A 437589-nucleotide genomic window follows, 5' to 3' on the forward strand; every position below is an offset into this window, starting at 1 on the left:
GGCAGTTCCGTGGCGCTCGCTGACGACCTCTCCCTGCCGCCCGAGCCCGGCGAGCACGGGATGGACCGCAAGCCCCCACAGGACTTGCGGGCTGAGCAGAGCGTGCTGGGCGGCATGATGCTGTCCAAGGACGCCATCGCCGATGTCATCGAGGCGTTGAGCCCGGATGACTTCTACATGCCCAAGAACCAGATCATCTACGACACCGTGCTCGACCTGTACGGCCGCGGCGAACCCGCCGACCCGATCACCGTCTCCGCCGAGCTCGAACGCCGCGGCGAACTCCGCAAGGTCGGCGGCGCCCCGTACCTGCACACGCTGATCTCGATCGTGCCGACCGCGGCCAACGCCGGGTACTACGCCGAGATCGTCGCCGAGAAGGCCATCCTGCGGCGGCTGGTCGAGGCCGGGACCCGGATCGTGCAGCTGGGCTACCAGGGTGCCGAGGGCGCGGACGTTACCGAGATCGTCGACCGCGCGCAGGCGTCGATCTACGAGGTCACCGAGCGCAGCATGAGCGAGGACTACGTCGCGCTCGAGGAACTGCTGCAGCCCACCATGGACGAGATCGACGCCATCGCCTCCCGCGGCGGCATCTCCCAGGGCATCCCCACCGGCTTCGCCGACCTCGACGAGATCACCAACGGCCTGCACCCCGGCCAGATGATCATCGTCGCCGCCCGCCCCGGTGTCGGCAAGTCGACCCTCGGCCTGGACTTCGCCCGCTCCTGCTCCATCAAGCACGGCATGTCCAGCGTCATCTTCTCGCTGGAGATGAGCCGCACCGAGATCGTCATGCGCATGCTCTCCGCCGAGGCCAAGATCCGCCTCGGCGACATGCGCGGTGGCCGGATGACCGACGACGACTGGACCCGCCTGGCCCGCCGGATGAGCGAGATCAGCGAGGCCCCGATGTTCGTCGACGACTCACCGAACATGACCATGATGGAGATCCGCGCGAAGGCCAGGCGCCTCAAGCAGCGCCACGACCTGAAGCTCGTCGTGGTCGACTACCTGCAGCTGATGACCTCCGGCAAGCGCGTCGAGTCCCGCCAGCAAGAGGTCTCGGAGTTCTCCCGCCAGCTCAAGCTGCTGGCCAAGGAGATCGAGGTCCCGGTCATCGCCATCAGCCAGCTCAACCGCGGCCCCGAACAGCGCACCGACAAGCGGCCGATGCTCTCCGACCTGCGTGAATCCGGCTCCCTGGAACAGGACGCCGACATGGTCATCCTGATCAACCGCCCCGACGCCTGGGAACGCGACGACCCCCGCGCGGGCGAGGCCGACCTGATCCTCGCCAAACACCGAGCAGGCCCCACCGCCACCGTCGTCGTCGCCCACCAACTCCACTACAGCCGCTTCGCCGACCTAGCCCAAGGCTGACCCGCTCGACTGCGGAACTCATCTCCGCCACTCGCTAGGACCGAACTTGTCACGCTCAAGCGCCGTACACGAACAAGGCAATGCTTTCGCATCTGCTGTGGGGCTCACCTTCGCGCTCGATGGGGTGAACTTGTTTTGCGCGGGGGGACAACACCCGTAGCGTTTCCTCGCGGCAGGGCCAGTCTTTTCGGCCCCTGCTGTGCGGACCTGCCACGGGTGTTGTAGGGGCCCCACGCAAAACAAGTTCACCCCATCGAGCCAGCAGGCTCACGTGCTTTGCACCAGAAAGCAACAATCGCGCCCTGCACAGGGAAGTGTCGAGCTATCCCAGCCACTCCAGAATCAAGCGATTCGTTTCTTCCGGCCTTTCCTGCTGAATCCAATGACCGCAGTCCACACTGGTCACCTCCACATTCGGCACGAACTCAGCCATGTTCGCAGACCGCGCCACCACATCCCGATCGCCGTAGATCATGAGCGCTGGCTGCTGAACGATCGGGTCCACCCCAGCCAACAAGTGCCAGTTGCGATCAAGGTTCCGGTACCAATTGATGCTCCCCGTGAACCCGGTCGACTCGAAAGCGGAGACGTACACAGCCAGCTCCCTGTCGCTCATCAACGGCTCGCCGAGCGGTGTCTCCGCCCTGGCGAGCTCGATCATCGCCATACCCGGCTGAGGCTCCTTGGGCGGCTCGTTCTTCCGGTAGATGTTGCGGAGGAACCGGGACGCGTTCGCATCGAGCACCGCGTCCGCCACGCCCGGCTGCCGGTTGAAGTGGACGAAGTAGTAGTCGCCGCCGAGCAGCTCCTCCATGAACTCGATCCAGGGCTTTTCGCCCCGCTCGAAATAGGGCAGGCTCAGGCTGATCACCTTGTTCACCCGATGTGGGTGCAACAAGGTCAGCCCCCAAACCACCATTGAGCCCCAATCGTGCCCGACGAAAGTGGCGTCCTCGTACCCGTAGTGATCGAGAAGCGCGACGAGATCGCCCGACAGGTGTTCGATGTCGTATGCCGTCACCTCTGTCGGACGCGATGAGTTGCCATAACCCCGCTGGTTCGGGGCGATGACGTGGTAGCCCGCTGCGACAAGTGCGGGAATCTGGTGGCGCCAAGAATAGGCGAGCTCCGGCCAACCGTGGCAGAGCACGATCGGCTTTCCGGCATTGTGCTGGCCTGCCTCGAAGACCTCAAGCTCCACACCGTTGACCGGAATTAGGGTTGGCTCAGGAAAACCGGTTGGATCAAACATGCGTTTCCTCTCACGGCCGTGAGACCTGTCGGTGAGGTCGTGCCGCCATCTTGCCGACCGAAACCGGTCACCCCATGACCGGTTTTGTGTGCCAGTGTTCTCGGTGTGCGAACCGACCGACTGGTGGCGATCCTGCTCTTGCTGCAACGGCGCGAGCAGGTGACAGCGGCAGAGGTCGCCCAGGAGCTGGAGGTCTCCGAGCGCACCGCGCGCCGCGACCTCGATGCCCTGGCCATGGCCGGGGTGCCGGTGTACGCCACGCAGGGCAGGGGCGGCGGCTGGCGACTGGTGGGCGGCGCCCGCACCGACCTGTCCGGGTTGACCGCGAGCGAGGCCCGCGCCCTGTTCCTGGTCGCGGGCCAGGCCTCGGCCGCGACGCCCGCCGTGAAAGCAGCGCTGCGCAAGCTCGTCCACGCCCTGCCCGAACCCTTCCGGGTGCAGGCCGAGGCGGCAGCGTCGTCGCTGGTCGTGGACCCGCAACGGTGGGGGGCGAATCGGGTCGAGCGCCGCGCGCCGCCCTTTCTCGACGACCTCCAGGACGCGGTGATCCGCGGCGTCCAGGTGCGGCTCGGCTACCTCGACCGCGAAGGCGCCGAAACCCGGCGAACCGTCCACCCGCTGGGCATCGTCGCCAAAGGCCCGTCGTGGTACCTCGTCGCCAACACCGACGCGGGCAGGCGGACCTTTCGCATCGACCGCGTGTCCTCCGCCGACCCGACCGACGATCCCGTGCACCGCCCCGCGGACTTCGACCTCGCCGAGAGCTGGCGCGAGATCGCCGACGAGGTCGACCGCAAGCGAACGCCGCTCGAGGCCCAGGCGGTGTGCGCGCCTGACGGGGTAGGCGTGCTCCGCATGGCTTTCGGCGGTCGGCTGGAAGTGGGGGGTGCTGCGATTGACGGTCGCGTTGAGGTCGTGATCCGTGGGCACAGCGAGTACATGCTCGCTGGTGAGCTTGCTGGGCTGGTCGAATGGGTTGAGGTGACTGGGCCAGCGGGGGTGCGGGAGCAGCTGGCTGGGATCGGCAAAGTGCTCGTCACGCGGTACGGCTCCTATGCGCAAGACACGCATGCCCGGTAGCTCGGCGTCTGCTGGTGTGGGGGCCTGCGGTGGCTGCTAGTGCGGTGGGCTCGATGGCGCGCGGCATCGGTGGGTCTGCGGTGGTTGGGAGTGTGGTGGGCTCGATGGGGCGCGGCATCGGTGGGGTCCGTGCTGGGGCTGGGAGTGCGTGTGGCTCAGTGGGGCGAGTAGCCGTGTGTCCGCTGGAGCTGGGAGTGCGGTCGGCTCGATGGGGCGAACTTGTTTTGCGCGGGGCCCCTACAACACCCGTGGCAGGTCCGCACAGCAGGGGCCGAAAAGACTGGCCCTGCCGCGAGGAAACGCTACGGGTGTCGTCCCCCCGCGCAAAACAAGTCCGCCCCATCGAGCAGGGGTGGGGTGGTGGGGTTGGTTGGGGTGGGGGAGGTTGGAGCGGGGGGTGAGGGTGAAGGGTGGGGCGGGCAGGGGTGCGGGGAAGCCGAGAAGTGTTGCCCTGCCGCGATATCTAGTGCTGGCGGATGTCGGGTCGAGAAGGTGTGTCAGCCGGGTTGGAAGAATGCGAGCATGCGGCGGCTCGCGTCCGGCAGGGTCAGGAGTTCTTGCACCTGGGCGGATCGCTTGCCGATTGCGCTGGTGCGTTTGAACATCTCGTGTTCGTAGTCCTCGATGGCCGCTGGGTAGTCGGTTGGGTGTGCGGCTAGGGCGAGGGCTAGGCGGGCTCCGTCGAGTAGGGCCATGTTGGCGCCCTCGCCCACTGGCGGCATCAGGTGCGCGGCGTCGCCGATCAGGGTGGTGGTGGGGTTGGTGGGCCAGGTCAGGCCGATCGGGAGGGTGCTGATCGATCGGGGGCGGACCACGTCGTCGCAGGCGGCGATCAGGGCGGTGAACTGGGGGTGCCAGCCCGCGAACAGGTCGATGAGTCGCGCGCGGGCGGCGGCGGGGTCGTCGAACGGGATGCCGCTGGTGGCGAACCAGTTCTCGGGGGTGTTGTAGAAGCCGAGGCCGATGCGGACGCGGCCGTCCCCGTTGCGTTGGGCGGCAAGGGATTGCCCGTTGCCGAGGACCCAGTAGTTGCCGCGGCCGACCATTGCCGCGAGGTCGGGGTGGGTTCGGTCGGCGTCGGGGATGCCGAGTTCGACGAGGTTGTGGCCGGTGTGCGCCGGTCGGGCGTCGGTGAGCAGTGCGCGGACCCGGGAGTTCGCGCCGTCGGCGCCGACCAGCAGGTCGTAGGTCGTGCTGCTGCCGTTGGCGAAGCGCAGCACGCCGTTGTCGGCCGAGTCGTAGGCGTGCCCCCAGCGCACCGCGTGTTCGGGGAGGGAGTCCAGCAACATCTTGCGCAGATCAGCGCGATCCACCTCGGGCCGCAGCAGTGGCGCGTCCTCGGGAGTGTCCTCTTGCAACAGTAGGGTGCCGTCCGGCTCTAGGAGCCGCATGTCTTGGCCCTCGCCGCGGGCGATCGCGTAGAACTCCTCGATCAGACCGGCCTCGCGCAACGCGGCCTGCCCGGAGTGGATGTCGAGCATCCCGCCCTGATCACGCTCACCGCGCCACGACTCCCGTTCGTACACGACCGCGTGGATGCCGTTCAGGTGCAGTACCCGGGCGAGGGCGAGGCCACCTAAGCCCGCTCCGACGATGGCGATGGTCATGACCACCTCAATTCGCTGTATCAGTCGATACACCGTATCACCCGTGGCGCTGTATTGTCCCCGGCATGTTGGTGTGGGAGCGGCCGGAGCCGCCGGATCGACCGGTGCCCGCCCCGTTGAGCCGGGAGCGGATCGTCCACGCGGCGATCCGACTGGCCGACGCGGACGGCCTGGACGCGGTGTCGCTGCGCAAGGTCGCCGCGGCTCTGGACGTCGGACCGATGCGGCTGTACGGCTACATCGCCACCAAGGAGGAACTGCTCGACCTGATGGTCGACGCGGTCTACGCGGAGATCCGCCCCACCGGCGACGGCTGGCGGGAGGTGCTGCGCTCCCTCGCCGAGGCCACCCGCAAAGCCGCCCACCAGCACGAATGGCTGGCCGACCTGCTCGGCGGGCGCCCCCAACTCGGACCGAACACGCTGGCCAGCGGCGAGTCCGTCGCGGCGGGCATGGGCGGCGTCGACCTGGGCACCGCCGTACCCGCGATCGCCGCGGTCAACGCGTACGTGATCGGCGCCGTCCGCCGCGAGATCACCGAGCGGCGCGCCGAGCGGGCGTCCGGGATGAACCGGGAGCAGTGGCAGAACGCCTTCGGGCCCTACCTGCTGCGGATCTTCGCCACCGGCCAGTTCCCCGCACTGTCCACCCTCGTGCACGACGGTCCTCACCTGGACGCCGACGACACCTTCCGAGCGGGCCTGGACTTCCTCCTCGACGGCATCGGCGCCCGCATCTCGCGCTGAACCCGCAGCTACTCCCTATCGCCGAGCCGCGTCCCGGTCGGGTGAATGTGGCGGGCGCGACCGCAGCGAACACCTCGGGAATACCCCGGGCCCGTCGAACGTCGTGGTAGATTGTTCAAGTTTCAACTACTACGGGCGGTGGGCTATGACGCAACCGGTGCTCTACCTCAGCCACGGGGCTCCGCCGCTGGCCGACGACGGGCTGTGGACCGGGCAGCTCGCCGCGTGGTCGGCCGAGCTGGCCAAGCCGACGGCGATCCTCATCGTGTCGGCGCACTGGGAGGCGGCCCCGCTGACCATCGGGGCGACCGAGACCGTGCCGCTGACCTACGACTTCTGGGGTTTCCCCGAGCGGTACTACCAGGTCGAGTACGCCGCGCCCGGCGCGCCGGAGCTCGCCGCGAAGATCCGCAAGCTGATGCCGACCCCGGTGGCGCAGGACCCGGGCCGCGGCCTCGACCACGGCGCCTACGTCCCGCTGGTCGAGATGTTCCCCGACGCCGATGTGCCGGTGCTGCAGATCTCCATGCCGACGCTGGACCCCGCGGCGCTGGTCGCGATCGGCAGGCGGCTCGCACCGTTGCGCGACGAGGGCGTGCTGATCATCGGCAGCGGGTTCTTCACGCACAACCTGACCGGCCTCAACATGAGCCGCGACCCCGCGCACACGCCGCCCGCCTGGTCGAGCGAGTTCGACGACTGGGGCGACCGGGCCGTTGCCGGACACGACATCGACGCGCTGGTCGACTTCGAGCGCAAGGCGCCAGCCGCGCGGTTGGCGCACCCGCGGACCGAGCACTTCGCGCCGCTGTTCGTCGCCCTCGGCGCCACTGTGGACAGTCCGGGCGAGCGGCGGGCCGTGATCGACGGCTTCTGGTACGGCCTGTCGAAGCGGTCTTGGCAGTTCAGCTGAGCAAGTAACCAAAGCAGGTCGAACAAACGAACGGGCCCGGGGAGGCGTGCTCCCCGGGCCCGTTCTCCGTGCGGCTATCAGTCGAAGAGGTTCGCCAGACGCGACTGGGTGTCGGTCAGCGAGGACACACCCGGCAGGGCCGAGGTGGCGTCGATGCCCGACAGCGCCGGGGTCTGCACCGGGAGCTGGTGCAGCGACGGCGCCTGGAACAGGTTGCCGGAGAAGGCACCGGTCAGGTTGTCGGTCGGCAGCGTGCTCAGGCCGGGGACGTCCGCGCGCGAACGGCCGGTCGGGATCCCGTGCACCGGCAGGGTGCTGGTCAGGCCACCGGTGCTGGGCAGGCCACCGCCGCCGAGCAGACCGCCGGTGAGGTTGCCGGTCGGCAGGCCGCCACCGGTGAGGTTGCTGGTCGGCAGGCCACCGGTCAGGTTGCTGGTGGGCAGGCCACCGCCGCCGAGCAGGCCGTCGAGCGGGGTGCTCGAGTACGAGCGCTGCATGGGCAGGCCGCCGAACACGCCGTTGAAGGGGAGCTCGGTGACGCCGAGGCCGCCGACGGTGGGCAGGCGGAGCGGGGTCTCGTCGTCGGCACCGTGCTCGCCGACGGTCGTGGTGTTGACCTGCGAGGCGGAGGTGATCGCGTCCGCGGCCACCTCGACCGGCACGTCGTACACCGGGGCGTTGCCGCGGATCGGGCCGGTCAGGTGGATGCCGTTGAGGCTGCCGCCGTGGCCGCTGGTCTCCGAGGTGCCACCGATCTGGCCGGAGGTGTTGTTGTCGGAGATGCCGAACGCGTCGCTGCCGACCGCGGACACGGCGTCGCCGTGCGGCTGCACGAAGGCACCGGCCGGGACGTCGGCCAGGGTGCCGGAGAGGAACCCGTGGTCGCCGTTGGTGGTCAGGTCGCCACCGGAGTTGGTGGAGCTGACCGAGGACGAGTTGGCCTTGTTGTCGCCGCCGACACCCGCGACCGCGGCACCGAAGGCCTGCACGAGCGGGCCTGCCTGGGCACCGATGAGGTTGCCGGACAGGTTGCCGTCGCGGCCGTTGGTGGTGGCCGACGACCCCGCGGTGGTGGTGACGTCGTTGGTGGCACCGGCCTCGTTGTCACCGGCGATGGCGACCGAGTCGCCGAACGCCTGGGTGGCACCGGCGATCGGGGCGGTGACGATGTTGCCGGACAGGTTGCCGTCCGAGCCGTCGGTGGTGGCGACGTCACCGGTGGAGGAGTTGGTGACGTTGCTGGCGGTCGCCTTGCCGTTGCCCAGCGCCGAGACGCCCGCGCCGAAGGCCTGCAGCGGGTTGCTGATCGGGCTCTGCACGATGTTGCCGGAGCCCGTGCCGCCGATGCCGGTCGACTTCGAGGGGCCGCCCGCGCTGATCTGGTTCTCCAGCGCGGTGTCGGAGGTGGTGTTGGCCACCGCGCCCGCGCTGTTGCCGAACACCTGGATCGGCAGCGACGCCGGGGCGTTGAGCAGGTTGGCCGCGAGCACCGCGTCGTCGTCGGCGGTGTTGGCGTCGCCGCCCGCGCTGGAGAACTTGGTCTCCGTGGCGTAGATGTCCTGGTCGCCCAGCACGCCGACGCCGTTGCTGATGAGCTCGGCGGGGGCGGTCACCGGGATCTGGCCCGAGTTGCCGCCACCGACGGAGTCGTCACCGGCGGTACCGGCGTCGCCGCCCGCGCTGGTGGTGGTGATGTTCTCGCAGGCGATGTCCGAGTCGCCGACCACGACGCCGCCGTTGGCGCACGAGTCGATCGGGGCCGAGACCGGGCCGTTGATCAGCGAACCGCCGAGGACGCTGTCGTTGCCGCGGGTGATCGCGGTGCCGCCCGAGCTGGTGTCGATGACGTTGTTCTGGTCGGTCGACGCGTCGCCGATGACGCCACCGGCGTTGCCGATCACGCTGGTCGCCGCGGACACCGGGACGACGCCGATGGCGCCACCGAGCACCGAGTCGGTGCCGTCGGATCGGTTGCCGCCGCCCGCGCTGGCGACCAGGTCGGAGCTGCAGACCGCGTCGGACTGGCCGACCGCGACCGCGGAGGTGCAGTCGGAGGTCACCGGCGAGGCGATCCCCGGCTGCAGGATGTTGCCGCCGCCGGTGGAGTCCTGGCCGTTGGTGTGCACGTAGACCGGGTTGCCCGCGAAGTCGGGGCTCTCCTGGCCAGCCTGCGCGGTGGTGGAGTTGATCGAGTCGGCGTTGGCCTGCCCGATCACGCCGAGCGCGGTGCCGGTGCCGCGGACCGGGGCGGCCAGCGGGACGAGCGCCCCGTTGCCGCCGAGGGTGCTGTCCTCGCCGTTGGTGTAGACGACGCCGCCGACGAGGCTGTCGGAGCTGGTGGTCGACTCGGCGTCGGCGTTGCCGCCAGCGGCGATCGCGTTGCCGTTGAGCTGGACCGGGGTGGTGGCCTGGCTGCCGACGACGTTGCCGGAGATGGCACCGTCCTCGCCGCTGGTGGTGATGTCGCCGTCCACGGTGGAGCTCTGGGTGGCGGTGTTCTGCGTCTCGGCGTCGCCCGCGACGCTGATCGCGTTGCCGGTCACCTGGACCGGGGCGGCGTAGTCGAGGTTGACGACGTTGCCCGCGATCGCGCGGTCCTCGCCGTCGGTGCTGACCTCGCGGGAGATCGAGGACTCCTGGGTGGAGTCGTTGGTCACCGACGAGTCGCCGCCGAGGGCGATCGCGTTGCCGGAGACGTCGACCGGGACGGTCACCCCGCTGACGACCTTGTTGCCGCGCAGCGGCGAGTTCGCGTCGGTGGCCAGCCGGTTGGTGGCCGACTCGGCGAGGGGGGTGACCAGCTGGCCACCGGGCACCGCGGCGAGCAGCTCGCGCGGGCTGGTGGAGATGGAGCGGTTGATCCCCGGCAGGTGCTTGTCACCCAGCACGGTGCCAACCGAGTTGTTCTGCACCTTGGCGTCGACAACGATCTTCGCGTCCAGCGCCGATGCGGGCTGGTCGGGGTTGACGTTGTCGTCGGCGGAGGCGATGCCGGTACCCAGCATCAGCAAGCCGCCGGTGACCAGCGCGGTCTGGAAACCGCGCTTAGCCCAGGTCTGCATCAGGTGTTTCTCCTTCATCTGGTGAACAGGCACGGGTGACCACGACGACGGGCGCGTCGGAGGCGGCGGTCACCCGCGGTTTTCATGGGGGGTGCGGGCATCGGGGGCCCGCGGTGGCTGGCGCGGCCTGGAGCACGGCGGACGTGGGCGCGTGTCCGTGGGGAGCCGTGGCTCCCCGGCCGCGCCGTGGATCAGTCGGGCGTGACGCCAGGCTGCGCGTCGACGGCGGCGATGGCCGCGACCGGCGTGCTGCGCGGTGCGCGTGCCGAGGTGGGGTCGGAGTCGGCCGGGATGACGACCACAAGGCCGTGCCCGAGCGCGTCCGCCGCGCCTGCCCCGGAGTGCCCCGGGCTGACCGGAGCGGGCATGCTCAGCGGCGCCAGCGGGCTGGGGCCGGTGGGCAGGGCGGGGGCGTGCTGGTTGACCCGCTCGTCGGCGGACTCGGGGGAGCCGCGCTGGGACAGGCCGTTGCCGGTGGCGCGCTCCTGGGCGCCCAGCACGGGCCGGGCGTCGAGCGCGGTCGGCAGGAGTGCCTCGGCGGTCGCGGCCGGGGTGGCCTGTTCGACGACGGGGGAACCGAGGACCGGGAACTGCCCGGTCTGCTCGGGTGCGGGGGTCACCTCGGCTGGGCGGGTCGCCGTGCCGCGCAGCGGCAGGTCGACCCGGGCGGTGCCGAGGTGGCTGGGCAGCTGCTTGGCGAGGTCGCGGCCGAACTGGTCGACCGCCTGGGTCGCCCCGTGGCTGACCTCGGTCACCCGGCTGGCGTCGACCGGCTCACCGATGAGCGTGCCGACCTGGTCGGTGAGCCCGAGCAGGCCGGACTTGGCCTCGGCGGTGGCAGGCGCGTCGAGCGCGGGCACGGCGTCGACCACTGACCGCAGGTCGTGCTGCAGGTCGGTCGCGACGTCGGCCCCGGCGGTGGCGGTGCAGATGGCCCACGCCGCCGCGGTCGAGGCGAGGGTGCCGCCCAGGACGAACAGGGTGCGCGAGACGGCGCGTCGCAACGCGGTCGCCTCTCCCACCTGTCGGTCCTCGCGGTAACCACTCATGCCTGTTCCTGGCTCGCCTTCAGATCCGGGGGGCACGGCGGGGGCGCCGTGCACCGGAACACTGGCATCCGCACGCATCGTTATGCACGCGTGACTCTGGATGCCCACCGGATCGTGTGACGAACACAGAGTGTTTCCACAGATCACGCTCAGCGACTACGCCTGGTGATCGCGGAAAACCGCCGCGAGCTGTCCACAGCTGTGGTCACCCGCGCTTGAGCACCCGGGTCGCGCCCGCGGCCGCCGTGGTGGCCAGGATCCAGCCCACGGCGATCAACACCCCGGAGATCCACTGGGACGCCCCGACCATCCGCCACTTGTTGTCCTGGCCCAGGTCGATGATCGGCAGCAGCAGGTCGGTGGCCAGCAGCGGCGGGTTCCACACCGGGTTGACGTCGTTGTCGAGCTTGTCCATGACGTGCCCGCTGAACCACAGCGTCCCCAGCAACCAGAACAGCGCGAGCCACACCATGGCGAGCCACGGCCGGTAGCCGAAACCGACGGTGTAGTCCTGCAGCCGACCCCAGAGCCTGCCTGCCAGGTGGAGTTCGGCGTAGCGGCGGCGCTGCCGTTCGAGGTGGACCTGTTGGGCGAGTTCTTCCTCGCCGCCATCGGAGTAGACGGCGGCCAGTCGTTCGTAGGGACCGGGTGCGAAGTCGGGCTGAACCTTGCGCAGCCACTGCAAGCGGGTCTTCACCGGAACGTCCGGTACGGCGCTAAGCGCTGTGAAGGAGAAGTCCTCAAGCTCGACGCCGCCCTTGGCCGCCCACAAGCCAGGGCCATCGATGACAGACACAGCCGATGCTCGCGTTAGGACTACCGCGCCTTGCGGGGGACGCCGCTCGGGGAAGACGAGCACGAGTTCTTGCGCGGTCAGTCCGTACGCCGACAGAGCCTTGTCGACCAAGACGTGGTGCGGCCGGGTACGCCCGCCGAGGCGCGCACCGGCGAAGGTGACCATCTTGCCCACCTCGACCAGCCGCACCCGGACTCCGCCGATGGCACGGAAGCCGTGGCTACAGAGGAGGTCCTTGCCGACGGTGGCGACGCGAGCATCGAGCGAGGGCTTAAGCGAGCCATCCGGACGCAAGCGCGGCTTGATGAGCTGAGCTCCTGAGCAGTCCAGGCTGGAGCCGATGTGCGCGTTCTGCAGTCGGATAGAGCCGGAGGCGCGGACCTTCCGCAAGAACAAGGTGCCGCCGACGCGGAGCCGGTCCGCGAAGAGGACGTCGATGGCCGGTCCGCGCAACCGAGCGCGGGACAGGCTTGCGCTGCCGTGCACGTGCGCGTCGACCAACCGGACCTGTCCGTACGCCAAGAGCGCTGTCCCCAGGTTGCCGTCGGAGTCGACCTTGCCGCCGATCGCCCCGCGAGCCTCGACATCCCCGCGCACCTCAATACCGTCGGCCACCAGCGCGACGGGCACCTTGGTGACGTCACGCCGCTCCTCGAACGCCCTCGCCAGCTCGGCGATGGCGGCCCGGTGGCCGATGGTCGCCCCGGAGAGCAGCAGGTGGCCACCGACCTGGGCGCCGCGCAGACCGACCGTGCCGCGCGCGGTGAACCCGGCGTCGAGCTTGACGTCCCCGTCGACGCGCAGCCGGTCGGCGTCGAGGACGTAGCGGTCGTCGACCGTGCCCCTCGGCAGCACGAGGACCTGGCCGTCGCCGTCGCGCGCGTCGTGCAACTGCGCGCCGGAGAACACGGCGTCGCCGCCGATCCGCGCCCCGGACAGGATCACCGTGCCCGCCGCGTCGAACTGCCCGCCGCCCGCGTCGCACGAGAAGTTGCCCGCCACGACCAGACCCGTGGCCTCCAGCGCGGTGCCGGAGGGGTGGGACAGCGTTGCCCCGGTCAGGTGAACACTGCCGCCGATGTTCGCCCCGCGCAGCCGCAGCTCGCCGAACACCTGGACCGCGATGGCCTGGATGGACCCGGCGATGCGCAGCCGGGCGCCCAACAACGCGGCCGCGCCCGGATTTCGCAACACGGCCCCGGCCAACCGCAACGTTCCTTCGACGGTGGCGTCGGTGAGGTCGAGCACGCCGGTGCAGGTGAAACCGGACTCCAGCAGCAGATCGCTGCCGACCCGCAGGTTGCGCGCGTACAGGCCGGGCACCCGGCAGCCGCGCAGGCTCAGCGCGATCAGCCGCGCCATCCGCAGCACCGGCGCGTGCTCGAAGTCGCACCGCTGCAACGTGATGACCGAGCCGACCTCGCGGCCCTCGACGTCGAACCGGCCGGTGACCACGGCGTTGTCCAGCCGCAGCGCGGGCATCGCGCCCACGCCGAGCGGGTAGGCGCCGACCAGCAGCGCGCTGAGCACCTCGCCGCGCACTTCCCGGTCGGGGTGGCCCGCCAGGTCCAGCCGGGTGCCGGTGCCGAACGAGTCCCGGACCGCCTGCTCGGTCTTGGTCAGCTCGTCGAGCGGCACGTAGGCGGTCACGGCCACCATCACATCAGACAACTTCTTCCCCGAGGACCGGTTCGACCGATTACCGTGATCGGCGATGACCAGAACCCGCGTCGCCGGTCTCAAGCACCGCGCCACGCTCCCCGCCAACGACGTCACCCCGCTGGTGCCCAAGGGGCTCCGGGTCAGCGCCGCGCTGTCCTGGCGCTTCCTGGTGATCATCGGCGCGCTGTACGTCATCATCTGGCTGCTGGGCTACTTCGCCCACGTGGTGATCCCGGTCGCGATCGCTTTACTGCTCGCGGCGCTCATGGCCCCCGGTGTCGGCAAGCTCGTCGAGTGGCGGGTGCCCCGGTCGTTGGCGACGGTGATCGTGCTGGTCGGCGGGATCGCGGTGGTCGGCGGCGTGCTGACCTTCGTGATCACCGAGTTCACCAACGGCCTGCCGCAGCTGCAGAGCCAGGTCAACGACTCGCTCGACGCGATCCAGAAGTGGCTGTCCGACGGCCCGCTGCACGTGAACAAGGAGCAGATCCGCTCGTTCCTGCAGAACACCGTCGACACCATCAAGGCCAACCAGTCGGCGATCACCTCCGGCGCGATCACCACCGCGGCCACCATCGGCGAGGTGCTGACCGGGCTGCTGCTGACCCTGTTCATCCTCATCTTCTTCCTGTTCGACGGCGCCGGGATCTGGCGCTTCGTCGTGCGCGGGGTGCCCGCCCCGGTGCGCGACCGGGTGGACGTCGCGGGCAGGCGCGGGTTCTCGTCGCTGGTCAGCTACGTGCGGGCCACCGCGGCGGTCGCGGTGTTCGACGCGGTCGGCATCGGCATCGGCCTGTGGATCGTCGGTGTGCCGCTGGTGGTGCCGCTGGCCGCGCTGGTGTTCCTCACCGCGTTCATCCCGATCATCGGCGCCCTGGTGGCAGGCACGGTCGCGGTGTTGATCGCGCTGGTCGCCAACGGGTTCATCTCGGCGCTGGTGGTGCTCGCGATCGTCATCGGCATCATGCAGATCGAGAGCCACGTCCTGCAGCCGCTGCTGCTGGGCCGCGCGGTGAAGCTGCACCCGCTGGCGGTCGTGCTGGCCATCGGTGTCGGCCTCATCGCGGCGGGCATCGCGGGCGCGCTGCTGTCGGTGCCGCTGCTGGCCGTGCTCAACGCGGGCGTCCGGTCGCTGCTGCACGAGGGCGGGACAGATCCGGACGAGGTGGACGTCCTCGACGACGCCGCGTCGCAGCCGAACGCGGTCGAGGACGACGAGGAATCCGAGTCCGAAGAGGAATCTCCGAGACCGTGAGCTCGCCCCGCACCGTGCGCAAGGACGCGCTGAAGCCCCTTTGGCGCGCCGCCGTACTGCTGCGGGTGATTACCTGGTTATTCGCGGCCGGGGTGGTGCTGGCGCACGCCGGTGAGTACGCCAGCACCGCCTTGGCCTGGGTGACGATCGGCGCGATGGCGGTGTGGACGGCGGCCACCTCGGTCTACTACCTGCGGCAGAGCAAGGTCACCCGCTGGTTCACCCTGCTCGACCTCGGGGTCTGCTGCGCCGTGATGTGCGTGTCGCGGCTGGTGCTCACCCACGAGCAGTTGACCGTCCTCAACGTGCCGCTGGTCCCCACGGTCTGGGTGACGGCCGTTGTCGCGGTCGGCGCGGTCCGCTCGGGGATGCTCGGCGGGACCCTGTTCGGCGCGGTGGTCTCCGCCTTCAACTACGGCGTGCGCGGCTACCTCGACACGGACCTGACCCGGGACTTCGTGCTGCTGGTCGGCGTCGGGTTCGTGGTCGGGCTGGCCTCGACGACGTCCAAGCAGTCCGCCGAGCGGCTGGCCATGGCGATGCGCGCGGAGGCGGCGACGGCTGAGCGGGAGCGGCTGGCGCGCACCATCCACGACAGCGTCCTGCAGGTGCTGGCCCGGGTCCGCAAGCGCGGCCGGGAGCTGGGTGGGGAGGCCGCCGAGCTGGCCGAACTGGCGGGCACCCAGGAGGTGGCGCTGCGGGCCCTGGTGGCGGCCGCGCCGCTGGAGTCGACCGGTAACGGGCAGGCCGACCTGCGACCGAGGCTGCAGGTGCTGGCCACCGACCGCTACCAGGTCGCGGTGCCCGCGACCCCGGTGCTGGTGCTGGAGTGCGCCGCCGCCGAACTCGCGTACCTGGTGCGCGAGGCGTTGGAGAACGTGGACCGGCACGCGGGCGCGCACGCGCGGGCCTGGGTGCTGCTGGAGGACCTGGGCGACGAGGTCGTGGTCAGCGTGCGCGACGACGGGGTGGGCATCGAGCCGGGGCGGCTGGCCGCGGCCGAGGCGCAGGGGCGGCTCGGGGTGGCCCGCTCGATCCGCGGCCGGGTCGCCGAGCTCGGCGGCACGGCGACCCTGGAGACCAGTCCGGACCAGGGCACCGAGTGGGAGGTCCGGATCCCGAACCGGGGGAGGAACAGTGGCTGACCGGATGATCACGGTGATGGTCGTCGACGACCACCCGATCTGGCGCGACGGGGTGGCGCGCGACCTGTCCGAGCGCGGCTTCGAGGTGCGGGCGACCGCGGGGGACGCGCCGTCCGCGGTCCGGATCGCGCGCGCGGTCCGACCGGACGTCGTGCTGATGGACCTGAACCTCGGCGAGGGCTCCGGCGTGGACGCGACCAGGGAGATCACCGCCGAGCTGGGCGAGACGAGGGTGTTGGTGCTGTCCGCCAGCGGTGAGCACAGCGACGTCCTGGAAGCGGTGAAGGCGGGAGCCTCCGGCTACCTCGTGAAGTCCGCTTCGGCGGAGGAGTTAGTCGACGCGGTCGGCCGTACCGCCGCGGGGGACGCCGTCTTCACGTCAGGGCTGGCCGGGCTGGTACTCGGCGAGTACCGCCGGATGGCTGCGGCACCGCAAGAGGCCGCCGCGCCCAGGCTGAGCGACAGGGAGACCGAGGTGCTGCGATTGGTCGCGAAAGGACTCACAGCGCGCCAGATCGCCGACCGACTCTTCTTATCCCACCGCACCGTCGAGAACCACGTGCAGTCCACGCTGCGGAAGCTCCAACTGCACAACCGCGTCGAGCTGGCCAGATACGCGATCGAACACGGGCTCGACGCCGATCCGCAGCAGTAGTCTGGTGGGGTGAGCACCGAATCCCTCCCCGCCCCGATCAACCCTCGGGACCTGCGGGTCTCCGACGCCGAACGGGAGCACGTCGTCGGCATCCTGCAGAAGGCCATCGGCCACGGGATGCTCACCCTCGACGAGTTCACCGTCCGCACCGACATCGCCCTGGCCGCTAAGACCCGCGCGGAGCTCAACGCCGTTCTGGTCGATCTGGCGGGCGTCATCAACCGTGAGCCCGGTAGCCCTACCGCGATCCCGCCGCAGGAGTTCCGGTCGCGGATGTCCAGCATCAAGCGCGAAGGTGCCTGGCAGGTTCCCCGCGAGATGGTGGTGAACAACTGGATGGGCTCCAGCGAGTTCGACTTCACCGAGGCGGTCATCAACCACGCCGACGTCCGGATCACCCTCGAAGTCACCGGCGGCTCGGTCGAGCTGCTGCTGCCGGAGAACGCCTCGTGCGTCGCCGACGACATCGACGTCGTCGCGGGCAAGGTGGAGAACAAGGTCGGCGCCGGGTCCGGCGGACCGCGGTTCGTGCTGACCGGCCGGGTGAAGGCGGGGTCGGTGAAGATCCGGCGCCCGCACTACACCCGCATCGGGTCGCTGACCATCCGCAAGCCGTGGAGGATCAGCTGGGACACATGAGGCACTACCTCCACTGTCGCGGCTGACTGTGCGGACTCCCTGACAAGGCAGTGCGGAAAGTCCAGATGGACCCGCGACGTAGTCAGCGCGAGACTCCCGCGCGGGGGGTGTGCCACCCGCCGCAGGGAGGACGCTGTGAAGGCTCTGGTCAAACCAGCCCCGGGTCCCGGGTTGGAACTGCTCGACGTGCCCGACCCGACCCCGGGTCCCGGCGACGTCGTGCTGCGGGTGCTGCGCACCGGCATCTGCGGGACGGACCTGCACATCGACGCCTGGGACGACTGGGCGGCGAACACGATCAAGGCGCCGCTGGTGCTCGGGCACGAGTTCGTCGGCGAGGTCGTCGAGGTGGGCGCCGCGGTCACCAAGGTCTCCGTCGGCGACCTGGTCAGCGGCGAGGGGCACCTGGTGTGCGGCCGCTGCCGCAACTGCCGGGCCGGTCGACGGCACCTGTGCGCGAACACCGTCGGCCTCGGGGTGCACACGAACGGGGCGTTCGCCGAGTACGCGGTGCTGCCCGAGGGCAACGCCTGGGTGCACCGCCACCAGGTCGACCTGGACGTCGCGGCGATCTTCGACCCGTTCGGCAACGCGGTGCACACGGCGCTGCAGTTCCCGGTCCTCGGCGAGGACGTGCTGATCACCGGGGCTGGCCCGATCGGGCTGATGGCCGTGGCGGTCGCCAAGCACGCGGGCGCGCGGCACGTGGTCGTCACCGACGTGAGCGAGCCCCGGCTGGAGCTGGCCCGCAAGATCGGCGCCACGGTCGCCCTGGACGTCAGCACCACCCGGATCGCGGCGGTCTACGACGAGCTGACCATGACCGAGGGCTTCGACGTGGGCATGGAGATGTCCGGCCAGCCCTCCGCGCTGCGCGAGATGATCGCCAACATGACCCACGGCGGTCGGATCGCGATGCTGGGCCTGCCCGCGCGCGAGATCGCCGTCGACTTCAGCGCCGTGGTGCTGAAGATGATCACCCTCAAGGGGATCTACGGCCGGGAGATGTTCGAGACCTGGTACGCGATGTCGGTGCTGCTGCAGGCCGGGCTCGACCTCTCGCCGGTGATCACCCACCGGTTCCACCACACCGACCACGCCGAGGCGTTCGCGACCGCACGGGGCGGCGACTGCGGCAAGGTCATCCTCGACTGGGAGAGCTGATGTACGGCGCGATGCGCGAAGACCTGCGCGGGACCATCGACGAGATCCGCGCGGCCGGGCTCTACAAGGCCGAGCGGGTCATCACCTCACCGCAGCAGGCCGCGGTCCGGGTCGGCGGCCCCGACGAGGTGCTGAACTTCTGCGCGAACAACTACCTCGGGCTGGCCGACCACCCGGCGCTGGTCGCGGCCGCTAAGCAGGCCCTCGACGAGTGGGGCTTCGGGATGGCCTCGGTGCGGTTCATCTGCGGCACCCAAGCGCCGCACAAGGAGTTGGAGGAGCGGATCTCCCGGTTCCTCGGCACCGAGGACACCATCCTCTACAGCTCCTGCTTCGACGCCAACGGCGGCCTGTTCGAGACGCTGCTGACCGACCAGGACGTGGTGATCTCCGACGAGCTCAACCACGCGTCGATCATCGACGGCATCCGGCTGTGCAAGGCGGGCCGCAAGCGCTACCGCAACCGGGACATGGCCGACCTGGAGAAGCAGCTGGTCGAGTCCGCGGGTGCCCGCTACCGCCTGATCGCGACCGACGGCGTGTTCTCCATGGACGGCTACCTGGCGCCGCTCGACGAGATCTGCGCGCTGGCCGAGCGGTACAACGCCCTGGTCATGGTCGACGACTCGCACGCGGTCGGCTTCATGGGCGCCACCGGCCGCGGCACCCCCGAGCACTTCGGCGTCGGCGACCGCGTCGACATCTACACGGGCACCCTCGGCAAGGCCCTCGGCGGCGCCAGCGGCGGCTACACCTCCGGGCGCGCCGAGATCGTCGAACTGCTGCGCCAGCGGTCGCGGCCGTACCTGTTCTCCAACTCGCTGGCCCCGTCGATCACCGGTGCCGCCATCGCCGCCCTCGACCTGCTGGACTCCTCGGCGGACCTGCTGACCAGGCTGCGGGACAACAGCGCGCTGTTCCGGTCGCGGATGACCGAGGCGGGTTTCGACCTGCTGCCGGGGGAGCACGCGATCATCCCGGTGATGATCGGCGACGCCGCCGAGGCCGCGCGGCTGGCCGACCTGCTGCTCGACCAAGGCGTCTACGTGATCGGCTTCTCCTACCCGGTCGTCCCGCACGGCAAGGCCCGGATCCGGACCCAGATGTCGGCCGCGCACTCGACCGAGGACGTGAACCGGGCCGTGGACGCCTTCATCACCGCGCGCGACAAGATGGCCTGATCGGACGCTGACCAGCCAACTCTATATAGATAGAGTTTCCCCATGGACATCCCGCCGTTCCGCGTGACCGCGGCGACGCTGGATGTCCTGGAAGCCCTGCTCGGCCCGGACGACCAGCTCTACGGGCTCAGGATCGCGGAGAACGCGGGTCGCAAGACCGGCAGCGTCTACCCGATCCTGGCCCGGCTGGAAGAGGCAGGCTGGGTGGTCAGCGCCTGGGAACAGGACGAGCCGAGCGCCCGCGGTCCCCGCAGGCGCTTCTACCGGCTCAGCCCCGACGGCCTCGGTGCCGCCCGAGCCCTGCTGCTGCACCACCGGGGCGCGATCCGCCAGCGCACGGCCCCCGCCGTGCGCGGCTTCGCGCCCCAACCGGCACCAGAGTGGAGGGGGTGGTCATGAGTTCGGTCGTGCTGTTCGTTGTGGTCGCGCTGGCCGTGCCGATGGTGGTGGCCGAGTGCGGCGAGGTGTCGCCGTGGTTGGCCCGCAAGGTCCTCGGCTGGGCGGCGCGGCGGCTGCGGCCGCCCGACAAGGCCGAGCGCTACACCGAGGAGTGGCTCGCCGACCTGGAAGAGGTGCCCGGCAAGCTCACCAAGCTCGGCTGGGCCCTCGGCGTCGCCTTCCTCGGCGTGCTGCGGCTGCGCGAGCCCAAGCACTCGCTGGACTGGACCCCGCGCCCGGTCGCCAGCCCGTTCGCGACCGACTCGGTCTTCGGCCCGGCGTCAGCCCAGCCCGCGCGGGTGATCCCGCAGCAGACCGCGCCGCACCCGCCCGCGATCCCGTCGGTCACCCGTTCCCTCGAGCCGGTGTTCCCCGAGCCGGACTACCTGCCGCGCAGGCGGGCGCCGGAACCGCAGCCCTGGGAGCCACCGCACCCGGGTTCGCGCTTCTTCCAGCGGTACTACGACAACTGGGGGAACACGGTCCACGTCCGGCGGTACGCCTACGACGAGGACCCGGAGGTCGTGTATGGGGCCACGCCCAAGGCCGCACCACCGGTGATCGGCGACTGATCAGGCACTATGTGCGGGTGATCGACCCTCGACGGCTGCGGGTACTGCGTGCTCTGGCTGACCACGGCACCGTGACGGCGGCCGCCCAGGCGTTGCACCTGAGCCCGTCGGCGGTGTCGCAGCAGTTGGCGTCGCTGGAGTCGGAGGTCCGCCAGGAGTTGCTGCGGCGCAAGGGGCGCCGGGTGTGGCTGACCTCGGCGGGGGAGCTGCTGGTCGAGCACGCCGACGCGGTGCTGGCGGAGTTGGACCGGGCCGAGGCCAGGCTGGCGGCGTTCGGCACGGGTGAGCTGGGCCAGGTGAAGGTCGCCGCGTTCGCGTCGGCGATCACGAACGTGGTGGCCCCGGCCATCGCGGCACTGCGGGTGTCCGCGCCCGGGGTGACTGTCCTGGTGCGCGACGCGGAGGGCCAGGCCAGCCTGCCGATGCTGCTCGACGGCGAGATCGACATCGCCATCACGATGCACACGGGCCAGGCGCCGAGCGAGCACCGGATCGTGTGGGACCACCTCTATACGGAACCGTTCGACGCGGTGCTGCCTCCTGGGCACCCGCTGCTGGGCCGAGCTGAGGTAGCGCTATCGGACCTGGCCGCCGAGGACTGGGTCGTTCCCTTGCCGGGTAACCCCTGCCGCGACGTCCTCCTCTTGGCGTGTGAAACGGCGGGCTTCACTCCGCGCGTGACTCACACGTCCGACGACTTCACTGCCGCAGCGGCTCTAGTGACTGCCGGGGTCGGGGTGGCTCTTATCCCGCGGACCGCTCTAGGCGGGATCTCCACCGAACAGGTTGTGCCGGTGACGCCGAACCCACCCCACCGCCGCGTGGTCGCAGCGACGCGGAGGGGGCGCGAGACGCATCCGCTGCTGCAGATCGTCCGCAAGGCGCTGGCCGAGGTCTAACGCCCTATAGGACACCGGCGTCGGTCGCTCGGGGGGCTACGCGACCGACGCCGGTGACACGCCCGGCTCGCGCCGGGGACTTGAGCACCCATGGGGTGCGTCACAACTGACGCACAGTGTGGCACTCCGGATCCGCTTGGCTACCTGATCGTTCACACTTGCGCACGTTCGCTAATGGCAACGGCCGCTGACTAGGGTGTATGCCGTGGGTGGTCTGGTTGTGGTAGTGGGCTCGGCGAACGCGGATCTGGTGGTTCCGGTGGACCGGCGGCCGGGTCCTGGCGAGACGGTGCTCGGGGGTGACACCCGGGTCCTGCCGGGTGGGAAGGGCGCGAACACGGCCGTCGCGGCGGCCCGGCTGGGTGCCCCGGTGCGGTTCGTCGGGGCGGTCGGCAGCGACCAGTTCGGCGATCTCGTGCTGGCGTCGCTGACCGGGGCGGGCGTGGACGTGACCGGGGTGCGCCGGGCCGAGCGGCCGACCGGGGTCGCCTACATCGCGGTGACGCCGGACGGCGAGAACTCGATCATCGTGTCGCCGGGCGCGAACGCGGACGTGCGGCCCGAGGACGTGCGGCTCGACGGGGCGGCGGCGTTGGTGGCCTCGCTCGAGGTGCCGGTGCCGGTGGTCGAGCACGCGGTCCTAGCCGCAGAGCGGGCTGGGGTTCGGGCGGTGGTGAACCTGTCGCCGGTCGCGATCCTGTCCGAGCGGGTGTTGGCGGTGTTGGACCCGTTGGTGGTGAACGAGCATGAGGCGGCCGGGCTGGGGAACCTGTTGGCGCTAGGTGTGCGGTCGGCTGTAGTCACCCGGGGTGCGTTGGGCGCTGATGTCGTTACGGCCGAAGGTACGACTACCGTGCCCGCGCCCAAGGTCGAGGTGGTCGACACGACGGGCGCAGGCGATGCGTTCACCGGCGCGTTGGCGGTAGCGCTAGCGAACGGGGACCAACTTGTCGACGCAGTGCGGTCTGCGGTGAAGGTGGCGGCGTTGTCGGTAACCCTGCCTGGAGCGCAGCCGTCTTATCCGACGCAGGAGCGGATGAACAGGTCGGCCAACTCGCGGCCGTAGGTCTCACTGTCGGCTCCATCAATGCCGTTGGCAATGGTCCTGGCCATCACTCTTACGTCGAACTGGCGGAAGACACCTTCGCGCTGCCCCTGCGTGAGCTGACGGGCAAGCCTGCCGACGCGGAAGTCCTCTTGCACAGGCGCGAGGTCGGGCAGGTTCGCCGCGATCTCCCTGATCGCCTTGACCTGGTCCGGATGGGTGCGCAGGAGATCTACCTGCGACTCGATGTAGGCACGCAGCATGTCGACCCGGCCCGTAGTGCCTTGGAGTCGCTCGGTCATCTGCACGTCGGCAGCGCCAACAGCGGTGATCAGGACGGCCAGCATCAGGTCGTTCTTGTCCTTGAAGTGGTAGGAGATCAGCCGGGTGCTGCTGAGGCCCGCGTGCTCGACGATCCGGGCGAACGAGGTCTTGGCGTACCCGAGCCGGGCGATCACCTCGGTCGCCGCCTCGGTGATCTGCTTGCGGCGCGCCGCCTCGGTTACTGTTACCTGCACGAGTAAAGAGTAACACGGTCAGGTAAATCGGGGTTCGGCGAAGATGAGCGCATGGACCTGCCCGACGTCTCCCTGCCCGACCGCGGCGTACCCCGCGAGGACCTCTTCGCCGACCTGCGCGCCCGCAAGACCGCCGACGCCGACTGGCGCGGGGGCCGCACGTGGAGCCTGATCTACCCGGCTGGCGCGGACGTCGACGCGGTCATCCAGGAGGCGAACGGCCTGTACCTGCACGAGAACGCGCTCAACCCGTTCCGCTTCCCGTCGCTGGCCGACATGGAGCGCGAGGTCGTGGCCATGACGGCCGGGCTGCTCAACGCCCCGGCAAGCGCGTCCGGCTCGATGACCTCCGGCGGCACCGAGTCGATCATGCAGGCGATCCGCGTGGCCCGCGACCGCGCCCGCGCCGAACGCGGGATCACCTCACCGACCCTGGTGGTCCCCCGCTCCGCCCACCCGGCCTTCGCCAAGGGCGCCAAGTACTTCGGCCTGGAACTCGTCCAGATCCCCCTGGCCGCCGACCTGCGCGCCGACGTCACCGCCGCCGAGAACCTCATCGACGACCGCACCGCCCTCGTCGCGGGCTCAGCCCCCAACTACCCCCACGGCGTCGTCGACCCGATCCCCGAACTGGCCGCTCTAGCCGCCGCCCGCGACATCCCCTTCCACACCGACGCCTGCGTAGGCGGCTTCCTACTCCCCTTCATGGCCGAAGCCCCCGCCTTCGACTTCCGCATCCCCGGCGTCACCACCATGTCCGCCGACGTACACAAGTACGGCTACGCCACCAAAGGCGCATCAGTACTACTGCACCGCAACGGCGACCACGTCCTCCAATACCAAGCCTTCTTGTACCAAGACTGGCCCGGCGGCCTCTACGGCTCCCTAGCCCTAGCCGGCGCCCGCCCCGCCGCCCCCATAGCTACCGCCTGGTCCGTAATGCGCTACCTAGGCACCGCCGGCTACACCCGCCTAGTAGACCGAATCCTCACCACAGCAACAAAGATCCGCACCACCGCCACCGCCCTAGGCCTAACCGTCCTAGGCAACCCCATCGCCTCGGTAATCGCCTTCACCGCCCCCAACATCATGGCCATCGGCGACCAACTAGACGACCAGGGCTGGCACCTGGACCGCCAAAACGACCCAGACGCCCTACACCTGATGGTCTCCCCAGAACACGACCGCGTGGTCGACCAGTTCCTAGCCGACCTCCGCACCGCCATCGACAACGCGGGCGAGTCCAGGGGAGTCGAAGCCCGCTACAGCTAGCCCAAGCGTCGAGGAGTTGGCCGATTTGTTGTGGTGGACTGCCAAGCGCGCTGCGAGTGGCTTCCGTGCAGTTAGACCCACCGGCGGCGCGACCGCCGGTGGGTTCGCCGCAGCTAGTTGACGCGCTCGAGTTCTCGGTTTTCTTCGGGGGTTTCGATCTCGGAGAGGCCTGCGCGTTCTTGGAGGCGGCGCAGTGGGGCGGGGGCCCACCAGGCGGCGTCGCCGAGGAGGCGGAGGGTGGCGGGGACTAGGAGCATGCGGACGATGGTGGCGTCGAGGATCAGGGCGACGATCATGCCCAGGCCGATGAAGCGCATGCTCTGCAGGGAGGACATGCCGAAGGCGCCGGTCACCACGCCCAGCAGCAGGGCGGCGGCGGTGATCATGCGGCCGGTGCGGAGCAGGCCCGACTTGATCGCCTCCTGGGTGGACAGGCCGGAGTGGCGGGCCTCGACCATGCGCGACAGCAGGAACGTCTCGTAGTCGGTGGAGAGGCCGAAGACGACGGCGCCGATGAGGACCATCATCCCGGCCTGGGCGGGTTGCGGCGTCACGTCCAGCAGCCCCGCGCCGTGGCCTTCCTGGAACACGAAGACCAGCACGCCGAAGGTCGCCGACAGGCTCAGGGCGCTCATGACCACGGCCTTCACCGGCAGCAGCACCGACCCGAACGCCAGGAACATCAGCACCAGCGTCGCCAGCACCAGGATCCCGACCATCCACGGCACCCGGTCGACGATCCCCGTCACCGAGTCCGCGACCAGCGCCGGGAACCCGCCGACCATCACCCGCGCCGACGACGGCAACGCGCGCAAGCCGTCGATCGCGGCTCGGGCCTCCGGGGACGACGATTCGTCCTTCAGCGGCGCGGTCAGCAGCACCACGTTCCCGCCCGCACCGCTCGGCGCCACGTCCGCGACCCCCGGCACCTGCTTGGCCGCCGCCACGAACGAACCGACCGCGGCCTGGTCCGGCGTGCTCGGGAAGCGCAGCACGATCTTGACGGTGTCGTTGCCCGCCGCCGGGAAGTTGTTGGCGATCGCCTCGGCGGTGGCCCGGTGCGGATCTCCCGGCGGCAGTTGGCGTTCGTCCGCGCCACCGAAGCGCGCACCGCCGAACGGAAGCGCCAGCAAGACCAGCACGGCGACGATCGGGGCGACGAACAGCACGGGGCGGCGCATGACGGCGTCGGCGACCTTGCCCAAGAGGCGGGGTTCGCTGCTGGTCTTACGGCGCCAAGGTAGGGACAGCTTGTCTACGCGGTGACCGAGGATGCCCAGCAGCGCGGGCAAGAGGGTGAGCGACACGATCGCGGCGATGGCGACGGCAGACATACCGCCGTATGCCATGGACTTGAGGAAGTCCATGGGGAAGACCAAGAGTCCGGCGAGTGCGATCACCAGCAGGGTCGCCGAGAACGCCACCGTGCGACCGGCAGTGGCAACCGTGCGGCGGACAGCCGCAGCTGGCGATAGTCCTGCCGCGAGCTCTTCGCGGAAGCGGCCAACGGTGAACAAGCCGTAGTCGATAGCCATACCGAGGCCGAGCAGGGTGGCCACGTTCACCGCGAAGGTGTTGACCTCAAGACCCAGGCTCAACAACCGCAGCACACCTAAAGACCCGAAGATCGCCAGACCGCCCACCAGCACCGGCAGGGCCGCCGCGACCAGGCTGCCGAAGATGAGCACCAGCAGGATCAGCGTCACCGGCAGCGAGATCGCCTCGGCAACCGCCAGGTCGGCGTTGGACCGCTCGGTCATCGCCTGCTCGGTCGGCACCTTCCCGCCGACCTGGGTGTCGATCCCCGGCACCGGCAGCGCGTCCTTGATCACCGCGAACGCGTCCTGGCGGGCGTCGAACGTGTCACCGGCGAGGGTGATCGTCGCCATCGCGAGCTTCTTGTCCGGGCTGGCCAGCGCGGGCTGCTGTGCCGACCAGTAGTCGACCCGCGCCGCGACGGCCGAGCTGGGCAGGGCGTCCAGGGCCGAGGTGACCCGAGCGGCGACCGCCGGGTCGTCCACGTCCGGGGCGCCGTAGAGGACCACGACGTCGGCGGGCTTCTGCCCGAGTTCGTCCTGGATGATCCGGTTGACCTGCGACGACTCGCTGGCCGGGTCCTCGTAGCCGCCCTGGGTCAGCTCGTCGAACACGCCGAGCCCCCACAGGCCGCCACCGAGTGTGACGACCAGGGTGGCCACCAGCACCAGCCACCGCCTACGGTGGATCACCGATCCCCATGATGCGAACATTGAGCGATTCCTCCCGGGACGCCGCAGTGCACACGCGGCCACCGGCGGGCCGGTAAACACCGTTCACTCGTTGGGGTCACACTACGGTGGAGTTAACGGCGTTCACAAGAGCACGGGGTGACCACATGACGCAGGCCACACGCCGCGAACGGGACCGGGCGGGCACCGACCGGGAGATCCGCCAGCAGGCACGGGCCCTGCTGGTCAACGACGGTCCGGCCGCGGTCACCCTGCGCGCCATCGCCAGGGAGCTGGGCATCACCGCGCCCGCGCTCTACCGCTACTACGACTCCCGCGAGGACCTGATCGAGCACCTGCGCGCCGACGTGTGCGACGACCTGACCGTCGAACTGGGCAACGACCTGGTGGAGATCGCCGAGACCGACCACGTCGGGCAGGTGCTGGCCATCTGCCGGGGCTTCCGCGGCTGGGCGTTGGCGCACCCGCAGGAGTTCGCCCTGGTGTTCGCCTCCCCGGCGGCGGCGGGCGTGCACTGCCCGGTCACCACACCGGGGACCGCGAAGGACTCGTTCGGGCGGATCTTCCTCACCGTCGCGGGTCGGGTGCTGGCCAACGGACTGCCCATCACCCGACCCGGCGTCGAGGTCCCCGACGCCCTCGTGCCCGACCTGACCACCTTCCGCGACGAACTGCTGCGCACCATCGCCGAGTCCGGCGTCGACCTGCACCCGGACCAGCTCGGGGTGGACACCGCCTACGTGATGCTGCAGTTCTGGGTGCGCCTCTATGGCCAGGTAGCGCTAGAGGTGTTCGGCCAGTTCCCGTTCCCGGTCACGGACCCGACACCGCTGTTCGAGTCCATGCTGGCCGACCTCATCTCCGACGTCGGGCTCTAGACGACCGCTCTAGACGACGATGTTCACCAGCCGCCCCGGCACCACGATGAACTTCTTGGGCGTGGCACCGCCAACAGCGGCGGCCACCTTCTCGTCCGCCAGCGCTGCCGCCTTCACCTCGTCCTGCGACGCGTCCGCCGCAACCGTCACCCGACCGCGGACCTTGCCGTTGACCTGGACCGGGTACTCGACCGTGTCCTCGACCAGGTAGCGCTCGACCGCGACCGGGAACGGCCCGTGCGCCAGCGACTCGACGCCGCCCAGCTTCTCCCACAGCTCCTCGGCGATGTGCGGGCACAGCGGCGCCAGCATCTGCACCAGCGGAACCGCCACCGACCGCGGCGCGCCGTCGGGGAAGGTCTTGGTGATGTGGTTGTTCAGCTCGATCAGCTTCGCGCCCGCGGTGTTGTAGCGCAGGTTCGCGTAGTCCTCGTGCACCCCGGCGATCGCCTTGTGCAGCGCGCGCAGCGTGGTCTCGTCCGGCTCGACCTCGGTGACCCGCAGCGCGCCGGTCTCCTCGTCGACCAGGTTGCGCCACACCCGCTGCAGGAACCGCTGCGCGCCGACGACGTCCTTGGTCGCCCACGGCCGCGAGACGTCCATCGGCCCCATCGACATCTCGTACATCCGGAAGGTGTCGGCGCCGTAGGTCTCGCACATCTGGTCCGGGGTGACCACGTTGCGCAGGCTCTTACCCATCTTCCCGTACTCCTGGCGCACCTCCTTGCCGTCGTAGAAGAACTTGCCGTCCTTCTCGACGACCTCGGACGCGTCGACGTACACGCCGCGCTCGTCGGTGTAGGCGAAGGCCTGGATGAAGCCCTGGTTGAACAGCCGCCGGTACGGCTCCTCGCCGGTGACCTCGCCCAAGTCGAACAGCACCTTCTGCCAGAACCGGGCGTACAGCAGGTGCAGCACCGCGTGCTCGACGCCACCGATGTACAGGTCGACGCCGCCGGGGTCGCCGGGGGAGCGCGGGCCCAGCCAGTAGCGCTCGTTCTCCGGCTCGACGAACCGGGCGCCGTCGGTCGGGTCGACGTAGCGCAGCTGGTACCAGCACGACCCCGCCCAGTTGGGCATGGTGTTGGTGTCGCGGCGGTAGGTCTTGGGGCCGTCACCCAGGTCCAGCTCGACCTCGACCCACTCGGTCGCCCGCGACAGCGGCGGGGACGGCACGGTGTCGGCGTCCTCGGGGTCGAAGGTCTTCGGCGAGTAGTCGTCGACCTCGGGCAGCTCCACCGGCAGCATGCTCTCCGGCAGCGCGATCGCGGTGCCGTCGGCGTCGTAGACCACCGGGAACGGCTCGCCCCAGTAGCGCTGGCGGGAGAACAGCCAGTCGCGCAGCTTGTACTGGATGGTGCCGTGGCCGTGGCCCTGCTCCTGCAGCCAGTCGATGATCCGGGCCTTGGCCTCGGTGATGCCCAGCCCGTCCAGGAACCCGGAGTTGATCGCGGGCCCCTCACCGGTGAACGCCTCGCCGTCGAACCCGGCGGTCGGCTGCACGGTGCGCACGACCGGCAGGCCGAACGCGGTGGCGAAGTCCCAGTCGCGCTGGTCCTGACCGGGCACGGCCATGATCGCGCCGGTCCCGTAGCCCATCAGCACGTAGTCGGCGATGAACACCGGGATCTGGGCGCCGGTGGCCGGGTTGGTCGCGTACGCGCCGGTGAAGACGCCGGTCTTCTCCTTGTTCTCCTGGCGGTCCAGGTCGGACTTCAACGACGCCGCGCGCCGGTACGCCGCGATCGCCGCGCCCGGGTCGGCCGCGCCGCCGGTCCACCGGCTGTCCACATCGGACGGCCACGCCGCGGCGGCGATCACGTCGACCAGCGGGTGCTCGGGCGCCAGCACGACGTAGGTGGCGCCGAACAGGGTGTCCGGCCGGGTGGTGAAGACCTCGACCTGCTGCGCGCCGACGCCGAAGCGCACCCGGGCGCCGTTCGAGCGGCCGATCCAGTTGCGCTGCATGGCCTTGACCTTGTCCGGCCAGTCCAGCCGGTCCAGGTCGTCGATCAGCCGGTCGGCGTAGGCGGTGATCCGCATCATCCACTGGCGCAGGTTGCGCCGGAACACCGGGAAGTTGCCGCGCTCGCTGCGCCCGTCCGCGGTGACCTCCTCGTTGGAGATCACCGTGCCCAGGCCGGGCACCCAGTTCACCGGCGCGTCGGACAGGTACACCAGCCGGTGCTCGTTCAGCACGCCCTGCCGCTCGGCGTGCGACAGCTCGGCCCACGCGCGGCCGTCCGGGGTCGCCCGCTCACCCGAGTCGAACTGGGCGACCAGCTCGTCGATGGGCCGCGCCTTGCCCGCGTCGGCGTCGTACCAGGAGTTGAAGATGCGCAGGAAGATCCACTGCGTCCACCGGTAGTACTCCGGGTCGATGGTGGAGATCCGGCGCCGCTCGTCGTGCCCCAGGCCCAGGCGGCGGATCTGCCGGATGTAGTTGCCGATGTTCTCCTCGGTCGTCTTGCGCGGGTGCTGACCGGTGGAGACCGCGTACTGCTCGGCGGGCAGGCCGAAGGCGTCGAAGCCCATCGTGTGCAGGACGTTGCGGCCGTTCATCCGGTGGTAGCGCGCGAAGACGTCGGTGCCGATGAAGCCCAGCGGGTGCCCGACGTGCAGGCCCGCGCCGGAGGGGTACGGGAACATGTCCTGCACGAACAGCTTGTCCTCGGGCACCGGGCCCGCCAGCGGCCCGACCGGGTTGGGCGCGTGGTAGGTGCCGTGCTGCTCCCAGTGGTCCTGCCAGCGCCGCTCGATCCGGCCTGCCAGCGCCGCGCTGTACCGGTGGCTCGGCTGCTCGTCAGTCATGGTGGAAACGTCCCTCTCGCGCTCTAGTCCCGGTCCTGCCCCACGAAAGCGAAAACCCCCCAGGCCCGATGGGCATGGAGGGTTGCCGCGCTCACCAACCGTGTGGTCAGCGCGGCTGACTAAGGAGCAGGCGGGCCGTGCTCATAGCACGAGTTTACCCCACCCGGTCCACGTCATTTCGCCGACGGGCTAGAGCCGGACCCCGAGTGCAACCACCTGGGTGACCTGGGTTGCGCTGAAGTTGTCATCGCTGACCAGCAGCAACGACCGCTCGCCGGTGCGCAGCCGCGGCCCCCAGGCGATCCCCTCGATGTTGTCCACAGTAGACAGCCCGAGGTCGGCGAGGTCGACCAGCAGCCGCTTGCGCACCGGCCGCACCCCGGTCGGGTCGGCCAGGTCCCGGTTCGCCACGTTGGTCGCGCCCGTCGTGTCGACCTCGTAGACGCGCACCTTGTTGCCGACGCCGGTCACGAACGCGCGCTCCACGACCAGGAACCGGGTCGGGTCCAGCGGGTCGACGGCCAGGATCGAGCTGACGCCGTTGGCGGCGAAACCGGTGGCCGGGGTCGGCTTGGCGAACACCGGCTCCTCCGGGTACGCGTACTGCGCGAGCTGGTGACCGGTCCGGGTCTGCACCGCGATCCGGGTCAGCGCGCCGTGCTCGGGCGTGGCGTCCGGGCCGTCCTGCAGCAACGGCCCCTCGACCGCGGCGACGACCAGGCTGCCCGCGGCGGCGTAGGTCAGGCCCTCCAGGACCAGGTTCTGCCGCGGCCCCCGGTCAGCGGTGATCTTCAGGTTCGCGGGCAGCGGCAGCTCGCGGGCGAACCTGCCGTCGCGCTCGGCGGTGCGGATCGACGGGTCGATGAGCAGGTTCGGGCGGCGGTCGCCCTCCTGGCTCCAGGTGTAGTCCCCGGTCCACGGGTCGACCCGGATGTCCTCGGGGTCGACGGTGGTGCCGTCCCCGGTCGACAGCGGCGGGTAGGTCTTGCCGTCGGGCCGCAGCAACGGGCTGGTGCCGGTGAACTCGACGGGCCCGACGCCGGTGGCGGTGACGTCGATGCGTGCGGTGTAGAACCGGGCGGGCTGGCGGTCCGAGCGGTCGTCGCTGATCAGGACGTACCCGCCGGTGCGCGGATCGCGGTCGATGCCGGAGAGGCCACCGACCGTGGTGCCCTGGAAGACCAGCGCGTTGGGCACGATCCGCTCACCGATCAGGCGGACCTTCTGCGGGTGGGCTTGCGCGGGCACGGCGAGCACGGCTGCCGCGACGGCGGCGGCGCAGAGAGCAGCTGAGGCGCGAGACATGACGAGTAGCACACCGCACCAGGGTGTCCGCCGTGTGGCGTTTCGACGACCTCTTACCATCTGGACGTGAACCTCGTGCCGCTCGCGCCCCTGGTGGCCGGCCTCCCGCTCCTCGTCCTGGGCTTCCTCGGCCTCACCGAGCGCCTCCCTCGCAACCGCTTCGGCGGCGTCCGCACCCCCGCGACCCTGCGCAGCCCCGAGGCGTTCCGCACCGCGAACAAGGTCGCGGGCCTGCCCACCCTGGTCGCGGGCCTGGTCGGGGTGGTCGGCGCGGCAGCGGGTTTCGCCCTGGAGAGCACGGCCGCGGTCCTCACGGTGTCGGTCATCGCGGTGGTCGGCCTCGCCGTGATCACCCTGGCCGCGGGCGTCCTGGGCAACCGGGCCGCCGAGGCCGTGCCGGAGCCCAAGCCCGCACTGCCCGCTGGCTGCGCCGGCTGCCAGTGCGGCACCTGCGACGTGCTGACCCGCTCCTAGGTCGGCTTGCGCACGAGACCCGTGTAGGCGGCGACGGCGAGCGTGGCCAAGCCCCAAACCAGCGCCTGGAGCACCCACAGCACGTAGGTGAACAGCTGTCCCCAGCGGGTGTCGGTGGCCAGGTCGCAGCGCGCCCGCAGCCCGGTGGCGCCGAGCGGTAGCCCGCGGTCGATGCCGAGACCGATCAACTCGGCGGTCGAGCACGGCACACCCACTTGCTGGACGCGCTCGGCCGCGAGGTGCCCCGGCCGAGTGGTCACCTGGCCAGCGACGTACCCCAGCGTCCCAGCCAAGGCGAGCACGACCACAAGGGCGACGACTAGCCGGTGTGCGCGGTAGCCGTAGTTGCCCAGCCAGCCCCACAGCCGGTGCCGCCACCTCGCCAGCCGCCCCCCGAGCGCCTCGGGCGCACGCCGCCGCAAGTCCTCCTGCTGAGCGATACGAGCGGCCCACGCTGGTTATCCACGCGTAGAGCCCCTGCAAGTCCACCTGACCGCCGACGGTCGCACCGAGCAACCACATCGCCGCAGAGTCCCCGTTGCCATGGACGGTCGCGTCACTGAGGAAGAAGTGGCTGCCTACCCGTAGCCGATCACCGTTCAGGGCGCGGCCGTCGCTATTGGTGACGTCGGCGCGCTTGCAGTAGCAATCGCCGCCGATGTCGGCGTTGAACAGGCGCAGCGCCCCCCTTGGGACTGCGCGCAGTCACGACGCCTTCGCGCAGGAACAGATTCGCGCCGACTCGGACTCCGGCTAAGGCCCTTTCAGGTGGCTGTGCGAGAAGTCGACTTCGCCCAGGTGGGCATTACTGCATGAGACCCCTTCCGGGATCACGCAATGACGCATGACCAGCCGCGTCAGTGTTCGGATGTCGTCTAGGTCCACCAGTCCGACGACCGTAGCGAGCTCGAGCCGCACACCCCGTGGGTCGAGCTCGCCGTGCACCCCCAGCAGCAACTGCCTGATCAACTCCGCCCGCAGCTCCCCGGGCGGCGAGTCGACCGCCGCCCCGCTCCGGGCGGCGTCGACCACCGCCTGTTCGAACGGGGTCAGCTCACCGAGGTCGGCCACACCGGCAGTGTCGATCACTGCGGGTCCGGCGTGACATCAGTTCTCCCGGACGTCGCCCGGGTGCGTGGCCAGTAGCGCCAGCGGCATGCCCTGGCGGCGCAGGACCCGGCCCCAGAGGTCTTCGTCCGCGGGCGCCACCACGTCACCTGGCAGGGCGGGGACCACGATCCAGTCGCCGCGGTCGATCTCGCCTGCCAGCTGGCCGACGTCCCAGCCCGAGTAACCGGCGAACACGCGCAGGCCGCGGAACTTGGGGGCCAGGGCGTCCGGATCGGCGTCCAGGTCGACCAGGGCCACCGGACCCCGCACGCCGATCAGGCCGCGGACGCCGTCGACGGCGACGCCGGTGCGCATGGCGGCGAGGCAGAGGGCGGTCTTCTGCTCGACCGGTCCACCCACGTAAACCGCACCCGGTTGGGTGACATGCGGGCCCCAGTTCGGGAGCACGTCGTCCACCGGGACGTCACTCGGTCGGTTCAAGACCACGCCTAGCGTGCCTTCGCCGCGGTGATCGATCACGTAGACCACGGTGCGGCGGAAGTTGCTGTCGAGCAGGCTGGGCGCCGCTACCAGCAGCGTCCCCGGTTCGACGTCGACATCGGACGGCACGACGACATGATCCCATCCGGAAGGGGACCGCCGGGACCGGAGTTGCCAACCCGGGAACATCCCGGCGGGTCCGCGCGTTGGATACAGCGGTCGGCGCCTTCGTGTCCCCCGGGCTCAACTAGAACCGCCTTCGTGGAATACCGCTCGGCTGGAGCCACGTCGCGCAACTCGCCGTGAGGCGACCGGGTGTCGGCCAGCGATGGGCGGCCCTTTCGGGGGCCGCCCATCCCTATAGGCTCAGCCGTCGTGAGCACGGCCCGAACTGACCCCGAGCACGAGGCCCACCACGCCCGGATCGGGCCGCGGGCGCTCCTGGCTCGCGACGGGTTCCGCAGGCTCCTGTTCACCAGGTTCTCCGCGCAGTGGGGCGACGGCCTGTTCCAGGCGGGGCTCGCGGGCGCCGTGCTGTTCAACCCGGAGCGCGAGGCCGACCCGTTGGCGATCGCGGCCGGGTTCACCGCGCTGCTGCTGCCGTACTCCCTGATCGGCCCCTTCGCGGGCGCGCTCTTGGACCGGTGGGACCGCCGCCGCGTCCTTGTAGTCGCGAACATCCTGCGTGGGGCGCTCATCTTCACGGCAGCGCTATCAGTGGCCGCAGGGGCTGGCGGGACAACCCTGTTCACGCTGGCTCTAGTCACCATCGGAGTCAGCAGGTTCATCAATTCGGGTCTATCTGCGGCGCTCCCGCACGTTGTCCCGATCCGCAATCTGGTCGAAGCGAACGCGCTGGCGACGACTCTTGGCGCTGTCATCGCCGTCTTGGGCGCGGGTTGCGCGGTAGGGCTAAGGGCGATCTTCGGCGATCACAACATCGGCTCCGGTATCACTACCGCCGTCGCGTGCCTCGGTTCCGCCGGGTCGGCCTGGTTCGCGATCCGGTTCGCTAAAGGCGCGCTCGGACCCGACGAGGTCGACGAGCCCCCGCAGACCATGGTCGCTGTGGCGCGCGGCCTGTTCGACGGCGGTAGGGCCGCCGTCAAGACGCCCACCGTGTTCGCCGGGTTCGTCGCGCTGCTGGCCCACCGGACGGCGTTCGGCATCGCGCTGCTGCTGACCGTGCTGCTCGCCCGGTTCCGCTTCGAGGCGGGTCTGGGCGGGCTGAGCCAGGTCATCGCCCTGGTCGGGGTCGGCATCCTGCTCGCGGGCCTGGTCACCGCCCGGATCGTGGCCGCCATCGGCAGGCGCCGCGCCCTCGCCGCGGGCCTGCTGCTCGGTGGCGTCTCCATCGTCGGGTTCGGCCTGCCGCTGACCATGCCGACCACGCTCATCGCGGCCCTGCTGATCTCCTTCGCGGGCCAGCTCGTGAAGCTGTGCGTCGACGCGGCCGTGCAGCGCGACATCGGCGACGAGCTGCGCGGCCGGGTGTTCGCCCTCTACGACACCCTGGTCAACGTGGCCCAGGTCGTCTCGGTCGCCCTGGCCGCGCTGGTCGTGGCGCCGGACGGGGCATCACCCGGGCTGGTCCTCGCCGCCGGTGCCTGCTACCTCGTCGGGCTCGCCGGTTTCGCCCTGGCCAGCCGCGCCTAGCCCCTGGGCGCGCGCCCAGGACAGCAGCGCGGCCACCGCGTCGTCGTACTCCAGCGGCCCCTGGTCCAGGCGCAGTTCCTTCAGGAACGACCAGGCCTTGCCCACCAGCGGGCCCGGCGGGATGTCGAGCAGCCGCATGATCTCGTTGCCGTCGAGGTCCGGCCGCACCCGGGCCAGGTCCTCGTCGGCGGCGATCCGGGCGATGCGCTCCTCGAGCCCGTCGTAGGTGCGCTGCAGCGCGCTGGCCTTGCGCCGGTTGCGGGTGGTGCAGTCGGCCCGGACCAGCTTGTGCAGCCGGGGGAGCAGCTCGGCGCCGTCGGTGACGTAGCGGCGCACCGCCGAGTCGGTCCACTCGCCCTTGCCGTAGCCGTGGAAGCGCAGGTGCAGGAACACCAGCCGGGACACGTCCTCGGTGATCTCCTTGGAGTACCGCAGCGCCCGCAAGCGCTTGCGGACCAGCTTGGCGCCGACGACCTCGTGGTGGTGGAAGCTCACGCCGCCGCCGGGCACGTGCCTGCGGGTGTCGGGCTTGCCGATGTCGTGCAGCAGCGCGGCCAGCCGCAGCACCAGGTCCGGGCCGTCCTGCTCCAGGGCGATCGCCTGGTCGAGCACCACGAGCGAGTGCTCGTAGACGTCCTTGTGCTGGTGGTGCTCGTCGATCTCCAGCCGCATCGCGGGCACCTCGGGCAGCACGTGCGCGGCCAGCCCGCTGTCCACGAGCAGCTCGACGCCGAGCCGGGCGTGCGCGCCGCAGATCAGCTTCGACAGCTCCGCCTGCACCCGCTCGGCGGTGATCCGCTCGATCTCCCCGGCCATGTCGTGCAGCGCGGCGATGACCCGGGGCGCGCAGGTGAAGCCGAGCTGGCTGACGAACCGCGCGGCGCGCAGCATCCGCAGCGGGTCGTCGGCGAAGGACTCCTGCGGGGTGGCTGGCGTGTCGAGCAGGCGGTTGGCGAGCGCGTCGAGGCCGTTGTGCGGGTCGATGAACTGCTTGGTCGACAGGTCGATCGCCATCGCGTTGACGGTGAAGTCGCGGCGCACCAGGTCGGCCTCGATGGAGTCGCCGAAGCGGACCTCGGGGTTGCGGCTGACCCGGTCGTAGGCGTCGGAGCGGAACGTGGTGATCTCGCACTGCGCGCCGTGCTTGGCCGCGCCGACCGTGCCGAACGCGATGCCGGTGTCCCAGATCGCGTCCGCCCAGCCTGTGATGATCTTCATGATCTCCGGCGGCCTGGCGTCGGTGGTGAAGTCGAGGTCGTTGCCCAGCCTGCCCAGCATGGCGTCGCGGACGCTGCCGCCGACCAGGTAGAGCCGGTGCCCCGCGGCGGCGAAGCGGGTGGCGAGGTCATCGGCGACCGGCGAGACCCGCAGCAGTTCGACGACGGCGTTGCGCGCGGCATTGGTGGTGGCGGACGTTCGAGACACGGTGGACGAGCGTAACCGCTGCGCCGCGCCCCGGGTCTCACGCCCGTCCCCGCTGAGCCGTTCGCACTACCATCGCGAGCATGCCCCCGTCGTCCGGCAGGTCCCGAGGTGCCCGCTCCGGGCGCCGGTTCCGCCGACGCGGCCGCCGGTTGACCACGGTGGACGAGACCTCGGCAGGCGGGCTGGTCGTCGACCCGGCCACGCACACCGTCGCGCTGATCGGGCGGCTCGACCGGCGCGGGCGGTTGCTGTGGTCGCTGCCCAAGGGGCACATCGAACCGGGGGAGACCCCGGAGCAGACCGCGGTGCGCGAGGTCGCCGAGGAGACCGGCATCGACGGGGAGGTGATCCGCCCGCTCGGCACCATCGACTACTGGTTCATCGCCGACGGCACCAAGCGGATCCACAAAACCGTCCACCACTTCCTGCTGCGGGCCTACTCTTTCGAGCTGTCCGACGAAGACCTGGAGGTGACCGAGGTCGCGTGGGTGGCGCTCGAGGAGTTGGACGACCGGCTCGCCTATGCCGACGAGCGCCGTCTGGTCCGCAAGGCCAGGCAACTACTCTCCGAGCATCCGCTCTCACCCGATCCGGTTGAGCGAGACCTACCAGAAGTTGGACGGGCCTGACCCGATGCCTGGAGAGAAGCCGTGACCACTCGACTGCGCCGCGCCGGTTTCGCGGCGCTGGCCGCCGTCTGCGCTGTGCTCGGCGCGCCGCTGACCGGCCAACCCGCCGCGGCGGAGGCAGCGACGCGGTTGCGCGTCGACCTGGACCAACTGGCGCCGCGGGTGGTGGAGTCGACCACCCAGTCGGTGACCATCAGCGGACGCATCACCAACTCGGGTGACCGCCGAGTGGACAAGATCGAGGTCCGCTTACAGCGCGGCGAGGTGCTCGACACCGAGGCCGGGCTGCGCGCGGCGCTCACCGAACCGCAGCGCACCGACGCGGTGAGCCGCCCGCTGGTCAGCTCGGCGTTCCAGCCGATCACCGCCGCGCTCGACCGCGGGCAGAGCGCGGCGTTCACCATCACCGTGCCGGTCAGCGCCGAGAAGGGCGCGCTCAAGCTGGACAAGCGCGGCGTCTACCCGCTGGTCCTCAACTTCAACGGCGTACCCGACTACGGCCGTGCGGAACGAGTCGGCGCGCTAAGCACGCTGCTGCCGGTGCTGGCCGTTCCCGGCGGCGGGCCTGCCGTGCCGCCCGCGGAACCCACCCAGCTCGGCGTGCTGTGGCCTCTTATCGACGAGCGCCCACGCCGGGTCGAGACCCCGACCGACGGCAGCCGCACCGTGTTCGCCGACGACGGCCTCGCAGCGTCGCTGTCGAGCGGGCGGCTGTTCACCCTGGTCGACACCGTGCGCAACGCGGCAGCCGAGAACGCCTCGGCGCTGCGGTCGCTGTGCTTCGTGATCGACCCGGACCTGCTCGCCACCGTCGTGGAGATGTCGTCCGGGTACCTCGTGCGCGCCGCCGACGGCTCGGTGTTCCAGGGCAGCGGCGCTCGGACCGCCCAGCTCTGGCTCGACCGGGTGAAGGAGCTGACCCGCGGCCAGTGCGTGATCGCGCTGCCCTACGCCGATGTCGACCTCGCCGCCCTGTCGCGCGCCAACACCGGCAGCCTGGTCGACATCGCCCTCGGTGAGACGGCCTCGGTCGAGGCCATCCTCGGCACCAAGCCGCTGACCAGCACGATCTGGCCGGACGGCGGCACCCTCGACAGCCGCACCCTGGCGACCCTCGCGGCCAGGGGGCGCACCACGGTCATCGCCGACGCGACCCGGGTGCGCGACGCAGCGGGCGAGTTCCCCTACGCGCTGGGCACGAACCTGCGCGCGATCCCGTACGACCAGCTCGTCGCGTCCTCGCTGGCGCCCAAGACCCCGGTCGACGACTCCGGCGTGAAGACCTCGTCCATCCAGAACGGCCTGGCGACCCTGGTCTTCCGCGGCGGCTTCCAGACCACCCCGGGTCAGCCGGTGCTGGTCGCCCCGCCGCGCCGGTGGAGCGCGACCGCGGCCGAGCTGACCGTGTTCCTGCAGACCATGTGGTCGCTGGAGAGCCAGGGGTTCATCGACCCGCTCGGCCTCGACGGCCTGGTCAGCGGTCCCGACCACGGCACGGCTGGCGCGCTGGAGTACTCGGCGACCGACAGCGCCGCCGAGGTGCCCGCCCCGGCGACCGCCGAGATCGCCAAGGTCGACGCGGTGCAGCGGGACCTGGTGGAGAACGTGCTCTTCGAGGACGACACCCGCCAGGTCGACCCGGCCGACCTGGTCAAGCCGATGCGCTACGCGCTGGTCCGGGCCGGGTCGAGCGCCTGGCGCGGCGACCCAGAGCGGGCCAAGCGGGCCACCAGCGCGGTGACCGACCAGCTCAACGCCCTGCTCGCGCAGGTGTCGGTGACCGACCCGGGGCGCCCGCTGTCGCTGGCCTCCAAGGACAGCCCGCTGCCGGTGTTCATCACCAACGGCCTCCCGGTCACCGTCCGCGCGAAGATCAACGTCGGCGCCACCCCCGGGCTCAAGCCGGAGGAGGCCGTGGTCGTGCGCATCCCGGCCAAGGCGGGCATCCCGCGCTACCTGCCCGCCGAGGTCACCCGCTCCGGCCGCTTCACCGTCACCATCTGGCTCACCACCGACAGTGGGACCCTGCTCGGTAAGTCGTCCCGGTTGGAGTTGAACTCGACCTCGTACGGCAGCATCACCATCGCGGTCACCGGAACGGCGGCCGGTGTGTTGGTGCTGCTCGTGGGTCTGCGGTTGGTCCGCCGGATCCGCGCGGCCGGGCGGGCCAGGGCGGCAGCCGAGAGCGACCTCTGAGCCGGGCTCAGGGCAGGGACGGGTTGATGGACGGGACGGCGACTGTGACCAAGGGCGAGCCCGCGGGCGGGTCGACGCCGTCGCTGGCCAAGGCGAGCGGGTCCATGGCGATCGCCACGCTGGTCAGCCGGATCACCGGCTTCGGCTGGAAGATGGTGATGGCCTGGCTGATCGGCATCAACGTCGCCACCGACTCGTTCACCATCGCCAACACGCTGCCCAACATCATCTTCGAGCTGCTGCTCGGCGGCGTGCTCGCCAGCATCGTGGTCCCGCTGCTGGTCCGCTCGCAGAAGGACGACGACGGCGGCGCCGAGTACACCAACCGGCTGCTCACCGTCGGCATGACCGGTCTGGCCGTCGGCACCGTGCTCGCGGTCGCCGCCGCCCCGCTGTTCACCGCGGTCTACGTCGACGACTCCACCGGCAAGGCCAACCCCGAGCTGGTCACCGCGTTCGCCTACCTGCTGCTGCCGGAGATCCTGTTCTACGGCCTGTTCGCGCTGCTCTCGGCGATCCTGCAGGCCAAGCAGGTTTTCGGCCCGACCGCGTGGGCGCCGGTGGTCAACAACCTGGTGATCCTGGCGACGCTGGTCACCTACTGGGCGCTGCCCGGCGACATCTCGCTGGACCCGGTGCGGATGGGCGACCCGAAGCTGCTCGTGCTGGGCATCGGCACCACGCTCGGCATCGTCGTGCAGGCGGTGGTGCTGCTGCCCGCGCTGCGCCGGACCGGCTTCAAGTTCCGCTGGACCTGGGGGATCGACGCCCGGCTGCGCGAGTTCGGCGGGCTGGCGCTGTGGATCCTGGGCTACGTGGCGATCAGCCAGGTCGGCATGGTCATCACCCAGCGGGTGCTCACCGTCGCCGCCGCCGGTGGCGTGTCGATCTACTCCAACGCCTGGCTGCTGTTCCAGCTGCCCTACGGCGTCATCGGGGTCTCGCTGCTCACCGCGATCCTGCCCCGGATGAGCAAGGCGGCCGCCGACGGCGACACCCAGCGGCTGGTCGACGACCTGTCCACCGGCAGCAGGCTCTCCGCGGTGATGCTGGTCCCGATCAGCGCGGTCCTCACGATCATCGGCGCCGCGCTCGGCGTCGCGCTTTTCGGCGCGGGCGAGGCGGACATCGAGCAGGCGCAGCGGCTCGGGCACGCGCTGGCGTTCTCGGCCTTCGGCCTGCTGCCCTACGCGCTGGTGATGCTGCAGCTGCGGGTGTTCTACGCGATGAAGGACGCGCGGACGCCGACCCTGATCATGATCGTGATGACCGTGGTGAAGATCCCGCTGCTGTACATGTGCGGCGCACTGGTCCGCCCGGACCAGGTGGTCGTCGGGGTGCTGCTGGTCAACTCGCTGACCTTCGTGGTCGGCGCGGTGCTCGGCCAGATGTGGTTGTGGGTGCGGTTGGGGAACCTGCACAGCAAGAAGATCGTCAAGGTGATCGCGGTGTGCGTGCTCGCCGGTGGGGTCGGCGGGGGCGCGGCGTGGGGGCTGGGGCTCCTGCTGCCCGAGGTGGACTCGCTGGTCACCGCGTGGGTGAACGTGGTCGTGCTCGGCCCGGTGGCGTGCCTGGTCGCGTTCGGTGTGCTCGTCGCGCTGAAGGTGCCCGAGTTGAAGCCCGCGACCAGCCGAATCACCCGACTGGTGCGCAGGGGCTGACCCGCTCCGTCACCGGTGGCCCGCCGAGTTCACGTAGGCTCGGAGCTGGAACGGCAGGTGGAGAGAGTGGTGACGACGAGGCGGACCGAGTACCCGGCGGGCGCGCCGGGCGAGGGAGCGGCTGGCGCACAGGCCAGGCCCGGCTTCCTCGTCCCCGGCAGCGCGGTCGGCGACGGCAGGTACCGGCTGCTCGCCGAGTTCGGGTTCGACGAGCGGGTCAACGCCCACCTGTGGCGGGCCCAGGACAACCAACTCCGCCGCGACGTCGGGCTGACGCTGCTGGTCGGCGACCCCGCCGACGCCAAGGCGGCCGGTGCCGCCCGCAAGATGCTCGAGCGGACCATGCACGCCGCCCGCATCACCCACCCGGGTACTTCTCGGGTCTTGGACGTGCTCGGGCCGGGCAACGGCATCGGCCCGACCGAGGGCCTGCTCGGCATCGTGGTCGCCGACTGGTCGCAGGGCACCGACCTGGTCGACGTGATCGCCGAACACCCGCTGCCGCCCTCGACCGCGGCCCGGCTGCTCGAGCCGCTGGCCGCCGCCGTGGAGCTGGCCCACCACTCGGGCATGGTGCTCGGCGTGGACCACCCGCAGCGGGTCCGGGTCACCCCCGACGGTGTGCTGCGGCTGTCCTTCCCCGGCCCGCTGCCCGAGGCGACACTGCAAGACGACGTGCGCGGCCTCGGCGCGATCCTGTACCTCTTGCTCACCGGTAAGTGGCCGCTGCGCAGTGCCCCCGGCCTGCCGCACGCGCCCTTGGCGGCAGATGGCCAGGTAATCCCGCCGCGCGCCCTCTTCCCGTACATCCCCTATGAGCTGTCTTCGGCTGCCGTGCGAAGCCTGACCGACGACGCGACCGGGGGCATCCGCACCAGCTCGGGCCTGCTGAAGGTCCTGGAGCGGGCGAGGCTCAACGAGGACGCCACCCAGAGCATCGCCGCGATCGCCGACGACACCGAGGACGAGGTAGACGAAGACGGCGCGGTGTGGACGACCCGCCGCCCGCACAACGACCGCACTAAGCGCCGCAAGCTGGCGATCGGGGTCACCGCTCTTGCCGTGGCCACCGTCGGCGTGCTCGCCTGGGTCGGCATGCAGCTGATCAGCTTCTTCGGCGACGACGCCCCCAGCGCCGGTGGCCCTACCGTGGTCGCCACCGCACCGGGCAACGCGGAGAACAACCCCAAGCCGCCCAACCCCGGCCAGCCGATCCAGGCCGCAGGCGTGCAGGTCTTCAACGTCAAGGGCACCCCGGACAGCCCGCGCCGGGCGAACCGGGCGGTCGACGGCGACCCGAAGACCTCGTGGAAGACCGACAAGTACCAGCAGCCGTTCCCCGCGCTCAAGCCCGGCGTCGGCATCATGGCCGCCTTCGCCGAGCCGGTGCCCTTCGCCGAGGTCGTGATCGACTCGCCGAGCGCGGGCACCGTGGTCGAGATCCGCACCGCGCCGTCGGAGAAGCCCGGCCTGGATGAGACGAAGGTCATCGGGAAGGCCACCCTGCAAGCGGGCCAGAACCGGCTGCAACTCGACCGCGCGGAGCCGACCCAGCACCTGCTGATCTGGATCACCACCCTCGGCGATGGCAACGTCTCGGAGATCACCGAGATCGGCTTCGTCCGCGCCCAGTGAGCGGTCTTGCCTGGTCGACGCAGGCTTCAGCGGTAAGGCGACCGCCCTATACGCTGTCCGGGTGACTGCCGCAGCCAGCTCGGACGCCGACCTCATCGCGGCGCACGCCGCGGGAGACCAGCACGCATTCGCCGAACTCGTGCGCAGACACCGTGACCGGATGTGGGCCGTCGCACTGCGCACGCTGCGCGACCCGGAGGAGGCCGCGGACGCGCTGCAGGAGGCGTTCATCTCCGCCTTCCGCGCCGCCGGGTCCTTCCGCGCCGAGTCCCAGGTCACCACTTGGCTGCACCGGATCGTGGTCAACGCGTGCCTCGACCGGGTGCGCCGCAGGCAGGCCCGACCGACCGTCGCGCTGCCCGAGGCCGGACCGGGTGAACCGGTCACCCCGCGCGACGCGATGGCCGAGCGGGAGACGCGCCTGGTCGTGCAGACCGCGCTCGCCGAGCTCTCCGAGGATCAACGGGTGCCGATCGTCTTAGTGGACGTCGAGGGCTACTCGGTGGCCGAGACCGCCAAGCTGCTCGGCATCGCGGAGGGCACCGTCAAATCCCGGTGCGCGCGCGGCCGGGCCAAGTTGGCGAAAGTTCTCGGACATCTGCGGAACCCCGATGCAGATGCGAACGTCCCAGGTGGCGCTGTCGCAGACGGTCAAGACTTGCCGCACAGGCGCCACTGGGAGGGACGATGACGGACGAGCCTCGGGGCGGTGCCCCCGACGGGCCGCCATGGTCGGTCGACCTGTTGGCGGACCTGCACGCGGGTGTCTTGGACCCCGCGCAGAGCTCCCGGCTGTGGGCCAGGGTCAACACCGACCCCGAAGCCAGGGCGGTCGTCGAGGCGCTGGAGTCGGTCCGGGTCGGCCTCGGTGAGCTCGGCGCGGGCCCGGTCCAGCCGATGCCTGCCCACTACGCAGCGCGACTGGACGCGGCTCTCGGCGCCGAGGCCCAGCGCGCGTTCGGCGGCGTCGCCGTCCAGGACCCGCCCCGGCCCGGCGTCGCACCCGTGGTCGACCTGGCCGAGGCCAGGCGCAAGCGGGGCAGGCGCACCGCCTGGGGTGTCGGTTTGTTGACCGCGGCGGCCGCCGCGGTGGCGATCGGCTACGGGGTGCTGCCCAAGACCCAGGAGACCAGCGGCATCGCCGAACCGGCTCCGACCGCGGGCGACGCCAACACCCCGCTCGCGGTGAGCAGCGGCAACGTCGGCGAGGCTGCGCCCAGGATCCTCGGCAAGAAGGACTACGGGCCGCTCAAGGACGAGGCGGGCCTCAAGCGCTGCTTGAGCGAGAACCAGTTCACCGACAACACCGCGCCGATCGGGGTCGCGCCGGTCACCTTCGACGGCAAGTCGGCGGTGTTCACCCTGCTCCTGGTGCCGGGCGACGCCAAGCGCTGGCAGGTCCTGGTGGTCGAACCCGACTGCACCGCCCTGTTCAAGGGCACGATCGGCCGCTGATCAGCTGACCCCGAGATGGCCCCGCCCAGCAGGCGGGGCCATCTTCGCGTGGTGGGTGCGGCATCCGTGCGGGCCATCACCACGAACCCCAGGAACAAGCGGCGCATACGATCGCGTTGACAAGCAGTGTGCCCGGGCGGCCCCGTCCGGCGAAGGTCGATGGAGGGCAGATGCCTGCGGAAGCGGACCAGATCCGAAACTTGATCATCGTCGGTTCCGGCCCAGCGGGCTACACGGCGGCCGTCTACGCGGCCCGCGCCCAGCTGGAGCCGCTGGTGTTCGAGGGCTCGCAGTTCGGCGGCGCGCTGATGACGACCACCGAGGTGGAGAACTTCCCCGGGTTCCGCGACGGGATCATGGGTCCCGACCTGATGGAGCAGATGCGCGCCCAGGCGGGCCGCTTCGGCGCCGAGCTGCGCGCGGAGGACGTCGACACCATCGAGCTCGACGGCCCGGTCAAGTACGTCGTCGCGCACGGCACCCGCTACGCCGCCAAGGCCGTGGTGCTGGCCATGGGTGCCGCGCCGCGCTACCTGAACGTGCCCGGTGAGCAGGAGCTGCTCGGCCGGGGTGTGTCCGCCTGCGCGACCTGCGACGGCTTCTTCTTCCGCGACCAGGACATCGCCGTCGTCGGCGGCGGTGACTCGGCCATGGAGGAGGCGCTGTTCCTCACCCGCTTCGGCAAGACGGTGACGATCATCCACCGGAGCGAGGAGTTCCGCGCCTCGCGGATCATGCTGGAGCGGGCCAAGGCCAACGAGAAGATCCGCTGGCAGCTCAACTCCGCGGTCACCGAGGTGCTCGGCGACGGCAAGGTCAGCGGCCTGCGGCTGCGCGACACCGTAACCGGCGCCGAGTCGACGCTCGAGGTCTCCGGCTTCTTCGTCGCCATCGGCCACGACCCGCGCAGCCAGCTGGTCGCCGGCCAGGTCGACGTGGATGACGCGGGCTACGTGCAGACCAAGGGGCGCACGACCTACACCAACGTCGACGGCGTGTTCGCCGCCGGTGACCTGGTCGACCACACCTACCGGCAGGCCATCACCGCCGCCGGGTCCGGCTGCTCGGCCGCGATCGACGCCGAGCGCTGGCTGGCCGAGCACGGCACCGCCGAGGCCGAGGTCGCCGCGGAGCTCGTCGGCGGCGGCTACGGCCCCGGCGCCAACTGACCCCCCATCCCACACCCACCGATCCAGGGGAGCCCTCAACATGGCTGGTAACACCGTCACCGTCTCCGACAAGTCGTTCGTCGAGGACGTGCTGCAGAGCGAGAAGCCCGTCATCGTCGACTTCTGGGCCACCTGGTGCGGCCCGTGCCGGATGGTCGCCCCGGTGCTGGAGGAGATCGCGGGCGAGTACTCCGACAAGATCACCGTCGCCAAGCTGGACATCGACGCCAACCCGGGCACCGCCCGCGACTACCAGGTGCTCTCGGTGCCCACCCTGATGGTGTTCCAGGGCGGCCGCGCCGTGAAGACGATCGTCGGCGCCAAGCCCAAGGCGCTGCTGCTCAAGGACCTCGAGGATTACCTGGGCTAGTCAGGCAACCCGGAACCGGGGCTCGTGCGTCTCGTTAGGCGACGCGAAGCCCCGGTTTTCGCGTATTCGGACGACCCACCCGCCATCCCTGCGGGGGACGGCAAGACCGGCAAGGCACAATGGGTGACCTGTCGGGCCGCGCACCGGAACCATCCGGTGCCCGAGACGAGAGCGAGGGGTGCATGCGGGTATTGCGCCGCGGCGATGAGGGACCGGCCGTTGCCGAAGTTCGGTCCACGCTGGCGGCGTTGGGCCTGTTGCCCCCGGTCAGCGGGATCACCGACCAGTTCGACCACGCGGTGGAGCACGCCATCCGCGCGTTCCAGCAGCAGCGCGGCCTGATCACCGACGGGCTCATCGGCCCGGCCACCTACCGCGCCCTGCGCGACGCCACCTACCAGCTGGGTGGCCGTCCCCTGGCGTACCTGGTCTCCGCCCCGATCACCGGCGACGACGTGGCCACCCTGCAGGAGCGCCTGCTCGAACTCGGCTACGACGCGGGTCGCCCGAACGGGGTGTTCGGCGCCCAGACCGAGGCCGCGCTGCGCAACTTCCAGCGCGACTACGGCATGACCGTCGACGGCATCTGCGGCCCCGAGACCATCCGCGCCCTGCGCCAGCTCTCCCCCCGCGCCCGGGGTGGCCGCCCGGTCCTGCTCCGCGAGCAGGAGCACGCCCGCCGCTCCGGCCCCCGCCTCACCGGCAAGCGCATCGTCATCGACCCCGGCCACGGCGCCCACGACACCGGCGTCTCGGTCGACGGGGTCAACGAGTCGGACCTGATGTGGGACCTGGCCCGCAGGCTGGAAGGCCGCATGGTCGCCACCGGCATGGAGGCCCTGCTGTCCCGGGGCCCCGACCAGTGCCCGGACGAGGCGACCCGCGCCCAGTTCGCCAACGAAGCGGGCGCCGACCTGGTGCTCTCGCTGCACTCGGACAGCAACGCTTCTCCGCTGGCCCAGGGCCTGGCCTGCTTCCACTTCGGCTCCGGCCACGGCGCCACCTCGACCCTGGGCGAGGCCATGGCGGGCCTCATCCAGCGCGAGCTCACCAAGCGCACCGGCATGCGCGACTGCGGGACCCACCCCAAGACCTGGGAACTCCTCCGCCTCACCCGCTGCCCCGCCGTCCGCGTCGAGATCGGCTACCTCACCAACACCGAGGACCGGACCCGCCTCTCCGACCCCGCCTTCCGCGACGTCGTGGCCGAGGGCATCGTCGTGGCCGTCAAACGCCTCTACCTCCTGGGCGAGAACGACCAACCCACCGGCAGCTTCTCCTTCGCCGACGTCCTGGCCCACGAGCTGGCCAAAGCCGAATAACCCACCCCGTCGCAAACGCTTTCCCCACCCCGCCGCCCCCGGCGCCGTCCCGGCCCCAGCCCCCACCCTCTCCGGGGGGCGTCCCCGATGCCAGTCTATCGGTGAGTGGGGGTCGGCGGGGGCTCGGCGAAAAGCTGTGGATGGCCGCTGGGGTTGTGGATAACTCCGACCTGGGCAAACAGGCGCCCACCGGGCCACCAAGGCCGGAGTTCACCCAGTAGAGACGCTGGATTCCGGCGTTCCAAGGCTTGACGCAAGCCGATTTCGCGCGGGAGCCAAACTCACCGCCACAGTCGCGACGCCCACAGACGACCAACTCGCCCGTCGAGCCCACCGCAGGCAAGGGAAGCGACAAGGTGCCGCCTTGGACGCCACCTCCGAGGCGAGCCCACCTTCGGCCACACATACCCCGAGCACGCCCGCGACGACCAACGCCGGTAGCCCCAAACACCGCCGCTTAGCGCGCCAGTGCGTGCGACCCCTCACGAGGTGCCCTTGCTGGCGACGGACAATGCCGCCGGGCCAGCACCAACAACGCCCGCCACATCCCCAGCTCAAGCCACACAACCGGCGGCCAACCCACCAAACGGAGGCCCTCCCCGCGAACCCCCGCCCCCCACCACACCACGGGGGGCGTCCCCGGTGCCAGTCTACCCGGTCTCAGGCCCGCGAAGGGGGTCGGCGAAAAGCTGTGGATGACCGAATGGGTTGTGGATAACTCGCGACCTGGGCAAACGGCAGCCGCGCAGCCCGAAGCGGCGGAAGTTCACCTGGTCGAGGAGCGGGGATCAGCGCTGGAGGATCGGCGAGGCGGTGCTGATGGAGACGGTGCCGAGGAGGCGTTCGAGGGCGGCCTCGACGTCTTCCTTCCAGGTGATGCCGGTGCGCAGTTCGAGGCGGAGCCGGGGCCAGCGGTGGTGCGGGCGGACCGTCTTGAAGCCGACGCTGGTGAGGAAGTCGGCGGGGACGACGCAGGAGCGGTCCTCGTCGGGCTGGGCGTCGCCGAAGGCCTCGATGGCTTTGACGCCGCGGCGGGTGAGGTCCTTGGCCACGGCTTGGACGAGCATCCGGCCCAGGCCGCCGCCGCGGAACTCGGGGAGGACGTGGAAGCCGGTGAGGACGACCGCGTCGGCGCTGACCGGGGCGGTCGGGAAGGCGGAGGCGCGGGGAACCGCGTTCGGCGGTGCGTAGAGCACGAAACCGACCGGGAGCTTGTCGCTGTAGACGACCCGACCGCAGGAGCCCCAGTCGAGCAGAACGCTGGAGACCCAGGCTTCCTTCTCGAGTTCGGTGGTACCGAACTCCTCCGCCTGCTCCTTGAGGTGTGGCGCCAATTCCCAGTAGACACAACCCCGGCAGTGCTTGGGGAGGTGCTCAAGGTTGTCCAGCGTGACGCCGACGACGCGTCGGGACACCCCACCTCCCGTGCTTGCGGAATTGTCGCGCGCCCGCAGGGGGTAGGACGCCGAGTTACGCTGACCAGGATAGGGCGATGTGACCTGCGCCGGAACCGCAGACCGCAATCTCAGGGGTAAGTCACTCCTCTGGTTACACTGTTTTGGCTGGCCCACCCCCTGGGAGTCACCCATGAGCACCTCCGGACACCTGCCCGACAGACCGGGCTCCCGCAGTCTCGACCCGCACCTCGGCCGGTACGCGGCCCGGGCAGAGGGCATGACGGCATCCGAGGTGCGAGCACTCTTCGCGGTGGCGAGCAGGCCCGAGGTGGTGTCGCTGGCAGGCGGCATGCCGAACCTGGCAGCCCTACCGCTGGACTTCCTCTCCGACCAGATCGCCTCGATCGTGGCCGACGAGGGGCTCGTCGCGCTGCAGTACGGCTCCGCCCACGGCGTGCCGCTGCTGCGGGAGCAGATCTGCGAGGTCATGGCCCTGGAGGGGGTCACCGGCCACCCGGACGACCTGGTCGTCACCGTCGGTTCGCAGATGGCGCTCGATCTGGTGACCCGGATCTTCATCGACCCGGGTGACATCGTGCTCGCCGAGGGCCCGTCCTACGTCGGCGCGCTGGGCACCTTCGCCTCCTACCAGGCTGACGTGCGGCACGTGGTGATGGACGAGCACGGTCTGGTCCCCGAGGCGCTGCGGGCCGCACTGGCCGCCGCCGACCAGGCCGGGCGGCGGGTCAAGTTCCTCTACACGATCCCGAACTTCAACAACCCCGCTGGCGTGACGCTGGCCGTGGCGCGCCGGGCCGAGGTGCTCGACATCTGCGCCCGCCACGACGTGCTGGTCATCGAGGACAACCCGTACGGCCTGCTGGGCTTCGACGGGCAGGTCTACCCGGCGCTGCGGTCGATGGACGCCGACAACGTGATCTACCTGGGGTCGTTCTCGAAGACCTTCGCCTCGGGCCTGCGGGTCGGCTGGGCACTGGCACCGCACGCGGTGCGGGAGAAGCTGGTGCTGGCCGCCGAGTCGGCCGCGCTGTGCCCGCCCACGTTGAACCAGCTCGTCGTGTCCCGCTACCTGGCCACGCACGACTGGAAGGGCCAGATCAAGTCCTTCCAGACCATGTACCGGGACCGCCGCGACGCGCTGTTGGCCGGGCTGGCGCAGTACATGCCCGCGGGCTGCACCTGGACCAAGCCCGACGGCGGGTTCTTCGTGTGGCTGACCGTCCCCGAGGGCGTCGACACCAAGGCCATGCAGCCACGCGCGGTGACCGCCCGGGTCGCGTACGTCCCCGGAACGGGTTTCTACGCCGACGGGTTCGGCAGCAGGCAGATGCGCCTGTCGTTCTGCTACCCGCCGCCGGAGCGGATCACCGAGGGGGTGCGCAGGCTCGCCGGGGTGCTCGCCGAGGAGCTGGACCTGCTGCGCACGTTCGGCCCGACCGCCAGCCGCTCGCTGTCCGGCCCGCAAACCCCCACCCCAGACACCGCCTGACGCTCAGGCTCGATGGGGTGAACCTCCTGTGCGGGGCCGGAAAAGACGGCCCTCCCTCGCGCGCGTGCTTGCTGATGGCGCCACCCACGCAAAGGAAGTCCACCCCATCGAGCCGATAGGCCCCTGACCACCGCGGTGTACCTTCGGGTCCGCCGCGATCGAGCTGTGCCTTCACAAGGGAGAACACCGTGTCCGACCGCTGGGTTGCCGTCCTCGCCGGGGGCTTGTCGCACGAGCGCGACGTGTCGCTGCGGTCCGGGCGACGGGTGTCGGCGGCGCTGCGGCAGGTGGGGCTGACGGTGGAGGAGTGGGACGCCGACTCGAGCCTGCTGCCGCGACTGCGCGAGCACCGGCCGGACGCGGTGGTGATCGCGCTGCACGGTGGCGAGGGGGAGAACGGCTCCATCCAGACGATCTTGGAGCTGCTGGACATCCCGTACGTGGGCACCGACGCCGGGACCTGCAGGCGGGCCTGGGACAAGCCGACCGCCAAGGCCGAGCTGCGCCGCGCCGGGATCCTGACGCCGGACTGGGTGGTGCTGCCGCAGAGCGCGTTCCGCGAGCTGGGGGCGCAGCCGGTGCTGGACGCGATGGTCGAGCGGTTGGGGCTGCCGCTGATGTTGAAGCCGGACCAGGGCGGGTCGGCGTTGGGCGCGCAGGTCGTCCGCTCGTCCGCCGAGTTGCCGACGGCGATGGTCGGCTCGCTCGCCTACAGCGACGCGGTGCTCGCCGAGCAGTTCATCGACGGCGTCGAGGTCGCGGTGACCGTGGTCGACGGACCGGGGGGACCGGAGGCACTGCCCGCCGTCGAGATCGCCCCGGCGTCCGGGGTCTACGACTACACCGCGCGCTACACCGCCGGGCTGACCACCTTCCACACGCCCGCCCGGCTGGACGACGCGGTCGCGGCCAAGGTCGCCGAGCTCGCCGTGTCCGCCCACGAGCTGCTCGGCCTGCGCGATGTGTCGCGGACCGACGCGGTGGTGAGCGCGACCGGCGAGGTCTACTTCCTCGAGGTGAACCTGTCGCCCGGACTGACCGAGACCTCGCTGTTGCCGATGGCCGCGGAGGCGGCGGGTCGTTCGCTCGGCGCCATCTACGCCGGACTGGTCGACCGCGCCATCACCCGCTGAGAACCCGGTTTTCGGCGTCCGTCACCGTGACGTATCGACCTGGTGTGGTTGCCTGCACCGGATTCATGCCTGATTTATCCCATTTTCCGCCATCATGTCGACGATCCGCTCGAGGTCGTCGACCGAGCCGAATTCGACCACGATCCGGCCCTTCCGCTTGCCGAGCTCGACCTTGACCCGGGTGTCGAACCGGTCCGACAGCTTGTCGGCCAGGTCCTGCAACCCCGGCGCGTGGATCGGCTTGCGCGGCGCCTGCTTCGGCTTGGCCGGGGGAGCGCCCTTGGCGAGGGTGACCGCTTCCTCGGTCGCCCGCACCGACAACCCCTCCGCCACGATCCGGGTCGCCAGCTCCTCCTGCGACCCCGGCTCGTCCAGACCGAGCAGCGCGCGGGCGTGCCCGGCGGAGAGCACCCCGGCGGCGACCCGGCGCTGCACCGGCAGCGGGAGCCGGAGCAGCCGGATGGTGTTGGTGATGACCGGCCTGCTGCGCCCGATCCGGCTCGCCAGCTCCTCGTGCGTCACGGCGAACTCGTCCAGCAGCTGCTGGTACGCGGCCGCCTCCTCCAGCGGGTTGAGCTGCACCCGGTGGATGTTCTCCAGCAGCGCGTCGCGCAGCATGGCGTCGTCGGCGGTCTGCCGCACGATCGCCGGGATCCGGTCCAGCCCGGCCCGCTGCGACGCGCGCAGCCGCCGCTCGCCCATGACGAGCTCGTAGCTGTCCCCGCCGAGCTCGCGGACCACGATCGGCTGCATGAGCCCGAACTCGCGGATCGAGTGCTCCAGCTCGGTCAACGCCTCTTCGTCGAAGACCTGGCGGGGCTGCTTCGGGTTCGCCTTGATCGCGGCGGTCGGGATCTCCCGGTACACCGCGCCTGCCACCACCTCGGGGGCGGGCGCGGGGTCGACGGCGTCGCCGTTGCGCGCCGCCGGACTGGGCAACGACAGCCCACCGGTCGGCACGCCGGTTGGCGGCCCCTGCGGGATGAGCGCGGCCAGTCCGCGCCCCAACCCGCCCTTGCGTCCGGCTGGTCCACTCATCGGGGCGCCTCCGCTCCTCGTTCGGCAACTTCACGCGCGGCGTCGAGGTAGCTCATCGCGCCGCGGGAACCGGGATCGTAAGCGAGGACGGACTGCCCGTACCCAGGCGCCTCCGAGACCTTGACGCTGCGCGGGATCACCGTGGCCAGCACCGTGTCCCCGAAGTGGTGCCGCACCTCGTTGGTCACCTGGTCGGCGAGCTTGGTCCGGCCGTCGTACATGGTGAGCAGGATCGTCGAGACGGTCAGCGACCGGTTCAGGTGGGCCTGCACGAGTTCGATGTTGCGCAGCAGCTGGCTCAACCCCTCCAGCGCGTAGTACTCGCACTGGATCGGGATCAGCACCTCCTGCGCGGCGACCATCGCGTTGACCGTGAGCAGGCCGAGCGAGGGCGGGCAGTCGATGAAGACGTAGTCCGGGTCGAGCACGTCCAGCGCCTCGTCGGACAGCGCCTCCTTGAGCCGGGACTCCCGGGCCGCCATCGACACCAGCTCGATCTCGGCACCGGCGAGGTCGATGGTGGCGGGCACGCAGTAGAGCCGGTCCGACTGGTCGCTCATCTGCGCGGCCTCGGCCAGGCTCACCTCTCCGAGCAGCACCTCGTACACCGAGGGGGTGCCGGAGCGGTGCTCGACGCCGAGCGCGGTGCTGGCGTTGCCCTGCGGGTCGAGGTCGATGACCAGGACGCGCAGCCCGTGCAGGGCGAGCCCGGCGGCCAGGTTCACCGCGGAGGTCGTCTTGCCGACGCCGCCCTTCTGGTTGGCGACCGTGATGACCCGGCGGTGCGTGGGGCGGGGGAACATCTTGTCCGGGTGCTTCACCCGGGTAGCCCGGGCGGCCTCTTCCGCTATCGGCGTCCACCCGGCGACGGACGCGGGGGAGGGCTGCGTCATCGTCAGCGCACCTCCCCGGCGGCCCGGGCGATCGCCGTCGGTTCCACGTGAAACATCCCTGCTCCGATCTCAGCCTCGATGTGCACCCTGATCCTTCCTCGTCCGGCGGGACCGGTCCGACCCGGTCGCGGACTGCACGCGTTCGATGAGCACCACGGTGGTCGGCACCTCGAGCACACCGGCACCACAACGCTCGACCCTCGGCTCGCCACCCCCCAACGCGGCGACCTCAGCCCGATCCCGGTCGATCTCCTCGGCGGCACTCGCGCCCTTGAGGGCGACCACCAGGCCGCCCCGCCGGAGCAGCGGGAGGCACCACCCGGAGAGCTTGGCCAACGGGGCGACCGCCCGGGCGGTGACCACATCCGCGCCGGAGACCCGTGACCTGACCGCTGGCTCCTCAGCACGCCCGCGCAGGACGGTCACCGAGGACAGAGCAAGAGTCTCCACGACCTCGTCCAGCCACGCCACCCGCCGCGCCATCGGTTCGACCAGCGTCACCCGGAGGTCGGGCCGGGCGATGGCGAGTGGGATCCCGGGCAGCCCGGCCCCCGACCCGATGTCCACCACAGCGGCCGCGCGCGGGACGCACTCCTCGATCACGGCCGAGTTGAGCACATGCCGATCCCAGAGCCGGTCCAGCTCCCGGGGCCCGATCAACCCGCGCTCCACACCGTGCTCAGCGAGGAGTTGGACGAACCGCTCGGCCAGCCCAACCCGGTCCCCGAACACGTCTTCCGCGACCGCCGGTCGCACCAGCCCAGTCATACCCCACCCGATGTTCCACGTGAAACCATGCCGCGCCGATTCTCCCTGACGACCCGCGCCCCAGGGGTAGCGGGCCGCCGCGTTTCACGTGAAACACGCGGCGGCTCCGTCGCCGGACGGCGGCCTCGACGGGAATCGTGGGCGGCGAGGTGCGCGCGATGGTTCGGCGGTCGGCACACCGCGTAGGAGTCCGGGGGTCGATCGCAGCCTCCGGTCAAGCCCACACGGTCGAGACGGGCGGCTCCGCGCACAGCGCCTGCCCCGATTGTCGGAACCCGTGGCTCCAGTCTGTTTGTGCCACTCAGCGACCCTCGAGGACTACCGGTGGAATCCCGATCGCTGTGGCAGCGGAGGCAGTTGGTGCCGAGGGCGGACACCGGCCGGAGTGGGCATGCGGCGCCAAGCCTCGGGCCACCACGGGGCCTCGACCGCAGGAGCGATCCACTCCAAGGGGAGCTGGGTCTGCGGCCCGGCCGGTAGATCATGGGCGAAAGAAACGCGGCCCACCCCGGGAAGGGGTGGGCCGCGTTAGGCAAGCAGGGGAGGAGCTACTGCGGGAAGACGACCACGCGGCGGCGGGGGTCTTCGCCCTCGCTTTCGCTGTGGACGCCCTTGATGGTGGCGACGGCGTCGTGGACGACCTTGCGCTCGAACGGGGTCATCGGCTGCAGTCGGATCCGCTCGCCGCTGGAGAGGACCTTCTGGGCCGTTTCGCGGCCGAGCTCGCGCAGCTCTTCCCGGCGGTCCGCCCGCCAGCCCGCGATGTCGAGCATCAGCCTGCTGCGGGTCCCGGTCTCCTGCTGGACAGCGAGCCGGGTCAGCTCCTGCAGCGCCTCGAGCACGTTGCCGCGGGGGCCGACGAGCTTCTCCAGGTCCTCGCCGCCGTCGATGCTGATGATCGCGCGGCTCGCCTCGACGTCGAGGTCGATGTCGCCGTCGTAGTCGAGGATGTCGAGCAGCCGCTCCAAGTAGTCGCCCGCGATGTCGCCTTCCTGAACCAGCAGTTCCTCGGTGGAGGCAGCGGGGCCCTCGTCCACCCGCACGTCCGCGCTACCCCCGTCGGTGACCTTCTCGGTCGCCTGCACCGTCTCCGGCACGGTTCACTCCTCTCCAGGTCGAAGTACGCCTCAGCGGTTCTTGCGACCTGACTTCTTGCTACGGGATCGGTCTGAGATCAGACCGGGGATCTGGGTGCCGCCCTTGCCGTTGCCGCCGCCGGGCTGGGTGGGTTTGCTGCCCGGCGCGGTCGAGTCGGGCTTCGTCGAGTCGGGCTTCGAGTCGGCGGCCGGGGTGGTGTCCGGCGCGGTGTCGGTGCCGCTCTCCTCAACCTTGGCGGTGGGGCGCTTCTTCTGCTGGGTGGGCTTCTGGCCCGGCTTGGGGGCGGCCGCGGCGCGCTTCTCCTGCGCGACGACCTTCTTCGCGGCTTCCTCGGCGTCGATCTTCTTGTAGACGAAGCGCTGCTGCCACAGCGTCCACGAGTTGTTCGACAGCCAGTACATGATCAGGCCGATGGGGAAGAAGAACCCGCCGAGCAGCACACCGAGCGGGAAGATGTAGAGCGTCAGCTTGTTCATGATCGCGGTCTGCGAGGTGGCCGCTTCCGGGTTCTGCCGGGAGACCGAGTGCCGCGCGGTGAGGTGGGTCAGCGCGCTGGCGAGCAGCATCAGCGGGATGGCGACCAGGACCACGGTGGTGCGGGTGACCCCGAAGTGCGCGAGCTCGGTGGCGGGCTGGGTGATCCAGTTGCTCAGCCGGGCACCGAACAGGTTCGCGTCGATGTAGGAGGCGACGCCGCGCTCGTCGAAGAAGTAGTTCTCGGTCTTGCCCGGCTTGAACTCGCGCAGCACGTGGAACAGACCGATGAACACCGGGATCTGCAGCAGCATCGGCAGGCAGCCGCCGAGCGGGCTGACCCCGTGCTCGGACTGCAGCTTCTGCATCTCCTGGGCTTGCTTCTGCCGGTCGTTGGCGTACTTCTTCTGCAGCTTCTTGATCTCGGGCGCGAACTCCTGCATCTTGCGCATGGAGCGGACCTGCTTGACCGTGGGCTTGAACATGATCGCCCGCAGCGTGAAGACCAGGAAGACGATGCTCAGCGCCCAGGCGATCGCGCTCGATTCACCGAACACGTGTCCGAAGACCCAGTGCCAACACCACATGATGAAGGACACCGGGTAGTAGATGAAATCGAGCACTGAACTACTCCTCGGTGGCTGTCTGCTCGACCGGGCTTGGCCCGGACTTGGTCTCGGTTCTCCTCGGCGGCACGGGGTCGAGGCCACCGGGGTGCCAGGGGCCGCAGCGGAGCAGTCGGCGCGCGGCGAGCCAGGACCCGCGCAGCGCGCCGTGCACGGTCAGCGCCTCGACGGCGTAGGCGCTGCAGCTGGGGTGGAAGCGGCAGGCGGGCGGTAGCACCGGCGAGAGCCACCGCCGGTAGAGGTGCACCGGGACGAGCAGCACCCTGGCCACCGGCCCCGGGCGCGCGGCGTCGGCGCGGCCCGGCACCGCGGTCGCTCCCGTCACGCCCCACCGCCATCATCAGCCCCGCCACCGGGGACCAGGCGCAGCCTGCGGATCGCGGCGTCGAAGTCCTGGCCCAACTCAGCGCTCGTCGCCTCCGCCGACACCGGCAGGGCACGCACGACCAACGTGCTGCCCGGCGGGAGAGTTCCGATCCGCGCGCGCACCACGTGCCGCAGCTTGCGGGCCACCCGGTGCCGGACGACCGCGTTGCCCACGGCCTTACTCACGACGAAACCGACCCTCGGCGCCGCGGGGGTCCGCGCCGCCGACGGGTCGGCTTCGTGGGGTTCGGTTCCTGCCCCGGCCGTGATGGCGTGCACCACGAGCCTCGGCCGACCGGCGCGCCGCCCGCGCCTGGTCACCAGCCGGAAGTCCGCGCTGTTGGTCAGCCTGCAGGCCGCGGGAAGCACGGCGACCGGTTGGGGTCAGGCCGACAGCTTGTCGCGGCCCCGGCGGCGGCGGGCAGCGATGATCGCGCGGCCCGCGCGGGTCCGCATGCGCAGGCGGAAGCCGTGCGTCTTGGCGCGGCGACGGTTGTTCGGCTGGAAGGTGCGCTTGCTCACGGCTCGTTCTCCCGGTACTCATCAGCTCTAGCAGGTCTGCCCGCCCCCAGCCGGTCCGCGGCTGGGGACTGGAGTGTCGACGCGCGCGGGGCACGCGGAACTCACCCGCCGCAAGCGGGAGACCTTATGAGAGTACGCACCGGTGCCCGCGCCTTCAAACCGGGGTCCGCAGACCGGTCGGACCAGGCGTCCGAGCACGGCTTGTGGCCGCCTGCCGCCGTTGTTACCGTGCGCCTCCTGGTTGACCGCACCCGCCGATGGGAGCCCTGCCGCGCCGCCGTCACCGGAGCACTGAGTACCTTTGAACCCCCCGACACGGGTGTCCCCTCGGTTCGCCGTACCTTCGTGCACAGTTGTGGACAACCCTGTGGATGCCCGTTTGACGGCGAACGCGCACCGGGACCAGCCTTACCGCCAATGCCGACGAGGGGAGGGGAGCAGGCGCCGATGTCCGAGCACCAGATGAATCTCGGGGTGGTCTGGGAGCAGGTCGTGCGCGAGCTGTCCGCGGGCACCCTCTCCCCGTCCCAGCGGGCGTGGATGCGGATGACCAGGCCGATCGGCCTGCTGGACGGGACCGCCCTGCTCTCCGCGCCGAGCGACTTCGCCAAGGAGGCGATCGAGCGCGCGCTGCGCGAGCCGATCACCAACGCGCTCTCCCGCAGGCTCGGCCGGGTCGTGTCGCTGGCGGTCAAGGTCGACGCCGCGCCAGCCGTCCCGGCCGCGGCACCGGTGACGGTGTCCAGCCAGGGCGTGTCCAACCAGGTCGTCGCCGCGCCGGTCGCGGCGTCCTCCCCGGTGGTGACCGCCGAGGTCGACGGCGACACGCTGACCATCCCGGCCGCCGACGTGGCCGCGCTCGACGGTCAGGCCGACCACCCGGAGAACGAGGACGACGGCGAGGAGGTGGACGAGGAGGGCGACGCGCTCGCCACCGTCCACGAGATCTGGCCGACCTTCACCGGTCAGCAGCACGCCAGCGGGCAGCCGTTCACCGCGCCCGCGCAGCCGCAGACCTCCAAGACCAGGCTCAACGAGAAGTACACGTTCGACACCTTCGTGATCGGCGCGTCGAACCGGTTCGCCCACGCCGCGTCGGTCGCGGTGGCCGAGGCACCGGCCCGGGCGTACAACCCGCTGTTCATCTGGGGCGAGTCCGGTCTGGGCAAGACCCACCTGCTGCACGCGGTCGGCCACTACGCGCAACGGCTGTTCCCCGGCATGCGGGTGCGGTACGTGTCGACCGAGGAGTTCACCAACGACTTCATCAACTCGCTGCGCGACGACCGGAAGGTGGCGTTCCAGCGCCGCTACCGCGACATCGACGTGCTGCTGGTCGACGACATCCAGTTCCTGGAGGGCAAGGAAGGTACTCAGGAGGAGTTCTTCCACACCTTCAACACCCTGCACAACGCGAACAAGCAGATCGTGGTCTCCTCCGACCGGCCGCCCAAGCGGCTGGAGACGCTGGAGGACCGGCTGCGCACCCGGTTCGAGTGGGGCCTGATCACCGACATCCAGCCGCCCGAGCTGGAGACCCGGATCGCGATCCTGCGCAAGAAGGCGGCCCAGGACCGGTTGGCCGCCCCGGCCGAGGTGCTGGAGTTCATCGCGGCCCGGGTCGAGGCGAACATCCGCGAGCTCGAGGGCGCGCTGATCCGGGTGACCGCGTTCGCCTCGCTCAACCGCCAGCCGGTCGACGTCGGCCTGGCCGAGATCGTGCTGCGCGACCTGATCCCCGACTCGCAGGCCCCGGAGATCAGCGCCCCGACGATCATGGCCGTGACCGCGGAGTACTTCGGCGTCTCGATCGACGACCTGTGCGGCCCCGGCAAGACGAAAGCGCTTGCGCAAGCCCGCCAGATCTCGATGTACCTGTGCCGCGAGCTCACCGACCTGTCGCTGCCCAAGATCGGGCAGACCTTCGGCGGCCGCGACCACACCACGGTCATGCACGCGGACAAGAAGATCCGCAAGGAGATGGCCGAGCGCAGGCGCATCTACGACCAGGTGCAGGAGCTGACCTCCCGCATCAAGCAGCGCGCCCGCGCCTGACGGCGCCCCACCCCCGGAAGTCACCCCCGGGGTACACCCATGCCCGAACCCGGTCGCCGCACCTCTTTATTGCGGCTGTGCGGGACTGCCCACCGGCGCAATAAAGATCGCCCCGGTCGCGCGCCGGGAGGGGTGGGACACCGCTCCCGCGGCCGCGCCGGTCGCCGCGCGCTGACCGCGTGCGACCGCCTCGACTCGTGCGGTGAGCACCGAGCCCAGTAGGTTCGTCACGGCCGTGGGTCTCCGGCCGCCCGAACTCCGCCGAACCGCCGCGCCGGGGCGGTGTCCCCACCCAGTCCCCAGGCGCAGAAAAGTTCTGGCCGCGCCGCCCGGGTCGCACTCTTTATTGCCGCCGTGGAGCGGCCGCCGCACCGCCGCCGAAGTCGGTCGATCGCGCCGATCGCCGGGGGGCCGGGTGGGTCGCGAAGCCGGTGCTCCCCCTCGGATCCGGCCGGTTCGCGGGTTTTCTGGGGCTGGGGAGGCCCGCTCCACACCCCCAGAAAGGTCACGAACGGGCGAACCCGGGTGGTCTGCGTCACCGGAAACGGTGGACAACCCTGTGTACAACCCTGTGGGCAGCCGCGCGGCCGCCTGGGGGCTACTCGACCCACATCTGGGGATGGTTCTGTGGACAACTCGGCCGATCTGTGGACCAAACGGGTGAGCCGGAAAACCATCCACCGGTGCCCCGATCTGTCCACCGATCCATCCCCCTGGTTCTCCACAGGGCGCCACACCGTGTGACCTGCGCGGACCACGGTCATCCACACAATCCACAACGCTTACTACTACTGCTGTTTTTCTTCTCTTCCAGATGAACAAAAAAGAAGAAACAGGGGATGGCCGAAGTTGGGGACACCTCGCCCCGGTCGTCGTGCCGGAGCGGCCCGGAGCGGGCTGCCCCGGATGACGGGGCGTCGGAACACGCTCTACGGTTGGGCCCTACAGCGTGGACAGCTCGACGGCACGGCCTGGCACGACACGAGTGCGGCACGGCGTCGGGCCTGGAAAGGACTCCCATGAAGATCCGCGTCGAGCGCGACGGCCTGGCCGACGCCGTCGCCTGGGTCGCGCGCAGCCTCCCGTCCCGGCCCCCTGTTCCCGTCCTCGGCGGGGTGTTGCTGGACGCGGGCGCCGCGGAAGACTCCGACGGACTCACCGTGTCCGGGTTCGACTACGAGGTGTCGGCCACGGTCAAGGTCCCGGCCACGGTCGCCGACGGCGGCCGGACCCTGGTGTCGGGCAAGCTCCTCGCCGACATCACCAAGTCGTTGCCCGCCCAGCCGGTCGAGATCTCGGTCGACGGCTCCCGGGTCGCGATCACCTGCGGTAGCGCGAAGTTCAGCCTCCCGACCATGCCGGTCGACGACTACCCCGCCCTCCCGGCCATGCCCCAGCACGCGGGCGAACTCCAGGGCGAGGTCTTCGGCCAGGCGGTCAGCCAGGTCGCGGTCGCGGCGGGCAAGGACGACACGCTCCCGATGCTCACCGGTGTCCGGGTGGAGATCACGGGGGAGAAGCTGACCCTCGTCGCCACCGACCGGTTCCGCCTGGCGATGCGCGAGTTCGAGTGGAAGCCCTCCGGCGACGTGGAGGACGCGGCGGTGCTGGTGCCCGCGCGGACCCTCGCCGAGGCGGCCAAGGCGCTGGGCAGCTCCGGGCGCACGGTCGAGTTGGCGCTGTCGCCCGGCGACGGGCTGCTGGGCCTGTCGGGTTCCGGTCGGCGCACGACCAGTCGGTTGCTCGACGCGGAGTTCCCGCGCTACCGCCAGCTGCTGCCGAGCGAGCAGACGTCGAACGCCGTGATCAACGTGCCGCCGCTCGTCGAGGCGATCAAGCGCGTGTCGCTGGTCGCCGAGCGCGGCACCCAGGTCCGGCTGGAGTTCGCCGACGGCGTGCTGCGGTTGTCCGCGGGCGGCGACGACGAGGGGAGCGCCGAGGAGGAGCTGGCCGTCGAGTTCACCGGCGACCCGGTCACCATCGCGTTCAACCCGGGCTACCTGCAGGACGGGCTCGCCGCGCTGCACAACGACCGCGCCGAGCTTTCGTTCACCACACCGAACCGCCCGGCGCTGATCAAGCCGGTCGGCGATGATGGCGTCATCCCCGGGTACCTCTACCTGCTCATGCCGGTCCGGCTCCCGGGCTGATCGCGAGAAGCCACAGCGAGAGGAAGAACCGTGCAGCTCGGACTCGTCGGCCTGGGCAAGATGGGCTTCAACATGCGCGAGCGGTTGCGCGCGGCCGATCACGACGTGGTGGGTTACGACCGCAACGCGCAGGTCAGCGACAGCTCGTCGCTGGCGGACCTGGTCGGCAAGCTCGCCGCGCCCAGGGTCGTGTGGGTGATGGTGCCCGCGGGGGAACCGACCAGGCAGACGGTGGCCGAGCTCGGCGAGGTGCTCGACGAGGGCGATCTGGTCATCGACGGCGGCAACTCCCGCTACACCGATGACAAGGTCAACGCGGACCTGTTGGCGCAGAAGGGGATCGGCTACCTCGACGTCGGCGTGTCCGGCGGGGTCTGGGGCCGGGAGAACGGCTACGGCCTGATGGTCGGCGGCGACCAGGAGCACGTGCAGCGGGCGCTGCCGATCTTCGACGCGCTGCGGCCGGAGGGCCCGCGCGAGGAGGGCTTCGCGCACGCGGGCAAGGTCGGCGCCGGTCACTACGCGAAGATGGTGCACAACGGCATCGAGTACGGCCTGATGCAGGCGTACGCCGAGGGCTTCGAGCTGCTCGACGCGGCCGACGAGGTCACCGATGTTCCGGGGGTGCTCAAGGCGTGGACCCGCGGCACGGTCGTCCGGTCCTGGCTGCTCGACCTGCTGGTCAAGGCGCTGGAAGAGGACCCGGGCCTGTCGGGGATCAGCGGGTACGTCGAGGACTCCGGCGAGGGCAGGTGGACGGTCGAGGAAGCGATCAACCACTCGGTGCCCGCCCCGGTCATCTCGGCGGCGCTGTTCGCGCGGTTCGCCTCCCGGCAGGCCGACTCGCCCGCGATGAAGGCGGTGGCGGCGCTGCGCAACCAGTTCGGTGGGCACGCGGTGCACAAGGCAGGACCCACGTCCGGGTCGGGCGACGTGAGCTAGTGCGGGTCCGGCACTTACAGGTCAGCGACTTCCGGTCCTGGCAGCAGGCCGACCTGGAGTTCGACGCGGGCCCGTCGGTGCTGGTCGGCGCCAACGGGCAGGGCAAGACCAACCTGGTCGAGGCCATCGGGTACGTCGCCACCCTTGGCTCGCACCGGGTGGCGGCCGACCAGCCGCTGGTCCGGCACGGGTGCTCGCGGGCGATCGTGCGCACCGCGGTGATCAACGACGGCCGGGAGCTGACGGTCGAGCTGGAGATCACCCCGGGCAAGGCGAACCGGGCGCGGATCAACCGCGGCCCGGTGCCCCGCACGCGCGACGTGCTCGGGATCCTGCGCACTGTGTTGTTCGCGCCGGAGGACCTGGCCCTCGTGCGCGGCGACCCGGGTGAGCGGCGCGGGTTCCTCGACGACCTATTAGTACTGCGCGCACCGAGGTACGCCGGTGTCCGCGCCGACTACGACAAGGTGCTGCGGCAGCGCAACGCCCTGTTGAAGAGTGCGGCGACCAACCGGCGCGCGCGGCGGTCCGACCCGGACGCGGTGTCGACCCTCGACGTGTGGGACAACCACCTCGCCGCGCACGGCGCGCAGTTGCTGGCCGCCCGGCTCGACCTGGTCGCGGACCTCGCGCCCCGGGTGGCCGCGGCCTACGCGGGGGTCGCACCCGAGTCCCGGCCGGCGCAGGTCGCGTACCGCTCGCAGATCGAGGACACGCTGCCCACGGGCTACGGCAAGCCGGGCGGAGAGCGTGCCGACATCGAGGTGGTGACCGACGCGCTGCTCGCGCGGATGGCACTGCGCAGGGACGCGGAGCTTGAGCGGGGGGTTAGCCTCGTCGGTCCGCAGCGCGATGAGCTGGACCTGGTGCTCGGCGAGGCCCCCGCGAAGGGGTACGCCAGCCACGGTGAGTCTTGGTCGTTCGCGCTCGCGTTGCGGCTAGCGTCCTACGAGTTGCTCAAGGACGAGGGCAGCGAGCCGGTGCTCGTGCTCGACGACGTGTTCGCCGAGCTGGACCGGCGCAGGCGGCAGCGACTCGCCGATGTGGCGGTCGGGGCCGAGCAGGTCTTGGTGACGGCCGCGGTGGAGGAAGATGTGCCCGGCGAGTTGGTCGGTGCCCGGTACGCGGTGGCCGACGGGGAGGTGCGGCGTGTCTGACGACCTGTTCGGTGGTGCGTTCGAGCCGCCCACGCCGCCGCGCGCACAACGGCGACAGCCGGTTACCAAGCGTGGCGTTGCTGCCCCCACATCTGGGGATAAACCTGTGGATAGTGTGGATAACACCGTCACTGTGCGGCCATCTGGGGTATCCGGAGCAGGGAAACGCCAAAGTTCATCCACACCAGGGGGTGGACAACCCCAAGATCCATCCACAGGGGTGACGCAGGGTGAGGTCGCAGGCGGTCAGCCGCCGCCGCGGGGCTCAGATCTTGCCAGAGCCGCCCTGGCCGCCGCCCGGCAGGCCGCGCAGAGCAAGCCGAAGCGCCGCTTTGTTCCACGTGGAACAGCGGGGGCCGGATCGCGCAAGCGCCGCAGGTGGTCCGGTTCGGGCGCGGACGAGCGGGACCCGCAACCGCTGGGCAGGCTCGCCTCGCGGATCGCGATGGAACGCGGGTGGCAGGGCAACCTGGCGAACGGGCAGGTTTTCGACCGGTGGGCCACACTGGTCGGGGCGGAGGTCGCCGAGCACGCCAAGCCCGTCGCGCTCAAAGACGGTGAGCTGACCGTGCAGGCCGACTCCACCGCGTGGGCCACCCAGCTGCGGTTGCTGCAGCGCCAACTGCTCGCGGGCATCGCCGCCTCGGTCGGTCGCGACGTGGTCACCCGGCTGAAAGTGCAGGGCCCCTCCGCACCCAGTTGGCGGTACGGACCCCGGCACGTCCCCGGCCGTGGACCACGAGACACCTACGGCTGAACCTCGCGGGTCGAGACAGCCGCACCGGCGTCCGGACCCGTGCCAGTTGTCAAACCGGTCTCTGTGACGGAACCAGGGGTGTCCTTGACCCGGTTCTGCGCGACCGCACCAGTACTATGTTGGGAGGGTGCGCGCGGGCGGTCCCGAGAGCGCGACCGAGCCGGGTCGCCTGCTCCGACCCGCGCGCCGCCCCGCAGTCGTTCCGACGCACGAGGAGACACCGGGCACGTGGCAGCTGACAAGCAGGAGAACTCGTACGGCGCCGGTTCCATCGGGGTGCTCAAGGGCCTCGAAGCGGTCCGGCTGCGTCCGGGCATGTACATCGGCTCCACCGGCGAACGCGGTCTGCACCACCTGATCTGGGAGGTCGTGGACAACTCGGTCGACGAGGCGATGGCGGGCCACGCGACCAAGGTCGAGGTCACCCTGCTCGCCGACGGCGGGGTGCGCGTCGACGACGACGGCCGCGGCATCCCGGTCGAGGAGCACCCCGAGGAGAAGCGGTCCGCGCTCGAGGTCGTGATGACCGTGCTGCACGCGGGCGGCAAGTTCGACAGCGACAGCTACGCGGTCTCCGGCGGTCTGCACGGCGTCGGCATCTCCGTGGTCAACGCGCTGTCCACCAAGCTGACGGCGGTCATCAAGCGCGAGGGCTACGTCTGGAGCCAGACCTACGGCGACTCCAAGCCGCTCGGCCCGGTCGAGCGCGGCGCCGAGACCCGCGAGCTGGGCACGTCGATCACCTTCTGGGCGGACCCGGCGATCTTCGAGACCACCACGTACAACGCCGAGACGGTCGCGCGCCGGTTGCAGGAGATGGCCTTCCTCAACAAGGGCCTCACCATCGTGCTGCGCGACGAGCGGGTGTCCGACGCCGAGACCGAGGCCGACGTCGACGGCCAGGCCGCGCGGGTCAAGGAGCGCACCTACCACTACCCGGGTGGGCTCGAGGACTTCGTCAAGCACATCAACCACAGCCGCGAGGCGATCCACAAGAAGGTCATCGCGTTCGAGGCCAAGGGCACCGGCATCGAGGTCGAGGTCGCGATGCAGTGGAACACCGGCTACAGCGAGTCGGTGTACACCTTCGCCAACACGATCAACACCCCCGAGGGCGGCACCCACGAGGAGGGCTTCCGCGCCGCGCTGACCCGGGTGGTCAACGTGTACGCGCGGGAGAAGAAGCTGCTCAAGGAGAAGGACGCGAACCTCTCCGGCGACGACGTGCGCGAGGGCCTCGCCGCGATCGTGTCGGTGAAGCTGGCCGAGCCGCAGTTCGAGGGCCAGACCAAGCAGAAGCTGGGCAACACCGAGGCCAAGACGTTCGTGCAGCAGACCTGCAACGAGTGGTTGGCCGACTGGTTCGAGCGCAACCCGGCGGACGCGAAGGTGATCGTCACCAAGTCGGTGTCCTCGGCGCAGGCGCGGATGGCCGCCCGCAAGGCGCGCGAACTGGTGCGGCGCAAGGGCGCGCTCGACATCGGCGGGCTGCCCGGCAAGTTGAAGGACTGCCGCTCGACCAACCCGGAGGAGTGCGAGCTCTACATCGTCGAGGGCGACTCGGCGGGTGGCTCGGCCAAGGAGGGGCGCGACTCGCTGTTCCAGGCGATCCTGCCGATCCGGGGCAAGATCATCAACGTGGAGAAGGCCCGGATCGACCGGGTGCTGAAGAACACCGAGGTGCAGAGCCTCATCACCGCGCTGGGCACCGGCATCCAAGAGGACTTCGACGTCGCCAAGCTGCGGTACCACAAGATCGTGCTGATGGCCGACGCCGACGTCGACGGCCAGCACATCCGGACCCTGCTGCTGACGCTGGTGTTCCGGTTCATGCGCGGCCTGATCGAGCACGGCCACGTGTACCTGGCCCAGCCCCCGCTGTACAAGATCAAGTGGCAGCGCACCGAACCCGAGTACGCCTACTCCGACCGCGAGCGCGACGGCATGCTCGAGGCCGGGTTCAGCTCCGGCAAGAAGATCAACAAGGATGACGGCATCCAGCGCTACAAGGGTCTCGGCGAGATGAACGCCGAGGAACTGTGGGAGACCACCATGGACCCGGCCAACCGGGTGCTGCTGCGGGTCACCCTCGACGACGCCGCCCAGGCCGACGAGCTGTTCAGCGTGCTCATGGGCGAGGACGTCGAGGCCCGCCGCTCGTTCATCACCCGCAACGCCAAGGACGTCCGCTTCCTGGACGTGTAGCCGGGGCCCAGCCCCCGCGTCGCACACCCCCCGCTTGAAAGGAACGTCCGGTCGTGACCGAAACCCTGCCGCCGCCTGGCGACCGCATCGAGCCGGTCGACATCCAGCAGGAGATGCAGAACTCCTACATCGCCTACGCGATGAGCGTCATCGTCAGCCGCGCCCTCCCGGACGTGCGCGATGGCCTCAAGCCGGTCCACCGGCGCGTGCTCTACTCGATGTTCGACACCGGTCTGCGCCCCGACCGCAGCTACGTCAAGTGCTCCCGAGTCGTCGGCGACGTCATGGGCAACTACCACCCCCACGGCGACTCCTCGATCTACGACACCCTGGTGCGCCTGGCCCAGCCGTGGTCCATGCGGTACCCCCTCGTTGACGGACAAGGAAACTTCGGCAGCCCGGGCAACGATCCGGCTGCCGCGATGCGCTACACCGAGTCGCGCCTTACGCCGCTGGCGATGGAGATGCTGCGCGACATCGGTGAGGACACCGTTGATTTCGCGCCGAACTACGACGGTAAGACCGAAGAGCCGACGATCCTGCCGTCGCGGATTCCGAACCTGCTTGTCAACGGCGGCAGCGGTATCGCCGTCGGTATGGCTACCAATATCCCCCCGCACAACCTGCGCGAGGTGGCCGACGGTGTCGTGTGGGCGCTGGAGAACCCCGACGCGAACGACGACGAGCTGCTTGCCGCGCTGTTGCTGCGGATCAAGGGGCCGGACTTCCCGACCAAGGCGCTGATCCTTGGTACGCAAGGGATCGAGGACGCCTACCGCACCGGCCGCGGGTCGATCCGGATGCGCTCGGTGGTGGAGGTCGAGGAGGACGCCAAGGGGCGCACCATCCTCGTGGTCACCGAACTGCCGTACCAGGTCAACCCGGACAACCTGATCGAGAACATGGCGCAGCTGGTGCGCGACGGGAAGCTCACCGGGATCTCCGAGATCGCCGACGAGTCGAACTCGCGCTCGGGCATGCGGATCGTCGTCGGGCTCAAGCGCGACGCCGTGGCGAAGGTCGTGCTGAACAACCTCTACAAGCACACCCAGCTGCAGCACAACTTCGGCGTCAACATGCTCGCCCTGGTCGACCAGGTGCCCAGGACGCTGCGCCTGGACCAGATCATCCGGCACTACGTGAAGCACCAGGTCGAGGTCATCGTCCGGCGCACCCGTTACCGGCTGCGCAAGGCCCAGGAGCGCGCGCACATCCTGCGCGGTTACGCCAAGGCCCTGGACATGCTCGACGAGGTCATCGCCCTGATCCGCCGCTCGCCCTCGGCCGACGAGGCCAAGACCGGGCTGATCACGCTGCTCGACGTCGACGAGATCCAGGCGACCGCGATCCTCGAGCTGCAGCTGCGCAGGCTCGCCGCCCTGGAGCGCCAGCGGATCATCGACGAGCTCGGTGAGATCGAGCGCTACATCGCCGAGCTCGAGGCGATCCTGGCCAGCGACGAGCAGCAGCGGCACATCATCCGCGACGAGCTGATGGAGATCGTCGACAAGCACGGCGACGACCGGCGCACCCGGATCATCCCGTTCGACGGCGAGGTGTCGGTCGAGGACCTGATCGCGGTCGAGGACGTGGTCGTCACGATCACCCGCACCGGCTACGCCAAGCGCACCAAGACCGACCTGTACCGGGCGCAGAAGCGCGGCGGCAAGGGTGTGCAGGGCGCGGCGCTCAAGCAGGACGACATCGTGGCGCACTTCTTCGTGTGCTCGACGCACGACTGGATCCTGTTCTTCACCAACAAGGGCCGGGTCTACCGCGCCAAGGCCTACGAACTGCCGGAGGCCAACCGCGCCGCCCGCGGCCAGCACGTGGCGAACCTGCTCGCGTTCCAGCCGGACGAGGAGATCGCGCAGGTCATCCAGATCAAGGACTACACCGCCGCGCCGTACCTGGTGCTCGCCACCCGCGACGGCCTGGTGAAGAAGTCCAAGCTGGCCGACTTCGACAGCAACCGCGCGGGCGGTCTGATCGGTATCAACCTGCGTGAGGACGACGAACTGGTCGGCGCGGTGCTCTGCTCCGCCGACGACGACCTGCTGCTGGTGTCCGCGGGCGGGCAGTCCATCCGCTTCCACGCCAGCGACGACGCGCTGCGGCCGATGGGCCGGGCCACCTCCGGTGTGCAGGGCATGCGGTTCAACTCCGGCGACGAACTGCTGACCATCGGGGTGGTGAAGGAGGGCACATTCGTCTTGGTCGCGACCGACGGTGGGTACGCCAAGCGCACCCCGATCGAGGACTACTCGGTTCAGGGGCGCGGCGGGAAGGGCGTGCTCACCATCCAGCACGACTCCCGGCGTGGCAGGCTGGTGGGAGCGGTCATCGTGGAGCTGGAGGACCAGCTCTACGCGATCACCTCCTCCGGCGGCGTCATCCGCACCACCGCGAAGGAGGTGCGCAAGGCGGGTCGGCAGACCAAGGGCGTCCGGTTGATGAACCTGGGCGAAGGGACCACCCTGGTCGCCATCGCCCGTAGCGCCGAGGTGGCCGCCGAGGACGTCGACGCGATCACCGAGGACGGTGTGGTCGTCGAGGGTGCGGTTGACGACGGTGCTGTCGACGATGGTGTTGTCGAGGACGGTGGCGCCACCGAGGGGGATGTCGTCGGTACCGCGGAGGAGACCGTGGCGCCGGAGGCGGACTCGACCGACACCGCTGAGCAAGCCGAGTAGAAGACAAGAACGCGCGAGACCTAGGGGAAGCCGCTCGTGACACAGCCCGAGAAGCCGGACACCACCGGACACGAAGAACCGGAACGGACTTCGGTCATCGCCACGACGAGCAAGGACTCGCCAACGGAGACACCGGAAACCCAGGACGGTGGCGCGGTCGAGGAGAACGAGACCACGCCGCCGCCCTGGGCCCGGCTCGCCCAGGAAGAGGAGCCCGAGGCACCGGCGTTCCCCGCCCCGGAGGCCGACCCCGACGTCACCCAGGCGGTGCCGCACCCCGGCAACGGCCACGCCCCGGCCTTCCAGCCCCCGGACGAGGCCACGATCTCCGTCCCGCGCCCGGTCGTCACCGGCGCGGCCGCCCCCCGCCTGTTCACCGACCCGCCGCCGCGCACCTCGGTCAACCTCGACAGCGGTGCCAGGGCCACCCCCGGCAGCACCCCGCCGCCGAGCGCCCTGCGCCGCCCTGGCCGCGGCCCGCGCCGCGCCAACCTGCAGATCAAGCGCTTCGACCCCTGGTCGGTGCTCAAGCTGAGCCTCGTCCTCGGCGTCTCCCTGTTCTTCGTCTGGCTGGTCGCCGTCGGCGCCCTCTACGCCGCCCTCGACGGCATGGGCGTCTGGGACAAGGTCAACGGCATCTCCAACGACCTGCTCAACAGCAGCGGCGGCAACACCGGCCCGCTGATCAGCGCGGGCCGCGTCTTCGGCATCGCCGCGATCATCGGCGCGATCAACATCGTCCTGTTCAGCGCCCTCGCGACGGTGGGTGCGTTCGTCTACAACGTGTCGGCCGACTTGGCGGGTGGACTTGAGGTCACCCTCGCCGAGCGTGAGTAGGGGGATACCGATTTGGGGCCCAGAAGCCACGTGTTGTAACCTTCTGGCGTTCCCACAGGGGCCTATAGCTCAGGCGGTTAGAGCGCTTCACTGATAATGAAGAGGTCGGAGGTTCAAGTCCTCCTAGGCCCACGGACGGACTCGGGCGACTTGTGTCTGCGAAGAGAGCAGACCGGGTCGTCCGTTGTCGTATCTGGGGGGCGACCCCCCAGACCCCCACGGTGCGGGGGTGGGGAAGGTGTGGAGCGGTGGAGTTCGCGGAGCTTGCGTAGCGGACGGAACTGCGGGAACACCTGGGGGGCTCGCGCTGGAGGTGCGGAGCGGCGGGGTCCGCGGGGCAGGCGTAGCGGACGGAACTGCGGGAGCGGCCTGGATGGGTCGCTGGGGGTCGGGGCTGGCGCGGGGGTGCGGCCGGGATCTGGCGGGGAACCACATGTGGGGGTGGTGGGGGAGGGGTTTTCGGGGCGGGGTGTGGGTCTTGGTGGGGGACGGGGGTGTGGCAGACTGGTTGGGTCGGTCCTGGGGAGAGAGGGCTGGCGGAAGTTGGGTTCTGGTGCCTTAAGGAGGCATACGTCGTGAAGAAGCTCCTCGCGCTCGCCGCGGTCGCTGGTGGTGTCCTCCTGGTCATCAAGCGCAAGAGCTCGGCCAAGGCCGAAGCTGCGCTGTGGCGTGAGGCCACCGCCCCCGCGAACAACGGTGCGAAGAAGGCCTGACGCCTTCTGGCACGGCGAGCCGCCGTGCCGCCAGGGGACGTAGCTCAATTGGCAGAGCACCGCCTTTGCAAGGCGGGGGTTAGGGGTTCGATTCCCCTCGTCTCCACGATCTCGTGGTTCACCGAACGCCCAGGTCAGCGTGCATCCCCGCTGCCTGGGCGTTTTCGCGTCCGGACACCCGTGGCCCTGCGTGCGGAGGAGTTGAGGAGTACGACTTAGGCGTACTGCCTCTTACCTAGGAGCGGGTGTATGACTGATCGTAAGGCGACGACGGTGTGGAGCGGGGACATTGCCCGGGGGACGGGCGAGGTCACGCTGGACACGTCGAACGCGGCGAGCTTCACGGTGTCGTTCCCGTCGCGGGCGCAGGAGGCCAACGGGCAGACCAGCCCGGAGGAGTTGATCGCGGCCGCGCACTCGTCCTGCTACTCGATGCAGCTCTCGGGGCTGCTGGGGGCCAACGGAACACCGCCGGAGCGGATCGAGACCAACGCGGTCGTCAGCTTCGGCAAGCGCGGTGACGGGTTCGCGATCTTGGGCATCGCGTTGACCGCGCGGGCGAGCGTGCCGGGCCTCGACGCGGAGAAGTTCGCGGAGATCGCGGACACGGCCAAGCGGATCTGCCCGGTCTCGGCCGCCCTCACCGGTACCGAGATCACCCTCGACGCCGCCCTGGCGTAGCCGCGGCGGCGGGGCGGGGACCAGCTGTCCCCGCCCCGCCAGTCGGCAACCCTGGTGTCCGGCCCAGGTTGACGACTCTCAGGCCGCGGCGGCTTCGCTGTGCTGCGAGTCGCTGCGGCGCGAACGGCTGAACAGCTCGTCGATGGCCCACTTGCCGGGCCCGAAGACGGCGATCAGCAGGAACGACCACGCGAACAGGGCGGGGATCTCGCCACCGTTCTCGATCGGGAACAGCGCGTTCCCCTGGTGCACGGTGAAGTACGCGTAGGCCATCGAACCGGAGCACAGCAGCGCCGCGTACCGGGTGCCGAGACCCAGCACGACGAGGGTGCCACCGACCAGCTGGATCGCCGCGGCCCACCAGCTCGGCCACGCGGCGAACTCGGGGACCTTGCCGCCGCGCGGTCCGGTGAGCACGTCGAACAGGGTGGCCGCACCGTGCAGGGCGAAGATGAAGCCGATGACGATCCGGAACAGGGCTAGTACGTGGTCCCTTGTTCTGTCGAACAGGTCCATGCCTGGCTCTCTTTCATTCGGAACAACAGGGTGGTCATCCATCCGTGGCCGAGGCCACACTGTCTGTAATGCCCCTGACGGTCATCCGGTTCAATGAGTGGCCGGGACCACACTTAGCGCGATCTGGTTGACTTGCCCCCGCTATGAGAAGAGCCCTGATCGTCGCCGCGCCCCTGCTCGCCCTCGCGGCGTGCGCCACCACTGAGCCGCAGGTCCAGCCGCCCGCGACCACCACCCCGCCGTCATCCGCGGCGCCCGCGCCAGCCACCAAACCCGGCGTCCCGCCCGCCCCGGAGCCGGTCGCCGACGGACCCTGCCCCTACCTGGAGAGCTCGGTCGTGGCCGACGCGAACGGCCAGCACGTGACCAAGGTGCGCACCTCCGCCGACAAGCCCCACCCGGCGTGCTTTTTCTACCGCCCCGACGGCAGCGTCCAGCTCACCGCCCGCATCTACACCGGCGACCCCGCCACCGCCAAGCTCCTGGTCGACGAAGCGGCCCCGGTCGCCACCTCCAACCCCGCCTCAACCCCCGCAGGCTGGACCGGCGGCTCCCTCTCCACCCCCAAGGGCGCCATCTACGCCGTCGCCAAATCAGGCACGGCCGTCGTCGTGAGCACCAACCAAGAACAAACCATCAAAGCCCGCCGCATCACCGAAGCCGTCATCACCAACCTCGGCCTCTAACCCCCGCCGCCCTCCCCGCGCGCGCCCGCGACGAGTGGCGCCCAGCCTCCACCCTCTCCGGGGGGCGTCCCCGATGCCAGTCTACCGGGTGTCAACCCTGCGGAGGGGGCTGGCGGAAATCTGTGGACGGCCGGGTGGGTTGTGGATAACACGCGACCTGGGGAAACGGCAGCGGAGGGCTGAGCTTCACCTGGTTGAGGCGTCGATGGTGGTCGTTCTGGCGAGGGTGATGAGCGGGCAGCTCGCCGAGACCGAGCCCCGCAGGTGGAGGAGGCGTTTCGTCCGAGGTGTTGGAGATTGCGGCCCGGGGCGAGGCGAACATCAGCGAGTTCGAGGGGCGCGCTGCTCTAGAGGCCAGGCTCGGTTCGAGCGGGGTCTGATCAGCCCGAGTTCGATCCCGCGCGAAAAGGCGGCCCGGACCTGATCACGGCAGCGCCCTCGGTGCGATCGGCGCCGTCACGCTGCACCAAACTCCGCGGCCGAGGACCGGCAGGGCAGGCACCCCAACCAGCTTCCGTTGCGGAGGCCCTCCCCGCGTACCCCAGCCCCCACCACACCACGGGGGGCGTCCCCGGTGCCAGTCTATCCGGTGTGGGCCCCGCAGAGGGGGTGGCGGAAATCTGTGGATGGCCGAGGGGGTTGTGGATAGAGCGAATCCGCAGGTCGGCGGTGTGCAGCGCGGGAATGTCAGCCGATCGGGGAGGGCATGAGAAAGGCGGCCGACCAGGGTGGTCGGCCGCCTCAGTGAGAACTACTTGTCGGAGCTGATGTGGCTGGGCTTCGCCTGGCCGTTGTGCTCCGGGGTCGCCTCGTCCGCCTTCTGGCTGGTGACCGGCGGCTCGGGGCGGGCTGGCTGCGGCTCGACCGGTGGGGTCGACTTGCCGCGCAGGACCACGGCGGCGCCTGCGCCGATGCCCAGGATCGCCAGCAGCCACGGCCAGCGGCGACGCTTGTTCGCCGGGTCCTTGGCTGCTTGCCGCGCGGCCGTCTTGGCGGCGCGGATCTGGCTCTCCAGTTCCTTGCGGTACTGCTTGACCTGCGGCTTCAAGTCCTTCTTCAACTGCTTGACCTGAGCCCGCACCGGCCCGGTCGCCTTCGTGGCCCGCTTCACCGCGGACGACTTCGCCGCGTCCTTGCGGGCTTGCTTAGCGGCCTTGCCCAGGTCCTTGCGCGCCTGCTTGGCCGTCTTGGCCAGGCGCTTGCGGGTACGTCGGGTCGTCTCGATGACCTCTTGCCTCGCCACCTGCGCCGTCTCGGCCAGGGCCTCGGCGACCTGCTGGGGCGCGACGCCCTTGGCGGCGAGCTTCTGCTCGGCGACGTGGGCCGCCTCGGCCCCGGCGGCTGAAGCGCGCACCGCACCTTGGCGCACCGCGCGCCAGCCGGTGCCGACGGCCTTGCCCACCGTCTCTCCGGCCCGGGTCATGGCTTCACCTCGTCCATCGTGTGCTCAGGGACATACCTGACCCCGTCAATCCTGCCCCTTCCGGACGGATCTCGCCGAAGATGGCACGATGGGGCGGTGGCAGACAGCAACGCATCCCTCGTCGGGACCAAGGTGACCGCCACCCTGCACACCTCGCAGGGTGACATCCGGATCGACCTGTTCCCGGACCACGCGCCCAAGACGGTCGCGAACTTCGTCGGGCTCGCCGAGGGCTCGAAGGAGTACAAGAGCAAGAACGCCCAGGGCACCGACTCGGGCCCCTTCTACGACGGCTCGATCTTCCACCGGGTGATCGAGGGCTTCATGCTCCAGGGCGGCGACCCGACCGGCACCGGTCGCGGCGGCCCCGGCTACGAGTTCGCCGACGAGTTCCACCCGGAACTGCAGTTCAACCGCCCGTACCTGCTGGCGATGGCCAACGCGGGGGCCAACACCAACGGGTCCCAGTTCTTCATCACCGTCGGCCCGACCACCTGGCTCAACTTCAAGCACACGATCTTCGGTGAGGTGTCCGACCAGGAGTCGCGCACCGTCGTGGACGCCATCGGCGCGACCGCGACCAACCCCGGCGACAAGCCGGTCACCGACATCGTGATCAACAAGGTCACCATCGAGCGCTAGGTGACCCCACCGCACCAGCCCGACCCGGGAACGCAGGCGGGTCTCCCCGCCTGCGTTCGCCACCCCGACCGGCTCACCGGGTTGAGCTGCACCCGCTGTGGTCGGCCCGCCTGCCCGGAGTGCCTCGTCGACGCCGCGGTCGGCTTCCACTGCGTCGACTGCGTCAACGCCGGGCGCAAGGTCCAGCGGCGCGCCACGACCGTCGCGGGCGCCCCGCTCAACGAGAAGCCGCTCCTGGTGCCCGTGCTGATCGCGGTGAACGTCCTGATGTTCGCGATCACCGCGCTGCTGGCCCAGGACCCCATCAACAACGACCGCTCCGCCCTGTTCCACGAGCTCTCCGAGTACCCGCCGCTGGTGGCCAACGGTGAGTGGTGGCGGGTGCTGACGAGCGGTTTCCTGCACTTCGGGCCGATCCACCTGCTGGTCAACATGGTCGCGCTGTGGTTCCTGCGGGACATGGAACTGCTGCTCGGCCGCGGCCGCTTCGCGATCGTCTACCTGCTCTCGCTGCTGGGCGGCAGCGCGGCGCCGTACGTGTTCGGCGAGTTGAACGTCGAGGGCGCTGGTGCCTCCGGTGCGATCTACGGCCTGCTCGGTGGCCTGATCGTGGCGGTGCTGCGGCTCAAGCAGGACAAGCACGTGCTGATGAACGTCCTCGGCGTGCTGGCGCTGAACCTGGCGATCAGCGTGTCGTTCCCGGGCGTGTCGCTGCTCGCCCACCTCGGCGGTCTCGTCGTGGGTGCCGCGGTGACCTTCGGGATGATCTACGCGCCCCCGGCCCAGCGGCGGACGTGGCAGATCGGCACCGTGGTCCTGGTGACCGCGGCGCTGGTCGGGCTGTTCGCGATCCGCACGTCGCAGATCGTGGACATGTTCGTCGTCGGCTAGGAGCTCGGACCCGACCGGTCGCGCTTACGTGCGCAGCCGCAGCAGGTCGTTGACGACGTCCTGCGGGTCGGCGCCCAGGTCGAGGCGACCGAGCAGCACCAGGGCGGGTTCGGCCGCGTTGTCCGCGTCGAGTTCCACGGCGCTGGTCTCGCGGCCGAGCCTGCGGGTGCGCACCAGCCGCACGTTGACCTCGCCCCAGCTCCACCGCTTGCTCCCGAGCATCCCCCGAACGGTGATCCCCCGGGCGTCCGCGCTCAACCGGGGTCGGGCGCGGGTGCCGTAGAGCGCGAGCAGGCCGAGCAGCACGGCGGCCACGATCAGCAGCAGCCTGCCCCTCGGGTCGTCGACCATGGCCGCGACCAGCGCGGAAGTGGCCGTCAGCAGCCAGCCGACGGCCACCACCTTGGGCTCGGGAGCCCACTGCGCAGCGGTGTCCTCAGGGGTCACGGGCATTCATCCACAGTAGTTATCCACAATGGGGACTACTTACATCCGTGTGGTTCAGTGACCGTCCGCTGAATGGAGCAGTCACTGTCGCCCACCGTGATGACGACACCTCGAGCGACCCTGGTGACGGAGCGGGTCAGCGCCACCGCATGGTCATCAGCAGCCCGGAGATCATCAGGGCGAACCCGATGGCGAAGTTCCAGTTGCCGAGGTCGGTCATGAATGGGATCTTCTCGCCTGCGATGTAGTTCACGACCAGCCAGGCGAGCCCCAGGACCATGATGCCGAGCATCACGGTGATGTAGATCGGGTGTGACGGCCCGGCCGGCTTCACCTTCACAGGCGTGCGACGGTCGGCCGGCGGGGTGTACGCGGCCTTCTTGCGGACCTTGGACTTCGGCATGCTGTCCTCGCCTGACGTGGTGCGGTCGGGTGCGGGCGTGCTCGTGTTGGGCGCGACTCCCGCCGTTGCAACACGTTAACGTAGCTGAGCAGGTCGGCGAATCACCAGTCGCCAACGATGCTGGATCCGCAGGCCGAGAGGAGCCTCGCGTGACAACGCTCGACACCGGTGGCCCGCCAGCCGGGGACCTCGTCAGCCCCGACGAGCAGCCCCAGCGCGGCGACCGGGTGCGCACCGTGGTGCGCGGGATCGGCGAGTTGCTGATCACCGCGGGCCTGGTCGTGCTGCTGTTCGTCGTCTACGAGGTCTACGTGACCGACATCGTTTCCGCTGGTAAGCAGCGCGAGGCGACCTCGGAGCTGGACACCGAGTGGAACGACGCGGCCCCCGCGGCCCCCGAGCAGCAGCGGGTCGAGCGCTTCGACGGACTCGGCGAGGGCGCCGGTTTCGCCAAGATGCACATCCCGGCCTTCGGCGCCGACTACGCGTTCACCATCATCGAGGGCACCACCGACCGCTCGCTCGAGATCGGCCCCGGCCACTACAAGGGCACGGCGTACCCGGGCGAGCCGGGCAACTTCGCCGTCGCCGGGCACCGGGTGGGCAAGGGTGCCCCGTTCAACGACGTCGACCTGCTGAACTCCTGCGACGCGATCATCGTCGAGACCCGCTACAGCTGGTTCGTCTACCGCATGCTGCCCAAGAAGGACGAGGTCAGCGGCTGGGCGACCGGCAAGGGCACCGACCCCCGCTGCCAGGGCGTCGCCCCCCTCGGCGGCCCCTACGCCGACCTGGTCGGCCAGCAGATCGTCAACCCCAGCCAGGGCGAGGTCATCGCCCCCATCCCCGGCCACCGCGACGCCCCCAGCGTCGGCGAGCGGGCCACCCTGATGACGCTGACCACCTGCCACCCCCGCTTCTCCGACCGGCAGCGGCTCATCGTGCACGCGGTCATGGTCAAGCAGTGGGCCAAGGACCCGACCAAGCCCGGCGAGACACCGCCCGAGTTGAAGGAGACCAGCTGATGTACGGGTGGATCTGGCGCCACCTCCCCGGCCCGGTACTGGTCCGCGCCCTCACCGCCGTCGTCCTGGTGGCTGGCGTGATCGCCCTGCTGATGTTCGTCGTCTTCCCCTGGGTGGAGCCGAAGCTCCCCTTCAACCAGGTCACCACCCAGTAACCCGCCCCGCAGTCCCCCCAGCGCCCTCCCCGCGCGCGCACGCGACCGAGTGACGCCCAGCCCCCACCCTCTCCGGGGGGCGACCCCGGTGCCAGTCTACCGGGGCCCACCGACAGTCGATCTTGGAATGGGGCGGTGGAGATCCACATGTGGATAACTTCTGTCGCTGGAACGGGTGAATATCGGCGCGGGGTGGCGGCGTTGACCTGGGGGAATGGCTGAGCGGGCGTCGGTGGAGGGCGCTCGCGGGCAATGCCTCTCGCGCGTGATCAACTAAGGCCGGTCCAGCGCCGGGCGGCCACCGTGCAGGCCCCCGGCAGCTCAAGAGCCGCCCCCAACGGCTCCCCGCGCGCGCACGCGACCGGGTGACGCCCAGCCCCCACCCTCTCCGGGGGGCGGCCCCGGTGCCAGTCTACCGGGCTCCACCGACAGTGGATCTTGGAATGGGGCGGCAGAGATCGACATGTGGATAACTTTTGTCGCTGGGACGGGTGAATATCAGGGCGGGGCAACAGGGGCTGAGCTGGGGAAATGCGGGGGTGGGGCGGCAAGGGAGGGCTGCGGAGTGGGGTGCGGGAGAAGTGGGGCGCGGGAGAGGCGGGTGGGCGGGTAGGTTGGCCGGCATGCGGGTGCTGGTTGTTGATAACTACGACAGCTTCGTTTACAACCTGGTGCAGTACTTGGCGCAGCTGGGGGCCGAGTGCGAGGTCTGGCGCAACGACGCGCCCAGGTTGGCTGAGGCTGGGGTGTTGGACGGGTTCGACGCGGTGTTGGTCAGCCCGGGGCCCAGTACGCCGGAGCGGGCGGGGCAGAGCATCGAGGTGGTCAAGCGGTGTGCTGACGCCGGGATGCCGGTGCTGGGGGTGTGCTTGGGGCACCAGGCGATCGGGGTGGCGTGGGGGGCGACCGTCACGCAGGCGCCGGAGTTGTTGCACGGGAAGACCAGCCAGGTGGTGCACAACGGGGGTGGGGTGCTCGCCGGGCTGCCTGACCCGTTCACGGCGACCAGGTACCACTCGCTGTCGATCGTGCCCGACACCATCCCGGACGACTTCGAGGTCACCGGGCGCACCGAGAGCGGGATCGTGATGGCGATGCGCCACCGCGAGCTGCCGGTGCACGGCGTCCAGTTCCACCCCGAGTCGGTGCTGACCGACGGCGGGCACCGGATGCTGGCGAACTTCCTGGCCGCGGCGGGCTTCGACGTCCCCGAGGCGCGGGTCGCCGAGCTCGAGCGCGGCATGCGCGAGCTCACCAAGGCGCTCACCTAGAACACGAGCCGAGGACACGAGCCCAGGACAAGAACCGAGAAGGCCCCCACCCGGCGAGGGTGGGGGCCTTCTGCGGCGGAACTACCTCGTCGGCACCGTCGGGAACGTCGGTCCGCCGCGCGCCTTGCCGACCCGCACCCCGATCGCGGTGTCCTTGCCGATCTTGTCGCCCGGCTGCTGCTGCTGGTCGATGATCTTGCCGACCTCGTCCGGGTCGTTGGTGAACTCCTCGATCACGTTCAGCTGGCCCATCCAGCCGCGCTGGCGCAGCACGGCCTCGGCCTCGGCCCGGGTCTTGCCCTCCAGGTTCGGCATCTCCAGCTCGACCTTGTCGCCCTTGGAGACGCTCAGCGTGATCGTGGTGCCCTTGCGCGCCTTGCCGCTCTTGGGCGCCTGGTCGACGACCTCACCGGCGGGCCGGTCCGAGGACACGTCCTTGCGCTGCGGCACGAACCCGGCGGCGGTGAGGTTCTTCGACGCGGTGTCGTAGTCCTGGCCGACCAGGTTGGTGACCTCGATGGTGTCCGGCCCCTTGCCGATCACCAGCTTGATCTGGGTGCCCGGGTTGACCTGCTGGCCGACCGGCGGGTTGGTCTCGACGACCTTGCCGATCTGCTTGTCGTCGTCGACCTCGACCTCGTCCACCGCGGCGACGACCCCGAGCTTCGCGTCCTGCAGGAGCTGCTTGGCCTCGTCCGGGGTCTTGCCCGCCACGTCCGGCACGGCGACCTTGCCCGGCGCGGTGCCGACCTTGAGCGTGATCCGGTCGCCCTTGCGCACGTCGGTGCCCGCGACCGGGGTGGTGTCGACGACCTTGCCGATGTCCTCGGCGGTGCACGGGCCGGGCTGGCCGTCGGCGGTCTGCTCGCAGGCCACCGCCTCGCGCACCACCTGCAGGCCCTTGGTCGAGAGCGTGGCGTTCGCCTGGGCCTCGACCTGCTTGCGCACGTCGGGCAGCTGGAACACGTCGCTGCCCGCGGGCTGCTTGTTCTCCTTGGACAGCAGCAGGATCAGCAGTGCGATCAGCGCGGCGACGATCAGCGCGACCAGCACCACCAGCCACGTCTTGCGCCGCTTGCGCCTGCGCTCGTCGTCGGCGTCGTACCCGTCGTAGTCGTCGTAATCATCGGAGAGGACCTCCGGCCGGTGCCGACCGCGCACCTCGCTCTGCCGGTTCTGCCCGAGCACCGCGGTGCGGTCCTCGTCGGTCATCACCATCGGCGCGGCCGGGCGCTGGCCGGAGAGCACCCGCACGATGTCGGTGCGCATCTCGGCGGCGGACTGGTAGCGGTTCGCCGCGCCCTTGGACATCGCCTTGAGCACGATCGCGTCCAGCTGCGGGCTGACCCTGGGGTTCAGCGCCGACGGGGACCGCGGGTCCTCCCGCACGTGCTGGTAGGCGACCGCGACGGGGGAGTCGCCGGTGAACGGCGGCTCGCCGGTGAGCAGCTCGAACAGCACGCACCCGGTGGCGTAGACGTCCGAGCGGGCGTCGACGGCCTCACCGCGGGCCTGCTCCGGGGACAGGTACTGCGCCGTGCCGATCACCGCGGCGGTCTGCGTCACCGCGACCTGCCCGTCGGCGACCGCGCGCGCGATGCCGAAGTCCATCACCTTCACCGCGCCGGAGCGGGTGATCATCACGTTGGCCGGCTTGACGTCGCGGTGCACGATGCCGTGCCGGTGGCTGAAGTCCAGCGCCGCGCAGACGTCGGCCATGATCTCCATCGCGCGCTGGCCGGGCAGCGGCCCCTCGGACTTGACGATGTCGCGCAGCGTCCGGCCGTCGACGTACTCCATCACGATGTAGGGCAGCGGACCGGTCTCGATGCGGGTCTCACCGGTGTCGTACACGGCCACGATCGCCGGGTGGTTCAGCGCGGCGGCGTTCTGCGCCTCGCGGCGGAACCGCTCCTGGAACTGCGGGTCGCGCGCCAGGTCCTGGCGGAGCACCTTCACCGCGACCTCGCGGCTGAGTCGGACGTCGCGGCCGCGGTGGACCTCGGACATGCCGCCGTACCCGATCGTCTCGCCGATCTCGTAGCGGTTGGAGAGCAGTCGCGGTGTGGTCATCGGTGCGTTGCCCCGCTCCTAGTCATGTCCTGTCCCATCATGCCTGCTGTCCGACCCTCGTCCAGCCGGTCGTCGTTCATCCCCCGGGTCCGTTCTGCCTGCACTTGATTGTGACGGGCGCGCCGCGCGGCACCCGGCCCACTGGCGAGACTTCGACAACGAGGCAGTTGTCCGGGTCCGCCACCACCGCGCCGTTCTCGTCGAGCACCATCGGCACCACACCGAGGTCGGCCAGTTCGTCGCGCACCTCGGTGGCCGACCGCTTGGTGAAGCGGTTTTCGACGATGGTGACCGTGTCGCCGTCCTGGGTGGGCCGCGCGGTGCGCGTGGTGGGCGGTTGCCCGGCCGGGGGTCCGCCGGGTTCCTCGCTGTCGCCGGGCACCACCGAGGTGGGCCGCGGGCCGGGATCGCCGGGGATCTCGTTGTCCGGTCCGTCCGAGCTGAAGATCGCGGGAAGGCCGATCGCGAGCGCGACGATCAACGCGATGGTCAGCACCCCGATGGCCACCCATAAGCCGCCCCGCCCCTGCCGTTGCGGGTGCGGCGGCTGCATCGGGAACCCGCTCGACCCGGGGTGCGGGTTGACCGGGAGCAGCCCGGGGTGGGTGCCGGTCACCGGACCGGTGCGCGGACCGGCGTGCCGCTGGGCCGCGGCGAGCGCGAGCCCCGACGGGGTCGGCAGCGGCAGGCCGGAGCGGATCGCCGCGACCGCGGCGGCGAACTCGCCGCCGCTGCTGTAGCGCTGCCTGGGGTCCTTGACCAGGGTGGCTTCGATCACCGCGCGGGCACCCGGCGGGATGTCCGGCGGCAGCGGCGGCGGGATGTCGCGGATGTGCATCATCGCGACCGTCACCGCGTTCTCGGACAGGAACGGCCTGCGCCCGGTCAGGCACTCGTAGCCGACCACGGCCAGCGAGTACACGTCGCTCGCCGGTTCGGCCTCGTGCCCGAGCGCCTGCTCCGGGGCGATGTAGTGCGCGGTGCCCATCACCATGCCGGAGCGGGTGACCGGTGCCGCGTCGGCCGCCTTCGCGATGCCGAAGTCGGTCAGCTTCACCACCCCGGACGGGGTGATCAGGATGTTGCCCGGCTTGACGTCGCGGTGCACGTAGCCGCGCTCGTGTGCCGCCTGCAGCGCGTGCCCGGCCTGCTCGAGGATGTCGAGGGTGCGCTCGGCGCCGATGCGGCCCTCCTTGGCCACGATCGCCGCGAGCGGTTCACCCTCGACCAGTTCCATCACCAGGTACGCGGTGTCCTGCGGCCCGTCGGGGATGGACGCGGTCTCGCCGTAGTCGTGCACCGAGGCGATGCCGGGGTGGTTGATCGAGGCCGTCGTGCGCGCCTCGGTGCGGAACCGGTGCAGGAACTCCGCGTCCCCGCACAGCTCCGGCTTGAGCACCTTGACCGCGACCTTGCGGTCGAGCCGGGTGTCGGCCGCCTCCCACACCTCGCCCATGCCACCGACCGCTATCCGGCGGGTGAGCCGGTAGCGGTCGGCGAGCAGCTGGCCCGAGGTGAACACGGCTCAGCCACCGCCCAACGCGGCGATCATCGTCGCGCGGCCGATCGCGGCGGACAGCTTGCCACCGGTGGCGGCCACGTCCTGGCTCTCCACCACGACCGCGACGGCGACCTTCGGGTCGTCGGCGGGCGCGAAGGCCACGTACCAGGCGAACGGCGGGGTGTTCTTCGGGTCGTTGCCGGTCTCGGCGGTGCCGGTCTTGGACGCGATGGTCAGCCCCTCGCGCTTGCCGTCGCCGCCGGTCTTGGCCTCCGAGGCGACCATCATGTCGCGCAGCTGCCCGGCGGCGTCGCGGGACATGGCCCGACCGAGGCTGTCGGTGTCGAGCCGGGAGATCTCCGACAGGTCCGGCGCCAGGATCGACTTCACCAGCTGCGGGCGCATCCGCTCGCCGCCGTTGGCGATGGTCGCCACGATCTGCGCGTTCTGCAGCGGGGTCAGCCGCACGTCGCGCTGGCCGATGCCGGTCTGCATCAGCGCGGCCTTGTCGGCGACGGTCATGCAGCTGGCGGACGGGCCGAGGCAGGACTGCTCGACCTTCATCGGCACGACCAGGTCGTTCTCGCCGATGCCGAACTCGGCGGCCTGCTCGGCGATCTTCTGCGGGCCGAGGTCGCCCGCGAGCTGCGCGAACGCGGTGTTGCAGGACAGCGACAGCGCGACCTCCATGGTCACCCCGTCCGGCGTGCCGTTGCAGAAGCCGCGGTTGTAGTTGCGCAGTTCAGACCCGCCGACCTGCAGGCGGTCGGTGGAGGTCACCTGGTCGTCCTTGGACTTGCCGTCCTCGAGCGCGGCCGCGGCGACGACGAGCTTGAACGTCGACCCGGGCGCGTAGGTCTCCGAGATCGCGCGGTTCAGCATCGGCTTGCGCTTGTCGGCGTTGTACTCCTTCCACGCCTTCTCCTGCGCGATCCCGTCGTGCGCCGAGAGCGTGTTCGGGTCGTAGGAGGGCGTGCTGACCATGGCCAGGATCTCGCCGGTCTTCGGGTTCAGCGCGACCACCGAGCCAGCGAACCCCGCCTTGGCCATCGCGTCGTAGGCGGCGGTCTGCGCGTCGGGGTTGATGGTCAGCTCGATGTTGCCGCCGCGCGGGTCGCGACCGGTGATCAGGTCCGAGAGCCGCCGGACGAACAGCCGGTCGTCGGAGCCGTTGAGGATCTCGTCCTCGGCCCGCTCCAACCCGCCCGCGCCGTAGCGCACCGAGTAGTACCCGGTGACCGGCGCGAAGGTCGGACCGGCGGTGTACTGGCGCAGGTAGCGCAACCGGTCGTTGGTCGGCAGGACGGTCGCCAGCATCACCTGGTTGTTGGCGCCCTTGGCGAGGATCTTGCCGCGCTGGCGGGAGTACTCCTCCAGCAGGACGCGCTGGTTGCGCGGGTCCTCGCGGTAGTCGTCGGCCTTGATGATCTGGATGTAGGTCGCGTTGGCCAGCAACAGGATGATCATGCCGAGCATGGCGAGGCCGACTCGGCGCAGCGGGGTGTTCATTCCGGCCTCTCCACCTGCGGCCGCTGCACCATCACCGTGTGCGCCTCGGCGATCGGGGCTTGCGGGACCGGCCGTGGCCGGGCGCCGGTCTGCGGCCTGCGCGCGGCGTCTGAGATCCGCAGCAGCAGCGCGATCAGCACGTAGTTGGCCAGCAGCGAAGAACCCCCGTAGGACAGGAACGGCGCGGTGATGCCGGTCATCGGGATGAGCTTGGTGACGCCGCCGACGACGACGAACACCTGCATGATCAGCAGGAACGACAGGCCGCCGCCGAGCAGCTTGCCGAAGGTGTCGCGCACCGCGAGCGCGCTGCGCATGCCGCGCAGCGCCAGCACGGTGTAGACCAGCAGCAGCGCGGCGAGGCCGATGAAGCCCAGTTCCTCACCGATGGCCGCGGCGATGAAGTCGGTGTTGGCCAACGGGACCAGCTCGGGTCGGCCCGCGCCGAGGCCGGTGCCGCCGATCCCGCCGGTGCCCAGGCCGAACAGCGCCTGCGCGATCTGGTAGCCACCGCCAGCGTCGGCGTAGGTGGCCAGCGGGTCGAACCAGTTCGCCACCCGCTGCTGCACGTGGGTGAACAGGTTGTAGGCGATGATCGCGCCGCCGACGAACAGCGTCAGCCCCAGCACCACCCACACCGCGCGCTCGGTCGCGACGTAGAGCATCACCAGGATCGTGCCGAAGAACAGCAGCGAGGTGCCGAGGTCCTTCTGGAAGACCAGGACGCCGAGCGAGACCGCCCAGGCGAACACGACCGGACCGAGGTCGCGGGCGCGCGGCAGGTCGACGCCGAGCACGCGGCGGCCCGCCGCCATGAACAGGTCGCGCTTGGAGACCAGGAACGCGGCGAAGAACACCAGCAGCAGGATCTTCGCGAACTCACCGGGCTGCAACGAGAACGGGCCGACCTTGAGCCAGATCTTCGCGCCGTTGATCGTCGGCGCGATGAAGCTGGGCAGCACCGCTGGCAGCGCCAGCAGGAACAGCCCGACCAGGCCGAAGGTGTAGCTGTACTTGGTGAGCGTGCGGTGGTCCTTGATCACGATCAGCACCGCGAGGAACAGCGCGAGCGCGACCGTGGTCCACAGGATCTGCTTGGGCACGTCGTTGTTGATCTCGCGGCCCGCGCGCAGCGCCTTCTCGGTCATCGCCAGGTCGATCCGGTAGATCATGACCAGGCCGAGCCCGTTGAGCAGCGCGACGCAGGGCAGGATCAGCGGGTCGGCGTAGGGGGCGAACTTGCGCACCGCGACGTGCGCCACCGCGAACAGGCCGAGGAAGGCCAGTCCGTACCAGACGATGCGCAGCGTGAGCTGCTGCTCCTGGTTGGCCTCGACGAGCATCAGCGCGGCGGAGACCACGAACGCGGCGAAGCCGAGCAAGAGCAGCTCGGTGCCGCGCCTGGTGGGCGCCGCGGGCTCGGTGGCCGCGCTGTTCTGCCCGGTCGCCGGACCAACCGCGCCCTGGACCGGAGTACTCATCAGCCGCCGCCCTTGTCCTCGTCCCGCGGGTTGCGGCAGTTGACCCCGGGCTGCGGCTGGACCTGCTCTGAGGTCTGCGCGGTGCCCGTCGTCGACGAGTCGGTGGTGGTGACCAGCGGCGTTGTCGTCGTGGTCGTCGGGAAGCCGGGCGTGGTCGTGCTCCCGGGCTGCTGGTTGGGCGGGGTGCCCGGGGCGGGCGTCGTCGTGGTCGTGGTCTCCGTCTGCTTCACCAGGGTGTCGCAGTCGGGCAGGCCGAACTTGCTGCGCAGCCCGCGGACGAACTCGCGCGCCTCGACGATGTTGCCGAAGGTGTTGTTGCCGTTGCGGACCTCTTCCTTGCCGAACTGCTCGAGGTCGTCGACGTAGAACTTGTCGCACGCCGCGGCGTTCGGGTCGCAGGAGCCCTGCAGCTGGCTGTTGAGCGAGAGGCCGAGCACGCTGCCGCGCACGCCCTGGAAGATCGCGATCTCCCCGCCGTCGCCCTCACCGACGAAGTACTGGTTGTTGACCCAGATCCGCGCCGCGACCGCACCGGCGCCGAGCAGCACCAGCAACAGCAGCAGGCCGACCAGCAACCGCACCCGCTTGCGCCGCTTGACCTTCGGGTCCGGCGGCGGGGGCTGCTCGATCTTGCGCGGCTCGGGCCGCGGCGTGGTCATCGCGCTCGCCCGCGAGGCGGCCGAGTCCGGTGGCGGGGTCTCGTCCGAGCCGTTGCCCGCCGCTCCACCGACGATGGGGTGGTTGTCCCCGTAGTCGACGTCGACGACATCGGCGATGATCACGGTCACGTTGTCCGGACCACCGCCGCGCAGCGCGAGCTCGATCATCCGGTCCGCGCACTCCTGCGGGTCCGGGATCTGGATCGCCTCGGACAGCGTCTCGTGGCTCACCGGCCCGGACAACCCGTCGGAGCACAGCAGGTACCGGTCGCCAGGGCGCGCCTCGCGCACGGTCAGGCTCGGCTCCACCTCGTGCCCGGTCAGCGCCTTGAGCAGCAACGAGCGCTGCGGGTGCGTCGCGGCCTCGTCCTCGGTGATCCGACCTTCGTCGATCAGCGACTGGACGAAGGTGTCGTCGTGCGTGATCTGGGTGAACTGGCCGTTGCGGCGCAGGTACACCCGGGAGTCGCCGACGTGCACCAGGCCGATCCGGTTGCCCGCGAACAGGATCGCCGACAGCGTCGTGCCCATGCCGTCGAGATCGGGGTCGCTGGCCACCAGCTCGGCGATCGCGCCGTTGCCCGCGAGGGTCGCCTCGCGCAGTTGCCCCAGCAGGTCCTCACCGGGCTCGTCGTCGTCGAGCGGCGCGAGCGCGGCGATCACCACCTTGCTGGCGACCTCACCGGCGACGTGGCCGCCCATCCCGTCGGCCAAGGAGAGCAGGCGCGGGCCCGCGTACACGGAGTCCTGGTTGTTGGAACGCACCAGGCCCCGGTCGCTTCGGGCCGCGTAACGAAGAACAAGGGTCATGAGCGCAGCTCGATCACCGTCTTGCCGATACGGATCGGGACACCAAGTGGCACCCGGAGGGGTTGGGTGACCTTAGCCCGGTCCAGGTAGGTCCCGTTCGTCGAGCCCAGGTCTTCGACGTACCAGTCCGTCCCGCGCAGCGACAGCCGCGCGTGCCGGGTCGAGGCGTAGTCGTCGTCGAGCACGAGCGTCGAGTCGTCCGCCCGACCCATCATGATCGGTCTGCCGTCCAGCGTGATCCGCGTCCCGGCCAGCGCGCCGTGCGTCACCACCAGTTGTCTCGGCGCCTTGCCGCGCATCTTCGCCGCGGTCGACTTGCGGAACCCCGGCACCGCCACCCGCAACCCCGACGCGGCGTAGAGGTCCGAGCGGACCACCCGCAACGCGGCGAGCACGAACAGCCAGAGCAAGGCGAGGAACCCCGCTCTGGTCAGCTGCATCACCAACTCAGGCACTTGTCGCGACCGCTCCGCTTCTCAGGGTGTCCACCACCGCGTGGACACCGCGCCGATGACCAACCCGCGGTGGTGACCGGCTAGTCCAACCCGTCCGACTCGACAGTGTCCAACGTGACGATGAGGACTGCCCGGGTGACCCCCGGACAGCCCTCAACTAGACGTCTGGCCGACCTCGTTCGTTGCCTTGCGCGACTCGGGCTTCCCCGACCCGAGGCACCCGACCACCTCCGACGAGCGCCAGGCGCCGCCCGCTCAGCCCTGGGTGCGGAACACCAGCGACGAGTGGCCGATCCGCACGACGTCGCCGTCGGCCAGCTGCCAGGTCTGCACCGGCGTGCCGTTGACGGTCGTGCCGTTGGTCGACCCGAGGTCGGCCAACGTCGCGCTCTGCCCGTCCCAGGTGATCTCCAGGTGGCGGCGCGACACACCGGTGTCGGGCAGCCGGAAGTCCGCGTCCTGACCGCGGCCGACCACGTTCCCGCCCTGCTTGAGCGAGTAGTTGCGGTTCGACCCGTCGTCGAGCTGCAGGCTCGCCGCGAGCTGGCGGGGACCGGTCTGCACCGCGGGCGGGGCGTACCCGCCCTGGTGGCCGTACGGGTCCTGGCCGTACCCCTGCTGCTGGCCGTACCCCTGGTCGTACCCAGCCTGCTGGCCGTAGCCCTGCTGCTGGCCGTAACCCTGGTCGTACCCGCCCTGCTGGCCGTAACCCTGCTGGTCGTAGCCGCCTTGCTGGCCGTAACCGCCGCCCTGCTGGCCGTAACCCTGCTGCTGGTCGTAGCCACCCTGCTGCTGCTGGCCGTAGCCCTGCTGCTGGCCATAACCCTGGTCATAGCCACCCTGCTGCTGCTGGCCATAGCCCTGGTCATACCCACCACCCTGCTGCTGTGGGGGCTGCTGGCCGTAGCCGTGACCGTAGTTGGGATCGTTGCCGTACTGGCCCTGGCCGTACCCGTATTGCTGCTGTCCGTACGGGTCGCCATCAGGCGCCTGGCCGTAGCCGGGAGGCTGGCTCATGGATCGGTCTCCTGCGTTGCGGGGTTGTGCCTGCCGTCTGCCTGCCTGCTGGCCTGCACCACCGCCGGAAGGACTTGCCTTCACGTCGGGGTCGACGGTAGAGCGGGTTCGGAACTGTCCGGTGTGCAGCGCGTCGGAGCGCTCCAAGGAGACTACGACGTCACCATAGGTATCCCACCCGTGCTCGGTGAGATGCTCGGCCACGCAGTCCGCCAAGAGCGCCCTCATGCGGTCCTCGTCACCCGCGAAGTTCTGGTGATCCGCCGGACCCAACTGCACCACGTAGTGGTTGGGCGCAAGCAGCCGACCACCCGCCAACTCGCGGATGTTGTCCTCGCTCTCGCGCTGCAGCGCCTGCGCCACCTCCTGCGGCACCACGTTGCCACCGAACACGCGCGCGAAGGTGTGCCCGACGACGTCCTCCAGCTTGCGGTTCAACCGCTGGCCGATGCCCATGGGACCTCCTCCCGCTCGTGCTCCTGCCCCGATCGTATCCGGGCGCGCCATGCAGGACACGGGTATGTGCGAACCAGGTTTTTCGGCGTGCTAGTGTTCTGCACGTCCCGCAGCGGACACCCCCACTCGGGCGAGTGGCGGAATGGCAGACGCGCACGGTTCAGGTCCGTGTGTCCGAAAGGACGTGAGGGTTCAACTCCCTCCTCGCCCACGGCCTCGGCCGACCTATGTCCACGGAGAGCGTGGACCTGGTCGGCCGTATTCGTTTCTGGGGGGCGACCCCCCAGGCCCCCACGGTGCGGTGGTGGGGAAGGCCGGGAGCGGTGGAGTTCGCGGAGCTTGCGTAGCGGACGGGAACTGCGGAGGTCTGGAGCAGCCGGGAGCATGCCCTGGGCTCGCTCGACCTTCGGTCGTCGCATCGGGGTGTGTGGTCGGTGACGGGGTGGTCGCTCTCGGCTGGCGAGGCATCTCCTTCATCTCCCTCAGTTCGCTCACGACTACTTCTCATCGGGTTGAGTCGTGGGGGTGTGGGGTGGGTTGGGGAATGGGTGGGTTGTTGTCGGGGGGCAAATTGCGGGGGAATGGGGATAAAGGAAGTGGGGGGAGTGAGGGGAAGCGAGGGGGAGGGGGGAACTTGGAGCGGGGGGTGTTCGTTGGGGGACTGTGGGTAGTTGAGGGGTGGGAGCGGCGAGTGGGGGGTCACCCAGACGGCCGCACAGTCGGGGTGAAGTCGGGATGTCGGTCGTCGACCGGTTACCGACCGCTTGGCGCCGCCGGTCGCAGGGGAGCGGTTCTGGGGTCTTAAACGTCCTGGGCTAACTGGTACTCAATTGAAGTACCGAATTGAACACCACGAAGATCGGCAGCGCGGACTGGCGACGCGGGGTGGTAGCGAAGGGCGGAAGTTCGTGACCGGCATTCCTGGGCGCACAGCGGTAACCGAGAGCCTGAAGGCACTGCCTGCGCAGCTCACCCCGCCGGTCGAGCTCCCCGCGGGGGTGCACGAACTGGCCGTGTCCGCGGCGGCCGCGCTGGGCTGGGACGGGACGGTGCTGCCCGAGATGACGCTGCACGGGCGGCGGGTGTGCCTGGTGGTCGACCTCAAGGCCGACGTGCACGCCGAGCGGATCTGCCTGGGCCAGGAGCCGGTGACCGACCGGGCGAGTGTGTCCACTTGGGCCTGGCCGGAGCTGCACGGGCGGGTCCCCGAGCCCGCCGTCCGCATCGTGGGAGCCATCGCGGTCGCGCGGCACTGGCGCACCGGTCTGGCGAACGCGGTGCCCTTCCTGCGCTACGGCGACACCGCGATGGTGCTGCCAACCTCCGCCGTGCTGACCCACGACTACCTGGCCAACTGCCTGCCCCGCTCCCGCGCCTACGGCGTCGCGATCGTCAGCGCCGAGCCGGACGCGAAGGTCGAGCTCGACCTGCCCGGCCGCCAGGAGCGCGCGTACCCCGAGGTCGACGCCCTGTACCGGTGGGTGAGCGAGCTGGCCTACGACCAGATCCTCGACGGCGCGGCGGCCGCTCACTAGGCGACCCAGGCGATCGTGCGACTCGTCATCGCCGGTGGACACGGCAAGATCGCGCTGCTGCTGACCAGGTTGGTTGCTGACCGGGGCGACACCGTGATCGGCATCGTCCGCAATCCCGAGCACGTCGAAGACATCCGCGCCCACGGCGGCGACGGCGTCGTGTTGGACCTGGAAGCCGCGACGGTCGAGCAAGTCGCGGCAGTACTAACCGGCGCCGATGCCGTTGTCTTTGCTGCGGGCGCAGGGCCGGGAAGTGGCATACCGCGCAAAGACACCGTCGACCTCGGCGCGGCGGTCCTCACCGCCGAAGCGGCCCAAGTGGTCGGGGTCCGGCGATACCTGCAGGTCAGCGCCATGGGCCTGGGTCGAGTGTCGACCGACGAGGTGTTCGGCGCCTACCTCGCGGCGAAGGACGCGGCCGAGCGGGACCTGCGGTCGCGCGATCTCGACTGGACGATCCTGCGCCCCGGCAGGCTCAGCGACGACCCGCCCACCGGCGCGGTGGCGCTGGGGCCGACCGTCGCGCCCGGTGTCGTCAGCCGGTCGGACGTCGCCGCCGTGCTCGTCGAACTGCTCGACGAGCCGGGTACTGCGGGCGCGACCCTGGAACTGGTCGGCGGCGACGCCCCCATCGCTGAGGCCATTGGTCAGATCGGGCCGAGAACCCGGTCGCAGTAAGGGTTCCGGAACAGCCCGCCTGGGTCCACTTCGGACCGAACCCGGGCGAAGTCGTCGAACCGGGGGTACCGCGCGCGCAGCGCCCCGGCGTCGAGCGTGTGCATCTTGCCCCAGTGCGGTCGCCCGCCGACCGCGTTGACGATCGACTCGAACAGGGCGAAGTACGCCCGGTACGGCATCCCCCGGTACTGGTGGATCGCGATGTAGGCGGAATCGCGCTCGTGCGCGGTGGACAACCAGATGTCATCGGCTGCGGCGACCCGCACCTCAACCGGGAACATCACCGGTTCCACCAATTGGGGGACCCTGGCGCGCAGTTCGGCCAACACCTCACCCAGCGCGGCGCGCGGGATCGCGTACTCCGACTCGACGAACCGCACTCGCCTGCTACTCACGAAAACCTTGTGCGACACATCGCTGTAAGAGCGCGGAGATAGCACCGAAGCGGACAACTTGTTCAAAGGTCTAACCAATTGCGGGACTAACCGGCCGATCTTGCACAGGGCGCCGAAGGCCGCGTTCTCCATGATCTCGTACTCGAAGAACGCGCGCGCCGGGCCGAGCGGTCGGGGGAGCGCGCCAACCGGCATCCGGTTGTTGCGCTTGGTCAAAGCTTTCTGCCCGTATGGGAACCAGTAGAACTCGAAGTGGTCGTTGTCCGCGCAGTTCTCGTCCAGGCCCTCGAGCACCGCGTCCAACGGCTCCGGGCGCTCCTCGGCCGCCAGCGCGAACGCCGCTTCGGTGCGCAGCGTGACCGTGCTGATCACCCCGAGTGCGCCGAGGCCGATCCTGGCCGCGGCGAACAGGTCCGGGCGCTCGGTCGCCGAGCAGCGCGCCACCGATCCGTTCGCCAGCACCAGTTCCAGCGCGCTCACCTGGGTCGCGATCCCGCCGAGCCGGGCGCCGGTGCCGTGCGTGCCGGTCGAGATCGCCCCGGAGATGGTCTGCGCGTCGATGTCGCCGAGGTTGGCCATGGCCCGACCGCGCCGGTCGAGTTCGGCGTTGAGCGCGGCGAGGGTCGTGCCGGACCGGACCGTCACCTCGGCGCCGTCCACCCCGGTGCCCGCCTCGGCCACCACCCCTGTCCAGTTCGACAGGTCGAGCGCGACGCCGTGCGCGGCCGCCGCCGAGGTGAACGAGTGCCCGCTTCCCCGTGCCCGCACGGTCGTCCCGCGCTCGGCGGCCGCGGTGATCACCGCGCTGATCTGCTCGACCCCGCGCGGCGCGTGGACCTCCGCCGCGGTCGCCGACTCGGTGCCCGCCCAGTTGCGCCAAGCCAGTGCCGCTGTCTCCGCCATCGGACCTCCCTCACTGGAACGCTAAGTGAATCCAGTTCACATTTCAATACCGCATGACGTACGGTTGTCGGCGTGCGCACCCAACGCGACCGCCTCGACACCGCCACCGAGCACCTCGACCCACCGGTCGCCGTGGTGGACCTCGACGCTTTCGACCGCAACGCCGCCGACCTGCTGCGCCGCGCCGACGGCCGCCCGATCCGGGTGGCGAGCAAGTCGGTGCGCTGCCGCTACCTGCTTGAACGCGTTCTGCGCCGTCCCGGGTTCGCCGGGGTGATGAGCTACGCGCTGCCGGAGGCGCTGTGGCTGACCCGGGTGTGGGCGGGCACCGACCTCGCGGACACCGACATCCTGGTCGCCTACCCGACCGCCGACCACTCGGCGCTGCGCGCGCTCGCCGCCGACGACACCGCCCGCCGACTCGTCTCGCTGGTCGTCGACTCCGTCGACCACCTCGACCTGGTCGACGCCGCGCTCGGTGCCGACCACCCGGAGATCCGGGTCTGCCTGGAGTTGGACGTGTCGTGGCGGCCGGTGCGCGGCAGCGGCAAGGTCCACATCGGTGCCCGCCGCTCGCCGGTGTTCACCCCGCGCCAGGCCGAGGAGCTCGCGGCCGCCATCGCGGCGCGGCCGGGTTTCCGGCTGGTGGGGATCATGGGCTACGAGGGCCAGATCGCGGGCATGGGTGACGCGCCTGCGGGCAAGCCGTTGCTGGGCGCGGCATTGCGCTGGGTGCAGCGCGGGTCCGCGCGGGAGCTGACCGCTCGGCGCACCCGGGCGGTCGCCGCCGTGAGCGCCATCTCGCCGCTGGAGTTCGTCAACGGCGGTGGGACCGGCAGCATCGAGTCGACCCGGGAAGACCCGTCGGTCACCGAGATCGCGGCCGGGTCGGGGTTGATCGGCCCCGGCCTGTTCGACCACTACCGCCGCTTCACCCCGCGCCCGGCCGTGCTGTTCGCGGTGCCGGTGGTGCGCCGCCCGGCCCCCGGGATCGCCACGGTGCTCGGCGGTGGCTACCTCGCCTCCGGTCCGGTCAACCGCGACCGGCTGCCGGTGCCGCACCTGCCGGAAGGTCTACGCCTGTTGCCGCTCGAGGGCGCTGGCGAGGTCCAGACCCCGCTCACCGGTGCCGACGGGTTGCGCGTCGGCGACCGGGTGTGGTTCCGCCACGCGAAGGCGGGGGAACTCGCGGAACGGTTCACCGAGTACCAGGTGCTGGAGGGCGATTCCGTCGTCCGCGCGGTCCCCACCTACCGCGGCGAGGGGCACAGCTTCGGCTAGCCGTTGCCCTGCAAGTCAGGCACGCGCTATCCGCGCCCGCGCGGCCCCTGACCGCACGGGCGGAAAGCCCAAGTACAACCCGGTACGTGCGGCTTCCCGCCCGCGCACCCAGGGACCACGCGGATCACCGATCCCACGCACCAGACTCACAGGACAGCGCCTAGCCGCTGGGTGTCGCCTGCCCGACCGCCTTCATCTGGCCGGTCAGGTAGCTGCGCACGACCATCTTCGCCTCGGCGATCACCAGTGCCTCCGGGAAGAGCTTGCGCCGGAAGGCGAGGTTCAGGATCCCGTCGGCGATCTCGTTGGCGACCGCGACCGGCAGCCGGATGTCCTCGAACGGGATGCCGAACCGGTCGGCGAGGAAAGAGGCCAGGTTCTCCGCGATCACCGTGTTGTTGTCGCGCTCACCGTCGATCAGCCGCAGGTCGACCACGTCGCCGAAGCGGATCCGGCTGAACCCGGGGACCTCGCGGTACATCCGCACGTAGCTGTCGAAGATCAGGTCGGCGCCGTCCCACCAGTGCTGCAGGTGCGCCTCGTCGAGCCTGCGGCTGATCTCGGCCATGAAGTGGTCCAGGTTGCGCTGGGTCAGCGCCTGCACGACCGCCCGCTTGTCCGGGAAGAACTGGTAGAGCGACCCGACCGCCACCCCCGCGCGTTCGGCGATGAGTGTTGTGGTGACCCCGTCGTAGCCGAGTTCGTCGACCAGCTCCGCACACGCCTCGAGCATCCTCTGCACCCGCTTGGCGCTGCGCTGCTGCACGGGTTGGCGGCGGAGTGGGGTAGGGCTGGCCACAGCGTCTCCTCCTGATCGCAGACGTTCATCTTGCCCGTCCAACGACTGAGGGAGACGCACGAAATGGCCTGGACGCCACTTCCGGGACCAGTTTCCGCTATTACCAACGGGTAGTACCCGAGTGGAGCCGCGGACCGGTGCCGGTCGGGGACGCGAGAAGCACATCAGCACCGGTCCGCGGAGTGCGTGGGCGGCTCGCGCCGCCTGCGACCAACGGTCGTGACCTGCCGTTGATCGACGGTCTGGGCTCCGCGGCGTCCGGGGGAACGGCGGAACCCAGACCGCCTGCCTAGCGCGCGCTCGCGGTGAGGCGGCGCGACTTGCGGGTACTGCCCTCGGCCTTGCGGCGCGTGGTGTGCTGGGGCGCGAGGCCCCCGGCGACGAGGTGCTCGTAGGCGGCGCGCCACACCGAGCAGGGCGCCTTCTGCTGGCGCCAGCGGCTCGAGCAGGTGGGGCAGTTGCCCTTGGCGTCGGGCTCGTGCGCGGTCAGCATCGACCGCCAGCCCTCGGTCAGCCGCGGCAGCTCAGAGCGGGCCACGGACAGCAGCGACGGGGCGTCTGCCCTGTTCGCGAGTTCGGTGAGCATGTCCAGCCGCTCCCAAACGGCGCTGCGCAGGACCTGGCCGAGTATCTCGTCCACCTCAACGTCACCGTTACCTTTCCGCCTGTTCGGCGGCTTCGCGGAGGGCGTCGCGCAGCTGGCCGAGTTGCCCGCTGGAGAGCACCGCCGTCTCACCGGGTGGCCCGACCAGGACCACCTTGTTCTTCTCCACGAGCACCGTCAGGCACCGGTCGCGGTTGATCACGTCCCCGCAGGCGATGCGCCACACCCGGCGCTCACCGACCGAGCCGTGCAACTCACCGCGGAAGTCCCGGTGGGCCTCGGCGGGCACCTCGACGTGGGGATCCACCCGCCTGGCCTGCGCTGCCACCAAGGGGCTGGGGGCCGACCGGAGCAGTTCCACGTTCTCGGTTTCCCTCCGTGCTCGTACGCTTACAACGAACTACATTGAGGCGTGCGGAACGAGATTGGAGCGTCACAGCGCCGATCGGCGGTCGTTTGCCGGTGAGCGGTCGAGCGAGTTCAGCCCGACCGATCAGGCTCACCGATCCGCCCTTCTCGCTGCCTGTGAAGTGCGCTTACTCTGCGGTTGACGCCCGGCGGAGAGTGAGAGGGGCGGAATGAACTCCATCGGATCCTCGGGTTCTCCCATTTCTTCAGACACCTGGGAGGAGCCCGAGATGCGGGCCGCGCTCGCAGCGCGGGAGGTCAGTTCCGTGTATCGGCTGCTCCGCCGCACTGGTGTGTCGCAGCGCCAGATCGCGGCGATGACCGGCCAGTCGCAGTCCGAGGTGTCGGAGATCCTCAAGGGTCGTCAGGTGATGGCCTACGACGTGCTCGCCAGGATCGCCGACGGACTGGGTGTCCCGAGGGGATACATGGGCCTCGCCTACGACGAGGTCACCGCGGTCCGTGTGGCGGTGACCCGCGAGGCCGCGCAGCCTGAGGAGAGCGAAGAGGTGAAGCGTCGGGAGTTCCTGGCACACGCGGCCGCCGTCACGGTGGGCGCGAACGTGCTGGGCAACAACTCCGGGTCGTGGGTCGCCAACCCGGTCCAAACCCCAGCACCCGGTCGCATCGGCATTACCGACGTCCGCCAGGTGGAGGCGGCGACCAGAGCACTGCGGTCGCTGGACTACCAGTACGGCGGTGGGTTCTGCCGGGACGCCGTGGTCGCGCAACTGTCCTGGGGCCAACAGATGCTCGGTGCCTCCGGGCCCGATCACGTGAAGCAACGCCTGCACGTCGCACTCGCCGACCTGCACAACCTCGCCGGGTGGACCTCGTTCGACATCGGCCTGACCGATTCCGCCCGCAACCACTTCGGCAAGGCGCTGGAGCTGGCCAAGGCGGGCAAGAGCGAACCGCTCGTCGCGAACATCCTGTACCGGATGGGCCGGGTCTACCTGCACAAGGAATCCCCGGACGACGCGCTGAAGATGTTCCAGCTGGGCCAGATCGCCGCCCAGGAGTCCGGTTCCGAGCTCGCCGTCGCGGTGATCTGCGCCAACCAGGCGTGGGCCTACGCGCTGATGGGGCACAAGGACCAGACCATGAAGCTGATCGGGCGGACCCGCGACGAGTTCGCCCGCGCCGACCACACCAAGGCCGAGGACTGGGTCCGCTTCTTCAACGAGACCGACGTCTACGCCATGATCGGCACCGTGCACACGGTGTTGGCGCAGACCACCGACCCGACGCACACGAAGTTCGCCATCCCGGCGCTGACCAAGGCCATCGACTCCTACGGCGACGACTACGCGCGCAGCCGGGCGTTCAACCTCAGCGCGCTGGCCACCAACCACATGTTGGAGGGCGACATCGACCACGGGGCCCGGGTGGGCCGCGCGGCGGTGGAGCTGGCCGAGTCGCTGAAGTCCTCCCGGGTCAAGGACCGGCTCAAGCCGCTGCTCAACGAGGCGACCAAGCGCCGCAACAACGCCGACGCGCGGGAGCTGGCCGAGCAGATCATCAATCTCAGCGTGGCCTGACCGGCGTATCGGCAGGTCATCGCCGGCTGTGGGGACCGATGGCCACCGACGGGTTGTTCACCAGGCAGAACCTGGACGCGGCGCTGGCCGCGGTGTGCGCGCGGGTCGGCGTCGACCCGGCTGGCGCTCGGTTGCTGCGGTTCACCAACAACGCCGTGTTCCGGCTGGCGGGCGACCCGGTCGTCGTCCGGATAGTCGGTTCGGTCGCGCTGCGGCACCGGGTGCACAAGGTGGTCCGGGTCGCCAAGTGGTTCGCCGAGAACGACGTCCCCGCGGTGCGGTTGACCGCGGGGATCGAGCAGCCCGTCTGCGTGGGTGACTACGCGGCGACGGTGTGGGACGCCGTGCCCGAGTACGGCGTCCCACCCCGGGCGGCCGATCTGGCCCGGCTGCTGCGGGTGGTGCACGCCCTCCCGGAGTTGCCGGAGCTGCCGGACTGGGACCCGCTCGACGACGTGCGCAGGCGTCTCGGCGAGGCGGAGGGCCTCGCCGGTGACGACCTGGAGTTCCTGCGGGACCGGGTCGAGCAGACCGACGCCCGGCTGCGGGCGCTGAGCTTCCCGTTACCCCGGGGCCTGGTCCACGGCGACGCCCACCTGGGCAACCTCATCCCGACCGCCTTCGGCCCGGTGCTGTGCGATTTCGACTCCAGCTGCCTGGGCCCGCCGGAGTGGGACATGACCCCGCTCGCGGTGGGCGTGAGCCGCTTCGGCGAGCCTGCCGCCCGGTACCGGGAACTGGCCGTCGGCTACGGCTTCGACGTCACTCTGTGGAGTGGTTTTTCGGTACTTCGCGAAGTACGTGAGCTCAAGCTCATCACCAGTGTCCTACCGATCATGAACAGCAGCCCGCAGGTGCGCCCTGAGCTGCTCCGACGGCTCCGCGACTTCCGCACCGGCGACACCTCGGCGCGCTGGGCCCGTTACCGCTGAACCGGCTTTTCGACCGGATGGCGGTATCCCGGTGGGTAACGGACTGCGCATCGTGAACGACGCCAGGGTCAGCGGGCCGGATGTACTGCGCGGAAACCGCACCTGGTCACTGTCCGTGTCGGCCCCACGCGAGGTGCTCATGTTCCGGTACCGGCGACGCGCCCTGGCTTCGGCCCGCGCACTCGACCAGGCGGTCAACAGCCAGCTGGCCTGCGTGGCCAAGCTGCCGGAGGACGCTCGACGCCGCTCGGCCGACCACCTCGCCGAGTTGGTGGGCCTGGCCCGCGCCTACCGCGCGTACGCCAAGGGGTGGATCTCCTACCGGGAGTTGGAGAGCCGCGGTCGGATCGCCACCGCGCGGCTGTCGCACCTGCGGGCCCCGCACCCCGCGGCGGCGCACCTCACCGAGCGGGACTGACCACTCGGCGTTGCGCCGTTCGGCCCACCTCGAACCGCTCAATCGGTTGCTCGGCTTCGGCAACTCGGCGTTGAACGGCTCCATCCCCTCGCCGAACCGCCCGGCCCCCTGTGGATAACTCCCCCCACTTTATCCACAACTGTGGACAACTCGGTGTGGATTACTCCGGGGTACTGGGGATACCTGAATCGATCCCCAGGTCAGGACACCGGTGCGCGGGTGAGCACGACCGCGAAGCCGAACGCCAGTCCCATGATCGCCAACTCCAGCCCGGCCCAGGTGACCAGCGCGGTGCTCCGGTGCGCGGCGATGGCGGGCATCAGCCGCCAGCGGATCTTGGCGCCGAGGACCGCCAAACCGACCAGGCAGGCGGTCTTGAGCAGCACCAGCACGCCGTAGCGGGTGCCGACCAGCGCCTCGAGCAGCGGGATGTTCGGGTTGACCAGCAGTTCCACCGCGCCGTTGAACACCCCGGTCGCCGTGACGACGACCAGGCAGATGGTGGCGAGCTTGGAGAAGCGCGGCAGGGCGTGCGCCAGGAGGGTCCGGTTGGCGGCCAAGAGGACGACGACCGCGCCCAGACCGCCCGTCCACGCCGCCGCCGACATCACGTGCAGCTCCATGGAGATCATCGTGAAGTCGTGCCACCGCCAGTTCGTGGCGTGACCGGTGACCGGTAGCGGCAACAGCGCGAACAGCGCCACCGCCGCGCGCAGTTCGGCGGGCACCGACTCGCCCGCGCGCACCGACCACACCGATAACCCGAAGCTGATCGCGGCGAAGGCGGCGACGAACACCAGCGCCTTGCCCGCGCCGACGGTGCCGATGTAGTCGAAGACCGACGCGGCGGACACGTTCGCGCCCGGTCGCAGCTCCGCGGTCTGCAGCACCAGGGCCACCAGCGCGGTCACGACCCACACCAGGGCGCTGAGCATCGCGACCCGCCGCGCGCCTGCCAACACCGGCTCGGCGAGCTTCGGCCGGTCGAAGCCGATCAGCAGCGGCAGCAGGCTCAGCCCGACCGTCACCACCGCGGCCATGTCGAGCAGGACGCGGACGATCGGGAGACCGACCCGGACCACCACCGCCGGTTCCGGCAACCCGGGGATCGGTTCCGCCGCGGTGACCGCGAGGCCGACGAGGACGCCGACGATCGAGGACACCACGAGGCCCGCCGCGAGCCACGGGTGGTGGGTGGTGGTCCGGGTGCTGGTCACTTCTCGCTGCCCCCGACCCGCAGCGCCAGGAACACGCCCGCGCCGAGCAGCACGGCCGCGCCCGCGATCCAGATCCACACCGGGACACCGCCGTCGTCCTCGGCGGCGGCCTGGCCGGTGGTGGGGGCGACCTCCGCCGCGCGTGCCGGGGTGCCGGTACCCGCCGCGGTCAGCGTGAACTTGATCTCGCCGGAGACCGGGTGGCCGTCCGCGGACAGGATGCGGTAGCCGACCCGGTAGTCACCGGCCGGGCCGAGCGGGCGCAGCGGGGCCGAGACGACGTTGCCGCGCACCGCGGCCTTGCCGCCCTGCCACTGGCCCGTCCCGTCCGGTCCGACCACGACGATCGAGTTGAGGTTCTCGCCCGCCTGCACCGGCTGGTCGAAGGTCAGCTCGATCGTGCTCGGGCCCGAGTCGACCGACGCCTTGTCCGCCGGGGTGCTGGACACCAGTTGGTTGTGCGCCAACGCGGGCCCGGCGAGGGCGACGGTGGCGAGCGCGGCCACCGCGAGCGCCGCGAGGCCGCGGCCCAGTGCGCGCATCGGTCAGTTCCCCGCCTTCGCGGCGGCGACCGCCCGACGCGCCCGCAGGGTCGCACCGGCACCGAGGCCCAGGCCGAGCGCGCCGACGACGAGACCCGCGCCACCGAGCCAGCGGGCGGTGGTGTCCGAGCTCTTCGCCGCCGCGGCCTCGGTCTTCTCGCCGTGGGTGTCGGTGGCGGTCGCGGCCGGTGCGGCGGCCGCGTGGTCGTCGCCACCCGCGGCGGCCTTGGTCAGCTTGACGACGGGGGCCGGGTGCTCGGGCTCCTCGGCACCGGCGGCGGGCGGCGGGGCGTCCCAGGACACGACCTTGCCGCTGTCGTAGGTCTGCACCGCCGGGAGCACGAGCTGGTCGGTCTCGGGCAGCGCGCCACCGGAGACCTCGAACTCGGCGAACTCGCCGGGGCCGATGCGGGTGCCCGCGGCCGCGGTCCAGGTGACCGAGCTGACCGCCTCGGTGATCTCGGCGCCGTGCGAGGTGATCGGCTTGGCCAGCTTGCCCTTGACGATGGTGGCGGTCCAGCCGGGCAACGGCTTGGTGCGCAGCGAGGCGATCGGGGTCTCGGCCGGGAACTTCACCTCGACCTTGACGGTGCCCGCGGTGTTGTCCTCGTTCGGCACCCGGAAGGTGATCTTGGTGTAGCCGCCCTGGACGGCGGGCTCGCCGAGGACCTTGGCGGTCACGTGCGCGGAGGCGATGCCCGAGGTGAACAGGACAGCGGTACCGGCGGCGGCGAGCACAACCCCGGCGCGCGCGGCGAAACGATAAGTCGACATAGCGAGGTATCTCCTGAAGGAAGGGGTCGAGTCAGACACGACTCGCGAAGGGGGTGCGGGGGCTTCAGGAGGGGACTGGGGGACCGCGCCGTCCGCAGACGACGCGTAAGAGGACCGTCAGCAGGTGGTTGGCGGTGGTGGTGACGGTCAGCGCGGGTTGCGGCGTGGTCGGCGGGAGGCTGGTCGTCAGCACCCGGACCAGGCCGGTGACCGCGCTCGCGATCGCGTTGAGCGCCGCACCGGCCACGGTGAGCAGGACCGCGTTGATCACCGTGGCCGCGACGTGCGTGACCAGCATCAGGCCACCGCTGACCGCGGGGGTGTGCTGGTGGCCGTCGTGCGGCACCGCGATGTCGGTGAGCAGCACGTGCAGGCAGAGCTGGCTGACCCCGAGCAGCGCCAGGGTCGCCACGAGGCCGCCGCGCCGGTCGGCCAGCGCCGTCCCGGCCCACCCGACCAGCGCCGTCAGTGCCAGCGTGACCGCCGTGTCCGGGATCCCGCCGCCCGCCATGCCGTGCGCGGAGATCGCCAGTGCCGCGCTCGACCCACCCAGGAGCGCGCCCCGCAGCACGCGCGGGGCGCGCGGCGGGCTCACTCGACCGGGGGGCACAACCCAACAGCGTAAGCGCTGGTGTCCAGAGGTCTCGACCACAGTCCGGGTGGCGGGACCCGGTCACGCCCCGCGATCAGACCCCGAGCGCGCTCAGCAACCGGCCCTCCAGCTGGTCCAACTCGGTGGACACCGCCCGGTGCGCCGCCCGCCTGCGGGCGGTCGGCATCCGCTCCGACGCCCGGATCGCGGCCGCGAGCTGGCGCAACCTGGTGTCGGCCGCGTCGGCGAACGCGCGCTCCTGCGGCGAGGCGTCCGGCTTGGTCCGCAGCTCGGTGATCCCGGACGCGGCACCGGCGATGCGGGCGTGCAACGCGCCGCCCTTGCCGGAGTAGTGGCCCAGGTCGTCCACCGCGATGCCCAGCCTGCGGGCCTTGCGCCGGTCCCAGCTGTCGCGCACCGCAGCAGCCGACTTGAGCAGGTACGGCGTCACCACCGGCAACACGGCGGGCGCGAGCACCTTCGCCACCGCGATCGCGTTCTTGGCCTTCGCGGGCGTGATCAGGGGCAGGTCCGCCACCTTCTTGCGCGCCATGACATGAACCTACTTGGCGTGATCGCCCCCGGCACGCCCACGGGTCGAATCGGGCGGTACCGGAATCGTCGGCCACCGCAACTAAGCTGCGCAGTGTGACTACAACGGTGCTCCTCGACGCCGGCGTGGTGAGCCGCTGCAGGCGTCGCGTGCACCTGGAGCACGACCCCGCCATGCGCGATGTGCCGCGCGGTGCCCCCGACCCCACCTCTGAGCTGCGCAAAGCCGACGCCACCGCGCACCGGCGGGTGGTCGCCGACCAGCTGGCCGCCCGGTTCGGCGAGCGCTGGTACGAGGTGCCCACCGGCCCGGCCACCCGGTCGGCGGACCGCGAGGCGGCGACCCTCGCCGCGCTCACCGAGGGTCGCGATTTCATCTGGGGCGCCGCTCTCCCGCGCGACCCCCTCGCGGGTCGGCGCGGCAGCATGGACCTGCTGGTGCGGACCGCGGGCGGGTACGTGCCGGTGCTGGTGGTCCGGCACAAGGTCACCGACCCCGGCACGGGCGCGCGCACCTCCCCGCTCGAGGAGCTGGCCAACGTCGGCGGCACCCAGGACGGCACCCGCAAGGTCCGCCCGCAGCCGCGCGACCAGCTGCGGCTCGCGCACACCAGGCGGCTGCTGCAGGGCGCCGGGTTCGCCGACGAGCGCACCGCGTTCGCCGGGGTCATCGGCCTCGACGGGGACGCGGTCGTCTGGCACGACCTGCAGGCGCCGACCTGGCCCGGCGGGCGGACCGCGCTCGCCGAGTACGACAGCCGCTTCGCCGACCGGATCGCCGTCGCGACCGCCGCGGCCGCGGGTGAGCCCGCGCTCGCCGAGCCGTCGCGGATCGTGGAGTGCCGCAGCTGTCCGTGGTGGCCGGTGTGCGAGGCGGCCCTGGTGCAGACGCGCGACGTCAGCCTGGTCGTGCGCGGTGAGGACGCCGGGATGTTGCGCGCGGCTGGGGTGACCTCGGTCGACGCGCTCGCCGAGATCGACCCGCACGACACCGACGTGCCGCTGGTCGGGATGCCGGTGCAGGACGCGGTCGGCCTGGCGCGCGCGTGGCTGGCCGACCTGACCGTGGTGCGGCGCAGCCAGGTGATCGACGTGCCGCGCGCGGACGTCGAGGTCGACGTGGACATGGAGAGCTTCGGCGACGCGGGCGCGTACATGTGGGGTGTGCTGCTGTCCGGGGCCGACATCGGCGAGCCGCGGGGGTACCGGGCGTTCGTCAGCTGGGAGCCGTTGCCGACCGAGGACGAGGCGCGGTCGTTCGCCGAGTTCTGGCACTGGTTGACCGGGGTGCGGGCCGCGGCGGCCGAGCGGGGGCTGAGCTTCCGCGCCTACTGCTACAACGAACTCGCCGAGAACCGCTGGCTGCTGGCGTCGGTGCGCCGCTTCGGCGGGTACCCGGGTGTGCCGCGCAAGCGCGAGGTCATCTCGTTCATCGAGTCCGACGAGTGGTTCGACCTGTTCGGCAGCGTTCGGGAGTACTTCCTGTGCTCGCACGGCAAGGGGCTCAAGACGATCGCCCCGGTCGCCGGGTTCAGGTGGCGTGACCCGGAGGCGGGCGGCGAGAACTCGATGCGTTGGTACCGCGACGCTGTTGGGCTTGACGGTGGTGAGCCGGAGCTACCGCAGCGCACGCGGTTGCTGGAGTACAACGAGGACGATGTCCGCGCCACGGCGACGCTGCGGGAGTGGATGACCTCGCCCGCGGTGAACGAGATCCCGTACGTGGGCGACATCTGACCATTCGCACCGGCGGGTGCACTCGAATACGGTTGGCGGCGTACCCGAGCAAGAGGAGCAGTTGTATGCCGCAGCAGGTCCGGGGTGTCGTCGCCCGCGCCAAGGGACAGCCGGTCAGCGTCGAGACGATCACCGTGCCCGACCCGGGTCCCGGCGAGGCGGTGGTGAAGGTCCTGACCTGCGGGGTCTGCCACACCGACCTGCACTACCGCGAGGGCGGCATCAACGACGAGTTCCCGTTCCTGCTCGGCCACGAGGCGTCCGGGATCGTCGAGTCGGTCGGTGACGGCGTGACCGACGTGGCGCCGGGGGACTTCGTGGTCCTCAACTGGCGCGCGGTGTGCGGCACGTGCCGGGCCTGCTTGAAGGGCAAGCCCTGGTACTGCTTCAGCACGCACAACGCCAAGCAGCCGATGACGCTGCAGGACGGCACCGCCTTGTCGCCCGCGCTGGGCATCGGCGCGTTCATCGAGAAGACGCTTGTGCACAGTGGACAGTGCACGAAGGTCGACCCGGCCGCCTCGCCCGCCGCGGTGGGGTTGCTGGGCTGCGGTGTGATGGCCGGGATCGGTGCCGCGGTGAACACCGGTGCCGTCGGCCGCGGCGACAGCGTCGCGGTGATCGGGTGCGGCGGTGTCGGTGACGCGGCGATCGCGGGCGCCCGGCTGGCAGGCGCCACGACGATCATCGGCGTGGACGTCGACGACCGGAAGTTGGAGTGGGCCAAGGGGATCGGCGCCACGCACACGGTCAACGCGGGCGCTGGCGACGTGGTCGCCGCGATCCAGGAGCTGACCGGCGGGTTCGGCGCGGACGTGGTGATCGACGCGGTCGGCCGCCCGGAGACCTGGAAGCAGGCGTTCTACGCGCGCGACCTGGCTGGCACGGTCGTGCTCGTCGGCGTGCCGACCCCGGACCTGCGCCTGGAGATGCCGCTGATCGACTTCTTCTCCCGCGGCGGATCGCTGAAGTCCAGCTGGTACGGCGACTGCCTGCCCTCACGCGACTTCCCGTACCTGGTCGACCTGTACCAGCAGGGCAGGTTGGACCTGGACGCGTTCGTGACCGAGAAGATCGCCCTGGACGAGGTCGAGGTCGCGTTCACCCGCATGCACCACGGTGACGTGCTGCGCTCGGTGGTGGTCCTCTGATGTCGGCCCGCGTCGACCACGTCGTCACCTCCGGCACCTTCAGCCTCGACGGCGGCACGTGGGAGGTGGACAACAACGTCTGGCTCGTCGGCGACGACCACGAGGTGGTGGTCATCGACGCCGCCCACGACCCCGACGAGATCCTCGCCGCCGTGGGCGACCGCGTGGTCCGCGCCATCATCTGCACCCACGCCCACGACGACCACATCAACGCCGCGGCCGACCTCGCGACCGCCACGGACGCCCTGGTCCACCTGCACCCCGCCGACGACCCGCTCTGGCGCGTGCTCTACCCCGACGCCGACTACGAGCCCCTGCACGACGGCCAGCAGTTCGAGGTCGGCGGCGTCTTCCTGGAGGTGCTGCACACCCCGGGCCACGCCCCCGGCGCCGTCTGCGTCTACGCCCCGCAGCTGGACGCGATCTTCACCGGCGACACGTTGTTCCAGGGCGGCCCCGGTGCGACCGGCCGCTCCTTCAGCGACTTCCCGACCATCATCGACTCCATCAGCGAACGCCTCCTGGCGCTCCCGGTGAACACCAAGGTCTTCACCGGCCACGGCGACTCGACGACCATCGGCGCCGAGGCTCCCCACCTCGACGAGTGGATCGCCCGGGGCCACTGAGCCCGGTTACTTGAGGAGCCGGGAGAGCCTGCGGTCGGCCAAGGGCTTGCCGCCGGTCTGGCAGGTGGGGCAGTACTGGAACGACTTGTCCGCGAACGAGACCTCCCGGATCGTGTCCGAGCAGATCGGGCAGGGGAGGCCGGTGCGGGCGTGCACTCGGAGGCCAGAGCGCTTCTCGCCCTTGAGGCGGGCGGCGTCTTGGCCTACCGAGCGGGTCACCGCGTCCGTCAGCACCGTGCGCATGGACTCGTAGAGGCGGTCCACCGCGTCTGCCGGTAGGCGGGCAGGCGTCGCGTAAGGCGACAGCTTGGCGACGTGCATGATCTCGTCGGAGTAGGCGTTGCCGATGCCCGCCAGCACGCGTTGGCTGGTGAGCAGGTTCTTGAGGCGTTCGGAGCGGCCGCCCAAGAGGGCACCGAACTCGTCGCGGGTCAGGGCGAGGGCGTCCGGGCCGAGGGTGGCGATCTGCTCGATCGTCGCCGGGTCCTCGACGATCCAGACCGCCAAGCCCTTCTTGGTGCCCGCCTCGGTGAGGTCGAAGCCGGGCCCTTGCCCCGGCGGACCCAGGTGCACGCGCAACGCCAGCGGGCCCTTACCGGGCTTCGGCGGCATCGCCGACATCGTGTCGGCCCAGCGCAGCCAGCCAGCCCGCGCCAGGTGGGTGACCAGGTGCAGGCCGTCAACCGCCAGGACCAGGTACTTGCCGTGCCGGGTCGCCCCGGTCACCTCCCGGTCGTGCAGCGCGGTCCAGGGCGGGCTGGCGGTCTTGAGGACGCTGAGCGACGCCACGTCGACGCGGTGGACGCGTCGGCCGACGGCGTGTTCGCGCAGGTGGTGGGCTAGGGCCTCGACCTCGGGGAGCTCCGGCACGCCACCAGTCTCGCCGCTGGGTGGCGTGCTGTCATGCCCTGCGCCGGGGCGTGACCGGGTGGATACGGTCAGGTCAACGGCTTGAGGATGCCCTCGTAGCTGGGCTGCGTGTCCTGGCTGATCTCCTTGGCGATGCGCGTGATCTCGTTGCGCGCGCTGAAGTAGCCCCGGATCGTGCCCATCCACCGCTCGGTGGGCTCACCGTCGCCGTCGTCGCCGGTCTCGGCGATCAGCGTCCACGGTCGCCGGATCGCCCAGCGCGCCGGGAAGAAGAGGATGGCCAGCACGATGAGCAGCACTAACCAGCCGGGCACGAACACATCGGTTGGCATCCAGGCGACCAGCGCGACCACGAGGACCGAGATCAGCACCAACATCACCACACCGGGCACGTACCCGGCTGCGACGTCGTGCTCGAAGTCGTCCTCGGTGGCCGGGGTGCGCCACTCGAGCGTGCCGTGCACGGTCCACAGCCGACCGTTCACGTCGCGGACCTGACGCGTCATCTCCTGCCCTCCGGCCGCCGGTGCGTGGCAGTGGCACGCACCCGGGTCTGACAGCACCAGGAGGCAACGTTACCTCCTCGGCGCTGCGACCAACGGGTGAAATGCCCGACCAGCCTGCGGCACCGATTCTGGCACCGGCGACCGGAGTTGATCAACTAGCGGCGGCGTGGTGCACCCGTCACGGTGACCGTCGACACGGATTCGGCGCGGCTGCCGGACTGCCGGACCGAACCGGGGTAGCCGGGGTAGCGGGTCCTGGTGTACTCGACCTGCTTGGTGACCGCGGTGGTCTGCCCGGCCGAGTTGACCTTGGTGGTGACCCTGGTCTCGGTGACCACGTCGTAGCGGTCGTAGATCGACCACTTCCGCTCGTAAGTGGTCTGCGTGTACACGACGGGCAGCGACTCGTCGTAGGGGTCCTCCGGCTGGAAGCCCATCCGGCCTGGCCGCCGCGGCGGTGACGTCTGGTTGGTCCTGCCGGGCTTCTCGGCCGCCTGCGTGTTCGTCTGCGGCTGGGCCTTGGCCGGGGTGGGCACCCGCACGACCTGACTGGCCGCCTGAGGGGGCTGCGCGGCGGCAGGCACCTCTTGGCGGGTCGTCGTCGTTGTCGGCGGTGTGACGTCACGGTCACCGGGCTGGTCCGCGTTGCCCGAGGGGCTGTCCGGTCGCTTGCGCTGAGTCGGGATGACCGCACCTGTCGGAGCCGGGGCGAGCCCGCCTGCCGCCGACGGGTCCGGGTTGATCAGCAGCTCGGTCGGCCCGGCGCCCTCGAAGTCCGCGTAGGCGTGCTGATCGACGCTCGCGCCCCACGGCACCAAGGCAAGCCCGAAGACGCCGACCGCGGCCGCTGAGGTAGCCGCAAGAGTCACCTGCATCTTCGCGGTGGACAGCAGCCCCTTAAGCGCACCGAATCCGGTGGCCGCCGTGGTGTTCGAGGCGACCATCCCGATCTGCTGCCACAACGCGACACCGGCGATGGGAGCTGCGATGAACGCGGCGTGGGCGCGCAAGCCGGAGCAGACGTCCTGTAGCTCTGCCTGCATCGAGGTACACGAAGGGCACGTCGACAGGTGAGCGCGGACCTTGCGCCGCTCAGTGCCCTTGATGCTGCCTGCCGTGTACGCGCCCAACTTCTCCAGGACGGACCGGCAGCCGGTAGAGCCACGGTCGACCGTTAGGTGTGCCTGGAGGTAGGCGGCGCGCAGCCCCTGCCGCGCGCGGCGGGCTAAAGCCGCTGTCGCGTTGGGGCTGAGTCCGAAGTTGCCCGCCACAACGGCGGGGCGCTCACCCTCGACCTCGACCTTCCACAGCACGCTGCGCCAACGTTCGGGCAGGCTGGTGAAAGCGCGGGTGATCAGGGTGCGCTCGGTCGACTGGCCGGTGTTGTCCGGCCCGGCGCCGACGCGGTGGCTCAACTCCTCGTCGCTCACCGGAACATCGCGCTTGCGGGCGTTCCACTCCCACGCGACGCGCCTGGTGACGATCAGCAGGTAGCCGCGCACGTTGTCGACGGGGCCGGAACCGCGCCGAACCGCCTGCAACACGCGGAAGAAGGCCTCCGCGGCGAGGTCCTCGGCTTCGGCCCGGTCGTTGACCAGCCCGAGCGCGAGCCTGCGCACGGCGTCGGAATGTCGGGAGAACAGCTCACCGAACGCGGCGTCGTCGCCGGACCGGAGGCGTTGGAGGAGTGCCAGGTCTTCGCAGGCGGCGGTCGACGAACCAACCTCGTCGACATCGCGACGCCCGCTGGGAGCAGGCCGGTGAGTCTCGGTCATCCGGCCCGGTACCTCCTCCTGGCCGTCGTGACAGTGTTGAACAAGATGCCACACGGGGTTGTCCAGCGGTCGATAAACGTGAATAACGTTAAGAGGACCCCATCATCTGTACTAGCCCGTCCAGTAGCGCGTGGCTGGCCCAACAGCACCCCCAAAGTCAGCGAGTGTGGGGAACGTACCCCCTCCGAGGTAGTGCCAGCGGAGCCTAAGCTATAGTTCACACACCTACGCAAGACCGGGTAGGCGGATGTAGCGCAGCTGGTAGCGCATCACCTTGCCAAGGTGAGGGTCGCGAGTTCGAGTCTCGTCATCCGCTCCACGAATAACTGGCGAGTGCTCATGCAGAGCACTCGCCAGTTCTCGTTTCGCAGTGCCTTGTAGGGGCGCAGCCCCCACGCCCCGCTCGGGGGCAAGCCCCCGAACCCCCAAGCGGGCCGTAGGTGGCATTAATCCTCGATGATCGCGGTAAGTCTGCCGGTCTTGACGGCCGTTGCGAGGTCGGCGTGGTCCGCCTCGGTCTGGTCCGCGTAAGACACCGCGTACTTGCCGAAAGCCTCGTCGAGCTCCTCACCGCAGTAGCCCGCGAGCAGCCGCGGATCTACGGAACGCGTGTGGGCACGGGCAAGCAGCGCACCGGCGAAGCGCCCGTAGTCGTCTAGGTGGTCGCGCTCGAGCGTGGTCGGGTCGATCTCGCCCTTGCGGTTGCGGAACTGCCGGACGATGTAGTGCCTGCCCGCCACGGTGGTCCACCCGAGCAGGATGTCGGTCTCCGCCTGCACGAGCCGCGCGCCGTGCACGATGCGCTTGCCCTCGTGCTTGGCCGGGGCGTGCCCGAGGTGGTGCGCCAACGCCGACGACTGGGCCTCCTTGACCTGCAGCACCAACGCCTCGTCACCGTTGCCGTGCAGCAGGACCAGGTAGTTGCGCAGGCCGACGCTGCCGGTGCCGACCACGCGGAAGGCCACGTCCGACACCCCGTACCGCATGATCAGGTTCCGCCGGGACTCGCGCAGCGTCTCGACGTAGCCGGGCAGCGCGGCGACGACGGCGTCGGCCACCCGGTCGCTGACCGGGGTGAGCACCGGCGGCTCGGTCACGAACCGCCAGCGCTGGTCGGCGCCGCGCTGCGTCCACTTCGCGGCCACCTTGGCGCTGGTGTTCTTCCGCGCCTTCTTGGCCGCCCGCGCGAAGTCGTCGAGCAGCGCTTGGGCGTCGACCTTGGCCAGCACCGACTCGTCGCCCAGGGCCGACCAGGAGTCCAGGAACGGCTGCTCGGCGAGGTGGTCGAGCGCCTTGCGGTACGAGCGCACCACGTCCTCGGCCGCCTCCCGGCAGGACTTCTCCGAGAAGCCGCCCTCCCGGCCCGCCAGCACGATGCTCGTCGCCAGCCGCTTGAGGTCCCACTCCCACGGGCCGGGCACGGTCTCGTCGAAGTCGTTGATGTCCATGACGATCTGGCCGTCCGGCGTACCGTAGAGCCCGAAGTTCGCCGCGTGCGCGTCACCGCACAGCTGCGCCTCGAGGCCGGTGCGCGGCGTGCCCACCAGGTCGGCGGCCATCAAGCCCGCGCTGCCGCGGAAGAACGCGAACGGCGAGGCCAGCATCCGGCCCACCCGCAGCGGGACCAGCTCCTCGACCCGACCGGCGTTGCTCGCGTCCAGGAAGTCCACGATCGGGGGACGGTCCGGCGCGAGGCTGACCGCCTTGTGGTCGCGCAACCCCGCCACCGCGCGCAGCGCCCTGCCCTGCGCGAAGACCTCGCCCGGCTCGACCCAACGCCCCAACGCCGCCGCGGTCTGTGCCCGCGCCCGTTCACCCATGGGCGACATCATGCCTGTTCACCGCCGGTGTCGAGGCCGCGACGGCGAGGTTGGGTGTTGACCTTCGCCAACCAGACAAACCGCTTCTGGCCATTCGAACACTTGTGCACACTGTGGATAACTCCTGTGGACAACCACTGCCGCGCGGCGTGTCCGAACGACTACCGATTCGACCCGGAAAATGGCCGTTGAGCTGGCAATTCACCCCGTAGGGGCGAGGCGGTGACGGGACGTGCCCAAACCGGAGTTATCCACAGGCTGGGGATAACTACGCCGCGGCTAGCGCGGTCACGGCCCGTCGGGTAAGGGCGAGGAAAGCGCCCAGCACGACGACCGTGAGCCCGGCCAGGAGCCAGAGCGAGAGCCGCAGAGCCCCGGTGTAGCCCTCGCCTTCGAGAGTGCCGTGCGTGCCGGTCGCGATGATCGAACCGACCACCGCGATCCCGATCGTCTCGAAGGCGAGCCGGGACGTGCCGAACATGCCGGACGCGGTCCCCGCGCGGCTCGGCCCGGCACTGGCCAGGGCCATCCCGTCGACCAGCCCGGTGGACAGCCCGATCCCCGCGCCGAGGGTGAGCAGCGGCCCGGCGAGCGACAGCGCCGTGCTGTCCGGGCCGATGCCGGTCAGCCACGCGGTGCCGGTGGCGACCAGGGCGAGCGCGCCCGCCAGCACCGCGTTCGCCGAACTCCACCTGGCCAGCGCGCCCGCCACCAGCGGCAACACCAGGATCGGCGAGGTCATCAGGATCAGCGTGGCACCCGCTCCCCGCGCGCTCTGGCCGACCACCTCGGTCAGGTACGACGGCAGGTAGACCAGCAGCGGCACCATCACCGCCACGAAGGTCGCCGCGGCGAGGGCGGCGGCCAGGAACCCGGGCGTGCGCAGCAGGTCGAAGTGGAACATCGGGTTGGGCACCCGGCGCTCGACCACGGCGAACACGACGAGCAGTCCGACCCCGACCACGAACGCCGCGAGCACCAGCGGGCTGGCCCAACCCAGCGCCGGGCCCTCGATGAAGCCGGTGATGACCAGCAGCAGCCCGGCGGTGAAGGTGACCGTGCCCGGCCAGTCCACCCCCCGGGCGTCCGGGTTCCTGGACTCGGGCACGAGCGCGACCAGCGCCAACGCCGCGACCCCGACCGCGGCGGGGAACCAGAACACCGCCTGCCAGCCGAGCGCGCCCATGAGCAGGCTCGCCACCGACGGTCCGAACGCCAGCCCGAAGCCGATCGTCGTGCCGAACATGCTGAATGCGACGGCCTTGGTCCTGCCGGTCAACGAGCTCGCCATGATCGCCACCGCGCTGGTGGCCGCCGCGGCCGCGCCGATGCCCGACAGCCCGCGCAGCACGTCGAGGACCAGCAGGTTCGGCGCGATGGCGCTGAGCAGGCCACCGACGGCGAAGATCGCGGTGCCCGCGGCGAACACGCGGCGCCTACCCACGATGTCGGCGAGCCCGCCCGCGGCGAGCATGAACCCGGCGAAGGTCGTGTTGTAGGCGTTGACCACCCACTGCACCGAGGCGAGGTCGCCGTGCAGGGTCGCGCGGATCTCCGGCAGCGCGATCGAGGCGCCGGTGAGGGTGATCGGGAACATCAGGACGGCGAGCAACAACGTGGCGAGGGTGACCCCCTGGTGGGTACGCACGCCACTAGCTTCGTCGTATTACGAACTTCCCGGAAGCGAGATTCCACTTCCCGGACCGGCGCTGCGAGATCGTGCCCCTGAAGGGTTCAGTACGCCGTGCGCGAGTAGCCCGCCGAGGTGGACTTGCTCTCGCCGACGCTCTTGCCGACGAAGAACGCGGCCGTCGCGATGCCCAGGACCACGATGATCGCGACGATCACCAGCAGCACCGTGCGACCGCGGCCGGACTTGGTGTCGGTGGCGAACGCGTCCTGCTGCCAGCCGGTGGAGTTGCCCAGGTCGGGCACCTCTTCGCCCACCCACCACGGCGGGGCGCTCTCCACCGGTCGCTGTTGGTTCCAGCTCTGCGGGATCGCGGGCTGCTGGGGTTGCTGGGGTTGTGGCAACTGCTGGGGCTGCGGCTGCGGCGGGAAGCTGGTGGTGACCGTGCGCATCTCGCTGCTGGACACCACCTGGGTGCGGTCGGCCTGCTGCTGGGCCGGGGCCTGCTGGGCGAGCTGCTCGGGGTTGCGCACCACCTGGGTGCGGTCCGGCTGGGGCTCCTGCGGGCGCACCGTCTGCACGGTCTGCGTGCGCTCACCGACGGGCAGTCCCGGCGGCGGCGGGGTGTCGTCGGTGATCGGCGGGATGATCGTGGTCGACTCGACGGCCGGGGTGTCGTCCTTCCACTTGAACGCCGGTGGGAAGGGGCCGTCGCTGGGCTTCTCCTGGCTGACCTGCGGAACCGGGACGGGGGCCGAGATCGGTGCCGCGACGGGCGGAGGTGGCGTCGGGGCGGGCGGCAGCGGCAACTGCGTGATCGGCTCTGGTGCGGCCGGGACGGCGGCGGGCAGAACGGGGAGGCTGGGCAGCCCGCTGTCGCCACTGGCGGCCTTGGCCAACACGGCGTCGCGCCGGACCCGGTAGTCGTCAGAGGACAGGCGTCCGGCGGCTAGGTCAGCGTCTAGCTGCCTTAACTCTTCTTGCCACGTCATCGCCTAGCCCCTCCACCGTGTGCACGTACCCTACCCAATGTGACTCTGCCGGTTCAGCGGGCAGGCAACGCCAACAGCGTGCGTCCGAGCACCGAATCGAAGTAGGCCCGGAACGCCAGATCGTCGTCTTTCGAAGTAGCGGTGACAAGGACTGTCCAGGTACCGGAGCGGTAGACGGCCCGGTAGAGCTGTGTGCCACCTTGTCCAGTCCGGACTATCTGAACTCCTTCAGGGGCGGTGTCTACCGTCCACCCGGTGGCGGCGGCGTAAGCGAGGACGTCTTTAGCGCGATCAGGACCGCTGCCATTGTCGAGAACGTTCACCGTCAGTGAGCGCGGTCCGTCGGTAGAGGCGGCATTCACCAGCCCGGAGCTACCGGCGTTCGGGATCTCTGGGCCATAGAGGCCGAGCTGAGGCCCAACTGACACGGGTAAGACCGACGGCTGCGACCTGATCGTGCCGGGTAACTTCGGCAACCCCTTCGCCAACTCGTCCGCCCGGCTCGCTGTTGTCGGTTGTGGCGGGGGAGCCTCCGCCACCGGCTCCGAGTCGCCGGAGAACAACCAGACCCCGGCCGCCACCAGGATCGCCGCGCCGACGACCCCCAGCGCGATCCGCCCGACCCGGCCGCTCGACTCGACGAACAACGCCTCACCGTCGACGAACCGCCCGCGGTCCGCCAGGTCCAGCGCCCGCGGCGGCGTGTGCTCGCGCTGCGGCAAGAACGCCGACGACGGGATGTGCACCCGCCGCGTCGTCCCCGACGCCTCGGCCAGCGCTTCGTCCCGCAGCCGCCGGTGCTCGGCCGAGTCGATCTCCCCGGCCGCCAACCGGTCGTCGAGGTCTCGGAGGGTGTCCTGCCACTGCATGTGTTCGGTCTTCCCCCTCTGCTCGAAGCTGTCCCGTTGCCTGGGCCGCGCGGGTCTCTACAGTGGTGTCATGACGCTGTTCAGGCGGGACAAGACTCGTATTGTCGCAGCCGACCAGGCACTGCCGGGTCGCCAGGAGCCGATGGTGGTCCCGACGGCGCACACGGTGTACCCCGATCGGCGTATCGTGCCGCCGTTCCCCGCGGGCACCCGCACCGCTGTGTTCGCCATGGGCTGCTTCTGGGGCCCCGAGCGGGTCTACTGGAACGTACCCGGCGTGTACTCCACCGCGGTCGGTTACGTCGGCGGCTACACCCCGAACCCAACCTACGAGGAAGTCTGCTCCGGCATGACCGGCCACACCGAGGCCGTCCTCGTCGTCTACAACCCGGACCAGGTCAGCTACGACGACCTGCTCAAGATCTTCTGGGAGGGCCACGACCCCACCCAGGGCCTGCGCCAGGGCAACGACCTGGGCAGCCAGTACCGCTCAGCCCTGTACTACGCCGACGACGCCCAGAAGACCGCGATCGAGACGTCACTCGCGGCCTACCAGGACGTCCTCAACCGCGCGGGCTACGGCGAGATCACCACCCAGGTAGAACCCGCAGGCACCTTCTTCTACGCCGAGGACTACCACCAGCAGTACCTGAGCGACCAAAAGAACCCCAACGGCTACTGCGGCATGGGCGGCACCGGCGTCTCCTGCCCCATCGGCCTGGGCGTGCGGGAGAACTAGTCGGTCGCCTTCGGGTGCCCCGTACCCGCATGCGTCACCCACACCACCCGGCGGTCCGGATCTGGGCAGTACCAGATCCGGCCGCCCGAGGTGACCTCGTACTGCACGCTCACCCGATGATCGGTGGCGTCACCGCACCGAAGTCGTCCTCGAGCGGACCTGCGAGCGTCGCCCGGAGCCCCGGATCGGCGTGGATCGCGGCCGTGCTGCGCCACTCGCGCACCGCCTGGTCGAGCAACGACCAGTTCCCCAACTCCGCCGACACCTGATACGCCCGGACGAAGTCCCTGGCGAACTGCAACCGCTCCCCAACCGGCAGAGCGTCTACCCAGGTGAACTCCTCGATCAACGCCGCATTCACCGCATCCGGCGGCAGGTGCGCCAAGACGGTCCGCAACCCCCGCGCAGCAGTGAACGACCCTGCCGCCGCCGATCTGGCTCGGTCTTCCCGAACCAACAGCAATGCCGCCCCGTCCCGCCGCCGGACAAGCACGTCGTCGCCCTGATCCGCGAGGGCGGCGACGCTCTTGGGGTCGCGCTGGAGCTCGCTCCACTGCACCTCAGTCGCCATGCTCCAAGTCTGAGCTTCTTCAGAAGCTGGACAAGCGGCGCCACCCCTCCGCTTGATCCGAACGGTCTGATATTGACCGGCCATCCGGATCAAATCACTACCTCGTGCGTGGATAGCATCACGGTGTGATGTCCCAGGCGCTCCAAAGCTGGCAGGGTGCTCGCTCAGCTCGATTGGACAACCTCTTCGCTGCCCACAAGCAGGTCAGCGGTGGCAAACGTGGCCGCAAGTGGGACACCGACGAGCTCAACCACGCGATCCTGCTGCGGTTGGCGGCTGAGTTCCAGGGCTTCGCGCGAGACCTCCACGACGAGTGCGTGGATGCTCTCGTCAGAGCGCTTGGGCTGACCAACAGCCGACTCGAGGACATCATCGGCATCGTCAACCTGCGGGCCAACCGCAAGCTGGACACGGGAAACGCCAGCCCGGGTGGCCTCGGCACCGACTACGCCCGGTTGGGGATGGAGCTGTGGGCGGAGCTCAAAACGCGCTATCCGAGCCGTGCGGCGAAGTGGAACAAGAAGTTGGAGTTGCTCAACACCGCCCGCAATGGCATCGCGCACGACGATGAGACCAAGTTGCAGAAGGTCCGATCGGAAGGTTGGCCGATGACCTTGCCGACAGCTCGCTCTTGGCGGAGCGCGCTGGACGCCCTGGCTGGCGGGATGGACACTGTGTGCAAGACGTACTTCACGACGCTTACTGGAAGTGCGCCGTGGTGAGGGGAGGGTGGCTCGTGAGCGACAACATCGAGGTTGGTAGTCGGGTGGTCGTGCCCTTCGGTCTCCGGGATGTCGAGGGAGTGGTCGTGCGGGTTCGGGAGACCGGACTCGGGGTGCGGGTGACCGTCGAGTTGGTCATCGAAGGCGCCGACGAGCATTTGGTGACGACCTACCCGCGTGAGGCGATCACTGCGGTGTCCGCTGCTTGATGTTCCCCGGCCACCACTGAGCTCCGTATGTTGGGTGACGTGTTCACCACCCGGCCCGAGCTCGTGGGCACCTTCGGCATGGTCGCGTCCACGCACTGGCTGGCCTCCAGCGCCGGGATGGCCGTCCTCGAAGACGGCGGTAACGCGTTCGATGCGGCTGTCGCGGCCGGGTTTGTGCTCCAGGTCGTCGAGCCGCATCTCAACGGCCCCGGTGGTGAGGTCCCCGCGGTCTTCACCACAGCCACCAACCCCTCCCCCCAAGTGCTGTGCGGGCAAGGCGTGGCACCGGCAGGAGCGACCGTCGAGCACTATCGCGGCTTAGGGCTGGACCTGATCCCAGGGAGCGGACTCCTCGCCACGACGGTCCCCGGGGCGTGGGATGGCTGGCTAACTCTGCTCCGGGACCACGGCACTAAGCGGCTGCACGATGTCCTTAAGTACGCAATCGGGTACGCCCGCGACGGATTCCCACTGCTAGAGCGAGTCCCCGCGGTCGTAGACACCGTCCGAAGCCTGTTTGCGGAGCACTGGCCAACCTCGGCAGCCCTGTGGTTCCCCGCCAAGGGCAGCCGCTTCGCCAACCCCGTGCTGGCTGACACCTGGGAGCGGCTACTAAGCGAGGCCAAAGGCACCACCCGCGAAGCCGAGATCGACGCGGCGCGTAAGGCGTGGTCGCAAGGGTTCGTAGCGGAGGCCGTGGATTCCTTCTGCCGCAAGGAGTTCCGCGACGACTCCGGGCGGGATCACGCGGGTGTGCTCACGGGGCAGGACATGGCCGATTGGACCGCCACCTACGAGCCCGCGACCACCGCCGACTTCGGCCCGTGGACCCTGGCCAAGTGCGGCCCGTGGACCCAAGGACCCGTTCTCCTGCAACAACTCCGCCTGCTGGAGAACGCCAACCTGTCCTACACCGACGGAATCCCCACCGCCGACACCGTGCACACCGCGCTGGAGGCCACCAAGCTCGCGTTCGCCGACCGCGAGGCCTGGTACGGCGACGCGGAGGTCCCCGTCGACCTCCTCCTCTCCCGCGAGTACGCCGCCGACCGGGCGAGGCTCATCACCGACACCGCCTCCCGCGCGCTGCGCCCCGGCGGCCCCGACCCCCGGCTCCCGCGTTACCCGAGCGCCCCCAAGGACCTCTCCGGCGCCATCGGCGAGCCGACGGTCCGCCCGGACGGCTCGACCAAGGGCGACACCGTGCACATCGACGTCGTCGACCGGTGGGGGAACATGATCTCCGCGACCCCGTCCGGCGGTTGGCTGCAGTCCTCGCCCACCATCCCTGACCTGGGGTTCTGCCTCGGCAGCCGCGCGCAGATGTTCTGGCTGGAGGAGGGCCTCCCGAACACCCTCGCCCCCGGCAAGCGCCCCCGGATCACCCTCACACCCAGCCTCGCCCTGCACGAAGGCGCCCCCCGGATCGCCTTCGGCACCCCCGGCGGCGACGGCCAGGACCAGTGGCAGCTGTGCTTCTGGCTCGCCCGCACCGTCGGCGGGCTCAACCTCCAAGCCGCGATCGACGCGCCCGCCTGGCATTCCAACGCCGTGCCCAGCTCGTTCTACCCGCGCGACTTCGTCCCCGGCGAGGCGCACGTCGAGTCCCGGCTCGGCCGGTCCACGATCGCCGGGCTCCGCGCGCGGGGGCACGAGGTCATCGACGTCGGCCCGTGGACGCTGGGGCGGCTATCTGCTGTTTCACGTGAATCAAACGGGCTCCTGCGCGCCGCCGCGAACCCGCGGGGCATGCAGGGGTACGCGGTGGGCCGCTAGAGCAGTGCGGCGAGCTTGGTGACGGTGTTGAAGTTGCGGGCCGTCGCCGTGACGCCCCACTTCTTCTCGACGGCCGGTACCACCAGGGGCGAGTTGCTGATCCCGTCCGGGCACCACTGGTAGATCACCCGGTCGCCGACCACGACGCGCCCGGGGTCCAGCGTGGCCGGGTCGAACCCCGGCGCGCTGGGTACCTCCGACACGAACGCGGCGACCATCTTCGATCCGTCGTCGGCCTCCGGGAACGGGGACCCCGCCAGCACCGCCCGCAGCTCATCGCCGGTGCGCACCAAGCACCGGGTCGTCAGCCCGACCTCGGCGAGCAGCGCCCGCTCCACCGCGCGCTCGACCACGTCGGCCGCCGCGTCGGTGCTCAACACCGCGTTGCCGCTCTGCAGCAGCGTGCGCACGTCGGCGTACCCGAGCCCGGTCAGCACCGCGCGCAGGTCCGCCATCGGGAGCTTCGCCCGGCCACCGACGTTCACCCCGCGCAGCAGAGCGGCGTAGGCGGTCATCGCGCGGCGAGGCCGAACGCGACGCCGGTCAGTTCCTCGCTGGTGTCCCACAGCCGCTTGGCCAGCTCGCGGTCGCGGGCGGCCTCCAGCGGGGAGACGACCTTCGGGTAGCCCTTCTGCTCCTTGCGCCCGTCCGGCCCGATCAGCTGACCGCCCTCGACGTCCTGCGACACGGCGGCGAACAGCTGCGGCAGCGCGCCCATCTCGGCGTCCTGGGCGGAGAGCCGGTTGGACACCTTCAGCGCCAGCTTCATCAGCCCGGACGGGCCGCTGGACTGCAGGTTCGTCGCCGCGTAGCCGGGGTGGGCCAGCACGCTGGTCAGCGGCACGCCGTTGAGCCGCAGCCTGCGGTGCAGTTCGAGGCCGAACACCACGTTGGCCAGCTTGGACTGCGAGTAGTAGCCGGTGCGCGAGTACTTGTGCTCGCCGTGCAGGTCGTCGAAGTGGATCCGGCCGCGGCGGTGCAGGAACGAGGTGACGGTGACCACGCGCGGGTCAGCGCCCTGGGCCAGCACGTCGAGCAGCCGGGCGGTCAGCGCGAAGTGGCCGAGGTGGTTCACGGCGAACTGCAGCTCGTAGCCCTGGGCGCTGGTGGTGCGCGGCGGCATCATCACGCCCGCGTTGTTGATCAGGACGTCGACCTCGCGGATCCCCGCGGCGAACACCTCGACGCTGTCGAGGTCGGCCAGGTCCAGCACCCGGGTCTCCACGGTGGCCGCGGGGTGCTCGGCCACGATCCGGGCGACGGCCTCCTGGCCCTTCTCCGGGTCCCGCGCGGCGAGGATGACCTGGGCGCCCTTGGCGGCCAGTGCTCGGCAGGTCTCGAAGCCCAAGCCGCTGTTGCCACCGGTGACGATGAAGGTCCGGCCATCCAACTGGGGTATGTCGGCGGCGGTCCAACCGGGGGACGGGACCTCCGGCTCACCTTCTGGTGTCGTGCTCATGGCCATAGCCTGCCCTACCCGGGTCACCCACACAGGGCGCGGTCCACGTTACATCTGATGTCTGGCTCACACGCGCTCTCCCGCCCTATCGTCAGCGGTGTGGAGCTCCGTCACCTGGGTGAGTCAGGACTGGTGGTCAGCGCCGTCGGTCTTGGCTGCAACAACCTGGGCCGACCCGGCACGGCCGCCGAGTCGCTGGCGGGATCGCGCGAGCTGGTCGCCGCCGCGCTCGACGCCGGGGTGACCCTGTTCGACGTGGCCGACGTGTACGGGGCGCCGCGCGGGCGCAGCGAGGAGCTGCTCGGCCAGGCCCTGGTGGGGCGCCGGGAGCGGGCGGTCGTGGCGACCAAGTTCGGCCTGGACATGCAGGGCGTGAACGGGCCGGACTTCAGTGCCCGCGGTTCCCGCCGGTACGTGCGCCGGGCCGCGGAGACCTCGCTGCGCAGGCTCGGCACCGACTGGATCGACCTCTACCAACTGCACCGGCCGGACCCGGGCACGCCGATCGAGGAGACCCTCTCGGCGCTCGACGACCTGGTGCGCGACGGTCTGGTCCGGTACGCGGGTGTGTGCAACCTGCCCGCGTGGCAGCTGGCCGACGTCTGCTGGACGGCGCGCACCGAGCACGTCGGCCCGGTGGTGTCGGCGCAGAACCACTACTCGCTGCTCGAGCGCGACGTCGAGCGCGAGGTCGTGCCCGCCTGCCTGCGGTTCTCGGTGAGCCTGCTGCCGTACTTCCCGCTGGCCAACGGGCTGCTGACCGGCAAGTACGCGCGCGGCGAGGAGCCACCGGCAGGCAGCAGGCTCGCCGGGCGGCAGCGATTACTCGCCGACGCGCCGTGGGACCGGATCGAGAAGCTGCGCGCCTTCGCCGACGAGCGCGGGATCAGCATGACCACGCTGGCCATCGGCTGGCTCGCCGCCCAACCGACCGTCGGCTCGGTGATCGCGGGCGCGACGACCCCCGAACAGGTGACCGCCAACGCGGCGGCCGCGAACTGGCGGCCCAGCCCGGACGAGCTGGTGGCGATCGACGGCATCTGCCGCGTGCGACACAGTGCGGTGGGGCCCGCGCTGAACGGGCGTTAACCTCTGCCGCGGAGCACATCGCACGGGCGAGAGGAACGCACATGCAGATCGACGGGACCGCGGCCATCGTCACCGGGGGCGCGTCGGGCCTCGGCGGCGCTACCGCTCGAGCCCTCGCCGCGGCTGGCGCGAGTGTCTTCGCGCTAGACCTGCCGTCGTCGATCTCTTCCGCTACCGAGGTCGAGGGCGTCACTTACGTCCCGGCCGATGTGACCGACCCCGAGCAGGTTGAGGCTGCCGTCGCCCAGGCAGCCGGTGGGTCGGCTCCGCTGCGGATCGTGGTCAACTGCGCCGGGATCGGTCCGTCGGCGCGCATCCTGTCCAAGCGCGGCCCGCACGACCTCGGCCTGTTCCGCAAGGTCGTCGAGGTCAACCTGATCGGCACGTTCAACGTGGTCACCCTGGCCGCCGCCGAGATCGCCAAGACCGAGCCGGTGGACGCCAACGGCCAGCGCGGCGTCGTGATCAACACCGCCTCCATCGCCGCGTTCGACGGCCAGATCGGCCAGGCCGCCTACGCGGCGTCCAAGGGCGGCGTCGTCGGCCTGACCCTGCCCGCCGCCCGCGACCTCGCCACCAGCGGCATCCGCGTCACCACCATCGCCCCCGGCATCATCGATACCCCGATGCTCGCCACGGTCAGCGAGGAGTTCCGCGCCGCGCTCGCCGAGGGCGTCCCGTTCCCCAAGCGCTTGGGCAACTCCGACGAGTACGCCGCGCTGGCGCTGTCGATCATCGCTCAGGACTACCTGAACGGCGAGGTCATCCGCCTCGACGGCGCGCTGCGCATGGCGCCTCGCTGACCCGGGCCGCCCACCGGCTACCTTGACCCCGTCCTTGTCACGCCAGACGGGTGAACGGGAGCATGAGCGGGTGGACTTCCTGACCGAGCGCGCGTTCGTCGGCGTCGTCGCCACGCTCATCGTGCTCGGCCTGTTCGTCTTCCTCTGCCGCCCGCGCAAGTCCGGCTCGGTCCACGACGCCGTGCTGGACACCGTGCAGCGGCTGTCGAAAGCCGCCCCCGAGCTGCGCAACGGCCTCACCGAGCAGGCCGCCGACCAGGCCACCACGCACCTGCTCGAGATGCTCAAGTGCGTGGCCGTCGGCATCTCCGACCGGGAGGGCCGCCTGCTCTCCTGGGACGGGCAGGCCAACGAGCACTACGCCGACCTCGAGGAACAGATCGTCGAGACCGTCCGCGAGGGCCACCGCGCGCACGTCCAGCACGAGAACCTGCAGTGCCGCAGGCGGGGCAGTTGCCCCATGCGCACCGCGGTCATCGTGCCGCTGATCATCGACGGCCAGGTCGAGGGCGCGCTGATCGTCGTCGGCGGGGTCGACGGCAAGCGGATGATCCGGGCGGCCGACGAGGTCGCGCGCTTCCTGTGCATCCAGCTGGAGCTGGCCAAGCTCGACGAGTCCAAGCAGCAGTTGGCGCAGGCCGAGCTGCGCGCGCTGCGGGCGCAGATCTCGCCGCACTTCATCTACAACACGCTCAACACGATCTCCTCGCTGATCCGCACCGACCCCGAGCAGTCGCGCGAGCTGCTGCAGGACTTCGCCGCGTTCACCAGGTACTCCTTCCGGTCGAACGGCATGTTCGCCACGCTCGCCGACGAGCTGAGCAACATCGACCGGTACCTGACCATCGAGTGCGCCCGCTACGGCGACCGGCTCAGCGTCCGGCTGCGGATCGCGCCGGAGGTGCAGTCGGTCGTCGTGCCGTTCCTGGTGCTGCAGCCGCTGGTGGAGAACGCGGTCCGGCACGGCATCGTGAAGAAGCCCGGTGGCGGCACGGTCAGCGTGTTCGCCCACGACAACGGCACCGAGGCGCTGATCACCGTCGAGGACGACGGAGTCGGGATGGACGCCGACCGGCTGTTCGAGGACCTGCGCGACGCGCACAAGAGCGGGGCGCACGTCGGCGTCGGCAACATCAACTACCGGATGCGCCAGGTGTTCGGCGACGACTACGCGCTCATGGTCGAGACGGCGCCGGGCGCGGGCATGAAGGTGACCCTGCGGGTGCCCAAGTACTTCCCCGGCGTCCGACCGGACCTGCCGACCTTCACCGGGGTCGACGACGACGAGGACAGCCGCAACGGGCACCTCCCGCCGCCGTGATCGAAAAGCCGTTCTCAGCTTTCCGGACGTAGGGTTGCGCGGTATGAGCGTGACCGAGAAGCTGGCCAGGCTGCCCAGGATCGGCGACCGGGGTGACCGCGCCCCGGTGGTCTCCGTGGTGCGCCTGCACGGCGTGATCTCCCCGTCCCCGTCGCCGATCACCAGGGGCGCCATCAACACCACCACCGTCGAATCGGCGTTGACCAGGGCGTTCGACCACGACCGGCTGGTCGCGGTCGCGCTGGCGGTCAACTCGCCGGGCGGGGCGCCGACCCAGTCCGCGCTGGTGTCCGAGCGGATCCGCGAGCTCGCCGCCAAGAAGGGCGTGCCGGTCCTGGCGTTCTGCGAGGACGTCGCGGCGTCCGGGGGCTACCTGCTGGCGTGCGCGGGCGACGAGATCTACGCGCACTCCTCGTCACTGGTCGGCTCGATCGGGGTGGTCTCGTCCGGGTTCGGGCTGGTCGGGTTGTTGGAGCGGGTCGGCCTGGAGCGCAGGCTCTACACCGCGGGCTCGCGCAAGGTCCGGCTCGACCCGTTCCTGCCGGAGAAGGAAGAGGACGTGCGGTGGCTCTCCGGCAGGCTCGACGAGCTGCACGAGCAGTTCGCGGGCTGGGTGCGCGACCGGCGCGGCGAGCGGCTCAGGGGCAGCGACGAGGACCTGTTCTCCGGTGAGGTCTGGACCGGTGCGAAGGCGCTGGAGCTGGGCCTGGTCGACGGCGTCGGCAGCATGCGCTCGGTGCTGACCGAGCGCTTCCCCGACGCCGAGATCGTCGTGGCCGAGCCGAAGCGGGCGCTGCTGGCCAGGCTCGGCCTCGCGGGCGGCCCGGGCGCCCTGCTGTCCACTTCGGACCGCGTGCTCGCCGCGGTGCAGGCCCTGGAGAACCGGGCGACCTGGTCCAGGTTCGGCCTCTAGGGGGCACTGGGCCAGGCGGGGGTGCGCGAACCGTGACCACCCTGTCACAATCGCGCGGAATGCTTCACCTGCGTGGGCGGTGCGCCGCCCGCGCGCACCCGTCCCGACACTCGGCAAGATTGCGCCCACCGTGAGTACTGCGAACAACACCCCCGGCCTCGTCGTCCTCGCCGTCGATGACGAGAAGGCGGGCATGGACGTGCTGGTCGAGCGGCTCAACGGCAACCGGCACGTGCGCCGGGTCCTCTCCGCGTTCGACGCGACCGAGGCCCTGCTGCTGCTCTCCGGGGACGACCCGGAGCTGGCCGGGCGCAAGGAGCAGGGCCTGTCGGTCGTCGACGCGGTGTTCGCCGACCTGGACATGCCCGGGCTCACCGGGATGGAGCTGGCCAAGGTGCTCGCCGGGTTCAAACCGGCCCCGGTGCTGGTGTTCGTCACCGCGCACAGCCACGAGGCGGTCGCCGCCTTCGAGCTCGGCGCGGTCGACTACCTGCTCAAGCCCGCCGAGCAGCCGCGCATCGACAAGGCCATGGAGCGGGTGCTCGCCAAGATCCACCAGAACGGCGGCGGCACCCAGAGCCCGGTCCCCGAGCAGCGCGACGACGAGGTGATCCCGGTCGAGCTCGCGGGCACCACCAAGCTGGTGTCGCGCGCGTCGGTGCGCTGGGTCGAGGCCCAGGGCGACTACGCCAGGCTCTACACCTCCGACGGCTCGCACCTGGTGCGCATCCCGCTCGCGCAGCTGGAGGAGCGCTGGGAGAAGGCCGGGTTCGTGCGCATCCACCGGTCCTACCTGGTGCCGATCTCGCTGATCACCGAGCTGCGGATGGGCGGGTCGGGCTACTCGGTGGTGATCGGGCACGAGGAGAAGGTCCTGCCGGTCAGCCGCAGGCACACCCGTGAGCTCAAGGACCGGCTGGTCCGCGGCGGCGGCGCGTGAACACCGCCGCGGGCGGGCCGGGGGATCCGCCCGCGCCGCGCCCGCGCCGCAAGAAGGTCGTGCTCGCCGACTCCCGCGCGCCGGTCACCGTGTTGCGCACCGTGGTCGAGTTGGAGGAGCAGACCAGCTGGGCCGAGGAGGTCGTACGCTCGTTCATCCGCACCCAGTTCCGGGCCGCGGTGAAGTTCGCCGTCGGCACCCTGCTGCTGTTCGGCGCGCTGCCGCTGACCTTCTACGTGTTCCCCGAGCTGTCCGACGTCGAGTTCGCCGGGGTGTCGCTGCCGTGGCTGCTGCTCGGGGTGGCGCCGTTCCCGGTGCTGTTCATCATCGGCTACTGGTACAACGTGGTCGCCGAGAGCAACGAGCGCGATTTCGTCGACATGGTCGAGAAGTAGCGCGGTGGAGTTGAACGCCTGGGCCGTGGTGGCGATCGGGGTGGTCGGCCTCGCCACGTTCTCCCTCGGTTTCCGCAGCTCCCGGCTGGCCAGCACCACCCAGGACTTCCTGGTCGCCCGGCGCACGGTCCGGTCCCGGCGCAACGCGGCCGCTATTTCCGGCGAGTACTTGTCCGCGGCGTCGTTCCTGGGTGTTGCCGGGCTCGTGCTTAAAGACGGTGCCGACGCTCTGTGGTACCCGATTGGCTTCACTGCGGGCTACCTAACGCTGATGCTGTTCGTCGCTGCGCCGCTGCGCCGCTCTGGTGCGTACACGCTGCCCGACTTCTGCGAGGCGCGACTCGGGTCAGCCGGTCTACGCAGGCTGGCGACGGCGACGGTGGTGTTCATCGGGATCCTCTACCTGGTGCCGCAGTTCCAGGGCGCCGGGCTGACCGTGCACCAGATCCTGCCGTCGGTGCCCAGTTGGAGCGGCGCGGTTCTGGTGGCGGTGCTGGTCATCGTCAACGTGTTCGGCGGTGGCATGCGCGCGGTGACGCTCGTGCAGGCGTTCCAGTACTGGCTCAAACTGTTCGCCATCGCCGCGCCCACGTTCATCATGTGCGTGCTGTTCTTCGGCCAAGGCGGCGTCAACGGCCTTGGTGCGACCGGGCTGTCTGAGCCCTTACCGCCTCGGTTCACCCGCGACGCGGTGGTCACTGTTGAGACTGACGTGGTGTTGCAGGTCAAGGACGGTGTGTGGCTGTCGGCGAGCGGCACGGTCGACAACGCTCCTGCGGCCGGGCGGGTCTATTGGGGGCCCGGCGACCACGTCGTCGATGAGGGGACAGAACTGCGGTTCTCGGAGGGTAGCGAGACGCCCGTCGTTCATCCGGCCGCGCTCGACAACGCCTCTTGGCTGAGACCGGTCAACGGTACCGGCGACCTCTTCACCACGTATTCGCTGATCATCGGCTTGTTCCTGGGCACGATGGGCCTGCCGCACGTGCTGGTGCGGTTCTATACGAACCCCGACGGGAAGGCCGCGCGACGCACGACGTTGCACGTGCTGCTGCTACTTGGCTTGTTCTACGTCTTCCCGATCCTTCTCGGCGCTCTATCGCGCGTGTACGCGCCAGAACTGTTGGTAGCCGGGCGAACCGATGCTGCCGTGCTGGCGCTGCCGATGAAGATCGCTCCTAACGCACTTGGTGAGATCCTCGGCGCAGTTACCGCTGCCGGGGCGTTCGCCGCGTTCTTGTCGACGTCCTCCGGGCTCGTCGTGAGTGTCGCGGGCGTGCTGTCGACCGACATCCTCAAAGGCCGAGTGCGCGACTTCCGGTTCGGGACCGCGCTCGCCGGGGGCGTGCCGTTGGCGTTGGCGCTGGTGCTGCGACCGAGCGACATCTCGCTCAGCATCGGGATGACCTTCGCGCTGGCCGCCTCCACCTTCTCCCCGGTCCTGCTGCTCGGCATCTGGTGGCGCAAGATCACCTGGGTCGGCGCGGCCGCGGGCATGGTCGTCGGCGGGACCATGGTGCTGACCTCGATCGTGATCACCACGGTCAGCGGCTACACCGGCGGCTGGGCGCCCTCGTTCCTGCAGCAGCCCGCGCTGGCCACGGTGCCGATCGCGTTCCTCGTCGTCATGGTGACCAGCAAGGCGACCCAGGGCCGGATCCCGCCCGACACCAACCGCATCCGGCTGCGCATGCACGCCCCGGACCGGCTCGGCTTCATCCGCGACCGCGACATCGCCCGGTTCGGCACCGCCGAGGAGCGCACCCGGCTGGCGAATGGGCGACACCGCCGCTGACCGTGCAACCTCCCGGACCACTCGTGCGTAGAGGTGGTGGATACAGGGGGAGGGCGCGGGTGCTGCGGGTTCGCGACGAGGAGTTCGCCGAGTTCTTCTCGGCCCGTTTCGACACCTACCGGCGCATCGCGCACGCCCTCTGCGGCAACTGGTCGGTGGCGGAGGAACTGGCGCAGGAGTCGTTCGTGAAGGTGTACGCGCGGTGGCCCAAGGTCCGCATCGAGTCGGCCGACGCGTACCTGCGAACCGTCCTGACCAGGGCGTTCCTCGACACCAAGCGGCGCGGCCTGGCCAAGGAGCAGTCGGTTGCCGAGGTGCCCGACAGTCCGGTCGGCGGCGAGTCCGCGGTGGCCGAGCAGGAGGTTCTTCGGGCGGCCCTACTGGGGGTGCCGCCCGGACAGCGCGCTGTTCTGGTGCTGCGGTTCGTCGCCGACCTGTCGGTTGAGGAGGTGGCGGTGGCGCTGGGGTGTTCGGTCGGGACCGTCAAGAGCCAGACCGCCAGGGGGCTCGCCGCGCTGCGGGCCGCGTACCCGGAGAGTGTGAGGTGTAACTGATGCAGCTCGACGAGGGCGCACTCAGCACCCTGCTCGACGGGCCCGCCCCCGCGCCGACCACGACGCTGGCGGTGGTCGTGCGCCGCGGCAGGCGGCAGGTCCACCTGCGGGCGTTGAGCGTCGCGACCGTGGTGGTGCTGGTCATCGGCATGGTCAGCGGGTTCGTGGTCGTGGCGGCGTCGCCCCCCGTGAGCCCCCCGGTGGCGGCGGGGAAGGAACTCGACTGGCCGCAGGTGGACGTGCGGCCGCCCTGGATGAGAACGGTGCGGGCCAGTGCCCCCGCGGTACCGGACCCCCTGTTGGGACCGGACCCCGTGTCCGCGTGCCCGACAGGTGTCCAACCGCAGTTGGCGTTCACCTCCATCGAGACCACCGACCTGCTCAAAGTCCAAACCGCGCTGGTGCGAGCACTGCCCGAGACCAAGGTTGGTACCTGGCAAGGGGTGTCCTCTATCAGCTTGACGGGCACTGGCGGTGTGACCAACATCGTCGAGCTCGACCTAACGGACTCCGACGGTGTCGCCAGCTTCTCCATCAGCCGCGGCAGCTTTACCGGAAGCGCTACCGACTACGCCACTGCACTCGCCTTCGTCGATGGGAACTGCGCTGCTCCTAAGCGCCGCACAACGTCCGAAGGCACGGTCATCCAGGTCTATCCCCCTGTGCCCGAGGCGAACCAGGTGGTGCGGATGAAGGCGCGGGTCTTCTGGCCTGACGGGAAGGTCCTCATCCTGGAGGCTCGGAACGTGCGGGTGAGCGCGTACAGCGCCCGGGTCGGGATGCCCTCGGTGTTCGACGGTGGCCCCGTGCGCTACTCGCTGCCGATGACTGAGCGGCAACTCGGCGAGGTCGCGGAGCTGTACGCGGCCGCGTAAGGGCCCTTCACCCGCGTCCTACGCCTGGCCGTGGCAGCATCAACACGTGATGCCCAACAGCGTGCCCGCCGTAGACGTAGGCGCCATCCCCGCCGACGCCACCCTGCTCGACGTGCGTGAACAGGACGAGTGGGACGCTGGCCACGCCCCGACCGCGCAGCACATCCCGATGGGCGAGCTCATCGAGCGCCTGGCAGAGCTACCGGCCGACGGGCAGGTCTATGTGATCTGCCGTTCCGGTGGGCGCTCCGCCCGGGTGACCCAGTACCTCAACGGCAACGGCTGGGACGCGGTCAACGTCGATGGCGGCATGCAGGTCTGGTCCGCGCTAGGCCACCCCGTGGTCAGCGAGACCGGCTCAGAACCCCAGGTCATCTAGCCGTGTACCCGGGCTACGACTGGGTGGCCACCCCGCCTCCCACCGCCAAGGCACCAGAGCCCCCCCTCCGGTTGCCCTACCTCGGCCCGCCCCGCTACCGCACCCCACCGCGCTGGGGCTTCCCCGCGCTCGCTTGGCGCTGGCCCACCGCTATAGCGGGCGCGGCCGAAGAGGGAGCGTCCCCCGTAGAGCGCGTCCGCGGCCGAGCCCGCCTCGCCGCGTCCGCCCTGTGGTTGTTGGCCGCCGTCGCCGTCATCGCCGCCGGGGCGGAGGTGTGGCGGTACGCGCTGCTGGTGCAGAGCCGCACCGGCGCCCTGTCGCGGACGGTGGTGCAGTGGTCGGACAGCCTGGTCACCACCGGTGCGGTCCTGTCCTTCGCCGCGGGCCTGCTGAGCCTCGCCACCGTCCTCTGGTGGCTCCACGCCGCCCGCCGGGCCGCCACCGAGCTGGCCGGCTACCACCCAGCGCGCGACGACTGGCAGCTGGTTCCCGGAATCCTGATCCCCGGCATCAACCTCATCGTCCCCGGCGCGGTCCTGGCCGAACTCGAACACGCCATCCTCCGCCGCCCCGCCGACGAACGCCCCAACCCCTCGCCGCTGCTGAAGGCTTGGTGGATCACCTGGGCGGCCAGCGGCCTCCTCTTCACCGCCACCCTCCTCTGGCGCCTGAACACCTCAGCCCAATCCCAAGCCGACGGCGTCCTCCTGACAGCGTTCCTAGACCTCACCGCCGCCGCCACGGCAGTCCTGACGATCCGCCTAGTAGACCGCCTATCGCTGCTACTAGCCCCCATCAACCCCTCCACAGTCCGCCGCCTCCGCGTCGTCCGCATCGACACCACCGGCGACCCGGTCCGCACCTCCCGCCCCACCACCGCCGCCCGGTAGCCGCTGCCGCCAGAAGTCGAGGTAGGCGCCAACGTCCTCGTTCTCCGGGTGGCCCTGCCCCAACACCCGCAGCACGTCATCCCGGAGCCGGGTGAGTTCCGCCAGCGCCACTGCCGCCCCCTCGGCCTTGCCCCGCCACATGGCCAGGTTGCCCCGGGTTCGCAGCGTGGCCGGGTGGTCCGGCCCGAGCACCCGTGACTGGTCAGCGAGCAAGTCGAACAACGCGTCAACCGCCCCGACGGCGTCGCCCGCCATCCCACGGCAGTCGGCGAGGCCCCGCCGGGTGATCAGGGTCGCCGGGTGGTCTTGGTCCAAGACCCGCAGTTGGTCGGCCAGCAGGTCCGCGTACGCCCGCGCCGCCGCGACGGGGTCACCCGCGTCCGCGAGGCAGGCGGCGAGGTTGTTGCGCGTGGCGAGGGTGTTCGGGTGCTCGGGCCCCAACACCCGTCGTTGGTCGTCGAGCAGTCCGGCGAGCTCGGCGACCGCGCCGGGCCCGTCCCCGGCAACTTGCCGCCAGTGCGCGAGGTTGTGCCGAGAGGCCAGCGCCAGCAGGTCATCCGGACCGAGGACACGCACGATGTCGTCCAATGCGGCCGTGTACTCCCGCACCGCGCCCGCGACGTCGCCCGCCACCCCAAGCCAATGGGCCAGTCCACACCGGATCCCGAGCGTGTCCGCGTTGTGCGGTCCGAAGACGCGCACGGCGTCCACCAAGAGGTCAGCGAGAATCGTTGTCGCGCAGGCGACGTCCCCGGATTCGCCTCGCCACAGGGCCAGGCTGTTGCGGGCGAGCAGGGCGAAGGGGTGGTCCTCGCCGAGGACCCGAACCAGGTCCGGGAGCAGAGCGGCCAGGTCCCGCGCCGCACCAGCGGAGTCCCCCAACTCGCCGCGCCAGCGCGCCGCGTTCTGCCGAGCGGCCAACGCGTCCACGTGGTCGGGACCGAGCCGAGCCTGCGCTTCCGCGGCGATCTCCCGATAGCGCTCGGCCGCGGCAAGTACCTGTCCCGCGTTGCCCAGGCTGTCGGCGACGCGGAACAACAAGGCGTAACCCGGGGTGGTCCACAAGTGCGGTCCGCAGTGCTCGGTCAACGCGATCGCGTTTGCCCGGAACACCGGAACCCGCTCAACCGCTGGCCAGCAGGACTTGAACGCGCCGACCAGCGGCCCGATCAGGCTGGGGAGGTCGTCGAGCTGCGCCCGGGTGGCGTGCTGGACCAGGGCGTGCGCCCGGATCAGCGGATCCGGCTCGCCGCCGACGGTGATCAGGCTGAAGCGGCGGAGCGCGGTCAGGCCGCCTTCGGTGTCCACCCCCGGGGCGGCCGCGGCCAGCAGTGACAGCGGGATGCCGTCCGGGCTCAGCACCGAGATCACGTCGAGCACCGCCCTCGCGGCGCCGACGGGAGCGAGTCGATCGGCCGCCGCCACCGAGATCGCCCATGTTGTGACCACCGTGTCGCTGCGACCGTCGGCGCTCGTCCAGTCGGTGGGGAACATCGCGTCCAGAGCCTCAGTGCGCCACTTCCGGACGTACTTGGCGTAGGTCATGCCCGGCACCATCGACACGTACGCTGTGGCCTGCCCTAACGCCAAAGGCAGGTGGCCTAACAAGTTCGCCAGCTCTTCACCGGTTTCGCCCAGGTAGGACAAGGACTCCTCGGGCGTGAAGACCCGCAGGTCGACCATGAGGCGATCCGCCGCCCGCAGGGAGGGTTCGTTGCGGCGGGTGGTCACGACCAGCCTGCCGGTCTCGCGGGTGTGCGGCCACAAGCCCACGATGTCCGCTGGATCGGTCAGGTCGTCGAACACCAACAACCACCGCTTGGTCGTGGTCGCGCACCAATCCAAGAAGGGCTTCTCGTCGTCGACCGGCTGACCGGTGACTACCGCCCCCAGCTCGGCGAACCCGTTGATCACCCCGGCCCTCGTTGACGCGGTGACCCAGCCCAGGAGTTCGACGTCGTGCGTTCGGTTGGCGTAGTCGGCTGCCAGTTGGGTCTTGCCCACGCCGCCCAGTCCGGACAGGACCACGCCACCCGCCGTCAACGCCTCGAGGTCCGGCACTGAGCGGGGCTGGAATCCGTCCACCACTACCGGCACTGCTCCAGACCTATAGGGCAGCCGTTGCTGTGGTGCGGCGTTGAAGTAGACGTTCCCGTGTACAGCGCCTGTCTGCAGGACGTTCCCCGAGACGTGCCCTGCCTGCACGTTCTCGGTCATACGGCCACCGGCAGCGTTCGCAGGCCTCGGATCACGAACTCCGGCCGTCGCGCGGGTTCGGTGGCCAAGTGGAGAGTGGGCAGCTGCACCAGTGCCTGAAGCGCCGCCGCGATTTCGACGCGGGCCAGAGGAGCGCCCACGCAGTAGTGGATGCCCGCGCCGAAGCTCAAGTGCGGGTTCGGCGATCGTGTGATGTCGAAGCGATCCGGCTCCGCGAAGACCTCGGGATCCCGCGCCGCCGCGCCCAGCAAGGCGGCGATCTTGGCGCCAGGCTCCAGTTCCCACCCCGCGATGCTCACCGGCGCAGTGGCCGTGCGTTCGAACAGTTGCAGTGGAGCGTCGTAGCGCAGCAGTTCCTCCACTGCGGACGGCAGGAGCGACGGAGTCGCCACCAACAGGTCCCACTGGTCGCGGTTCAGCAGGAGCGCGAGCACCCCGTTCCCGATCACGTTGACCGTCGCCTCGTGCCCGGCCATCAGCAGCAGCACGCCGGTCGCCACCAGTTCGTCGTCCGTCAACCGGTCTGAGCCGTCGCGGACCGCAACGAGGTCGCTGATCAGGTTGTCACCCGGCCGGGTGGCCAAAGCGCGCAAGTACTGGGAAAACTCCGAAGACGCCTGCTCGGCGGCGGCCGCTTGAGCTGGGGACAGGCCGTACTCGTACATCTTCACGATCGCGTTCGACCACGGCCGCAGCAGGCCCCGATCCTCGGGCGGTACCCCCAGCAGCTCGCCGATCACCTCCACCGGCAGCGGCTCCGCCAGGTGTTCCAGCAGGTCAGCGGACCCCTCGGCCTCGATCCGCGCCACCATCGAGGCCACCATCGACGACGCGAGGCGCTCGACCATCGGGCGGAGTCGTTCGGTGTGGCCGCGGCCGAACGCCGCTGAGATGAGGCGGCGCAGGCGGGTGTGGGTTGGGGGTTCGTTCTCCAGCAACGAGTTGCGGTGCAGCATGTTGAACGCCGCGAACTCGGGCACCGGCTCCTTGTCCTTCCACAGCCTCCCCAGGCTGCGGTTGCGCAAGATGGCCGAACAAGCCGCGTGGGACACGGCCACCGGTAGGCCCAACTCCTCGTGCCAGAGGACCTCTCTCTCGTTGCGCATGGCTGCGAACGTGGGATACGGGTCGGCGACGAAGGACGGGTCGAGAGGCACCGATCCATCTTGCGCTACCCACAGCAGGAATGGTTATCCGCGATTGGGTAGCGTCGGCGCACATCGTTCACTGGTTTCGACGAGGAGTTACCCGATGTCCAGGCGATCCGCCGTGAAGAACGTGCGTAAGGCCAAGGCCCCGGACGCGTCGGGCATCGGTCCCCGCCAGCCTTGCCCGTGTGGGTCTGGCAAGCGCTACAAGGCGTGCCACGGCACGGCAGGTGGCGTGGTCGAGGTTGCCGTAGCCCGCCCGTTCGAGGGACTCGCGGGGGAGTGCGAACTGGTCGCTCTACGCGAGTTCGTCCCCTCCGGCACGGCAGCGCTACCGCTGGTCGGGCAGGAGCGCGAGATCACCCTCGCCACCGTGCTGCCCATGGCTGCGGCCGCGTTGGTCCGCGCTGACGGGATCGCCTACGTCGGCCTGCAGGTGCAGACCCGCTCCAGCGACATCAGCCGCGACCTGGCCCGCGCCGTCCGCTGGGCGCTGACCGCCGAGCCCGGCGACGTGCTGCCGGTCGTCGGCCCGGACACCGACGCGGGGGACAAGCCCGAGCGGCTGCAGGACCTGGTCGCGATCGACGCGCCGCTGGAAGCCACCGTGCACACCGACTTCGCCTGGTGGATGCCTGCCGACAGCGAGCCGACCGGTGAGGTCGCGCTGTCGCTGGAGCGGGCGAACAGCGCCATCCTGCCCACCGAGCGGGTCGGCCCCGCCGCCTACTGGGTCGACGCGGGCGAGAAGGCGCACCTGCGCTGGGTCCGCCCCGAGCCCGAGGAGGACCTGCTCGCCGCGCTGGCCCGGCTGCACGCGCGCGGTGAGCTCGGCATCGGCGACGGCTCCCGGTACGCGGGCTCGTTCCGCGCGCACGGCCTGCTCGTCCCGGTGTGGGACCTCGACCGCGAGCCGCACGCCCGCGAGTGGACCGAGGCCGTCGAGCAGCTCGGCACCCGCCTCGACGCCGCGCTGGCCTCGCTCGCCGACGAGCCGCTGACCTACGACGAGCGCCGCGCCCGCGACGGCCTCCTCGGCCGCCAGATCACCATCCGGTGATCCTGCACATCCGCGCCGCGGCGGACTGGCCAGCCGAGGAGATCCACCCGCTCGACGGCGAGGCGTTCGTGCACTGCTCCGACCCGGGAACCGTGCACCTGCCCGCCAACCGCCTGTTCGCGGGCCGGACCGACCTGCTCCTGCTGGCGGTCGACCCGGCTCGCCTCGGCGTCGCGCTCCGCTGGGAACCCGGGTCGCCGCCCATCCCCGGCGGCCCGTGGTTCCCGCACGTCTACGGCCCGATCCCGGCGTCGGCCGTGGTCGCGGTGCACGCGTTCCCGCCGGGTCCGGACGGCTTGTTCGAGCTGCCGGAAGCGCTCGCCCAGCGCTAGGCAGCAGCGGCAGATAACGGTGGCGTAACGCCCGGCAACCGGTTTCCGGGGCCGGGCGTGCTCTCGATGTCAGGGGCTGGACGGACCGGCCCCCGCGTCCAGGGGGAACCACAATGTCGAAGAAGTCGTTGCTGCACAAGGGTTTGCTGGTCGTCATCGCGGCGTCCGGGTTCGCGTTGGCCGCCTGTAGCGCGGACCCCGCCCCGGCCGCCGCGCCCGCCCCGACCACCACCACACAGACCACCGCCACGCAGGCCGATGCAGCGACCCCGACCCCGGCGGACGTCCCAGCCGCCGTCCCGGTCGCACCAGCCGCGCCGTCGAACACCCCGGCCAAGCCCGCCGCGCCCGCGAAGCCGGAGGCCGCCAAGCGCACCGCGATCCTCGGCCCGGACGGCTTCGGCTCGCTCAAGCTGGGCATGACCGCCGAGCAGGCCCTCGCCACGGGCCGCATCCTGCCGCAGACGCCCGGTGGCTCGCCCGCGCCGTGCACCATGTACCGCGCGCCGGGTCAGCCGGACAACTCCTACTCGGTCGGCATCTCCGACAAGGACGGCGTCGTGCTGATCTTCGGCTACGGCGGCGCCCGCACCCCGGAGGGCATCGGCATCGGGTCGACCAGGGCCCAGGTCAAGCGCGCCTACCCGAAGCTCGAGGACGGCCCGAACCACTCCGGTGCCGCCGTTCCCGGTCACCCGGGCACCGCCTACGGCTTCGCCATCGTCGACGACAAGGTGACCCAGCTCTGGCTCGACCGGAACCAGAACTGCGTCGGATGACCGGCGACATAACGGTGGGATCACGCCGGGCAACCGGTCAGCCGGGCCCGGCGTGCTCCCGGTGTCGACGGTTGGAAGGCCCGGCCACGACATCGAGGGGAATCACCATGTCCACCAAGTCGTTGCCGCGCAGGGGGTTCGTCGCGGCCATCGGCCTGCTCGCGATCGCCGCCTGCAGCGCCGAACCGCCACCGGGGGCCGCGCAGGCACCTAGTTCGGCCGCCGCAGTGTCGAGTTCTGCAGAGTCGAGCGCTGCGGTGTCGAGCGCTGTGGTGTCGAGTCCCGCGAGCGCCCCCGCGGCAGCCGCCCCCGTCGCCCCGCCCGCCGCCACTCCCACCACGTCGGCCACTCCCACGCCCGCGATACGGGTGCCCGTCAAGTACGCACCGGTGATCGGACCGACCGGCTACGGGTCCCTCACGCTCGGCATGACCCTGCGGCAGGCCGTCGACACCGGCCGGGTCCTGCCGCCCGACCAGCTCTCCGACGTCGCCGAGCCCTGCCGCCTGCTCCGGGTGCCCGGCCAGGTGACCGGTCTGCGGGTCGGGCTCATCGACGGCGTCGGCGTCGTCTCCATCCCCGGCTACGGCGGCGCCCGGACACCGGAGGACATCGGCCCCGGTTCCACCAGGGCCCAGGTCAAGCGCACCTACCCGGGGTTCAGGGAGTGGTCTGGCGGCATCGCCGTCGCCGTCCCCGGCCACCCGGCCAACCAGTACGCGTTCGACTTCGGCGGCGCGGACCTCGACGACGACCGGGTGGGCAGCGTCGAGCTGTCGGTCAAGGACCGGGGCTGTGCCGGGTGACTGACATGATCATGCTCGCTGCTGCACGCGAGGTCGAGGGGGAGAGCGCGGCGATGGAGGAGTTCGCGGACTTCGTCGCGGGCGCGATGCCGGGCCTGCTGCGCTACGGCCACGCGCTCACCGGCAACCCGCACGACGCGGCCGACCTGGTCCAGGGTGTGCTGGAGAAGATCGGTTCGCGGTGGTCGGCGGTGGTCCGCAAGGCGGGTGATCCGCTCGCCTACACCCGCCGCGCCATGGCCAACGCGCACGTCAGCCGCTGGCGGCGCACCCGGCGGGAGAACCTGGTCGCCGACGTGCCCGAGGCCCCGGCCGACCGGGTGCGCTACGCCTTCGAGGACGAGCCGCTGTGGCAGGCGCTGCGGGCGTTGCCGCCCAAGCAGCGGGCCGTGGTCGTGCTCCGCTACTACGAGGGCCTCTCCGAGGCCGAGATCGCACAGACCCTGGGCGTCAGCGCGGGGACGGTGAAAAGCCAGGCCAGCAAGGCCATGGCGACACTGCGGACGCGACTTGGCGCGCCCGCGGAGGGCAGGTGATGGGCATGGACATCGACGACGAGCTGCGCAGGTTGTTCGCCGACGACCGGCTGGACCTCCCGGTCCGCCCCGGCGCGACGGACGCCGTGGTCACCGGTGCCGGTAGGCGGCGCAGGCGGCGGCAGGCGGTCACGGCCGCGAGCGGCGTGCTCACCGCGGTGGCCCTGCTGATCGGCGGTATCACGCTCGGCGGGCTCAACACCTCGTCCGCCCCACCCGGCCAGCAGGTCTTGCCGACGCTGACCACCACGACCGTCCAGGCCACCAAGGTCGCCGCACCGCCGACCTCCACCGTGGTGATCTCGCAGATGACGGGCAGCAGCATGTCCGGCTCGGTCAGCACCGTGCCGGAGTTGCGGCCCGCCGGGTTCAGCAAGATCCGGCTCGGGATGTCGGTGGCGGAGGCCGAGGCGACCGGGGAACTGGTCGCGCTCGAGGTGAAGTCGCGGGACTGCAAGGCCTACAACTTCAAGGCTTACACCGCGGAGAACTCGATGGCGGTCGGCATCTCACCGACCGACGGCGTGGTGGCGATCTTCCCGCCGCCCGGGGCGCGCACCCCCGAGGGGATCGGCCACGGCTCGCCCGAGGCCGATGTCCGCAACGCCTACCCGGCGGGCACCACCGACGCGCACGGTTACTGGATCGTCGACCTGGGCGATGGCAAGGCCTACTCGTTCGGGTTCGGCCGGGACAAGGCGGTCACCGAGATCGGGCTCTACAGCGACAAGCAGATGTGCTTCGGATAGCCAGAAGACGGGAGCGGGCCTGGGGGCTGCTCCCGTCTTCGTCTTACCGCTAGAGCCAGCTGCTGCAGCTCGCTGTTAGATCTCGCTGTTAGAGCTTGCCGCCCGCGGCGCGCGGCGCCAGCGGGTCGTCGCCGTTGTCACCGACGTGCTCGCGGGCCAGGTGCGCCTCGACGTCGAACAGGTTGCCGTTGGAGCGCTTGACGACGTTGAGCAGGGTGCGCATCGAGGCGACTTCCTCGACCTGTTCCTTGAGGAACCACTGCATGAACTGCTCGCCCTTGTAGTCGTCCTCGTCCCTGGCGACCTTGGCGAGGTTGACGATCTCGTCGGTCACCGCGCGCTCCTGCTGCAGCGCGAGGGTGACCAGCTCGGCGGCGTCAGCGAACTCGTTGCGCACCTCGTCGACACCGGGCACGGACACCGGGACGTCGTTGTCGAGCAGGTACTGGGTGAGCATCATCGCGTGGTTGCGCTCTTCCAGCGACTGCCTATAGAAGTGGTGGGCCAACCGGGGGAGGTCTTGGCCGTCGAACCACACCGCCAGCGCGACATACTGCTGGGACGCGGTGAACTCGTTGCGGATCTGCACCTGCAGCAGCTTGTGGAACTTGGAGGTCATGCCCTCAGACGGTACGCGATTGCCGCGCCTATCGCGCTATTCGTCCCCCATTTCGGCGGCCATTTTGATCACGTTAGGCAAGGCTGTGGAAACATAATTCAGGTTAGCCATTCCTAAGTCGTGGGCCCTGCTTCACCGCATCGTGCGACACGCTCCGGGCGGCGGGACCGCTTGCCGGGTGCGAGGATCGCCCGGCACGGCAAGCCCCGACGACCTGGAAGGGAGGCGCACCGTGGAATCCGACTGGCGCTGGTACACCGCAGCGGCTTCGATGATCTTGGCCGTCTTCGGCACGCTCACCTTCCTCGCCCTGCGCTGGTTGCTCTCGTGAACAACTCGGCGCCGGGAAAAGGTAGCCTCGCCTAACCGAATGCCATTCTAGAGCGGATCGCGCGACACCGGGCAGGACATGCACCGCGGACCGCCGCGGCCGGTGCCCAGTTCCGAACCGCTGATCCGCAGCACCTCGATTCCCGCGTCCTCCAGCCGGGAATTGGTTTCCACGTTGCGCTCGTAGGCGACGACCACGCCGGGGGCCAGCGCCAGCGTGTTGTTGCCGTCGTCCCACTGCTCGCGCTCGGCGGTGACCGGGTCCAGGCCGGTGTCGATCACCCGCAGCCGGTCGATGCCCATCGCGGCCGCCGCGGCCTCCAGGAACGGCGCGGGCCCGTCGACGCCGACACCGCTCCCGCTGGGGCGCAGCGTGTAGGCGCGCAGCGTGTCGCGCACCGCCGGGTACATGACCACGGCGTCGCGGTCGACCATCGTGCAGACCGTGTCCAGGTGCATGGTCGCCCGGTCCTGCGCGATCGGCACCGCCAGCACGGTGTGCGCCAGGCCGTCGCGGAAGGCCGAGCGGGCCAGCGACTCCGCGCCAGCGGGGGTGGTGCGCTCGCCGACCCCGATCGCGATGACCCCGGGGGCCAGCAGCAGGACGTCGCCGCCCTCGACGGGGGCGGAGTGGGCGCCGTACGCGCGGCCCGCGGTGCGGAAGCGGGGGTGGTAGGCGTAGATCAGGTCCAGCAGCGCGGTCTCCCTCGCGCGCGCGGGCATGGCCAGCGACGCGATCGCCACCCGGTCGCCGATCCAGACCGACGAGTCCCGGGTGAACAGCAGGTTCGGCAGCGGGTCGACCACGAAGTCGTGCGGGTGGTGCATCTTGCGCACCAGCGACGCGCCCTCGGCCGCGGGCAGCTCCTCGAAGGTCATCCCCCCGGTCAGCACGTCGGCGAGCCCCTTGGCGTCCACAGTGGACAGGTATCCGCCCAGCGCGTCGGCGAGCTCGTTGCCCAGCCTGCGCCGGTCGACGGCGGTGGCGGCGGCCGCGGCGTGCGCGCGCTCGTCGGCCAGGGCGACCACCAGGCTGTCGAACAGCCGCATGACCTCGACGCCGCGCGCGGTCAGCACGTCGGCGAAGGCGTCGTGCTCGTCCTGGGCGCGGTCGACCCACGGGATGCTGTCGAACAGCAGCTGGTCGTTGTTGCGCGGGGTCAGCCGCTTGAGCTCGTTGCCCGGGCGGTGCAGCAGGACCGTGCGCAGCGGGCCGACCTCGCTGTCCACGCGCGGTGCTGGCGCTGGCTGCTCGGCATCGGGGACATCGGGGAAGGCGGTCACGGCTTCGAGCGTAACCACTCGGTAAGGAAAACACCGCCCGCGATGGGGTCTAATGGCGGAGAACGCCACACATCGCCACGCCGATATACCGATCGTTAACTGAAAGGCCGAGTTGATGCGTCAAACGTTGCGTCGGAAGCTGCTTTGGGGCGGCATGGTCGCCGTCGTTCTGGTCGCAGGCGTCGGATTGTGGTTGTTCCAGCCGTGGAAGCTGTTCACCCGGAGCACGGTGGACGAGGCCCTCCCGTTCGTCTCGACCACCACGGTGGCGTCGGTCGTCGCCACTGCGCCAACCGCGGTCCCGACCACCACGGTTAGCCCTACCGGGCCCAGGGTGCTCGCGGAGGGTGCTTTCGTTAGCCAGGAGCACCCCACCAGCGGTACGGCCCGCGTCCTTGAGCAGGACGGCACCCGCATCTTGCGCCTAGAAGGCTTCTCCACCTCCGATGGCCCCGACGTCCACGTGTGGCTCTCCGCTACCCCCGCAGCCGCCGACTGGAAGGCCTACAACAGCACTCGCCACGTAGCCCTGGGCAAGCTCAAGGCCACCGACGGCAACCACAACTACGCCATCCCCGTCGACGCCGACCTCGCCGGGCTTCAGAGCGCTGTTATCTGGTGCGACCGCTTCAACGTCGCCTTCGGGTCCGCGCCTCTTAGCCTCACTTAGGCGGGCAGCTTGGGACCCTTCTTAAGCAGCGGGGCGAAGAGGTCGCCGTGGGTGGAGACGCGGTCCAGGACGTCGTCGGCGGTGAAGGTGACGTCGGCGACGGAGCGGCAGGACTCGACTTCGGCCCAGGTCAGCGGGGTCGATACGGTCGGCTCGGGCCGGGCTCGCAGTGAGTAGGGCGCGACCGTCGTCTTGTTGGGGTTGTTCTGGCTCCAGTCGATGAAGATCTTGCCGCGGCGGAGGTTCTTGGCCATCCGGGAGACCACCAGGCGCGGCATCTCGCGCTCTAGCCGCTCGGCGAGGGCCTTGGCGTAGTCGGAGGTCCGGTTGGGCGTGCTGGTGGTCACCGCGGCGTAGAGCTGCATGCCCTTGGACCCGCTCGTCTTCGCGACCACGTCCAACCCGTCCTCGACCAACACCTCCCGCAGCCGCAGCGCCACCTCGCAGCACTCGACCACCGTCGCGGGGGAGCCCGGGTCGAGGTCGAACACCAGTCGGTCCGGCGACCTCTTAGCCCCACGCGGACCAACCGTCCACTGAGGAACATGGAGCTCAAGCCCGGCCAGGTTCGCTGCCCACACCAGGGATGGCAGGTCGCTGAGCAGCGCGAAGTCGAGGCTCTCGGCGCCGGTAGTGCTGCCGGGAGTCTCTATGGTCACCGTGCGGATCCAGTCAGGGGAGTGCCTAGAGGCGTTCTTCTCGAAGAACCCCGCCTTGGCGACACCGTCGGGAAACCGGCGGAACGTCACCGGTCGGTCGATCAAGTGCGGCGCGAGCACGGGTGCGACCCGGCTGTAGTAGTCGATCACGTCGCCCTTGGTGAAGCCGTCCTCCGGGTAGAGCACCTTGTCGAGGTTGGTCAACCGCAGCCGCCTGCCCTCGACCTCGACGAGCACCTCGCCGCTCACCCGTCCCACCTGCCTGGATCCGCCGCTAAGTCCGACGGGTCCTTGTCGGCCCGTAAGCCCCGCCACGTCGGCGCCCGCATCCGCCCGTCGTCGGTCCAGTGCAGGAACGCGACCTCTCCCACCAAGCTCGGGGTGACCCACTGCGCCCCGCGCACCCGGTCCACGTCATTGCAGAACGGCGACGTCTTACGCGCGAGCCGGTGCAGCTTCTCCGTCAGCGTCTTAAGCATGTGGTCGGTGAACCCGGTCCCAACATGCCCCACATACCTGAGCCCCTCAGGCGTAGGCAGCCCTACCAGCAGGGAGCCGAACACCTCAGAGCGTCGCCCCTCCCCAGGCCGCCAGCCGCCGATGACCACCTCTACAAAGCGCTGATCAGTGATCTTGAGCCACTCGGAGGCACGCCGACCCGGGTGATAACGCGACCCGAGCCGCTTGGCGATGATCCCTTCTAGTTCCTGCTCGCGAGCCGTCTCCAACACCGCAGCGCCCTCGCCGGGGTAGCTAGGCGATGTGTTCCAGTGCGGCCCACGCAGGTTCAGCGCGACCAATCGCTCCCGCCGCGCGGTGTAAGGCAAGTCGAGACAAGAGCGGCCGTCGAGGTGCAGCACGTCGAACACCACGTACGTCACTGGCGTGTCTACCGCCAGCCGCCGAGTCAAACGCTCCTCGGTGACGTGCATCCGTTTCTGGAGTTCGGAGAAGGAGGGCCTGCCATCGCGAAAAGCCACGATCTCACCGTCGAGCCACACCTGCGTGCTGCCCAGCTCCTCACCCAACACGCGCAACTCCGGGTACGTGCTGGTGATGTCGTTCCCCTTACGCGAGAACAACCTCAGCCGGCCACCATCCACCCTGGCCAGCGCGCGAACACCGTCCCACTTGAACTCGTACGCCCACTGCTCGTCGTCCGCGGGCAGCGCACCCGGGCTGGCCAGCATCGGCTCAAACACGGCAGGTAGGGCTACCCAGTCCGACCGCTGCGGCGGCTCTGACCGACGAACCATCCAGTCCTTGTCGGACTTTCCCCCGTGGAAGAAGGTGTACTTGCCCTGCACCCGCGAGCCGGACAGCACTACCGCCACCTCGCGGTCGCTCCACTTGACCGTCTCGTAGGTGCCCCGGTCCCAGATCACCATCCGACCACCGCCGTACTCGCCCTTGGGGATGTCGCCCTCGAAGGTCGCGTACTCCATCGGGTGGTCCTCGGTGTGCACCGCCAACCGGATGTCACCCTGCTCGGTCGGCAGCCCCCTGGGCACCGCCCAGCTCACCAGCACGCCACCGCGCTCAAGCCGGACGTCCCAGTGCAGCCTGGACGCGTGGTGCTCCTGGATGACGAAGGTGTTGTCGTCCCCGACCGGCAGGGCGTCCTCGACCGGCACGGGCTCCGGAGTCTTCCGGGCGTCGCGCTTGCGCCGGTACTCGCCCAGCCCCGCCATGTCGTCCTTCGTACCCGGAGCTGCGGTGATCCGCCAGGGAAAGGTATTGAAACGCTGTTACGTAACGCTGTAATCTGTCCGCATGCTCACCCTCTCCGACCCCAGCCGCTACCTCGCGGGCACCGTCCTGCTCACCATCGTCGGCATCGAGTTCGGCGGCTGGTTCCTCATGCGCGTGGCGCGCGGGCAGCAGCAACTAACGCCCTTCCAGCAGAAGTTCGCCCGAGCGGGCCACGCGCACGCAGGCGTCTTAGTGACCCTCGGCCTGGTCTGCCTGCTCATGGCAGACGCCGCAGGCCTCGAAGGCGCCATCGGCTGGATCGCCCGCATCGGCGTCCCGGCCGCAGCGGCGCTGATGTCCTCGGGGTTCTTCTTCTCTTCTATGGGCAAGGACGTGACGAAGCCCAACAAGCTCATCGCCCTGATCTGGCTCGGCGCCCTGTCCCTCGCCGCAGGCGTGACCTCGATCGGTATCGGCCTACTTGTCGCCTAGGGCAGCCAAGACACCTTGCCTCGCAGCAGCGAATACCCAACGAACGCCACGAAGTCCAACAGCGTGTGCGCGATGACCAGCGGCCACAACCGCCCGGTCTTCTGCCACACCCGTCCGAACACCAAGCCCATCACCAGGTTGCCGATGAACCCGCCAAACCCCTGGTAGAGGTGGTACGACCCGCGCAACACAGCAGCCGCGAACAGCGCCGTGTTCTCCCGGAACCCCAGGTGCCGCAGCCGGGTCAACAGATACCCGACCACCAACACCTCCTCCGCCCAAGCATTCCCCGCCGCCAACAACGTCAACGCGAACGGCCGCCACCAGGTGTCCCCCAGGGTGGAAGGAGCAACCGCCAAGTTGATCCCCACCGCATGCCCCACCAGGTAGAACACCAACCCCGGCACCCCGATCAGCGCCGCCAGCCCGACCCCCGCAGCCGCATCCCGCCCCTTGCGCCCCCCGTCCAACCCAACCTGGTGCAGCCGAGTCCCTGCCCGGTACAGGAGATAAAGCCCCAACGCCCCCCAAGCAACCAGCCGGATGGCACCCAGCAGCTGCTTGATCAGGTCCAACACCCCAACGTCCGCCTGCGGCACGTTGATCGCAATCGATTGCTGATTGAGCGCCACCGGCTGCAACAACGCGTCCAACAGCGACACCAGGCTGCTCAACCCAGACAACCCAAGCGTGATCGCGAAGACGATGACCAGCTCAACCCACACCAACCGCCGCTGACCAGGGTCGACGATCAACTCATCGCCCGGCCGCTCCGGCGCCAGCCACGCCCGCAGATTCACCACCCCGGCGAACCTACCCCCAGCCCCTTACCCCAAACCCAGTGCCAGCCCCCGGACCCCCACAGTCAGCGCTGTCAGCCCACCCAACCTCATCACCGCTCGCAGAACCCACTGGTCCCCGGATGGCCCCCGCGTATCCGGGTGGCCCACAACCCGCTGGTTCCCTCAGTTGTCCACAACCCCCTCACCCATCCACAGTTCCGCCCGCACCCCCTTGACAGCCCCCGAAATCGACTAAGCTGGATGTGGGTGGCCCCCCGGGTGGGCGGGGGTCTGCCGTCCGCCGGGTGGATCTTGCCGACAAGTAAAAGTGGCCTCTGAGCTGGGGATTGGGCCGAATCGGCCCGTCCGCCAAATCCAACACGGTGGCATCACGGATGGTCGAAGCTGACGCGATGTCGGCCCCTGGGCACTCGGATCCGGCGGTGTCAGCCCGACCCCCGCCAGGTCCCACCCAACCCACCCACTCAGCCCCGCGCGCCTCGGAGCCGCCCCAGCCCCGTCAGGTCCGCCCCAGCCCAGTTGATCAGCCTCTGGACAATCGGAAGCCGCCGGTGCCAACCCAACCCCCGTCAGGACCGGCCCCAACCCACCAACTCAGCCCCCGGACACTCGGACCCTGCGGTGCCAGCCTGCGCCCCGTCAGGTCCGCCTCAGCCCACCTGCTCAGCCCCGCGCCCCTCGGAGTCGCTGGTGCCAGGCCTGCTCGATGGGGCGGACTTGTTTTGCGTGGGGGGACGGCACCCGTAGCGTCGTTCAGCGGCAGGGCCTGCTTTTGGGCCCCTGCTTTGCGGTTCTGCCACGGGTGTCGTAGGGGCCCCGCGCAAAACAAGTTCGCCCCATCGAGCTTTTCGCATTGCCGCGGATCGGGCCCGATGTCGCCGCTAGGCGACGAGGCGTCCGATCCCGGTTCGCCGAGGTCGCCGCCAGGCGACGAGGCCGAAGTTCAGCACACGTCAAACGTCACCCAGCATGCCGACTGGCCAAGAACGGGCACCCCACCAACCGCCGCAGCTCCGCACTCAACTCACTCGGATCACTCACCGGCCGCGAGAACGCCAACCGCACGTCATGATCCGCGTCAATCGCCTCAACCCGCAGTCGCAGCCCAAACCGGTCCAACCCCAACGGCCGCACATGCCCCCCGCGCAGGTCCTCCGGCAAGTGCCGCACCAACGCCCCCACCACATCCGTGTGCGAGAGCTCCAGGTGCCGCAACCACCCCGCCTCGAACGACGCGAACGGGTCCGGCGAAGCCTGCGTGAACGCCTCGACCGCGACCGAGTGCGACCCCTCCGCGTCGGCCAGCACCAGCGACGCGGGCAGCAACCGCAGCAGTGACGCGCCGTGCCCCAGGTCGAGCAGCCGCGGATCGGGCCGCTCCTCCGCGATCCGCACCGCCAGGTCGCGCGCCTCGTCGTCGCCCAGGGCGCGCAGCCAGCCGGTGATCCACAGCAGGCCTCGGACCGGCTCCCGCAGCGGGACCGGCGCCGTGTCGGCGAGCTCGACCATCGTCGCCAGTTCGCCGCGCGGTGCCTGCCACGCCGAGCCGACCAGTTCGTGGTCGACCGGCAGCAGCACGCTCACCGACCCGTCGGCGTGCACGTGGTGCAGCAGCGGGACGACCCGGTCGGCCTGCCCCTGGTCCGCGGCCGGGACCAGCGTGGCGCGCCCGCCGAGCGCGGCGATGGTCCGCGCGCGTTCCGCCGGGTGCGGGGCGGGGGGACGTGGTGCGTCCGTTCTGCTCACGGCTCACCTCCTGAGTTAGGTCACCCTAACTTGCTGGCGGGTCCGCTGGGAAGTCGTGCGGAGCGGGATCCCACCAAGTAGTTACGCTGCCCGCGTCCACCACCTGGAGGGGTACATGAGCGAGGCACCCGCGGTCGCACCACCGACCGACACGCCCGCGATCGAGGACCTGGCCACCGCCAAGGCCCTCGCCGCGCTTCGCCTGCCGCTGATCGGCCTGCCGCTGGCCGCCGTCGTCTTCGCCGCACCGGCCATCTGGCTGGCCTCGGCGGGCGCGGGCTGGATCGGGATCGCGGTGCTGACCATCGGCGCGCTCGCGTTCGTGATCACGGCGATCCTGGCGGTGATCATCACCGGCTTCTGGATCGGCCCCGCCGGGCGGTTGCTGCGGGCTGAACCGTGGCGAGCCGCATCGGTCAAGGTCTACCGGCCCACCAAGGGCTTTCCGCGCGCACGGTTGGTAGTCCAAGAGGCGGACGGGACCACGGTGAACCTCTTGGCCCCAGCGCTGCCATGGGCCGCGCAGCAGATCCTCGCGCGTACCGGCAAGATCTGGCTGGTAGGCCCGGACGACAAGGGCTGGGTTGCCATCCGGTCGAGCGGCCTAGCGCTTCCGCTCGGGCAGGCCCGGGTCACCCAGGCTGACCTATCGAGCGGCTACGAGATCAGCGTCGACCAGCCCGATCCGAGCCGGGCATCCCTCGCCTCCGGTGACGCCGTCCTGGCCAAGGTGATCGCCACCCCACGTAAGAGGTCGCGCACGGACTTGGTCGCGCCGGTCGTCCTCTTGGCGTTCGCGGGCTTCGTCGTAGTGGACCTGCTTAAGCGCGGCGTCCGGTCTGACCAGGTGTGGCTAGCCGTCGGGGTCTTCGTGGGCACCCTCATCATCGCCGGCTTCTTCGCGTGGCGGCTCTACAAGGCTCTGTACTGGGCAAAGATGGACCGTCTGCTGTCTGCGGGCCCGTGGAAGTCGGTCTCGGTAGAGCTACCGGAGCCGACGAGCGTGGGCAGGGCGACGGTGACGGCACAGGCGACTCTGCCGGATGGCCGTATTGTGCCAGTGACACTTCCGCGCGCTGTTCACGCTGTCCGCGCGAATATCGCGGCCACCGGAAAACTGTGGGTGGCGGGTACGCCTACCGCGGGAAAGCGGATGGCAGCGGGAATCCCCGGCTATCCATTCCTCAACCGCGCCGAGTTCGGTTCCTGACCGGCGCCAAGCCACCCGCGCGTGGCCCGCTCGGTCACCAGCGCGGCCGCCTTGATCCCGTCGAGCTCGTCGGCGACCTCGTCCGCGCCGACCAGCTCCTCGACCCCGCTCACCGAGGTCTCCAGCTGGCCGATCAGCGTGTTGTACGTGTCGGTCAGCCGCTCCAGTTCGTCCACATCGTCCGCCGCGACGTCGACCCGCACGATCGCCGACGCCCGCACCGCGAACCGGCGCAGGATGCGCTCCAACACCTCCAGCGTCTGGTCCAGCCGCGGGTCGAACTCACCGCGGACCGACTGGAACCGTCGCAACCAGACGTCCTCAGCGGAGTCCGGCTCGATCGCGGGCGGCGCGACCTCCGGCTCCCTGATCAGGTGCGCGATGCCCGCGCGGCCGCCGAGCACGACGAGGCCGACCCCCACGGTCATCCACGCGGGCAGGTGAATCGCCCAGGCGACGCAGGCCGCGCTCGCCGCTAACAGCAGACCCCAGGGATCGGCCAGTTCTCTCGTGTAGCCCATTGCCCACCCTTTAACCACCCAGCCAGGACAGGGCCAAGATCCTAGGGGGAAACACCCTCCAATTGCGACCCCGACGCTGGTTGGTAATTTGCGGACAATGGGTGCCGGGGTGGTTGATTGGGCGGTATTCGAATGTGAACACCGCCCAATCAAAATCGAATCAGTTCCAGTCGGGGCCGCGCTTGCTCCAGCTCCAGGCGTACCTCGGGTCCTCGCTGTCGGTGGCGGCCTCGCCCAGGTCCAGCGGTCGGAAGGTGTCGACCATCACCGCGGTCTCGTCGAAGTAGTCCGCGCCGATCGAGGCCTCGGCCGCGCCGGGCTGCGGGCCGTGGGTGAACCCGCTCGGGTGCAGAGACAGCGACCCGATGCCGATGCCGGAGCCCTTGCGCGCCTCGTAGTTGCCCCCCACGTAGAACATCAGCTCGTCGGAGTCGACGTTCGCGTGGTTGTAAGGCACCGGGATCGCGTCGGGGTGGTAGTCGACCTTGCGCGGCATGAACGAGCAGATCACGAAGTTCGGGCCCTCGAAGGTCTGGTGCACCGGCGGCGGCTGGTGGATCCGGCCGGTGATGGGCTCGAAGTCGTTGATGTGGAACGCCCAGGGGTAGAGGCAGCCGTCCCAGCCCACCACGTCGAACGGGTGGTTGGCGTAAGTGAACCGCGTTAGGCCTGCCCGGTGCCGCACGAGCACCTCGACGTCCTCACCCTCGACGAGCAGTGGCTCCGTGGGACCCCTCTGGTCGCGCTCGCAGTAAGGGGAGTGCTCGAGGAACTGACCCTTGGTCGACAGGTAGCGCTTAGGCGGCCCGATGTGACCAGACGCCTCGACGATGTAGAGCCGCATCTCGCCGTTGGGCACAACGCGGTAGGTGGTCGAGGTGGGGATGACGAGGTAGTCGCCGTCAGACACCTCAAGAGCGCCGTAGACGGTCTCCACCGTCCCGCTGCCGCCTTGGACGTAGAACAGCTCATCGCCTACCGCGTTGCGGTAGAGCGGGCTGGGCGCGGACGCGATGGCGAAGCCGATGATGACGTCCGAGTTGCCGAACAGGGTCCTGCGGCCGGTCACCGCGTCAGTGTCGGCGCCGAACTTGAGGTCCTGGGTGCGGAAGTGCCGCGGCTTGAGCGGGTGGTTCGGCACCAGCTTGCCGCGGAAGTCCTCGACGACCTCGGCGTTCACGATCGCGGTCGGCAGGTGGCGGTGGTAGAGCAGTGCGGAATCGGAGGAGAACCCCTCGACCCCCATCAACTCCTCGGCGTAGAGCTTCCCCTCCGGTGAGCGGAACTGGGTATGCCTCTTGCGGGGGATGTCCCCAACGCGCCGGTAGTGCGGCATTGCTCCTCCGAAGACCTCTCAAGACCCTGCTGTGACGTTCGCCGGAGATGTTCGACTAGCGGACATCTTTGTTCAGTTGGCGGTACGCTACTAGCGTGTCAGCCGTGTCAAGCGCAGCTCCCCTCCCAGTGCCCGGTCCGCGCGGCATCCCGCCGCTGTTCGCGCGGCTTGTCGACGACGCGGCCCTGTTCCCCCCGGGCAACGCGCCCATGCCCGACGCGGTGCGCATGCACCTCGCCGGTCGGGACGGCGAGCGCGCGGGCGTGATGGGCCTGTTCCTGTGCAACGCCTCCCGCCTGCCCGAGCTCATCACCGAGCTGGTGAAGGCGAAACCGGCCAAGCCGGTCGCCCTCTCGCTGGTGATCGACACCGGTCTGGGCGGGGTGCCCAAGGCCCTGTCGATCGTCGAGTCGCGAGCCGAGCTGCTCGCGTTGCGGATGGTCGAGATGCCCGCCCCCGCCGACGTCGACGACGTGTGGCTCGAGCGGGTGAACGAGTTCGTGCCCGAGGACGTCATCCGCGTCGTGGAGCCCCGCCGGGGCGGCCAGGAGTGGCTCGACGGCATCCGCCGGGTCGTCGACCACGGCAGCTGGCCCAAGATCCGCTGCGGCGGCCTCAGCCGCGAGGCGTTCCCCAGCGTGGACGAGGTCGCCGACTTCCTGGCGGTCATCAGCCGCGGTGAGGCCTCGTTCAAGGCGACCGCTGGCCTGCACAACGCGGTCCGCCACACCGACCACGAGACCGGCTTCGACCACCACGGCTTCCTGAACCTGCTGGTCGCGACCTCGCGGCTGCTCTCAGGCGGGGACGTGCGCGGCGCGCTGTCGGAGACCGACGGCACCGTGCTGGCCGCCGAGGCCGCCGAGCTGTCCGACCAGGCCGCGCACGCGGTTCGGGCGGTGTTCGGTTCGTACGGATCCTGCTCGCTCAGCGAGCCGGTGGAGGACCTGGAAGGGCTGGGCCTGCTGTGAGCTGGATCGACGACCCCGCGTTCGCCGAGGACAAGCCCTTCGGCCCCCAGACGCTGCCTTACGGCGTCGTGGAGACCTCTGACGGGCCTGCTGTCGCTGTGCGCGTCGGCGACCACGCCTTGCCGCTGAGGCCCATTGCGGACGAGTTCACGGCGGAGCTGGCCGAGCTTGTCGCGGCTTCTTCGCTAGACCCGCTGCTCGCCGCAGGTAGGCCTGCCTGGTCCGCGCTGCGCGCGAGGCTCACGGAGCTGGTGAAGGCCACTGCCGCGCCCGACGGCGCGGTGCTGTTGCCGCTGTCGGAGACCAAGACCCGCCTGCCGTTCACGGTCGGCGACTACGTGGACTTCTACTCGTCGCGCAACCACGCCGAGAACGTCGGCCGCATCTTCCGGCCGGACACCGACCCGATCTTCCCCAACTGGAGCCACCTGCCCGTTGGCTACAACGGTCGCTCCGGCACGGTCGTCGTCTCCGGCACCGACGTCGAGCGCCCGCACGGGCAGCGCAAGGGCGACGACGGCCCGGTCTTCGGCCCTAGCGTCCGCCTGGACATCGAGGCCGAGATCGGTTTCGTCTGCGGTGGGCCCGTCGCGCGCCGCGTGTCCACCTCGGCCGCGGCGGACCACGTGTTCGGCGTGGCCGTCGTCAACGACTGGTCCGCCCGCGACATCCAGGCCTGGGAGTACGTGCCGCTCGGCCCACACCTGGGCAAGTCGTTCGCGACCTCGATCGGCGCCTGGATCACCCCGCTGGAGGCGTTCGCCGCCGCCCGCGTCGCGGTTCCCGACCCCGGCCACCCCCGGGTGGACTACCTGGTCGAGGACACCAACTGGGGCCTGGACATCCACCTCCAGGTGTTCTGGAACGGCACCCTCGTGTCCAAGCCCGACTTCGCGGGCATGGCGTTCTCCTTCGCCCAGCAGCTCGCGCACATGACCGTCAACGGCGCCTCCGTGCGCCCCGGCGACCTGTTCGCCTCCGGCACCATCTCCGGCCCGGAGAAGCACCAGCGCGGCTCGTTCCTGGAGCTGAGCTGGGGCGGCAAGGAGCCGATCACCCTCGACGACGGCAGCGAGCGCACGTTCCTGCAGGACGGCGACACCGTCGTCATCACCGCCACCGCGCCAGGTCCGGACGGCACGGTCATCGGCTTGTCCGAGGTGACCGGGACCATCCTGGCCGCGGGGGACTGACCGGTGCCTGGCATACGGTCGACGGGACCGGTTACCCGACAGCCGGTCCCGGTGGCCAAGGAGAGCTCGCTCACCCTCGACCGCGGCCTGGCGTTGCTCCAGGCCGTGGCCGACTCCGACACCGAGGCGCCGACGATAAGCGACCTGGCGGCGTCTATAGGCGCCAGCCGGGCCGCTGTGTACCGGCTGCTCGTGCCGCTGCAGGCACGCGGTCTGGTGCGGCGTGAGGGGTCGAAGGTCCGCCTCGGTCTGGGCTTACTCCAACTCGCCGCGAAGGTCGCCCCGCAGCTGCGCGTGGCGGCCCTTCCGGCGCTGCGGGAGCTCGCCGAGGCAGTTGGCGCTACCGCACACCTGACGGTCGCCGATGGCGATGAGGCCCAGGCTGTCGCCGTGGTCGAGCCGTCTTGGACGACCTATCATGTGGCGTACCGGGTCGGCACTCGTCACCCGCTGCACAAGGGCGCGGCCGGTAAGGCCATCACGATGCGTCCGGGGGATCCGGGCTGGTTGGGTTCGGTCGGTGAGCTGCAGCCAGGCGCCTACGGGATAGCTGCCCCGGTTCGCGGGGTGCTGGATCTGCGCGCAAGCGTTGGCGTCGTCACCTTCGAGCCGTTGGACGGGATGGTCGTCGGCCCGAAGGTGGTCGCTGCGGCCGCGGTCATCGCCGAGTCGCTCCGCTAGCCCCTGGTCTCCGCGGTCACCCAGTCCAGGTACTCGGGACTGCCCTGAGCGATCTCCACAGCTACGACCTGCGGCAGGTCGTAGCTGTGGTTGCGCTGGATGTGCTCGATCAGCGCGGTAACCCTGTCTGCGGTCGTCTTAACCACCAACCGCCACTCGGGGTCCTTGGTGATCGCCCCCTCCCAGCGGTACACGCTGGTGATGGGGACGATGTGCACGCATGCGCCCAGATGCCCCGCCACGATGCTGGTGGCGAGGCTCTCGGCCTCCTCGGCCGTGCCAGTGGTTGTCACGACCTGGAAGTGATCGGCGCCCATGCCGTGATCCTAGGGATCAGAAGATCGCTTCGTAGGCGGCGAACAACGCGAAGCCCGCGAAGACCACCCCGGCCACGCGCTGGATCAGGTGCGGCTTGATGCGTTCGGCGATCTTGCGCCCCACAAGCACGGCAATCCCAGCGACGAGCACCAGCGCTACCCACGCGCCCAAGCCAACCCAGACGGGCGACTCGTAGCGCGCTGATAGCCCTGCCGTGGCGATCTGCGAAGCGTCACCCCACTCGGCGGCGAACAAGACGCCGAACGATGTCAGCGCAGCCCGCCAGAACGAGACGGTCGGGTTGGCCTCCTGGGCGTCGGCGACCTCGTCGTCCTGCTTAGCGAAACCTTCCCTGAGTAGCAGGAAGGCACCGAGCGCGAACAGCACGGCCACCACGCCTGCCACCACCTGGTCGGGCAGCAGCGTCAGCACGCCGCCGAACGCGGCGGCGATCACGCATTGCACCGCGAACGCCGCGCTGACCCCGACGAACACCGGCCACGCGCGGTAGCGGGTCGTCAGGATCAGGGTCGCCACCAGCGTCTTGTCCGGTAGCTCGACGGCGAGCACCAGCGCGAAAGCACTGGCGAACGCGATCAGGTCACTTCCCACAGCGATGTCCTCCACGTCCGGGCCCGGACGGAGGAAGGCGAGCTCTTCTCCGACCGGGCATGGTCCTACCCGGCCGGAGGTCTCGTTCGCCCGCTTTAAGCGGGTGAGGCACCGGACTCGATCACGAGTCAGTATGTCGATGTCCTCGCCGGACCGCCGGATGGCTGCGGTCGCGGGAACTACTCCCCTCAGGCCCGGTAAGCCTACCCGCGAGAGGTAGCTCTGCCGAACGTGTACCTGGTCACGGGACCTACGTCCCGCACGGACAGGACTCGCGCACCTGCGAATTCCGGCGGCCCAGGTCGACACTGTTCATCGTGGACGTTCTGGAGTTGGCGCGGTGGCAGTTCGGGATCACCACCGTCTACCACTTTCTGATGGTGCCGCTGACCATCGGTCTTGCGGTGCTGGTCGCCGGGATGCAGACCGCGTGGGTCCGCACCGGCCACGAGAAGTACCTGCGGATGACCAAGTTCTGGGGCAAGCTGCTGCTGGTCAACTTCGCCATGGGCGTGGTGACCGGCATCGTGCAGGAGTTCCAGTTCGGCATGGCCTGGAGCGAGTACTCCCGCTTCGTCGGCGACGTGTTCGGCGCGCCGCTGGCGATGGAGGGCTTGGTCGCGTTCTTCGTCGAGTCCACCTTCCTCGGCCTGTGGATCTTCGGCTGGGACCGGCTGCCCAAGCGGGTGCACCTGGCCTGCGCCTGGGCGTTCAGCCTGGCCACGATCGCCTCGGCGTACTTCATCCTGGCCGCGAACTCGTGGATGCAGCACCCGGTCGGGGTGGAGCTGGTCGACGGCAAGCCGCGGCTGACCTCGATCTGGGCCGTGCTGACCAACAACACCGCGCTGGCCGCGATCCCGCACACGGTGGCCGGGTGCTTCGCCGTGGCGGGGGCGTTCCTGGTCGGCATCGGCGGTTGGCACCTGTGGCGCCGCCGCGACGACGACGGGCCGGTGTGGCGGGCGTCGGTGCGCTACGGCGGCTGGGTCGGTGTGGTGGCGTTCAGCGCGCTGGCGATCACCGGTGACGTGCAGGGCAAGCTGATGTTCGAGCAGCAGCCGATGAAGATGGCCGCTGCCGAGGCGCTGTGCCACACCGAGCAACCCGCGAGTTTCTCGATCTTCGCGATCGGCGACGTGACCAGGCCGGACTGCGAGAACGTCAAGTCGATCACGGTGCCCGCCCTGCTGTCGTTCTTGGCGCACAACGACTTCAACAGCGAGGTCCGCGGCATCGAGGACCTGGTCCAGGAGTACCGCGACCGTTACGGCGCCAACTACCCGGTGGACGACCGGCTGGGTGAACTGTCCGGCAAGCCGATCGACTACGTGCCCAACCTGCCGGTCACCTACTGGGGCTTCCGGCTGATGATCGGCTTCGGCGCGCTGGCCGCGCTCGCCGCCGTCGGGGTGCTGTGGGTGACCCGACGTGGCCGGATCCCGCGCGGCAAGTGGTTCCCGATCGCCGTGCTCGGCGGGATCGCGACCCCGTTCCTGGCCAACAGCTTCGGCTGGATCTTCACCGAGATGGGTCGTCAGCCGTTCGTGGTGGTGCCCAACCCGTCCGGTGTGGACGGCGTGTGGATGTTCACCGCGCGCGGGGTCTCCGGGCTGACCACCGGTGAGGTCTGGACGTCGCTGATCGCGCTGACCCTGGTGTACGGGGCGCTGGCGGTGGTCGAGGTGTTCCTCATCGCCAAGTACGTGCGCGGTGGTGTCGCCGGGGTCATGCCGCCCAAGCCGCCGGACAAGACCGACGACGACCAACTCGCCTTCGCGTACTAGGAGTCCACTGTGGAACTCGCGGACGTATGGTTCTGCGTGATCGCCGTGCTCTGGCTCGGCTACATCTTCCTCGAAGGCTTCGACTTCGGCGTCGGCATGCTCTTGCCCGTTCTGGCCAAGGACAACACCGAGCGCCGGGTCATGATTAACACCATTGGCCCGGTGTGGGACGGCAACGAGGTCTGGCTACTGGTCGCCGGTGGCGCTACCTTCGCTGCCTTCCCCGGTTGGTATGCCTCCCTGTTCAGCGGCACCTACATCCCGCTGGTTCTGTTCCTGGTCGCTCTTATCGGTCGCGGCGTCGCCTTCGAGTACCGCGGCAAGGTCGATTCGGACCGCTGGCGTCGGACGTGGGACAGGATCATCACCGGCGGATCGCTCGTGGCCGCCATCGGTGTGGGGCTTCTTATCTCCACCACCGTGTTCGGGCTACCGCTTGACGGCAACGGCAACCGCGTGGGGTCGCCGTTCGCGGCCATCACCGCCGAGTCGCTGCTGGGCGCGGTAGCTCTAGTCGGGTTCGCCCTGGTCCACGGTGCTGTGTTCATCGCACTGAAGACCGATGGCGACATCCGGCACCGAGCCCGGGCGTTCGCGAGCCGGGTAGGGCCATGGGCGCTGCTCCCGCTCGCCGGGCTATTGGTGCTGGTGCAGCTGCACTCGGGGGCATGGTGGACCTGGGCCGCTGTGGCGGTAGTCCTAGTCGCTGCTGCTCTAGCGTTCGAACGCCTATCGGCTGTTCGTGAAGGACAGGCGTTCGCAGCGCTCGGCGTGGCTGTAGTGGCGACGGTGGTCGCGTTGTTCGGGGCGCTCTACCCGAACGTCCTTCCGTCCACTCTGGATCCCGCGTACTCGCTAACTGTCGCTGACACGGCCTCTAGCCCGTACACGCTGAAAGTCATGAGCTGGGTGGCGTTGTTCGGTACGCCTGCCGTGCTCGTCTACCAAGGGTGGACCTACTGGGTCTTCCGCAAGAGGGTGAGCACCGCGCACATCCCGCCGGTGCACGTCCCGTGAGCTCTCCCGGGCAGTCACGACCCGCCAGTCGGTCCGGGAGGGGCCCGCTCGGCGCGTTGCCGGGGTTGTCCCCGTCAGCGCGCCGGGCTCTGGCCCTGTGCGGCCGGTTGGCGGTGCTCAACGCCGTCGCCTTGGTGGTTCAGGCGTGGGCTCTTGCCTTGGTGTTGACGTCGTACTCGTCGCGCGTGTTGGCCGTGCTCGCTGGCGCCGTGATCGCGCGGTCGCTGCTGGGCTGGGCGACGCAAGTTGTCGCGGCGCGTGCGGCAGCGGGCGCGAAGGAGGAGCTGCGGGCGATCACGCTGGACCGGGCGCTGGCGTTGGGACCGGAGTGGATCGCCTCGCGCGGGGCGGGGGAGTTGACCGCGTTGGCGACCCGGGGACTAGACGCGTTGGACGCCTACTTCGGGGTGTACCTACCTGCGCTCGTTACCGCTGCCGTGGTGCCGTTGACGGTAGGAGCGTCCATCTTGTTCGTGGACTGGCCGTCCGCGGTGGTGGTAGCGCTGACCGTGCCGTTGATCCCGATGTTCGCCATCGTCATCGGCCGCTATACCGAAGACCGGGTAGGGCCAGCGGCGCTTGCGACAGAGCGGTTGTCGGGGCAGCTGCTCGAGTTGGTTCGCTCGCTGCCGGTTCTTACCGCGTTCCGCCGTGCGTCAGCTCAGGCCGAGGCAGTCCGGGTGGTGTCGGAGGCTCATCGGCGCAGCACGCTTGGAGTGCTGCGGGTGGCCTTCTCGTCCGCCTTGGTTCTAGAGCTGATTGCGACGCTGTCGGTGGCTCTCGTCGCTGTCGTGATCGGCGTGCGGCTGGTGGGCGGTGACCTCACCTTGGCGGTGGGGCTGTTTGTGCTGATCGCGGTCCCTGAGTGCTACCTGCCGTTGAGGGCCGCTGGAGCTGCCCACCACGCGAGTGAAGACGGGCTGGAGGCGATCCGGCGGGTCGCGGAAATCCCGGTCGTCGGTGATGCGGGTGGCGTTCGGGTGGATCGGTTTGACGAGCTGCGGATCGACGGGCTGCGGGTTCGGCGGCGCGACAAGTACGCGCCGGACGGGTTGTCGCTGGTGGTGCGGCCCGGGGAGATCGTCCGGCTGGGGTCGCCGAGCGGTGCGGGCAAGTCGACGACGTTCGCCGCGTTGCTGGGGTTCGTGCCGTTTGAGGGCTCGGTGTTGGTCGACGACACTCCCCTGGTTGATATCGATATGTCGATATGGCGGCAAATCGTCACTTGGGTACCTCAGCGGCCGGAGTTCGCCTCGGTCGTCGTCGCTGATGAAGTGGACGACGTCGCGCTCGCGGGCGAACTCGGGATTGTTCACTTGTTGGATCGTAGAATTGTTGAACTTTCGGCGGGGGAGCGGCACCGAGTCGCCCTCGTCCGCGCCCTGTCCCGGCCTGGCACCCGGCTGCTCCTGCTCGACGAACCAACCGCGCACCTCGACCCGGTCGCCGCCGCCCAGGTCATGGCAGCCGTCGAACGCGCCGCCGCACAGGGTGTCGCGGTCATCCTGGCCACCCACCGGGCGGTCGCCGCGGCGGAGACCGAGCCAGAGGCGCGTGTCCCGGTGGAGGTCGTGCCCGAGGTCGAGACCGGCTCGCGGGCCCTGCGCCGCTTGATCAACCCCCGCATGCTCCTCGGCGCCGCCCTGGGCTCGGCGTCGCTCGTGTGCGGTGTCCTGCTCGCGGCCCTGTCGGCCTGGCTGATCGCCAAGGCCGCCCAACAACCCCCGATCCTCACCCTGTCGGTCGCCGTCGTCGGTGTCCGCGCCTTCGGCCTGGCCCGCGCGACCCTCCGCTACACCGAGCGCCTCGCCACCCACGACGCGATCTTCCGCACCGCCGGTGACCTGCGGGTTCGCCTGTGGCAAGCGCTTGTCCGCCTAGGTCCCGCCCGCTCCCTCGGCCTCCGCGGCGGCGAAGCCCTCCGCCGCTTCATCACCGACGTCGACACCGTCCGCGACCTGACTCCGCGCGTCCTAGTCCCACCCCTGGTCGCTATAGGCGCCTGCGTCGTTGCTGTGGCTGTGCAGACCGCGATCCTCCCCAGCGCAGGCCTAGCCCTAGCAATCGCGGTAGTCCTAGCTGGCGTCTCTGCCCCTCTTGTCGCCCTCGCCGCGGACCGCCACGCCACCGCCACCTTGTCCGAGGGAAGGCGCACCGTCGCCGCAAGCATCCTCACCCTCTTCACCTGCGCGGCAGACCTAATCGCCTTCGGTAGGCACACCAACGCACGCTCTGCCCTAGCTGCCACCGACACGGCTCTAGTGGCTCGAGCCAAGCGTCAGGCCTTCGCTGCGGGCGCAGGCCAAGCCCTGATCACCCTCTTGCTAGGCGCCGCCACCGTCGCCAGCACCTACCTAGCCGTGGGCCTTGACCCCGTCCTGATCCCCATCGTCGCCTTGGTCCCTCTAGCCCTCGCCGAAGTCCTGTCTCTCCTGCCTCCGGCCGTCACGCACCTATCGCCGCTGCGCGCTGCCTACGCCCGCATCACCGCTCTAGAGGCAGCCCCACCGGCCCCACCCGAGTCCTGGACCCCCAGCGATTCCGTGCAGATAGCGAATGTCACCGCCCGCTGGCCCGGCGCCACCCAGCCGGCCTTGCGCAACATCGACCTACACATCGCCCCCGGCACCCACGTCGCGGTCGTCGGCCCTTCCGGGGCGGGCAAGTCCACCCTCGCCTCACTCCTCTTGGGCTTCCTACCCCCCGAAGCCGGCTCGATCGCCCGCCCACCCACGGTGGCCTGGTGCCCCCAAGACCCCATGCTCGCCGCCACCACCATCCGCGAGAACCTCAAACTCGCCGCCCCCACCGCCACCGACGAAGACCTGACGGCAGCCCTATCCGCAGCAGGCCTAAACCTCCCCCTCGCCACCCCCGCCCCCACCACCTCCGGCGGCGAAGCCCAACGCATAGCCCTAGCCCGAGCCCTCCTAGCCGACGCCGACCTGATCGTCCTAGACGAACCCACCGCTCACCTGGACACCGCCACCGCCAACCAAGTCTTGGACACCCTCCACAAAGCCTTGGCCCACAAGACGGTCATCCACATCACCCACCGCCCCGAGGAAGCCACCCGAGCCGGCCAGATCATCGAACTGGCCAACGGCACCACTCGCCCGCTAACCCTGAGCTCCTCATGACCTACCCCCACCCACTGCCAACCGACCCACGCCCAGCCCACGCTCCTCACTCGCCAGCCCACCACTTGCCTGCCCGAGTCCCCGCACCTTCACCCCACTTGTCCACAACCTCCACACCCATCCACAGCTCCCGCCCAACCCCCTTGACAGCCCCCCAAATCGACTACGCTGGAGGTGGGTGGCCCCCCGGGTGGGTGGGGGTCTGCCGTCCGCCGGGTCGGTGCAGCAGGCGGGCGGAAATGGGGCTTGAGCTGGGGGTTTGCGCGGAGGGTTGGGGAGCGGGCCGTCCGTTGGCCGAGGGGGCTTAGCCTGATGCTCCCCATGGATCCCACACTCGCCGCGCGGACTCTCACCGCGTCCACCGAGATCGCCACGGCAGCGCTGTCCGGTCAAGATCCCGAGGCGGTGCTGCACCTCGTCGTGCGGGCGGCGGCCGAGTTGGCGGAAGCGGACCTGGGCCTGGTCATGGCGGGCAATGAAGACGGTTCTCTCACCGTCGAGGCGGCCCACGGGGCCCAGAACGCGGTGGGGCTGGTGCTCTCGCCGAGATCGTCCGCCGCCCGGGTCGCAAGAGGTGGCGTCCCGATCGTTGCGGATGACGTGATCACGGATCCGCGCACGGCGCCTTACGTCCCCCGCGAACTCACCATCTACGGCCCCTTCGCCGCGGCCCCCTTCGGCACGCGCGAGTCCCGCTTGGGCGCACTGACCGTCTATCGCCGCCGCGGGGCCAAGCCGTTCACTAGTGGCACGGTGGAGGTTCTGACAGCCTTCGCGGCTCAGGCCGGGCTGGTCCTAGTCCTAGCTGAAGGCCGCAACGCCCACGAGCGTGTCGGCCTCTATGAAGAGCGCGAACGCATCGCCCGCGACCTGCACGACGTCATCATCCAGCGCCTCTATGCGGCGGGCATGCAGCTAGACCTCTTGTCCCGCCGCCCCGCCCGCAAACTCGCCAAGGCCGACTCAACCCGCCTAGCCGACGCTGTGGACCAGTTGGATGCCGCCATTGCCGACGTCCGGTCGGTAGTTCGGACCCTGCGCAACCCAGACCCGGAGCAGCCCGCAGACCTGGCCGAGTCCGCCCGCGCCGAGGTAGCAACGGCCCGCGAACTCCTCGGCTTCGAACCCACCTTCGAACTGGCAGGCGACCTAACAAACATCCCCGCCGCCCTAGCCGACCACGTCCGGGCAGCCCTAAGAGAGTCCCTCTCCAACGTCGTCCGCCACGCAGGCGCACTAAGAGTGGCCGTCCACCTCCGCCGCGAAGGCCCCACCATCCGCCTAACAGTCGCCGACGACGGCTGCGGCATCCCCCAAGGCGTGACCCACCGAGGCCTCAACAACCTCCGCACCCGAGCCACCCAATCCGGCGGCACCTGCGAAGTCCGCTCCTCCCCCCGCAGCGGCACCACCGTCACCTGGGAAGTCCCCATCCCCGACTAGCTACTCCCTGCTCTGCCTGTGATCTCGACGGGGCCCACCACCAAGTCAACCTGAAGTAGCCACAGAGCAAGCATGACAATTCCGACGACCACGACAGCGATGATCACTGCGCGGGCGGTCCGTCCCCACGTGGAGATGGTGTAGGTCCAGTTGGTCGCGGCGTTGTCGTCGCGATTGGTGGCCGAGGCCGACTGAACGGACGCGCGCGAGGGTCGCGTGGTTGGCATCTCGCGGGAGGGTTCTCTCGATGCGGTGCTGCGTGACGAGGGCCGCTTACGCCCCATGGCCGTAGTTCTCCTTCTACGTCGCCCCTGACCCAGTCGAACGGATCGGGCGCTTGATCGCTGCTTCGTGTCCACCAAGGCAGGCGGCCCGTACGTGCCGCATAACCATCCTGACCTGCCCAATTGGGTGCTGTTCATCGCTGAGTGGATGTTGAGGGAAGCAATGACCATGGACGATGACTGGTAGTCCTTGACCAGGCCAAGCCAGTTTTAGGCAGTCAAAAAGAGCCAATAGGAGTCGTTTGGTACTCTTCGCTAGACATGGAGGGAGCTGTGTATGCCTCGCGCGTTCGCCAAGCCACGAAAAGTTCCTGCTGACCGGCTGGACTTGGTGGACATCCTCTGGCGGTTCTATGTCGCCGCGGATCGCCCGACGATGCGTGGCATTGCCGACGCGGTCCAAGGGCTGGGTGATGAAGTGCGCGCGGGCACTGCTAACCACGAGACAGTGCGGAGAACTTTGCGCGGCGAAGCGGTCGGTTCATGGCAGACCGTTGAGGTGATCTTCTTGGCGTTGTGCGAGTTGGCCGATGTCGACCCTGACGACGAGGAGGGCGACACAGGCGACCGCTGGGACCCACTGATCTCGCATCGCAAGCGGCTGCGCAACGCGTGGAACACGGCTAGAGATGGCGAGCCCATACCGGAGATGCCCAGGACTCGAACAGAGCGTGCTCGTCAGGAAGCTGCCGCCCGGCGGCCGAGACCACCCGACGACCCTTGGGGCTCAGCACTACCCGTCGGTTCCTTCAACGACGAGCCGCCGTTCTGATCGTTCGGACTCACGGCGGCACCATTGACATGTGGCCCCGGCTGAGCCCTCGCTCGGCGATTCGCTGGCCATGGGCAAGCCCTGCGGCTGGCCCGTCCGATAGTCGAAACCTCCACCTCCAGCAGCACCATCGCCACAACACGGAGCCCTTCGAGAGTTCGCTCAGCCCGCGTGGCGCCAGCAGTCGATCGAGAGCGTCCCTATACGTCTGGCCAGTGCAGCCACGAGTAACCACTCTGCGGGGCCACCTATCGACGCCGGGCGAACCAGGCCACTGCTTGCGTCCGCCGTGACATCCCCAGCTTCGCCAGCACCGATGTCACGTGGTTCTTCACGGTCTTCTCCGCCAGGAACAGCCGCTCGGCGATTTCGCGGTTCGACATGCCCTCGCCCACCAGCGCGAGCACCTCCCGCTCCCGCTCCGTCAACCCCGCCAGCTCATCGGTCTCCGCGCTCCGCCGCATCCGGTCCAGCACCCGCGCCGTCGTCACCGGATCGAGGAGTGAACGTCCCGCGGCCACCTCACGCACGGCGTTCACCAGGTCCTGCCCCCGCACCTGCTTCAGCAAGTACCCCGAAGCCCCCGCCATGATCGCCTCGACCAAGGCCGCCTCATCGTCAAAAGCCGTCAGGACCAGGCAAGCGGGAGCGGGATCCAGCGCCTTCAACGACCGGCACAGCGAGACCCCGTCCCCGTCCGGCAGCCGCATGTCGACCACGGCCACATCAACCGGCTGCGACGAAGCCAGCGCCAAGGCTTCGCCCACGCCACCCGCTTGGGCGACCACCGAGATGCCGTCCTCGCCGGAGAGCAGGTCGCGCAGCCCCCGCCGCACCACCTCGTGGTCGTCGACGAGCAGTACGCGGATCACGGCTTCAGAGCTTACGGAGTCGAACCCGGGTGATCCGGTGATCGGCACCTTTGCGCAGCACCAGCGTCGCCCGCGGTCGGGTCGGCAGGATGTTCTGCACCAGGTTCGGGCCGTTGATCTTCTGCCACAGCGCGGTGGCCTCGCCGACGGCCTCGGTGTCGGTCAGCGCCGCGTAGTGGTGGAAGTGCGAGGCCGGGTCGGCGAAGGCGGTGCCGCGCAGGGCCAGGAAGCGGTCGATGTACCAGCGCTCGATGTCGTCGGTGTGCGCGTCGACGTAGATCGAGAAGTCGAACAGGTCCGAGACGGCCAGCCGGGCGGCGGGCTGCAGGACGTTCAGGCCCTCCACGATCAGGATGTCCGGCCTGCGTACAACCTGCTCCTCGTCCGGCAGGATGTCGTACGCCAAGTGCGAGTACACCGGCGCCCGGACCTCATCGGCGCCCGCCTTCACCTCGGACACAAACCGCAGCAACGCCCGCCGGTCGTAGCTCTCCGGGAAGCCCTTGCGGCTCATCAGGTTCCGCCGGTCCAATTCCACGCGCGGGAAGAGGAAGCCGTCGGTGGTCACGAGGTCTACGTGGGGGTGGTCCGGCCAGCGCGCTAGCAGCAGGCGGAGCAACCGGGCCGTGGTGGACTTACCGACCGCCACGCTGCCTGCGATGCCAATGACGAAAGGCACCTTCGCCGGGCTGTCTTCGCCCAAGAACTCCACGGTTGTGTTGTAGAGCCGCTGCCGGGCGGCCACCTGTAGCGAGATCAGACGCGACAGTGGCAGGTAGACGTCCACTACCTCGTCGAGGTCGACTGGGTCGCCGAGGCCACGCAGCGCGACCAGCTCGTCGAGGGTCAGCGGCAGCGGAGTCGACTCGCGCAGCTCCCGCCACTGCTCACGGCGCAGCTCCACGTACGGACTCAGCTCACGGACCCGCGCCATCTCGGGCTCCCTCGCGCCGGAATGGGTGTACGGGAGTCAACGTAGGTGCTGAGGGCTGGTTCGCGCTGTGACCGAATGCACCGATCGGAGGACAACGGGTGTGGCGCACATGACGTCGCCGCGAACATCAGGTTCGTGCAACACTGCCCGGCTCGAACACGGCGTCCCAAGCGGCCGCCAACTGCCTGGCGCACACCTGCGGCGGCACACCGCCAACACCGGTTCCCAAGCCCGGCATCGCGATAGTCCCAACTGCGTTCCGCACTGGTGAACCGTTGTCGAGAACACCGTCCCGCCAGAGCCGGAATACCGCGCGCGCCGCCAGGTAGGGGTGAACCGTCTCGGCGGCAAGAGCCTCCGTGGGCTCCTTCATGGTCGGTGCCGTGATGAGCCAGGTAGGCCGCGCGACGTCGGTAGGGACGATCAGTGCCTCGCCTACCGGCAGTTCCCCGCCGTGGTAGGCCAAGACAGCGCTGCGGACCCGCTGCTCGATGGCAGGGAAGTTGGCTGCATAGACGGCATCCACGCCACCGCGCATCCAGCCGTAAGAGTTCGCGGGTGACACCACCGCGTCCGCTTGGACTTCTAGTACCGATCCACGATGGACACGGATATGCGGCCTACCTTCGGCCGCTGTTTCCCAGGCCGACGCTAGCGATTCACCCATCGCGCATAGGACCAGTTCGAGCTCACCGGAACGGTCGCGGGTAGCCGCCGCCATACCGGTCTCCGAATCCGCGGTCACGGTTCCAGCATGGCATCCGGGGGACACCCGGGGTAACCGCCGTTTGGTAACCGCCACATCTCCGTACGGTGCCAGTGCCTGCGTACTGTGGGCGGGTGCCGACCACCGCGTACTTCGGACCCAAGGGGACCTTCACCGAACAAGCCGCCCGGGCCCTCGCCCCTGGGGCGGACTTCCTGCCCATGCCGACGATCCCGGACGCGGTTGGCGCTGTGCGCTCCGGGCTGGCCGAGCTCGCTTGCGTCCCGATCGAGAACTCGGTCGAGGGCGCCGTCTCCGCCGCCATGGACACCCTCGCCGCCGACGCCCCAGCGGTGGTCGCGTTGGCCGAGCACCTGCTGCCGATCCGGTTCTCGATCTTGGTGCGCCCCGGTGTGAAGGCCGCCGACGTGCGCTCCATCGCCAGCCACCCGCACGCGTTGGCCCAGGTCGAGCGCTGGATCCAGGAGACGATGCCCGCCGCGGCCCGCCGCGCGGCGTCCTCCACCGCCGGTGCCGCGGTCGGCGTGCAGTCCGGCGAGTTCGACGCCGCCGTGACCGCCCCCGTGGCCGCCGAGCACTACCCGCTCGACGTGCTCGCCACCGACGTCGCCGACGAGCGGGACGCGATCACCCGGTTCCTCCTGCTCGCCCGCCCCGAGAAGCTGCCCCGGCCCACCGGCGCGGACCGGACGTCGGTGATCGTGGTCCTGTCGCACGAGCCGGGCGAGCTCGCCGCGGTGTTGAACGAGTTGGCCAGCCGCGGCATCAACCTCACCCGCATCGAGTCCCGCCCCCAGCGCAACCGCTTCGGCGAGTACCGCTTCTACCTGGACTTCGACGGCCACATCGCCGAGCCCCGGGTCGCCGACGCGCTAGGCGCCCTCCACCGCCGTAGTCAGAGGGTGCTTTTCCTGGGCTCTTATCCCAAGGCGGAAGGCAACGCCACAGAGGTAATTGCCCCTAACCGCGCCTCGGACTACGACGTGTCCGCGAAGTGGATCGAGGCCGTGATCCGAGGCGAGGAGCCGTGACAGCCCGTTTACTGCTCGCCCGCCACGGCGAGACCCCGTCGAATCTGAAGCACGCGCTCGACTCCCGTCCCCCCGGACCGCCTCTTACGGACATGGGCCAACGGCAAGCGGAAGCGCTTGCGGACAGGCTCGCCGAGGATCGGGTAGTGGCCGTCTACGCGAGCGTGGCCGTGCGCGCGCAGCAGACAGCCGACCCGGTCGCCAAGCGGCACGGGTTGGCCGTTGACGTTGTCGAGGGCCTCCACGAGCTACAGGTCGGCGACCTAGAGGGCCGCTCGGACGAGGCAGCCCTACGCAGCTTCGGCGAGGTCTACACCCGCTGGACCGAAGGCGACCTCACCGCAACGATGCCCGGCGGTGAGAGCGGCGAGGAAATTCGAGACCGCTACCTCTCCACGATCGAGCGAATTCGAGACCGCCACCAGAGCGGCTTGATCGTGGTGGTCAGCCACGGCGGGATCATCCGGCTCGGCGCCGAATGGCTGGCCGACAACGTCGGTGCCCAGCTGGCCAATGCCAAGCTGCTGCCCAACACCGGGCACGTGCTGCTCGAACCCCGCCCGACCGGGTGGCACTGCCTGGAGTGGACCGGGGTCGAGCTGTAGCGCGCCTCGGCCAACTGGGGGAAGGTCCGGTTAGCGAAAATCGCGGTGGGTTGTCGGTGGGTGGGGTTACCCTCCGCCGCGTACTCATTCGGACTATGTCATGGGAGGGCTCATGCCCCCGCCCGCGTCCTCGATCGCTGTGCGCGCGGAAGCGTTGGTCAAGACCTTCGGGTCCACCCGCGCCCTCGACGGTGTCGACCTGGAGATCCCTTCGGGAACCGTGTTGGGCCTGCTCGGGCCCAACGGTGCTGGCAAGACGACCACCGTTCGCATTCTCACAACCCTGCTCAAACCAGATTCCGGCAGCGCCTTCGTCGCCGGTCACGACGTCACGAAGGACCCGGACGCCGTCCGCCGCTCGATCGGCCTGTCCGGGCAGTACGCGGCCGTCGACGAACACCTCACCGGCTACGAGAACCTCTACATGGTCGGCAGGCTCTACGGGATGTCCAGGACGGACGCGACATCCCGGGCCCGCGAGCTGATCGGCCGGTTCCGGCTGACCGACGCGGGCGACCGCCCGGCCAAGACCTACTCCGGCGGTATGCGGCGCAGGCTCGACCTCGCGGGCGCGCTGGTGGCCGAACCGGCCGTCGTCGTGCTCGACGAGCCGACCACCGGCCTCGACCCGCGCGGCAGGCTGGACACCTGGGAGGTCATCGGCGAGCTGGTGGCTGATGGGACCACGGTCCTGCTCACCACCCAGTACCTGGAGGAGGCCGACCAGCTGGCCAACACCATCCTGGTGATCGACCACGGCAAGGTCATCGCCGGTGGCACGGCCGACCAGCTCAAGGCCCAGGTCGGCGGCGAGCGCCTGGAGATCGTGGTCGGTGACGCGGCTGAACTCGCGGTCACCGCCCGGGTGCTCGGCGAGGTCGGCTCGGACGAGCCGGGCACCGACCAGAACCAGCGCCGCGTGCACGTCAAGGTCGACACCGGCCCGAAGGCCCTGGTCGAGGCGCTGCGCAGGCTCGACCAGGAGAACGTCGCGGTGCTCGACGTCGCGCTGCACCGGCCCACCCTCGACGACGTGTTCCTCGCCCTCACCGGCCACGTCGCCGAGGAGGAGCCCGCGGCCGAGGAGGACCCCAAGGGCAGGAAGAAGGCCAAGACCCGATGAGCGTCATCACCGCCGGAGCCCGCGACAGCGGCGTCGTCACCTGGCGCAACCTGATGAACGTGCGCCGCCAGCCCGACCTGCTGCTGGGCGCCACCCTGCAGCCGATCATGTTCGTGCTGCTGTTCGCGTTCGTGTTCGGCAACAGCATCGGCGACGACCCGGGTGCCTACCGGGAGTTCCTGATGGGCGGCATCTTCGCCCAGACCGTGGCGTTCAACTCGGCGTACACGACCATCGGCATGGCGGCCGACCTGGAGAAGGGCGTCATCGACCGGTTCCGCTCGCTGCCGATGACCAGGGCAGCGGTCCTGGTCGGTCGCACGGCGTCGGACCTCGCGGTCAGCGCCATCGGCCTGCTGGTCATGTCGCTGTGCGGCCTGCTGGTCGGCTGGCGGATCCGCGGCAGCTTCCTGGACGCGGTCCTGGGCTACCTGTTGCTGCTGCTGTTCTCGTTCGCCATGTCCTGGATCGGCGCGTACGTCGGTCTCGCGGCGGGCAGCGTGCAGGTCGCGCAGAGCGCTGGCTTCATCTGGATGTTCCCGGTCACGTTCATCTCGTCGGCGTTCGTGTCGGCGTCGAGCATGCCCGGCCCGTTGAAGGTCGTCGCCGAGTGGAACCCGATCACCGCGATCGCTGACGCCGCGCGCGACCTGTTCGGCAACACGGCCCGCACCGGCGTGCTGAGCCAGTCGGACGCCTGGCCCGCCCAGCACTCGGCGCTCTACGCGATGCTGTCCTGCGTGGTCATCCTGGTGATCTTCGCGCCGCTCGCGGTCGCGAAGTACCGCAAGGTCGCCAGCAAGTAGTGGTCCTGGGTGGAGGCGTGCCTGCCTCAGGCTCCGGCAGGCGCGCTTTCACCGGGGGCGGGCGCGCTCTCGCCTGAGCCAGGGCTGGAGCTCGGGCTTGGACCGGATAACGCGGGCTCCTCGCCCAGCGTCTCGATCGAGTTCTCGTGCCTGGCCAGCACCACCCACAGCGTCCCGGCGAGGCCGAGTTGCAGGGCCCCGGAGATCAGGAAGACGGCCCGGGTGCTCAACCAGGCCGCCAGGATGCCGCCGAGCAGCGCGCCGAGCGGGATCGCGCCCCAGACCGCGGTGCGCCAGACGCCCAGGACCCGGCCGAACAGGTGCTCGGGGATCAGCGCGTGCCGCAGCGCCCCGATGATGACGTTCACGGTCACCACGCTCGCTGCGAACACCCCGAACAGCAGCGCCCCGGCGACCGGCTCGTAGACCACGCCCATCACGCCGAACGCCACCGCGCACCCGGCGACAGCGGCGGTCAGCACGGTCCGGCGGGACAAGAGCTTGGTCAGGCGAGGCGCCACTGCGGCCCCGATAAGCCCACCCGCGCCGCCGACCAGGGCGAAAACGCCGAAAGCCGCGCTGGTGAGTCCCAGGTCCTCCAGCGCGTAGAGCACGAGCAGCGCCTGCGCGAGTTCCGAGGTCAATGCCAACGCGGCCGCGAAGGCCACCAGCTGGACCATAAGAGGCCGCTTGCGCACCCAGCTGACCCCTTCGGCCAGTTGGACGCGCAGCTTGGGAGCAGGGCCGGTGGTCTTAGGCCGGTAGTTGCCCCGGATGGCCAGCAGCAGGATCGCGGCTATAGCGAAGCCAGCTGAGTTGAGCAGGAACGGCAAGGCAGCGAAGACGGCGAAGGTGACGCCACCGAGCGGACCGCCCAGGAAGGTCTGCCCGACGATCTCGGCCGACTGGAGCTTGCTGTTGGCGGACTCAAGACCGGCCTTGTCGACGACTGCGGGGATGAGCGCCTGGGCAGCGCTATCAGCGATGGTTTCGACTGTGCCGATGAGCAGCGCCATCGCGTAGAGGAGCCAGATCGAGGTGGCGTCCAAGAGGACGAGCACTGCGAGCGCGCCCACGATGATCGCGCGGGACGTGTTGGCCAGCAGCATCGCCTTGCGGCGGTCGACCCGGTCCACCAGCGCGCCGCTGATCAGCGCGAACAGCAGCCAGGGCAGGAACGCGGTCGCGGACAGCCCGGCGATGAGGAGGGGGTCGCGGGTGAGGCTGGCACCCAGTAGCGGGAACGCGACCTTGCCGATGCCATCACCCAGGTTGGACAGCGCACTTGACCCGAGGAGCCAGGTCAGTCGCCGGTCCGTGGTCACGTGGCCCCCGGGTAATCGTGCCGACGCCATACCGCGACGCTACTGGCCGGTTCCCGCCAGCAACTACCCCCGAACGGGCGGCAATTCTTCCCAACCGGGGGCGCCCGTGTGAACCCGATCCGGGTGGCGATCAGTGGGAAACTGGCCCATTGTGGAGGTATGAGGTGGGTGAGAAACGGTGTCGGAGTAGCCGTACTAGTGCTGGTGGCGGGATGTGCCGGGCAAAAGGCCGACACGCCGCCCAAGGTGGAGTTGCCGTCGGCCACTCCGACGGCCTCGGCGGTGCCCACTACGCCCTCGGCGACGTCCGAGGCGGCGGCAGAGCCAGCGTCGGCGGACGACTGCAAGGTCGGCGAGCTCAAGCTGGCGGTGCGAGATGAGGACGCGGCGGCCGGGACGGTCTACCGGAAGCTGGTCTTCACCAACAGCGGGCAGCGGACGTGCGTGATCCAGGGCTTCCCGGGTGTCTCTTACGTCGCCGGGGAGGACGGCCACCAAGTGGGGCCCGCCGCGTACCGGGTGGGGACGAAGGGCGCCCCGGTGCGACTGGACCCGGGCGCGGCGGCGGCCACCGACGTGGGGTTCGTGAACGTGCAGAACTACGACCCGGCGGTCTGCCAGCCGACGGAGGTGCGGGGCCTGCGGGTCTACCCGCCGCACGACACGGAGTCGACGTTCGTGGAGCTGCCCGGGACGGGGTGCGCGGGCACCCCGCCGGGCAACCAACTGACGGTGAAGACCGTCGTCTAGACGGACCGCAAGAAGGCGGCCCACTCCTTGCGGTCGAACCGCAGCCGAGGTCCGTCGCCCTGCTTGCTGTCCCGGGTGAGCACCGTGGTGACATCCAGGAAGGCCACCTCGACGCAGCTGTAGTCCGCATTGCTGCGGCTGCTCTTGCGCCACGCCAAGTACTGCTTCATGAGTGGAGATCCCTTTCTGCTTGCAGAAGTAGGCGCATAGTTTCGCGCTCGTTCAGGGCCTTCTCCCATGTCTCTTCGAACACCGTGTTGTATTGTTCGATGTCGGTGGGCTTGTCAAGGAACAAATCACCCACCAGGTTCTCGATGAACACCACCGGAGGTTCGCCCTCGCGTGTTCCGTTGTCCGGGAACCGCATGATAATGAACGGCCCGGATAGCAGGCCGCCGTACATGCCCGCTGTGAACGGCACGACGCGCAGGGTGACTGTATCCAATTGCGACAGTTCTGCCAAGTGGACAATCTGCCTGCTCATGACATGTGCCCCGCCGACCGCCCGGTGCAGCACCGTTTCGTTCAGCACAACGGAGAACGTCGGCCGTGCGGTTTTCCGGTTCAGCAATGCCTTCCGTTGCATTCGGAAGTTGACCCGTCGATCAACCTCTTCGTCCGACATGTCCGGATGGCGATTCCTGATCAGCACACGCGTATATTCAGGAGTCTGAAACAGTCCTGGAATCAGGTCGACGTGATACCACTGCATTGATGATACTGACTCTTCGAGTCCGTAGTAGAGAGCGAAGCCATCCGGGATCACATCACTGTAGGCGTGCCACCAACCCTGTTCCTTGGTCTTGCGCGCCAGATCTTTCAGGTACTCGGTCAGTTCCGCCGACGCGCCGTAGACCTTGCACATGGCTTCGGCGTCCAGGCTGCGCAACGCCGTCTGTCCGGTCTCGATCCGCCAGATCTTGGCTTCGGACCACTCCAGTGCCTGCGCCGCCGCCTTGACCGTCAGCCTGGCTCGCCCACGAAGGTCGCGCAGATATCGGCCCAACTGCCTGCGCGGCACTGTCGAACCAGTCGCCCCGTCTCCCACTGCCACACCTCTCGATCGGATGACCTTTCACTCGCTGTGAAAGTATCGATCCGGGCAATGTGCAATACAACGCTGTTGCCATGGCCTTTCCGGGTGAATGAAGCACCGAAAAGCTTGCGTTGCGAGTCCTCGTGTCGTTGCATCGCAGCGCACACATTCCGTGCCAATCCCACCGAGGAGCACCATGCACACCGGCTTCCACATGAACACCTGGGCCAAGGTCGAGGACACCTGCGAGATCACCTTCGCCCCCGATGGCCCCGCCGCCATGTCCCTCTACTTCGGCGGTCGGATGGAGGGCTTCGAGATCGTGCTGACCAGGGCCGGGCTCGAGCGGCTCGCCACCGTGGCCGTCGAGGCCAGGGACAAGTTGGCCGCCCACGCCGAGGGCAAGTTGGCCGCCTGAGTCCACCGGGTCGGGGACCGGCGCTGGGCGGGCGGGTGGTGGGAAAGGGGTGAGGTCAGTCGTTCATCAGACCAGTCCGCCACGCCCACGCGGCGATCTCGACCCGGTTGCGGGCGCCGATCTTGCCCTGGACGGCGGCCAGGTGGGTCTTCACCGTGGACAGCGACAGGAACAACTCCGCGCCGATCTCGGTGTTCGTCAGCCCCCTGGCCGCCGCCCGCACGACATCGGTCTCCCGCTCGGTCAACGGGTTCGCCCCGACCGGCGCGGGCGCGGCGAAGTGCCGCAGCAACCGCACCGTGATCTGCGGCGACACCAGCGCGTCACCGCGGGCGGCCGCGCGGACCGCCTCCATCAGCAGCGCCGGACCGGCGTCCTTCAGCAGGAACCCGCTCGCCCCGTTCGCGAGGGCCGTGTGCACGTACTCGTCCAGGTCGAACGTCGTCACCACCACGACCTTGAGCGGGTCGACGACCTCGGGACCGGCGAGCGCCTTGGTCACCGCGAGCCCGTCCATCCCGGGCATCCGCACGTCGACCAGGCACACGTCCGGCCGCAGCTCCCGCGCCCTGGCCACCGCGTCGATCCCGTTCGCCACGTCAGCCACCACCGACATGTCCTCCTGCGACTCCAGGATCATCCGGAACCCCACCCGGACCATCTCCTGGTCGTCGGCGATCAGGACTCGGATCACCGCTGGCCCTCCCGTTCGGTCCGCAGCGGGAACCCGGCGTCGACCACCCAGCCCGCCGACTCGCCCGGTCCGGCCGAGAACCGGCCGCCGAGCAGGTCGATCCGCTCCCGCATCCCGACCAGACCGTAGCCGCCGGACCCGCCGGGCGGGGTCACCCTGGCCGTGGCGTCGTCCACCACCCGCAGCCGCAACTCCTCGTCGACCACCCCGATCGTGATCATCACCAACTGGGCGTCGCGGGCGTGCTTGCCCACGTTCGTCAACGCCTCCTGCACGATCCGCAGCACCGACCGCCCCGCTTCCGGCGGCATCACCGGCGGCAGGTCCAGGCTCATGTCGATCGCCGGACCGTGGAAGTTGTCGACCAGAGCGCGCAGGTCGGCCGCCAAATCCATCGTCGCCTGCCCCTCCGCGCCCGCGGTCGGCGCCCCGCGCATGCTGCCGACCAGCATCCGCATCGCCGCCAACGCCTCCCCGCCCGCCGACTCGATCCGCGCCAGGGCGTGCACCGCCGCCGTCGGGTTCGAGTCCCCGACCAGCTGCGCCGCCTGGGCCGCCACCACGATCCCCGTCACGTGGTGCGCCACGACGTCGTGCAACTCCCTGGCCAGGGCCATCCGCTCCGCCTGTTGCGCCCCGGTCACCGCGACCTGCACCGACTGCGCCCGCTCCCGGTCGCGGGACCGGAAGTACTGCCCGGTCGCCATCGACACCACCAGCAGGAACGCCGAGACCAGCAAGAACTCCGGGCTGAACGCCACCGACCCGAACACCGACGCGATCGTGAGCAGGTCGACGCCGACGATCGCGCCCACCCCGACGGCCGCGTTCTTGCGTTCCGCGTACCGCACGAGGTACGCGACAAGTGCCATGTGCGACGCGGCGATGGTCAAAGGCACAGGGAACCGGTCGTAGGTGCCGAACAGCAGCGTCAACGGCGTCAACGCGGTGGTGGCGCCCACCATCAGCACCGCCGCGATGATCGCGTACCGCACCGGCGCCGTCGGCCCGAGCACCGCGCACGCCGCCGTGGCCACGACGAACACCAGCGGCACCACGTAGAGCAGTGGCCTGCCGATCGGGTTCAACACCGACGTGCCGGTGAGGTCCACCATGACCAGCGCGAACAGCGCGGCCGCCAACGGCCACTGCCTGCGGATCAGCTGCCGGAACTGCGTCGAGGTCCCCCGGTCCTCGTGCGCGCGCAGCACGTAGCCCACCAGGCAGCCGCCGAAGACGACCACCGCGCCGCCGAGCAGGGTCAGCACCGCCGACTGCTCGTCGACCGGCGGGTAGTTGTACGGGTCGTACATCCGCAGGGTGCCCGCGGCGGCGCCCCCCGCCGCCACGAGCGCCACCAGCCCGAGCGCCACCACCCGCTCGCACCGCCACACCACGATCGCGACGAGCGCGCCGACCGTGACGGTCTCGGACAGCAGGAGCGCGCCCGAGCCGAAGGTGAGCGAGTACCGGTTACCGGTCTCCACGCTCAACAGCGCCGAAGCGATCAGCCACAGCGAACCCCCGACCACCCCCAGCAGGGGCCGGGCGAGCGCCAGGAACACGAACAGCAACAGCGGCAGCGGCATCAGGGCTTCCACCACGTTGTCCCGCCGCGCGATGATCAGCAGCAGGTCGAAGAGGTAGGCCATCCCCAACAGCCCCGCCAACCAGCGGCGGACGGGCGCGAGCAACTCCATGACTCAGCAAAGTAGGGCCCCCGGCCGCCCCGCGCCTCGGTCGACCGGTGCTGGGACCATCGGCCGATCGGCCGACCCCGACTGGGTCAACGCCAACCGGATGACCCGCCTGAGCAGGCTCTCTGGCTGATTCGCGACACCCCGCACCCGGGCGAACCTTGTGGAAACGCCGATGACGGAGGTGCCCGATGGTGGTTGCGATCTTGATCTGGGTGGGGATTGTGCTGGGGATCAGCCTGCTCCTGGCGATGGCCTTCGGTCCGGCCATCGTGGAGCTCGACGCCTGGCGCGAATCCCGCCGCAGGCAGGCGGCTGGCGAGCCGGTCGCCCATCGCTGATCATGGAAGGGTGACGACCCGCGCGCTCCCCGCCGTCCTGGTCCTGCTCACCCTCGCCGCCTGCGGTCCCGGTCCGACCACGCTCCCGGACCCCCCGACCGTGGGGGCACCCAGCTCCGCGGTCAAGTCCGCCGCGGTCCCGAACGTGGTCGGCATGGACCACCAGGCCGCCCAAGACGCCATGCAGAAGGCCGGTTTCTACTACCTGACCGAGGAAGACTCGACCGGTCAGGGGCGGCAGTTAGTCAACGACAGCAACTGGGTGGTCGTGGCGCAGGTCCCGGCAGCGGGGGAGGTTGTGCCGCAGTCCGACAAGATCTTGCTGCGCTCCAAGAAGAAGACCGACTCGGCGGCCTCCGCCCCATCCAGCTCCACGGCCAAGACCGCCGCCGTGCCGAACGTGGTCGGCGTGGACCACCAAGACGCCCAGAACGCGCTGCAGAAGGCGGGTTTCTACTACCTGACTGAAGAGGACGCGACCGGGCAGGGTAGGCAACTCGTAGTCGACCACAACTGGGTGGTCGTCGAGCAGATCCCGGCGGCGGGGAAGGTCGTGCCGCAGTCGGACAAGATCTTGCTGCGCTCCAAGAAGAAGACGGACCCGTGACCCTAGAAGACCTCGCCGCCCGCCAACGGGCGTTCGCCGAAGCCCGCGCCTGGGGCCCCTTCCACACCCCGAAGAACCTCGTCATGGCCCTGTCGGCCGAGGTAGGCGAGCTCACCGAGCTCTTCCAATGGCTAACCCCCGACGAAGCCACCTCGGCCCCCCAAGACCCCGCCGCCCGAGCCCGCATAGAAGACGAACTAGCCGACGTCCTCCTCTACCTAACCCGCCTAGCCGACGTCCTCGGCGTAGACCTCATAGCCGCCGCCCACGCCAAAATCGACCGCAACGAAACCCGCTTCCCCCCAAACATCGGCCGCGCCGCCCTAGACCGCTAACCCCCACCCCCCGACCCCTCACCCCCGCGGCGCTCCCGCCCCACTCCCGGCAACCCCGCCCACCCCCAGGCGGCCCTGCCTCACCCCGGCAACCCCGCCGCCCCTCCGGCAACCCCGCCGAAACTCGCTTCGCGCGCGGTCCCGACCCCAGCCCGGCCCCCACCCTCTCCGGGGGGCGACCCCGGTGCCAGTCTACCGACCCCCACCGACAGTCGATCTTGAAACGGGGCGCCAGAGATCCACATGTGGATAACTTCTGTCGCTGAACCGGGTGAATATCAGCGCCTGGAGACGGCGGCGACCAGGGAAAACAGTCGCAGAGCGACGACGGCCTGGGGCACGGGCGAAAAGTCGCCTGCAGGTGATCAAGTTGAGCCAAACCCCGCCGTCCCACCGACCACGGTGGTGAGCCACAGCCCCCGGGAAGCCCCAGCCCGAGTCAGGCATGCACCAATACGGCGACCGTCTGCCAAGAGGTGTTCAACAGGCCTAAGCGCCAGTTCAAGCAGAAAAGCCCCAACGCCCCCACCACCACAAGAACCGCCCCACAAGCTCCCCCGCGCGCGGTCCCGACTCCAGCCCGGCCCCCACCCTCTCCGGGGGGCGGCCCCGGTGCCAGTCTACCGACCCCCACCGACAGTCGATCTTGAAACGGGGCGCCAGAGATCCACATGTGGATAACTTCTGTCGCTGAAACGGGTGAATATCAAGGCAGGGCGACAGCCGCCACCAGGGAAAACAGGCATCCAACGGCGATGGCACGGGCCTGCGGGCGAAAGTCGCCTGCAGGTGATCAAGTCGAGCGAACCCAAGGTGCCAGCCCGCCCGCGAACCCGGGCCGCCTGGCACACCCGGGCCACCTGGCACACCCAGGTCGCCAGCACAACCAGGGCGTCAGCAAGCCCGCGAGCCCAAGCCGCCAACGCTCAACCGCACCGCCAAAGGCAGCCGCGAACACCAGGCGCCAACGCGCAGCCGCGAACACCAGGCGCCAAGGGCCGTCGCGAACACAGAACTGCTGCTGGGACCCGCCCCCCCGCGGGCCCCAGCAGCAGTTGTCTCCCCGCCTCGGAAGCTCTGCCCGCCGTGGCTCCTCCCCGAGCCACGGCGGGCCATCCCCCCTCGGAAACCCCTCCGGAACCCCCACAGATCCCGGCCCCCGGGTCTCCAACCAAGGCCCGTCTCCCCCGACGGGCCCCAGACCTAGTGCCGCGCCAACGTCTTGCGCAGGCGGTTCAGGGCGCGGTGTTGGGCCACGCGGATCGCCTCGGCGGTCGTTCCCACGATCTCGGCGGTCTCCTGGGCCGACATCCCCATCACGATGCGCATCACGAGGATCTCGCGTTGCCGGGGCGTCAACGTCCGCAGGAGGGCGCCGGTGCGCTCGACCAGTTCGTGGCGCAGGGTGATCTGCTCCGGGCCGTCCTCGGTGCTGATCGTGTCCGGTGTGTCGGCGATCGGGTCGGACTTGTCGCGCGAGTTGGCGCGGTGCACGTCGGCGATCTTGTGGGCGGCGATGCCGTACACGAAGGACAGGAACGGCCTGCCCAGCTGCTGGTACGTCGGCAGGGCGCGGAAGACGGCGACGCAGACCTCCTGGGCGACGTCGTCGGCGCTGGCGAAGGAGCGCGGGAGCCTGCCGAGCTTGGCGCGGCAGTACCGCATCACCAGCGGTCGGAGGAAGATGAGCAGCTGCTCGGTGGCGCTGTTGTCGCCGCCGATGGCCGCGGCCACCACCACGTCCAGGTTGTCCCGGTCGGCGCGCAGCGGGCTGTGGACGCCGTACCTGCTCTGCTGTTGAGGCACGCGGGGGCCAAGCGATGCCTCAAGGGCGGCGATCTCCTCGTCCAGCTCCACCGTGCACAACATCGGGTTCCTCCTGCGCCAGGGCGGTGACTCTCACCCCTAACAGAGCGCGGGGGGTCGCACGAAATACAGGACAAGGGGCCCTATTTTGTCTGGCGGGCAACTTTCTCGGTACCGATGCCCACCGTGTGCGACCGGTTACCTACGGCAGCGGTGCGTCCAGCTTGTACAGGTCGTTCTCCTGCATGACGCGGATGACCTTGCCCGCGTAGAGGGGATCGGTCGCGTACTTCTTGGCCACTTCGGTCACGAACGCGTTGGGGTCGTGCGCCAGCGGTCGGGCCGCCGCGTAGTTCTTGCTGGTGGACAGGACGCGGCCGTAGTCGCGGAAGGACGCCTGCATCGAGTCGTAGACCCGGAACAGGGCCTGGACCTGGTGGCAGTCGGGGGTGCACTCGGTCGTCGGGTAGTCGTGGCAGGCGATGGCCATCGGGCCGGGGCCCGCGGTGGTGCACTTGAACCCGAAGAAGTTCAGGTCGTTGACGGCCAGCCTGCTCTGACCCCAGGACGACTCCAGGATCGACTGGCCCGCGGCGACCGACGCCGGGATGCCGAACTCGGCCGCGACGGCGCGGGCGAGTGGACCGGCCTGGGCCAGGTAGTCCTGGCGGGCCAGCCGGTCGGCTGAGGCTTGGGCCGGACCGAACACGAGCGCGGCCACGGCGAGGACGGCGACTGTGAGGCGTTGTCTGATACCCATGCCGTCGAGCGTCAGCGGACCCCGGAAACGCCGCAATTCGGGCGTCACCCACTCGTGAAACGGTGGACCTGTGGGTGACTAGATCACCAAACCGGTCTCCGCGACACACAGATCCCACAGGTCCTTGCGGTCCTGCGGGTCGTCGTGCTGCCACGGCAGGTAGTGCGTCGGCCGCATCCGGCGGTCGTGCCAGAACCCACCGGACGAGTGACTCGGCTGGTCAGCGGCCGCGAGCCAGACGATTGTGTCCGCGCCTTGTGCGGGGGTGCGCAGCAGCGAGCCCATGACCTTGTTGAACCCGGGCAGCGACCCGGTCACCCCAGGCGTGTCGGCCCAACCGGGGTGGGTGCTGTGGACGGAGATGCCGTCGTCGGTGAGGCGTTGCGCCCACTGCTCGGCTAGGACTACCTGCATCCTCTTAGTCCGCGCGTACGCCTTGCCGCCCTTGTACTCGCCCTGGCGGTACTGAGGATCCTCGCTGTGGAGGCGAGCCGCGTACATCCCGCCCGAGGTCACGAAGATGACCCTGCCTTTGGCCGTTGCCAGTGCCGGGCGGAGCAGACCGGTCAGCAAGAACGGTCCTAGTACGTGCGTGGCGAGGGTGACCTCGTTGCCCTCGGCGGTCTCACTGCGCTCCGGTGGCAACGACCCGGCGTTGTGGACCAGCACGTCCAGGCTGCCGTGCCGCTCAGCGAACGCCGAGGCGAAGGTGCGCACGCTCGCCAGGTTCGACACGTCGCACTCGCCGACCTCCAGGTGCGCGTTCGGCAACTCCGCGGCGATTTCGTCGCGGGCCCGCTCACCCTTCGCGGGGTCGCGGACGATCATGTGCACGGTCGCGCCCAGTCTGGCCAGGTCGACGGTGGTCGCGCGGCCGAGGCCGGAGTTCGCGCCGGTCACCACGGCCGTCTTCCCGGCGAGCGCGTCGGGTGCCGGGTCCGGTGCCCAGAACTTGCTGCGCACCGAGAACCCGATCTTGGTGTAGCCCGGCACGACCGCCCGGTCGAGAACAGTGTCGAGGATCTTCGTCGCCGCACCCATGGCTCTGACGCTAGCCGCGAGTGACCCCGGCCGCCGGTTCTCCTTGACAGACCCCCCAGTTTTCGGCGACTCTGGACGCAAAGTAACTGTTACTTGACGTAACAGTGCTGACATCGGGTTACGGAGGGTGGAAGCGCCATGGCTCGTGTACTTCGACCGAAGGATGCCGACCAGGTGAGCGCTCGGCTGCTGGAAGCGTCCGCTCGCACCAGCTACGACCCGTTCGTCGACATCGACTGGGCCGCGCCGCTGCACCCGGACAAGGCGTACATGCCGCTCGAGCGGGTTTCCTTGTACGGCACCGATCTCTGGCGCGGACTCAGCCACGAGCAGCGCATCGAGCTGTCGAAGCACGAGATCGCCAGCATCGCCGGTGTCGGCCTGTGGTTCGAGATCATCCTGATGCAGCTGCTCGTCCGCTACGCCTACGACCTGGACCCGCGCACCCCGCACGCCCAGTACGCGCTGACCGAGATCGGCGACGAGACCCGGCACTCGATCATGTTCGCCAAGGCCATCGCCCGCTTCGACGCGCCGAACTACGGGCCGGGCAAGCTGCTGCACAACCTGGGCCGGGTCTACAAGGCCATCGCGGGCGGGCCGTCGATGTTCGCCTCGGTGCTGGTCGCCGAGGAGGCGACCGACCGGCTCCAGAGGTCCACAATGGACGACACGACGATGCAGCCGCTGATCAGGATGGTCAACCGGATCCACGTCATCGAGGAGGCGCGGCACGTCCGCTACGCCCGCGAAGAGGTGGTCCGCGGCGTCCCCGGGCTCAACCGCGCCGAGCTCGAGTGGCACCGGCTGGCGACCGCGGCGACGGCGATCGCGGTGATGGACGCCATGGTCAACCCCCGGGTCTACAAGGCGGTCGGCATCGCGCCCCGGGTCGGGCGGGCGGCCGCGCTGGCGAACCCGGAGTTCCGCGAGACGCGCCGCTGGATGGTCGAGAAGGTCGTCGAGTTCCTCACCGGGACCGGCATGATCGGCGGCCCGTCGAAGGCGCTGTGGCGCAAGGCGGGCCTGCTCCGGTAATCCGGTCGTGCTCAAGCCCTTGTCTCGCTTAACCTTCGGGTATGGCAGCAACCACGATCCCCGGCACCAACGTCGACATCCGCCTCTGGGCCAACCCGGAGCAGGTCGAGGGATCCGCGCTGCGGCAACTGCACAACATCGCCGCGCTGCCGTGGACTTACAAGCACGTGGCCGTCATGCCCGATGTCCACTATGGAATCGGTGCCACGGTCGGTTCCGTGATCGCCATGCGCGGCGCGGTTTCCCCGGCCGCGGTCGGCGTCGACATCGGCTGCGGGATGACCGCGGTGCGCACCTCGCTCACGGCGGAGGACCTGCCCGCGTCGCTCGCTCCACTTCGGACTCAAATCGAGGCCGCGGTGCCGGTCGGTCGCGCCGCGCACCGTTCGGCGGCGTTCACGGAGCGTGACGCCGGGGACTGGGACCGTTTCTGGGCCGCCTTCGACGACCTGAACCGCCGCGTGCGGCGCGACCGGGGCAAGGCGGTGAACCAGATCGGCACCCTCGGTGGCGGCAACCACTTCATCGAGATCTGCCTGGACGAGTCCGGCCAGGTCTGGGTGATGCTGCACTCCGGCTCGCGCGGGGTCGGCAACGTCCTGGCGCTGCACCACATCGAGGTCGCCCGCGGGCTGGCGCACAACCAGTCGCTGCCCGACCCCGACCTGGCGGTGTTCATCGCCGGGACACCGCAGATGGCCGCCTACCGGCACGACCTGTACTGGGCCCAGGACTACGCCCGCCGCAACCGCGCGGTCATGCTCCGTCTGATCAGCGACGTGCTGCGCCGCAGCTTCCACGGGGTCGAGTTCGACGAGCCGATCTCGGTGCACCACAACTACGTCGCCGAGGAGACCCACTTCGGCGAGGAGGTGCTGGTGACCCGCAAGGGCGCGATCCGCGCGGGCGCGGGCGACCTGGGCATCATCCCCGGTTCGATGGGCACCGGGTCCTACATCGTGCGCGGGCTGGGCAACCCCGACTCGTTCGAGTCGGCCTCGCACGGCGCGGGCCGCCGGATGTCGCGCACCAAGGCGCGCAAGGAGTTCACCGCCGAGGACCTCGCCAACCAGACCGCGGGCGTCGAGTGCCGCAAGGACACCGGCGTCGTCGACGAGATCCCGGCCGCCTACAAGGACATCGATGAGGTCATCCGCGCGCAGGACGACCTGGTCGAGGTCGTCGCGAAGCTCAAGCAGGTCGTCTGCGTGAAGGGGTGACCACTCATCCGGGTGAGTAAGGAAGCGACTAGCTCACCTGCTCACCCGGATGACCTTTGTCTACCAGTAGCGACCGATAAATCACGTGATTGGCCGCCTGCGTGTCTGCTAGCCTCGGCGCCATGTTGATCGAGCTCCTGTACCGGTAATCCGGCCCTCCGTCGTCAGTTGTCAATTCCGGAGTGAGGAGCTTTGCTGTGCATGTCGCCTTCATGGCCGTGCCCGCGCACGGTCACGTCAACCCCAGTCTCGCCTTGGTCGCCGAACTCGTTCGCCGCGGCCACCGGGTCACCTTCGCGGTCCGCGCGGATTTCGCCCCCGCCGTCTCCAGTGCGGGCGCGACACCGGTGCTGCACGATTCCACCTTCCCGACCACGGATTCCGACTGGCCCGACGAGGAAGTGGGCGCCCAACGCCTCTTCCACAACGAGTTCCTGTTCGTGACCCCACAGGTCGAGGTCGCATACGCCCAGGACAGGCCCGACGTCGTCGTCTACGACATCGGTGCCTGGCACGCCCCCGTGCTGGCTGAGAAATGGGGCATCCCTGCGGTCCAACTCTCGCCCACTTATGTGGCCTTCGAAGGCTGGCGAGAGGAGTTCGGCCTCGACTCGAATGCTCCGGTGAAGCCGGAAGTAGCCGCGATGAACGACGAGTTTGACGCCTTCGTGGCTTCACAAGGCGTGAATCTCTCCGTCGACGAAATCAAGCACAACCCCCATCGGTGCATTGTCACCATCCCCCGCTCATGGCAACTGCGCGGCGAGACGGTCGGACCCCGGTACACATTTGTCGGCCCGTGCATTGATGAGCGCGAACACCAAGGAAAATGGACGCCGCCGGCGAACAAGAAAGTCCTCTTGATCAGCCTCGGCTCCGCCTACACCGACCGCCTCGACTTCTACCGCACTTGCGTCGAGGCCTTCGCCAACGCAACCGACTGGCACGTCCTGCTGTCCGTCGGCAAGTACATCGAGCCTGCCGCCCTGGGGCCCGTCCCCGCCCACATCGAGGTCGTCCAGTGGGTCCCCCAGGTCAGCGTCCTCGCGGTCGCCAACGCGTTCATCACCCACGCGGGCATGGGCTCCACCATGGAAGCCCTCCACTTCGCCGTCCCCATGATCGCCATCCCCCAAGGCGTCGACCAGTTCATCAACGCCCCGAGGATCGAAGCCCTCGGCCTGGGCGCCCACATCCCCATGGCCGAGGTCACCGCCACCCGCCTGACCGCCGAACTGCACCGGGTCACCACCGACCCCACCATCGCCGCCAACCTCGACCGCATGCGAACCGAAACCCACACAGCAGGCGGCGCCCCCGCCGCCGCAGACATCATCGAATCCCTGGCCTGACCGTGCGCTCGGCTGGGGTCTAGCCCCAGCCGAGCGTCGAGGGGGACTCACGGCTCGTGGGAGCTTGAAGGCGGGTCCCCGCGCCACTTGATCGCCTAGCGATCAAGTGGCGCATACCCATCCGGAGCGGTACGACACCTGTGTGAACGCGGGTAGTAGCAACAGGATCGTCCGGGAGCTCGTGGTCGACGGCATTGACGACTGGGTCCCGCTGCGCGATCTGGTGTTCGTGGTCAGGCAGGTCGCCAGTGATGAGCAGGCGGTGGTGGCCCTGGTGACCGAGGTCGCCCGGACGCTGCTGCGCGAGAAGCTGATGGTGTTCGGCGAGCTGGGCGACCCGGGATTTGTCCCCTGGCCGGGTGATGATGAAGCCGTCCTGCGCAGGCTGGTCGCCGAGCTCGATGCCATGGGGTGGCAGCCGGACACCTTTTCCTGGTGGTTGGCCAACACCGAGCACGGTCACGCCATGGGCAGCCAGTTCGAGCGGGACATGCCAGCGCCCTGACCTCTAGCCCCAGCCGAGTTCGTGCAGCCGGGCGTCGTCGATGCCGAAGTGGTGGGCGATTTCGTGGACGACGGTGATTGCGACTTCTTCGATGACGTCGTCTTCGGTTTCGCAGATGTCGAGGATTGCTTCGCGGTAGATGAAGATGCGGTCGGGGAGTTCGCCGCCGTAGTGGGATAGGCGTTCGGTTAGGGCTATGCCGTGGTAGAGGCCGAGCAGGGTGGGGTCGGCGGGGTCGCGGTCTTCGACGAGTACGACGACGTTGTCCATTGCCCGCGCGAGCTCGCGGGGGATCTCGTCCAACGCCTCAGCGACCAGTTCTTCGAACCGGTCGCGGGGCATCTCCACGTCAGCCGCCAGCGGTCGTCGTGGTGGGGGCGACCGAACCGGACGACGTGGTCGGGGCGGTGGAGGCGTTCGGGCCGGTGCCGCGGACGCTGTTGGTCACCGGGGCCAGGCCGGAGCCGTCGGGCAGTTTCGCGCCGACCTTGCAGTCGACCTTGCGCGACCCCGCGTCCCAGCTCTCCTGCTTGAGCGTGTCCGGGTACGGGGTCAGCCCCTTGGCCGCCAGGTCCGCGCCACCGGTGTACGTCGCGGTCACCGTCGCGCACAGCTCGATCGCCCGCTCGACCTGGGAGGTGTCCGGCGGGAACTCCCCCTGGAAGGCCGTACCGAGGTCCACGTTGCCGACGATCTCGTAGGCATGGGCTTTGTCACACGCGATCGGGTCGCCGATCTTCTGCCCGTCCAGCGCCAGGCAGGTCCCCGGTTCGTGCACATTGGACTGGTCCTGGCGCGCGGCCGAACCCGAGACCGGCACCAGGTTCCCCGAGGGGGTCGTGCGCTGCAGGCCGCACCGCAACTTCCGGTCACCGTCGCGCCACTGCGCGTCGACCGGCTTGAGCGCGTTGATCCGGAACTTGCCGTACGGGTCGAGCTTGCCGCCCAGGTACGACGTCGCCCCCGGGGTGCACTTGTCCTGGGCGATGTCCTGCCAGCGGGTCAGGTCCGGCTGCGCGGCGTCGGCCGGGTACTCCGCCGAGATGTCGACGTTGCTGGTCACCTCGAACAGGTGCGGCTGCGCGCAGTCGACCCGGCGCATGTCGGTGCCGTCCGGCGGTGTCCAGGTGAGACAGCTGCCCGCGGGGGAGTCGAAGGCCTGCTCCAACTCCTCCTCCGGGGTCAGCCCGGCGCCACCCACGGCGACCGGCCAGGAGAAGACCGTGCTGGTGGTCAGGAGCAGCAGCGAACCGGCGAACGCCCCGGCCATCATGACCCGGGTTTTCGCCGTGCTGTCGTTCGATCGAAACCAACCGCCGCGTCCAGACATCTACTCCATGATGCCGTGTCCCGGTCAGGGGCGTGGCCATGGGACACGAGACAGGGGCGCCAGGTTGCGATATCGACAAAGATCCGACAGCAGCGCCGCTGGTCAGCTAGGGTTCGCGCCGGGAGTGGTACATGACTGAAAACGACAGGCCGAAGGACGCCGACCAGGCGGCCGAGCCAGCCGACAGTGGCAAGACCAGCGACAACAGCAGCGACGTCCCCGCCTACGTCCCGGAGCCGCCTCCGCAGGACGAGCCCAAGCGCGGGTCGATCAGCTACCAGGACGAGCGCACCGCGCCCAAGAAACCCTCGGTGGCCGAACAACGCGCTCGCCGTGACGCCCAGCGCCGCCAGCGCGAGGCCGAGCAGGCCGAGTACGAAGAGGCTGAGCGCAAGCGCAAGAAGCGCAAGCGGATCCTCATCGGCTCTGGCGTCACCGTCGGCGTCGTCGCGCTGGTCGCCGTGATCTACGCCGCGTCCCAACCGGACGAGGTCACCGCGACGTGCACCGACACCAACGGTGTCGTCGTCGACGACGACTACTGCGACTCCACGTACGCCTCCAGCCACGGTGGGTACACCAGCGGCGGGTTCATCTTCATCGGTGGCAGCTCCTACCGCTACAACTACGGCGGCACAGGGGCTGTCGGCCAGAAGGTCAGCGGCGGCAGCTACGTGTCACCCTCGAGCGGCACCACGGTCAAGACCAGGTCCGGCTCCACCGTGCAGCGCGGCGGGCTCGGCGTCAGCAGCGGCGGCAAGAGCGGGGGCAGCTGACTTGCGCCGAGAGCGCCACGCGGCCCGGTCGGACTGGCGGGCCCGGATCGAGTCCCAGGGCCTGGTGTTCGGCACCCCCGCCCGCTACGGCGGGGGCGGCCTGCGCCCGTACTGGGACGAGTCCGTGCACTACGCCTTCGACATGGACGAGATCCTCTCCGTGGAGGCCGACGTCGAACTCCTGCACTCCATGTGCCTGGAGGCCGTCGACAACATCGTGCTGACCGAGCGCTACCGCGACTTCGGCATCCCCGAGTGGGTGTGGCCGCACATCGCCGAGTCCTGGAAGCGCCGCGACCCGCACCTCTACGGCCGCTTCGACCTGCGCTACGACGGTTCCGGCCCGGCCCGGCTGCTGGAGTACAACGCCGACACCCCTACCTCCCTGCTGGAGGCGGCCGTCGTGCAGTGGTACTGGAAGACCGACGTGTTCCCCGAGGACGACCAGTGGAACTCCATCCACGAGAAGCTGGTCGAGCGCTGGGGTGAGGTCAAGGACCTGCTGCCCTCCCAGGAGGTGCACTTCGCCTGGTCGAGCGCCGACCCCACCGGCGAGGACCACCTGACCACGGCGTACCTGCAGGAGACCGCCGCCGAGGCTGGCCTGGACACCGTCGGTCTGGCGATCGAGGACATCGGCTGGGACCCGGACCTGCGGCGCTTCGTCGACCTCGCCGAGTCGACCATGGCCACCGTCTGCAAGCTCTACCCCTGGGAGTGGGTGACCGGCGAGGACTTCGGCAAGCGCGTCGTGGAGTCCCTGCCGCAGACCCTGTGGGTCGAGCCGCTGTGGAAGATGCTGCTGTCGAACAAGGCGATCCTCGCCGTGCTGTGGGAGATGTACCCCGGCCACCCCAACCTGCTGCCCGCCTTCCTCGACGAGCCCGGCCTGCTCACCGAGTACGTGCGCAAACCCAAGCTCGGCCGCGAGGGCGCCAACGTGCAGATCGTCGCCACCGGCTACGAGACCCAGACCGGCGGCGTCTACGGCGCCGAGGGTTTCGTCTACCAGGCCTTCGACCCGCTGCCCGAGTTCGACGGCTACCGACCCGCGCTCGGCGCGTGGATCATCGGCGACCACGCGGCTGGCCTGGGCATCCGCGAGACCGCGGGCCTGGTCACCGACGACGGCGCCGCCTTCGTCCCGCACCGCATACCCCAGTAACACCTGATGGAGACCCTCGTGACCACTCAACTCGCCGCGGTGTCGAACCTGGCCCTGCCCGCTGGCTTCGGTGCCGACCTTGGCAAGGGCATCGGCGCGATCGCCCTCTACGCCATCATCGGCCTGGTCCTGATGCTGATCGGCTTCTACGCCATCGACTGGACCACGCCCGGCAAGCTCTCCGACCTGGTCCGCACCGGCAAGCCCAACGCGGTGATCGTGACCGCCTCCGGCATGCTCAGCATGGCGCTGATCATCGTGGTCGCGATCTTCTTCTCGGCCAACGACCTGACCGCGGGCCTGATCACCTCGGTCGTCTACGGCCTGATCGGCATCATCGTCCAGGTCCTCGCCGTGCGGACCCTCGAATGGGTGACCAAGCTCGACGTCGGCGCCACCATCGAGGACGAGAAGTTCGCCCCGGCCAGCGTGGTCGTCGCCGCCGTGCACATCGCCCTCGGCCTGATCGTCGCGGTCGCCATCTCCTAGCGCGCCCGCACCGGCCGGGATACCGGAGGCGGAACCCGGCCGGTGCGGACTACGCTCAGCACCCGTGATCGACCTCAAGGTTCTGCGCGACGACCCCGACGCCGTGCGCGCCTCGCAGCGCGCCCGCGGCGAAGACCCGACGACCGTGGACGCTCTGCTGTCCGCGGACGAGCGGCGCCGATCGGTGATCTCGCGCGCCGACTCCCTGCGGGCCGAGCAGAAGGTGTTCGGCAAGCAGGTCGGCAAGGCCAAGGGCGAGGAGCGCGAGGCGCTGCTGGCCAAGGGCAAGGAGCTGTCCGCCGAGGTCAAGGCGGCCGAGGCCGCCCAGCACGAGGCCGACCAGGCCCTCGACGAGGCCCACCGCGCCCTCCCCAACCTGGTCGACCCCGCCGCCCCCGTCGGCGGTGAGGACGACTACACGGTCCTCGAGCACGTCGGCACCCCGCGCGAGTTCGACTTCACCCCGCTCGACCACCTCGACCTGGGCGTCCGCCTGGGTGCCCTGGACATGGAACGCGGCGCGAAGGTCTCCGGCTCGCGCTTCTACTTCCTCACCGGCATCGGCGCCCAACTGCAGCTGGCCCTGCTCAACATGGCCGCCGCCCAGGCCACCGCCGCGGGCTTCACCCTGATGATCCCGCCGGTCCTGGTCCGCCCGGAGATCATGGCGGGCACGGGTTTCCTGGGCGCCCACGCCTCAGAGATCTACCGCCTCCGCGACGACGACCTCTACCTGGTGGGCACCTCAGAGGTCGCCCTCGCCGGCTACCACGCGGACGAGATCATCGACCTGTCGGCGGGCCCGCGCCGGTACGCGGGCTGGTCGTCCTGCTTCCGGCGCGAGGCGGGCTCGTACGGGAAGGACACCCGGGGGATCATCCGGGTGCACCAGTTCGACAAGATCGAGATGTTCTCGTACTGCAAACCGGAAGACGCCTCCGCCGAACACCAGCGGCTGCTCGACTGGGAGAAGCAGATGCTGGCCAAGATCGACGTGCCCTATCGGATCATCGATACGGCCACGGGTGACCTGGGCACCAGCGCCGCTCGGAAGTTCGACTGCGAGGCATGGGTGCCCACCCAGAAGGCCTACCGAGAACTGACTTCTACCTCTAACTGCACCACGTTCCAAGCCCGCCGGTTGGGGGTGCGGTACCGCGACGAAAACGGAAAGCCACAGACCGCCGCCACGTTGAACGGAACACTCGCAACCACCCGGTGGATTGTGGCGATTCTGGAGAACCACCAGCAGGCGGATGGGTCAGTAGTGGTGCCGGAGGCGCTACGACCGTTCTTGGGGCTGGACGTACTTACCCCGGTCGCTTGACGCTGAGCCCTTGATGTCTCGGGCTTGGCGCTGAGTTATCCACAACGGCTTCTGCTGTCCACAGACACTGGTTGCTGCTCCCGGTTTATCGGCTCTGCTCGGTAGGCTGTATATCGGGGGCTCTTGTGGCGGATGATCTTGCGGCTTCCGTTGTGAGTGCTGGGTTTGTTTACAACAGGCTCGCTTGTCCACAGGCTGCTGCTCGGTGCTCCCGTTGTGTCGGTGGTGCGCGGTAAGCTGTGTATCTGGGGGCTTTCGGTCAGGTTGATCTTGGCGTAGGCCCTGGACTGGGAGTGCGGGGCAAGGGATTCGGGCCTCCGCCTTCGGCTCCGGTAAACGGCTCGCCTTCGGCATTGCATCTGATCCGCGACAATGCGGAAAGCTCGATGGGACGAACTTGTTTTGCGCGGGGCCCCTACGACACCCGTGGCAGGACCGCACAGCAGGGGCCGAAAAGCATGGCCCTGCCGCTGAACGACGCTACGGGTGCCGTCCCCCCACGCAAAACAAGTCCGCCCCATCGAGCCGGCCTGGCACCAGCGACTCCGACTGTCCAGGCGCTGGGAAGGTGGGCTGGGGCGGACCTGACGGCAGTCGAGTTGGCCACCGCTGGGTCCGACTGTCCAGGCGCTGGGAAGGTGGGCTGGGGCGGACCTGACGGCAGTCGAGTTGGCACCGACGGGTCCGAGTGTCCAGGCGCTGGGAAGGTGGGCTGGGGCGGACCTGACGGGGCGCAGGCTGGCACCGACGGATCCGAGTGTCCAGGGGCTGGGTAGGTGTGGGTTGGGGTGGACCTGGCGGAAGCCGGGGTGGCACAGCGGGTTTCTGCGGCCCGTGCGAGTGGTGCCCAGAGCCTCGGGTGTCGTCAGCGGGACGTGGAGAGTCGTTGGTAGCCGGCTAGTTCGGCGTTTTCGACGGTGTCGAACCAGACCTCGGCTACGACTTGCTCGTAGCGCGGGTGATCGGGGTCGACGTAGAGCATTGCTCTTGTGCTTGCTTTGACGCGGAATCGGGGGTCGGGGGAGTGACCGTCCGGTAAGGGCATTGCGGATCCTGGACTGAATCGTCCTGGGGTGAAGTCGGGTGCTCCGTGCGGGTTGGTCGGATGGTCGACGGCTGGGTTGGTGGGGCGGGTGAAGCCCTTCAGCAGTTCCACCGTCGCGATCAGGTCAGGGGCGTTGCCTATAGGCGCACGCGGCAGGATCCAGTGGGCGTGCTGGCTCAAGGCTTCGTGGCCGGTGACGAGTTGCTCGAGCAGGGGCGCGTCCGGGAGGCGCAGGTAGTGGACAATCGACTGCGCTGCCTCCGCTAGCGACGGATCCAGGTCCGTTAGGACTCGGCCGTGGCGCAGCAGCAATGTCGTGCGGATGTAGGCCAGCAGCCAATCGTCGTGCTGAACGCTCTTGGGTTTGCCTCGACGCAGGAGTTCCGGCAGGGCTCGTGCCCAGTCCTTGGGGCCGAACCCGGTCGCGGCGCGCTCGATCATGTCGTCCAGAACGAGCCGCATGGTCGCGCGGTGGCGGGTGGTCACCAACTCGGTGATGACCATGGACAACCCGTGGGTCAGCTTGGCGTTGCGCGCGCGCAGCACCTCCTCGGCCTGGGTCAGGGCACTGATGCGGCGCTCGGCGGCGGCACGCGCGCGGTCGGCGACCCGCAGGTCGGCGCGACGGCCGTCGGCGACGCGAGTGGCGGAAACCAGTCCCGCGGCCAGGGTGTTCGCCATCGCTGTGAGGTTCTTGACCTGGGCGGACTGCTGGGCCACCTGCTGACGCAGCATCGCCAACTCTGCTTCCAAGGCCAGGGATCGTTCCGGCGCAACCGCATCGGCGGGGCGGCGGGATCGTGACTCGTCCCAGCGGGCGCGGAACCAGCCGAGCGCTTCGTCGTGGTGTCCCGGGTCCGTGCAGGCGGTGACGATCCACTCCACCTCTGCCCAGTCCGGGAGCGCGGCGATCGAAGATCCCAGGACCGTCTTGCTGAACTGCCGGGCGACCTGGCGTATGTGGTGTGGTCCCCCCACCGCCCACGCCGGTCGCGGCGTCACGGTGAAGGCGTGGTCGACCAGGTTCTTCATGGTGCCGAAACGGTGGACAACGAGGGTGATCAGGTCGAGCGCGCAGCGGCGGCCGGACGGGTCGAGTTCCTCGCTGGAGAAGTCGTCGACCGTCCGGGGTAATGGTCGTCCGGATCCCTTGCGCGCGGGTCGCTCGGGAAGCCGCCACGTCGCCGCGGCCGGGGACGGGTCGAAGTCCGCGCTCACGGCGCGAGGTCCCTTTGCGATCGAGATAACCAGGACAACCGCGCGCCAGTCCGACGAATTGTCGAGGTTGTCGATCCCCGCAGCTCAAGGGTTTGTTCTTGTCGCAGCGACAATCCGGACCGTGATCCACTAGAGGCCACCGGCAGCGGGTCGCAACCGCTGCCGGTGACGTCTCCAAGGGGCCGGGCAACAGGGCAGTCACCTTCCGCCCAGGCACCTCCACGCCACTCCTCGACGGAGGACCCACACAGCATGCCGTTCCTGCCCACCACAGAGCTAGCGGTTCTGGGAGTCCTGCTGATGCTCAGCGTGCTGGTCGCGATCGCGGTGTTCACCCGCGTTCCCCAGCGCAGGACCACCGCCCTGACAGTCCTGCGCCTGCTGCTGAGGCGTCCCGACACCACTGAGGATCCCGAAGATCCCGAGCGCCGCGGCACGGAGTAGTCCCACCTGCGGCCGCCACTCGCGAACTGGTGGCGGCCGCACCGAACCAGTCCCCCCAGTGTCACCGACCCGCGTTTTGACGATGTCAGCCCCATCCCGCCCTGGATCCAATCGCCCGAGCCCGTGAGCTCACCCGACAAGACGTTCCAGCCATCGACAGACACCAGCGGCCCCAGGCACTCTGGGGCCGCTGCCGCATCGCGATCGGCCGCTGCACGAGCGGCGGCGCGGTGGACGCGGACCTCGAATCGTACGCTGTACCGAGTCGGCTTTGGCCGCCGGTCTCCCGCGCCTGCTCGGGGTCGAGGGCGCGTCGAGGTCCGAGCAGACTGAGGCGTCTATAGGAGGCGAACTGTGCTCTTGCGGACGGCTAGCGGCGCTGGCCTAGGCCACGCGGTCGGCGATGTACTTGCCGATTTCCAGGGCGCAAGTAGCGGCAGGTGAAGGAGCGTTCAGCACGTGTACCTGTCCGGGTGCCGTCTCGATCAGGAAGTCCTGCACCATCGACCCGTCCGGCAGCAGTGCCTGCGCGCGCACCCCAGACCCCGACCGCACGATGTCGTCCTCGACGATCTCTGGGACCAGCTTTGCCAAGCTCGCCGCAAAGCGCCGCTTCGATAGAGACCGGCGGACCTCGTCCAGTCCGATCGGGTACGCGTACTTCCGGGCGAGGTTCCAAGTCCCCGGAAACGCAGCCGTCTCCCAAACGTCGCGTGCGGAGAAGTCACGCCATGTGTACCCCTCACGACGAAGGGCGAGTACGGCGTTAGGCCCGGCATGCACTGACCCGTCCAGCATGCGGGTCAGGTGTACCCCCAAGAACGGCAGAGATGCGTCCGGGACCGGGTAGATCAGCCCCTTCACGAGAGAAGCGCGCGCAGGCCGCAGCTCGTAGTACTCCCCACGGAACGGCACGATTCGGGCGCGTGGCGTAAGACCCGCCATGCGGGCGATGCGGTCGCTGTGCAGACCGGCGCAGTTCACCAGTACGTCTGCCCGGAGCACCTCGGTGCCGGTAGCCACCTCAACGCCGGTAGAGCTAGAGCGGATGCCGAGGGCAGGCGTAGACAAACGCAGGTCGGCGTCGGACAGGTCGGCGACTAGAGCGGCGCAGATGGCCGGGAAGTCGATGATGCCCGTCGACTCCACGTGTAGAGCGGCGACGCAAGCGACGTGGGGTTCGTAAGAGCGGGCTTCGGCCTGCGTAATCAGTCGCGCAGGCACGCCGTTCGCCTCGGCGCGGGAGGCCAGTACGCGGAGTGCTGGTAGCTCCGACTCGGAGGTGGCGACGACGAGCTTGCCGCAGACGGACACTGGGACACCGCGGGAGCGGGCGTAAGAGACGATCGAGCGGTTGCCCGCGACCGACATCCGGGCCTTCTCCGAGCCGGGGGCGTAGTACAGGCCCGCGTGCACGACGTTGGAGTTGTGGCCGGTTTGGTGGGCGGCCCAGTGGTCTTCCTTCTCCAGCACCGTGACGGCGTGGCCGCGTTGGGCTAGTTCCCGGGCCGTCGCCAGGCCCAGGATGCCGCCGCCGATGACGATGGCGGTGTGGCGGGAGGTCATGTGGTCTGGGGGAGGGCTGACCCGACGGGCTGGACCTTGCTGCGGCGGTGGCGGCTGCGCAGGGTGAACAGGCCCATGCCCATCTTGATCGGGTCGCTGAGCCGGATGCGGCTGCCGTGGCTGGAGTGCGCGGCGCTCAACCGGACCGGGACCTCGATGGTCTTGATGCCGTTGCGCTCGGCGAGGTAGGCCAGCTCGGTGCTCAGCAGGTAGCCGGGCTCCTGCAGCAGCGGGGCCGCCTGGCGCGCCCAGTCGCCGTCGACGATGAAGGTGCCCTGGGGGTCGCGGGTGCGCATGCCCAGGATGACCCGGCGCAGCACGAGGAAGCCGAAGGTCATCACGTTGCGCAGCAGCGCGCGCTCGATCACCGAGTCCGGGTGCGCCTTGGAGCCGATCACCACCGGGTGCGCGACGTGGTCGACCTTCTCGGCCGCGTCCAGGTCGTCGAACCCGAACGGCAGGTCGTCGGCGCCGAGGAACACCCGCGCGCCGCGGCTGTGCGCGATGCCGTGCCGCAGGGCGTTGCCCATGCCCTTCTCGCTGGTCAGCACCCGCAGCTCGACATCGGCCGACCAGTCCGCGGCCAGCTTGGCCAGCAGCTCGATGGTCCCGTCCGACGAGCCGTTCTCCACGACGACGATCTCGGCGTCGCCACCGGCCAGCCGGGTCGCCAGCGCAGTCAGGGTGGCCTCGATGGTGTCCGCGCTGTTGTGCGCGGGCACCACGTAGGTGAGCGTTTTCTGGTCGGTAGCCCCTGGCGTACCCATGGAATACTCCCTGGCAGACTTGACAGCTGGCCAGGCCGGAAGACCTAGACCGAGGCGACTGGCACAGTACCGTGTCCGCCCGAGCGGGGGCTCCGGGGGAGCGCACGTGTCGCAGCAGCGTCAACCATCGAGGAAGGACCGCCAGGTGACCCTGACGGAGAACCGCGTCCCCGTTCCGGAGGCCGCGCCCGGACAGGACGGCGAGGGCAAGTCCACCGGCGAGCGCAGGAAGGGGCTGCTCACCGGCCTCAGCGTCGCCGTGCTGGTCGCGGTCCTCGCCCAGGTACCGCTCATCCGCAACCGCATCTTCTACTACTGGGACGACAGCGCCGCCGCGTTCCTGCCGGACTGGCACTACATCGGCGAGCAGCTGCGCGCGGGCATCTGGCCGGTGATGTCGCCGGAGATGTGGATGGGCGGCAACATCGCGGGCGAGTCGATGATGAGCCTGTTCAACCCGGTGATGCTGGCCAACTACCTGGCTGTGTCGGCCATCCCGTCGCTCGCGCTGTCGGCGACCCTGGTCAAGACCGAGTTCCTGGTGCTCCTCGCGCTCGGCGTCTACCTGCTGGCCCGCGATTTCGGCGCGAACCGCGCTGCTGCTGCCGCAGTTGCGGTAGCGCTGCCGTTCTCCGGTTACACCCTCTATTTCGACGCGTCAGCTTGGGCCGGTGGGCTCATCTGCTTCGCCTGGCTGCCCATCGTGTGGTGGTCGCTGCGACGCTTCGCCCGTGGGCAGATGAACCCAATCGTCCCGATTGTCCTGGGCTTCCTGGCGATGACCGTCGGCAACCCTTACGGCGCGCTCGGTGTCATGGTGATCCTGGCCGCGGTAGCGGTAGAGCTGGCTCTGCAGAAGCACTGGAAGCGGTTCGGTTGGCTTGTCGTCGTCGGCGGCATCATCGGGCTGAGCACCCTCGTGGTGTTCCTGCCGCTGGCCGGTAGCAGCGCCGTCACCTGGCGTACCGACCAAGGCGTGCTTAACACCGGTTTCCTGGTGCCCAACCTCGGCGACCTGTTCGCCATGAGCGCGCCGACGTTCCAGCCGCAGTACCGCGTGTTCGGGTCGGAGATCCTGTCCTTCCCGATGGCGTACCTGGCCTGGTTCATCGTGCCGCTGGCCCCGTGGTTGCGCTGGTCGGCGCTGCTCGAGCGGGTCCGCGAGCGCTCCAGCCTGATCGTCTTCGCCGGTGTGTACCTGCTGTTCCTCTTCGGACCGTCCACCCTGTGGCTGTTCCGCTGGCCCGCCCGGCTCACCGAGTACGCCTACCTGCCGATCGCGATCGCCATCGCCATCGTGCTGACCAAGGGCCTGAACACCAGCCGCGCCAAGGCCAAGGCGATCGCCTCGGCCATCATCGTGCTGGTCGGCGCGTACCTGTCGTGGGCGAGCACGCCGCAGCACGTCCGGTGGCACGCGCTGGCGACCGTCGTCGTCCTGCTCTTGGTCGCCGCAGCGGTGAAGTACCGCGAGCGGTTCTTCGGCACCGTCCTAGTCCTGGGCACCGCGGTGCTCTTGGTACTGCAGACGCAGCTCTACACGGGCAACTACAACATCACCCCGTGGCGCTTCCCGCACGACGTCACCGCGATGCGCGACAACTTCGACGACCGCTACCAGGGCAACACACTGCAGGTCGTCGACCTCGGTGAGCTCAACCAGCACGCCGAACTGGTCCCCGACGGCGTATGGCGCGACGTGATGCTCACTAACGCCATCCACACCGCGGGCGTCGACGCGCTGAACTCTTACACCGGCATCGGCAATGTCAAGTTCGCTGCCGCGCTGTGCATGAACTACTACGGCGCCACCTGCCCGGCCGCCTTCGACGCGCTCTGGCGCCCGGTCGACGGTGAACGGGTGCTGCTCGCCGACGCGCTGCGGTTGCGGACCGTGGTGGTGGAGAACGGGATCATCGAGGACCGCGAGGCCGCGGTGGCCCAGGCGCGGGCAGGCGGACCGAAGCCCAACCAGGCTGAGGTGGCACCCGGCTGGTCCGTTGCCGAGCGCACCAAGCTGGTGACCGTCTACAAGCGCGACACCCCGCTCCCGTTCGGCGACGGCCGGTTGTCCTTCGCGGGCAACGGTGTCCGGATCAAGTCGGACGTGAAGGTCGGCGAGAACGGCATGGACACCCGGTACGAAGGCAACGGCGGCAAGCTCATCTTCGCCGCGCTCGCCTGGCCGGGCTATAGCGCCACAGTGGACGGCAAGGAGGTGGAGGTCAAGCAGGGCCCGGCAGGCCTGATCGAGCTTGACGTCCCAGCCCCTGCCAGCGGCGGTAGCACTGTCGAACTCCGGTTTACCCCGCCTGGCTACGGCTTCGGCATCCCCTTGATGGCAGGCACTCTTGTCCTCGGTGTCCTGTTCAGCATCGGTTGGGCTGTCGCGGGCGTAAGGCGCCGTCGACGCGAAGCCGCCGCACCGGCCGAATAGGACGCAAACGAAGAGGGCCCCGCCACTATGGCGGGGCCCTCTTCGCGTAAGTACTAGATCAGGCGTTCGCGGACTCCGCGGCCTGGTCGATCGCCCGGTGCGCGGGCAGGATCGCCGCGCGCTCAGCGGCGACCGCGTCCGAACCCGCCCCGGCCTCGAGCAGGTTGAGGAAGTGGTCGAGCTGGGCGGCCAGCGGCTCCTGGCTCTGCAGGATCGTCGGGATCTCGATGATCGTCTGCTGCTGGTAGCCGACCCCGGCCGTGGCCAGCGAGTCGGTCACGTGCCGGTAGATCGTGATGTCGCGGCGCAGCAGGTCGATCTCGATCAGCCGGTCCACCTCGAGCACCGAGAGCTGGCGGACCTTGCGCTGGCTGACCCGGCTCGCCGAGATGGTCGCGATCGCGCCGTTGGGGAACGACATGGTCGCGTCGGCGCTGTCCTCGGAGTGGTTCTTCTTCGAGGACCCGTGGAAGTAGCCGAACGAGCCCTTCACCACCGACGGGTTCTCCCCGACGAAGCCGATGGTCAGGTCGATGTCGTGGATCAGCAGGTCGGTGGCGACACCGGTCTTGATCCGCGGCACGAACGGCGAGTGCCGGATCGCGTTGACCTGCACCACGTCGGTGGCGATCTGGCGCGCGGTCAGCACGGCCGGGTTGAACCGCTCCAGGAACCCGCACACCAGCGGCAGGCCGCGGCGCTCGGACTCCTCGACCAGCTCCACCGACTGCTTGTAGTCCGGGGTGAGCGGCTTCTCCACCAGCAGCGGCTTGCCCAGCTCCATCACCTGGCGGGCGATGTCGTAGTGCGCCTCGGTCGCCGCGGCGATGACCACCGCGTCGATGCCGGACAGGTCGCCGATCTCCGGTGCCCACGCCGCGCCGTAGCGGTTGGCGACCTGCTCGCCGACCTCCTTGCGCTGCTCGACCAGGGTGACGAAGTCCACCCGGGGCGACTGGGAGAGCACGCGGGCGTGCAACGAGCCCATCTGGCCGGAGCCGATCAGGGCGACGCGGGGCCGAGCGGTCACGCGAGCACCTCCCGCACGGTCGCGACGATGGTGTCGATCTGCTCGGTGGTCAGCTTCGGGTGCACCGGCAGCGACAGCGCCTGCTGCGCGACCCGGCTGGCGACCGGCACGTCGGAGGTGATCACGTTGGGGTTGTCCCGGTAGCAGTCGTAGTCGAAGACGACCTTCGGGTAGTACGTGCCGTTGCCGATGCCCTTCTCGGTCAGCTTGGCCGCGAACTCGTCCCGGTCGACCTTGGCGTCCTCGGTGACCAGCACGGTGTACTGGTGCCACACGTGGGTGCGGCCGGGCAGCACGGCGGGCACGCGCAGGCCGGGGATGTCGGCCAGGCCCGCCGACAGCGCCTCGGCGTTCGCGGAGCGCTTGGCGTTGATGTCGGCCAGCCGCTCCAGCTGCGGGATGCCGACCGCGGCGTGCAGGTCGGTCAGCCGGTAGTTGTGGCCGGCCATCTCGTACTGGTAGCGCGCCCGCATGCCCTGGTTGCGCATGACCCGCAGCTTGTCGGCCAGCGCGGCGTCGGAGGTGGTGATGACCCCGCCCTCGGCCGTGGTGACGTTCTTGGTGGCGTACAGCGAGAAGCAGCCGATGCCGAAGCTGCCTGCGGCGCGCCCGTCGAAGGTGGCGCCGACCGCCTGCGCGGAGTCCTCGATGATCGTCAGGCCGTGCTCCTCGGCCAGCGGGACCAGCTTGCCCATGTCCGCGGTCTGCCCGTAGAGGTGAACCGGCATGAGGACCTTGGTCCGCGGACCGACGGCCGCGGCCACGGCGGCCGGGTCGACGTTGAAGTCCTCGGCGTCGATGTCGGCGAACCGGGCGGTGGCGCCCGCCTCGAGGATCGCGTTGAGCGTCGCGACGAAGGTGAACGGTGAGGTGACCACCTCGTCGCCTGGCTGCAGGTCCAGCGCCTGGACCGAGGCCACGAGCGCGGTGGTGCCGTTGTTGACGGCCACCGCGTGCTCAACCCCGGCGACCTGCGCGAACAGGTCCTCGAAGCGCTTGACCATGGGCCCCTGGGCGATGACGCCGGAGCGGAGCACCTCGAGCACGAGGGGCTCAGCGTCGCCTACGTCGACGACGGTGATGGGAATCATTCGGCAGTTCTCTCCGGTGCGAAGGCGGGCTGAGGCGTCCGAACAGCACGCTGGTGACGGTTCTGCCGGCCGCGTGGGGTCACGGTACCCGCAGTCGGCGTTTGGTCTTCCGGGGGCAATGCCATGGGGGCGGCGACACTCCGCTGGAGCTGGAAAGTAGCACTGAGTGATGATCCACAACTGTGCGTTGCGTATGGTCGACGTTCCACGAGAGGGGTTTTCGGAGAGGGGACCCACCTTGGGGTCAATAAACGCGGCTCCGCCGTCGGACCCACCACGAGCACCCGGATTGCACGTCGAGCCCGAGATGGCCCGCGCCTTGCCACGTCCGCCGCGCGCGCACCCGCGGTTGGCCCTGGTGCTGCGGGCCGTCGCGGGCGCCCTCGTCCTGGGCTTCGTGCAGCACTGGCGCTACGGCTACTCCGCGGGCAACGGCGACCACCGGGTGCTCTCCGCGCAAGGCATGCACTGGGCGGACCCGACGCTGTTCGCGGGGGACTGGTTCCTCGAGCGCTCCCCGCAACCGCACTGGCTGTTCGACGTGGTCACCTGGTTCGGGATGGAGATCGGCAAGCTCAGCACGGTCTACGTCGGCTACTGGGCCCTGTCGCTGCTGGCCTTCGGGCTCGCCACCGCGCTGCTGGCCCGCCGTTGGGCGCCCGCGCACCAGAGCACGGCGACGGTGCTGGTCTGCTTCCTCGCCGGGATGATGCCGTGGTGGTTGCTGGGCACCGGATCGCCGCTGTACCCGAACGCGCTGCCGGTCGTCCTCGCGGGCTGCATGGTCTACCTGGTGGTGGCCGCTCTCTTCACCGACCACCGGACTTTCGCTGCTGTCGCCGCAGTGGTCGCCGCCGCCGTCCACCTGCAACAAGGCATGGTTCTGGCGATCTTGTTGATCGGCTTGGCCGCGGTCCGGTTCCACCTCGGACGGCTGCCCGGCACTGGTCGCCGCCGTGTTGACCGGGTCTTGCTGCTAGGTGGCGCCGGTTGTGCTGCCGTTGTCCTCTTCGGCCTCTGGCTGCGGCCAGTCGCGGGCGAAATCTCCGACTTCGCGCAGATCTGCACGCAGTTGATCCCGTACCACTGCGAGGCGAGCTCATGGTCGACTCACGTGGTGTGGGCGGGCATGGCTCTTGTCGGCCTCGCGGTGTTGAGCTGCCTGTACTTCTCCCGCAGCACGATCGCGACGTGGGCGGTGTTGATTGCCCTGCCTGCGTTCGGGCTCGTGGTCGGTGTCGCGGCCGACCGGTGGAACGTCCCGATGGTCGGCGAGCTCGCCCAGGGGCTGAACGTCTACCGACTCGACGTCGTGCTGCTGCCGATGGCGGTGTGGGGCTTGATCGTCCCGCTGTTCGCCCCGGTCAAGACCTGGGTGCGGCTGATAGCTCTAGGTGCCGTCATCGGGCTGGGCTACCTGCTCGCCGGCTCTTACACCTTTGACCCGCGGTGGATGTTCGAGCGCCCCAACGGCGGACCCTGGTTGCTGCTGTTCGCGGGTGCGCTGGTCGTTGGCGCTGCCGCCATGGCGGTACGCGCCCGCAAGCCAGGTTGGGCTACCGGGACAAACGGCGTTGTGCACGGTTCCGCACTGGCAGTCGTAGGAGCCGTCTTGGCCGCCGTGTTCTCCGCGGGCGCGCCGCCGCTGCGCACTTTCGATGTGGTCTATATCTCCGACAACGACATCCACGACTGGGGCATGGCAGTTCGTCGGACCCTGCCCCCCGGCGCGCAGTTGATCTCGCCGCCGCTCGGTCAGTACATCCGGATGGCCAGCGGACGCGGTGTCGTCGCCGACTGCAAGAACGTGCCTTACGGCGGCGACGCGTGGATCGAGTACCAGCACCGCATCAACTCCATCGGCGGGCTCGAGCAGTGCCTGATGAAGATCCCCAGCGTGTTCTTCACACTCCCGCTGGAGCGCTACACACAGGTCGCGCGCGAGTTCGGCGCCGACTACCTGGTGGTCGAGGAGGGCATGCAGTGGCGCATCCCCGAACTGGTGGCCGCGGGGTGGACGATCGTGTTGGAACCGGTGTCAAAGCTGCGCAACACCGTGCTGCGCGCGCCGGTGAACTGACCACGTACAGTGTCACGCTGTCGTGAGGTGGCGCGGTACCCCACCCGGCTCCTGGGTGAGTTGCGCACAGCGGTAACCCGATGATGTCGACTACAGCTACCGGTTGTGACGCGCCGGGGCCGGAGGACAAATGGCCATCAACAGCGAGGCCATCAGCAGCCAGGCCGTGACGGCGGGGGCGGCGGAGACCGAGCAGCCGCCCCCGGCTGCCAAGCCGTCGTGGAAGTCCACGGCCATCACCTGGCTGCGCCGGGTGCTGATCCTGGCGGTGGTCGGTGGCGCCGTCTACTACGTGGTGACCCGCTGGAACGAGGTCTGGGCGACGCTGGCCACCGTGCCGTGGTGGTCGGCCGTGCTCAGCCTGCTGGCCGTGATCGCCGGTGTCGTCGTCGGCGCGTTCTCCTGGCGGGTGGTGGTCAACGACCTCGGCTCACCGGTGACCCGGACCCGGGGCGCGCAGATCTACCTGGTCAGCCAGCTCGGCAAGTACATCCCGGGCTCGGTGTGGGCGTACGTGCTGCAGATGGAGCTCGGCAAGAAGGTCGGCATCCCGCGCGCCAGGATGTTCGTCAGCTCCCTGGTGCAGGTCGGCGTCTCCGTGGTGGCCATGCTCACCCTCGGCATGATCGCGCTGCCCAAGATGCTCGACCAGAACCCGCGCGCGGTGTGGCTCTACGCCGCGCTGCCGATCAGCCTCGTCGCGCTGCACCCCAAGGTCATGACCTGGGGCGTCAACCTGGTGCTGCGGGTCCTGCGCAAGCAGCCCCTCGACCACCAGCTGCGGTGGGCCACCATCGGCAAGACTCTTGGCCTGTCGGTCCTGTCTTACGTGCTCTTCGGCGCCCACCTCTGGGCGCTGGCCACCGCTAGCGGCACCCCGGACCTCGGCGTGCTGCTGCTGTGCGTCGGCACTGTGGCGATCGGCCTGGTCGCCGGTCTGCTGTTCTTCATCGTTCCCTCCGGTGCGGGCGCCCGTGACGTCCTGGTGGCCCTGGCCCTCGCGCCGACCGTCGGGATCACTGCGGCGGCGGCCTTCGCGGTGGCCTCCCGGGTCATGTTCACCATCGCCGAGCTCGGCTCGGCCGGCGTCGCGGCGCTGCTGGCGTCCAGGCACGTCAAGGACCTGGTGGCCCAGCCCACCGCCACCCCGGAGAAGACCGCGCCGGAGAAGACCGAGGACCCCGCATGAGCAAGATCCACCCCACCGCCGTCATCGGCGCGGGCGTCGAGTTAGGCGAGAACGTCAGCATCGGCCCCAACACGATCATCCTCGGCCCCGCCGTGATCGGGGACGACTGCTGGATCGGCCCCGGCTGCGTCATCGGCACCCCGCCGGAGATCACCGGCGCCACGCACAACGGCGACTGGGACAGCGCGGCCAGCGAGTTCACCGGGGTGCGGATCGGCGCCCGGACCGTGGTCCGCGAGCTGACCACCATCCACCAGGGCAGCTACCGGCCGACCACCATCGGATCCGACTGCTGGCTGCTCAACCGCGTCTACGTCGCCCACGACAGCCTCATCGGCGACCGGGTGACGCTGTCCGCCGGGGTCAGCCTCGGCGGGCACTTCCAGGTCGGCGCCGGTGCCAACCTCGGCATGAACGTCGCGGGCCACCAGCGCAGGCTGGTCGGGCCCGGCGCCATGGTCGGCATGGGCGCGGCGATCACCCGCGACGTGCCGCCGTTCGCCAAGGCCTTCGGCAACCCGGTGCGGCTGCGCGGGGTCAACTCGGTCGGCATGAGCCGCTCCGGGGTCGACGACGACGCGATCGCCACCCTCACCGCCGCCTACGCCGCGGGCGCGGTCCCCGCCGAGGTACCCGCCACGTTGGCCGAGGCGTTCGCCTGGTGGACCGCCGCGGAACCGGCTCGGCCGCTGGTCGGCGTCGCACAGCCGGTCTGAGTGCGCACGGGGTGTTAGCGCGCCCGGGTACTGGCCGGTCGGGTTGAAAGTGAGCGGGTAGCCTTGTGAGGCCTCGGGCGTCGTAGGCGCCCGTGTCGGCCCATACCGACCGGTTAAGCGCGACCGCGCCAAGCGATCCCGCGCGCGACCGGGAGGGCGGCCATCACCGGCAGCACAAGAGCCCTCCGGAGGATCGAACCCGTCATGCCCCAGCGCGCGGCCAGTGCCACTACCCGGTCAGGCCAAGAGGCCCCCGAGTCCCCCGGCCGCTTGGTCGCCCAGCGCGGTTTGTTCCGCGGACCGGATCCGGTGTGCCCCGACAGCCTCTACGCCACGGTTGTGGCGGGTGCCGCAGACCGTGAACGCGACCGGCTGATCGTTAGGCCCTACTCCGAGGTGAGCACCGACACGTACTTCGGTCGCTTCCCCGCTTCTTACTGGCAGCGGTGGACCGTCGTCGGTGAGGTCACCGTCGAGTTGGTGCTGACCGGAACCGCTCGGGTCTCCTTGGTCGCCTCGGACGAAGAGGGCGGCACTCGCGTAGTGGCCGCCCGCGACATCGGCGACGCTGCGGGCGAGACGGTTCGGCTGACCGCCAAGCTGGACAAGTTCCTCGACGGCGGGTTCCTCTGGCTCGACGTCACCACCGAGGCGGGCGAACTGCTCGTAGAGCGACTCGACTGGACCGTTGAGGCGCCCGAGCGATTCGTGCCCACCTCTGTCGTGATCTGCACCTTTAACCGTGCCGACGACTGCGTGCGCACCCTCGGGTCGCTTGCCGCGGACAACGGCGCGCTGTCGGTCCTAGACGCTGTCTACGTCGTCGACCAAGGCACTGACACCGTTGAGTCGCGGACTAACTTCCCCGACCTCGAAAAGGGCCTCGGCGGCCGGTTGCGCTACCTGCGCCAGCCGAACCTCGGCGGTGCGGGCGGTTTTGGCCGGGGCATGTACGAAGTCGTCCGTAGTGGCGAGTCGAACGTGCTGCTCATGGACGACGACGTGCTGTGCGAGCCGGAGATCGCCGTGCGGCTCTCCGCGTTCGCGAACCGCACCAGCCGACCCACCCTGGTCGGCGGCCAGATGCTGCGGCTGCTGCACCCCACCAAGCTGGTCGCGGGCGCTGAGTACGCCGACTTCAACCAGCTGATCCCCGGCAAGGTCGTCGCCAACGCGCTCGACGACGTCGACCTGCTCGACGAAGCCCTCGACGAGGACGGCGAGCCCACCGGCCTGCCCAACCGCGGCGACCGCCGAGTCGACGCCGACTACAACGCCTGGTGGTCCTGCCTCATCCCGAACACGATCATCCGCGAGCTGGGCCTGCCGATCCCGCTGTTCTTCCAGTGGGACGACGTCGAGTACGGCTACCGCGCCCGGACCCGCGGCTACGCCACGGTGACCCTGCCCGGCGCCGGTCTCTGGCACGCCGACTTCGACTGGAAAGACGGCGACCAGTGGGGCCAGTACTTCGCCCTCCGCAACGCCATGATCGTCGCGACGCTCTACTCGCCGTTCCCGCCCAAGCAGGTCGCCAGGGTGTTCACCTCCCGGGTCGCGCGGGCGCTGCTGGCGATGCAGTACGGCCTGGCAGCCACCCTGATCAAGGCGGCGGAGGACTTCCTCGTCGGCCCCGACGTGCTCGCCGACGGCGGGCAGGCGGCGGCGGCCGGCATCAGGGCGATCCGTGCCCAGTACCCTGACACGGTCGCGCACCCGGTTGGCTCGTTGCCGGAACTCGGCTTGGAGTACGTGCCCATGGTTCAGGCCGACATCGCGCCGAAGAACCCCAGGGTGGCACTGGCCAAGCAGTTGGTGCGGCTGGCTCGGGGGCGGACCAACTTCGGCGTCGGCGCCGTCCCGGCGCGGGACTCCGCGTGGTGGCACGTGTCCCGGTTCGACCGGGTGGTGGTCACCGACGCGGCGCAGGACAGCGTCCGGATCCGGGAGCGGGACAAGGACACGGCCATCGAACTCGGCAAGCGCGCGGTGGTGCTCGCGCGCAGGCTGCTCGCCGACAGCGCGCGGGTCGCCGCCGACTACCGCGCGGCCATCCCGGCCGCGACGAGCACCGAGAACTGGGAACGGCTTTACGGCCCGCGGTGAGCGGGCCGGTGCGCGCAGGAGAACAACAAAGACCTGGCAGGACCACCCAGGGGGACAACCCGGTTCCCGGGGATCCACGGCAGGCTCGCTGGAGGAGCGAAGTGACCGAGCAGGGCAAAACGAACAGAACCGGTGCGCATGCCGTGCTGCAGCGGGTGATCTTGCCGCGGGGCACGGACCCGGTGGACGTCCGCCCGCTCTACCTGGACGAGCCGGACGCCATCCACAGCCTCGTGTCGGCCAGGACGAAGGTGACCATCCCCGGCTCGGCCAGGGTGTCGTTCGCCTCGTACTTCAACGCCTTCCCGGCCAGCTACTGGAAGCGCTGGACCCGGGTCAGCGAGGTCGTGCTGCGGCTGAGCGCGCGCGGAGCGGGCCGGGTCGACGTGTACCGGTCCAAGCCCAACGGCGACCAGGTGCACCTCACCGGCCAGGCCGTGCGCACCGAGGGCGACGAGCCAGCCCAGGTGGAGTTCCGGATCAGCCTCGCCCCCTTCGAGGACGGCGGCTGGATCTGGTTCGACGTGTTCACCGAGGACTCCCCGCTGGAGATCTCGGACGCGGCTTGGACGACCGACCTGCAGCTGCCGCCGACCAGGCTGTCCATCGGCACCACCACGTTCAACCGGGTCGACGACTGCGTGAACTCGCTGCTCGCGCTCGGCGAGGACCCGGTCGTGCTGGACGCGCTGACCAAGGTCTACGTGGCCGACCAGGGCACCCAGAAGATCTCCAGCCACCCCCGCTTCACCGAGGCGGCCGCGCTGCTCGGCGACCGCCTCGAGGTGATCGAGCAGGGCAACCTGGGCGGCTCCGGCGGCTTCAGCCGGGCGTTCTTCGAGACGATCGAGCACTCCGACGTCGACCAGATCATGCTGATGGACGACGACATCTCGCTGGAGCCGGACTCGATCCTGCGCGCCAGCATGTTCGCCCGCGCCGCGACCGCCCCGGTGATCGTCGGCAGCCAGATGCTGAACCTGCAGGCCAAGGCCAGGCTGCACAGCATGGGCGAGGTCGTCGACCTGAGCAGCTTCACCTGGCGGGCCGCGCCAGGCGCGCTCACCGACCACGACTTCGGCCTCAAGTCGTTGCGCGAGACCAAGAAGCTGCACCGCCGCATCGACGCCACCTACAACGGGTGGTGGATGTGCCTGTTCCCCCGCGAGATCATCAAGGCGACCGGCCTCCCGCTCCCCCTGTTCATCAAGTGGGACGACGCCGAGTACTCGCTGCGCGCGCTGGAGAAGGGTTACCCCACGGTCACCCTGCCCGGCTCCGGCGTCTGGCACATGCCCTGGACCGACAAGAACGACGCGTCGGACTGGACCGCCTACTTCCACCTGCGCAACCGCCTGATCGTCGCGGCGCTGCACACCCCGCACGACCACCGCAAGGTGCTGCTCAAGCAGGGTCTGCGGGTCACCATCCGCAGGCTGCTGTCGATGGAGTACTCGACGGTCGCGATCGAGCTCAAGGCCATCGAGGACTTCCTGGCGGGCCCGGACCGCCTCTTCGACCTCCTGCCGACAGTCCTGCCGGAGGTCCAACGCATCCGCAAGCAGTACGCGGACGCCCAAACCCTCCCGTCGGCCAGCGAGTTCCCGCCGCCCACCCTGGACGCGGTGCACGCCGAGCGCATGCTGCGCCCCCCGGTGAACCCGGCCAAGATCGCCGCCCAGGCCGCCCAGGCGCTGCTGCACAACCTGCGCCCCCCGGCCCCGGAATCCGCCGACCGCCCCCAGGTGAACGTCCCCGCGGGCAGCGCCCTCTGGTTCCTCCTGGGCAACCTGGACAGCGCCACCGTCTCCAACCCGGACGGCAGCGGCGTCGCCTTCCGCAAGCGCGACCCGGAAACCTTCCGCGAACTGGCCAAACAAGCCACCGGCGCCTACCGCCGCCTGGCCGCCGAATGGCCGACCGCGAAGGACACCTGGCGAGCCGCCCTCCCAGAACTCACCTCCGTCGAGTCCTGGCGCAAGGTCTTCGAGAGCTAGTACTCGCTCTCTCGTGAGAAGGCGGCCCACCCGGGCCGCCTTCTTTCTTTGCCCACCCGGTATTTTCCCGCCTGCCGCGCCTGCCGCGCCTGCCGCGCCTGCCGCGCCTGCCGCGCCTGCCGCGCCTGCCGCGCCTGCCGCGCCTCGCCCACGCTCAACCTCGTGCTGCACGTTCGCCGTGCGCACAACCCCAGACGCCCTGATCGGTCCCGGCCGCGCGCCTAATCCCTCGCAGCCGCCCCACCTACCACCCCTCCGGCTAGCCCTACCGCGCCCCCTCTTCGCGCGCGCCCGCACGCGTCCGGGGGCGCAGCCCCCACCCTCTCCGGGGGGCGTCCCCAGGCCCATCTTACCAGGTCAGGGCCACAATCGATCTTCGTCAGCACCTCTGAAGATCGACATGTGGATAACTTCTGTCCCTGAACCGGGTGAATAGAGGTCACCCGCTCGAACGGCACGCCCTGGTCGGCGCGCGGAGCGGTCAGCCACGCCATGAAGTCATCCCCGCAGGCACTTTTGGCCGCCCCTACGGCCCGTTCCCCTGGCTCACGGGACCGCGCGACCCGCCCGCATCCAACGCCCAGGCTTACCTGCCGCACGCTTCCGGCAGCTTCACCACTGCCCTGACCGCCCGCTCCGCGCCCGCGTACCCCGTTAGGCGCTCCCAGCGGTCTCCTCGTGCCCTTGAGGCCCCAAGCCGCTCCCTGCCCGCGCTCCGGCAGCTTCAGCCGCGCTCAACACCCCACGCCCGGCAGTACTACCGCCCTCCGGCACCCCCGCCGCACCCCACTTCGCACACACGCGGGTTCGGGGGCGCAGCCCCCACCCTCACCGGGGGGCGGCCCCAGGGCCAGTCTACTAGGCCCCACCGACAGTGGATCTTGGGAAAGCTGGCTCGAAGATCGACATGTGGATAACTTTTGTCACCCAGATGGACGAATTTCGGGGAGCGCACGCGAAGGGGAGTGCCTGGTCAGCGCGAAGTCGGGGCGGCGGAACCACGCGGCGAAGAGGGCTGCTGGAGCCAACACGGGCCGCGGGGTCCGGTGGCGGGTTTGGCCTGGTCGCGCTGGCCTGAGAGGCCCCGCCCGGTCCGGCGGGCGGGGCCGTTCCAGGGGTTAGACGTCAGTGCTGCGGGCGATGTGTTCGCGCAGGGCGATCGGGGCTCCTGCCAGGTCCTCGTCGTTGCAGAGCAGCTTGACGTCGTAGTAGGGCCTGCCCTCGCGGTCGTCGTAGTCGAGGTGGATGGCGATCACGTCGACCGGTTCGCCCAGCCAGTCCTGCGTGCGCCGCAGCCACGACGCGGCCCGCTCCAGGGCCGTGGGGAGGTCGTCGTCGCGGAACTCGACCGGGCGGTAGGGGACACCTTGGACCTGGTCACCCGGGTTGGCTGGCCTCGGTAGGTCGACGGAGACGCCGACATCGTCGAGGCGGAGTGCGATGGACTCGGTGTTGTCACTGGCGAGCTCGCTCACCTTGACAGCGTCTCCCAGCGGGTGGCCGGTCGCAACCCCCGGCATACGGGTGCGCGGGCGATCCGGTGTGTGGTTGACTGTATCCGGTCGTGAATTTTCTTGAGTACGTGTTAGATCACGCTCGCAAGAGATCGTTGCGGGCGCGCGGTTTTCCTCCAGGTCAAGCCGGAGAAGTCGCCGTCTGAAACCGACCATGGGTTTGCGCGACCGCGCAGGCCCAAGCGGTACCTGTTGAGGAGATAGACGTGGCACAGGGCACAGTCAAGTGGTTCAACTCCGAGAAGGGCTTCGGCTTCATTCAGCCGGACGACGGCGGCGCCGACGTCTTCGTGCACTACTCGGAGATCCAGGGGTCGGGCTTCAAGACCCTGGACGAGAACCAGCGCGTTGAGTTCGAGATCGGCCAGGGCCAGAAGGGCCCGCAGGCCACCGGCGTCCGCGCCGTCTGATCTTAGATTCGCAAGTTCCGAGGCCCGACCCCGCAAGGGGCCGGGCCTCGGTCCTTTCTCTGGCCCCGACCAGGCGATCCACCTCGCCGGGCCGTCCGGAATTCGCCCGTCCGGGTGACAGAAGTTATCCACATGTCGATCTTCAAGCCGCTCTCCCAAGATCCACTGTCGGTGGGGCCCGGTAAACTGGCACCGGGGCCGCCCCCCGGTGAGGGTGGGGGCTGCGCCCCCGGACGCGTGCGGGTGCGCGCGAAGCGGGGGGCGGGGCGGGAAGCAGGGGGCGGCAAGAGAGCGCGGCGAGGGCAAGACGGGTGGGGGCAGTGGGGGAGCGGGGCGGTAAGAGGGGCAAGCGGGGAGTGGAGAGCCCGCGACACGCCGAAGGTGGGTAAGGAGATTCGGCGGGTTTCAGCTAGGGGTCAGAACCAGCGCTCAAGCACCAGTGCCACGCCGTCCTCCGAGTTCGGTGCCGTGATCTCGTCCGCAGCCGCCTTGACGTCCGCGTGGGCGTTGGCCATGGCTACCCCGTGACCGGCCCAGCGCAGCATCTCGATGTCGTTGGGCATGTCACCGAAGGCGATCACCGCTGACTGCGGTACCCCCTCGATCTCGGCCACCTCCGCCAGCCCCTTCGCCTTCGTCACGCCCGGCGCGGAGATCTCCAGCAGGCCCAGGCCCGTGGAATACGTCACATCCACGCTGTTGCCGAGCAGTTCGCGGGCCGCCAGCAGCATCTCCGCGCTGGTCATCGACTCGTGCCGGACCAGCAGCTTCACCGCGGGATGCCCAAGGACCTCCCCGCGGGGAGCGATCGTCAGCTCGTCCACCGAGTCGCCCCACGGGTTCGAGTAGCCGCGTTCGGCCGCGTAGGGCGCTTCCAGGTGCGGGCCACCGACCACGACGCGTTCGGTGGCGACCGCCATCCCCGGTAGGGCCTTCTCGAGCGTGTGCGTCACGTCGTGCAGGCGGACGGGGTCCAGTTGGTGTGCGGAGACCACATAGCCGGAGCTGATGTCGTAGATGATCGCGCCATTGGCGCACACGGCGTACCCGTTGAGGCCCGCGCTGTCGGACACCGGTGGGATCCAGCGCGGCGGGCGGCCGCTGACCAGCACGAACGGGGTGCCAGCTGCGACAACCCGGGCGATCACGCGCACCGTGCGGTCGGTGACCCGCTCCAGCGGGCCGAGCAGGGTGCCGTCGATGTCGGAGGCGACGAGGCGGGGCGAGTCCACGGGGACATCCTCCCCGACGCCGCGACCCGGTTCCGGTGGCCTTCGTTACCCCCGGGTCGGGCTGCCGCTAGGTTCGCCTGGTGCGCGTAGGAATTGTCATCCTCCCCGAGCATCGCTGGTGGGCCGCCGAGCCCAGGTGGCGCGGCGCCGAGGAATACGGCTTCGACCACGCCTGGACCTATGACCACCTCGGCTGGCGGACGCTGGTCGACGGGCCCTGGTTCGACTCGATCCCCACCCTGACCGCGGCGGCGATGGTGACCTCCGAGATCCGGCTCGGAACCTTCGTCGTCTCCCCCAACTTCCGGCACCCGGTCCCGCTGGCCAGGCAGGTGCTGGCCGTGGACGACATCTCCGACGGCCGGTTCATGCTCGGTCTCGGCTCCGGGGCCAGCGGCCTCGGCGGCTACGACCGGCAGGCCATGGGCCACGGCGCCGAGGACACCACGCAGGCGCAGGTCGCCGACCGGTTCGCCGAGTTCGTCGAGCTCTCCGACGCCCTGCTCACCCGGGACCGGACGACCTTCACCGGCGAGCACTACCGGACCGAAGAGGCCCGCAGCGCCCCCGGCTGCGTCCAGCGGCCCCGGGTGCCCTTCCTGATCGCCGCGAACGGTCCACGGGCCATGCGCCTGGCCGCCCGCTACGGCCAGGGCTGGGTGACCACCGGGGCCCCGGGCGCAGCCACCGCGGACGCCTGGTGGGCCGACGTGGCCAAGCGGGCGAAGCGGTTCGACGACATCCTCGCCGAGCTGGGCCGCGACCCGGCCACCATCGACCGCTACGTCAGCGTCGACGCCTCCCCGCTGTTCTCCCTGGAGAGCGTCGCCGCGTTCACCGACCACCTCGGCCGGGCCCGCGACACCGGGTTCACCGACGTGGTCGTGCACTGGCCGCGGCCGGACGGCCCCTACGCGGGGCGCGAGCTGATCCTCGAGGAGGTCGCCGCCGACGTGCTGCCGCTGCTGGGTGGTTGCGCCACCCGCCGCGACGCCAACAACTCCGCGCCACCGAGCAACGGGTCCGGGGTGTCAGGCGTCAGAGAAGGCGGGGGAGGGAAATAGGGGGGGACCGATCGGCCCCGGCGCCGGGGGAGGACGCCGGGGCCGATCCCCGTCGACCACACCCGGCGCGACCTTGAGGGTGATCTGTGCCTCGCCGTCGGGCCCCGGCCACCGCGCGGGTAGCCTGAGCCACCGTGAGCGCGGTCGCAGAAACCAATGATGACAACTACAACGGGTACGACCTGGTCATCGTCGGGTCCGGATTTTTCGGCCTGACGATCGCCGAGCGGACCGCAACCCAGCTCGACAAGCGGGTGCTGGTGCTCGAGCGCCGGTCGCACATCGGCGGCAACGCCTACTCCGAGAACGAGCCGGAGACCGGCATCGAGGTGCACCGCTACGGCGCGCACCTGTTCCACACCTCGAACAAGCGCGTGTGGGACTACGTGAACCAGTTCACCGAGTTCACCGACTACCAGCACCGCGTGTTCGCCAAGTTCCAGGACCAGGTCTACGCCTTCCCGATGAACCTGGCCCTGATCAACACCTTCTTCGGTCGATCGCACACCCCCGACGAGGCGCGCGCGCTGATCGCCGAGCAGGCGGCCGAGATCGACACCGACGCGGCGAAGAACCTCGAGGAGAAGGCGATCTCGCTGATCGGGCGCCCGCTCTACGAGGCGTTCATCCGCGGCTACACCGCCAAGCAGTGGCAGACCGACCCCAAGGAACTGACGCCGTCGATCATCACGCGGCTGCCGGTGCGCTACAACTTCAACAACCGGTACTTCAACGACACCTACGAGGGCCTGCCCGTCGACGGGTACACCGCGTGGCTGGAGAAGATGGCCGCGCACCCCAACATCGACGTGCGCCTGGACGTGGACTACTTCGACGTGCGGGACAAGGTCCCGGCTGGCACGCCGACCGTCTACACCGGACCGCTGGACCGCTACTTCGACTACTCGGCCGGGCGCCTGGGCTGGCGCACGCTCGACTTCGAGACCGAGGTCCTGCCGACCGGTGACTTCCAGGGCACCTCGGTCATGAACTACAACGACGCCGAGGTCCCCTACACCCGGGTGCACGAGTTCCGGCACTTCCACCCGGAGCGCGCGCACTACCCGAGCGACAAGACCGTCATCGTCCGGGAGTTCTCCCGCTCGGCTGAGGCCGAGGACGAGCCGTACTACCCGATCAACACCCCCGAGGACCGCGAGAAGCTGGCGGTCTACCGGGAGCTGGCCAAGGGCGAGGCCGCCGCGCGCAACACCATCTTCGGCGGCAGGCTGGGCACGTACCAGTACCTGGACATGCACATGGCGATCGGGTCGGCGCTGTCGGTCTTCGACAACAAAGTCGCGCCCCACCTGCGTGACGGTGCCCCGCTCGACGGTTCCATCGACGTTTAGGCGAAACACCGCGGCCGTTCCCCCGATGTCCTGTCGGGGGAACACCACGACCGGGAGGTAAGCCAAGTGGACCGCAGCACGTCCGGGGCGAGGCGGGAGACCGCCGCGCTGAGCCGGGTGCAGGGCGCCATCGGCACCGCACCGGTGGTGACGGCCGCCAAGGGGTTGTCGCTGTTCGGCGAGCACAGCGCGGGCTGGTTCGCGCTCGGCCTGCTCGGCGCGGCCGTCGACAAGCGCAGGCGCAAGGACTGGCTGGTCGCGGCCGGTGGCGTCGTCGCCGCGCACGCCGCGTCCATCGCGGTCAAGCGGGTCGTGCGCAGGCCCCGGCCGGACGACCCGTCCGTGCAGGTGCTCGTCGGCACGCCGAGCAAGTTGAGCTTCCCGTCCTCGCACGCGACCTCCACCACGGCGGCCGCCGTGTTGTTCTCCGGGCTGACCGGACGCAAGCTGGTCCCGGTGCTCGTCCCGCCGATGCTGCTCTCGCGGCTGGTGCTGGGCGTGCACTACCCGACCGACGTGCTCGCGGGCTCCGCCCTCGGCGCCCTGGTCGGCGGCCTGCTGCGGCGCAAGCTCAGGGGAGGCAAGCGGTGAGCGAGAAGGTGGCCGAGACCCCGGCCGAGACCACACCGGAACCGGCGCGCCCGAGCCTGCTGGCCGGGCTGGTGCGCACCGCCCGGCCCCGGCAGTGGGTGAAGAACGTCCTGGTCCTCGCGGCGCCGTTCACCGCGAACCGGGTCTTCGAGCAGGAGGTCCTGCTCGCCGCGGTGATCGCGTTCGCCTCGTTCTGCCTGATCTCCTCGGCGGTGTACCTGGTCAACGACGCCATCGACGTGGTGGCCGACCGGGAGCACCCGACCAAGCGCAACCGGCCGATCGCCTCGGGCATCGTCCCGGTGCGGCTGGCCTACGCGACCTCGGCGGTGCTGGCCGTCGCCGCGCTCGGCGTCAGCCTGCTCGCGGGCTGGGAGCTGACGGTCGTGCTGGCCGTGTACGCGGCGGTCCAGCTGGGCTACTGCCTGGGCCTCAAGCACCAGCCGGTGATCGACCTGTGCATCGTGGCCTCCGGGTTCCTGCTGCGCTCGATCGCCGGTGGCGTCGCCGCGGGCATCCCGCTGTCGCAGTGGTTCCTGCTGGTCACCGCGTTCGGCTCGCTGTTCATGGTCTCCGGGAAGCGCTACGCCGAGATCGTGCTGTTCGAGCGGACCGGCGCCAAGATCCGCTCGTCGCTGTCGAAGTACTCCTCGAGCTACCTGCGCTTCGTCTGGGCCACGGCCGCGGCGATCATGATCACCACGTACTCGTTGTGGGCGTTCGAGATCCGCGCGACCAACCCGCACAACTCGGTCTGGGCGGTCATCTCGATCGTCCCGTTCGTCATCGCCGTGCTGCGCTACGCGGTCGACGTCGACGGCGGGCACGCGGGTACGCCGGAGGACATCGCGCTCAAGGACCGGGTGCTCCAGGTCCTCGGTGCGGGCTGGGTCGTGTGCTTGGCGCTGTCCATCTACCTGTAGCCCGGTAACCGCTCTCGCGGGTGGTAGTGCCGGGACGAGTTCTCGTACGGGTAGCGGATCCGGCGTCTTACCGTGCCGAGCAGTGGGCGCAGCTCTAGGCCCCAGTAGCTCCCACGGTCCGGGTCCGCCCATCCCTCGAACAGCGCGACATGCCGTTCGTCGCGCAGCATGACGTCGCCACCGGCCAGCCCGTCCTTGTCTATAGGCCGGGACGCCTCCTCGATCGTCACGCCACGGTTGAGCTGCCAGGCCATCGCGACGAGCCCTGTGGCGGTGGTGGGGTAGCAGCCGTACTGGTCCTGCCACCACCCCGCCGGATCGTGCGGCACCGCGCTCTCGACCCAGCTCTGGGCGCGGTGGAGGACGTCTTCCCTGGTCGACATGCCGTCACCCTGGCAGCCGACTGTCGAGAAACCCTGGCGACGACCTATAACCCGCCTATAGGCGCACAGCGTGCGACCACGCCAAGGGCGTGAGGTCGACCAGCTCGGTTACTTCCCTGGTGGTCGCCTCTGCGAACAGGGCCCTTGCCCGGTCCCAGTGCGTTAAAGCCATCTCTTCGTCGTCCGCCGCTTCAGCCGCTGCTAGATCGCGCAGCGTGCGCGCCTGCCACAGCGGTAGGTCTAACTCGGTCCACTTGGCCAAGGCGTCGGCGAGGAGGCTGCGCGCGGCCGCCAACTCGCCTTCGGCCAAGGCAAGCTCACCGAGGGTGCGGGTGACCAGGGCGACCCCGAACCGGTCGCCCTTGCTCGTGCACAACGTGAGGCAGTCGGCGAGGGCCTCGGCGACGCCTTCCGTCCTGCCCTGCCGGATCCGCGCCTTGGCCAGCGACTGCGTGGCGTAGGCGGCGCCCAGCTGGTCACCCGCGGCCCGCAGCACGGCCTCCGCCTGCTCGCTCAGCTCCGCGGCCAGGTCCGCGGCGCCGACCGCCCGGTGGCACAGGCTCAGCCCGCGCAGCGCCAACCCCGCGCCCCGCTCGTCGCCCAGCTCGCGGTAGGAGTCGACGCAGCGGGTGAGCCGGGTCGTGGCCGCCGGGAGGTCACCCAGGTCGCGCCAGCTCGCACCGAGCCCGTAGTCGGCCGCGGTCACCACGCTCAGGTCCCCGAGCTCCTCGGCGATCCGGGCGGCCCTGGCCAGGTGGTCGCGGGCGGCCCGGAAGTCGGCGAGGTCGCGGTGCACCGTGCCGATGCCGACCAGCGACACCGCCAGCGTCGCCAGGTCGCCGACCTGCTCGGCGCCCTCCGCGGCCTGGGTGAAGTACGACAGCGCGGCCGGGAACTCGTCCTTCTCGTAGTAGAGCTGCCCGAGCCCGGCCAGCACGGTGGCCTCGGCGCGGGTGTCGCCGCTGTCGCGGGCCGCGGCCAGGGCGACCTCGTGCGTGCGCTGCCACCCGTCGAACTCGTTGCGCGCGGCGAACGGCGAGGACAGCAGCGAGGCGATCAACATCGTGGTCATCTCGTCGATGCCCAGCTCGTGCGCCCGCTCCACCGCCCGCACCACGGCCGAGGTCTCCGACTTGAACCAGCCGGACGGGTCGTGCTCGGTCTCGGCGACCAGCCGCGGGTCCAGCTCGACGCTGGTGCGCACCTGCGGCCGCAGCCCCAGCGTCACCCGGGGCAGCTTGCTCGCCCCCGCGTCGACCAGCGCCATCCAGGTCGCCAGCGTCCGGCACACCGCGGCGGCGACCCCGTCGGCCGGTTCGTCGCGCATGGCCTGCTCGGCGCCGAAGAGCTGCACCAGGTCGTGGAAGCGGTAGCGGACCCGGCCGATCGCGTCGATCCCGGCGACCTCCAGCAGCCGCAGGTCGACCAGCCGCTCGACCACGTCCTCGGCGTCGTCGAGCGGGATGTCCAGCAGCGGCGCGGCCAGCCACGAGCCAAGGTCCGGCAGGTCGAGCAGGGCAAGCAGGTGGAAGGCGTGCCGGTGCAGGTCGTCGAGCTCGACGTAGTTGAGCCGCAGGCTGGAGCGCACGGCGAGGTCACCGACGGCCAGCTCGTCGAGCCTGCGCCGCTCGTCGGACAGCCGCGACGCCAGCGCCCGCAGCGGCCAGTGCGGCCTGGCCTGCAGCTTCGCGCCCGCCGCGCGCACCGCCAGCGGGATCCCCCCGCACAGCTGCGCGATCGTCGCCGCCGCCATCGGCTCGGCCGCCACCCTGCTCACCCCGACGATCCGACCCAGCATCCGCACGGAAGCCTCGGTCGACAGCAGGTCCAACTCGACCCCGACGGTGCCGGTCAGCCCGGTCAGCCGCGACCGGCTGGTGACGATCACCAGGCAGTTCGGCGCCCCCGGCATCAGGTGCCGCACCTGCTGCTCGTCGCGCGCGTTGTCCAGCACCACCAGCAGCCGCTTGTCGTCGACCCGCCTGCGGAACAGCTCGACCCGCTCGTCGACGTCCCCGGGCAGGTCGGCCGCCTCGACGCCGAGCGCGCCGAGGAACCGGCCGAGCACCTCGAAGGCGCCCAGGTTGCGCTCACTGCCCCGCAGGTCGGCGAACAACTGGCCATCCGGGTACCGCCCCCGGAGCCGGTGCGCGGCGTGGACGGCCAGCGTCGACTTGCCCGCCCCCGCGAACCCGGACACCACGACGGTGGGCGCGGTGACCGCGTCCGCCTCGCTGACCGCCAGGATCGCCCGCAACTGCTCCTCGCGGCCGGTGAAGTCGCTCAGGTCCGGCGGCAGGTGCCGGGGCACGGCGTGCTGGGGCCGCACCACGACCCGGCGCTTGGTGGCGGTGCTGGTGCGCGGCGTCCCGTCCAGGATCTCCGCCTGCAATTCGCGCAGCTCCGCCCCCGGCTCGACCCCGAGCTCCTCGAGCAGGTGCTCGCGCCCGTCGCGGTAGACCGCCAGCGCGTCGCCCTGCCTGCCGCTCTCGTAGAGCGCGCGCATGAGCAGCGCCCGGGACTGTTCACGAAGGGGATTCGCGTTCACCAGCCGCCGCAGGTGCGCCGCGACCTCGGCGGCCCTGCCCTGGTGCAGCTGGCAGCGGGCCAGCCCCTCCTCGGCCCCCAACCGCTCCTCGGTGAGACTGGTCGCCTGCGCCCGCGCGAACTCGGCGTCGACCCCGCCGAACGCGGGCCCCCGCCACAGCCGCAGCGCCTGCTCGAACAGCCCGGCAGCCGACTCGTGGTCCTCCTGCCGCTCCGCGTGCCGCGCCGCGTACAGGTGGTTCTCGAACCCCTCGAGGTCACTGTCCGTCGGATCGACATCAAGCAGGTACCCGGGCGCCTTAGTCGTCAACGCCCCCTTGCGCCCAGCCGCCGCTACGGCGCGCCGCACCGACGAGACGTAGGTGTGCACCAACGCCGTGGCCGAAGCGGGCGGGGCGTCGTCCCAGATCAGGTCGATCAAGCGGTCGGTCGCCACCACCTGTCGCGCGTGCAACAACAACGCGGCCAACAACGCCTTCGGCTTGGCCCCGCCAAGCGGAACCACCAGCCCGTCCACCGCCTCGGCCCGGATCTCGACCGGCCCAAGCACCAAGATGCGCACTTCTCTACCCCCAGGTCAGTGTGCTCATTGACCACTATCGGCCTTCCCGCCGGGCATGTCACCAGCGGGGCCACCAACCGGGGACTTACTCGATCAGGTCGTACTTCTGGATACGCGCGTACAGCACCGACCCGTCGTGGAACCGCACCCGCAGCACCTCGGGTGCCGGGATGCCACGGCCGACCAGTACCTGGTCCCACACCGCCACCCGGTGGACGTCGGTCTCCCACACCGAGTACACCTTGTCCCGGAAGCTCCACTGGTGGGAGTTGTCCAAGTAGGTGCCCGCTGTGGCTAGCGCCTGCCCGACGAGGCCCCGGTCCTTGGCTGCTGCTTTGCGCGCCTCCAGGGTGCTGACCAGCAGGATCTCCGGAAAGATGATCGCGATCCGGCGGTCGGTGATGGCTAGCCCGATCTCGCCCTGCCCGATCGCCAACGCATCGGCGGCCAGCGCCGAGTCCTGTCCTGCCGCGTCGGCGTCGGCCCACCAACCCAGGGAGTCATCGTCGGCCCACTCGTGGCCGTCGTATCGGCCACTGGCCGTGAACTCGGCCGGATCGGGGTACTTGCGGTCGATCCACCGGGTTTCCGGGGCATCTGCCGGTGCGGGGTGCGGCGCGCGCACAACGCCCCCGATCCGGGAGCCGACAGTGCGGCCGCGTGCCCCCAAGGCGACGCGGATCTTCTCCCCGGGGGTCGTCCACTCCCGGTAGAGGTCCTTCTGGATCACCATTAGCTACTCCGCCGCGCCGAGGGTGAGGGCGTGCATGCGCTCGATCTGGGCGCGGTTCTTCCCCGCTCCGAACACGAGGTCATAGCCGGAGCCGTCGACGAGTTCCATCCGCAGGCAGTGCAGCTTGCTGCGCAACACTCCCCGCGCGGCGACTGTGAAACCCCTGATGTCGCGCCGCGGCACCTCGAACTCCAACTCCACCGGGTAGGTGGGCATCTGCGGCCACACGGTCTGCTTCGCGAAAGCGTCGGTGAACGACTTGGCCGCGTGGACCACACCACCGAAGAAGCCCTTTGACGGCTCGGGTTCAGGTTCCGGCTCCGGCTTGGTGTTCGTCGCCACCCGTCCCACGCGCAATCCCGCAGGTGTGAGCACCCAGAGAGTTCGGCCGAACTGGTGCTCGAACACCTTGAACGCCTGCATGTCCGTGCTACCAACGACTACGACATCCGGGCTGTAATCGGGGGTATGGGTGTCGGGAGTGTCGAGGATGCCGTCAACGACGCTATTGGCCACCTTCATCGGGATCCCGCTCAGGTCCACTGATGGAACACGAGCGGACTCGAACCCCCGAATGTCCAGTTGGTAGTGCTTCGCGTGCGCCGCCCACAGCAGTTGCTCTCCGGTTCCTGCCAGCAACTTCCTGGCGTGGATCACCGGGCCCGCGAGATCGGCCGTGATGAGTGTCATGTGTCCCCCGGTATGGCTATCAGCTGAACCCGCGCTCCTGCGCCGCCTTGCGCTCCTCTTCCGTGCTCGGGTCCTCGGCGTAGTCGTAGGCTTGGCCAACGCCCCACTCCAGCGCGGCGCCCGGCACGTTCTCCAGAGTCCCCCGAACGACGGCCGTCCCCACCGTGGTTGTGCCGGAGAGGCCGAGGTAGCCGAGTCCCGCTTGAACAGCCTGCTGGGCCAGTGCCTGTTCCCCGGTCGCTGCTTTGCCGAAGACGTTGTGCCCGGAGACAGTCCGCCTGGCGGTGGCGTTGTCCACCCGCGTCTCAGCGTCGCTGAGTCCCTCTCGGGCCTTCTCGATCTTCTTCGCGTCCCCGGAGTCGATCGCTTTGTCCAACACGGCTTGGGCCTTGTCCTTGGCCTTGGTTGCGTCACGCATGTTGTCGAAGCTGGCGGCCGACTTCGTGATCGGGTTGCTCCCCAGCACCCGCCTGCCCACCATCGCTCCGCGCTGCTGGCTGGCCACGTCCATGACCTTGCTCAACTTGCCGCCGCGCACCAGTTTCAGCAGGTCTTCCAGTTGGGTGAACAGCGGCTTCAGCCGCTGCGCTTGTTGGGCCACCTGCTTGCCGAGGCGGCTGCTCGTGATCGCTACCTGGGACGCGGTCAACCCGGTGGCTACCGCTGTCGAGCTGCCGAAGGTGATCCAGGAGGCGGCCAGGGCGGCCAGCCATTCGATGATCAGGCCGAGGACCAGTTCCTGGATGATGTCGACGACCACCTGGACGAAGGTGTCGAAGATGTCCGCGGCGGTTTCCAGGACCGAGGTCAGGCCTGCGATGTCGCCGCCGAGGGCGCGGGCGCCGTCGGCGAACTCGGTCATCTCGGTGCGGAAGGCGTCAGCGGCTTCGCCCTGCCAGGCGTCGCCGGTGGCCGAGGCGCGGGCCTCTTCCCGGTCGCCGACCTTGTCGAGCCAGTCGGTGACCTTCTCCCAGCCCTTGGCGGTTGCCCGCATCTGCTCCGGGTCGCCCAGGGCCGGTTCCAGCACCAGGTTGACCAGGGGGCTGATCACGATGGAGATCAGCCAGCCCAGGCCGTTGTCGATGAACGCCTGGCCGGGGCTCATGACCGTCTGGATCTGCTCCATGCGGGCGTTGAACGCGGCGAACGCCATCTCCGGCGGGTCGCCGGGGTCCTTGACCTGGTCGGCGACCTTGTAGGAGTTCTCGGCCCACGAGCTGCCGTAGGCGGAGGCCTGTTGGAAGTCGGTCTTGCGGGTCGCGGCTCCTGCGCCCTCCAGCTCACCGAGCGAACCGATTGTCGGGCCCTCTATAGAAGCCAGACCGGTGGTGTTGTCAGCCTCGGTCGCGCCGTAGGAGGTTGCCGTGTCGGCGACGGCGGTCGAGATCTCGCGTAAGTAGCCCGCTGCCTTGTTGGCCATGCCTTGGCATTCGCGCAGCGTCTCGGTGTAGGTGTTCTCGAAGAAGAAGAACAGCGGACCGAAGCAGTCGTGGCTGACCCCGGCCTGTTCGAGCAGGTGCGCCAGGCTCGCGAAGTTGTCGCCCTGGCTGGCCGAGCCCGCACTGTGCGCGAGGAGAGCGCCGCCGTTGACGTCGAAGCCGGTCATCGGGGGCCGCCGTAGATGGTCTCGTCGGAGAAGTCGCCGTCGTCCTCGACCGGGGGCCGGGGTTTGCGGACCGGCGCTGCACCCGGCTGGGGGAGCGCGGCGGGCTCCGGCGGCGGCGTCGGGCCGAGCGGCTGCACAGCGGGGGCGTGGGCGCGCAGGGCCGCCTGGAACTGCTCGTAGTACGCGTCGCCGACGGCTGGGCGGACGACCTCTTCCACCTGCGCCGCCGCTTGCTGGGTCGCGGCCCGGATCGTGCCCAGGATCTCCTGCGTGAGCTGCGTGTGCGACCGGTTCATCGCCGCGGGCGTCAGCGCGAGCCCCAGCACCGCGCCGGACGGGGCGACCGTCACGGTCACCGAGCCGTCGGTGTTGCGGGCGCTGCCCTTCAGCTCGCCGATCCGCTCGCGCAGCCCGGCCGCCGCGGCCGCCTGCTCCTCGAACCTGCGCATGCTCTGCTGGAACGCGTCGTCGAGCGCCATCCATCCCCCTCGGTGAACCCCGACGGCGATGCTAACGCGACCCGCGCGGGCCGATGGCGCGAACGGGTCAGATGGGGAGCTTGCGGAAGATGGGGCGCGGGATGTGGCGCAGCACCGACATCACCAGCCGCCACTGCGCGGGCGCCCACACCAGGTCCTTGCGGCCGCGCACCGCGTCCACCGCGATCTGCGCGACCTTGTCCGCGGTCGTGGCCATCGGCGCCGCCTTGAGGCCCTCGGTCATCTTGGTGTGCACGAACCCGGGCCGCACCACTGTGACGTTGACCCCTTCGGGCCGCAGCGCCTCGCCGAGGCCGAGGTAGAAGCCGTCGAACCCGGCCTTGGTGGAGCCGTAGACGAAGTTCGACCGGCGCACCCGCTCACCGGCGACCGACGACAGCGCGATGATCGAACCGTGGCCCTGCTTGCGCAGCTTCTCGGCCAGCGCGATGCCCACCGACACCGCCGCCGTGTAGTTCACCTGCGCGGCCGCGACCCCGGCCGCGTGGTCCTGCCACAGCTGCTCGGCGTCGCCCAGCACGCCGAACGCGACGACAGCGACGTCGATGTCGTTGTCGGCGAACGCCTCCTCGATCACCTTCGGGTGCGAGTCCAGGTCGGTCGCGTCAAAGGCGACTGTGCGCACGGTCGCGCCGAGCCTGCGCAGCCGGTCGGCGGCCTCGTCCAGCCGGGCGGACGGGCGGGCGGCGAGGGTGACCGTCAACTGCCGCTGCTTGGCGTAGTTCTCGGCGATGGCCAGCCCGATCTCGGACGTGCCACCGAGCAGGAGCAGGGACTGCGGGGTACCGACTGCGTTGATCAAAGTCCGAGCCTTCGCGATTGGTCCGAGGTGAACAGGCCGTCCGGGTCGACCGACTGGCGCACCTTCCGCCACTCGTCGAGCCGGGGGTACATCTGGTGGAAGGTCTCCGGCGCGGTGCGCGACTCCTTGGCCAGGTACAGCCGACCACCGGCGGCGAGCACCTGCTCGTCGAGCCGGGCGCAGAACTCGTGCAGCCCCGGCGCGATCGGGAAGTCCACTGTGATCGTCCACCCCGGCCGGGGGAACGACAGCGGCGCCCGGTTGCCCTCACCCATGCGCTTGAACACGTTGAGGAACGACACGTGCCCCGAATCGGCCATCTGTCGCACGATCGAGCGCAGCTCGGCCTCGGCGCTGAACGGGATGATGAACTGGTACTGCAGGAACCCGTTCGTGCCATAGGCCCGGTTCCACTCGCCGAACATGTCCAGCGGGTGGTAGAATGCCGTCAGGTTCATGATCTTGCCGCGCGCCTGCTTGGGCGCCTTGCGGTACCAGGCCTCGCCGAGCAGCCGGAAGGTGAGCTTGTTGGCCAGCCCGTTGGGGAAGACGTCCGGCAGCGTCAACAGCTGTGGCGCGTCGAAGCGCAGCGGGTCGTCCCGGTACTTCTTGGGCAGCTCGTCGAGCGTGGCCAGCGAGCCGCGGGAGAACACCGCGCGGCCGAGCCTGCCGTCGGTGGAGATCGAGTCGAACCACGCCATCGAGTACTCGTAGGTGTCGTCCGAGCCGTTGGAGAACACCGCCAGCGTCTCGTCCAGGTCCGCGGTGCGGTCGGTGTCGGAGATGAAGTACGCCGACTCGGTGTGCTTGAGCGCCACCGTCGCCCGCAGGATGATGCCGGTCAGGCCCATGCCGCCCACGGTCGCCCAGAACAGGTCCGACTCGGGGCCGTCCGGGGTGAGGGTGCGGACCGAGCCGTCCGCGGTGAGCAGCTCCATCGACCGCACGTGGTTGCCGAAGCTGCCCGCGGTGTGGTGGTTCTTGCCGTGGATGTCCGAGCCGATCGCCCCGCCGATGGTGACCTGGCGGGTGCCGGGCAGCACCGGGACCCACAGTCCGAACGGCAGCGCCGCCCGCATCAGCTGGTCCAGGTTCACCCCGGCGTCGAGCACGGCCAGCCCGGTCTCGGCGTCGATCGAGTGGATGCGGTTGACCCCGGTCATGTCCACGACCAGGCCACCGGCGTTCTGCGCGGGGTCGCCGTAGGAGCGGCCGAGGCCCCGCGCGATGACCCCGCGCGGGCCAGCCTGGCCGACCGCGGCGATGACGTCGTCCGGGGTGCTGGGGGTGGCGACCGAGGCGACGCTTGGTGCCGTACGCCCCCAGCCGGTCAGCCTGCGGGTCTCGAACTCTCCTGGCTCCACCGGCCCCAGGGTAGCCGGGTGGCCGGGCGCTCCTAGACTTGTCCTGCTGTCGGGGCTCAACACAGGCGGGGCTGAATGTCCGAGACGTGGGGCTGAATGTCCGAGACGTGGGGCTGGATGTCTGAGACGTGGGGCTGGATGTCTGAGATGTGGGGCTGAATGTCTGACACGCGGGATGACGCGGCCGAGGTGCGCGGTGCGGTGGCCGGGCCGCAGCGGGTGGGGCTGGTCCAGCAGCTCGTCCGGTTCGTGCTGGTCGGCGGCTTCTGCGCGCTGGTCGACTCCGGGGTCTACTGGCTGCTGCTGCACGCGGGCCTGTGGGTGCACCTGGCGAAGGCGATCAGCTTCATCCTGGGCACCACCACGGCCTACTTCCTCAACAAGCGCTTCACCTTCACCGACGCCGCCGACCGGGGCGCTGGCCAGGCGGGCGGCTTCGCCCTGCTCTACACGGTGACGTTCTTCGTCAACGTGGGTACGAACGCGCTCATGCTGGCCGTGCTGCCGACCTTCCGCTGGGAGTACGCGCTGGCCTGGGTGATCGCCCAGGGGGTCGGCACCACGATCAACTTCGTGCTGCTGCGGACCGTGGTGTTCCGCCGCTAGTTCGCGCCGAACCCGTGGCCGCGGTTGTTCGGGGTGCCGTAGACCCGCACGTGCGCGGGCAGCGAGTCCAGGTGCGCGCTGGCCACGTGCCCGAAGTTGATCGCCGCCGAGGTCCCGTCGGCCAGTTCCGGGGTGTCGACGCCGCCGGAGGCCATCAAGACCGGCAGCCGGGGGCCCAGGCTCTTGGCCGCGCGCTCGGACAGGGAGAAGATCAACGGTTCCCCGCCGCTGGACAGGTGCAGGAAGAGGGCGTGTCGCTGTTCGCTCATGCGGCCCACCACACCACGGAAACCGTTGTCGTGCAAGGAAAGTTCACCCGGAGCGGATCTGCTCACAGCGGACAGGGCTGGTGCGGGCGCGTAGCCTCGCCAGCATGATCGAGGAGTTCCTGGCGGCGCGGGGCGCCGGTGACCTGGCCCACCCCGGCGGCACCCTGCTCGCCCACCTCGGCCGCACCCGGGACGCCCTGGCCTCCTGGGGTGCCCGCCAGGCCCTGCAGGTCGCGGGCCTGGCCCACGCCGCCTACGGAACCGACGGCTTCCCGCACCCCCTGCTCTCCCCCCACGAACGCCCAGAACTGGTCACCCTGATCGGCGTCGAGGCAGAAGCCATCGTCTACGCCTATTGCGCCCTGGACCGCGACTTCAGCTACCCGAGACTGCTGACCGGCATCGTCCGCGACAGGTTCACCGGCACCTCAACCCAGGTCGACAGCGGCCTGCTCCGGGACATTGTGGAACTGACCTACGCCAACGAACTCGACGTCATGGCCCAGAGCCCACTACTCCGCAGACGCCACGCCGCCGAACTCCGCCTGCGACTCGGCTCTTGGTCTGCCTACGCCAGCTTCCCGGCAGTGGAAGCCCTAGAACGCCTATAGCTCCCGGCCCCACTCACCGATCCCCGGTAGCCCTACCCCGCCCCACCTCACCCACCGCCGCACCCCTCCGGCAGCCCTACCGCCACCGCTTCGCGCACACCCCGGGCGCAGCCCGGCCCCCACCCTCTCCGGGGGGCGACCCCGGTGCCAGTCTATCGCATTTGACCTGCGGAAAGGGGGGCGCGGAAAATCTGTGGATAACTTAGGCGTTGTGGATAACTCGGCGCCGGACAGGCCGGGCCGGTGGCTTGCCGCTCGGACGAAATCAGCTGCCCGGGCAAGTCCGCCATGGACCAAGTCCGCTGACTTGGCAAGGCCGCCGTGCGGGCCGCGCTTGTTGGATGGGTAAGCCGCTGTGGCGGAGCCAGCAGCGTGGCGAAGCTCGTTGAGTAGGCGAGCCTGTCGCGAGTGGGTGTGCGGCCGCACTCGTTGGGTGGGCAAGCTGCCGTTGGCGGGGCCAGCTATGTGGCGAAGCTCGTTGAGTGGGCGAGTGGCTGTGCGGCCGCGCTTGTTGGGTGGGCAAGTCGCTGCGGCGGGGCCAGCCGTGTGGGCAAGCTCGTTGAGTGGACAAGTCAGCCAAAGCCCAAACCAGCAGCCTGGACAAGCAAGCCGCGCAGCCTAAGGCGGTCAGTGCCTGAAGAACTGCTCGCGTTGACCCCGCCGCACGAGTTTTAGCCACTCGAAGAATGCCTTCGGGTCTCGCTTAGTGCCCAGGAAGTACAACCCGAACCGAAACACCTCAAGCATCCCCAGCTTGCGCATGCCCGGCTGCGACAAGAGGTAGCCCCGGTTGCGATAGGTGTAATAGCGCTTCACCACGTTGTCCGGGTCTTGCGCGTGGAGCTTGCCGCCGAGCATCGGCTTGAACTCGTCGCTGCCATCCGGGTGTAGGTAGGCGGCGCGGAGGCAGGTGCCGAAAGGTAGGCCCGACCGCACGAGGCGGCGGTGGATCTCTACCTCGTCACCGCGGAAGAAGAGGCGGTAGTCGGGGACGCCGACCACGTCGAGGGTGTCGGCGCGGAAGAGGGCGCCGTTGAACAGGGAGGCGATCCCGGGTAGGAAGTCCTCGCCGAGCTGGTCGGCTTCGCGCTTCCAGGTCAGGCCGCGGCGCAGGGGGAAGGCGAGGCGCTCGGGGTGGTCGATGTTGGTGACCATCGGCGACACCTCGGCGAGGCCGCGGCGCTCGGCGACGTCGAGCAGGGTCGCCAGGACGGTCTCGTCGGCGGGGCGGCCGTCGTCGTCGGCCAGCCACAGCCAGTCGGCGCCCATCGACAGCGCGTGCAGCATGCCCAGGGCGAACCCGCCCGCGCCGCCGAGGTTGCGGTGCGAGGTCAGGTAGGTGGTGGGCAGCGGGCAGGCCGCGACCACGTCCTCGGCCGAGTCGTCCGGGCCGTTGTCCACCACGACCAGGTGGTCCGGCGGCCGGGTCTGCGCCGCGATCATCTTGAGGGAGTCGGACAGGAGTGCGCGCCGGTGCCGGGTGACCACTACGGCCACCACCGCACCCGCCTGCAACCGCGTCATCGAGTCTCGCCGAGCCTTTCCAGGGTCTCCGGGCTCATCTGTTCCAGCGGATCGCGGCCCTTGTAGGCCGTCAGCACCTCGCGCAGGTCACCGTGCATCTTGATCCGGCCCTCGTCCATCCAGATGGCCGTGTTGCACAGCTCGAACAGCAGCTCGTCGGAGTGCGAGGCGAACACCAGCATGCCCGAGCGGCGGACCAGGTCGACCAGCCGGTCGCGCGCCTTGGCCATGAACGCCGCGTCGACCGCGCCGATGCCCTCGTCGAGCAGCAGGATCTCCGGGTCGATCGAGGTGACCACGCCCAGCGCCAGCCGCACCCGCATGCCGGTCGAGTAGGTGCGCAGCGGCAGGTGCAGGTAGTCGCCGAGCTCGGTGAAGTGCGAGATGTCCTCGACCCGCTCCTGCATCTGCTTGCGGGTCATCCCCAGGAACAGGCCGCGGATGAAGATGTTCTCCATCCCGGAGATCTCCGGGTCCATGCCGACCGCCAGGTCGAAGACCGGGGCGATCTTGCCCTTGATCTCCGAGGTGCCCCTCGTCGGCTCGTAGATGCCCGAGAGCAGCCGCAGCAGCGTGGACTTGCCCGCGCCGTTGTGCCCGACCAGGGCGACCCGGTCGCCGTCGCGCAGGCTCAGGGTGATGTCGTGCAGCGCCTCGATGATCGGCACCCGGGCCTCGGTGCCGATCTTGCCGCCCACCTTGCCCAGGACGGCCTTCTTCAGCGAACGCGTCTTGGCGTCGAAGATCGGGAAGTCGACTGAGGCGTTGTGTACGTCGATACTGACCATGGTGTGACTGCCTCGTTCAGACCCAGTAGGAGACACGGGCACGGTAGTTGCGCATGGCCAAGAAGGCCAGGCTCCACCCGACGACGGTGATGACGCCGACGACCACCCAGTGGTGCCAGCTCTGCTCGCTGCCGATCAGTGGCGCGCGCAGGATCTGCACGAAGTGGTACAGCGGGTTCAACTCGACGATCAGGTGCTTCCAGTCGCCGGGGCCGAGCTTCTGGGTCAGCACGTCGACCGGCCACACGATCGGCGTCGCGTAGAAGAGCAGCTGCGTCAGCGCGTTGATGACCTGCGGGATGTCGCGGTAGCGGGTGCTGATGATGCCGAACAGCAGGGCGACCCAGGCGCCGTTGAGGGCGAGCACGACGAACGCGGGGATGGCGAGCACCATCGTCCAGCTCAAGCCCGGCTGGGGGGCGCCGTTGGGGGAGAGCGTGTAGCCGCCCGCGGCGATCGAGCCGAAGAACAGCGCGAGCACCACGGCGTAGACGAGCATGTTGTGCAGCATCATCAACGTCTGCCGCCACACCGTCCGCAGCGCGTAGACGGTCAGCGGCGCGGGCAGGTGCTTGATCAAGCCCTCGTTGGAGATGAACGCGTCCGAGCCCTCGGTCAGGCAGCCCAGGATGAAGCCCCAGACGATGAAGCCGACGGTCAGGTAGGGCAAGAACGTGTTGACCGCGATGCCGAACAGCTGGGAGTAGAGCAGGCCGAGGCCCGCCGCCGTGACCCCCATGCTCATGGTGATCCACAGCGGCCCGATCACCGAGCGCCGGTACCGCTGTTTGATGTCCTGCCAGCCGAGGTGGCCCCACAACTCCCGGGCGGCGACGCCGTCCCGGATGTCCTTAGCCGCCCGCGCCCAACTCCGCCCGGAGTGCACCACCGGACTCGCCGGGATGTCTATCGCGCTCGTTACCTGCACGGTGGTTGAGACTACCGGCGGTTCCCCCAAGGGCATGTAGCCGGTCGTTGCAGCGCGCGGGACCGGCTGCGCGCCGCTAGACTCCGCGAGACCCGGCCGTCGCTCACGACCCCGCAGGAGGTCGCCCCCCTTGGCCGAAATACTCGTCGGTTCCCGTGCCGTCGGATCGGTCCACCCGCCACTGGTGATCGCCGAGATCGGCATCAACCACGAGGGCGACCCGGACAAGGCCCACCGGATGGTCGCCGACGCGGCCGACGCGGGCGTGGAGTGCGTCAAGTTCCAGACCCACGTGGTCGAGGACGAGATGATCCCCAACGACGTCGTCCCCGGCAACGCCGACGAGCCCATCTACGCGATGATGCGCCGCTGCGCGCTGCCCGCGTCGGTGGAGCGCGAGCTCAAGGCGCACGCCGAGGAGCGGGGCATGGTGTTCCTGTCCACCCCGTTCTCCAGGGCGGCCGCCGACCGCCTCGCCGAGCTGGACGTCGCCGCGTACAAGATCGGCTCCGGGGAGTGCAACAACTACCCGCTGGTCGGCCACATCGCCGCGCTCGGCAAGCCGGTCATCCTGTCCACCGGCATGAACGACATCGCCTCCATCCGGCCCGCTGTGGACCTGCTGCGCGCCGCCGGGGTCGGTTACGCGCTGCTGCACTGCACGTCGCTCTACCCGACCCCGCCCGAGCAGGTCCGCCTCGGCGCTCTGGCCGAACTGCGCGCGGAGTTCCCGGACGCCGTCCTCGGCCTGTCCGACCACACGACGTCGATCTACCCGTGCCTCGGCGCGGTCCCGCTCGGCGCGCGGGTGCTGGAGCGGCACTTCACCTCGGACGCCACCTGGCCGGGTCCGGACATCCCGGTGTCCTCGACGCCCGCGGAGTTCGCCGAGCTGGTCACCGGCTCCCGGTTGATCTTCGCCGCCCTCGGTGGCACCAAAGAGATCTTGGCCGCGGAGCAGCCGACGATCGACTTCGCCTACGCCAGCGTCGTCACCACCGCGCCGATCGCCGCCGGGGACGAGCTGACCGCGGCCAACCTGTGGGTCAAGCGCCCCGGCACCGGCGAGATCCGCGCCGCCGAGTACCCCACCCTGCTCGGCCGCCGGGCCGCCACCGACCTACCGGTCGACCGGCAGTTGAGCTGGAACGACCTCGCGGATGTCTGAGAGTTGCCGAGAGGTCCTGTTCGTCACCGGCACCAGGGCCGACTTCAGCAAACTCCGCGACATCATGCTGGCCGTCCAGTCCAGCGACCACCTCGAAGCCCGCGTCGTGGTCACCGGCATGCACCTGCTCCGCCGCTACGGCTACACCGTCCACGAGGTCGAACGGGTGGGCCTGCGCCGGTTGCACCTGATCCCCAACCAGGTCGACGGCGAGCCCATGGCCCTGGTCCTCGCCAACACGGTCCAGGCGCTCACCAGGTTGGTGCACGAGGAACGGCCGGACGCAATCGTGGTCCAGGGGGATCGCGTTGAGGCTCTGGCTGCCGCGCTGGTGGGGTCGCTGCACAACGTCCGGGTGATCCACATTGAGGGCGGGGAAGTCTCGGGCGCGATTGACGACTCCGTGCGGCATTCGATTTCCAAGCACGCACACGTGCATTTGGTGGCAAACGCTACTGCTCGGGCGCGGTTGCTGCAGTTGGGCGAGGAAGAGGATCGCGTCTTCGTGGTGGGCAGCCCGGAGATTGATATTTTGACGTCGCCGGACTTGCCTTCGATCGCGGAGGTGCGGGAGCGGTACGAGATCGGGTTCGAGCGGTACGGGGTGCTGGTGGTGCATCCGGTCACGACTGAGCCCGGTCTGAACTCGATGAACGCGGCCGCGGTTGTTGACGCGGTACTTGCTGGTGGTGGGAACTGGGTCATCATCGATCCGAACAACGATGCCGGGTGCGACGACATTCGCAAGGAATTGGATCGACTTACGGGAGAGCGGTTCACCCGGCTGCCGTCGATGCGATTCGAGCATTTCGTGACGTTGATGCGGAATGCGGATGTGATGGTGGGGAACTCGTCGTCGGGGGTGCGGGAAGCGCCTGTGGTGGGGACGCGGGTGGTGAATGTGGGAACGCGGCAGCGGGGGCGGACGAATGCTGAGGGTGTGTTGAACGTGGCGCCGGACCCGGGGGAGATCCGGGAGGCGGTGGCAGAGGTGTGCCGGTTGCCGCGGTTGCCCGCGTTCCACGGGTTCGGGGAGCCAGGGGCGCGTCGGCGGATTATCAAGTTGTTCGAAGGCACGGCGTTGTGGCGGCCGTCGTTGTATAAGCAGTTCGTGGATCGGTGAGGCTTGGTGGTGGTGGTTGTCCACAACCAGCGCGCTTGTCCACAGGTCCTGTTCGCCGCTCCCGGTTTGTTGGTGCCTCTCGGTAGGCTGTATATCGGGGGCTCTTGCTTCAGTTGATCTTGGGTGTGGGGGTGGTTGGGCCGCTTGTTGCCGTGGCGAGTTGCTTGGTTGTCCACAATGGCTGCGGTTGTCCACAGGTCCCGTTCGCTGCTGCCGGTTTGTCGGTGCGCGTCGGTAGGCTGTGTATTTGGGGGCTTTCGATCAGGTTGATCTTGGCGTAGGCCGGGGTTGGGGGTGCGGGGCAAGGGATTGGGGTCGGCCTCGTCGCCTGGCGGCGAGCTCGGCGACCCGGGATCGGACGCCTCGTTGCCTGGCGGCAACATCGGGCCCGATCCGCGACAATGCGTAAAAGCTCGATGCGGTGGACCTGTTTTGTGCGGGGCCCCTACGACACCCGTGGCAGGACCGCAAAGCAGGGGCCGAAAAGCATGGCCCTGTCCGCTACCGACGCTACGGCTGCCGCTCCCCCACACAAAACAGGTCCACCCCATCGAGCATTTGGCACCAGCGAGTCCGACTGTCCAGGCGCTGAGTAGGTGGGCTGACGAGTGCGGGCTGGGTTGGCACCGGCCGTTCCGAGTGTCCAGGGGCTGGGTTGGTGGGTTGGGGCGGACCTGACGGGGGGCGGGTTGGCACCGCAGGGTCCGAGTGTTCGGGGGCTGGCCGGGTGGGTTGGCGGGTGGTTGTCCACAACGGGTTCTGTTGTCCACAGGCCGTGGTCGCTGCCCCGGTTCTGTCGGGATCTCTCAATAGGCTGTGTATTGGGGGCTCTTGCGCCAGATGATCTTGCGTGGGGTGGGGTGGAGCCAGCGGGTTGCGGGTGTCAGTGGCTGAGTTGGTGGGTTGGGGCGGACCTGACGGCAGCTGGGTTGGCACCGGCGGGTCCGAGTGTCCAGGGGCTGGGTTGGTGGGCTGGAGCGGACCTGGCGGGGGCGGGCCGACGCAGGCTGGGGCGGTACCGGTGCGTTGGAGGGCCGCTGGCTGGCCAGGTGGGTGGGGGCGGACCCGGCCGAGGATGGGGACTGGCGAGTCCGAGTGTTCAGTGGTCGGCGGGCCAGTCACGTATGAGTGGGCAGCTAGTGACCGCCCGGCGATAGGCAAGTGAGAAGGCTATTCCGCGCCCTGTTCGAGGCGGGTTAGGCGTTCTTCGTAGCGGGCGACAAGGCTGAGGCGGGTGCGGATTCGGGCGTGTTCCTCCCGGATCTCCTCCACCAACCCAGCCACTGCGTTGTCGCTGCCCACAGGAACCGCTGGCCGCACGTGTTCCACCTCAGCCAACCGGGGTTCGATGGCGGCCGTTTGGGCGGCTATGCGGCGGTGTTCGCTGTTGAGCCAGTTCACCGCGTCCGTCAGTTCCGTCAGCTGGCGCGAGAGTTCGTCCAGTTTCGGGGTCAGTTCCGTGCGGAGTTGTTCGATCTCGCGGCTCGCTTCGGTGCCGACCGCGGTGGCTTCGGTTCGGGCTACGGCGTAGACGCGGCGCCAGAGGGGGGCGAGGGGGTTCATGGGAGGAGTTCGATTCTGCCCGTTGTCGACCAGTGGTGCAGGAGGGTGGCTTCCGCTCGGAGCCGGTGTTCCGGGGTGACCGCCACGGGGGCGCCCCAGGCGTGCGGGAAGGTGGTTTGGTCGGGGGAGTCGATGATCGAGGTCCCGGTCAGCAGGACGCTCGCGTCGGGGAACAGCTCGGTCACCAGGTACGTCGTGAGGGTGCCGGTGGTCGGCCAGGTGGGGGCGGTGGAGTCCAGGCCGAGCAGGGCGTTGAGCGGGACGGTGAACTCGCGGTTCGGGATGGGGACGAAACCGAGGTCGGCTGGCCACCAGTCCGGGATGGTCTCCGGTTCCCAGTGCAGCCGCCCGGGTTCGACGAGCAGGTACAACCGCGAGGTGTAGTCGGCGAAGGTGTGCGGGCTGGCGATCACGCCCCGGTGCAGGACGACCACGTCGGTCCTGGTGCCGAGGGCGGTGGGGTCGACGGTGAAGCTGGTCATGCGGATGACCAGGTCGCAGGCGTCGATCGCGGCCGCGCGGGCGGGGTCGGCGGGGAGGGGGGCGTTGCCGACCACGGCGACCGTGCGCGGCGGTACCCGGCGCGCATAGGCACCGAGCAGGTCGGCCAGCGCTGAAGTGGCAGTCACCGGCTCGTTGAGCAGAATGGTCATGTGTGGGGGTGGGGGGTCGAGGTGTACTAGGCGATCAAGCCTAAGGTCTTGGGCTGTTCAGCGCAGCGCGAGAGGAACGTAGTGTGACCGATGTGGTGGCGGTGGTTACCGCCCGCAGTGGATCCGTGGGGTTCCCGGGCAAGAACCTTGCCCTCTTCCGGGGTAGGCCGCTGGTCGCGCACGCCGTGCTGACGGCACTGGAGACACCGCGGGTCGACCGGGTGGTGGTCACGACCGACGACACCGCCATCGCGAAGGCGAGTGCGGGCGCGGAGATCGTCTACCGGCCACCGGCACTGTCCAGGCCCGACAGCCGATCCGTGGACGCGGTCCTGCACGCGGTGGACGAACTGGGGATCGAGGACGCCCTCCTGGTCCTGCTCCAACCGACGTCGCCGTTGCGCACGGCCGGTGATGTCGCCGAGTGCCTGCGGCTGCACGGCGACCGGACAACCGGGTCCGTGGTCCAGATGTCGGCGGGGGAGGAGCACCACCCGTGGAAGGCGTGCGTGCTCGACGACGGCCGCCTCCGGCCCGCGCACGACTGGGCGGATCTTGAGGCACCGCGCCAAAACCTGCCCCAGGTGCTGCGCCCCACCGGCGGCGTCTACGTCGTTGGTCTACGCGATCTCCGCGCGCACCGCCGGTTCTTCGTCCCCGAGGTCCTGGCCCAAGTCGTCCCGGCCGCGCGGGCGATCGACATCGACAGCCCCGCGGATCTCGCGCGCGCCCACCAGTAAGACAAGCGCCAACGCGAAAAGGCCGACACCGCAACGGGTATCGGCCTTTTCGCGAAAGCGCTACAGGTATTGCCCGGTCCCGCCGGGGCGCAGGTGCGGTCCCTCTTCGACCTTGGCGCCCGGCGGCAGCCCGCGCCGCATCTGCTCCAGCTGCACCCTGGCCGCCATCTGCTGGGCGAAGAGCGCGGTCTGGATGCCGTGGAACAGGCCCTCCAGCCAGCCGACCAGCTGCGCCTGCGCGATCCGCAGCTCGGCGTCGGACGGGGTGCTCTCCTCGGTGAACGGCAGCGAGAGCCGCTCCAGCTCGTCGCGCAGCTCCGGGGCGAGACCGTCCTCGAGCTCGGCGATCGAGCGCTTGTGGATCTCCCGCAGCCGGTTGCGGCTGGCCTCGTCCAGCGGCGCCGCGCGGACCTCCTCCAGCAGCTGCTTGATCATCGTGCCGATCCGCATGACCTTGGCCGGTTGTTCGACCATGTCGCCGACCGACTCCGCGTCGAGGCTGTCCGGGATCTTCGCGCTGCCGAGCGGGGAACCGTCGGGGCCGACCACCACCACGTGGTGCGCCTCGTCCGAGCCGGGGGAGGGTTGAGTCACGCCGTCGAGGGTAGTGCCCCACGCGGCACGGGGCTGGCGGACTCTCGTACGGTGTGGCTCATGGCCTTCGACGTCGCTCGTATACGTGGGCTGTTCCCCGCGTTGGGTGACGGCTGGGTGCACCTCGACGCCCCCGCGGGCATGCAGGTACCCGAGCAGGTGGCGACAGCCGTGTCGACGGCGCTGCGGGCACCGGTCTCCGGTCCGGGCGGGGTGTTCCCGGCGTCGCAACGGGCCGAGGCGATCGTCGACGCGGCCCGCCGCGCGGTGGCGGACCTGGTCAACTGCGACCCGGCGGGCGTCGTGCTCGGGCCCAACACCGCGGTGCTGCTCGCCAGGCTCGCCGAGGCGCTCGGCGACGGGTGGCTGATCGGCGACGAGGTCGTGCTCTCCCGCTTGGACCACCAGGCCAACACCGCGCCGTGGCTGCGGGTCGCGCAGCGCGCTGGCGCGACCGTGCGCTGGGCCGAGATCGACATCGAGACCTGCGAGCTGCCCGCGTGGCAGTACGAGAACCTGGTGTCGCACCGCACGAAGGTCGTCACCGTCACCTCCGCGTCCGGGGCGGTCGGCACCCGACCGGACCTCGGCAAGATCACCGACTTGGCCCGCGCGCAGGACGCCGTCGTCGTCGTGGACGCCTCCGCCTCGGCGCCGTTCGTCCCCATGGACATCCAGGCGCTCGGCGTCGACGTCGTCGCGGTGTCCGCTGGCGCATGGGGCGGTCCCGCGGTCGCCGCGCTCGCCTTCGCCGACCCCGCGATGCTCGACCGCCTCCCGGCCAGTTCGCTCGACCCGCGCGCGTCCGGCCCGGAGCGGTTGGAGTTGGGCCAGCACGCCTACCCGTTGCTCGCCGGTCTGGTCGCCTCGGTCGACTACCTCGCCGAACTCGACGACGCCGCGTCCGGCACCCGCCGGGAGCGGCTCGCCACCTCGCTCAGCTCGGCCAAGTCCTACCAAGCCGGACTGCTGTCCCGGTTGATCGGCGATCTGCGCGGGCTGCGGCACGTGATGGTCATCGGCGACGCCATGCGCCGCATCCCCGCGCTCGCCTTCACCGTCTCCGACGTCAAGGCCCAGGACGCCGTGGTGCACCTGGCCGAGCGCGGCATCTGCGCTTTCGCCGACGACACACCCAGTGGCGTGTTCGCGACGCTGGGTGTAGGCGAGGTCGGCGGCGCTGTGCGCGTCGGCCTCGCCCACTACACCAATGCCGTTGAGGTGGACCAGCTCGTCGAGGCTTTGGCCGAGCTCAGGGGTTAGCTAGTACGACCTTGCCGAAAACGCCGCCCTCGTCGAGCATCTCGTGCGCCCGTGCCGCTTCGCTGAGCGGGAGGACCGCGTGCGTCACCGCGCGCACCCGACCTTCGGCGAACATCGGCCACACGTTCGCCACGACCTCGGCGACGATCGCGGCCTTCTCCGCCACCGGGCGCGACCGCAGGCTGGTCGCCGCGATGGTCGCGTTCTTGCGCAGCAGCGCGGACACGTCCAGCTCGGCGGTCGTACCGCCCTGCATGCCGATCACCACGAGCCGTCCGCCCCGGTTGAGCGCGGCCACGTTGCGCCGCAGGTACTTCGCGCCCATGTTGTCCAGGATGACGTCGGCGACCACTTCGCGCTCGAACTCGCTGTCGCGGTAGTCCAGCGTGGTGTCGGCGCCCAGTTCGGCGCAACGGTTGAGCCGTTCGGCTGAACCGGCGGTCACCGCGACGGTCGCGCCGAGTGCCTTGCCGACCTGGATCGCGTGCGTACCAATCCCTCCCGCGCCGCCGTGCACCAGCAGGGTCTCCCCGGCCACCAGCCGTCCGGTCTGGACCACGTTGGACCACACCGTGCACGCCACCTCCGGCAGCCCCGCCGCGTCCACAAGGTCCACTCCGGACGGAACGGGGAGCAGCTGCCCCGCGGGCACCGCCACCTGCTCGGCGTAACCGCCTCCCGCCAGCAGTGCGCACACCTGGTCACCCACACGCCACTGGCTGACACCCTCGCCCAATTCGATGACGACACCGGAGCACTCCAGCCCCGGGATGTCCGTGGTGCCCGGTGGCGGCGCGTACAAGCCTTTGCGCTGCAACAGGTCCGCCCGGTTGACCGCGCTGGCCACCACCCGCAGCAGCACCTCACCCGGCCCTGGGCGCGGATCCGGCGCGCTCGTCCACCGCAGTACTTCGGGCCCACCGGGTTCGCTGATCGTGATCGCGTGCATACGACAACGGTATCCCCGACGTCCTACGGTCACAGTCCAACATGAACTCTTGACCGGCGGCGATTTGCGAGTAAGAGTCACGCTCGCCGGATTGCGAGGGTCGGGGTCCCGTCATGAGCCGGCACTTTTCACCCCCACGAAGGGAAGTTTGCCCATGTCGTCCCCCAGGACATCGGTCCGCGCGGGTGCGCTCCTGCTCGCCGCGTGCGCCGGGCTCGCGTTCTCGGCGGTGCCCGCATCCGCTCAGCAACTGCCGGACGGTCCCGCACTGGCGAAGAACCTGGCCAAGAAGGTCACCGCCAGCGGCATCAACCGGCACCTGATCGCCCTGCAGCGCATCGCCGACAAGAACGGCGGCAACCGCGCCGCGGGTACGAAGGGCTACGACCAGAGCCTCGACTACGTCGCCGGGCTGCTGCGCACCGCGGGCTTCGAGGTCAGCACGCCCGCGTTCACCTACCCGGTGCAGATCACCGACGCCGCGTTCGCCAACGCCGGTGGCACCAAGGTCGACGCGTTCGCCATGCAGCTCTCCCCGCAGACCCCGGTCGGCGGTGTCACCGGCGCGCTGGTGGCCGTCCCGCAGGACGCCACCCCCGGTTGCGAGGCGACCGACTACACCGGTCTCGACGTGAAGGGCAAGGTCGCCCTCGTCCGCCGCGGCGCCTGCACCTTCAACCAGAAGCAGGCCAACGCCGCCGCCGCTGGCGCGGTCGCGATCCTGGTCGCCAACAACGCCGACGGCCCGCTGCAGGGCGTGACCGTCGGTGAGGGCGCGACCATCCCGACCGGTGGCATCAGCAAGGCCGACGGCGACACCCTGTTCGGCAAGAACGGCGTGTCCACCACGGTCGACCTGCGCTTCCACACCGAGGACAAGCCCTCCCGCAACCTGATCGCCGAGACCAAGACCGGCCGCAAGAACAACGTGGTCATGGTCGGCTCGCACCTCGACAGCGTCGACGAGGGCCCCGGCATCAACGACAACGGCACCGGCAGCGCCGCGCTGCTGGAGACCGCGCTGCAGCTGGGCGCCTCGCCCAAGGTCAGCAACGCGGTCCGCTTCGCCTGGTGGGGCGCTGAGGAGCTGGGCCTGGTCGGCTCGACCAAGTACGTCCAGTCGCTGAGCTTCGAGCAGCAGCTCGACATCGCGCTGTACCTGAACTTCGACATGATCGCCTCGCCGAACGCGGGCTACTTCGTCTACGACGGCGACAACTCCGACGGCGTCGGCGCGGGCGAGGGCCCGTACGGCTCCTCCCAGATCGAGGCCGCCCTGGCGGGCTTCCTGAACGAGACCGGCACCCCCACCGAGGGCACCGACTTCGACGGTCGCTCCGACTACGGTGAGTTCATCGCCAACGGCATCCCCGCAGGTGGCATCTTCACCGGCGCCGAGGGCGTCAAGACCGCAGCGCAGGCCGAGAAGTGGGGCGGCAACGCGGGCGTCGCGTACGACAAGTGCTACCACTCCAAGTGCGACAACCTGGGCAACCTGGACCGCGTCGCGCTCGACCGCAACGCCGACGCGATCGCTTGGGTGACCGCTTCGTACGCGATCAGCACCGAGGACATCAACGGCGTCCCGCCGAAGAACAACGTCCAGAAGGCCGCCAAGGCCGCCGCGCGCAAGGCCCTCATCTCGGGTCAGGCGAAGAAGGGCAAGGCCGCGAAGGCATCACACGCCCAGGTTCGGTAGAAATCGTTATCTGCCGTCATTACGGCATTGGGAGTAAGGGAAGGCCCCGTGGCGACCACGCCACGGGGCCTTTCCGTAGGAGTTGGCCCTTTGCGGGTCCCGAGCATGCCAAGTTGGCAATGGACGGCTCTTGACCAGCGGGCTTCGCCGGGCGAGGGTGGGCCCACGCCGGAACACGGACCGCTTCGGGGAGGTCACGGTTCGCGGTCGCACCTACCCGTGAACGAGGGGACCTGCATGCCCAAGAGTCAGTCGCTACGGGTCGGAGCCGCCATCGTCGCGGCAGCCGGCGCGTTGGCGTTCACCACCATCCCGTCCTCGGCGGCGCCCGTCGCGGCAGCCGAGCTCCCCGACGGCCCCGCACTGGCCAAGAACCTGGTCAAGAAGGTGACCGGCGCCGGGGTCAACCGGCACCTGATCGCCCTGCAGCGCATCGCCGACAAGAACGGCGGCAACCGCGCGGCCGGTACTCCCGGTCACCGGCAGTCGGCCGAGTACGTCGAGGCGCAGCTGGTGCAGGCGGGCTTCGACGTCACCCGGCACGAGTTCCCGTTCACCTTCACCCAGACGCTCGCCGAGAAGCTGGTGGTCGCCGGTCGGACCGTGCCGATCTCGATCATGACCTACAGCCTGTCGACGCCGACCGGTGGCATCACCGCGCCGCTGGCCGTCGTGCCGGTCGACGCGACCCCGGGCTGCGAGGTCAGCGACTTCGCCGGGGTGACCGGCAAGATCGCGCTGGTCCAGCGCGGCGCCTGCTCGTTCGCCGACAAGCAGCGCAACGCCGCCGAGGCGGGCGCGGTCGGCGCGATCATCTACAACAACGTCGACGGCGGCCTCGCGGGCACGCTGACCGACCCGGCGAACGCCAAGCTGCCCACCGGTGGCATCACCAAGGCCGACGGCGAGGCGCTGGCCGCCTCCTCGAACGGCGCCTCGGTGACCCTGGAGCTGCGGGCGCTGCGCGAGGACCGCACTAGCTACAACGTCATCGCGCAGACCAAGACCGGCCGCAAGAACAACGTCGTCGTCGCGGGCTCGCACCTCGACAGCGTTGTGGCGGGCCCCGGCATCAACGACAACGGCTCGGGCAGCGCGGCGCTGCTGGAGACCGCCATCCAGCTCGGCGGCTCCCCGAAGGTCAGCAACGCGGTCCGCTTCGCCTGGTGGAGCGCCGAGGAGCTCGGCCTGGTCGGCTCGAAGAAGTACGTGCAGTCGCTGACCTTCGAGCAGCAGCTCGACATCGCGCTGTACCTGAACTTCGACATGATCGCCTCGCCGAACACCGGCTACTTCGTCTACGACGGCGACAACTCCGACAACGTCGGCGCTGGTGAGGGCCCCTACGGCTCGGCGCAGATCGAGGCGGCGTTCCACTCGTTCCTCAACACCACGGGCACCCCGACCGAGGGCACCGACTTCAGCGGTCGCTCGGACTACGGCGAGTTCATCCTCAACGGCATCCCCGCGGGTGGCCTGTTCACCGGCGCCGAGGGTGTCAAGACCGCCGCGCAGGCCGAGAAGTGGGGCGGCGTCGCGGGTATCGCTTACGACAAGAACTACCACGGCAAGGGTGACAACCTCGGCAACATCGACCGCGTTGCCCTGGACCGGAACTCTGACGCTATCGCCTGGGTGACGGCCTCTTACGCCATCAGCACCGAGGACATCAACGGCGTTCCCCCGCGTGCCGCGCGTGCCCAGTCCCGCATTGCGGGCAAGGCCAGGATGCGCGCTCAGCTGGTGCACGAGGACGAGACCGCCGCCGCTCACGGCGCGGGCTGCATCCACGCGAACGAGCTGACCATCTGATAGATCGTGTTCTGTTAGACCGTGTTCAGCTAGTCGCGGTTTGACGAGGCCCCACCGGATTCGGTGGGGCCTCGTCCTTTGCCACCCGATTGTGGCCTTGCGGCGGTTCGGTCGCGGCGATCAGGCTTGCGGGTGATGAGGGGTGGTCGCGGTGCTTGGCGATGGGCTGCGGTGGTGCTGCTGGCCGCCGCAGGGGCGGCGACCGCGCCGCTCAAGCCGCTCGGGGTCGAGCAGTGGGCGTGGCTGGCCATCACCGCTGCGGTGGCTGCCGCCGTCGCCGCTGTCCCGGCGAAGTTGCTGACCGCGCAGCTGGAGCGCACGGACAAGCGCCGCGACGACCGTCGACAGGAGTTGGCGAGCGCCACGCTGCGCGCGGGCACGTCCAAGGTCCGCGATGTCACCGACCCGACGGTGCTGGGTGTCCACCGTGCTCTCACCCCGCACGGCGCGGCGCCGACTGATCCCGTACCGGTTTACGTGCCCCGCGACCGGCACGCCGCCGTTGCCGAGGCCATGAAGCCTGGCAGTTTTGTCTTGCTGGTGGGGGATTCCGGTGCTGGTAAGAGTCGCCTTGCCTATGAGGTCATGCGTGAGCAGTTGGCCGAGTACACCCTCTTCGCTCCAGAGCCGCGCGGTTTGTCCACCGCCATTGATGAGGCTGCCGACACTCGGCAGGCCGTCCTGTGGCTGGACGACCTTGAGCGCTTCCTCATCGGCGAAGGTCTTACGCCCACCTCGGTCGATCGCGTACTCGCGAACGGGGTTGTTGTAGCCACCCTGCGCCTGCAGGAACTCGACCGGCTTGAAGAGGACGCGGACAACGACCACGAGGGCATCCGCCGGGTTCTAGCCATCGCGACTCGGGTCCGGATCGACCGCGTGTTCACCGAGCCAGAACTGGGCCAGGCCCGCGACCGCGACAGGGACCCGAGGATCGCGGAGGCGCTGCTCCACGCGGATGTGCACGGTCTTGCCGAATACCTGGCCGCAGGACCGCAGTTGTTGGAGCGGTGGCACAACGGCCGCACCCGAGGTACCCACCCTCGCGGCGCCGCACTGGTGTCCGCGGCTGTTGAGCTAAGACGAGCCGGGTACCACGGCCCACTTCCGCGTGCGCTGCTCGAGAAGACCCACGAAGTCGCCCCTTCGGACCGCCCCGAGGACCTTGAGGCCGCCTGGACCTGGGCAACCCAACCTTGGCACGACAGCGTCGCTTTGCTTGAACCCATGCGCAACGATGCCGTCGCTGTCTTCGACTACCTGGTAGACCACACCCAGCGCACGACCTCGCCAGACAACCCACCCTCGGCTGAGCTGATCGTGGCCGCTCTCGATCACGCATCTTCGTCCGACAACGAGTCCATGGGACTCACTGCCTATAGGGGCGGGCGGTACGAGCTTGCATACACCGCCTATTCCCGCGCCGTAGCGATGCACACCGACGACCGCTCACCCGAAATGCTGTCCCTGCGCAGCGCGCTCGCGACCCTCGCGGAGGAAATGGGTCGCCTCGACGAGGCCGAGGCGGGTCACCGCGTGGTGGTCGCCCTGGCCACTGAGGTCTTGGGTGCCGAACACCCGGATACCTTGGCTGCTCGGCGTTGCCTAGGCCTCACCTGGTACGAACTCGGGCGGCTCGCCGAGGCCGAGGCGGAACTGAGCGCGGTGGCCCACATCGCGCGACGAGTTCACGGCCCGGACGACATCGCGACGGTCGAGGTGCGTGGCGACCTCGCAAGCATCGCGCACGACCAGGGGAAATTGCCCGAAGCCGAGGCTGAACTGCGTGCGCTGCTCGACATCTGCACCCGGGTCCACGGTCCCGAGCACGTCGACACGCTCGCCTGCCGCAACATGCTCGCCCTCGTGGTCTGCGACGCCGGGCGCGTCGCGGCGGCCGAAGCCATGCACCGCGAGGTCCTGCGCCTGCGCACCAAGACCCTCGGCGCCGAGCACCCGCACGCCCTGACCAGTCGCAACAACCTGGCCATCACACTCGCCAGGTTGGGTAGGCACACCGAGGCCGAGGTGGAGCACCGCGCGGAGCTGGAGATCTGCGCCAGGGTGCTCGGACCGGAGCACCCGCACACCCTGGCCAGTCGCAACAACCTCGCGACGGCCCTCGGCGAGCAGGGCCGCTTCCCCGAAGCCGAGGCCGAACACCGCGCCGTGCTGGAGATCTGCACCCGGGTGCTCGGTGCCGAACACCCGCACACGCTGATCTGCCGCGCCAACCACGCCGACGTCCTGGTCAAGCTGGGCAGCCTGGCCGAAGCCGAGGCCGAACACCGCGCCATCCTCGATCTCCGGATCAAGGTCTTCGGTCACGAGCACCCCGACACGGAGCAATCCCGCGCCAAGATCGCGAGTATTCGCGGCATTCGGTGAATGTTTCGCATGCGCACCCGCGGTAATTGATCCAATACAGTCGGCTGGGTTTCCCGTACGCGGTGTGTTTGGCATCTCTTTGGATTAGACCATGGTATCGGTTACTTTATTGCCGCACTTGTCTGCTTACCTGGGGATCTAACGATGACCTTTTCCGCGCGTCGTGCTGCGCGAAAGTCGCTGGCTGTGCTGGCGGCCCTCGCGCTCACCGCGACCACGTCCGCCACGGCTTACGCCGAGGAACCAGCCGCTCCGGCCGCCACCGGGACGCAGGTGGGCGAGCAGTCGCCCAGCGCCCCCGCGCCCGTCGACCCGGCTCCCGCCCCGAAGCCCGCCGATCCCGCGCCCGCTGATCCCGCGCCCGCCGAGCCCGCCGCCCAGCAGCCCGCTGAGCCGAAGCCCGCCGCCCCGAAGCCCGATGCGCCGAAGGCCGCCGAGCCGGAGATCGCCCTGCCGCAGCAAGCGAAGCAGCCGGAACAGGCGAAGGCCGCGCAGCCGGAAGCCGTGGTGCCGCAGCCCGCGCCGGAGTCCATTGTGGCCGCGCAGCCCGCGAACCCGCCCGCGCCCGCGGCCGCCGGTGTCGCCGCGCTGAGCATCTCGGCGTTGCCCCCCGCCGCCCCGTTCCTGGTCGGCCAGCAGATCCCGATCCACGTTGTCATCGCCAACTCCGGCGACGCCGACGCGGTCGGGGTGCGGGCCTACGAGTTCACCCAGGCGGGCTCCAGCTTCTTCGTCAGCTCCGAGCAGTGGGGCGACCTGTCCATGTTCAGCCCGCAGGGCGCCACCGTGCCCGCCGGGGGCGAGCTCGAGGTCGACGTCCTCGGCGAGGTCCAGGTGTGGCACGGCTCCGCGCCGCATGTCGTGTTCACCGTGAACGCGACCAACGCCCCGTCCGCGGTCACCGCGATCAGCCTCGCCGTGGTGGACCCGAGCACCAACACCGACACCGCCGCGGGCTTGATCTACGGCGACCGCAACGGCAACGGTTCGCCGGACGCCGGTGAGGGGATCAAGGGCGTCAAGGCCAGCATCTGGACCGGCGCCGTGAGCATGAAGACCGAGACCGACGCGAACGGCCGGTTCCAGTTCACCGGCTTGCCGCTGGCCCATTACCGGGTGACCTTCTGGGACGCGCCGGACGGCTGGGTCGTCCCCTACAGCGCGATGGCCATTGTGGACGGTTACGGAACCGGCGCGAACCTGGTGCTGCGCGGCGTTCGCCCGCTCACCGACCAGCTGTCGGCGACCATGAAGTTCACCAAGTCCGTCTACAACGTCGGTGACAGCGCCAACTTGCTGGTGACGCTGACCAACAGCGGCACGACGGACCTCACCGGGATCCAGGCGTACTGCGACCGCAGTGGCGGCGAAGGCCCGCAGCTGGCCGATGTCGACCTGGGTGACCTCGACTGGTCGGGCCCCGGCGTGACCGTCCCCGCGGGCCAGACCAGGACCGCCACGATCAGCGGTGTCATCTCCACCGAGGCCGCCGCCTACGGCGCGGTGGTCTACGACTGCGACTTCGGGGCCGTTGAGGACCCATCGGGGCACCCGCGCGCCGTCGCCGTCGCCAAGGTCCCCGGAGCACCGGCCGACCTCAGCATCCAGCTCTACCACGACCGCGACGAGGACTGGGACGTCGACCCGGGCGAGCAGCTCGCGGGCGTGACCATCGGCCTGGTCGACGCGGTCAGCGGCGACCTCGTCGCCAAGCGCCGCGCGGACGCGCAGGGCAAGGTCACCTTCCGGAACCTGCCCGCAGGCCCGTACCGGGTAAAGGCTTACGGGCCTTGGAAGTCCCGCTTCGGCGACGACGGTTCGCTGATCTACGCGGGTTCTTGCCCGAACTGCGCCTCCGAGCTCGCTTTCCAGCTCGTGCCCGGCCCGGAGGTCCCCGGCGCTGAAGTCGACCCGGTCACCACCGCGCCGACGACTCCCGTCACGGTTCCTACGGTCACCGTGTCGAACCCCGTGTCGAACCCGGTGCCGCAGGCCCGACCCAGCACCGACCTGGCCGACACCGGTGCCAGTGTGGTCGGCTTGACCGCACTCGGTGCGCTCGCCCTGCTGATCGGATTCGGCGCGACCTTCGCCGCCCGCAGGCGAACCGCCTGATCTGATCCGTCCCGGCAGCGGGCGGTCTCTGCAATCGCAGAGGCCGCCCGTTGTTGAGTTCCTGGGCGAAATTGCCGGACATTGTTGCGCTCCGGGATTTTTGGCTATGTTGCGGGAGCACTGACTCACTTGCTCTGGGGGATAGACCATGCACGTTTCCGCTCGCCGTGCCGCGCGAAGACTCCTCGTCGCCGCGGCGCTCACCGCCACCCTCGCGGGCACGGCCCACGCCCAGGAACCCGAGGCGGCCGCCGCACCGAGCCTGGCGATCACGGCCACCACCACCGGGGGGCCGTTCCTGGTCGGCGCCAAGGTCCCGATCAAGCTGACCATCACCAACTCCGGCGACGCCGACGCGGTCGGGGTGCGCGCGGGCCAGTACCCGGTGTCCGGCACGACGCTGGTGATCTCGGACCAGGAGTGGGGCCCGCTCTCGCTCGGCCACTCCAGCGGTCCCGCGCCGACCGTGCCCGCGGGGGGCTCGTACTCCGCCACGGTCAACGCCGTGGTCGGCGTGTGGACCGGCGCCCCGGTCGCCCGGTTCTACACCTCGTTGACCGGCGTCGACCCGGCCACCACCGACTTGGCGTTGCCCGTGGTGGACCCGGCGTCCGGGACCGACACCGTCGGCGGGGTCCTCTTCGGCGACGTCGACCGCGACGGCACGCCGGACCCGGGTGAGGGGCTCGCGGGCGTCGACCTGGTGCTCAACACCCTCTCCGGGGCCACCACCGCGAAGACCGACGCGTCTGGCCGGTTCACCTTCGCCGACCTGCCGCTGCGGGTCTACTCGTTACGCCTCGACGAGGTACCCGGCGGCTGGTTCTTCCACCCGAGGACCCTCGAGATCGTGGCCGACGGGACCGGTCGGGACGCGAACCTGAAGGTGCGCGGCATCCGCCCGATGAGCGAGCAGCTGAGCACGACCATGAAGTTCACCAAGTACGTCTACAACGTCGGTGACCCGGCCGAGGTCGCGGTGACCATCACCAACAAGAGCGCCGCCACCCTCACCGGCGTCAAGGCGTTCTGCACGCACCGCCCGGGCGAGGCCGAGCCGGAGGCGGGCTTGGGCAACGTCGACATGGGCGCCCTGGCCCCCACCGCGTCCGGTGTGGAGATCCCGGCGGGCCAGGCCCGCACCTTCACCATCACCGGCACGGTCCCACCCAGCGCCCTCGAGGCGCGCACCGTTGTCCACGTCTGCACCATCGGCCTCGCCGACGACCCCGCGGCGGGCAACGAGTTGGTCACCGCGGACGCCAGGGTGCCCGCGACCCCGGACGACCTCAGCCTCGCGTTCTTCAACGACCCCGACCTGAGCCCGCTCCCCAGCGAGAAGCTCCCCGACCTCGCCGTCGGCCTGGTCGACGTGGCGTCCGGCAAGCTCGTCGCCAAGGGGCGCACGGACGCCGACGGTGAGGTCACCTTCGAGGAGCTCCCCGCCGCCCCGTACCAGATCCGCGTCTACGGCCCGTGGAAACTCGTCCGCGAAGGCGGGACCTATTACCCGGGCAGCTGCCGCTACACCTGCGCGGGCGAGGCGTACCCGATCTCCGTGGAGCCCGGCCCGAACCGCCCGGAGGAGGACATCGAGGTGGTCCAACCCCCGAACACGACCCCTGCTGTCACCCCCGCCGGAAACACCCCTGCGGCTCCCGCGCCCCAGGCGAGCCCCACGCCCAACCTGGCCCACACCGGCGCCAACGTGCTGGGCCTGGCCGCCCTGGGTGGCCTGACCGTGCTGCTGGGCTTGGCCACCACGCTGGTCACCCGCCGCAAGCGGACCGCCCGAGCTTGATTTCGCCGCCGATGGCCCGCGTGCGTGCGGCGGGCCATCGGCATGCGGCTGCACACAAATCACCCAATAGGAACCAGAAGGGATTTTTCCACCGCCTTCGTGATGAATGGTAATCGTTCATCCGCGTTGTGATTGACGGCATTTGCGCTGGTTGGGGCGCCGTGAATCCGTTATAGGCGACGCCTATGCTTTATTGGCATGTACCGTTCGGGAAACAGGATCGTCACTGTGAACCTTGTCAATCGTCCCACTGACAAGGAGTTCCCCGATGTCGATCAAATCCCTGTTCGTCGGCGCGATCGGCGTGGCCGTGCTCGCCATGCCGGTTGTCGCCAGCACCGCCTCCGCTGAGGCGACCACTTCCGCCGTCGCCGCCGCCAAGACGGTGTGCGTCAGCACCTCTGGCGCGCCGCAGTTCCGGCAGTACATCATCGCCGGGCTCGCCAAGTGGAACGAGACCGTGCGCAACGTGCAGCTGAAGGAGTGCTCGGGCGCCACCCTGCGCTACGTCGAGGGCAGCTACGGCCAGCAGGGCTCGCACGCGGTCACCAACGGCCACGGCCAGGGCACCATCTACATCGACTACCAGCAGATGGCCAAGTACGACAAGGTCCGCATCACCGCGCACGAGACCGGCCACGCCCTAGGCCTCAAGGACCACTACCAGGGCCCCTGCTCCGAACTGATGTCCGGCGGCGGCGCGGGCACCTCCTGCCACAACGCCACCCCCAACTCCCAAGAACGCCAGTCCGTCGAACGCCTCTGGGCCAACGGCTTCACCGCCCCCGAGGTCTGGTCCATCCAGCAGTAATCCCCCCCCGCCTCGGGCCCGGGTGGCCCCCAGCCACCCGGCCCGGGCTTATTCCGCGCCCGTCAGGGCGCAAATCCACATTGATGGGGCGCCAGCCCCATTAGTCCCACACTCAACGCGACGGCCCGATAGGACCAAGCGAGCCCCGCTGGTTCGGCCACCAACCGCACGTAGGCGACAACCCATTGGTTACGCACTCAATGTGAGGGCCGATAGGCCCGAGCGAGCCACGCTGGGTCGAGAGTGGCCGCACCGTGGGGGTGTGGGGGGCTCGGCCCCCACGACAATGGAAGGGTGACCCGGTCCACGCTCTCCGTGGACACGGGTACCCGGAACCCGCGGAGGCGGAGGGATTTGAACCCCCGGAAGGTTGCCCTTCTTCCGCTTTCAAGGCGGATGCATTCGGCCGCTCTGCCACGCCTCCAGTCCGACCCAGCCTAGTCGCATCACCCGGCTAGGTGAGGTCCAGGTGCTCGATGACCCGCTCGAACAGGCCCGCCATCACCCGCTGTTCCTCCGGGGTCATCAGGTCGACCAGGTGTTCGCGCACGCCCTGCACGTGCACCGGTGCCGCCTGCCGCAGGGTGTCCAGGCCCTTGGGGGTCAGCTCGGCGATCACCCCGCGCGCGTCCTCCGCGCAGCCGACCCTGCGGACCAGGCCCGCTTTCTCCAGGCGGGAGATCTGGTGCGAGAGCCTGCTCTTGGACGAGGCGAGCTGGCCAGCCAGTTGGCTCATCCGCATCTGGCCGCCCTCGCGTTCGGACAGCCGGACCAGTACCTCGTAGTCCGGCAGGGCGATGCCGTGGTTGTCCTGCAACTCGCGGTTGAGCTGCTGGCGCAGCAGTTCGCTGCCGATGACGTATGCCCGCCACGCGCGCATCTCGTCCGGTTCTAGCCACCGGGGTTCGGCTCGCACTGATGTCACGCATCCAGGTTACGGCGTTCACCTCAAGACCCTGGTCCTAGCCATCTGATCACGGCAGACTCCAGCACCCTGTGCCGGGTCGGGTGCCCGGCGCCTGGACGGAGGACTGATGATCGTCACGAAGCGGATCGCGGCCGTCGTGGTCGCGGTCGGGTTGGCGGTGACCGGGCTCGCCGGTACCGCGTCGGCGGCGCCCGCCGCCACCACTGACCTGCGCCTGATCGCGTTCAACGACTTCCACGGCAACCTGCAGCCGCCTGCCGGGTCCTCCGGTCGGGTGACCCTGCCCAACGGGACCACCGTCGACGCGGGTGGCGCCGCCTACCTGGCCGCGCACGTCACCCGGTTGCGCGGGCAGGCCCCGAACTCCCTGGTGCTCGCCGCGGGCGACAACATCGGCGCGTCCCCGCTGACCTCGGCGCTGTTCCACGACGAGCCGACCGTCGAGTTCATGAACAAGATCGGCACCGACGCCAGCGTGATCGGCAACCACGAGTGGGACGAGGGCTACGCGGAGTTGCTGCGGGTCCAGTTCGGTGGCTGCCACCCGACCGACGGCTGCCAGTTCCACCAGCCCTACCGCGGCGCGAAGTTCCCGTTCCTCGGCGCGAACATCACCTTCGACAACGGCCTGCCCGCGGTGCTGCCGGTGACCGTCAAGTTCGTCGACGGCATCCCGGTCGGCATCATCGGCGTCACCCTCGAGGACCTGCCCTCGGTGGTCACCCCCGAGGTCGTCAAGGGCTTCAAGTTCGGCGACGAGGTCCAGGCGCTCAACCGCACCTCCCGGCTGCTCGACCTCGCGGGCATCCGCACCCAGGTCGCGCTCGTGCACCAGGGCGACAGCACCGAGGGCGGCGGCCCGGACGACTGCCGCACCCTGCCCGGCCCGGCGCGCCAGATCGCCACGGCCGCCTCGCCCTCGATCGACGCGTTCTTCACCGGCCACAGCCACCAGCAGTACAACTGCGTGGTCACCGACCCCGCTGGCAAGCCGCGGCCGCTGATCCAGGGCGCCTCCTTCGGCCGCCTGCTCTCGGTGATCGACCTCAAGATCGACCGCAAGACCCGCGACGTCGTGCGCACCGCGACCGTCGCGCACAACGAGGTCGTCACCCGCACCATCGCCCCGGACGCCGGTGTGCAGGCGCTCGTCGACGAGGCCGTCACCAAGGCGGGCCCGATCGCCAACCGCCAGGTCGGCACCATCACCGCCGACCTGGTCCGCGCCGCGGCCCCCTCGGGTGAGTCCCCGCTGGGCGACGTCATCGCCGACGCGCAGCTCGCCGCGACGCAGAGCAACCAGGCGCAGATCGCCATCACCAACCCCGGCGGCATCCGCACCGACCTGACCTACGCGAGCTCCCCGGCTGGCGAGGGCAACGGCGTGGTCACCTACGGCGAGGCGTTCGCGGTCCAGCCGTTCGGCAACATCATGCAGACCATCACGCTGACCGGCGCGCAGCTCAAGACCGTGCTCGAGCAGCAGTGGCAGCCCCAGCCCAACGGCACCACCATCACCCGCTTCCTGCAGGTGTCGGCGTCGCTGAAGTACAGCTGGTCGCAGTCGGGCACCCAGGGCAACCGGGTCTCCGGCATCACCGTCAACGGCCAGCCGGTCGACCCGGCCGGGTCGTACCGGGTGTCGGTGAACAACTTCCTCGCCGCGGGCGGGGACGGGTTCACCGAGCTCGCCAAGGGCACCAACCTCGCCGGTGGGCCGGTCGACCTGGACGCGTTCGCCGCGTACCTGACCGCGCACCCGAACCTGGCGCCGCCCGCGTCGGACCGGGTCACCGTCACCCCGTAAGCAGCACACCCCGCGGCGGCCGTCCCACACCGGGGCGGCCGCCGTCGTGTCCGCACCCGACTGTCCAGTCCGGACGCGTTACCGAAGTTCACCGGTTCGAGAGCCCCGTGCCGGGTTGTCCAACTGGGACGGTAGGCGCACCATGGAGGGGACGGCCGGCCCGGGCCAGACCGCAAGAGCCGAACCAATCGGTCACCGCGCCCGCCGGGAAGGGGTAGGTGGTGCCGTGGCGAAGCAGTCAAAACCCGTAATGGTCTGCCGCCTGCCGCTACCCCGCGGCTAAGCCGAAAGCATCGACTTGGCCGTGGATGAGGGCGGCGAGCTCGACGGATACCTTCGAGTGCGCGGTACGCGACACGTACCGGTCATGCACCTCGACGCTGTTGATCCCCGCATCGAGCGCGTCTCCTGACCCGCTCGGCTGGGCTCCACGCCAACCGCCGGAGCGGCAGGTCATTACGACGTGACGGACCCTGGGTGCGACCGCCTACGCCAGGCGGTCGCACCCAGGCGCGTGTCCTGCGGCCGAGTGCGCGGCCGACCACTATCCTGGGCGCCACGGAGCACGGTGGCGCGGACACGGGGAGTGGTCGTGGAGTTCGACGACGGCGTTGCGCTGGACACCTCCCAGGTGAGCGACGCCAGGGGTGGCGGCATCGGCAGCCGGGTGGCCATCGGCGGCGGTGGGCTCGGCATCGTGGGCTTCATCGTGTACTTCGTGCTCTCCCAGCTCGGCGGTGTCCCGGCGGGCGCCCCGCTGAACACCGAGAGCGTCGGCAGCGGGCAGGCGGTGTCCAACACCGACCTCGCCCAGGAGTGCCGCACCGGCAAGGACGCCAACACCAAGCCCGACTGCGCCAGGGTCGCGCTGATCAACTCGATCCAGGGCTACTGGTCCGACCAGTTCGCCCGCTCCGGCCGCACCTACCAGCAGGCCACCACCACCTTCTTCAGCGGTGGCGTCAACACCGGCTGCGGCAGCGCGACCTCCGACGTCGGCCCGTTCTACTGCCCCGCGGACGGCAAGGTCTACGTCGACCTCACCTTCTTCCGCGAGCTGCAGACCCGCTTCGGCGCCCAGGGCGGCACGTTCGCCGAGGCCTACGTGCTCGCCCACGAGTACGGCCACCACGTGCAGAACCTGCTCGGCACCTCCGACAAGGTCCGCCCGGGCACCGGCCCCACCTCCGACGGCGTCCGGCTCGAACTGCAGGCCGACTGCTACGCCGGTGTGTGGGCCAACCACGCGACCACCACGGCCAGTTCCAGCGGCAAGCCGCTGATCCGCTCGATCAGCCAGGACGACGTCGACCGCGCCCTCGACGTCGCCGCCCGCATCGGCGATGACTTCATCCAGAAGAACCTCGGCGGCGGCAAGGTCGACGAGAGCCAGTTCTCGCACGGTTCCTCCGCGCAGCGCGAGCAGTGGTTCCTCGCGGGCATCAACTCCGGGAACCCCGCCGAGTGCGACACGTTCAGCGCGCGCAACCTGGGGTAGGCCAAAACTTCCCGGAATGGCAATAGCGTCGTCAACCGGACATCTGCCTAGAATGCGCGCAATAGCAGTCTTCACCGCGTGGCGTGGGTTTCAAGCAATCCATCGGGGCGTCGCGGCTTCCACTCTGGGGAGAGTTGAACACCAGTGCGCCGTTCCCGCGCGCGCCAGGCGGTTTCCCGCCTCGGCGCGCTCGCCGTCACCCTGGCCGTGAGCGGGGTGCTCGCCGTTCCCGCCGCAGCGCAGGAGCCTGCCGAGTCGACCACCCCGGTGACCGGGCCGGTTCAGACCACTCCGGACAGTCCTGCCGGGCCGGTCAAGGCCCCGGATCTCCCGTACGCCGAACCGGTTTCCGCAACAGCGCCACCTGAACCGCGGGTCGCCGCGGTGCAGCCGGACATCGCTGTTTCCCTGTCGTTCGACAAAGCGACTTATACGCCCTCGGATGTCATCGCCGTCATCCTCTACGTGACCAACAACAGCGCGGTGTACGCCAACGGTATTCGACTCGTCCCCTCGGGCACGGTCACGCCGACCGTGGTGGGTGGCACGTTTTCGACCCCGTGGGGCGATGGCCTGGAAGCGGGGGAAATCAGGTCTTTCAAGATGAGCGCGCGCATCAACGACGTCACCGGGGGCGAGGTGCGCCTGACGTTCACCGCGGTCGTGCCGGGGGGTGACGCCAACCCGACCGACAACGCGGCCACCGCGACTGCGGCCGTCCAAGTCGCTGCGACAGGCAAGTTCGGCGGTACCGCCTTCGTCGACTTCAACATCAACGGCAAGTACGACCCGGGCGAGGTGGCCGTCGCCGTCAAGGTCGCCCTCAAGTCGGCCAACGGGTCCACTTCGGACCGGACGAGCGATGTCAACGGCCGCTTCGACTTCGGCGACCTGCCCGCGGGCCCCTACACCGCCACCTACACGGCCCTGGACCCGAAGTTCGACGTCCGCGGCGCGTCGGGCTCGGTCTCCGAACGCCTGTACATCTCCGGTGACGCGTACGCCGACCTCGCGCTGATCTCGTGGTCCCACGACTACTCCGCCGTGCGCGCAGAGGTCATCTTCGACAAGCCGAGCTACCGGGTGGGCGACCGGGTCACGCTGACCTTGGCCTTGAGCAGCACCTTCCTGGGCGATCTGACCGGCGTGACGGTGAAGTGCGACCCGCAGGGCCTCGGCGAGGGCGCCGCCTGGGGTGATCTGCGCGACGGCGGACCGGGAGTGACGTTGCCGGGGTTCGGCAATGCTGCCTTCACGATCGACGAGGTCGTGCCCGCTGGTGCGGCGGACCTCGGCTACGTCAGCGTCGACTGCACCGTCAACTCGACGTACCAGCCGGGTCTCACGCAGGTCACCGCGCGGGCGCGGGTCGACGGCCGCCTCGGTTCCGGCTCGGGCAGGCTGCGCTTGGTCGAGGATGGCGTCGAGAGCGCGCCGTCCGGGGTGACCGCGTGGTTGCGCGACCCCGCCACCGGCCGGATCGTCGGCACCGCGACCTCCACCAGCGACGGCGACATCGACTTCACCGGCGTGCCGGTCGGCACCTACACCCTGCTGCTCGACCAGATGTTGCGGGTGGACACCCCGCTCGAGGCGCCGCTGCGGTTCCCGATCACGGCGAGCCCGATCGGCCGGGTGCAGGTACCGGTTGTGGTCGACCCGCCGCACGGGAGCCGGTTCGCCGACCTCCTGGTGACCGCGCGGCTGGACCGGACCGCCTACCTGAGCAGCGACGTGGTGCGGGTGACGTTGACGGTCCGCAACATCGGCGACGTCGCGGCCGACGGCGTCAGGTTCGCGGTGGGCGGCCTGGGCGGCATGTTCCCGCGGATCCTCGACTACGGCGGTCTTCCGCTGTCGGACCGGCCGCAGAAGATCTCGGTGGCTGCCGGGGAGACCCGCGAGTTCGTGCTGACCGGCTTCGCGAGCCCCGCCTCGGCGCAGCTCCTCGTCGCGGGTGCGGCCGTCACCGGCGAGCCCGAGGTCGACACGTCCAACAACGGTTTCCAGGTCAGTGCCCCCGTCACCAGGGAGCGGGGTGACCTCGCGGGCGCTGTCTTCTTCGACCACGACGGTGATGGCGCCGTCGACCCGGGGGAGGGCATCTCGGGCGTGCGCGTGGCCATCGCGTCGCGCGCGACCGGTGAGCGCCTGATCAGGGCGACCGACTCGGATGGTCGTTTCTCCGTCGCCGACATCGACGCGACGGGGTACGAGCTGTCCTACGACCGCACGTCCGACAAGTACGAGATCCCCGGCGGGGCAGGCCGGGCAACCGACCACGTCGTGGTGACCAAGGCTGGACTCGACCTGCCCGTGCGCGCGGTTCTGCTGCCGGACAAGACATTGCGAGCAACGGTCACCTTCGACCGCGACCACTACCGCCCCGGTGACACCGCGCAGATCACCTTCGGTTTCCTCAGCACGAGCGACTACCCGATCGCCGGTATCGGTGTGCGCACCGCGCCGGGCAAGGGCGACTTCGCGGCTGGGCCGGACTGGGCGCAGATCGGCCCCGGCCAGCCGGGTGTGTCGCTTGAGCCGCGTTCGGAGAAGGTCGTCACCGTGCCGGTGCGCGTTCCCGCTAATGCCAAGGACAGCGTGCGCATCGAGGCCTCCGTGGTGGCCAACGCGATGGCCGGGCCGGTGGCGATCAGCGCGACCGCCGCCGTGGAGCCCGACCCGCCGGTCAGCACGACAACACCGGTCAGCACGACAACACCGGTTAGCACGACCACGGCGGCCACGGCGGCCACTTCGACCTCGCCGACCACGTCCGTCGTCTCGACCTCGCCCGCGGTCCCGACCACGACTTCCCCGGCGCCGCCGGTTGTCCCGACCACAGTGGTTCCGCCACAGCCCCAAGGCGGGCGCACCCCGAGCGGCACCGGAGGTCTCGCTGATACCGGGGCGGGTGTGATCGGCCTGCTCTGGACCGCATTGGGGGCCTTGGTCCTGGGTGCTGGGACGGTGGTCGTCTTCCGCAGGCGCCGGACTTCCTGATTCGGCAGCGTGGATGGGGCGACGCCTGGGGGTGTCGCCCCATCTTCAGCTGAACATCACGAACACCGACAGCATGGCGAGCGACCCGAGCACGAAGCCGGTCACCGCCAGCCTGCCGAACAGCTCCGCTTTGCCGAGCAGCCACAGCGCGCCCAGGCACGCCATCAACACACCCAGGGCGATCATCGCGAGGTCGGACATGGCCTTACCCCTGTACGCAACACGGTGTGGCCGGACGCCGGTCGACGCCCGGCCTTTGTCCCCTATGGACGTTCTATTCGGACAGCTCCTGGTCCCGGGTCTCGGGCAACCAGAACAGCGAGACGAAGGCGATGCCGTACGCGACAGCGCCGAAGGCCATCGCGCCACCGATGCCGTAGGTGAGTGCGATGAAGCCGATCGCGGTGGGGAAGAAGGCGCCGACCGCGCGGCCGAAGTTGTAGGTGAACCCGGGACCCGCGCCGCGGGCCCGGCTGGGGTAGAGCTCGGCCAGGTACGCGCCGAAGCCGGAGAAGATCGCTGACGAGCAGAAGCCGAGCGGGAAGCCCAGGTACATCACGTACCCGCCGACCGAGCTGGGCAGCTGCGTGTAGGCGAGCAGCAGGACCGCGCTGAGCACGGCGAACAGCCGGAAGGCGGTCTTGCGGCCGAACCGGTCGGCGACCTGGCCGCCGGTGAGGTAACCGAGGAAGGCGCCGCTGATGAGGAACACCAGGTAGCCGCCGGTGCCGATCACGGTGAGGCCGCGGTTCTTGGCCAGGAACGTGGGCAGCCAGGTGGCCAGCGTGTAGTAGCCGCCCTGGCAGCCGGTGGCCAGCAATGAAGCGAAGACGGTGCGCTTGAGCAGGTCCCTTCGGAAGATCGCCTTGAGCGAGCCGCGGGCCTTCTCCGGGGTGAAGACCGGGGCGTCCTGCAGGCCGCGCCGCAGGTAGATGACCAGCAGGGCGGGCAGGGCGCCGGTGAAGAAGAGGATCCGCCAGCCGGTGCTCGGGTCGGTCAGGCTGAACACCAGCGTGGACACCAGCGCGGCCAGGCCCCAGCCGACCGCCCAGGAGCTCTGCACCAGCGCCGCCGCTCGGCCGCGGTGGGTGGCGTTGACGTACTCGGCGACCAGGATCGCGCCGGTCGCCCACTCACCGCCGAAGCCGAGGCCCTGCATGGCGCGCAGGGCCAGGAGGGTCTCGTAGTTGGGCGCGAGGCCGCACAGGGCGGTGAACACCGCGTAGGTGATGACCGTGATCATCAGCGTCCGGACCCGGCCCAGCCGGTCAGCCAGCACCCCGGCCGCGACGCCGCCGACCGCTGAGAACACCAGGGTCGTGGTGGAGAGCAGGCCGGTCTGGCCGGTGTTGAGGCCGAAGGTCGCCGCGATGGCGGTGAGGCCGAGCGGGAGGACCCAGAAGTCGTAGGAGTCGAGCCCGTAGCCGAGGAAGGCCCCGACCACGGCTTTGCGGCCGCGCTGGGGCAGGTCCCGCCACCAGCGCCCCCGCCTGGTGGCCGCCTGCCCCGTCTTGCCTGCCTGCTCTGCCGTACCTGCCGTACCTGCCGTACCTGCTGTGTCTGCCGTGCCTGTCGTGTCTGCCATCACTCACCCCGCTCGGTCGCTCACCTACCGTGGCGTCCCAGTGTGGCGATTGTTCAACAATATGACAATACTTCAATTGGACGATCCTACATGTGAACTGTATGATTGTTGAACGATCTGACAATCAGGTCCGGGTCGGTGCGGGTGATCGGGAGGGTGCGTTGAGCGTCGAGGACGCGTTGGACAGGCTGCGTGACCTGGCCGGGGTGCGGCGGCGGTCGCACGGGACGGCGGCCGAGGTCACCGCCGACACGCTGCGTGAACTGATCATGGAAGGCGGCCTGCGGCCCGGCGACCGGGTCGTCGAGGAGTCCCTGCTCGAGCCGCTGGAGATCTCCCGCAACACCCTGCGCGAGGCGTTCCGGCTGCTGGCGCACGAGAAGCTGATCGAGCACAAGGTCAACCGCGGCGTGTTCGTCCGGGCCCTGACCGCCGACGACGTCAGCGACCTGTTCACCGTCCGGGTCCTGATCGAGTTGACCGCGCTGCGCCGCTCCCGCGAACCGGACTGGACCGCGATGGCTCAGGCCGTCGACGAGGGCCGGGCCCGCGCCGCAGCGGAGGACTGGCTAGGTGTCGGCACCGCGAACATGCGCTTCCACAAGGCCATCGTCGCCTCGGTGGGTAGCGCCCGCCTGGACGAGCTGATGAGTCAGCTCACCGCTGAGCTGCGCCTGGGCTTCCACGAGATGGGCGATCCCCGCGCCTTCCACGAGAAGTACCTGACCCGCAACGCCGCTATCGCCGACTCCGTCCGCGAAGGCGACATCGAAGGCGCGGTGGCCCAACTGCGCGAGTACCTGGACGACGCCAAGGCCGAGATGCTCGCCGCCTTCGGCTGACCCGCCCGCCCACCGGTCCAGGGGGCCCGCCCGCGACGATCGGGGACGCGGGCGGCGGAGGATCGAGGCACTCGGTTGACCGCGTTCCGGACGCCGTGGGCCGCCTCGACGGTGTGGGAGCCGTCTTCGTCCCCCGCCATGACCAGGCCACGAGCCGCGCACAGTGGATCGTGCGCGCCGACGAGGACCTGCGGCTGCAGGAGGACCGCACGCGCGGGCTGCGCATCGGTGCCGCGCGGCGCACAGTTCGACGATGGCCTCGGCCCGCTCGCCGTCGGCGACACTGTGCTCGCTGGCCACCATCGCGCCGGACGCAGCTCCGTCCGCGCCAGGTGCGCCGCGCCCAACCCCCGAAAGGCCGCAGTGGACGCGGTGCGGGTGGCGGCCATCAGCCTTTGGGATGCTGGTCGCGGACTTCGGCCGGGGGTCGGCGGCTCGACTAGGGTCGGCGGGGTGCGGATGATCGGACGTGTTCGGTGAGCCCTTGGGAAGGCGTGCTGGTCTTCGTGGCCGGGGTGCTCGCCGGGGGGATCAACTCGGTGGTGGGCTCGGGCACCCTGATCACCTTCCCCGTCCTGCTCGCCGTCGGCTACCCGCCGGTGGTCGCGAACATCTCCAACGGCATGGGCCTGGTGCCCGGCTCGGTGTCCGGCGCGATCGGCTACCGCGACCAGCTCGTCGGTCAGCGCACCCGCCTGCTCCGCCTGGGCGCCGCGTCCACCACCGGTGGCATCATCGGCGCGATCCTGCTGCTCGTGCTGCCCTCGAGCGCGTTCGAGGCGATCGTCCCCGTCCTCATCGCCATTGCGCTGATCCTGGTCGTCGCACAGCCGTGGCTGGCGCGCAAACTCGCCGAGCGGCAGGCCGAGCGCCACCCGCACGGGGGCGTCGGCCTGCTCGCGGCGGTCTTCGTGGTCGGGGTCTACGGCGGCTACTTCGGCGCGGCCCAGGGGATCCTGCTGATGGGGATCATGGGCATCCTGCTGCAGGAGTCGCTGCAGCGGGTCAACGCGATCAAGAACGTGCTCGCCGCCGTCGTGAACCTGGCGTCGGGCCTGGTGTTCGTGTTCGTCGCCGATGTGGCGTGGTGGGCGTTCGCGTTGATCGCGGTCGGGTCGACCATCGGTGGGGTGATCGGCGCGAAGGTGGGCAAGAAGCTCTCGCCCACCGTCCTGCGCGGCGTGATCGTGGTCGTCGGGACCGCGGCGATCGTCCAGCTGCTGCTGAAGTAGTTACCGCGGGAAGGCCTTGGCCGCCGAGAGGAACAGGTCGTTCTCCTCGGGGGTGCCGATGGTGACCCGGGCACCGTCACCGGCGAACGCGCGCACCACGACCTTGTGGTTGAGGCAGTGCTCGTTGAACGCCGCGGTGTCCTCGCCCAGCGGCAGCCACACGAAGTTCGCCTCGGTCTCGGGCACCTCGTACCCGAGCGCGAGCAGCTCCGCCCGAACCCGCCCGCGCTCGGCCACGATGTCGCGGCAGCGCGCCAGCAGCTCGTCCTCGGCGTCCAACGAGGCCAGCGCCGCCACCTGCGCGATCGCGTTCACGCCGAAGGGCACGAACACCTTGCGCACGGTCTCGGTCACCGCGTCCGGCGCCACCAGGTAACCCACCCGCAGGCCCGCCAAGCCGTACGCCTTGGAGAAGGTCCGCAGCACCGCCACGTTGTCGCGCCCGCGCGCCCACTGCTCCTTGGCGATCACCACGCCGTCTGGCACCTCGGGGTCGGCCACGAACTCGCGGTACGCCTCATCGATCACCACGAGCACGTCCGCGGGCACCGCGTCGATGAACCGCTCCAGGTCGGCGCGGCGCAGCGCGGTGCCGGTCGGGTTGTTCGGGGTGCAGACGTAGACCAGGCGGGTGGCCGGGGTGATCGCGGCGATCATCGCGTCGATGTCGAGCGCGTGGCCCTCGGTCAGCGGCACGCGGACCTGCCCGGCGCCGACCACCTGGGTCAGGATCGGGTACGCCTCGAACGAGCGCCACGGGAACAGCACCTCGTCGCGGTCGGTGCAGGTCGCCTGGATCAGCTGCTGGCACAGGGTCACCGAGCCGCAGCCGACGGTCACCTGGCTCTCCGCCACGCCCAGCTTGGCCGCCAGCCTGGCCACCAGCTCGGTCGCGCCGCTGTCGGGGTAGCGGTTGATCCGCCCGGCCGCCTCGGCGATCGCGGTCACCACGCTGGGCAGCGGGCCGAGCGACACCTCGTTGCTGGCCAGCTTCACCGCCCCCGGCACGCTCTTGCCGGGGATGTAGCCGGGCAGCGAGTCCAGGTCGGCGCGGGTTCGCACGGTCATCGATGCTCCTCGTGAGTCCAAAATGGCTCCAGGTCCGCCATGCTATCGAGCGGACACGACCGTCCGATATCCGAGCGCCGCTCGACGGGTGAAAATGCGCCTTTTCCTGCGGATGGGTGAGCGTGTGATCACGTTGACTGCTATTAACCCCGGCATGGTTGGGTATGTCATGGCCCAGACACGCACAGAGGACTTCCGGCTCGATGACGGCCGTGCGCTGCGCCTCACCTACGCCGAACCGGACGGGGTGACCAGAGGTGGACTCGTGGTGCTGCACGAGGCCAGGGGGATCACCGAGACCACGACCGGCATGGTCGCGGGCCTCGCGGGCGAGGGCTGGTTGGTGGTTGTCCCGCACCTGTACCCGGGTGAGGCGGGGTCAGCCGAGATCGGGCACGACGAGGCGCGGGACAAGGTCAGCGGCCTGTCCGGCGAATCCGTGCTCGCCGCGACCGACATCGGGTTCGCCTGGCTGGCTGGCCACGGCCTCGCCGCGGACCGGATCGGCGTGATCGGCTTCGAACTCGGCGGCTCGGTCGCCCTCGTCGTCGCCGCCAGCCGCGACATCGGCGCGGCGGTCACCGTGTCCGGCGGCGGGATCCTGGAGCCGTTGTCCGACGGGCTGCCCGCGCTGATCGAGGTCGCGGGCGAACTGCGGGTGCCCTGGCTGGGCCTCTACCGCGAAGACAGCGACGTGGCCACCGTCGAGAAGCTGCGCGAGGCCGCCGCCTCGGCCAAGATCGCCACCGACGTGGTCCGGTACCGGCCGGAGCCGGGCGCCCCCGAGGCCTGGGCGCGCGCCCTCAACTGGTTCGACGCCCACCTGCGGTGAGGATCGCATCGCTGACGCTGGTCGAGTTCGACCTGCTGTGGGAATCGCTCGGGCGCACCGACCGGCCGTACCCGCTCGACGTGCCCTCCTTCGGTGAGACCACCGACGACCGCGACCGCCTGCGCAAAGAGGTCATCGATGGCTTGGCGGCGCGCGGGTTGCACGACGGCACCGACCTCAACCGCGACCTCGAGGACTCGCTGACCGTCCTCGCGCAGCACGAGTACAGCGTCGACGGGCTGCTCTCGGTCGGTCGCCACGTCCGGGTGCTCGGCGCGGGGCGCGGGAGCCGGACCGTGCTGGCCGTGCAGATGGGCGAGCGCATCCGCATCGGGCAGTTGCGCGGTGGCGCCATCGTCAGCGAGATCGTGGCACTGCTGCCCGACGCCGAACCCGGCCCGGGAACGGCGGTCACGCTGGCGAAGTCGGTCTTCCACAACGCGATAGACGCCTACGTCGACACCGGGTTCGCCGGGCTGGAGACCGCGCTGAACCAGGGCGGTGTGACCGGGCGGGACATGCGGACCATCGCGACCCTGGTCGAGAACTCGCGGCACGGCGGCGGCCAGATCGCGGCCAACAGCGTCGACCGGATGGGCAGGCGCACCCGCACCGACGTGGTGAACTGGTTCGACACGACCGCGGGCCGCTACTTGGCCCTGCCGACCAAGCGCGACGGGGTCGACTGGCTGACCCTGGCGCCCGCCGACACACCCAGGCTGTCCCAGCGGCTGCGGGACCTGGTCGACTCGGTCACCCCGCGCTGAGGAAGGGGACGGGTCGCCCCGCCCCCCGTTGCCTCAGACCGCGGCTTCCACCACGTCGGTGACGATGAGGTCCGGCTCCGTCTTCGCCCTGACCTCGTCCACGCTCACCCCGGGCGCGACCTCGCGCAGCACCAGGCCGTCCGCGGTGATGTCGATGACCGCGAGGTCGGTGATGATCCGCTGCGCCACCTGCAGGCCGGTGTAGGGCAGCGAGCACTCGTCGACGATCTTGTACGAGCCGTCCTTGGCCACGTGTTCCATCAGGACGATGACCTTCTTGGCGCCGTGCACCAGGTCCATCGCGCCGCCCATGCCCTTGACCATCTTGCCGGGGATCATCCAGTTCGCGATGTCACCGACCTTGGACACCTGCATGGCACCGAGGATCGCCGCGTCCACCTTGCCGCCGCGGATCATCCCGAAGGACAGGGCCGAGTCGAAGAACGACGCCCCGCGGCGGAGGGTAACGGTTTCCTTGCCCGCGTTGATGAGGTCGGCATCCTCTTCGCCGTCCCACGGGTAAGGGCCGACGCCGAGGATGCCGTTCTCGGACTGGAGCACGATTTCCACGTCGTCTGGGACGTAGTTGGGCACCAGGGTCGGCAGGCCGATGCCCAGGTTGACGTAAGAGCCGTCAGACAGCTCTGCCGCCGCACGGGCGGCCATCTGCTCTCGAGTCAGTCCCATCTCACGCCTCCCTAGTACGCACGGTCCGGCGCTCGATGCGCTTCTCGACGGCCTCTTCCGGGGTCAGCACCACTACGCGCTGCACGAAGATGCCCGGCAGGTGGATCTCACCCGGCGCCAGGTCACCCGGCTCAACCAACTCCTCGACCTCGGCGATGCTGATGCGGCCCGCCATGGCACACAGGGGGTTGAAGTTCTGCGCGGAGTCCCGGAACACGAGGTTGCCGTGCCGGTCGCCCTTCCATGCGCGGACAAGCCCGAAGTCGGTGGTGATGGACCGCTCAAGGACGTAGTCGTGGCCGTCGAACTCGCGGACCTCCTTCGCGGGGGAGGACACGGCGACGTTGCCTGCGTCGTCATAGCGCCACGGCACACCGCCGTCGGCTACCTGGGTACCGACGCCCGTCCGGGTGAAGAAGGCGGGGATACCGGAGCCACCCGCGCGCAAGCGCTCGGCGAGCGTGCCTTGCGGAGTCAGCTCTACCTCGAGCTCCCCAGAGAGGTACTGCCGGGCGAACTCCTTGTTCTCGCCGACATAGGAGCTCGTCATCCTGGATATGCGCTTCTCGCGCAGCAGCAGGCCAAGGCCCCAGTCGTCCACGCCGCAGTTGTTCGACGTGACCTGCAGGCCGGTGACGCCTTTCGCGAGCAGCGCCTGGATGAGCGCGCTCGGGATGCCGCAGAGACCGAACCCGCCGACGGCGAGGGTCGCGTTGTCCGGGATGTCGGCTACTGCCGCCGCGGCGCTCGGGACGACTTTGTCCATGTGTGTGCCCCTCCTTCTGGGTGTGGCACCGGCGACTCTAGCGGGGCGGACCCGCTTGCCGATGTGTTCGAGATCGCCATGAATCGCCGCCGGCCGGTGGGCGTGGACACTGTGCACGTGGGTGACGAGCAAGACGGCCGCCCGTCGCGGCCCAGGGTTGAGGGACGCCGGTGGCGGCCAAGTGATGAGCTGACGTTGCGGCTGCTGACGTGGTCGGCGCGCGTGGTGGGGTTGCTGGCCGTGGTCTCGGTCGTGCTGCCGGTCGGGCGGCGCAGATTGCGCGACACGATCGGTGGCTGGCTCGACCTGCCGACCGAGGCGACCGTCGCGGCGGGCGTCGTGGTCCTGGCCAGCGGCGTCATGCTGCTGATGCTCGCCACCGCCCTGCGCAGGCGCAAGCGCAGGGCCTGGCAGGTGGCGGTCGTGGTCACCGGCCTCATCGCGCTGGCCCACCTCGGCTGGCGCCACGGCATCGGCTCCGGCGTCACCGCCCTCGTGCTGTGCGTCGCGCTGATCGGTACCCGCAGCCACTTCACCGCCAAACCCGACCCGGTGCACGGCAAGTGGCGGGCCGTGCGGGTCACCCTGCAGCTGTGGCTCGCCGGGTTCCTGGCGAACTTCGTGCTGCTCAGCACCACCCCGTCCCGCTTCACCGACAACGCGGGCCTGCTCGACCGGGCACTGCACGCGCTGCTCGCCCTGATCGGCGTCTCCGGCCCGGTGCAACCCGTGCCGTGGCTCGACGACCTCAGCGCCGCCATCGGCCTCGCCTTCGGCATCGGCGCGCTCCTGCTCGGCGGCTACTACCTGCTGCGGTCCGCCGAGCCCAAGCAGGGCCTGTCGCCGGCGGCCGAGAGCGGCCTGCGCGACCTGCTCGCCGCCCGCGGCGCCGAGGACTCGCTCGGCTACTTCGCGCTGCGCCGGGACAAGTCGGTCGTGTTCTCCCCGTCCGGCAAGGCCGCGGTGCCGTTCCGGGTCCTCGCGGGCGTGGCCCTGGCCTCCGGCGACCCGCTCGGCGACATCGAGGCGTGGCCGGGCGCGATCGAGGTCTTCCTCGCCGACTGCCGCGACAACGGCTGGGTCCCCGCCGTCATCGGCTGCTCGGAACGCGGCGCGACGGTGTGGGTCCGCTACGGCCTCGACGCGATCGAACTCGGCGACGAGGCCATCGTCGACGTCCCCGGCTTCACCCTCGACGGCCGCTCGATGCGCGGCGTCCGGCAAGCCTGCGCCAAACTGCGCCGCGCGGGCTACGAGGTCACCGTCCGCCGCTCCGCCGACCTGGGCGAGGTCGAACGCGCCGAACTGACCACCCTGGCCGAGCACTGGCGCGGCACCGAGACCGAGCGCGGCTTCTCCATGGCCCTGTCCCGCCTGGCGGGCCCCGACGACCCCGACTGCGTCCTGGTCACCGCGGCCAGGGCGGGCGAGGTCACCGGCCTGCTCCAGTTCGTCCCCTGGGGCAGCGACGGCCTGTCCCTGGACCTCATGCGCCGAGACCGCGCCACCGGCGACAACGGCCTCAACGAACTGATGATCGCCGACCTCCTCGGCGCCTGCGCCGCCCTCGGCGTCACCCGCGTCTCGCTCAACTTCGCCGTCTTCCGAGCCGCCATCGAACGCGGCGGCCGCATCGGCGCGGGCCCCGTCGCCCGGCTCTGGGCCAAAGCCCTCCGCATTGGCAGCCGCTGGTGGCAGATCGAGACCCTCTACCGCTTCAACGCCAAGTTCGGCCCCACCTGGAACCCCCGCTTCCTGATCTTCCCCGCCGTCCGGGACCTCCCCCGAGTGGCCCTCGCCGCGATCGAGGCCGAGGGCTTCGGAGGCCGCCCACCAGCACTTTTGCGCGCCTTACGACGCTGACCGGGGGGCGTTTTGCCCTCCGTCGAGGCACCTGTGTAGTCTTACCTCCCGAGCGGCCACTGGGGCCCCGGGAGGCTTCGCCTAGTCTGGTCTATGGCGCCGCACTGCTAATGCGGTTGGGGTTCAAAGCCCCTCCCGGGTTCAAATCCCGGAGCCTCCGCTGTACATCCGGCCCGCCGGATGACAACTGAACAAGCGCCCGTAGCTCAACGGATAGAGCATCTGACTACGGATCAGAAGGTTAGGGGTTCGAATCCCTTCGGGCGCGCGCGACGGCGACCCATGTCCACGGAAAGCGTGGACGTGGGTCGCTTGCGTTGCATCTGGGGGGCGACCCCCCAGGCCCCCACGGTGCGATCACTCTCGACCCAGCGTGGCTCGCTCGACCTTCGGTCGTCGCATTGGGTATGCGACGAATGGGCTATCGGCCCACGGTGCGGTGGCGGGGAAGGCGCGGAGCGGTGAGTTCGCGGAGCTTGCGTAGCGGACGAGAACCGCGAAGCGCCTGGACCACCAAGGGGGGACCCAGCGTGGCTCGCTCGACCTTCGGTCGTCGCATCGGGGGGGCGCTGGGCGCTGGGGGTTGGGGGTGTGGGTGGGGACTTGGGGGAGTCCTTAGTAGACTGTTGGTGGCTACTTCTGGGGAGATTTGATGGTCAGGTGGATGCTGCCCGTTGCCGTTGTGGTGGCGGGTTTGGCCCTTGTGGTCTGGGCGTTTGTTACAGCGCCGGGGTATGAGAGGTATCGCGAGAGTGCGGACTCCATGACGCCGACGATGACGCGGGGGGACTCGATCAAGGTGTTGGAGGTCGAGGGGGATCAGGTGCGGCGGGGGGACATCATCGTGTTCGCCCTGGGTGGTTGGCCGGATGATGAACCGGTCCAAGGGGGGAACCTGCTGATCAAGCGGGTCATCGCGGTTGGTGGGGACTCGGTGGCGGGTGATGACGACGGGGCTTTGACCGTTAATGGCAAGAGAGTCGTTGAGGACTACCTCTTTGACGAGGACCCCAGCTTGGCTCGTCCGTTCGCGGCTCAGGTGCCCGCAGGCACGGTGTTCGTCGCGGGGGACTACCGGAGTCTCTCCAGGGACTCCCGCATCTACTCCGGCGAACCCGGCCAGGGCGGCATCCCCGTGTCCCTCATCGAGGGCGTCGTCGTTGAGGTTGCGGGAGAGCCGCTCAAGCCGACGACCGCGTTCACGGCGGCGGGGTTGGAAGGGGCGCCCACTGTCGACAAACCTGATCGTTCGGGGTGGCTGGCTGTGGGGACCGGGGTCTCCTTGGTGGGTGGGATCTGGCTGGTGGTTGTGCTGACCTGGCGCAGGCGGCCGGGGGCGCGGGGGCGGATGGTCGGTGAGGGAGGCGTCGGGGAGCCGCGTGCGGACGGCTCCCCGACGCTGGGTTAGAGGTGGGTGGTGATGGTGAAGTGGGTGGTGGCCACGCCGGTTGGGGTGGTGATGGTGAGGGTGGCCCGGTAAGTGCCGGGGCGGGAGTAGCGGTGTTCGGCGGCGGTGACCTTCCACAGGCCGGGGGCGGTCAGGGGACCGGCGGTCGTGGTGGGGGTGACGGTGGCGTCCGCCTTGGTGCCGTCGCCGTGATCGAGGGTGGCTAAGGGGGCGGCGGCGCTGGGGGCGGTGAAGCGGGCGATCTCGCCGCGCAGGGTTCGGGTGCGCTGGCTGGGGGCGGAGATGTCGGTGGTCCACGGGACCGCGGGGCTGGGGCGGAAGTTGACCCCGGCGATGGTGAGCCTGCTGCCCAGCGATGACAGGCGGGCGGTGAAGTCGGCGAGGTTGCGCGCGGACTGCTGGGTCCAGGCGACCTCGGCGATCGACGCCAGCCGCGGGTGGCTCAGCCACTCCGCTTGAGCCAGGCCGCGGATGGTCTCCGACCAGAGCGGACCGGTCACCCCGATGACGTCGGACTCGGTGAGGCCGTCGCGCACCGGCTCCCAGTCGTAGTAGCGGTCGAAGTCGCAGGCGTTGCGGCAGGCCCAACTCAGGCCGATGGGGCTGCTCGGGTCGTACTTCTGGTCGAGGTAGGTGGTCCCGGCGGGCGACATGACGACCTTCGCGCCCCTGGCCACCTGCTTGAGCGTGTCCGCGAGCGTCGCACCGCGCCAGAAGTGGATCACCGCGCCCGGAGGGAGGTCGACCGCGGCGAACTCGTTCCAGCCCATCGGGATCTTGCCCAGCGCGGTGACCTCCGGCAGCACCTTGCGCAGGTAGGTCAGGTAGTTGTCGTGCCCGGTCACCAGCGCCTCGTCCCCACCGATGTGCAGGTACGGGCCGGGGGTGAGCTTGGCGAGCTGGCCGAGCACGGTGCGCAGGAACTCGTAGGTGACCGGGGAGTTGGCGTCCAGCGTCGAGTAGCCGACGTCGGCGGTGTTGTTCATCGGCTTGGTGACGCCGTCGGGGTTCAGTTGCGGGATCGACGCCAGCGCGGCGTTGGTGTGGCCCGGCCCGTCGATCTCGGGCACGACGGTGACGAACCGGGACCGGGCGTGGGCGACGATCTCCGAGTAGTCGCGCTGGGTGTAGGAACCGCGGATCGCCGGGCCGGTGCCGAGCGGGGTGCCGTTGCCGTACCGGTCGGCGCCGCCGAGCGAGCCGACCCGGGTCAGCGCGCCGTAGTCCAGCCCGGAGGGGTTGTCCTCGGGCGGGTTGATCGCGATCCGCCAGGCCTGGTCGTCGGTCAGGTGCAGGTGCACTGTGTTGACCTTGAACAGCACCGCGGTGTCGATGTAGCGCTTGATCTCGGCGACCGTCAGGTAGCTGCGCGCCACGTCGAGCATGACGCCCCGGTAGCCGAACCGGGGGTAGTCGCTGATCTTCGCGGCCTGCGCCTTCCACGGCCCGCCGACCTTGCTCCGGCTCTCCACCCACGCGGGCAGCAGTTGCCGGAAGGTCTGCACGCCGTTGAACAGGCCTGCCGGGGTGTCGGCGGAAATGGTCGCCGCCCGCTCGTCGGTCACCAGCCGGTACCCCTCGACGGCGTGGCCCTGCGGGCCCTTGCCCCGACCGAGGTCCAGCACGATGTCGCCGCGGCGGGCGTGCCCGCCGGTGATCGGCAGTCGGTAACCGGTCGCCGGGCGCAGCAGATCACCGAGGTAGTCGGCGACCGCCCTGGCCGCGCCCCCGGCGACGATGCGGCTGTCCTCGGTCAGGCTGAACGGGGTGCGACCGGTCGCCACCGCCTCCACCGGGCGCGGCAGCAGCCGCTGCACGCCGGGGTCGACGGTCGCGATCGGTGCCGCGGGCGCCGCCGCGGCCGGTACGGCCAACAGCGCCACCGCGGTCACCACGACCACGCGCCAGGTCCTCCGCATGTGTTTCCCTCCCTGGACAAGTCGGGCATATGGTCTAGACCATAAGAAGTTGGATCAAGGTCCGTCAATCGCTCGGTCGGCCTAGTGCCGCGGGTGCCCCGGTCGACGCACCTGCCGTGTGACCTCGCCAAACCCCGCCGGATCCGGTGCGGCGGGCAGAGCTAGAGCTCACTGGAACTACAAGTCTGAAGTGGACGGTTGGCCCGCCGCGCCCGGCAGCCCGGGCGCGGCGAGCGGTGAATGGGAACAGCGCGGACGGGAACGGCGCGGACGGGAACGGTCGGGCTCGACCCCGGCCGGGACCAATGCCGTTCGGATTGGTCCCGGCCGCGACCGGGCCACTCGCCAAGCCGGACAGGTCCGCCCGCCGGGGACACCGGGCTGGGCCGGTGCCCGATCAGGACGCGACGACCGCGTCCCGACCGACCAGTGCCGCGGTCGTCTCGGTCAGCAACCGGCCCGTGACGTCCGGATCGCAGCCGACCCTGGGCAATCGGGCGCGGATCGCCGCCGCCGAGCGCCGCCGGTGCTCGGCCAACTCGCGGATGACCTCCGCCGCGGGTCGGGTGGGCGGGTGCGCCAGCCAGGCCTCGCGCAAGGTCGAGTCCTGTTCGGCCGACCAGGGTTGGTGCGCGTTGCCGGTGCTGCGGCGCTTGGTGTCCAGCGCCGATACGGCGACCAGGGCGTCGCGCAGCAGCTTCGCGGTCTCGGCCGCGCCGCCCGGCGGCAGCTGCAGGTTCCCTTGTGCGAGCAGGACGCTGTCGTCGTCTTTGCCGGTGAGCTCGATCGCGAGGTCGCCGTCGACATCGGCCGTCACGGTCAGCGTGTAGCTGATGTCCTGTCGCTTGCTGGTGTATTCCAGGTTGAATGCCATGCCAGCAAAGGTAGGGACTTCCCGGCGAACGCGGAGAAAGTTATCCACAGCCCTGATCGGGTGACTTGCTTAGTGCCGCCAACGCTGCCTGCCGACGGAGTGCGGCTGGTCGTCCGGCTCCGCCAGCTCCGCTTCTGGGCCTTCGTCATCGCCTGGTTCGGTGTCGACCGGCTCGGTGCGTTCGCGCTCCTCACGCAAGATCGTCTCAAGTGTGGTGTTGGCGCGGCGCAATCGCCAGACGATGACCGCCACAGCGACCACCGCGGCAACGATCCACAGTGCGGTAGCCATAGGACCACTCCGCATCAGCTGTTGTGAACCCGCTGGGTGGGGTACCACAAAGGCTCCCACCTGAAGCACCGCAGCGCAGCCGAGCGACCCACTTTGGCCACCTGGTCGGGCCGAATCCGCCCCAACGGAGCAATCCGCGGACGCAATGTGACCAATCGTTCGCCCGAACGGCTACTGAACGGCCTCGCGTGGTCGCTCGGCGTCGGCGACATCGGTGACCGCCCCGGCGCCGCCGACCCGGTTCAGCGTTTCCCTGGCTGGCAGCCACACCAGCGCGGCGACCACGGCCAATCCGCCGGTCACCAGGAAAGCCCAGCTGAAGGACAGTTGGTCGGCGAGCACACCGGCCACGACCGGGCCCAGGATCGCGCCGACGTCCGCGGCCATCTGGAAGGTCGCGAGAACCTGTCCACCACGGGATTTACCCATCACGTCGGCCACTACGGCCTGCTGCGGCGGGGTGAGCAGACCGGTGCCGAGACCAGCGACGACCGTGGCGACGAGGAACTCGGTGACCGTCTCGGTGAAACCGAACCAGATGGTTCCGCCTGCCGAAACCACCAGCCCCACCAGGATCAACGGTTTTCGGCCCCACCGGTCGGACAGTCGGCCGGACAACAGCAACATCACCACGTTGCCCGCGGCGAACACCGACAAGGCGGTTCCCGCGAAGGTGCCATCGCGGTGCAGCACCTCGGTGATGAACAACGGCACCAGGGAGACACGCACCCCAAAGACCGCCCAACCATTGACAAAGCTGGAGGTCAGCGCGGCTATATAACCGCTGTCGCGTAATGCCTTCCGCAACGGCATCACTGGCGTGGTGTCATGGCCCGCTGGAGCTATCAAGGTGGACTTGCGCAAGAACAGCCACACAGTGCCAACGGCAACCATGAGCGCGGTGGCGTAAACGAGGAACGGCGCGCGCAACGAGATGCCGATCAGTCCACCGCCGACCAATGGCCCCGCCACGTTGCCCAGCAGGAAACTCGTCCCCCAGAGGCCGGATGCTTTGCCGCGCACATCAGATGGGGTCAAGTGGATCAGCAGTGCGATTCCCGAGACCGTGAACATGGTCGACCCCGTGCCGCCGAGGGCGCGTAGCGCTACCAGTTGCCAGTAGTGCGTGGCGAAGGCGCAAGCACCGGTGGTGACGGCGACGATGGTCAGACCCGTTAGGTACACCTTGCGTTCACCGAGTCGGGTCACGAGCCTGCCGCTCACGGGGGCGAACGCGAGGCGGGTCACGGCGAACGCGCTGACCACGATGGACGCCGCGGTGACACTGACGTCGAAACTGCGCGCGAAGGAGGGCAGTGCGGGCGCCACCAGGCCGAACCCGATGGCGATGATGAAGTTCGCGGCGACGATGACCCACACTTCGCGGGGGATGGCGGATGGCCGTTGCCGTGTCGCTGCCACCCTCGTCCGCCCCTCCTCGCATTGCTTAGCCCTGCGAACTATAGGCCGGTTCGCACCGATCGGGCTAACCCCTGTCCGGGGTGGCCCGCGACGGGGTATGTGGGAGTGGTCACCCGCACTAGCTAAGGAACCGCCGATGTCCGAACCGCTCGACACCGTCGAGGTCACCGCGCTGCTCGCCAAGCTGGCCGAGGCGGAACGGGACGCCCGCGTCCTGACCGCCGATCAGTCCTACCGAGATGGTCAAGCCGCGGGCCTTGAACTGGCCCAACGCATCGTCCGAGAGCAGGCGAACCTGCCTGTGGAGGCCGACTCCGACCGGGTCTAGGTCTAGACGGCACGGAGGCCGGGTTGTTCACCCGGCCTCCGCCTCTTCGGTTGCCTTACGGATTAGCCGATATCGCGACGGCGGAAGGTAGTCAAGCCTGCCGCCACAGCTACTACGGCCACGCCGGTGAGCCAGAACAAGGGCGTCGCGACGAACTCAGTACCAGGCTGCAGCTTGGGCACGTGCACGAACGGTGACACGTCCAACACCGCTTGTGTCAAGCCAATCACCGGCCCGTACAGCGCGAGCAACACGGCCACGGCGACCACGGTCCACGACCCGGCAACCGCCAACCTCGGCCAAGCCCCATGCAGCAAGGCGGCGATACCGGCGATCACCCACACTGCGGGGAGTTGTGCCATAGAAGCTCCCAGCGTGTGCGTCAACTGGTGGCTGAGATCCCCCGCGCGTAGGCCGTGCGCGAGACCAGAAGCCAGGCCGGACGCAGCGAGCAGCACCACTGGACCCAGGACCGCGAACGCCAAGTGACTACCGGCCCACTGGACGCGCCCCACCGCGGTCGCGAGTACCGACTCGGCGTGGGTTGCCACCTCCTCGGACCGCATTCGCAACGCGGCTTGCACCGCGTAGACAGCGCCGAGCATCCCGAACAGGCCGATGATCGCCGACAGGTAGGCGTCCACGAGCCCTTGCGTGCCGCCCATCCGCTCCATGATCTGCTTGACCTGCTCGCTGTCACCGACGAGGCCGCCGATGCCGTCGGCGATCGCACCGAACATCGCGCCCATAGCCACGACGGCGACCGTCCACCCCACCAACGATCCGCGCTGCAACCGCCACGCCAGCCCCAACGGGCTCGACAGCGACTTGGGTGCGGTGGCCGGGCCTGGCCGCGATGGCCAGAGTCCCGCGCCAATGTCCCTTAGTGGTACTAGTCGATACGCGACAGTGGCAACGGCGACTGCGACACCTATCGCCAGTAGGAACACCCACCACTTGTCGGCCACGAACGGTTTCGCCTGCTGCGGCCATGCCAAGGGGGACAGCCATGAAACCCAGCTCGCGGATGGGGTCGAGTCACCTAGTGCGCGCAACAAGAACGCCGCGCCGAGAACCGTGGTGGCCACACCGTTGGCAGACCGGGAGTACTCGGTGAGTTGTGCGGTCACACCGGCGATCGCGGTGAACACCAAGCCGGTACCGGCAATGGCCAGCCCTAGCGTGAAGGCGCCCGCGACAGGCAAACCGGAGCCGACCATCCCCGCCGCGATCAGCACTCCGATGAGGAGGCTGGATGCCCCGGCGACCACCACTCCCGCGGTCAATGCGGCATACCGGCCCACTACGGCCGAACCCAACAGCTCTAGCCGTCCAGAGTCCTCTTCCGCGCGCGTGTGACGCGTGACGGTGAAGATCGCGAAGAGGCCGATGAACAACGCCAGGAACGAGCCGTACCGCCACGCGCTCCAGCCACCTGGCGTCGACAGGTCGAAGGCTGGTCCGTAGAGGACGGCGACCGAAGGATTGCTCCCTGTACCGGCGTTGAGGGATGCCCGGGCCGCAGCGGTCGGGTAGAGCTGCTCGTAGGCGGACACCGTCGACCCCGGGATCACGCTCAAGACCACGATCCAGATCGGCAGGATGACCCGGTCGCGACGCAAGGCCAACCGGATCAGGGGCCAAGTCCCGGTTATACCGCTCATCGCGCGCCTACCTGCTCGTCTTGGTAGTGCCGCAAGAAGAGCTCTTCCAGAGTCGGTGGCTGGCTGGTCAGGGAGCGGACTCCCGACTCGGTAAGCGCCCGCAACGCGGTGTCGAGTTCGCGGGTGTCGACATCGAACTTGACCCGGTTGCCCTCCACAACCACGTCGTGCACCCCCGGGAGTTGAGCGATCCCGTTCGGCGGGCTCGCCAGCTCGGCGCTGATGCTCGTGCGCGTTAGGTGTCGAAGCTCGGCAAGAGTGCCCGTCTCGACCGTCTTACCGGCGCGGATGATGCTGACCCTGTCGCACAGGGTCTCCACCTCGGCGAGGATGTGGCTGGACAGGAGGACCGTGCGCCCTCGGTCGCGCTCCTCGCGCACACACTCCTGGAAGACCGACTCCATCAATGGGTCAAGCCCGGAGGTGGGCTCGTCGAAGACGAGCAACTCGATGTCGGAGGCAAGAGCGGCGACCAAGGCCACCTTCTGCCGGTTGCCCTTGGAGTACGTGCGGCCCTTCTTACGCGGATCCAGGTCGAACCGCTCCAACAGGTCGGCTCGCCTGCGCTGGTCAAGGCCACCGCGCAGCCTGCCCAGTAGGTCGATGACCTCACCGCCGGAGAGGTTGGGCCACAGCGAGACGTCGCCGGGCACATAGGCGAGGCGGCGGTGCAGTTCGGTGGCGTCGCGCCACGGGTCGCCGCCGAGCAGCGTGGTGGTGCCCGCGTCGGCGCGCAGCAGGCCGAGCAGCACCCGGATGGTGGTGGACTTCCCCGCGCCGTTGGGGCCGAGGAAGCCGTGGACCTCCCCGGTCTCCACCGACAGGTCGAGACCGTCCAGCGCGCGGGTCCGGCCGAAGGTCTTGACCAGGCCGGACACCGAGATTGCCGTTGTCATGATTCGCAACGTACTCTTGGTTCACAACTTTGTGAACGTTCCGAACGCGCTAGCGTTGTGATGTCTATCGGAAGGGTGAGGCCGTGACAGATGACCCGGTGGCGCACTACGTGGAGCGGTTCGCGTTGCTCCTATCGGACGCGGGCATGCCCCGGATGCCCGCTCGGGTGTTCACACGGCTGCTGGTCAACGACTCGGGCAAGGCAAGCGCGACCGAGTTGGCCCAAGCGCTGCAGGTGAGCCCAGCAGCCATCTCGGGCGCTGTGCGCTACCTGGAGCACGTGGGCATGATCACGCGCGGTCGCGACCCCGGGCAGCGCCGCGACCACTACGCCGTGCCCGATGACGCCTGGTACGAGGCGATCATGAACCGCGACAAGCTGCTAAGCACGTGGTCGTCGGCCATGGCTGATGGCGCCAAGCTCCTCGGCGAGGACAGCCCGGCCGGGAAGCGGATGGCGACCAGCAATCGCTTCTTCGAGTTCTTGCGCCAAGAGATGGACGACATGCTTCTCAGGTGGCGCGCGCAGCGCTAGCGCTCGGCGGCCTGAACCAGGCGCTTGGCGAGATCCTGGATGAAGGTGCGCAGCCCCGCGCGCAGGACCGAGCCGGTACCGGGCACACGCTCGATGAAGCTGATCCGCCACACCAAGTCGGTGCCGCCGCCGTCGCGAGGAACGAAGGTGACCTCGCCGCGGTAGTCCTTGACCGGCGAGGCCGAACGCAGCACATAGGCGTGCCGACGGTCCTGTTCGTACTCGACCGTCTCCTCCCGCACGAGGACCGGCTTGCGCCCCAAGACCCGGATGGCACCGACGCCGCCAGGAGCGGGGTCACCCTCACGCTCCATGAACGACTCCGCCACCACCGGGCGCGCCCATTCCGACCACCGGTTGCCGTCTGAGACCAAGGCGAACAGTGTGGACGCGTTGGCGCTGCTGCTCGTGCTGATCTCGAAGGCGAAGGTGCGCTGGCGCTCGACCATGGGCGGTCTCCCGGTGTCGGGGCTGTGGACGGCGCAATCGTTCCACCCCGGTTTCCGGCGTAGCCTCCCCACCAGGCGAATAGCCACCTGGCGACTCGCCGCAGTGATCGACGGACCGGAATGGGGCCAGGCATGACGACTGCCGACGACCGCGTACTCGCGCTCGCCGACGAACTGTTGGACCTGCAGCTGGCCGCCGAGCCGCTCGGGGCGACCCTGCTCGGCGTGCCCGGCTACGACGACCGGCTCTCCGACGTCTCCGAAGCGGCCGCGCTGGTCCAGCGCGCCGCCGCGCTCGACATCGCCGCGCGCGCCAACCAGCTCGGCGCCGCCGGTGGCCTCAGCGCGGAGAACGACGTCACCGCCAAGGTCATCGCCCAGCAGGCCGAGGCCATCGTCGACCGGGTCGACGCGCGGATGGTCGAGTACACGATCAGTGACATCTTCGTTGGCCCGGCGGCTTCGCTCTTGACCTTCCTGCCGATGGTGGTGCTGCCGGACGCCGAGCGCGGGCAGGCCTACCTGAGTCGGTTGCGGCAGGTGCCCGAGCACTTGGACCAGGTTGCCGAGCGCCACCGCGCCGGGATCGCGGCTGGTCGAGTGCCGGTGCGCAAGCTCGTCGACTCCGCCATTGCCCACCTTGACCGCTACCTGGGTGCTGACCTCGCCGCCGACCCGTTGCTCGGACAGCAACTGGCAGGCGAAGACAACGGCTTCGCCGCGGAACGCGAGCGCGTGGTCGCCGAGGTTGTCCGCCCCGCTTTCGCGGCTTACCGGTCGCTGCTGATCGACGAGATCGCACAGCACGGTAGGCATGACGACCGTCCCGGCCTGTGTGCACTACCGGGTGGCGATGAGGCTTACGCCGCTCTATCGCGCGTGCACACCACCACGGACCTCACACCTGAGCAGCTGCACCAGACCGGCTTGGACATCATCGCGAACCTCCGCGAGGAGTACGCCGAGCTCGGCTCCCGCGTCTTTGGCGTCTCTGACCAGGCCGAGGTCTTCAAGCGCCTCATCAACGACCCCGATCTGCGCTGGCGCGACGCCGACGAGCTGCTTGACCACGCCAAGGCCGCCATCGAGCGCGCCGAAGAGGCTGCCCCGCGATGGTTCGGTCGGTTGCCCGGGCAGCGCTGCCGGGTCGAGCCCGTTCCCGCGGCCGAGGCGCCCGGCGGGCCTGCCGCGTACTACATGCAGCCTTCCCTCGACGGTCTGCGGCCGGGCGTCTACTACGCCAACACCGACCGGGCCCACGAGCGCGACAGGTTCCTCGCCGAGGTCACCGCGTTCCACGAGGCCGTCCCGGGCCACCACTTCCAGCTGACCATCGCCATGGAGCTGTCAGAGCTACCGCTGCTGCGCAGGCTCGCTGACGTCAACGCCTACGCCGAGGGCTGGGGTCTCTACACCGAGCGCCTCGCCGAGGAGATGGGTCTGTACTCCGACGACGTCGCCCGCTTCGGGATGCTCGCCATGGACTCCATGCGCGCGGGCAGGCTCGTCGTCGACACCGGCCTGCACGCCAAGGGCTGGAGCCGTGAGCAGGCCGTCGACTACCTGCGCGCGAACACGCCGCTGTCCGCGCTGGAGATCGGCAACGAGGTCGACCGCTACATCGCCTACCCCGGCCAGGCGCTGTCGTACATGGTCGGCAGGCTTGAGATCCAACGGGTCCGCGCCGAGGCCGAGGCCAGGTTGGGCGACCGGTTCGACATCCGCGCGTTCCACGACCTCGTCCTGTGCGGCGGCCCGCTGCCGCTGAAGGTCCTCGACGAGGTAGTCGCTGCCTGGCCAGGCGTCTCCGCGTAAGGGCTACCGCAGGCGGGCAGTACTAAGGATTGACTCGACCGCGGCTTTGGTCAGTGGGGCGGGTGTCGTCGGACCGCCCACCAAGTCGGCGGCGATGACGAGCAAGGCGTAGCCGCGTGGGCGGGTGGTGGTGGCGTTGTCCAGGTCGATGGCCAGGACCGCCACCTCGCCCTCGCTCGACGCGCACGCCGCGTCGGCAGGCTTACCGGCGACCTTGGCGATGGCCAGCACGCCCTTCTTGCCGTCCACCTCGACCGGCCGCACCTCCGGGGCCGCGACAGCCGCGCCGGGGAAGTAGGTGCGGCCGAAAGCGGACGTGAAGGTCGTTGCGGCTTTCTCCGGGGTGAGATCTTTATCGGTCGGGTTCTGCGCGGTCGCGCTTGTGATGAACGCCCGGTTGTAACCGGTGCCCCCGCAGTTGTAGGTGCCGTATGCGGCGGTGCCGCTGAAGTCGACCCCGGAAACGGTCGGCTTGGCCGACTCGTCGACCAGCCAGCCCGCCGGAACCCGATACGTCAGGTGCGCTGCCGGATTATCGATCACGCGCCCCGGGCCGGGGGCCTGGGTTGACGTGCGCGTCGGGCCGCTCGTCCTGGTCGGCGGTCGCGAGGTCGGGCTCGACGGGCGGGCCGCTGTGGTGGACACCACCGCGACGTCCGCGGGCTCATCACCCGAAGAGCGGTTGACCAGCGCCAACACCACGACCGTCGCGACCGCGGCGACGATCGCGACGACGCTGAGCGCCATGGGGAGCCGCGACGTCCGCCGCTCCTGGTCGTCCTGCCAGCCGGTCACGCGGCGACCCTAGCCGCAGTCGAGGCCGGGGAATTGCCAATTCAACTGGTTACTCTCCGCGTAGCTGTCACCGTCTCATGTGAACTTTCGGCAACACTTTGGACTCAAACCTACCCTGACGAGTGGGTTGAATTGAGCGCTTAGTAGAGTCCGCCCACGCTGAAGTGTCGATTTCGACTCGAACGAGTGAGTCGATCTTTACGCAGATCAGTGGCGGCGGACCCGGGTCGGGCCGAGGCCGCGTCCAGCGTTTTTCGGGTCGTCGTTCGGTGCGCGAAGGAGAGTCATGCGGAGTCGTTGGAAGGTGGCCGCGGCCGCTGTGTCGCTCGCTGCGGTGACCGGGGCGCTCGCCGTCTCGCCCGCCTCGGCGGACAAGGTCACCGGCACGCTGCAGCCGACCAGCGCGGAGGACACCGGCTTCACGGTCCGCTTGGTCAAGCCGGGCGTCGCGGGCCACGAGGACGTCACCCCGTACCTGTTCCGCCTGAACCTCTCCGACGGCGCCAAGCTCGCGGTGTACTGCGTCGGCGCCGAGATCGCCTGGAGCTTCGAGGCCGACGTCATGTCCGAGGTGCCCTGGGGCGACTACCCGGACGCGGATTCCCCGTTCAAGGCGAACTCCAAGAAGGTCAACTGGGTGCTGCACCACGGCTACCCGAACCTGTCGCTCGAGCAGCTCAACGACCTCGGCCTGCAGACCAACCCCGACGGCATCGAGCTCGAGGAGGCCATCTCGGCCACCCAGGCCGCGCTCTGGCACTTCAGCGACGGCCTCGACCTCGACCGCGACAACCCGGTGCAGCGTGGCAACCACGACTCCGACAAGGACGTGCTCGCCCTCTACGACTACCTCACCGGTGACGCCAACAAGGGCATCGACGAGTGGGTCATCGGCGACCTGAAGATCTCCCCGGACACCCTGTCCGGCGAGGTCGGCAAGCTCGTCGGTCCCTTCAAGGTGACCACCAACGGCACCGTCACCAAGCTCGAGGACACCCTGCCGAACGGTGTTGAGATCACCGACGCCGATGGCAAGCCGCTCGCCGCGAAGGACATCAAGAACGGCACCGAGTTCTTCGTGAAGGTCCCCCAGGGGGCCGCCGCGGGCAACGGCACCGTCAAGATCTCGGGCGACTCGCCCAAGGTCGAGGTCGGCCGCCTGTTCACCGGTAAGACCGCCGCGGGCGTGGAAGCCCAGCCGCTGATCGTGGCCGGGTCGGAGACCAAGCCGCTGTCCGCGCAGGCCAAGGTGGACTGGACGACCCGCCCGACCACCCCGCCGTCGTCGACCACCGCGACCACCCCGCCGTCGACCACCACGGTCCCGCCGACCACGACCACCACGGTGGCCCCGATCCCGCAGCCCAGCCCGGGCCTGCCGGACACCGGCGCCTCGATCCTGGTGCCCGCGCTGGTCGGTCTCGGCCTCCTCGGTGGTGGCGCAGGCGCCCTGCTCTACGTTCGGCACCGCCGCCGCGCCGCGTAAGAACCTGATCTGAACGATGCCCTCCCGGGTCCGCCTGGGAGGGCATCGTCGTTCTCGGACCGCTTACCGTCAGAGGTGTGAGCAGCGACGACGTGGCGGCACCGCATTGGCTGCGGGGTCTGTTGAGCCAGAAGCCCGCGCCGATCCCGTGGAAGCGGGGTCTACGAGCTGCTGCTTCTATCGCGGGCCCGGTCGCGGTGGGACTCGCCTTTGGGCGCATCGACCTGGGTGTCCTGGTCTCGCTAGGCGCTCTCTGCGTCGTCTTCGCAGACATAGACGGCCCTTATCCCTATAGGTTTCAGCGCACGGGTTGGGCCGCCGTTGCGGGCGTCACTGGGTACCTAGTTGGTGCTCATCTAGGCAGCTCAGGGGCCTGGGCATTGATCCTTATCGCCGGTGTGTCCGCGTTGGTGAGCGCTATAGGTAGCAATGCGTCGATGGCTGGGCTCCAACTCCTGGTGTTCGCCGTTCTCGGTACCGGGCAGACCGCGGAGCCATGGCTGGCCGCCCGGTGTTTCGGCCTAGGAGCCGCCGTCGCGCTGCTGCTGTCCCTCGCTGCCTGGCCTGTGAGGGGTGCTGCTCACGAGAGGGCAGCCGTTGCGGCTGTCTATGACCAGATCGCGGTCATGCTGGCTGCCTCTGGCACTACCGCCGCTCGGCAGGCCCGCCGCCACCTGACGGACACACTCAACGCCGCCTACGACGCCCTGTTCAACGTCCGCTCGCACCTGGCAGGCCGCGACCGGTCCTACCGGCGACTGTTTGTGCTGCTCACCGAGACCACGCCGGTGATCGAGGCTGCGGTCGCCATGGTCAACGCCAAGCGGCAGGCTCCCCCCGAGTACGTGACGTACCTTCTGGACTCCGCCTACCGGATCCGCGTTCGGGAGCCCCTGGCCGAGCCGCCGGAGCTGACTGCAGAGGGGCGCGTCGCAGCCCAGCTCCACGCAGGGCTGAGGGCCGTCGCCGAGTTCCGTCGCAGCGATGGCGACACGGATCGACGGCAGGACAGCGAGCGGATAGATCCCGGGGTGCTGCTCGGTCGCCGTACTTGGCTGGTCGTGCTGCGCTTTGATGCTTTGCGTCGGTCTCGCTGTGGCCGTTGGCTGGCTCTTGGACCTAGAGCACGCCTACTGGGTCACCTTGACCGTGGCGATCGTCCTGAAGCCGGACTTCGGCTCGGTGTTCGGTAGAGCTGTCTTGCGGGGCATCGGTACGGCAGTCGGCGTCCTACTCGGCGCCGGTGTACTCGCCATCGCCCCGCCAAGTTGGGTACTAGTCGCCCTGATGGCCGTCGCGGCGGCAGCGCTACCTGTCGGGCAGGTGCGCAACTACGGGATGTTCAGCACCTTCGTCACTCCCTTGGTCCTCGTTCAGTTGGACATAGCGCAGGCAGGCGAATGGAGCTTGGTCGGCGCGCGACTCCTCGACACCGCGATCGGCTGCGCCATCGTCCTCATCGCCGGCTACCTGCTCTGGCCAGGCGCTCGTCGACCCAGGGTTGGCGAGGACCTAGCGGCGACCCTCGACACCATCGCCGACTACCTCCACCACGCCCTCTCCGGTCAGACCGACGAGAAGTCCAACTTGCGCAGGCAGGCCTACCGGGCCCTCTCGGACCTTCGCACCGCTTTCCAACAGTCACTCGTCGAGCCCACCGCTGCCGGGCGGGTGGCCGCCGCTTGGTGGCCGGTGATCATCGGCCTCGAACGGCTCACCGACGCCGTCACCGAGGTCGCCGTCGCCGTCGACCGGGGCGCCGAGCCGATCGGCGAGCACGACACCAAGGTCCTTGCCGCCGCGATCAGGGAGGCGGCCAAGGCGGTCCGCGGCGAGCGTTCCCCCAAGCGGCCCACGCTGCCCGATGACGACCGGCTCGACCGGGTCGTCGGCGAGCTGACCTCGGTCAACGCGACCCTGCGCGGCCCCGCTCTGGCGGGCGGCCGTCGAGCCCCGGGGCCGGAGTAGGTATCTTGATTGTTTGGCAGTGGGCACTGCTGGATCGGTTGGGTAATCTTCGAACCTGGCGTGAGGAGCAGCATGGGCATCGACTTCAACCAGCTGAGGCAGCAGGCGGAAAGCCTCGTCGAGCAGCACGGGGACAAGATCGAGCAGGGCGTCGAGAAGGCGGGCGAGCTGGTCAAGGGCAAGTTCGGCCACGAGTCCCAGGTCGACGCCGTCGTCGACAAGATCCAGGACCTCATCCCGGACAAGCAGCAGAACCAGGGCGATCAGGCGTGAGCTCACCGACCTCGACCGAGCGGGTGGAGAGCGCGGCCCGGCTGCGCAACCCCGTCGTTGTCACCTGGCAGGGCACCGGACCCAACTCGTTGGAATCGGTGCGGCTGCTCCTTGCCGACGGCAGGGTCCGCGCGTCCGGCAGGCTCATCGTCGCCGCGGACCGCTCGGCCGGGGTCGAGGCTTACAGCGCCTCTTATGAGGCCGCTGTCGACCGAGGTGAAGAGGCGGGCAGGCTCCTGCTGCGCACCACCACGGCAGAACAAGAGCGGCAGATCTCGCTAAGCCGAGCCGAGGATGGCACCTGGCTCGTCGACCACGGCAACACCTCTACGCGTGACCACTTCGGCGGCTCCGTGACCGTGCACGTAGCGGGCGCGGTCACCTTCGCCACCCTGCCGATCCGGCGGCTCGGGCTGCACCGCACCCCGGGCGAGTTCGAGATCCCGGTGGTGCACGTGTCGCTGCCGGACCTGCAGGTCCGGCTGGTCGACCAGACCTATCGCACGGTCTCGGTGGACGAACGCGGCGCGGTCATCGCCTTCACCCAGGGTGAGTTCAGCACCGAGCTGAAGGTCGACCCCGAAGGCGTCGTGGTGGACTACCCGGGCGTTGCCACCCGCGTTTAATCCGCCAGCAGGAACGAGGCGTAGGCCAAAGCCGGGATCGTGGTCTCATCGGTCCCGAGCACCTTCACCTCGAAGGTGTGCCTACCTGCCTTGAGGCCGCCGTTGGGCAGCGCGATGGTCCACCGGCCACCCACACCGGGCCCGTCGACGACGGTAGGGATACCGGCGATCCGTTGCCCATCTAGACGGACCTCCACCCCCGCGGTACCTGCCAAGCGCCCAGCCACCTGCTGTCCGACGAACCCGTCCGTGCGTACCTCGATCACCATCCGGCCGCGGGGAACGTTCGCGCCCTCTTGGACCAAGTTCCCCGCTGCCGCGAAGAACGAGATGCCTGGCTCAGCCAGCGCTGCATCGGGCCTCGGCAGAGGAACGTCGGTACCGCTACCGGCAGCCGGAGAGACAGCGCCATCCGGCGCGGTCAGTTCAAGAGCCACGTTGACGACATTCGTCGCTGCCTGACCTCGATGAAGTGGCCCGCGAACCCGTAGTGGCAGTGTCTTGCCGTCGTTGCCCAGGACGAGCGACTCAGGGGGCACGTCAGCGACGATCGGATAGCGCACTCCTCGCGACATGGGTTGACCCGGGACAGCGGGCCGCGCGGGGAAGATGGCGCCACCGACCTCGATGCTGAACGTGTCCGAGGTAGGGTCGCCAGGCCTGTTCTGCGGAACCAACACCGCCCGAACTTGCGCGCCCTTGGTCCCGCTTAGCCGGGTACCGGTAGCCGACGTCTCCAGCGAAGCCTCGGGTGCGACCACGACGCGGCCCGCATCCACGGGCGGCGGCACTACGAGGACCGGGACAGTCGTAGGTGCGCCGATGAACCCCACCAGGCTGACCGCCGTGTAGGTGCTGCCCCGCGAACCGACGAAACCAACGAGAGCCGTCGCCTCACGCCAGGCCGGAAGAACATTGCCCGCGCCAACCAGAGCCCCGTCCTGCAGGACCTGAATACCCGCTTCGGTGAAGACCACCTCCCACCGAACCACGACCCCGATCTCGGGAGGTCTGGTCGGGCTGACGGCGCTGCCTCTCGCGTTGCGCGGCGTCCCGGGCGCGACCAACACCCCCACATCCGTGGTCGACTCCCCTTGAGCCGATATCCACACCCGGATGGCCCCTGGCGGGAGGGAGGGATCATCGGCAGCACTCCCCCCGGGGTTGGGCGCCGGCTTGTCGGCGGGCGGACCACCGATCAGATCGGCGGGGCCCGGCACCAAGTCGAGGGTCAGGACCCCGCCCAACCCGACGTGGTCGGTCTCCACAACGAACCTGCCGTACTCGCCATTGACGGGGGTGTCGCGAAGCCTGAAGGGGGGCCTGGCGCGCAGGGCCACCGGCTCCGTCCCGCACTTGGCGCTGATGATCAGGCGTCGTCCATCTTCGCCTTCACCGCTGGTGGCCTTGCCGCAGCCGTTGGAGCTGGCCAATACCCACTTGACCGGGTCAGGAACGACGCGATTGGTGAATCGATCGTTGAACGACCACGGCGGGTCATCGGTGGTCTCCTGCGGCGTACCCGTCACCTTGGTGGGTTCGGACCTCTGGCCGTAAGAGTCGACCGCGCGGACCTCGATGTCGTAGGCGGTGTTGTTGTCCAGGCCGTCAAGTTGCACCGATGTCTGCGCTATCAAACGGGAGTACTCCACCGTCCCCATACGGCCCCACCGCACGTCATAGCCGGCGGTACCCCCCGACTGATCAGACCCCCAACGCAACTTCAGCCGTTGTGGCCCCGCGCTGACCCAAACGAGGCTGGGTGGCTTGGGCTTCCCACCCGGGGTGGGTACGACGACCCCGTCAGCCACGAACTGCTTCACGGCCGTCTGCGGCGGCGGTACCGGCACCGTCGTCGGCCCGGCCTTCTCCTCCGGCGGCGCGCGCAGCACCAAGACCGCTCCGACGAGCACGGCCAAGCCCGCGGCTATAGCCGCGATCCGGCGCACCCGGTTCGGGGGAACCGGCGCGGGTATGGGCTCCGGGTGATCCACCGGCCCAACCTAGGCGCCCTACGACGGACACCCAAAGGTTCGTTGCCGAGCCGATACCTCGGCCTGCCCGTCAGTCCGACAGCACGGGCAGGGTCACCACGGCCATGTCGCCGTCGAACCCGATCACCCGTCCGCCACGGGTGCCGACCAGCCGAAGTTCCTCCATCGGGTCCTCTCCGGCGAGGTCCACCATCGCTTGAGCCCGGCCTGCCGTGCGGTAGCTGTCGAAGGTAACCCTGCCGCTGTGTCCTGACTGCACGGTCGCACCTAGCGAACCGGTGGACGCGAGCGCGCCTCTAGCCGCGCCTAGCCTGCCCAAGGCGTCGTCGACCGCGTCCAGCAGCGCGGGCCGGTTGCCCTCACACATCGCCAGCACCAGTTCGGGCCTGCTGCCCGCCACCCTGGTCCCGTCGCTGAACGACCCGGCGGCCAGTGCCATCGCCAGAGGCCCGCCGTCGGCTCCACACGCGGCCAAGACCGCGGCCATGACGTGCGGTAGGTGCGAGATCCGGGCTACGGCCGCGTCGTGCTCTTGCGTCGTAGTCGGCACCACGCCCGCCCCGCAGTCCAAGGCCAACTGGGCAGCTTCGCGCCACGCGAAGAGGCTGGTCTCCTCGTCGGCGGTCACCACCCAGGCAGCGTCATCGAACAGGGTTGCCGCGCTGGCCTCCCAACCCGAGACAGACTTACCTGCCATCGGATGGCCACCCGCGAACTGTGCTGATGGGGCGTACTTCGCCACAGCGTCCGCTACCGGCGCCTTGACGCTCACAACGTCAGTGAGCAGGCACTCCGGCGCTAGGTCGCCCACCTTGCGCAGGACACCGTCGACGGCAGGTAGAGGTACCGCGATCACCACCAGCGCGTCCTCGGCCGCAGCCCGGCGCAACGCCGTGTCCACGTCCACGACGGTGAAGCCCTCCGCGATCGCGCTTTGCGCGTCCGCGGTCGACCCCGTCGTTCCCCACACGTCCCGCCCGGCAGCCGCTGCCGCCCGCAAGACGGAGCCGCCGATGAGTCCCAGCCCGACCACGCACACCGATCGCATGTGGCGAAATTGTGCCGTATGGATCACCTGTCAGCGCAGTACGTCCAAGGCGAACGCAGCGTAAGTACTAACTCCATGCGGTAGCGCTGACTCATCGAAGTGGACGCGGTTGGAGTGGTTGGGAGCAGCGTCGGCCGGGTCAACCCCGGGCGGGCAGGCACCTAGGAACGCCATAGCGCCTGGTACGCGTTGCAGCACGTAGGACCAGTCCTCGGCGCCCATGAGCGGGTGCGTCATCGGGTTGACGTGCCCGGCTCCCAGGGCCGCTCGCCCGATGTCGTGCACCCGGGCGGCGACGTCATCGTCGTTGATGGTGACGGGGTAACCGGCGTCCACGGTGAACGTGGTGGTGCAGCCGTGAGCCGCCGCGATCTGCGCGCACACCTTCGGGATCTCGGCCAGCATCGTCGCCCGGGATGCCTCCGACAGGGCGCGCAGCGTCCCTTCCAGCTCAGCGGTCTCCGGGATGATGTTCGACGTCGTGCCCGCGGTGATCCGCGAGATGGTGACGACCGTCGGCTCGAACACGCTGATCCGCCTGGTCACCACGGTCTGCAGGGCGCCGACCATGGCCGCGGCCGCGGGCACCGGGTCCACCGCGTCGGACGGGTTCGAGGCGTGGCCGCCCTTCCCGGTGACGGTGATGGTGAACGAGTTCGCGCTCGCCATGATCGGGCCGGGCCTGCAGCGCAGCACCCCGGAGGTCTCCTTCGAGGTGATGTGCAGCGCGAGGGCCTGGTCCACCGGCCGGTCGGTCACGTCGAGCAGGCCCTCGTCGAGCATGAACTTCGCGCCGTAGTGGCCTTCCTCGCCGGGCTGGAACATGAACACGACGGTCCCGGCCAGTTGGTCGCGGCGGTCGGTGAGCAACCGGGCAGCCGATGCCAGCATCGCCACGTGCGTGTCGTGACCGCAGGCGTGCATGCTGCCCTCGACCTGGGACGAGTACTCCAGCCCGGTGTCCTCTTGCAGCGGTAGCGCGTCCATGTCGCCGCGCAGCAGCACAGTCGGACCCGGCCGGGCACCTTCAAGCACGCCGATGACGGAACCGACTTTGTCCCCGGTGTGCACCCGTAGGTCCAAGTCTGCAAGAGAGCTGAGCACGGCGGCCTGCGTAAGAGGGAGTTCGAGGCCCTGCTCCGGGTTCTGGTGGAGCTGCCTGCGCAGTGCGACCGTCTTGGGCTGGAGCGCGTGCGCCGCTTCGAGGAGGCCACTGAACCGGGGGTCGCCCGCCAGCGGAGAGGAGGCCGCAGCCTGGTTCGTCATTTCTCGATAGTGTCATCGAGCGCCGGTATGGGGGACTGCTTCTTCCGGGTGACCTCCTAGCGGAATACGGTGTGTGCATGTCGGGAGAGGAGCCGGTACCGGGCTTCGGGGTTGCGGTCGTCCGCGAGGACGGCAAATGGCGGTGCGATCCAATGGACAGCACTGCCCTGCGCGAGCTCGACGCCGCGATCACCGAGCTGCGCAAGACCCGCTCCACCGGAGCGGTATTCGGTTTGTTGGCCATCGATGACGAGTTCTTCCTCGTGCTGCGACCCAGCCCGGGCGGGGTCGCGCTGCTGCTGTCGGACGCCGCGGCCGCGCTGGACTACGACATCGCGGCTGACGCGCTCGACGTGCTGCGGGTCGATCCCCCCGAGGACGAGGAGGAGGTCTGGCCGGAGGGGTCGCTCGACATCCTCGCCGACCTCGGCCTGCCTGCCCCGGAGCTCCAGGTGATCATCGACGAGGTCGACCTGTACCCCGACGAGCAGCTGCAGATGATCGCCCAGCGCTGCGGGTTCGCCGCTGAGCTGACCAAGCACCTGGACACCATCCTGCAGTGAACACCGGCGCTGAGCTGGACGAACTGGTCCGCGCCGCACTCGTGGCCGCCCGCGCGGCCCCGGCGACCGGCGACGTCCCGATCGGCGCGGTCGTCTTCGGCCCTGACGGGGCGCCGCTGGCGGCGGCCTGCAACGCCCGCGAGGCGCTCGGCGACCCGACCGCGCACGCCGAGGTGCTCGCGCTGCGCGCGGCCGCCGCCGCGCACGGCGACGGCTGGCGGCTGACCGGCTGCACGCTCGCGGTCACCGTCGAGCCGTGCACCATGTGCGCCGGGGCGGCCGTGCTGGCCAGGGTCGAGCGGGTCGTGTTCGGCGCGTGGGAGCCCAAGACCGGCGCTGTTGGCTCATTGTGGGACGTGGTCCGGGACCGCAGGCTCACCCACCGGCCCCAGGTCGTCGGCGGGGTGCTGGAGACCGAGTGTGCCGCGCTCATCGCCGAGTTCTTCGCCGCCAAGCGTCAATAGTGATGTGAGTCACATTAGTGTGGATTCACCCGTCTCAGCGGACACCCCACCGGTGTCGGCGAACGGAGGAATGGCTATGAGCGTGTTCGACAAGGCCAAGGACAAGGCCGAGCAGGTGATCGGCGAGGTCAAGGAGAAGCTCGGCCAGGCGACCGACAACCGCGACCTGGAGGCGTCCGGCAAGGCGGACCAGGTGAGCGGTGAGGCCAAGGAAGCGGGGCACACGCTCCGGGACAAGGTCGCGGGCGCCGTCCACGACGCGAAGGACCGTCTGGACAACCGACGCTGATCCCCAGATCACGGGCCCGCCTCCTATCCCCCGGGAGGCGGGCCCGCGCTCGTTAGGGGATACCCGATCGTCGCAGCGGCGGTGGGGTCTGTACTCTCTTCTGCGGTGGCGTGTCCGAGCGGCCGAAGGAGCGCGCCTCGAAAGCGCGTGACGGTTCACCCCGTCCGTGGGTTCAAATCCCACCGCCACCGCCAAGCTCTTAAAGGGCCGGACAGTCACTGTCCGGCCCTTTCGGCGTTTCAGCAGAGGCGCCGGTCCGCCTGTACGGGCTTGTGGCCCCGTGGTTCGATGCCCGCCAGGTTTTCGGCGAAAGCTCGATCCCACCCGGCGCTGTCGGCGATGAAGTCGTCCACCGCGTCCGCCAGTTCCCGGCACAGGGCTGGGCTGTCGTTGCGCATGGCGATGCCGTAGCGCTCGTCGCTCATCGGGAAGCCGAACTGGTCATTGGCCCACGTGGCCGACTCCACTTTGGGGCCCGTGTCCCGCTCGTAGGCGCCCGCGCTGTACGCGCTCAGGATGGACTGGTCGGTGACCATGCCGGTGACGCTGAGGTCATCGGGGTTGTTGAACCGGTCGAAGCACTCCCGTTGGGTCGCGCGCACCGGGGTCTCATCGCTGCTCGGCACCGCGGACCTGCGGAGGTATTCCTCGGCGGTGGTTCCGATGGACGCGCACAGGAACTTGACCGTCCCGCGTTCGACGTTGACGCTCAGCAGATCCTTGATCTTGGCCCTGTTGAACATCACGCCTGAGACGTCGAGGAAGTACGGCCCGGCGAAGTCCAAGACGTCGCTGCGGGCCAGGTTGCCGTTCTCCGAGCTCTTGCCGTCCATCGAGTAGTTCGAGATGACCAGGTCGACCTTTCCGCTGACCAACCAGGGCTCGCGCTGACCAGGATCGAGGAACACCGGCTCCCAGGTGAAGCCGTACCGGTCGGCGAGGTAGTCGGCCACGGCGACGTCGAAGCCGTACGGCCGCTCATACGTGCCCCTGTCCCATTTGCCGAAGCTCCACCCGGGCAGCCTGCCGTTGAACCCGATCTTGACGGTCTCGGGCAGCGACAGCAGGGCGGGGTTGACGAACCGATCGGCCACCACAGTGGACGCGACCGCGACAACGGCTGCCGCGCCGAGGGAGTACAGCCGAACGCGGAGCCGACGGGTGGCCATCAGACCTTCCTTCCTGCTGCCGAGCGGTGCGTCACGCGTTCCGCGATGGCGCTGAGCACCCCGATCGCCGCACCTGCGATGACGGCGTGCGGCAGGTACCAGCCCGACCACCACAACGCCACGCCACTGGCCAGCGCGGTGATCAGGCCGGTCGAGATCGCCCACCAATCCGGCTGCCGCCGCCGGGCCAAGGTGATGGGGATCTGGGTGGGGCGACCGCCGTCGATGTCGTTCAGCACGCGCGAAGCCTCGCTGCTGACCAGCTTGCTGTCGTCGCTAAGAGCCTTGGTCAGCTCAGCGCGACTTGCCGCCTGAACGGCGGGGCTACCGGTCCGGTAGATGGCGCTCAACTCGCGAACAGCTTGCGCGCGGACGGTGTTGGTCTCGCTTTCCAGATCTTGCTGAACCTGCTCTGGCAGTGACCATGTGGCGCTGTTCGCCCGATTCCGTACCAGCGCTAGGTGCTCGATGCTGTCGGTCATGTGCTGATGCGGTGATGGGAGGTGGTTGTCGATGAGCGTCTTGCGCAGGTGGGGGAAGACCTTCGGCAGTGACAGCATCTCGCCCTGCCCCTCTATGCCGGTCGACAGCAACTCCAGCAACGTCCCGGTGAACGCTGTGTTCCGCTCGTTGCTGTGGAGCGCGACCGCGCGGTAGTTCTTGCCGACAGCGGTAAGGGTGTAGGCGCCCTTGACGCTGAGGAGGTGCTCGGCTTGCCCACCTAAGGACTCCCGCAGCGCCCTCCCCGCGAAGCAGGTGTCGACGATGACGATGGTGTTGTCCGCGGTGCTTTGGCGGATGGTTTCCCTTACGTCGTCGTAGGACAGGGCGTCCTGCCACCACCGCCGCTTCGACGTGTCAGTGCCCGGGAGGTAGATGTACAAGTTGTTCGCGTCGGGGTCTCTAGGCAGGGCATGTGCGGCGATGTAGACCAGCAAGACGTCCTGAGCTTGGTCGACAGCCTCATCGAGCCGCTCGAGGATTCGCGCGCTATTCGACTCGTCGACCAGTTGGGCGCAGTGCTCCCGGCGGAAGCCGCCGTTGTTCTCATCGACGAGCACGTCGACCAGGTCGGCTATGTTGTGCCCGATCACCGGCAGTTGGCCGCCCGCTTCGGGATCGGTGTATTTCGTGGTCCCGATGAGGACAGCACGGGATAACTCAGGATCGGGTAGGCGCATCGTCATCCCCGAAGAAGCTCGCGCCGGTAGCTCCACCGCTGACCGCAGGGGGCTCTGTGTCGCCCAGGAAGAACCGGACCAGCTCCGTGGGGTTGGTCGTCCGCTGGACCTTGAGCGTCCGGACCGTCCCCGAGGGGTCTTCCACGGTCAGCTCTAGATCTGTGTGGCGCTGGCGGTGTCGTTCAGCCAGGTAGCGATAGACGGAGTCGGCGACGAGTGGCGTGACCGCTATGGCTGCCGCGATGACCAGTTCGGCGCCGAGGGTTCCTACCTCTATAGGGCCAGGGCGGATGCGCACGCTGCCCCGGAGGTCCTCCTCGTTGCTCAGCCACCGCCACAGATCCGCGGTCTCCCCCTCCGCTGTGACAAGCAGGTGCACTCCCACTCCTCTCCGTCATTGGAGATGTCGGGTCCGCTGGTCCACTGTTACGTTCGACACAGGGTCTCACGAAGATCGTTACCGGTGTTCCCGCCGCTGGGCGGCCCGCGCGTTCCGGTGCGGTAGAACTGGCCGGACACGGGGTCGAGGAGGTCGGTGGTGAGCAGGCAGGCGGGGCAGGTGCTCGCGGGGAACCTGCGCGCGCTGCGCGAGCTGGGTGGGTTCTCCCTCTCCGAGCTCGCCAGGCGGTCGGGGATCGCCAAGGGGACGCTGTCGCAGCTGGAGTCGGGGACGGGTAATCCGACCATCGAGACAGTGTTCAGTTTGTCGAACGCCTTGGGGGTGCCGGTGTCGAGTCTGCTGACCGCGCCCGCCGAGTCCGAGGTCGTGCTGGTGCGCGGCGCCGAGGTCGACGTGCTCTCCGGGTCGGCCGTCGACCTGCGGATGATGCGCAGGCTCGACCTGGCCGACACCGTCATCGAGGTCTACGACCAGCGGGTGCGGCCGGGGGAGACCCAGTACTCGGCTGGCCACCCCGGCCGGGAACACGTACTGGTGAGCGAGGGTGTGCTGCGGGTGGGCCCGCCAACGGAGCCCTACGAGGTCGGCCCGGGCGACTACGTGTGCTTCGCCGCGGCAGGCCCGCACGTGTACTCGGCCGTTGACGGCCCCGTCGTGTCCGTCCTGCTGCTCGAGTACCCCTCGGCCGGGGATCGTCCCGCGATCGGGGTACACGGGGATTGACCGCCCCGGTCCCGCTGCCTACGCTCAGGGCGTTCACTTCAATGAACGCAAGGAGGGTGGCCGGTGGGCGTGGACGTGGTCGTCGTCGGTGCGGGGGTGGTCGGTGCCGCGTGCGCCGACGCGCTGTCGGCCGCCGGGCTCCGCGTCACGGTGCTCGACCGGGGGCCCCTCGCGGCGGGGACGAGCGCCGCCGGTGAGGGCAACATCCTCGTCTCGGACAAGGAGCCAGGCCCTGAGTTGGCGCTAGCCCTGTCCTCTCTGGCTCTGTGGCCCTCTCTTGTCGAGGACTTCGACATCGAGTGGGACTCCAAGGGAGGCCTGGTAGTCGCAACAGGCGACCCAACCCCGCTAGAGCGGTTCGCGGCCGCGCAGCGCGAAGTTGGTGTGGACGCCCGATGGATCACGCCAGTTGAGGCGCTGGAAATGGAGCCCCACCTGACCAGGCGCGTGACGGCTGCCGTGCACTACCCGCAAGATGCCCAGGTCCAGCCGGTCTTGGCCGCACAAGCCCTACTCGCGAAGGTTCGTCGTCGCGGAGGTGTTCTGCGGCCCGGTGTGGCTGTGGTCGGTCTAGACGCAAGAGGCGTGCACACCACTGAAGGCGTCATCGCCTGCGAGCACGTTGTCAACGCATGCGGCCCGTGGTCGGGAGAGGTCTCGCGCGTTCTAGGTGCGCCTATCGCGATCGCGCCGCGCCGCGGAATGGTCCTCGTGACTGCGCCGTTGCCGCCAACTGTCCATCACAAGGTCTACGACGCTGACTATGTCGGCGCGGTGGCCAGTGGCGATGCGGACCTGCAGACATCGACCGTGGTCGAGTCCACCGCCGCGGGGACGATCCTCATCGGTTCGAGCCGTGAACGAGTCGGGTTCGACGAGTCGATTCGTGTCCGCGTGCTGCGCGAGCTGGCCCGTAAGGCCGTCGCGTTGTTCCCAGCTCTTGCTGATGCTCCGGTCATGCGCGCCTACGGCGGCTTTCGCCCCTACGCGCCGGATCACCTACCGGTCATCGGGGCTGACCCGCGCGTGCCTGGGCTTTGGCACGCCACCGGACACGAAGGTGCAGGCATCGGCTTGGCGGCAGCAACAGGCGCGCTACTCGCAGAGCTGCTCACTGGTGCCACACCACAGCTGGACCCCAAACCGTTCCGAGTGGACAGGCCGGGGGTGCTCCTATGCGCGTGACCATCGATGGGGTGCAGCACTCGGCAACTCCGGGGCAAACCGTGGCGGGCGCATTGCTTGCAGACGGCCGTACCTCGTGGCGAACCACCCGTGGCGCAGGTAAGCCACGCGGGGTCTTCTGCGGTATCGGCGTGTGCTTCGACTGCCTGGTGACCGTTAACGGTGTCGCCGATGTGCGTGCCTGCCAACGGCTCTTGGCCGAAGGTGACGACATTCGCACGGAGGAGCCGTGAGAGTCGTAGTCATCGGCGGCGGCCCTGCCGGAGTGGCAGCGGCCGAAGCAGCGGTCCGCGCGGGGGCTGACACTGTCCTGGTCGACAGCGAGCCAACCCTGGGTGGCCAGTTCCACCGGGGCAACCCTCAGCGCGTCGACTCCAGGGTTCGCCATCTCGCCAACAGCACGGTCTGGGCAGTGCAAGGGCTGCGGCTACACATCCGCACAGGTCCAGCAGATAGCCCTACTCGCACTGGCGAGGCCATTGACGCGGACGCCGTCGTCATCGCCACCGGTGCCCATGACCGCGTGGTGCCGTTCCCAGGATGGGATCTTCCCGGTGTGTACACCGCCGGAGCGGCGCAAGCGCTTGCCAAGGGCCAGGGCATCGCTATTGGTCAGCGCGTGCTCGTTTCCGGTACGGGTCCCTTCTTGCTTCCGGTGGCCGAGTCCCTGAAGCATGTTGGCGCGAACGTGCTGGGGATCTGTGATGCCAACACCGGTGCGGGGTGGCTCAGGCACCCGCGTGCGGCCAACCCGACCAAGATTGCCGAACTGCTCGGCTATGCAATCCGGCTAAGAACCTCTTGGCAGCCTCGGACAGCGGTTGTTGCCGCTCACGGTGACGACAAGGTCAGCGCTGTCACTGTGGCTAAGTTGAATCCAGACTGGACTATCCGCAGTCAGCGTCGCGTTGCTGTTGACGCTGTCTGCGTGGGGCATGGGTTCACCCCGCGCCTGGAGCTGGCTGTTTCGGCTGGATGCAAGCTGGCAGACGGCTTTATCGCTGTCGACCACACCGGAGCTACGTCCGTCCCCGGCTGGTACGCGGCTGGCGAGGTTACCGGCATCGGTGGCGCCGATCTGGCTGCCGCCGAGGGCGAGGTTGCCGGAACTGCTGCAGCCGGAGGACCTTGTCCTGCCACGGCTCTGGCCAAAGTGCGCAGCGGTCGACGGTTTGCCGCTGCGCTCGCAGCTGCCCACCCCATCCGACCTGGTTGGCAAACCTGGCTTGCCGACGACACCTTGGTCTGCCGCTGCGAAGAAGTCACCTATAGGGCGCTCCGTGAGGCGATCGATCTAGATGCCACCGGTACGCGCACCTTCAAGCTGACCAGCCGCGTAGGCCTGGGGCTCTGCCAGGGCCGGATGTGTGGTCGTTCCGCGGTCGACCTGGCCACCACGCTCGCCGCCCAGCGGCGCACCTTCTTCACCCCCGCCGACTTGCAGCGCCGTCCCATCGCCACGCCGCTGCGGTTGGCCGAACTCGCATCCCTGCCCGAGGAGGATCTGTGACCGAGCGACTCGATGGTGTCATCGTCGCCACCGCCCTGCCCTACGCCCCCGAGGCCGCTGCGCCAGCGGGCCTGCGCCCGGACCTGGACCGCTACGCCGAGCACTGCCGGTGGCTGGTGGAGAGCGGCTGCCGCGGTGTCGGCCCCAACGGCTCGCTGGGGGAGTACTCCTCGCTGACCGACGACGAGCGGCGCCAGGTCGCCCGGACCGCGATCGAGGCCGTGGGCGACGACGGGATCGTTGTTGTCGGCGTGCACGGCGTGGGTGCCCACCAGGCCCGGTATTGGGCTGAATTGGCCGCGGAAGATGGCGCGGACGGCGTGTTGTGCCTGCCGCCGACGATGTACCGGGCCAACCCCCGCGAGGTCATCGAGCACTTCACCGCTGTGGCGTCGGTAGGCCTACCGGTGATGGTCTACAACAACCCGATCGACACCAAGGTGGACCTCACGCCTGCCCTGGTGGCGGAAATCGCCCAGATCGACAACGTCGTGGCCATCAAGGAGTTCTCCGGCGACGTTCGCCGGGTGCTGGAGATCCGAGAAGCCGCTCCGAACTTGGCCGTGGTTGCTGGGGCTGACGACGTTGTCCTTGAGTCACTGCTGATGGGTGCGACCGGCTGGTTCGCCGGGTTCCCCAACGTCTTCCCGGCCGAGTCCGTGCGCCTCTACGAGCTGGCGCTGGAAGGCAGGGTCACCGAGGCGCGGGCCCTCTACGAGCCCATGGTCGCTGCTTTCCGGTGGGACTCGCGCACCGAGTTCGTACAGGCTATTAAGCACGGTATGGACATGGTCGGTCGGTTCGGTGGGCCGTGCCGCCCGCCGCGTGGCCCGCTAGCGCCGGAGCAGCTCGCGCTGCTGGAGGCGGACATGCGTCGTGCTGTTGACGCTGTGCAAGCAGCCTGACATGCGGTCCGTCCGATGCCTGCACGCCGTCGACTCGCACACCGAGGGCATGCCTACCCGCGTGATCACCGGTGGGGTCGGTGTCATCCCGGGCGCCACTATGGCCGAGCGCCGCGAGTACTTCATGGCCAACCTGGACCATCTGCGGGAGTTCCTGGTCAACGAACCGCGTGGTCACTCAGCTATGAGTGGCGCCATCCTGCAGCCGCCGACTCGGCCCGACGCGGACTGGGGCGTCGTCTACATCGAGGTGTCCGGTTGCCTCCCCATGTGCGGGCACGGCACGATCGGCGTGGCGACTGTCCTGGTGGAAACCGGGATGGTCGAGGTTACCGAGCCGGAAACGCTCATCAGGCTCGATACACCTGCCGGACTCGTCGAGGCCAGAGTCGCTGTGCGGGATGGCCGCGCTGAGTCGGTGACCATCGAGAACGTGCCTTCGTTCTCGCTGGAGCTGGACGCGACGGTAGATGTGCCGGGCATCGGGCAAGTTCGGTACGACATGGCCTATGGCGGCAACTTCTACGCGATCCTGCCCATCGCAGACCTGGGCATCCCGTTCGACCGCAGTCAGAAGGAACGGATGTTGTCCACCGGTTTGTCCATCATGGACGCCATCAACGACGCCAACCGGCCCGTGCACCCTGGCAATCCGGCGATCTCCGGTTGCAAGCACGTCCAGTTGGTCGCACCTCGGGCCGATGGCGGCTCCCGCAACGCGATGGTGATCCACCCGGGCTGGTTCGATCGATCTCCCTGCGGCACGGGAACTTCCGCCCGGTTGGCTCAACTGCACGCACGTGGTGACCTCGACATCGGCCAAGACCACATCAACGAGTCGCTTCTCGGAACACACTTTGTAGGTCGGTTGGTGCGGTCGACCAAGGTAGGCGAAGTGGCTGCAGTTGTCCCTACCGTCACCGGCCGCGCCTGGATCACGGGCACAGCTCAATACCTGCTCGACCCAACCGACCCGTTCCCAAGGGGGTTCGTCCTGTGAGGATCGTGTCCACATCGCCTCAGGCTCCTAACGACGTCGTCATCGACGTACCGGAAGGTGATGCTGTCGGCGCTGTCACGCGAGCCCGTGCCGCTCAACGGGAGTGGGTCACAACAGGGCCTGCCGTTCGCGCCGCCGCGCTTGACGCTGTCGCCGACGCGGTGGCTGGATCCGACCTGGCCGCGTTGATCGTGCGTGAGGTCGGCAAGCCCATCACCGAGGCCAAGGGCGAGGTCGCCCGTGCCGTCGCCATCCTTCGCTACTACGCGCAACAAGCGTTTGACCCGATCGGGGAGACCTACCCGGGCGGGCTGGCGTTCACCGTGCGCAGGCCACGCGGCGTGGCAGGGCTGATCACGCCGTGGAACTTCCCGCTGGCCATCCCGGTGTGGAAGGCCGCACCGGCGCTGGCCTTCGGGAACGCCGCCGTGATCAAGCCGTCCCCGGATGCCACCGCCTGCGCCCTGCGGCTGGCCGAACTCGCGGCGGGTCACCTGCCGGAAGGGCTGTTCGCCGTGGTCCCGGGTGGTGCGGACGTGGGCACCGCGCTCGTCGGCTCGGCCGACGTCGTGTCGTTCACCGGATCGGGCGCGGTGGGCCGCCAAGTGGCTGTCGCTGCGGCCGGTCGGGGTATCCCGGCGCAGTGCGAGATGGGCGGCCTTTCCGCCTCGATCGTCCTGCCCGATGCCGATATCGAGCGAGCAGCGGCCGACATCGCGTACTCGGCCATGGGGTTCGCGGGTCAGAAGTGCACGGCCACCAAACGGGTGATCGTTGTGGGCTCCGATGCCCGCGAGGCGCTCGTGTCAGCTGTGAACGCTCTGCGCATCGGCGACCCGAACGACCCGACCACCGCCATTGGGCCCGTGATCAGCGCGGCCGCCCGGCAGCGGGTGGTCGCGGCGGGCGGCAGCGAGGTCGACGGGGACGGCTGGTTCGTCCGGCCGACGCTCGTGGGCCCCGGCAGCAGGCTCGACCGCGAGGAGGTGTTCGGCCCGATCGCCACCGTCACCGAGGTCGCCGACATCGACGCGGCGATCACCCTGGCCAACGCCACCGACTACGGCCTGGTCACCGCGCTCTACACCGCCGACCTGGCCGCCGCGCTGTCCTATGTGGAGCGGTGCGAGTCTGGGCAGGTGAAGGTCAACATGCCTACTGCGGGCGTCGACTTCCACCTACCGTTCGGCGGTGAGCGCGGTTCCGGCTACGGCGGCAAAGAGCAAGGCAAGGCCGCCGCTGCCTTCTATACCCTCAGCCGCACCGTCCAGGTGTCCCAGTAATCCCGACCAGGTGAAAGAGGTGTCCAGATGAGCGACCGCCCTGCCCGACGAGACCCGTCGAGGTTGGTGGAAGCCGAGGGTTTCCGCGATTTCGTCCGCGATGACTGGGGCCCGGCCGACCGCAGGGTGCACCTGGTCGAAGGGGCCGCCGAGGCCGCGGCGGCGCACCGCGCCCGGCTGTCAGCGGCGTTCCCCGGCAAGCGCATCGCCCTCGCCGCGGGCATCGCCCCGACCAGGTCCAACGACACCGACTACCAGCTGCGGGTGGACAGCGACTTCGGGTGGCTCACCAACTGCCACGCCGAGGGTGCCGTCCTGGTCATGAACCCCGTTGGCGGCGGCCACGACGCCGTCCTGCACCTGCGGGAACCAGCTGGCCCGAGCGAGCCGGACTTCTTCGCCAGCGCCCGCGACGGCGAGCTGTGGATCGGTGCCGTGCCGGGCCTGGCCGAGTGGTCGGCGGCGCTGCAAATCGAGTGCAGGCCGCTAGAGGACCTGCCCCGCTCGCTGCGCGGTCAGCTCCCCGAGGTCCTTGCCGCCAAGGGGGTCGATCCGCTTCTCGACGCCCTGGTCGGCGCACACAGCCCCGAATTGCGCACCACGCTCGCCGAGCTCAAGCGGATCAAGGACGACTGGGAGATCGGTCAGCTCCGCGCGGCCGTTGACGCTACCGTCCTGGGCTTCGCCGATGTCGCCCGCGAGCTGGACACCGCTGTCCGCGGCGGCGGCGAGCGTTGGCTGCAGGGCACCTTCGACCGACGTGCCCGTGCCCTGGGCAATGGCCCTGGGTACACCTCTATCGTCGCCGCCGGTCCACACGCCCCGGTACTGCACTGGACGCGCTGCGATGGCCCGGTAGCTGAAGACGGCCTGCTGCTGTTGGACGCCGGTGTCGAGGTCAACACCCTCTATACGGCCGACGTCACCCGTACCTTCCCGGTCGCCGGTGAGTTCACCGACGCCGAGCGGCGCGTGTACGACTTGGTGCTTAAGGCGCACCTGGCAGGCATCGCCGAGGTCAAGCCCGGCCGCGACTACCGCGCGTTCCACGAGGCCGCCATGACCGTGCTCGCTGAGGGCCTGCACGACTGGGGCATGCTGCCTGGCTCCGTTGAGAAGTCGCTCGACCGCAACGGGCAGCACCACCGCCGCTACATCGTGTGCGGCATCGGCCACTTCCTCGGCATGGACGTGCACGACTGCGCCCGCGCGAGTGCAGCCTCCTACCACGAGGGCGTCCTCGAACCCGGCATGGCGCTGACTGTCGAACCCGGCCTCTACTTCCACCCGAACGACCTGACCGTGCCGCCGGAGCTGCGCGGGGTCGGCGTCCGCATCGAGGACGACTTGGTGGTCACCGCGACCGGTGCCGACGTCATCTCCGACGCGTTGCCCATCACAGCCGACGGGATCACCGAGTGGGTGCGGGACCGGCGGGGGTAGCCTCGAGTCCGCTGTAGACAGGGGATTTGAAGGAGGGACGTCGTGACTGAGCACGACGAACGGCAAGAGGGGACCGGGAAGCACGCGGCGCCGGAGGGAGCCGAGCGGCACCCGCTGATCGACCTGTCCCGTGACCCGAACCCGGGCAAGCCCGACCACGCGGCGCCCGAGGAGGACTGACCCACGGCCAGGCGCGGACCGGTGATCGGCCCGCGCCTGGCCGGGTGATGTCGGAGATTGCCGCCTGGCGGTGCTGCTCGCCTGACACCGCCCCGGTCCTGGAGAAGTACAACAAAACTGCCCCCGCGGTGTTCTTACAGGGTGAAAGCACTCTACGGCGGACGGGGCAGCGATGTGGTTCAAACGGCGGTGGACAGGGGTCGGTCGGGCCTGGTGGACCGGTGCTGCGGCGCGACTCGCCGAACACCTCGCGTTCGAACATGTGTTTGAACAACCGGCGCCGAGAGGGCAAGATGGGCGCCATGCGAACGTATGGTCGACCGGGGTCGGTCGCTCTGCTCGCGGCCCGGCTGACCGAGGCCGCCGCGCTCGGGCCGGTGACCGCGCTCGACCGCGTTCGGCAGGTCGCCGAGCACGGCCCGGCCGTGGCGACGGCGGCCGCGGCCGCCTCGCTGTCGCGGGCGCTCGAACTGCTCTGGCAACGTGGCTGGCTGCCCGGCGAGGCGATCGCCGCGGTTCCGAAGGGACTGTCCACGCTGGTCACGGCGGCCATCGGGCACGAGTGCCGCCGCTACCCGACCGCCCGGCTGCACCCGGTGTGGCGCACCCAGCTCGCCGAGTTGGACAGTGCCCCGGTCGAGCTGTCCGAGCCGCTGGTGCCCGGCCTGAGCCAGGTCGTCGAGCTCGTCTCGGTCCTGATGGCCCTGCCCCAGCTACCGCGGCTCGTCCCCGGTCCCTGCGAGGCGGCCGGGCCCTCCGGTGGTCCCGCGGTGGACCCGCGCGTGATGGTCAAGGTCCGCGGCCTGCTGGCCAAGGCCGAGTCCACCCCGTTCGCCGCCGAGGCCGAGGCGCTGTCGGCCAAGGCCCAGGAACTGATGTCGAGGTACGCCTTCGAACAGGCCGTGATCACCGCGGACCACCCGCAGCAGGCCACCGCCCGCCGGTTGTGGCTCAGCGGCCCCTACCAGGCACCCAAGGCCCAGTTGGTCGACGCCGTGGCCAGCGCGAACCGCTGCCGGTCGGTGTTCTACCCCCGGCTGGGCTGCGTCGGCCTGGTCGGCCACGAGACCGACCTGGAGATCACCGAGCTGCTCGCCACCTCGCTGACCACCCAGTCGGCCCGGGCGCTGGCCCACGCCCCCGGCCGCACCCGCGCCTACCGCCATGCCTTCCTCGTCGCCTACGCCCACCGCGTGCACCAGCGCCTGACCGAAGCCGCGGCGCACGTCCGCCCCAGCTCAACGGCCCTGGTCCCGGTCCTTGCCTCCCGTGAAGCCGCCGTGGAGGCCAAGTTCACCGCCCTCTTCCCCGGCATCCGCACCCGCCGCACCACCGCCACCAACCCGTCCGGCTGGACCGCGGGCCTGGCCGCCGCCGACCAAGCCGACCTGCACCCGCACCGCAGGGTCGCCAGCTAGCGCAGTTCGTCCACCAGACTCGCGTTGTCCTCGGCGCCGAACCCCGCGGCGACCCGTCGTGCCATCAGGTCGAATAGCGGGGTGAGCAGCCGTGCGTCCACCCCTTGGGCTTTCGCCGTGTCCAGGAAGGTGGCTGTTCCCGCGACCTGCATGGCCAGGTTGGACGTGACGTCGGTGGCGAAGTCGCCCGTGTTCAGGCGCTTGGCCATGTCGTGGGCGACACCGGTTGTCGCGGTGACCCAGTCGACCAACAGCGGCGCGAAGCCGACCGGGTCGATGCCTTCGGCGCGTACCAGGGCAAAGGCATGGGTGATCCCCGCGAACATGCCGTACATGCCTGACAGCAGTGCCACGTCGTAGAGCGCCGCGTGGCCGGGGTCCTCGCCAACGTAGTGACAGCGCGCTGGCACACCGAGCACGTCGGCGTGCTCATCGACGATCGCCTGGGATCCGCTGTAGAACACGAACGCGCCGGGCGTCCCGATCATCGGCGGCACCGCCATGATCCCGCCGTCGACAAACCGGGCACCGCGCTCGGCCGCCCACTCGGCGCGCGCCCTGCCTTGCTCCGGGGTACCGGTGGTGAGGTTGACCAGGTCCTTGCCCGCCAGATCGACGCCGTCCAGCGTCGAGGTGACCGAGTCGTCGTCGAGGAGGCAGACGACGACCAGCCGGTTGGCCGCGACGGCCGCGGCCGCCGAGTCAGTGACCACCGCGCCCGCCAGTGTCTTGGTGGTGCGGTTCCACACGGTGGTCTCGATGCCCGCAGCGAGCCAGGACTGTGCGATCGCGGTGCCCATCGCACCGAGTCCAAGAAGGGTGACTGCCATGCGTCCAGGCTGGTGGGGGCGGGTGTGGCGATCAAGTACGCACTTTGAAGTCGGTGCACCGCCCGGGAGCTGGGGCACTCTGGGGACATGGCCACCACCCCCCGCCCCACCCTCGCCTACCACTGCGGCATCGACGCTGCGATGGAGGTGATCGGCGGCAAGTGGAAGGTGCTCATCCTCTGGGCGCTTAACGAGCAGCCCTGCCGCTTCGGTGAGCTCCGCAGGCAGCTGCCCGGCATCACCGAGAAGGTCCTCACCAGCCACCTCCGCGAGCTCGAGGCCGACGGCGTGGTCCACCGCCACTCCTACGACGAACTCCCACTGCGGGTCGAGTACTCCCTCACGCCACGCGGGCAGTCCCTCAACGAGGCCCTGGCCCCATTGGGTACGTGGGGGCGGGAGAACATCATCGGCAACTAAGTCGCCCGATCGTGTGGTGAGCCGCCCCCTCCGCCCCGGATGCCATGCCCCCACCCACAGCACACGGCGCGTTGGCACAGGTCGCGGCCATGTCACGGCCCCCAGCCCCATGCCCGCCAGCCCGGGGCAACCCCCCGTCTTGGGAGGTCAGGGCCCCATCCGGTAGTCTCTCCGGCGGAGGATTCGCATAGTGGCCTAGTGCGCACGATTGGAAATCGTGTTGGGTGTTAAAACCCTCGGGGGTTCAAATCCCCCATCCTCCGCCACCTAGCAGGGCGAACGCGGGTCACCGAGCATCGTGGTGACCCGCGTTCGTCGTTTCGGGTCTCAATTTGGGTCTCAGTGGTCCCCGGTCAGAGGCTGATGACCTGGGCCAAGTCGCCTTCGTCGTCGTCATTCTCGGTGCCGTCGTTGAGGTTCCACATACGAGTACACGAACTCTGTGGGCGAATGACCCCATGAGTTGATCTACGACATCGCCCCAATGTGGCGAGCATGCCTTCATGCCACTCGCCGGACTGTGTGTTGCAGTTCCATGTCGCCTGGGCGTGTCTCGGCATGAAGCCCGAGGCTGGCAACGAAAAAACCCGGCCCACGAGAGGCCGGGCGGGTATGAGCCCAAGCGTAGCTACAGACTTGCGAGAACCGCAACGTCACCAGCCAAGAGGCTTCGTGTAGCCGCCAGCCGGGTCGGGCAACTGTTGACCTGTGTAGTCGGACGTGTTCAAGCTTCGCCACCAGTGGTGACCAGCGCCGCTGGTCTGCCTCTGTGACAGCGCGCCTGCCGTGTAGCCCGACGACACCAACAGGTACCCGCCGCTAAGCCTCGTGCACGGGCATCCGGAGGTCGCTCGAACGTCCAGCCAGCGCCAGCCAGGTGTGCTTCGGCCGCAAGCCTCTCTCCCGCCGTAGTACAGGTTGTAGCCATCGACGGAGATACCAACTCGCATCTAGGGACCCTATCGGCAGTCGCCTCGCTGCCACGTGCGACGGGGTGACGCAGTTCGGGGCCGTCCGGGGTGCGTCTGCTGTTGCAGGCGGCAAATCCCCCATCCTCCGCCACTGAGAGCGCCGGTCACCCACGGGTGACCGGCGCTCCGGTCGTTAGTGGAGGGCCGCGCGCATGTCCTCGGCGAGTTGGTCCAGCCTCCCGGGTACGCCCTCCACCCGGTCTAGGGCGCCGTGCAGGCTTTCTTGCATCAGGTCTGAGATGCGGTCGTATTGCGGGGTCTGCACGCGGTCTCGCGCGGTGATCAGGCTGCTGTGCAAGACGTCCAGGTAGGGGAACTTGCTGCGCAGTACGGGGTCGTCGTAGAGGCTCCGGACTGTGGGGGCGAAGCCGCCCTTGGCGAAGAGTTGTTGTTGTTCGTCTTTGTCTGTGTAGAACCGGATGAAGTCGCGGGCGGTCTCTTGGTGTTGTGAGCACGGCGAGATGGCCAGGTTCCACCCGCCGAGGGCGCTTGGGCCGGGGAGCGTGGTTACGCCTACCTGGTGCGCCACGGGGGAGGTCGGGCCGGTCACTATCGGGTAGATGTAGGGCCAGTTGCGCATGAAGAGTGCCTTGCCCGCTTGGAAGCGTTCGCGGCTGCGTTCCTCGTTGAACCCGGTGGCAGCGCGGGGGATCCACCCGTCGCGGAGGCCTCGGGCCAGGAGTTCTACGCCCTGTTTGGCTGCGGGGGAGTTGATGGTGATCTCGCCGTTGGTGGTCAGGTCGCCGCCTTGAGACCAGATCGCCTCTAGGGCGTTCACGGTCAGGCCTTCGTAGCGGGAGAGTTGACCAACGTAGCCGTCGATGTCGTAGATGGTTCGTAGTTCGTTGGCGGTCTCTGCTAGTTCGGTCCAGTTCGTCGGTGGCTTCTTGTGTTGCTGCTCCAAGAGGTCCTTGCGGTAGTACAGGAGGCCTGCATCCGTGCGTGCTGGGATCGCGTAGAGGGTGTCGTCCACTGTGGCGTTCTGTACCGGCACGTCCAAGAACTTGCCGATGTCGAACTCGTCTGGGTTCAGCGGTAGCAGGTACCCGGCGCGGGCGAACTCGGCTGTCCAGACAGCGTCGACGGTGATGACGTCGTTGCAGCGGCCTCTTGCGCCGGGCAGGGCTCCGTCTTGGGCGGCGGCGACGAGGGATGCTCGGTGGGCGTCGGAGGAGGGGGATTGCTCGACGAAGGTGACCTGTTCCTTGGAGCCGCGGCGGTTGTTCCACCGCTCCACCAAGCGTTCCAACTGCTTGCCCTCGGTGTTGTCACGACCGTCCACGAATGTGATGGGGCCTCTGGCGTGTACGCGGTCGGCGTCGGGACGTTCGGTAGCGCAAGCGCCTGTCGCGACGAGCACGACGGCCAGGTAGGCGCAGCAGAGCTTGTTCATCTCTACCCCCACAGTCCCATCGCCACCAGGTTGGTCAGTTTCGCTGTGTCTTCCTCCACCGACGTCAGGTCGATGCAGGTGCCCTCTGTCGCCTTCGAGAGATCGCTCAGGTGCGCCACCCGGCATCCCCCTGCTTGCAGGCTCACCACTATGAGCCGCGTAGCCCTCTTGTCCTGAGCGCTTACCTTCACCTTCAGCGCGGACTCGTCGATCTGGCTGGGAACAGCGGTAGCGGCATCGGTGAACATGACCAGTACGTCCCTACCGTCCACAGATGGGTCTGCCCGCAGTCGGTCTGTACCTGCCTCGAGCGCGTTGTAGACGTCAGAGTTGTTGCGGGACAACGGTAGGTCCGGGCTGGCCGCACTGCGGAGCGCTGATGTCTGTCCTGGGCCTAGCGGCACCACGTCCCTGACCCCACCGCCGAAGGTCATCAGGCCGACCTCGTCCGCGTCGCTGAAATGCTGCAGCAGCCTGCGGACCAGTTCGGTCGCTGCCCGCACCCGCGTCCCCTGGACGAACGGCGCGCCCATCGTCGGCGCGGTGTCCACCGCGAACAGCACCCTCGGGTGCTGGCTGCCAAGCTCCGCCGCGTCCCGGACCTGGTCGAACGCGGTCAGTGGGCTGACCATCAGCTCAGCGGGCAAGGATGGCGCGGGACCTTCGTCGCGGCCGACCTGTCCAGAAGCGTCGCGAAAACCGTTGTTGCGCAGGAATGTCGTAGCGGTCGGGCTCAGCAGGTACGCGTAGAACCTATCGATCACCTGACTGCGCTGCCGGTGCTCGGGACGGTCTGTCCATCGCACGACAACGAACGGGTAGTCCTGGATGGGGGAATCCAGTTCGAGGTAGAGCGGGACCAGCCCTTCGGGACGCTGCGAGGACGCAGAGCAGTCGCTGCCCAAGGGCCTACCGCGGTTGTAGTCGAAGACTGCTTTCTCCGACACAAGTGCGGCCAACCGCCCGGGGGCGTCGCGCATCGCACACAGCAGGCTTCCGCTGTCCTTGCCTCTAGCGAACGGGATCTCTCGCTCGGCCTTGTGCACTGTTAGCGCTACCGGATCGGTGCGCATCACGGTTGGCGTGAGCTGTGGTTCTCCCAACCGGTGCTGGTAGTAGGCGATGGTGGTGAGCATCCCGGCGCTGGAGTTGCTCACGTCCGGCCTGGTGATGGCCTTGGTCACGGCTGCCTGCGCCAGGGTCGGCCAGGAGATCCACTGCTGGTCGCCCGGGTGCAATGAGTCGACCATGCCGGGTGGGGTGGCGAGCACGATCGGGGATCGCGCAATCCCCGGCCGCGGTTCCAGGGTCGCGCCGATACCCGGCGACTTGGCCAGCTTGGTCCGCACGTGGTCGAGGTCGATCGTGCTGTCCGGCAGCCACACGTGCGGCTCCGGGCCGTGGTCGCGCAGGTCGATGCGCCCGGACCAACCCCGGCTGAGCGCCTCGACCGCGCCTAGGTAGGTATCGGCAACTACCAGCAGGCGAGCCTGCCTGCACCCGTTCTCATCGGCCTGGTTCGACTCCCGCTCGAAGTTCAACGCGAGTTGCCGCAGCGTCGGTGCCATCTCTGTTGAGGTGAGCACGTTGACCTGCACCGGGTTCGCGCACCGGGTATCCGGGGCGTTCGCTCCCGCCAAGAGGTTCGTGGTGGGGGCGACCAGGAGCAAAGCTGTTAGAACTACCGCCTGCCAACGTGGACGAGGAAGCCGGAGCGTGGGCAGCTTCGGCTTAGGCAGCCGCACTTTCGGTTTCGGCGAGGCGCGCCTGTTGGGATAGTCCGGGGTGCAGATCCACGCCTTGGTGTCGGTTTCCTTGTGTCGCACGGTGCAAGAGCGGTAGATCGTCGGATTCGCGGCGGGCTGATGCTTCACCACGTGTTCGTAGAACCAGTCCGACACTGCTAGCGCGAGAACGCCGGGGGAGTCGGCAAGAGCGTCGCGCAACGGTTGGGAATCCAGCAGCCGAAAGGCGTGGTTGAGGTCCCGGCCGTGCTTGCCGTTGTCGTCGCTGCCGACCTCACCGGCGTGGATCGCCACCCGTAGTCGCATCTGCGTTTCCGGGCCGTGATCGGCGTTGTGCTCGCGCAGCGCGGCAGCCAGTTCGTGCGGGAGGGAAGCCACCAGTTCCCGCTTCGGCAGGTCCGGGATGAGCAGGAACAGGCCGTCGCCACGGTCCTCGTGGTAGCCCCACGGGACTCTTGCCCTGCCGAGCGCGTGGCGCAGTGCGGCATAGAGGCCGTCACGCACCACCTTCTGGTGACGGTCGGTACGCCGGACGTCGCCGTAGCTCTCGACGTCGACGGCGAGAATGCTCGCGTGCTTGTCCTCAGAATGGGACACGCCCTGCTCCCGGTGGGTCGCCTCAGGGCGTACAGGGTACCGCTGAGCTGTGGGCGACGATGAGCTGAATCACACCTATAGGGGTGGCTTGTCCTTGATGTGTCCGGTGGCGAGTGCGCAGGGTGTAGGGCCACCGGCCCCGCCGGGGGTGCGATCGCGAGCATCCCGCTACACTTGCCGAGGACCCCGCGCGGTGTTCATCTCGCGAACCTCCCCAGGGCCGGAAGGCAGCAAGGATAAGCGGGCTCTGGCAGGTGCGCGGGGTCCCCTTCGTCAGCTCACACCTTCGCCGGGGCCAACCCCACGATCTCCGCGACCCGCTCGTAGCTGCGCAGCCGGTCCGCGTGGTCGAACACGTTCGTGGTGATCATCAGCTCGTCCACCCCGGTCTTGGCCAGCAGGTCGTCGATCTTCGCGCGCACCGTCTCCGGCCCGCCGATGATCTGCGAGGCCATCCGCTCCTCGATGAACAGCCGGTCCAGCTCGGTGTACGGGAAGGCGGCGGTCTCCTCGGGCGAGGGCAGCCGCCCCGGTGACCCCTTGCGCAACTGCAGGAACTGCAGCGCGGCAGGCTCAGCGAGGCGCAGCGCGGTCTCGTCGTCCTCGGCGCACACCACGTTCGCCGCGATCATCGAATACGGCTTGGACAGGGCCGCCGACGGCTGGAACTTCTCCCGGTACAGCGCCAGCGCGGGCAGGGTGTTCTCGGAGCTGAAGTGGTGGGCGAACGCGAACGGCAGCCCGAGATACCCGGCCGCCTGAGCGCTGTAGCCGCTAGAGCCCAACAACCAGATCGTGGGCTGGTTACCCAATGCGGGCACGGCAGTGACACCGTTCGAGTCACGTCCGGTGAAGTAGTTCGTCAGCTCGACGAGCTGGTCGGGGAAGTCGTCGGCCGACAGCGACCCCTGCGAGCGCCGCAGCGCCCGCGCGGTGATCTGGTCGGTCCCCGGTGCCCGCCCGATGCCCAGGTCGACTCGACCCGGGTGCAGCGCCTCCAGCATCCCGAACTGCTCGGCGACCACCAGAGCCGGGTGATTTGGAAGCATTACCCCGCCACTACCGACCCGGATGCGCTCGGTGGCCATGGCGATGTGGGCGAGCAGTACGGCGGGCGCGGAACTGGCGATACCGGGCATGTTGTGGTGCTCGGCGACCCAGTACCGGTGGAATCCGAGCCGCTCGGTCGCCCTGGCGAGGTCGAGGCTGTTGCGCAGCGCCGTGGTCTCCGATGAGCCACTGGCCACCGGGGCGAGGTCGAGGACCGAGTACGGGATAGGCACGTAACGCCCAACGCCGCCGGGGGCGGTCGGATTCCCGGGCTGTCGGTGCCGACCGGTAGTGTCGCGGCGTGGCGCTCGCCCTCTACCGCAAGTACCGGCCTGCGACCTTCGCCGAGGTCGTCGGGCAGGAGCACGTCACCGTCCCGCTGCGCACGGCATTAGCGGCGGGCAGGGTCAACCACGCGTACCTCTTCTCGGGACCCCGTGGTTGCGGTAAGACCTCCAGCGCGCGGATCCTGGCCCGTTCGCTCAACTGCGAGCAGGGCCCCACCGACGAGCCCTGCGGTACCTGCGACTCTTGCGTCGGCCTCGCCCCCAACGGCCCCGGCACGGTTGACGTCGTCGAGCTCGACGCGGCCAGCCACGGTGGTGTCGACGACGCCCGCGAGCTGCGCGACCGTGCCTTCTACGCCCCGGCCAGCTCCCGGTACCGGGTGTTCATCGTCGACGAGGCGCACATGGTCACCACGCAGGGCTTCAACGCCCTGCTCAAGATCGTCGAGGAGCCGCCGGAGCACCTCGTCTTCATCTTCGCCACCACCGAGCCGGACAAAGTTCTGCCGACCATCCGGTCCCGCACGCACCACTACCCTTTCCGGCTCATTCCGCCCAGCTCCATGCGCGAGCTGCTCGAGCGCAACTGCGCCGCCGAGGACGCCAAGGTCGAGCCCGCGGTGTTCCCGCTGGTCATCCGCGCGGGCGGCGGTTCTGCCCGCGACACCCAGTCGGTGCTCGACCAGCTCCTCGCGGGCGCAGGCCCAGAGGGTGTCACCTACGAGCGCGCGGTGTCGCTGCTCGGCGTCACCGACGTCGCGCTTATTGACGACATGGTCGATGGTCTCGGCGCAGGCGACGCGTCCGCTGTCTATAGCACCGTGGACCGGCTGGTCGAGGCTGGTCACGACCCGCGCAGGTTCGCCTCGGACCTGCTCGACCGACTACGCGACCTCGTCTTGTTGCGCGCGGTGCCAGACGCGGCGAGCCGCGGGCTGGTCAACGCGCCGGAAGACGAGTTGGACCGGATGGTCGGGCAGGCGGAACGGCTCGGTGCGGCCACCTTGTCGCGATACGCCGAGATCGTGCACACCGGCCTAGTAGAGATGCGTGGCGCTACAGCGCCGAGGTTGTTGCTAGAGCTGCTGTGCGCGCGCATGCTCCTGCCTGGCGCGGTGCCAACTGACGCTGCCGCCGACTCGGCTGTATTGCAGCGGTTGGAGCAGATGGAGCGGCGGCTGTCCGCAGCCCCCGCCGCGGCTGAGGCCCCTGCTCGGCAGGTGGTTTCCCGTCCTTCGCAGCGCGCGCCCGAGCCCACTCGAGCACCCGCGCCCGCCCGCGAACCAGTGCGTGAGCCCGCTCGCGCGCCCGAACCTCCGCGCGCAGCTGAACCCACGCGCGCTCCCGCTCCTGAACCGGCACCCCCGCCCGCTCCTGAGCCGACTCCTGAACCCGCCGCGCCCGCCCCGGAACCAGCCGCGGCCGGTGCGCTGGACGCGACGGCGATCCGCCGGGTGTGGCCGGAGTTGCTCGCAGCGGTCCGTGCGGTCAGCCGCAGCACCGAGGCGATGCTGACCAACGCGACGGTCCAGTCGGTCGAGGGCGAGACCGTGGTCATCGCCCACCCCGCCGCACCCTTGGCCCGCCGCCTCGGCGAGCCGCGCAACACCGACGCCATCGCCCAAGCGCTGGCCAGCGTGCTCGGCGGCCGATGGCAGGTCCGCTGTGTACACGCCGAGCCCGGCGCGGCAGTAGCCGCGCCGGGCCGTCAAGCGCGACCCGCCGCCGAGCCGCCCACCCGCACCTTCGAGCCGACTCGGCGCCAAGCGGCCGCGCCCACGCCGCCGCCCGTGGACGACATCCCGCCCCCGGAACCGCCGGAGCCGGATCTCCCCCCGGAGCCGGAAGACGAAGAAGAGATGATGGCGCAGGCAGCCCAGAAGCCGGACCCGTCAGCGCGTCAGCGGGATCCGGAAGAGGCCATGCTCAAGCTGCTGGCCGAGGCGTTGGGTGCCCGCCCCGTCGAGAGCAGCTAGTGGCTCGACTCAGAACGTGAGACATGGTCGACGTTCTGGGTCGCGCCACTAGGAGACGGACACCTGTCGCACGGTCGCTGAGTCTGCCTGCACCACGGCGACCTCATCGGCGACCGTTCGCACTGCCACCGCGCGGGAGTTCGGCGACCACAAGAGGTCTTCGATCTCCGCGCCCACCGCGACCGACCGCAAGAACCGCCCATTGTCCGTTTGGTGCAACGACAACTCGCCGCCCACCGCGATGGCCACACGTCGTCCATCAGGGGCCGTCCACCCGTGGGCGCTCGGGTCCAGCGACACCACCACCGGGTGCCAGCTCTCGCTGCCCACGTCGAACCGGACCAGCCGAGCCGAATCCGACTCATATTCCACGGCCGTCAGCCGGGTCGAATCCGGCAACCACCGCAGGTTCCGCCGACCCCGCTCGGCGGGTTCAGGCGAGATCAACCGAACGTGGTCGTCTTCGGTCACCGGCATTGTGTCGACGAGGACAAGCTTGCGGGGCAACCGAATCGCGATGTGGCGACTGTTAGGACTGACAGCCGCCTCTATGACCGAGCCGCCCCGGTCATAGACCGCTTGTTCTTCGCCTACCAGGACATTGCGGATGACGACGCTATAAAGCAGCCGGTGCTTCCGGTTGGTCCGGTAGACGATGCGCCCAGGGAGTACCCCCAGGAGTTCGTTCGCGTGGTCGTCGGAACCAACCAGTGGGGTGACCTTGCCGCCGACCCGCACCAACGAGAGCTGGGCGGGCGTGCCGTGTTGGAGCACGACCTTGCGCTCACCGGGCAGGTAGCGCGCGGTGGCGAGATCCGGTACCCGGGCCACTTCCCTGGTCGCACCCTTGGCATCGACCTCCACCAAGCGGACCGGGTCGGCAGCCGCCCCGTTCCCCGCCAGCGCGATCAGCAGCCGCTCCTGCTCGTCGACGTCGAGCACCCGCATCCCGGACATGATCTCCACCTTGTCACAGCGGGCTCAGCCGAGATATCCGAGGACCCCGTTCGCGATCGCCTCCGCGTAGCGCTGCTTGCCCGCCGCGCTCGCCAAGAGCGCGGCCTCGGTGGCATCGCGCATGTTGCCGCATTCCACCAGAACCGCGGGCCGCGTCGACAGGTTCAACCCGCCGAGGTCGTCGCGTGCGGACAACCCTTGCGAGCCGATGTAGGTCGACGTCGCCAACCCGGCCTTGACCATGTCGTCGCGCACGGACCTCGCCAACCGCAGGGCAGGCTCGCCTTGGGCTTCGTTGAGCGGGGGCGCCGAGTAAGCGATATGGAAGCCGTGCGCACCCGCCGCGGTAGAGCCATCAGCGTGCAGGGAGACCACAGCGTCCGCGCCGGATTCGTTGCCTATCGCGGCGCGCCGGTCGACGCACGGGCCCACGCCCTTGTCGTCCGGCCTGGTCAGGATCACCTGCACACCGCGTTGCGTCAGCAGGTCACGCACCCGCAGCGCCAAGTCCCAGGTGAACTCGTGCTCGGAATACCCGCCATTGGTGGCCGTACCGGTCGTATTGCACGGCTTTGACTTACCGCGCCCGGCCGGGACCAACCGGTTGATCTCGGCGGGGTGGCTGGCGTTGCCGCCGTTGTGCCCCGGGTCCAGCACGACAACCTTGCCCGGGGAGACAGGCCGGGCCGGCTTGGTCGTCTTTGCCTTACTGGTCGTAGTGGTCGTCGGCGTGATGGAGGTTGTGGTGGTGGTCGGCGACGTTGGTGGAGATGAGGCGGTAGTAGAAGAGGTGGCTGTTGGCGCTGCCGTTGAGGTAGTTCCCAGAGACTGCGCTGCTGGCGAGGGCTCTTGCCCTCCGCAAGCAGACAGCACTACCGCGAGCGCACAGCCGATGGCCAACCCGACACGTCGTCTCAGCACGGGCCCACGATGCCACAGCGCGCGGCCCTCTAAGCTGAAGATGGCACCAACCCAAGACGAGAGGGGCCGCGGTGTTTCCCGGAGGCGGCGCACCCGACATGCAGGCGATCCTGGCGCAGGCGCAGAAGATGCAGGAGCAACTGCTCACCGCGCAGCAGGAACTGGCCGACGCCCAGGTCACCGGTACCGCGGGCGGTGGTCTGGTGACCGCGACGGTGTCCGGGGCCGGGGAGCTGAAGGCCCTGGTCATCGACCCCGAGGTGGTCGACCCGGAGGACACCGAGACGCTGGCCGACCTGGTCGTCGCCGCGGTGCGCGACGCGGGCAACAACGCCCAGCGGCTCGCCGAGGAGAAGATGGGTCCGCTCGCCGGGGGTCTCGGCGGCGGCGGGCTCGGCCTGCCGGGGCTGTGAGGACCGGGTGTACGAGGGCCCGGTCCAGGATCTGATCGACGAGCTCGGCAGGCTGCCCGGCGTCGGTCCCAAGAGCGCGCAGCGGATCGCCTTCCACCTGCTCGCCGCCGAACCGGCCGACGTGACCCGGTTGCAGGAAGTGCTGCAGAAGGTCAAGGAGGGCGTGGTCTTCTGCGACATCTGCGGCAACGTCTCCGAGGAGGCCACCTGCCGCATCTGCCGCGACGCCCGGCGCGACCCGACCGCGGTGTGCGTGGTCGAGGAGCCCAAGGACGTCCTGGCCATCGAGCGCACCCGCGAGTTCAAGGGCCGCTACCACGTGCTCGGCGGCGCGCTCGACCCGCTCTCGGGCATCGGGCCCGAGCAGCTGCGCATCCGCCAGCTGCTCTCCCGGATCTCCGCCCAGGAGGTCAGCGAGGTCATCCTGGCGATGGACCCCAACACCGAGGGCGAGGCGACCGCGACCTACCTGGTCCGGATGCTGCGCGACTTCCCCGGCCTCACCGTCACCCGGCTCGCCTCCGGCCTGCCGATGGGCGGCGACCTGGAGTTCGCCGACGAGCTGACCCTCGGCAGGGCGATGTCCGGCCGCCGCGCCGTCTGACCCTCCACATCGGACACCGGGCTCGCTCCCATGCCGAACACTGTGGATGACTGGGAACGGAATAGGGGTCACCCGTTGGGGGTGGATCAGGTCGCCGCCGCCATTCGCGCGACCGAACCGCGACTCGGCGGCGTCCGACTGGTCGCCATCGATGGGCCATCCGGCTCCGGCAAGAGCACCTACGCCGCGCGGCTGCGCGAATTGCTCCCGGACTCGCTGCTGGTCTCCACCGACGACTTCGCGACGTGGGACGACCCGGTCGGCTGGTGGCCGCGGCTGGAAAGCGGGGTATTCCACCCGCTCGGGTCAGGCCGACCCGGTCGGTACCGCCGAACACGCTGGGTGAACGGCGATCCGCGTCCCGGCGACTGGGTCGAGGTGCCGGTTCCGGCGACGTTGCTGCTCGAGGGCGTCTCCGCAGGCCGCCGTTCGATCACGCCATCACTGTCCGCGCTGATCTGGTGCGAGCTGCCCGATCCGGCCAGGCGCCTGGAACGCGCGGTCGCCCGCGACGGCGCCGGCTCGCGCGCGGAACTGGTGCGCTGGCAGGCTTTCGAGGCGGGTTGGTACGCCGTGGACGGAGCCCGCGCCCGGGCGGCCATCACGGTGACTGTGTGACCGGTCACTACCCCGGTCCGTCCGTTCAGCGGACAAATACCGGCTGTTGATCACGGTGCGTGTCATTTCAATCGCGTACCGGTGATTCTGTGTATGGCAGTTGGCCGGATCGTGACCTCCCGTAGCTAAGGGATGGTGACCCGAGCGGCTATGGTCGGCCACCACACGGTGAGATCCCGGAGTAAGTGAACCGGACACGAGGAGTGCGTGATGGCTTACCAGCGATCCGCGCGACCCGGTCGACCGGACGGCCTCTTCAGCCGCCCACGACTTGTCGCGCAGACGCCCGGACGGGGACGGTCGGCGGCATGACGGCTCCTCCCGAGGTCACCGGATCAGCCGCGGACGCGGACCCGGAGGCCGCGCTCCAGGGCATGCCCAAGAAGGCGATCCAGGGCCGTTCGCTCGGCCAGATCGCTTGGCTGCGGCTCAAGCGCGACAAGGTCGCCATCGCGGGTGCGATCGTCATCGCCCTGCTGATCCTGGTCGCCATCGCGGCCCTGCTGCTCGACCGCGTCTTCGACGTGGTGCACCCCAACGAGTTCCACCAGGACCTCATCGACACCCAGAACGGCACGCTCGCGCCGCTGGGCACCTTCGGTGGCATGTCCGGTGCGCACCCGCTGGGCATCGAACCGGTCAACGGCCGCGACATCCTGGCCCGCATCTTCGCCGGGTCCTGGATCTCGCTGCTGATCGCGACGCTGGCCACCGTGCTGTCGGTCATCATCGGCACCACGATGGGCATCATCGCGGGCTTCTTCGGCGGCTGGGTCGACACGCTGATCAGCCGCCTGATGGACGTCTTCCTCGCCTTCCCGCTGCTGGTCTTCGCGATGGCGCTGGTCGGCGTCCTGCCCGACACCGCGTTCGGGCTCTCGCCGGAGATGGTGCGGATCGGCCTGCTGATCTTCATCATCGGCTTCTTCAACTGGCCCTACATCGGCCGGATCGTGCGCGGGCAGACCCTGTCCCTGCGCGAGCGGGAGTTCGTCGACGCCGCGCGCAGCCTCGGCGCCCGCGGCCCGTACATCCTCTTCCGCGAACTGCTGCCCAACCTCGTCGCGCCGATCCTGGTCTACGCGACGCTGCTGATCCCGACGAACATCCTGTTCGAGTCGGCTCTGTCCTTCCTCGGAGTCGGCATCAACGCGCCAACCGCGACCTGGGGCGGCATGCTCTCGGACGCCTCGCGCTTCTACACGATGCCGCACTTCATGCTCTGGCCCGGTCTCGCCATCTTCGTGACCGTGCTCGCGTTCAACCTGTTCGGCGATGGCCTGCGCGACGCGCTCGACCCGCGAGCCCGATAGGTGAGTTGTAGTCCCGGAATTGCTCCTGGAAGAAAGGGTGCAACAGCACAATGAACAGCAAGCGCTTGGTAACCGCGGTCGCCGCGGGCGCGGCTGTCGTTATGGGGCTGTCCGCCTGTGGCGGCGGAACGAGCTCCAGCGGCGGCGGCACCACCGGGGGTAGCGGGGGAACAAACACCCCGGCCTTCAACGCTGCTCTGACGAACATCTTCAACCCTTCTGACAAGAAGGGCGGGATCGTCAAGATCGCCAACGGTGGCACCTGGGACTCGCTCGACCCGGGTGAGACCTACTACGGCTACTCCTGGAACTTCCTGCGGCTCTACGGACGCTCGCTGGTGATGTTCAAGCCCGCGCCCGGCGGCGGCTCCAACGAGCTCGTCCCGGACCTGGCGGAGAAGCTCGGCGAGCCCAGCGACGGCGGCAAGACCTGGACCTACAAGCTGCGCAAGGGCGTCAAGTACGAGGACGGCACCGCGGTCACCTCCAAGGACGTCAAGCACGCCGTCCTGCGGTCGACCGACAAGGAGACCTTCCCGAACGGCCCGGCCTACTTCGAGGGCTACCTCAACCTGCCCGACGGCTACAAGGGCCCGTACAAGTCCAAGGACGTGAACACCGACTCGGCCATCGAGACCCCCGATGACTCGACGATCGTGTTCCACCTGAAGGCCCCCTTCGGCGGCTTCGACTACTTCGCGCAGCTGCCGCAGACCGTCCCGGTCCCCGAGGCCAAGGACACCGGCGCCAAGTACCGCGAGCACGTCATCGCGACTGGCCCGTACAAGTTCGACAAGAACGAGATCGACAAGGGCTTCAACCTGGTCCGCAACGACCAGTGGGACCAGGCGACCGACCCGAACCGCAAGGCGCTGCCGGACGGTTACCAGGTCTCGATGAACGTCAACGCCGATGACATCGACAACCGGCTCATCTCCGGTGACCTCGACATCGACATCGCGGGCACCGGCGTGCAGCCCGCGTCGCTGAGCCGCGTGCTCGGCGACCCGGCGCTCAAGGCGAACGCGGACAACCCGACGATCGCCCGCCTCTGGTACACCTCGATCAACCCGACCGTCGCGCCGTTCGACAACAAGGCGTGCCGCGAGGCCGTTGAGTTCGCCGCCGACCGCACCGGCTACCAGACCGCTTACGGCGGCGCGTTCTCCGGTGGCGACATCGCCACCACCCTGCTGCCGCCGCAGATCCCGGGCGCGCAGAAGTTCGACCTGTACCCGGCTGGCGCCGACAACAAGGGCGACGTGGAGAAGGCCAAGGCGAAGCTGCAGGAGTGCGGCAAGCCGGACGGCTTCGAGACCAACATCTCCTACCGCGCCGAGCGCCCCAAGGAGAAGGCGACCGCCGAGTCGCTGCAGCAGTCGCTCGGCCGCGTCGGCATCAAGCTGACCCTGAAGGCGTTCCCGCAGGGCGACTACTTCTCGCAGTTCGCGGGCAACCCGCCGTACGTCAAGTCCAACAACCTGGGCCTGATCGTCAACGGCTGGGGTGCTGACTGGAACGACGGCTTCGGCTTCCTGTCGCAGATCGTCGACAGCCGCGTCATCCGCGAGACCGGTGGCTCCTCGAACACCTCCGTGCGCATCCCCGACGTCGACAAGTTGCTCGACGAGGCCATCGGCGAGACCGACAAGGCCAAGCGCGAGGCCCAGTGGGGCGCGATCGACAAGCGCGTCATGGAAGAGGCGGTCATCCTCCCCGGCGTGCACGCCAAGAGCCTGCTGGTCCGCAGCAAGAAGCTGACCAACGTGTTCATCTCGGAGGCGTACGGCATGTACGACTACCTCTCGATCGGTGTCGCGTAACTCCTCCTTGTTGCCCTGCTCGAACGTTAGGTAGGTGAAGGCGACAGGAGAACAGGCCCGGGACGACCTCCCGGGCCTGTTCTCCGCCTGCCGGCCACTGTGATCACATACATCATCAGGCGGCTCTTCGCGGCGATCGTGCTGTTGTTCGTCGTCAGCGCGGTGACGTTCTCGATCTTCTTCCTCATGCCCAAGCTGTTGGGCGCCTCGCCGGAGACCCTGGCTACCCGCTACGTCGGCCGGGCCGCCACCGCCGACACCGTCCGCGAGACCGCCGAACGACTCGGTTTCTACGACCCCATCTACGTGCAGTACCTGGACTGGGCGAAGGGCATCTTCGTCGGTGCGGACTACAGCTACGGCAGCGGCGTGGAGCACTGCCCGGCCCCGTGCCTGGGCTACTCCTTCCGCAACAACCAGCCCGTGTTCCCCGACCTGATCGACCGGCTGCCGGTCACCCTGTCGCTGGCCGTGGGCGCCGCGGTCCTGTGGTTGCTCGGCGGCGTCGCCGTCGGCACCCTGTCCGCGCTGCGCAAGGGCACCATCTTCGACCGCGCCGCGATGGGCATCTCGCTCGCGGGCGTGTCGCTCCCCATCTTCTTCACCGGTCTGCTGTCCCTGTCGATCTTCAGCTACAACCTCGGCTGGACCGCGGTCGGCGGCTCGTACGTCCCCTTCCTGGAGAACCCGGGTGAGTGGGCCTACAACCTGCTGCTGCCGTGGATCACCCTGGCGCTGCTGTTCTCCGCCCAGTACGCGCGGCTCACCCGCGCCGGGATGCTGGAGACGATGAACGAGGACTTCATCCGGACCGCGCGCGCGAAGGGCCTGACCGAGCGCAAGGTCGTCGTCCGGCACGGCCTGCGCGGCGCGCTCACCCCGATCCTGACGATCTTCGGCCTCGACGTCGGCCTGCTGCTCGGTGGCGCGATCCTCACCGAGAGCGCGTTCTCCCTGCAGGGCCTCGGCAAGTACGCCATCGACGGGATCACCAACTACGACCTGCCCAAGGTCATGGGTGTCACGATCCTGGCGGCCTTCTTCGTCGTCGTCGCCAACCTGGTCGTCGACCTCCTCTACGCCGTCGTCGACCCGAGGGTGCGTGCCAAGTGACCCAGCATGAAGACAGCCTCGGCGGTGCTACCCCGCCCCGACCTGCCTCCTCCGGCGCGCCGTTCCTGCAGGTCCGCGAGCTGCGGGTGCACTTCCCCACCGATGACGGCGTGGTCAAGTCGGTCGACGACCTGTCCTTCAGCGTCGACCGCGGCAAGACCCTGGGCATCGTCGGCGAGTCCGGTTCCGGCAAGAGCGTGACCAGCCTGTCGATCATGGGCTTGCACAAGGCCGGTACCGCCCGGATCAGCGGCGAGATCCTGCTGGACGGGCAGAACCTGGTCGGCATGGCCCCGGACCGGGTCCGCCAGCTGCGCGGCAAGCGGATGGCGATGATCTTCCAGGACCCGCTCTCGGCGATGCACCCGTTCTACACGGTCGGCAGCCAGATCGTGGAGGCCTACCGGATCCACAACAAGGTCACCAAGGCCGTCGCCCGCAAGCACGCGGTCGACCTGCTCGACCGGGTCGGCATCCCGAACCCGAAGTCGCGGGTGGACGACTACCCGCACCAGTTCTCCGGCGGCATGCGCCAGCGCGCGATGATCGCGATGGCGCTGTCGTGCGACCCGGAGCTGCTCATCGCCGACGAGCCGACCACCGCGCTCGACGTGACCGTGCAGGCGCAGATCCTCGACCTGATCCGCGACCTGCAGGCCGAGTTCAACTCCGCGGTCATCATCATCACCCACGACCTCGGCGTGGTCGCCGAGCTGGCCGACGACATCATGGTCATGTACGCGGGCCGCGCGGTCGAGTACAGCAGCGCGCCGGACATCTTCAACTCGCCGCAGCACCCCTACACCTGGGGCCTGCTCGGGTCGATGCCCAGGCTGGACCGGGAGCGCACCGAGCGGCTGCAGCCGATCAAGGGCACGCCACCGAGCCTGATCAACGTGCCGGAGGGGTGCCCGTTCAACCCCCGGTGCGCCTACGCGGGTACCAACGGCGACCTCAGCTTCACGCTGCGCCCGGAGTTCCGCGACGTCGGCGGCGGTCACCACATCGCCTGCCACCTGGGCGCGGAGGACCGCCTCCGCATCTGGGAGACCGAGATCAGGCCGAAGCTGTGAGCGAGGACGCCGTGAGCACCAAGACTGAGACCGGCGCGGCCAACCGCCGCCTCGGCGAGGACCTGCTGGTCGCAACCGACCTGCAGAAGCACTTCCCGATCCGGCGCGGCCTGCTGCAGCGCCAGGTCGGCGCCGTGCAGGCCGTGGACGGCCTGACCTTCACGGTGAAGCGGGGCGAGACCCTGTCGCTGGTCGGCGAGTCCGGTTGCGGCAAGACCACCACCGGTCGGCTGCTGACCCGGCTCATCGAGCCGACCGGCGGCACGATCACCCTGGACGGCCGCGACATCACGCACCTGTCCTCAGGTGCGATGCGCCCGCTGCGCCGCGACATCCAGATGATCTTCCAGGACCCGTACGGCTCGCTGAACCCCAGGCACACCGTCGGCGCCATCATCGGCGCCCCGTTCCGCCTGCAGAAGGTCAAGACCGAGCACGGGGTCAAGCGCGCGGTCCAGGACCTGCTCGAACTGGTCGGCCTCAGCCCCGAGCACTACAACCGCTACCCGCACGAGTTCTCCGGTGGCCAGCGCCAGCGCATCGGCATCGCCCGCACGCTCGCCCTGCGCCCCAAGGTGATCGTGGCCGACGAGCCGGTGTCCGCTTTGGACGTCTCCATCCAGGCCCAGGTCGTCAACCTGATGGAGGACCTGCAGAACGAGTTCGACCTGACCTACGTGATGATCGCCCACGACCTGTCGGTCGTGCGGCACGTGTCCGACCGGGTCGCGGTGATGTACCTGGGCAAGATCATGGAGATCGCGGACCGGACCTCGCTGTACGAGCGCCCGATGCACCCGTACACCGTGGCCCTGCTCTCGGCGGTCCCCATCCCCGACACCTCCCGCCGCGACAACCGCGAACGCATCCGCCTCACCGGCGACGTCCCCAGCCCGATCAACCCCCCGTCGGGCTGCCGCTTCCACACCCGCTGCTGGAAGGCCCAGGACCTCTGCAAGACGACTGAGCCACCACTGGTGGAGCTGTCAGCCGGACACCAGGCCGCCTGCCACTTCCCGGAGAACACCACCAAGCTGACCATCGACCCCACCGGGGCCGCAGGCTCAGCTGCTTGACCTGCTGTTGGTGAAGGGCCCGCGCCGGGAACGGCGCGGGCCCTTTTCATTTCCAGGTCCAGTGAGAGGAAGGCTTATGCCCGTAAGGGAACCGCCGGGTGTCCACTCAGGACACCCGGCGCCACTGGTCAGCGCTGGGAGCGGTTGACCGCGGAGACGACCGCGCGCAGGGAGGCCGTCACGATCGAGCTGTCGACGGCCACGCCCCAGAGGACGTTGTCGCCGATGGCGCACTCGACGTAGGCGGCGGCCCTGGCGTCGTCGCCGGAGGTCAGGGCGTGTTCGGAGTAGTCGAGGACGCGGACGTCGTAGCCGACGGAGGCGATGGCGTCGACGAAGGCGGCGATCGGGCCGTTGCCGACGCCGTTCACCTCGTGCTCGTCGCCCTCGACCGCCACCACCGCGGTGATCTCGTCGCGGCCCTCGCCGTCGTCGGAGACCCGGTGGCGGCGCAGGCGCAGGGGCGAGACCCGGTCCAGGTACTCGGTGGCGAAGACGTCCCACATCTCCTTGGGGGTGACCTCGCCGCCCTCGCTGTCGGTCACGGCCTGGATGACCTGGGAGAACTCGATCTGCAGCCTGCGCGGCAGCTTGAGCTGGTGCTCGGTCTTCATCACGTACGCCACCCCGCCCTTGCCGGACTGGGAGTTGACCCGGATGACGGCCTCGTAGGAGCGGCCGACGTCCTTGGGATCGATGGGCAGGTACGGGACCTCCCACGGGTGCTGGTCGATCGGCACCCCAGCCTCGGCGGCCGAAGCGGCCAGGGCGTCGAGGCCCTTGTTGATCGCGTCCTGGTGGCTGCCGGAGAACGCGGTGAACACCAGGTCGCCGCCCCACGGGTGGCGCTCGGCGACCGGCAGCTGGTTGCAGTACTCGACCGTGCGGCGGATCTCGTCGATGTCGGAGAAGTCGACCTGCGGGTCGATGCCCTGGCTGAACAGGTTCATGCCCAGGGTGACCAGGTCGACGTTGCCGGTGCGCTCGCCGTTGCCGAACAGGCAGCCCTCGATGCGGTCCGCGCCAGCCAGGTACCCCAGCTCGGCGGCCGCGACCCCGGTGCCCCGGTCGTTGTGCGGGTGCAGGCTCAGGATCAGCGACTCGCGGTTGGGCAGGTTGCGGTGCATCCACTCGATCGAGTCGGCGTAGACGTTCGGGGTGGCCATCTCGACGGTCGCGGGCAGGTTGACGATCATCGGGCGGTCCGGGGTCGGCTGCCACACGTCGGCGACCGCAGCGCAGACCTCGACCGCGTAAGACAGCTCGGTGCCGGTGTAAGACTCGGGGGAGTACTCGAAGCGGAAGTCGGTCTCGCCGTACTTCTCGGCGAACTTCAGCACCGTCTCGGCGCCGTCGGTGGCGATCTTCTTGATACCCGCGCGGTCGGAGCGGAACACCACCCGCCGCTGCAGGATCGAGGTGGAGTTGTACAGGTGCACGACCGCGCTGTGCGCGCCGTCCAGCGCCTCGAAGGTCCGCTCGATCAGCTCCGGCCGGGCCTGGGTGAGCACCTGGACCCGCACGTCCTCGGGGACCGCGCCCTCGGTGATGATCTCGCGCACGAAGTCGAAGTCGGTCTGGCTCGCCGCCGGGAAGCCGACCTCGATCTCCTTGTAACCCATGCGCACCAGCAGGTCGAACATGCGGCGCTTGCGGGCGGGGGACATCGGGTCGATCAGGGCCTGGTTGCCGTCACGCAGGTCTACCGCGCACCACAGGGGGGCCTGGGTGATCCGCTTGGTAGGCCAAGTGCGGTCCGGCAGGTCTACCGGCTCCACCAGCTCGTGGAAGGGGCGGTAGCGGTGCACGGGCAGGGCCGAGCCGCGTTGCGTGTTCCACGCGGGTTGTCCCGCGGGGGCCGGACGGGTGGGGGTGCGCAGCCTGCTGGGGCCGTTCGATATGGCGTCAGGGGTGCTCATCGCTAGGGGTTCTCTCCGGTTTCGACGGTGGCGACCGGCGGCAACGCCGAAACCCGCGACGGGGAGCCGGTCTGGTCAGACCCCGTCGCGGCGGAGAAGCAGGAGGAGAGCGCGAGCCACGCCGCCAGCCTAACCACAAGCGCGCGGCGATGTGGAATCCACGGTCCACATCGTGGGCCCGGCTCGCGTTGGGCCGTTCGGAGTAGTTACGGTCGCCCTGGTCAGGGGCACTTTCCAGGCATGGCAACTCGTAGATGGCACGGCACCAGCACCCGCGGGTCCGCTGCCCGGATCATCACCGGTATCGGTGCTCTCTTCGCGATCATCGAGGTTCTCTACATCCTGTTGGTCGTGCTCGGGGCGAACACCGCGAACGCGTTCGTCCGCTTCATCGCCTCGATCGCCGAACCCCTCGCGCTGTTCTTCCCCGGGTTGTTCCCGATCGACAACTACACCGCCGCGGTTGTCGTCAACTACGGCCTGGCCGCGGTGTTCTGGCTCGTGGTGACCGGGCTCATCGCCCGGTTGCTCCGCTGACCGAGGTGGCCGGTCCGGACACCCGGCGCCGTGGGCGAAACCTGTCCACGGCCGCCGGGGTCCTGGCCGGTGCCGTCCGCTGGATCGGCCTCGTCGCCGCGGCGGTCCTGGTCGCGCACGTGGTGCTGGTCATGGCGGACGCCAGTCGTGCCAACATGATCACCGCCGAGGTGCGCGCCGTGGCCGGGGCGCTGGCGCTGGTCTTCAAGAACCTGTTCACCCTCGAGGACGTCAAGCTCGCCGTCCTCATCAACTACGGCATCGCCGCGGTCGTCTGGCTGGCGGTGTCCTCAATGGTCGCCAAGTTCATCCGTCGAGTTGGAACGGCTCGCCCCACTTCCCGGTGAAAGCCGTCTCCGTTACCGAGATCCGTTGCCTGGGCGCGATTTCACGAGCCCGCTTCGACTCAGGCAACAGGTCCGGTGACCCAAGCGTCCCGACCGCGATGGCTGTAAGAGGCCGGATCGAGTCCGGTAGCCCGAACTCCGCTGATACCCCTGCCGTGTCGAATCCGGCCATCTGGTGCGCGACGAGTCCTTCGGCTACCGCCTGCAGAACCAGGTTCTGCGCCGCAAGACCCACCCCGTACTCGGCGTAAGGGACCTCGCCCTTCTCGTTCGCGGTCTCCGCACAGGCCACCAAGAGCGCGCCGGCGTTGCTGGCCCAAGCCTGGTTGCCCGGCGCCAAGAGCGCGAGGATCCGGTCGAAGGTGTCCGTGCCGCGCGGTCCAACGAGGAATCGGGCGGGCTGGGTGTTGCCGTAAGAGGGTGCCCAACGCGCGGCTTCCACCAGTCGCTGAAGGGCCTCTTGCGACACCACGCCGTCCGGGTCGAGAGCGCGGGGGCTCCACCGGTCCCGGATCAGCGGGTGCAACTCGTCAAATCGCATATCCCCACGCTGTCACAGCGTAGGCACCGAACCACGACCCGGTCAGCGCGAACGCCGCGACGGACAGCACCATCGTCGAGGTGCGCCGCTTCGCCAGGGCCAGCGCGATCGGCACCAGCAGCGCGATCGCGGGCACCATCAGCCGGACCTTGGAGTTCATCAGGCCGTTGGAGCACAGGTCCATCACCAGCACACCCGCCGTGTAGACCAGCAGTGGCCACTCGACCCGGCGGCGGACCGCGATCGCGAACAGCGCCAGCGCCGCCACGATCATCCCGACCGTGGCCACCTCCAGCACCGACCGGCCGTCGGCGAGCACGTCCAGGCCGAACTTCACCGTCGCCGCGCCCCCGTCGAACCCGGAGTCCCAGCCGCGCTCCTGCAGGGCGAACCAGCCGTTCCACTCGCCGGTCCTGGTCCCCACCCAGGCCAGGTACAGCACCAGGCCGAACGGCGCGATCGCCGCGCCGACCCACGGCCGCCAGCCGTCGCGCCGCTTGACGATCGCCACGACCGCGGCGACCCCGACGGCCAGGATGAGCGCCGCCGCGGTCGGGCGCACCAGCCCGGCGACCGCGCACGCCAGCCCGGCCTCCAGCCACTGCCGCTGCAGCAGGAACACCAGCGCCCACACCGCGAACGCGCAGAACATCGCCTCCGAGTAGGCCATCGACAGCACGATCGACATCGGCGACCCGGCGAACAGCGCCACCAGCACCAGCCCGACCGTGCGCGACCCGCCGCGGATGATCGTGCCCAGCCGGGTCAGCCCGTAGGCGCACACCACGCCGAACGCGATGGTCACCGCCAACGCCGAGGGCACCAGCCGGAACCCCAGGTCGTGCACCCAGCCGACCAGCGTCGGGTACCCGGGGAAGAACGCCAGCGGGGTCTCCGCGCTGCGCTTGCCGAACGCGTCGACCAGGCTCGGCGGCACCCCGGCGTACCCGTTGGCCGCGATGGAGAGGAACCACTGCCCGTCCCACGAGCGCAGCGCGTCACTGGCCGAGGACCCGTTGCGCCCGGACATCCAGCTCAGCGCGAGCAGACCGACCTCGCGCACCCCGAGGAACACCAGGGCGGGCGCGAGCAGCCGCAGCAGCCGCGGTGGGTTGAGCCGTGCGCGCAACCCCCGACCGCTCGACCCGGCGGCTTCAGGCACCTCATCGACGGCCTCGACGGCCGTGCTCGTCACGTCCGTGGCGGACACCGGCGACCCTCCCCGACTCACTGGCTCGGCGTGCCAACCCTAGCCGCACCGGCAGCGCAGTGGCGGGTGCCACATGAGCCCCGGAAACCGCGTGATGGCGCAGGTAGGCTCACCCGACAGACGCAAGTGCGCGGCGCCTCGCTCCTCGAGGGACCCGCGCACTCGGCATGAGGAGGTTGCACGCAAGTGGCGCTCGTCGTCCAGAAGTACGGCGGATCCTCGCTCGAGACCGCCGACCGGATCAAACGCGTCGCCGAGCGCATCGTCGCGACGCGCAAGGCGGGAAACGACGTCGTGGTGGTCTGCTCCGCGATGGGGGACACGACGGACGAGCTGCTCGACCTCGCCAAACAGGTCAACCCGGTGCCGCCGGGGCGCGAGATGGACATGCTGCTCACCGCGGGTGAGCGCATCTCCAACTCCCTGGTCGCGATGGCGATCAGCGCGCTGGGCGCCGAGGCGCGGTCGTTCTCCGGCTCGCAGGCCGGGGTGATCACCACCTCGACGCACGGCAAGGCCCGCATCATCGACGTCACCCCCAGCCGGGTGCGCGAGGCGCTGGACAAGGGCCACATCGTGCTGGTGGCCGGGTTCCAGGGCGTCAGCCAGGACACCAAGGACATCACCACGCTCGGCCGCGGCGGCTCGGACACCACCGCGGTCGCGCTGGCCGCCGCGCTCAACGCCGACGTCTGCGAGATCTACACCGACGTGGACGGCGTCTACTCGGCCGATCCCCGGATCGTCCCGGACGCCAAGAAGCTCGACCGGGTCACCTACGAGGAGATGCTCGAGATGGCCGCGAGCGGGGCCAAGGTGCTCATGCTGCGCTGCGTCGAGTACGCCCGCCGCTACGGCGTGCCCATCCACGTCCGTTCGTCGTACAGCACCAAGCCGGGGACGGTCGTCTCCGGGTCAATGGAGGACTTGCCCGTGGAACAGGCGATGATCACCGGCGTCGCGCACGACCGGTCCGAGGCGAAGGTGACCGTGGTCGGCGTGCCCGACACCGCCGGGGTCGCCGCGCGGATCTTCCGCACGGTCGCCGACACCGAGATCGACATCGACATGGTGCTGCAGAACGTGTCGAGCACGGTGTCCGGCAAGACCGACATCACCTTCACCCTGTCCAAGAGCAACGGCCCGACCGCGGTCGCCGCGCTGGAGAAGATCCGCGAGGAGCTCGGCTTCACCCAGGTGCTCTACGACGACCACGTCGGCAAGGTGTCCCTGGTCGGCGCGGGCATGCGCTCGCACCCCGGGGTGACCGCCACGTTCTGCGAGGCGCTGGCCAAGGTCGGCGTCAACATCGAGATCATCAACACCTCGGAGATCCGCATCTCCGTGCTCATCCGCGACACCCAGCTCGATGAGGCGGTCCGCGCGATCCACGAGGCGTTCGAACTGGGCGGCGACGAGGCCGCCGTCGTCTACGCGGGGAGTGGTCGCTGATGGCCGGACCTGTTCTCGCCCTGGTCGGCGCCACCGGCGCCGTGGGCACCGTGATGATCGACATCCTCAACGGCAGGCAGTCCTGGCCGTGGGGCGAGGTGCGGCTGATCGCCTCACCGCGCTCGGCGGGCAAGAAGATCACCGTGCGCGGCGAGGAGCTGACCGTGCTCGCGCTGGCGCCCGAGGTGTTCGACGGCGTCGACGTGGCCATGTTCGACGTGCCCGACGAGGTCTCCGCCCAGTGGGCGCCGATCGCGGCCGAGCGCGGCGCGGTGGCGGTCGACAACTCCGGCGCGTTCCGGATGGACGACGACGTGCCGCTGGTGGTTCCGGAGGTCAACAACGACAAGGTGGGCGCGCGGCCGCGGGGGATCATCGCGAACCCGAACTGCACGACCCTGTCGATGATGGCCGCGCTCGGCGCGTTGCACCGCGAGTTCGAGCTCAAGGAACTGGTCGTCGCCTCGTACCAGGCGGCGTCCGGCGCGGGCCAGGACGGCATCGACCGGCTCTACGCCGAGTACGCCGCCGTCGCGGGCAAGGAGGTCGGCAACCGCGTCGGCGACGTCCGCGAGGCCCTCGCCGCGGCCGGGCTGTCGCAGGAGGACTCGCCGTTCCCGGCGCCGCTGGCGCTCAACGTCGTGCCGTGGGCGGGCTCGCTCAAGGCGGACGGTTGGGCCAGCGAGGAGCTCAAGGTCCGCAACGAGGCCCGCAAGATCCTCGGCATCCCGGACCTGAAGGTGTCGGCGACCTGCGTGCGGGTCCCGGTGGTCACGACCCACTCGCTGGCCGTGCACGCCACCTTCGCCCGCCCGGTGACCGTGGCCCAGGCGCACGAGATCTTCGCCGCGCAGCCGTCCATCGTGCTGGTCGACGACCCGGCCGCCGGGAAGTTCCCGACCCCGGCCGATGTCGTCGGCGGTGACCCGACCTACGTCGGTCGGGTCCGCCAGGCGCTGGACTTCCCGAACGCGCTGGACTTCTTCGTGTGCGGGGACAACCTGCGCAAGGGTGCGGCGCTGAACACCTACGAGATCGCCGAGACCATCGCGGCGGCCCTGTAATCCGTAGGTTCAGGGGCGGTCCCGGTGTGGGACCGCCCCTGAGTCGTCTCTAGACCGCTACCGGTTCCTTGACCGACCGCCCCGCGCCGAGGAGCCAGGCCACGGCCGCGATCGCGACCCCGCCCATGCCCGCCACGGCGAAACCCCAGGCGGGGGAGGTGTGGTCGACGACGAACCCGATGCTGGGGGCCCCGATCGAGGCCCCCAGGGTGAACGCCGAGCTCTGCAGCCCGGTCGCCGCGCCGCGCATCGACACCGGGGCCAGCCGCGCGACCTCCTCACCCGTGGTGGCCACCGTCGGCGCGCAGAGGGCACTGCTGGGCACCAGCGCGAGCGCGAGCAGCCACCACTCGCCGACGAAGAGCGCCGCCGGGATGGTCAGCACCCCGAGCAGACCCATCAGCACGACCTGCGGCAGCGACCGCCGCACCGCGCCGTGGACCAGGCCGCCCGCCGCCGAGGCGGTGCAGATGACCACGACCAGCAGCCCGGTCCAGTCCAGCTGCCCGTTCGCCCGCAGCGCCGCGACCATGGTCACGTCCACGCCGGCCAGGATGAACACCGCGCCGCCGCCGACGACGAGCACGCCGATGAACTTGGGCGTCAGCCACTCCCGGCGCGGCAGCCGCGCCGTGTCCGCCTTCTCGTGGTCGGCGCGCACCCTCGGGTTGAACACCGCGATGAGCAGGCCGACGACCACGACCGCGCAGCCGAGGCCGGTCGTCGCCGCCTGCGGGGAGAGCTGGGTGGCCAGCAGCACCGCGAGCGCGGGGCCGACCATGTAGCTCAGCTCCACCGAGATCGAGTCCATCGAGAACGCCGTGCGCCGCAGCTCCTCGGGCACCATCGCGGCGATGGCCTGCCTGGCGATGGACATCGTGGGCAGCGCGAGCAGGCCGAAGAAGAACGCGGTCCCCAGCAGCACCGGGTACGACATGAACCGGGCGGTCAACCAGAACGCGCCCTCGCACGCGGTGGCCAGCAGGATCATCGGCCGCAGCCCGATGCGGTCCACGACGTGGCCCATCAGCGGCGCGCCGACCGCGACCCCGATCGTGCCGACACCGCCGACCAGGCCCGCGGCGCCGTAGCTGCCGCCGAGGCCGACCGCGACGAGCAGGGTGAGCACCATGGAGGTGGCGGCGAGCGGGATCCGGGCGAAGAACATCAACACCATCAGCGCGCGAACGCCCGGTAGGCCGAGCATCCGGCGGAACTGCTGCATGCCCCGATGCCACCCCACTCCACCCGGCGGGTCAACCGATTAACCACTACCGTGAGTTTTCTGGACTGACTCCAGATACGGCGGCCGTCGTGCCGCCGGGTCGTGCCACCACCACGAGCAGCCGGAGGAAACCATGGCTTCCAGCCGACCCACCACCAACAACGTGGGCATCCCCGTTGGCAGCGACAACGACTCGTTGACCCTTGGCGCTAACGGTCCGATCTTGCTGCAAGACCACTACCTGATCGAGAAGAACGCACAGTTCAACCGGGAGCGAGTACCCGAGCGGGTCGTGCACGCCAAGGGCGGCGGCGCGTTCGGCTTCCTCGAGGTGACCGAGGACATCAGCCAGTTCACCAAGGCCGCGGTGTTCCAGCCGGGCACCCGAACCGAGAGCGTGATCCGGTTCTCCTCGGTCGCGGGCGAGAACGGGTCCCCGGACACCTGGCGCGACCCGCGAGGGTTCGCGGTGAAGCTCTACACGACCGAGGGGAACTACGACCTCGTCGGCAACAACACCCCGGTCTTCTTCGTGCGGGACCCGATCAAGTTCCCCGACTTCATCCGCTCGCAGAAGCGCCGGGCCGACAACCACCTGCGCGACGCCGACATGCAGTGGGACTTCTGGACGCTGCGCACCGAGTCCGCGCACCAGGTGACCTGGCTGATGGGCGACCGGGGCATCCCGTCGACCTGGCGGGAGATGAACGGCTACGGCTCGCACACCTACCTGTGGGAGAACGCGGGCGGCGAGAAGTTCTGGATCAAGTACCACTTCAAGACCGACCAGGGCATCGGCTACCTCGCCCAAGCCGACGCCGACCGGATCGCGGGGGAGGACGCCGATCACTACATCCGCGACCTGTTCAACACCATCAAGGCGGGCAACCACCCGAGCTGGACCTTGTACGTCCAGGTCATGCCTTACACCGACGCCGCGGACTACCGCTTCAACCCGTTCGACCTGACGAAGGTGTGGCCGCACGGCGACTACCCGCTGATCAAGGTCGGCCGCTACGTCCTCGACCGCAACCCGGAGAACTACTTCGCCCAGGTAGAGCAGGCCGCCTTCGAGCCGTCCAACTTCGTGCCCGGTATCGGCCCGTCGCCGGACAAGATGCTGCAAGGTCGCCTCTTCGCCTACCCGGACGCGCACCGCTACCGGATCGGCACGAACTACGCCCAGCTCCCGGTCAACGCGGCCAAGGCGCCGGTGAACAGCTACGCCAAGGACGGCGCGATGCGGTACGCCAACCCCGGCGACCCGGTGTACGCGCCGAACTCTTACGGCGGCCCCCACGCTGACGCCTCTTACGCGGGGGAGACCGTGGCGAACTACGGCATCGAGGACGAGGTCATCCGCTCGGCCTACCGGCTGCACAGCGAGGATGACGACTGGGGGCAGCCGGGCACCCTGGTGCGCACCGTCTTGGACGACGCGCAGCGCGAACGCTTGGTGGCCAACATCGTCGGCCACGCCTCGGCCGACGTCAGCCCGCCGGTCCTGCAGCGAGTGATCGAGTACTGGCGCAATGTCGACAAGGCCCTCGGCGACAAGGTGGCCGAGGGGTTGGCGAAGTAAGCACCTCGGGGAACCTTGGGCCCGACCTGTCACCCGACCGGTCGGGCCCTCGGTCAATCCGCCCCGAATGTGCGACGTCCGCCCCGCTGTCGGGGTATGGGGTGGCCCGGCTCACGCACTGCGATGGCCATCTTCACGTTCGGTGACGGCCGCTCACTCTTCGGCTACTGCGATGGAATTCAAACCGCTAACGCTCCGCTTGATCGCCTCTTGCCCGTTCGGGCAGAAATGGTTTTCTCGGCCTTTCCCCGGTACTGAGTTGGTTGTCCACACCATGGACAACCGACAAGGAGAAACCCGATGAACAAGATCGCTCGTTTCGTCGCCGCGGGAGTCGCGGGTAGTCTTCTCGCCCTCGGTAGTGCCGGAATGGCACAGGCTGAAACAGCCACCATCTCCTCGGCGTCCGTCGAGCGGATCATGACCGCTGACAGCGCGTTGCAGTCAGCCGTCGCCAACCAGGACCTCGCAGGGGTCCAGACCGCTTTCGCCGACCTGCGCTCCTCCCTGGCCCAGTCCGGGGACGAGACAGCCCTCAAGCTCGACGCCGCGCTCGGTGAGCTCGAGCGCATCGTTCCCGGACTGCCCATCCCCGACCTCGGTGGTCTGACCGGCGGTCTCCCCGGGTTGCCGGGTGGTCTGCCGGGTGGCTTGCCCGGTCTGAGCGGCTTGCAGGGTCTGATCAACACCATCACCAACCTGCTGACCTCGCTGCTCGGTGGCCTGCCGCTGGTCGGTGGCCTGACCGGCGGTCTCACCGGCGGTGGCCTGCCCGGTCTCGGCGCGCTGACCGGTCTGCTCGGTGGCGTGCCGCTGGTCGGTGGCCTGACCGGCGGCCTGACCGGTGGCTCGACCGCCGGTGCGGCCGGTGGCCTCGGTGGCCTGCTCGGCGGTCTGCCGGGTGGCAGCCTGCTGTCCGGTCTGCTGGGTGGCCTGCCGCTCGTCGGTGGCCTGCTCGGGCACTGAGTGCCGACCTGCTAGCAACACCGAAGTACCCGTAGTACCCGTAGTACCTGGTGTGTGCCGATAGTGGCACCGAGAGCCGGTAATCCGATCCAGTCTCGGATCGGATTACCGGCCTCTTTATTTCACGCTTTGCCCAAACTCGCGGCAGGTTTAACGGCCTTGGTGAATTCTTGCGCAGGCCGGTGCATCGCCGGGGTCAATCAGCCGCCGGTGGAATGCCAGTGCGTGGTGTACGCGGCGGCCTCGGCGGCCAGCCACGCGTCGAGGTTGTCCAGATTGGTGCTGCGCGATAGCCGGTATTCCTTCGCCCGGCGGAGGTCGACCACCAGCGGCTCGGCGCCCGCCAGCAGGTCGGCCGCGCACACCGCCAGCAGCCGCAGCGCCGCGTTCGCCCCGTCGCGGGTCAGCGGCGCCTCCTTCAGGTGGAACAGCACGACCTGCAGCCCGCCGGAGCGCCCGCGCACGGCCAGGTGCGGCGCCACCGTCAACTCCAGACCGCCGACCCGCAGGATCGTCGCCGCGCAGTCCACCGGCGTCAGCCGGGCCTTGCGCCACCACGCGAGGAACCCCGCCGCGACCTCCTCGTACGCCCGCGGCTGCCCGGTCAGCTCTGCCGCGGCAACCGCTTCGGCCAGCACCGCCGCCGGGTCCTGCGCGCGCGCCGCGACCTCGATCGCGGCGAGGATCGGCTGGTAGAAGATCCGCCCGTAGTGGTCCGGCACGCCTTCGCGCTCGTGCGCCGCGGTGACGATCTCGGTGCGCCTGGACCGCCCGCCCGCCGCGTACTCGGCGAACGCCGTCGCGCTCGCCACCACCGCGCCTGCCCGGTGCTCCGCCACGTCCACCCCTGTTCCCGCCGTCGTGCCCATCACGGCCCTCCCTCGGTCGGTGTCGATCTCAATCTTACCGCCGGGGTATGACACAAGTGTTCGAATCGTGGGGCCTGACCTGCGCGGATTCGGCCGGTTTCAGATCTCGCGGAAGGTCGCGGCGACCTTCTCGAGCGCGGGGGCCGCGCTGCCGCGGCGCGACTCCAGCGTCCAGGTGATCACCTGGTGGTACCGCCGCTCGCCGTTGACGAGGGTGAACCAGAAGACGCACGGCTCGCCCTCGAACACCCCGGAGACCTCGTAGCGCACCGCCTCCCGGGTGCCGATCCGCACCGGCGTCGGCTGGCCGACCTTGGGGGTGTCGAACGGCATCTCCGCCATCAGCAGGATCGCGGTGTCCTCGTAGTCGGCGAAGTCGCTGAAGTCGGCCTTCTCGTCGGTGAGCACCATGAGGTAGCGCTCCTGGAAGACCTGCCCGTAGGTGAGCACGGCGTTCTCGCCGCGGTAGTCCTCCGGCAGCTCCCGCCAGTCCACGGGCAGGTCGAGTGCGCTGTGGCCGTCGATGGTCTTGACCTGGGTGACCCGGGTCTCCTCGGCGCGCTGCACGGGGGGTTCGCCCGACGAGGTGTCGATCGCCAGCCAGACGACCGCGCCCGCCAGCACGACCAGGACGACGCCCAGCACCGCCCACACCCAGGGCCAACGCCGCTTGGGTGGCGCGGGAGGGATGGGTGGGAAGATCGAGGGCAGCGCTCGATCGGGCTGCTCAGCCGCCCAGGGCTGCTCGGACATCGCGACACCGCCCCCAGGCCAGGTGTGTTCCCCGCACCGATCAGCGGGCGACGCCAGTCTAGCGGCCTGGCAGGATCGCTCAGGTGAGCACTCATCCAGTCGCCGAGGTACCGGACCACCTGTTCGCCGACGACCGGGCCGAGGCCCGCTGGCGGGCGCGCTTCCACGCCGCCCGGGTCAGCCTGCCCGACTGGGCGCTGCAGGCGCCGGACCGCACCGTGTACATCTCCAACGCCAGCGGGGTGTGGGAGGTCTACGCGTGGGACCGCGCCACCGACACGCACCGGCAGGTCACCGACCGGCCCAACGGCACCCTGCACGCCACGGTCTCACCGGACGGTGAGCAGATCTGGTGGTTCGCCGACACCGACGGCGACGAGTTCGGCACCTGGGTGGCCGAGCCGTTCGCGGGGCGCCCGGTGGACGCCGAGGCCGAGCCCGGCGTCGTGGGCGCGAAGGCGGGATACCCGGCGGGCCTGGAGATCGGCGACGAGGTGAGCGTCGTAGGCGTCGCCGACGACGACGGCACGACGATCTACCTATCGCGCGGTGGCGCTGAGGCCGAGGTGATCTACCAGAACGAGCACGACGGCGGTGTCGCCGCGCTCTCTTACGACGAGACCCTCTTGGCGATCGCCCACTCCGAACACGGCGACAACCGCCACCCGGCGCTGCGCGTTCTGTCTGTCGCTGATGGCTCTACCGTCGCCGAGAAGTGGGACGGCAAGGGCAAGGGTCTTAGCGGTATCTCGTTCAGCCCGGTCTCCGGTGACACCAGGCTCTTGGTACTGCACGAGCGCCGAGGCCGCGAGGAACTGCTGATCTGGGACGTCGCTGCGGACACCGAGCAGGAGATCGTGCTCGACCTGCCTGGCGAGGTCGACGCTGACTGGTACACCGATGGCACAGCGCTGTTGGTCGCGCACACCCATCAGGCGCGCAACACGCTGCACCGCTATGACATCGCTACCGGCACTTTGTCTACATTGGATACTCCGCCTGGGACGATCGGGTCGGCGCACACCCGCCCGGACGGCACGGTCGAGTACTCCTGGTCCAACGCTGCCGAGCCGTTCGCGGTCCGCGCTCTGTTCGGCGACGGCACCGATCGGATCCTTCTTACGCCGCCTGGCGACCGCGCCCCCTCTAGTGCCTCGCTGACAGATGCGTTCGTTGAGACCGAGAACGGCACCGTGCACGCGTTGATCGCCCGCCCGGTCGATGCGCCTGAGGGTCCGCTGCCGACGGTCTTCACGCTGCACGGCGGGCCACACGCGGCGGACGAAGACCGGTTCTCCGCCTATCGCGCCATGTGGGTCGATGCCGGGTTCGCCGTTGTTCACGTGAACTACCGGGGATCCACCGGCTATGGCTCTGCCTGGCGTGACGCGATCGAAGGCAGGCCTGGGCTTACCGAGTTGGCCGACGTTGCCGCCGTGCACGAGTGGGCAGTGTCATCTGGCGTTGCTGACCCTGCCCGCTGCGTGGTGAACGGCGCATCGTGGGGCGGCTACCTGGTCCTGTTGGCGCTAGGCACGCAGCCGGACCTGTGGGCTGCTGGCGTCGCCGGTGTACCTGTCGCGGACTACCTGGCCGCCTACGAAGACGAGATGGAGCCCCTCCGCGCGTTCGACAGGGCCCTCTTCGGAGGTTCCCCTGCCGAGGTCGGGGCGCTCTACGAGGAATGCTCCCCGATCACCTACGTCGACCAGGTACGCGTACCGGTGCTCGTACTCGCGGGCGAGAACGACCCGCGCTGCCCCATCCGCCAGATCGACAACTACCTCGACAGGCTCGCCGCGCGTGACCAGCCCTACGAGGTCTATCGCTACGACGCGGGCCACGGGTCGTTGGTGGTGGCCGAGACGATCAAGCAGTCGCTGATCGAAGTCCACTTCGCACTACGGGCCCTCAAGCTCCGCTAGAGCTGGCGCGGCCGGCCCCTCGCGGGGTCGGCCGCTCAGGCCCGAGCTAACGCGAACTCGGCGACCTGCAGCCCGATGGTCCGCAGGGTGGTCGGCACGCTCTCGTCGGTGCAGCCGCCCGCCGCGTCGAACTTGGTGTGGATCGAGTTGACCGCCGCGCCTAGCGGGGTCGGCCAGCCGCGTAGGGCGTGGGTGACCGCGCGTAGTGCGGTCAGCGTGTTCACTGCCGCCTGCCAGCCCGCCGCGGTCGCCACGCACCCGACGGCACGGCCGTCGAGGTACACGCGCTCGTCCTCGCGCAGGTCCTCCACGTAGTCGAGGGCGTTCTTGACCAGGCCGGACACGGTCCCGTGGTAGCCGGGGGAGACGAGGATGACCCCGTCGGCCTCCCGCAGCTCGTCGACCAGCCTGCGGGCGGCGTCGGTGCGCTCGGGCACGCCGGGGTCGTAGAAGGGCAGCACGAGGTCGGCGCCCGACAGCGCGGTCGTCTTGGCGCCCGCCTCCGCGGCACCGGCGAGCGCGATGCGCAGCGCCCGCTCGGACTGCGAGTCCGGGCGCAGGGACCCGCCGATTCCCACCACAGTGACCGTCACCGGACCATCCTTTCATCGCTGGGGTGACGGTACGACCTCCATCACGGTGGAGGTCCACATGGCGTTGCCCACTTGCCTACTGGGAAGTAACGTGGAGTCGGTGCTGCTCGACGCGATCCCGACCCGGGTGCTGGCCGCCGCTGTGCGCGCCCTCTTCGCCCTGCCCCGTCCGCTCCGCCGCCTCATCGCAGGCAGGCCCATCCAGGTCGACGGCCAAGAGCTGGCCTTGGACGCCCAGTTCCTCTTGACGCTGAACCGCCTGGCCACCGGCGACGGTCTTACCGCCCGCGAGCCCGTGAAGTCCCGGGCCGACATGGTGTCCTCGACCCGCCTTATCGGAGGGACACCAATCGAGCCGGTAGCCGTAAGAGACCTAGACCTCGACGGCATCCCCGCCCGCCTCTACACGCCCCCGTCGGCGAACGACAACGCCCCGCTTCTCCTCTTCTTCCACGGCGGCGGCTGGGTCATCGGCAACCTAGACACCCACGACAACCCTTGTCGCTTCATCGCCAAGCACGCCGAAGTAAAGGTCCTCTCCGTCGACTACCGCCTAGCGCCCGAACACCCCTACCCGGCCGCGGTGGAGGACGCCCTAGCCGCCTTCAACTACGCCGTCAAACACGCCGAGTCCCTAGGCATCGACCCGACCCGAATAGCCCTAGGCGGCGACTCCGCAGGCGGCAACCTGGCAGCCGTAACTGCCCAGCAGGCCGCTCTTACCCCAGGCCCCAAACCCGCCTTCCAACTCCTCTTCTACCCCGGCACCGACGCGACAGTCCGCCGCCGCAGCCGCGACCTCTTCGCCACCGGCTACCTCCTAACCGACAGAGACATCGACTGGTTCCTGAACCACTACGGCCCAGACCACTCCACCCGCGCCGACCCCCGCTTCTCCCCTCTACGCGCCCAAGACCTGACAAGCCTCCCCCCGGCCTACATAGCCACCGCAGGCTTCGACCCCCTCCGCGACGAAGGCGAGGCCTACGCAAACGCCCTCCGAGCAGCCCAAACCCCCGTGATCCTCTCCCGCCACCCCGACCTAATCCACGGCTACATCAACTTCCTCGCCGCAGGCCCCCGCTTCACCCAAGCCCTCCTGGAAGCCACCGCCACCCTCAAAGCCGCCCTCACCTTCTCGCCCAAAGATCCCCGGCGGTAAAGGCGGAGGAGGGTCTATCCGGGCTCCCTAGGAGAAGGTCGCCCACTTGCTCAGGGGTAGAAGGCCCTGAGCTTCTTTGATCGAGGTGCAGTGCTTTTTATCGATGTGGCGCAGGGTTATGCGCCCGCGATTCCCGTCGTTGGTCCAATACGCGCCCCTGAGTTCGTCTTTGCCGTACAGGCGTAGCTCGCCCGCGCCCTGTTGGTGGCCTGATCCGGGAGTGAACTCTCTGCGTAGCATGTAGACGTATGAGACCAGCACGGATCCGCTGTCAATTTGAGTTATTAGGTTGGCGACCTGAGACGAACCTTCCATGCCCTGCGTGTAGCTCTGTATGGTTACGGTCAGGAGGGTTTGCCGGATCACGAAGATGATCGGAATTGTCGTCGTGCCTTCCTGATTTTGTGGCACCCAGTTCGACTCCAAGTGGCCTGTCCATGTTCCCGCGATACGCGGGCGTTCGAAGATGAGTCGAAGCAGCCGCCACTTCCAGCCCCATTTCGCGTATGTGGCCCAGAACAGGGTGGTCGCAGTAACGGCGAGAGTGGCTCTGCGCAATGTGTGCAGGCCGATTTGCCAAGAATCGATCAACCATACCTGTAACGCCAAGGTGCCGAGTGCCACGATGGCGGTGGTAACCGCGAACCTTTTGAGGTCAGCTGCGCTCAAGGCAAGCGCCTCGCAGCCCCCGGCGTTGCGGTGTCGAATCGAATGCGGCCTTCCTTGTAAACCACGATTCGACCGCTTTGGCTGATCGCAACGGCGAGTTCGATGCTGGGGGCCAGGGATGTCAGCAGCGCTGACATGTTCCTCGCGCCGACGGCTGTCCCGGTGATGATCGAAGTGACGCCTTCGGGGATCGGAGGTGAGACGAACTGGCATATGTGTGTCAGTTCCAGGCAGTCCGCCCGAATCAGGTGGAACCCGTCATGGAACGGGCTGGATTTGTCGGCCAGCGGGGTCAGTAGCTCGGCGCTTTCGGTCGAGTCGCGCACGGAGATGGAGACAAGTTCGTTCTCGACCATTCGAACAGTGGGCAGGCGCAAGGGCGGCGAGTACAGGATCAGGCCAATCCCGGAGAACTGGTCGGTCTTCTGCTTGACGATCGCCTGCGCCAGTTCCAAGGCCCAGTCGTCAAGGTCGTCTTGGCTCATGCTGGACCCATCTTCGCCTGTCGTGGATCAAGTTGTACAACTATCCTGCGGCGTTTCGGAGCGTGAGAACGCCGGAGACGGGATTATTGCCTAGTCGCTGACGCGTTGGACTTGCCCTGTGCGTGTTCGGCTCAGCGGGTGGCCTGGCTGGTTCGCGCGATGAAGAAGGCTTGGCGGGCTAGGCGCGAGATGCCGATGAGGGTGGCGGTGCCGAATTGGATCTCTACGGTGCGCCAGCCCACGGAGCGGATGGTCAGTAGGCCGGTGAGGACGACTGCGGCCGTGACCGCGCCGAGTACGCCCACCCGGGCAAAGTAGCCGGACGTGGGTTTGTCGCCGCCATGCAGTTGCCAGTCGGACCATTCCTGGCGGGCTTTGGCCAGCTGGACCCCCGATACTGCGATCAGGCTCAGCAGTGCGGGTGCGGCGAAGCCCATCGACAGGATCAGGAGCAGTTCCCCGGTGGTGAACACAGGTCAGCCGGTCAGTTTGGCCTTGACCACCGCAGCGACCCTCCCGCCGTCGGCGCGGCCTGCGATCTTGGCGTTGGCGGCCTTCATGACCTGTCCCATCTGGCGCGGGCCGGGAGCTTCACCCAGTTGGGTGGTGACCTCAGCGACGGCCTCGTCCACGAAGGCCGCGATCTCGGCGTCGTCGAGCTGCTTGGGCAGGTAGGTGTTGAGGACCTCGGCCTCGTCCAGCTCCAGCTGGGCCTGCTCGGCCCGACCGGCGCCGGAGAACGCCTCGGCGGCCTCCTTGCGCTTGCGGACCTCGCGCGCCAGCACCTTGAGGACCTCGTCGTCGGTCAGCTCGCGGGCCTCGGTGCCTGCGACCTCCTCGGTCGTGACCGCCGCCAACGCCATGCGCAGGGTCGCGAGCCGGGTCTTCTCCCGGTTCTTCATCGCGGAGGTGAGGTCTGCCTGGAGTCGGTTCTTAAGCTCGGCCATGGGTGGAACAGTACTGATCGTTCAGCCCTGTCGCGGCGAACCCGTACGCTCGTGGGTGTGAGTGACGTAGTGAGGACCCTCAGTCGCATCGCCATCGGCACCACCGCACTGGGCGTGGCGACCATCGCCTATGCGGCTGGCTATGAGCGAACCCGCTGGACGCTGCGCCAGGCGACCCTGCCCGTGCTCGCTGAGGGTGCCCGGCCGCTGCGCATCCTGCACATCTCGGACCTGCACATGCTGCCCGGGCAGAAGTCGAAGCAGCGCTGGGTGGCCGCGCTGGACGAGCTCAACCCCGACCTGGTCGTCAACACGGGCGATAACCTCGCCCACAAGCAGGCAGTGCCAGCTGTCGTGCGCGCCCTAGGTCCACTGTTGAACCGGCCTGGTGTGTTCGTCTTCGGCAGCAACGACTACTACGCGCCTAAGCCGAAGAACCCCGCGCGCTATCTGTTCCCCTCTAACAAGCGCATCCACGGCATCCCGCTGCCCTGGAAGGACCTTCGTGCCGCGATGCTTGAGCGCGGCTGGATCGACCTAACGCACAACCGCACCCTCTTCACCGTCGACGGCCGCACCATCGCTGCCGCAGGCGTGGACGACCCCCACCTCCGTCGCGACCGTTACGACGACATCGCGGGCAAGCCCGACAGGCAGGCGACGCTCCGACTCGGGGTTACGCACTCGCCCGAGCCCCGCGTGCTGGACCGGTTCGCCGAGGACGGGTACGACCTGGTGCTGGCCGGGCACACGCACGGCGGACAGCTGCGGATCCCGGGGTACGGCGCCCTGGTCACCAACTGCGAACTGGACCGGGGACGAGCCCGCGGCAGCTCCCGCTGGGGCTCCCACACCTGGCTCCACGTTTCGGCGGGTCTGGGAACGTCGCCGTATGCGCCCGTGCGGTTCGCGTGCCCGCCAGAAGCCAGCCTGCTGACCCTCGTACCGCGCCTGACCAGCTCAGACCCGGCGCTGGACGGCTCTAAGGGAGCCCGGTTCGGAGCCAGTGCACGGGTCCGTTAGACTTCTCCCCGTTCCACTTTCGGGGTGTGGCGCAGCTTGGTAGCGCGCTTCGTTCGGGACGAAGAGGTCGCAGGTTCAAATCCTGTCACCCCGACACAGATCAGGCCCTGTTCGCAGTGATGCGGACAGGGCCTGATCTTGTTCGTGGGCAACAACCCCGGGCGACAACAGTGCCAAAAAGAACGGAGGGGCCTCAGTGAGGCCCCTCCGGCAAAGCAAAGTCAGCTGCGGTTGTCCGGGGGCTGTAGTGGCACCCCGTTGACCATCGTCGAGCTGTTCGCCTCGTGCCAGTCGAACGGGGGCCCCTCGGTCGGGCCCAGGTCGCCCTGCCAGTCGGTTGCTGGGGTGTCCGTCTGTTCGCGGCGGGCCAGTTCTTCCTGGAGTTGGCGCAGCAGGCCGAGTTCCTGGTCGTTGAGCGACTCGTCGACCGGGTCTTCCTTGGTCCAGGTTTCCGCTACCTTCGACGCCGCCTTGACGATGGGGGCGGGTGGGGTGCGGGGGACCAGTACCTCGGTGGCGTAGCGCATCGCGGTGTGGTGGTAGTCGGTTGGTTCGGTGCCGTCGCGGAGGACCTCGACGGAGGCGGTGAGGCCTGCGCGGCGGAGGGCGTGTTCCACCCGGTACGCGGTCGCGGCCGCGGAGCCGGTTGGGCCTACGCCGATCAGGACCACCCGGTGCGGGACCGCGCCGGTCGCTGCGCCGGACGGGGTCAGGCGCCAGACGGACCAGACGGCGCGGATGTCGGGGAGGGCGTCGAGGACCCGGTTGATCGCCTCGGCGACACCTTGTTCCGCGCCGACGCCGTCGACCTTGCCCGCGCCGAAGCGGTGGCGGGTCATGACCTCCGGTTCGACCAGCCGCAGCCGCTCGACCACCGACGGGTCGGCGTTGGCGGCGGCGAACAGGGCGAGCAGTTCCTCGCGCTCGCCCTTGCTCACCCCGACCGGGCCGGACACCAGGCAGCCCGCGATCAACTCCAGCGCCCGGTCGACCTCGGCCGAGGCCAGCAGCTCCCTGGCGTCGGCGAGCGCGTCGTCGTCCAACCTGCCCGCGAGGACCAGCAGGATGTCGTGCACGCGGACCGGCAGCGCCACCCCCGCCCACGAACCCTTGCCTGGCGAGACCTGCGTCACGTTCTGTCCCCTCTCGTGCGAGCGCCTAGCTGGGAACCAGGTGGCCCTCGGCGACCAGCGGTTCCGAGGCCGCCAACGCGGCCTGGTGGTACCTCGGCAACTCGGTGCCGACGGGCAGCACCTCGACCGCGGGCTCGTAGGTGCCCAGAGCCCGCAGCACCCGCTGCAGCTCCCCGGCCAGCCTCGGTGCGTCACCGGTCGTGGTGACCAGCACGACCCGGGCGACCGGCCCGGTAGTACGTCCCCTGCGCCAGCTCGACCGCGCCTCGACCACCTCGGGTCGACCACGCAGCATCGCGCTGAGCACCACGGCGACCGAATCGCCCATGCTCACCCATTCGGGCGACTCTGCGGAGAAGGTGTAGTCGAGTTCGCCGATTTCGTCCACCCACGCGAGCGCGTTGAGCTTCTCCGCGTCCGCCCCGTGACCCATCAGGGCGCTGACCGCGATCCGGTACTCCTCCGGCGTGATCGCCACCCGCTCGCGCAGCAGGGTCAGCGGCAGCGCCCTGGCCACGGCGTCGACCGCGTCGGCGGCCAGCCAGTCGCGGAAGCGCCACAGCTGGCGGTCGTTGAGCCTGCCCGCCAGGCGCAGCAGGAGTTCGTGGGCGCTCACGCGACCTCCACGGTCAGCTCGACCTCCACCGGCACCCCGCGCGGCAGCTCGCTCACCCCGACCGCGGAGCGCGCGTGCACGCCCGCCTCGCCGAAGACCTCGGCCAGGAAGTCCGACGCGCCGTTGAGCACCGCGGGCTGGCCGGTGAACCCCTCGGCGGAGGCGACGTACCCGACGACCTTGACCACGCGCACCACGGCGTCCAGGCCGACCAGGTTGTCGATCGCGGCGAGGGCGTTGAGCGCGGCCACCCTCGACAGCTGCTGCGCCTCCTCCGGGCTCACCTCGGCGCCGACCTTGCCGGTCGCCAGCGGCTCACCGCCGACCACGGGCAGCTGGCCCGCGGTGAACACCAGCGACCCGGAGCGGGACGCGGGCACGTAAGACCCGATGGGGGCCGCGACCGGGGGGAGTTCCACACCCAGGTCGGCCAATCGCGCGCGCCAGCTCATCTCACGCCCCCTTGGGGCGCTTGAGGTACGCGACCAGCTGCTCGCCGGTCGGCCCGGGCAGCACCGAGACCAGCTCCCAGCCGTCCTCGCCCCACTGGTCGAGGATCTGCTTGGTCGCGTGGATCAGCAGCGGCACGGTGGCGTACTCCCACTTGGTCAACTCAGCCAAGGCCGGTCCCTCACCTCGTCGCAGGTCGACCCGGTCGACCGACCAGGTCGGGGCTCACCCTAGCCGTTGACAGCCCGTGAAGACCCGCACGTCGCCGCGTGAGGCGCCGGGTGATCGGTACCGTTGCGCCATGGAGTCCTGGCGGGTCATCGCCACCGCGCTGCTCGGCGTCGCGGGGCTGGTGCTGGTGCTGCTGGCGATGGCCAAGGTGCGCGACCGGACCGGGCGTTCCGGCACGGTCGCCATCGCGGGCGCGGTCGCCTTCACCCTGCTGGTCGTGCTGGGTGTGTTGACCATCACCGTGCTGCCCGCCGGGGTCGTCTGGGGCGCGGTGATCGTGGTCGGTGTGGTCGCGTCCGCGCTGCTCCTGGTGGGTTGAGGCGGCGCTGATCACCCGGTACTCGGGGGGCGGGGCGGGTAACCGGGCATTTACGCTGAAATGGTGACCACCCCTGTCGTCGGCTGGACCGAGCAGATCGCCCGCGCGCGGCTGCACGTGGTGACCGGCAAGGGCGGGACCGGCAAGTCCACTGTGGCTGGCGCGCTGGCGTTGGCGCTGGCCACCGGCGGTAAGCGGGTCCTGCTGGTGGAGGTGGAGGGCAGGCAGGGCATCGCGGCGCTGTTCGACACGCAGCCGCTGCCCTACTCCGAGGAGAAGGTGGCCTCCGCGCCCGGCGGCGGCGAGGTGCGCGCGCTGCACGTGGACGTCGAGGCGGCGCTGCTGGAGTACCTGTCGATGTTCTACAACCTGGGTTTCGCGGGCCGCACGCTGCGCAAGATGGGCGCCATCGAGTTCGCCACGACCCTGGCGCCCGGCCTGCGCGACGTGCTGCTCACCGGGAAGATCAAGGAGTGCGTGACCCGCACCGACGACACCGGCAGGCACGTGTACGACGCGGTGGTGGTGGACGCCCCGCCGACCGGCCGGATCGTGAAGTTCCTCGACGTCACCAAGGCCATGGCCGACCTGGCCAAGGTGGGGCCGATCAAGGGGCAGAGCGACGGCGTCGTGCGGCTGCTGCACTCCGGTGACACCGCTGTGCACCTGGTGACCCTGCTCGAGGAGATGCCGGTGCGCGAGACCATCGAGGCAGTCGAAGAGCTCGACGGTGCGGATTTGCGACCGGGGGCGATCCTGCTCAACCGCGTCCGTCCACCCCGGCTGCCCGCACGTTCGGTTACCGCTGCCGCCGACGGCAGGGTCGACGCTTCCCGGGTACGCGCGGGGCTGCAGGCGGCAGGGCTAGCTCTGTCCGAGGGTGTCCTCGATGGACTGGTCGAAGAGACCGTGGAGCACGCCATCCGCGTCCAAGCCGAGCAGCGTGCCCGCGAACAGTTGGCCGAGATCGATCTGCCCGCGGTAGAGCTACCGGAGCAGGTTGACGGTATCGACGTAGGCACGCTCTACGAGCTAGCCGAGGTGCTTGTGGACCAGGGGGTCAGGTGAGCCCCTTGGAGATAGACACGCTCATCGACGACCCCGACACCCGGGTGATCGTCTGTTGTGGCTCCGGTGGCGTAGGTAAGACCACCACAGCCGCGTCTATAGCGGTCCGAGCCGCCGAGCGCGGTCGTGCGACCGTGGTGTTGACCATCGACCCGGCCCGCCGCCTTGCCCAGGCGCTAGGGCTCGCCGAACTGGGCAACGTGCCGCGCGAGGTCAGCGTCGCCGGGTTCGAACCCAAGGGCTCGCTTAGCGCGATGATGCTGGACATGCGCCGCACCTTCGACGACATGGTGATCGCGCACGCGGGGGAGAAGCGCGCGGAAGAGGTGCTGGCCAACCCGTTCTACCGGACCATCTCCTCGTCGTTCTCCGGCACCCAGGAGTACATGGCGATGGAGAAGCTCGGCCAACTCGCCGCCGACGGCACCTGGGACCTGATCGTCGTCGACACCCCGCCGTCGCGGTCGGCGCTCGACTTCCTCGACGCGCCGCAGCGGCTGTCCACCGCGCTCGACGGCCGCATGATCAAGCTGCTCACCGCGCCTGCCCGCGCGGGCGGTTGGGGTATCCGCAAGGTGGTCAGCGCCGGGTTCGGCCTGTTCGCCAAGGCCGTGTCGACCATCGTCGGCGGTCAGTTGCTCGCCGACGCGTCCGCGTTCGTGCAGGCCTTCGACGGCATGTTCGGCGGCTTCCGCGAGCGCGCCCGCAAGACCTACGAACTGCTGCGCTCCTCCGGTACCGCGTTCGTCGTGGTCGCCGCCCCGGAGCCGGACGCGCTGCGCGAGGCCAGCTACTTCGTCGAGCGGCTCGCTGAAGAGTCCATGCCGCTGGCCGGGTTGGTCGTCAACCGGACCCACCCGGTGCTGGCCCAGCTCCCGGCCGCCAAAGCCCTCGGTGCCGCGGAGAACCTGGAGGCCAGCGGCGGCGCCCCGCTGGCGGCGGCGGTGCTGCGCCTGCACGCCGACCGGGTCGCCCTCGCCCAGCGCGAGCGCCGGTTGATCGCCCGGTTCACCAAGGCGCACCCGGCGGTCTCCCTCGCCCACGTCCCGGCGCTCGCCGCGGACGTGCACGACCTGGCGGGCCTGCGCGACATCGGTGACCAACTCGCGGGCGGCTGACCCAGGGCACGACAGGTCGACGATCGTCCCCGGCGGGAACCGGGACATCGCGGCAGACCCCCCACCGCTGATATCTCGATCCCGCCGGGTTTCGATCGCATTGGCGAACGCTCCCGGGCTGGCCGTGCACTGACCGGACACCAGCCCTCGGCCGGGCAGCCCTCACCCGCGCGACGGCACCCAGCCGCCGCGAGGGGTCGGGCTGATCAACCGACCTGGGCGTCGATGTCGTCGTAGAGGTGCCTGCGGCGGGCGTCGTCGAGCAGGTCGCGCCACGAGAGCACGTCCGGCCTGCGGCGCAGCAGCGCTCGGCGCTCCCGCTCGGTCATCCCACCCCACACACCGAACTCGATGCGGTTGTCCAGTGCCTCGGCCAGGCACTCGGTGCGGACCGGGCACGCGATGCAGACCATCTTGGCCTTGCGCTGCTCGGCACCCCGGACGAAAAGCCCGTCGGGGTCTTCGTCCCGGCACGTGGCCCGGACCCGCCAATCGGCCTGCTGAGTTTCGAGATGCATATCCCCCACCCCTGTCGTCGTCGCGACCCTGAAACCCGATACCCCCCGGTACCGGTGCCTTCCAGCTCCACCTGCGGACCTGTTCGGCGCTGTCGTGAGACGTTGACGAACTTTACTGGGTCCCGGTTCCATCGAACACGCCGACGGACGCAGGTGTTACAGAAAGTCAATACGCCAGGTGGTGTCGTCCGAACGGCACTTCGCGTGACGGTTTCACGGTGGTCCGACCGGGTCACGCGTAGGCTGGTCCCCGTGCGTGTGGGAGACAGCCTGTTGAAACTTCTCGGCCTCTGCCTGCTCGCCGGGGTCCTCGTCGCCGGGATGATGTTCCCGATCGTGGGTGCCCTCGGCGTGGCCTCGAACCGGGCGAGCGACACGATCGACAGCGTTTCCGCTGATCTCGTGTCCACCCCGCAACCGCTGATCACCACGATCACCGACAGCGCGGGCACCCCGATCGCCTCGCTGTACGACCAGTACCGCATCCCGGTCACCGCCGAGCAGATCTCGCCGACGATGAAGGCGGCGCTGATCTCGGTCGAGGACCGCCGGTTCTACGAGCACCACGGCGTGGACTGGAAGGGCACCATCCGCGCGGCGATCTCCAACCAGTCCGGCGGTGACGTGCAGGGCGCCTCGACGCTGACCCAGCAGTACGTCAAGAACTACCTGATCAACGTGGTCAACCGGGACAACAAGACCGAGCAGTCCAAGGCCCAGGAGCAGACCGTCGCGCGCAAGCTGCGCGAGGCGCGGATCGCCATCCAGCTCGAGCAGAAGATGAGCAAGGAAGAGATCCTCACCGGCTACCTCAACGTGGTCGAGTTCGCCTACGAGGTCTACGGCATCGGCGCGGCGGCCAGCGCGTACTTCGGCACCAGCCCGGACAAGCTCACCGTGGCCCAGGCGGCGCTGCTGGCGGGCGCGGTGAACAACCCCGTGCTCTACAACCCGTGGCGCAAGCCGACCGAGTCGCTGCAGCGGCGCAACTTCGTGATCGACAAGATGGTCGAGAACCAGAAGCTGTCCGCGGACGTGGCCACGGCGGCGAAGAAGGAGCCGCTCGGCATCCTGCCCACGCCGAAGAAGCCCGCCGCGAACTGCGTCGGGGCGGGCCCGCAGTACGGCTTCTACTGCCAGTACGTCTTCGAGTACCTGGCCAAGCTCGGGTTCACCGACGACCAGATCAAGACCGGCGGCTACACGATCAAGACGAGCTTCGACGCGAAGGCCACCCAGATGGCCAAGGAGGCGGTCGAGGCGGAGGTGCCCAAGACGCAGCCGGGCATCGCGAACACGATGGCCGTCGTAGCCCCCGGCAAGGAGCGCCACCAGGTGCTGGCCCTGGTCGCCAACCGCGACTACGGCCTCGACCCCGGTGCGGGCCAGACCACCTACGGCCTGCCGAGCCGGATCGCCAACAAGTTCGGCGCGGGCTCCATCTTCAAGATCTTCACCGCGGCCGCCTACCTGGAGAAGGGCGGCGGCATCAACAACATCGTGGACGTGCCGGACACGTTCACCTCCAACGTCTTCACCGGCGGCGGCAAGACCTGCCCGCGCACCCCGGCGCCCAACGACGGCGACACCCGGTTGTACTGCCTGAAGAACGGCGGCAAGTACCCGGACAAGATGCCGCTCACCGACGCCCTGGCCACCTCCCCGAACACCGCGTTCGTCCAGCTCGAGGAGCGGATCGGGATGGCCCCGGTCGTCGACATGGCCAGCAGGCTCGGCCTGCGCGACACGATGGCCTCCAGCATGGGCGGCGTCGACCCGGACCCCAGCCGGACCGAGGCGGAGTACCGGCTCAGCCAGAACGACTTCTTCAAGCCCAGCGGCAACAGCGCGGGCAAGGCGTCGTTCACCCTCGGCCCCGGCCCGGTGAGCACCCTCGAACTCGCCAACGTCGCGGCCACGCTGGTCAGCGGCGGTGTGTGGTGCCCGCCATCGCCGCTGCTGGAGGTGCTCGACCGCAACGGCAAGGCCGTGGACGTCAACGAGCAGCCCTGCGAGCAGGCGATCGCCGAACCGCTGGCGAACACGCTGGTCACCGGCCTGTCGAAGGACGACCAGATCGCGGGCGGCACCTCCCGGCTCGCCGCGCAGGCGGTCGGCTGGGACCGGCCGATGATGGGCAAGACCGGCACCACCCAGGAGCACAAGTCCGCCGGGTTCGTCGGCGCCACCCCGCAGTACGCCGCCGCGGTGCTGACCTTCAACGACAGCCCCAAGCCGCAGGGCATCTGCGACTACGACCCACCGCGGCTGTGCGGCACCAACGGCAACATCTACGGCGGCAAGGTGCCCGCGCGCACCTGGTTCGCGATGATGAAGCGCTACATGGAGGGCGTCCCCAGGGCGGAGTTGCCCCTCATCGACCCGCGCTACGTCGACGGCGGCCCGGAGATCAAGGTCCCGGACGTGATCAACCTCAGCCAGGAGGACGCGACCAGGACCCTGCAGGACGCGGGCTACAAGGTCGTCGTCAAGGACCGCAACGACGCGCGCAAGAAGGGCACCGTCGTCGGCCAGTCGCCGCGCGGGGCCGCGTTGATCGGCGAGACGATCACGCTGCAGGTGAGCACCGGGTACGTGCCGCCGCCGCGCACGACCGACCCGTCGATCCCACCGCCCGGCACGACCGACATCCCCGGTCCGGGTACCGGCGGGGGCGGTGGTGGGGGCGGCACCCCGGGCCGACCGGGCAACGGCGGTAGGCCCGGTGATCCGACCTTCACGATCATCCCGCCGATTCCCTAGCTGATGAGACCGCCGGGCCGCTGTTGGCCCGGCGGTCTCGTGCTTAAGGCTGCCCGCGCAGGTACTCCAGTTGTGCCCGGACCGACCACTCGGCGGGCGCCCACAGCGACTGGTCGACGTCGGCGTACACGACCTCGACGATCTGGCGTGGGGTGGCTGAGGGGCCCAGTTGCGCCAGAGCGCCCCGAATCTGGTCTAGGCGTTGTTCTCGGTGGGCCAGGTACTCCTGGACGACAGCGACGAGATCCGGGAGATCTGGGCCGTGTCCGGGTAGTACTGCCGTGCCCGGCTTACGCCCCGCGAGTGTCTTCAGTGCGTCGAGGTAAGAGCCCAGTTCGCCGTCGGGTGGGGAGATGACCGTGGTGCCCCGGCCGAGGATGGTGTCGCCGGTCAGCACGGCAGAGCTACCTGCGTGATCGATGGCGAAGCAGATCGAGTCAGCTGAGTGCCCCGGGGTGTGTAGGACCTCTAGGTCCAGCCCGGCAAGCTGGAGGATGTCGCCGTCGCGCAGGGGTCCTTCACCGCGGCACAGGTCGGGGTCAAACGCGCGCACGGGTGCGTTGGCCCTCTCCGCCAGCCAGGTAGCGCCACCGACATGATCAGCGTGGTGGTGGGTGATCAGGATGGACTCGATCTCCCCGGCCTCGGCCAAGACGCGCTGCAGGTGGGGCAGGTCCTCTTCGCCGGGGTCGACGACGATCGAACGGGTCGAGTCCGGTGCCCGCAGCAACCAGGTGTTGGTGCCATCGAGCGTCATCGGGCCGGGGTTGTCTTCAAGAACGACGCTCGCGAACGGCGTCACTTGGCGCGAAACACCGTAGGCGGGGTGGGACATCGACACTCCGTTCGGTGGCGGGTTGTTCGGCCGACCCGACAGTAACCCCGGTTAAGGTCGCACCGTGCCCGAGTTGCCTGACGAGATGGTCCTGCCGGAGGGGTTCGCCCCGCCGGACGCGCCCTATCCGCCTGTCGTCCCACGAGACGCCGCCACCGTCATGCTCGTCCGCGACGGGGCGACCGGACTGGAGGTCTTCCTCCTGCGCCGCGTCATGGGCATGGCCTTCGCGGGCGGTATGACCGTCTTCCCCGGCGGCGGCGTGGACAAGCGCGACGCGGACACCACCATCCGCTGGCACGGCGAGCCCCCGTCGTGGTGGGCGGCCCGCTTCCGCTGCGACGAGTCCCTCGCCCGGGCCCTCGTCTGCGCGGCGGTCCGCGAGACCTTCGAGGAGTCCGGCGTCCTGCTCGCAGGCCCGGACGGGGCCGGCGTCGTCTCCGACACCCGTCCGTTCCACGCGGCCCGCCAGGCCCTGGTCGACCGCGAGTACTCCTTCGCCGAGTTCCTGGCCGCCAACGACCTCGTCCTGCGCGCGGACCTGCTGCGGCCGTGGTCCAACTGGGTCACCCCGGTCCCGGAGCCCCGGCGCTACGACACCCGCTTCTTCCTCGCGTCCATGCCCACCGGCCAGCAGGCGGACGGCGCCACGACCGAGGCCGAGGACGCGATCTGGCAGACCCCGGCCACGGCCATGTCCGACTGGAAGACCGGGAGCCGGGCACTGCTCCCGCCGACCTGGATGACGCTGGCCGAGCTGGACGAGGCCGGGTCCGTGGCCGCCGCCGTCGCCGCGGAGCGCGTGATCGAGAAGACGACGCCCGAGATCATTCGCGACGGCGACAAGCTCCGGGTGGTCCTCACCAAGGAGTAGCGGCCGATCCGCTGTGGACGCTGAGAGCACCGGGTCCGTGCGGGCCGTCGACGGAGAGCGGCCTGGCTGAGGCGCGCATCGTCGGGCTCGTTGTCCGGATCGACCACGTGCCTGCCAATGCGGCTTGAGCAGGCCTGGGCAAGATCAGCGCGGACAGGGGTGGGTCGGGCTGTCCTGGCCGGGTGGGGTGCCCCAGGATGGGCGCATGAGTGGCGTGCTGCGGGTCGGGTTGGTCGGAGCGGGGCCGTGGGCGACGACGGTCCACGGGCCGGGGTTGCTCGCGCACCCCGGGGTTGAGCTGACGGCGGTGTGGGCTCGTCGGCCGGAGGCCGCGGCTGCCCTGGGCGCACCGGTCGTGGGGGAGTTCACCGAGTTGCTGGAGCGGGTGGACGCCGTGGCGTTCGCCGTTCCCCCGGGCGTGCAGGAGGGGCTGGCGATCCGGGCCGCCGAGGCGGGCAAGCACGTGATCCTGGAGAAGCCGGTCGCCGGTGATCTCGCCGGGGCGCAGCGCGTGGCCGCCGCGGTGGAGCAGGCCGGGGTCGCCTCGATCGTGGTGTTCATCCGGCGGTTCGCGCCTGAGGTCGTGCAGTGGCTGGCCCAGATCGAGGCCCACGACGGCTGGGCGGGCGCGAGCGCGCGCTGGCTCTCCGGCGCGCTCCTGGGCGGCGCGTACTCGCACTCGGCGTGGCGACACGCGGGCGGCGCGCTCGCCGACATCGGGCCGCACGTGGTCGACCTGCTCGACGCCGCGCTCGGCCCGGTCACCGACGTCCTCGCCGCGCACCGGGGCGAGCCGGACATCTGGCAGCTGGTGCTCCAGCACGAGGGCGGCCGCACCAGCACCGCCACCCTCTCGATGGCGCTCCCAACCCGCCCCACCGTCACCGACCTGGCCGTCTACGGCGTCAACGACCTCGCCTACCTGGAGCTGTCCGGCCGCGCGACACCCGCGCCCGACGCCTACGCCCAACTGCTCGACGAGTTCGTCGAACTGGTCAACACCGGGCAAACGACACACCGGGTCGACGTCACCCGAGGCGTGCACATCCAGCGCGTCCTCGACAAGGCCCTCCGCTTGGCCACCGGCTGAGGCGCTCGCGGCCGGACCGAACAGGTCGCCCATGATCGGTCGGAACGCGGAGCTGGCCGCCCTGCTCGGCGCCGCGCGGGACATGCCGTCGGTGGTCTTCGTGGAGGGTGCGCGGGAGGGGCAAGATCAGGTCACCGAGTCCGCCGCCGCCCGGGCGCGTGGGTGGTCCGGCTAGGCCTTGGGCGGCAGCATCGGCATCAGGATGTACCGCAGCTCCACCTCCCCGGGGTCGACAGCGGTGAGCACCGTCGCGCGCATGCCCGGTTGGATCGCCAGCTCCACCCGCTGACCGGCGAACGGCCGCAGGGCGTCCAGCAGGTACCGCGACTGGTACGCCGGGCTGGTGCGGCCGCCGGATACCGTGGTTTTGACCGACTCCTCGGCCTCGCCCGCGTTCTGGTCGGTCGCCCGCAGCCGCACCTCGGAGTCGCCCACCTCCAGCTTCACCACGCCCCTGGCGTCGCTGTAGAGGGCTACCCGCCGGGTGGCCGCGGCCAGCGCGTCCGCGTCCACCACCACTCGGGTGTCCACATCGGACAGGGCGAGCTTGGTCTCGCTCAGGTACGTCCCGTCCAGCACCGCGGTGGTCACCGCGGTCTGGCCCCAGCTCGCCGCGAACTGGTTGGCCGCGGCCACCAGCCGCACCTGGCCCACGCCCGACACCTGCTTGGCCACCTCGACCAGCAGCGTCGCCGGGACCATCACGTCGACCTCGCCGTCGGCCGCCCACGGCAGGCTGGCGATGGCCATCCGGTACCGGTCGGTCGCGCGCAGGACGAGCCTGTCGTCCTCGGACCGCAGCCGGACGCCGGTGAACACGGGGAGGGCCTCGTCGCGTGCCGCCGTGCTGGCGACGGTCGACAGGGCGGTCGCCAGCGAAGCGCCGGAGACCACCCCGCCGGAGCCGCTGACCGAGGTCACGCCCGGGTGCAGTGTGTGGTCGAGCAGCGGCAGCGCGAACCGGGCGCCTTCGGCCCGGATCGCCAGCCGGTTGCCCTCGACCACCAGCCGGACCTCGGGCTCGGTCAACGCCCGCAGCGTCTCGGCCAGCGGTTTCGCGGGCACCAGGACCTGGCCGTCGGTGTGCACCAGCGCCGGGCACGACACCCGTGCGGTGCGTTCCCGGTCGCTCGCGCCCAGCTCGACCCCGGCCGCGGTCGCCGTCAGCAGGACGCCGCTGAGCACGGGGTCGACGAGCTTGCCCGGGACGAGTCGTACGAGGTCAGCGGCCGCCGCGGCGAGCGCTGCGGTGGGGGCGGTGAGGTCCATGCGGTGAAGGTAGTGGCTGGGACCGACAGGCGGCGGAAGTTGTCCACAGGCCCGATCAGGCCATGGCGGGCACCGCTCGCGGGTTCGGCGCGGCGGCGACGCTGACCGTCGCCCGGCGGGCGTAGACCACCGCGGCGAAGGCGAGTCCCACACCGGTCGCCACCAGGTACGACGACCAGATGCCCACGTGCTCCACCAGCTGCCCGCTCACCAGCTGCCCCAGCGCCAGGCCCAGGGTGACCGCGGTGATGATCCAGCCGAACGCCTCGGTGGCCGAGCTCGACGGCGCGACCAGGTCGATCGCCGCCGAGTGCGTGGTGGCCTGCGGGGTCACCATGGTGCCGACCAGCAGCAACGCCACCGCCAGCCACACCAGGGTGGTGGGGATCGCCAGCACCGCGACCAGCACGGCGAACGCGGCGAGCAGCGCCGACAGCCGCAGGTTCAGCGCCCGCGGCCACGGCCGGATCCCGTAGACCACGCCGAACAGCACCGAGCTGATCGACAGCAGCCCCAGCAGCAGCCCGCCCGCGGGGGTGTTGCCCGCCGCGGTCGCCGCCGCGGGCACCGCCACCTCGACGAACCCGATCACCGCGCCGAAGCCCATCGCGGCGATCGCGAGGGTGCGCATGCCCGGGTAGGCCAGCGGCCCGAGCAGGCCGGACGAGTGCTCGACCGGCTCCGGGCGGTGCGTGCGGATGGTGTGCGTCATGGCGAACCACACGCTGCCCAAGATCATGCACAGCGCGGCGGCCGCGAGCCCGGTCCCCGGCCACGGCAGCGCGATCAGCAGGCCCGAGATGGCGGGGCCGAGGATGAAGAAGACCTCCATGCTGATCGCCTCGTAGGCCAGCGCCGCGTCGCGGATCGGCCCTACGGGGGTGACCCGCGTCCACATCGTTCGCGAGGCGGAGGCAACCACCGGCTCGGTAGTGCCAACAGCGACACCTAGCACTACCAGCAGCGCGGTAGGTGCCCCTGACTCGGTCGCCACGATGGTCAGCCCGACGAACACGCCGAAGAGGGCCGTGGTGATCAGCAGCGGAACGGCGGCGCCGACCCGGTCCATGATCCGACCCTGCCCGACCGACCCGATGGCCAGCCCGATCAGGGTGCCCGCCGACACCAGGCTCGCCGTGGCGTAGGACCCGGTGGTCTCGCGGATGTAGAGCAGCATCGAGAAGCCCACCATGGCCACCGGGAGCCTGCCCAGCACCGAGGCGAGCGCGGGCCCCCGAGCGCCCGGGGTGGTGAGGGCAGCGCGGTAGTCGGCGAGACCGGCGGAGTGGGACATGCGTACCAGTATGCATTTTCCGGTACGGCCGTACCAGTAATTTCCCGGTGGTTTCCGCCACCGCCCTGTGGGGTATGTCTCGGTTGCGTAACAGTGACGGGGATTCTCCGTGAACCGAGGCAACGCGAGCGGGACGAGGTGAGTCCTTGAGGGTGAAACCACTTGAGGATGGGGTGGGGAACCGTGCGATGGTTGCCCGAGTGGGTACCCCCACCACGAGTTCCCTCCGGAAGCGGGTCGGGGCCTGGTCCGGAGGGCGGGGAGCGTGAGCCGTCGGGGGATGGTTCACGCGACAGCGGGAGGTCGGTGCGCCGCGTCGGGGGCGGCGCCCGGCCTCTCGTCGCATGACAGCGCTTAAAGCGACAAGAAGGCCCGGTCCTCAGTGGACCGGGCCTTCTCGTGTGTTAGCTCTACCGCGCGCGTCGCGCCAACCGCTCCGGGTCGAGGATCAGCACGCTCTTGCCTTCCAACCTCAGCCAGCCGCGGTGGGCGAAGTCGGCGAGGGCCTTGTTGACGGTCTCCCGGGAGGCGCCGACGTACTGGGCGATCTCCTCCTGGGTGAGGTCGTGGGTGACCCGCAGCAGCCCGGCCTCCTGGCTGCCGAACCGCTGCGCCAGCTGCAGCAGCGCCTTGGCCACCCGGCCCGGCACGTCGGTGAAGATCAGGTCGGCCAGCATGCCGTTGGTGCGCCGCAACCGGCGGGCGATCACCCGCAGCAGCTGCTCGGCGATCTCCGGGCGGGTCGCGATCCACTGCCGCAGCGCGGGCCGGTCCATGGTGACCGCGCGGACCTCGGTGACCGTGGTCGCGGTGGACGTGCGCGGGCCCGGGTCGAAGATCGACAGCTCGCCGAACATGTCCGACGGGCCGAAGATGCCCAGCAGGTTCTCCCTGCCGTCCGGGCTCTTGCGGCCCAGCTTCACCTTGCCGGACTGGATGATGTAGAGCCGGTCCCCCGGTTCGCCCTCGGCGAAGATCACGTGCCCCCGCGGGAACTCCACGGCTTCCAGCGTTTGAGCGAGCGCTTCGGCCGCGGCCGGCTCGACCCCTTGGAAGATGCCCGCGCGGGCCAGGGTCTCATCCACCTCGGTCCTCCTGTTTCCACCCGACGTCAGCGCATTCCCGCGACGTCGATCACGACACACAGTGTAGGGCGTGGCCCGGGGATCTCCCGTCGGCTCGCCGCCGTGGTGGCCCAAGACCACCCGCGACGTGCCTGCTCACGCACCCAGCCGCATGACCTTAGCGCCTAGGCCCCGCCCCGGCGACCGCGCTTGGCGGCCCGGCCACCCAGCCTGCGCAGCCGGAACAGCTCGAGCGCCCGACCGATGCCGTGCCCGTAGAGGGCCCGCACCTCGTCCGGCCGCGCCGACTCGAGGAACTCCTCGACGTCGGTCTCCTGCACGGCGACGTGCCGCAGCCGGGCTTCCACGCGCTCCATGAACAGCGCGAAGAACATGATCACTAAAGGTACCGCGAACACGAACCAGACAGCCATGTGTCGTCGATCCTCGCTCCGTAGCCGCTACCGCCTAGCCGACCCCGGGGTTCCGCCTCCGGTCCCGGTGCCGGTGTCACCCTGGTTGACGTCTGGGGCACATTTGGGGTTGTCCGACGGCCCGTAGGCTAGCGAGGTGCCGCCGACCACCCGACGCCCGCCCCAGCCAGCAGCCGAGGAGACCGGACGCGACCTAGGACTGACCAGGCGGGTGCGCAGGATGACCCGCGCGCTCGCCGAGGGGTACCCGGACGCACATTGTGAGTTGGACTTCACGAACCCGTTAGAGCTGGCTGTGGCCACGATCCTGTCGGCGCAATGCACCGATGTGCGGGTCAACCTGACCACGCCCGCCCTCTTCGCGCGATACCGGACCGCCGCCGACTACGCGGCCGCCGACCGTGCCGAGCTCGAGGAGTTCATCCGCCCGACGGGCTTCTACCGCAACAAGACGACCTCGCTCATCGGTCTCGGTGCCGCGCTCGTAGAGAGCCACGGGGGCGAGGTCCCCGGGAAGCTCGAGGAGCTGGTGAAGCTACCGGGCATCGGCCGCAAAACGGCCAACGTGATCCTCGGCAACGCTTTCGGCGTGCCCGGTATCACTGTGGACACCCACTTCGGCAGGCTCGTCCGCCGCTGGGGATGGACGGAAGAGGAAGACCCGGTCAAGGTCGAGCACGCGATCGGCGCTCTAGTCCCGCGCAAGGACTGGACGATGCTGTCGCACTGGGTCATCTTCCACGGCCGTCGCGTCTGCCACGCCCGCAAGCCCGCCTGCGGAGCCTGCCTGCTCTATCGCGACTGCCCGTCTTTCGGTGATGGACCTACCGAGCCCGAGCAGGCCGCGAAGCTCGTCAAGGGTGTCGAGGCACCCCACCTGATCTCACTCGCGGAGCGGACCCGCGACGGCTACCGGCCGGGGAAGCCGACCGGGTGACCACGACCGCGAGGTGGGTGCTGGTGGCGGTGATCCTCGTGGTCGCCGCGACCGTGGCGTTGTGGCCGCGCGGCTCGGATCCCGCGCCGGCGCGGCCGGGGCCGGACCTCACCGCCGAGCGCACGGCGGCCGCCCTGAAGCCGTGCCCCACCGGCTCCGGTGCCCCTGGCCTGGCGGAGGCCAGCGCCGAGTGCCTGTCCGACGGAACGCGGGTCACCGCGGGCAACGTGTTCGGGGGGCGACCCGTCCTGGTCAACGTGTGGGCGACTTGGTGCATGCCGTGCCGCGATGAACTCCCGCTGCTCGCTGAGTACGCGGCGGGTCCAGGCGCGGTCGAGGTCATCGGGGTCGCTGTGCAGAGCTCGGACAAGGACGCGCTAGAGCTCCTGGCCGCACTCGGCGTGCGGTTCCCGAACCTGCTAGACCGTGACGGGCAGGTTCAACGCGGGCTGCGGGTGCCAGACGCCCTCCCGGCCTCTTACCTTGTCGCAGCGGACGGCACGGCCACGTTGATCACGCAGCCACGGTTGTTCCGGTCGGTCGACGATGTCCGCTCGGCTGTGGACAGCCATGTCAGCCACGTCGGAGGGGGCCGATGAGCACGCATGGACCGCTGGTGGACCCGGTAGGGCTACCGGACTGGCTCAGTCCTGTCGTCGCCGCGACCGCCAACCTGGACTTAGGTCTGTGGCGTCGGTTCGCTGCTCCTGGCCCGGGCTCTCGTGATGCCGCTGTGCTGATGCTGCTCGGCGAGACTGCCGAAGACGGCCCGGACCTGCTCTTCCAGCTCCGCGCCGACACCGGCGGCAACCACTCCGGCCAGGTCGCCTTCCCCGGCGGCGGCGCCGAGCCGGGCGACGACGGACCGGTGGGCACCGCTGTGCGGGAGGCGGTCGAAGAGACCGGCTTGGACCCGTCCGGGGTCCGCCCGGTCGCGTTGCTGCCCAGGCTGCACGTGCCCGTCTCCGGGTTCGACGTGACGCCGGTCTTGGCGCACTGGGAGCACCCGAGCCCGGTGCACGCGGTCGACGCGGCCGAGACGCAGGCCGTCGCCCGGATCCCGATCGCGCACCTGGCCGACCCGGCGAACCGGTTCCGGGTGTCGCACCCGCGCGGCTACGTCGGCCCCGCCTTCGCCGCCCCGGGCATGCTGATCTGGGGTTTCACCGCCGGTCTGCTGACCATGCTGCTCGCCGTCGGCGGCTGGGAACGGCCCTGGGACGCCGGTGACGTGCGGGACTTGGACCGGGCCTGGCGCGAGGTCGGTTCGGGGGTCCAGTCGTGAACTGGGTGGACGTGCTGGTGATCGCCCTGGCCGTGCTGGCCGCGGTGTCCGGGGCCCGCCAGGGCGTGGTGACCGCGCTGCCCGCGTTCATCGGGGTGCTGATCGGTGCCATCGCGGGCATCAAGCTGGCGCCGCTGGTGGTCAAGCAGATCGACTCGACGCCGACCAGGGTGGCCTTCGCGGTGGCGGTGTTCGTGCTGCTGGTGGCCCTCGGCGAGACGTTCGGGGTGTGGATCGGTCGCACGATCCGGCAGAAGATCTCCTCGCCGAAGCTGGCCGGGGTGGACAGCGCGCTCGGCGCTGTCGTGCAGGGCGTCGTCGTGTTCGTGGTGGCGTGGCTGATCGCGCTGCCGTTGACCACCGTCGGCGGGTTGCCCGGCCTGGCGTCGGCCATCAACAACTCCGCGGTGCTCGGTGGCGTCAACGACGTCATGCCGCAGGCTGCGCGTGGGCTGCCTAACGAGCTGCGTCAACTGCTGGACGTCTCCGGGTTCCCGGCTGCGGTCGACCCGTTCGACCGGACGCCGAACAAGGAGGTAGACCCGCCTGACCCGGCGTTGCAGGCCAGCGCTGTGGTGCAGCGGGTGCGCCCGAGCGTGCTGAAGATCAACGCCAAGGCGCCGTCGTGCGAGCGGGCGCTGGAGGGCAGTGGGTTCGTGATCGCCCCGCAGCGGGTGATGACCAACGCGCACGTGGTCGCTGGCGCCGATGAGGTCAGCGTGGAGGCCGGTGACCGGACCTTGCGCGCCACAGTCGTGCACTACGACCCCGCCACCGACTTGGCCGTCCTGAGCGTGCCCGCTCTTAGGGCTGATGCCTTGCCGTTCGCGCCAGGTGATGCCGCTAGCGGCCAAGACGGCATCGTGCTGGGTTATCCGCTCGACGGTCCTTACACCGCCGCAGCGGCGCGCATCCGGGACCGCATCCCGCTGCGAGGCCCGGACATCTACGACGCGAACACGGTCGTACGGGACGTGTTCACGCTGCGCGCCAAGGTCCTAAGCGGGAACTCCGGTGGCCCTGTGGTCAACCCGAACGGCGAGGTCATCGGCGTCGTGTTCGGCGCGGCAGTGGACAACTCGGAGACCGGGTACGCCCTGACCGCCGCTGAGGTGCGCTCCGAGGTCGGCGAGGCCCCCTCGCTGCGCGAGCCGGTCGGCACCGGTCGCTGTTCTAGCTAGTGGTCGACGTTCTGGGTCGAGCCACTAGCCCTTCACGAAGGCGGTCAGCAAGGCGCTGGCCGTCTCCGGAGCCTCTTCGTGCGGGAAGTGCCCGACCTTTGGCAACTCGTGCGTCTCGGTAGAGCCACCGATCCACGGCGTGGAAGCAGCGCGGGTACGGGGAAGGACGCAGGGGTCGTCAGCGCCGTAGAGCTGTAGGACAGGGGCCTCGATCTTGCGACCGAGCGCCTCAGTGAACCGGCGTCCGTCGCTGCGCACCTGAGAGCGCACCGCCCACCGCAGGTATTCGAGGGAACTGTGCGCGGTGCCGGGAACCAGCATCGCGGTCCGGTAGCGCCGTGCGGCTTCCGGGAGCTCGTTCCAGTACTTGCCCGACCAGGAACGCAGGCGGTCTTCGATCAGGGCGGCACCGTCGTTGGTGAGCCGTCGCTCCGGCACCATGGGCAGCTGAGCGGTGAACAGGTGCTTCACCGCTCGGGCCTGATTTCGTGGGGTCCTGCGCAAAGCGGTGCGGCGGATTTGTCCTCTTAGGGCAAGAGGGTGCGGGGCTGAGAAGGTCGCCAATGACTGCACAACGCGCGGGTGCAGTGCGGCGACAGTCCAGGCCAACAGGCCACCCCAGTCGTGCCCCACCAGATGCGCCTTGGGTTCACCGAGCGACTTCACCAGCCCGGCGACGTCACCCGCCAGTGTCCAGGCGTCGTACCCGCGGGGAGGCTTGTCCGAGTCGCCGTAGCCGCGCAGGTCGACGGCGACCGCGCGGAACCCGGCGTCGCCCAGCGCGCTCAGCTGGTGGCGCCAAGACCACCAGAAACCACCGAACCCGTGCAGCAGCAGCACGAGCGGGCCTTCGCCGGTCTCGGCCACGTGCAGCCGGATGCCGTTCGCGTAGACGTCGCGGTGCGCCCACGGGCCATCGATGCGGACGCTCGACGGGTCCGGGCGGGCGGGCACGACGGGTCGCTCAGGGCTGGGGTTCGCCGCGGTGGGTCAACGCGGCAGCGGTGTCCTTCACCGTGGAGATCGTGCGCTCCGGCGCCCGCAGCGACTTGAGCTTGCGGAAGCCGAGGAACGCGAAGAGGACGGCGACCAGCAGCATCAGCACGAACACGCCACCGAAGGCGATCGAGCGCAGCACACCGAGGTCGGCGATCAGTTCGGCGAGGGCGAAGAACAGGAAGAACGAGCTGTAGAGCAGCACGGTCAGCGCGATGATGAAGAAGACGCTGCCCTTGATCCCCTTCTTCACCTCCTTGGTGACCTCGGACTTGGCCAGCTCCACCTCGGCCCGCACCAGGGTCGACAGGTGGGTGGTGGCGTCCTTGACCAGGTGTCCGATGGACTGCTCGCCCGCCGCCGCGATGGCGCGGTCGTCAGCGAGGGGGATCGAGGGGACTTGCGGCAGCCCCGAACCGTCTGCTTTTCCGTGCGCGCTGGTCACCTGCGTCATCGTGCCATGCTCGGTCATCGGGGGCCGGGCGGGCGGTCCCCCGCCGCGTTTCGCCGGTGCGCCCGGCCACGTCGGATGAGCAGTCCCGCGGCCACGAGCGAGGCCACCATGGACGCGATCAGGACTCCCGCCTTGGCCAACTCGGCGTCCGGCCCGCTTAGCGACAACTCCGCGATGAGCAGGCTGACGGTGAACCCGACGCCACCCAGCACCGCCACCGCGGCCAGGTCGCGTTTGCCCAGGTCAGCGGGCAAAACGGCCACCTTGAGGCGTACCGCGAGCAAGGCAGTTCCGGCGATCCCGACGAACTTGCCCACGACAAGACCGACGAAGACCGCCAAGACCAAGCGGTCACCGGCGAGCTTGCCGAGCACCTCAGCCCCGATAGGCACACCAGCCGCGAACAGGGCAAAGACAGGCACGGCGACCGCAGCCGACCATGGCTGGAGGCGGTGCTCCAAGCGGAGCGCGGGCGCCTCTTTCTCGTAGGGGTCTTTCCGGACTCGGGTCAGCAAGGCCAGTGCCACCCCCGCGAGCGTCGCGTGGACGCCGGAGGAGTGCACTGCGACCCATACCGCGATCGCGAGCGGTACATAGATCCACGCGGAGGTGACCCGGCGGCGTTGGAGGTACCAGTACCCAACGAGCAGAAGCACTGCCACGCCTGCCGCGACCAGGTTGAACGAACTGGTGAACAGGACGGCGATTAGCAAGATCGCACCCAGGTCGTCCACCACGGCGAGGCTGAGGAGGAACACTCGAGCGCTGTTGGGCATACCTGAGCCAGTCAGCGCCAACACACCCAGCGCGAATGCGATGTCAGTTGCCACGGGTACCGCCCACACGGCGCTCGCGCGTGGATCCCCCCAAGCGATGGTCAGCGCTACGAGTGCAGGCACGACCATGCCGCCGATCGCCGCGATCACCGGCAAAAGAGCCGACTTGAAGTCGGACAGCTCGCCCAACACCAACTCGCGCTTGAGCTCCAAACCGGCGACGAAGAAGAAGATCGCCAGCAATCCATCCTTGGCCCACTCACCGACAGTCAGATCCAAGTGCAGAACGTGCGGACCGATCACTGCGTCCCGCACCCCGGTGTAGAAGCCGGACAGCGGGGAGTTCGCCAGCACAAGGGCAACTGCGGCAGCGGCTAGCAGCACCATCCCGCCGACGGTCTCGGTTCGCAGATAGCGGGCGAACTCGCTAAGCACGTTTGGGGCTGAAGGGCGGCGGCGGTGCGGCAAGGGCTACTCCTAGGCATGGCTGATCTACCTTGCCGACCAGACTTCCCGGCGCACCTAGTGAGGAGCCTAACCCGCCGCGCGCTATCCCACCGTTACGCCGAACAGCACGCCGACGTAGTAGGTCGCGACCATCGCCAAGACGCCTACGACCACATTGCGCGTCACTGCTCGCCTGGCTTGGGCTCCGCCTAACCGGGCACTGACGTACCCGGTTAGAACCAGGCCGACGATCACCGCCGCCATGCAGACCCCAACGCGGGCGGTCACCGGCGGCAGCGCAATCGCCACGAGCGGGATAAGAGCGCCGACCGCGAACGACAGGAACGACGCCCAGGCCGCCTGCCACGGGTTGGTGAGGTTGTCCGGATCGATCTGCAGCTCGGCCTCGGCGTGCGCGTGCAGCGGGTCCTTCAAGGTCAGCTCGTGCGCGACTTGCTCGGCCAGCTCGGGGGACAGGCCCTTCTGCTGGTAGATGTCGGCCAACTCGCGCTCCTCGGCCTCCGGCATCTCCAGCAGCTCGCGCTCCTCTTTGCGCAGTGCCGCCAGCTCGGTGTCGCGCTGGGTGCTGACCGACACGTACTCGCCCCCGGCCATCGATAGCGCGCCCGCCACCAGCCCGGCGACCCCGGCGGCCAGGATCGCGGTGCGGTCCGCGGTGGCCCCGGCGACACCCACCACGAGGCCCGCGGTCGAGATGATGCCGTCGTTGGCGCCGAGCACACCGGCGCGCAGCCAGTTCAGCCGTCCGGCCAGTCCGTTGTGGTGCGGCTCACCCTCGTGCGGGACCAAGGCGTCGCTGTCGGTGCTCACCCGGGCATTCTCCGCTCAACCCGGGTGGTTCCTCCAAGACCTGTCGGTCCGATGACCGAAGATTGTGGTGTGTCTGACTCGAGCAAACCCATGCCGACGTGGCGTGCCGTCGCCTTGATGTTCCGGGTACCCCGCCGCGGCAGGGGGTTCTGGTTCAGCCTGGCCATCGATCTGATCTGGCCGTTGCTCGCCGTGTTCACCCGGCTACGGTTCCGCGGCGCGGAGAAGCTGCCGAAGTCCGGTGGGGTCGTGCTCGCGTCGAACCACCTGTCCTTCGCTGACCCGGTGACCGTGACCGCGTACTCCTTGGCCGCCGGTCGCATCCCGCGCTACCTGGCGAAGGCGAGCCTGTGGCGCGTCCCGATCCTGGGCAAAGTCCTTACCGGAGGCGGGCACATCCCCGTCGAGCGCAACACGGCTCAAGCGCGGCACGCCTACCTCGGCGCGGTTAAAGCGATCGAGGGCGGCGAGTGCGTGATGTTCTTCCCTGAGGCGGGGTTCTCCGACGACCAAGACCACTGGCCGTCACGGCGGGTCAAGAACGGCGTCGCTCGAGTGGCGCTGGAGACCGGTGCTCCGGTGATCCCTGTCGTGAACTGGGGGACGCACAGGCTCTTGCCCGCGACCGCCAAGTTCCCCAAGTTGTTCCCCCGCAAGACGATCGACATCGTCGCGGGAGACCCGGTAGACCTATCCGACCTGTCTGGCACTGACCGGGAGTCCATCGAAGAGGCGATGAAGCGCATCATGCACGCCATCACCGAACTCCTGGCCACCCTGCGCAACGAGGCGCCCCCCACCCGGTGACCGGGTAAGAGGCGCCTCGAACGCTATAGAGCGGTCAGTCCTCGGAGGTGTTGGTCTTCAGCCCGCTGCTGATCAGGTCCATGACCGCCGAGTCCGCGAGCGTGGTGGTGTCGCCGATCGCCCGGTTCTCCGCCACGTCGCGCAGCAACCGGCGCATGATCTTGCCGCTGCGGGTCTTGGGCAGCTCGTTGACGATCAGGATCTGCCTCGGCTTGGCGATCGGGCCGATCTCGCTCGCCACGTGGTCGCGCAGGGTCTTCACCGTGTCGTCGGCCGCCTTCGCCGAGCCGCGCAGGATGACGAACGCGACGATGCCCTGACCGGTGGTCGGGTCGCTCGCGCCGACCACCGCGGCCTCGGCCACCGTCGGGTGCGACACCAGCGCCGACTCGACCTCGGTGGTGGAGATGCGGTGCCCGGAGACGTTCATCACGTCGTCCACCCGGCCCAGCAGCCAGATGTCGCCGTCCGCGTCGTACTTCGCGCCGTCACCGGCGAAGTAGAAGCCCAGGTCGGCGAAGCGCGACCAGTAGGTGTCGCGGTAGCGGTCGTTGTCGCCCCAGATGCCGCGCAGCATCGACGGCCACGGCTCGTCGAGCACCAGGTAGCCCCCGCCGCCGTGCGCGACCTCGTTGCCCTGGTCGTCGACGACCTTCGCCGAGATGCCCGGCAGCGGCTTCTGCGCCGAACCCGGCTTCGTGTGCGTCACCCCGGGCAGCGGGCTGATCATGATCGCGCCGGTCTCGGTCTGCCACCAGGTGTCCACGATCGGGGTCCGGTTGGCGCCGACGTTCTCCCGGTACCAGATCCACGCCTCGGGGTTGATCGGCTCTCCTACGCTACCGAGCACGCGCAGGCTCGACAGGTCGTAGCGCGCCGGGATGTCCGCGCCCCACTTCATGAACGTCCGGATGAGCGTCGGCGCCGTGTAGTAAATCGACACCTTGTGCTCTTGGATGATCTCCCAGTGTCGACCTTCGTGCGGGGTGTTGGGCGTTCCCTCGTAGACCACCTGGGTCACACCGTTGGACAGCGGCCCGTAGACGATGTAGGAGTGCCCGGTGATCCAGCCGATGTCGGCCGTGCACCAGTAGACGTCGGTCTCCGGCTTGAGGTCGAAGACGGCGTGGTGGGTGTAAGAGGCCTGGGTGAGGTAACCGCCCGAGGTGTGCAGGATTCCCTTGGGGTTACCGGTGGTCCCGCTCGTGTAGAGGATGAACAGCGGGTGCTCGGCGTCGAAGGCCTCCGCCGCGTGCGTCTCCGCCTGGCGATCCACCAGGTCGTGCCACCACACGTCGCGGCCCTCGGTCCAGTTGACGTCACCGCCGGTGCGCCGGACCACGAGCACGTGCTCGATGGACGGGGTGTGCGCGGTGGCCTCGTCGGTGTTGTCCTTCATCGGGGCCGGGGCGCCGCGCCGGTACTGCCCGTCGGAGGTGATCAGCAGCCGGGCCTGGGCGTCGTCGATGCGCGAGCGCAGCGCCGTGGAGGAGAACCCGCCGAACACAACGCTGTGCACCAGGCCGAGCCGGGCGCAGGCGAGCATCGAGTAGATCGCCTCGGGGACCATCGGCATCTGGATGGCGACCCGGTCACCGGCCCGCAGGCCCAGCTCGCTGAGCGCGTTCGCGGTCTTGCTGACCTCGCGCAGCAGGTCGGCGTAGGTGATCGTCCGGCTGTCGCCGGGCTCGCCGACCCAGTGGATCGCGACCCGGTCACCCAGACCGGCCTCGACGTGACGATCGACACAGTTGGCTGCCACGTTGAGCTTGCCGCCGACGAACCACTTGGCGAACGGCGCGTCGTCCCAGTCGAGCACCCGCTCCCAGCGGGTGTCCCAGGTCAGCCGCTCGGCCTGCTCGGCCCAGAACGCCTCCCGGTCGGCGCTGCCCTGCTCGTAGGCAGCCGCCCCGACGTTGGCCGCCGCGCTGAACCCGTCGCTCGGGGCGAACACCCGGCTCTCCGTCGACAGGTTGTCCAGCGTCGGTGTCTGACCGGACTGCTCGGTCATGGACCTGACCTCCTCGGTGAATATCCGGTTCTCCCGGCGGGCGCGGCGGTTGTCGAGAGGAATCTAGTGCTCCGCGCGCCCGCCCGACAGTCCGACACCGCATAGGTATAGACCAGTAACGCCCTCTTCCGAGTTCGTCCGATCGGTGGGTATCTGCTCCGTTCGGCTGTCCTCTTCCGATTCTGCGGAAAGTAGCCTGGTGGGGACGTACCGTGGTCGGCGGTGATCCGGACAGGAGATGGCCGAGCAGGCGCGAGAGAGTCGGATGTCGGGTGGGGGGACGATGGGTGGGCGCTCACCGCTGGCGGGACCGGAGTTCCGGGCCCTGTGGGTCGCCGAGGCGCAGTCGGTCGCCGGTGACCAGCTCGCCAGGGTCGCCATCTCGGTCTTGGTCTACCAGCGCACCTCGTCCGCCGCGCTCACCGCGCTGACCTACGCGCTCACGTTCCTGCCCGACATCGTCGCCGGGCCGCTGCTGTCCGGTCTCGCCGACCGCTTCCCGCGCCGCGAGGTGATGGCCGCCGCCGCGCTCAGCCAGGCGCTGTTCGTCGCCGTGATGGCCATCCCGGGCGCCCCAATCTGGCTCGTCGCCGCGTGCGTCGCGCTGGAGGCGGCCGCGCAGGCGCCGTTCAAGGCGGCGCAGACCGCACACGCGCGGGTACTGCTCGGCAACGAGCACTTGGCCGCCGGGCAGGCGCGGTTGACGACGCTGCGCGAGGTGGGCCAGCTCGCCGGGCTCGCGGGCGCCGCGGCCGTCGTCGGGCTGCTGGGGACCACACCCGCGCTCATCATCGACGCGGCCACGTTCGTCGCGTCGGCCGCGCTGTTGCGGTTCGGGCTGCGGCCCCGGCCCGCCGCCAGGACCGCCGCCGTCGCCGGGGACGGTGTACTTCAACCGGATCGCCGTAGGCGCGCGGTGGTAGCCCTATCGCTGTTCGCCGCGCTGACTGTGTTGCCACACGGGTTGGTAGTACCTCTGGTGCACGAACTCGGCGCGCCCATTTGGACTGTGGGGTTGCTGCTCGCAGCGGATCCGCTTGGCCTCGTCGTCGGTGCTTACGTCTTCTGCCGGGCTGGCAGACCGCGGGACGCGCAACACGCGCTGATCGCCCCGCTGGCACTGGTCTGCCTGGGTGCGCTGGTCTTCTTCGCCGCTCGCCCGCACCCGGTGCTCGCGGCGTTGCTGTTGGGGATCTCCGGACTCGGCGCCGCTTACCAGATCCTCGCCAAGTCGGCCTATGTCGAAATGCTCCCGGACGCGGTCACCGGGCGCGCCACCGGCCTGGTCCGAACCGGCCTGCGTGCAGGGCAGGGCCTGTCGGTGCTGGTCGGTGGCCTACTCGCCGAAGCTCTCGGTTCCGCTTCGCTGACCATCGCGCTGGCCGGTGTGGTCGGGACCATAGGCTGCGCGATAGCGGGCTTCGTCTGGCACCAGGGGAGGTCCGCGGTACCGAGGGAGGCGGTGGCATGACCCAGGATCAGTACTCGCGGTTGCGCATCGCGGCTTCCTCCTCGACGGATAGGGCTGCTGGATCGACTTGGACTCAGGTGGGGGCCTCGCCCCGCACCGCCGGGATCAGTACTCGCGGTTCCGCACGGTTATACCTCCCTCTCGGGTCCGGGGGGACCGAACGTACCCCGCCCGCCGCGGGTCACGTTAAGTGTCCCGTCTGTCGCAAAGGGGGACAATGCCCAGTCTGACAAGTCCCCGGGGCTCCCGCTTGTCCGGCATCCCCCTACCGCGCCGGATAAGGGGCCTCGACCTCCTGGCCCACACGACCACCTCCGGTTTCGCGTGGATCGTGGCGACCGAGGTGGCGATCTTCGCATGGGCGGTGGTCGGCGCGGTGTCGGCCGGATGGCCGGATTCCCTTTCGCTGCGGCTGTTCGCGCTGCTCACGGCGTTCGCGATACTGCACATGGAGGCAACCCGACCGGCGGAAGAACGACGCAGGGCCGCGCATCTGGCCGGTGAGCACATCGACCACACGGGGGTATGGACGGCGGCGGGTGCCCTGGTACTGCCGATCCCGCTCGTCGTGGTGCTCGTCCTGGTCATCCGGGTGCGCCGGTATTTCATCGCCCGGAAACCGCCCGGACGCTACGTGTTCACCACTTTCGCCATCACCTCGTCCGCTTTGGCCGCCCAGGCGCTGGCCACCGCGACCCCGTTGCACAACTGGGTGCGCGGCGCGTCGGTCGAGCCGAACCAGGTCCTGCTGGCCACGATCACGGTGGCGGCCGCGTTCGGCGTGTACTACCTCTCGCAGACCGTGGTGATCGGCATCGCGCGTGGACTGCGCGGCGACTGGTCGTGGGTGTCGATCCTGGGCAACCGCAAGGAGAACGCGGACCTGGCGATCACGCTGTGCCTCGGCTTGATCGCGGCCTGGGGCGCCGGTGTCGCTTATGGCCTGCTGCTTGCGGCTTTATCGGTCGTTGTCGTCGGCTATACGCGGCACACGCAGCGCATTGAGCAGTTGGAAGTGGAACGCGACCGGCTGGAGGTGGACGCGCTGCACGACCCGTTGACGGGCTTGGCGAACCAGCGCGGTTTCAACCCGGCCGCCACCCTCGCGCTTGTGGCCGACCAGGCCCGCCGCCGCCCGACCGCGGTGATGATGTTCGACCTGGATCGGTTCAAACAGGTCAACTCCCGGTTAGGCCATTTAGGCGCGAACGAGGTTCTTAAGGCGCTCGCGGGGGTCTTACGCACCAGCGTCCGCCGCGACGACCTCGTGTGCCGCTGGGGCGGCGAAGAGTTCTCGGTACTCCTACCTAGTACTTCCCGAGCGGACGCGTGGGCGATCGCGGAGCGCATAAGAGGTGCGGTCGAGGCGATGACGGTGGAGCTGACGAAAGCGGCTGGCGGGCGTACCGAACTGGTTGGTGACTTCACCATCTCCGGCGGTATCGCGTTATCGCCCGAGCACGGGACCGATTTAGCAACCTTGCAGGAGTACGCCGACCAAGCCCTGGCGAAGGCGAAGGACGGCGGTCGCAACCAGATCCGGGTCACGCCGTCGGTACCGCTACCTGGTCCCCGAACGAACCGCGAGCGGACCCTGGACCCGAGCTAGCGGTCCGCGAACCCGCCGGTAGTGTCGCTGACGTGACCGATCCGTTGGCTCCGTTGTTGGACCTGCCCGGTGTCGCCGACGCTGTTGAGAAGGCCCGGAACGCGGTTGCCGAGGTACACCGGCATCCCACGAACCGCCGCGGTTGGCCCGCTACTGCTGCCGAGGCTTCCGTCCGCGCCGCCCGTGCGTCTGCTGTTTTGGACGGTGGCCCTGCCGACATCCCTGAAGACGGCGAGGTAACCGACCCGGTGTTGGCTGGCGCGCTGCGAGTTGGTGAAGCACTCGGGCCTCTGCTGCCGACGTGGGAGCGCGCGCCGATGCAAGCGTTGGCCCGGTTGCACGTCCTCGCTGCGGCTGATCTGGTCCACAGTGACCACTTGGGCAGGCCCCGCCCCGGTCTGGGAGTCACAAGCAGGCTGGACTTGCTCGCTGGTTTCGTTGCCGGTGGTTCGAAGGTGCCCGGCCCTGTCTTGGCCGCGATCGTCCACGGTGAACTTCTCGCTCTTATGCCGTTCGGCGCAGCCGACGGTGTAGTCGCCCGCGCCGCAGCTCGCCTTACGTTGATCGGCACCGGCTTGGACCAGAAGGGGCTCGCCGTCCCTGAGGTCGCTTTCCTTCGCCAGGCGAACGTCTACCGTGCCAAGGCAGCTGCATTCGCCTCCGGTGACCCTGACGGCGTCACCGAGTGGATTGTGTACAGCTGCCAGGCAATCGAAGCCGGCGCGCGCGAGGCGACCGGGATCGCCGACGCCGCGGGCTGATCAGTACGCGTGCGCCCCGGCTCCGAGAAGCCCTAGCGCTCGGCGGACGTGCCCGCTGGACTCCGCGAGCGCCCACGCCGCCTCCCTGATGTCCACACCGGACAGCAGGTGCACCATGGCCACCTTGAGGTCACCGTGCGCGGCCAGTAGCGCGGCCGTGCACTCCTGTTGCCCGGAACCCGTCGCCTCACGCAAGATCCGTAGGCTCCTACCGCGCAGCTTGGCGTTGGTGGCGCGCATGCTGACCATGAGGTTGGAGTACGTGCGACCCATCTTGACCATGACGGCGGTGGAGAACGTGGTCAGCAGGATCTTCTGCGCGGTGCCCGCCTTCATCCGGGTCGACCCGGAGATGGCTTCCGGGCCGGTGTCCACAGCGATCACCAGGTCGATGCCGGGTGCGCGAGCGGCATCGGGGTTGTTGGACACCAGCGCGGTCGCTGCGCCGATCCGGTGGGCCTCCGCGAGCGCCCCCAACACATAAGGGGTGCGGCCAGAGGCAGTTAGGCCTAGCACGAAGTCGCCGGGCCGGGCATCGCGACGCATCTCGGCCGCCCCGGCAAGCTCATCGTCTTCTGCACCCTCGACGGCTTCCCGCAGGGCGGTAGGGCCACCTGCGTGGTGGACCAAGAACCAGTCGTCGGGGACGTTGTAGGTGGGCATCAGCTCTGCAGCGTCCAAGGTCGCCAACCGACCGGACGTCCCCGCGCCGACGTAATGCACGCGGTGGCCTGCTTGTAGCGCCTCGGTGGCCATGTCCACCGCCCTGCTCAACTGCGGCAGAGCGGCGGCGACGGCCGTAGGCACCAACTGGTCCTCGGAGTTGATGGTGCGCAGGATCTCGAGCGTGCACATCCGATCGATGTCCTTGGTGCGCGGGTTGCGCCGCTCGGTCGGGGAATCCACGTGGACCGACTGTCGTGGCACGGTCATCTCAGTTCCCCCTCCCCGGAGCGGTTCACCCGCGCACCCGGTCTCATTTCCCGGTCTCCCGCGGCTTGCGCCGCCCGTCGTGCCTGGTCTCCAGCCGGTGCGTGCCGACCGCGTCCCTGGTCGAGTCCAGCGCCCGGATCGACTGGTCCAGGTGCCGCTGGGCGACCCCGATGAACAGGCAGTCGACGACGGTCAGCTGCGCGATGCGGCTGGCGGTCGCCCCGGAGCGGAACGTGGTCTCCCTGGCCGCGGTGGTGAGCACCAGGTCGGCCACCTCGGCGATCGGGGACGTCGGGTAGTTGGTCAGCGCGACCGTGGTCGCGCCGTGTTCGCGGGCGGTGCGCAGCGCCTCGACGGTGTCCGCGGTGGCGCCGGTGTGCGAGATCGCCACCGCCACGTCACCGGGGCCGAGCACCGCGGCCGAGGTCAGCATGATGTGCGTGTCGTTCCAGGCGAAGCTCACCCGGCCGATCCGGTGCAGCTTCTGCTGCAGGTCGGCGGCGACGAACGCACTGGCGCCCACCCCGTAGACGTCGGTCCGGCCCGCGGTGGCGACCGCGTCGACGACCTTGGCGAGCACCTCGATGTCCAGCTGCTCGGCTGTCTCCTCGACTGCTCGGGCGTCGGCGAAGGTGACCTTGCCGACGACGGTCTTCAGGTCGTCGTCGGACTCGATCTCACCGCCGAGGTCCCGGTCGGCGCGCGCGGCGGTGCGAGCCGTGTCGGCGGCAAGCGCGATCCGCAGCTCGGGGTAGCCCCCGACGCCGATCGCCTTGCAGAACCGGGTCACGGTTGTCTCGCTGGTGCCTGCGGCCTCGGCTACCTCGGTGATGCTGCGCCGCGCCACGGTGGACGGGCTGTCGAGCACGACCTTGGCCACCCGCTGCTCCGCACGGGCTAGGCCGGGCAGGAGCGAGCGAATGCGGACCAGTGGGCTTGACTCGCTGTGTTCTGCTGTCATTTGACTCGCACTCACGTGGGAAACTTACTAACAGTTACAAGGTAGTACAAGGCGGTGCATGACATCTGGCGGCAACGCTACCCAAATGTGTCCGTACCGGTCGTCGCCCCTGGTGGGGGCTTGCTCACCGCATCGCTGGACGAACGCGGATTGTTAGCACCCAAAGGTCAACGAGTTTTGGCTGCCCACCCGAGCGGGCGTATCAAGTGGGGTTGTTTCTCACCGTTGAGTAGGTTTCGACCACTCTGAGTGACGAGAATTCGATCAATCGTGACCCCTCGCCCGGTGTAGCGACTGTCTGTGACATACCGCCACCGAAATGTCACATGCGCCCCGACCGGGGCGATTGCGTTGACTGTCCACCAACTGCGGTGCCCAGAACCGGACAAAGCGGCTACTTCCCCCGCGGGTGCGCCCGGTCCCGAGGCCCGCACGGGCACCGCTCGCCACGTCTCGCCCGACCCCGCCTCGAGTAAGAGGCCGTCGTTCGGATCAGTGTCGACGAACACGTCGAACCGGACGGTCACCTCGCCGCGCGCGGCGAGCGGGGGAGTGAGCAGTGTCGCGCCACCGGTGGCGGTGTACCAGGCCGTTGGACCCTGGCGCGGTCGCACAGCGAGTGCTCGGGCCAGCGCGGTCGCCAAGGTCTCCCGCGCGGAGTTGATCGAACCGTTGGTGCGCACGGGGTGCACCCGGTTGGTCAGCCGGATCGCGATGGACCGGGACGCCGGGTCGAGCACGAGCGAGGTGCCGGTGTAGCCGGTGTGCCCGGCGGTTCGGGGGCCGGAGAGGCCGCCCATGTACCAGCGCTGGTCGAGCTCGAAGCCGAGCCCGTGGGCGTTACCCGGGTAGGCGGCGTTGTGGTTGGTCAACATTTCCCGGACGGTGGCCTCCCGCAGGATGCGCTTGCCCCTGTAGATGCCGCCGTTGAGGATCGTCTGCCCCAAGACGGCGAGGTCCTTGGCCGTGGAGAAGATGCCCGCGTGCCCGGCAACCCCGCCGAGCGACCAAGCGTTCTCGTCATGGACCTCGCCCCGGACCATCCCGCGGACGGGCGCTGTCTGGAACTCGGTGGCGGCGATCCTGCCTCGCTTGTCAGCCGAGGGGTTGTACCCGGTGTCCGTTAGCCCTAACGGCGTGGTGATCCTTTTGGCGACCACTACGTCCAACGGTTCACCGCTAAGTCGCTCGACCAGCACCCCGAGGGTGATGAGGTTCAGGTCGGAGTAGGTATAGACGCTTCCCGGTGGCGCTGCCGGCGCGCGGTCCATGACTGCCTTGATCCGGGCCGGCTTGTCTGGCCAGTCGCTCCAGAGAGGGATGAACGGCTCTAGACCCGATGTGTGGGTCAGCAGCTGTTTGACGGTGATCGTCTCTTTGCCGTTGACACCGAACTCCGGCAGATAAGACGCCACTCGCTCGTCCACGGCGACCTTGCCGTCCTCGACCAGCCCTAGGACGGCGATAGAGGTGAACAGTTTGCTCACCGACGCCACGTCGAAGATGGTGTCCGGCCGCATGGGCACTTGTTGGTCGCTGGGCAGTTCGGCAGTGGCATCTGCGTACCGGACAGCCTTACCGGTCGCAGTCAGATCGACGGTGACACCGTCGTGGGCGAGTAGGGACACAGCGCCTGGGAAGAGGGGGCTGTTGGCGATCGTGGTCTTAGCCTCCGCGATGGGGGCGGGGTCTAGACCGGCCGACTCAGGGCTACCTACGTGCAGAACGGTCGTTGGTGGGGAGAACCCGGGCATAGGGACGTCGAACCGGCCCTGTGGCCCTACCGCCGCGCCTCCCGTCGTGACCGCCAAGACCGCCATAGCCGCTCCTAGCTGCACGAACACCGCCTGTTCTCCTCACTACTGATACAGCAGGTAGGGGCGGCGCAGTCGCCGGAAGCCCGCGATCTCCGGCTCCCACGCCCCGATGACCTCGCCTGCGCTCGCCCCCGCGGACACCATCTGCCGCAGTCGATCGGATCCCGAGAGCTTGTCGATGTAGTTGTCCGCCCGCCAGGCAAACACCTCCGGGTAGACCTGCCGGGCTGCGACGATCATCGCCACGGCGGTGCCTATCGCGTCGAATCGGCGGGGGTCGGTGATGTGGACCTGCACGCCTCCGCACACCAGGCCGGTGAACTTGCCGAACGTCGGTTGGAAGTAGGCCTCCCGCAGCCGCGCGCCGTGCACCGCGCCCACGGCCTCGACCCACCGCCAGTCGATGCCGGGAGCGCCGATGATCTCGAACGGGCGGGTCGTGCCCCTGCCCTCGGACAGGACGGTCCCCTCGAACAGGCCGGTGCCCGGGTAGACCAGGGCGGTCGTGTCGGTCGGCATGTTCGGGCTCGGCAGCACCCAGGTCAGGCCGGTTGACGCGTGGAGGTGGTCCCGCCGCCAGCCGCGCACCCGCACCACGTCCAGGGCCCGCAAGCGCTTGCCCGCGTCGCCGGTCAAATACTCCCCGTCGAATAGCCCTGCCAGTTCGCCGACGGTCATGCCGTGCCGCTGGGCGATCGGCTTGCGGCCGATAGCCGAGGCGTACGCAGGGTCCAAGACCGGGCCGGAAGCGTCACCGCCGATCGGGTTGGGCCGGTCAAGCACCAGGAACCCGGCGTCGACGAGCGCGGCGGCGTGCATCGCGTAGTAGAGCGTCCAGATGTAGGTGTAGAACCGCGCACCGACGTCCGCGATGTCGAACCCGATGAGGTCGACGCCTGCCTTGGCGAACTGGCCTGCCAGTTGTTCTGGGGTCTTGCCGTAAGAGTCGTAGACCGGGATGCCGGTGCGCGGATCCAGGTAGTCACCTTCAGAGCCGCCGGCCTGGGCAGTGCCCCGGAAGCCGTGTTCTGGGCCGAACACCGCCGTAGGCCGCATGTCAGCGGCAACCATGGCATCCACGATGTGCGTGCCGTCCCTGGTAACTGCCGTCGGGTTCGCCACCACCCCTACCCGGTGACCGCGCAGGCGGTCCCACCGTTGGTCGGCAAGAACATCTGCGCCAGGGAGCACCGGCGTGGGTTTCGAGAGGCTCGTGGGAGTGGAGATAAGAGGAACAGACAGGGTCGACGCTGCGAGGAACTGTCGCCTGTCCATCGCGCTACCAGGTCAGGCCGTGGTTATAGGGATACAGCGGCAACGCCGGGTCGTTTTGTAGGTAGACGTCCACCGGCAGCTTCCCGCGCGGGGAGACTTCCCCGAACAAGACCCGGGCGAGGGACTCAAGAGACACAGCCCGCCACGAGTAGGTCGCTACCCAGTTCGGCGCGGCAGCGAACCCCGGGTCGTAAGGCGCCTGAGTCGCCACCGCAACGACCGGAACCCCGGTTCGCACCAACTCCGCGACCAATGTCTGCTGCTCGGTGTTGGCTGCCAGGTTGTTGGTCAACACCACCACGAGGTTGGTGTCCTTGGCCGCCGCGACGGCCTGGTCGACCAGGGCCTTGGCCGGGCGGGTCCCGGTCGGGATCGAGGTCGCGGTCGAACCGCGCGTGCCGATCGTGGCTGCCAGCGTGTTGGGGGAGTTGTCCGGGTTCGACGGGTCGCCCACGCCGGTCACCAGAACCCGCCCCGGCGCGGCGCGCAGGGGCAGCGTCCCGTCGTTCGCGAGGACCGTCACCGTCCGGTCCGTCAGTCGCTGGATCGCCGCCTTGTGCTGCGGCGCGCCCACGAGACGGCCGACCGTGCGTTCATCCACCAGTGGCTGCGACACGATCCCGCGCTTCCACTTCAGTGTCAGGATCCGTCGCACGCTCTCATCGATCCGGCTCTCGGTAAGCCTGCCTGCGCGGACAGCGGCAAGCACCGATTCCCTTGCCAGAGCTAGATCAGGTGGCATCAGCAACTGGTCGACACCGGCCTCTAGCGCCAGCACCGGGATCTCCGCGTCGCCGAACATCTCGCGCACGCCCTGCATCCCAAGGGAGTCGGTGACGATGACGCCACCGAAGCCGAGCTCGTCCCGCAGCAGCCCGGTGATGATCGGCCGCGACACCGTGGCAGGTACGCCTGACGGGTCCAAACTGGGGAACTGGATGTGCGCCGTCATTATCGAGTCGACGCCCGCTTCGATGGCGGCCCGGAACGGCGGTAGATCTACCGCACGCCACTGCTGCGCGGTCCGGGTGATCGCGGGCAGGCCGGTGTGGCTGTCAGTCGCGGCATCACCATGGCCTGGGAAGTGCTTGGCCGACGCTGACACCGTGTCGGCAGGCTTGCCGCTGGCCTGGTAGCCCCGCACCTGCGCGGTCACCATGTCGGCTGCCAGGTCTGGGCGTGCCGAGAAGGACCGGGCGCCGATCACCGGGTTGCGGGCGTTGGAGTTCACGTCGGCCACCGGCGCGAAGTTCTGATTGACGCCCATCGCACGCAACTCGTTGGCGTTCACGCTCGCCAGCGTCCGCGCGTCGGCCGCACTACGTCCCGCGCCTATAGCCATCGAGCTTGGGAACTCTGTCGCGGGCGCAGGCACCCTGGTGACGTTCCCGCCCTCTTGGTCTATGGACACGATCAGCGGCAGGTTGGGCGCGGCGTTGAGCGCGGCCCGCTGCAGACCGTTGGAGAACGCAGCGAGCTGGAGCGGGCTGTCGACGTTGTCCGTACCCGAGTTGTTGAAGTAGATGACGCCACCGACCTGGTAGCGCTGCACGACCTCGGCAGGGGTGTCGACGCCGTAGCGCTGCCGGTTGGTCGGGTGGACCTCGGCCGCCGACTTGCCCCAGACGGTCGCCACGAACAGCTGCCCGACCTTCTGCTCCAGCGTCATCCGCCGCATCCGCGTGTCCACCCAGGTGGCCATCAGGGCCTCCTGGCCCAGCTGGGGCCGGGGCGGGGTGGTGGCGCCGTCCTCGGGCGCCGCGGTGGACGCGGGCGTGACGACCAGGGGGATGGTGAGGGCAGTGGCGGCGCAGGTGCAGGCCGCGGCGACTGCGGTGAGCGACCAGCGGAGGGCGCGAGTGGGCACTGCCGTCTCCCGAGTCGTGAGTTCTTCACCACAAGCAGGGTTACCACGGTGAAGTTACCCACAGCCGGGAGCGGTGGTCAACGTGTGGAAACGATTTGGGCGGTCCCGCTCACGTGGAGCGGGACCGCCCAAAGTCGCGGCGCGAATCACTCGGTTTACCAAGCGTGCAACTGAAGTCGTACCTACCTGGCCTCGGCGTCCGGCGTCCCGGTACGCAGTCCCTTGACGACATGCCTCCCGCGGCGTGCTGCGCGTGGGTGCTCCGGTGTTCGCGCACGGAGCCCGCTCGGGGTGGATCGGAGCTTCTCTTCGCTCCGCCCCTGGCCGAACCGGGGTCCGCACCACCCTTTCTACCCAGTGAGGAAGGTCACTTCAAGGGCACTTTCGTGTGCACCGGTCAAGGTCGGCGCAAGCGTCGACCGCGACGCCCGGTGCGCGTAGGCTGCGCGACCTCCCCCGGTCGGTGCGGGTGACATCCCTTGTGCGACCCGGGAAACTGATCACTTCCGCCGTCGCCGGTGCAGTCCGTACCAAGCGGCACCCGCGGTGGCCACCGCGCCGAGCCCGATCGCGGTCACCGCGACGGCCGTCCCGGACGGCGCGTGCAAGCGCGAGCGCAGCGACACCGGCTTGGTGAAGGTGAGCACCGGCCACTCCCGCTCGCCCGCCAGTTTGCGCAGCCCCCGGTCCGGGTTGACCACCGACGGCTTGCCGACCGCCTCCAGCATCGGCAGGTCGGTGCTGGAATCGGAGTAGGCGTGGCTGGCCGCGAGGTCGTAGCCGTTGCGGTCGGCGAGCTCGCGGATCGCGGTCGCCTTGTTGGGGCCGTAGCAGTAGAAGTCGATCTCGCCGGTGTAGCGGCCGTCCACGGCGACCATCCTGGTGCCGACGCTGTGCGTCGCCCCGATCATCAGCGCGATCGGGGTGACGATCTCCTCGCCGGAGGCCGACACCACCACCACGTCGTGCCCGTCGGCCTTGTGCGCGGCGACCAGTTCGGCCGCCTCCGCGTAGACGAGCGGGTCGACGATGTCGTGCAGCGTCTCCTCCACGATGGACCGGACCTGCTCGACGTCCCAGCCCTCGCACAACGCGGTCAGGTGCGCGCGCATCCGCTCGACCTGGTCGGCGTCCGCGCCGGAGGAGGCGAACACGAACTGCGCGTAGGCGCTCTTGAGCACGCCGCGCCGGTTGATCAGGCCACCCTGGAAGAACGGCCTGCTGAAGGCCAACGCGCTCGACTTGGCGATCACCGTCTTGTCGAGGTCGAAGAAGGCCGCCACCCGGCCGGGCTGGGGCGCTGCCTGCGCGCCGGAGTCGCTCACCGGGCCAGCATAGGAGCCGTGCGGCCGCGGGCGGGGGACGCGGCCACCGGTGGCTGGTTGCCCGGATGTCGCCCGATGCCGTGGAAAGCGCACGTGGACACTCGGCTGAGCGGTGGTCGCGCTCGCGGTTACCGGTCACGGACGGGACAAGTCCGAACTCGGCAGGGTGTCTTCTGCCGTATGTGGCCATCGAGTGGCGTCGAGGGGATACAGTATGGCTACCCGGCCTTCGAGCCGGGCCGGTTCAGTCCGACCCCCCGGGGCTGAACCCGTTGACGACCCCCGCCCCTCCCCCCTGGCGGGGGTCGTCCCATTTCCGGGTGAGGCAGCCCCCTCCAGCTTGCCCTAGGCCACCGACAGTCTGCCGCCGCGACCCGCCCGACAACTGCCAGTTATCCACAACGCGGTCGACCATCCACAGTCTGACCTGGCCTCTTTCGGTCCTTCCCAGTTTCACCAGATTCTGGTCACAGCCCCGGTGAACGACGAGGAGGAGCTGTGAACCGACCGACTGCCTGGCTGCGCGCGGACCCCGTGCTCGAGCACGTGCTGCGGCTGTGCGCCGCCGCTGGGACCGAGCCCGACCAGGCTGGCCGACTGGCCGATGTGCGGGCCCGCTGGCCGAGCGCGCCGTTGATCCTGCTGGACGACCGTGCGCTGGTCACCTGCGCCGAAGCGGGCCTGCCCAGACGCGGCGGGGTCGTGCTGGTCGTCGCGGGCACACCACCGCCGGGCTGTTGGGAACACGCGGTCCGCCTCGGTGTCGAGCAGGTCGTCTCGCTGCCGGAGGACGAACCGTGGTTGGCCGCCGCGCTGGCCGACGCGACCGAGGCCCCAGCGGGGACCGAGGGCCGCGTGCTCGCTGTCCTCGGTGGTCAGGGCGGTGCGGGAGCGTCGGTTTTCGCCACCGCTGTCGCCCTCGCCGCTGTTGGGACCGGCACCAACGCACTGCTCGTCGACTGCGACCCGCTCGGTGGTGGGCTGGATCTGTTGCTGGGCGCGGAAGGCGAGCCGGGGTTGCGGTGGCCGGACGTCCGGTTGCGTTCGGGGCGGGTGCCGGTGTCCAGCCTGCACGCGTCCCTGCCCGGTAGGACCAAGGGCAAATCCCGGCTGACGCTGCTGTCTGGTGCGAGAGAAGGCGATGGGCCGTCGTCAGATGCGGTCATCGCGGTGATGGAGGCAGGCAAACGGGCTGGGGAGACAGTGGTTTGCGACCTGCCGCGCACGCCGGATCCCACAAGTCGGGCAGTCTTCGATCGGGCAGATCTAACGGTTGTTGTCGTCCCTGCCGAGCTCCGTGCCGCCGCAGCGACTCGTCGTTTGACCAAATACCTTGCTTCTCAAGGTATCCACCCGTCCCTGGTTGTTCGTAGCGCACCGCACCTCCGTCCAACAGACATCGCCAGGGCGGTAGATCTACCTCTACTGGCTACATACCGTCGCGACCCGGGTCTACCGGCCCGCCTCAACGGAGGCGTCTTTCCCTTGCGTGGCTCACTATTCCGGGCTAGTAACACCGTTCTGCGTGCACTAAAGGCGGGCGTCGGTCATGACCGTTGACTTGGTGGACCGGGTCCGGCGCCGGTTGGTTGGCGGAGGAATCGATGCGTCGCCCGCAGCGGTTGCCGACGCCGTAAGAGCTGAGGTCGGTGTCGTAGGAGACGCGGATGTCCTGTCAGCGCTTACCCTGCTGCGGCAGGAGTTCGTTGGTGCTGGACCGCTTGAGCCGTTGCTGCGAGACAGCGGTACCACCGACGTGTTGGTGACCGCGCCCGATCAGGTCTGGGTCGATGGCGCGGCCGGGTTGCACCGAACGGGCGTCCGCTTCTCCGACGAAGACGCCGTCCGCCGCTTGGCTCAACGGCTGGCCACAGCGGCCGGACGGCGCCTCGACGACGCACAGCCCCATGTGGACGGTTGGTTGCCGGGTGGGCAGGTGCGGTTGCACGCCGTTCTCCCGCCGATCGCCGAACACACCTGCATCTCGTTGCGCGTCCTCCGGCCCGCGAATCACCGGCTGGCTGATCTCCAGGCACTCGGCACCTTTGACGCGGAGATCCACCAACTGCTCGGCGCGATCATCAGCGCCCGGCTGTCCTTCCTCATCACCGGTGGCACCGGCGCGGGTAAGTCGACCCTCTTGGCCGCTCTGCTCGCCGCTGTCCCCAGTCGTGAACGCATCATCTGTGTCGAAGACGCGGGCGAGCTCCACCCCGACCACCCGCAGTTCATCCGTTTGGTCAGCCGCCCACCCAACATCGAGGGCGCTGGCGAGATCACCCTTCGCGACCTGGTCCGCCAAGGCCTGCGCATGCGCCCCGACCGCATCATCGTCGGTGAGGTCCGCGGCCCAGAGGTGATCGACCTTCTTACGTCCCTCAACACAGGCCATGACGGCGGCGCTGGCACCGTTCACGCCAACTCACCACAAGAGTTGCCTGCGCGGCTAGAGGCACTAGCCGCGCTAGGTGGGCTCGACAGGCCTGCTCTGCACAGTCAGCTTTCCGCCGCTGTCCACTTGGTCCTCCACATGCGCCGCGACCCCACTCCAACTCTTAGCGAGATCGCCCTACTAGCTCGAACCCACACCACTGTCACAACACGGACTGCTTGGCGCAGCGGAGCCTGGACCGATCGCCCGGCTCTTACCGCCCTGCTCACCTCTAGGGGTGTGTCATGGCCCTAGTGCTGGTCGCACTCGCGGTACTCGTGTGGCCGTCTATGCAGCCCACCCGGCGGTTGCGCGCTCTGGCGGCAGCACCACGTGCGCGATGGCGGATATCGCGCCCCGCGGTCATCGTGATCGTGCTGCTAGTCGTGGCCGCTTGGTTCGCGCTGGGGCCGGGAGGCGGTGTTGCGGCTGTCGTCGTGGGAGTCGCGCTCTGGTATCAGCGGCGGGCAGGGCTCCGGCTGCGAACTCGACTGGCTGAGTCCGAGGAGCTCAGCGAGGCCGTCGCCGGCCTTGTCGGGGAGTTGACCACCGGAGCGCATCCAGTCACCGCTGCCGAACAGACCGCTCAAGATCTCACCCCACCGGCCGCGCGCAGCCTGCAAGCGATCGCGACCGCGGCTCGCCTGGGCGGCGACGTCGAGATCAGCCCACCGGAGCTGCAGCGAGCGTGGCGGCTCGCTAACCGCCACGGGATACCCCTCGCTGCCAGTCTCGCCGCAGTCGCGCGCGACCTTGCTCATCGAGTTCGATTCAGCAGAGGGGTGCTGGCGAAACTAGCCGGTCCACAAACCAGTGCCGCTGTCCTGTCAGGGCTACCTGTGGTCGGGCTGGCTCTGGGCGAGGCCATCGGCGCCCAGCCGCTAGCCACCCTTAAGTCGACCCCGATTGGCCAAGCCCTGTTGGTCCTAGGCGCCACCTTCACCGCCCTCGGTCTTCTCTGGACCAACCACATCATCAACCGCGCAGTGCCGACATGACCTTCAGCCTCCTGCTCCTAGCCGCAGCCCTTCTGATCATCACTCCATCCAGGCGGCAGCGGTTCCGCCGAGTCATGGGCCTTGTGCCCCCTCGAAAACGGCGGCCCTCCAAACCACGCAAGGTCGACGCACTTCGCCTTGCCGCGACCTGGGATCTACTCGCCGCCTGCCTCCAGGCAGGGCTGCCAGTCCCGACAGCCATATCAGCGGTAAGCGAAGACCTCTCATCACTACGTGACGTCGCCGAGCAGTTGGCCCTAGGTGCCGATCCACGGCAAGCCTGGGCTGCAGCCCTCGACTGCCCACACACCAAAGACTTAGCCAGAGCAGCCCGTCGCACCGCACGATCCGGCGCCGGACTCGCAGAGGTGGCCGCCCGCCTAGCCGCTGAGGTTCGCGACCAGGTCGAGCAACAAGCCGAAGCCCGGGCCCAACGAGCCTCGGTGCTCATCACCCTCCCCCTGGGCCTCTGCTACCTCCCCGCCTTCTTGACCCTGGGCGTCCTCCCAGTCGTCCTAGGCCTGACCGCCCGAACGTTTGACCTATGACCGTCCGCATCTCAGTACCGGAGGTTCCTGTGCACAGCCTTGTCCACGCCCTTGACGACAGCACTGACAGCACCGACAGCACCGACAGCACAGTCGATGGGGACAGAGGCTCGATCTCCATCGAGTTCGCGCTCATCACCTTGTGTGCCGCAGCGCTTGCTGGCGTGCTCGTCGCCGTTGTCACCAGCAGTTCGGTTTCCGCAGCCCTGGCTCAACTCATCGCGGACGCGTTGTCGCCATGACCGACGACGGATCGGTGACGGTTGAGGCGGCACTGGTCATTGGCGCGATCGTGGCCGTGCTGTTGCTCGGGGTCATGGGTGTCGCTGCCGCTGCGGACCACGTGCGGTGTGTCGACGCTGCCCGGGAGGCCGCGCGGTTGACGGCTCGCGGTGAGGTCGAGCGCGCGCGATCAGCGGCCAGGACCATCGCACCTCATGACGCGACGATTGAGATCCGCGTGGATCGCGATGAGGTCGCAGTAACCGTGCACAGCACCCGCGGCCTCTTACCGGTCCACGGCGACGCCTACGCCGTGGTCGAGCCCGGCGCGGCGCCATGACCGATGACGGCGGGTTCGCGACGGTTTTCGCCGCCTGGGTGATCACCGGGCTGCTGTCACTGGTACTCATGGTCATGACGGTCGCGGGTGCGGTCAGCGCCCGGCACCGCGCCGAGAGCGCCGCCGACCTCGGTGCGCTCGCCGCCGCCGCGCACGTGCTCGACGGGCGGGCCTGCGCCCGGGCCAGGTGGGTCGTCGAGCGGGCGGGTGCCGAACTCGTCGGGTGTGCGGTGAGCGGTTGGGACGCCACGGTCGAGGTGGCCGTCCGACCGGCCGCGCTGATCGGCCCCGCCAGGGCCACGGCCCGCGCCGGGCCGGTCGTCGACGGCCAAGCGGTCGACCTCGAACGGTGAACGGCATCACAACTCGGTGTCGTCCGGCCGGGAGCCGCTGATGATCACTGGCCGTGTCGGTCGACGTTTCCGCAGGTGGTGGCACCGCTAAACACGTCTCAACGGTTCGCTGTACGGCCACGTGGCGGCCCCGCTGGGGTGCGTGCGGGCGTCGAGGTGACCGGTTCGCCGAGTTTCGCCGCTCCGGTCGGATGACAGGTCATTTACCTCGCCAGAGCGACCAGTTGTCGACAGCGAGTTTCGTACGGCGTCCCCGATGCCGTTGAGTGAGTTGTAGGGCGCTGAACCCGGCGCCCGCACCCCGAGGAGGCAGTGCCCGAGATGTTGGGAACCGTGAGGTCGGACAACTGGCGGCGAGCGTTCCGCGTCGAGCTGCGCGCCGAGGCGATCGGCCTCGCGTTCCGCGGCTGGCCGGTGCTGCCGGGGACCTACCCGGTGGCGGGCCACTGGGCCGGTCGCGACGGTTCCGAGGACAGCAGCGGCCCGGTGCCGGTGCACGCGGACTGGCAGGACCGGACCGGCACCCAGCCGGAGCAGGTCGCCACCTGGTGGACCGGTCAGCCCTACAGCCTGCTGCTGGCCACCGGCCTCGGCTACGACGCCATCGAGGTCGGCGACGAGCTCGGCCGCGGCGCCGCCCGCGTCCTGCGGTCGGTCGGGTTGCCGGTGCCGATCATCGCCACCCCCGAGCACCGCTGGTTCTTCCTCACCCGCACCGGCTCCGGCCTCGCCCCCGAGCTCGCCGCCAACCCCGACATCACCCTGCGCGGCGCAGGCGACTGGATCACCCTGCCGCCCAGCCCGTTCCAGCACGGTGTCGTGCACTGGCGGGTCAAGCCCGAGGTGTGCGGTTGGCAGATCCCGAGCACCGAGACCGTGCAGGACGCCCTCCTGGACGCCATGCACAGCAACACCCGCCACCTGGTGACCACCGCCCGCGACTGATCCACCGACCACCACCCGTGGTTCGACCGGGACCACCGCCCACCCGCCCGGGCGCCCGGTCAACCACACCCAGCCTGTCCACCGGACCGACGCCGTACTCCCGCCCGAGTGCGTCGCCCACCGGACAGGCAGCCAGCCGAGTAACGCTGGAGCCTCCGGACTCCCGCGCAGCGTCACGGAACAGGGACAACGGCCTAGCCGTCCAGTCGACACCCCGCCCCGGGATGACCACCCTGCACCGGCACCAACCCGCCTCCTGGTGCCACCCCGCAGGACAGGTACTCCCCGTCGACGGTCCCGCGCACACAGTCCGCTGACCAACCGCGGTAGCAGCCCGAAGCCCCGTCTCGGCGGCATGCGGCGCGCCGGGAAGCGCAACCGGTCCTCGACCGGTTGCCCCCGGCGCGCTGCCGCATCCGGACCCCGCACAGCCCCAGCGCCCCCGCGCGACCGGCTCGAGCCTGCGATAAAGAGCTTCGCAGGCTCGAGCCGATCCCACTGGCCCGCGCACAGGTCGGGCTGACACCGCAAGTCCCAACCGCCGTCGAGCCGAAGCGGATGTGCTGACACCAGCCACTTCTGCGAGCGGTGGCTGCGGCAGGTGGGCTGGGTGAAGAGATCGGCCTGGCATCAGTGCCCCCAGCCACTGACAGCTGGCCGTGCAGTCGAGATGGAGAGCCGAACTGCTTCTGTGCCGGCACGGCAGTCGTGCTGTCCGCCCCACCCACAGTGCCAGCCCGTGGACACTCGGACCCGCCGGTGCCAACCCAGCCCCCGCCGGGTCGCCCCAACCCACCTACTCAGCCCCTGGACACTCGGACCCGTCGGTGCCAGCCCGCCCTCCGTCAGGTCCGCCTCAGCCCACCTTCCCAGCGCCTGGACAGTCGGAAGATCCGGTGCCATCTCAGCCCGCTCTCGGTTGCCCTGCCAACCCAGCCCGGCGGCCGTCGGAGTCGCTGGTGCCAGGTGCTCGATGGGGTGGACCTGTTTTGTGTGGGGGGACGGCACCCGTAGCGTCGTTCAGCGGCAGGGCCTGCTTTTGGGCCCCTGCTTTGCGGTTCTGCCACGGGTGTCGTAGGGGCCCCGCACAAAACAGGTCCACCCCATCGAGCAAAGCTCGAAAATCGCGGATCGGGCGCCGAGCTCGCCGCCAGGCGACGAGGCCGTCCACCGGAGCCGAAGGCGGAGGCCCGAATCCCTTGCCCCGCATCCCCAACCCCGGCCTACGCCAAGATCAACCTGATCGAAAGCCCCCAAATACACAGCTTACCGCGCAGCACCACCAACCCGGGAGCGCCAAGCAGCACCCTGTGGACAACCACAACCGTTGTGGACAACCAAACGCCCCACCGCAGCCACCCACAACGAGAACCCGCCCCACCAAAGATCAACTAATCAAGAAGCCCCCGATATACAGCCTACCAACGGGAACCGGCCAAACGACAGCAGCAACCAGCAGCCTGTGGACAACAGAAGACGTTGTGGATAAACAGATCCAAGCCTCTACAGCGCCCCCACCCGCAACGCCTGCACTGCAACCCGCAGAACCTTCAAAGCCCCACCCTTGTTCAACGGCTCATTCCCGTTCCCACACTTAGGCGACTGCACACACGACGGACACCCTTCAGGGCATTCGCAAGCGGCGATCGCCGAATGGGTAGCTGTCAGCCATGGGAGCAGCGCCGCGTGGCCTCGGTCCGCGAAGCCCGCACCTCCCGGATGGCCGTCGTGGACGAAGATTGTGGGTTGGGCGGTGTCGGGGTGTTGTGCGGTTGAGACGCCGCCTATGTCCCAGCGGTCGCAGGTGGCGAAGAGGGGGAGGAGGCCTATTGCGGCGTGTTCGGCGGCGTGGAGGGAGCCGGGGATTTCGTTGCGGGCCAGGCCTGCTGCGTAGAGCAGGTCGGGGTCGATGGTGTACCAGACGGCGCGGGTGTTGAGGGTTTGTTCTGGTAGGTCTAGGGGCACCTGGTCGAGGATTTGGCCTGATGGCAACCGGCGGAGGTAGGCGACTACTTGGGAGGTCACGGCGACCTCGCCGAGGCACACGGTCACGCCGCCGTAAGAGTCCTGCGACAGCGTCGACAGCACCGAGATGTCCACGATCTCGCGCGGGGAGGTAGTCCAATCAGGACTCTCTGCGTGCACCAATGCCAAGAGGCCGTCCAAGTCCAGTTCGTCGACCACGTATGACCGGCCCTGGTGTAGGTAGAGCGCCCCTTCATGCACGGTCGAGCAGGCCCTGCCTTGTCCTACCGTCCCCAGCATCCGCCCCGAGTCGGCTTCCACAACAGCGACTTGTTCGCCACCAGAGCCGCGGATATCGACCTCAGCGTGCGGGCGGTCCTTAGAGGTCCAGTACCACCCGTTGGGCCGCTTGCGGACCGTCCCCGTCGAAACCAGCGAGTCGAGGACTGCGCGAGCCCCCTCGCCGAAGGCCGGTAGGTCTGACTCCGTAAGAGGCAGTTCCGCGGCGGCGCAGGCCAGTTGCGGTGCCAAGACATACGGGTTGCCCGGGTCGGTGACGGTTGCCTCTACCGGCTTGTCCAGGATCGCCTCGGGGTGATGCACCAGGTACGTGTCCAACGGGTCGTCCCGTGCGACGAACACGACCAGCGCCGAATCGCCCGAGCGACCAGCTCGCCCTGCCTGCTGCCAGAACGACGCCAGCGTCCCCGGGTAGCCCGCCATGACCACCGCGTCCAGCCCGGCGATGTCGACACCGAGTTCCAGCGCGTTGGTGCTGGCCACCCCCAACAGCTCGCCTGATGCCAACGCGTGTTCCAGCGCGCGTCGCTCTTCGGGCAAGAACCCCGCCCGGTATGCGGCGACCCTGCCGGACAGTGAGCGGTCTACCTCGTCCAGGATTCGCCGGGCACCTAGGGCCGTCAGCTCCGCGCCGAGCCGGGACCGGACGAACACCAGCGACCGCGCGCCCTCGATCACCAGGTCGGCGAGGATCCGGGAGCTCTCCGCGCCCGCCGACCGCCGGACCGGGGCGCCGTTCTCGCCGGACAGCTCGGTCAGCGGCGGCTCCCACAGCGCGATGGTCCGCGACCCGCGCGGCGAGCGGTCCTCGGCGACCGCCACGCAGTCCACACCGGACAGTCGGGTCGCCGACGCCGCCGGGTCCGACACCGTCGCCGAGGCCAGGACGAACACCGGGTCCGTGCCGTAGTGGTTGGCGACCCGGCGTAGGCGGCGCAGCAGCAGAGCCACGTGCGAGCCGAAGACGCCGCGGTAGGAGTGGCACTCGTCGACCACGACGTACCGCAGGCGGCGGAAGAAGGACGTCCAGCGGCCGTGCGCGGGGAGGATGCCGCGGTGGAACATGTCCGGGTTGGTGAAGATCCACCGCGCGTGGGAGCGCACCCAGTCGCGCTCGACCATCGGGGTGTCGCCGTCGTAGCTGGCCGCCCGCAGGTCCGGTAGCTCCAACTCGTGCACCGCGCGCAGCTGGTCGGCCCCCAATGCTTTGGTGGGCGAGATATATAGAGCAGTCGCGCGAGGATCCTCGGTCAGCGCTGCTGCCACCGGTAGCTGGTAGGCCAGCGACTTCCCGGACGCCGTGCCGGTCGAGATCACCACGCTGCGGCCCGCGTACGCGTGCTCCGCCGCGGCGACCTGGTGCGTCCACGGTGTGCGGACCCCGCCGCGGCCGAACGCTTCGCGCACCGCCTCCGGTGTCCAACCGGGCCACGGCGCGGTGGACTCGACCCTGGCAGGCAGATCGGCGACATGTGTGACCGGATTCTCACCGCTGGGCACCCCGGCCAGTACGCGGCCGAGCAGAACAGCGCCGCGTTCGGTCGCCGCGTCGACACTCACCCGTCGAGCTTCGCACATCCGGCGGACGATCCGGCGCCGGGGCGAGTTGATCATGAGATTTTGGTCACAGTCCGCCCGCACTACATCACTGACCGTGCACGGTATGGGACAGCTCGCGTAGGTGATCCGCTTTACCAATAGACTCCGCCGACATCCCACCGATTGTGGTGGCGCTCACGCGAAAACGGGGCCGGTAGACGTCTTGTGGTAATGGCGGATCTCGGCGCTGTAACAGGCAGATCATCAGGAGGACGGATGTCCGGGCAGTTCCTCGCGGAGGGCCTGACGCTCACCGGCGGAGACCGCGGTGTAGTGGCCGTGGTCGCCGTGATCGCCCTCGCCGCTCTTGCCGTCGGCTATGTCCTGCTCAAGGAGGTCCTGGCCGCCGGTCAGGGCACCGTGAAGATGCAGGAGATCGCCAAGGCGGTACAGGAGGGCGCGGCGGCTTATCTGAAGCGGCAGCGAAACACACTTCTCTTCTTCGGCGCAGCTGTGTTCCTGCTGCTGTTCGCGCTACCCGCCGACTCCGCGGGCGAGCGGATAGGCCGCTCACTGTTCTTCCTCGTGGGCGCGGTCTTCTCGTTCACCATCGGCTACCTGGGCATGTGGCTGGCCACCCAGGCCAACCTGCGCGTCGCGGCCGCCTCGATCGAGGACGGCGGCCGGGAGAAGGCCACCCGCATCGCCTTCCGCACCGGTGGCGCGGTGGGCATGGCGACCGTAGGCCTCGGCCTCTTCGGCGCCGCGATCGTCGTGCTCGTCTACACCGGCACCGCGCCCAAGGTGTTGGAGGGCTTCGGCTTCGGGGCCGCGCTGATCGCGATGTTCATGCGCGTCGGCGGCGGCATCTTCACCAAGGCGGCCGACGTCGGCGCCGACCTGGTCGGCAAGGTCGAGCAGAACATCCCCGAGGACGACCCGCGCAACGCGGCCACCATCGCCGACAACGTCGGTGACAACGTGGGTGACTGCGCGGGCATGGCCGCGGACCTGTTCGAGTCCTACGCGGTGACCCTGGTCGCCGCCCTGATCCTGGGCAGCACCGCCTTCGGCGCGTCCGGCCTGCTGTTCCCGCTGATCGTCCCCGCCCTCGGCGTGATCACCGCGATGCTCGGTGTCTACATCACCAAGGCCCGCCCGGGGGAGAGCGGCCTGACCGCGATCAACCGGTCGTTCTACATCTCCGCGCTGTTCTCGGCCGTGCTGTGCACCGCGGCGGCGTTCATCTTCCTGCCGACCTCGTTCTCCGAGCTCGGCGCGCCCGACACCGCGCAGATCTCCGGCAGCCCGGCGGTGATCGCCGCGATCGCGGTGATCATCGGCATCGTGCTGGCTGGCGTGATCCTCTGGCTGACCGGTTACTACACCGGCACCGAGCACAAGCCGGTCAAGGAGGTCGGCAAGACCTCGCTGACCGGTGCGGCGACGGTGATCCTGTCCGGCATCTCGGTCGGCTTCGAGTCGGCCGTCTACACCGCGATCGTCATCGGCGCGGCCGTCTACGGCGCCTTCCTGCTGTCCGGCTCGGTGATCGTGGCGCTGTTCGCCATCGCGCTCGCGGGCTGCGGCCTGCTGACCACCGTCGGCGTGATCGTCGCGATGGACACCTTCGGCCCGGTCTCGGACAACGCGCAGGGCATCGCCGAGATGTCCGGTGACGTGCACGGCGAGGGCGCGCAGATCCTCACCGAGCTCGACGCGGTCGGCAACACCACCAAGGCCATCACCAAGGGCATCGCGATCGCCACGGCCGTGCTCGCCGCGACCGCGCTGTTCGGCTCCTACCAGGACGCCATCGGCAAGGCGCTGCTCAAGGCGGGGCAGACGATCACCGACGGCGGCACCGCGTTCTCGTTCCTGGTCTACAGCCCGAACGTGCTCGTCGGCGTGATCATCGGCGCGGCGGTCGTGTTCATGTTCTCCGGTCTCGCGGTCAACGCGGTCACCCGCGCGGCTGGCGCGATCGTGTTCGAGGTGCGCCGCCAGTTCCGCGAGATCCCCGGGATCATGGAGGGCACCGGCAAGCCCGAGTACGGCAAGGTCGTCGACATCTGCACCCGCGACTCGCTGCGCGAGCTGGCCACCCCCGGTCTGCTCGCGGTGCTCGCCCCGATCGCGGTCGGCTTCGGCCTCGGCGTCGGCCCGCTCGCCGGGTACCTCGGCGGCGCGATCGCGACCGGCACGCTGATGGCGGTGTTCCTGGCCAACTCCGGTGGCGCGTGGGACAACGCCAAGAAGCTGGTCGAGGACGGCAACCACGGTGGCAAGGGGTCCGACGCGCACGCCGCGACGGTCATCGGCGACACCGTCGGCGACCCGTTCAAGGACACCGCTGGCCCGGCGATCAACCCGCTGATCAAGGTGATGAACCTGGTGTCGGTGCTGATCGCGCCCGCCATCGTCACCCTGTCGGTCGGCGTGGAGGCCTCCACCGGCATCCGGGTCGCCATCGCGCTCGTCGCGGTGGTGCTGATCGTGGCGGCCGTGGTGGTCTCCAAGCGCCGCGGCACCGCGATCGTCGACACCCCGGCGGACGCGCCAGCCAACGCCTGAGCAGGCGGCTGAACCGATGAGGCAGGTCCCGGCACCCGGGGCCTGCCTCATCCGGTCTCAGGGCCGTTCTCGGCACGTGGGACCATCGTCGCATCACCGGGAGGGTCCCCGGACAACCAATGCGAGGAGAACTGACATGGCGCGTCGATTCGTCGCGATCACCGCGACGACCGCTGCCCTGACCATCGCACTCGCCGGCTGCGGCGGGAGCGACACCAAGGCGGGTGGCTCGTCCAGCGCCGCCGCCGGTGCCACCACCACCGCGAGCTCGGCCGCCTCCGGCGGCGACGCCACCGCGTGGGCGGAGAAGGTCTGCGCGTCGGTCGCGCCGCAGGTCACCGCGCTTTCGGCACAGCCGCAGATCGACCAGAGCGACCCGGTCAAGGCCCAGGCCAGCCTGGTCGAGTACCTCGACAAGTTCGCCGGTGCGCTGGACAAGATGATCAGCAGCTTCACCGACGCCGGTGACCCGCCGGTCGCCGACGGCAAGAAGCTGGTCGTCTCCGCCACCGGTGCCCTCGAGGAGGCCAAGACCGCGGTCGAGACCGCGAAGAAGAACCTCGCCGCGGCGTCCCCGGCCGACCCGGCCGCGTTCCAGGCCGCGTTCGTCAAGGTCGGCGAGGACCTGCAGGCCCTGTCCAAGCTGGAGGACCCGACCAAGGGCCTGCGCGGCAGCGCCGAGCTGGACAAGGCCTTCAAGGAGGCCCCGAGCTGCAAGGCGCTCGACGGCGACTCCGCCTCCGGCTCCGCCAGCAGCACGCCGACCTCCTGATCACCAGGGGTCCCGGGCTGGTCGCGGCCGCGGCGGGCGTTCTGCTCGCCGCGGCCTGCGCCACCCCGCCCGAACCGGACCCCGCCACCCGCGTCGACTGGGCCGACCGCTTCTGCGCCGTCGTCGCCAGCACCGGGCAGGTCCTCGCGACCCCGCTGCCCGACATCGACCTCGCCGACCCGTCGGCCGCGCGCACCGCGCTGAGCGCCTACCTCGCCGCGATCACCGACGGGCTCACCCGCGCCGTCGCCGCCATCGACGCGCTGGAGGACTCCCCGATCACCGGGGGCGACCACGTCGCCCGGGTGGCCGCCGACACCTACCGCGGCCTGCGCGCCCCGCTCGCCGAGGCCAGGACCGCGCTCGACGACCACACCGGCCCGCAGATCGTCGCCGAGGTCGCGGGCGAGGTCGTGCCCAAGGTCGCCGCGCTCGACCTGGCCGACCCGCTCGCGGGCACCGCCGGATCCGACTTCACCCGATGGGCCGAACGCGCGCCCCGGTGCGCGCACCTGCCCGGCCTGCACGGCTGACCCGATCGGGGCCGCGGGCATTCCGCCATTCGGGGTACGAGCGGCGCCGCCCGCCCGCCGCGACGGCCCGCGGAACCTTTACCCTGGTCGAACTGCTGTTCTATTCTGGCCGCCGTGGCGCAGCAGATGTCCTTCTTCTCCGCCGAGGCGTGCCACCCCCGGGTCGCCGACCTCGCGGGTCTGCTGTGCGGGCCGGGGCGGACGGTGACCTTCGCCAAGGCGACCGCGCGGCTGATGGTCCCGGTCGACGCCCCCTGGCGGTTGAAAGCCCTGGTCAGGGCCTGCGCCGAGCGCGGTGTCGGCGCCGAGGCGGACACCGACGAGCAGGGCGGGCTCCGGCTGCGGACCGCGTTCCGGGTCGACCTCGCCCCGCTGGCCGCCGACTGGGGTCGCCACGACAAGGCCGTGCCCGCCGGGTTCGTCCCAGATGGTGCCGCGTTGCGGATGTGGGTCGCCGCCGCGGGCCGCTGGGCCGATGGCTCCTACCTGCTGCCGCTGGACCCCGCCGCCCCCGGCACCCACGAGCCGCTCGCCGCCGCCCTCGCGCAGTGCGGTTTACCTGCGACGACGTACCAATCCGGTGACGAAGGACCGGCGTTGCGACTCGTCGGTAGGCGGCGCCTCGGCAGGCTCCGCGAGCTGGTCGGACCACCCGCCGGGGCCGGGTGCGCGGACCAGTGGCCCGCGGTTTCCCGGATGCGCGCCGTGTCCTGAGCGTGCTACAGGTGGAAATAGGGGCATACTTCGTCGGCCGATCCGCCGTGCTGGGGCAACCTGGGAGTGGGCTCCCCCGGTGCGGCGTGCACACTGGCAGGCTGACGCGGGACGGACACGGGGTAAGAAGAGAGCGGGACACGTGGCAGGCTCGACTGGGACGAAGAACGGCAACGGCACCGGCGGTACTGAGCCACGTCGGCTCGTGATCGTCGAGTCGCCCGCGAAGGCGCGCAAGATCGCCTCGTACCTCGGCCGCAACTTCGTCGTCGAGTCATCCCGCGGCCACATCCGCGACCTGCCGCGCAAGGCGGCCGAGGTGCCGGAGAAGTTCAAGGGCGAGGCCTGGTCGAACCTGGGCGTCAACGTGGACAACGGCTTCGAGCCGATCTACATCGTCACCCCGGACAAGAAGTCCACCGTCACCGAGCTCAAGGGCCTGCTCAAGGACGTCGACGAGCTCTACCTGGCGACAGACGGCGACCGCGAGGGCGAGGCCATCGCCTGGCACCTGCTCGAGGCGCTCAAGCCCAAGGTCCCGGTCCGCCGGATGGTCTTCCACGAGATCACCGAGCCCGCCATCCTCGCCGCGGCGCAGAACACCCGCGACCTCGACCGCGACCTGGTCGACGCCCAGGAGACCCGGCGCATCCTCGACCGGCTCTACGGCTACGAGGTCAGCCCGGTGCTGTGGAAGAAGGTCATGCCGCGGCTCTCGGCGGGCCGCGTGCAGTCGGTGGCGACCAGGATCGTGGTGCAGCGCGAGCGCGAGCGGATGGCGTTCATCGCGGCGACCTACTGGGACATCTCGGCGACCATGGACGCCGGTGCCGAGGCCGAGCCGCGCAACTTCGGCGCCCGCCTGCTCTCCGTCGACGGCACCCGCCTGGCCACCGGCCGCGACTTCGGCCCGGACGGCAAGCTCAAGGGCGCCCAGGTCCTCTTGCTCGAAGAGGCCGAGGCACGCCGTCTTACCGAGGCGCTGCAAGGGGCGGCACTGACCGTCTCCAGCGTCGAGGAGAAGCCCTACACCCGTAAGCCCTACGCGCCGTTCATGACGTCGACGCTGCAGCAGGAGGCGGGCCGCAAGCTGCGCTTCGGCTCTGACCGCACCATGCGCACGGCCCAGCGGCTCTACGAGAACGGCTACATCACCTACATGCGTACCGACAGCACCACGCTGTCGGAGACCGCCATCCAGGCCGCCCGCTCGCAGGCCTCGGACCTCTACGGCCCGCAGTTCGTGCACCCGACCCCGCGGCAGTACACCCGCAAGGTCAAGAACGCCCAGGAGGCGCACGAGGCCATCCGCCCGGCCGGTGAGGTGTTCCGCACCCCCGGCCAGGTCGCCGGTGAGCTGGAGACCGACGAGTTCCGCCTGTACGAGCTGATCTGGCAGCGCACCATCGCCTCGCAGATGGCCGACGTGCGCGGCACCACGATGACCGTGCGGATCACCGGCAACGCGACCAGCGGCGAGGAGTGCGTGTTCTCCTCCGCGGGCCGCACCATCACCTTCCCCGGCTTCCTGCGCGCCTACGTCGAGGCCGTGGACACCGAGGCGGGCGGCGAGGCCGACGACGCCGAGCGCAGGCTGCCGATCCTGACCAAGGACCAGCCGGTCACCGCGACCGACCTGGCCGCGGACGGGCACACCACCAACCCGCCGCCGCGCTACAGCGAGCCCAGCCTGGTCAAGGCGCTCGAGGACCTGGGCATCGGCCGCCCGTCGACCTACGCGTCGATCATCAACACCATCCAGGACCGCGGCTACGTGTGGAAGAAGGGCTCCGCGCTGGTCCCGTCCTGGATCGCCTTCTCCGTGGTCGGCCTGCTCGAGCAGCACTTCGAGCGGCTGGTCGACTACGACTTCACCGCGGCCATGGAGGAGGAGCTCGACGGCATCGCCGCGGGCACCCAGCAGCGCACCAACTGGCTGTCCGGGTTCTACTTCGGCGGCCCCATCGGCCCCGAGGGCTCGGTCGGGCGCTCCGGCGGCCTCAAGAAGCTGGTCGGCTCCGGCGTCGAGCACATCGACCCGAAGGTGGTCAACTCGATCGAGGTCTTCAAGGACGCCGAGGACCGCCCCGTGGTGGTCCGCGTCGGCCGGTACGGGCCGTACCTCGAGCGCGAGGTGGACAGCGCGGCGCAGCGGGCGAACCTGCCCGAGGACCTGCCGCCGGACGAGCTGACCGTCGAGATCGCCGAGAAGCTGTTCGCCACCCCGGTCGAGGGCCGCTCGCTGGGCACCGACCCGGTCACCGGCAACGAGATCGTGGCCAAGGAGGGCCGCTTCGGGCCGTACGTGACCGAGGTGCTGCCCGAGGTCGAGGAGCCGCCGCCGCCCGCCGAGGGCGCGAAGAAGACCAGGGCCAAGGCCCCCGCCAAGCCCAAGCCGCGCACCGGCTCGCTGTTCAAGTCGATGTCGCTGGAGACGGTCACCATCGACGACGCGCTCAAGCTGCTCTCGCTGCCGCGCGTGGTCGGGGTCGACCCGAGCAACAACGAGGAGATCACCGCGCAGAACGGCCGCTACGGCCCGTACCTCAAGCGCGGTACCGACTCGCGCTCGCTCGCGGGTGAGGACCAGATCTTCACGGTCACCCTGGACGAGGCGCTCAAGATCTACGCCGAGCCCAAGAAGCGCGGCAGGCAAAGCGCGGCCACCGCGCCGCCGCTGCGCGAGATGGGCACCGACCAGGCGTCCGGCAAGCCGATGGTGATCAAGGACGGCCGGTTCGGGCCGTACGTCACCGACGGCGAGACCAACGCCTCGCTGCGCAAGTCCGACGCGGTCGAGTCGATCACCGACGAGCGCGCCTCCGAGCTGCTCGCCGAGAAGCGGGCCAAGGGCCCGGCGCCGAAGCGGACGACCACCACCGCGCGCAAGGCGCCCGCCAAGAAGACCACCACCGCGGCCTCGAAGAGCACCGCGGCGAAGTCCACGGCGACGAAGTCCACGACAGCGAAGTCCACGGGGACGAAGACGGCTTCGAAGACGGCGGCGGCCAAGAAGGCACCGGCCAAGTCCACCTGAGCACCCGGCAAGATCACCTGAAGTCACCCGCTCTCAGCGGGGGCCGGCTAGCCTGTGCCCCACGAGGGACGGCCGTCACCCGGGTGGAGTAGCCCGGTTCGTGCCGTTAGCCCGGTGTGACCGGGCTCTGGCGTGCCGTGCGCCACCCGGATGACCAGGCCAGACCCGCTTCCCGGTTACCCTGGGACAGGTCGGGCCGCGTGGAAGGTGGGTGGGGGTCTGAACACCGAGAGCAGTGCGGACACCGCGGCGTCGACGGTCGAGTCGGGGGCGGACGCCTCCATGGCGCACCGGGCGCGCAGCGTGCTGTCCATCCGCCCCTTCCGCAGGCTCTGGGGTGTCACCTACCTGTGCAGCGTCGGTGACTGGCTGGCGCTGCTCGCGCTCACCGGCCTGGTCACCCAGGCCACCGAGGACTACAAGGCGCAGAGCTTCGCCTTCGCCGGGGTCGTGCTCACCCAGCTGCTGCCCGGGCTGCTGTTCGCGCCGCTGGGCGGGCTGTTCGCCGACCGGTTCGACCGGCGCAAGGTGATGGTGTGCGCCGACGTCGGCCGGTTCGGGCTGCTGCTGTCGATCGCCATCGTCGGCTCGCCGCTGTGGCTGTTCATCGGCAACTTCCTGGTCGGCTGCTGCGCGCTGCTGTGGATCCCGTCCAAGGACGCCGCGGTCCCCAACCTGCTGCGCAGGCCGGACCAGGTCGAGACGGCCAACCAGCTGGGCATGGTGATGACCTACGGGATCGCCGTGATCAGCGCCGGTGGCCTCTACGCGGCCATCACCGGCATCAACACCAACTTCAGCCTGCAGAGCGCCGCGTCGGAGGCCGGGGCGACCAGGCTGGTGCTGTTCATCGTCGCGGCCCTGTACCTGGCCAGCGCGGTCACCATCGCCACCCGGATCCCCGAGCTGTCGCGGCGGGTGTCGACCGCGCCGGTGGCCCCCGACCCGGACAAGCCCGACACCAGTGGCGGGTTCGGCGCGATGGTGCGCGACGCGGCCCGGTTCGTGCGGACCTCCCCGCTGGTGCGCGGCCTGCTCATCGGCATGATCGGCGCGTTCGTCGCGGCCGGTGCCCTGGTCGGCTCCTCGCAGGTCTACGCGACCAGCGTGCTCGGCGGTCAGGCGAGCTTCGGCCTGCTGTTCGTCGCGCTGTTCATCGGCCTGGCCACCGGGATGGGCGGCGCGCCGAAGCTGGCCCGCAAGCTGCCGCGCAACCGGCTGTTCGGCATCGCGATCGTCACCGCTGGCCTGGACCTGCTGCTGGTGGCGCTCTCGCCGCACCTCGTGGTCTCGCTGATCACCGTCGCCATCCTCGGCATGTGCGCTGGCGCGGCGTTCCTCACCGGTGTCACGATCATCGGCACCGAGGTCGACGACTCGATCCGCGGCCGGATCAACGCCATCTACCAGTCGCTGATGAAGATCATCTTCGCGGGCGGGATGGCGCTCACCCCGGTGCTGGTCGGCCTGGTCGCCCCGCACAGCATCACCCTGTTCGGCCGGTCGATGATCGTCGACGGCACCCGGCCGGTGCTGCTCGGCGCTGGCCTGCTCGCCACCGTGATGGGCGTGCTCGCCTACCGGCAGATGGACGACCGCCGGTCCGAGACGATCATGTCCGACCTGCGCGCCGCGATCAGCCGCAAGCCGCGCCGCCGGGCCAGCGGGCTGCTCATCGCGATCGAGGGCAACACCCACATCGACACCTCCACGCAGGCCACGCTGCTGGCCGAGTGGCTGCGCGGGAACTCCGGCACCGAGGTGCTGCTCGCCGCCGACCCCGCCCTCGACGACGTCCGGCTGCGCACGGTGCTGACCGGAGCGGGCCTCAACAGCGCCCGCGCGCACGCCCTCGTCGCCGCCGCGGTGCGCGCCGACCTGGTGGAGCGCGAGATCCAGCCCGCGCTCGACCGCGGCGCCGTCGTGGTGATGGAGCGCTTCGTCGACAGCCCGCTGGCGCACCTGTCGGTCGCCGCCGGGCTCGACCCGACCGAGCTGGAGGGCCTGGCCGACTGGGCGACCGAGCGGCTGCGACCCGACATCACCGTGCTGCTCGACCGCGACCCGGCCACCCTGACGCCGCGCGCGGGCAACGCGGAGCATCATTGGCACGTGCAGAGCGTGCTCACCGACATGGCCGCCGCCGACCCGGACCGCTACGTGGTGGTCGACGGCGACGGATCGGCCACCGACGTCCACGACCGCGTGCTGATCGCGGTGCGCACCACGATGGCCGGGCGCAGGCTGACCGAGTTCGCGCTCACGGAGGCGCGCTGATGGCGGTGTGGTCGCAGCTGGTCGGCCAGACCGATGCGGTCGAGGTGCTCAGCGCGGCGGCCACTGCGGCGGCCCAACTGGTCGACGGCACCGGCACCGCGGCGGGCATGACGCACGCCTGGCTGTTCACCGGGCCGCCCGGGTCCGGCCGCTCGGTCGCCGCCCGCGCCTTCGCCGCCGCGCTGGAGTGCACGACGCCGGGCGGGATCGGCTGCGGCGAGTGCCAGGGCTGCCACACGGCCATGTCCGGCACCCACGCCGACGTGCGGATGGTCGTGCCGGAGGGGTTGTCGATCTCCGTGGCGGAGATGCGCGCGCTGGTGCAGACCTCGGCGCGGCGACCGACCAGCGGGCGCTGGCAGGTCGTGGTGATCACCGACGCCGACCGGCTCACCGAGGGCGCGGCCAACGCCCTGCTCAAGGCGGTCGAGGAGCCCCCGGCGCGGACCGTGTTCCTGCTCTGCGCGCCGTCGGACCACCCGGACGACGTGTCGGTCACCATCCGGTCCCGGTGCCGCGTGGTGGCGCTGCGGACCCCGTCGGCGCCCGCGATCGCGGAGGTCTTGCAGCTGCGGGATCGGATCGACGCGGAGACGGCCACCTGGGCGGCCTCGGTGTGCGGCGGGCACGTTGGTCGCGCGCGGCGGTTGGCCACGGATCCGTCCGCCCGTGAGCGGCGGGACAAGGTCCTGCGCATCCCGATCAACCTCCGGCGGCTGTCGGACGTGTTCGACGCCGCGGACGACTTGGTCAAGGCAGCGGAAACAGACGCAGGTGAGGTAAGCGGGTCGCGGGACGAGGCAGAGAAAGATGCCTTGAAGACGGCTCTTGGGGCTGGCGGCACCGGTAAGGGCACCGCATCGGCGACCCGGGGGAGTGCTGGGGCGATCAAGGAACTCGAGCGCCGACAGAAGTCCCGGGCGACTCGTACTCAGCGCGATGCCCTTGACCTCGCTTTGGTCGACTTGGCTGGGTTTTATCGCGACGTTCTGGTCACCACGTCTGGTTCGCCAGCCGCGTTGAACCACCCGGACCATTCTTCGAGTTCTTCACAAGCGGCGGAGAAGTGGACCCCCGAGTCCACCCTCCGCCGCCTGGAAGCCGTTCTTTCGTGCCGTGAAGCGATCGAGCAGAACGTCAAACCGCGCATTGCTGTCGAGGCGATGATCACCCAGCTTTATATGGGCTGAGCCGCTTCCTCCTCGGCAACGCGGCGACGAGCACCACGCCGATCATCAGCATTGCCGTGCCGGTCCAGAAAATGGGCACGGACTGGTATGCCGCGTTGGTGTATGCCAGCGCCGGGCCCTTCGGCTGCGGCGCGGGCGGCGCTTGAGGCGGTGTCGCCGCTGTCGCGCACACCACGCCACCGGTCGGCGCGTAGGCCCTGGCGACCTGCTCGCCCAGTGAGATCTGCGCCAGCGCCGACGGCAGGTTCGGCAGGCCGAGCGCGTCGGTGGGCAGCACCTGGAGGTCGAGCAGCCGCGCGGTCGCCCCGAGCTGGAACCCCTTGAACGGCTGCGTCGACTCCTCCGACTTCTGGTTCAGCCCGGCGACGGAAAGTCGCAGCACCCCGAGGTCCAATTTCGACAACCCGGCTGGCAGGGTTTGCCCGGTGCCGAGCAGGGCGCCGATGATGGGTAATTTGTCCACCGGGTTCTGCAGCGGGATTCCAATGGGGACGTCCAACCTGGGATTCGCCGCGTCCAGCTTGCCGAGACTCTTGCCGCCTTGGACGACTTCCAGGATCGGCGCGGTATAGCGAACCGTCGAAGTGGCCTTGTCCCCAGTGGAGGTAACCGTGAGCGTCGGCTGGCTGACGACGTTGACGGAAAGCTCAAAAGGGGTCCCCGCGAGCAACTTGACCGCCGCGACCTGCAGCGTCGATGTGGACTCCACCGCCTTGTTCGCCGAGCCGGGGATGTCGACCAGGCGGACCACGGAGCGGGCGGAGAGGGTGTTGGGGAGGCTGAGCAGGGAGCTCGTGCTGCCTTGCCCGCCTAACACGCCGCCGAGCGTGCTCAAGCCGCCAGTGAGGTTCTTAAGCCCGTTGATGACGACCTGGTCGGCAGCGGGATCCAGGTTCGGCGCGTCGAAGACCCCGGTCAGGTCCGGCGTGCTGGGGAGCGTGGGGATCGCGTTGAGCGCGGAGAGGCTAGCTAGCTCCGTCGACGAGTCGGCGATCGTGCCGGTGCAGTTGTCGTGCCACTGAGCCTGCACCCGCCCGTTGAGCACCCCCACCTTCACCAACGTGTCCAACGGCGTAGATGGCGGATTGATCCCTCCGCTCCGACCCTCAGAGCTGTTAGGTGGCGCCGTCTGCGCCAATGCCCCCGGCGCCTGAGGACTAGCCCCCTGCACGGCGATCCCACCGGGCGTCGCTTGCGCTATCGACCTCTCGAAGCTCAGGTAGGCCTCAGAGTTGACCTGCGCACTGGCCAACCCAAACCCAACCTCCACCCCAGCCTGCTTCGGCAGCTTGTCCTCAGCCCCCGGGATGATCGACCGCGTAGGCGCCGAGTTCGGTAAGAGCCTGACCACAGCCAACCCAGTCCCGGCATCCCCCACCGCATGACTGCTGACGTTAGGCACCACGGCAGGCGGCCCACTCGGATCAACCACCGGCGGCACCGGCGTAGTGGACGGCTGTGCTGCCGCGGGCCCGGCGCACAGCACCAACAGCGCCACCGCCCCGGGTAAGGCAACCAGACGCATCGCAGCTCCTCTCGCGCACCTACTCCCCAGTAAACGACGTAGCCGCCTGCAAGTCACGCCCGGGTACCCGCTATAGTGGTCACCGGCCACGCCGCCTTAGCTCAGTCGGCCAGAGCGGTTCACTCGTAATGAACAGGTCAAGGGTTCGATTCCCTTAGGCGGCTCGCAGGTCAGAGGGGTCGTCCCGGGGTTCGGGGCGGCCCCTCTGGCGTACCCATGGGCGAAAACACAGCGCAGGTGGCGGTTGGTCGGCGCTAGCTTCGGTGGGTGGACTACTTCGCGGGTGCGATTGCCGATGAGGCCGGGCTGCGGGAGCTCTACGCCGCTCCGCCGCAGCGGGCTTGGGACAAGGTGGTCGGGGGGATGGACGCGTTGGCGCGCGAGTTCGTGGCGTGTGCGCCGATTGTGTTCGTCGGCAGCTACGGGGCGGACGGGCGGTGCGATGTCACGCCCAGGGGTGGGCCGCCGGGGTTCGTGGGGGTGGCGGGGGACGGGACGGTCCTGATCCCGGATGCCACGGGGAACAAGCGGATCGACACGTTCCGGAATGTGGTCGCGACCGGGCGGGTCGGGCTGGTGTTCGTGATCCCGGGGCGGGGGCAGACGTTGCGGGTCAACGGGCGGGCGTGCGTGACGGCGCGGGCGGAGGTCCTCGACGGGCTGACCGCGGTGGGCAAACCGCCGGTCGCGGCGCTCGTGGTGGCGCCGGACGAGGTGTTCACGCACTGCCCTAAGGCTTTCGTGCGCTCGCACCTGTGGGAGCCGCACACCTGGCCGGACGAGGCCGCGCAGCCGGACCCGGCGGAGCTGGCCCACGGGCACCTCGGCGACCCGGCGCTGACCGTGGCCGAGGTGCGGCAGAGCCAGGTGGACTCGCTGCTGTACCGGTTGGACTGAGCAGCCCGGGTCCGCGGAGCCCACCACCACGACCCGTTCGCCCGCCGAGGTCAGTGCGGTCGGGCGTCGGGGGCGTCGGGCACCATGGCTTTCGCCTGCGCGGGTGGTGCCTACGCGCGGTGGTGGGCTTCGCGGTCCCGTGCGGGGTGGTGGGCGGTGCGCTGCCCGCTACCCCGACTCCCGTCGGCCACTGGTCCCGATCGAGGCGCAGCGTGCACGTGAGCCTCCCCGGCGACCGGACGGTGTGGATGGTCCATCGGAGACAGACACGAGCTGTTACTTGAACGTTCAGTAGTCACTCATTTGGCGCAAGATCAGGTAAGCCGCCGCCGGATGCCCGCGCTGAGCAGGTCGACCGCGACGACGAGCACGAGGACCATCAGGATGTAGGTCGCCATCTGGTCGAACTCGAACAGCTGGATCGACTGGTTGATCAGGAACCCGACGCCGCCTGCGCCCACCAGCCCGAGCACCAGCGACGAGCGCACGTTCACGTCGAACCGGTACAGCAGTAGCCCGATCAGCGCAGGCACCACCGCTGGTAGCACGGCGTTCGCGATCACCTGCGGCTCGCGCGCGCCGGACACCCGCAGCGCGTCGGTCGGTCCCGGGTCCACCTCGTCCATCGCCTCCGACCAGAGCTTGCCCAACACGCCGACGTTGTGGCAGATCAACGCGAGCACGCCTGCGAACGGGCCGAGCCCGACCGCGGTGACGAAGATCAGCGCGAACACCACGTCCGGCACCGCGCGCAGGAACGACATGACCGAGCGTGACACCTGGTACACGACCTGGTGTCGCCCGCGCGTGCCCAGGACGGCGAACAGCAACGCCGCCGGGACGGACAGCGTGGTGCCGAGCAGGCCGATCGCGAGCGTGGTCAGGCAGGCTTCGAGACCGGGTCGGACGACGGCGTCCCAGTCGAGGTCCGGCGGCAGCGCCTCGGCGAGGAACCGCGCCATCCCGCGCCACCCGTCGACGAGCGCGCCCGGTGAGACTTCCGTTGTCTCCCAAGCGAAGACGTGCGCCACCCCGAGGACCGCGATCACCACGGCCGCGGTCAGGTACTTGCGCGTGCTCACACCGCCACCGCCCGGTCCGGCGCGTACAGCGCGTCGATGTCCACATCAGACAGATCGCTTCCCCTTGTGGAGAAGCGGATCTCGCCGTGGAGCAATCCGAGCACGCGGTCCGCATGTCTGCGTGCGAGATCCGGTTGGTGCAGAACCGCGGCCACCGCCAGCCCATCGTTGCGCGCGAGCTCTCGCAGTAGCTCCATCACCTGCGTTGCGGCAGCGGGATCTAGCGCGGACACCGGCTCGTCGGCCAGCAGCACTTTTGCGCCCTGGCACAACGCCCGTGCGATCGCGACCCGCTGTTGCTGCCCGCCGGACAGGCTGCCCGCCCGGTCCTTCGCCCGATCGGCTAGCCCGACCCGGTCGAGGCACGCCATGGCCCGCTCGCGCAGGTCCTTGGGGAACAGCGCGGGCGTCAGCGACCGCGACAGCGGGAGACCGGCCAGCCCGCCCGCGCACACGTTGTCGATCACGTTGCGCCTGCGCACGAGGTGGATCTGCTGGAACACCATCGCCGCCGCCCGCCGCGCCCTGGCCAGCTCGGCGCCGGTGAGCCCCCGCAGCTCCCGCCCGGCGACGCTGACCACGCCCTCGTCGGCCTCGGCCAACCCGACCACGCACCGCAACGCCGTCGACTTCCCCGATCCGTTCGCGCCGAGCAGCACGACCAGCTCGCCCGCCCCCACCGAGAAATCAACCCCGTTGAGCACCGCCCGGTCGCCGAACGATTTCCGCAGCCCTTTCACGGAGAGCCCGTTTTCCATCCCGATTCCCTTTCCCCGCCGCCCCACACCAACCACCCGACCGGCTGAACTTCCACCACCCACATGCCCCCGACCTGGGCATCCCGCTATCCACAACCCCCGGAGTTATCCACAGAAACCCGCGCACCCCCTTCCCGCCCGCCAGAACCGATAGACTGGCCCAGGGACGCCCCCCGGGAGTGGTGGGGGCTGGGCGCTCGCGCTGGGGGGCGGAAAATGGGTGGGAATGGGGTGGGGAAAGCGAGGGGATTAGACGTCGCCTTCGGTTAGGCCGAGGGTGTCGGCCAGGTCGAAGAGGGGTTGGTAGGTCGCCTTGTCGACGGCGACGAGGGGGCCCGCGGGGTCTACGTCGAGGAACTTGCCGACCTTGGCGACCTCGTCGGGCTTGAGGTTGAGCAGGGCCTTGCGGACGGCGTCCTTGAACGCGGGGTCCATCGTGCCCGCGACGGTGATCGGGTCGTTGGGGATCGGGTCCGAAGCCCAGACCTGGCGGAACCCGGACTCGTCGAACTTGCCCGCCGCCTTGGCGGTGGCCAATTGCTGGGTGTTGATCTCGGCGGCGTCGACCTTGCCGTTGGTGAGGGCGAGGAGCGCCTCGGGGTGGCCGCCCGCGTAGTCGAGCTTGACCGAGGACTTGTCCAGGCCGAGCTTGGCGAGGGCGGCGCGGGGCAGGGCGTCACCCGAGGTGGAGCCCGGCTCGGAGAGCGCGAGCGACTTGCCGCGCAGGTCGGCGAGGGACTGCACCGGGGAGTCCTTGGGGACCCAGACGCCCGCCTTGTAGCTGGTCAGCTTCCCTTGCGCGTCACCGAAAGAGGCCAGCGGCTCGGCGTTGGCGCGGCGGCTGGCGAAGACGAAGCCGAGCGGGCCGAACTGGGCCAGTTCCAGCTTGCCGTTCTGCATGGCCAGCACCTCGGCCGAGTAGTCCTGCACGACCTGCAGCTTCACCGGGCAGTTCAGCTCCCGGTTCAGCGCCCCGGTGAGCACTTCGTACGCGGGGGTCAGCTTGGCCGGGTCCTCGTAGGGCTCGATCCCGAATCTGATCTCCCCGTTCGGGCAGGTCTTCGACCCGGTCGCGGCGGGTTCGCCGCTGCTGCACGCGGTGAGGGCCATGGCCGCGGCGGCGACCAGGACGGCGATGCGCTTCATGATGCTCCTAGGCTGTCGAGAACGGTGGGGGCGAGGCCGAACGCGGTGGTCATGCCGATCCCGGAGGTCACGGACACCACGCGGACCCCGGGGAAGGGGTTGGCGTGCAAGAACTCGGCGCCCTCGGCCGCGGCGTAGACACCGCGCCAGCGGGCGCGCACCTCGAGCCGGTCCACGCCGAGCAGGCGGGCGGTTTCCCGCAGGACGAGCTCGCCGGTCGGCTCGTCGTCGAACGGGTCGTGGGTGTGGCCGTACCGATGGGTGTCACCGATGACGAGGTCACCGTCGGGGCGTTGGGTGAACATCAGGTTCATCGCGACCTCGAGCAGTTCGGGGTCGGCGCGGGTCAGCCGCTCCCGGACCGCCGTGGCGGACGGGCAGGCGTTCAGCCCGGCGTACCGCAGCATCGACAGTCCGGAGAGGACGGCGGGGGCGAAGGTCTGTGAGTCCGGTGTGGACACTTGCATCATCCGCAGCAGGCACCGCTGGACACCGGCCGCGTCGGCCACCTCCGGCAGCAGCCGGTCGACGTCGTGGCCGACGGCCACCACAACGTGGTCGGCCGCGACCGTGCCGCAGGTGGTGTGCACCGCGCCCGACTCGACGCCGGTGACCGTTGTGCGCCAACGGAACTCGACGCCCTGCCCGGCCAGCCAGGTGGCCAGCGCCGCGACCGCCTCACGCGGGTCGACGCGCAGGTCGAGCGGCAGCCACGCGCCGCCGATGACCTCGGGGGAGACCACCGGCAAGTGCGCGCGCACCCCCGCTGCATCCAGCGGTCGCACCTGGTCGCCGCGCTGCTCGGCGAACTCGGCGAGCACGGCGACCTCGTCCGGCGCGCGGGCGGCGACCACGGTGCCCGCCTCGGAGACCCAGAACCCCGCTTTCGCCGCCAGGTGCAGCCACCGCTCGCGCGCGGCGAGCCCGTAGATCAACGCGTCGCCGTGCTGGGCGGTCAGGCAGATGTGGCCGAAGTTGCGGATGGAGGCGCCGACCGCGCGTTCGTCGCGGTCGAGCACCACCACCCGCAGGCCGCGGTCGACCGCCTCGGCGGCGTGCGCGAGGCCGACGATGCCCGCGCCGACGACGACGAGATCCGCTCGGGGGTTCATGGCACAGAAGGTGCGGGTGGCCGGTGCGTGATCGCAAGGCTTTCGCGGCACTTGTTTGAACAAGTTTCCACGTTGTTCACCCTGCTCATCGTGAATCGCGCAGCAACTTGACAACGGGTGGTGCGGAACTCGTATGGTCAAGTCTGTGACACCGCCACTGCACCACAGGGTGGCCGACGCGCTGCGCGGCAGGATCAGCCGGGGACAGCTCCCGGTCGGCGCCGCGTTGCCCTCCGAGGCCCAACTCTGCGAGGAGTTCGCCGCTTCCCGGGGCACGGTGCGGCAGGCGCTGGCCGCGTTGCGCAACGAGGGCCTCATCGGTGGCGGGCAGGGCAAGCAGCCCGTGGTCCGGCAGGCCGCGGTCGCCCAGCCGTTCGAGACCTTCCTGTCGTTCACCCGGTGGGCGCGGGAGATGGGCCGGGAACCGGGGCAGCGCACCGTGGAGATCGCGCGGCGCGGGGCCAGCCAGGTCGCGGCGGACGTGCTCGGGATCGACGAGGGGGCCCCGGTCATCGAGGTGCTGCGGCTGCGGCTGCTCGACGGCATCCCGACCATGCTCGAGCGCAGCAGCTTCATCGAACCCGTTGGCAGGCTGCTGTTCGACTTCGACCCCGACGCCGGGTCGATCTACGCGCACCTGCTCGACCGCGGCATCGACCTGCGCGCGGCCCGGCACACCATCGACGCGATCGGTGCGGACGAGGTCGACGCGAAGCTGCTGACGGTCGCCGTCGGCGCACCGCTGCTGCGCGAGCGCCGCCGCGCCACCGACGCCAGCGGCGCCCGGGTCGAGTACGCCGACGACCGGTACCGCCCGGACCTGGTCACCTTCACCATCGACAACGTGCAGGCGGGCCGGATCAGCCCGCACATCCTCAAGGAGACCCCGTGAGCATCGACCTGGTCGCCCTCGACATGGCGGGCACCACCGTCCAGGAAGGCGGCGCGGTCTACCGGGCGCTCGCCGACGCCGTCGCGGCGGCAACGGGTTCGCCGGTGTCGAGCAACGACGTGCGGCGCTGGATGGGCGCGGACAAGCGCGAAGCGATCGCCGCACTGCTGGCAGGCGCCCCCGCCGAGGTCGACACCGTGTTCGACGACTTCCGCACCCGCCTCGCCGCCGCCTACACCGCCGAACCCCCCACCGCCCTCCCCGGCGTCGAATCGGCCCTGACCGATCTCCGCGCCCGGGGCATCAAGGTCGCCCTCACGACCGGCTTCTCACGCGACGTGGCCGAAAACCTGCTCGCCGTCCTCGGCTGGAAACCCGGTGGCTGCATCGACGCCCTGATCACCGCCGACGAGGTCGCCGCGGGTCGCCCCGCCCCCTACATGATCTTCCGCGCCATGGAAGCCACCGGTGTCCACTCCGCCGACCGCGTCCTCACCGCAGGCGACACCGTCCTCGACCTGCGCGCGGGGACGAATGCAGGCGCCCACTACGTGATCGGCGTCCTCACCGGCTCCCAGGACGCCGAGACCCTCGGCCAAGAACGCCACACCCACCTCCTATCCAGCGTCGCCGAGATCCCGCTACTGCTCACCCGGCATGGATAGGTCAAGGTGAAATCCAGGGATTGGCGCTAGTAGCCCGCCCCGGGCCGTTTGGTCGTGTGTTGGCGGCCCTGTCCCACCCTTCACGCCCCGCCCTCACCCCCCCCGCCCCAACCCCACCCCTGTTCCTGCTCGATGGGGCGGACTTGTTTGCGTGGGGGGACAACACCCGTAGCGTTTCCTCGCGGCAGGGCCAGTCTTTTCGGCCCCTGCTGTGCGGACCTGCCACGGGTGTCGTAGGGGCCCCGCGCAAAACAAGTTCGCCCCATCGAGCCGACCGCACTCCCAGCCCCGGCACGGACCCACGGGATACCCATCCCAACGAGCCGACCGCACTCCCAACCACCCGCGGACACACGGATACCTCGCCCCATCGAGCCAGACGCACCCCCAACCACCCGCGGACACGCGGGATACCCGCCCCATCAAGCCGACCGCACTCCCTACCCCAGCACGGACACACGGATACCCGCGCCATCGAGCCCCACGCCTCCCAACCCCAGCACGGACACACGCACTGCGAGCGGTGAAAGGGGTCGGACGTTCGGCGACGCGGCCAGGCGCGCCGTGGGTGGGTCGGGACGTTGGCCCTAGCTCCTCGCGCGGCGGGCGGACCAGGCGGTGGCTAGGACGAAGCCTGCGGCGGCGATGGCGCCTGCGGCGGCGCTGCCTAGGGCGTAACCCAAAGAAGGTTCGCGGGTGGTGATGGATGTGAGGAACAGCCACACCGTTAGGCCGAACATGAAGCCGAGGGGCAGGGCGACGTAAGGGGCTGCTGGGCGGCGGTGGCCTCGTCGGAGTGCTCGCATTTGGGCTTCGATGTTGGCCAAGGCGAACAGGGAGAGCAGGAGGCTTCCGGCGCCCATCACCGTTGCCATCGGGTGGGAGGCGGACTGGAGGGTGAACTGCTCCGCGAGGTTGTCGCCGATCTTGACCTCTGCTGTGACAGCGCCGCCGGCAAGCCAGCGCATAAGAGGGTCTGGCTTGAGGCTTGTCTCGAAGGTGCCCTCTGGACCCGGGGCGATTCCCTTGCGGATACGGCCAAGCAGGACCCCTGCTGCCCTTAGCTCAAACTGGAGCTCAACCGCCCCTGCCGCCCGGCCGGACACGGTGATCTGCTTGCTTAGGTCTACCTGAACCGTCTTGTCCGCTACCTGTCCATTGACCACCAACGCCGACGCTGGGTGGTTCAAAGTTGTGGGGGACAAGAAGGGAAACAGCACCAGTGCGACAAGAGCCACCGTCGCGATAAGAGCGGGCCACAGCGGTGCAGGGCCGCGTTGGGCGATGAGTTCACTCGCGGGGCGGAGTTCCTTGCCGCGGAAGTCGCCCAGGGTGCGGGTGGGGTCGATGGTTGTGCCGCGGATCGGCGGGGTGATGATGGTGGGGGCGTCCGGTTGGCGGCTTAGTTGCTGGGAGATCGCGCCGGAGATCCGGGGGGCTAGGTGGACCGGGACCGATGAGCGCTCAAGCCAGCCCGCGCCATAGACGGCGGTGGCGGCGGAGCTCAGGTCGGTCGCGAAGGTCTCTGCGTCGCGGTAGCGGTGTTGCGGATCGCGGGCGAGGCTGCGCATGACCACTGTGGACAGCGGGGCGGGCACTCGGGGGATCGGTGCGGGGTCGCTGAAGATGCGTTGGCGCATCATGCTTACTGCGCCTCGACTGCGGTCGTAAGGCAGTTCCCCGCACAGCAGCTCGTAAAGCACCGTGCCCGCCGAGTAGATGTCCGCGGCAGGCGTAAGAGAGTTGCCCATCGCCTGCTCGGGTGCGATGTAGGCGGGCGTACCGAGCACCTCGCCCGCGTGCGTCACCAGCGTCGCCCCCTCGCTCACCACCTGCGCGATGCCGAAGTCGGCGACCTTCATCACCCCCGCCGTGGTGAACAGCAGGTTCTTCGGCTTCACGTCCAGGTGCAGCACCCCGGCCTTGTGCGCTGCGTGCAGCCCGCCCAGCATCGCCAGGGTGATGGCGCACGACTGCTCGCCGGTGAGCCCGGGACCGCGGAACCGGTCGTACACGGTCCCGCCGTCCAGCCGCTCCATCACCAGCAGGTTGTCCGACCCGGTCTGCACGTAGTCGTAGACCGGCACGATGTGCGGGTGGTCCAGGCTGGCCAGCACCCGCGCCTCGCGGTCGAACCTGGCGTTCACCGACGGGTCGGTCACCAGGTCCGAGGGCAGGACCTTGATCGCCACCGCGCGGCCGAGGGAGCGGTGCACGCCTGCGAACACCACCCCCATGCCACCCGAGCCGATCTTGCCCCCGACCTCGTACTGCGGTAGCGCCGAGGTCAGTCCGGCTGGCGTGCTCATCCAGGCCACCTCTTGGTGTTTTGCTGTGTGTAGTGCTCAGTGACGCTTTGGGTCACCGCGCCCGGGTCGACGGGCGCGGGCAGCGCCACCGTCAGGTCCCCGTCCAACGCGGGTGCCACCGGGTGCGGGGTGAGGAAGCCCAGGACCATGGCGATGGCGGACGCGCCGAACACGATCGGGATCTCGATCAGCGGGTCCGGCGGCACCAACCGCAGCACCGACAGCGAGACCACCGCGACGATCCCGGTTCCGATGCCCGCGGGCAGGAAGCGCAGCGCGCGCTTGATCCGGTTGGGCGAGAGCTTGTGCCGCGCCAATGCGATCAGCACGGTCGCCCAGATGGCCGAGGTGAGCAGCAGCATCATCAGGCCGAACACCCCGTAAACCGACCACACCGTGCCGCGCACGTCGGCGACCGTCTCGGCGCTGCCCAGCACCTCGCGCTCCTCCGAGAGGAGGTCGACCGTGGTCGGCAGCAGGCCGATCGCCTGACCGTCCAGGTCGCGCACATCCAGCGGGAAGGTGCGCGTGACCCGGCTGCCCGGCGGGACCTCGAACGGCAGCGTGGTGTCGTAGGCGAAGAACGTCAGGGCCAACGCGACCCCGGAGAGCCGCACCAAGCGGACCTTCTGCGTCGTCTTACCCCGGTTAACGGCTGTTACCGAAACTTCGGCGGCTTTAGCGGGATCCAGTCGCACCGTACGGTCGGTGATGTCCTGACCGTCCAGAGTGACCGTCACCGACAACGGGCTATCGGAATCCTGTGCCGCTGCGGGTGTTGCACCCATCAGCAGCAGTACCGTCACGAGAGCAACCGCGGCGGCGATGAGACGTCCCATGGGAAGACTCCCGGTTGAGGCAGGGCTGATCGGGGCGGAATGCTACAGCGGTCCGGTATCGGACCGGGGCGTTCCACGAGATCAGTGATACGGACAGGGGTACGAGCTGTGCGCAGTGTTGGACGCTTAGCGAGCATCGCCGTTGCTACAGCGACGTTGTTGGTCGCTTTGGCACCGCTCTCATCGGCTGCGGTTCCCCCGCCGTTGGTGACGTTGAGCGCCAGTCCGTCCTCAGGACGCGCGGGTACCACTTTCACGATCACGTGGGGTCTGGGAGTCGTGGGGCTGTGCCGCACGCTCACCTTCTCGACGTCGCTCACCACCATCCCGACCGTGGCGACGAACGGCAAGACGAGCGGCTCGTTCTCCGTGACCGTCCCGAGGTCGGCCAAGCCAGCGTCCTACCTCATCACCGCCGTGTGCAACACCGACGGGTACACCGGGGAGACGACGTTCACCGTCCTCAACCCGCCCACCAGCACCACCGTCCCGCCCACGACCAAGCCGACGACCACGACGACCGTGCCGCCGGTGACCACGACGGTCCCCCCGGTCACCACCACGACCCGGCCGACGGTCACCACGACCACGTCCGGGCCGACAACAACCACCACCACGCCCGGTACGACGACCACCAACACGACCACCGACACCACGACGACCACTTCGGACACCACGACCACTACGCCGCCGACCACCACGACGACCCCGATCGTGGACGAGAAGCCGGTCGACGGTGGCCTCAAGCTGGACCGCAAGAGCGTCCGCCCCGGCGAGGACCTCTCCGCCAAGGGGACCGGCTGCGCGCCCAACCAGACGGTCATCCTGACCTCCGGTGGCGAGAAGGTCGGCACGGCCGTGTCCAACACCTCCGGTGAGTTCAACGCGCGCGTCGAGTTCCAGAAGGTCGTGCCCGGCAGGCACATCGTCACCGCGCATTGCGCAATTGAACTGACCGGCGCGGTGGACCAGGTCGTCACCAGTGGGAAGGGTGGCACTTCCGGCACCCTGGTGGTCCTGGTGTTCTTCGTCTTGGCCGGAGCAGCGCTAATCCGAGTCGCGTAGGGCTGCCGCGACCGGCGGCGTCACCGTCATCCTGGTGGCGACGTCGCCGTAACGGCGCTTGATCTCCGCGGCCGCGGTAGCCGTATCTCCGACGACCGCGAAAGTGTTGAGCACGTCGTCGGAGATAAGAGCGTCCATCTCGCTCCACTGGCCGCGCTTAGACAAGGCGTTCAAGTCGTCTTGCAGCCCACCCCACCCGTGCAGCTCCAACACGCCACGGTAGGCGGGAGTGGAGCCATAGAAGGCAATCTGCCTACGTACCTCGGCGATGGAGGTAGCTAGCTCCTCGTCGGTCGACCCGCTCGCGACGAACCCAGGGCCGCTGATGTCGAAGCCCTCCAACGTCTTTCCTGCTTTCGCACGACCCCGCTCCAACGCAGGTAGCGTCACCTCGCGCAGATAGCGCTCAGTGGAGAACCCGTGACAGAGCATCCCGTCCGCGACTTCCCCCGCTGCTTCAGTCATGCGTTCCCCTACCGCGGCAAGGTAGATCTTCGGGTTGCCGTGCGGGTTGGGGCCGGGGTTGAAGAACGGCGTCATCAGCGTGTGCGTGTAGAACTCGCCTAAGAAGCGCAACCGCTCACCGGTCTCGAACGCCGACCAGATAGCGCGAACGGCGAGCACGAACTCCCGCATCCGAGCCGCGGGTGCGGACCACGGCATGCCGAACCGCTTGGTGACGTGCGGCTTGATCTGCGACCCCAGGCCCAGCACGAACCGGCCACCGGAGAGCAGGTGCAGGTCGTTGGCCTGGACGGCCACCGTCATCGGGTTGCGCGCGAAGGCCACCGCGATCCCGGTGACCAGTTCGATCCTCGAGGTCCGCCCGGCCGCGACGGCGATGCCCAGGAACGGGTCGATCTGCGTCTCGGCGACCCAGGCCCCGTCGTACCCGGCGTGCTCGGCTGCGGTGACCGCGTCGGCGGCCTCGGTCACGGTCGCGGCGTAGCCGCCGGAGTCGAGCCTCATGCGGTCCGAGATTACTGTGGGCCGATGCCGCTGTACTCGTTCGAGGGCAAGCGCCCCAAGGTCGACCCGTCGGCGTGGATCGCCCCGACGGCCACCCTCATCGGTGACGTGACCGTGGAGGCGGGCGCCTCGGTCTGGTACGGGGCGGTCATCCGAGCCGATTTCGGGCCGGTCGTCATCCGGGCCGGTGCCAACGTGCAGGACAACTCGGTCATCCACGTCAACGCCAACGGCTGCGAGGTGGGCGCGAACGCCACCATCGGGCACCTGTGCGTCGTGCACGACTGCGTCATCGGCGCGCAAGCGCTCATCGGCAACGGGGCGACCATCCAGGACGGCGCCGTCATCGGCGAACGCGCCTTGGTCGCGGCTGGGGCGATGGTGGGGCCGGGGACGGAGATCCCGCCCGAAGTGGTCGCGATGGGCGTACCGGCGAAGCGGCAGGTACCGCTGGAGGGGACCCCGAAGGTCTGGGTCGACCACAACGCGACCGTCTACCAGCACTTAGCGCGAAGACACGCTGCCGGGATCCGGGAGGTCACCGCCGGGTCCGACGCTGAGGAGCACGCCGGATCCGGCGCGGAAGAACTCTAGGTGACGAGAAGGTGAACGCCGGTGCCCGGCACGCCATGGGTGGGCGGTGCCGGGCACCGGGAGTCTGCGGGATCCGGGGGTTGTGCCCCCGGACCGGCGTGCCGTCAGTGGGCACGCGGCAAACCGGTACCAGAAATATGCCGCGTCGCACTAGCTTGATCTCATCCGAACGGGGTATCAAACTCAGTTATGGCCGAACTCGAGCTCCGCCACCTCCGCGCGATCTGCGCCATCGCCGAGGAGGGCAGTGTGTCCAAAGCGGCCATCCGGCTCGGCGTGACCCAGCCCGCGCTCACCGCGCAGCTGCGGTCCATCGAGCGGTTGGTCGGCGGCGAGCTGTTCCGCCGCAGCTCCAACGGCAGCATCCCGACCGAGCTCGGTCGCAGCGTGGTCCGCTCGGCGCGCGTGGTGCTGGAGGACATGTCGGCGCTGCTGGCCACCGCCCGCACGCACACGCAGAACCCGGCCGAGGCCCCGCTGGTGGTCGCCTCCAGCCCGATGCTGTTCACCAGCGCCCTGATCGCCGAGCTGCGGGCCTGGATCAAGTGCTCCGAGCTGCGCACCGAGATCGACTCGTCCGGTCCGGCGCTGCTCGACCTGATCTCCTCCAAGCAGGCCGACATCGCCGTGTTCGAGCGGTTCGAGGGCATGGAGAACCGGACCCTGCGCGACGTCGAGGTCCGCACGATCGTCGAGGAACCCCAGTTCGTGGCGCTGAGCTCGGACAGCCCGCTCGCCGCGCAGGAGGAGGTCGACCTGATCGACCTCGCCGACCTGGACTGGGTCGTGCCCCCGCCCGACCAGGACACCATGCGCCTGGGCTTCCGCGAGGCGTGCGAGAAGATCGGCTTCACCCCCCGGATCACCCACCACGTCACCGAGGGGCGCACCGCCATGGCCCTGGCTGCCGCGGGCGCGGTATGCCTAGCGCAGCCGGCATCCCTAAGCGGTCCGGGCTTCGTCATCCGGCCCTTGCGCGGAGCGGTCTTGCGGCTGCCTGTGGTCTTGGTGGTCCGGATGGACGGCTTGCTGGGCAACAGGCGCCACGAGGTGTTCGCCTGCGTCGCTCACGCCTACCGGTCGATCGTGGACCGGAACCCGACCTACGCGCAGTGGTGGGCCGACCACCCGGAGGCGCACATGGATGTCGACGCCGCTCTTGCCCTGCCGAGGCCGACTAGGCCTACCTGACTGTCGGCTTCAGGGTCCACACGACCGTCATCTCCGCGGTCGTGGTCCCTTCGGCGTTGCGGATGGTGCACTTGACGGCGAACTCGGGTCGGGTGCCCGCGTCCAGTTCGGCGATGACCTCGGCGGCGGGCCTGCTCAGCACGGCCTCCGCGGTCAGCGGGCCGAGCGCGAGCTTGCGGTAGCTGATCTCCGAGCGCACGACCAGCGGCGTCGCCCGGCCCATCTCGGCGGCGAAGGAGGCCAGGCCGACCGCGCCGGACGCGGTCTCGGCGAGGCCGAACAGGACGGCCGCGTGCGGGCCGCCGACGTGGTTGCGCTGCTCCGGCGCGTCCGGCAGCGAGCAGACGACGCGGTCGGCGGCGACCTCGACGAACTCCACGCCCGCGGTGCTCACCCAGGGGACGGTCTGCTTCATCGCGTCGGCGACCCAGCCGAGGTCTGTGCTCATGCTCATGAGATTACCCATCGGTAACTTGAAGCGGCAACGGGTAGGCTCGCACCCAGAGTCGTGACTGGCGTGCACGGGTGGAACAGACCACCGGGGAGCGGCTGGAGCGGGTGCGACACCGAACGCCTGGGTGTCACCGGTCTAGTCGCCGCACGCTCTGGAAGGAACGACCATGCACCAGCCCGGCATCCCCCACCTGGCCGCCGCGGACGCCGAGGTCGCGGCCCTGGTCGAGGGTGAGGCCCGCCGCCAGTACGAGAAGATCCGGCTGATCGCCTCCGAGAACTACGTCTCCACCGCGGTACTAGAGGCCACCGGCACGGTTCTTACCAACAAGTACTCCGAGGGCTACGCGGGCAAGCGCTACTACGAGGGCCAGCAGTTCATCGACCCTATAGAGACGCTGGCCGTATCGCGGGCCAAGGCCGTCTTCGGCGTAGAGCACGCCAACGTCCAGCCGTACTCCGGCTCTCCCGCCAACCTCGCCATCTACCTCGCGCTGGCCGAGCCGGGCGACACGGTCATGGGCATGGCGCTCCCCGCGGGTGGCCACCTCACCCACGGCTGGGGCGTGTCCGCGACCGGCAAGTGGTTCCGCGCCGTCCAGTACGGGGTGCGCAAGGACACCGGGCGGGTCGACCTGGACGAGGTTCGCGAGCTGGCGCTGGCCGAGCGGCCGAAGATCATCTTCTGCGGCGGCACGGCCATCCCGCGCACCATCGACTTCCCCGGGTTCGCCGCGATCGCCCAGGAGGTCGGCGCGGTCCTGGTCGCCGACATCGCGCACATCGCGGGCCTGGTCGCGGGCGGCGCGCACCCGTCGCCGGTCGGGCACGCGGAGATCATCTCGACCACCACGCACAAGACGCTGCGCGGCCCGCGCGGCGCGATGCTGATGTCCGACGCCGTGCACGCCAAGGCGCTGGACAAGGCCGTGTTCCCCGGGTTGCAGGGCGGTCCGCACAACCACACCACCGCGGCCATCGCGGTCGCCCTCGGCGAGGCGGCGAGGCCGGAGTTCCGCGACTACGCGGCCACCATCGTGGCCAACGCCAATGCCCTCGCCGAGGCGCTGGTCGAGCGCGGGTTCGACCTGGTGTCCGGCGGCACCGACAACCACCTGGTGCTGATCGATCTGACCAGCAAGGGCATCGGCGGCAAGCCCGCGGCCAAGGTCCTCGACCGGGCGGGCATCGAGCTCAACTACAACTCGGTGCCCTTCGACACCCGGAAACCGTTTGACCCGTCGGGCGTCCGGCTGGGAACGTCGGCGATCACGACCCGTGGTCTCGGGGTCGAGCACATGCCCCGGTTGGCCGAGTGGATCGACCGCGCGATCGCTGCGGGTGACGACGCCGAGGTGGCCGCCGTAGCCGCCGAGGTGCGCGAACTGCTCGCCGCGTTCCCGATGCCCGGGTGGGCCTGACCTGCGATAACACCCTGAGAACGCCCCGGTGCCGCTGGTCGGCCCCGGGGCGTTGCGGTGTGAGCGGGGTCGCAGGTAAATGGGTTGCGATCGATCACCCGAAAAGCGCATGCTTGCATCGACCAACTACTTGGATGATGCAAGCAACTCGGGAGGTGTCGCGTGACCGAGACCGTCGCGGCCGATGAGTCCGCCACCGGCACCGGGCTCACCGCGCAGGAGATCGAACAGGGTCAGCGGTTGGCCACCGTCCTGTTCGCGCTCGGCAAGCAGCAGGCCGCCATCGGCGCGCGGATGAGCAAGCTGGGGGTCGACCGCTCGGCTTTCGTCCTGCTGAAGAACCTCATCGCCCTCGGGCCGAGCCGCTCGAGCGCGCTCGCCGAGGCGATCCACTCCGACCCGTCCACGGTCAGCAGGCAGGTCGCCGCGCTGGTCAAGGACGGCCTCGTCGAGCGGCGCGCCGATCCGGAGGACGGCCGGGCGAGCCTGCTCGCGGTCACCCCGGACGGCATCGAGCTGCTCAAGCGCCAGCGGGCGCGGATGGCGCTCTCGCTGGCCCGCATGGTGAGCCACTGGGACCCACAAGACCTCGACACGTTCGTGCTGCTCTTCGAGCGATTCCTCGCCGACCACGCGAACTACCTGCCTACGTTCATCACCGAATGCGCCGATCACGCGCGTTCCGAAGGGGGAAAGTGATGTCAGCACCGGTTTCGGATGCCGCACCAGGGCAACTGAGCCACCGGCAGATCCTGACCGTGCTCTCCGGGCTCATGCTGGGCATGCTGCTCGCCGCGCTCGACCAGACGATCATGGCCTCGGCGATGAAGACGATCGCCGACCAGCTCAACGGCCAGACCATCCAGGCGTGGGCGACCACCGCCTACCTGATCACCGCCACCATCTCCACCCCGCTCTACGGCAAGCTCTCCGACATCTTCGGGCGCAAGCCGATGTACCTGACCGCCATCTCGTTCTTCCTGGTCGGTTCGGTGCTCTCCGGCATCGCCAACTCGATGTACGAGCTCGCCGCGTTCCGCGCGGTGCAGGGCCTCGGTGCCGGTGGCCTCATGTCGCTGGCGCTGGCGATCATCGCCGACATGGTGCCGCCGCGCGAGCGCAGCAAGTACCAGGGCTACTTCATGGGCGTCTGGGGTCTGTCCAGCGTGGCCGGTCCGGTCGTCGGCGGCGCGTTCGCAGGCCTGGACACCTTCGCGGGCATCGAGGGCTGGCGCTGGGTGTTCCTGCTCAACGTGCCGATCGGCATCGTCGCGCTGATCGTGGTCGCCCGCTACCTCAACGTCCCGCACCGCCGGGTCGCCCAGCGGGTGGACTACTGGGGCGCGATCGCGCTCACCGTCGGCCTCGTGCCGCTGCTCATCGTCGCCGAGCAGGGTCGCGAGTGGGGCTGGGACTCCGGCCGCGCGGTGCTGATGTACGTGATCGGCGTCGTCGGCCTGGCCGCGTTCGTCTACGTCGAGAAGCGCATGGGGGACGCGGCGCTGCTGCCGCTGCGGTTGTTCCGCCGCAGGACCTTCGCGCTGACCAACGTGGTCAACTTCGTGATGGGTGTCGGCATGTTCGGCACCATGATGTCGCTGCCGCTCTACCTGCAGATCGTCAAGGGCGCGTCGCCGACCGAGTCGGGTCTGATGACGCTGCCGATGACCTTCGGCATCCTGGTCGCGGCGATGGGCTCCGGCCAGATCATCGCCAAGACCGGCCGCTACCGGAAGTTCCCGATCATCGGCCTCGGCGCGACCGCGGTGTCGCTGTTCCTGTTCTCCCAGGTCGGCGTGGACACGCCGATGTGGCAGGTCATGCTGGTGATGGTGCTGACCGGCGCTGGCCTCGGCCTGTGCATGCAGACCCTGATCCTGGCCATCCAGAACGACGTCCCGGTCAAGGACATGGGCGTGGCGACCTCGTCGGCGACGTTCTTCCGCTCGATCGGCGGCACCGTCGGCACCGCGGTGTTCCTGTCCATCCTGTTCAGCGTGGTCGGCGACCGGATCAGCGACGCGTTCGGCTCGGTGCGCGGCGACGCGGCCTTCACCGCGGCGCTGGCGTCGAACCCGGAGTTCGCGCGCAGCCTCGCCGGTGGCGGCGGGATCGACCTGAACAACACGGCGTTCCTCAACACCCTGGACCCGGTGCTCGCCCGGCCTATCCTGTCCGGGTTCGCCAGCTCGCTCGACACGGTGTTCCTCGTCGGTGCCTGCGTGACCGTGGTCGCGTTCGCCCTGATCTGGTTCCTCAAGGAGACCCCGCTGGTCAACAAGTCGGGTATCCAGCGCGCGGCAGACGAAGAGGCGGCCGAGGCCGTTCCGGCTCCTGCCATGCACTAGCTCTATTCGCTCTACCGAACGACCCCGCGCTCCACGTGAGTGCGGGGTCGTTTGTCATACCCGGACAGTTAGCGTTGCCGCGTAACCGTTGGAGACATCGCCGGTGACCGCGGCGAGCTGGGTCTCGTACCCGTCGCTGAACACGTTGTCGCGCTCTAGAGAGGTTTGCGCGAGGTTGCGGACACTCTGTGAGTAGCCCTCGGTGCCGTAGACAGTGGTGCAGATGTCCTTGGGTAGAGCCAACTGTGTTGTCTTAAGTGGATCGCCTGCCTTGGTTGCCTCGGCCAGGCTGGGGTAGATCTCGAAGTGGATGTGCGGCCACCTGCCGGAGTAGGCCGCGGGGAAGATGCTGGTGAACTTCACTTTCCCTTGTGCGTCAGCCTCTTGGACACCACGGAGGTAGTTCTCGTTGGTGAGTTCCTTGGCGTACATCGAATAGCTGCCGTTGATGTCGCAGTGCCACAGGTAGATAGCCGCGCCTGGCATGGCAGCACAGGACTTCGCGAAGTCGACGATCGATAGCTCTACCGTCAGCGGTACGCCCTTGGCTGTCGTAGTGGAGCTCCCGAAGCTCGAACGGATGTCGCTGCGCACGATGCCGCTCTCGGTGAGCACGTTCGGGCCGTTGGTGCCATCGGCGGGGTAGGGGCCGCCGGTCTCCTGCGGGGTCTCCGCGCCGCAATCTGCCGCTGCGGCGGCCGCGGCCTGGGATCGCGCGGTCGTGGTGGTTGTCGTCGTGCTGGACGCGGCGGCGGTGTGGCCGGTGTGGTCCGTCCCACAGCCCGCGAGCGCGGCCAGCCCGACCCCGCCCATCAGCGTCAGCAGTCGCCGCCTACCCAGCGTGGCCAGGTCGAACGCGAGCCCCCGGTCGTGATCTTCGATGTGGTGGTCCATGTCGCCCATGGTTCGACTGTTACCCAGGAACGGGCTGTGCACCGGCTGTGTAGGTCTCTGTCATCCTGGCGGGGGACAACCTGGGGGTGATCGGTGCGAGTGGTGGTGGCGATCTTCGCCATAGGGGGGCTGCTCATCGGAGCCGCCCTGGTCCTGGGCATCGCGATCGAGCCGGACCGGGCGGCCGCGCCGACCACGGCGACCAGCTCGGGGGTCCGCTGCAGGCCGCCGGAGGGCCCGCTCACGCTGGTCGAACCGACCCCGGACGTGGTGGGCAGGGTCAACGCGGCCTGGGCGCGGGTGGACGGCTGGCTGGCCGACAACGCCGCGGCGACCGCCGCGGCCTGGAACACCCCGGCCACCCGCACCGAGCTGATCGGGCTGCAGCGCGACCTCGGTTACCAGTTGCCAGCCGAGCTGATCATCTCGCTCGGCAGGCACGACGGGGTCGGCGCGGACGGCTTCTCCTTCCCGCCCGCTTACCAGCCCCTGTCCGTCCGGGAGATCCGCACCACCACCGCGGACCTCTGCGCGGACCCCGGGTGGCGCGAAGGGGACGTCCCGTTCGCCAAGGGCGAGTCCGGTGCCGTGCTCTACCTGCACGAAGGCAGCGTCTACCGCTTCCCGGCGATGCAGCGGCACGCTAGCGACGTGACCGAACTGCTTGATCGCACAGCTTCTCGCTTAGAGGGGGAAAGTCCTGCCGAGTACCGGCCGGACGTCGACGCCCTCGGCCGCCTGCGCTGGGTCCGCGAATAGCGAACACCCCCGCCACCAGAGGTGCACGGGGGTGTTCACGAAGACTCTTGCCACCAGACGAGATGGACTCACCTGCTCGTCGAGCTCACCAAGCCAGGAACCCCGTCCGCCCGCCGAACCGGGAAGGCCGAGTGTCCCCACCCAAAGCCGGGAACGATGCCGGGCGGGGAAGAGGGGGCGGGTGGCGGGAGAAAGTGTCTCAGTGGAAGGTCAGGCCGGATTCCTTGAGGCGCTCGTAGGAGCGCTTGATCTCGGCCTCGGCCTCGGTGCGGCCGACCCAGCTGGCGCCCTCGACGCTCTTGCCGGGCTCCAGGTCCTTGTAGACCTCGAAGAAGTGCTGGATCTCCAGCCGGTGGTACTCGGCCAGGTGGTGGATGTCGCGCAGGTGCTCGGTGCGCGGGTCGTGCGACGGGACGCACAGGACCTTGTCGTCGCCGCCCTTCTCGTCGGTCATGCGGAACATGCCGATGGCGCGGGCGCGGATCAGGCAGCCCGGGAAGGTCGGCTCCTGCACCAGCACGAGCGCGTCGAGGGGGTCGCCGTCCTCACCCAGGGTGTTGTCCACGAAGCCGTAGTCCGCCGGGTACTGGGTGGCGGTGAAGAGGGTGCGGTCGAGCCGGATGCGACCAGTCTCGTGGTCCATCTCGTACTTGTTGCGATTCCCCTTGGGGATCTCGATGGTGACGTCGAACTCCACTGACGTGTCCTCGCTCCTGCTCGCTTCCTCTGCTACCTCACTAGTGTGGACCACGGTGTCGCCCCGGCCCGAACCGATCCGGGTGTGACGTTCACCGTTAGCACAGGGGGAGGACGCGGCGTGCCGCAGGCGGGACCAGAGCACGGCGGGGATCGGGATCCGGCCCGGCGGCAACCTGGTGATCAGGCAAAACGTCTACCTGACGTGGCAGACGACAACCCGGGGTGGCCCGGATCCGACGACGCTGCGTGGCCGAGTGTGGACGACGACGGGCCCGCCGCGGCGGCCCCCGGGGGCGGTACCGGACCCGTGTTACGTGACGAGACCCACGTCCCCGACACGCCCGGGACCGGCACTCCACGTTCGAGTGAACCGGCGAAACCGGAGCCTGCGGAGCAGGCCGGGGACGTGACGGTGCACGTCGGCGCCCGCGGCAAGCTCGCCGAGGGGCCGACCCAGGTGAACTTCCCGCCGTTGACCGGCAAGGGCAGCGACACGACCCAGCCGACCCGCAAACCCGGTGGCGACAAACCCGGTGCCGACTCGACGGCCGCGTTCCCGACCGGGCGACCCCAGGGTCAGCGGCCTGGTGGGCCGCCGCGCCCGCAGGCGGGCCGCCCGCCGCAGGGTGGGGTCCGGCCGCCCGGCCCGGGTGCGCCGCCGCACGCCCAACCGCCCGCCAGACCAGGTGGGCCCCTTCCCGACGGCCCGCCACGCGGCCCGCAGGGACCTGCTGGCCAGCCGCCCTTCGGTGGTCGGCCGCAGCCCCCGCTTGGCAGGCCGGGGCCTGGTGGGCGCCCTATAGGTCAGCAGAACCCGGGTCAGCCAAACCCTGGTCAGGTCGAGAGCACTCAGGTCATCAAGGTCGCCGACATCACCAGGGAGCCGACGCCTGTTCAGCTCGCTGAGCAGGCCCCCGTGCCGGAGGAGCCGCGCAAGCGTCCGCGCATCGGCATGTTGGTGGCGATGGCTCTAGTCGTGCTGCTCGTGTTGGGTGCCGCCGCCACCATTCAGTTTGTGCCTGGCGTGCGGGAGAAGCTGGGGATTAAGGCAGCGGAACCGGACGTCGTCATCGCACCTCCGCCTGCCGCTGTGCAGTTCGCGCCGACGCTAAAGGGCCCAAGTGCGAACATCCCGGCGCCTACTGCGGCGGGAGTCCGAGCTGCTTTGGCAGGTCCGGCAAGCGACCCGGTGCTCGGCACGCTTACCGGCACCGTCGTCGACCCCGCTAGTGGTGAGGTCCTCTTCGCGCAGAACGCGGACACCACGCTGGTGCCCGCGTCCACCGCAAAGCTGCTTACCAGTGCCGCCGCATTGTTGGCGCTACCGCACGCAGCTCAGCTGTCCACCAAGGTTGTCGCGGGAGACACACCCGGCACTGTGGTGATTATCGGCGGGGGCGACCCCACTCTGTCGTCGTTCGCGGCGGGTAAGAACACCGTCTACCCCGGCGCTGCACACCTCGACGACCTCGTCGCGCAGGTCAAGGCCAAGGGGCCGGTTACTACCGTGCTGCTCGACCTCGACAGGTACACCGGCGACAGCATTGCCAAGGGCTGGATCCCCGCTGATGTCGCTGGCGGCTACATCGCCCCGATGGTGCCCGCCATGCTCGACGGCGGCCGGGCCGATCCGACCAAGGCGGTCTCGTCGCGCTCGGCGAACCCCGCGCGCACGTTGGCCGAGGAGTTCGCCAAGCGGATCGGCGCGACGGTGCCCACGAAGGCGACCACCCAGGTCAAGCCGGACGCGAAGGTGCTCGGCGAGGTCCGCTCCGCGCCGGTCGTCGAGTTGGTCGACAACACCCTGCAGCGCTCGGACAACGTGCTCGCCGAGGCGCTCGCCCGTGAGGTCGCGAAGGCCACCGGGCAGGAGGCCTCCTTCGCGGGCGGTTCAACCGCCACCATCAAGACCTTGAAGGACAACGGGTTCGACACCAGCAAGGTGACCCTCGACGACGGCAGCGGACTGTCCACTTTGAACCAGGTGAGCGCCGCACTGCTCGCCGACGTGCTCAAGGTGGCCGCTGGCCCCGACGGCGCCGACCCGCGCACGGCCAAGCTGCGGCCGCTGCTGGGTGCGCTGCCGGTCGCCGGTGGCAGCGGCACCCTCGCGGGCCGCTACCAGGGTCCGGCAGCCTCGCCGGGCAAGGGTTGGGTGCGCGCCAAGACCGGCACGCTGTCCAGCGTGAACTCCCTCGCCGGGGTGGTCCTCGACACCGACGGCAGGCTCCTGGTGTTCGCCCTGATGTCCAACGGCTCGGTACCCGGTGCGGCCCAGCCCGCGCTGGACGCCGTGGCGGCGGCGTTGCGCCAATGCGGTTGTAGGTGAGATCACCCGCGCTCCGGTAGCGTCGGGAGGGTGAACACGACCGGCGCGGACGTGGTGAGGTCGACCGGCGGGGCGCCTCCGGTCGACTGGGATCTGGCGGTCTCGACAGCGCGGCGGCTCGTCCGCCCCGGACCGGTCGTGACCAGGGAAGTCGCCGAGCACACCGTCGGCAGGCTGCGGGACGTCACCGCGGACGCCGAGGCGCACGTGCGCCGGTTGACCGGGCTCGGCCTGGGGCTGCCGTTGCTCCCCGGGGACGTTGTGGACAGGGAGCAGTGGATCCAGGCGGCCGCGGACAGCATCGCGGCGCTCACCACGGATGCCCTGCCCAGTCGGCCCAGCCGGGTTGTCGGCAGCGTCATGGCGGGGACCGCTGGTGTGCAAGCCGGGATGGTCTTGGCCTACCTGAGCAGCCGTGTCCTCGGCCAATACGACCCGTTCGGCGGCGGCGACGGTGGCCGGTTGCTGCTCGTGGCGCCGAACATCGTGGCCGCGCACCAAGCGTTGGATGTGCCGCCGGAAGACTTCCGCATGTGGGTGTGCCTCCACGAATGCACCCACCGGCTGCAGTTCACCGCAGTGCCTTGGTTGCGCTCTTACTTCCAAGAGCAGGTGGCAACGTTCTTGAGTGGCCTCGACGAGAACGCCAACAGTGCTGTGGCGAGGCTGCCTGAGCTGTTGCGCAGGGCCAGGACAAAGCCAGACCCCACTGCTTCTGGCGGTCCACTCGGGCTGATGGAAGCCATGCAGACGCCCGAGCAGCGTGCGGTCTTCGACCGACTTATCGCCATCTCCACCGTCTTGGAAGGCCACGCCGATCACGTCATGGACGCTGTCGGCCCGATCGTCGTACCGACGGTGGCCACCATCCGAGAGCGATTCACTGTGCGCAGGCGAGGCGGTGGATTGCTAGATCGCGTATTGCGCAACCTCTTGGGCGTGGACGCGAAGATGAAGCAGTACGCCGTAGGCGCGAAGTTCACCTCGCATGTGGTCTCCGAGGTCGGCATGGACAGGTTCAACACCATCTGGACGTCACCGGAGACGCTGCCGTTGCGCAGCGAGTTGAGCGATCCGTCCGCCTGGATCCGCCGCGTCACGTGACCGAGAAGCCCCATCCGGCGGTGGCGGACATCAGGCGCGCTGTACGTGATCTGTTCGACGAAGCCCAGCCGGAAGGTAGGGTCGCCGTCGCCGTTTCTGGTGGTGCCGACTCCTTGGCGTTGGCCGCCGCCGCGACCTACGTGAGTCACAAGGCGGGTCTAACGGTCACCGGCCTGATCGTCGACCACAGGCTGCAAACGGGATCCGCCGACACGGCTGCCCGCGCTGCTGAGCAGCTCGCCACTCTCGGTCTCGATGACGTCCGCGTCCTGCCGGTCACAGTCGACGGTAAGGGCGGATTGGAGGCCGCCGCCCGCCGCGCCCGCTATGCCGCCCTGCGCGCCGCTGCTGACGGAGCCTGGGTCCTACTAGGCCACACCCGCGACGATCAGGCGGAGACCGTCTTGCTCGGGCTTGGCCGCGGATCCGGTCCACGCTCTATCGCGGGCATGCGCCCGCTGGACCGCCCGTGGGCCCGTCCACTTCTCACCATCCCCAGGACAGCCACGCAGGCCGCGTGTCAGGCCCTCGGCATCACGCCCTGGCAAGACCCACACAACGCGGATCCCCGCTTCACCCGCGTCCGCCTAAGGCACGAGGTCTTGCCGCTTCTTGAGGACGTCCTCCAAGGCGGGGTCACCGCTGCTCTAGCCCGCACCGCCGCGCAGCTACGCGACGACCTAGCAGCGCTCGACGACCTCGCAGCCGACGCTCACGCAAGAGCCAGCACCGACGATGAGCTTGAGGTGGCCGAACTCACCCCCCTGCCTCCTGCGGTCCGCCGCAGGGTGCTGCGCACGTGGCTGACCCGGGTGGGAACGCCTGAACTCACCGACGCCCACCTACGCGCCACCGACGCCCTCTTGTCCGACTGGCACGGCCAGCGCGGGATTGCCCTGCCGGGCGGGTTGGTGGCTAGACGTGCACATGGCAGGCTCACGTGCACAAGGCTGAACTCCTGAGAGGGGCACCGTGTACGACGGCGACATCTCCTCGGTGTTGATCACCGAGCAGCAGCTGGACGAGAAGATCGCCGAGCTCGCCAAGCAGGTCGGGCACGACTACCCGGAGAACGGCGCGGACCTGGTGCTGGTCGGGGTCCTCAAGGGCGCGGTCATGTTCATGACCGACCTGGCCAGGGCGCTGCCGGTACCGGTGCAGCTGGAGTTCATGGCGGTCAGCTCCTACGGCTCGGCGACCTCGTCCTCGGGGGTCGTGCGCATCCTCAAGGACCTCGACCGCGACATCGCGGGCCGCGACGTGCTCATCGTCGAGGACATCATCGACTCCGGGCTGACCCTGTCCTGGCTGCTCAAGAACCTCGCCTCGCGCGGGCCCCGCTCGCTGGAGGTCTGCACGCTGCTGCGCAAGCCGGACGCGGTGAAGGTCGACGTGCCGGTGAAGTACGTGGGCTTCGAGATCCCCAACGAGTTCGTGGTCGGCTACGGCCTCGACTTCGCCGAGCGCTACCGCGACCTGCCCTACATCGGGACCCTCGACCCGCGCGTCTACACGTCCTGACCCCACCGGGTCCGCGCTGGACCGATCAGGTGGGTGCGGGAACCAAGCCCGTCGCGGGCGCGTTGTCCCTGTTGCGCGCTCCGCCGGCACTTCGCCCGGTGAGGGTGCCAACGCGGACGGTACTCTGGTGAAACCGGAGTGTGCCCCGTCCGGCTGGGTAATGGGTCGTCATTGCCCTCAGTGCACGTCAGGGAGGGTGGAGGCCGCCTCGCGGCCGTAAGTGAATGGACCGCAAGCGCCTGCTTCGCAACCCGCTGCTGTGGATCCTGGCGGTGTTGTTGATCTACTTCGCCTTCAGCATGCTGTTCGACGACACACGTGGTTACACCTCGGTGCCCACGTCGAAAGCCATCGCGCAGATCGAGGCGGGCAACGTCAAGACCGCCGAGCTCGGTGACAAGGAACAGCAACTCAAGCTGACCCTCAACGCGCCGATCGACCAGGACGGCAAGCAGGTCACCCAGGTCCTGGCGCAGTACCCGGACGGCGCGACCTCCGACATCTACAAGGCCCTGATCGCCAAGACCTCGACCGAGTTCAAAACCACGGTCACCCAGGACTCGTTCCTGACCCAGATCCTGATCTTCCTCATCCCGCTGGTGCTGCTGTTGCTGCTGCTGATGTGGATGATGAACAACGTCCAGGGCGGCGGGAACCGGGTACTCAACTTCGGCAAGTCCAAGGCCAAGCAGTTGCCCAAGGACATGCCCAAGACGACCTTCGGTGACGTCGCCGGTGCCGACGAGGCCGTCGAGGAACTGCACGAGATCAAGGACTTCCTGCAGAACCCGGCCCGCTACCAGGCGCTCGGCGCGAAGATCCCCAAGGGCGTGCTGCTCTACGGCCCGCCGGGAACCGGCAAGACCCTGCTGGCCAGGGCGGTCGCCGGTGAGGCCGGGGTGCCGTTCTACTCGATCTCCGGGTCGGACTTCGTCGAGATGTTCGTCGGCGTCGGCGCCTCCCGGGTCCGCGACCTGTTCGAGCAGGCCAAGCAGAACGCCCCGTGCATCATCTTCGTCGACGAGATCGACGCGGTCGGCCGCCAGCGCGGCGCTGGCCTCGGCGGCGGTCACGACGAGCGCGAGCAGACCCTCAACCAGCTGCTGGTCGAGATGGACGGCTTCGACGCGCGCGGCGGCATCATCCTCATCGCGGCCACCAACCGGCCCGACATCCTGGACCCGGCGCTGCTGCGCCCCGGCCGGTTCGACCGGCAGATCCCGGTGTCGGCACCCGACCTGACCGGCCGCAAGAAGATCCTGCTCGTGCACTCCAAGGGCAAGCCCATGGCGCCCGACGCCGACCTCGACAGCCTGGCCAAGCGCACCGTCGGCATGTCCGGCGCCGACCTGGCCAACGTGCTCAACGAGGCCGCGCTGCTCACCGCGCGGCAGAACGGCGCGCTGATCAACGCCGCCGCGCTGGAGGAGTCGGTCGACCGGGTCATCGGCGGGCCCGCCCGCAAGAGCCGGATCATCTCCGACAAGGAGAAGAAGATCACGGCCTACCACGAGGGCGGCCACGCGCTCGCCGCGTGGGCGATGCCCGACCTGGAGCCGGTCTACAAGCTCACGATCCTGCCCCGCGGCCGCACCGGCGGGCACGCGCTGGTCGTCCCCGAGGACGACAAGCAGCTGATGACCCGCTCGGAGATGATCGCCAGGCTGGTGTTCGCCCTCGGCGGCCGCTCGGCCGAGGAACTGGTGTTCCACGAGCCGACCACCGGTGCCTCCAGCGACATCGACCAGGCCACCAAGATCGCCAAGGCGATGGTCACCGAGTACGGCATGAGCGCCCGCCTCGGCGCGGTCCGCTACGGCCAGGAGCAGGGCGACCCGTTCCTGGGCCGGTCGATGGGCCACGGCGCGGACTACTCGCTCGAGGTCGCGCACGAGATCGACGAGGAGGTGCGCAAGCTCATCGAGGCGGCGCACACCGAGGCGTGGGACGTGCTCAACACCTACCGCGACGTGCTCGACGACCTGGTCGTGGAGCTGCTGGAGAAGGAGACGCTCACCCGCAAGGACCTGGAGCGGATCTTCTCCAAGGTCGAGAAGCGGCCGCGGATCACCGCGTTCAACGACTTCGGCGAGCGCACCCCCTCGGACAAGCCGCCGATCAAGACCCGCCGCGAGCAGGCCATCGAACGCGGCGAGACCTGGGAGGAGAGCCCGCGCGAGCCGGTGCCGACCCCGGTCGGTGCCATCCCCGGCGCGGGCGACCTGCCCGGCGGCCCGCCCAGGACCAACCCCGAGCTGCCCCCGGGCAACGGCGTCGGTCCGAACGGGACACCGCCGCAGTACGGGACCCCGCCGCCCTACGGCAGCCCGCCCGCTTACGGCGCCCAGCCGCCCTACGGCCAGCCGTCCGGCAGGCACGCGGGCCCGCCGCACTACGGCGCCCCGCCCGGGTGGACCCCGGCGACCGGTCCCACCCGGCCGTCCGGCCCGCACCAGTCGTGGCAGCCGTCGTGGGGTGAGCGCCGCAACGACGCGCAGCAGCAGCAGCACGGTGACCGTCAGCAGCACGGTGACCACGCGGCGGATCCCACTGACCGGGATCAGGACTCCGGTGGGCGCGCCAACGGTTCCTGATGCGATGGTGGCGGCGTTGTGCCGCGACGATCCGGAGGTACCGATGACAACCAGCCGCGACCGGGTCGGGACGTTCAGCACCCGCGACGTCCCGACCCCGGCGTTCGACCAGGATCGGGCCGAGAAGGCGATCCGCGAGCTGTTGCTCGCCTGCGGCGAGGACCCCGACCGGGAAGGCCTGCTGGAGACCCCCGCCCGGGTCGCCCGCGCCTACTCGGAGCTCTTCGCGGGCCTCTACACCGAGCCGGATGCGGTGCTGGACAAGACTTTCGACGAGAGCCACGACGAGCTCGTGCTCGTCACCGACATCCCGATGTACTCGACCTGCGTGCCGCACGGACAGCCGGTGGACGCCCCCGGCGGGCCGGTGGCCGCCCAGGACGTGCGGGTCGGCGATCCACTGTGGACCCTGGTGGGCGGTCGCCGGGTGGAGACGAACGTGATCGGCGTCACCGCGAAGCGCTCGCGCGAGCTGGTCGAGGTCACCACGACCGCGGGTGTGTTCACCGTCACCGCCGACCACCCGCTGGCCACCCCGCGCGGCTGGGCCGAGGCCAAGGACGTCGCCGGGTCCCATGTGGAGTGGACCGGGACCGCCGCCCCCGCCCGCGAGCTGGTCACCGTCGGCTCGCCAGGCGCGGACGCGCAGTGGTTGCTGCGCCACGGTTTCCCCCGTGAGCACGCGACCACGCTCGGTCAGTCCGAATGGGCCGGTGTGCTCTCGGTGCGCGCGGTGGCCGCCGAGGCGACCGTGTACAGCTTCACCTGCGACCCGCACCCGACGTTCCTGATCGCCGGGCACCTCACGCACAACTGCGAGCACCACCTGGTGCCCTTCCACGGCCACGCCCACGTCGGCTACATCCCCAACGAGAAGGGCAGCGTCACCGGACTGTCCAAACTGGCCAGGTTGGTCGACCTCTACGCCAAGCGCCCGCAGGTGCAGGAGCGGCTGACCTCGCAGGTCGCCGACGCGCTGGTGCGCAAGCTTCAGCCGCGCGGGGTGATCGTCGTCATCGAGGCCGAGCACCTGTGCATGGCCATGCGCGGCATCCGCAAGCCGGGCGCCCGGACCACCACCTCGGCGCTGCGCGGGCTGCTCAAGACCTCGCCGTCCACCAGGGCCGAGGCCATCCAATTGATCAACGGGCGGAGCCGGTGACCCTGCTGCCCACTCCCGGCCGGTGCGCGGTCATGGGTGTGCTCAACGTGACCCCCGACTCGTTCTCCGACGGGGGCCGCTACCTGCACCTCGACGACGCCGTCGAGCACGGGGTGCGGATCTGGCGCGGCGGGGCCGACCTGGTCGACGTCGGCGGTGAGTCGACCCGCCCCGGCGCGCAGCGGGTCGACGCGGACACCGAGATCGCCCGGGTGGTCCCGGTGATCAAGGCGCTCGCCGGGGCAGGCGTGCAGGTCAGCGTGGACACCACCCGGGCAAAGGTGGCCGAGGCCGCCATCGCCGCGGGCGCGGTGGTGATCAACGACGTGTCCGGTGGCCTCGCCGACCCGGACATGGCCAGGGTCGCCGCCGACAGCGGGGTGCCGTGGATCCTGATGCACTGGCGCGGGCACAGCCGCGACATGGACGCGCTCGCCGAGTACACCGACGTGGTCGCCGAGGTCCGCGCCGAGCTGCTGGCCAGGGTCGACGCCGCGCTGACCGCCGGTGTCGCCGAGCGGGCCATTGCGATCGACCCCGGTATCGGCTTCGCCAAGAACAGCGACCACAACTGGGCGCTGCTGCGCGACCTCGGCGCCCTGCTCGACCTGGGGTTCCCGGTGCTGCTGGGGGTCTCGCGCAAGCGGTTCCTCGGCAAGCTGCTCGCCGAGGGGGACGGCACCCCGCGGCCCCCGCGCGGTCGGGAGGACGCCACCGCAGCGGTCTCCGCGATCGCGGCCGCCGCGGGCGTCTGGGGGGTGCGGGTGCACGACGTGCGGCGCTCGCTGGACGCGGTGGCCGTCGCTGCCGCGATGACGGGAGCCAGATGACCGACCGGATCACCCTCACCGGCCTGCGCGTGCGCGGCAACCACGGTGTCTTCGACCACGAGAAGCGCGACGGGCAGGACTTCGTCGTCGACATCACGCTGTGGCTCGACCTGCGCGCGGCGGCGGCGACCGACGACCTGCGGCACACCGTGCACTACGGCGAGCTGGCCGAACGCGCGGCCGCGGTGGTCGCCGGGCAGTCGCGCGACCTCATCGAGACCGTCGCCGCCGAGATCGCCGACGGCGAGATGGCCGACGAACGCGTGCTCGCCGTCGAGGTCACCGTGCACAAGCCCGCTGCGCCGATCCCGCTGAGCTTTGCCGATGTGGCGGTCACCGTGCGCCGCTCCCGACGCCAGTGAGCCGCGCTGTTCTCTCACTCGGGTCCAACCTGGGGGACAGGTTGGCCAATCTGCGCATCGCCGTGGACGGGCTCGCCGAGGTTCTTGTCGCTGTCTCGCCGGTCTACGAGACGGCCGCGTGGGGGGTAACCGACCAGCCCGACTTTCTCAATGCGGTGTGCGTGGTGGATGACCCCGGCACGGACGCGTGGGGATGGCTGCGTCGTGGACAGGCGCTAGAGAACGCTGCGGGGCGGGTGCGCGAGTTGCGGTGGGGTCCGCGGACGTTGGATGTGGACGTTGTCGTGGTGGACGACGTAGTCAGCTCCGATCCGGAGTTGGTGCTACCGCATCCGGGCACCCACGAACGCGCCACAGTGTTGATCCCCTGGCTCGACATCGACCCAGAGGCGATCGTGCCCGGTCGCGGTAGGGCTGACGCGTTGTTGGCCGCTTTGGACGCTGACGGAGTGCGTAGACGCGACGACTTGGAGCTGCGATGAGGTTCACCAAGGCCCGCGACCTGGTACCTGCCGCGATCATCGGCGCGGTCGTCGGCTACCTCGCGTTGCGCCAGTTCTACGGGGACCTGCCGCCCTTGCCACGACTTGCCGGAATCACCCTGTTGGTGCTGGCCATTGTGGAAGCCCTGTTCGGGTTCGGTTTGCGTAGCCGGATCAAGGCGGGCAAGCCGATCCAGGCGCTGAGCGCGGCCCGCGCGGTCGCCCTCGCGAAGGCGTCCTCCCTGCTCGGCGCGATCATGCTGGGCGCCTGGTTGGGCGTCCTCGGCTACGTCGTACCGGAGAGTGCCCAGGTCGACGCGGCTCGCCACGACGTCGCCAGCGCCGTCGTCGGCGTGGTCTGCGCGGCGGCGCTGATCGGCGGCGCGCTCTGGCTGGAGTTCTGCTGTCGCACCCCGCCCGACCACGATGACCAGCGTCGACCCTCGATCGGGTGAACCTTGCCCCCGCCATTTGATCTCGCTGAGGTAACGGACAGGTACGGTAGGCACCATGACGGGCCGGACCGACCCCCCAGCGCAGGGCTCCAGCGCCGCGCGCGCCCTGCTGCTCGCCGCTTTAGGCCTGGCCCTGGCCTCGACCGCGGTGCTGGTCCTCAGCGACTCACTGCGGTGGATGCGGCTGGGCGTGGTCGCCGCGCTCTGGGCCGCCCTAGCCGGGGCCTTCCTCGCTGCCCGCTACCGGAGGCAGGTCGCCGACCGCGCTGAAGAGGCCGCTGAGCTGCAGCACGTGTACGAGCTGGAGCTCGAACGCGAAGTCGCCGCGCGCCGCGAATACGAACTCGAGGTCGAGGCCACCACTCGACGCAAGGTAGAAGAAGAGACCGCAGGCGACCTTGACGCACTGCGCGAGGAGCTCAAGAACCTCCGCCAGAGCCTGGAAGTCCTTCTTGGTGGTGGTGAGGTTTTCGTCGAACGCTTTGCCCTGCACGCTGAGGCGACCCGGATGCGGGGTCTTGAAGGCGGCGCTATCGCGGCCCGGCAGAGCAATCAGGTCCGCCACATCACCGCGGCGGGCGAGCCAGACACCCAACTCATCGGCCGCGTCCCCCGTCCACCGTGGACAGGGGAGGAGGAGCCGGACCGCATCGACCCGGACTGGACCCCGTCCTGGGAGTCGTCGCGCCAGGCCCCCATCCCCGCGCAGAACCGCGCCAAGCCCGGCCGTCCCGGCCCGCAGCCCCAGCGCAGCTTGACCCCGGGTCGCCAGGACGCCGAGGCCGCGCCGGTCCGCCGGGAACCCGCCCGCGCGGACGTCAGCCAGGAGATCGCCCGGCCCGCTGCGCGCGGCCCCGAGGTGAGCCAGCAGGTGCCGGTGCGGCAGCAGCCCGCCGCGCAGCAGCGCGGCCCCGCGCGCAGGCCGGAGAACGGCCAGGACGCCGACCCCGCCGCCCGACCCCGCCCCGCCGCAGCCAACGGTGCCCGCCCCGGGCCCGAGGTCAGCCAGGAGTTCGGCCCGGTGCGCCGCGAGGCCAATGGCGCGCAGCCCCGGGTGCAGCGCGGCCCCGAGGTCAGCCAAGAGTTCGGACCCGTTCGGCGGGAGGCCAGCGGTGCCGCGCGCGGCCCCCAGGTGAGCCAGGAGTTCGCCGTGGCCCGTCGCGAGGGGACTGGTGCCGCTCCCGGGTCTCAAGCCAGCCAGGAGTTCGCTGCTGCGTCGCGTGAGGCCAATGGCGCCATGCCTGGCTCTCAGGCGAGTCAGCAGTTCGCTGCCGTCCGCCGTGAGGCCAATGGCGCGCCTGGCGCCCAGGTGAGTCAGCAGTTCGCTGCGGTTCGCCACGACCCGCGCGGTCCGCAGGTGAGTCAAGAGTTCGCCGCGGTTCGCCGTGAGCCCAATGGAGCCGCGCCTGGGCCTCAGGTGAGCCAGCAGTTCGCTGCTGTCTCCCGCGAAGCCAACGGTGCCGCGCCTGGTTCTCAGCCGAGTCAGGAGTTCACTGCTGCGCGCCGCGAGCCCAACGGCGCCGCACCGAGGCCCAATGGCGCTCCGCAGGTGGATTTCGCCGCGGTGCGGCCCAGCCCTCCGGACTTCAGTTCTGCGCGCCCCAGTCCGCAGGTAAGCCAAGAGGCCGCCCGTCGGCAGCCCGAGCAGTACCCCCCGGCCCGCCTCTCGCCCCCGGAGCCTGCACCCAAGCCCGTCCCCGCTGCGGCCCGTGAGACAGCGGCCCGTGAGACCCCGCCCGTGCACCGCCCCCGCGCCGCCGAGCGCACCGAGGTCGCGATGCGGCCCGCGCCCGAGCCGGGTGGCCGCAGGCGCGCGGTGACCGGCACGTTTCCCCCGGTCAACGCCCAGGCGGAGAGCGACACCGGCGGTCGGCGCCGACGGGCCGAAGGGGCCCCGACCTGGCAGGAAGCCATCGCCCCTGAGCCGGAGGACACCGGCTCGCACACCTCCGGCAAGTCCGTCAGCGAACTCCTCGCCGCACATGGGACCGGGAACGCGCCGCGCAGGCACCGCCGCCGTGGCGAGGAGTGACCGGCGGGGTTGGCCCTAAGATCGTTTGTCGTGTCTGACGGGGTTCCGCGGCGGCACCTCCCGCGGCGGTTGACGGTTCTGTTGCCGGTGGCGGGGTTGCTCGTCCTAGCCGGGTGTGGGTTGACGCTGCTCGCGCTCAGCACCGCCCGGGTCGGCTGGGTGGCCGAGGCGGTCGGGGTGGCTGGCGCGCTGCTGCCGGTCGGACCGGTGGTGGCGGCGTTCCTGTGGGTGGACCGGTGGGAACCGGAACCGGCCAGGTTGCTCTGGCTCGCCTTCGGCTGGGGCGCCTGCGTCGCGACCATCACCGCGCTGCTGATCAACAACACCGCCGAGGCGGTCGGCGACCTGCTGCTCGGCAAGGGCGGCGGCGACAAGATCAGCGCCATGGTGTCCGCCCCGCTGGTCGAGGAGGGCGTCAAGGGCGCCTTCGTGCTGGGCATCCTGCTGTTCCTGCGCGAGGAGTTCGACGGCGTCATCGACGGCATCGTCTACGCCGGACTGGTCGCCGCCGGGTTCGCCTTCACCGAGAACATCTACTACTTTGGCCGCGCGTTCGCCGAGTACGGCTTCGGCGACAGCACCTCGCCCGGGGTGGTGGCCGCGTTCATCCTGCGCGGGGTCCTCTCCCCGTTCACCCACCCGCTGTTCACCGTCATGATCGGCATCGGGATCGGGGTGGCCGCCAGGTCGGCGACCAAGCGGGCCCGGGTCCTGGCCCCGCTGCTGGGCTACCTCGCCGCCGTCGTGTTGCACGCGCTGTGGAACACGACCGCCACCATCGGTACCGCGAACACCTTCCTGACCGTGTACTTCCTGGTGATGGTCCCGCTGTTCGGCGCGGTCGTGTACTTCGTGCACTGGCACCGCAAACGCGAGCAGCGGATCGTCGCCGCCGGGTTGCCCGCCATGGTCGACGCCGGGCTCATCGTCGTGTCCGAAGTGGACCTGCTGGCCAGCATGAAGGGCCGCAAGAGCTGGCGTTCGCGGGTGCGCGCCCAGTCCGGTCCGCACGCGGCGCGGGCGGTGGAGGACTACCAGTCCGCGGTCAGCGAACTGGCCTTCCTCCGGCACGCCATGGCCGCCGGCAGCGCGGGGATCGACGCCGCAGGCCGGGAGGCGCGGCTGCTCGACGTGGTCCGGCAGGCCCGCCGCAAGGCGGTCGATGTGGCGCGCGCGACCCGGTGAAGCGCGTCACCCGGAGCTCACCCGCGGCGCGCGCGACGGCTACTCTCGCGTCGTCGTCCGGTACCCGCGCCGTTGCGGGACTGGAACGAGGCTAGGGAGCTTGTTCGCCATGTCTTCGGTGCCGCGCGTGAAGGCCGGTCGCTCATGAGCAGGCCAGCTCGGCTGTCGGTGGGGGTCGTGTCCGCCGGTCGGGTCGGTGCCGTGCTCGGGGCCGCCCTCGCCCGCGCCGGGCACACCGTGACCGCGGTGTCCGCCGTGTCGCGCGAATCGCTGCGCCGCGCCGAGCAACTGCTGCCCGGGGCCGCCGTGCTCCCGCCCGACCAGGTCGCCGCGCAGGCTGACCTCGTGTTGCTCGCCATCCCCGACGACGCCCTGCCCGGCATGGTCCGCGGGCTCGCCGCCGCGGGCGCGCTGCGGCCGGGCCAGATCGTGGTGCACACCTGCGGCGCGCACGGCGTCGAGGTGCTCGAACCGGCCGCTGAACACGGCGCCCTCGGCCTGGCGCTGCACCCGGTGATGACCTTCACCGGCCGCGAGGAGGACCTGCAGCGCATCGTCGCGTGCAGCTTCGGGATCACCGCGGCCGACGGCGACGACGTGGCCTGGAACGTGGCCGAGGCGCTGGTCGTGGAGATGGGCGCCGAGCCGGTGCGGGTCCCCGCGGCCGCCCGACCGCTCTACCACACGGCCCTCGCGCACGGCGCGAACCACCTGGTCACCCTGGTCGGCGAGTGCGTGGACCTGCTGCGCGCGGCCGGGGTCGCGACCCCGGAGCGGCTGCTCGGTCCGCTGCTGTCCGCCGCACTGGACAACGCCTTGCGCCACGGCGATCGCGCCCTCACCGGCCCGGTCGCGCGCGGTGACGCGGGCACCGTCGCCCGGCACGTCAAGGTCCTCGCCGAGCAGGCCCCGCACATGCTGCCCGCCTACCGCGCCCTGGCGATGCGCACCGTCGGCCGGGCCACCGAGGCGGGCCTGCTGCGCCCCGACCTGGCCCCCGAGGTCACCGCCGCGATCGAGGAAGAGACCCCATGAGGCCCAGCTTCACCCCAGGCAAGCTGCACGTGCACACCTCCCCGGAGGAGCTGGGCAAGACCACCCGGGCCCTGCGCGCGACCGGCCGCAAGATCGCGTTCGTGCCCACCATGGGCGCGCTGCACGAGGGCCACCGCGAGCTGCTCAGCCGCGCCCGCCGGATCCCGAACACGGTCCTGGTGGTGTCGATCTTCGTGAACCCGCTGCAGTTCGGCGCGGGCGAGGACTTCGAGCGCTACCCGCGGCCGCTGGAGGCCGACCTGGAGGTGTGCGAGGCCGAGCGCGCGGAGCTGGTGTTCACCCCGCAGCGCGAGGCCCTGTACCCCGAGGGCGCGCAGGTCACCGTCCACCCCGGACCGCTGGGCGCCGAGCTGGAGGGCGCCGTCCGGCCGGGGCACTTCGCAGGCGTGCTGACCGTGGTGGCGAAGCTGTTCAACATCGTCCGCCCGGACTACGCGCTGTTCGGCGAGAAGGACTTCCAGCAGCTCGTGCTGATCAAGAAGATGGTCCGCGACCTGGACATGGACGCGCACGTCGTCGGCATCCCCACGGTCCGCGAGCGCGACGGCCTCGCCAAGTCCTCCCGCAACGCCTACCTCGACCCCGACCAGCGCACCGCGGCGACCGCGCTGTCGGCCGCGCTCACCGCCGGGGCCCACGCGGGCGCCCAGGGCGCTCAGGCCGTGCTCGCCGCGGCCGGTGCCGTCCTGGCGGGCACCCCCGAGCTCGAGGTCGACTACCTCGCGCTGCGCGGGCCCGACCTCGGCCCCGCCCCCGAGCGGGGCGAGGCCAGGCTGCTGGTCGCCGCCCGGCTCGGCGGCACCCGGCTCATCGACAACGTCGGCCTGCTGCTGGGCGGCGCCGACCTCGGAACGCACGGATAGGAGAGGTCCGCGATGTTGCGCACGATGCTCAAGTCCAAGATCCACCGGGCCACCGTCACCCAGGCCGACCTGCACTACGTCGGCTCGGTGACCATCGACCCGGTCCTGCTGGAGGCCGCCGACCTGCTCCCGGGGGAGAAGGTCGCCATCGTCGACGTCACCAACGGCGCCCGCCTGGAGACCTACGTCATCGAGGGCGAGCGGCACAGCGGCGTCATCGGCATCAACGGCGCGGCCGCGCACCTGGTGCACCCCGGTGACCTGGTCATCCTCATCGCCTACGGCGTGATGGACACCGCGGAGGCCGCCACCTACGAACCCAAGGTCGTCTTCGTCGACGCCGACAACCGCATCGCCCACCTCGGCACCGACGCCGCGCACGCCCCGGCCGACTCCGGCCTGCTCAGCGGCGCGGTCACCGAACCCCCCGCCGAAACCGCCGACGCGGCCAAGCTCGACGCCCTCCTCGCGCCAGAGAGCTGACCTTGCTCCTCACCATCGACGTCGGCAACACCAACATCGCCCTCGGCGTCCACGACGGCGACCAGCTCCTGCGGGACTGGCGGATGCGCACCGACGCCAGGATCACCGCCGACGAGCTGGCGATGACCATGCGCGGCCTCCTCGGCCAGCACGCCGACGCCATCACCGGCATCGCCGCCCTCTCGACGGTGCCCGCCGTCCTGCGCGAACTGCGCGGCATGCTCACCCGGTACCACCAGGGCGTCCACCGGGTGATCGTCGAACCCGGCGTCCGCACCGGCGTCCCCCTCCTGGTGGACAACCCCAAGGAGGTGGGCGCCGACCGGATCATCAACACCCTCGCCGCCCACCACCTCTACAACACCGCCTGCATCGTGGTCGACTTCGGCACCTCCACCAACATCGACGTGATCTCCACCAAAGGCGAATTCCTCGGCGGCGTCTTCATGCCAGGAATAGAAATCTCCGTCGACGCCCTGGCCGACCGCGCCGCCGCCCTCCGCAAGGTGGAAATGGTCCGCCCCCGCTCGGTGATCGGGAAAAACACCGTGGAATGCCTCCAATCCGGCATCATGTTCGGCTTCGCAGGCCAAGTAGACGGCCTGGTCCGCCGAATAACCACCGAACTCTCCCGCTCCGGCCACACCGGCCCCACCACCGTAATAGCCACCGGCGGCCTGGCCCCCCTCGTAGTAGACGAGGCGGAGACCATCGAGCACCACCACCCCGAACTAACCCTCCTGGGCCTGCGCCTGGTCTTCGAGCGCAACCGCCGCTAGGTCACCGCCGCCCACTACGGCACCAAGAACTGCCCCATCTACTGGACGCGCCTTAAGGACAACGGCGTAAAAGCCGCTGGACACTCGGAGCCCCCGGTGCCAACCGACTGCCGTCAGGTCCGCCCCAACCCACAGTGCCAGCCCCTGGACCCCCGGACCCGGCGGTGCCAGCCCGCTCCCCGTCAGGTCCGCCCCAACCCACCAACCCAGCCCCCGACACCCGGAACTCGCTGGTGCCAACCGCCCCACGCAAGATCATCTGCCGCAAGAGCCCCCGATATACAGCCTATTGACGGATCCCGACAGAACCGGGGCAGCGACCAGCAGGGCCTGTGGACAACAAGCCACGTTGTGGACAACCACCCGTCAGCCCACCCGGCCCAATCCCCGGACAATCGGGCCCTGCGGTGCCAACCTGCCCCCCGTCAGGTCCGCCCCAGCCCACCCACTCAGCCCCTGGACAGTCGGACCCTGCGGTGCCAGCCCGCTCCCCGTCAGGTCCGCCCCAACCTACCTACCCAGCGCCTGGACACTCGGACCGGCCGGTGCCATCCCAGCCCGCTCTCGGCTGCCCTGCCAACCCAGCACCTGGACAGTCGGACTCGCTGGTGCCAAGTGCTCGATGGGGTGGACCTGTTTTGTGTGGGGGGACGGCACCCGTAGCGTCGTTCAGCGGCAGGGCCTGCTTTTGGGCCCCTGCTTTGCGGTTCTGCCACGGGTGTCGTAGGGGCCCCGCGCAAAACAGGTCCACCGCATCGAGCTTTTCCGCATTGTCGCGGATCGGGCCCGAGGTTGCCGCCAGGCAACGAGGCGTCCGATCCGGGTGGCCGAGGTTGCCGCCAGGCAACGAGGCCGACCGATCCGACCCTAAACCCGCACAGCCTTAACCCCTGACGTAACAATCGGCCGCTCAAACTCCCCCTGCGACGTCTCCGCCCTCGACCACAAATACGTCCGCAACTTGTCGAACAACGCCACCCGCTCCGCCTCCTCAATCACCAGCATCCGCGAATGCGTCCCCAAACTGGCCAGCATCGACTCAACCGTCCGCCGCTGCGAATGCCGCCAAGTCTCCCGCGACGCCTCCCCCAACCGCTCGTGCCGCGGCGTGTGCTCCCCGTGCGGCGCATCCCCGACCAGCTCAGCCAGCCCAGCCACCCACGGCACACTCACGTCGTCGTAATTCCACAGCGCCCCGAAGACCCCACCCGGTCGCAACACCCGCGTGATCTCCGTCAACGCCTCAGGCGTGTCGAACCAGTGGAACGCCTGCCCCGTCACCACCACGTCGAACGACGCGTCCGGGAACGGGATCTCCTCCGCCGTCCCCTTGCGCGCGTGCACGTCCGGCAGCAAGCGGATGAGTTCCGCGCGCATCAGGTCATCCGGCTCGACCGCCGTGACCTCCAGGCCGAACTCCAGCAGCGTCTCGGTGAGCTTGCCGGTGCCCGCCGCGAGGTCCAGGACGCGGGTGTGGTCGCCGACCACCCACTCGACGGCCTCGTCCGGGTAGCGGGGGCGGTGCCGGGCGTAGGCGACCGCGTTGGTCCCGAAGGACGCGGCCCGCTTGGTGAACGAGTCGGGATCCTGCATGGACCAACCGTATCCATGGCGGGTGTGGATACCCGTTTGGGTCGTCAACGGTGGTCTCCGTACCCTTCCCTGCGTGACCGACGAGCTGCCCACAGACCCCGCGACCGGCGAAGACCTGCCTGAGCAGATGCGTATCCGCCGCGAGAAGCGCGCGCGGCTGCTGGCCGAGGGCGTCGACCCGTACCCGGTAGAGCTGCCTCGCACGCATAGCCTCGCCGAGGTCCGCGCCGCCTACCCGGACCTGGCCGCGGACACGGCCACCGGTGACAAGGTGGGTGTCACGGGCCGGGTCATGTTCATCCGGAACACGGGCAAGCTCTGCTTCGCGACCCTGCGCGAGGGCGACGGCACCGAGCTGCAGGCCATGCTCAGCCTCAACAACGTCGGCGAGGCCGCGCTCACCGCCTGGAAGTCCGACGTCGACCTCGGTGACCACGTGTTCATCGCGGGCGAGGTCATCACCTCCCGGCGCGGCGAGCTGTCCGTGCTCGCCGACGAGTGGCGGCTGGCGGCCAAGTCGCTGCGCCCGCTGCCGGTCGCGCACAAGGACCTGGCCGAGGAGACCCGGATCCGCCAGCGCTACGTCGACCTGATCCTGCGCCCGCGCGCCCGCGACACCGTGCGCAGCCGGGCCGCGGTGGTCCGGTCGCTGCGGGAGAGCTTCCACAACCGCGGCTTCATCGAGGTCGAGACCCCGATGCTGCAGACCATGCACGGCGGCGCGACGGCCCGGCCGTTCGTCACCAAGTCCAACGCGATGGACATGGACCTGTTCCTGCGCATCGCCCCGGAGCTCTACCTCAAGCGCTGCGTGGTCGGCGGCCTGGAGAAGGTCTTCGAGATCAACCGCAACTTCCGCAACGAGGGCAGCGACTCCTCGCACTCGCCGGAGTTCGCGATGCTGGAGTACTACGAGGCCTACGCGACCTACGACAGCAACGCGGTGATGACCAGGCAGCTGATCCAGGAGGCCGCCGACGCGGTCTTCGGCAGCCAGGTCGTCACCCTCGCCGACGGCACCGAGTACGACCTGTCCGGCGAGTGGACCACGCTGACCATGTACGAGTCGCTGTCCACCGCGCTCGGCACCGAGATCACCCCCGACACCCCCGCTGACCTGCTGCGCAAGCACGCCGCGGGCCTCGAGCTCGACGTCGACCCGAAGTACGGGCACGGCAAGCTCGTCGAGGAGCTGTGGGAGCACCTGGTGGGGGATCACCTGCACGCGCCGACGTTCGTGCGCGATTTCCCGGTGGAGACCTCGCCGCTGACCCGCCAGCACCGCAGCAGGCCGGGCGTCGCGGAAAAGTGGGATCTCTACGTGCGCGGATTCGAGCTGGCCACCGGCTACTCCGAACTGGTGGACCCGGTGGTGGAACGGGAACGGCTCGAGGATCAGTCGCGACTGGGCGCCGCCGGTGATGACGAGGCCATGCGCCTCGATGAGGACTTTCTGCGTGCGCTGGAGTACGGAATGCCACCGTCGGGCGGGGTGGGAATGGGTGTTGATCGGCTGTTGATGGCCCTCACCGGTCTCGGCATCCGGGAGACGATCCTGTTCCCCCTGGTCCGCCCGGAATGACCCGTTCGGGTATCAGGCACTAACGCAATCCGCTGGATTTGCGCTAGCCTGCCGGTGGCAAGTATTTCTCCCAGTTGCCGTTGCTCACCGACGAGCCAGTTCACTTGGCGACGGGTTGTGCACCACGCGTTATGCGCGGGTCCGACCAGCGGGGGAGCGGGCAGTTCCACGCCGGAGGAGGCGCGATGGCGCAGAGGGTCACGGTTTCGCTGGTTGACGACCTCGATGGTTCGGAGGCCGAGGAGACCGTAGAGTTCGGGCTGGATGGCGCCGCTTACCAGATCGATCTCTCCACCGACAACGCCGAGAAGTTGCGCGACATACTCGCCGACTTCCTCGAGCACGCGCGCCGTTCCGGGGGGCGCAAGCGCCCACCCGGTCGCGCGCCGCGAACGGCGACAGCCGACCGCGAGCAGAACCAGGCGATTCGCGAGTGGGCGCGCAAGCAGGGGATGAAGGTCTCCGACCGCGGCCGAATCCCGACCGAGGTTCTGGACGCGTACAACGAGCAGGCGTGAGCAGCACCACCCAGGCATAAGAGGCTGCCGCCCGGTTTGGGGCGGCAGCCTCTTGCGCTTTCAGTCGTACTTTGTTAACGCATTCGGGCTGGCCGTTCTGGTGATTCCCAGAGTGATCCGGTGGATACCGCACCGGGAATCACCAGAATTCACTGGAGATCACCTTTGGTTACCGCGCGGGTTCGGTTTTGCGACCGAGGCGGGGGCAGGACGCGCAGGTGCCCTGGCCCTCGGCGAGCAGGTAGTGGAAACAGCAGCTCTCCCGCCGCCGCGCCCACTCCCCGGTCGGCTGCGGGCGCAGGGTGGAGCCGGAGGTGAACGGCGCGGGCCCGTCCCCGAGCACCAGGGCGGCGTCGAGCACGCCCTCGGTCTCCGTGCCGCCGTAGCGGCCCGCGAGCCACAGGGAGCTGTCCAGCACGTCGGTGGCCGCCGCCCACAGCATCCGCTTGCCCAGCCGCACCTGGGGCCCGTAGACCTCCACGAACCGGGCGGCGTGCGCGGCGAAGCGACCCCGCAGCAACGCGGCCAGCGCGTGCTCGTCGGGCACCACTGTGGCCTCCGGCACACCTGCCGCCGGGTCGTCGGGCAGGCAGACGAACCGGGGGGACAGCACGGCGATCGCGTCCGGGTGCGGCCGCGGCTCGGCCATCCGGAAGGCCAGGTCAGCGGGGCGCAGCGAGGGGATGCGGCGCTCGTGGTGGAACAACAGGCCCGCGAGGTACCCGGGGACCCACAGGTACCAAGTCATCACGTAGCCGGCTGTGGTCCGATCGGGGGAATCCGAGTACTTGTCCCGCAGCCACCCGGCCAGGCCGTCGCGCCACTGGTCGAAGGCGCCCGGGGTGCGCAGGAACTCGTCGCAGCCGACCCACCGATCGGGTCCTTCCGGCAGACCGAACCGCAGCTGCGCGCGCGACTGCCGCGGATTAACCCGGGCGAGTGACTCCGCCAGGTGGGCGTGCTGTCCGCGCGCCGCAACGGCGGTCCGGTAGCCCGCGGTCATCGCGCACTTCCCGGGCCGGATTCCGCCCAACGGAGGCTCAGGTTGCTCCGCACGGTCCCCTCCTTCCTGGGCCTTCCGCTAGGTGAGGCATGCCTTACCTTACCCGGTCCGACCGGGTCGTGGTCATCTCCTGACAAGAAGCTGCCCGGCCTGGGCAGGTACCTCTGTTCGCGCTGAGCGGACACGCCACGCCTTGCGGAATCTCCCCACGTACCCGCACGTTGGACAGACGAGAAGGGATCGGCAGAGCTGGGCACCGGCCGCGAGTGGCACTGAAGGCCGGGGTCGGGCCTACTACAGTGGTCTCACGGTGCTGACTCCACGTGCAGGACGTGGACAAGGGCCGCCGGCGCAGCTGTCAGGGAGTGGCGAATGTTCGAGAGGTTCACCGACCGCGCGAGGCGGGTGGTCGTTCTGGCTCAGGAAGAGGCCAGGATGCTTAACCACAATTACATCGGCACTGAGCACATTTTGCTTGGGTTGATCCACGAGGGTGAGGGTGTCGCGGCGAAGGCTCTCGAGTCGCTGGGCATCGCGTTGGAGGGTGTGCGTCAGCAGGTCGAGGAGATCATCGGTCAGGGTCAGCACGCGCCGTCGGGGCATATTCCGTTCACGCCGCGGGCGAAGAAGGTTTTGGAGTTGTCGCTGCGTGAGGCGTTGCAGTTGGGGCACAACTACATCGGGACCGAGCACATCCTGTTGGGGTTGATTCGTGAGGGCGAGGGGGTCGCCGCCCAGGTCCTGGTGAAGCTCGGGGCTGATTTGAATCGTGTGCGTCAGCAGGTCCTGCAGCTGCTGTCGGGGTATTCGCAGGGTGGTAAGGAGTCCACGGAGACGGGTGGGCGGGGTGAGGGGACGCCGTCGTCGTCGTTGGTGTTGGACCAGTTCGGTCGGAACCTGACCGCGTCGGCGCGTGAGGGCAAGCTGGATCCGGTGATCGGGCGGACGAAGGAGATCGAGCGGGTGATGCAGGTGCTGTCGCGGCGCACCAAGAACAATCCCGTGTTGATCGGCGAGCCCGGTGTGGGCAAGACCGCGGTGGTCGAGGGTCTGGCGCAGATGGTGGTCAAGGGGGAGGTGCCGGAGACGCTGAAGGACAAGCAGCTCTACACCCTCGACCTCGGGTCCCTGGTCGCCGGGTCCCGCTACCGCGGTGACTTTGAGGAGCGGTTGAAGAAGGTCCTCAAGGAGATCAAGACCCGCGGTGACATCATCCTGTTCATCGACGAGATCCACACGTTGGTGGGTGCGGGTGCGGCGGAGGGCGCGATCGACGCCGCCTCCATTCTGAAGCCGATGTTGGCGCGGGGTGAGTTGCAGACCATCGGCGCGACCACGTTGGACGAGTACCGCAAGTACGTGGAGAAGGACCCCGCCCTGGAGCGCCGGTTCCAGCCGATCCAGGTGGGTGAGCCGTCGCTGGAGCACACGATCGAGATCCTCAAGGGTCTGCGCGACCGCTACGAGGCGCATCACCGGGTGACGATCACCGACGCCGCCCTGGTCGCGGCCGCCACCCTGGCGGATCGTTACATCAACGACCGGTTCCTGCCGGACAAGGCGATCGACCTGATCGACGAGGCCGGCGCGCGGATGCGGATCCGCCGGATGACGGCGCCGCCGGATCTGCGGGAGTTCGACGAGAAGATCGCCGATGTGCGTCGGGAGAAGGAATCGGCGATCGACGCCCAGGACTTCGAACGCGCCGCGAAGCTGCGCGACAACGAAAAGCAACTCCTCAGCCAGAAGGCGGAGCGGGAGAAGCAGTGGAAGGACGGCGACCTCGATGTGGTCGCCGAGGTCGACGACGAGCAGATCGCCGAGGTCCTCGCCAACTGGACCGGGATCCCCGTCTTCAAGCTGACCGAAGAGGAGACCTCCCGGCTGCTGCGCATGGAGGACGAGCTCCACAAGCGGATCATCGGCCAGGAGGACGCCGTCAAGGCCGTCTCCCAGGCCATCCGCCGCACCCGGGCGGGGTTGAAGGACCCGAAGCGCCCGTCGGGGTCGTTCATTTTCGCGGGGCCCTCGGGTGTGGGTAAGACGGAGTTGTCGAAGGCGCTGGCGAACTTCCTGTTCGGCGAGGACGACGCCCTGATCCAGATCGACATGGGCGAGTTCCACGACCGCTACACCGCCTCCCGCCTCTTCGGCGCACCCCCCGGCTACGTCGGCTACGAAGAGGGCGGGCAGCTGACGGAGAAGGTCCGCCGCAAGCCGTTCAGTGTGGTGTTGTTCGACGAGATCGAGAAGGCCCACCAGGAGGTCTACAACACCCTCCTGCAAGTCCTCGAAGACGGCCGGCTGACCGATGGGCAGGGGCGGACGGTGGACTTCAAGAACACCGTCATCATCTTCACCTCCAACCTCGGCACCCAGGACATCTCCAAAGCCGTCGGCCTCGGCTTCACCTCCGGCACCGACACCGGGTCGAACTATGAGCGGATGAAGAACAAGGTCAACGACGAGCTGAAGAAACACTTCCGCCCCGAGTTCCTCAACCGCATCGACGACATCATCGTCTTCCACCAACTCAACGAACAACAGATCATCACCATGGTCGACCTGATGATCGCCCGCGTCGAAACCCA

General features: G+C 69.6%; 410 protein-coding genes, 11 tRNA genes, 1 other RNA gene, 2 pseudogenes and 1 riboswitch. Of the genes and pseudogenes, 248 read left to right on the forward strand and 176 right to left on the reverse strand.

The genetic code is table 11. The features are described from left to right. Positions 1-9: 9 nt before the first annotated feature. Positions 10-1383, forward strand: coding sequence for a replicative DNA helicase (gene dnaB, locus LV75_RS14085; protein WP_204449609.1), 1374 nt, complete (start codon positions 10-12; stop codon positions 1381-1383). 322 nt (positions 1384-1705) lie between these two features. On the opposite strand, the gene LV75_RS14090 is transcribed toward dnaB, so the two are convergent. Then, on the reverse strand, positions 1706-2635 hold the full coding sequence (locus LV75_RS14090; RefSeq protein ID WP_253887342.1) for an alpha/beta fold hydrolase: 930 nt from the start codon (positions 2633-2635) through the stop codon (positions 1706-1708). Between the two features lie 105 nt (positions 2636-2740). On the opposite strand from LV75_RS14090, the gene LV75_RS14095 reads away from it, so the two are divergent. Then, positions 2741-3715 carry a helix-turn-helix transcriptional regulator gene (locus tag LV75_RS14095; RefSeq protein WP_253887343.1) on the forward strand — a complete coding sequence of 325 codons (975 nt, stop codon included), beginning with the start codon at positions 2741-2743 and terminating at the stop codon, positions 3713-3715. A gap of 497 nt (positions 3716-4212) precedes the next feature. Here the strand turns inward: LV75_RS14095 and LV75_RS14100 are convergent, their stop codons facing one another. Beyond that, entirely contained in the window at positions 4213-5322 is a 1110-nt protein-coding gene (locus LV75_RS14100) for an FAD-dependent oxidoreductase (RefSeq protein WP_253887344.1), read from the reverse strand. Between the two features lie 65 nt (positions 5323-5387). Between LV75_RS14100 and LV75_RS14105 the strand changes: the two genes are divergently transcribed. Together LV75_RS14105 and LV75_RS14110 are read left to right on the forward strand one after the other, a co-directional pair. Further along, positions 5388-6068: a TetR/AcrR family transcriptional regulator gene (locus LV75_RS14105; RefSeq protein WP_253887345.1), complete on the forward strand. Its 681-nt coding sequence runs from the start codon at positions 5388-5390 to the stop codon at positions 6066-6068. Positions 6069-6213: 145 nt separating this feature from the next. Continuing rightward, positions 6214-6981, forward strand: coding sequence for a dioxygenase family protein (locus LV75_RS14110; RefSeq protein WP_253887346.1), 768 nt, complete (start codon positions 6214-6216; stop codon positions 6979-6981). A 77-nt stretch (positions 6982-7058) separates the two neighbouring features. Here LV75_RS14110 and LV75_RS14115 read toward each other — a convergent pair whose 3' ends face one another. The 3 genes from LV75_RS14115 to LV75_RS14125 all read right to left on the reverse strand — a co-directional run bounded on the left by LV75_RS14115 (position 7059) and on the right by LV75_RS14125 (position 13550). Beyond that, positions 7059-10043 (reverse strand): beta strand repeat-containing protein, encoded by a 2985-nt coding sequence (locus LV75_RS14115; protein WP_253887347.1) that lies wholly within the window; start codon positions 10041-10043, stop codon positions 7059-7061. Between the two features lie 191 nt (positions 10044-10234). After that, positions 10235-11092, reverse strand: a complete 858-nt coding sequence (locus LV75_RS14120) for a hypothetical protein (RefSeq protein ID WP_253887348.1) — start codon at positions 11090-11092, stop codon at positions 10235-10237. 205 nt (positions 11093-11297) lie between these two features. Then, positions 11298-13550 (reverse strand): translocation/assembly module TamB domain-containing protein, encoded by a 2253-nt coding sequence (locus tag LV75_RS14125; RefSeq protein ID WP_253887713.1) that lies wholly within the window; start codon positions 13548-13550, stop codon positions 11298-11300. Between the two features lie 52 nt (positions 13551-13602). Between LV75_RS14125 and LV75_RS14130 the strand changes: the two genes are divergently transcribed. The 10 genes from LV75_RS14130 to LV75_RS14175 all read left to right on the forward strand — a co-directional run bounded on the left by LV75_RS14130 (position 13603) and on the right by LV75_RS14175 (position 22564). Then, complete coding sequence (locus LV75_RS14130) at positions 13603-14805, forward strand: AI-2E family transporter (RefSeq protein ID WP_253887349.1); 1203 nt, start codon at positions 13603-13605, stop codon at positions 14803-14805. Further along, complete coding sequence (gene macS / locus LV75_RS14135; RefSeq protein WP_253887350.1) at positions 14802-15950, forward strand: MacS family sensor histidine kinase; 1149 nt, start codon at positions 14802-14804, stop codon at positions 15948-15950. The genes LV75_RS14130 and macS overlap by 4 nt, the downstream gene beginning before the upstream one ends. A gap of 4 nt (positions 15951-15954) precedes the next feature. After that, positions 15955-16605: a response regulator gene (locus LV75_RS14140; protein ID WP_253887714.1), complete on the forward strand. Its 651-nt coding sequence runs from the start codon at positions 15955-15957 to the stop codon at positions 16603-16605. Positions 16606-16614: 9 nt separating this feature from the next. After that, the gene (locus tag LV75_RS14145; RefSeq protein ID WP_253887351.1) at positions 16615-17244 is read left to right on the forward strand and encodes a DUF1707 SHOCT-like domain-containing protein; all 630 of its coding nucleotides are present in this window, start codon (positions 16615-16617) and stop codon (positions 17242-17244) included. A gap of 135 nt (positions 17245-17379) precedes the next feature. After that, positions 17380-18408, forward strand: coding sequence for an L-threonine 3-dehydrogenase (gene tdh / locus LV75_RS14150; RefSeq protein WP_253887352.1), 1029 nt, complete (start codon positions 17380-17382; stop codon positions 18406-18408). Beyond that, a complete protein-coding gene (locus tag LV75_RS14155) occupies positions 18408-19589 on the forward strand; it encodes a glycine C-acetyltransferase (protein WP_253887353.1) in 1182 nt (393 codons plus the stop codon). Before tdh ends, LV75_RS14155 begins: the two co-directional genes overlap by 1 nt. Before the next feature lie 42 nt (positions 19590-19631). After that, positions 19632-19988, forward strand: coding sequence for a PadR family transcriptional regulator (locus LV75_RS14160; RefSeq protein WP_253887354.1), 357 nt, complete (start codon positions 19632-19634; stop codon positions 19986-19988). Beyond that, positions 19985-20599: a hypothetical protein gene (locus LV75_RS14165; protein ID WP_253887355.1), complete on the forward strand. Its 615-nt coding sequence runs from the start codon at positions 19985-19987 to the stop codon at positions 20597-20599. Before LV75_RS14160 ends, LV75_RS14165 begins: the two co-directional genes overlap by 4 nt. A 17-nt stretch (positions 20600-20616) precedes the next feature. Then, positions 20617-21498, forward strand: coding sequence for a LysR family transcriptional regulator (locus tag LV75_RS14170; RefSeq protein WP_253887356.1), 882 nt, complete (start codon positions 20617-20619; stop codon positions 21496-21498). A 205-nt stretch (positions 21499-21703) separates the two neighbouring features. Further along, a complete protein-coding gene (locus LV75_RS14175; RefSeq protein ID WP_253887357.1) occupies positions 21704-22564 on the forward strand; it encodes a ribokinase in 861 nt (286 codons plus the stop codon). On the opposite strand, the gene LV75_RS14180 is transcribed toward LV75_RS14175, so the two are convergent. Continuing rightward, positions 22516-23061 (reverse strand): TetR/AcrR family transcriptional regulator, encoded by a 546-nt coding sequence (locus tag LV75_RS14180; RefSeq protein ID WP_253887358.1) that lies wholly within the window; start codon positions 23059-23061, stop codon positions 22516-22518. The genes LV75_RS14175 and LV75_RS14180 overlap by 49 nt on opposite strands. Before the next feature lie 51 nt (positions 23062-23112). On the opposite strand from LV75_RS14180, the gene LV75_RS14185 reads away from it, so the two are divergent. Beyond that, positions 23113-24333, forward strand: a complete 1221-nt coding sequence (locus tag LV75_RS14185) for a pyridoxal phosphate-dependent decarboxylase family protein (RefSeq protein WP_253887359.1) — start codon at positions 23113-23115, stop codon at positions 24331-24333. A gap of 113 nt (positions 24334-24446) precedes the next feature. Here LV75_RS14185 and LV75_RS14190 read toward each other — a convergent pair whose 3' ends face one another. Next, on the reverse strand, positions 24447-26561 hold the full coding sequence (locus LV75_RS14190; protein WP_253887360.1) for an MMPL family transporter: 2115 nt from the start codon (positions 26559-26561) through the stop codon (positions 24447-24449). Positions 26562-26707: 146 nt separating this feature from the next. Here LV75_RS14190 and LV75_RS14195 point away from each other — a divergent pair, with 146 nt between their 5' ends. Then, positions 26708-27439 (forward strand): TetR/AcrR family transcriptional regulator, encoded by a 732-nt coding sequence (locus LV75_RS14195; RefSeq protein ID WP_253887361.1) that lies wholly within the window; start codon positions 26708-26710, stop codon positions 27437-27439. A 9-nt stretch (positions 27440-27448) separates the two neighbouring features. On the opposite strand, the gene leuS is transcribed toward LV75_RS14195, so the two are convergent. Both leuS and LV75_RS14205 read right to left on the reverse strand, forming a co-directional pair. Next, positions 27449-30250 carry a leucine--tRNA ligase gene (gene leuS / locus LV75_RS14200; RefSeq protein WP_253887362.1) on the reverse strand — a complete coding sequence of 934 codons (2802 nt, stop codon included), beginning with the start codon at positions 30248-30250 and terminating at the stop codon, positions 27449-27451. Positions 30251-30439: 189 nt separating this feature from the next. Beyond that, on the reverse strand, positions 30440-31555 hold the full coding sequence (locus LV75_RS14205) for an esterase-like activity of phytase family protein (RefSeq protein WP_253887363.1): 1116 nt from the start codon (positions 31553-31555) through the stop codon (positions 30440-30442). A 66-nt stretch (positions 31556-31621) separates the two neighbouring features. On the opposite strand from LV75_RS14205, the gene LV75_RS14210 reads away from it, so the two are divergent. Beyond that, on the forward strand, positions 31622-32029 hold the full coding sequence (locus tag LV75_RS14210; RefSeq protein ID WP_253887364.1) for an SdpI family protein: 408 nt from the start codon (positions 31622-31624) through the stop codon (positions 32027-32029). Here LV75_RS14210 and LV75_RS14215 read toward each other — a convergent pair. The 3 genes from LV75_RS14215 to LV75_RS14225 form a co-directional block, all read right to left on the reverse strand. After that, a complete protein-coding gene (locus LV75_RS14215; protein WP_253887365.1) occupies positions 32026-32451 on the reverse strand; it encodes a hypothetical protein in 426 nt (141 codons plus the stop codon). The genes LV75_RS14210 and LV75_RS14215 overlap by 4 nt on opposite strands. 331 nt (positions 32452-32782) lie before the next feature. After that, entirely contained in the window at positions 32783-33100 is a 318-nt protein-coding gene (locus LV75_RS14220; protein ID WP_253887366.1) for a hypothetical protein, read from the reverse strand. Between the two features lie 36 nt (positions 33101-33136). Then, entirely contained in the window at positions 33137-33709 is a 573-nt protein-coding gene (locus LV75_RS14225) for a YqgE/AlgH family protein (protein ID WP_204449633.1), read from the reverse strand. A gap of 246 nt (positions 33710-33955) precedes the next feature. On the opposite strand from LV75_RS14225, the gene LV75_RS14230 reads away from it, so the two are divergent. Then, positions 33956-35236, forward strand: a complete 1281-nt coding sequence (locus tag LV75_RS14230; protein WP_372504173.1) for an MFS transporter — start codon at positions 33956-33958, stop codon at positions 35234-35236. Here the strand turns inward: LV75_RS14230 and LV75_RS14235 are convergent. Then, entirely contained in the window at positions 35159-36661 is a 1503-nt protein-coding gene (locus LV75_RS14235; protein ID WP_253887367.1) for a CCA tRNA nucleotidyltransferase, read from the reverse strand. The genes LV75_RS14230 and LV75_RS14235 overlap by 78 nt on opposite strands. An 80-nt stretch (positions 36662-36741) precedes the next feature. Here LV75_RS14235 and LV75_RS14240 point away from each other — a divergent pair, with 80 nt between their 5' ends. The 9 genes from LV75_RS14240 to LV75_RS14280 all read left to right on the forward strand — a co-directional run bounded on the left by LV75_RS14240 (position 36742) and on the right by LV75_RS14280 (position 47098). Further along, a complete protein-coding gene (locus LV75_RS14240) occupies positions 36742-37290 on the forward strand; it encodes an NUDIX hydrolase (protein ID WP_253887368.1) in 549 nt (182 codons plus the stop codon). Between the two features lie 21 nt (positions 37291-37311). Further along, positions 37312-39486 (forward strand): DUF6049 family protein, encoded by a 2175-nt coding sequence (locus LV75_RS14245; protein ID WP_253887369.1) that lies wholly within the window; start codon positions 37312-37314, stop codon positions 39484-39486. Positions 39487-39512: 26 nt separating this feature from the next. Continuing rightward, positions 39513-41147 (forward strand): murein biosynthesis integral membrane protein MurJ, encoded by a 1635-nt coding sequence (gene murJ, locus LV75_RS14250; protein WP_253887370.1) that lies wholly within the window; start codon positions 39513-39515, stop codon positions 41145-41147. A gap of 69 nt (positions 41148-41216) precedes the next feature. After that, on the forward strand, positions 41217-42782 hold the full coding sequence (locus LV75_RS14255; protein WP_253887371.1) for a protein kinase family protein: 1566 nt from the start codon (positions 41217-41219) through the stop codon (positions 42780-42782). 61 nt (positions 42783-42843) lie between these two features. Beyond that, entirely contained in the window at positions 42844-43473 is a 630-nt protein-coding gene (sigM, locus tag LV75_RS14260; RefSeq protein ID WP_253887372.1) for an RNA polymerase sigma factor SigM, read from the forward strand. After that, on the forward strand, positions 43470-44237 hold the full coding sequence (locus tag LV75_RS14265; protein ID WP_253887373.1) for an anti-sigma factor family protein: 768 nt from the start codon (positions 43470-43472) through the stop codon (positions 44235-44237). Before sigM ends, LV75_RS14265 begins: the two co-directional genes overlap by 4 nt. Positions 44238-44407: 170 nt before the next feature. After that, positions 44408-45406 carry a thioredoxin-disulfide reductase gene (gene trxB / locus LV75_RS14270; protein WP_253887374.1) on the forward strand — a complete coding sequence of 333 codons (999 nt, stop codon included), beginning with the start codon at positions 44408-44410 and terminating at the stop codon, positions 45404-45406. A 40-nt stretch (positions 45407-45446) separates the two neighbouring features. Beyond that, complete coding sequence (trxA, locus tag LV75_RS14275) at positions 45447-45776, forward strand: thioredoxin (protein WP_253887375.1); 330 nt, start codon at positions 45447-45449, stop codon at positions 45774-45776. 182 nt (positions 45777-45958) lie between these two features. Further along, the gene (locus tag LV75_RS14280) at positions 45959-47098 is read left to right on the forward strand and encodes an N-acetylmuramoyl-L-alanine amidase (RefSeq protein WP_253887376.1); all 1140 of its coding nucleotides are present in this window, start codon (positions 45959-45961) and stop codon (positions 47096-47098) included. Between the two features lie 788 nt (positions 47099-47886). Here the strand turns inward: LV75_RS14280 and LV75_RS14285 are convergent. Further along, positions 47887-48513 (reverse strand): GNAT family N-acetyltransferase, encoded by a 627-nt coding sequence (locus LV75_RS14285; RefSeq protein ID WP_253887377.1) that lies wholly within the window; start codon positions 48511-48513, stop codon positions 47887-47889. A gap of 172 nt (positions 48514-48685) precedes the next feature. Between LV75_RS14285 and LV75_RS14290 the strand changes: the two genes are divergently transcribed. Both LV75_RS14290 and LV75_RS14295 read left to right on the forward strand, forming a co-directional pair. Further along, complete coding sequence (locus LV75_RS14290) at positions 48686-50005, forward strand: aminotransferase-like domain-containing protein (RefSeq protein WP_253887378.1); 1320 nt, start codon at positions 48686-48688, stop codon at positions 50003-50005. Between the two features lie 188 nt (positions 50006-50193). Next, positions 50194-51138, forward strand: coding sequence for a D-alanine--D-alanine ligase family protein (locus tag LV75_RS14295; RefSeq protein WP_253887379.1), 945 nt, complete (start codon positions 50194-50196; stop codon positions 51136-51138). A gap of 63 nt (positions 51139-51201) precedes the next feature. On the opposite strand, the gene LV75_RS14300 is transcribed toward LV75_RS14295, so the two are convergent. The 8 genes from LV75_RS14300 to rpmH all read right to left on the reverse strand — a co-directional run bounded on the left by LV75_RS14300 (position 51202) and on the right by rpmH (position 56923). Next, complete coding sequence (locus tag LV75_RS14300) at positions 51202-52176, reverse strand: ParB/RepB/Spo0J family partition protein (RefSeq protein ID WP_253887380.1); 975 nt, start codon at positions 52174-52176, stop codon at positions 51202-51204. Further along, a complete protein-coding gene (locus LV75_RS14305) occupies positions 52173-53069 on the reverse strand; it encodes a ParA family protein (protein WP_253887381.1) in 897 nt (298 codons plus the stop codon). Before LV75_RS14305 ends, LV75_RS14300 begins: the two co-directional genes overlap by 4 nt. Positions 53070-53138: 69 nt before the next feature. Then, positions 53139-53837, reverse strand: a complete 699-nt coding sequence (rsmG, locus tag LV75_RS14310; RefSeq protein WP_253887382.1) for a 16S rRNA (guanine(527)-N(7))-methyltransferase RsmG — start codon at positions 53835-53837, stop codon at positions 53139-53141. A gap of 548 nt (positions 53838-54385) precedes the next feature. Then, the gene (locus tag LV75_RS14315) at positions 54386-54880 is read right to left on the reverse strand and encodes a Jag family protein (protein ID WP_253887716.1); all 495 of its coding nucleotides are present in this window, start codon (positions 54878-54880) and stop codon (positions 54386-54388) included. Positions 54881-54964: 84 nt separating this feature from the next. Next, entirely contained in the window at positions 54965-56032 is a 1068-nt protein-coding gene (gene yidC / locus LV75_RS14320; RefSeq protein WP_253887383.1) for a membrane protein insertase YidC, read from the reverse strand. Positions 56033-56036: 4 nt separating this feature from the next. Next, on the reverse strand, positions 56037-56360 hold the full coding sequence (gene yidD, locus LV75_RS14325) for a membrane protein insertion efficiency factor YidD (protein WP_253887384.1): 324 nt from the start codon (positions 56358-56360) through the stop codon (positions 56037-56039). Further along, complete coding sequence (rnpA, locus tag LV75_RS14330; protein ID WP_253887385.1) at positions 56357-56770, reverse strand: ribonuclease P protein component; 414 nt, start codon at positions 56768-56770, stop codon at positions 56357-56359. The genes yidD and rnpA overlap by 4 nt, the downstream gene beginning before the upstream one ends. Before the next feature lie 15 nt (positions 56771-56785). Continuing rightward, complete coding sequence (gene rpmH / locus LV75_RS14335; RefSeq protein WP_018684246.1) at positions 56786-56923, reverse strand: 50S ribosomal protein L34; 138 nt, start codon at positions 56921-56923, stop codon at positions 56786-56788. Between the two features lie 447 nt (positions 56924-57370). Between rpmH and dnaA the strand changes: the two genes are divergently transcribed. From dnaA to LV75_RS14395, 12 genes are all read left to right on the forward strand, one after another. After that, positions 57371-58978, forward strand: coding sequence for a chromosomal replication initiator protein DnaA (gene dnaA, locus LV75_RS14340; RefSeq protein WP_253887386.1), 1608 nt, complete (start codon positions 57371-57373; stop codon positions 58976-58978). 1019 nt (positions 58979-59997) lie between these two features. Next, a complete protein-coding gene (dnaN, locus tag LV75_RS14345) occupies positions 59998-61128 on the forward strand; it encodes a DNA polymerase III subunit beta (protein WP_253887387.1) in 1131 nt (376 codons plus the stop codon). Positions 61129-61158: 30 nt separating this feature from the next. Further along, positions 61159-62070, forward strand: a complete 912-nt coding sequence (gene gnd / locus LV75_RS14350) for a phosphogluconate dehydrogenase (NAD(+)-dependent, decarboxylating) (protein ID WP_308210951.1) — start codon at positions 61159-61161, stop codon at positions 62068-62070. After that, a complete protein-coding gene (recF, locus tag LV75_RS14355) occupies positions 62070-63227 on the forward strand; it encodes a DNA replication/repair protein RecF (RefSeq protein ID WP_253887388.1) in 1158 nt (385 codons plus the stop codon). The genes gnd and recF overlap by 1 nt, the downstream gene beginning before the upstream one ends. A gap of 220 nt (positions 63228-63447) precedes the next feature. Then, positions 63448-63984: a DciA family protein gene (locus tag LV75_RS14360; RefSeq protein ID WP_253887389.1), complete on the forward strand. Its 537-nt coding sequence runs from the start codon at positions 63448-63450 to the stop codon at positions 63982-63984. Between the two features lie 228 nt (positions 63985-64212). Then, complete coding sequence (gyrB, locus tag LV75_RS14365) at positions 64213-66189, forward strand: DNA topoisomerase (ATP-hydrolyzing) subunit B (RefSeq protein ID WP_253887390.1); 1977 nt, start codon at positions 64213-64215, stop codon at positions 66187-66189. A gap of 53 nt (positions 66190-66242) precedes the next feature. Then, on the forward strand, positions 66243-68882 hold the full coding sequence (gene gyrA, locus LV75_RS14370) for a DNA gyrase subunit A (RefSeq protein ID WP_253887391.1): 2640 nt from the start codon (positions 66243-66245) through the stop codon (positions 68880-68882). A gap of 96 nt (positions 68883-68978) precedes the next feature. Beyond that, a complete protein-coding gene (locus LV75_RS35500; protein ID WP_372504183.1) occupies positions 68979-69719 on the forward strand; it encodes a DUF3566 domain-containing protein in 741 nt (246 codons plus the stop codon). A 58-nt stretch (positions 69720-69777) separates the two neighbouring features. Continuing rightward, positions 69778-69851, forward strand: a tRNA-Ile gene (locus LV75_RS14380). 443 nt (positions 69852-70294) lie between these two features. Further along, positions 70295-70432, forward strand: a complete 138-nt coding sequence (locus LV75_RS14385) for a DLW-39 family protein (RefSeq protein ID WP_143073738.1) — start codon at positions 70295-70297, stop codon at positions 70430-70432. A gap of 33 nt (positions 70433-70465) precedes the next feature. Next, positions 70466-70538, forward strand: a tRNA-Ala gene (locus tag LV75_RS14390). 143 nt (positions 70539-70681) lie between these two features. Continuing rightward, entirely contained in the window at positions 70682-71113 is a 432-nt protein-coding gene (locus LV75_RS14395) for an OsmC family peroxiredoxin (protein WP_253887393.1), read from the forward strand. Positions 71114-71191: 78 nt separating this feature from the next. Here the strand turns inward: LV75_RS14395 and LV75_RS14400 are convergent, their stop codons facing one another. After that, positions 71192-71629: a DoxX family protein gene (locus tag LV75_RS14400; RefSeq protein ID WP_253887394.1), complete on the reverse strand. Its 438-nt coding sequence runs from the start codon at positions 71627-71629 to the stop codon at positions 71192-71194. A gap of 143 nt (positions 71630-71772) precedes the next feature. Here LV75_RS14400 and LV75_RS14405 point away from each other — a divergent pair, with 143 nt between their 5' ends. Then, the gene (locus LV75_RS14405) at positions 71773-72315 is read left to right on the forward strand and encodes a DUF2020 domain-containing protein (protein ID WP_253887395.1); all 543 of its coding nucleotides are present in this window, start codon (positions 71773-71775) and stop codon (positions 72313-72315) included. Between the two features lie 751 nt (positions 72316-73066). On the opposite strand, the gene LV75_RS14410 is transcribed toward LV75_RS14405, so the two are convergent. Next, positions 73067-73738 carry a hypothetical protein gene (locus LV75_RS14410; RefSeq protein ID WP_253887396.1) on the reverse strand — a complete coding sequence of 224 codons (672 nt, stop codon included), beginning with the start codon at positions 73736-73738 and terminating at the stop codon, positions 73067-73069. A 96-nt stretch (positions 73739-73834) separates the two neighbouring features. Here LV75_RS14410 and LV75_RS14415 point away from each other — a divergent pair, with 96 nt between their 5' ends. Beyond that, positions 73835-74380, forward strand: a complete 546-nt coding sequence (locus LV75_RS14415; protein WP_253887397.1) for a peptidylprolyl isomerase — start codon at positions 73835-73837, stop codon at positions 74378-74380. Beyond that, a complete protein-coding gene (locus LV75_RS14420; RefSeq protein ID WP_253887398.1) occupies positions 74381-75271 on the forward strand; it encodes a rhomboid family intramembrane serine protease in 891 nt (296 codons plus the stop codon). A gap of 24 nt (positions 75272-75295) precedes the next feature. Here LV75_RS14420 and LV75_RS14425 read toward each other — a convergent pair whose 3' ends face one another. Beyond that, positions 75296-75724, reverse strand: a complete 429-nt coding sequence (locus LV75_RS14425; RefSeq protein WP_253887399.1) for a PH domain-containing protein — start codon at positions 75722-75724, stop codon at positions 75296-75298. 130 nt (positions 75725-75854) lie between these two features. Further along, the gene (crgA, locus tag LV75_RS14430; protein ID WP_253887400.1) at positions 75855-76121 is read right to left on the reverse strand and encodes a cell division protein CrgA; all 267 of its coding nucleotides are present in this window, start codon (positions 76119-76121) and stop codon (positions 75855-75857) included. Between the two features lie 149 nt (positions 76122-76270). On the opposite strand from crgA, the gene LV75_RS14435 reads away from it, so the two are divergent. From LV75_RS14435 to LV75_RS14445, 3 genes are all read left to right on the forward strand, one after another. Beyond that, positions 76271-77146, forward strand: a complete 876-nt coding sequence (locus LV75_RS14435; RefSeq protein WP_253887401.1) for a class E sortase — start codon at positions 76271-76273, stop codon at positions 77144-77146. Next, a complete protein-coding gene (locus tag LV75_RS14440; RefSeq protein WP_253887402.1) occupies positions 77146-77301 on the forward strand; it encodes a hypothetical protein in 156 nt (51 codons plus the stop codon). The genes LV75_RS14435 and LV75_RS14440 overlap by 1 nt, the downstream gene beginning before the upstream one ends. A gap of 623 nt (positions 77302-77924) precedes the next feature. Then, complete coding sequence (locus tag LV75_RS14445) at positions 77925-78572, forward strand: aminodeoxychorismate/anthranilate synthase component II (RefSeq protein ID WP_253887403.1); 648 nt, start codon at positions 77925-77927, stop codon at positions 78570-78572. Positions 78573-78653: 81 nt separating this feature from the next. On the opposite strand, the gene pknB is transcribed toward LV75_RS14445, so the two are convergent. The 7 genes from pknB to LV75_RS14480 form a co-directional block, all read right to left on the reverse strand. Beyond that, the gene (gene pknB, locus LV75_RS14450; RefSeq protein ID WP_253887404.1) at positions 78654-80645 is read right to left on the reverse strand and encodes a Stk1 family PASTA domain-containing Ser/Thr kinase; all 1992 of its coding nucleotides are present in this window, start codon (positions 80643-80645) and stop codon (positions 78654-78656) included. A gap of 76 nt (positions 80646-80721) precedes the next feature. Beyond that, positions 80722-82167: a protein kinase domain-containing protein gene (locus tag LV75_RS14455; protein WP_253887405.1), complete on the reverse strand. Its 1446-nt coding sequence runs from the start codon at positions 82165-82167 to the stop codon at positions 80722-80724. A gap of 3 nt (positions 82168-82170) precedes the next feature. Beyond that, the gene (locus tag LV75_RS14460; protein ID WP_253887406.1) at positions 82171-83655 is read right to left on the reverse strand and encodes a peptidoglycan D,D-transpeptidase FtsI family protein; all 1485 of its coding nucleotides are present in this window, start codon (positions 83653-83655) and stop codon (positions 82171-82173) included. Then, positions 83652-85136 (reverse strand): FtsW/RodA/SpoVE family cell cycle protein, encoded by a 1485-nt coding sequence (locus tag LV75_RS14465; protein WP_253887407.1) that lies wholly within the window; start codon positions 85134-85136, stop codon positions 83652-83654. The genes LV75_RS14460 and LV75_RS14465 overlap by 4 nt, the downstream gene beginning before the upstream one ends. Further along, positions 85136-86605 (reverse strand): PP2C family protein-serine/threonine phosphatase, encoded by a 1470-nt coding sequence (locus LV75_RS14470; protein WP_253887408.1) that lies wholly within the window; start codon positions 86603-86605, stop codon positions 85136-85138. The genes LV75_RS14465 and LV75_RS14470 overlap by 1 nt, the downstream gene beginning before the upstream one ends. Beyond that, positions 86602-87060, reverse strand: a complete 459-nt coding sequence (locus LV75_RS14475; protein ID WP_092787118.1) for an FHA domain-containing protein FhaB/FipA — start codon at positions 87058-87060, stop codon at positions 86602-86604. Before LV75_RS14475 ends, LV75_RS14470 begins: the two co-directional genes overlap by 4 nt. Positions 87061-87315: 255 nt before the next feature. Next, positions 87316-88533: an FHA domain-containing protein gene (locus LV75_RS14480; RefSeq protein WP_253887409.1), complete on the reverse strand. Its 1218-nt coding sequence runs from the start codon at positions 88531-88533 to the stop codon at positions 87316-87318. A gap of 128 nt (positions 88534-88661) precedes the next feature. Here LV75_RS14480 and LV75_RS14485 point away from each other — a divergent pair. The 3 genes from LV75_RS14485 (at position 88662) to LV75_RS14495 (ending at position 90746) form a co-directional block, all read left to right on the forward strand. Then, positions 88662-88744: transfer RNA gene (locus LV75_RS14485), tRNA-Leu, on the forward strand. Between the two features lie 697 nt (positions 88745-89441). Next, complete coding sequence (locus tag LV75_RS14490; RefSeq protein WP_253887410.1) at positions 89442-90068, forward strand: hypothetical protein; 627 nt, start codon at positions 89442-89444, stop codon at positions 90066-90068. A gap of 15 nt (positions 90069-90083) precedes the next feature. Further along, positions 90084-90746: an SDR family oxidoreductase gene (locus tag LV75_RS14495; RefSeq protein ID WP_253887411.1), complete on the forward strand. Its 663-nt coding sequence runs from the start codon at positions 90084-90086 to the stop codon at positions 90744-90746. Here the strand turns inward: LV75_RS14495 and LV75_RS14500 are convergent. After that, the gene (locus tag LV75_RS14500) at positions 90716-92044 is read right to left on the reverse strand and encodes a D-arabinono-1,4-lactone oxidase (protein ID WP_253887412.1); all 1329 of its coding nucleotides are present in this window, start codon (positions 92042-92044) and stop codon (positions 90716-90718) included. The genes LV75_RS14495 and LV75_RS14500 overlap by 31 nt on opposite strands. A 72-nt stretch (positions 92045-92116) precedes the next feature. Here LV75_RS14500 and LV75_RS14505 point away from each other — a divergent pair, with 72 nt between their 5' ends. After that, positions 92117-93325 carry an amino acid deaminase/aldolase gene (locus LV75_RS14505; protein WP_253887413.1) on the forward strand — a complete coding sequence of 403 codons (1209 nt, stop codon included), beginning with the start codon at positions 92117-92119 and terminating at the stop codon, positions 93323-93325. Positions 93326-93485: 160 nt separating this feature from the next. Here LV75_RS14505 and LV75_RS14510 read toward each other — a convergent pair whose 3' ends face one another. The 3 genes from LV75_RS14510 to LV75_RS14520 form a co-directional block, all read right to left on the reverse strand. Then, on the reverse strand, positions 93486-94124 hold the full coding sequence (locus LV75_RS14510) for a TetR family transcriptional regulator (RefSeq protein ID WP_253887414.1): 639 nt from the start codon (positions 94122-94124) through the stop codon (positions 93486-93488). A 289-nt stretch (positions 94125-94413) separates the two neighbouring features. Beyond that, positions 94414-94764 carry a hypothetical protein gene (locus LV75_RS14515; RefSeq protein ID WP_253887415.1) on the reverse strand — a complete coding sequence of 117 codons (351 nt, stop codon included), beginning with the start codon at positions 94762-94764 and terminating at the stop codon, positions 94414-94416. Positions 94765-94777: 13 nt separating this feature from the next. Further along, entirely contained in the window at positions 94778-95017 is a 240-nt protein-coding gene (locus tag LV75_RS14520; RefSeq protein ID WP_253887718.1) for a hypothetical protein, read from the reverse strand. Between the two features lie 289 nt (positions 95018-95306). Here LV75_RS14520 and LV75_RS14525 point away from each other — a divergent pair, with 289 nt between their 5' ends. Genes LV75_RS14525 through LV75_RS14535 form a run of 3 tightly spaced genes read left to right on the forward strand, consistent with a single transcriptional unit; the run spans position 95307 to position 98027 of the window. After that, on the forward strand, positions 95307-96677 hold the full coding sequence (locus LV75_RS14525; RefSeq protein WP_344800536.1) for an NsdA family TPR-like regulatory protein: 1371 nt from the start codon (positions 95307-95309) through the stop codon (positions 96675-96677). A gap of 38 nt (positions 96678-96715) precedes the next feature. After that, positions 96716-97609, forward strand: coding sequence for a phosphotransferase family protein (locus tag LV75_RS14530; RefSeq protein WP_253887417.1), 894 nt, complete (start codon positions 96716-96718; stop codon positions 97607-97609). A gap of 31 nt (positions 97610-97640) precedes the next feature. Continuing rightward, entirely contained in the window at positions 97641-98027 is a 387-nt protein-coding gene (locus tag LV75_RS14535) for a hypothetical protein (RefSeq protein ID WP_253887418.1), read from the forward strand. 200 nt (positions 98028-98227) lie between these two features. Here the strand turns inward: LV75_RS14535 and LV75_RS14540 are convergent, their stop codons facing one another. From LV75_RS14540 to LV75_RS14560, 5 genes are all read right to left on the reverse strand, one after another. Continuing rightward, positions 98228-99244 carry a CopD family protein gene (locus tag LV75_RS14540; protein ID WP_253887419.1) on the reverse strand — a complete coding sequence of 339 codons (1017 nt, stop codon included), beginning with the start codon at positions 99242-99244 and terminating at the stop codon, positions 98228-98230. Continuing rightward, positions 99241-99777 (reverse strand): copper resistance CopC family protein, encoded by a 537-nt coding sequence (locus LV75_RS14545; protein ID WP_372504184.1) that lies wholly within the window; start codon positions 99775-99777, stop codon positions 99241-99243. The genes LV75_RS14540 and LV75_RS14545 overlap by 4 nt, the downstream gene beginning before the upstream one ends. A 12-nt stretch (positions 99778-99789) precedes the next feature. Beyond that, positions 99790-100560: a YcnI family copper-binding membrane protein gene (locus LV75_RS14550; RefSeq protein WP_253887421.1), complete on the reverse strand. Its 771-nt coding sequence runs from the start codon at positions 100558-100560 to the stop codon at positions 99790-99792. Between the two features lie 64 nt (positions 100561-100624). Beyond that, a complete protein-coding gene (locus tag LV75_RS14555) occupies positions 100625-101170 on the reverse strand; it encodes a hypothetical protein (protein WP_253887422.1) in 546 nt (181 codons plus the stop codon). A 76-nt stretch (positions 101171-101246) separates the two neighbouring features. Next, positions 101247-101705 carry a DUF6474 family protein gene (locus LV75_RS14560; protein ID WP_253887423.1) on the reverse strand — a complete coding sequence of 153 codons (459 nt, stop codon included), beginning with the start codon at positions 101703-101705 and terminating at the stop codon, positions 101247-101249. Positions 101706-101800: 95 nt separating this feature from the next. Between LV75_RS14560 and LV75_RS14565 the strand changes: the two genes are divergently transcribed. The 3 genes from LV75_RS14565 to LV75_RS14575 all read left to right on the forward strand — a co-directional run bounded on the left by LV75_RS14565 (position 101801) and on the right by LV75_RS14575 (position 105218). Next, entirely contained in the window at positions 101801-103441 is a 1641-nt protein-coding gene (locus LV75_RS14565; RefSeq protein ID WP_253887424.1) for a TM0106 family RecB-like putative nuclease, read from the forward strand. A 65-nt stretch (positions 103442-103506) separates the two neighbouring features. After that, positions 103507-104592 carry an S-(hydroxymethyl)mycothiol dehydrogenase gene (locus tag LV75_RS14570; protein WP_253887425.1) on the forward strand — a complete coding sequence of 362 codons (1086 nt, stop codon included), beginning with the start codon at positions 103507-103509 and terminating at the stop codon, positions 104590-104592. Continuing rightward, a complete protein-coding gene (locus LV75_RS14575) occupies positions 104592-105218 on the forward strand; it encodes an MBL fold metallo-hydrolase (protein ID WP_253887426.1) in 627 nt (208 codons plus the stop codon). Before LV75_RS14570 ends, LV75_RS14575 begins: the two co-directional genes overlap by 1 nt. Before the next feature lie 6 nt (positions 105219-105224). Here the strand turns inward: LV75_RS14575 and LV75_RS14580 are convergent, their stop codons facing one another. From LV75_RS14580 to LV75_RS14590, 3 genes are all read right to left on the reverse strand, one after another. After that, positions 105225-106088 (reverse strand): DNA-formamidopyrimidine glycosylase family protein, encoded by an 864-nt coding sequence (locus tag LV75_RS14580; protein WP_253887427.1) that lies wholly within the window; start codon positions 106086-106088, stop codon positions 105225-105227. Positions 106089-106156: 68 nt separating this feature from the next. After that, complete coding sequence (locus LV75_RS14585) at positions 106157-106594, reverse strand: DUF983 domain-containing protein (protein ID WP_253887428.1); 438 nt, start codon at positions 106592-106594, stop codon at positions 106157-106159. A gap of 155 nt (positions 106595-106749) precedes the next feature. Further along, on the reverse strand, positions 106750-108369 hold the full coding sequence (locus tag LV75_RS14590; protein WP_253887429.1) for a sigma-70 family RNA polymerase sigma factor: 1620 nt from the start codon (positions 108367-108369) through the stop codon (positions 106750-106752). A gap of 243 nt (positions 108370-108612) precedes the next feature. On the opposite strand from LV75_RS14590, the gene LV75_RS14595 reads away from it, so the two are divergent. Next, positions 108613-108688, forward strand: a tRNA-Gly gene (locus tag LV75_RS14595). Between the two features lie 127 nt (positions 108689-108815). Here LV75_RS14595 and LV75_RS14600 read toward each other — a convergent pair. The 4 genes from LV75_RS14600 to LV75_RS14615 all read right to left on the reverse strand — a co-directional run bounded on the left by LV75_RS14600 (position 108816) and on the right by LV75_RS14615 (position 113680). Continuing rightward, entirely contained in the window at positions 108816-110189 is a 1374-nt protein-coding gene (locus tag LV75_RS14600; protein WP_253887430.1) for a DUF2252 domain-containing protein, read from the reverse strand. 268 nt (positions 110190-110457) lie between these two features. Next, positions 110458-111837, reverse strand: coding sequence for an MFS transporter (locus LV75_RS14605; RefSeq protein WP_253887431.1), 1380 nt, complete (start codon positions 111835-111837; stop codon positions 110458-110460). An 86-nt stretch (positions 111838-111923) separates the two neighbouring features. Next, positions 111924-112811: a hypothetical protein gene (locus tag LV75_RS14610; RefSeq protein WP_253887432.1), complete on the reverse strand. Its 888-nt coding sequence runs from the start codon at positions 112809-112811 to the stop codon at positions 111924-111926. 53 nt (positions 112812-112864) lie between these two features. After that, entirely contained in the window at positions 112865-113680 is an 816-nt protein-coding gene (locus LV75_RS14615) for a hypothetical protein (RefSeq protein ID WP_253887433.1), read from the reverse strand. A 70-nt stretch (positions 113681-113750) separates the two neighbouring features. Here LV75_RS14615 and msrA point away from each other — a divergent pair, with 70 nt between their 5' ends. Further along, a complete protein-coding gene (gene msrA / locus LV75_RS14620; RefSeq protein ID WP_253887434.1) occupies positions 113751-114419 on the forward strand; it encodes a peptide-methionine (S)-S-oxide reductase MsrA in 669 nt (222 codons plus the stop codon). A gap of 109 nt (positions 114420-114528) precedes the next feature. Here msrA and LV75_RS14625 read toward each other — a convergent pair whose 3' ends face one another. After that, positions 114529-114990 (reverse strand): hypothetical protein, encoded by a 462-nt coding sequence (locus LV75_RS14625; RefSeq protein ID WP_253887435.1) that lies wholly within the window; start codon positions 114988-114990, stop codon positions 114529-114531. A 128-nt stretch (positions 114991-115118) separates the two neighbouring features. Between LV75_RS14625 and LV75_RS14630 the strand changes: the two genes are divergently transcribed. From LV75_RS14630 to LV75_RS14640, 3 genes are read left to right on the forward strand one after another with little or no spacing between them, the layout of a single operon-like run. Further along, positions 115119-115712 (forward strand): hypothetical protein, encoded by a 594-nt coding sequence (locus LV75_RS14630; protein ID WP_253887436.1) that lies wholly within the window; start codon positions 115119-115121, stop codon positions 115710-115712. 14 nt (positions 115713-115726) lie between these two features. Then, a complete protein-coding gene (locus LV75_RS14635) occupies positions 115727-115921 on the forward strand; it encodes a hypothetical protein (protein ID WP_253887437.1) in 195 nt (64 codons plus the stop codon). A gap of 39 nt (positions 115922-115960) precedes the next feature. Further along, positions 115961-117697 (forward strand): gamma-glutamyltransferase family protein, encoded by a 1737-nt coding sequence (locus tag LV75_RS14640; RefSeq protein ID WP_253887438.1) that lies wholly within the window; start codon positions 115961-115963, stop codon positions 117695-117697. On the opposite strand, the gene LV75_RS14645 is transcribed toward LV75_RS14640, so the two are convergent. Together LV75_RS14645 and LV75_RS14650 are read right to left on the reverse strand one after the other, a co-directional pair. Then, the gene (locus tag LV75_RS14645) at positions 117694-118212 is read right to left on the reverse strand and encodes a DUF1697 domain-containing protein (RefSeq protein ID WP_253887439.1); all 519 of its coding nucleotides are present in this window, start codon (positions 118210-118212) and stop codon (positions 117694-117696) included. The two genes, LV75_RS14640 and LV75_RS14645, sit on opposite strands and share 4 nt — an antisense overlap. Next, positions 118209-119156 (reverse strand): oxidoreductase, encoded by a 948-nt coding sequence (locus LV75_RS14650; protein ID WP_253887440.1) that lies wholly within the window; start codon positions 119154-119156, stop codon positions 118209-118211. The genes LV75_RS14645 and LV75_RS14650 overlap by 4 nt, the downstream gene beginning before the upstream one ends. 99 nt (positions 119157-119255) lie before the next feature. Between LV75_RS14650 and LV75_RS14655 the strand changes: the two genes are divergently transcribed. From LV75_RS14655 to LV75_RS14705, 11 genes are all read left to right on the forward strand, one after another. Then, a complete protein-coding gene (locus tag LV75_RS14655; protein WP_253887441.1) occupies positions 119256-120245 on the forward strand; it encodes an aldo/keto reductase in 990 nt (329 codons plus the stop codon). A gap of 41 nt (positions 120246-120286) precedes the next feature. After that, positions 120287-121048, forward strand: a complete 762-nt coding sequence (locus LV75_RS14660; protein ID WP_253887442.1) for an SDR family NAD(P)-dependent oxidoreductase — start codon at positions 120287-120289, stop codon at positions 121046-121048. A 70-nt stretch (positions 121049-121118) separates the two neighbouring features. Continuing rightward, on the forward strand, positions 121119-122369 hold the full coding sequence (locus LV75_RS14665) for a sensor histidine kinase (RefSeq protein WP_253887443.1): 1251 nt from the start codon (positions 121119-121121) through the stop codon (positions 122367-122369). A 43-nt stretch (positions 122370-122412) separates the two neighbouring features. Further along, positions 122413-123282 carry a S49 family peptidase gene (locus LV75_RS14670; protein ID WP_253887444.1) on the forward strand — a complete coding sequence of 290 codons (870 nt, stop codon included), beginning with the start codon at positions 122413-122415 and terminating at the stop codon, positions 123280-123282. Between the two features lie 130 nt (positions 123283-123412). Next, positions 123413-124222 (forward strand): LytR/AlgR family response regulator transcription factor, encoded by an 810-nt coding sequence (locus tag LV75_RS14675; protein WP_253887445.1) that lies wholly within the window; start codon positions 123413-123415, stop codon positions 124220-124222. Further along, the gene (locus LV75_RS14680; RefSeq protein WP_253887446.1) at positions 124219-124617 is read left to right on the forward strand and encodes a hypothetical protein; all 399 of its coding nucleotides are present in this window, start codon (positions 124219-124221) and stop codon (positions 124615-124617) included. The genes LV75_RS14675 and LV75_RS14680 overlap by 4 nt, the downstream gene beginning before the upstream one ends. Before the next feature lie 4 nt (positions 124618-124621). Next, a complete protein-coding gene (locus LV75_RS14685; RefSeq protein ID WP_253887447.1) occupies positions 124622-126412 on the forward strand; it encodes a sodium/solute symporter in 1791 nt (596 codons plus the stop codon). A gap of 59 nt (positions 126413-126471) precedes the next feature. Next, positions 126472-126966: a SigE family RNA polymerase sigma factor gene (locus tag LV75_RS14690; protein ID WP_372504174.1), complete on the forward strand. Its 495-nt coding sequence runs from the start codon at positions 126472-126474 to the stop codon at positions 126964-126966. After that, positions 126966-127841, forward strand: coding sequence for a hypothetical protein (locus tag LV75_RS14695; RefSeq protein ID WP_253887448.1), 876 nt, complete (start codon positions 126966-126968; stop codon positions 127839-127841). The genes LV75_RS14690 and LV75_RS14695 overlap by 1 nt, the downstream gene beginning before the upstream one ends. A gap of 49 nt (positions 127842-127890) precedes the next feature. Beyond that, positions 127891-128220: a rhodanese-like domain-containing protein gene (locus tag LV75_RS14700; protein ID WP_253887720.1), complete on the forward strand. Its 330-nt coding sequence runs from the start codon at positions 127891-127893 to the stop codon at positions 128218-128220. Positions 128221-128222: 2 nt separating this feature from the next. After that, positions 128223-129110 (forward strand): DUF4328 domain-containing protein, encoded by an 888-nt coding sequence (locus LV75_RS14705; RefSeq protein ID WP_253887449.1) that lies wholly within the window; start codon positions 128223-128225, stop codon positions 129108-129110. Here LV75_RS14705 and LV75_RS14710 read toward each other — a convergent pair. Further along, positions 129006-131327 (reverse strand): tetratricopeptide repeat protein, encoded by a 2322-nt coding sequence (locus tag LV75_RS14710; RefSeq protein WP_253887450.1) that lies wholly within the window; start codon positions 131325-131327, stop codon positions 129006-129008. The genes LV75_RS14705 and LV75_RS14710 overlap by 105 nt on opposite strands. Beyond that, positions 131324-132433, reverse strand: coding sequence for a cytochrome P450 (locus tag LV75_RS14715; protein WP_253887451.1), 1110 nt, complete (start codon positions 132431-132433; stop codon positions 131324-131326). The genes LV75_RS14710 and LV75_RS14715 overlap by 4 nt, the downstream gene beginning before the upstream one ends. Before the next feature lie 145 nt (positions 132434-132578). On the opposite strand from LV75_RS14715, the gene LV75_RS14720 reads away from it, so the two are divergent. The 3 genes from LV75_RS14720 (at position 132579) to LV75_RS14730 (ending at position 134646) form a co-directional block, all read left to right on the forward strand. Further along, positions 132579-133535, forward strand: a complete 957-nt coding sequence (locus tag LV75_RS14720; protein ID WP_253887452.1) for a DUF5926 family protein — start codon at positions 132579-132581, stop codon at positions 133533-133535. Then, the gene (locus tag LV75_RS14725; RefSeq protein ID WP_372504175.1) at positions 133532-133867 is read left to right on the forward strand and encodes a DUF952 domain-containing protein; all 336 of its coding nucleotides are present in this window, start codon (positions 133532-133534) and stop codon (positions 133865-133867) included. The genes LV75_RS14720 and LV75_RS14725 overlap by 4 nt, the downstream gene beginning before the upstream one ends. 113 nt (positions 133868-133980) lie before the next feature. Continuing rightward, on the forward strand, positions 133981-134646 hold the full coding sequence (locus LV75_RS14730) for a hypothetical protein (RefSeq protein WP_253887453.1): 666 nt from the start codon (positions 133981-133983) through the stop codon (positions 134644-134646). Positions 134647-134683: 37 nt separating this feature from the next. On the opposite strand, the gene LV75_RS14735 is transcribed toward LV75_RS14730, so the two are convergent. After that, positions 134684-135025 (reverse strand): hypothetical protein, encoded by a 342-nt coding sequence (locus LV75_RS14735; RefSeq protein ID WP_253887454.1) that lies wholly within the window; start codon positions 135023-135025, stop codon positions 134684-134686. Positions 135026-135035: 10 nt separating this feature from the next. Here LV75_RS14735 and LV75_RS14740 point away from each other — a divergent pair, with 10 nt between their 5' ends. The 3 genes from LV75_RS14740 to LV75_RS14750 are packed head-to-tail and all read left to right on the forward strand — an operon-like array spanning position 135036 to position 136737. Beyond that, positions 135036-135452, forward strand: a complete 417-nt coding sequence (locus LV75_RS14740) for a hypothetical protein (RefSeq protein ID WP_253887455.1) — start codon at positions 135036-135038, stop codon at positions 135450-135452. A 5-nt stretch (positions 135453-135457) separates the two neighbouring features. Next, on the forward strand, positions 135458-135988 hold the full coding sequence (locus LV75_RS14745; RefSeq protein WP_253887722.1) for a SigE family RNA polymerase sigma factor: 531 nt from the start codon (positions 135458-135460) through the stop codon (positions 135986-135988). Between the two features lie 5 nt (positions 135989-135993). Then, entirely contained in the window at positions 135994-136737 is a 744-nt protein-coding gene (locus LV75_RS14750; RefSeq protein WP_253887456.1) for a hypothetical protein, read from the forward strand. A gap of 88 nt (positions 136738-136825) precedes the next feature. Here the strand turns inward: LV75_RS14750 and LV75_RS14755 are convergent, their stop codons facing one another. Together LV75_RS14755 and LV75_RS14760 are read right to left on the reverse strand one after the other, a co-directional pair. Beyond that, positions 136826-137356, reverse strand: coding sequence for a ferritin (locus tag LV75_RS14755; protein WP_253887457.1), 531 nt, complete (start codon positions 137354-137356; stop codon positions 136826-136828). Positions 137357-137734: 378 nt separating this feature from the next. Next, positions 137735-138916, reverse strand: a complete 1182-nt coding sequence (locus LV75_RS14760) for an arginine deiminase (protein ID WP_253887723.1) — start codon at positions 138914-138916, stop codon at positions 137735-137737. Between the two features lie 208 nt (positions 138917-139124). Between LV75_RS14760 and LV75_RS14765 the strand changes: the two genes are divergently transcribed. Further along, complete coding sequence (locus LV75_RS14765; RefSeq protein WP_253887458.1) at positions 139125-139640, forward strand: DM13 domain-containing protein; 516 nt, start codon at positions 139125-139127, stop codon at positions 139638-139640. Here LV75_RS14765 and ligD (LV75_RS14770) read toward each other — a convergent pair. Next, positions 139637-140548 (reverse strand): non-homologous end-joining DNA ligase, encoded by a 912-nt coding sequence (gene ligD, locus LV75_RS14770; protein ID WP_253887459.1) that lies wholly within the window; start codon positions 140546-140548, stop codon positions 139637-139639. The genes LV75_RS14765 and ligD (LV75_RS14770) overlap by 4 nt on opposite strands. Then, positions 140545-141990, reverse strand: a complete 1446-nt coding sequence (ligD, locus tag LV75_RS14775) for a non-homologous end-joining DNA ligase (RefSeq protein WP_253887460.1) — start codon at positions 141988-141990, stop codon at positions 140545-140547. Before ligD (LV75_RS14775) ends, ligD (LV75_RS14770) begins: the two co-directional genes overlap by 4 nt. Before the next feature lie 82 nt (positions 141991-142072). Between ligD (LV75_RS14775) and LV75_RS14780 the strand changes: the two genes are divergently transcribed. After that, entirely contained in the window at positions 142073-142483 is a 411-nt protein-coding gene (locus LV75_RS14780; RefSeq protein ID WP_253887461.1) for a hypothetical protein, read from the forward strand. Here the strand turns inward: LV75_RS14780 and LV75_RS14785 are convergent. Both LV75_RS14785 and LV75_RS14790 read right to left on the reverse strand, forming a co-directional pair. Beyond that, a complete protein-coding gene (locus LV75_RS14785) occupies positions 142480-143286 on the reverse strand; it encodes a CPBP family intramembrane glutamic endopeptidase (protein WP_253887462.1) in 807 nt (268 codons plus the stop codon). The genes LV75_RS14780 and LV75_RS14785 overlap by 4 nt on opposite strands. 960 nt (positions 143287-144246) lie before the next feature. Continuing rightward, positions 144247-145032: a DUF2470 domain-containing protein gene (locus LV75_RS14790; RefSeq protein ID WP_253887463.1), complete on the reverse strand. Its 786-nt coding sequence runs from the start codon at positions 145030-145032 to the stop codon at positions 144247-144249. Between the two features lie 115 nt (positions 145033-145147). Between LV75_RS14790 and LV75_RS14795 the strand changes: the two genes are divergently transcribed. Beyond that, on the forward strand, positions 145148-146242 hold the full coding sequence (locus LV75_RS14795) for a hypothetical protein (protein WP_253887464.1): 1095 nt from the start codon (positions 145148-145150) through the stop codon (positions 146240-146242). Here the strand turns inward: LV75_RS14795 and LV75_RS14800 are convergent. Both LV75_RS14800 and LV75_RS14805 read right to left on the reverse strand, forming a co-directional pair. Continuing rightward, positions 146206-146763, reverse strand: coding sequence for a hypothetical protein (locus LV75_RS14800; protein WP_253887465.1), 558 nt, complete (start codon positions 146761-146763; stop codon positions 146206-146208). The genes LV75_RS14795 and LV75_RS14800 overlap by 37 nt on opposite strands. A gap of 160 nt (positions 146764-146923) precedes the next feature. Beyond that, positions 146924-148099, reverse strand: coding sequence for a homogentisate 1,2-dioxygenase (locus LV75_RS14805; RefSeq protein ID WP_253887466.1), 1176 nt, complete (start codon positions 148097-148099; stop codon positions 146924-146926). Positions 148100-148203: 104 nt separating this feature from the next. Between LV75_RS14805 and LV75_RS14810 the strand changes: the two genes are divergently transcribed. Genes LV75_RS14810 through LV75_RS14820 form a run of 3 tightly spaced genes read left to right on the forward strand, consistent with a single transcriptional unit; the run spans position 148204 to position 150944 of the window. Then, positions 148204-149070, forward strand: coding sequence for a DUF488 family protein (locus LV75_RS14810; RefSeq protein ID WP_308210957.1), 867 nt, complete (start codon positions 148204-148206; stop codon positions 149068-149070). Beyond that, positions 149067-150263, forward strand: coding sequence for a fumarylacetoacetase (fahA, locus tag LV75_RS14815; protein ID WP_253887467.1), 1197 nt, complete (start codon positions 149067-149069; stop codon positions 150261-150263). Before LV75_RS14810 ends, fahA begins: the two co-directional genes overlap by 4 nt. Before the next feature lie 51 nt (positions 150264-150314). Next, entirely contained in the window at positions 150315-150944 is a 630-nt protein-coding gene (locus LV75_RS14820; RefSeq protein ID WP_253887725.1) for a helix-turn-helix domain-containing protein, read from the forward strand. On the opposite strand, the gene cutA is transcribed toward LV75_RS14820, so the two are convergent. Both cutA and LV75_RS14830 read right to left on the reverse strand, forming a co-directional pair. Next, positions 150941-151261 carry a divalent-cation tolerance protein CutA gene (gene cutA, locus LV75_RS14825; RefSeq protein WP_253887468.1) on the reverse strand — a complete coding sequence of 107 codons (321 nt, stop codon included), beginning with the start codon at positions 151259-151261 and terminating at the stop codon, positions 150941-150943. The two genes, LV75_RS14820 and cutA, sit on opposite strands and share 4 nt — an antisense overlap. 16 nt (positions 151262-151277) lie before the next feature. After that, entirely contained in the window at positions 151278-151862 is a 585-nt protein-coding gene (locus LV75_RS14830) for a TMEM165/GDT1 family protein (RefSeq protein ID WP_253887726.1), read from the reverse strand. A 329-nt stretch (positions 151863-152191) separates the two neighbouring features. On the opposite strand from LV75_RS14830, the gene LV75_RS14835 reads away from it, so the two are divergent. The 5 genes from LV75_RS14835 (at position 152192) to LV75_RS14855 (ending at position 160317) form a co-directional block, all read left to right on the forward strand. Continuing rightward, positions 152192-153661 (forward strand): cytochrome ubiquinol oxidase subunit I, encoded by a 1470-nt coding sequence (locus LV75_RS14835; protein WP_253887469.1) that lies wholly within the window; start codon positions 152192-152194, stop codon positions 153659-153661. Between the two features lie 9 nt (positions 153662-153670). Continuing rightward, positions 153671-154678, forward strand: a complete 1008-nt coding sequence (gene cydB / locus LV75_RS14840; protein ID WP_253887470.1) for a cytochrome d ubiquinol oxidase subunit II — start codon at positions 153671-153673, stop codon at positions 154676-154678. A 65-nt stretch (positions 154679-154743) separates the two neighbouring features. Further along, complete coding sequence (gene cydC, locus LV75_RS14845; protein ID WP_253887471.1) at positions 154744-157818, forward strand: thiol reductant ABC exporter subunit CydC; 3075 nt, start codon at positions 154744-154746, stop codon at positions 157816-157818. A gap of 321 nt (positions 157819-158139) precedes the next feature. Beyond that, complete coding sequence (locus tag LV75_RS14850; protein ID WP_253887472.1) at positions 158140-159261, forward strand: GAF domain-containing sensor histidine kinase; 1122 nt, start codon at positions 158140-158142, stop codon at positions 159259-159261. Between the two features lie 561 nt (positions 159262-159822). Beyond that, positions 159823-160317 (forward strand): hypothetical protein, encoded by a 495-nt coding sequence (locus LV75_RS14855; RefSeq protein WP_253887473.1) that lies wholly within the window; start codon positions 159823-159825, stop codon positions 160315-160317. 248 nt (positions 160318-160565) lie between these two features. Here the strand turns inward: LV75_RS14855 and LV75_RS14860 are convergent, their stop codons facing one another. The 3 genes from LV75_RS14860 to LV75_RS14870 all read right to left on the reverse strand — a co-directional run bounded on the left by LV75_RS14860 (position 160566) and on the right by LV75_RS14870 (position 162844). Further along, positions 160566-161186: a response regulator gene (locus LV75_RS14860; protein ID WP_308210992.1), complete on the reverse strand. Its 621-nt coding sequence runs from the start codon at positions 161184-161186 to the stop codon at positions 160566-160568. 7 nt (positions 161187-161193) lie between these two features. After that, positions 161194-162123, reverse strand: a complete 930-nt coding sequence (gene coaA, locus LV75_RS14865; protein ID WP_253887475.1) for a type I pantothenate kinase — start codon at positions 162121-162123, stop codon at positions 161194-161196. Between the two features lie 127 nt (positions 162124-162250). Beyond that, a complete protein-coding gene (locus tag LV75_RS14870) occupies positions 162251-162844 on the reverse strand; it encodes a macro domain-containing protein (protein ID WP_253887727.1) in 594 nt (197 codons plus the stop codon). 119 nt (positions 162845-162963) lie between these two features. Here LV75_RS14870 and pheA point away from each other — a divergent pair, with 119 nt between their 5' ends. The 4 genes from pheA (at position 162964) to LV75_RS14890 (ending at position 166415) form a co-directional block, all read left to right on the forward strand. Beyond that, positions 162964-163881 carry a prephenate dehydratase gene (gene pheA / locus LV75_RS14875; protein WP_253887476.1) on the forward strand — a complete coding sequence of 306 codons (918 nt, stop codon included), beginning with the start codon at positions 162964-162966 and terminating at the stop codon, positions 163879-163881. Continuing rightward, positions 163878-164486, forward strand: a complete 609-nt coding sequence (locus LV75_RS14880; protein WP_253887477.1) for a histidine phosphatase family protein — start codon at positions 163878-163880, stop codon at positions 164484-164486. Before pheA ends, LV75_RS14880 begins: the two co-directional genes overlap by 4 nt. 112 nt (positions 164487-164598) lie before the next feature. After that, positions 164599-165609: an ATP-binding cassette domain-containing protein gene (locus tag LV75_RS14885; protein ID WP_253887478.1), complete on the forward strand. Its 1011-nt coding sequence runs from the start codon at positions 164599-164601 to the stop codon at positions 165607-165609. Further along, entirely contained in the window at positions 165606-166415 is an 810-nt protein-coding gene (locus tag LV75_RS14890; protein WP_253887479.1) for an ABC transporter permease, read from the forward strand. Before LV75_RS14885 ends, LV75_RS14890 begins: the two co-directional genes overlap by 4 nt. A gap of 26 nt (positions 166416-166441) precedes the next feature. Here LV75_RS14890 and LV75_RS14895 read toward each other — a convergent pair whose 3' ends face one another. Further along, positions 166442-167770: an MFS transporter gene (locus LV75_RS14895; protein ID WP_253887480.1), complete on the reverse strand. Its 1329-nt coding sequence runs from the start codon at positions 167768-167770 to the stop codon at positions 166442-166444. A 129-nt stretch (positions 167771-167899) separates the two neighbouring features. Between LV75_RS14895 and LV75_RS14900 the strand changes: the two genes are divergently transcribed. Continuing rightward, positions 167900-168490, forward strand: a complete 591-nt coding sequence (locus LV75_RS14900; protein ID WP_253887481.1) for a DUF4232 domain-containing protein — start codon at positions 167900-167902, stop codon at positions 168488-168490. Here LV75_RS14900 and LV75_RS14905 read toward each other — a convergent pair. Next, entirely contained in the window at positions 168487-168660 is a 174-nt protein-coding gene (locus LV75_RS14905; protein WP_253887482.1) for a DUF397 domain-containing protein, read from the reverse strand. The two genes, LV75_RS14900 and LV75_RS14905, sit on opposite strands and share 4 nt — an antisense overlap. Further along, positions 168657-169511, reverse strand: a complete 855-nt coding sequence (locus tag LV75_RS14910) for a helix-turn-helix domain-containing protein (protein WP_253887483.1) — start codon at positions 169509-169511, stop codon at positions 168657-168659. Before LV75_RS14910 ends, LV75_RS14905 begins: the two co-directional genes overlap by 4 nt. Before the next feature lie 211 nt (positions 169512-169722). Here LV75_RS14910 and LV75_RS14915 point away from each other — a divergent pair, with 211 nt between their 5' ends. After that, positions 169723-169944, forward strand: a complete 222-nt coding sequence (locus LV75_RS14915; protein ID WP_253887484.1) for a hypothetical protein — start codon at positions 169723-169725, stop codon at positions 169942-169944. 55 nt (positions 169945-169999) lie between these two features. On the opposite strand, the gene LV75_RS14920 is transcribed toward LV75_RS14915, so the two are convergent. Both LV75_RS14920 and LV75_RS14925 read right to left on the reverse strand, forming a co-directional pair. Next, on the reverse strand, positions 170000-170638 hold the full coding sequence (locus LV75_RS14920; RefSeq protein WP_253887485.1) for a response regulator: 639 nt from the start codon (positions 170636-170638) through the stop codon (positions 170000-170002). Continuing rightward, positions 170635-172338, reverse strand: coding sequence for a sensor histidine kinase (locus LV75_RS14925; protein WP_253887486.1), 1704 nt, complete (start codon positions 172336-172338; stop codon positions 170635-170637). The genes LV75_RS14920 and LV75_RS14925 overlap by 4 nt, the downstream gene beginning before the upstream one ends. Before the next feature lie 188 nt (positions 172339-172526). Between LV75_RS14925 and LV75_RS14930 the strand changes: the two genes are divergently transcribed. The 3 genes from LV75_RS14930 to LV75_RS14940 are packed head-to-tail and all read left to right on the forward strand — an operon-like array spanning position 172527 to position 173618. Beyond that, entirely contained in the window at positions 172527-172676 is a 150-nt protein-coding gene (locus LV75_RS14930) for a hypothetical protein (RefSeq protein ID WP_253887487.1), read from the forward strand. A 10-nt stretch (positions 172677-172686) separates the two neighbouring features. Further along, positions 172687-173283 (forward strand): PASTA domain-containing protein, encoded by a 597-nt coding sequence (locus tag LV75_RS14935; protein WP_253887488.1) that lies wholly within the window; start codon positions 172687-172689, stop codon positions 173281-173283. Further along, complete coding sequence (locus tag LV75_RS14940) at positions 173280-173618, forward strand: nucleotide pyrophosphohydrolase (RefSeq protein WP_253887489.1); 339 nt, start codon at positions 173280-173282, stop codon at positions 173616-173618. The genes LV75_RS14935 and LV75_RS14940 overlap by 4 nt, the downstream gene beginning before the upstream one ends. A 1203-nt stretch (positions 173619-174821) precedes the next feature. On the opposite strand, the gene LV75_RS14945 is transcribed toward LV75_RS14940, so the two are convergent. The 3 genes from LV75_RS14945 to LV75_RS14955 form a co-directional block, all read right to left on the reverse strand. Beyond that, entirely contained in the window at positions 174822-175487 is a 666-nt protein-coding gene (locus tag LV75_RS14945) for a sigma-70 family RNA polymerase sigma factor (RefSeq protein ID WP_253887490.1), read from the reverse strand. A gap of 139 nt (positions 175488-175626) precedes the next feature. Beyond that, a complete protein-coding gene (locus tag LV75_RS14950) occupies positions 175627-176184 on the reverse strand; it encodes a glucosaminidase domain-containing protein (protein ID WP_253887491.1) in 558 nt (185 codons plus the stop codon). Between the two features lie 78 nt (positions 176185-176262). Then, positions 176263-177225 carry an SDR family NAD(P)-dependent oxidoreductase gene (locus tag LV75_RS14955; protein ID WP_253887492.1) on the reverse strand — a complete coding sequence of 321 codons (963 nt, stop codon included), beginning with the start codon at positions 177223-177225 and terminating at the stop codon, positions 176263-176265. 138 nt (positions 177226-177363) lie between these two features. On the opposite strand from LV75_RS14955, the gene LV75_RS14960 reads away from it, so the two are divergent. The 4 genes from LV75_RS14960 to LV75_RS14975 all read left to right on the forward strand — a co-directional run bounded on the left by LV75_RS14960 (position 177364) and on the right by LV75_RS14975 (position 181340). Further along, entirely contained in the window at positions 177364-178263 is a 900-nt protein-coding gene (locus LV75_RS14960) for an AurF N-oxygenase family protein (protein ID WP_253887493.1), read from the forward strand. Positions 178264-178304: 41 nt separating this feature from the next. Beyond that, positions 178305-179483, forward strand: coding sequence for an RtcB family protein (locus LV75_RS14965; RefSeq protein WP_253887494.1), 1179 nt, complete (start codon positions 178305-178307; stop codon positions 179481-179483). 212 nt (positions 179484-179695) lie between these two features. Further along, complete coding sequence (locus LV75_RS14970) at positions 179696-180835, forward strand: macrolide family glycosyltransferase (protein WP_301319256.1); 1140 nt, start codon at positions 179696-179698, stop codon at positions 180833-180835. Positions 180836-180977: 142 nt separating this feature from the next. Continuing rightward, positions 180978-181340: a hypothetical protein gene (locus LV75_RS14975; RefSeq protein ID WP_253887496.1), complete on the forward strand. Its 363-nt coding sequence runs from the start codon at positions 180978-180980 to the stop codon at positions 181338-181340. A 3-nt stretch (positions 181341-181343) separates the two neighbouring features. Here LV75_RS14975 and LV75_RS14980 read toward each other — a convergent pair whose 3' ends face one another. Continuing rightward, a complete protein-coding gene (locus LV75_RS14980) occupies positions 181344-181682 on the reverse strand; it encodes a metallopeptidase family protein (protein WP_253887728.1) in 339 nt (112 codons plus the stop codon). Between the two features lie 7 nt (positions 181683-181689). Beyond that, entirely contained in the window at positions 181690-182670 is a 981-nt protein-coding gene (locus tag LV75_RS14985) for a septum formation family protein (protein WP_253887497.1), read from the reverse strand. Positions 182671-182801: 131 nt separating this feature from the next. On the opposite strand from LV75_RS14985, the gene LV75_RS14990 reads away from it, so the two are divergent. The 4 genes from LV75_RS14990 (at position 182802) to serS (ending at position 186427) form a co-directional block, all read left to right on the forward strand. Further along, the gene (locus LV75_RS14990; RefSeq protein ID WP_253887498.1) at positions 182802-183446 is read left to right on the forward strand and encodes a hypothetical protein; all 645 of its coding nucleotides are present in this window, start codon (positions 182802-182804) and stop codon (positions 183444-183446) included. 1 nt (position 183447) lies between these two features. After that, positions 183448-184611 (forward strand): glutathionylspermidine synthase family protein, encoded by a 1164-nt coding sequence (locus LV75_RS14995; RefSeq protein ID WP_253887499.1) that lies wholly within the window; start codon positions 183448-183450, stop codon positions 184609-184611. A gap of 6 nt (positions 184612-184617) precedes the next feature. Further along, positions 184618-185100 (forward strand): DUF350 domain-containing protein, encoded by a 483-nt coding sequence (locus LV75_RS15000; RefSeq protein ID WP_253887500.1) that lies wholly within the window; start codon positions 184618-184620, stop codon positions 185098-185100. A 64-nt stretch (positions 185101-185164) separates the two neighbouring features. Next, on the forward strand, positions 185165-186427 hold the full coding sequence (gene serS, locus LV75_RS15005) for a serine--tRNA ligase (RefSeq protein WP_253887501.1): 1263 nt from the start codon (positions 185165-185167) through the stop codon (positions 186425-186427). Between the two features lie 865 nt (positions 186428-187292). Here serS and LV75_RS15010 read toward each other — a convergent pair. After that, positions 187293-188690, reverse strand: a complete 1398-nt coding sequence (locus LV75_RS15010) for a sunset domain-containing protein (protein ID WP_253887502.1) — start codon at positions 188688-188690, stop codon at positions 187293-187295. 252 nt (positions 188691-188942) lie between these two features. On the opposite strand from LV75_RS15010, the gene LV75_RS15015 reads away from it, so the two are divergent. Continuing rightward, positions 188943-189134 carry a hypothetical protein gene (locus tag LV75_RS15015; protein ID WP_253887503.1) on the forward strand — a complete coding sequence of 64 codons (192 nt, stop codon included), beginning with the start codon at positions 188943-188945 and terminating at the stop codon, positions 189132-189134. A 384-nt stretch (positions 189135-189518) separates the two neighbouring features. Here LV75_RS15015 and lhgD read toward each other — a convergent pair whose 3' ends face one another. Both lhgD and LV75_RS15025 read right to left on the reverse strand, forming a co-directional pair. Beyond that, the gene (gene lhgD, locus LV75_RS15020) at positions 189519-190700 is read right to left on the reverse strand and encodes an L-2-hydroxyglutarate dehydrogenase (RefSeq protein ID WP_253887504.1); all 1182 of its coding nucleotides are present in this window, start codon (positions 190698-190700) and stop codon (positions 189519-189521) included. Then, a complete protein-coding gene (locus tag LV75_RS15025) occupies positions 190697-191467 on the reverse strand; it encodes a glycosyltransferase (protein WP_253887505.1) in 771 nt (256 codons plus the stop codon). The genes lhgD and LV75_RS15025 overlap by 4 nt, the downstream gene beginning before the upstream one ends. A gap of 145 nt (positions 191468-191612) precedes the next feature. Here LV75_RS15025 and LV75_RS15030 point away from each other — a divergent pair, with 145 nt between their 5' ends. Further along, positions 191613-193904, forward strand: coding sequence for a hypothetical protein (locus tag LV75_RS15030; RefSeq protein WP_253887506.1), 2292 nt, complete (start codon positions 191613-191615; stop codon positions 193902-193904). A 58-nt stretch (positions 193905-193962) separates the two neighbouring features. Here LV75_RS15030 and LV75_RS15035 read toward each other — a convergent pair whose 3' ends face one another. Together LV75_RS15035 and LV75_RS15040 are read right to left on the reverse strand one after the other, a co-directional pair. Further along, a complete protein-coding gene (locus LV75_RS15035; RefSeq protein WP_308210964.1) occupies positions 193963-194934 on the reverse strand; it encodes a Gfo/Idh/MocA family protein in 972 nt (323 codons plus the stop codon). Next, on the reverse strand, positions 194931-196025 hold the full coding sequence (locus LV75_RS15040; protein ID WP_253887507.1) for a DegT/DnrJ/EryC1/StrS family aminotransferase: 1095 nt from the start codon (positions 196023-196025) through the stop codon (positions 194931-194933). The genes LV75_RS15035 and LV75_RS15040 overlap by 4 nt, the downstream gene beginning before the upstream one ends. Positions 196026-196332: 307 nt before the next feature. Here LV75_RS15040 and LV75_RS15045 point away from each other — a divergent pair, with 307 nt between their 5' ends. From LV75_RS15045 to LV75_RS15065, 5 genes are all read left to right on the forward strand, one after another. Further along, positions 196333-198105 carry a DUF6798 domain-containing protein gene (locus tag LV75_RS15045; RefSeq protein ID WP_253887508.1) on the forward strand — a complete coding sequence of 591 codons (1773 nt, stop codon included), beginning with the start codon at positions 196333-196335 and terminating at the stop codon, positions 198103-198105. A gap of 130 nt (positions 198106-198235) precedes the next feature. Continuing rightward, the gene (locus tag LV75_RS15050; protein WP_253887509.1) at positions 198236-199294 is read left to right on the forward strand and encodes a lysylphosphatidylglycerol synthase transmembrane domain-containing protein; all 1059 of its coding nucleotides are present in this window, start codon (positions 198236-198238) and stop codon (positions 199292-199294) included. Then, positions 199291-200010: a DapH/DapD/GlmU-related protein gene (locus LV75_RS15055; RefSeq protein ID WP_253887510.1), complete on the forward strand. Its 720-nt coding sequence runs from the start codon at positions 199291-199293 to the stop codon at positions 200008-200010. Before LV75_RS15050 ends, LV75_RS15055 begins: the two co-directional genes overlap by 4 nt. Positions 200011-200214: 204 nt before the next feature. Further along, a complete protein-coding gene (locus LV75_RS15060; protein WP_253887511.1) occupies positions 200215-202116 on the forward strand; it encodes a glycosyltransferase in 1902 nt (633 codons plus the stop codon). Between the two features lie 101 nt (positions 202117-202217). Next, positions 202218-204113, forward strand: coding sequence for a glycosyltransferase (locus LV75_RS15065; RefSeq protein WP_253887512.1), 1896 nt, complete (start codon positions 202218-202220; stop codon positions 204111-204113). A gap of 1118 nt (positions 204114-205231) precedes the next feature. On the opposite strand, the gene LV75_RS15070 is transcribed toward LV75_RS15065, so the two are convergent. Further along, positions 205232-205588 carry a hypothetical protein gene (locus tag LV75_RS15070; protein ID WP_253887513.1) on the reverse strand — a complete coding sequence of 119 codons (357 nt, stop codon included), beginning with the start codon at positions 205586-205588 and terminating at the stop codon, positions 205232-205234. 245 nt (positions 205589-205833) lie between these two features. Between LV75_RS15070 and LV75_RS15075 the strand changes: the two genes are divergently transcribed. Next, a complete protein-coding gene (locus LV75_RS15075) occupies positions 205834-206037 on the forward strand; it encodes a cold-shock protein (RefSeq protein WP_204449773.1) in 204 nt (67 codons plus the stop codon). A 416-nt stretch (positions 206038-206453) separates the two neighbouring features. Here the strand turns inward: LV75_RS15075 and LV75_RS15080 are convergent, their stop codons facing one another. Continuing rightward, on the reverse strand, positions 206454-207269 hold the full coding sequence (locus tag LV75_RS15080; protein WP_253887514.1) for a Cof-type HAD-IIB family hydrolase: 816 nt from the start codon (positions 207267-207269) through the stop codon (positions 206454-206456). 80 nt (positions 207270-207349) lie between these two features. Between LV75_RS15080 and LV75_RS15085 the strand changes: the two genes are divergently transcribed. From LV75_RS15085 to LV75_RS15100, 4 genes are all read left to right on the forward strand, one after another. Next, positions 207350-208333, forward strand: a complete 984-nt coding sequence (locus LV75_RS15085) for an LLM class flavin-dependent oxidoreductase (RefSeq protein WP_253887515.1) — start codon at positions 207350-207352, stop codon at positions 208331-208333. A 134-nt stretch (positions 208334-208467) separates the two neighbouring features. Beyond that, positions 208468-209685 (forward strand): UDP-galactopyranose mutase, encoded by a 1218-nt coding sequence (gene glf, locus LV75_RS15090; RefSeq protein ID WP_253887516.1) that lies wholly within the window; start codon positions 208468-208470, stop codon positions 209683-209685. Positions 209686-209793: 108 nt separating this feature from the next. Next, on the forward strand, positions 209794-210276 hold the full coding sequence (locus LV75_RS15095; protein ID WP_301319262.1) for a phosphatase PAP2 family protein: 483 nt from the start codon (positions 209794-209796) through the stop codon (positions 210274-210276). A gap of 56 nt (positions 210277-210332) precedes the next feature. Continuing rightward, positions 210333-211199 carry a decaprenyl-phosphate phosphoribosyltransferase gene (locus LV75_RS15100; RefSeq protein ID WP_301319263.1) on the forward strand — a complete coding sequence of 289 codons (867 nt, stop codon included), beginning with the start codon at positions 210333-210335 and terminating at the stop codon, positions 211197-211199. Here LV75_RS15100 and LV75_RS15105 read toward each other — a convergent pair. The 8 genes from LV75_RS15105 to dprE1 form a co-directional block, all read right to left on the reverse strand. Beyond that, complete coding sequence (locus LV75_RS15105; RefSeq protein WP_253887519.1) at positions 211190-211582, reverse strand: hypothetical protein; 393 nt, start codon at positions 211580-211582, stop codon at positions 211190-211192. The two genes, LV75_RS15100 and LV75_RS15105, sit on opposite strands and share 10 nt — an antisense overlap. Before the next feature lie 55 nt (positions 211583-211637). Beyond that, positions 211638-214691, reverse strand: coding sequence for an AfsR/SARP family transcriptional regulator (locus tag LV75_RS15110; RefSeq protein ID WP_253887520.1), 3054 nt, complete (start codon positions 214689-214691; stop codon positions 211638-211640). 85 nt (positions 214692-214776) lie between these two features. Continuing rightward, positions 214777-215424 (reverse strand): hypothetical protein, encoded by a 648-nt coding sequence (locus tag LV75_RS15115; protein WP_253887521.1) that lies wholly within the window; start codon positions 215422-215424, stop codon positions 214777-214779. Positions 215425-215427: 3 nt separating this feature from the next. Further along, the gene (locus LV75_RS15120) at positions 215428-216114 is read right to left on the reverse strand and encodes a hypothetical protein (protein WP_253887522.1); all 687 of its coding nucleotides are present in this window, start codon (positions 216112-216114) and stop codon (positions 215428-215430) included. A 19-nt stretch (positions 216115-216133) separates the two neighbouring features. Beyond that, positions 216134-217720 carry a WXG100 family type VII secretion target gene (locus LV75_RS15125; protein ID WP_253887523.1) on the reverse strand — a complete coding sequence of 529 codons (1587 nt, stop codon included), beginning with the start codon at positions 217718-217720 and terminating at the stop codon, positions 216134-216136. Beyond that, positions 217717-218199 (reverse strand): YbaB/EbfC family nucleoid-associated protein, encoded by a 483-nt coding sequence (locus LV75_RS15130; RefSeq protein ID WP_253887524.1) that lies wholly within the window; start codon positions 218197-218199, stop codon positions 217717-217719. Before LV75_RS15130 ends, LV75_RS15125 begins: the two co-directional genes overlap by 4 nt. A 67-nt stretch (positions 218200-218266) precedes the next feature. Then, positions 218267-219022: a decaprenylphospho-beta-D-erythro-pentofuranosid-2-ulose 2-reductase gene (dprE2, locus tag LV75_RS15135; RefSeq protein WP_253887525.1), complete on the reverse strand. Its 756-nt coding sequence runs from the start codon at positions 219020-219022 to the stop codon at positions 218267-218269. Then, positions 219019-220386 carry a decaprenylphosphoryl-beta-D-ribose oxidase gene (dprE1, locus tag LV75_RS15140; RefSeq protein WP_253887526.1) on the reverse strand — a complete coding sequence of 456 codons (1368 nt, stop codon included), beginning with the start codon at positions 220384-220386 and terminating at the stop codon, positions 219019-219021. The genes dprE2 and dprE1 overlap by 4 nt, the downstream gene beginning before the upstream one ends. Positions 220387-220545: 159 nt before the next feature. Between dprE1 and LV75_RS15145 the strand changes: the two genes are divergently transcribed. Beyond that, positions 220546-220992, forward strand: a complete 447-nt coding sequence (locus tag LV75_RS15145) for a GtrA family protein (protein ID WP_253887527.1) — start codon at positions 220546-220548, stop codon at positions 220990-220992. On the opposite strand, the gene LV75_RS15150 is transcribed toward LV75_RS15145, so the two are convergent. Then, positions 220989-221261: a hypothetical protein gene (locus LV75_RS15150; protein ID WP_253887528.1), complete on the reverse strand. Its 273-nt coding sequence runs from the start codon at positions 221259-221261 to the stop codon at positions 220989-220991. The genes LV75_RS15145 and LV75_RS15150 overlap by 4 nt on opposite strands. 104 nt (positions 221262-221365) lie before the next feature. Here LV75_RS15150 and LV75_RS15155 point away from each other — a divergent pair, with 104 nt between their 5' ends. Beyond that, positions 221366-221872, forward strand: a complete 507-nt coding sequence (locus tag LV75_RS15155; RefSeq protein WP_253887529.1) for a DUF6817 domain-containing protein — start codon at positions 221366-221368, stop codon at positions 221870-221872. Positions 221873-222499: 627 nt separating this feature from the next. Here LV75_RS15155 and glfT1 read toward each other — a convergent pair. The 3 genes from glfT1 to wzm are packed head-to-tail and all read right to left on the reverse strand — an operon-like array spanning position 222500 to position 225088. Then, positions 222500-223396, reverse strand: a complete 897-nt coding sequence (gene glfT1 / locus LV75_RS15160; protein ID WP_253887530.1) for a galactofuranosyltransferase GlfT1 — start codon at positions 223394-223396, stop codon at positions 222500-222502. Next, the gene (gene wzt / locus LV75_RS15165) at positions 223393-224184 is read right to left on the reverse strand and encodes a galactan export ABC transporter ATP-binding subunit Wzt/RfbE (RefSeq protein ID WP_204449834.1); all 792 of its coding nucleotides are present in this window, start codon (positions 224182-224184) and stop codon (positions 223393-223395) included. The genes glfT1 and wzt overlap by 4 nt, the downstream gene beginning before the upstream one ends. 16 nt (positions 224185-224200) lie before the next feature. Further along, a complete protein-coding gene (gene wzm, locus LV75_RS15170) occupies positions 224201-225088 on the reverse strand; it encodes a galactan export ABC transporter permease subunit Wzm/RfbD (protein WP_372504185.1) in 888 nt (295 codons plus the stop codon). A 208-nt stretch (positions 225089-225296) separates the two neighbouring features. On the opposite strand from wzm, the gene LV75_RS15175 reads away from it, so the two are divergent. Beyond that, the gene (locus LV75_RS15175) at positions 225297-226280 is read left to right on the forward strand and encodes an N-acetylneuraminate synthase family protein (protein WP_308210970.1); all 984 of its coding nucleotides are present in this window, start codon (positions 225297-225299) and stop codon (positions 226278-226280) included. A gap of 64 nt (positions 226281-226344) precedes the next feature. After that, positions 226345-227403: a UDP-N-acetylglucosamine 2-epimerase gene (gene neuC, locus LV75_RS15180; protein ID WP_253887532.1), complete on the forward strand. Its 1059-nt coding sequence runs from the start codon at positions 226345-226347 to the stop codon at positions 227401-227403. Between the two features lie 1170 nt (positions 227404-228573). Here the strand turns inward: neuC and LV75_RS15185 are convergent. Further along, entirely contained in the window at positions 228574-228966 is a 393-nt protein-coding gene (locus LV75_RS15185) for a hypothetical protein (RefSeq protein WP_253887533.1), read from the reverse strand. Continuing rightward, on the reverse strand, positions 228963-229619 hold the full coding sequence (locus LV75_RS15190; RefSeq protein ID WP_253887534.1) for a hypothetical protein: 657 nt from the start codon (positions 229617-229619) through the stop codon (positions 228963-228965). The genes LV75_RS15185 and LV75_RS15190 overlap by 4 nt, the downstream gene beginning before the upstream one ends. An 83-nt stretch (positions 229620-229702) precedes the next feature. Here LV75_RS15190 and LV75_RS15195 point away from each other — a divergent pair, with 83 nt between their 5' ends. Beyond that, entirely contained in the window at positions 229703-230359 is a 657-nt protein-coding gene (locus LV75_RS15195; RefSeq protein WP_253887535.1) for an acylneuraminate cytidylyltransferase family protein, read from the forward strand. 60 nt (positions 230360-230419) lie between these two features. On the opposite strand, the gene LV75_RS15200 is transcribed toward LV75_RS15195, so the two are convergent. Then, complete coding sequence (locus LV75_RS15200; protein ID WP_253887536.1) at positions 230420-230953, reverse strand: bacterial proteasome activator family protein; 534 nt, start codon at positions 230951-230953, stop codon at positions 230420-230422. A gap of 60 nt (positions 230954-231013) precedes the next feature. Between LV75_RS15200 and LV75_RS15205 the strand changes: the two genes are divergently transcribed. Then, positions 231014-232216: a cysteine desulfurase-like protein gene (locus LV75_RS15205; protein WP_253887537.1), complete on the forward strand. Its 1203-nt coding sequence runs from the start codon at positions 231014-231016 to the stop codon at positions 232214-232216. Here LV75_RS15205 and LV75_RS15210 read toward each other — a convergent pair. Next, positions 232206-233165: an NAD(P)H-quinone oxidoreductase gene (locus LV75_RS15210; RefSeq protein WP_253887538.1), complete on the reverse strand. Its 960-nt coding sequence runs from the start codon at positions 233163-233165 to the stop codon at positions 232206-232208. The genes LV75_RS15205 and LV75_RS15210 overlap by 11 nt on opposite strands. A gap of 154 nt (positions 233166-233319) precedes the next feature. On the opposite strand from LV75_RS15210, the gene LV75_RS15215 reads away from it, so the two are divergent. From LV75_RS15215 to LV75_RS15240, 6 genes are all read left to right on the forward strand, one after another. Further along, positions 233320-234864 (forward strand): M28 family metallopeptidase, encoded by a 1545-nt coding sequence (locus LV75_RS15215; RefSeq protein WP_253887539.1) that lies wholly within the window; start codon positions 233320-233322, stop codon positions 234862-234864. A gap of 237 nt (positions 234865-235101) precedes the next feature. After that, complete coding sequence (locus LV75_RS15220) at positions 235102-236676, forward strand: M28 family metallopeptidase (protein WP_253887540.1); 1575 nt, start codon at positions 235102-235104, stop codon at positions 236674-236676. A gap of 135 nt (positions 236677-236811) precedes the next feature. Further along, positions 236812-239064, forward strand: coding sequence for a tetratricopeptide repeat protein (locus LV75_RS15225; protein WP_253887541.1), 2253 nt, complete (start codon positions 236812-236814; stop codon positions 239062-239064). Between the two features lie 144 nt (positions 239065-239208). Next, complete coding sequence (locus LV75_RS15230) at positions 239209-241179, forward strand: SdrD B-like domain-containing protein (RefSeq protein WP_253887542.1); 1971 nt, start codon at positions 239209-239211, stop codon at positions 241177-241179. Positions 241180-241327: 148 nt separating this feature from the next. After that, positions 241328-242980, forward strand: coding sequence for a hypothetical protein (locus LV75_RS15235; RefSeq protein ID WP_253887543.1), 1653 nt, complete (start codon positions 241328-241330; stop codon positions 242978-242980). 268 nt (positions 242981-243248) lie between these two features. Further along, entirely contained in the window at positions 243249-243791 is a 543-nt protein-coding gene (locus LV75_RS15240; RefSeq protein ID WP_253887544.1) for a snapalysin family zinc-dependent metalloprotease, read from the forward strand. A 339-nt stretch (positions 243792-244130) separates the two neighbouring features. On the opposite strand, the gene LV75_RS15245 is transcribed toward LV75_RS15240, so the two are convergent. Together LV75_RS15245 and LV75_RS15250 are read right to left on the reverse strand one after the other, a co-directional pair. Continuing rightward, positions 244131-244215: transfer RNA gene (locus LV75_RS15245), tRNA-Ser, on the reverse strand. 30 nt (positions 244216-244245) lie between these two features. After that, the gene (locus tag LV75_RS15250; protein WP_253887545.1) at positions 244246-244716 is read right to left on the reverse strand and encodes a MarR family winged helix-turn-helix transcriptional regulator; all 471 of its coding nucleotides are present in this window, start codon (positions 244714-244716) and stop codon (positions 244246-244248) included. 109 nt (positions 244717-244825) lie between these two features. Here LV75_RS15250 and LV75_RS15255 point away from each other — a divergent pair, with 109 nt between their 5' ends. The 3 genes from LV75_RS15255 to LV75_RS15265 all read left to right on the forward strand — a co-directional run bounded on the left by LV75_RS15255 (position 244826) and on the right by LV75_RS15265 (position 251027). Beyond that, positions 244826-246526, forward strand: a complete 1701-nt coding sequence (locus tag LV75_RS15255) for a bifunctional metallophosphatase/5'-nucleotidase (RefSeq protein WP_253887546.1) — start codon at positions 244826-244828, stop codon at positions 246524-246526. 592 nt (positions 246527-247118) lie between these two features. Beyond that, positions 247119-248024: a KPN_02809 family neutral zinc metallopeptidase gene (gene ypfJ / locus LV75_RS15260; protein ID WP_253887547.1), complete on the forward strand. Its 906-nt coding sequence runs from the start codon at positions 247119-247121 to the stop codon at positions 248022-248024. 144 nt (positions 248025-248168) lie between these two features. Next, on the forward strand, positions 248169-251027 hold the full coding sequence (locus LV75_RS15265; RefSeq protein ID WP_253887548.1) for an SdrD B-like domain-containing protein: 2859 nt from the start codon (positions 248169-248171) through the stop codon (positions 251025-251027). Between the two features lie 45 nt (positions 251028-251072). Here the strand turns inward: LV75_RS15265 and LV75_RS15270 are convergent, their stop codons facing one another. Next, a complete protein-coding gene (locus LV75_RS15270; RefSeq protein ID WP_253887549.1) occupies positions 251073-251228 on the reverse strand; it encodes a hypothetical protein in 156 nt (51 codons plus the stop codon). 73 nt (positions 251229-251301) lie between these two features. Beyond that, entirely contained in the window at positions 251302-252612 is a 1311-nt protein-coding gene (locus LV75_RS15275; RefSeq protein ID WP_253887550.1) for an MFS transporter, read from the reverse strand. 161 nt (positions 252613-252773) lie between these two features. Here LV75_RS15275 and LV75_RS15280 point away from each other — a divergent pair, with 161 nt between their 5' ends. Then, positions 252774-253454, forward strand: coding sequence for a GntR family transcriptional regulator (locus LV75_RS15280; protein ID WP_253887551.1), 681 nt, complete (start codon positions 252774-252776; stop codon positions 253452-253454). Between the two features lie 476 nt (positions 253455-253930). Next, entirely contained in the window at positions 253931-254686 is a 756-nt protein-coding gene (locus LV75_RS15285) for a sulfite exporter TauE/SafE family protein (protein ID WP_253887552.1), read from the forward strand. On the opposite strand, the gene hisC is transcribed toward LV75_RS15285, so the two are convergent. Then, complete coding sequence (gene hisC, locus LV75_RS15290) at positions 254687-255754, reverse strand: histidinol-phosphate transaminase (protein WP_253887553.1); 1068 nt, start codon at positions 255752-255754, stop codon at positions 254687-254689. It lies immediately after the preceding gene. 169 nt (positions 255755-255923) lie between these two features. Here hisC and LV75_RS15295 point away from each other — a divergent pair, with 169 nt between their 5' ends. Together LV75_RS15295 and LV75_RS15300 are read left to right on the forward strand one after the other, a co-directional pair. Next, positions 255924-256586, forward strand: coding sequence for a dienelactone hydrolase family protein (locus LV75_RS15295; RefSeq protein ID WP_253887554.1), 663 nt, complete (start codon positions 255924-255926; stop codon positions 256584-256586). Beyond that, entirely contained in the window at positions 256583-257353 is a 771-nt protein-coding gene (locus LV75_RS15300) for an ESX secretion-associated protein EspG (protein WP_253887555.1), read from the forward strand. Before LV75_RS15295 ends, LV75_RS15300 begins: the two co-directional genes overlap by 4 nt. 33 nt (positions 257354-257386) lie before the next feature. On the opposite strand, the gene LV75_RS15305 is transcribed toward LV75_RS15300, so the two are convergent. Next, positions 257387-258040 carry a CoA transferase subunit B gene (locus LV75_RS15305; protein WP_253887556.1) on the reverse strand — a complete coding sequence of 218 codons (654 nt, stop codon included), beginning with the start codon at positions 258038-258040 and terminating at the stop codon, positions 257387-257389. 1 nt (position 258041) lies between these two features. After that, positions 258042-258806: a CoA transferase subunit A gene (locus LV75_RS15310; RefSeq protein ID WP_253887557.1), complete on the reverse strand. Its 765-nt coding sequence runs from the start codon at positions 258804-258806 to the stop codon at positions 258042-258044. Positions 258807-258884: 78 nt separating this feature from the next. Between LV75_RS15310 and LV75_RS15315 the strand changes: the two genes are divergently transcribed. From LV75_RS15315 to lepB, 4 genes are all read left to right on the forward strand, one after another. Next, on the forward strand, positions 258885-260669 hold the full coding sequence (locus LV75_RS15315; protein WP_372504176.1) for a phosphatidylglycerol lysyltransferase domain-containing protein: 1785 nt from the start codon (positions 258885-258887) through the stop codon (positions 260667-260669). Between the two features lie 70 nt (positions 260670-260739). Continuing rightward, positions 260740-260829: transfer RNA gene (locus LV75_RS15320), tRNA-Ser, on the forward strand. A 35-nt stretch (positions 260830-260864) separates the two neighbouring features. Then, positions 260865-260937: transfer RNA gene (locus LV75_RS15325), tRNA-Arg, on the forward strand. A gap of 396 nt (positions 260938-261333) precedes the next feature. Continuing rightward, entirely contained in the window at positions 261334-262077 is a 744-nt protein-coding gene (gene lepB / locus LV75_RS15330; protein ID WP_253887732.1) for a signal peptidase I, read from the forward strand. On the opposite strand, the gene LV75_RS15335 is transcribed toward lepB, so the two are convergent. The 4 genes from LV75_RS15335 to LV75_RS15350 all read right to left on the reverse strand — a co-directional run bounded on the left by LV75_RS15335 (position 262074) and on the right by LV75_RS15350 (position 266583). After that, complete coding sequence (locus LV75_RS15335; RefSeq protein WP_253887558.1) at positions 262074-263996, reverse strand: beta-N-acetylhexosaminidase; 1923 nt, start codon at positions 263994-263996, stop codon at positions 262074-262076. The genes lepB and LV75_RS15335 overlap by 4 nt on opposite strands. Positions 263997-264393: 397 nt before the next feature. Continuing rightward, complete coding sequence (locus LV75_RS15340; protein ID WP_253887559.1) at positions 264394-264870, reverse strand: hypothetical protein; 477 nt, start codon at positions 264868-264870, stop codon at positions 264394-264396. A gap of 69 nt (positions 264871-264939) precedes the next feature. Next, a complete protein-coding gene (locus LV75_RS15345) occupies positions 264940-265161 on the reverse strand; it encodes a hypothetical protein (RefSeq protein ID WP_253887560.1) in 222 nt (73 codons plus the stop codon). Between the two features lie 171 nt (positions 265162-265332). After that, positions 265333-266583, reverse strand: coding sequence for an MFS transporter (locus tag LV75_RS15350; protein WP_253887561.1), 1251 nt, complete (start codon positions 266581-266583; stop codon positions 265333-265335). Positions 266584-266719: 136 nt separating this feature from the next. Between LV75_RS15350 and LV75_RS15355 the strand changes: the two genes are divergently transcribed. After that, positions 266720-266911, forward strand: coding sequence for a hypothetical protein (locus LV75_RS15355; RefSeq protein ID WP_253887562.1), 192 nt, complete (start codon positions 266720-266722; stop codon positions 266909-266911). 62 nt (positions 266912-266973) lie between these two features. On the opposite strand, the gene LV75_RS15360 is transcribed toward LV75_RS15355, so the two are convergent. Together LV75_RS15360 and LV75_RS15365 are read right to left on the reverse strand one after the other, a co-directional pair. Next, positions 266974-268575, reverse strand: a complete 1602-nt coding sequence (locus LV75_RS15360) for an ABC transporter permease (protein ID WP_253887563.1) — start codon at positions 268573-268575, stop codon at positions 266974-266976. Next, on the reverse strand, positions 268572-269471 hold the full coding sequence (locus LV75_RS15365; protein WP_253887564.1) for an ABC transporter ATP-binding protein: 900 nt from the start codon (positions 269469-269471) through the stop codon (positions 268572-268574). Before LV75_RS15365 ends, LV75_RS15360 begins: the two co-directional genes overlap by 4 nt. Positions 269472-269554: 83 nt before the next feature. On the opposite strand from LV75_RS15365, the gene LV75_RS15370 reads away from it, so the two are divergent. Then, a complete protein-coding gene (locus tag LV75_RS15370) occupies positions 269555-270007 on the forward strand; it encodes a GbsR/MarR family transcriptional regulator (RefSeq protein WP_253887565.1) in 453 nt (150 codons plus the stop codon). Here LV75_RS15370 and LV75_RS15375 read toward each other — a convergent pair. Then, a complete protein-coding gene (locus LV75_RS15375) occupies positions 270004-270381 on the reverse strand; it encodes an SRPBCC family protein (protein WP_308210993.1) in 378 nt (125 codons plus the stop codon). The genes LV75_RS15370 and LV75_RS15375 overlap by 4 nt on opposite strands. Here LV75_RS15375 and LV75_RS15380 point away from each other — a divergent pair. Both LV75_RS15380 and LV75_RS15385 read left to right on the forward strand, forming a co-directional pair. After that, positions 270320-270592 carry a hypothetical protein gene (locus LV75_RS15380; RefSeq protein WP_253887746.1) on the forward strand — a complete coding sequence of 91 codons (273 nt, stop codon included), beginning with the start codon at positions 270320-270322 and terminating at the stop codon, positions 270590-270592. The genes LV75_RS15375 and LV75_RS15380 overlap by 62 nt on opposite strands. Continuing rightward, on the forward strand, positions 270589-272271 hold the full coding sequence (locus LV75_RS15385; protein WP_253887566.1) for a DUF885 domain-containing protein: 1683 nt from the start codon (positions 270589-270591) through the stop codon (positions 272269-272271). The genes LV75_RS15380 and LV75_RS15385 overlap by 4 nt, the downstream gene beginning before the upstream one ends. A gap of 3 nt (positions 272272-272274) precedes the next feature. Here LV75_RS15385 and LV75_RS15390 read toward each other — a convergent pair whose 3' ends face one another. Then, positions 272275-273066 (reverse strand): DUF8017 domain-containing protein, encoded by a 792-nt coding sequence (locus tag LV75_RS15390; protein WP_253887567.1) that lies wholly within the window; start codon positions 273064-273066, stop codon positions 272275-272277. Positions 273067-273352: 286 nt separating this feature from the next. Here LV75_RS15390 and LV75_RS15395 point away from each other — a divergent pair, with 286 nt between their 5' ends. From LV75_RS15395 to LV75_RS15415, 5 genes are all read left to right on the forward strand, one after another. Continuing rightward, positions 273353-274552 carry a thioester domain-containing protein gene (locus tag LV75_RS15395; protein WP_253887568.1) on the forward strand — a complete coding sequence of 400 codons (1200 nt, stop codon included), beginning with the start codon at positions 273353-273355 and terminating at the stop codon, positions 274550-274552. A 77-nt stretch (positions 274553-274629) separates the two neighbouring features. Then, a complete protein-coding gene (locus LV75_RS15400; protein ID WP_253887569.1) occupies positions 274630-275745 on the forward strand; it encodes a hypothetical protein in 1116 nt (371 codons plus the stop codon). Beyond that, entirely contained in the window at positions 275627-276520 is an 894-nt protein-coding gene (locus LV75_RS15405) for an FUSC family protein (protein ID WP_253887570.1), read from the forward strand. Before LV75_RS15400 ends, LV75_RS15405 begins: the two co-directional genes overlap by 119 nt. Before the next feature lie 72 nt (positions 276521-276592). Beyond that, entirely contained in the window at positions 276593-276793 is a 201-nt protein-coding gene (locus tag LV75_RS15410; protein WP_253887571.1) for an antitoxin, read from the forward strand. Beyond that, positions 276790-277419, forward strand: a complete 630-nt coding sequence (locus LV75_RS15415) for a putative glycolipid-binding domain-containing protein (protein WP_253887572.1) — start codon at positions 276790-276792, stop codon at positions 277417-277419. The genes LV75_RS15410 and LV75_RS15415 overlap by 4 nt, the downstream gene beginning before the upstream one ends. Here LV75_RS15415 and LV75_RS15420 read toward each other — a convergent pair. After that, complete coding sequence (locus tag LV75_RS15420) at positions 277416-279269, reverse strand: fibronectin type III domain-containing protein (protein WP_372504186.1); 1854 nt, start codon at positions 279267-279269, stop codon at positions 277416-277418. The two genes, LV75_RS15415 and LV75_RS15420, sit on opposite strands and share 4 nt — an antisense overlap. Between LV75_RS15420 and LV75_RS15425 the strand changes: the two genes are divergently transcribed. Then, complete coding sequence (locus LV75_RS15425) at positions 279205-279408, forward strand: hypothetical protein (protein WP_253887574.1); 204 nt, start codon at positions 279205-279207, stop codon at positions 279406-279408. The genes LV75_RS15420 and LV75_RS15425 overlap by 65 nt on opposite strands. Positions 279409-279483: 75 nt before the next feature. Here LV75_RS15425 and LV75_RS15430 read toward each other — a convergent pair whose 3' ends face one another. Both LV75_RS15430 and LV75_RS15435 read right to left on the reverse strand, forming a co-directional pair. After that, positions 279484-280461 carry a prephenate dehydrogenase gene (locus LV75_RS15430; protein WP_253887575.1) on the reverse strand — a complete coding sequence of 326 codons (978 nt, stop codon included), beginning with the start codon at positions 280459-280461 and terminating at the stop codon, positions 279484-279486. Between the two features lie 30 nt (positions 280462-280491). Next, positions 280492-281727: a M20 metallopeptidase family protein gene (locus LV75_RS15435; protein WP_253887576.1), complete on the reverse strand. Its 1236-nt coding sequence runs from the start codon at positions 281725-281727 to the stop codon at positions 280492-280494. Between the two features lie 77 nt (positions 281728-281804). Between LV75_RS15435 and LV75_RS15440 the strand changes: the two genes are divergently transcribed. From LV75_RS15440 to LV75_RS15455, 4 genes are all read left to right on the forward strand, one after another. Next, positions 281805-282290, forward strand: coding sequence for a tRNA adenosine deaminase-associated protein (locus tag LV75_RS15440; RefSeq protein ID WP_253887577.1), 486 nt, complete (start codon positions 281805-281807; stop codon positions 282288-282290). After that, positions 282287-282754, forward strand: coding sequence for a nucleoside deaminase (locus tag LV75_RS15445; protein WP_253887578.1), 468 nt, complete (start codon positions 282287-282289; stop codon positions 282752-282754). The genes LV75_RS15440 and LV75_RS15445 overlap by 4 nt, the downstream gene beginning before the upstream one ends. A 76-nt stretch (positions 282755-282830) precedes the next feature. Next, entirely contained in the window at positions 282831-283043 is a 213-nt protein-coding gene (locus LV75_RS15450; protein ID WP_253887579.1) for a CsbD family protein, read from the forward strand. A 104-nt stretch (positions 283044-283147) separates the two neighbouring features. Further along, a tRNA-Ser gene (locus tag LV75_RS15455) sits at positions 283148-283237 on the forward strand. A 45-nt stretch (positions 283238-283282) separates the two neighbouring features. Here LV75_RS15455 and LV75_RS15460 read toward each other — a convergent pair. Genes LV75_RS15460 through LV75_RS15470 form a run of 3 tightly spaced genes read right to left on the reverse strand, consistent with a single transcriptional unit; the run spans position 283283 to position 285772 of the window. Beyond that, positions 283283-284212 carry a transporter substrate-binding domain-containing protein gene (locus tag LV75_RS15460; RefSeq protein ID WP_253887580.1) on the reverse strand — a complete coding sequence of 310 codons (930 nt, stop codon included), beginning with the start codon at positions 284210-284212 and terminating at the stop codon, positions 283283-283285. After that, positions 284212-285399, reverse strand: a complete 1188-nt coding sequence (locus LV75_RS15465; protein ID WP_253887581.1) for a caspase, EACC1-associated type — start codon at positions 285397-285399, stop codon at positions 284212-284214. Before LV75_RS15465 ends, LV75_RS15460 begins: the two co-directional genes overlap by 1 nt. Beyond that, positions 285374-285772: an effector-associated constant component EACC1 gene (locus tag LV75_RS15470; protein WP_253887582.1), complete on the reverse strand. Its 399-nt coding sequence runs from the start codon at positions 285770-285772 to the stop codon at positions 285374-285376. Before LV75_RS15470 ends, LV75_RS15465 begins: the two co-directional genes overlap by 26 nt. Positions 285773-285928: 156 nt before the next feature. Between LV75_RS15470 and LV75_RS15475 the strand changes: the two genes are divergently transcribed. The 10 genes from LV75_RS15475 (at position 285929) to LV75_RS15520 (ending at position 295440) form a co-directional block, all read left to right on the forward strand. After that, positions 285929-286516, forward strand: coding sequence for a helix-turn-helix domain-containing protein (locus LV75_RS15475; protein WP_253887583.1), 588 nt, complete (start codon positions 285929-285931; stop codon positions 286514-286516). Positions 286517-286579: 63 nt separating this feature from the next. After that, positions 286580-287701: an NAD(P)/FAD-dependent oxidoreductase gene (locus tag LV75_RS15480; RefSeq protein ID WP_253887584.1), complete on the forward strand. Its 1122-nt coding sequence runs from the start codon at positions 286580-286582 to the stop codon at positions 287699-287701. Further along, positions 287692-287934, forward strand: a complete 243-nt coding sequence (locus LV75_RS15485; RefSeq protein ID WP_253887585.1) for a (2Fe-2S)-binding protein — start codon at positions 287692-287694, stop codon at positions 287932-287934. Before LV75_RS15480 ends, LV75_RS15485 begins: the two co-directional genes overlap by 10 nt. Then, positions 287931-289211: an FAD-dependent oxidoreductase gene (locus LV75_RS15490; protein ID WP_308210977.1), complete on the forward strand. Its 1281-nt coding sequence runs from the start codon at positions 287931-287933 to the stop codon at positions 289209-289211. Before LV75_RS15485 ends, LV75_RS15490 begins: the two co-directional genes overlap by 4 nt. Further along, on the forward strand, positions 289208-290116 hold the full coding sequence (locus LV75_RS15495; RefSeq protein ID WP_253887587.1) for a dihydrodipicolinate synthase family protein: 909 nt from the start codon (positions 289208-289210) through the stop codon (positions 290114-290116). Before LV75_RS15490 ends, LV75_RS15495 begins: the two co-directional genes overlap by 4 nt. Before the next feature lies 1 nt (position 290117). Continuing rightward, positions 290118-291116: a proline racemase family protein gene (locus tag LV75_RS15500; RefSeq protein WP_253887588.1), complete on the forward strand. Its 999-nt coding sequence runs from the start codon at positions 290118-290120 to the stop codon at positions 291114-291116. Between the two features lie 5 nt (positions 291117-291121). Beyond that, on the forward strand, positions 291122-292399 hold the full coding sequence (locus LV75_RS15505) for an aldehyde dehydrogenase family protein (RefSeq protein WP_253887589.1): 1278 nt from the start codon (positions 291122-291124) through the stop codon (positions 292397-292399). Between the two features lie 27 nt (positions 292400-292426). After that, on the forward strand, positions 292427-293842 hold the full coding sequence (locus LV75_RS15510; protein WP_253887590.1) for an aminopeptidase P family protein: 1416 nt from the start codon (positions 292427-292429) through the stop codon (positions 293840-293842). A gap of 42 nt (positions 293843-293884) precedes the next feature. Beyond that, on the forward strand, positions 293885-294022 hold the full coding sequence (locus LV75_RS15515) for a hypothetical protein (RefSeq protein WP_253887591.1): 138 nt from the start codon (positions 293885-293887) through the stop codon (positions 294020-294022). Between the two features lie 302 nt (positions 294023-294324). Continuing rightward, positions 294325-295440 (forward strand): DUF2786 domain-containing protein, encoded by a 1116-nt coding sequence (locus LV75_RS15520; protein ID WP_253887592.1) that lies wholly within the window; start codon positions 294325-294327, stop codon positions 295438-295440. Here LV75_RS15520 and LV75_RS15525 read toward each other — a convergent pair. Then, complete coding sequence (locus tag LV75_RS15525; protein ID WP_253887593.1) at positions 295437-296270, reverse strand: NAD(P)-dependent oxidoreductase; 834 nt, start codon at positions 296268-296270, stop codon at positions 295437-295439. The genes LV75_RS15520 and LV75_RS15525 overlap by 4 nt on opposite strands. Positions 296271-296357: 87 nt before the next feature. Here LV75_RS15525 and LV75_RS15530 point away from each other — a divergent pair, with 87 nt between their 5' ends. Next, a complete protein-coding gene (locus LV75_RS15530) occupies positions 296358-296690 on the forward strand; it encodes a winged helix-turn-helix transcriptional regulator (protein ID WP_253887594.1) in 333 nt (110 codons plus the stop codon). A 176-nt stretch (positions 296691-296866) separates the two neighbouring features. After that, positions 296867-296956, forward strand: a tRNA-Ser gene (locus tag LV75_RS15535). Positions 296957-297794: 838 nt separating this feature from the next. Here the strand turns inward: LV75_RS15535 and LV75_RS15540 are convergent. Both LV75_RS15540 and LV75_RS15545 read right to left on the reverse strand, forming a co-directional pair. Further along, entirely contained in the window at positions 297795-299054 is a 1260-nt protein-coding gene (locus LV75_RS15540; RefSeq protein WP_253887595.1) for an ABC transporter substrate-binding protein, read from the reverse strand. Positions 299055-299056: 2 nt separating this feature from the next. Further along, entirely contained in the window at positions 299057-301396 is a 2340-nt protein-coding gene (locus tag LV75_RS15545; RefSeq protein WP_253887596.1) for a vWA domain-containing protein, read from the reverse strand. A 178-nt stretch (positions 301397-301574) separates the two neighbouring features. Between LV75_RS15545 and ffs the strand changes: the two genes are divergently transcribed. Then, an RNA gene (gene ffs / locus LV75_RS15550) (signal recognition particle sRNA small type) lies at positions 301575-301669 on the forward strand. Between the two features lie 5 nt (positions 301670-301674). On the opposite strand, the gene LV75_RS15555 is transcribed toward ffs, so the two are convergent. Further along, positions 301675-302673, reverse strand: a complete 999-nt coding sequence (locus LV75_RS15555) for an LLM class flavin-dependent oxidoreductase (protein WP_253887734.1) — start codon at positions 302671-302673, stop codon at positions 301675-301677. Between the two features lie 74 nt (positions 302674-302747). Between LV75_RS15555 and LV75_RS15560 the strand changes: the two genes are divergently transcribed. Continuing rightward, complete coding sequence (locus LV75_RS15560; RefSeq protein WP_253887597.1) at positions 302748-304709, forward strand: DNA polymerase III subunit gamma and tau; 1962 nt, start codon at positions 302748-302750, stop codon at positions 304707-304709. 48 nt (positions 304710-304757) lie between these two features. Here LV75_RS15560 and LV75_RS15565 read toward each other — a convergent pair whose 3' ends face one another. The 3 genes from LV75_RS15565 to LV75_RS35890 are packed head-to-tail and all read right to left on the reverse strand — an operon-like array spanning position 304758 to position 306528. Further along, a complete protein-coding gene (locus tag LV75_RS15565; protein ID WP_253887598.1) occupies positions 304758-305666 on the reverse strand; it encodes a hypothetical protein in 909 nt (302 codons plus the stop codon). A gap of 24 nt (positions 305667-305690) precedes the next feature. Then, positions 305691-306323 (reverse strand): N-acetylmuramoyl-L-alanine amidase, encoded by a 633-nt coding sequence (locus LV75_RS15570; RefSeq protein ID WP_372504177.1) that lies wholly within the window; start codon positions 306321-306323, stop codon positions 305691-305693. 49 nt (positions 306324-306372) lie between these two features. Further along, positions 306373-306528, reverse strand: coding sequence for a hypothetical protein (locus tag LV75_RS35890; RefSeq protein ID WP_372504178.1), 156 nt, complete (start codon positions 306526-306528; stop codon positions 306373-306375). 157 nt (positions 306529-306685) lie between these two features. On the opposite strand from LV75_RS35890, the gene LV75_RS15575 reads away from it, so the two are divergent. The 8 genes from LV75_RS15575 to LV75_RS15610 all read left to right on the forward strand — a co-directional run bounded on the left by LV75_RS15575 (position 306686) and on the right by LV75_RS15610 (position 314620). After that, positions 306686-307000, forward strand: a complete 315-nt coding sequence (locus LV75_RS15575; RefSeq protein WP_253887599.1) for a YbaB/EbfC family nucleoid-associated protein — start codon at positions 306686-306688, stop codon at positions 306998-307000. A gap of 7 nt (positions 307001-307007) precedes the next feature. Then, positions 307008-307604, forward strand: a complete 597-nt coding sequence (recR, locus tag LV75_RS15580) for a recombination mediator RecR (RefSeq protein WP_253887600.1) — start codon at positions 307008-307010, stop codon at positions 307602-307604. 30 nt (positions 307605-307634) lie between these two features. Continuing rightward, positions 307635-308222, forward strand: a complete 588-nt coding sequence (locus tag LV75_RS15585; protein ID WP_372504179.1) for a uridine kinase family protein — start codon at positions 307635-307637, stop codon at positions 308220-308222. Positions 308223-308530: 308 nt separating this feature from the next. Beyond that, the gene (locus LV75_RS15590) at positions 308531-309535 is read left to right on the forward strand and encodes an ABC transporter permease (protein ID WP_253887602.1); all 1005 of its coding nucleotides are present in this window, start codon (positions 308531-308533) and stop codon (positions 309533-309535) included. Between the two features lie 50 nt (positions 309536-309585). Beyond that, the gene (locus LV75_RS15595) at positions 309586-311358 is read left to right on the forward strand and encodes an ABC transporter substrate-binding protein (protein WP_253887603.1); all 1773 of its coding nucleotides are present in this window, start codon (positions 309586-309588) and stop codon (positions 311356-311358) included. Between the two features lie 99 nt (positions 311359-311457). After that, positions 311458-312471: an ABC transporter permease gene (locus LV75_RS15600; RefSeq protein WP_253887604.1), complete on the forward strand. Its 1014-nt coding sequence runs from the start codon at positions 311458-311460 to the stop codon at positions 312469-312471. Next, positions 312468-313544 carry an ABC transporter ATP-binding protein gene (locus tag LV75_RS15605; RefSeq protein ID WP_253887605.1) on the forward strand — a complete coding sequence of 359 codons (1077 nt, stop codon included), beginning with the start codon at positions 312468-312470 and terminating at the stop codon, positions 313542-313544. The genes LV75_RS15600 and LV75_RS15605 overlap by 4 nt, the downstream gene beginning before the upstream one ends. Before the next feature lie 11 nt (positions 313545-313555). After that, positions 313556-314620 carry an ABC transporter ATP-binding protein gene (locus tag LV75_RS15610; protein ID WP_253887606.1) on the forward strand — a complete coding sequence of 355 codons (1065 nt, stop codon included), beginning with the start codon at positions 313556-313558 and terminating at the stop codon, positions 314618-314620. Between the two features lie 128 nt (positions 314621-314748). Here LV75_RS15610 and leuA read toward each other — a convergent pair whose 3' ends face one another. Continuing rightward, positions 314749-316539 (reverse strand): 2-isopropylmalate synthase, encoded by a 1791-nt coding sequence (gene leuA / locus LV75_RS15615; protein ID WP_253887607.1) that lies wholly within the window; start codon positions 316537-316539, stop codon positions 314749-314751. A gap of 240 nt (positions 316540-316779) precedes the next feature. On the opposite strand from leuA, the gene LV75_RS15620 reads away from it, so the two are divergent. After that, on the forward strand, positions 316780-317076 hold the full coding sequence (locus LV75_RS15620) for a hypothetical protein (protein WP_253887608.1): 297 nt from the start codon (positions 316780-316782) through the stop codon (positions 317074-317076). A 5-nt stretch (positions 317077-317081) separates the two neighbouring features. Further along, a complete protein-coding gene (locus tag LV75_RS15625; protein ID WP_253887609.1) occupies positions 317082-317423 on the forward strand; it encodes a hypothetical protein in 342 nt (113 codons plus the stop codon). On the opposite strand, the gene LV75_RS15630 is transcribed toward LV75_RS15625, so the two are convergent. Next, complete coding sequence (locus LV75_RS15630; protein ID WP_253887610.1) at positions 317383-317964, reverse strand: nitroreductase family protein; 582 nt, start codon at positions 317962-317964, stop codon at positions 317383-317385. The genes LV75_RS15625 and LV75_RS15630 overlap by 41 nt on opposite strands. Then, positions 317954-319174 (reverse strand): hypothetical protein, encoded by a 1221-nt coding sequence (locus LV75_RS15635; RefSeq protein ID WP_253887611.1) that lies wholly within the window; start codon positions 319172-319174, stop codon positions 317954-317956. The genes LV75_RS15630 and LV75_RS15635 overlap by 11 nt, the downstream gene beginning before the upstream one ends. A gap of 186 nt (positions 319175-319360) precedes the next feature. On the opposite strand from LV75_RS15635, the gene LV75_RS15640 reads away from it, so the two are divergent. Together LV75_RS15640 and LV75_RS15645 are read left to right on the forward strand one after the other, a co-directional pair. Beyond that, a complete protein-coding gene (locus LV75_RS15640; protein WP_253887612.1) occupies positions 319361-320626 on the forward strand; it encodes an aspartate kinase in 1266 nt (421 codons plus the stop codon). Beyond that, positions 320626-321690: an aspartate-semialdehyde dehydrogenase gene (locus tag LV75_RS15645; protein WP_253887613.1), complete on the forward strand. Its 1065-nt coding sequence runs from the start codon at positions 320626-320628 to the stop codon at positions 321688-321690. The genes LV75_RS15640 and LV75_RS15645 overlap by 1 nt, the downstream gene beginning before the upstream one ends. Before the next feature lie 49 nt (positions 321691-321739). Here LV75_RS15645 and LV75_RS15650 read toward each other — a convergent pair whose 3' ends face one another. Further along, positions 321740-322915 carry an MFS transporter gene (locus LV75_RS15650; RefSeq protein WP_253887614.1) on the reverse strand — a complete coding sequence of 392 codons (1176 nt, stop codon included), beginning with the start codon at positions 322913-322915 and terminating at the stop codon, positions 321740-321742. Positions 322916-323048: 133 nt separating this feature from the next. Here LV75_RS15650 and LV75_RS15655 point away from each other — a divergent pair, with 133 nt between their 5' ends. Beyond that, the gene (locus LV75_RS15655; RefSeq protein WP_253887615.1) at positions 323049-324497 is read left to right on the forward strand and encodes a catalase; all 1449 of its coding nucleotides are present in this window, start codon (positions 323049-323051) and stop codon (positions 324495-324497) included. A 300-nt stretch (positions 324498-324797) separates the two neighbouring features. Then, complete coding sequence (locus tag LV75_RS15660) at positions 324798-325463, forward strand: hypothetical protein (RefSeq protein ID WP_253887616.1); 666 nt, start codon at positions 324798-324800, stop codon at positions 325461-325463. Between the two features lie 200 nt (positions 325464-325663). Here LV75_RS15660 and LV75_RS15665 read toward each other — a convergent pair whose 3' ends face one another. Then, positions 325664-326332, reverse strand: coding sequence for a hypothetical protein (locus tag LV75_RS15665; protein WP_253887617.1), 669 nt, complete (start codon positions 326330-326332; stop codon positions 325664-325666). A 99-nt stretch (positions 326333-326431) separates the two neighbouring features. Beyond that, positions 326432-327085 (reverse strand): hypothetical protein, encoded by a 654-nt coding sequence (locus LV75_RS15670; protein WP_253887618.1) that lies wholly within the window; start codon positions 327083-327085, stop codon positions 326432-326434. An 83-nt stretch (positions 327086-327168) separates the two neighbouring features. Here LV75_RS15670 and LV75_RS15675 point away from each other — a divergent pair, with 83 nt between their 5' ends. Next, entirely contained in the window at positions 327169-329010 is a 1842-nt protein-coding gene (locus LV75_RS15675; RefSeq protein WP_253887619.1) for a S9 family peptidase, read from the forward strand. A 35-nt stretch (positions 329011-329045) separates the two neighbouring features. On the opposite strand, the gene LV75_RS15680 is transcribed toward LV75_RS15675, so the two are convergent. Continuing rightward, a complete protein-coding gene (locus LV75_RS15680; RefSeq protein ID WP_253887620.1) occupies positions 329046-329603 on the reverse strand; it encodes an NADPH-dependent FMN reductase in 558 nt (185 codons plus the stop codon). Between the two features lie 58 nt (positions 329604-329661). Between LV75_RS15680 and LV75_RS15685 the strand changes: the two genes are divergently transcribed. Then, positions 329662-330765, forward strand: coding sequence for an alpha/beta hydrolase (locus LV75_RS15685; protein WP_253887621.1), 1104 nt, complete (start codon positions 329662-329664; stop codon positions 330763-330765). Positions 330766-330792: 27 nt separating this feature from the next. Here the strand turns inward: LV75_RS15685 and LV75_RS15690 are convergent, their stop codons facing one another. From LV75_RS15690 to LV75_RS15705, 4 genes are all read right to left on the reverse strand, one after another. After that, positions 330793-331434, reverse strand: coding sequence for a Cap15 family cyclic dinucleotide receptor domain-containing protein (locus LV75_RS15690; protein WP_253887622.1), 642 nt, complete (start codon positions 331432-331434; stop codon positions 330793-330795). Beyond that, the gene (locus LV75_RS15695; RefSeq protein WP_253887623.1) at positions 331431-331919 is read right to left on the reverse strand and encodes a hypothetical protein; all 489 of its coding nucleotides are present in this window, start codon (positions 331917-331919) and stop codon (positions 331431-331433) included. The genes LV75_RS15690 and LV75_RS15695 overlap by 4 nt, the downstream gene beginning before the upstream one ends. Before the next feature lie 131 nt (positions 331920-332050). Then, positions 332051-332392 (reverse strand): hypothetical protein, encoded by a 342-nt coding sequence (locus LV75_RS15700; RefSeq protein ID WP_253887624.1) that lies wholly within the window; start codon positions 332390-332392, stop codon positions 332051-332053. Positions 332393-332395: 3 nt separating this feature from the next. After that, positions 332396-332866: a GatB/YqeY domain-containing protein gene (locus tag LV75_RS15705; protein WP_253887625.1), complete on the reverse strand. Its 471-nt coding sequence runs from the start codon at positions 332864-332866 to the stop codon at positions 332396-332398. A gap of 51 nt (positions 332867-332917) precedes the next feature. Between LV75_RS15705 and LV75_RS15710 the strand changes: the two genes are divergently transcribed. Both LV75_RS15710 and LV75_RS15715 read left to right on the forward strand, forming a co-directional pair. Next, positions 332918-333889, forward strand: coding sequence for a metallophosphoesterase (locus LV75_RS15710; RefSeq protein ID WP_253887626.1), 972 nt, complete (start codon positions 332918-332920; stop codon positions 333887-333889). Between the two features lie 20 nt (positions 333890-333909). After that, positions 333910-333983 (forward strand) — tRNA-Pro (locus LV75_RS15715). Positions 333984-334110: 127 nt separating this feature from the next. Here the strand turns inward: LV75_RS15715 and LV75_RS15720 are convergent. From LV75_RS15720 to sp36, 4 genes are read right to left on the reverse strand one after another with little or no spacing between them, the layout of a single operon-like run. Next, the gene (locus LV75_RS15720) at positions 334111-335022 is read right to left on the reverse strand and encodes a hypothetical protein (protein ID WP_253887627.1); all 912 of its coding nucleotides are present in this window, start codon (positions 335020-335022) and stop codon (positions 334111-334113) included. Between the two features lie 25 nt (positions 335023-335047). Then, on the reverse strand, positions 335048-335638 hold the full coding sequence (locus tag LV75_RS15725; RefSeq protein WP_253887628.1) for a hypothetical protein: 591 nt from the start codon (positions 335636-335638) through the stop codon (positions 335048-335050). After that, complete coding sequence (locus tag LV75_RS15730; RefSeq protein WP_253887629.1) at positions 335635-336090, reverse strand: RidA family protein; 456 nt, start codon at positions 336088-336090, stop codon at positions 335635-335637. The genes LV75_RS15725 and LV75_RS15730 overlap by 4 nt, the downstream gene beginning before the upstream one ends. A gap of 1 nt (position 336091) precedes the next feature. After that, on the reverse strand, positions 336092-336250 hold the full coding sequence (sp36, locus tag LV75_RS15735; RefSeq protein WP_204456144.1) for a Sp36 family protein: 159 nt from the start codon (positions 336248-336250) through the stop codon (positions 336092-336094). A 139-nt stretch (positions 336251-336389) separates the two neighbouring features. Between sp36 and LV75_RS15740 the strand changes: the two genes are divergently transcribed. The 3 genes from LV75_RS15740 to bagB all read left to right on the forward strand — a co-directional run bounded on the left by LV75_RS15740 (position 336390) and on the right by bagB (position 338824). After that, positions 336390-336638 carry a hypothetical protein gene (locus LV75_RS15740; protein WP_253887630.1) on the forward strand — a complete coding sequence of 83 codons (249 nt, stop codon included), beginning with the start codon at positions 336390-336392 and terminating at the stop codon, positions 336636-336638. A gap of 63 nt (positions 336639-336701) precedes the next feature. After that, complete coding sequence (gene bagA / locus LV75_RS15745; protein ID WP_253887631.1) at positions 336702-337706, forward strand: ATPase BagA; 1005 nt, start codon at positions 336702-336704, stop codon at positions 337704-337706. Next, positions 337703-338824 (forward strand): ATPase BagB, encoded by a 1122-nt coding sequence (bagB, locus tag LV75_RS15750; protein ID WP_253887632.1) that lies wholly within the window; start codon positions 337703-337705, stop codon positions 338822-338824. Before bagA ends, bagB begins: the two co-directional genes overlap by 4 nt. A 206-nt stretch (positions 338825-339030) precedes the next feature. Here the strand turns inward: bagB and LV75_RS15755 are convergent, their stop codons facing one another. Next, on the reverse strand, positions 339031-339342 hold the full coding sequence (locus LV75_RS15755; RefSeq protein WP_253887633.1) for a WhiB family transcriptional regulator: 312 nt from the start codon (positions 339340-339342) through the stop codon (positions 339031-339033). A 252-nt stretch (positions 339343-339594) separates the two neighbouring features. On the opposite strand from LV75_RS15755, the gene LV75_RS15760 reads away from it, so the two are divergent. Beyond that, positions 339595-342105: a transglycosylase domain-containing protein gene (locus tag LV75_RS15760; protein ID WP_253887634.1), complete on the forward strand. Its 2511-nt coding sequence runs from the start codon at positions 339595-339597 to the stop codon at positions 342103-342105. A 43-nt stretch (positions 342106-342148) separates the two neighbouring features. Here LV75_RS15760 and LV75_RS15765 read toward each other — a convergent pair whose 3' ends face one another. After that, positions 342149-342940 (reverse strand): MBL fold metallo-hydrolase, encoded by a 792-nt coding sequence (locus LV75_RS15765; protein ID WP_253887635.1) that lies wholly within the window; start codon positions 342938-342940, stop codon positions 342149-342151. 85 nt (positions 342941-343025) lie between these two features. On the opposite strand from LV75_RS15765, the gene LV75_RS15770 reads away from it, so the two are divergent. The 3 genes from LV75_RS15770 (at position 343026) to LV75_RS15780 (ending at position 345079) form a co-directional block, all read left to right on the forward strand. Then, the gene (locus tag LV75_RS15770) at positions 343026-343814 is read left to right on the forward strand and encodes an NUDIX hydrolase (RefSeq protein ID WP_253887736.1); all 789 of its coding nucleotides are present in this window, start codon (positions 343026-343028) and stop codon (positions 343812-343814) included. A gap of 205 nt (positions 343815-344019) precedes the next feature. Continuing rightward, positions 344020-344904, forward strand: coding sequence for a Gfo/Idh/MocA family protein (locus LV75_RS15775; protein ID WP_253887636.1), 885 nt, complete (start codon positions 344020-344022; stop codon positions 344902-344904). 31 nt (positions 344905-344935) lie between these two features. Next, positions 344936-345079: a hypothetical protein gene (locus LV75_RS15780; RefSeq protein ID WP_253887637.1), complete on the forward strand. Its 144-nt coding sequence runs from the start codon at positions 344936-344938 to the stop codon at positions 345077-345079. Here LV75_RS15780 and dnaN (LV75_RS15785) read toward each other — a convergent pair. The 4 genes from dnaN (LV75_RS15785) to LV75_RS15800 form a co-directional block, all read right to left on the reverse strand. Further along, the gene (gene dnaN, locus LV75_RS15785; protein ID WP_253887638.1) at positions 345076-346173 is read right to left on the reverse strand and encodes a DNA polymerase III subunit beta; all 1098 of its coding nucleotides are present in this window, start codon (positions 346171-346173) and stop codon (positions 345076-345078) included. The two genes, LV75_RS15780 and dnaN (LV75_RS15785), sit on opposite strands and share 4 nt — an antisense overlap. A gap of 55 nt (positions 346174-346228) precedes the next feature. Further along, positions 346229-347467, reverse strand: a complete 1239-nt coding sequence (locus LV75_RS15790; protein ID WP_253887639.1) for an MFS transporter — start codon at positions 347465-347467, stop codon at positions 346229-346231. Between the two features lie 410 nt (positions 347468-347877). Next, positions 347878-348552 (reverse strand): Crp/Fnr family transcriptional regulator, encoded by a 675-nt coding sequence (locus LV75_RS15795; protein WP_018683904.1) that lies wholly within the window; start codon positions 348550-348552, stop codon positions 347878-347880. A 164-nt stretch (positions 348553-348716) separates the two neighbouring features. Next, on the reverse strand, positions 348717-348965 hold the full coding sequence (locus tag LV75_RS15800) for a hypothetical protein (protein ID WP_092779188.1): 249 nt from the start codon (positions 348963-348965) through the stop codon (positions 348717-348719). Positions 348966-349185: 220 nt separating this feature from the next. On the opposite strand from LV75_RS15800, the gene nth reads away from it, so the two are divergent. Genes nth through LV75_RS15820 form a run of 4 tightly spaced genes read left to right on the forward strand, consistent with a single transcriptional unit; the run spans position 349186 to position 352368 of the window. Further along, positions 349186-349902, forward strand: a complete 717-nt coding sequence (nth, locus tag LV75_RS15805; RefSeq protein WP_253887737.1) for an endonuclease III — start codon at positions 349186-349188, stop codon at positions 349900-349902. Continuing rightward, the gene (locus LV75_RS15810; RefSeq protein WP_253887640.1) at positions 349899-350501 is read left to right on the forward strand and encodes a TlpA family protein disulfide reductase; all 603 of its coding nucleotides are present in this window, start codon (positions 349899-349901) and stop codon (positions 350499-350501) included. The genes nth and LV75_RS15810 overlap by 4 nt, the downstream gene beginning before the upstream one ends. Continuing rightward, entirely contained in the window at positions 350498-351187 is a 690-nt protein-coding gene (locus LV75_RS15815) for an NUDIX hydrolase (protein ID WP_253887641.1), read from the forward strand. The genes LV75_RS15810 and LV75_RS15815 overlap by 4 nt, the downstream gene beginning before the upstream one ends. Continuing rightward, positions 351184-352368, forward strand: coding sequence for a MarP family serine protease (locus LV75_RS15820; RefSeq protein WP_253887642.1), 1185 nt, complete (start codon positions 351184-351186; stop codon positions 352366-352368). The genes LV75_RS15815 and LV75_RS15820 overlap by 4 nt, the downstream gene beginning before the upstream one ends. A gap of 24 nt (positions 352369-352392) precedes the next feature. On the opposite strand, the gene LV75_RS15825 is transcribed toward LV75_RS15820, so the two are convergent. The 4 genes from LV75_RS15825 to LV75_RS15840 form a co-directional block, all read right to left on the reverse strand. Next, the gene (locus tag LV75_RS15825) at positions 352393-353322 is read right to left on the reverse strand and encodes an alpha/beta fold hydrolase (protein WP_253887643.1); all 930 of its coding nucleotides are present in this window, start codon (positions 353320-353322) and stop codon (positions 352393-352395) included. A 10-nt stretch (positions 353323-353332) separates the two neighbouring features. Continuing rightward, the gene (locus LV75_RS15830; protein WP_253887644.1) at positions 353333-353818 is read right to left on the reverse strand and encodes a phage holin family protein; all 486 of its coding nucleotides are present in this window, start codon (positions 353816-353818) and stop codon (positions 353333-353335) included. A 14-nt stretch (positions 353819-353832) separates the two neighbouring features. After that, positions 353833-355062, reverse strand: a complete 1230-nt coding sequence (nhaA, locus tag LV75_RS15835; RefSeq protein WP_301319209.1) for a Na+/H+ antiporter NhaA — start codon at positions 355060-355062, stop codon at positions 353833-353835. An 81-nt stretch (positions 355063-355143) separates the two neighbouring features. Further along, a complete protein-coding gene (locus tag LV75_RS15840; RefSeq protein WP_372504180.1) occupies positions 355144-355872 on the reverse strand; it encodes a VIT1/CCC1 transporter family protein in 729 nt (242 codons plus the stop codon). A gap of 90 nt (positions 355873-355962) precedes the next feature. On the opposite strand from LV75_RS15840, the gene LV75_RS15845 reads away from it, so the two are divergent. Next, positions 355963-356679 carry a lysophospholipid acyltransferase family protein gene (locus tag LV75_RS15845; protein ID WP_253887740.1) on the forward strand — a complete coding sequence of 239 codons (717 nt, stop codon included), beginning with the start codon at positions 355963-355965 and terminating at the stop codon, positions 356677-356679. Positions 356680-356713: 34 nt separating this feature from the next. On the opposite strand, the gene acs is transcribed toward LV75_RS15845, so the two are convergent. Next, positions 356714-358690, reverse strand: a complete 1977-nt coding sequence (gene acs, locus LV75_RS15850; RefSeq protein ID WP_253887645.1) for an acetate--CoA ligase — start codon at positions 358688-358690, stop codon at positions 356714-356716. A 283-nt stretch (positions 358691-358973) separates the two neighbouring features. Here acs and LV75_RS15855 point away from each other — a divergent pair, with 283 nt between their 5' ends. From LV75_RS15855 to LV75_RS15865, 3 genes are all read left to right on the forward strand, one after another. Beyond that, positions 358974-360161: an MFS transporter gene (locus LV75_RS15855; RefSeq protein ID WP_253887646.1), complete on the forward strand. Its 1188-nt coding sequence runs from the start codon at positions 358974-358976 to the stop codon at positions 360159-360161. A 217-nt stretch (positions 360162-360378) separates the two neighbouring features. Next, positions 360379-361770 carry a GGDEF domain-containing protein gene (locus LV75_RS15860; RefSeq protein ID WP_253887647.1) on the forward strand — a complete coding sequence of 464 codons (1392 nt, stop codon included), beginning with the start codon at positions 360379-360381 and terminating at the stop codon, positions 361768-361770. A gap of 32 nt (positions 361771-361802) precedes the next feature. Continuing rightward, on the forward strand, positions 361803-362531 hold the full coding sequence (locus LV75_RS15865; RefSeq protein ID WP_253887648.1) for a Fic family protein: 729 nt from the start codon (positions 361803-361805) through the stop codon (positions 362529-362531). On the opposite strand, the gene LV75_RS15870 is transcribed toward LV75_RS15865, so the two are convergent. The 6 genes from LV75_RS15870 to LV75_RS15895 form a co-directional block, all read right to left on the reverse strand. Beyond that, positions 362532-363464 carry an N-acetylmuramic acid 6-phosphate etherase gene (locus LV75_RS15870; RefSeq protein WP_253887649.1) on the reverse strand — a complete coding sequence of 311 codons (933 nt, stop codon included), beginning with the start codon at positions 363462-363464 and terminating at the stop codon, positions 362532-362534. Positions 363465-363507: 43 nt separating this feature from the next. Further along, complete coding sequence (locus LV75_RS15875) at positions 363508-364425, reverse strand: MurR/RpiR family transcriptional regulator (protein ID WP_253887650.1); 918 nt, start codon at positions 364423-364425, stop codon at positions 363508-363510. A 167-nt stretch (positions 364426-364592) separates the two neighbouring features. After that, on the reverse strand, positions 364593-366245 hold the full coding sequence (locus tag LV75_RS15880; protein ID WP_253887651.1) for a serine hydrolase domain-containing protein: 1653 nt from the start codon (positions 366243-366245) through the stop codon (positions 364593-364595). Positions 366246-366284: 39 nt separating this feature from the next. Beyond that, the gene (locus LV75_RS15885; protein ID WP_253887652.1) at positions 366285-367517 is read right to left on the reverse strand and encodes an exo-beta-N-acetylmuramidase NamZ family protein; all 1233 of its coding nucleotides are present in this window, start codon (positions 367515-367517) and stop codon (positions 366285-366287) included. 4 nt (positions 367518-367521) lie between these two features. Further along, positions 367522-369384 carry a glycoside hydrolase family 3 protein gene (locus LV75_RS15890; RefSeq protein WP_372504181.1) on the reverse strand — a complete coding sequence of 621 codons (1863 nt, stop codon included), beginning with the start codon at positions 369382-369384 and terminating at the stop codon, positions 367522-367524. A gap of 500 nt (positions 369385-369884) precedes the next feature. Then, positions 369885-370709 carry an HAD-IB family hydrolase gene (locus LV75_RS15895; RefSeq protein WP_253887653.1) on the reverse strand — a complete coding sequence of 275 codons (825 nt, stop codon included), beginning with the start codon at positions 370707-370709 and terminating at the stop codon, positions 369885-369887. A gap of 498 nt (positions 370710-371207) precedes the next feature. Between LV75_RS15895 and ssd the strand changes: the two genes are divergently transcribed. Beyond that, positions 371208-372269: a septum site-determining protein Ssd gene (gene ssd, locus LV75_RS15900; protein ID WP_253887654.1), complete on the forward strand. Its 1062-nt coding sequence runs from the start codon at positions 371208-371210 to the stop codon at positions 372267-372269. Next, the gene (locus tag LV75_RS15905) at positions 372259-373395 is read left to right on the forward strand and encodes a TadA family conjugal transfer-associated ATPase (protein WP_253887655.1); all 1137 of its coding nucleotides are present in this window, start codon (positions 372259-372261) and stop codon (positions 373393-373395) included. The genes ssd and LV75_RS15905 overlap by 11 nt, the downstream gene beginning before the upstream one ends. Positions 373396-373520: 125 nt before the next feature. Here the strand turns inward: LV75_RS15905 and LV75_RS15910 are convergent, their stop codons facing one another. Further along, complete coding sequence (locus tag LV75_RS15910; RefSeq protein WP_253887656.1) at positions 373521-373901, reverse strand: hypothetical protein; 381 nt, start codon at positions 373899-373901, stop codon at positions 373521-373523. Between the two features lie 311 nt (positions 373902-374212). Between LV75_RS15910 and LV75_RS15915 the strand changes: the two genes are divergently transcribed. From LV75_RS15915 to LV75_RS15935, 5 genes are all read left to right on the forward strand, one after another. After that, positions 374213-374686, forward strand: a complete 474-nt coding sequence (locus LV75_RS15915; protein WP_253887742.1) for a type II secretion system F family protein — start codon at positions 374213-374215, stop codon at positions 374684-374686. Beyond that, a complete protein-coding gene (locus LV75_RS15920; protein ID WP_253887657.1) occupies positions 374683-374928 on the forward strand; it encodes a DUF4244 domain-containing protein in 246 nt (81 codons plus the stop codon). Before LV75_RS15915 ends, LV75_RS15920 begins: the two co-directional genes overlap by 4 nt. Continuing rightward, positions 374925-375248, forward strand: coding sequence for a TadE family type IV pilus minor pilin (locus LV75_RS15925; RefSeq protein ID WP_253887658.1), 324 nt, complete (start codon positions 374925-374927; stop codon positions 375246-375248). The genes LV75_RS15920 and LV75_RS15925 overlap by 4 nt, the downstream gene beginning before the upstream one ends. Then, complete coding sequence (locus LV75_RS15930) at positions 375245-375601, forward strand: Rv3654c family TadE-like protein (RefSeq protein WP_253887659.1); 357 nt, start codon at positions 375245-375247, stop codon at positions 375599-375601. The genes LV75_RS15925 and LV75_RS15930 overlap by 4 nt, the downstream gene beginning before the upstream one ends. A gap of 333 nt (positions 375602-375934) precedes the next feature. Next, the gene (locus LV75_RS15935) at positions 375935-376546 is read left to right on the forward strand and encodes a bifunctional DNA primase/polymerase (protein WP_253887660.1); all 612 of its coding nucleotides are present in this window, start codon (positions 375935-375937) and stop codon (positions 376544-376546) included. Positions 376547-378049: 1503 nt separating this feature from the next. On the opposite strand, the gene sftH is transcribed toward LV75_RS15935, so the two are convergent. Next, positions 378050-380371: a DEAD/DEAH box helicase gene (gene sftH, locus LV75_RS15940; protein WP_253887661.1), complete on the reverse strand. Its 2322-nt coding sequence runs from the start codon at positions 380369-380371 to the stop codon at positions 378050-378052. Positions 380372-380626: 255 nt separating this feature from the next. On the opposite strand from sftH, the gene LV75_RS15945 reads away from it, so the two are divergent. From LV75_RS15945 to LV75_RS15975, 7 genes are all read left to right on the forward strand, one after another. Further along, positions 380627-382924, forward strand: a complete 2298-nt coding sequence (locus tag LV75_RS15945; protein ID WP_253887662.1) for a sodium-translocating pyrophosphatase — start codon at positions 380627-380629, stop codon at positions 382922-382924. Positions 382925-383060: 136 nt separating this feature from the next. After that, on the forward strand, positions 383061-383696 hold the full coding sequence (locus LV75_RS15950; RefSeq protein WP_253887663.1) for a hypothetical protein: 636 nt from the start codon (positions 383061-383063) through the stop codon (positions 383694-383696). A gap of 305 nt (positions 383697-384001) precedes the next feature. Further along, positions 384002-384229, forward strand: a complete 228-nt coding sequence (locus LV75_RS15955; RefSeq protein ID WP_253887664.1) for a hypothetical protein — start codon at positions 384002-384004, stop codon at positions 384227-384229. A 114-nt stretch (positions 384230-384343) separates the two neighbouring features. After that, positions 384344-384943: a hypothetical protein gene (locus LV75_RS15960; protein WP_253887665.1), complete on the forward strand. Its 600-nt coding sequence runs from the start codon at positions 384344-384346 to the stop codon at positions 384941-384943. A 142-nt stretch (positions 384944-385085) separates the two neighbouring features. After that, positions 385086-387980, forward strand: coding sequence for a type I DNA topoisomerase (gene topA / locus LV75_RS15965; protein WP_253887666.1), 2895 nt, complete (start codon positions 385086-385088; stop codon positions 387978-387980). A 282-nt stretch (positions 387981-388262) separates the two neighbouring features. Then, on the forward strand, positions 388263-390257 hold the full coding sequence (locus LV75_RS15970; RefSeq protein ID WP_253887743.1) for a bifunctional MFS transporter/dTMP kinase: 1995 nt from the start codon (positions 388263-388265) through the stop codon (positions 390255-390257). After that, positions 390257-391447, forward strand: a complete 1191-nt coding sequence (locus tag LV75_RS15975; protein ID WP_253887667.1) for a DNA polymerase III subunit delta' — start codon at positions 390257-390259, stop codon at positions 391445-391447. The genes LV75_RS15970 and LV75_RS15975 overlap by 1 nt, the downstream gene beginning before the upstream one ends. Here the strand turns inward: LV75_RS15975 and LV75_RS15980 are convergent. Then, complete coding sequence (locus tag LV75_RS15980; RefSeq protein WP_308210985.1) at positions 391425-392516, reverse strand: hypothetical protein; 1092 nt, start codon at positions 392514-392516, stop codon at positions 391425-391427. The genes LV75_RS15975 and LV75_RS15980 overlap by 23 nt on opposite strands. Positions 392517-393062: 546 nt before the next feature. On the opposite strand from LV75_RS15980, the gene LV75_RS15985 reads away from it, so the two are divergent. Together LV75_RS15985 and LV75_RS15990 are read left to right on the forward strand one after the other, a co-directional pair. Continuing rightward, positions 393063-393136: transfer RNA gene (locus LV75_RS15985), tRNA-Thr, on the forward strand. Between the two features lie 103 nt (positions 393137-393239). Next, on the forward strand, positions 393240-393869 hold the full coding sequence (locus LV75_RS15990) for an MSMEG_1061 family FMN-dependent PPOX-type flavoprotein (protein WP_253887669.1): 630 nt from the start codon (positions 393240-393242) through the stop codon (positions 393867-393869). A 314-nt stretch (positions 393870-394183) separates the two neighbouring features. Here LV75_RS15990 and phnE read toward each other — a convergent pair whose 3' ends face one another. The 4 genes from phnE to LV75_RS16010 all read right to left on the reverse strand — a co-directional run bounded on the left by phnE (position 394184) and on the right by LV75_RS16010 (position 397967). Then, positions 394184-394951, reverse strand: a complete 768-nt coding sequence (gene phnE / locus LV75_RS15995) for a phosphonate ABC transporter, permease protein PhnE (RefSeq protein ID WP_253887670.1) — start codon at positions 394949-394951, stop codon at positions 394184-394186. Then, on the reverse strand, positions 394948-395709 hold the full coding sequence (locus tag LV75_RS16000; RefSeq protein WP_253887671.1) for a phosphonate ABC transporter ATP-binding protein: 762 nt from the start codon (positions 395707-395709) through the stop codon (positions 394948-394950). Before LV75_RS16000 ends, phnE begins: the two co-directional genes overlap by 4 nt. Positions 395710-395958: 249 nt before the next feature. Then, entirely contained in the window at positions 395959-396855 is an 897-nt protein-coding gene (locus LV75_RS16005) for a phosphate/phosphite/phosphonate ABC transporter substrate-binding protein (protein WP_253887672.1), read from the reverse strand. Then, positions 396852-397967: a TIGR03364 family FAD-dependent oxidoreductase gene (locus LV75_RS16010; protein ID WP_253887673.1), complete on the reverse strand. Its 1116-nt coding sequence runs from the start codon at positions 397965-397967 to the stop codon at positions 396852-396854. Before LV75_RS16010 ends, LV75_RS16005 begins: the two co-directional genes overlap by 4 nt. A 145-nt stretch (positions 397968-398112) precedes the next feature. Between LV75_RS16010 and LV75_RS16015 the strand changes: the two genes are divergently transcribed. Beyond that, complete coding sequence (locus tag LV75_RS16015) at positions 398113-398859, forward strand: GntR family transcriptional regulator (RefSeq protein WP_253887674.1); 747 nt, start codon at positions 398113-398115, stop codon at positions 398857-398859. Next, positions 398856-399524 carry a phosphonatase-like hydrolase gene (locus LV75_RS16020; RefSeq protein WP_253887675.1) on the forward strand — a complete coding sequence of 223 codons (669 nt, stop codon included), beginning with the start codon at positions 398856-398858 and terminating at the stop codon, positions 399522-399524. Before LV75_RS16015 ends, LV75_RS16020 begins: the two co-directional genes overlap by 4 nt. 587 nt (positions 399525-400111) lie before the next feature. Here LV75_RS16020 and LV75_RS16025 read toward each other — a convergent pair. Then, the gene (locus LV75_RS16025; protein ID WP_253887676.1) at positions 400112-401833 is read right to left on the reverse strand and encodes a serine/threonine-protein kinase; all 1722 of its coding nucleotides are present in this window, start codon (positions 401831-401833) and stop codon (positions 400112-400114) included. Beyond that, positions 401830-402672, reverse strand: coding sequence for a hypothetical protein (locus LV75_RS16030; protein ID WP_253887677.1), 843 nt, complete (start codon positions 402670-402672; stop codon positions 401830-401832). Before LV75_RS16030 ends, LV75_RS16025 begins: the two co-directional genes overlap by 4 nt. A 279-nt stretch (positions 402673-402951) precedes the next feature. Here LV75_RS16030 and LV75_RS16035 point away from each other — a divergent pair, with 279 nt between their 5' ends. Continuing rightward, entirely contained in the window at positions 402952-403737 is a 786-nt protein-coding gene (locus LV75_RS16035; protein WP_253887678.1) for a hypothetical protein, read from the forward strand. On the opposite strand, the gene LV75_RS16040 is transcribed toward LV75_RS16035, so the two are convergent. After that, positions 403720-404706: an LLM class F420-dependent oxidoreductase gene (locus tag LV75_RS16040; protein WP_253887679.1), complete on the reverse strand. Its 987-nt coding sequence runs from the start codon at positions 404704-404706 to the stop codon at positions 403720-403722. The two genes, LV75_RS16035 and LV75_RS16040, sit on opposite strands and share 18 nt — an antisense overlap. A gap of 24 nt (positions 404707-404730) precedes the next feature. On the opposite strand from LV75_RS16040, the gene LV75_RS16045 reads away from it, so the two are divergent. Further along, a complete protein-coding gene (locus LV75_RS16045; RefSeq protein WP_253887680.1) occupies positions 404731-405300 on the forward strand; it encodes a gamma carbonic anhydrase family protein in 570 nt (189 codons plus the stop codon). A gap of 189 nt (positions 405301-405489) precedes the next feature. Further along, entirely contained in the window at positions 405490-406491 is a 1002-nt protein-coding gene (locus tag LV75_RS16050) for a LysR family transcriptional regulator (protein WP_253887681.1), read from the forward strand. Here LV75_RS16050 and LV75_RS16055 read toward each other — a convergent pair. Next, positions 406484-406939, reverse strand: coding sequence for a DUF4442 domain-containing protein (locus LV75_RS16055; protein WP_253887682.1), 456 nt, complete (start codon positions 406937-406939; stop codon positions 406484-406486). The two genes, LV75_RS16050 and LV75_RS16055, sit on opposite strands and share 8 nt — an antisense overlap. Before the next feature lie 50 nt (positions 406940-406989). Further along, positions 406990-407078, forward strand: a riboswitch (ZMP/ZTP riboswitch). Positions 407079-407111: 33 nt separating this feature from the next. Here LV75_RS16055 and glyA point away from each other — a divergent pair. The 3 genes from glyA to LV75_RS16070 all read left to right on the forward strand — a co-directional run bounded on the left by glyA (position 407112) and on the right by LV75_RS16070 (position 410713). After that, on the forward strand, positions 407112-408365 hold the full coding sequence (glyA, locus tag LV75_RS16060; protein ID WP_253887683.1) for a serine hydroxymethyltransferase: 1254 nt from the start codon (positions 407112-407114) through the stop codon (positions 408363-408365). A 162-nt stretch (positions 408366-408527) separates the two neighbouring features. After that, on the forward strand, positions 408528-409064 hold the full coding sequence (locus LV75_RS16065) for a MarR family winged helix-turn-helix transcriptional regulator (protein ID WP_253887684.1): 537 nt from the start codon (positions 408528-408530) through the stop codon (positions 409062-409064). Further along, on the forward strand, positions 409064-410713 hold the full coding sequence (locus LV75_RS16070; protein WP_253887685.1) for an MDR family MFS transporter: 1650 nt from the start codon (positions 409064-409066) through the stop codon (positions 410711-410713). Before LV75_RS16065 ends, LV75_RS16070 begins: the two co-directional genes overlap by 1 nt. A 54-nt stretch (positions 410714-410767) precedes the next feature. Here the strand turns inward: LV75_RS16070 and LV75_RS16075 are convergent, their stop codons facing one another. Beyond that, positions 410768-411616, reverse strand: coding sequence for an intradiol ring-cleavage dioxygenase (locus LV75_RS16075; RefSeq protein ID WP_253887686.1), 849 nt, complete (start codon positions 411614-411616; stop codon positions 410768-410770). Between the two features lie 84 nt (positions 411617-411700). Between LV75_RS16075 and LV75_RS16080 the strand changes: the two genes are divergently transcribed. Beyond that, complete coding sequence (locus tag LV75_RS16080) at positions 411701-412366, forward strand: SMI1/KNR4 family protein (protein WP_253887687.1); 666 nt, start codon at positions 411701-411703, stop codon at positions 412364-412366. A gap of 199 nt (positions 412367-412565) precedes the next feature. Here LV75_RS16080 and LV75_RS16085 read toward each other — a convergent pair whose 3' ends face one another. Further along, the gene (locus LV75_RS16085) at positions 412566-413063 is read right to left on the reverse strand and encodes an inorganic diphosphatase (RefSeq protein WP_204449986.1); all 498 of its coding nucleotides are present in this window, start codon (positions 413061-413063) and stop codon (positions 412566-412568) included. A 408-nt stretch (positions 413064-413471) separates the two neighbouring features. Here LV75_RS16085 and dacB point away from each other — a divergent pair, with 408 nt between their 5' ends. From dacB to LV75_RS16170, 17 genes and pseudogenes are all read left to right on the forward strand, one after another. Continuing rightward, positions 413472-415394, forward strand: coding sequence for a D-alanyl-D-alanine carboxypeptidase/D-alanyl-D-alanine endopeptidase (gene dacB / locus LV75_RS16090; protein ID WP_253887688.1), 1923 nt, complete (start codon positions 413472-413474; stop codon positions 415392-415394). A gap of 30 nt (positions 415395-415424) precedes the next feature. Next, positions 415425-416498 carry an Rv3626c family coenzyme F420 biosynthesis-associated protein gene (locus LV75_RS16095; protein WP_253887689.1) on the forward strand — a complete coding sequence of 358 codons (1074 nt, stop codon included), beginning with the start codon at positions 415425-415427 and terminating at the stop codon, positions 416496-416498. Positions 416499-416518: 20 nt separating this feature from the next. Further along, entirely contained in the window at positions 416519-417460 is a 942-nt protein-coding gene (tilS, locus tag LV75_RS16100; protein ID WP_253887690.1) for a tRNA lysidine(34) synthetase TilS, read from the forward strand. A 10-nt stretch (positions 417461-417470) separates the two neighbouring features. Continuing rightward, positions 417471-418019: a hypoxanthine phosphoribosyltransferase gene (hpt, locus tag LV75_RS16105; RefSeq protein ID WP_253887691.1), complete on the forward strand. Its 549-nt coding sequence runs from the start codon at positions 417471-417473 to the stop codon at positions 418017-418019. A 224-nt stretch (positions 418020-418243) separates the two neighbouring features. Next, positions 418244-420613: an ATP-dependent zinc metalloprotease FtsH gene (gene ftsH, locus LV75_RS16110; protein ID WP_253887692.1), complete on the forward strand. Its 2370-nt coding sequence runs from the start codon at positions 418244-418246 to the stop codon at positions 420611-420613. Positions 420614-420656: 43 nt separating this feature from the next. Further along, positions 420657-420959: pseudogene (locus LV75_RS16115) on the forward strand (GTP cyclohydrolase I); the annotation flags it as partial. 468 nt (positions 420960-421427) lie between these two features. Next, a pseudogene (gene folE / locus LV75_RS16120) lies at positions 421428-421775 on the forward strand (GTP cyclohydrolase I); the annotation flags it as partial. Next, positions 421772-422605, forward strand: coding sequence for a dihydropteroate synthase (gene folP / locus LV75_RS16125; RefSeq protein WP_443612907.1), 834 nt, complete (start codon positions 421772-421774; stop codon positions 422603-422605). The pseudogene folE and the gene folP, both read left to right, overlap by 4 nt. Continuing rightward, positions 422602-422967, forward strand: coding sequence for a dihydroneopterin aldolase (folB, locus tag LV75_RS16130; RefSeq protein WP_253887693.1), 366 nt, complete (start codon positions 422602-422604; stop codon positions 422965-422967). Before folP ends, folB begins: the two co-directional genes overlap by 4 nt. Beyond that, entirely contained in the window at positions 422964-423449 is a 486-nt protein-coding gene (folK, locus tag LV75_RS16135) for a 2-amino-4-hydroxy-6-hydroxymethyldihydropteridine diphosphokinase (RefSeq protein WP_253887694.1), read from the forward strand. Before folB ends, folK begins: the two co-directional genes overlap by 4 nt. Continuing rightward, positions 423446-423904, forward strand: coding sequence for a DUF3180 domain-containing protein (locus LV75_RS16140; RefSeq protein WP_253887695.1), 459 nt, complete (start codon positions 423446-423448; stop codon positions 423902-423904). Before folK ends, LV75_RS16140 begins: the two co-directional genes overlap by 4 nt. Positions 423905-423959: 55 nt before the next feature. Beyond that, complete coding sequence (locus LV75_RS16145) at positions 423960-425936, forward strand: DUF6779 domain-containing protein (RefSeq protein WP_253887696.1); 1977 nt, start codon at positions 423960-423962, stop codon at positions 425934-425936. Positions 425937-425966: 30 nt separating this feature from the next. After that, complete coding sequence (locus tag LV75_RS16150; protein ID WP_253887697.1) at positions 425967-427121, forward strand: PrsW family intramembrane metalloprotease; 1155 nt, start codon at positions 425967-425969, stop codon at positions 427119-427121. Between the two features lie 144 nt (positions 427122-427265). Then, on the forward strand, positions 427266-428156 hold the full coding sequence (locus LV75_RS16155; protein ID WP_253887698.1) for a Rossmann-like and DUF2520 domain-containing protein: 891 nt from the start codon (positions 427266-427268) through the stop codon (positions 428154-428156). Next, the gene (panC, locus tag LV75_RS16160) at positions 428153-429040 is read left to right on the forward strand and encodes a pantoate--beta-alanine ligase (protein ID WP_253887699.1); all 888 of its coding nucleotides are present in this window, start codon (positions 428153-428155) and stop codon (positions 429038-429040) included. Before LV75_RS16155 ends, panC begins: the two co-directional genes overlap by 4 nt. 12 nt (positions 429041-429052) lie before the next feature. After that, the gene (gene panD / locus LV75_RS16165) at positions 429053-429523 is read left to right on the forward strand and encodes an aspartate 1-decarboxylase (RefSeq protein ID WP_253887700.1); all 471 of its coding nucleotides are present in this window, start codon (positions 429053-429055) and stop codon (positions 429521-429523) included. A gap of 2 nt (positions 429524-429525) precedes the next feature. Further along, the gene (locus LV75_RS16170; protein WP_253887701.1) at positions 429526-430302 is read left to right on the forward strand and encodes a type III pantothenate kinase; all 777 of its coding nucleotides are present in this window, start codon (positions 429526-429528) and stop codon (positions 430300-430302) included. 867 nt (positions 430303-431169) lie between these two features. On the opposite strand, the gene LV75_RS16175 is transcribed toward LV75_RS16170, so the two are convergent. Beyond that, complete coding sequence (locus LV75_RS16175; protein WP_253887702.1) at positions 431170-431895, reverse strand: class I SAM-dependent methyltransferase; 726 nt, start codon at positions 431893-431895, stop codon at positions 431170-431172. A gap of 127 nt (positions 431896-432022) precedes the next feature. Here LV75_RS16175 and lysS point away from each other — a divergent pair, with 127 nt between their 5' ends. Together lysS and LV75_RS16185 are read left to right on the forward strand one after the other, a co-directional pair. Further along, positions 432023-433477, forward strand: coding sequence for a lysine--tRNA ligase (gene lysS, locus LV75_RS16180; protein WP_253887745.1), 1455 nt, complete (start codon positions 432023-432025; stop codon positions 433475-433477). A gap of 185 nt (positions 433478-433662) precedes the next feature. Further along, a complete protein-coding gene (locus LV75_RS16185) occupies positions 433663-433995 on the forward strand; it encodes a histone-like nucleoid-structuring protein Lsr2 (protein WP_253887703.1) in 333 nt (110 codons plus the stop codon). A gap of 169 nt (positions 433996-434164) precedes the next feature. Here LV75_RS16185 and LV75_RS16190 read toward each other — a convergent pair whose 3' ends face one another. Then, positions 434165-434998 (reverse strand): (2Fe-2S)-binding protein, encoded by an 834-nt coding sequence (locus LV75_RS16190; RefSeq protein ID WP_253887704.1) that lies wholly within the window; start codon positions 434996-434998, stop codon positions 434165-434167. Between the two features lie 372 nt (positions 434999-435370). On the opposite strand from LV75_RS16190, the gene LV75_RS16195 reads away from it, so the two are divergent. After that, the coding region (locus LV75_RS16195; RefSeq protein WP_253887705.1) for an ATP-dependent Clp protease ATP-binding subunit at positions 435371-437589 on the forward strand (2219 nt) is incomplete at its 3' end.

Origin of the sequence: Actinokineospora diospyrosa (genome assembly GCF_024171925.1) — a bacterium.
GTDB classification, from domain to species: domain Bacteria; phylum Actinomycetota; class Actinomycetes; order Mycobacteriales; family Pseudonocardiaceae; genus Actinokineospora; species Actinokineospora diospyrosa.

Coding starts and splice junctions, on each gene's coding strand:
- LV75_RS15845 (WP_253887740.1), top strand. CDS start 355,963: ATGCCGACGTGGCGTGCCGTCGCCTTGATGTTCCGGGTACCCCGCCGC.
- LV75_RS15915 (WP_253887742.1), top strand. CDS start 374,213: ATGGGCCTTGTGCCCCCTCGAAAACGGCGGCCCTCCAAACCACGCAAG.
- LV75_RS15050 (WP_253887509.1), top strand. CDS start 198,236: ATGGCCATCAACAGCGAGGCCATCAGCAGCCAGGCCGTGACGGCGGGG.
- LV75_RS15525 (WP_253887593.1), bottom strand. CDS start 296,270: ATGGCAGTCACCCTTCTTGGACTCGGTGCGATGGGCACCGCGATCGCA.
- LV75_RS14550 (WP_253887421.1), bottom strand. CDS start 100,560: ATGTCGACTTATCGTTTCGCCGCGCGCGCCGGGGTTGTGCTCGCCGCC.
- LV75_RS14710 (WP_253887450.1), bottom strand. CDS start 131,327: ATGACCGAGAACGTGCAGGCAGGGCACGTCTCGGGGAACGTCCTGCAG.
- LV75_RS14925 (WP_253887486.1), bottom strand. CDS start 172,338: ATGGAGTTGCTCGCGCCCGTCCGCCGCTGGTTGGCGGGGCTGTTGGGG.
- LV75_RS14885 (WP_253887478.1), top strand. CDS start 164,599: ATGCCCCCGCCCGCGTCCTCGATCGCTGTGCGCGCGGAAGCGTTGGTC.
- LV75_RS15240 (WP_253887544.1), top strand. CDS start 243,249: ATGTCGATCAAATCCCTGTTCGTCGGCGCGATCGGCGTGGCCGTGCTC.
- LV75_RS15790 (WP_253887639.1), bottom strand. CDS start 347,467: ATGTCCCACTCCGCCGGTCTCGCCGACTACCGCGCTGCCCTCACCACC.
- coaA (WP_253887475.1), bottom strand. CDS start 162,123: ATGGCGCGGGTCCGTGAGCTGAGTCCGTACGTGGAGCTGCGCCGTGAG.
- LV75_RS15685 (WP_253887621.1), top strand. CDS start 329,662: ATGGCGTTGCCCACTTGCCTACTGGGAAGTAACGTGGAGTCGGTGCTG.
- LV75_RS14780 (WP_253887461.1), top strand. CDS start 142,073: ATGCTCACCCTCTCCGACCCCAGCCGCTACCTCGCGGGCACCGTCCTG.
- LV75_RS15830 (WP_253887644.1), bottom strand. CDS start 353,818: ATGACGCAGGTGACCAGCGCGCACGGAAAAGCAGACGGTTCGGGGCTG.
- trxB (WP_253887374.1), top strand. CDS start 44,408: ATGCCTGCGGAAGCGGACCAGATCCGAAACTTGATCATCGTCGGTTCC.
- LV75_RS14445 (WP_253887403.1), top strand. CDS start 77,925: ATGCGGGTGCTGGTTGTTGATAACTACGACAGCTTCGTTTACAACCTG.
- LV75_RS14425 (WP_253887399.1), bottom strand. CDS start 75,724: ATGCCCGTGACCCCTGAGGACACCGCTGCGCAGTGGGCTCCCGAGCCC.
- LV75_RS14905 (WP_253887482.1), bottom strand. CDS start 168,660: ATGAAGCAGTACTTGGCGTGGCGCAAGAGCAGCCGCAGCAATGCGGAC.
- LV75_RS14395 (WP_253887393.1), top strand. CDS start 70,682: ATGACTGATCGTAAGGCGACGACGGTGTGGAGCGGGGACATTGCCCGG.
- LV75_RS15220 (WP_253887540.1), top strand. CDS start 235,102: ATGCCCAAGAGTCAGTCGCTACGGGTCGGAGCCGCCATCGTCGCGGCA.
- LV75_RS15345 (WP_253887560.1), bottom strand. CDS start 265,161: ATGGCTACCGCACTGTGGATCGTTGCCGCGGTGGTCGCTGTGGCGGTC.
- LV75_RS16140 (WP_253887695.1), top strand. CDS start 423,446: ATGAGGTTCACCAAGGCCCGCGACCTGGTACCTGCCGCGATCATCGGC.
- LV75_RS15155 (WP_253887529.1), top strand. CDS start 221,366: ATGATCGAGGAGTTCCTGGCGGCGCGGGGCGCCGGTGACCTGGCCCAC.
- LV75_RS15695 (WP_253887623.1), bottom strand. CDS start 331,919: ATGAGCCAAGACGACCTTGACGACTGGGCCTTGGAACTGGCGCAGGCG.
- LV75_RS15235 (WP_253887543.1), top strand. CDS start 241,328: ATGCACGTTTCCGCTCGCCGTGCCGCGCGAAGACTCCTCGTCGCCGCG.
- LV75_RS14720 (WP_253887452.1), top strand. CDS start 132,579: ATGTCCAGGCGATCCGCCGTGAAGAACGTGCGTAAGGCCAAGGCCCCG.
- LV75_RS15910 (WP_253887656.1), bottom strand. CDS start 373,901: ATGAGCAAGGTCGCGCGCGACTGCGGCGAGACTGGCAGCGAGGGGTAT.
- LV75_RS15355 (WP_253887562.1), top strand. CDS start 266,720: ATGTCCGAACCGCTCGACACCGTCGAGGTCACCGCGCTGCTCGCCAAG.
- LV75_RS15015 (WP_253887503.1), top strand. CDS start 188,943: ATGCCGTTCCTGCCCACCACAGAGCTAGCGGTTCTGGGAGTCCTGCTG.
- LV75_RS14700 (WP_253887720.1), top strand. CDS start 127,891: ATGCCCAACAGCGTGCCCGCCGTAGACGTAGGCGCCATCCCCGCCGAC.
- LV75_RS14965 (WP_253887494.1), top strand. CDS start 178,305: ATGGCAGCAACCACGATCCCCGGCACCAACGTCGACATCCGCCTCTGG.
- LV75_RS15460 (WP_253887580.1), bottom strand. CDS start 284,212: ATGGCCACCCGTCGGCTCCGCGTTCGGCTGTACTCCCTCGGCGCGGCA.
- LV75_RS14405 (WP_253887395.1), top strand. CDS start 71,773: ATGAGAAGAGCCCTGATCGTCGCCGCGCCCCTGCTCGCCCTCGCGGCG.
- LV75_RS14645 (WP_253887439.1), bottom strand. CDS start 118,212: ATGACCGCCTACGCCGCTCTGCTGCGCGGGGTGAACGTCGGTGGCCGG.
- LV75_RS15210 (WP_253887538.1), bottom strand. CDS start 233,165: ATGCACGCGATCACGATCAGCGAACCCGGTGGGCCCGAAGTACTGCGG.
- LV75_RS15565 (WP_253887598.1), bottom strand. CDS start 305,666: ATGTCCGGGATGCGGGTGCTCGACGTCGACGAGCAGGAGCGGCTGCTG.
- LV75_RS14765 (WP_253887458.1), top strand. CDS start 139,125: ATGGTCGCCGTCGTTCTGGTCGCAGGCGTCGGATTGTGGTTGTTCCAG.
- LV75_RS14715 (WP_253887451.1), bottom strand. CDS start 132,433: ATGCGCAACGAGAGAGAGGTCCTCTGGCACGAGGAGTTGGGCCTACCG.
- LV75_RS15875 (WP_253887650.1), bottom strand. CDS start 364,425: ATGACAGCAGAACACAGCGAGTCAAGCCCACTGGTCCGCATTCGCTCG.
- panD (WP_253887700.1), top strand. CDS start 429,053: ATGTTGCGCACGATGCTCAAGTCCAAGATCCACCGGGCCACCGTCACC.
- LV75_RS14525 (WP_344800536.1), top strand. CDS start 95,307: ATGAACTCCATCGGATCCTCGGGTTCTCCCATTTCTTCAGACACCTGG.
- LV75_RS15025 (WP_253887505.1), bottom strand. CDS start 191,467: ATGGGTACGCCAGGGGCTACCGACCAGAAAACGCTCACCTACGTGGTG.
- LV75_RS15045 (WP_253887508.1), top strand. CDS start 196,333: ATGGCCCGCGCCTTGCCACGTCCGCCGCGCGCGCACCCGCGGTTGGCC.
- dnaN (WP_253887638.1), bottom strand. CDS start 346,173: ATGGACCTCACCGCCCCCACCGCAGCGCTCGCCGCGGCGGCCGCTGAC.
- LV75_RS14570 (WP_253887425.1), top strand. CDS start 103,507: ATGCCGCAGCAGGTCCGGGGTGTCGTCGCCCGCGCCAAGGGACAGCCG.
- LV75_RS15405 (WP_253887570.1), top strand. CDS start 275,627: ATGCTTTGCGTCGGTCTCGCTGTGGCCGTTGGCTGGCTCTTGGACCTA.
- LV75_RS14560 (WP_253887423.1), bottom strand. CDS start 101,705: ATGGCGCGCAAGAAGGTGGCGGACCTGCCCCTGATCACGCCCGCGAAG.
- LV75_RS16030 (WP_253887677.1), bottom strand. CDS start 402,672: ATGGGACGTCTCATCGCCGCCGCGGTTGCTCTCGTGACGGTACTGCTG.
- LV75_RS15765 (WP_253887635.1), bottom strand. CDS start 342,940: ATGTCCCACCCCGCCTACGGTGTTTCGCGCCAAGTGACGCCGTTCGCG.
- LV75_RS15275 (WP_253887550.1), bottom strand. CDS start 252,612: ATGGCAGACACGACAGGCACGGCAGACACAGCAGGTACGGCAGGTACG.
- LV75_RS15755 (WP_253887633.1), bottom strand. CDS start 339,342: ATGCATCTCGAAACTCAGCAGGCCGATTGGCGGGTCCGGGCCACGTGC.
- LV75_RS16075 (WP_253887686.1), bottom strand. CDS start 411,616: ATGGGCGACATGGACCACCACATCGAAGATCACGACCGGGGGCTCGCG.
- LV75_RS15540 (WP_253887595.1), bottom strand. CDS start 299,054: ATGAACAAGCTCTGCTGCGCCTACCTGGCCGTCGTGCTCGTCGCGACA.
- LV75_RS15450 (WP_253887579.1), top strand. CDS start 282,831: ATGAGCGTGTTCGACAAGGCCAAGGACAAGGCCGAGCAGGTGATCGGC.
- LV75_RS14480 (WP_253887409.1), bottom strand. CDS start 88,533: ATGGGCATCGGCCAGCGGTTGAACCGCAAGCTGGAGGACGTCGTCGGG.
- LV75_RS14615 (WP_253887433.1), bottom strand. CDS start 113,680: ATGCAGTGGCAGGACACCCTCCGAGACCTCGACGACCGGTTGGCGGCC.
- LV75_RS16185 (WP_253887703.1), top strand. CDS start 433,663: ATGGCGCAGAGGGTCACGGTTTCGCTGGTTGACGACCTCGATGGTTCG.
- LV75_RS15120 (WP_253887522.1), bottom strand. CDS start 216,114: ATGACACTCATCACGGCCGATCTCGCGGGCCCGGTGATCCACGCCAGG.
- LV75_RS14630 (WP_253887436.1), top strand. CDS start 115,119: ATGTCCCAGGCGCTCCAAAGCTGGCAGGGTGCTCGCTCAGCTCGATTG.
- LV75_RS15150 (WP_253887528.1), bottom strand. CDS start 221,261: ATGAGCGAACAGCGACACGCCCTCTTCCTGCACCTGTCCAGCGGCGGG.
- LV75_RS15970 (WP_253887743.1), top strand. CDS start 388,263: ATGGCGCACCGGGCGCGCAGCGTGCTGTCCATCCGCCCCTTCCGCAGG.
- LV75_RS15595 (WP_253887603.1), top strand. CDS start 309,586: ATGAACAGCAAGCGCTTGGTAACCGCGGTCGCCGCGGGCGCGGCTGTC.
- LV75_RS14100 (WP_253887344.1), bottom strand. CDS start 5,322: ATGACCATCGCCATCGTCGGAGCGGGCTTAGGTGGCCTCGCCCTCGCC.
- LV75_RS15630 (WP_253887610.1), bottom strand. CDS start 317,964: ATGCGATTTGACGAGTTGCACCCGCTGATCCGGGACCGGTGGAGCCCC.
- LV75_RS15340 (WP_253887559.1), bottom strand. CDS start 264,870: ATGGCATTCAACCTGGAATACACCAGCAAGCGACAGGACATCAGCTAC.
- LV75_RS16050 (WP_253887681.1), top strand. CDS start 405,490: ATGGCCGAACTCGAGCTCCGCCACCTCCGCGCGATCTGCGCCATCGCC.
- LV75_RS14915 (WP_253887484.1), top strand. CDS start 169,723: ATGCACACCGGCTTCCACATGAACACCTGGGCCAAGGTCGAGGACACC.
- LV75_RS16190 (WP_253887704.1), bottom strand. CDS start 434,998: ATGACCGCGGGCTACCGGACCGCCGTTGCGGCGCGCGGACAGCACGCC.
- LV75_RS14855 (WP_253887473.1), top strand. CDS start 159,823: ATGCCTCGCGCGTTCGCCAAGCCACGAAAAGTTCCTGCTGACCGGCTG.
- LV75_RS15185 (WP_253887533.1), bottom strand. CDS start 228,966: ATGAACCCCCTCGCCCCCCTCTGGCGCCGCGTCTACGCCGTAGCCCGA.
- ftsH (WP_253887692.1), top strand. CDS start 418,244: ATGGACCGCAAGCGCCTGCTTCGCAACCCGCTGCTGTGGATCCTGGCG.
- LV75_RS15465 (WP_253887581.1), bottom strand. CDS start 285,399: ATGACGATGCGCCTACCCGATCCTGAGTTATCCCGTGCTGTCCTCATC.
- LV75_RS15130 (WP_253887524.1), bottom strand. CDS start 218,199: ATGGCGCTCGACGACGCGTTCCAGCAGAGCATGCGCAGGTTCGAGGAG.
- msrA (WP_253887434.1), top strand. CDS start 113,751: ATGACGCTGTTCAGGCGGGACAAGACTCGTATTGTCGCAGCCGACCAG.
- cutA (WP_253887468.1), bottom strand. CDS start 151,261: ATGGGCGCCGATCACTTCCAGGTCGTGACAACCACTGGCACGGCCGAG.
- LV75_RS15660 (WP_253887616.1), top strand. CDS start 324,798: ATGAACAAGATCGCTCGTTTCGTCGCCGCGGGAGTCGCGGGTAGTCTT.
- glyA (WP_253887683.1), top strand. CDS start 407,112: ATGCACCAGCCCGGCATCCCCCACCTGGCCGCCGCGGACGCCGAGGTC.
- glfT1 (WP_253887530.1), bottom strand. CDS start 223,396: ATGACGCGGTTGCAGGCGGGTGCGGTGGTGGCCGTAGTGGTCACCCGG.
- crgA (WP_253887400.1), bottom strand. CDS start 76,121: ATGCCGAAGTCCAAGGTCCGCAAGAAGGCCGCGTACACCCCGCCGGCC.
- LV75_RS14625 (WP_253887435.1), bottom strand. CDS start 114,990: ATGGCGACTGAGGTGCAGTGGAGCGAGCTCCAGCGCGACCCCAAGAGC.
- LV75_RS14110 (WP_253887346.1), top strand. CDS start 6,214: ATGACGCAACCGGTGCTCTACCTCAGCCACGGGGCTCCGCCGCTGGCC.
- LV75_RS15585 (WP_372504179.1), top strand. CDS start 307,635: ATGCCGAACACTGTGGATGACTGGGAACGGAATAGGGGTCACCCGTTG.
- LV75_RS14585 (WP_253887428.1), bottom strand. CDS start 106,594: ATGACGCGTCAGGTCCGCGACGTGAACGGTCGGCTGTGGACCGTGCAC.
- neuC (WP_253887532.1), top strand. CDS start 226,345: ATGCTGGCCGTCCAGTCCAGCGACCACCTCGAAGCCCGCGTCGTGGTC.
- LV75_RS16145 (WP_253887696.1), top strand. CDS start 423,960: ATGACGGGCCGGACCGACCCCCCAGCGCAGGGCTCCAGCGCCGCGCGC.
- LV75_RS14300 (WP_253887380.1), bottom strand. CDS start 52,176: ATGAGTGGACCAGCCGGACGCAAGGGCGGGTTGGGGCGCGGACTGGCC.
- LV75_RS14795 (WP_253887464.1), top strand. CDS start 145,148: ATGAGCGAGGCACCCGCGGTCGCACCACCGACCGACACGCCCGCGATC.
- LV75_RS15295 (WP_253887554.1), top strand. CDS start 255,924: ATGGCCCAGACACGCACAGAGGACTTCCGGCTCGATGACGGCCGTGCG.
- LV75_RS14195 (WP_253887361.1), top strand. CDS start 26,708: ATGACGCAGGCCACACGCCGCGAACGGGACCGGGCGGGCACCGACCGG.
- LV75_RS14090 (WP_253887342.1), bottom strand. CDS start 2,635: ATGTTTGATCCAACCGGTTTTCCTGAGCCAACCCTAATTCCGGTCAAC.
- LV75_RS14440 (WP_253887402.1), top strand. CDS start 77,146: ATGTACGGGTGGATCTGGCGCCACCTCCCCGGCCCGGTACTGGTCCGC.
- LV75_RS16000 (WP_253887671.1), bottom strand. CDS start 395,709: ATGGAAAACGGGCTCTCCGTGAAAGGGCTGCGGAAATCGTTCGGCGAC.
- LV75_RS16155 (WP_253887698.1), top strand. CDS start 427,266: ATGAGCAGGCCAGCTCGGCTGTCGGTGGGGGTCGTGTCCGCCGGTCGG.
- LV75_RS14800 (WP_253887465.1), bottom strand. CDS start 146,763: ATGGGCTACACGAGAGAACTGGCCGATCCCTGGGGTCTGCTGTTAGCG.
- LV75_RS14750 (WP_253887456.1), top strand. CDS start 135,994: ATGGACATCGACGACGAGCTGCGCAGGTTGTTCGCCGACGACCGGCTG.
- lepB (WP_253887732.1), top strand. CDS start 261,334: ATGCTGCCCGTTGCCGTTGTGGTGGCGGGTTTGGCCCTTGTGGTCTGG.
- LV75_RS15360 (WP_253887563.1), bottom strand. CDS start 268,575: ATGAGCGGTATAACCGGGACTTGGCCCCTGATCCGGTTGGCCTTGCGT.
- LV75_RS15040 (WP_253887507.1), bottom strand. CDS start 196,025: ATGATTCCCATCACCGTCGTCGACGTAGGCGACGCTGAGCCCCTCGTG.
- LV75_RS14410 (WP_253887396.1), bottom strand. CDS start 73,738: ATGACCCGGGCCGGAGAGACGGTGGGCAAGGCCGTCGGCACCGGCTGG.
- LV75_RS14600 (WP_253887430.1), bottom strand. CDS start 110,189: ATGGGTGAACGGGCGCGGGCACAGACCGCGGCGGCGTTGGGGCGTTGG.
- LV75_RS15430 (WP_253887575.1), bottom strand. CDS start 280,461: ATGCGATCGGTGTGCGTGGTCGGGCTGGGACTCATCGGCGGCTCCGTC.
- LV75_RS14985 (WP_253887497.1), bottom strand. CDS start 182,670: ATGTCTGGACGCGGCGGTTGGTTTCGATCGAACGACAGCACGGCGAAA.
- LV75_RS14105 (WP_253887345.1), top strand. CDS start 5,388: ATGTTGGTGTGGGAGCGGCCGGAGCCGCCGGATCGACCGGTGCCCGCC.
- LV75_RS15520 (WP_253887592.1), top strand. CDS start 294,325: ATGCGAACGTATGGTCGACCGGGGTCGGTCGCTCTGCTCGCGGCCCGG.
- LV75_RS14265 (WP_253887373.1), top strand. CDS start 43,470: ATGACGGACGAGCCTCGGGGCGGTGCCCCCGACGGGCCGCCATGGTCG.
- LV75_RS14120 (WP_253887348.1), bottom strand. CDS start 11,092: ATGAGTGGTTACCGCGAGGACCGACAGGTGGGAGAGGCGACCGCGTTG.
- LV75_RS14610 (WP_253887432.1), bottom strand. CDS start 112,811: ATGACGTGGCAAGAAGAGTTAAGGCAGCTAGACGCTGACCTAGCCGCC.
- LV75_RS15775 (WP_253887636.1), top strand. CDS start 344,020: ATGAGTGGCGTGCTGCGGGTCGGGTTGGTCGGAGCGGGGCCGTGGGCG.
- LV75_RS15435 (WP_253887576.1), bottom strand. CDS start 281,727: ATGACGAACCAGGCTGCGGCCTCCTCTCCGCTGGCGGGCGACCCCCGG.
- LV75_RS15650 (WP_253887614.1), bottom strand. CDS start 322,915: ATGCAGCAGTTCCGCCGGATGCTCGGCCTACCGGGCGTTCGCGCGCTG.
- LV75_RS15530 (WP_253887594.1), top strand. CDS start 296,358: ATGGCCACCACCCCCCGCCCCACCCTCGCCTACCACTGCGGCATCGAC.
- LV75_RS16055 (WP_253887682.1), bottom strand. CDS start 406,939: ATGAGCACAGACCTCGGCTGGGTCGCCGACGCGATGAAGCAGACCGTC.
- LV75_RS14745 (WP_253887722.1), top strand. CDS start 135,458: ATGATCATGCTCGCTGCTGCACGCGAGGTCGAGGGGGAGAGCGCGGCG.
- dnaN (WP_253887387.1), top strand. CDS start 59,998: ATGAAGATCCGCGTCGAGCGCGACGGCCTGGCCGACGCCGTCGCCTGG.
- LV75_RS15920 (WP_253887657.1), top strand. CDS start 374,683: ATGACCGTCCGCATCTCAGTACCGGAGGTTCCTGTGCACAGCCTTGTC.
- LV75_RS14955 (WP_253887492.1), bottom strand. CDS start 177,225: ATGGGTGCGGCGACGAAGATCCTCGACACTGTTCTCGACCGGGCGGTC.
- LV75_RS15510 (WP_253887590.1), top strand. CDS start 292,427: ATGAGCGACCGCCCTGCCCGACGAGACCCGTCGAGGTTGGTGGAAGCC.
- LV75_RS15190 (WP_253887534.1), bottom strand. CDS start 229,619: ATGACCATTCTGCTCAACGAGCCGGTGACTGCCACTTCAGCGCTGGCC.
- leuS (WP_253887362.1), bottom strand. CDS start 30,250: ATGACTGACGAGCAGCCGAGCCACCGGTACAGCGCGGCGCTGGCAGGC.
- LV75_RS15270 (WP_253887549.1), bottom strand. CDS start 251,228: ATGTCCGACCTCGCGATGATCGCCCTGGGTGTGTTGATGGCGTGCCTG.
- LV75_RS14240 (WP_253887368.1), top strand. CDS start 36,742: ATGCCCCCGTCGTCCGGCAGGTCCCGAGGTGCCCGCTCCGGGCGCCGG.
- LV75_RS14950 (WP_253887491.1), bottom strand. CDS start 176,184: ATGGGTATCAGACAACGCCTCACAGTCGCCGTCCTCGCCGTGGCCGCG.
- LV75_RS15770 (WP_253887736.1), top strand. CDS start 343,026: ATGGTCCTGCCGGAGGGGTTCGCCCCGCCGGACGCGCCCTATCCGCCT.
- LV75_RS15575 (WP_253887599.1), top strand. CDS start 306,686: ATGCAGGCGATCCTGGCGCAGGCGCAGAAGATGCAGGAGCAACTGCTC.
- LV75_RS15230 (WP_253887542.1), top strand. CDS start 239,209: ATGACCTTTTCCGCGCGTCGTGCTGCGCGAAAGTCGCTGGCTGTGCTG.
- LV75_RS15440 (WP_253887577.1), top strand. CDS start 281,805: ATGTCGGGAGAGGAGCCGGTACCGGGCTTCGGGGTTGCGGTCGTCCGC.
- LV75_RS14805 (WP_253887466.1), bottom strand. CDS start 148,099: ATGCCGCACTACCGGCGCGTTGGGGACATCCCCCGCAAGAGGCATACC.
- LV75_RS15000 (WP_253887500.1), top strand. CDS start 184,618: ATGGAGACCCTCGTGACCACTCAACTCGCCGCGGTGTCGAACCTGGCC.
- LV75_RS16040 (WP_253887679.1), bottom strand. CDS start 404,706: ATGAGGCTCGACTCCGGCGGCTACGCCGCGACCGTGACCGAGGCCGCC.
- LV75_RS15800 (WP_092779188.1), bottom strand. CDS start 348,965: ATGGCTGTCTGGTTCGTGTTCGCGGTACCTTTAGTGATCATGTTCTTC.
- LV75_RS15145 (WP_253887527.1), top strand. CDS start 220,546: ATGTCTGACACGCGGGATGACGCGGCCGAGGTGCGCGGTGCGGTGGCC.
- murJ (WP_253887370.1), top strand. CDS start 39,513: ATGGACGGGACGGCGACTGTGACCAAGGGCGAGCCCGCGGGCGGGTCG.
- LV75_RS14185 (WP_253887359.1), top strand. CDS start 23,113: ATGGACCTGCCCGACGTCTCCCTGCCCGACCGCGGCGTACCCCGCGAG.
- LV75_RS14755 (WP_253887457.1), bottom strand. CDS start 137,356: ATGACCTCCAAGTTCCACAAGCTGCTGCAGGTGCAGATCCGCAACGAG.
- LV75_RS15655 (WP_253887615.1), top strand. CDS start 323,049: ATGGCTTCCAGCCGACCCACCACCAACAACGTGGGCATCCCCGTTGGC.
- LV75_RS15055 (WP_253887510.1), top strand. CDS start 199,291: ATGAGCAAGATCCACCCCACCGCCGTCATCGGCGCGGGCGTCGAGTTA.
- LV75_RS15855 (WP_253887646.1), top strand. CDS start 358,974: ATGGGTGGGCGCTCACCGCTGGCGGGACCGGAGTTCCGGGCCCTGTGG.
- LV75_RS15060 (WP_253887511.1), top strand. CDS start 200,215: ATGCCCCAGCGCGCGGCCAGTGCCACTACCCGGTCAGGCCAAGAGGCC.
- LV75_RS14305 (WP_253887381.1), bottom strand. CDS start 53,069: ATGACGCAGCCCTCCCCCGCGTCCGTCGCCGGGTGGACGCCGATAGCG.
- LV75_RS14890 (WP_253887479.1), top strand. CDS start 165,606: ATGAGCGTCATCACCGCCGGAGCCCGCGACAGCGGCGTCGTCACCTGG.
- LV75_RS15880 (WP_253887651.1), bottom strand. CDS start 366,245: ATGGCGGTCTTGGCGGTCACGACGGGAGGCGCGGCGGTAGGGCCACAG.
- LV75_RS14670 (WP_253887444.1), top strand. CDS start 122,413: ATGAGCGTGACCGAGAAGCTGGCCAGGCTGCCCAGGATCGGCGACCGG.
- LV75_RS14895 (WP_253887480.1), bottom strand. CDS start 167,770: ATGGCGTCGGCACGATTACCCGGGGGCCACGTGACCACGGACCGGCGA.
- LV75_RS16045 (WP_253887680.1), top strand. CDS start 404,731: ATGCCGCTGTACTCGTTCGAGGGCAAGCGCCCCAAGGTCGACCCGTCG.
- LV75_RS15255 (WP_253887546.1), top strand. CDS start 244,826: ATGATCGTCACGAAGCGGATCGCGGCCGTCGTGGTCGCGGTCGGGTTG.
- LV75_RS14140 (WP_253887714.1), top strand. CDS start 15,955: ATGATCACGGTGATGGTCGTCGACGACCACCCGATCTGGCGCGACGGG.
- LV75_RS15305 (WP_253887556.1), bottom strand. CDS start 258,040: ATGGGACTGACTCGAGAGCAGATGGCCGCCCGTGCGGCGGCAGAGCTG.
- LV75_RS15815 (WP_253887641.1), top strand. CDS start 350,498: ATGAGCACGCATGGACCGCTGGTGGACCCGGTAGGGCTACCGGACTGG.
- LV75_RS15740 (WP_253887630.1), top strand. CDS start 336,390: ATGGAGTCCTGGCGGGTCATCGCCACCGCGCTGCTCGGCGTCGCGGGG.
- LV75_RS15930 (WP_253887659.1), top strand. CDS start 375,245: ATGACCGATGACGGCGGGTTCGCGACGGTTTTCGCCGCCTGGGTGATC.
- LV75_RS15410 (WP_253887571.1), top strand. CDS start 276,593: ATGGGCATCGACTTCAACCAGCTGAGGCAGCAGGCGGAAAGCCTCGTC.
- LV75_RS15380 (WP_253887746.1), top strand. CDS start 270,320: ATGAACGACTCCGCCACCACCGGGCGCGCCCATTCCGACCACCGGTTG.
- LV75_RS14930 (WP_253887487.1), top strand. CDS start 172,527: ATGGTGGTTGCGATCTTGATCTGGGTGGGGATTGTGCTGGGGATCAGC.
- LV75_RS14590 (WP_253887429.1), bottom strand. CDS start 108,369: ATGACCGAGACTCACCGGCCTGCTCCCAGCGGGCGTCGCGATGTCGAC.
- LV75_RS14730 (WP_253887453.1), top strand. CDS start 133,981: ATGTCGAAGAAGTCGTTGCTGCACAAGGGTTTGCTGGTCGTCATCGCG.
- dnaA (WP_253887386.1), top strand. CDS start 57,371: ATGTCCGAGCACCAGATGAATCTCGGGGTGGTCTGGGAGCAGGTCGTG.
- LV75_RS16005 (WP_253887672.1), bottom strand. CDS start 396,855: ATGAAGCGCATCGCCGTCCTGGTCGCCGCCGCGGCCATGGCCCTCACC.
- LV75_RS15905 (WP_253887655.1), top strand. CDS start 372,259: ATGACCGTTGACTTGGTGGACCGGGTCCGGCGCCGGTTGGTTGGCGGA.
- LV75_RS14155 (WP_253887353.1), top strand. CDS start 18,408: ATGTACGGCGCGATGCGCGAAGACCTGCGCGGGACCATCGACGAGATC.
- LV75_RS14945 (WP_253887490.1), bottom strand. CDS start 175,487: ATGTTGTGCACGGTGGAGCTGGACGAGGAGATCGCCGCCCTTGAGGCA.
- LV75_RS14900 (WP_253887481.1), top strand. CDS start 167,900: ATGAGGTGGGTGAGAAACGGTGTCGGAGTAGCCGTACTAGTGCTGGTG.
- LV75_RS15225 (WP_253887541.1), top strand. CDS start 236,812: ATGAGGGGTGGTCGCGGTGCTTGGCGATGGGCTGCGGTGGTGCTGCTG.
- LV75_RS15310 (WP_253887557.1), bottom strand. CDS start 258,806: ATGGACAAAGTCGTCCCGAGCGCCGCGGCGGCAGTAGCCGACATCCCG.
- LV75_RS14660 (WP_253887442.1), top strand. CDS start 120,287: ATGCAGATCGACGGGACCGCGGCCATCGTCACCGGGGGCGCGTCGGGC.
- LV75_RS15975 (WP_253887667.1), top strand. CDS start 390,257: ATGGCGGTGTGGTCGCAGCTGGTCGGCCAGACCGATGCGGTCGAGGTG.
- LV75_RS15925 (WP_253887658.1), top strand. CDS start 374,925: ATGACCGACGACGGATCGGTGACGGTTGAGGCGGCACTGGTCATTGGC.
- hisC (WP_253887553.1), bottom strand. CDS start 255,754: ATGACCGTGCGAACCCGCGCCGACCTGGACTCGCTGCCCGGCTACATC.
- lysS (WP_253887745.1), top strand. CDS start 432,023: ATGCGTATCCGCCGCGAGAAGCGCGCGCGGCTGCTGGCCGAGGGCGTC.
- rsmG (WP_253887382.1), bottom strand. CDS start 53,837: ATGACTGGGCTGGTGCGACCGGCGGTCGCGGAAGACGTGTTCGGGGAC.
- LV75_RS14460 (WP_253887406.1), bottom strand. CDS start 83,655: ATGAACACCCCGCTGCGCCGAGTCGGCCTCGCCATGCTCGGCATGATC.
- LV75_RS15730 (WP_253887629.1), bottom strand. CDS start 336,090: ATGAGCTGGCGCGCGCGATTGGCCGACCTGGGTGTGGAACTCCCCCCG.
- lhgD (WP_253887504.1), bottom strand. CDS start 190,700: ATGACCTCCCGCCACACCGCCATCGTCATCGGCGGCGGCATCCTGGGC.
- leuA (WP_253887607.1), bottom strand. CDS start 316,539: ATGAGCACCCCTGACGCCATATCGAACGGCCCCAGCAGGCTGCGCACC.
- LV75_RS15620 (WP_253887608.1), top strand. CDS start 316,780: ATGGCAACTCGTAGATGGCACGGCACCAGCACCCGCGGGTCCGCTGCC.
- LV75_RS14960 (WP_253887493.1), top strand. CDS start 177,364: ATGGCTCGTGTACTTCGACCGAAGGATGCCGACCAGGTGAGCGCTCGG.
- LV75_RS15870 (WP_253887649.1), bottom strand. CDS start 363,464: ATGACCGTGCCACGACAGTCGGTCCACGTGGATTCCCCGACCGAGCGG.
- LV75_RS15705 (WP_253887625.1), bottom strand. CDS start 332,866: ATGGCCGAGCTTAAGAACCGACTCCAGGCAGACCTCACCTCCGCGATG.
- LV75_RS15885 (WP_253887652.1), bottom strand. CDS start 367,517: ATGGACAGGCGACAGTTCCTCGCAGCGTCGACCCTGTCTGTTCCTCTT.
- LV75_RS15500 (WP_253887588.1), top strand. CDS start 290,118: ATGCGGTCCGTCCGATGCCTGCACGCCGTCGACTCGCACACCGAGGGC.
- LV75_RS16025 (WP_253887676.1), bottom strand. CDS start 401,833: ATGAGCACGCCAGCCGGACTGACCTCGGCGCTACCGCAGTACGAGGTC.
- LV75_RS15335 (WP_253887558.1), bottom strand. CDS start 263,996: ATGCGGAGGACCTGGCGCGTGGTCGTGGTGACCGCGGTGGCGCTGTTG.
- LV75_RS14130 (WP_253887349.1), top strand. CDS start 13,603: ATGACCAGAACCCGCGTCGCCGGTCTCAAGCACCGCGCCACGCTCCCC.
- LV75_RS15485 (WP_253887585.1), top strand. CDS start 287,692: ATGCGCGTGACCATCGATGGGGTGCAGCACTCGGCAACTCCGGGGCAA.
- LV75_RS15215 (WP_253887539.1), top strand. CDS start 233,320: ATGTCGTCCCCCAGGACATCGGTCCGCGCGGGTGCGCTCCTGCTCGCC.
- LV75_RS15670 (WP_253887618.1), bottom strand. CDS start 327,085: ATGTCCGAGCAGCCCTGGGCGGCTGAGCAGCCCGATCGAGCGCTGCCC.
- LV75_RS14470 (WP_253887408.1), bottom strand. CDS start 86,605: ATGACCCTTGTTCTTCGTTACGCGGCCCGAAGCGACCGGGGCCTGGTG.
- LV75_RS14575 (WP_253887426.1), top strand. CDS start 104,592: ATGTCGGCCCGCGTCGACCACGTCGTCACCTCCGGCACCTTCAGCCTC.
- wzt (WP_204449834.1), bottom strand. CDS start 224,184: ATGGTCAGTATCGACGTACACAACGCCTCAGTCGACTTCCCGATCTTC.
- ligD (WP_253887460.1), bottom strand. CDS start 141,990: ATGGCGGGGCTGGGCGAGTACCGGCGCAAGCGCGACGCCCGGAAGACT.
- LV75_RS14695 (WP_253887448.1), top strand. CDS start 126,966: ATGCAGCTCGACGAGGGCGCACTCAGCACCCTGCTCGACGGGCCCGCC.
- nth (WP_253887737.1), top strand. CDS start 349,186: ATGACCCGCGCGCTCGCCGAGGGGTACCCGGACGCACATTGTGAGTTG.
- LV75_RS15365 (WP_253887564.1), bottom strand. CDS start 269,471: ATGACAACGGCAATCTCGGTGTCCGGCCTGGTCAAGACCTTCGGCCGG.
- LV75_RS14650 (WP_253887440.1), bottom strand. CDS start 119,156: ATGAGCACGACACCAGAAGGTGAGCCGGAGGTCCCGTCCCCCGGTTGG.
- LV75_RS15945 (WP_253887662.1), top strand. CDS start 380,627: ATGTCCGGGCAGTTCCTCGCGGAGGGCCTGACGCTCACCGGCGGAGAC.
- LV75_RS14290 (WP_253887378.1), top strand. CDS start 48,686: ATGAGCACCTCCGGACACCTGCCCGACAGACCGGGCTCCCGCAGTCTC.
- LV75_RS15860 (WP_253887647.1), top strand. CDS start 360,379: ATGCCCAGTCTGACAAGTCCCCGGGGCTCCCGCTTGTCCGGCATCCCC.
- LV75_RS15205 (WP_253887537.1), top strand. CDS start 231,014: ATGGCCTTCGACGTCGCTCGTATACGTGGGCTGTTCCCCGCGTTGGGT.
- trxA (WP_253887375.1), top strand. CDS start 45,447: ATGGCTGGTAACACCGTCACCGTCTCCGACAAGTCGTTCGTCGAGGAC.
- LV75_RS14165 (WP_253887355.1), top strand. CDS start 19,985: ATGAGTTCGGTCGTGCTGTTCGTTGTGGTCGCGCTGGCCGTGCCGATG.
- LV75_RS16010 (WP_253887673.1), bottom strand. CDS start 397,967: ATGAACCCCCGAGCGGATCTCGTCGTCGTCGGCGCGGGCATCGTCGGC.
- LV75_RS16070 (WP_253887685.1), top strand. CDS start 409,064: ATGTCAGCACCGGTTTCGGATGCCGCACCAGGGCAACTGAGCCACCGG.
- LV75_RS15665 (WP_253887617.1), bottom strand. CDS start 326,332: ATGGGCACGACGGCGGGAACAGGGGTGGACGTGGCGGAGCACCGGGCA.
- LV75_RS15645 (WP_253887613.1), top strand. CDS start 320,626: ATGGCCGGACCTGTTCTCGCCCTGGTCGGCGCCACCGGCGCCGTGGGC.
- folB (WP_253887693.1), top strand. CDS start 422,602: ATGACCGACCGGATCACCCTCACCGGCCTGCGCGTGCGCGGCAACCAC.
- LV75_RS14850 (WP_253887472.1), top strand. CDS start 158,140: ATGGATCCCACACTCGCCGCGCGGACTCTCACCGCGTCCACCGAGATC.
- LV75_RS16175 (WP_253887702.1), bottom strand. CDS start 431,895: ATGCAGGATCCCGACTCGTTCACCAAGCGGGCCGCGTCCTTCGGGACC.
- LV75_RS15125 (WP_253887523.1), bottom strand. CDS start 217,720: ATGACCGGCTTCGACGTCAACGGCGGCGCTCTCCTCGCGCACAGTGCG.
- LV75_RS14205 (WP_253887363.1), bottom strand. CDS start 31,555: ATGTCTCGCGCCTCAGCTGCTCTCTGCGCCGCCGCCGTCGCGGCAGCC.
- LV75_RS15950 (WP_253887663.1), top strand. CDS start 383,061: ATGGCGCGTCGATTCGTCGCGATCACCGCGACGACCGCTGCCCTGACC.
- LV75_RS14980 (WP_253887728.1), bottom strand. CDS start 181,682: ATGCCCCGCGACCGGTTCGAAGAACTGGTCGCTGAGGCGTTGGACGAG.
- LV75_RS15395 (WP_253887568.1), top strand. CDS start 273,353: ATGCGGAGTCGTTGGAAGGTGGCCGCGGCCGCTGTGTCGCTCGCTGCG.
- LV75_RS14970 (WP_301319256.1), top strand. CDS start 179,696: ATGGCCGTGCCCGCGCACGGTCACGTCAACCCCAGTCTCGCCTTGGTC.
- LV75_RS15105 (WP_253887519.1), bottom strand. CDS start 211,582: ATGTCGACCAGGGAAGACGTCCTCCACCGCGCCCAGAGCTGGGTCGAG.
- LV75_RS14115 (WP_253887347.1), bottom strand. CDS start 10,043: ATGCAGACCTGGGCTAAGCGCGGTTTCCAGACCGCGCTGGTCACCGGC.
- LV75_RS14500 (WP_253887412.1), bottom strand. CDS start 92,044: ATGGCGGAGACAGCGGCACTGGCTTGGCGCAACTGGGCGGGCACCGAG.
- LV75_RS14400 (WP_253887394.1), bottom strand. CDS start 71,629: ATGGACCTGTTCGACAGAACAAGGGACCACGTACTAGCCCTGTTCCGG.
- LV75_RS15780 (WP_253887637.1), top strand. CDS start 344,936: ATGATCGGTCGGAACGCGGAGCTGGCCGCCCTGCTCGGCGCCGCGCGG.
- LV75_RS15115 (WP_253887521.1), bottom strand. CDS start 215,424: ATGGTGATCCAGAAGGACCTCTACCGGGAGTGGACGACCCCCGGGGAG.
- LV75_RS14530 (WP_253887417.1), top strand. CDS start 96,716: ATGGCCACCGACGGGTTGTTCACCAGGCAGAACCTGGACGCGGCGCTG.
- LV75_RS15590 (WP_253887602.1), top strand. CDS start 308,531: ATGACGGCTCCTCCCGAGGTCACCGGATCAGCCGCGGACGCGGACCCG.
- LV75_RS14870 (WP_253887727.1), bottom strand. CDS start 162,844: ATGGCGGCGGCTACCCGCGACCGTTCCGGTGAGCTCGAACTGGTCCTA.
- LV75_RS14160 (WP_253887354.1), top strand. CDS start 19,632: ATGGACATCCCGCCGTTCCGCGTGACCGCGGCGACGCTGGATGTCCTG.
- LV75_RS14465 (WP_253887407.1), bottom strand. CDS start 85,136: ATGAGTACTCCGGTCCAGGGCGCGGTTGGTCCGGCGACCGGGCAGAAC.
- LV75_RS14280 (WP_253887376.1), top strand. CDS start 45,959: ATGCGGGTATTGCGCCGCGGCGATGAGGGACCGGCCGTTGCCGAAGTT.
- acs (WP_253887645.1), bottom strand. CDS start 358,690: ATGACCGAGCAGTCCGGTCAGACACCGACGCTGGACAACCTGTCGACG.
- LV75_RS15385 (WP_253887566.1), top strand. CDS start 270,589: ATGACGACTGCCGACGACCGCGTACTCGCGCTCGCCGACGAACTGTTG.
- pknB (WP_253887404.1), bottom strand. CDS start 80,645: ATGACCACACCGCGACTGCTCTCCAACCGCTACGAGATCGGCGAGACG.
- LV75_RS14990 (WP_253887498.1), top strand. CDS start 182,802: ATGACTGAAAACGACAGGCCGAAGGACGCCGACCAGGCGGCCGAGCCA.
- panC (WP_253887699.1), top strand. CDS start 428,153: ATGAGGCCCAGCTTCACCCCAGGCAAGCTGCACGTGCACACCTCCCCG.
- LV75_RS15315 (WP_372504176.1), top strand. CDS start 258,885: ATGAATCGCCGCCGGCCGGTGGGCGTGGACACTGTGCACGTGGGTGAC.